Raw genomic sequence first — 461,373 nt, 5'->3', positions numbered from 1 at the left:
ACCCCTGGTGTTCGAGCTGGAATTGCTCGACACCAAGGAGTAACGGGTCAACCTGTCACAGCGCAGGCGCAGCCTGTTCCTGATGGGCGTTGTGGAGGACTTCAATCAGGCAATCCTCCAGCTCGAAACGCTCGTGCAGCAATTGGCCCAAGCGATTTAACTCATCCAGTAACGAAGCCGAATCATTGCAGTCACCCGTGTCGCAGCGATCATTGAACGCCAGCGCCACTTCGGTAATCACCTCAATGCGCGGGTAAATCTGCTTGGCCAGCTCAAGCCCACGCTGATCACCAAATGCTTTAGCCTCGCTGGTCAACTGCTCATAGACCTCAAAGTGACCAGCCGACACATAGTCGACAAGGATTTCACAGAATTGCTGCAGGGCAGCGGCACTCGGTGCTTGTGCTGAAACGTTGAGTGCCGCAAATGCCTCCACCAGCTCCTTACGCTCTTGTAGCCAGCGGTCAATCAGCAGGTGGACCCCACCCCAGCGCTCCTGGGCGTTCTGACAACTCTCGAGCATGATGACCTCTACTTCCCTATTGCTATTAGTGTTGTTCGCCTGCACCGAGACAGTTTTTTGTCAGCTGGTACAAGGTCGGGGAAGACAGCCGTGAAACGGCAACTTTCCGGCGGTACTGCAAACCAGACTATTCCGGCAGGCCTGAGCCTTCAAGGCAGCTGCGGAGATAATTTCATACAAGCGTTTAATCGGCAATTACTCAGCCGCCTCAGTCAAAACAGGCTTATAAAAGCTCAAAGTGACCTGACCAAGATCAATGCCCCACTTGGACATGTGCGCCCGATTAAGCATGACCCGACCATCCATCAGGTACATCCAGTCATCAAAATCAACGACATAGGTTGAGTCGTCGACCTTCAGACGCAGCTGGTAGCGCCAGTTTAGGGCGTTACCAGCAACGTGACCGATCGCCTCGCCCACGACATCATCAGCAGTGCCACGCCAGCTCCCATCAACTTGTTTTTTCAGGGTCCAGACGCGGCGCTCGGTGCTGCCATCGCTGTAGGTGAAGCGCTCATCGAGCACACCAACGTCGCCTTGCCAGGTACCGGTCATGGCGACGTGGAAACGCTTAACCACCACCCCAGAACGGTTCTGAAACATGCCCCAGGCCTGCAGCTCACCGCTGAAGTAATCTTTCAGCTCCAAGCGGGGCTGCTCGCGGACGTAGTCGTCTACCTGAGGGCCAGCGCAACCGAGCAGCAGCCCCGCTAGACAACACATCAACAAGGCTCGCATAAGCACCTCGAAAAACGATTAGTTCAAGTCGTTGCCGGTAAAGCCGGCGTGCACAAACGTGAATCGAGCAGGATCAGACCTTCCTGATACAGGCTGTTACTGCGTTCCAGATCACCCAGTTGCGCTTGCAGACGTGCCAGCTCAGTACAGGTTTCCGGATGACGCTGGAAAGTTAGGCTGCTTTCCAGGTAGTCCTGGGCCTTGCCCCATAGCTGGCTATGCAGGCACAGCCGACCCAACGTCAGCAGCAGACCGGCATCCTCGGGATGCTGCTTCAACCAGCCTTCGGCCGCCTGCAACTGCCGGCTTAGATCACGCCCACGCAGCAAGCCGTAGAGACGCACCAAGGCTATGTCGTAATGCTGTTTGAGGAAAGGCCGCAGCAACTCTTCCGCCTCAGCCTCGGCACCCAGTTGGCGCAGTTGTTCGGCATACACCGCGACCAGTTCGGGCTGCTTATGTTGTGCGCCCGACATGGCTTGCCAGGCCTGTTGCAGCAGCACGAGAGCAGCCTGCGCATCGCCGCCTACCGGCTGCCCAGCCTGCAACAAGCGCCCACGCCAGGCTTGGCGCTCCAACTCACTCAGCTCGGCATTACCCAGGGATTTTTCCTTTTGTAGATCCGGTAACAGCCCGAGCAAGGCAGACCAATCTTCGGTCTGTAGATAGAGCTGCTGTAACTGTCGCAACACCAGATGATGGTGCGGATGGCGCGCGCGCATGACCTGTAACGTCTCCAGTGCAGCTTCGCTCTGGCCCCGCGCCTGCTGTAACTCGGCGTGTAACAACGCAATCGCCAGCTCCGCTTGCGGCTGACGATCAAGGGCTTGCTCGAGCAAACCATCGCAGTCCTCGTATTGACCTAATTGGTGCGCCGCACGGGCGGCCCCAAGGTAATAACTCAATGGCTGCGGCGAGCTATCTGCCGCCTGCTTCAGATGACGCAGAGCACGCGCCCAGCGACCTTCGGCCAGCTCAAGAAAGCCCTGCTCGGACGCCAGACGCACACGGCGACGGCTGTGTAAGCGTGACCAGGGGTTGAGCAGACCGCCAGACGCCACCAGCAGCCGCAGACTCAGCCGCAACAGGTAGACCAGCAACCAAAGCACCAGCAGGGCGGCGACAAAAGCCCACACACTGGATTCGTAACGGAAACCCTGGAAAGCGATGAGTACATAGCCCTTGTGCTCGGCCAGCGGCAGACCAAAGAACATCCAGCTGGCGACGCCGGCAACCAGCACCAGAATCAGCAGCAACCAGTAAATACGCTTCATTGCAGCGCCTCCGGCAATGCAGCCTCGACATCGTCAGGTGCCTCAGTGGCTGGCTCAGCGTCAACCTTTTGCTGGCTGCGCGCCGTTTGTTTAGCCTGGATGTAAGCCTGAACCGCATTCAGCGTCAGACTGAGATCTGGCGGCGTTACCGCAATCGGCTGCTCGACCAGCTCATCAATGCGCACACGCAGGGCACGGCTGTTGGGGTTGTCCGAGTTGAAGTGTGCATCTAGCACCTCGCGCGCCTGCTGTAACGCTTGTCGGTAGACGTCGCTCTGGCCATGCAGCGCACCCCACTGCGCCTGCTCCAGCGCCAGGCTGAGGGCAAGGCGTACTTGGCTCAGACTCTGACCGGCCAGCATAGGTCGGATATTGCGATCGGCATTGAAATCGATACGGAAATACTCCGACAAGGTCTGCAAGCCACGCTGCCACCATGTCGGCTCAACCGCGCCATCGCCAGCCGCCAGCTCGCTCAGCACGCCACCTTCAGCACTAAAAACCGGAGCCTGGGCGTTGAGTTGCGCCGCTTGTTCACGCAACGCGCCGAGCTGGAGGAATAACCCGGTACGATCGGGGTTATGGGTCGAGCGCAATGCCTGCAGGCTCTTGGCCAGCTGCTCACGTGCAGCAAATGCGGCCGGATCATCCTGCTCCCGGAGGATTTCATCGGCAGCCTGCACCAGTGCGGTGGCGCTGTTGATGTCCTGCAACGCAGACAGTCGCAAGCTGGCCAAACGCAGCAGGTGCTCAGCCTCGGCCAATCGCCAATCCTGGCGGCTGGCCCCTAATACGGTTTCCAAACGCTGATTGAGTAACTGCTGACCACTCTGCAGTTGCGTCAGCAGGCGATGACGAGACTCCAGTTCATCGACACTGGGCAGTTGATCCATACGCGATTCCAGTGTCCGACCAACCTGTGTCAGATTCTGCGCCGCACTCTGCGCTTCGTTTCGCGCCGCCTGCAACTGGCTCAGCTGCTGCTTTTCGCGGGCATCCATCCCGTGTAACTGCCACAGCCCCCAGCCCCCAGCTCCAGCACCTGCCACTGCAATCAGCAATGCCAACAGCGCCAAGCCGCTTCCCCGCGCGGGCGGCTCATTCGCGGTGGGTGCAGGCGTGACCGGTATGTCCGTGGCGGCATCCGCCAGAGCCTGTTCATGCTCTTGCGGGGCTTGATCTTTCGAAGTAGTTGCTTCGCTCACGTATCCATCCTTTGCGTCAGAGATCAGGGGTAGGTTGCGCTTGCAACGCTGCCAGCAACGCCGCAGCACTCGCGCCACGACAATCCACAACAAATTGCGCACCTGCTGCACGGGCCATTTCGGCGACTCGCGGGCTGGGTACAAATAAGGGTAGCAGGGCCAGCTGCGTCCAGGCCTCGGCGGCCAACTCACGCAAATACACGAAGCCCTGCCCACTGCTGACCACCAGCGCATTCAGGCGTTCAGCCTCAACCCGCTTGACCAGCGCTGCTGGCGGGTAAGCCGGCAGCACCCGTCGATACAGGGATAGATAATCCACCTGCACGCCTTGGTCGCGCAAGCGCTCGGCCATGAACTCGCGGCCACCCTCGCCACGTAAAATAAGTACTTGCGGCTTAGCGACCGCCGCCAGCGCTTGCTGAAACGGCGCCAGGGCGAGCAACCCCTCGCTATCATCAACCAGTTCGGGGTAATGCACCTGCAGGCCATGCTCACGAAGAATCTGCCCCGTGGCGGCACCCACGCTGAACCAAGGCTGCTCGGCAGGTACGGATAATTGGCAGCGCCCAAGCAGATCGAGGCCCAGGCGTGCCGCCGGCTTGCTCACCACAATCACCGCGCAGTAGCGACTCAGGCCGGCAAGCGTGGCACGCTGCTCGGCGCTCTCACTCAGGGCCTCGATGGCCAGCAGCGGCAAACTACTGCTGTAAATGCCCTGCTGGGCCAAGGTTGCGGCGAGCGCGGCGGACTCTTGGGTCGGCCGCGTCAGCAGCAAACGCCAGCCGTTCACTCGCTATCCGCCCCGCTGTATACGGCTTGTAGAATAGCGGCTGCGCCTTGAGCCAGCAGGGCCTCAGCCACCTGCACGCCCAGCTGCTCGGCAGCTGCGCTACTGCCACGCTGCTCAGCGCGCAGCAGTTGCGAGCCATCCGGCTGGCCGACCAGGCCACGCAGCCACAACTGCTCACCCTCCAGCACCGCGTAGCAAGCAATCGGCACTTGGCAGCCGCCATTCAGGTGTTTATTCAGTGCGCGCTCAGCTGTCACCCGCAAGGCCGTGTCACGGTGATGCAAAGGTGCTAGCAGGGCATGGATCTCGCTGTCGGCACTGCGGCACTCGATGCCCACAGCGCCCTGGCCACCGGCGGGCAGGCTGTCTTCGGCGCTGATCGAGTCGCGGATGCGGCTCTCAAAACCAAGGCGAATCAAGCCAGCGGCGGCGAGAATAATAGCGTCGTAATCACCGGCATCCAGTTTGGCCAAGCGGGTGTTGACGTTGCCGCGCAGGAACTGGATTTTCAGATCCGGGCGACGCGCCAGCAACTGCGCCTGCCGACGCAGGCTAGAGGTGCCGACTACGCTGCCGGGCGGCAACGCATCGAGACTGGCATAGGTGTTGGAGACAAAGGCATCACGCGGGTCTTCCCGCTCGCAGATGCAGAACAGCCCAAGGCCTTCGGGGAAGTCCATCGGTACATCTTTCATCGAATGCACGGCGATGTCGGCCTGGTCCTCCAGCAGCGCGGTTTCCAACTCTTTAACAAACAGGCCCTTGCCGCCGATCTTCGCCAGCGGCGCGTCGAGCAGCTTATCGCCACGGCTGACCATGGGCACCAGGCTGACCTTGAGGCCAGGGTGCGCCTGCTCCAGACGGGCTTTAACGTGTTCGGCCTGCCACAGGGCCAGGGCACTCTTACGGGTGGCGATGCGGATTTCACGAGACATGGGCAATTCCAGAAAACAAACTGCCGTTGATCATAACAGGCTAGCCCAGATCAGGCCTGCACCCGGCGCTATCCGGGCTACGGATGCCAATTAGAGGTTATGCATCAATTTGCGCACCCCTGCCACATGCCGGCGGCTGACGATCAGCGCCTCTTCGTTCATGCCCTTGAGAAACAGCTGAAAATGCCCGAGCGGCGTGCGCTGCAGCCGCTCAATACGCTCACGTGCCACCAGGGCATTGCGATGAATACGCACAAAGCGATCACCGAACTCGTCTTCCAGCGCCTTCAGCGGTTCGTCCAACAGCACTTCGCCGCCGGCGTGGCGCAGGGTCACGTACTTATGATCGGCAATAAAGTAGATCACCTGATCCAGCGGTATCAGCTCAATGCCTTTGCGCGTCCGTGCACTGATATGACTGCGCGGGTCGCCGCTGCTATCCACAGCCGGCCGGGTTAGAGCTGCCAGCTGAACGCGGTTGGGCCGCTCTGCTTTTTTCAGGGCTTCACTAAGGCTTTCCGCACGCACCGGCTTGACCAGATAGCCCACCGCACTGACCTGAAAAGCTTCTAGGGCAAATTCGTCATGGGCGGTGCAGAAAATCACTGCCGGCGGCGCTTCACGCTCACACAGCCTAGCCGCCACTTGCAGACCATCCAGACCTGGCATGCGGATGTCTAACAGCACCACATCCGGCCTCAGGCTGTCGATCAGGCTCAGGGCCTCCTCGCCGTTGCAGGCTGAGGGTTCAAGCACGCGATAGCCCTCCAGCTCGCCAACCATTCGGCTTAGGCGCTCACGGGCCAGAGGTTCGTCATCGACAATCAGGACATTCATAATGCACGGGCTTCCTGCTTGGGTCTCACACAAGGATAGCGTAGACACGTGAAGTGGCGACCATCACGACGCTCTACACTAAGACTGGCCCGCGGGCCGAAAAGTGCCACCAGCCGCGCATCGATGTTGCTTAGCCCTTGATGCGTACCGCGCGATGGCGGCTGCTCGCCTAGCTGCTCATATGGATTGCTCACGCACAACTGGAATACCCCCTCGTGATAACTCGCCTCGATCTGCACCAAGCCGCCTTCGATGCGCGGCGCAATGCCGTAGATCAAGGCGTTTTCCAGTAAGGGCTGCAGCGTCAGTTGTGGAATCGGCAGATCGTCCGGCACACCAGCAACCTCCCATTGCAACTGTAGACGCTCGCCGAGCCGATAGCGCTCAATCGATAAATATCGTTGCGCCAGCTCCAGCTCTTCACGCCAAGGCACCAGACTGCCGGGCTTGGCCAGGCTGGCACGGAACAGATCAGACAGGTCGAGCACCGCCTGTTCGGCCTTGTACGGATCGACAACCACCAAGCTGGCGATGCTGTTCAAGCTATTGAACAGAAAGTGCGGCCGGATACGCGCCTGCAGCGACTCAATGCGTGCGCGCAATTCCGCCTGTTCCTGCTTGCGCCATTGGCTTTGCAGGTAGAAGTAACGTAACAGCAGCGCCGACATGATCAAGCTGATCAAGGCATGGCGCAGGTACAGGTTGACCTCGCCAATACGCGGTAGCGGCCCGCCCAGCTCGTAATAATCGGCGACGGCAGTACAGCTCAAGGTCAGGGCGACCACAATGGCGCAGCACAAAGTACCCGCCGTTGCTGCTCGCATGCGCGCCATCAACGAGCGCAAACGGCACAGCACGGCGGCCGAGAGCAACACGATCCATTGCACAAACAGCGAGGTCAGCGCCAGGCGCACCCAGTCGAAGCCCGGCAGCATCGGCTCGGAGAGCACCAGAACCAGCACCAGCAACTCGGCCAGCAGCACCATGCTTAACAAGGCTTCTGGCTCGCACAGCTCAGGAACGAAGAAGTCATCGACCGTGGGTGATGGCTTTTCTGATAACAAACTTTTTATTTTCATCGGCGCAGTTTCCGCGCGGGCCGCCCCAGCGGCAAGGTAGTCAGCTCCGGCCGGGCAAAATAAAGCGCCGAAATGCCCCTAAGGCAATAAAACTGTGACCGGCGCATCAATGTCACGGTTAAGCCTAGCTGCCTCCCAGACAACGCGATGCGGCGAATTTGTCGGCCAGCCTGTTATTATCAGCGCACTTTCTGTCTTGCCGGCCGCGCCATGCGGTCAGGCTGTTATTGCGCACCAGCCGAGCGAAGCCCATGAGCACTGAAAAAACTAATCAATCCTGGGGCGGCCGTTTTAGCGAGCCCGTCGACGCCTTTGTTGCCCGCTTTACCGCCTCCGTCGAATTCGACAAGCGCCTGTATCGTCACGACATCATGGGCTCGATCGCCCACGCCACCATGCTGGCCAAAGTTGGCGTACTCAGCGATGCCGAGCGCGACAGCATCATCGATGGCCTGCAGGCCATTCAGGGCGAGATCGAGGCCGGCCAGTTCGACTGGCGTGTCGACCTGGAAGACGTGCACATGAACATCGAGGCGCGCCTGACTGACCGCATCGGCGTTACCGGCAAGAAGCTGCACACCGGCCGCAGCCGCAACGACCAGGTGGCGACCGATATCCGTCTGTGGCTGCGCGACGAAATCGACCTGATCCTGGCCGAGATCACCCGCCTGCAGCAGGGCCTGCTGGAGCAGGCCGAGCGTGAAGCCGAGACCATCATGCCCGGTTTCACCCACCTGCAGACCGCGCAGCCGGTAACCTTCGGCCATCATCTGTTAGCTTGGTTTGAAATGCTCAGCCGTGACTACGAGCGCCTGGTCGACTGCCGCAAGCGTACCAACCGCATGCCACTGGGCTCGGCGGCACTGGCGGGCACCACCTACCCGATTCAGCGAGAGATGACCGCGCAACTGCTCGGCTTCGACGCTGTGGGCGGCAACTCGCTGGATGGCGTATCGGATCGCGACTTCGCCATCGAATTCTGCGCCGCTGCCGCGATTGCCATGATGCACCTGTCGCGTTTCTCGGAAGAACTGGTGTTGTGGACCTCTGCCCAATTCCAGTTTATTGATCTGCCCGATCGCTTCTGCACTGGCAGTTCGATCATGCCGCAGAAGAAAAACCCCGACGTGCCCGAGCTGGTACGCGGCAAAACCGGCCGTGTATTCGGCGCCCTAATGGGCCTGCTGACCCTTATGAAAGGCCAGCCGCTGGCCTACAACAAGGACAACCAGGAAGACAAAGAACCGCTGTTCGACGCCGCCGACACCTTGCGTGACAGCCTGCGCGCCTTCGCTGACATGATCCCGGCGATCAAGCCCAAGCACGCGATCATGCGCGAAGCGGCGCTGCGCGGCTTCTCCACCGCCACCGACCTGGCCGACTACCTAGTACGCAAGGGCCTGCCGTTCCGTGACTGTCACGAGATCGTCGGCCATGCAGTGAAATACGGCGTCGACAGCGGCAAGGACCTGGCCGAGATGAGCCTGGAAGAACTGCGCCAGTTCAGCGAACAGATCGAACAAGACGTGTTCGCCGTATTGACGCTGGAAGGCTCAGTCAATGCCCGCGACCATATCGGCGGAACCGCGCCAAATCAGGTACGTGCCGCTGTAACGCGCGGACGTGAGCTGCTCACTGGGCGCTGATAAAAACGGGCGCGGCACCCGCGCCCGCTAAGTTCGGCGGTTACTCGACCACTGAGTCACTCGCAGGCAGAGCAATGCCAAAAAAACAGCGTCAAATTGCTAACAAGCTAGCAAAACACATAAAAACCCACCTTCACCCGCTGGCTTGGCCCGTCATGTGGGCCCAATACTTTCTTCTGAACGCGAGCTCCTGCCGCCCGGCACTTGTCTCAGCACTGGAGAAAGTCATGAAAATTATCCAACGCTTATTCGCAAGTATCGGCACACTCACCCTCGCAGCCTGTGTCAATGCCACGCCAATAGTCATTCCCGGCCAGGCAAGCTGGCATTGGCAACTCAGTGGCAACCTGAAAACACCAGATCGTCAGGTCTATGACATCGACCTGTTTGATACTTCGACGACGACCATCACCAACCTCAAAGGTCAGGGACGCATAGTGGTCTGCTATTTCAGCGCAGGTAGCTGGGAGGATTGGCGAACGGATGCCGCCTTGTACCCCAAAGAAGCTCTCGGCGCGCAACTTGACGGCTGGCCCGGTGAGCGCTGGGTGGATATACGCCACCCCGCAGTGCGCATGCTCATGGCGCAGCGCATACAGCTGGCGGCAGAGAAGGGGTGCGATGCCGTGGAGCCAGATAATGTCGACGGTTACAGCAACAGCAATGGCCTACAGTTGAGTAAGGCGGATCAGATCGATTACAACCGTTGGTTGAGTCAGCAGGCGCACAGCCATGATCTGGCTATTGCGTTGAAAAACGCCGTGGAACTGATTCCCGCCCTAGTCGACGACTTCGACTTCGCTCTTAACGAAAGCTGCTATGCCTACAAAGAATGCGACGATTACCGTCTGTTTAGGCAACAGGGCAAGGCTGTCTTCATCGCTGAATACCGCTCGTATAACAACAATATGTGTAGCAAGGCTGCAAATTCCGGCTACCAGTTGCAGTTTTTCAAGCGCGCACTAAAAGCGGTGGGCTTGCCTTGCACATAAGAAGCACTCCCGCCAACCCATCCCCACGCCAGTAGTGTCCCCTCTGCGGCGATCACACGATCGCCTCGGCTCACTCACGGTTTGTGCCGCACGCGCTGTTCGACGCCGCTGAAAACCTGCGTGGCAGCCTGCGCTGCCTTTGCCGATATTATTCCGGCGATCAAGCCAAAAGCCGCGATCATGCGCGAAGCGGCGCTGCGCGGCTTCTCCACCGCCACCGACCTGGCCGACTACCTGGTACGCAAGGCTCTGCCGTTCCGTGACTGTCACGAGATCGTCAGCCATGCGGTGAAGTACGCCGTCAACAGCGGCAAGGACCTAGCCGAGATGAGCCTGGAAGAACTGCGCCAGTTCAGCGAACAGATCGAGCAAGGCGTATTCGCCGTATTGACGCTGGAAGGCTCGGTGAATGCCCGCGACCATATCGGCGGCACCTCGCCGAATCAGGTGCGCGCAGCGGTCAAGCGTGGCCTGGCCTTGTTAGGCGAGCGCTAGCCCGCTCTGTACACGGCGGCGCGCAAGGCGCCGCCGGCATAACCCTTGCTGTCGCCCGCGTTGGCAAGTTTGCTCAGCGGGCCTGCGGAGCGAACCGCTTACGCCGGGTCTCGGCGAAGGCGCTGGTACATAACCATAGCCAAAGGCTCTGCGTATCCGCCGCTCGCCCGTCTACGCTTAATTCATGGGTGTGGATAACTTCTTTCGGCGTTCGATCCCACGCCCACACTTCGGTCAAGGCGCACACGGTGCCCTCGACCAGCAGAGTCAGCTCGCGCCCCGGATCGTCACGGCACAGGTCTGCAACACCCTCTTCGACCACCAGCCACCAACGCCCCTCACCTGAGCGCGCGTCGCGAAAGCTGAACTGGATGACCACCGGACAAGATGGAAACGCCTCGAGATGGACAAATCGGCGCACGCCCCACATCAGCAGTCCGGCATCAAGTTGATCGTCACGCAGGCGACTGCCGATCCACTGGGCACCCCAGTGGCCGAGGGCCATGACGATCGCTCGCAGGTCCTCACCGGCCGCGGTTAGGCTGTACTCCCAGTACATTACCGACGCCTGCGGGATCGGTGCGTGCGGTTTTCTTTGCCTGATTGCCCTACCTCTAGTTACGCTGGCATTTTTCTACGGCTGAGTTAGCCCTTTCTGCGAGCTCCACATGCCCCTGCACATCCGTCCCGCCACAGTCGCAGACGCGGCCCTGATCCTGAGCTTTATCACCGACCTGGCGATCTACGAAAAAGCCGAACACGAGGTGAAAACCGACGTGGCCGGCATAGAAGCAAGCCTGTTCAGCCCGGACAGCCGCACCCACGCGCTGATCTGCGAATACGCCGGCCAGCCCATTGGCTATGCCGTGTACTTCTTCAACTACTCGACCTGGCTCGGCAAGCACGGGCTGTTTCTTGAAGACCTTTACATAACACCGGAAAAGCGTGGTGTGGGCGCGGGCAAAGCCCTGCTGCGTCACCTGGCGCAACTTGCGGTAGGTAAAGGCTGCGGTCGTTTCGAGTGGGCCGTGCTGGACTGGAATCAACCGGCCATTGATTTTTACCAATCGTTCGGCGCCTGCCCGCAGGACGAGTGGACCACCTACCGCCTTACCGGCCAGGCCTTGCTGGACTTTGCCCGCAGCTGAGCCAACTATTTTCGGAGCAACACATGAGCGAGCAAGACGACGAAGCATTTGCCGAGGACACCCTGATCCAGGCCATTGAGAACCAGCTCGAAGCCGGCGAACCGGCATTCGTCCAGGCCGTACTGAACAAGCTGACGCTGGTCGGCTACGAGCGCGAAGCGATCATCGAGCTGATGGCGCTGGTGTTGGCCGATGAAATCGAGGTGATGCTGCGCGATGACCGTGCCTTCGACCTCGCCCGCTACGAGCAAGGCCTGCGCGCCTTGCCCGAGCTGCCGGAACAGGCATCGTAAAAAGTCCGCAGATTTTTACCCCACTCCCTGCCGAGTTCTGGCAGCATCAAGCCACAGCAGACTGCACGGCGCTTCACTACACTGCCTTGGCAGGCTGTCTTGTTTCAGCCGATTTACCGCAGCGGGTGCTGCCGCCGCCGGCCGCAGCTCACTAAAACATGAAGCTGGAGTACTTATGGCCTTTACCTCCGAACTGATTGCCGAACTGGAAATCCTCGTGCTGTTCAACCTGGGCACCACCCAGGAAGGAATCAAGGTTCACCACACGGCCACCCCCTCGGCGATTGCCGCCGCGATACGCCTGCATGACAAAGGCCTGATCAGCCAAGCCGATGGTGGCTACCTGACCAGCCTCGGTTTGGATGCGGCCCAACACGCACAAACTCTGCTGACTATTCTCAACGTGACCGAAACCGCCTAACCGTCCTAGCCTGCGTTGTAGCGGCACGCTCAAGCGGCCCGCGACGCAGGCAACATCCCCGTATACAGAGCCGTTCGCCAGCCACCTGGCCAGGCATGATCGCGCATAGCCCCGCAGAGCCCGAGCATGAGTCATACCGAGGAAATTCGCCCGGACATTGAAGACGGTATCGATCGCAAGGTACTGACCCAGCTACGTGCACGCTTCCTAAAGCTCAATAAGGGTCGCCTGCAGCGCGCCATGCAGGCACTGTCGACGCGCCAGCAACTGGTACTGAAACTGCTGCCGCTGCTGTTCCACGTCAATCATCCACTGCTCCCTGGCTACGTCTCTGGGCTCACTCCGGCAGGCCTCAGCGGCTTCACCCCGGATGATGAGTTGCTTGCCGAGGTCCAGCGCCTAACCCGCTCATTCACCTACAAGCCTTATCGTAGCTCAGAGCAGCTACCCATTCACGGGCTGTTTCTGATGGGTAGCCTGGGCACCGTCGCTCAGGCCGAGCAGAGCGATATGGACCTGTGGGTGTGCCACGCCAGCGACCTCAGCCCGCAACAGCTGCATGAGCTGAACAAGAAATGTACACTGCTGGAAAGCTGGGCGGCGACTTTCGGTGCCGAGGCGCATTTTTTTCTGATCGACCCTGCACGCTTCACCCAGGGCGAGCGCGACGCGCAACTGACTTCGGATGACTGCGGTACCACCCAGCACTACTTGCTGCTTGATGAGTTCTACCGCACCGCAATCTGGCTCGGCGGGCGCACCCCGCTGTGGTGGCTGGTCCCGGTATATGAAGAACATCGTTACCCGCATTACACCAGCACCCTACTGGCCAAGCGTTTCGTCCGCGGCGAAGACGTCATCGACCTAGGGCACCTGGCACGCATCCCGCCGGAGGAGTTTATCGGCGCGGGCATGTGGCAGCTGTTTAAGGGCATCGAGTCACCCTACAAATCGGTGCTTAAACTGCTGCTGACCGAGGTCTACGCCAGCGAACACCCCAAGGTTGAGTGCCTGTCGCTGCGTTTCAAGCAGGCGGTGTTCGCCAACCGCCTGGACGTCGATGAGCTCGACCCTTATATCGTGGTGTATCGCCGTTTAGAGGAATACCTGGTCGGCCGCGGCGAACACGAACGCTTGGAGCTGATCCGCCGCTGCCTGTACCTCAAGGTCGATAAAAAGCTCAGCCGCCCACCGCGTAACAATCGCAAGAGCTGGCAACGCCTGCTACTGGAACGCCTGACCCACGACTGGAATTGGGACAGCCGCCAGCTCGCCATGCTCGACAGCCGCAGCCAGTGGAAGGTGCGCCAGGTCAGCGTAGAGCGGCGCATGCTGGTCAATGAGCTGACTTACAGCTACCGCTTTCTATCGCAGTTCGCCCGTAACGCAGACGTTGGTAGCTCGCTCAATAGCCGCGATCTCGGCATTCTCGGCCGCCGCCTGTATGCCGCGTTCGAGCGCAAGGCCGGCAAGATCGAATTTATTAACCCCGGCATTGCCCCGGACCTCGCCGAAGACACCCTGACGCTGGCCCAGAGCCCCAGCCCGGACGAGCCCAATGAAACCCTCTGGGCGCTCTACAGCGGCAGCGTTAATGCACAAGACCTGGCCGACTTCTCGCCGCTCAAGCGCTCGCGCGCGCTGATCGAACTACTCGCGTGGTGCCAGCGTAATGGCGTGATTGATAACAGTACACGCCTGTCACTGCACCCCGGCAACAGCGACCTCAGCGAATTTGAACTGTCCAACCTGCTCAGCAGCCTGCAGCAAGCGATACCCCTGCCGCTACCCGCGATCGACGAAAGCGCTTTACTCAGCGCCAGCGTGCCCAGCGAGGTACTGTTGCTGGTCAATGTCGGCATTGATCCGCTTAAGCAGTTCAGCCAGATGAACATGCACATGACCAGCGAGCGCACCGATGCTCTGGGTTATTCCGGGGTGCGCGAAAACCTGATTTTGACCCTCGACCAGGTCACCCTGAACAGCTGGAACGAATTGCTGGTCACCCGCTATGACGGCCCAACAGCACTGCTCGACTGCCTGCGCGACTTTCTCAACAACCTGCCCGCCCATGGCCGCAAGCCTAACCTAAGGGTGCGTTGTTTTTGCCGTAACCGCGCCACGGCGATTGCTGAACGGGTCGAAGAGCTGTTCCGCGAAACTCTCGGCAGCTTCAGCAGCAAACAAGCCAACCGCTACCTGCTGCAAATCAAACAGCAGTATCACCTGCTCGAACTGAAGCCCGGCCACGTCAGCCATATCAGCCTGAAAGACCTACCCTCGCTGGTCGAACACCTGGGCGCCGAGCTACCCGGTTACAGCGACTTGCACCTGGATCGCAGCGCCTTAGAAGGTGAAGACCTGGCACTGATCCTGCCACTTGGCCGGCCGCAGTGCATCCAGGTGTTCTACCGGCTGAACGAGGCCAATGGCCAGGCCGAGCTGACTGTGCTCGACGAGCACAATGCGCTTTGGCGCCAACAGATGCCGTACCGGGATGAGCAGAGCCTGTTAACGCCGCTGCAGCGTTTTCTGCAGTCCGTGCTGTACCGACGTAACGCCCTGCTGCCTCTGGATAACCTGCCGGCGCATCAGCCTCTGGATATTCTCTATTACCAAGTGCTACCGGATGCGCCGGTACGCGCGCAGCGTCTGGAGCGGCGAGCGCCGCCGTTGTCTCCGATTAGCCATCCGTTCTATGACGTGCAGGCCATCATCGAACCGGGCGATGGCAGGCGCTCGCACGTCACGTTGTATTGTAATCACCGGGAATTTTCTGAGCTGGAATACGCCGGCGACCTGTTCGCCGCCGTCGCCCAGCACATTCTCGCGCGACGCCGCGATAGTGCACGCTACCCCTGCTATATCACTGACTTAGATCTGTCGGCGGTACTCGACGAAGGGCATATGCAGAGCGTGCATTACCTGCGCTACAAGAGCCGCCTGGAAGCGGCTTTGAATCAGGCACTGCAAAAGGCCTGAGTGCATGGCTCAACCGCGGCTGTATTCGCCCGCTGCTTCTGGCTGATATTCCACTGCCAGCAGCATCAGCTTGAGCACTTTGCCGCCGGGCGCGACCCAGTCGATATGCTGACCTACTGACAGGCCGAGCAGAGCGGTGCCGACCGGCGCCAGGATCGAAACACTGCCTTCGCTACCGGCATCCTGCGGATAGACCAGCGTCAGGTGGTAATCCTTACCACTGCTTTCTTCGCGGCAATGCACGCGAGAATTCATGGTCACCACCCCGGCCGGCACCTCGTCATGACCCACCACATCGGCACGATCGAGTTCAGCCTGCAACGCCACGGCATTGGGGCCTAAGTCATCGAGACTGTCGAGCAAATGCTCCAAACGCTGCAGGTCAAGACGGGTGATGGTGAGCGAAGATGTGCTGGTCATGGTGCGGGTATGTCCCCTTTACGGATCGTGAAAAAAGCAAAACCCCATCACGAAGACGGGGGTTTTGCAAGATTTTGCTGACCGTAACACAGCTACTCAAATAAACAAGACCGCCCGGTCAAGGGTTGCTGCTACGTTGCTGCAGGCGCATCTCAGCCGCTGCGCAAATTGCGCGCTGGCGCAGCCGGTCGGCTTTACTCCAGTCGAGAATATCCTGCAGCGTACGACCGCAGCCTAGGCAAACATCCTGCTCATCCAAGCAGCACTGGCGGCGGCAGGGCGAGACAACCGGCTCGCCCACAACCTCAGAGCTCTTCGAACTCAAGGTCGGCACCGGACTGATCCAAGGTGATGCGCGCGAGCATTTCACCTAACTGCTCATCGCTGCTGTCACACATCCAGCGTTCGCTGGCCTGGTCGTAATCGAAATGAAAACCACCGGAACGTGCCGCCAACCAGAGTTGGCGCAGCGGCTCCTGCCGGCTGAAGATCAACTGAGTGCCGTTTTCGAAACGCACGGTCAACACTCCGGCGGAATTTTCCAGGTCAACATCCAGATCGCAATCATCAAAAATATCTTCCACCGCCTGTTGGGTGGCATCGACCAGATCGTGAAAGCGGGCTTCGGTCAAACTCATTACGACATACCTCTAAAAATTCAGCAGCCAGAAAAGAACGCGGACTGCAGTGATTAACTGTCGCTCAATTGGCGGCGATATTCGCCGGGACTCTGCCCGGTCCAGCGACGACACGCGCGAGCCAATGAACCGGCTTCACTGAAGCCAACCAGAAAGGCGATCTGCGCCAGCTCCAGCGCTGGATCACGCAGATAATGCAGCACCAGTTGCTGGCGTGTTTCATCCATCAACTGGTTGAAGGATAACTCGGCTTCGCGCAAACGCCGCTGCAGGGTACGCGGACTCAGCGCCAAACGCCCGGCGATTTGTTGCAGACCCGCACCCATTTCCGGTAGTTGCCGTTACAGCTCTAGGCGCGCGCTATCGAGCACACTGCGGCCCTGCCGAATTTCTCCAAGCAGACGGTCAGCATAAGCGTCAAGCATCAGACGTACTTGAGCATCGGCCTGGCCAAGCGGTGTGGCGAGCAAGCGCTTGGGGAAGACCAGCGCATTATCGACCTGCTCAAACAGCACCGGACAGCGGAATATCCGCTGATACTCCGCCCCATCAATGGGTGCGGCATGCTGAAAACGCACTTCATTCGGCGGGATGTCCACGCCGCTGATCCAGTAGCCGAAGGTCACACAGCCGGCCAAGGTTTCCTCGCTGAGCTGACGCTCCTGCTGAGGCAGCAAGGGCCACCACCTGAGCGCCACCAGCGGTTCCAAATCGGCACACGCGGGCTCATCCGCTAAATCTACCTGACCCAGGTTAGCGACCAACGCAGCGTAACGGGCCTGGCGATGCATCGGCGAGGGTCGCGCAACTCATGATCAAGTAACCCAGCACGCCGCAATAACCCGGGCGTATAGCTTCGCCCAGATGCAGCCCGAGCTGCTCATCACCGGTCAGGCGTGCGCCATGCCCGAGCAGCTGCAGATGCTAATGCGCTGATCACGTTGCGCGAGCACCTGCGGACTCAGCTGCACTGACTCGAGCAACGTCGCAGTGTCGAGCTCCTGACGCCCCAAGTAATCCAGCAAACCTTGCAAATAGGCGACTGAAACTGAACGGCTCACAGCTACAGGGTTGTCCATCCGGCCTCCTCATCAGCGGTAGCGGGCACTAGGGCGAACGATACAGACAAAGCCCCGCCAGACGGGAAACCCAGCGCATAGGCAAGGCGTCGGGGGCTCGGTATACTCCGGCGCAATCATGCTTTTTACAGGGATTTCATCATGAAGCGGTTGTTTACTGCCCTCTTCACCGTGGTTGCTATCAGCACACTGCTCGTTGGCTGTGGCCAGAAAGGCCCGTTGTTCCTGCCGGAAGAAAGTGCGTCCGTGCCGTCTCAGGCTGAACCCGCAGCTGAACCTGCACAAACCGAATAAGGACAGCGCATGAACGCCTTCAACTACCGCGACGGTGCGCTGTTCGCGGAAGGGGTGGCGTTGTCCGCCATCGCCCAACGTTTCGGCACGCCGACTTATGTCTATTCGCGTGCACACATCGAAGCGCAGTACCGCGCCTATGCTGATGCTCTGCAGGGCATGGCGCATCTGGTGTGCTTTGCGGTCAAAGCCAACTCCAATATTGGCGTATTGAACGTATTGGCGCGCCTTGGTGCCGGTTTTGACATCGTCTCCCGCGGCGAGTTGGAGCGTGTACTGGCCGCCGGTGGCGAGGCGAGCAAGATCGTCTTCTCCGGTGTCGGCAAAAGCCGTGACGACATGCGTCGCGCCCTGGAAGTGGGCGTGCACTGCTTCAACGTCGAATCCACCGACGAGCTAGAGCGCCTGCAAGTGGTGGCCGCTGAACTCGGCAAGACGGCGGCGATCTCGCTGCGGGTCAACCCGGATGTGGACGCGGGCACGCACCCGTACATTTCCACCGGGCTGAAAGAGAATAAATTCGGTATCGCCATCGCCGATGCCCCGGCCGTGTACGTCCGCGCCGCGGCGTTGCCGAACCTGCAGGTAGTCGGTGTGGATTGCCATATCGGTTCGCAGCTGACCACGCTGCCGCCGTTTCTCGATGCCCTAGAGCGCCTGCTTGCGCTGATCGACAACCTGGCCGAGCAAGGTATCCAGATTAAGCACCTGGACTTGGGCGGCGGCCTCGGCGTGCAATACCGTGACGAACTGCCACCGCTGGCTGGCGATTACATCAAAGCGGTGCGTGAGCGCATTGCCGGACGTGATCTGAAGCTGGTATTCGAGCCGGGCCGTTCGATCGTCGCCAACGCCGGCGTGCTACTAACTCGGGTCGAATACCTCAAGCACACCGAGCACAAAGACTTTGCCATCGTCGATGCGGCGATGAACGACCTGATCCGCCCGGCGCTGTACCAAGCCTGGATGGATGTGATCGCAGTTGAGCCGCGCGACAGCGCTACCCGTAATTACGACATCGTCGGGCCGATTTGCGAAACTGGGGACTTCCTCGCGAAAGACCGCGAACTGGCACTCGCGGAAGGCGACCTGCTGGCAGTGTGCTCGGCCGGTGCTTATGGCTTTGTCATGAGTTCCAACTACAACACCCGCGGCCGCGCCGCCGAGGTGATGGTGGATGGCGAACAAGCCTTCGAAGTGCGTCGTCGCGAGACGCTCAGCGAGCTTTTTGCAGGCGAAAGCAGCCTGCCGCCCGCGAGCTAAAAGGACACGCTCATGTTATTGCGCTTTACCAAGATGCACGGCCTCGGCAACGACTTTATGGTCCTCGACCTGGTCAGCCAGCACGCGCACATTCAACCAAAAAACGCCAAGCAATGGGGCGACCGCCACACCGGCGTGGGCTTCGATCAGCTGCTGCTGGTCGAGCCGCCGAGCAACCCGGACGTGGATTTCCGCTACCGCATCTTCAATGCTGACGGCTCGGAAGTGGAGCAGTGCGGCAACGGCGCGCGCTGCTTCGCCCGCTTCGTGCTGGATAAGCGCCTGACGGTAAAGAAGCAGATCCGTGTGGAAACCAAGGGCGGCATCATCGAGCTGGACGTGCGCGCCGATGGCCAGATCAGCGTCAACATGGGCGCGCCGCGCCTTGTACCGGCCGATATCCCCTTTCAGGCTGACCAGCAAGCACTGAGCTATCGCGTGGCCGTGGATGGGCAGCAGGTTGAACTGGCCGCCATCTCCATGGGCAATCCACATGCGGTACTGCGTGTCGATAGCGTCGACAGCGCCCCCGTACACAGCCTGGGCCCGAAAATCGAACACCACCCGCGTTTCCCGCAGCGGGTCAATGTCAGCTTCCTGCAAGTGGTTGACCGCCAACGTGCCAAGTTGCGCGTGTGGGAGCGTGGCGCCGGGGAAACCCAGGCCTGCGGCACCGGTGCGTGCGCGGCGGTAGTGGCGGCGATCAGCCAGGGCTGGATGGACTCACCGGTGCAGATTGAACTGCCCGGCGGCAAACTGAGCATTGAATGGGCAGGCCAGGGCCAGCCCGTTATGATGACCGGACCCGCAGTACGTGTGTACGAAGGACAAGTTCGTTTATGACCGACAAGCAGGATTCACCCAAGCCATTGGATTCGGAAACAGTTGCCGCTTACCTGCGCCTGCATCCTGAGTTCTTTATCGACCACGACGAGTTGATCCCCGAGCTGCGTATTCCGCATCAGCGCGGCGATACCGTGTCGCTGGTTGAGCGCCAGGTGAAACTGCTGCGCGAGCGCAATATCGACATGCGTCATCGCCTATCGCAACTGATGGATGTAGCACGCGACAACGACCGCCTGTTCGACAAGACCCGCCGCTTGGTACTCGACCTGCTCGACGCCAACAGCCTGGAAGAAGTGGTCAGCTGTGTGGAGGACAGCCTGCGCAGTGAGTTTCAGGTGCCTTTCGTCAGCCTGATCCTGTTCAGTGACGCGCCGTTACCGGTTGGCCGCTCGGTTAGCAGCGCCGAAGCGCACCAGGCCATCGGCGGCTTGCTGGCCGGCGGTAAGACCATCTGCGGAGTGCTGCGCGAGCATGAGTTGAATTTCCTGTTCGGCAGCAAAGACGGCAAGCAGGTCGGTTCGGCAGCGGTGGTCAGCGTCGCTTATCAGGGTCTGCATGGTGTGCTGGCGATTGGCAGCAGCGATCCGCAGCATTACAAAAGCTCGCTGGGCACCCTATTTCTCGGCTATATCGCCGAAGTCCTGGCCCGCGTCGTGCCCGGTTTTGCCACACCCTTGCGCTCGGTGCGTTAACCGACGCAGCGACCGCACCGTAGGGAGCTTCCATGCAAGACCTCCTGGACGCCTACCTCGAACACCTGCGCAGTGAGCGCCAGCTGTCCTCGCACACCCTGATCGGCTACCGCCACGACCTCAGTAAGCTGCTGGCGCTGTGCACGCCCGAGCAGATTGACAGTTGGTCCGCACTCGACAGCGCACGTCTACGGCGCATGGTCGGTCACTTGCACCTGCAGGGGCAATCCAGCCGCAGCCTCGCGCGCCTGCTGTCGGCGACGCGCGGCTTGTACCGTTATCTGATTCGCGAAAGCCACTGCCAAAGTGACCCGGCCAGCGGCCTGATGCCGCCAAAAGGCGAACGTCGCCTGCCGAAAACCTTGGATGCCGACCGCACCGCACAACTACTCGACGGCGCCCTGGAAGACGATTTTATTGCCCGCCGTGATCAGGCCATGCTCGAACTGTTTTATTCATCCGGCTTGCGCTTATCAGAGCTGGTCGGCCTCAACCTCGATGGCCTCGACTTACCTGCCGGCCTGGTGCGCGTCATCGGCAAGGGCAACAAGACTCGCGAGCTGCCCATCGGCCGTATGGCACGTCAGGCCATGGAGCAATGGCTGCCGTTACGGGCCCTGGCCAAGCCTGCCGATGGCGCCGTGTTTATCAGCCAGCAGGGCCGCCGGATCGGCCCGCGTGCGGTGCAGCTGCGGGTACGTCAGGCAGGCGTGCGCGAGCTGGGCCAGCACCTACACCCGCATATGCTGCGCCATAGTTTCGCCAGCCACATGCTGGAGTCATCCCAGGATTTGCGCGCAGTGCAAGAACTGCTCGGCCACGCCGACATCGCCACCACCCAGGTTTACACCCACCTGGATTTCCAGCACCTGGCCACGGTCTATGACCAGGCTCACCCACGGGCCAAACGCAAAGGCAGTATAGAATGAGTATTCAGTTGATCACCTTCGACCTCGACGACACGCTGTGGGATGTCACTCCGGTGATGCAGGACGCTGAGGCGGCGCTGCGCAACTGGCTGGCCCTGCACGCGCCGCGCCTCGGCGCTGTGCCGGTGGAGCACCTGTGGTCGATTCGCACCGGCCTGCTGCTGGCCGAACCGATGCTCAAGCACCGCCTCAGCGAGCTGCGTCGGCGCATCCTCCTGCATGCCCTGGCAGACGCGGGCTACCCGCACAGTGAGGCACAGGTGTTGGCCGAAGCCGGCTTTCAGGTATTCCTCGCCGCGCGCCATCAGGTTGAACTGTTTGCCGAGGTGCACCCCACACTTGAAGCACTGGCCAATCGCTTTCAGCTCGGGGTGATCACCAACGGCAATGCCGATGTGCGCCGCCTCGGCCTCGCCGATTACTTCCAGTTCGCCCTGTGCGCCGAAGAGTTGGGTGTTGGTAAACCTGACCCTAAACCCTTCACCGAGGCGTTAAAACGTGCCGGGATTGCCGCCGAACACGCGGTGCATATTGGCGACCACCCGAGCGATGATATTGCCGGAGCGCAGGCGGCTGGCCTGCGCGCCATCTGGTTCAACCCCCAAGGAAAAGCCTGGGAAACCGACAACCACCCGGATGGGCAGATCCGCAGCTTGGCAGAATTGCCATCCTTGCTGCACAGCTGGAGCTGAGCGGCGAGCATATGGGCGTCAGGTGTAGGTTGGGTTAGCAGCCATCCCCAGCCCGCCCACGTCACCGATTCAGGTGCCGCGTAACCCAACAGAGTGTCGGCAGACACTTAGCAGTGATGGGTGACGCCGCCCAAGAAATGCGCCATTGCCAACGTTCGCCACAGCGGCTAACCCGAGCCACCACAAAAAAGCCCACAGGCTTATGGCCTGTGGGCTTTTTGGTTTACCGCAGGCGCTTAGATAGGGCGACTGCCGTATTTTCCTTCAGGCTTCTTGGGCGGGTCAGAAACCACATTCGGCTCGACCTCTTGCACCTTGCCGCCACGAGAAAGGAACTCCTCCATCGCGTGGGCCAGCGCATCACGGTCTTTCTGCTTGGCTTCTACGCTCGGCAGGTCTTCTACCGCGACAGCCGCTTTGGCTTTTTTAGGTTTGCTGGCGGGCACAACTTCGTCGTCACCGTCGCCATCATCATCGTTGCTGTCACCGTCATCCGCTGCAGCCAGTTCCTCGCCTTCGTCTTCGTCAGCGCTTTCTAGTTCGTCGTTTTCCAGATCATCGTCGCTCATGTTCCAACCTCATGACTTGCGAAAAGCAGAGTAGTTATAGCCCAACTGCGTCAGCTTTCTAACGCGGCCGGTAAAGATTCCAGTGTCTTGCCTTGGCCGAGCACTGCGCATCAGCGTTCTGCACTCAACGGCGCGCATTTTAGGGTCTGTTGCCGTTTCATCACAACCACACGCACGCTGAAAAACAACAGAGCCTATCGGCACGCAGAAAAAACAAAGGGCGCCATTAGGCGCCCTTGTTCAAAGCAGAGGGAATTAACGCTTGGTGAATTCCGGATAGGCTTCCATACCGCATTCGGCAATGTCCACGCCTTCGTATTCTTCTTCCTCACTGACTCGCAGACCCATTACCAGCTTGATGATGGACCAAACGATCAGGCTGCAGATGAAGACCCAGGCGAAGATCGAACCAATACCCAGCAGCTGTGCGCCGAGGCTGGCGTCGCTATTGGTCAGGCAGACAGCCAGCAGGCCCCAGATACCGACCACGCCATGCACCGAAATGGCACCGACTGGATCGTCGAGTTTGAGCTTGTCCAGACCGAGAATCGCGAAGACTACCAATACGCCACCTACACCACCGATCAGGGTGGCTTGCAGGGCAGTCGGCGTCAGCGGCTCGGCAGTGATCGCCACCAGGCCAGCCAGGGCACCGTTGAGGGCCATGGTCAGGTCAGCCTTGCCGAACAAGATACGCGCAACCATCAGCGCCGCGATCAAACCACCGGCAGCGGCCATGTTGGTATTAACGAACACGTTAGCCACGGCGTTGGCGTCTTCGATGGTGCTCATCTTCAGCTGCGAGCCACCGTTGAAACCGAACCAGCCCATCCACAGGATGAAAGTGCCCAGCGCAGCCATTGGCAGGTTGGCGCCCGGAATGGCGTTAACCTGGCCATTCGGACCGTACTTGCCTTTACGTGCACCCAGCAGCAGAACGCCCGCCAGCGCAGCCGTAGCACCGGCCATGTGCACCACGCCGGAACCCGCGAAGTCGAGGAAGCCGGCTTCGTTGAGGAAACCCGAACCCCATTTCCAGAAGCCCTGTACCGGGTAGATGAAACCGGTCATGACCACGGCGAATGCGAGGAAAGCAAACAGCTTCATACGCTCAGCCACAGCACCGGAAACAATCGACATGCAGGTCGCGGCGAACACTACCTGGAAGAAGAAGTCCGAACGCGCCGAGTAGTAAGGCGCATCGTCACCGCCAGCCAGGACCGACTCGACGCTGTTTTCAGCCCCCAGCAGGAAACCAAAGCTTGGCAGGATGCCGCCTTCCGGGCTGGAGTACATGATGTGGTAGCCGATCACCAGGTACATGATGCTTGCGACCGCGTACAGGGCGATGTTCTTGGTCAGAATCTCTGTGGTGTTCTTGGCTCGCACCAGACCTGATTCGAGCATGGCAAAACCCGCTGCCATCCACATCACCAGGGCGCCGCAAACCAAAAAGTAGAAGGTATCAAAACCGTACTGCAATGCAGTCAATGCTGTGTTGTCCATGGTTCACCTCTTGCCGTTACGCTTTTTAGCGCTATTCGGTTAAGGCGTCCGGGTTGGCGCCGGACGCACTCCGTGTGCTTACAGGTTGTAGCCGCGCTCGTTATGCAGGGCGAGATCGAGACCGATGGTCTCTTCCTCTTCGCTGACACGCAGGCCCATTACTAGGTCGATCACTTTCAAAATCACCAAGGTCACCACCGCGGTGTAGACCACAGTGAAGGCCACCCCTTTAAACTGGATCCACAACTGCGCCGGAATATCGACCACCGTACCGAAGCCACCCAAGGCCGGAGCGGCGAACGCACCAGTGAGGATGGCACCGACAATGCCGCCGACCGCGTGCACACCAAATACGTCAAGGGAGTCGTCATAACCCAGCTTGCGTTTCAGGCTGGTGGCGCAGAAGAAGCAGATCGCCCCACTGGCCAAACCAATCGCTAGAGCCCCCATCGGACCTGCTGTGCCGGACGCTGGTGTAATCGCCACCAGGCCCGCCACAGCACCCGAGGCAATGCCCAAGACGCTGGGTTTACGGTGGGTAATCCACTCGGCGAACATCCAGCTCAGTGCCGCCGTGGCCGTGGCAATTTGGGTCACCAGCATGGCCATACCGGCACTGCCGTTAGCCGCGAGCGCAGACCCTGCGTTAAAGCCAAACCAGCCCACCCAGAGCATGCTTGCGCCGATCAGGGTGTAACCCAAGTTGTGCGGCGGCATAGCGGTAGTCGGGAAACCCTTGCGCTTGCCCAGCACCAGGCAGGCCACCAGTCCGGCAATACCGGCGTTGATGTGCACCACAGTGCCACCCGCGAAGTCGAGCACACCCCAATCCCACATCAGTGCTCCGTCACCGCCCCAAACCATGTGCGCGATGGGCACATAGACCAGGGTGAACCACACCGCCATGAAGATCAGCATGGCCGAGAACTTCATGCGCTCAGCAAAGGCACCGACGATCAGCGCCGGGGTGATGATGGCGAAGGTCATCTGGAAGGTGACGAACACACTCTCCGGAATCCCAGCCACGAGACTGTCCAGGGTCAAACCAGAAAGGAAGGCTTTGGAGAAGCCGCCGACAAAGGAGTTGAGGTTGAGTACCCCTTGCTCCATACCAGTCGTATCAAAGGCCATGCTGTAGCCGTAAACGACCCACAGAATGCTGATCAACCCGGTGACGGCAAAACACTGCATCAACACCGACAGCACGTTCTTTGAGCGCACCATGCCGGCGTAGAACAGCGCCAGACCGGGGATGGTCATAAATAGCACCAGTACAGTGGCGACTAACATCCAAGCGGTGTCGCCGCTGTTTAGGCTGGCCTCTTCGGCCATGGCAAAGCCAGGAACGAGAGACAAAAGGGCTCCTAGCCCTGCGATTTTTCGCAGAGTCATGGTTTAACTCCTGGGGCGTGGGGTTCGTGCGGAGGCTTAAACTGCGTCGGTGCCGGTTTCGCCGGTACGGATGCGAATCGCCTGTTCCAGGTTTACAACGAAAATCTTGCCGTCACCGATCTTGCCGGTGTTGGCAGCTTTGGTGATGGCCTCGATCACACGATCGAGTTGATCGTCAGCGATGGCCACGTCGATTTTCACTTTTGGCAAGAAATCGACCACGTATTCAGCGCCGCGGTACAGCTCGGTATGGCCCTTCTGGCGACCAAAGCCTTTGACTTCAGTGACCGTGATGCCCTGCACGCCGATCTCCGACAGTGACTCACGAACGTCGTCCAGCTTGAACGGCTTGATGATGGCAGTGACTAGCTTCATGTAACTCTCTCCCGTGTATGGTGGACTTGCCCCAGGAATTACGAACCCAGTCCAAGTCTAAGCGCAGTGCCTGACTTTTGTAATGCATCGCAGCCCTGATCCAGCGGCACCTATGCTCAGCAACCACTCCCAACGAAACACTTCCCCGCTTCGCCTGACGCACCGGAACTGCATCGGTGCATGCGTCACAGGAGATAAAGCAGAAAGCTTGCCAGGTAAGTAAAATCCTATTTATTTCATGTAGTTATCCGAATAACCATGGGTTTTATCACATACCTGCAGACAGCCACCGCACAACAACGGTGCAACGACGGACTGAGCCACGCGCGAAAACCGTGCATACACCTCAACACTGCGCCAGCCGCACCCGGCAAGGCGAATAAAACAGCGTGCTACACTGCCTCATCTGTAAATGGAACCTGAATATGCTGCCACCTAAAGCCCTGCTAGACGCTCTCAGCACCCACGCCTCTCGCCTGTTTAGCGGTGATACACCCCTGCCGCGCGGCGAATTCGAAGCCCAGTTCAAGATGCTGCTCCAAAGTACCTTCAGCAAACTCGACCTGGTCAGCCGCGATGAATTCGACAGCCAGATGGTTGTATTAGCCCGTACCCGCGCGCGCCTGGAAGCCCTCGAAGCGAAGATCGCTGAGATGGAAGCCCGCAGCACAGATGTCACCGCTACCAACGAATAACGCCTGAGGCGGATGCATCAGCCGATCAAGGAGTGATCGATGTCCCTGGCCATAGTCCACAGCCGCGCCCAAGTCGGCGTTGAAGCCCCTGCCGTTACCGTCGAGGCTCACTTGGCCAACGGCCTGCCATCACTGGCGCTGGTCGGCCTGCCGGAAACGGCGGTGAAGGAAAGCAAGGACCGGGTGCGCAGCGCCATTCTCAATTGCGCCTTCGACTTTCCGCCCCGACGTATCACCCTGAATCTGGCGCCGGCCGACCTGCCTAAAGATGGCGGGCGTTTCGACCTGGCGATTGCCCTCGGTATTCTCGCGGCCAGCGGTCAGGTGCCAGCGGCGGCACTGGAACACCTCGAATGCCTGGGCGAGCTGGCCCTCTCCGGCGCCATTCGCCCGGTGCAGGGCGTATTACCCGCGGCACTGGCTGCACGCGCCGCCGGACGCACCTTAGTGGTGCCCAAGGCCAATGCCGAGGAAGCCAGCCTAGCGTCCGGGCTGACCGTGATTGCCGTCGAGCACCTGCTGGAAATAGCCGCGCACCTCAATGGGCAAACACCGATCGCGCCCTATCAAGCCCAGGGGCTGCTGTGCCAAGTGCTGCCCTACCCGGATTTAGCCGAAGTACAGGGGCAAATTGCCGCCAAACGTGCGTTGCTGGTGGCGGCGGCGGGTTCGCATAATCTGCTGTTTACCGGCCCGCCCGGCACCGGCAAAACTTTACTGGCCAGCCGCCTACCGGGTTTGTTACCTCCACTGAACGAACAAGAAGCCCTGGAAGTCGCTGCCATCCACTCCGTGGCCAGCCACACGCCGCTGAACGCCTGGCCACAGAGACCGTTTCGCACACCGCATCACAGCGCATCGGGGCCGGCGTTGGTCGGCGGCGGCAGTCGCCCGCAACCGGGTGAAATCACCTTGGCCCACCAGGGCGTGTTGTTTTTGGATGAACTTCCCGAGTTTGATCGCAAGGTGTTGGAGGTTTTAAGAGAACCACTGGAAAGCGGCCACATCGTGATCGCTCGCGCACGCGACAAGGTGCGTTTTCCCGCGCGTTTTCAGCTGGTAGCGGCGATGAATCCTTGCCCCTGCGGGCACCTGGGCGACCCTTCCGGGCGCTGCCGCTGTAGCAGTGAGCAGGTTCAGCGCTACCGCAGCAAACTCTCCGGCCCATTGCTTGACCGTATCGATTTGCACCTTACAGTGCCGCGCGAAACCACCCGCCTCAACGCCAGCGCAGAACCCGGCCCAAGCAGCGCCGAGCTGGCCGCCCAAGTGGTCAGGGCGCGCCAGCAGCAACTGGACCGGCAAGGCTGCGCCAACGCACACCTCGACCTTAACGGCGTGCAACAGCATTGCAACCTGCTCGACGAAGACCGCCTGTGGCTGGAAAACGCCTGTGAGCGCCTGGGGCTAAGCCTGCGCGCGGCACACCGCGTGCTAAAAGTCGCGCGCACCCTGGCCGACTTGGACAGCGCCATGCATATCAGCCGCAGTCACCTGGGTGAGGCCTTGCAATACCGCCCCAGCGGCCGCGAAACCTAAACAGCACGAACAAAAAATCCCCATTAAGGGGATTTTTATAAAACGTTTACGGCAGGGCGCTGACTCTTACTGATCGCGCTGCGTCGCACGCTGTCGGCAAGCATCACCGAACGCCTTAAAGATTTTCACCGAGTGCGGGTTCTGCGCCGCCTGCCACTCCGGGTGCCACTGCACTGCCAGGGTGAACTGCTGCATGCCCGGCAAATGAAACGCCTCGATTAAGCCATCTTCGGCATGAGCCAGCGCCTCGATACCCTCACCCAACTGATCGACTGCCTGGCCATGCAGCGAATTAATCGGGAACGCCTCCTCACCCATCAAGTCGGCAAACCAGCTGCCGGGCAACGCGCGTACGGTATGGCTGTCGCCGTACTGCACAGCCACCGGGTCAGTCGAGTCTTCGCGATGGTCATTCATGCCCGCGACTTCATAGGCTTTCTGGTGAATGGTGCCACCCAGCGCTACGTTGATTTCCTGCATGCCACGACAAACTGCGAACAACGGTAAGCCGCGCTTGAGCGCAGCACGAATCAGCGGGATATCGAACAAATCCCGCGCTTTATCTTGGCCTTTACTTGGGGTTTTATTTTTCTGACCGTACAGCGCAGGGTCAATATTGCTGCCTGCCCCGGTCAGGTACACGCCGTCGACCATCGACAGGTATTGGTCGATGTCATCGATGCCACAGCAACTCGGTGCCAGCAGCGGCACACAGCCGGATAGCTCAGCCAATGGTGTGATGTATTTGTGGGTCATGACCTGATAAGCGTGACCTTTACGCTCCTGGGTGCCCATGGACATCAGGACCACCGGTTTACGCGCTGCTGTACGCTTGTTGATATCGTTGCTGGACATACTTCACCTTGGGACCGGTCAGCCGGCCATTACTATGCAGGGCGCTGAGCACTGTTGCACACACCCTATTGTGCGGTTGGTACAGGGGCCCAAAAGGTCCTGCACCCTGCGCGCAAGTCTGCCAAAGCCGTAAAATATGTCAAACAAATAAGTGCAAATTGTTTGACAAAAGCACGGGCATAACATGGAGCCCTAGTCTGAATTGATCATAACTACATGATAATGCTCGATAAAAATATAAGGCTCATCAGCACTTAGTCCAATATTTTTTACGCCTAACCGAATAGCATCTCACTCACCCAGAACCCTTGCCCAGCGGCCGAGCAAGCAACGCTGCGCCGCCCACGCCTAGCGGATACCTCCTTTAAGGCTGCGCCGGCTTGCTGAAGCGGTAAAACAGGTTGGGCTCGCTGACTAAGTAGAGCGTGCCCTGATTATCCATGGCGATGCCTTCGCCTTGGGGCACGCTGCGCTTAAGGCCATTACGCCCACGCAGCAGTGACAGGCTGCTAATCGGCTTGCCCTCGACATTCAGCTCCAGCACCAGCCGCGACTCGTCGGACAACGCTAGCAAGTGCCCACTGCGCTCATCGAACTGCAGGCTGGATAGATCACGTACAAAAAGCCCAGCATCGCGCTGCTGATTGTCCACCACATGCACAGCAAACGGCTGCTCAGGGTCGCGCTGGGGAAAACCATGAATCTCATAGATACGTATGGGGTCGCGCTCCTTGGCAACAAACAAGCGCTGCCCCGCCGAATCGTAGGCCAGCCCTTCAAAGCCCTTGTTGCCATTGAGGCCGATGCCCAAGGAGAACTGCTGAGACTGGTCAGCATGCAGCTCGGTTGTCGTCTCCACCACGCGCACCTTAATCAGGCGCTGACGCCGCTCGTCAGTGATCACATACAAACCTTTGCTGATGTACTCGACCGCTTCGGCATCGCCAAAGCCATGCAGGTCGATACGCCGCAATAGCTCACCATCCAGCGACAGCTCGATCAGCTGCGCCTTCTGGTTAGTCACGGTAAATAAGCTGTTGCGATCAGGGTCGTAGGTCAGCGCCGAGACATCGTCCTGGAGCCCTTCGATCACCTTGGCCTCGATATTCACCTGATAATCCGCCAACAGCATGGATGCTGACTGCCCCGTGCCGGGCTGTTGCCACTGCTGCGCATTGAACCAGGCCCGTTCAAACAATCGATACTCCTGAGCGAACAGCCCCAGGGACAGCAACATCAGTACGGCAAGACCCAATGACAGGCATTTCAGGGTGAAAGGGACTCGCATGATGACTCACTCGTAGACGGTATCAGACGACACAACGGCGTCAGCCCGAAGCAAGGCTTCGGGCTGACCGAGACGAAAAAGAAGCGACTTATTTGATCAGTTCAAGGTGCTCAACATCGATTTCGCGACTGGTTAAATCGCGGTCAACTTCGCCAGTGATCTTCACCTTAGCGGTTTCGGAAACAGCCTGGGCGGGCCAATGCTCGTCGTCGATTTCAACATTGATGGTGCCGCTGGCGTCTTTGAATTCATACAGCTCGTCTTGCAGGCGCTTAACGATTTGTCCTTGCAGCACCACCGGGGTGTCATCAGCGGCATCCAGTGCTGCGGCCACCGTGCTGACCTGAGTGACCGCGCCGGGGCCGGTATAACCAGTGGCCAGCGCAGCGGTGGAGATCAGCGGGAGCAGCAGTGCCAAGGTGAAACGCTTCATGGAGTAAGCCTCTAGTCAGTTAGGTGATGGCGCCAGACTAGAGGACGTAGCTGAAGCCAGGCTTAATCCGCTTGAGCAGGCGGCGCGCTAGCCGGCTCTTTGCGCAACACATAGAACAGGTTGGGCTCGCTGACGATATAAATATTGCCGGCCGCATCCATGGTCACCCCTTCGGCCTGAGCGATGCCGCGCTGTAGCCCATTCATGCCGCCGGCCAGGCTGATAAAGCTAACCGGCTCACCCTGCTCGTCAACCTCTAGCAGCAGCCGCGATTCATCTGACAGCACCAGCGCATGGCCGGTGCGGGCGTCATAGCTCAGCGAAGAAATATCCCGCAAAAACAGATGCCCGGACGCAATCGGCTGCAAGGTACCGGCCGCACCCTCCTCACCGGGGAATGGCAGACTGAACAGGCCCAACGGACCACGCTCCTTACCCAGCAGCACGCGCTCATTGCGACCGTCCCAGGCAATGCCCTCGAAGCCCTTATTACCGGCATCGGCAAAACCCAGGTCATAAGAGGCTAAATCAGTAAATTCCAGGCTATGGGTCAGCGCGCTGAGCTTGAACGTGGTGAGGGTGCGCTTGCGCTCATCGATAATTGCCAAGCGACCACCAGAGAGCATTTCCACCCCTTCCGGATTGGCAAAGCCATGCAGATCGATGCGCCGCATCACCTCACCCTTGAGGGTCAGCTCAATCAGCTGTGGACGCTTACCGGAGACGGTGAACAGCGTGTTGGTCTCGGCGCTGTAGGTCAGCCCGGACAACTCGTCGTCTTCGAGCCCCTGCACGGGCTTGCCTTGCAGCACCGCCCGATAACCCGGCAACCAGATACTCTGCGCCTGCTCGGCCGCACCCACCCGCTGCTCTTTGGCCCAATAAAATAGCCGATCATCCCAGTGCAGATAACTGACTGAAAACAAACCCGCCGCCAGTAGAACAACCAGCAGTAGCAGCCGGTAAAGCCGCCCGCGTGGGGCAATCCAGATCGACATCGCACACAACTCATAAGAACGATGGCAGTCAGACTAGAGCGCGACGCTTAAGTTTCTGTTAACCGCAAAGCCAGCAGGCACCTCCAGGTGCCTGCGCCAGCAAGGCTGCGAGTCAGGTGTTGGTTATATGGTTATAGCGCGCGGCTGGCGAAACGGCTATGGCCAACCAGCTCCAGCAGCAGCTCATTACCTTTATGCAGCGCCCCCACACCCGCAGGTGTGCCGGTAAGGATCACATCGCCCGGCTGCAAGCTGAAATGCCCACAGATATGCTGGATCATCGGCAGAATCGGGTTGAGCATGTCACGGCTGTTGCCGTCCTGACGCACCTCACCATTGATCGCCAGGCGGATGCCAATATCGGTCAGATCCTCGATCGCATCACCCGGGACAAAGGGCGCCAACACACAGGCACCGTCAAACGACTTGGCTATTTCCCAGGGGTAACCCTTGGCCTTGAGCGTGGCCTGCAGGTCGCGCAGGGTCAGGTCTAAGGCCGGGGCAAAGCCGGAAATCGCATCGCGTACTTCCTCAGCATTCGGCGTGCGCGACAGCGGCTTGCCGATCAGCACAGCAATTTCCGCCTCGTAATGGACGTCGCCGCGACCTTCAACCAAGGTGAAGCTGTCATCCAGCGCCACCACACAGCTGCCCGGCTTGATAAACAACAAGGGCTCGGTCGGCACCGGATTGTTCAGCTCTTTGGCATGCTCGGCGTAGTTGCGGCCAATGCACACCACCTTGCCCATGGGAAAGTGGATATGGGTGCCATCGACATACTGATGCTGGTAGCTCATGAACAACTCCTTAGGGGTGCGCTGCACGGCTCTTGGTACGGCGGCCGGTAGCTGTCAGTCCACGATCATGCCTGCTGCAAAGCGGCATGTCGTTGCGACCAAAGGGCAACAATACGCGACCTTGTAACCTGGATAAGGCCACACAACCCGGGAACTCGCGGGAACCCGGATTACGCCAAAGCTTATCCAGGCGACCCAGGCTCAGTGCCGATCAGAGCGGAAATATTTTGCCTGGATTCATAATGCCATTCGGGTCAAACACCGCCTTGATCGCTTTCATATAGCCGATTTCGGCGTCCGAACGGCTATAGGTCAAGTAATTGCGCTTGGTCATGCCCACACCATGCTCGGCGCTGATCGAGCCGTTGTACTTCTGTACGGTCTCGAACACCCACTTGTTGACCGTGGCGCACTTGGCGAAGAACTCATCCTTGGACAGGTTTTCCGGCTTGAGAATATTCAGGTGCAGGTTGCCGTCACCGATATGGCCGAACCAGACGATCTCGAAGTCTGGATAGTGCTCGCCAACGATGGCGTCGATGTCATGCAGGAACGCCGGTACCTTGGAGACGGTGACCGAGATGTCATTCTTGTACGGCGTCCAGTGGCTGATGGTTTCCGAGATGTACTCACGCAGCTTCCACAGATTCTGTAGTTGCTGCTCGCTCTGGCTCATGACGCCATCCAGCACCCAGCCTTGCTCAACGCAATGCTCAAAAGTGGCCAAGGCTGCGTCGGCGACTTCCTCGGTGGTGGCTTCAAATTCCAGCAGGGCGTAGAACGGGCAGTCGGTTTCAAAGGCTGCCGGCACGTCACCACGGGCCATGATCTTGGCCAAGGCCTTGTCGGAGAAGAACTCGAAGGCGGTCAGGTCCAGCTTGTTCTGGAAGGCATGCAGCACCGGCATGATCGAGTCGAAGTCTGGGGTGCCGAGTACCATGGCTGTGAGGTTCTTCGGCGCACGGTCGAGGCGCATGGTGGCCTCGACGACAAAACCCAAGGTGCCTTCGGCGCCGATAAACAGCTGGCGCATGTCATAGCCGGTGGCGTTCTTGATCAAGTCCTTGTTCAGTTCCAGCAGCTCACCGGTGCCGGTGACCACTTTCAGACCCGCCACCCAGTTACGGGTCATGCCGTAGCGAATCACCTTGATGCCGCCGGCATTGGTGCCGATGTTGCCGCCAATCTGGCTGGAGCCGGCCGAGGCGAAATCCACCGGGTAATACAGGCCTTTGTCCTCAGCGAACATCTGCAGCTGTTTGGTCACCACGCCGGGCTGACAGACGACGGTGCGGTCGAACTCGTTGAAGTCGAGAATTTGATTCATATAGTCGAAGGCCACCACCACTTCACCATTGGCTGCCACTGCGCCAGCAGACAGGCCCGTGCGGCCGCCGGAGGGCACCAGCGCAACTGCGCGCTGATTAGCCCAACGGACGATGGCCTGCACCTGCTCGATGCTTTTGGGGAACGCAATCGCCAGCGGTGCTGGGGCGAAATGCTTGGTCCAGTCTTTGCCGTAGGTGTTGAGGGAATCGGCGTCGGTGAGCACCTTGCCGGGCTCAACCAGGGTCTTCAGCTCTTCGATCAGCGCAGGGTTGGTCATCTACGGAACTCTCAAACGATTCATGGTCACCCTGAGCACGCTTCATCTGCCAGGGTAGGTGTTTCGCGGGCCTCGTATGCTAGCATACGCCCCCCGTGAATCGTGCCTGCGAGCTGATCTGCGGGCTGCGGCCGGCGGCGTTCGGCCTCTTCCCTGACACTCTATTGTGGGACAACAGGTACTCCGATGAGCAAGACCTCTCTCGACAAGAGCAAGATCAAGTTCCTTCTTCTTGAAGGCGTCCATCAAAATGCAGTGGACACCCTGCAGGCCGCTGGTTACACCAACATCGAGTACCTCAAGGGCGCACTCTCCGACGACGAGCTGAAAGAAAAGATCGCCGACGCGCATTTTATCGGTATCCGTTCGCGCACTCAGTTAACTGAAGAAGTCTTCGACTGCGCCAAGCGCCTGGTCGCCGTAGGTTGCTTCTGCATCGGCACCAACCAAGTCAACCTGGATGCCGCCCGTGAGCGCGGTATCGCGGTGTTCAACGCGCCCTACTCCAATACCCGTTCGGTCGCCGAACTGGTGCTGGCCCAGGCCATCCTGCTGCTGCGCGGTATCCCCGAGAAGAACGCTTCCTGCCACCGTGGCGGCTGGATCAAATCGGCGGCCAACTCCTTCGAAATCCGCGGTAAAAAGCTGGGTATCGTCGGTTATGGCTCCATCGGCACGCAACTGTCAGTACTCGCCGAGTCCCTGGGCATGCAGGTGTTTTTCTACGACCCGCTGACCAAACTGCCACTGGGTAACGCCACGCAGATCGGCAGCCTCACCGAGCTGCTGGGCATGAGCGATATCGTCTCCTTGCACGTGCCAGAGATCGACAGCACCAAGTGGATGATTGGCGAGAAAGAAATCCGCGCCATCAAAAAGGGCGGCATCCTGATCAACGCCGCACGCGGCACCGTGGTGGTGCTGGAAGCCTTGGCCGAGGCGATCAAAGACGAACACCTAATCGGCGCTGCCATCGACGTGTTCCCAGTCGAGCCCAAGTCTAACGACGAAGAGTTCGAGAGCCCGCTGCGCGGCCTGGATCGCGTGATCCTGACCCCGCATATCGGCGGTTCGACCGCCGAAGCACAGGCCAACATCGGCCTGGAAGTGGCCGAGAAACTGGTCAAGTACAGCGATAACGGTACCTCGGTGTCCTCGGTCAACTTCCCTGAAGTGGCCCTGCCGGCGCATCCGGGCAAGCACCGCCTGCTGCACATCCACGCCAACATCCCGGGCGTGATGAGCGAGATCAACAGCGTGTTCGCCGAGAACGGCATCAACATCTCCGGTCAGTTCCTGCAGACCAATGCCAAAGTGGGCTACGTGGTGATCGACGTCGACGCCGAGTACTCCGACCTGGCGCTGGAGAAGCTGCAACACGTTAAAGGCACCATTCGTAGCCGCGTGCTGTTCTAAGCCCCGCGACAACGAAAAAAGGGAAGCCTCGGCTTCCCTTTTTTGTGCCAGCCGTATCAGCCTGCTAACCTCGTGGTCGGCCACTTACCCCCGACTGCCTCTGGTTTATGGATAGCTCACCACTCCTGCTGATCAACACAGCCACTACGCTGGCGCTGGCCATTGTGGCCCTGTGGCTGGGTTACCAGATCAACCGACGCATCGATTTTCTCAACCGCTATAGCATTCCTCCGGCCGTCACCGGCGGCCTGCCGATCAGCGCGATAGTGGCACTGAGCGAGGTGTTCAGTGGCTGGCAGATTCGTTTCGACCTAGAACTGCGTGACCTGCTACTGATTGCCTTTTTCAGCACCATTGGCCTGTCGGCCAAGCTGCGGCAAATGCTCGATGGCGGCAAAGCCCTGGCCATCATGCTCGGCCTGGCCGTGCTGTTTCTGATCTTCCAGAACCTCACCGGTGTCGCCCTGGCACTGCTCGCCGGCGAAAGCCCGCTGTATGGTCTGATCGGCGGCAGCATCTCCCTGGCCGGGGGCCATGGCACCGCCATTACCTGGGGCCAGATGTTTGAGGAACACTTCGGCCTGGCTAATGCCAGCACCCTGGGCATGACCTTCGCCACCGCCGGACTCATTAGCGGCGGCTTGGTCGGCGGGCCGGTGGCTGCCTACCTGATCCGCCGCCACCAACTGGAGCCCAATCGCACCGACCCCGAGCTGCCGCGCGTCACGATCAACCAGCAGACCACCTACCTGATCGAACTCAACAGCCTGCTCACCGCCGTGCTGCTGATCGCGCTGTGCTTTGCATTGGGCGCCAGTGTTTACGACTGGCTGTCTGGGCGGGGCATGCGCCTGCCGGCGTTCCTCACGGCGATGTTTCTGGGCATCGTGCTGAGCAATGGCCTGGAGCTGTGTCGGGTCAAACTGGATGCACGACCGATTCAACTGGTGGGCGACTTGAGCCTGCAGCTGTTTCTTGGCATGAGCCTGATCAGCCTGCCCCTGCTGTCGCTGCAAGGCGCATTGGGCCTGATCAGCCTGGTGATGCTGATGCAGGCGCTGGTCATCGCGCTGTTCAGCATCTGGCTGGTGTTTCCCCTGCTGGGGCGCAACTACGACGCCGCCTGCATCAGCGCCGGCTTTATCGGCATGGGCCTGGGCGCCACGCCAGTGGGCATCGCCAATATGAACGCCCTAACCAACCGTTTCGGTCCCAGCCCCAAGGCCTACCTGGTCATTCCGCTGCTGGGCGCCTTCTTTATCGACATCGCCAATGCAGGCCTGGTGCAGTTGCTGCTGGGGCTGAACTGGTTGACCGGGGCAGGCTAATCCAGCGCTGCCAGAACAGTGTCCAGCTCATCCAGCTGATCCTCATTGAATACCTGCACGCCCACGCGACGCAGAGCGGCAGCCGTCACCCCCTCACCGGCGACTCGGGTGCCGCTGAAACTGCCGTCGTAGTTCTCTTTATTACCGCACGACGGGCTGCGCGCCTTGAGCAGGGCGAAACGGATGCCGTGCTGCGCGACCAAAGCCAGCGCCTGTTCGGCCCCAGCAACAAACGCGGTCGTCACGTCTTCACCCTCCACCGTCAGCACCGGCAACAGGCCATCAAGCACGTGGGCACCCTGGCCGCCGCGGATTTCCGCCGGTGCGCGCGGGGTCGGCAAACCTCCAGCCACTTCCGGACACAGCGCCACCACCCGCCCTTCATGCTGCCAGCGCTCAAGCAGGACAAAAGGGCCATGGGCGCCGCCGTCATAACGCACGCGCTGGCCCAACAGGCAGCGGCTTACGAGAACTTTCTGCATTGCTCACTCACATTCAGCCGGCTAAAAAGGTGCCGCACCGCGCCGGCGCAACCAACCGGTCAGCGATAGACGTTCACGGGTCGCAGGCAATACCTCATGGGGCATGTCTGCCGAAAGGAACACCAGCAGACTGCCTGCGTGCGGCAATACATCACGGCAGCTGCCATCGGCTAGGTGCAGGCGCAACGCACCGCCCTCCTCAGCCCGCCAATCCTCATTGAGATAAAACACCACCGACACAGCGCGGCGGTCATCATCACGAAAACGATCCAGATGTTTTTTGTAATAGGCGCCGGGCGGGTACAAGGCAAAGTGGCTTTCGAAATCCTCCAGGCCCAGATACAGCGCCTGATTGAGCGCCTGACGCACCGCATCCATAACCGCTAGGTATTGATCGCACGCGGCGTTTTGCCCAGCATCCAACCACTGAATATGGTCGCCGCGCAGCCCTTCGCTGATCACCGCCAGGGCGCTACGACCGACGCCGGCCTGCACCAATAAACCGGCGGCTGCACGCTTACGGCACTCTTCGGCCAGTTCAAGGGTCAGAGTGGGGGCAATGAAGTGTGTTTGCAGCGACCAGCCCTGTTCGGCCAAGTCATCAATAATGCACGCCACGCGGGCGTTGAGGTCGTTAAATGAGCAGGTGTTCAATGATCGCCCCGAAGGAATGAGTACCTGCCTAGATACAGGTTTGCGATTCTAGCAGGCCGCTGACTGACCTCGACAAGTGCTTACTGCACACTGAAAATAGCCGCCCCACGAATGGAGTCACTATGCGCGCCCTTGCCGTTGTTCTAACCCTGCTGCTAAGCCTACCCGCCCTGGCCGATGATTACCTGCAGCTCTATCAGGCGGCCGGCTGGCCGCAGCAGCGCATGCACTTCAGCGATGCCTTGCAAGCCGCTCAGGAGCGCTATCGCAACAGCCTGCCGCCGGCGGTACATCAAGCGCTGGTGAATAACAGCAACCAACGCTTTGCCGCCGCTGCCGTGGATCAACGCGCGCAACAAGGCCTGCGTAATAGCCTTGAGCAACCAGCCGCCGCGTTGCAGTTTTTCCAGTCACCCGTGGGCCGTAAGATTGTCGATGCCGAATTGCTCGCCACCCGCAGCGACCAACTGGCGCGCTTCGCCAACGGCCTGCCGCGCAGTGACGCCAGCGCCACCCGGCGCCTACAGATTCGTCATTTAGCCCAAGCCCTGCCAGCTAAGGAAGCCGGTGCCGAAGTCAGCCTGGCACTCGCCGGCGTAGCCGCCGATAGCCTGAGCCAGATGCTTCCCGGCCTGCTCGGTGGCGACAGCACGCAAGCCCTGCTCAGTGGTCAGCGCCAGCGTTTGATGGAGCAGATAGGCGCAGACCTGGATAACACCTTGCTGCACGTTTACCGTGAGCTGAGTGATGCCGAGTTGGAGGAATTTGTCAGCTTTGCCCAGTCAGATGCCGGCAAGACCTACTACCAGGCAGCCCTGGCGGCCATCCGCAGCGGCTTAGCCGTTGGCCAGAGCAGCGCCAACCTGGCCCCAGCCCCCAGCGGGATCTAACCAAGCCGCTGGCTAAGCCAGTCGAAATAGCGCTGGCGCAAGGCCGGCGCTTCATTGGCTAGGTGATGCCCAGCCTCGGGCAAATGCAAAATCTGCGGCGCGGCGAACTTGTCCTGCAACACCTTGAGATTGTGCTGCCAGGCCACGGTCATGTCCGCTTCCCCCTGAATGATCAACGGGCTACGCGCACTGCGCGGCGCCGTCTCGATGTGCGGCACCCAGCGGCTCAGCGCACCGATCCAGGCAGTCGGCAGACTACGCGGCTGCAGCGGGTCGTGGTGATGAACGAACTCGATAAAAGCCGCATCGCTGGAATTGACGCTGAAACGCCGGGGAATCTCGCTGACGAAATGGCGCATCACTCGGTAGCTGAGCTGCGACCAACCCCAGGCGCGAGGCCGCACCAACGGGGCTAAGAGAATGGTTTCGCCAACCTGGGCGACAGGCTCACCGGTCAACAGATAATCGATAAGGATCGCCCCGCCGGTGCTTTGCCCACACAGGTGCCAGGGCGTTGGTAAGTCCAACACAGCGGCTTCGGCCAGCAGCGCGCGCAACATCGTCTGGTACTCAGAAAAATCACCGATGCTGGCACGCGCGCCACTGGATAAACCATGCCCCGGCAGGTCGCAGGCCAGCACGGCAAAGCCCTGAGCCAGCGCCCACTCGATCACATGCCGATACAAGCCAACATGGTCGTAATAACCGTGCTGCAATACCAAAGTGGCGCGCGGCTGCTCTGGCCACCAAACCTGCACGGCAATCTGATACCCCCCTGCCTGCAGCCAGCCCATACGGCTGCGTGCGGCCAGCGCATCGCTAAACCCATAGAACTGCCGATACGCCTGCTCCGCTGGCGACAGCGAAAGCGCTGCGGCCAAGGGTCGCAGACTGGCAATCAGGCTTTGCGGTTGAAACGGCTCTGGCATAAGGCTTCCATTAATAATACGGGACGTTCACAGGGCGTCCGGGCCGGCTTTAACCGATTGCGGATATTCTGCTGTCGCGCCAGCCGTGGCAAGCTGCGTACCGGTTTAACGAAGACTGCTCATGACCCTACCCACGCGCAACACCCTACTCGCCAGCCTGCTGATTGTGCTTTGGGCCGGCGCCATGCTCGCCGCTTACTGGTGGTACGAAGCGCGCTACCTGCGCAGCTTCAGCGAGCAGACCGCATTGTTCTACGGTGAACAGTTGCGCTTGCCTGACGACCTGGCCGGCCCGGGGCCGATTCGCCTGGTGCATTTCTGGGATCCCGCCTGCCCATGCAACATCGGCAACCAGCAGCACCTGGCCGACTTGACCGCGCGTTTTGGCTCGCAAGGCGTAAGCTTTTATGCCGTACAGAAGCCCGGCAGCACGGGCCAACTGCCGAGCACCCTGAGCGCCCTGCAACCGCTCAGTGCGTTGCCCGGCAGTAGTCAGATTCCGGCCAGCCCGGCGGTGGCCGTCTGGGACCGTAGCGGCCAGCTGGCCTACTTTGGCCCCTACAGCGAAGGCGCCACCTGCACCTCCAGCAACAGTTTTATCGAACCCATTCTCGATGCCTTGATCGCAGGGCGCCCAGTAAACGCCAGCAACACCTTGGCGGTGGGCTGTTTCTGCGACTGGCAGGCCGACTGACAGCTGCAGGTTTTAGCGCGCCGAGTTAGTCCGCGCAGATCGGTGTTCATGCCTAGACTCAGCGTGCCGATACAGTAATTGTGACGGGCGCCGACGCGCTCAGCTCGGAGCTAGCAATTTCTCAACATAAGTTGTACAAAGATACTATTATGTACAACTTAGCGGCTAATTTGAGCAGCTCACCAAGGATGGTTGCCACACTCACCATGACTGCAACGCAACTTTTCGGGTCCCTCGCCATGCCTACTAGCCTTTCCCCCCTGCAACAGCACTACCGCAAAGCGGATCGCATCATGCTGGGTGTGATCTGGCTGATGGTCCTCTTCTCGCTCGGTCTTGCGGCCTGGCATGGCACCTGGGGCCAAGCGCTGTTGGTGGGTGGCGGCACGGCAGTGGTGGTGAGCGTGCTTAACCAGCTCATCAGCGGCCAACGTCTGTTGCGATGCGTGATGGGTGCGGCCTTTATGGTGATGTCGGCACTGCACATCAACCAGGCCGGCGGCATGCTGGAAATGCACTTCGGTATCTTCGCGCTACTGGCAGTCCTGGTGTATTACCGCGACTGGTTGCCGATTGTGGTCGCCGCGTTGGTGATTGCGGTGCACCACCTGAGTTTCTTCGCCCTACAAGCACAAGGTGTTGACGTTTTTGTGCTGCCAAGCGGCAGCTGGCCGATCATCTTCCTGCATGCACTGTACGTCGTGGTAGAAAGCGCAATCCTGATCTACCTGGCGCTGCAGAGCCACGCAGAAGCTGTCGAAGGTGCGGCTCTGATGCAAGCTGCCGAAAAACTCACTGAGAACGACGACCAGATCGACCTCAGTTACAGAAGCAGCGCCCAGGGTAAAGTTAGCCAAGGCTTTAACCACTTTCTCGGCACCCTCGACGAGCTGGTCGGTGAAGTGATCAAAGACACCCAAAGCCTGCAACAAATGGGTGACAGCCTGCTGCAAGCCACCGGTCAACTGCGCACCGGTGCAGACCAGCAGCAAGGTGAAATTATCTATATGAGCTCAGCCATGCTGCAGATGAGCAGCGCCATTGATGAAGTGGCCGGGCATGCCGATGGCGCCGCAACCGCTGCACAAACTGCCAACCAGCAAGCGGCCGAGGGCAGCCGCTCGGTTAACCATGTGCGCAGTGAAATCGGCAAGCTGGCCACACAAATCGACGTGACTGAATCCGAGGTTCAGGCGCTGGCCGCTCAGTCCGAGCAAATCGGCAAGGTGCTGGAAGTGATCCGCTCGATTGCGGATCAAACCAACCTGCTCGCCCTCAATGCCGCCATTGAAGCCGCACGCGCGGGCGAGCATGGCCGGGGGTTTGCCGTCGTGGCGGACGAGGTGCGCAACCTGGCGCAGAAAACCGCACTGTCCACCGCTGAAATCCAACAAATCATCAGCGGCCTGCAGCAAGGCAGCCGTCAAGCAGCGGCCGCCATGCAAGAAAGCCGCGACAGCGTGCGCAGTTGCGTACAAGACAGCCAGGCCACTGCCGAACTGCTCGGCGCCGTGGCGCAGGACATCAACGCCATCACCCAAATGAACGAGCTGATCGCCGCCGCCACCCACGAACAAGCAGCGACCAGCGCGGAAGTCAGCCAGCACCTGCACAGCGTGCAGCAGGTGGCTGAGCAAACCTTCAGCGATGCGCAAAAGCTAAATAACGATGGCCAGCAACTGAGTAAATTAGCCGAGCGCTTGAACAATCTGAGCCGGCGTTTCCGCGTTAGCCGCTAGTGCGATAACCCTGCGGCGTGCCGCCCTGCCAGCGGCGAAAGGCGCGGTAGAACGGCGACAACTCAGCAAAGCCGCAGGCACGGGCCACTTCGCGGATGGCCAGCCCTTGCTCCAGCAGGCTTTGCGCGCGCAGGCGGCGCACTTCATCGTGCAGTTGCCGAAAGCTCTGCTGTTGCTCAGCCAGCGCCCGCTGCAGGCCGCCCACGCTGTAACCGAGGGCGGTAGCGCAGCGCGGCAAGTCACACAATTGCACGCCCAAGCTGGCATCCAACCAGTAACGCACGCGATTGAGCAGCTGGTTTTCTTCCAGCTCGGCCAGCTCCACTTCAGCCTGTGCCCACAACACCGCAAACAGCCGTGGGTTGGCGCTGCGTGACGGCCGGCCCAGCCAGGCACGTGGGAATATCAGCGCATCATGGGCCTGAGCAAAGCGCGGCAGCAGGCCCAGCAAACGCCGATGCTCACTCTGCCGGCGTGGCGCGGGGTGACGAAAATCCACCCCAGACGGCTGAAAACTACCGTCATTGTTGATGCTGGCGAGCATCTTCTGCAACAACAGCGCCAGGCACTCCATCTGCTGGCGCAGCGAACCGACGCCCCGGTAATTCAGGTCAAAAATCAGCCTCGCCTGCTCCCCCTCCAGCTCCAGGCGCGCGGCAAAGCCGCCGGAGAGGATGTGCTGAAAGCGCAGAAAGCTTTCCAAGGCCTGGCCCAGATCACGGCTGGCTAACAACAGATAGCCGACCACATCCATTGGCCGCGGCTGCATGGTTTCCCCCAGGTGCAGACCGATATCGACATCACCGCTGATGCCTTCCAGCGCCTGCCAGAAGCGCGGCGCATTGTCATGGTCTTCGCGGGCATTGAGCAGCGGCGGCGCGAGTACCACGCCCTGATAGGCCTGCCGGTAAGTGTCGGTGGGGTCCAGACCCAGCGCCGCCAGCGCCTCATAGAGCAAACGGCGCAGAGTCGAGGAATGGGTCAGCATGCTGGCAATGCTGTTATGCGGATCGGCGGCCATATAACTCCCGTTAATTGACCAAAGACTTTCACTCTTGCTGTATTTGGTCAATGCCTGCGCCGCCACCAGCCCGCACAATGCATGCACACTTATAACAAGGAAGACCCCATGAAACGCACCCTGACTGCCCTGGCCATCATAGTTGCCGCCACTGCTGGCGGCGCTTACTGGTACCTCGACAGCAAGCAGCCGCAACGTACCGGCGAGTTGCAGCTGAGCGCCCTGCAGGCCGCAGTCACGGTGGATTACGACGAACGCGGCGTACCGCATATCCAAGCGCAAAACGAGGCCGATATGTACCGCGCCCTGGGTTATGTGCACGCGCAGGATCGTCTGTTTCAAATGGAAATCCTGCGCCGCCTGGCGCGAGGCGAGCTGGCGGAAATTCTCGGCAGCAAGCTAGTCGACACCGACCGCTTGTTCCGCACCCTGGGCATTCGTCAACATGCCGACCGCTACGCGGCGAAAATGGACATGAACGCCCCAGCCAGCAAAGCGCTGTTAGCCTATCTAGACGGCATCAACCAGTACCAAGCCAACCATCCGGCACCGATTGAGTTCGATGTGCTGGGCATCGACAAGCGCCCCTTCACCACCGCCGATACCCTCAGCGTCGCCGGTTATATGGCTTACAGCTTCGCTGCCGCCTTCCGCACCGAGCCGGTGCTGACACATGTGCGTGACCGGCTAGGCGCGGATTACCTCAAGGTCTTCGACCTCGACTGGCACCCGCAAGGCGTCGTTGGACAGAACCTCGCTGCCAGCGACTGGCAGGATCTCAACGCCATCGCCGAGCTGAGCCTCGCGGCCTTGGAAGAGGCCGGCCTGCCGCAATTCGAAGGCAGCAACGCCTGGGCCGTTGCCGGCAGCCGCACCGCCAGCGGCAAACCGCTGCTGGCCGGCGACCCGCATATCCGCTTCGCCGTACCGTCGGTATGGTACGAAGCCAACCTCAGCTACCCCGGTTTCAGCCTGTACGGCCACCACCAGGCGCTCAACCCGGTTGCCTCGCTGGGGCATAACCGTGAGTTCGCCTGGAGCATCACCATGTTCCAGAACGACGACCTCGACCTGATCGCCGAAAAAACCAACCCGGCCAACCCCAATCAGGTGTGGTATCGCGGCCAGTGGGTCGAACTGCAAAGTCGTGAAGAGCAGATCACCGTCAAGGATGCCGAACCCGTCAGCCTGACCATTCGCCGCTCGCCGCACGGCCCGATCATCAACAGCGCCTTGGGCGAAACCGCCGGCAGCACACCGATTGCCATGTGGTGGGCGTTTCTCGAAACCGAAAACCCGATCCTCGACGGCTTCTACCAACTCAACCGCGCCAGCAGCCTGGATGCCGCGCGCAGCGCCGTGGAGCACATCGAAGCGCCGGGTCTGAATATCGTCTGGGCCAATGCCAGCGGTGATATCGGCTGGTGGGCGGCGGCGAAACTGCCGCGCCGCCCGGCCGGAGTTAACCCGAGCTTTATCCTCGATGGTGCCAGCGGCGAAGCCGAGAAGGACGGTTACTACCCCTTCAGCGCTAACCCGCAGGAAGAAAACCCAGCGCGCGGCTATATCGTCTCGGCCAACTACCAGCCCGTGTCGCCCACCGGCATGGCGATTCCCGGCTACTACAACCTACCCGACCGCGGCCAACGCCTGAATCAGCGGCTCAGCGATAACAGCGTGAAATGGGACCTGAATAACAGCCAGGCGCTGCAACTAGAACCCGGCACCGGCTACCCACAACGCCTGTTCACGCCGCTGGCCGACGACCTGCGCGCCGCCGCCAGCGATGCCGAAGAGCAAGCGCTGGTCGAGCAACTGCTGAGCTGGGATGGCCAGCACACCCTCGACACCACGGCCGCTACGCTGTTCAACCAACTGGTTTACCAGTTAACCCGCGAAGCCATGGCTGACGAGTTAAGCGAGGCCTTCTTCAACAACCTGCTGCAAACCCGCGTACTCGACAGCGCCCTGCCGCGCCTAGTCGCCGAAGCCACCTCGCCGTGGTGGGATAACCGCGGCAGCGACGCCGTGGAAAGCCGCGCCGATACCGTCAAGGCCGCCTGGCAAGCCAGCCTCGCCCACCTGCGCAGCACCTTGGGTAATGACTCGACAAAGTGGGACTGGGGTAACGTGCACACCCTCACCCACAGCCACCCGCTGGGCCAGCAACAGCCGCTGGATAAGCTGTTCAACGTCGGCCCCTTCGCCGCTCCGGGCGGCCATGAAACGCCGAACAACCTCTCGCAACCCATCGGCCCGGCCCCCTGGTCCGTGGTCTATGGCCCCTCAACCCGCCGCCTGATCGATATGGCCGACGCCAGCAAGGCCTTGGGCATCAACCCGGTCGGGCAAAGTGGCGTGCTGTTCGACGCCCACTACAAGGACCAAGCCGAGCGCTATATGCGCGGCGAGTACGTGCCCATGCACCTCGATGCCGAGGCGATCAAAGCCAATAGCCGCAGCCAGTTAGTACTGCAACCACGCGCGGACTAAACCCAATGCAGTAGTGCTTCTCGCGGCGAGAAACAGTTAGGTTTCTCGCCGCTGCACACACCTCACCGTCAGCCGCCCCATCGCTGCCAAATGCAGATAACGGTGATAACAGCTAAAGCGCTTTGCCTACTCGGCGTAGACAGCCTCAATGTGGATGGCATAGCTTCGTACACGAATTGGCTGGCGCACTTGATCCAGCCACTTAAGCTTGCCGTACTCCATGTCGCGTTTCTCCCTGAGTGTTGTCGCGTTTATTGCGACCGAACTAAAGCGGGACAAGGGCTTAGCTGACAGCAAGGAAGCTTATGCGACACGCTTCGCGACAAACCGCGACACACGTGCCGCCTAATTAACAGTTAGAATTTTTAAAAAAAAGTATAGGGATATCATATGAGAAGAGGTCGATATTATCTTGGTCGAGTCGTTAAAATAAATCTTGATCAAGAAAATTTGATGAATGCGATCACAAACGCCCCCATCATAACGATCGGTAAGTTTGACTGGACCATTACTGACATCGAAGACAATAGGCGCGAAAGTTTTCCTTATGTTTTTGGAAAATTGTCTAAGTATGCAAAGGACGGGCACGCAAAAGTTATTGACGAAATTAGCAAGTCACAAATTAACACTGACGTGCCTAATCTTCTTGAGGCAAGCTCACCCTTCGTGTACTTACCTGAGTGCTCGGGTATCGCTTTTTTGCATGTATGGGATGGCATTCAAGAAGATGTGTTTCCTCGACGATTTAAATCAGTAATTGAGGCTGCCTTTGACGGCTTTATGGTTTCTTGCGATGTTGAGCCTATCTCTGACTACCGAGCATTTACTAGCCGGCTGAAAAAACTTAGTAAGTTTACTGAATTTTCGGCAACTGTTTACCCGCCAAACCCTTTGTTTGGCAGGTTGTGGGGCAGTCTAAATGAATACATTGCTAGTCGAAATGCATCAGAAATAGCAGTCAAAGAGCAAACATCTAAGCCAGGAGGTCTAAAATCAAAAATAATTGAGCTTATGGATAGGATCATGGACTCACCGAACTATGAACCTGATGAAATACCTGCAATCGGTGATGCAGCAATTCTTATGGCTGCAGATGGCTATGGACGAGGAAAGGTAGTCGGTATTGAAAGTGGCGATGAGGTCGTAATAAAAACAAGTGACACCCAGAAAAGCTTCCTCCACGATAAGGAACCAGAGCCCAACGAGCTTGCTGTAAAGGCTAAATATCAGCTTGATAAAGTTTCAAATGAAAGGGATATGAAGCATTAATGAAAGCACTCTATTACTTGCGGATTATCTTCATTAGTTATGAATTTCTATTTCTGATTTTTTGTGGCGCTATCTACATGGCGTTCGGGGACTATCTTGGAAGATATTTTCTTAAATCTCCCATAAACGAAGATGCATTAAAATGGGCCATGCTATTTCCAATTAGCATTTGTGGATGGACTCTAAAAGATGGAGTCGGCGTAATCATTTCCTAATGACCGCACAAGTAAAATTTTACATGAATGGCCTGACTACTGGAGGCTTAAAGCTCATTTCGATGTAGGCATTCTAAATAGCATAATCTACCTTCTGCCATGCGTAAGCGTCTGGTTTTTTGGTGGGCTCGAAAAATTTGAAGGGGCTTGGCTATTTTTCATGTTTGCTATTGCAGCTACGCTAAATGCTTATTCGTTCTACACAGCAAAAATTTCAATTCGTAGCGCCCTAATTAAAATTTATGAATAAAAATTCTAACAAATGTATATGGACTCTCCCCACAAGTAGTGAGCAACACTTTGTTTTTGCACTTGTCATCAGCGCGATTGCATTCGTATATCCGGCCTGTTTTGGGCTTTACCGCCCTGGCCATTTTGTAGTTCGCACAGCGGGGGCCAAGCGTTCATCGATCACGAAAATCATGATTGCTATCCGCCGCCCAGCCTTAGACTTTCGTCTACACTCTTCATGCACATCAGCAATCTAAATAAGGAGAGACATATGGCTGGTTGGTATGAATTGTCGAATAGCAGTGACGGGCAGTTCCGCTTTGTGCTTAAGGCGGGCAATGCGGAGACCATCCTCACAAGCGAATTGTATAAGTCGAGAGCAAGCGCCGAGAACGGCATTGCCTCGGTACAAAAGAACTGTCAGGCCGATGAGCGCTACGATAGAAAAGAGTCGGCAAACAATAAGTCGTACTTTAATTTAAAGGCAGCTAACCACCAGATCATTGGTTCCAGCCAAATGTATGCGACTGCGGCGTCTCGTGATAAGGGCATTGAGTCCGTAAAAAATAACGGTACGTCTGAAACAATCAAAGACCTGACATAAGCCATCGGCGCTCTAGCCCCCCGGACACTGCGGCGCATGCTCTGCAGTGTCCGGCTTTACCGCCGCCGCCGAGACGGGCTAAAGCCCGGCGTTTGACCTAAACTCCAGGCATTGCTTGCACGTCCGCACTGGAGGCTCCTTCGATGTCACTCGCTCAACTCACTGCATTTTTCGGTTGGTGCACGGTTATTAATTTCGCCGTGCTGTGCATCACCTCACTGATACTGGTGCTTGGCCGCGGGCCTATTTCGGCTATGCATAGCCGCCTTATGGGTGTTGCCGAAACCCGGCTGCCGCACTTGTACTTTCAGTTCATCGCATTTTATAAACTGACTTTTCTTGTGTTTAACCTGGTGCCTTATATCGCACTAAGAATCACCGCGTAATACCGGCGCAGCACCAATGCCTAATAAGCGGCACAACTCGTTGTTGCACCAATTAAGGCAAACTAGAGCCACGTGTATTTCTCCGATAATACAGCAGTGAATTTTATGGAATTAATATGTACGAAAGTAAAAGCAGCCCATTAATCGACAAAAGTGCCTTCCGCCGACGCATGAGCCTGCATGTGCTTGCCGCGTTTGCACTGGTCGTTATCACGCTGGTGTTGGGGGTTGCCGGGCATGTTTACTTTGACAATATGGCGCTGGACGCGGCGTTGGTGGCTTCCGTTACCTTGACCAGTGGGCTGGGTTTATCGGTTATCCCAGAGTCTACGTCTGGAAAACTCTTCACCGGTCTCTTCGGAATTTTTTCGGGTTATGTATACATTGCGACCAGCACTATCGTAATTGCTCCCATTCTGCACAGGCTGCTGCATAAATTTCATCTAGATGACTAGGCCGTATTGGCTCAAAAACAGCATTCTTTAGCGCGTAAACGTCGGCTATTTACACAAGCACAAGGCAACATGATGACTGAGCCCAACGAGGCTAAGCCCTACTACAAGCACAGGTTGTACCGACTGGCTTCGGCTGTATTTGGCCTGTTCTTGATGGGTGTGGGTCTTTACGTGCTGTGCTTCGGCGTGGTTGATCCCGCTTGGCGCATTGGTCTGGGTTTACTGATTGCTCTGCTGGGCATCAACGCGCTGTGGGCTGCTATTCAGGCTAAGGCAGCGTGGCTGCGCAAACTGGGACCGCTGCCTTAAGCGGCTCGCTTGCCCAACAAGCCGGTTCCCCGCCTCGAATACAAAGCCTTTCACAGCCTATGGCCAGCCTCTTATGATGGGCGCCGTATCAGCGCCAGATTAATCAGCATGCGATGAGGTCAGGATGGTGTTTTCAGAGAGTGAGTTATCGCGGGTTATCGAGATGGCCTGGGAAGATCGAACGCCGTTTGAGGCTATTCACTTACAGTTCGGCCTGAATGAGAGCGAGGTGATTGCGCTGATGCGACGCAGCCTCAAGCCGGGCAGCTTCAAGCTGTGGCGCGAGCGGGTCAGTGGTCGGCAGACCAAGCATTTACAGTTGCGCGACCCGCTGGTTAGCCGAGGGTATTGCCCCACGCAGTACAAACAGCGCTAGGCGCACGGCCGATACTGCATCGCGCCAAGGTCACGGCTTTGAGTGGGCGGTATCGGCCAGCGCTACGACACGCCTCACTCGGTAGAGTGCCATAAGAAAAAGGGCCACGAATGTGGCCCTTTTTGTTTTAACGCGCCGTGCGATCAGGCATGCACTTGCGAGGGGTCGCGACGGTTGTCGGGGCCGTCTTGCTGGTGAACGCCGGTGGTTTCATCCATTGCTTCCTGCAGGGCCTTCTTGCGCTTTTCTTCGGCGCGGTGGGCGAAGAACCACACTAAGAAGGTGGCGAAGGACACCGACAACAGAATCAAGCTGGCCACGGCGTTGATTTCCGGCTTCACACCCAGTCGCACAGCGGAGAAGACTTCCATCGGCAAGGTGGTCGAGCCTGGACCAGAGACGAAGCTGGCAAGAACCAGATCGTCCAGCGACAGGGCGAAGGACATCATCGCGCCTGCTGCCAATGACGGGGCAATCATCGGGATAGTGATCAGGAAGAACACCTTCCACGGCTTGGCACCGAGATCCATGGCCGCTTCTTCGATGGACAGGTCCAACTCACGTAAGCGCGACGACACTACCACAGCCACATAGGCCGAACAGAAGGTGGTGTGGGCGATCCAGATGGTCATGATGCCGCGCTCAGCCGGCCAGCCGATCAGCTGGGCCATTGCTACAAACAGCAGCAACAGCGACAGACCGGTGATCACCTCGGGCATCACCAGCGGTGCGGTAACCAAGCCACCGAACAACGTGCGGCCCTTGAAGCGGGTCACGCGGGTCAGCACAAAGGCGGCCATGGTGCCGAGCGCGACGGCGGCAATCGCGGTGTAGCAGGCGATTTCCAACGAGCGCATTACCGAACTCATCAGCTGGGTGTTGTCGAGCAAGCCGACGTACCACTTGATCGACCAACCGCCCCAGACCGTCACCAGTCGCGAACCGTTGAACGAGTAGATCACCAGAATCAACATCGGCAGGTAGATAAAGGCAAAGCCCGCCCACAACATAAAGTTGGAGAAACTGAAACGCTTCATGGCCGGCCCTCCATTTCTTTAGCTTGGTGACGGTTAAACAGGATGATGGGAATGATCAAGATCGCCAACATCACCACGGCCAAGGCAGACGCTACCGGCCAATCGCGGTTGTTGAAGAACTCTTGCCACAGCACCTTGCCGATCATCAGGGTTTCCGGGCCACCGAGCAGTTCAGGAATCACGAACTCACCGACCACCGGGATAAACACCAGCATGCAGCCGGTGATGATGCCGCCCTTAGCCAGCGGCACAGTGATTCGCCAGAAGCTGTTGTAAGTGCTCGAGCCCAAGTCTGCGGCGGCTTCCAGCAAGCTTTGGTCATGCTTGACCAGGTTGGCGAACAGCGGCAGCACCATAAACGGCAGGTACGAGTAAACGATGCCGATGTACACCGCCAGGTTGGTGTTGAGGATCTGCAACGGGTCGCTGATCACCCCCAGCCACATAAGGAAGCTGTTGAGCAGACCGTTGTTGCTGAGAATGCCCATCCAGGCATACACGCGGATCAGGATGGCCGTCCAGGTCGGCATCATGATCAGCAGCAACAGCACCATCTGCTTGGCTTTGTCGGCCCGCGCGATGGCATAGGCCATGGGAAAACCAATCAATAGGCAGAGCAGCGTGCTGATGGCGGCTATTTTCAATGAGCCTAGGTAGGCTGCCAGGTACAGCGCATCTTCACTGAGGAAGATGTAGTTACTCAGGTTAACAATCAGGGTGAAGGTGTTATCCACCCAGCTGAACACCTCGGTGTAGGGCGGGATGGCGACGTCGGCTTCGGCAAAGCTGATTTTCATCACAATGATGAAAGGCAGCAGGAAGAACAGGAACAGCCAGAGGAAGGGCACCCCAATTACCAGGTGCCGGCCCTTGGGCATACGGCGGCTGATGCTTCGGCTGATATTCATGAGCGTAATGTCACCCCGCTGTCGTCCTCCCACCAGACGTAGACTTCATCGTCCCAGGTAGGTCGTGCACCACGCCGTTCGGCGTTGGCGACAAATGACTGGACGATTTTGCCGCTCGGCAACTGCACATAAAACACCGAGTGGCCGCCGAGGTAGGCGATGTCATGCACGGTGCCGCGTGACCAGTTGTATTCACAGGTCGGCTGCTCGGTGCTGAAGCGCATTTTTTCCGGGCGAATGGCGTAAGTGATGCTCTTGTCTTGCACCGAGGTATTGACCCCGTGGCCGACGTAGATGTTGCGCTCAAGGTCGGGGCTGTCGATCAGTGCATGGGCTTCTACGTCTTCGACGACTTGCCCTTCGAACAGGTTGACGTTACCGATGAACTCACAAACCAGGCGGCTGGTCGGGGTTTCGTAGATGTCGACTGGGCTGCCGATCTGGGCGATCCAGCCGAGGTGCATGATGGCGATACGCTGGGCCATGGTCATGGCCTCTTCCTGGTCGTGGGTGACCATGACGCAGGTTACGCCGACGCGCTCGATGATCTCGACCAGTTCAAGCTGCATCTGTGAACGTAGCTTCTTATCCAGAGCGCCCATGGGCTCGTCGAGCAGCAGCAGCTTGGGCCGCTTAGCCAGCGAGCGCGCCAGGGCCACACGCTGGCGCTGACCGCCGGAAAGCTGATGCGGCTTGCGCTTGGCGTACTGGCTCATGTGCACCAGTTTGAGCATTTCCTCAACGCGGGCGTTGATCTCGGCCTTGGGCATTTTGTCTTGCTTGAGGCCAAAAGCGATGTTCTCAGCCACGCTCATGTGCGGGAAGAGCGCGTAAGACTGGAACATCATGTTGATCGGCCGCTCGTAGGGCGGCAGATCAGTGATGTCTTCACCGTCGAGAAAGATGCGTCCTTCGGTGGGTCGCTCGAAGCCGGCGAGCATCCGCAGCAAGGTTGACTTGCCGGAACCCGAGCCACCGAGTAGGGCAAAAATCTCGCCCTTGTTGATGGTCAGCGTGACGTCGTCAACGGCCAGGGTTTCATCAAACTTCTTCGACACACGCTCAATCTTGACCAACACCTCTTTCGGTTGCTGATCGCCTTCAAGGACTTTCTTATAGGCACTGGAAGCAACTGCCATTCCCAACACTCCCGCAAAAGTAGCGTCCGGCCAATGTGGCCGGGCGTTTTAAAGTTATTGGCCGGACTTAATCTTGGTCCAGCTGCGCGTCATCAAGCGTTGTACTTTCACCGGCAGTTCCGCCGAGATGTACAGCTTGTCGAGAACATCTTGCGGTGGGTACACCGACTCATCGTTGCGCACGTCTTGGTCCATCAGCTCGCCCGCCTTGGTATTGGGGTTGGCGTAACCAACGTAATCACTGACGCCGGCAATGGTGGCCGGGTCCAGCAGGAAGTTAATAAAGGCGTGGGCCTCTTTCGGGTTACCGGCATCGGCCGGAATGGCCAGCATGTCGAACCACAGGTTGGCGCCTTCTTTCGGGATGCTGTAGGCAATTTCGATGCCCTTGCCGGCTTCTTCAGCACGGTCAGCAGCTTGCAGAATGTCACCGGAGAAGCCGACCGCTACGCAGATGTTGCCGTTGGCGAGATCACCGATGTACTTGGAGCTGTGGAAGTAACGCACGTAAGGACGAATGGCCAGCAGCTTGGCTTCAGCCTTGGCGTAGTCGTCGGCGCTGCGGGTGTTGGGGTCAAGGCCCATGTAGTTGAGCACGCTGGGAATCATCTCGTCGGCCGAGTCGAGGAAGCTAACGCCGCAAGCGGCAAGTTTCTTCATGTTCTCCGGCTCGTAGACCATGGCCCAGGAGTCAATCTTGTCGACGCCCAACACTTCTTTGATCTTGGCTACGTTGTAGCCGATACCGTTGGTGCCCCACAGGTAAGGCACTGAATACTGGTTACCGGGATCGTTCTTCTGTAGCTGCTTGAGCAGCAGCGGATCGAGGTTGTCCCAGTTCGGCAGCTGACTGCGGTCGAGCTTCTGGAACGCGCCCGCCTTGATCTGCTTACCGAGGAAATGGTTGGACGGCACCACGATGTCGTAGCCAGAACGGCCCGCCAGCAGTTTGCCTTCCAGGGTTTCGTTACTGTCGAAGACGTCGTACAGGGCTTTGATGCCAGTAGCCTTCTGGAAATCGTCCAAAGTGGTTTCGCCGATATAGTCCGACCAGTTGTAGATCTTGACCACAGACTCGGCGGCTTGCGCGGCGGAGATGCTGACGGCGGCGGCCAGTAGACCGGCCAGAAGAGGAGTACGACGCATAGTGGCTTCCTTATTGTTGTAGGTGAATGCGGCGGGGTAAGCCGCCGCACACCGATAGGGCTATGGCATTAACGACCTGACTTGATCGTGGTCCAGCTGCGAGTCATGGTGCGCTGCACCTTGGCCGGCAGATCCGGGAAGGTGTAAATCTTGGCCATGGTTTCGGCGTCCGGATAGACACCCGGGTCGTTGCGCAGCACGTCATCCACTAGCGGCGTTGCCGCGGCGTTGCCATTCGGGAACTGCACGAAGTTGGTGATGTTGGCCATCACCTCAGGCTTCATCAGGTAGTTGAGGAACACGTGGGCTTCTTCAGTGTTCTTCGCATCAGCCGGGATGGCCAACATGTCGAAAAAGCTACCAGCGCCTTCTTTAGGGATTTTGTAGGCAATATTTACGCCGTTTTTGGCGTCTTCAGCACGGGCCTTGGACTGATACAGGTCACCCGAATAGCCGATGGCAACGCAGATGTTGCCGTTAGCCAGGTCACCAATGTACTTGGAGCTGTGGAAGTAGGAGATCGACGGACGGACCTTGAGGAACAGTGCTTCGGCTTTCTTCAACTCGGCTTTTTCGGTGCTGTCTGGCTTGAAGCCTAGGTAGTTGAGTGCAGCAGGGAGGATTTCGGTCGGCGAATCTAGGAAGGTCACGCCACAGCCTTTGAGCTTGGCGACGTTTTCCGGATTAAACACTAGGTCCCAAGAGTTGACCGGGGCGTTCTCACCCAGAGCTTCTTTGACCTTGTCGACGTTGTAACCGATGCCGATGGTGCCCCACATGTAGGGAATCGAATACTGGTTACCTGGATCGCTCGGGTCCAAGGCCTTGAGCAGGCTTTTATCGAGGTTTTTCCAGTTCGGCAGTTTCGACATATCCAGCTTCTGGTATACGCCGGCCTTGATCTGCTTGGCCAAGAACGGGTTGGACGGCACCACGATGTCGTAACCGGAGCTACCGGCCAACAGTTTGGCTTCCAAGGTTTCGTTGCTGTCAAAGACGTCGTAGACGACCTTGATGCCGGTTTCCTTCTGGAAGTTATCGATGGTGTCTTCTGCGATGTAGTCGGACCAGTTGTAAATGTGCAGGACTTTGTCTTCCGCGTAGGCGGCACTCACCACAGCCCCAGTAAGGGACAACGCGAGAAGGGTTTTGCCGAATATTTTCATGCGTACAGCTCCTGTTGTTGTAGTCGTTTCCGCAAGGTGCGCAGCCATCTGCAGCACCTCCCGGTGAGCCTGACACACGCATTGGCGCAGTCTGGCAAGGTCACTCCTCTGTTTCAATATTCAGCCCTAAACTATTGAAAAACAAAGCATATAACCCTTAAGCCAGCACCTCTGCTGCAGTCAGGTCGAGGCACTTACGCGCCTTTTCCAGTAATTCATCGATCTCCGCATGGCTGATCACCAGCGGCGGCGAAATGATCAGGGTGTCGCCAACGGCGCGCATGATCAGACCATTATTAAAGCAGTGACCGCGGCAGATCATGCCCACACCGACATCTCCCGCAAAACGTTTACGGCTGGCCTTGTCTTGCACCAGTTCAATGGCACCCAACATGCCAACGCCGCGCACTTCACCCACCAACGGGTGATCTGCCAACTCACGTAAACGCTTTTGCAAATACGGTGCCGTTTCTGCTTTAACGCGCTCAACAATCATTTCTTCGCGCAGAATCCGCAGGTTTTCCAGGGCCACAGCAGCGGCCACCGGGTGCCCGGAATAAGTGAAGCCGTGGTTGAAGTCGCCACCCTGGTTAAGCACCTCGACGATTTCGTCGCGCACAACCAGCCCGCCCATGGGGATGTAGCCGCTGGTCAGGCCCTTGGCGATGGTCATCATGTCCGGGGTGTTGCCGTAATAATCGCTGCCGAACCACTCGCCGGTACGGCCGAAACCACAGATCACTTCATCGGCGACAAACAGAATGTCGTACTTGGCGAGAATTTCGCGGATGCGCGGCCAATAGCTGTCTGGCGGAATGATCACCCCGCCCGCGCCCTGGATTGGCTCGGCAATAAAGGCGGCAACATTGTCTTCGCCGACTTCGAGGATTTTCTGCTCCAGTTGATCAGCTGCCCAAATACCAAATTCATCCGGGCTCATATCACCGCCCTCACCGAACCAGTACGGCTGGGGGATGTGCACGATGCCTGGGATCGGCAGGTCGCCCTGCTCGTGCATAAACTTCATACCGCCCAGGCTCGCACCGGCGACGGTAGAACCGTGATAACCGTTGATGCGACTGATGATGACTTTCTTGTTCGGCTGACCTTTGACCGCCCAGTAATGGCGCACCATCCGCAGCATGGTGTCGTTACCTTCCGAGCCCGAGCCGGTAAAGAACACGTGGTTCATGCCAGGCGGGGTCAACTCGGAAATCGCTTTGGCCAACTCCAGCGCCGGTGGCGTGGCGGTTTGGAAGAACATGTTGTAGTAGGGCAGTTCTTGCATCTGTTTGGCGGCGGCGTCTGCCAGCTCTTTGCGACCATAACCAATCGCCACACACCAAAGCCCGGCCATAGCATCGAGGATCTTGTTGCCCTCGCTGTCCCACAGGTATACGCCGTCAGCCTTGGTGATAATGCGCGGCCCGTTCTCTGCCAGCTGTTTGAAATCGCTGAACGGCGCGAGGTGGTGTGCGCGGCTCATGGCCTGCCACTCGCGAGTTTTCGGGTTGGTCACTTGACTGTTCATAACAACACCTTGGATTACATAAGCTGCACATTGCAGCCCAGGAAAATACTTGGCAGTGGCTGACGCCGGGATCACCCGCGCCAGCCACCTGATGGTTACACCGACAGCAGCAGGAACTCACGTTCCCAGGAGCTGATGACGCGCTTGTAGTTCTCGTGCTCGGCGCGCTTGACCGCGACATAGCCACGCATGAACTTCTCGCCGAGGTACTTCTCGGCGGCCTTGCAGGCCTCCATCCGCTCAAGCGCATGCTCAATGGTGATCGGCAGTCGCAGATTACGGCGCTCGTAGGCGCGACCTTTGACTGGCGCACTTGGCTTGAGGTCTTCAACCATGCCCATGTAGCCGCACAGCAGCGACGCGGCGAGCACCAAGTAGGGGTTGGCATCGGCACCGGCCAGGCGGTTTTCTACGCGGCGGTTCTGCGGTGTGGCTTCCGGTACGCGTAGGCCGACAGTGCGGTTCTCTTCGCCCCACTCGACGTTCACCGGTGCCGAGGTGTCCGGCAGGAAGCGGCGGAACGAATTGACGTTCGGCGCGAACAGCGGCAACAACTCAGGGATGTACTTCTGCAGGCCGCCGATATGGTTCATAAACAGCTGGCTCATGCTGCCATCGGCATTCGAAAACAGGTTCTTGCCCGTCTTGATGTCCACCACACTCTGGTGAATGTGCATCGCGCTGCCCGGCTGATCGGTGATCGGCTTGGCCATAAAGGTCGCGGCCACATCGTGCTTGAGCGACGCTTCACGCATGGTGCGCTTGAATACGGTGATCTGGTCAGCCAGATGCAGCGCCTCGCCATGACGGAAGTTGATTTCCATCTGTGCAGGGCCGTCTTCGTGAATCAGCGTGTCGAGGTCGAGCCCCTGGATTTCACACCAGTCGTAGACGTCTTCAAATAACGGATCAAATTCGTTAGCCGCATCGATAGAGAACGACTGACGGCCCACTTCAGGACGCCCGGAACGGCCCATCGGGGCTTCCAACGGGAAGTCTGGATCGCTGCAGCGCTTGGTCAGATAGAACTCCATCTCCGGCGCGACGATCGGCTTCCAACCCTTGTCGGCATACAGCTTGAGAATATTCTTGAGGATGTTGCGCGGTGACAGCTCGATCGGATTGCCCTGCTTATCGAAGGTGTCGTGGATCACCATAGCCGTCGGCTCGAGGGCCCAGGGTATAAGGAAGGCCGCGTTCTCATCGGGGCGGCAGAACATGTCGATGTCCGCCTCGTCGAGCAGGTCGTAATAGATGTCGTCCTCGACGTAGTCGCCGGTAACGGTCTGCAGCAGCACGCTCTCGGGGAGGCGCATGCCCTTCTCGTCGAGGAACTTATTGGTCGGCGAGATTTTACCGCGGGCAATGCCGGTAAGATCGCTGATCATGCATTCAACTTCGGTGATTTTGCGTTCTTTCAACCAGCTTGAAAGCTGGTCTAATTTGGTGCTCATAGAGACCTCAGGGTTAGTGAGAGCCAACTTATATAGCGTCGGCTCAGCGTTGCCTCATCATCTTCCTGCAAGCCTCACCAAAGGCCTGGAAGATGGCGAGATAATTCGGGTTGGATCGTACCTGCCACTCAGGGTGCCATTGCACCCCCAAGGCAAAGCTTTTGGCACCTTCGACGGAGAAGGCTTCGATCAACCCGTCAGGCGCCAGTGCTTCTACGTGAAGGCCCGGCGCCAGACGCTGAACGCCCTGGCCATGAATGGAATTGACTTGAATCTCGTCCGGCAAGCCGATGCTGGCGAGCAGCCCGCCAGGCTGCACATGCAGCGCGTGACGCAGGCCATATTGATGTTCTGCGGGCAGATCAGCGGGTTCACGATGATCCATCAACCCGTCGACCTCGTGCACGCGCTGATGCAATGTCCCGCCGAAGGCCACATTCATCTCTTGAAAGCCACGGCAAATGCCTAGCACCGGGATACCGGCGGCAATTGCTGCTTTAATCAGCGGAAGTGTCGTATTGTCGCGCGCCGGATCATGGGCAGTGCCAGCTTCGCTGACGTCGCCTGCATAATGGTGGGGCTCAACGTTGGAAGGCGAGCCGGTGAATACCAACCCATCCAGTTGCTGCAGCAGGTAAGCCTGATCAAGCTGTTCACCCAGCGCAGGGATAATGACCGGCATACCACCGGCAACCTGAACAATAGCTTGTAGGTATTTATCACCGGCTGTGTGATAGAGGTTGTGCCCGATCTGCTTGGTACAGGCACTAACGCCGATTATCGGCTGGCGCGACATGAGACACCCATTTTATTGCTGTTATAGGTTTTAACCGAGCTTAGCGTTGTTCATTTTTTTTCACAACAGTCATGTAAAAAATTGAACACACCCGACTGAGCACCCCGAAATACAAGGGCCTCACCAGGACTTAACTGCCCTGTAACGCCCTGAAAATGGTCATAACGCCCCAATTAGGGGCAAAACATGCCTCTCTTGACAGCATCAGGTGTTTAAGATTGACTCACACCTGTGCAATTGCATGATTGATATTTTTAACATAAAAGGTGTTGCATCATGTCTGTACCCCCGCGTGTCGTTCAGCTTAACGAAGCGAACGCGTTCCTTAAGAAACACCCTGAGGTCTTGTTCGTCGACCTTCTAATTGCAGATATGAATGGTGTGGTGCGCGGCAAGCGTATCGAGCGCGCGAGCCTGCACAAGGTTTACGAGCGCGGCATCAATCTCCCGGCATCTCTATTCGCACTGGATATCAACGGTTCGACGGTGGAAAGCACCGGCTTGGGCCTGGATATCGGCGACGCCGATCGTATCTGTTATCCCATCCCCAACACCCTGTGCTATGAGCCTTGGCAGAAGCGCCCGACCGCGCAACTGTTAATGACCATGCACGAACTGGAAGGCCAGCCGTTTTTTGCCGACCCGCGGGAAGTGTTGCGTCAGGTGGTTGAGAAGTTCGACGAACTAGGCCTTACCATCTGTGCTGCCTTCGAGCTGGAGTTCTACCTGATTGACCAGGCTAACGTGAACGGCCGTCCACAGCCGCCACTTTCGCCGCTATCAGGTAAGCGCCCACATTCGACGCAGGTGTACCTGATCGACGACCTCGACGAGTACGCCGAGTGCCTGCAGGACATTCTTGAAGGTGCCAAAGAGCAGGGCATTCCTGCTGATGCCATCGTCAAGGAAAGTGCACCGGCGCAGTTCGAAGTGAACCTTCACCACGTCGCCGACCCGATCAAGGCCTGTGACTACGCGCTACTGCTTAAGCGTTTGGTTAAAAACATCGCGTACGACCATGAAATGGACACTACCTTCATGGCCAAGCCGTACCCGAACCAAGCGGGCAACGGTCTGCATGTGCACATCTCGATTCTCGACAAAGATGGCAACAACATCTTCTCGTGCGAAGACCCTGAGCAAAACGATGCCTTGCGCCATGCCATTGGCGGCGTACTGGAAACCATGCCGGCATCGATGGCCTTCCTCTGCCCTAACGTCAATTCCTACCGTCGTTTCGGTGCACAGTACTACGTGCCAAACTCGCCGAGCTGGGGTATCGACAACCGCACCGTCGCCTTGCGTGTACCCAATGACTCGGCCGATGCCGTGCGCATCGAGCACCGTGTAGCGGGCGCAGACGCCAACCCTTACCTGTTGCTATCCGCCGTTTTGGCCGGTGTGCACCACGGCCTGACTAACAAGATCGAGCCGGGCGCGCCTATAGAAGGCAACTCCTACGAGCAAAACGAGCAGAGCCTGCCGAACAACCTGCGTGATGCCCTGCGTGAGTTGGATGACAGTGAAATCCTGGCGCGCTATATCGACCCGAAATACATCGATATCTTCGTCGCCTGTAAGGAAAGCGAGTTGGCTGAGTTCGAGAACTCAATCTCTGATCTCGAGTACAACTGGTACTTACACACCGTTTGATGCAACACCCAACGCCGGCCTTCGAGCCGGCGTTTTTTATTCCGTACATAGCGTCACCTGCCCCTATTCGCTCCCAGGCGCGATGACGGGCAAGTTGCGCCGCGAATTCCTACTGACGCGACTCCAACCTTTCGGGAGATCACCATGCCTCGCCTACTTGTCCTACTGCTGCTTACCCTGACGCCGCTGCTGGCCAGTGCCGAAGAGGTGATTCGCGTCTACAACTGGAATGACTACATTGCCCCGCAGGTGCTCAAGGACTTCGAAGCCGAGACGGGCATTCGCGTGGAATACCACACCTTCAGCACCGACTCAGAACTGGCCGATAAATTGGCCAGCGGTGAGGCCATTGATGTCGCCGTACCCACGCACAGCGCCTTACCGGCGATGATCAAGAGCGGCCTCCTGCAACCACTGGACTTCAAGCTGCTGCCTAACCGCAAGCACCTCGACAAGCAGCTGCTCAGCACCTTGGTTGCCCTCGATGCGGGCAACCGCCATGCGCTGCCTTATCTCTGGGGTGCGGTAGGCCTGGCAATTAACACGCCGCAAGCCGAAGCCGCGTTTGGCGGCCCGCTTCCAGACAGCTGGAGCCTGTTGTTCAATGCCGAGCAGAGTTCACGCCTGGCCAGTTGTGGCATCAGCGTACTGGATGCCGCCGACGAGACCCTGACACTGCTACTCAACTACCAAGGTCGCAGCCTCACGCGCAGCGCACCGAGTCGAGTCGAGCGTTCCAGCAAAGTGCTCGACGGCTTGCGCCCCAACTTGCGCTATATCGACAGCGAGCGTTATATCGACGACCTTAATCAGGGCAGGCTGTGTGTGGCCATGGCATGGGTCGGCGATGCGCTGGCAGCCGCCGACGCGGGGCAGCCGGTACGTTTTGTGGTGCCGGAAGAAGGCTCGATTCTGTTTATCGATAGCCTGGTCATTCCAAGCAGCGCCAAACGCCCCGATTTGGCCCACCGCTTTATCAACTACCTGATGCAGCCCAAGGTCGCCGCGCTAATCACCGCAGAAACCCTCTACCCCAGCGGCAATGCCGACTCCCGGGAGTTTCTCGACGAGGCACTGCGAAACCAACCCGGTTTATACCCGGACCGCGACACCAAACGCCGCCTGCACGCCTTGGAAGCGCCGCCAGAAAAGCACAGGGCGACCATCGACGCGGTGTGGGCGCGCTTCCGTGAGGACAGTTGAGGATACGACGGGTTATCGACGGAGAGAGGTGCTGGGCGGCATCCATCGTTAGCCGCAAAACAGCTTAGAACACACCGCCAAAGCACCCGCTGTACGACTGATGCGCCCGCTGGCACATCAGTCGCCAAGTACTTACTTAACCAGCTGGCGCCAGGCCTTTAGCGAACCGATGGTCAATAGCTGCGCCTTGCGCGCCGCCAGTACCTCCGGATCAATGGCCTGATTGGCCAACTCGACCAGTTTGTTCAGCTCACCGTACAGCCGGTCAACTTCTGGCACCTCCAATACCTCACGCGCCAGGTGCAACCAGACCAGCAAGCGCTCGATGCGTGGCAACTGCTCGGCCAAGTCTTCCGGCTGCTGCTGGTAACGACGCAGCTGCAGGGCAGCGCCCTCGTCAGTAATCAAGGTCGGTAACCAGTTACCCAGCGGCGCGGCACCCTGACGGTTGCCACGGTTATTGCGCTCTAAGGTCCAGCTGCGCGCCAGCAACCAGCGCGAGGTGGTCAGGGAGAACAGGCCCCAGCGGGTGGCCTCGAGCTCAGCAGCGAACTGCATCGGGGCATTTTTACGCACCTGCTCATCCAGCTGACCGGCCAACAGTCGCGGCCGCCACTCCAGCAGCAACGCATCGAGCAATTCACGCAGGGCATGACTGCTCGCACGTGGTGCGGCCTGGCCGAGACTGCCGAGCAGAGCACGCAAACCGACCAGTTGCTCCAACCACTCGACCAACAAACGCCAATGGCCATTGAAACGGTACTGCTCAGCCAAGCGCTGGCTACTGCCCAGCAAGTGCCAGGCCAGCGCGACAACGCTGTCATCCAGGCTGGTTTCAGCGCTCACCGCAGGCGCAGGCAGATTCAGGCTGTAACTGTTGGCGTCGAACAAACGATAACCGCGCTCGGCCTTACTGATGTCACACGGCATCAGTGCTAGATCCGCTGCCAACTCGGCGGCCAACTCTAACAACGCATCAGGGTCGCCCTGGCGCAGCTCCAGCTCCAGCTCGCAGATTTCTTCCTCGCCTTCCCCGGCAATCACTTTGCCCAGATCTAGGGCGGCCTCGATCACCACCTTGGCCTTACCACGACCCCAGGCGATTTCCGCCTTCTCGCGGATAAAGTCGGTGGTGAAGATCGGCGCCAGCTGCTTCTTGTCCAATTCAGCCAGGGCCGCGGGCCAGCAGCTGTCATCGAGTTTTTTCAGATCCAGCTTGGCTTTGGCCAGGTTCCAGTCCCACTCGTTGCGCTCAGACAAGCCGGCGACGCTTTGCCCGCGGGTTTTCAGGGTCTGGATAAATTGCTCACCGTCACGGCGCACGCGCAGCGCCACCTTGGCCGCCGCCAGATCGCGCGCCGGCGTATCGAAGTACTGATTGAACAGTTCGCGCTGCTCCCAACCACTCTTGTTGCGCTTCTTTAGCAACGGGTGATCACGCAGGGCGGCCAGGGTTGCACGGCTAACCCGCAGTTTAATTTCGGTTTCTTTGTTCATGATGATGGGAGTCAACGCCTACTATGAAATTGTTTCAGTCCGATTACCTGCGCTGGCGAGCCTGCGGACTGATCCGTATACTTGCCGCCTTCTTAACGCCAGGGTTCACCCTATGCCAGTCAATCCATTTGCGAGCCTGTTTGGCCGCTCACCCATTGGGCCGATGCAAAAGCACTTTGCCAAAGCTCATGAGTGCGCAGCGAACCTAGTGCCTTTTTTCGAAGCCGTAATGGTCGAAGACTGGGCTAAGGTCGAACAGGTACAACAGGAAATGGCCAGCCTCGAAGGTGAGGCCGACAAGCTCAAGAAAAGCGTGCGCTTGCACCTGCCCAAGAGCCTGTTCCTGCCCGTGCCGCGCTCGGACCTGCTTGAACTGTTGAGTGTACAGGACAAAGTTGCCAACCGCGCCAAGGACATCGCCGGCCTTATGCTCGGTCGGCAAATGACCATTCCGCAGCCGCTGCAACAGCTGATGCGCGCGTTTGTACAACGCACCGTGGATGCCAGCGCCCAGGCGCTGAAGGCCATGAACGAGCTCGACGAGTTGCTGGAAACCGGCTTTGGTGGCCGCGAAGCGGTGCTGGTCGAATCCATGGTCATGGAACTGGAACAAATCGAACGCGACACCGACAAGATGCAAATCGAAGTGCGGCGTACGCTGTTCAAACTGGAAAAGGATCTTCCTGCGGTCGATGTGATGTTCCTCTACAAGATCATCGAATGGATCGGCGACGTAGCCGACCGTGCCGAACGTGTCGGCAACCGACTGGAACAACTGCTGGCGCGCTAATGCGCCAGTGTCCTTTCTGGAATCTACGGATTAATTATTTATGTCTCTGATTGCGGACTACGGCCTCGTATTGCTGCTGCTTGCCTGCCTCTTCGGCTTTTTCATGGCCTGGGGTGTGGGTGCCAATGACGTGGCCAACGCCATGGGCACCTCGGTGGGCTCGCGCGCACTGACCATCAAACAGGCGATCCTGATCGCCATGGTCTTTGAATTTGCCGGCGCCTATCTGGCCGGCGGCGAGGTCACCGACACCATCAAAAACGGCATTGTTGATGCAACGATGATCACCCCGGACCTCATGGTATTGGGCATGATGTCGGCACTCTTGGCAGCCGGCACCTGGCTGCTGGTAGCGTCGACGCGCGGCTGGCCGGTCTCGACGACGCACTCCATCGTCGGCGCGGTGATCGGCTTTGCGGCCGTTGGCGTGTCCATGGACGCGGTCAACTGGGCCGGTGTAGGCCCGATCGTGGCCAGCTGGGTGGTGTCGCCGCTGCTCTCCGGATTTGTCGCTTTCTGGCTGTTCGTCAGCGTGCAAAAGCTGATCATCGACACCGACAACCCCTTCCTTAATGCCAAGCGCTTCGTGCCGCTGTACATGTTCATAACCGGCTTTATGGTCAGCATCATGACCCTGACCAAAGGCCTCAAGCACATAGGTTTGAACCTCTCCACCAGTGAAGGCTTTCTCCTCTCCATGGGCGTAGGCGGCGTGGTTATGCTGCTGGGCATCGCCCTGCTGAGTCGGATCAAAATCGACGTCGAAGCCGACAAAGACTTTCACTACGCCAGCGTGGAGAAGGTCTTTGCCGTCCTGATGATTTTCACCGCCTGCGCCATGGCCTTCGCCCACGGCTCCAATGACGTGGCCAACGCAGTCGGCCCATTGGCAGCGATTGTCGGGGTGATCCAGTCCGGCGGTGAAGCCGTCATTGGGACCAAATCCGCCGTACCAGGCTGGGTGTTGCTCCTCGGCGCGGTGGGCATCGTCATCGGCTTGGCCACCTACGGCTACAAGGTGATCGCCACCATCGGTAAGGAAATCACCGAGCTGACCCCTAGCCGCGGCTTTGCGGCCGAGCTGGCCACCGCCACCACCGTGGTCGGCGCGTCGGCCATGGGCTTGCCGGTCTCTACCACTCACACGCTGGTGGGCGCGGTACTGGGTGTGGGCCTGGCGCGCGGCATTGGCGCATTGAACCTGGGCGTGATCGGCAAAATCTTTATCTCCTGGCTGATCACCCTGCCGGTGGGCGCTGCGCTGTCGATTTTCTTCTTCTTTATCCTGCGCGGCATCTTCCTCTAAGCACCTCACGGTTTTATCTCTGCAAGCGTTGGCCCTATGATGGGCTTCGCTTGCGGAGATAGCCCATGCCCCTGCCTTCCCTCAAAGACCAATTCGCTGCCCTGATTGCCGCCCCGTCGGTGAGCTGCACTCAGGCGCATTGGGATCAGTCCAACCGCCCCGTCATCGACCTGCTCTCGAGCTGGCTCGGCGACCTCGGATTCACCTGCGACGTGCAGCACGTTGCCCCCGGCAAATTCAACCTGCTCGCCAGCTATGGCAGCGGCCCAGGCGGCCTGGTGCTAGCCGGACACAGCGATACCGTGCCTTTTGATGAGGCGCTGTGGCAGACCGACCCGCTCAAGCTCACTGAAGTCGATGGCCGCTGGGTGGGCCTCGGCAGTTGTGACATGAAGGGGTTCTTTGCGCTGATCATCGAAGCCGTGCAACCGCTACTCGCCCAGCCCTTTAAGCAGCCGCTGCTGATTCTCGCCACCTGCGATGAAGAAAGTTCGATGTCTGGCGCTCGCGCCCTGGCCGCAGCCGGACGGCCGCTGGGGCGCGCAGCGGTGATTGGTGAGCCGACCGGGCTGAAACCAATTCGCTTGCACAAAGGCATCATGATGGAGCGCATCGATATTCTCGGGCAAAGCGGCCACTCCTCTGATCCGAGCCTGGGCCACAGCGCCCTGGAGGCCATGCAGGACGTCATGTTGGAGCTGCGTAACTTGCGTAGCCAGTGGCAGCGCGAGTTCAACAACCCACAATTCAGCATGCCGCAGCCAACCCTGAATTTCGGCTGCATCCATGGCGGCGATAACCCCAACCGCATCTGTGGCCAATGCGCACTGGAGTTCGACCTGCGCCCCCTGCCCGGCATGCAGCCGGAAGCTTTACGCGCGGCGATCCGCCTGAAACTGCAACCGCTGGCCGAGCAACACCAGGTGAAAATCGACTACGCACCCCTCTTCCCCAGCGTGCCTCCGTTTGAGCAAAACGCCGATGCCGAACTGGTGCGTGTCGCCGAACGCCTGACCGGGCACATCGCCGCCTCAGTGGCATTTGCCACCGAAGCGCCTTATCTTCAGCAACTTGGCTGCGAGACCCTGGTACTCGGCCCAGGCGATATCGACTGTGCTCACCAGCCGGGCGAATACCTGGACACATCACGCTTGCAGCCGACCGTCGAAATACTGCGCGGACTGATCAATCATTACTGCCTGCAACCCAACCAACCGACTGTGCCACCTGCAGGAGAGAACGCGTGAAGCTGCCCCAACTGCGACGATAAAAGCGCTCTCGGCTGCCTCGTCTGGCGCACGCGCGCCAATCCATGCGTTTCATACTCGACACAGGCTTTTCACGTAATGCACGACCACGTCAACTGGCTCCGCCATGCTTCGCCCTATATCAATGCCCACCGCGACTGCACCTTTGTGGTGATGTTGCCGGGCGAAGGGGTTGCCCACCCGAATTTCGGCAATATCGTTCACGACCTGGTGCTGCTGCACAGCCTCGGCGTGCGTCTGGTACTGGTGCACGGCTCACGCCCGCAGATCGAGATGCGCCTGGGCGAGCGCGGCCTAACCCCGCGCTATCAGCACAACCTGCGGATCACCGACGGGCCGACCCTGGAGTGCGTGATTGATGCCGTCGGCCAACTGCGCATCGCCATCGAGGCGCGCCTGTCGATGGACATGGCGCGCTCGCCCATGCAAGGCTCACGTATGCGCGTGACCAGCGGCAACTTCGTCACCGCGCGGCCGATTGGCGTGGTCGATGGCGTCGACTACCACCACACCGGCGAAGTGCGGCGCATCGACCGCAAGGGCATCAACCGCCAGCTGGATGAGCGCAGCATCGTACTGCTCTCGCCGCTGGGTTATTCGCCCACCGGCGAGATCTTCAACCTGGCCTGCGAAGACGTTGCCACGCGCGCCGCCATCGACCTGGATGCCGACAAGCTGCTGCTGTTCGGCGCCGAGTCCGGCCTGCTCGACGACGCCGGAAAGTTAGTACGCGAACTGCGTCCACAACAGGTACCCGCGCATTTGCAGCGCCTAGGCAACAGCTACCAGGCGGAGTTGCTCGACGCCGCTGCTGAGGCCTGCAAGGCCGGGGTACGGCGCAGCCACATCGTCAGTTATACCGAGGACGGCGCCCTGCTCAGCGAGCTGTTCACCCGTACCGGCAACGGTACCCTGGTGGCCCAAGAGCAGTTCGAGTCACTGCGTGAAGCGAGCATCGAGGATGTCGGCGGGCTGATGGAACTGATTACCCCACTGGAAGACCAGGGCGTGCTGGTGCGCCGCTCACGCGAGGTGCTGGAGCGCGAGATAGAGCAATTCAGCATCGTCGAGCGTGAAGGGCTAATCATCGCCTGCGCCGCGCTGTACCAGATTGCCGACTCGGATTTTGGCGAGCTGGCCTGCCTCGCGGTCAACCCGGCTTACCGCCATGGTGGTCGCGGCGACGAATTGCTTGAACGTATCGAGGAACGCGCCCGTGCTCAGGGCCTGAAAACCCTGTTCGTGCTCACTACCCGCACCGCCCACTGGTTCCGCGAGCGCGGTTTCGAGCTCAGCAGCGTCGACCGCCTGCCCGCCGCACGCGCCTCGCTGTACAACTACCAGCGCAACTCACAGGTGTTTGAAAAAGCACTCTGAAACCAATAGATGTAGGAGCAGGCTTGCCCGCGATCAGCGGTTTAAGCCATCTCGGGCAAGCCGGAATGCCGGCCAGCCACTCCTACAAGTTACGCTTCGGCAAATGGGTCGGCAGGTACAAACCGAGATAGGCATCGAATACCCGCATGCCTTCCTCGGCCATACGTGGGGTGATTGCCCCATGCAATTGCACTGAGCGGGCATAAACGCGGTCGCCCAGTTCCATGGCCAGGGCGAACACGTCCACATCCTCCGGCAGCTGCGGCAAGGGGAAGTGGCGGTCGAACAACACCCGCATGGCCTGGCCCAGCTCGATGTCGTGCTGGCGATCGGCCTGGGTCACTTCAGCCAGGCCGTGCTGCGCCAGAATCAGCTGGCGCGCAGCGGCATCGGCCGCGTAGATCGCCAACATGCGCTGCTCGACCAACCGCGAAAGATCACGCCAGTCGCGCAGGCTGGCATGCTCTACCGGTTCCTGCAGGCAGGCACGAAACGCCGCGTGAATATCTGCCGTCAGCGCTTCAAGCAACGCCGGCACGCTGGCGAAAAAGTGATACACCGAAGATGGCGGAATCTGCGCGCGCTCGGCCACGCTGTAGATCGACAGACTGGCAACGCCATGCTCGGCCAGTAACTCACGCGCAGCAGCCAGGATGCCGGCGATTCGGCTCTGGCTACTGGCGCGGGGTTTGCGGGCAACAGGCAGACGTGACATGACGAGACTCTAAAGCAAGGGTGCGCTATTGGACGCTAAGCAGCGGCCCGCTCGCAAGTTTCTCACCGGTTTCGGATCTCGCGAGCTAGGGCGACACAAGGCAAAAATGACCAAGGAAGCGGAGTTTACGAGTTGTACATGAGCATTACTCGCTTCACTCGCCCTCCGGGTCGCGCTAAAGCGCGCTAGCCGCAAGCGGCTTGCCGAAGCCATTTTTAACGCAGTATCGCCGACGCGCAGCAGATCCGAGGAGTCAAACGCGAGCGCCGCGCACACCTTCAGCAAGCGCCGCACACAGACTCAGCACACCCTCCACTGCCTGCTCGCTGCTAGTGGCATTAGCGATCTGATCGATCAGCGCCGAGCCGACGACTACGCCTTCGGCCAGACGGGCGATGGTGGCCGCATGCTCCGGCGTACGAATGCCGAAACCAATGCACAGGGGCAGGTCGGTGTGCCGGCGCAGACGGGTCACGGCTTGCTCGACGTGCTCCAGCGTGGCCGAGCCGGCACCGGTTACACCGGCCACCGAGACGTAATAGACGAAGCCAGAACTGCCGTTGAGCACGGTCGGTAGGCGCTTGTCATCAGTAGTCGGGGTAGTCAGGCGGATAAAGTCGATACCCGCCGCTTGAGCCGGATCGCACAGGTCAACGTTATGCTCAGGCGGCAGGTCGACCACGATAAAACCGTCAACACCAGCCTCTTTGGCTTCAGCGATAAACTTGTCGACGCCATATTTGTGAATCGGATTGAAGTAGCCCATCAACACCAGCGGCGTCACCTGCTCGCCTTCACGGAACTCGCGAACCATTTGCAGGGTTTTTGCCAAATCCTGCTTGCCTTCGAGGGCACGGATGTTCGCTAGCTGGATCGCAGGACCATCGGCCATTGGATCTGTGAAAGGCATACCCAGCTCAATCACATCGGCACCGGCCGCAGGCAGGCCCTTAAGGATGGCCAGGGAAGCGTCATAGTTCGGGTCGCCGGCGGTAACAAAGGTCACCAAGGCGGCGCGATTTTGCTCTTTCAGTTCGGCAAAGCGGCTCTGCAGGCGGCTCATGCATGCTTCTCCTGTTGTTCCATGTGGTGCACGATGGTTTGCATATCCTTGTCGCCGCGACCTGACAGGTTGACCACCATCAGGTGATCCTTGGGCAGGTTTGGCGCACGCTTGAACACTTCGGCCAGGGCGTGGGCGGTTTCGAGCGCCGGAATGATGCCTTCCTGGCGGCAGCAGATGTGGAACGCCGCCATGGCTTCTTCGTCGGTGACCGAGGTGTACTCAACGCGACCGACTTCATGCAACCAGGCGTGCTCTGGGCCGATGCCGGGATAATCCAGGCCGGCGGAAATCGAATGGGCGTCGATGATCTGACCGTCATGGTCTTGCAGCAGGAAAGTACGGTTACCGTGCAGTACGCCCGGTACGCCACCGTTCAAGCTGGCGGCATGCTTGCCAGTTTCAATACCGTAGCCAGCCGCTTCCACACCGATGATCTGCACATCTTTGTCATCGAGGAACGGGTGGTACAGGCCGATGGCATTCGAGCCACCGCCGATGCAGGCAATCAAACTGTCGGGCAGGCGGCCTTCTTGAGCGAGCATCTGATCTCGGGTTTCTTTACCGATAACGGACTGGAAATCGCGCACCATGGCGGGATATGGGTGCGGGCCGGCTACGGTGCCGATCATGTAGAAGGTGTTGTCGACGTTAGTTACCCAGTCGCGCAGGGCCTCGTTCATCGCATCCTTGAGCGTGCCGGTGCCCGCAGTAACCGGTATCACGGTGGCGCCCATCAGCTTCATGCGCAGCACGTTGGCATGCTGGCGATGAATGTCCGTGCTGCCCATGAAGATCACGCACTCCATGCCGAAGCGCGCCGCCACGGTGGCGGTGGCCACGCCGTGCATGCCCGCGCCGGTCTCGGCGATGATGCGTTTCTTGCCCATGCGCTTAGCCAGCAGCACCTGGCCGATGCAGTTGTTAATCTTGTGCGCGCCAGTGTGGTTGAGCTCTTCACGCTTGAAGTAAATCTTCGCGCCGCCGCACATCTCGGTCAGGCGTTCTGCGAAGTACAGTGGGCTTGGACGGCCGACAAAATCACGCTGAAAGTAAGCCAGCTCCTTCTCGAATTCAGGGTCGAGCTTGGCCTTCTCGTATTCAGCCGCTAGGTCGTGGATCAGCGGCATCAGGGTTTCGGCGACATATTGGCCGCCGAACGAGCCAAACAGGCCGTTGGCATCAGGACCAGCGCGGAAGGAAGTCATGGCGTTCTCCTTTAGAAAGTGGCGCGGTAGGGCGTCAGCATGGCAACTCGATGACCCTGCTTCTACTGCAATGCACACAGGATAAAGCTGTGGCGCGTGTGACAAAAGCGATAAGATTGCCGCAACATGTCAGGAAAACTCACAGATGAACCAACAGCTTCCACCGCTCAACGCCCTGCGCGCCTTCGAGGCCGCCGCCCGGCTGAACAGCATCAGCCTGGCCGCCGATGAACTGCATGTCACGCATGGCGCGGTCAGCCGCCAGGTTCGCGTCCTGGAAGAGCACCTCGGTGTAGCCCTGTTCAGCAAGGATGGTCGTGGCCTTAAACTCACAGATTCAGGGATTCGCCTGCGCGATGTCAGCGGTGATGTGTTCAACCGCCTGCGCAGCACCTGCGCCGAGCTGCAGCAGGGCCAGGCCGATGCGCCCTTTGTCCTGGCTTGTCCGGGCAGCCTGCTGGCACGCTGGTTTATTCCGCGCCTGGACCGTCTCAACCGCGAGTTACCGGAACTGCGCCTGCAGTTGTCCGCCAGCGAAGGTGAACTGGACCCGCGGCGCAGCGGTGTGGACGCCACGCTGTGGTTCGCCGAGCCGCCCTGGCCAGCGGATATGCAGGTCTTCGAGCTGGCTGCCGAACGCATCGGCCCGGTGCTTAGCCCACGTTATGCGCACTTCGCCGCACTGCATCAGGCTCCCGCCGCAGCCCTGCTGAGCGAACCCCTGCTGCACACCAGCTCACGCCCGCAAGCCTGGCCCAGCTGGGCAGGCAGCAATGCGTTGGACGCCTCGACACTGAAACTCGGCCAGGGCTTCGAACACCTTTACTACCTGTTGGAAGCGGCCGCCGCTGGCTTGGGTGTGGCGATTGCGCCGCAGCAACTGGTCGCCGATGACCTTACCGCTGGTCGACTGGTAGCGCCTTGGGGCTTTGTTGAAACCGCAGCGCGTTTGGCGTTGTGGGTACCGGCACGTCGCCTGGACAAGCGCGCTCAACGTTTGGCCGAGTGGTTGCGCTGCGAACTCGACCGCTGACCCATCATTAATAGGCAGACCGCCGGTACCTCAGCTAGCGTTCAAGCAACCACTAGAAGGAGAGCACCCATGTCCGATCATCACACCTACAAGAAAATCGAAATCGTCGGCTCCTCGAAAACCAGCATCGAAGATGCCATTGAGAATGCCCTGGCCGAGTGCGCCAAATCAGTGCGCAATATGGATTGGTTTGAGGTCGTAGAGACCCGCGGGCATATCGTCGACGGCAAGGTAGGCCACTATCAGGTCACCCTGAAAATCGGCTTTCGCATGAGCAACAGCTAGTCAGCTTAGAGCCGCTTGGTCACTGCAAGCCAGTGGCCAGGCACAACACCACATAGGTATCTCACGCTCGACAAATGCCCCCAGCCCTTGGAATCCGCAGAACAAACCCCACTATCTAACTAAGGTATTGGCGCACTGCTGCGCCGTGCAAACGGATAACCCACAGGCAACCCGATGAGCGCACTCGCACAGAGCAAATTCTCCACCCTTGATCTTGTCCCGATTCGTGACGACGGCAACGCCGCCCAGGCCCTGCACAACTCCCTGGCACTGGCGCAGCATGTCGAACGTCTGGGGTTTGAGCGCTTCTGGGTGGCCGAACACCACAACATGGATGGTATTGCCAGCTCGGCCACCTCGGTACTGCTGGGCTATCTGGCCGCTGGCACCACAAGCATTCGCCTGGGTTCAGGCGGTGTAATGCTGCCCAACCATGCCCCGCTGGTGATTGCCGAGCAGTTCGGCACTCTGGCTACCCTCTATCCGGGCCGCATTGAGCTGGGCCTGGGCCGCGCCCCGGGGGCGGATCACTTTACCGCGCAAGCCCTGCGCCGCGACCGCATTGGCAGTGCTGATGACTTCCCCGCCGATGTTGAAGAACTGCAACGCTACTTGGGGCCGCGCACAGCGAATCAACAAGTGATCGCCATGCCTGGCACGGGCACTAATGTGCCAATCTGGCTACTCGGCTCCAGCCTGTTCAGCGCCCAATTGGCGGGTGAAAAAGGCCTGCCCTATGCCTTCGCCTCGCACTTCGCACCGCGCTATATGCATGAAGCAATTCGCGTCTACCGCAACCATTTCAAACCCTCTGCGGTACTCGACAAACCTTACGTGATGCTCGGCGTGCCGCTGATTGCGGCCGACACGGATGAACAGGCCGAATACCTGGCCACCTCGGCTTATCAGCGCATTCTGGCGCTGATTCGCGGCCAGAGCCTCGTGCAGAAACCGCCGGTTAGCAGCATGCAAGGATTGTGGCTACCGCATGAGGAAGAGGCAGTGAGCAGTTTCCTGGGCCTGGCGATGATCGGCGGCCCGGAGAAAGTTCGCGCGCGCTTGGAGGTGTTGCTGGAACAGACCGGCGCCGATGAGCTGATTTTTACCTGTGACCTGTATGACTTCGCCGACCGCCTGCATGCCTTCGAGTTGGTCGCGCAATTACGCTAAGACTTATTTATCGAACTTATACCGCCCAAGCTTGCTCTCAACCCTGTAACCCCACGCACAGGAGAAGCCCGATGAAGAAGACAGCATCAGCCCACTGGCAAGGTGGCATCAAGGATGGCAAAGGTACGATTTCGACCCAAAGCGGCGCGCTGAACAAGGTGCCTTATGGCTTTAATACGCGCTTCGAAGACCAGCCCGGTTGCAACCCCGAAGAGCTGCTCGGTGCGGCCCACGCGGGCTGCTTTTCCATGGCCCTGTCCAAGGAGCTGGGCGACGCCGGAATGACTGCCGAGAGCATCGACACCCGCGCCGAGGTCACCCTCGACAAACAGGATGGCGGCTTTGCTATCACCGCCGTGCACCTGTCTTTGCACGCGAAAATCCCCGGAGCCGACCGCGCGGCCTTCGAGAAAGCTGTTGAAACCGCAAAGAATGGCTGCCCCGTATCCAAAGTACTGAACGCCACGATCACCCTGGAAGCGGTACTCGATAGCTGATCGCTAATCTAGAACCTGCTAACGATATAGCGAGCTAGAGCCCTGCAAGGCAAAAACAGGCAAGGAAGCGGAGTGTACTGGTGTACATGAGCATTCCGAGCCTGTTTTTAACACCGCAGAGCCGACGCGCAGTAGATCGTTCCTCAGAACGTACCGCAGCGCAGCACTTTGCCGCGCGCCAGCACATTGCGCTGCGCATCATAGAGCCAGGCCTGGGCCTTCATCTGCATGGGCCTGGCCTCTAGCCGGTAGCGCTGCCCGGCGACGAAGTTGTCATGCCGCACACGGATTTCGCAGGTCACCTGCCGCGGCTCAGAGAGACCATCCAGGCCACCACCGCTGCTCACCTCAAACTGAAAACGCGCCTGCAACTCATGGGCACCGTCCGGCACCTGAAAGTAGCGACCATCGTTCAGCCGCTGACCATCGAGACGATCGGCCATTAGTAGGGTGCCAGCATGACTGCGCAGCTCAACCCAGGCTTGGTTAGGGTCAGGTGATGGTACGGGCGAGGCGCAGGCACTAAGCACCAGCACACCACTCAATAGGCCTAGATAACGCATGGCAGACCTCCACAGTTGCACTGTTCGCTAGCCTACGCCGATCCTGCGCTGGTAGCGTGGCAGCCGGTCATTTAATGGGTAATTCGTAATGTTCGACGCTCTACGCTGGCGCTGGGTTCCGCTAGTAGCCGCGGCGCTGCTGAGCGGTTGCAGCAGCCTGGATTACTACAGCCACCTGGCCCGCGGACAACTGCAACTGTTAAAGGCCCGCGAGCCCATTGCTGAGCTGCTGAATAGGCCGACGGTCGACCCTGGACTCAAGCAGCGCCTGGCACTGGCGCAACGAGCCCGCGACTTTGCCAGCGCGCACCTGGGTCTGCCAGACAACCAGAGCTATCGCCTGTATGCCGATATCCAGCGGCCCTACGTGGTATGGAATGTGTTTGCCACCGAGGAATTTTCTCTCGCGCCTAAGCTGCACTGTTTCCCTATCGCCGGCTGCGTGGCCTATCGCGGCTACTACAGCCAGAGCCGCGCGCGCGGGGCGGCGGCACTGCTGAAGCAGGAGGGGCTGGATACCTACCTGGGCGGCGTTGAGGCCTACTCCACCCTGGGCTGGTTCGATGACCCTATTCTCAACAGCATGTTGCGCTGGAGTGATGAACGCCTGGTGGCGGTGATCTTCCACGAACTGGCGCACCAACAGTTGTATGTGGCCGACGACACCGCATTCAATGAATCCTTCGCCAGCTTTGTCGAGCGCGAAGGCCTGCGCCAATGGCTCACCGCGCACGGCCTGTCGCCCAACGACGCGCTAGGCAATGCGCAACGCGAGCAATTCGTCGCCCTGGTATTGGCTAGCCGGGCGCGCTTGCAGCTGCTCTACGACAGTAACTTAGCGCCGGCGCAGATGCGCATCGGCAAACAGGCGGAGTTCGCCCGCCTGCGCGCCGAATACCGCACGCTGCAGGAGCGGAAGTGGAACGGTGCAGGCTTCTACGACAACTGGATCAATGCACCACTGAACAACGCCAAGCTGTTGCCTTTCGGTCTTTATGATCGGTGGGTGCCGGCCTTCGCGGCACTCTTTGCACAAGCCGGCCACGACTGGCCACACTTCTATCAGCGCGTTGCGGTGCTGGGTAAGCTGCCGCCAGCCCAGCGGCATAAGGCCCTAGCCGAACTATCTGCAGATGCGCAGAACTTGCCTAGCCAATAGTCAGTCCAAGAGCTGTAAACCGTGTTCGCGCAAAAGGAGCAATGCAATGAACAAAGTCACCCTGGCCATACTGCTTGGCCTGCTCAGCAGCAGCCTGCTGGCTGCACCTAAAGACTGCGAAGAGTTACGCGCGGAGATTGAAGTAAAAATCCAGGCCGCCGGCGTGGCCAGCTACACCTTGGAAATCGTGCCCAACGAAGACGCCCAAGACCCCAGCATGGTGGTCGGCAGCTGCGACGGCGGCACCCAAAAAATCATCTATCAGAAAAATGGCTAACCCTCGGCCGTAGGATGGGTTAGCCGCGCAGCGACGTAACCCATCGTCAGCACCGCATGGGTATCGCTACGCTCCACCTGCGCGGCCCGACCCACCCTACGTATCAGCCCACAAATGCTTGGTGCAGCTCGGCCAGGCTGTTGAAGTGATAAGTCGGCGCCTCGGCCTGCAACTCTGCAGCACTGCCAAAACCATAGCCCACCGCCGCCGCATGCAAGCCATTACGCTGCGCGCCGATCAGGTCGTGCTTGCGATCACCGATCATCAGCGTGGCGTCGCGCGGTAACTGTTCCTGCTCCAGCAGATGGGCGATCAGCTCAACTTTATCCGTGCGCGTGCCGTCCAGCTCGCTGCCGTAGATCACCTTGAAGTGCTTCGCGAAACCAAAGTGCTTAGCAATCTGCTCGGCAAATACCGTCGGCTTGCTGGTGGCAATAAACAACGTGCGCTGCTGGTTCTGCAGCAGCTGCAACAACTCGCCAACGCCGTCGAACAGCTGATTCTCATACAAGCCCACTTCACGAAAACGCTCGCGGTAATGATTCACCGCCTGCCAGGCCGTAGCCTCGTCGAAGTTGTAGCTGTGCATAAAACACTGCAACAGCGGCGGCCCGATAAAGTGCTCAAGCGCTTGCAGATCAGGCTCATCGACACCCAGCTTGGCCAGCGCATGCTGCACCGAACGGGTAATGCCCTCACGCGGATCGGTGAGGGTGCCGTCAAGGTCAAACAGAATATTGGTGTAGTGCATCATCAGCTGCCGTAGCCTTCCATCAGGTGCTGGTCCTTCAACCGCACGTAGTTATCGGCGCTGTAGCGGAAGTAGCTGCGCTCTTTCTCACTCAGCTCGCGGGCTTTTTTCGCCGGGCTGCCGAGGTACAGATAACCGCTTTCCAAGTGGCTGCCGGGCGGCACCAGGCTGCCGGCGCCGAGCATCACTTCCTCATCAATCACCGCGCCGTCCATGACGATGCTGCCCATGCCAATTAATACGCGATTGCCAATGTTGCAACCATGCAAGGTGACGTTATGGGCGATGGTGACATCGTCGCCGATAGTCAGCGGGTAGCCGCGCGGGTTGAACGGGCCGGCGTGGGTAATGTGCAGCACGCTACCGTCCTGGATACTGGTGCGCTCACCGATGCGGATGCTGTGCATGTCGCCCCGGATCACCACCAGCGGCCAGATCGAGCTGTCCGCACCAATTTCCACATCGCCGAGCACCACGGCCGATGCATCGACAAACGCCCGCGAGCCAAGCAGGGGAGTGAACTGCTGGTAAGTTCGAATTGCCACGATAGAACCTCTTAAGCTGCGTCTGACCTTGATTGTAATTAAGATGGCACCCATGTTCAGGGTATACGCGCTGTTATATCAACGGCCGGTATCCACTCAAGCCCACCCTGGGAGCCTTTTGCGCCCGCCGGGGTCACAGCTGCAACCCCACTCCGTTACAGGTGACCTGTCGTGACTGCCAATAATCCGCTGCTGCAAGCCTTTGATCTACCGCCCTACTCCGCCATTCGCCCTGAGCATGTTGAGCCAGCGGTGGACAGTATTTTGGCCGACAGCCGTGCAGCCATGACCCGACTGCTTGAACAACAGTCTGGCACACCCAGCTGGGACGGACTGGTGCTGACCGTGGATGAGCTAGGCGCGCGCCTGGGCCAAGCCTGGAGCCCGGTCAGCCACCTGAACGCCGTGTGCAACAGCGCTGAGTTACGCACCGCTTACGAGGCCTGCCTGCCCAAATTGTCTGAGTACTGGACTGAGATCGGCCAGAACCAACCGCTCTTCCAAGCCTACGAAAAGCTTGCCAGCAGCCCCGCTGCCGCCGGTTTTGATGTGGCGCAGACAACCATTCTCGAGCACGCTCTGCGCGACTTCCGCCTGTCCGGTATTGACCTGCCGGCCGAGCAGCAGAAGCGCTACGGCGAGATCCAGATGAAGCTCTCCGAGCTGGGCAGCACCTTCTCCAACCAATTGCTCGATGCAACTCAGGCCTGGACCAAGCACGTCACGGACGAGGCGGTGCTGGCTGGCCTCACCGACTCGGCCAAGACGCAGATGCAGCAAGCCGCTGCCGCCAAAGAGCTGGACGGTTGGCTGATCAGCCTGGAATTTCCCAGCTATTTCGCAGTGATGACTTACGCCGATGACCGTGCCTTGCGTGAAGAGCTGTATGCCGCTTACTGCACCCGCGCCTCCGACCAAGGGCCGAACGCCGGACAGCATGACAACGGCCCGGTGATGCTGGAAATCCTCGCCCTGCGTCAGGAACTGGCCAAGCTGCTAGGTTTTGCCAGCTACAGCGAGCTAAGCCTGGCCAGCAAAATGGCCGAAAGCACCGATCAGGTATTGACCTTCCTGCGTGACCTCGGGCTACGCGGCAAACCCTTTGCCGAGCAGGATTTGCGCGAGTTGCAAGCCTTCGCCAGTGAGCAGGGCTGTAATGACCTGCAAAGCTGGGACGTCGGCTACTACAGCGAGAAGCTGCGTGAGCAGCGCTACAGCATTTCCCAGGAAATCCTGCGCGCCTACTTCCCCATCGACAAAGTGCTCAGCGGTCTGTTTGCCATCGTCGAAAAGCTCTACGGCATCCAGATCAAAGAGCTGTCCGGTTTCGACGCCTGGCACGCGGATGTGCGCCTGTTTGAAATCACCGAGAACGGCCAGCACGTCGGGCGTTTCTTCTTCGATCTCTACGCCCGCGCCAACAAGCGCGGCGGCGCCTGGATGGACGGTGCCCGCGATAAACGTCGCACGGCCGATGGCACGCTGATCAGCCCGGTGGCCAACCTGGTGTGCAACTTCACCCCTGCAGTCGGCGGCAAGCCAGCGCTGCTAACCCACGATGAGGTCACCACCCTGTTCCACGAATTCGGCCACGGCCTGCACCACCTGCTGACCCGCGTTGAGCATGCCGGCGCGTCGGGCATCAACGGCGTGGCCTGGGATGCGGTCGAACTACCGAGCCAGTTTATGGAGAACTGGTGCTGGGAGCCGGAAGGCCTGGCGCTGATCTCCGGCCATTATGAAAGCGGCGAACCACTGCCGCAGGACTTGCTGGACAGAATGCTGGCGGCGAAAAACTTCCAGTCCGGTTTGATGATGGTGCGGCAGATCGAGTTCAGCCTGTTCGACTTCGAGCTGCACGCCACCCACGGCGACGGCCGCAGCGTGCTGGACGTACTAGAGGGCATCCGCAGCGAGGTTTCGGTGCTGCGTCCGCCGGCCTACAACCGCTTCCCCAACAGCTTCGCGCACATCTTCGCCGGCGGTTACGCGGCCGGCTATTACAGCTACAAGTGGGCCGAAGTATTGTCCGCCGATGCCTTCTCCAAATTCGAGGAGGACGGCGTCTTCAACAGTGCTACTGGGCAAGCGTTTCGCGAGGCGATTCTGGCGCGCGGCGGGTCGCAGGCGCCGATGGTGCTGTTTGTCGACTTCCGTGGGCGCGAGCCGAGCATTGATGCCCTGCTGCGCCACCTCGGCCTGAGCCAGGAGGCCGCATGAGCGACGCACCGGTGAACATCAGTGCAAAACGCTTTATCGCCGGTGCGGTCTGCCCGGCGTGCAGCGAAATGGACAAAATCCAAATGTGGAATGTCGACGGTGTACCCAACCGCGAATGCGTGGCCTGCGGCTACGCCGACACCCTCGATGAGCGCGGCAACTCAGTGCCCAAAGAGCTGCCCACGCGGGTCAATATCAGCGCGTTGAAACCTAAGGTTGCTAACCCCAAGGTGCAGACGGTGCAGTTTTTCCCCAATCCCAAGCTGAAAAAATAACTGGCGGCTATTTTTAGCGTCACGCAGCGACGACCTGCAGAGTGGCTGCCAGGGATGGCTGGCCGTAAAAACCAACGGGATAAAATACGTCAAGGAAGGCGAACCAGCCTCTGCAAGCTGAAACTCGCGATTAGGTCCCACGCGCCCACTCAACAGGCAATGTAACAACCTCATGTGCGCGACTACGGAGTGCTCTGTGTCAGCGCCCGTGACTGTATATACCCCTCAATGACCTGCTGATAAGCGCCGCTGACCTTGAGGCGATCCAGCCCGGCATTAAATTCAGCGATGATTACTGAGCCACGCGGGTGACTGTTCGGCACGATCAGGTGCAACGAGCTGGCGCTGATCATTGCAGTCGAGCGGCGCAGCTGACCGTCACTCGCGTCAATTAGTTGCAGGGCTGTATCACCAAGACGGCGATCGGCAACAAAGAAATCATCACGCCCAATCAAGACCAGGCGCGCGCACTCTTTGATGCCAATTGGCGAATGGCGGCTCAATATGCCCTGCTCCAATAACCCCTGAATCTGAGCTGGCGGCTGCCAACCCAGCGGCACACATACCGTGCGCCCTCGAAGCAGCTCTGGGTCAACTGTGTCTATGGGATCAACCGCGCGACTGTATATATGCTGCTCAACCATCAGCAAGGGTGCCGAATAGAGATACGCCTGCTCTCGCAGAGGCGTAAGCACATAGGGAAAAGTAGCGTCGTACTCGCCACGCAAGGTCTTCAAGTAGCCGCGGTTCCAAGGCTCCCATTCCAGCGTGCTGTCAGTATTACTTTGGGCCAACGCCGCATGCACAACTTGGGTGAGCATGCCGCCGGCGGGTAACGCCTTACCGGTAAAAGGGGCGTAATTGTCACCGGTTACCAGGCGTAAAGGCTCCGCTAAAGCGCTGGTGCATAGCAGCAGGCTCAGTAACAACCACGTCCGTGTTTGAGTGCGCATTATGTTTAAACCTCCGCGCCGTGTAGACGCTTAAATGAATCACACGACTGGCGACAGCAACGTCAGCGCCGGTAATGCCTGATCACTCCCAACAAAAACACTAGAGTGGCCAAGCACACTACCAGCATTACGATTATCGGCCCCCAGTGCTCGACCAACGTCTGCAGCCCTTCCAGTAGTAAGCTACTCAGGTATGTCCGGCGTCCTGATGAACTTGGCACATAAACACCACGTTGCCAGGTTTCATATGCCCCGTGCAGCGGCAGCATGCAAAGGGGTAACAGCAGCAGGCATACCCATAAGCCTGCGTTGCCCGACTCAAACAGGCCCTTGGGTCGGTAGCCCTCTTGAATCAATCTAAAGCTGCAAAATCCGACATAAGCGAATCCTGCTAGAAACAGGTAAGCCTGATAACTGCCAGGATTTTTCCACATCGCCACACTGGTAAACCAACCCAGCGGTACGAATACCAGTGCCCAGACTGTCAGAAAAACGTACTTCACCCAGGCCTCAGAACAACGCGAATTGACTGGAGCCATCGATCGCGGATGGTGCTGGCATTGTCACGATAGGGCTTACAGCTAAGCGCAGAGCCAGACCCGCAGCCCGCTCTGCTCTGGTACCCACCGCCTCGCCCAGTCGGGCCGGCAGACCCCATATTTCCACTTTTTGCTTGGCCCGGGTAATGCCGGTGTAGAACAGGCTGCGGCTGAGCAAGGGGCTGGGTTGCTCGGGCAGCACCAGCAGCACTTCGGCGAACTCCGAGCCCTGGCTTTTGTGCACGGTCATGGCGAAGGCGCTGTCGTGGCTGGGCAGGCGAGCCGGGGCGAAGGGCCGAAAGCCGTCCTCGCCCTCGAAGAACACGCGCAGGCCGTATTCGGTGTGCAGGCAGATGCCGATATCGCCGTTGAACAGGCCAAGGGCGTAGTCGTTCTGCCGCACCATCACCGGCCGGCCGACGTACCAGCGCTCGCGGCTGGCCACCTGGCTGCGGCGTTTGATCCGCGCTTCCAGTGCCTCGTTGATGCCCGCCACGCCCCACGGGCCTTCGCGCTGAGCCGTCAGGGTGCGAAAGCTGTTGAAGGCAGCGAACGCAGCAGCGGCATCCGCGCTTTTCGCCGCTGCCATATAAGGGGTGTAACCCTGGTCAAGGCGATCGAGCAAATCCGCCGGCGTTGGCTCGGCGTTCCAGGCCAGGTCGCTGCGACCCTCCTTGAGCAAATTGAGAGTGCCGCTGACATCGCCGCCGTTAATCCGTCGCGCCAACTCACCGATGCCGCTATCACCGGCAAAGCGGTGGCTATGGGTGAGCAGCACCACGGCGTCGCCCAGCTGCGAGGCCGGCGCGGACACTGGTACCGGCTGACCGGTGATGCGTTGCAAGTCGGCGGCAGCCTGGGCATCAAAGCCGCGCCCCTCGCACAACTCGGCGAACACCGCGCCGGCTTCCACAGCGCACAGTTGGTCTTTGTCACCCAGCAGAATCAGCCGCGCCGTCGGCGGCAAGGCGTCGAGCAGTTTGGCCATCAGCGCCAGATCGACCATCGAGGCTTCGTCCACCACCAGCACATCCAGCGCCAGCGGGTTGGCCGCGTGATGCCGCACCTGCGGGCTGTCGCCACGGCTGCCAAGCAAGCGGTGCAAAGTGCGCGCTTCATCCGGCAGGGCCGTCTTGATCGCCTCACTGACCGGCAGTGCGGCCTTGGCATTGCGAATGGCTTCGGCCATGCGTGCGGCGGCCTTGCCGGTGGGTGCGGCCAAGCCGATGGCCAAGTTCGCGCAACCAGACGGATGGCCGCCCCGCTGCTCCAACAGTGCCGCGAGCAGGCGCACCACGGTAGTGGTTTTGCCAGTGCCGGGGCCGCCGGAGATCACCGCCAGCTTGCGCCGCACCGCTTGCGCGGCGGCCAGGCGTTGCCAGTCGGGCTGTTGCTGGTTAAAGGCAAACAGTCGAGTCAGGCTTTCACTCAACTGGGCCTCGTCGACCTCAGGCAGATCAGCGGCGCGTTGCAGCAGTTGTGTTGCCAAGTGGCGTTCATAGGCCTGATAGCGCGCCAGATACAGCCGGCCATGCTCAAGAATCAGCGGGGTGAAATCGCCATCCGCGCCAACCAGCGGCGACGCGTGCAACTGCGCCTGCCAGTCCGCCAGCTTCGGTAGATTGAAGGCATGCTCAGGCCAAGGCCGCTGCCCAGCCAGTCGTGCCAGGGGCAGGCACACATCGCCTTTGTCCAACGCTATACAGAGCAGCGCCGCCGAAGCCAACACCACCGGCGACGCAGCCGGATCGAGGCGCTGCAGGCTATCGACCAGCGCGCGTTCCAACGGGCCAAGGGGCAGATCAGCAAGCGTCATAGTGCCCTCCCGTAGGGTGGATGACGCTTCACCCATCCACCGTTAACCGTGGTGGATGAAAACAGCGTCATCCACCCTACCCAACCCATCCCTGTCGATCCCGTAGCCCGGATGTAATCCGGGGAATGGGCCAGACACCGCGCAGTGCGTTCCCGGATTACATCCGGGCTACCAGGCAAGATCATTTACCCTCCGCGAACAGGCTATCCAACGCATCCAGCAAGCCATCAGCCGGGCGCGAGAAGTACACCCCCGCGCTCGGCATGCCGCGCAGAAACAGGTAGTAGGCACCACCCAGTTGGTCGTTGTGGAAGTCATCCAGGCGCTGACGGAGGAAGCGCCGTAGCGCCACCAAGTAGATCAGGTATTGCAGGTAGTAATGCTCAGCCGCCAGGGCTTGCAGCAGGCGGTCGCCGCCGTAGTAGCTGGCGTCCGGGCCGAGCCAGTTGGACTTGTAGTCGGCGATGTACCAGCGCCCGTCGTGCTCAAAGGTCAGGTCGATAAAGCCTTTGAGAAAGCCCTTGAGGCTGTCGAATTCCAACCGTGCCGCCGCATCACGCATCGGCTCAGGCAGGCCGTGGGCGGGGTCACTGAGGATCGCCCGCAGGCGCTGCATATCCAGCCCGGCGACCGGAAAGGTGAAGCCCAACTCGGGCAGGCGGCGCACTGGGTTTAGCCCGCTCAGGGTCAGGCCTTGGCCATCGAGATCGCAGTCGACCACTTGTTGCAGTTGTTCCAGCGCCACCGCATTCCACTCATTGCTGATGCCATGGCCGCTCAGGCCCGGCTCAATCAGCTCCGCCAGCGGGGCTTTACCACGCGCCCAGTCTTCCAGAATGGCGTGCAGGCAAGTGCCGGCCCGCGCACCACGGGGGAAGGCGAAAAAGCCCGTACCCGGCTCGCTAGCATCGGGCATCACCAAACCGTCGCGATCCGGTGCTTCCATGTGCATGCCGGCGGCCAAACCGGAGAAGCTGCCAACGCGCCAGGCGCTGTGCAGGCTGCGTTGCAAGGTGGATAACTGCTGCGGGGCCGGCGCGCGCTGTTCACCGGCGGCGCTGGCTTCGGCGCGACGCAGCGGCTGCAGGCTCATGTGGCCGTGGCTGCTGCTAACCAACTCTTCAACTTCCGCACGCAGCCCTGTCGGGGTAAGGCTTTGCATGTGCCCGGCCAGCTCGGCCAGGGCAGCTTCACCCGGCAATTGCCGGCCGTGCAGCAACCAGGCCAGGGCGCTGCTGTGCAGGCCGCTGTCGCCGAGGGTGCCGTCCTTTCGCGGTTTGCAGTCCACCGGCCCCCAATGCAGCCACAGGCGATCACGGGCGCGGGTCAGGGCCACGTAGGTCAGGCGTAATTTCTCGGCGAAGCGCTCGTGGCGAGCAAGCTCGCGGTGCACGTCGAGCTGTTCACTACCGAGGTCGAGCAACGGTGTGCCGTCGTCGGCGTGGCAACTGATGTCTTCATGCTGACGCAGCAGCGCGCCGTCCCACAGGTAAGGGCAGAACACCAACGGGTATTCCAGGCCCTTGGAGGTGTGGATGGTGACGATTTGCACCCGTTCGGCATCGCTCTCCAGGCGCAATAAAGCGTCTTCGCCATGGGCTTCGGCGCTGCGCTGGGCATTGAACCAAGTCAGTAATTGCTCCAGACCCGGGCGTTGCAGGCTCTCGGTTTGCAGCAATTCGGCCAGGTGCAGCAGGTTGGTCAACCGTCGCTCACCATCGACCAGCGCCAGCAGCCGCTGGGCGACTTTCTGCTCGTCCAGCCAGGCGCGGAAGGCGCGCATAAAGCCTTGCTGCTGCCAGAGTTGGTGATAGCGCTCGGCCGCTTCGCGCTCGGCGTCCCAGGCTTGCGCATCCTCGGTACAGGCGGCCAGATCGGCGGCGCTGCGGCCCAGCAAGCGGCTGGCCAGGGCATAGCGCAACGCGCCTTCACGGCCCGGTTCGGCGTAGGCGGCCAGCACGGCAGACAGCTCAGCCGCCTCTTCACTGTGCCAGACGTTCTCTTTGCCGCGCCGCACACTGGGCACGCCACGGGCGGCCAGCTCTGCGGCCACTTCGCCCGCCTGACGGTGGCTGGCGACCAGCACGGCAATATCGCCGCCCTTAAGTGGCGTACGGGTTGCCGACTGTTCGAAATAAGCCTCGCCACGACTACTGGCTGCCAGCACAGAGGCAATTCGCCGTGCTGTGTCGCGGGCGACTAACGCGCCAGCTTCGCCTTTGCCAAGGTAGTCGTTATCCAGCCAGACCAGCGCCAGCGGCGCGTCCTGCTCGCCCTCAACCGGCGGCAACACCAGCTGCGCGCGGGCCTTGTCGCTGGCCCCGACCTGCTGATAATCCAGGCCGGGCTCGGCGAACGGCATGGGCCGGTCGAACAGTTGATTGAGTGAGGCAATCAATTCCGGCGTGGAGCGGTGGTTAGTCGTAAGGCTGTATTGGCGCGCCGCCTCGCTGCGCGCGTGCAGATAGGTCGCTAGATCAGCGCCACGGAAGGCGTAAATCGCCTGTTTCGGATCGCCAACAAAACACAGGTCGCCGGCGTCCTGATAGATGCGATGAAACACCCGGTACTGCACCGGGTCGGTGTCCTGAAACTCATCGATCAGCGCCACCGGGTATTGCGTGCGCAAGGTGGTCGCCAAGTGCTCGCCGCCCTCGCCCTGTAACGCCTGCTGCAGCTTGTTGAGCAGGTCATCGAAGGCCAACAGACGCTGCGCCGCCTTGCGCGCGGGCAGTTGCTCGTTGAGCTGGCCGATCAGGCGGACTTGCAGGTCGATCAGGCGTTGTTCGGCTTCTGGCTGCGCCGCATCCAGGGCATCACACAGCTCTTGCAGCGCAGCAGCCAGAGGATTGGCCGGCGCGTCGCAGCCCTTCTTGCTGGCCTTGGTCAGCCCTTCACGAGCCAGGCGGCGGTGTGCTTCGGTTTTGCTGAACAGCGCGGCAGCATCGCTGAAATAACCGTCCAACTCGGCCTGCCAAACGCCCAGCTTGGCCGGGTTGCACATATTGCTTTTGAAGCCGTCGAAGGCTTTCAGCTGGGCCAGCCAAGCCGCACTTTCGCCCTGCCAGAGACGCTGCGCCTGTTGCCAGGCAGCGCGCAGCGCCGCCATGTCGCTGTGCGTGCCCGGCTGCGGCTCGATGCGCAAGTAAGGTTTGCCGAGGTGATTGCGCAGGCGCTGACGCAAGCTTTGCGGGGTGATTTTCTGCTGCACCAGAAACGCCGCCCACTCCGGCTCGGCCGCTGCCAGCTCATGCCGCCAGAGGTCGGCGAGCAGCGCGTCGATAATCTCGCGGTCGTCGTGGGTCAGTTCGTTGTCGAAATCGCCACCGGCCTCGAACGCGGCATCCTGCAAGGCGCGCTGGCAGAAACCGTGAATAGTGAAAATTGCCGCCTCGTCAAAGCCGTGCACGGCCAGCAGCAGCCGACGATGGCTGGCCTCGTCCGAGTGCTGCGCGTGCAACTGGTTGAGCAGCTTGTCGTTTCCCGGGCCGTTGTCGTACACCGCCAGCAGTTCGGCCAAACGCTTACGGATGCGCTCGCGCAGCTCGGCGGTGGCGGCGGTGGTAAAGGTCACCACCAGAATCTGGCTAACGCTGAGCTGCTTTTCCAGCAACAGGCGGGCGTACAGCGCGGTCAGCGTCCAGGTTTTGCCGGTGCCGGCGCTGGCCTCGATCAGCGAGCGGCCGCTAAAGCTGTCTTGCAATAGGTTTAACACAGCGCCACTCATGCCTCGTCCTCTTCACTGCCTTGCAGGGCGTCCAGCGGCGGGCCGTAGAGCTGTTCGGCGAGCGCCTCAAAGCGTTCATCCAGCGGTTCGCGGTCGCGGAAGGCCAGGGCATTCCAAGGGTCTTGGCCTTCGCCGGTCATGTAGTCATTGCCTTGCCACATCAATCGCGCCTCGCTGCGGGCGGCGTCAATTGGCTCTTTGCGCCCGGGTTTGCGCCATTTGCTGGCGAAGCCATAGCTGCACTTGGCCAACAGCGGCAGCGGTTCGCACAGCGCGCTTTTATAGGCTTCGAGCCAGGGTTCGAGCAGTTGCCGGGGAGCCGCCAATGGCCCCAGCCGCCATTCGCGTTTTGGCGACAGCAGTCGGCTCTCGCGGCTGATGCCGGGCGTGGCGGCGCAATTGAGCAGCAGGTGACGCAGCCAGAACGGGGCCAGCTCCCACGCGCCGAGGTCGCGCAGGCGATAGTCAAACAGGCCCTCGCTCGTCACCCCATCCAACCAGCCGTGAATGCGCACGCCGGCCAGCTCGATATCCACCAGCAGCGGTTGCGCCGCGTCCTGCGGGCGCTCGTCGAACAGGGTTGGCGCAAAGGCGCGGATCGGCCCACGAATCTGCCCCCAGTGCGCCTGGCCCAGCTCGCCCACCGGCAGCCAGCCGGATGCCGCCGCCACCGCGCGCTCCTGACGCTCGCTCCAACCGCGCTCGACGGCCTGCAACGCCAGCTGGCGCAAGCCATGCTGGCTGGTCCATTCGATGCTGAACGGCTCATCACCGGCGAGGGCTTCTTCTGTCTGCGCCAGACGCAGGCCGAGGCGCTGCTCCAGCAGGTAGCGCGCCGGGTGTTTGAAGCAATGGATCAGCTGACTCGGCTCGATGCTCAGCGCAGCGTCACCCAGCCCGTCTTTATCGGGTGCCGCCAACACACTGGCAAACGGCGCGGCGCTTTCCACCGCTTGGCTCAGGCGCTGCGCTGCGTGAAACCAAGGGGCGGCAAAACCGGCATGGCGGTCGCCGGCAAAGTTGCCGGGGGCGAAAGGCTGCAGCGGGTGCTGATGAGTGATGCGGGCGCTGGCTTTTTGCTCTTGTAGGAGCGAGCTTGCTCGCGATGTTTCGGCGTCGCCCGGATCGCGAGCAAGCTCGCTCCTACAGGTCGATACTGCGGTGAGATCGACCACATCGAGCAACTCGCTAACCAGCACCGAGGGCGGTAGTTCCTTATTACTACGCGGGTCTCGCCCGACATAGCTGAGGTACAAGCCGCCACGCGCCGAAAGCAGGATCTCCAGCAACAGATAACGGTCATCCAGGCGGCGGGCGCGGTCACCACGGCGGGGCTTCTGCCCAATCAGGTCGAAACCGGCAGCTGGGGTGCGGCGTGGCAACGCGCCGTCATCCAGTCCGAGTAGGCAGACCAAACGAAACGGCAGGCTGCGCATCGGTACCATGGTGCAGAAGGTCACCGCCCCGGTGAGAAAGCCCGACGCCGCACTGCCTTGCTCCAACGCCGCGGTCAGTTGCTGACGAATCAACGCCAGCTCAATCGGCCGCTCAACGCCCGAGGCATCGCCCTGTTCTTTGAGGGCCGCGCAGGCCTTGGACAGCAGCAATAAGGTGTCGCCGGCTTCACGCTCATCGAATAGCTGATCGATCAGCACTTGCAGCGACTCGGCCCACTCGCCCAAGGCCCGAGGCCGTTGCAGGCTGTGCGCCAACGCGGCCAAGCGCTCGACAAAGCCGGCCAAGCGACCGAGCAATTGCGCGCGAGCACCTTCCAGCGCATCCAGCGGCCAGCTGCTGCCGAGCAAGGGCGCCGCCAGCCCTGCCAGCTGCGGCGGCGCGGCAAAGCCCAGCAGCAGACGATCCAACCCTTGTCGCCAGGTAAACGCAGCATCGGCCGGCAAGCCCAGTTGCTCGCGGTGTGCATCATCGCGGCCCCAGCGAATACCGGCCTCGCGCAACCAGTCGCGCAGCAGGCTCAGGTCTTCGGCTTCAATCCCGGCACGACGGGCGACGGCGGGCTGCTCCAGTAGGGCGAGCACCTCTTCGGCGGTAAAGCGACTGTCTGGCAGCGCCAGCAGGCTGAGAAACGCCTCGATCAGCGGAATCTCCGCACGCAGGCTGCGGTCGGCCAGGCTAAATGGCACGCGCGGCACGCCTTCACGCGGGGCGAACACCGCTTCGATATAGGGCGCATAACGCTCGATATCCGGGGTCAGCACCACCACTTGATCGGGGGTCAGTTCAGGCTCGGCAGCAAAGCGGGCGAGCAGTTGGTCATGCAGGATTTCCACTTCACGCAGCGGCGAGTGGGCGATGTGCAGCTCCAGCGAACGGTCGTCGTCGCGCAGCTGCAGGCGCTCATCCGGCTGCCGGGTATGCAGACGCAAAATGTCGTTCTGCAACGCTTGCAGCAGGCTGGTGTCGTGCAGGTCGGCGTCCTCGGAATACAGGCCGACTTCCTGACTGCCTTCGCTGGAGGCCAGGCTGAATAGGCTGTCGAAGAAGTCGCGGCCCTGCTTACCGAGGCTGGCCAATAACGGGTGGCCGACATCCAGATACCAGTCATCCGGGCTCAGCTCTTGATTAGCCGCTGCGCTTTGCGGCTGCCGCGCCAACTCGCGGATATCGCGAATTTCTCCCCAGGCCTCTCGACAGGGGTTGAGGGCGAAAATTACCACTTCGGTGTGCCGCGCCAGGCCTTCCAGCACACGCATATGATGCGGCGGCAGGGAGCTGATGCCGAAGATCAGCACGCGCTCGGGCAGAGCGTTGATCGGCGCGGCGTCGTAAAGCCGCGCCAGCAAGTCTTCAAGCAAGCGGGCGCGGTGTGGATGGCCGTCTTTAGTCAGCTCGCGCCAGAGCAGTGCCTGCCAGGCTTCATCCGTGCCGAGGTCGAGCAGCTTGTTGCGCTCCCAGGCAGCCAGCCAGTCGTCGCGATACAGCAGGTATTGGTCGAACACATCGGCGATCTTTACGGCCAACGACAGCCGGCGACGTTCATCGCCACCGTCCAGGTAGTGCGCCAAGCGCGGCGCCTGCGCCAGTTGTTCGGGCTCGCACAGCCAGTCATACAAGCGCCAGCTCAGGCTGCTGGGGCTGAAGGCGGACTGCTCCGGCAGTTGGCCCAGACACAGGCGCGACAAGTCCCAGACAAACTTGGCCGGCAGCTGCACCTCCAGCTGCATGGCAATGCCCTGCTTGCGCGCCAGCTCCAACGTCAGCCAGCGACCCATGCCCTGGCTCGGCACGACGACCAAGGCCGGGGCAAACGGCTCACGCATCGGCGTGGCCAATAAACGGGTGGCCAGCTCGCCAAGGGTTTCAAGGTCGGGGGCGTGGTAAAGGCTGAGCATCGGGTAACCGGCAGTCTGTCGAGGACGCTAGGTTAGCAGCTCACCCAGCACCTCGGCAGGTATCCCTGTGCTACCGAGGCACTTGATATGGATCAATGGTTTCAGCCAGGCGTGACGTTAAAGTGCCATCACTTATGCATACCACTGACCCCACTCCGCTGATCATCTGCACAGAGCGCTCTCTGGGCCCTTTACTGCGTCAGTGGCTGGACAGCCAGCAGACCGCTGCAGAAGTCATCTGCAGCCCAAATGACTGCAGCCAAGCGCCTTTGTGCCGGTGGCTCGACCCAGCACCACTGGGGCCAGAAGGCCGGGTACAAACGGCATTACTCGATGCTGTGGAAACGCTGATACGCACCCGCCATGCCTTTAAATCTCGTGAGCTGGCTGAGCTACGCAAGCGCTTGGAGCAACTGCTCGAGGAATTGTCAGCCCATGGGGAATAGGGTAGAAGTGTTGGGCCAGTAGGTTCCGCCACAGCGGGAACCGGCTTTGCCGGGCAGGACACAGGGCCTGCAAGACGAAGCGCCGAACCAGCATGTTCTTCATGAACGTGGTGGTCGGCGCTTTTTTTATGCCTAAAAATAGCAACAGGAAAAGAACATGGGCTCAGCTACTGCACTCGACGAGCTGATACAACGTATCGGACTCAACCGCCAGGAGATTCACCAGCGGCGTAACCTGCTGGATTGGCAGAGCAGTGACGCCGACTGCCTGAATGCCGCCGCCGACAGCGTGAGCAGCATCCAGCAGGCTTTTACCGAGCGCCTTTACCAACACCTAGAGCGCTTTCCTGGGCCCGCCAGCCTGATCAGCAATGCGAGCACTCTGCAGCGTCTCAAACACAGCCAGCAGGCCTACTACCAACGGCTGTGGCGCGGTCCTTACGACGCCGATTATGTCGCCAGCCGCCTGCGTATTGGCCTGGTCCATCAACTGGCTGGGATCGAACTCAAATGGTACCTGGCCGGCTACCGGCTGTACCTCGACGAGATACTCACCGCGCTGTTTGACGGGCACCCTAACCAGGCGATGTACGCCAGCCTGCTCAAGGCAGTGTTCTTCGACATGACCTTGGCCATCGATACCTACAGCGCCGCGCAACGCAAAGCGCTGGAAGACAGCGAAGCGCGTTTTGCCCGGGCCTTGCGCGGCGCCAACGATGGCGTCTGGGATTGGCACCTGGGGCACGACCGCCTGTATGTCTCAACCCGCTGGGCAGCCATGCTCGGCCTTGATCGCGACAGCCTGGGCGAAAGCAGTGCCAGCTGGCTTAACCGCGTGCATCCGGACGACCTGCCCGCTCTGCGCCAGGCCATTGAAGCGCATCGCAGCGGCAATAGCCCGCTGCTGCATCACGAGTACCGCATCCGCTGCAGTAACGGTGACTACCTGTGGGTACTGGCCCGTGGCGTGGTCGAGACCGACGCCAGCGGCCAGCAACGCATAGCCGGCTCACAAAGCGACATCAGCGCACGCAAGGCCATCGAACAGCAGCTGCTGCATGCCGCCCGCCACGACCCATTAACCGGACTGGGTAATCGCCTGCGCCTCGATGAACTGCTGCCACAAGCCCTGCAACAGTTGAACCACAGTGGCGCACGAGAGGCGGCCTTGCTGTTTATCGACCTCGACCGCTTCAAACTGATCAACGACAGCCTTGGCCACAACTGCGGCGATCAAGTACTGATTGAAGTCAGTCGACGTCTCACCCATTGCCTGCGCCCTGGCGATCACCTCTGCCGTTTTGGCGGTGATGAATTCGTCGTTCTGCTCACCGATCTGGCCTGCACCGAAGATGCCGAGCAGGTCGCGCAACGTATGCTCGACAGCCTGCACCTGCCATTACACCTGGCCGGGCAAACCTTGGTGATCAGCGCCAGCATCGGCATCACGGCCTTGCAGCCCAGTGATGCCTCACAGGATGCCTTACAGGCCGCCGATCTCGCCCTGTATCAGGCCAAACAGGCAGGCAAGGCGCAATTCGCCCGCTTTAGTGAGGAACTGCAGGTTAATGCGCACTACCAACTGGAGCTGCAAAGCGCGCTCAGCCAGGCACTGGCGCGTGACGAATTTGTGCTGCATTTCCAGCCCATCCTGTGCATCGAGCAACACAGCACACGCATCGTCGGGGTCGAGGCTCTACTGCGCTGGCAGCGCGGCACAACCTTGGTCCCGCCGCTGGACTTTATTGCCTCACTGGAAGATTCAGGCGACATCGTCTCCGTCGGTGACTGGGTCCTGAGTCAGGCCTGTCGTCAGGTCCGCACCTGGCAATTGGCAGGGCAACCCCACCTGCATTGCGCGGTGAACCTCTCCAGCCGGCAGTTGCTGCAAGAGAACTTTGTCGGACGCCTCAGCGAGATCCTCCACGACAGTGGCCTGGCCGCGACCGACCTGATCTTGGAAATCACCGAAAGTCAGTTACTTGAGGACAGCACCGCCACCCTGATCACTCTGCGCGCCCTGGCCAGCCTCGGTGTGCGGCTTGCGCTGGATGATTTCGGCACCGGTTATTCCTCCCTCGGTTATCTCAAGCGCTTCCCCCTGCACATCCTTAAAGTCGACAGAAGCTTCATCAGTGGCGCACCAGAGAATGCCGAACTGACGGCGATCAGCCGGGCGATTATCGGTCTTGGTCAGAGCCTGGGGTTAGAGGTTGTCGCCGAGGGAGTTGAGCGCGCTGATCACCTGGATTTTCTGCGTGCTCAAGGCTGCCACATGGCCCAGGGATACTGGTTTAGCCGGCCTCTATCAGCGACTGAATTACACCACCAGTTCATCGCTGCCCCTGATGAGCGGTGCACCACGAGCACCTCCCACGCATCACTTGAAGAGCCGACAGAACAATGAAAATAAATCTGCCCGTCAGCCAGCGTGAAGTCGATGTCCCCGTCCACGCCAACATCCTCTCCACCACCGATCTGAAAGGTGCCATCAGCTACACCAACCCCGACTTCATCGCCATCAGTGGCTTTCAAAACGAAGAGCTACAGGCTAAAAACCACAATATCGTGCGCCATCCCGACATGCCGCCAGCAGCCTTTAGCGAGATGTGGCAAACCCTGAAAGCTGGCCAGGCCTGGATGGGACTGGTGAAAAACCGCTGTAAGAATGGCGACCACTACTGGGTCAGCGCTTACGCTACACCGGTGGTGCGTAACGGCCAGACCGTGGAATACCAATCGGTGCGCACGCGAACCACACCGGAGCGTATTGCCCGCGCCGAAACGCTGTATGCCCAGCTCAGTGCCGGTCATAACCCTGCGCAATTGCGGCTGCCTCGCCTCGCGCTGGACAGCCGACTGAGCCTGCTGCTGGCGCTGCCGGTGCTGAGCAGCGCCAGCCTACTCGGCATCACGAATAGCCTGCCGTGGCTGACCGCTATAAGCGCCGGAGTCGGCCTGGCAGGTTTGCTGGCGCTGGGCGTGAAGCTCGCCCTGCGGCCATTACGCCAGCTGCATCAGCAAGCTCAGGCAATTGCCAACAACCCCCTCAGCCAATGGGTATATAGCGGCCGACGTGATGAGTTCGGACAGATCGCATTTGCCTTGCACAGCCTTAAGGCCGAGGCAGGCGCGGTGGTCGGGCGCATCGCCGATTCGGCGCGGCAGCTCAGCCAGGAGGCGGTAGAGATGGCCGCCGCCGTAGATTGCAGCAGTCAGGCCAGCCTGCAGCAACAGTCAGAAACCGAACAGGTGGCCAGCGCCATTGGCCAGATGGCCGCCAGCGTGCAGGAAGTGGCGCGCCATGCACAGCTCAGCGCCAGCGCTGCCAGTGAAGCCGACCTGGAAACCAGCAGTGGGTTACAGCTGGTCGAACAGACACGCCAACAAATCAGTTCATTGGCCGTGGAAGTGTCGCAGGGCCATCAGGTGATCCAGCAGCTGGAGCTGCACAGCCAGGACATCAACCAGGTGCTCGACGTGATCCAGGGCATTGCCGAGCAAACTAACCTGCTGGCACTCAACGCAGCGATTGAGGCGGCGCGTGCCGGCGAAACCGGCCGGGGCTTTGCCGTGGTCGCCGATGAGGTACGCGGCCTGGCGCAGCGCACCCAGCAATCCACGGCGAAAATCCATAGCATCATCCAGGCCCTGCAACTGGGCACGCGTGATGCCGTAGTGATGATGGAGCGCAGCCAGTCGCAGGCGCAGAGCAGTGTCGAGCAGGCATTACAGGCAAGCCAGGCCTTGAGTGGAATCAACCAACGGGTTACGCAGATTAGCGACATGAGCATGCAGATTGCCGCGGCCGTTGAGCAGCAAAGTGTCGTGGGCGACGATATTCAACGCAATCTCTGCACTATTCGCGAAGCCAACGAGATCAGCGTTACAGCCAGCCACCAGAGCCGCAACAGCGCCCAACAATTCGCTGAACTGGCCGAACGCCTGCAATTTCTAGCCGCCCAATTCTGGGGGAATCAGCGCACTCATTGAGCATTGCACTGTGTTCACGGGGGAAACTAATAAAGGTTTGTCGCTTGCCGCGGTGCTATCCCAGCTGATACTACAAGCTAGCGCAACCCTTCAATCCCAGCTAAAGCTAAAGGTAGAGACGTTTCGCGCGCCCTCTAACAATTAAAGCCACGCACCCCGCTGCAATAGCGCGGACGGGCTAGGGAGTAGCACGATGCTTACCCTGCTCAATCTTCTTTCTGCCATTGCCCTGCTGATCTGGGGCACCCAGATCGTCCGTACCGGCATCCTGCGGGTGTACGGCTCACACCTGCGCAAGGTGCTTAGCCATAACGTCAGCAAACGGCCCATGGCCTTTGCCGCCGGCATCGGCGTCACGGCGTTGGTACAGAGCAGCAACGCCACCGCCCTGCTGGTAACCTCTTTCGTCGCCCAAGGGCTGATGACGTTGACCCCGGCGCTGGCGATCATGCTCGGCGCCGATGTCGGCACCGCCTTGATGGCCCGCGTATTGACCTTCGACCTGAGTTGGCTGAGCCCGCTGCTGATCTTTCTCGGGGTGATCTTCTTTCTCTCGCGCAAACAAACTCGCGCCGGCCAGTTGGGCCGCGTGGCCATCGGCCTGGGTCTGATGCTGCTGGCGCTGGAGCTGATCGTCGCCGCCGCCACACCGATTACCCAGGAGCAGGGCATCCGCGTGCTGTTCGCCTCCTTGACCGGCGACTTGCTGCTGGATGCCTTGGTCGGTGCACTGTTTGCGCTGATCTCTTACTCCAGCCTCGCCGCCGTATTGCTCACGGCGATGCTCACCGGGGCTGGGCTGATCAGCTTACCGGTGGCCATCGGCTTGGTGATCGGCGCCAATATCGGCAGTGGCGTGCTGGCTTTTCTCACCAGCAGCCTGCAAACCCCTGCCGGGCGGCGTGTAGCGCTGGGTAGCCTGCTGTACAAGTTGATCGGCCTGCTGTTGGTGATGCCCTTTCTCGATCCCTTGGCCAACTGGCTGGACAGCCTGGACTGGCGGCCCGAGGAGGTGGTGATCGGTTTTCATGTGCTCTACAACAGCCTGCGTTGTGTGTTGATGCTGCCCAGCGTCGGGTTGATGGCACGTTTTTGCAACTGGCTGCTACCCGATCGCCCAGACGACAGCGGCATCGCGCGCCCGCGTCACCTCGACCCCACCGCACTGGCCACCCCGAGCCTGGCGCTGGCCAATGCCGTGCGTGAAACCCTGCGTATTGGCGACCTGATCGAGACCATGCTTAACCATCTGCTGCAGGTGCTACAGGGTGGGCAAACGGCGTTGAGCAAGGAACTGCGCCGCCTCGATGATGATGTCGATGCGCTCTACAGCGCGGTGAAACTCTACCTGGCGCAGGTGCCGCGTGAGGCGCTGAGTGAGCATGACAATCGGCGCTGGGCGGAGATCATCGAGCTGGCGGTCAACTTGGAACAGGCTGGCGATATCATCGAGCGCATGCTCGGCAAGGTGCAGGATCAAAAAACCGCGCAGCGCCACTCCTTCTCCGACAGCGGCCTGGAAGAACTTGCCAGCCTGCATGGGCAGCTGTTGGCCAACCTGCGACTAGGGCTCTCGGTGTTTCTCTCTGGCGATAAGGAAAGCGCAAAGCAGCTGCTGCGTGAGAAGCGCCGCTTTCGCGCCCAAGAGCGCCGCCTAGCCCATGCGCATGTCGGTCGCCTGCACCAGCAGGTGGTGCAAAGCATTGAAACCAGCGGCCTGCACATGGAGCTGATTGCCGACATGAAGCGCCTCAACTCGCTCTTTTGCAGCAGCGCTTATGTGGTGCTGGAGAGTGGTGAAACGGGGGCGTTGCACCACGAAGACAACGGGGTCGAGTAAGGCGGCGATACGCTGATCCCTGCTGAGCGCATTCTAGGGTTTAGGCATACGCCTGCAGCACCTCCAGGCTGATGATTTCGGTGGCCTTTTCGTGACAGGCGTCGAGCAGTACCGGTGGCGCCACACCCGCGTCATGCGCCTCCGTCCAGCGGCTGGCGCATAGGCACCATTTGTCGCCTGCTTTGAGACCGGCAAAGTCCCATTCCGGCCTTGGCGTAATCAAATCGTTGCCCTGCGCCAGGCTGAACTGCAGGAAGGCGTCGGTGACTAACGCACACACCACATGCCGGCCCTGATCTGAGTCGCCGGTGTGACAAAAGCCATCGCGATAGAAACCGACACGGCTCTGACCGCAGCATGGCTCCAGCGCCGTGCCCAATACATTTTTGGCGGTTGTCTGCATCTCACGCTCCTTTTCTGGGTCGTTGCTTCAATAGCCGGTCATTTCAAGGTAGCCGACACCCGTATGGCTGCCGGCGATATTCACCGGGCCTTCCCAATAGGGAATACCGGTGCCCATCCAGGCGTTTGGGTTTAGCGCCTGCGCGGTCACGTCGAAGTTCTTGTGCGCAATCTGCAACCTCCACTGCGTCGGCAGGGTTCGACCTGCCACCTTGCTCTGCGCTAACGGCGTCATCCTGATCGCCGACGCGTCCAGCGGCTCGGCAACGCCAGCGGGAGTGATCCAGGTGCCCGAATAGAAGTGGCTGTTGTCATTACTGCGCAGGCGGAACAGCATCAGCTTGCTGCCGTCCTGCAGGTGCAGCGAAAACCAGTCCCAGCCTTGTTGATCCGCCGCCAGCGGCTGGCTGCTCCATTCTCGATCCAACCACGCCTTGCCGCTGACCCGGCGCGTTTCGCCTTGCCATTGCACCTGGCCATCGACCTGGAAAAATGGCTGGCTGTAATACCACGAGGCCTGACCACGGGTGGACTTTTGACTGAAGCCGCGATCGCCGTGCAGCACCAGCGGAGCATCCGAGCGCAGCCTCAAGTCATAGCGAAAACCCTTACCTGTGGCGCTGACCTGCAATGGGCTGAGTTGCAATGGACGGCGTTGTTGCGCGGCGTCGCTGCCAAGCGACCAATCATCGATCCACGCCCGAAATGGCTGCGTGTGCACGCCGGCCTGACCAATACCACCACGAGCCAAGCGGTCAGCATGCTGATGACCCTCTGCACGCGTCAGCGCAGCGTGACCTAACCACACCTGGGCGCTCTGCCAGCCAGCCTCGGCCTCGCTGCTGTTTTGTGGTGCCATCGCCTGGCGGAATAGGGTCCATTGCGCGCCCCATTGCTCTCCGCTCTCGTCGGTTAAGTTAGCAGTCACGTACCACCACTCAATACGGTAATCGGGGTGTGCGCCAAAATCGTCAGGGAAGACCAGAGGCTGACCCCGAGTCACTGTGCTGAAACCCTGCGCCTCGCTGCCCAGGCCAGCAAAACCAGCCGGCACAGGCGCCTCTGTGCTGTCGCAACCCAGCAACAAGGTAAAGCTGAGCGTAACAAGCCGCCTAAGCATCATGGGCAAAACTCCTGAGCAAACGGGTTGGCCCGGTACGCAGGATGCGCCAAGCAGGGCCGATGCTCGCCAATAACACCGCCAGCAACGCCAGCAGCACCAGGGTCAGCCACTGCCGCGGAAACCAGTGCCAAGGCAGGCGCCAGCCAAAGGCTTGGACGTTAACCACCTCGACCAGACACCAGGCCAGCACCAGGCCCAAAGGGATCGCCAGTAAGCAGGTGAACGCCGCCAGCATCAGCATTTGCGCCAGACTCAACGCGGCCAACTGAGCGGGCCTCAGCCCCATGGCCCAGAGCGGCGCAAGCTGGCTCAGCCGGCTGTCTGCCAGCCCCAGCAGGCTGGTAAACAGCGCCACAGCCGCCACAGCCAGCGTGAGGGTGTTGAGCGCTGCGGTGGCGGCAAAGGTCTGCTCGAATATAGTTTGCGAATAGGCCTTGAGGGCTGCCTGATCGATGACGCGACTGTCGCCCAGACCGAATACGTTACGCAGCGCCGACGCCAGTTGCGGAGCATTTTGTTGACTGGCCAAAATGCCGATACCGCTCACCGGCTGATCGGGCCAGCGTTGCTGCAGGCCTGCAGCAGAAACCAGTAGTTGCCCCTTGGGGTTACCGTAGTCGGCATAACGCCCGAGTATTTTCAGCGGCCAAGGCCCAGCAGGTGTATCCAACGTCAACATATCCCCCAGTGACAGCTTCAGGCGAAAGGCGAGTTGCTCGCTGACCAGCGCGCCCTCACCTGCCGACAGCGGCGGCCAAGGATCGCTGATTGCTTCAAGCAACGGCCAGGTCTGCGCATACAGGGGGTGGTCGATGACGCCACTCAGCTGCGTAGGCCCACCCTCAACGCGGATCTCCAACTCCCATGTGGGCAGCTGCGCGCTGACTTCCGGGCGCTGAGCCAACCAGTGATTAATCGCTTCAGCCTGGGCAGCGTCTTGCGGGCGCACGTAAATATCGGCCGACAGACGCTGATCCAGCCAGCCGATAAAGGTCTGGCGGAAGCCCTCAGTCATGCTGCCGACGCCGATATTGGCCGACAGCGCCAGCAGCAGCGCCATCAGCGCAATGCCAAGGCCCGAAACTTGCTGCTGACTGTCAGCCCAGAACCATTGCCGTATTGGGCCTGCGGGGCGCCTCTGGGCAAGGCGCAAGACTGTTTGCAGACACAACGGCAGCAGCAAGGCCGCCCCCAGCAGCAGGCTGGCGAGCAGTGCAAAGCCGCTGAGCAGCGAGTCACCCCACACCACCAGCGCACCGGCCAATGCCAGTAGTGTCACGCCGAGCAGCGACTGCAGCCTGATGGCACGGCTCTGCGCTTCACGCCACGCCTGTGGCCGAGCCCAAGCCAATACCGGCAGGCGCATGGCCGCCAGCACACTGCTACCGCCCGCAATCAGGGTGCCGAGCAAACTCATGCCCAGCCCGGTTAACCACCAGCTGGCGTCCAGCGCCAACTGACCCGCCACCTGCGCGCCATAGAGCCCACGCAGGCTGGCGGCGATATCACCCATCAGCAACGCGGCCAGAGCAAAGCCGCTGAGCACACCGAGGCTGCCGCCGAGCAATGCCAGCACCAGCAGCTCCAGCAGCAGAACCGCGAGCAAGGTTTTTAGGCTGACGCCGCAGGCACGCAATGTCTGCAACAACCCACGCCGTTGCTCCATAGCCAACCCGGCAGCAGCGTGAACGATAAACAGGCCGACCACGAAGGCCAGCAAGCCGAGCGCCGTCAGGTTGAGATGAAAGCTGTCCGTCAGGCGCGCCAAATCGGCTTCACCACCCTCTTGCCACACCAGCGGCACGTTATCCGGCAGCGGCGGCAGGTCGGCGGCAAAAGCCGGCTCAACCAGGAGTTGGCTGAGCATCCCTGGTTGGTCGAGGAGGCGCTGGGCCTGGCTGATATCCACCAGCAACATGCCCGGCGGCAAGCCTGGCACCACATGCAGCGGCGGCAGTTGCTTGCCGTCGACCAGGGTCGGGGTTGCGCCCACTTCAAGGCCAAATTCGGCCAGGGTGTCGGCCGCAATCCAGGTCAGGCCAGGTGACAACATAAAGGCCTGCAGACTGGTCTGATCTTGTACCTCGGCCTCAACTGCGCCTCCGGCAGGCAGAGTCAGGGGCTCAATACCGGTGAGCTGCAAACGCCGCGTATCAGCGGCACCCGCCAGCTCTACCGTGCCACGCAACATGGGCGATACTGGCCAGCCCGCACGTCGCAGGGTGACGAAGTGGTCTTGTGCAAACGCCTGTCCACCGGGCGCCAGCAACACCGTCTGCGCGCCACCGGCAAACAGCTCGGCGGCGCGGTCATAGCTGTTCCGCGCCTGACTGTTGAGCGCCTGCACGCCCGTCCAGAGCGCGGTAGCCAACCACAGGCCAACCAGCAGGCAGGCTGCCTGCAAGGGATGCCGACGCCAATGACTGAGCAGCGTGTGCAACACCCAGGCGCAATGGCGGATCACCATTCACTCCCGTGCACGCGCCCCGCTTTGAGCACCATTTGCCGGTCCAGGCGAGCAGCCAGGCGGGCGCTGTGGGTGACCATCAGCAAACTCGCGCCGGCCTGCTGCACCAGATCGAGCAACAGGGTCATCACCTCATCAGCCGAGTTTTCATCAAGGTTACCGGTCGGCTCGTCGGCCAGGATCAGCGGCGGGCGCACGGCCAGTGCCCGCCCGACGGCGACGCGCTGCTGCTGGCCCCCCGAAAGTTGCTCCGGGTAGCGCTGCAACAGCTCACTCAGACCCAATTGCTGGGCCAGCTGGCTTAGCCAGGCTTCATCTAACCGCCCGGCGAGGCGTGCCTGAAACGCCAGGTTGTCGACCACGCGCAAGGAAGGAATCAGATTGAATTGCTGAAAAATCACTGCGACTTGGCTGCGCCGGAATGTTGCACGGGCCGCTTCATCCAGCCCGGCTAGCGATTGGCCACCCACCTGGATATCGCCACTGTCAGCCTGGTCCAGCCCGGCCACCAAGTGCAGCAGCGTACTTTTACCGCTACCAGATTCGCCCATCAACGCAAGGCTATGACCGGCCTCCAGCCACAAGCTGACACCATCAAGCACCGCAAGCTGGCCCTGTGGTCCGCCATAGGTTTTTTTCAGATTCTCTACATCTAGCACCTTGAGTGCCTCCTGAGCCTGCGTGAACCCGCGCATTAATCCATGGAGCCAAAGGTTATACCTTATGCCACCCGCGCTAGTGATTTGGCGACATACCTATCCTGCGCTTGAAGACCGGAGGGAAGCGCTCGGTTTTTACGTTGAAGTGCAGGATTGCAACAGCTTTGCCATAAACACCCGCTAGAACTGCTCAACTCCAACAACAAAAGAGCGCTCTGCCTATGAAAACCCTCACCACCCTGGCCCTTGGTTTAGGCCTAGCCTTTAACGCCGGCCAAGCCAGCGCCTGGTCGCAGTCCACCCATAAAAATATCGTAAAAGACGCCCTAGCCTTCCTCAACTCGGCCTACGCCACCCCGGAGATGAAGCGCGCCTATCAGTTCTACGTCGGTGCCGCCGGCAGCGAAGCCAACGCGGGCGAAATTCTCGGCCAAGCAGCCTATGACGTGGACGATTTTCAGGACACTCGCCTGGGTGGTTGGTGGGTCGGTTACGAGCATGCACCGGTGTATGGCGCTGCCGCTTCGCTGGTCAATTACACCTCCTACTGGCACTTCATCAACATGGCCCGCCAGGGCGACGCCCATGGCAATGATCACGGCGGTTACGACTACCGCTATCGCAAGGTCGATGGCAGTTGGAGCGGCGATGTCGACTGGTACGCGATGGTCTACCTGTACAACCGCGAACTGAAGAAGAGCGACTTCGACACCACGGAGGCGCACTACCGTCAGGGCACCACCTCCAACTGGCAGACTCACTACGGCGACTTCCAGACGGCGGCCTTCCAGCCCATCGATAACCTGGCCAAGTACTGGTTCGATCAGTTCAAGAACGCCCCTTCGTTGCAGACCATCGGTTACTCGCTGCACACCACCGGTGATGTCGCGCAGCCGCACCACGCCTGGGTCACCTCGGGCAATGGTCACTCCGGCTGGGAAGGCTGGGTGGACGACCACTACGCCAGCGAAGGCCTGAACAATATGGCCGCCGTGGCCAACCGCGTCGGCAGTTATGACCCACAGAAACCGATCCGAGATCTGCTCACCCAAACCGCGCAAGTCGCCTATCAACGCCCCGAGCCGTTGTACGACACCAGCTACGCCACTCGCCTGCGGGTTGCTAAGGAACTGATTCCCGAGTCCATCGCCCTGACCGTCAGCGTGCTGACCAAAGGTGCCAATACCTTCTACGGCCAGGGTGGGCTGTAAGGTGCGCGCGATAATCCAGCGCAGTTTGCTGGTACTGGGGCTGACCGGCATTTGCCTGTCAGCCCTGGGCAGCCAGGACTTGCGCATCGATGGTGAACGCCTGCCCGGCAAGAGCATCGGCCTGCTGGAGCAGGCCATGAGCCGGGTCAAATTCAATACCGACCCACGCCAACTGCGCACCGGTCTGGTGGAAAACCACCTGCTGGCACGCGAGGTTGAGGGTGAGCTGAACAGCACATACCGCAGTGATCTCGATGTGCTGGTCGAGCGCGAATCCGCCAACCTGATCGAACAGGTCTACGGCAAGCAATTCGACCACGACGTGCGGCCGTTTCTGCGTCAACCGCAGCCACTCAGCAGTGAGCGCTTGCACCAGGTACTCAGCGCGCCGCAACAGGGCGTGGTACTCGATAGTTTGCAGCTGAGCGCCCAGCAACAAACCGATGCCGCTCAGGTGCAGCTCATCAGCTGGCAGTTCCCCGGGCAGCCCGAGCAACGCCTCAACCTGCTGCAGCTTTACCAAGGCGATAACGTGCAAGGCCGGGTTGAGTTGCAACAGGGCAATTTGGCCTACCTGGCCGAACAGGTCCGCCAGCAAGCGCTGCGCGACTACCTCTGGTACCAACTGGGCCAGAAAGGCTTTAGCGCCGATGAACTGGCCGGTGTGCGCCAACTGGTGCGCGACAAGCTGATCCGCCACAAGTATCTGCACCAGCAAGGTCTGCACAACGACTTCCACCATGAAACCGAAAGCCTGCGCCAACGCGCGCGCCAGGTCAGCGACGCAGATGCCGACGCCTATTACCAACGCAACTTGCAGCAATACCTAAACGTCGCCCAGGTGCAGGCCGCGCATATACGCCTGGCTGATCAGGCCAGCGCTGATCGCGTCTATGCCGAGCTAGAAAAGGGCCTTGGCTTCGATGAAGCGGTGAAAAGCTACTCAATCGCTGAGGATAAAAACCGTACACCGGCCGGCGACCTGGGGCTGATTCGCCCGCAAGATGCACAGCTGGATTTCCTGCGCAAAACCGCCCTGCTGCAGAAAGCCGGCAGCATTTCCCAACCGATGCTGATCGACGGTGCGTTCGAGATCGTTCAAGTGCGCCAGCGTGAAGACAAGCAGTTGCCACTCAGCGATCCCAGCGTGCGTTACGAGGTCAACCAGGCTGTGGCCAAGGAACAACTGGCCCGCGAGTTCCAAGTTCGCCTGCAAACCTTGCTGAGCAATGCCGAGGTACAAGGGCTATGAAAGGCTGGCTGGGTATAGTCCTCCTCAGCGTGGTGACGGCGGTGACTGTCGTGGTCATACGCATGCCTCAGGCCGACACTGCGCCAGCGCTTGCACAACAGGCTATAGCGCCGCTTAAGCCGTCAATCCAATTGCCAGACATACCTGCGGCCCTCCCGGTAAAGCAGCCCGTAGCCACACCAGCGCCAGCAGCAGAACCGGTAGAAGCCGCAACCAACGAGCCGCAATTAAATGCTCAAGAAGCGCAAATGCTGATCCAACTGATGGCTGACCAAGGCGACCCACGCAGCCCAGCCCTGGGCCAACTCAAACCCCGCGAACGTGCCTCCGCCGCACGGCTTTCAGACCCTGCCCAATACAGCGCCTTCGAAGACCAACAAACCCGCGACCAACTTATGGCCTACGCTAGCGGCGTACAGCAGATCCCCGCCATCCGCGAGCGCATCGAACAAGCCGCCCAGTCCGGCGAACGCAACGCCACCGAACTCATTGAGGCCCGCGCGGCGCTGGAGCAACTGGAAATGTTGCAGAGCAAACTGCGGAGGGAGAGGCCGGAGTTGTTGAGGAACGAGGAGCTATCTATAGAAAAAGCGGGCGCCCTGCCTACTCAATGATAAGAGCATCGAGCTCTTCTTGGGGCGCAACAAGGTGCTTGTCGATATGCCCGAAACCAGGCAAGGCCGCTAGCTGCTGTAGATCTTTCAGAACCAAATGCATCGGCCGAAAGGTGTTGATCAATAGATGCGGTGTTTCGCCAGAGCAGGACGTTCGGATCCGATACTGCCGCCAGCGGTGAGTACCTAGGCGTCCTTCGTGCACCACTTTTGATTCCAGAGTGAGCGAATTGATCTCGGTAAATGACACCCGGATATCCGTGCTGAGCTCAGGAAACCGGCCGCACTCAAATGTAAGCAGCAGCCCACCCTGCTCCGCGTACACCTCGACCTTGTCTTCCGGAATGCCGCGACCAAGCCAATACAGCACTACGAATGGAATAATTGGCGTTGCAATTCCCATGATCCCTGCCAACCAGTCGCGCTCAGTAGCTACGCCAAATATGAACAAGCCAAATAGGGTTACAGCGCATAAGAGGGCGGATTTCCCCTGATGTGTACTCGGCTGACGCACCAGCGGCTCATACCGGTTGAACCCATCATCGGTGAACTGAACATTGTTAGCGAAGAGGCGAATCCGCTTCTGCTGCATAGGCATTCCTTTAGCATATTTGTGCAACCGATCTAATTTATCCCTAAAAGAGGACAGATTTATTTGCCCTTCCAATAAAAACAATCCATCCCCTTTTCGCCTACTTGAGTAGCAAAAAGTCCGGATTAATCAATAGTCCTGTAATGTATACGACCTTCTTTTATTACGATACTGGGGGCTATCTTGCTTTTGAATAACCGGAGCAGCTCCTCTGCCATCTTGGGGTGAAAATATATACGACATCCGTAAAAATTTTCATTATCTTCTTTAAATCTGACTATATACGGCCTTGAGTCCTCTGTAGTAAAACCAATCGCATGGCCTTTGCGGTCGTATATAACTTCGTATATTTCATCCCAATTAAATTTCCAATGCCTGAGATCCAGTTGATCTTTCTTATAGTCTTCCGAAGTGAATACGAGCGCATACAACAACCCTACTCCTCCACCACCCACCAAGGCCCCAAGCCCTATCTCAGAAGAAAAGGTAAACCCCCACAGTACCAATATCAGATAAATTCCCGCGAACCAGGGCATGCTTGCAAAAATAAAGTCTGGGATTGCTCGCCACTTGTATACTTCTCCGCCCTCGTCAGTCAGGCGATGTACGCACATCCGTTTTTGCACAGAGGCGTTGTAGGTAATATATCCGACGAAAGCTGATGGTATTAACCCCAACCATATATCGCCTTCAATTAACCACATAACAAAGAACACACCGAGAGTAGGTAATAAAAAACCTAAACTGGCCAATAAAAGGTTTCCATCAAAGGCCTTTATGCTCCATTCCTTTAGAGCAGGTCTCTCTGGATGATCCCACTCCATATTAAGGTGATGATCGGGAACCCATAAAGTCGAAATTCTGAAAATATTCATTTCAAATAACACTCAAATTAAAATACACGCGTTGGTTCTCCGGCACCTTCTCCACCAGCATTAAGCTGTCCTGATCGACAGGCTCGCAAATATGGCTTTTTTCGAAGGGGTTTTCCTGGAGTTTACCTTCGGCAATGTCGTCAAGTTCGATACTGAAGCGGTAGCCACGCCCATCCTGGCGGGAAACCACGTCTTCGGGGTAGAGAATTTCCAGCTCCAGGCGGTCCATGCCCTTGGAGTGGGGCAGTGACACCTGCCAGACACGGGCTTCGCCTTCGTTATAGGGCACAAAGGCCGAGGCCTTGCGCTCAAAGTTACCGAGCGCGCTCGTAGGCACCCATTCGCCTTCGGCGATATAGCTGCCATACATCCCGGCCCGGTAGCCGGTCTGTTTGTCCGGCATCCAGAGCAAGCCCTCCTCGACCATAATCGGGTGCAGACGCACACGCTTGCCCTCCAGATCCGCCGGCAGGGCGATCTGCAGGCAGACACTGCTGGCCCCATAGTTGCCCGTGACCGTTTTGGCGCAAAGGGTGGGGCGCATCAGCACTTCGTGCAGGGCTTTTAACTCATCCTGACGCCCCTGAGACGTGTTGGCCCAATAGGGTGCCTTGTCCTGGGTCCAGCAGCAGCGCCACAACCAGAGCTTTAAGCCCTCGCGCTTTAGGTTATTGGCAATAAAAGTTGCAGCCAGGTAAATGACCCCGGCAATAAAAAAGCCCCACAGGATCCAAGATGCGAATACAAGACCGATGGCTTTGAAGCCAAATGCACCCGCTAACCCATACCCGAGTTGTGCGAACGAAAGACCGGCCATCGCAATAGCAGCAATTCCCTTTGTTCTTAACGCCAGCGCCTCATCGCTGCCACTGGCGTTGCCAGCGGCCGAATGCAATTGCCATGCGTCGACGCCATTGGCAATCACGCCCAACGTCGCCATGCCCACAGCACGTAGCGCAAAGGAGCGCACCATTGTGGCCAGTTCGGCATTGGCTACAGCCCAACTCTGTATGGACGCCTGGGTGAACTTCGTCGTGACCGGATTCCCTTCCAGATAAGCTACGACACTCAACTTGCTCATCGCCGCCCAGCGAGGCATCAGCGTCAGGGCCATGACAACATTACCGAGCTGAGCCCCTGCGCTGCTGAGGGACTTCAGATCATCCTGGCTCCAATGACCATCGGCCCTGGCCTGATCCATGCTGTTCTTGAAGTTCCAGATATTCAGGGCGGCTACCAAGGCCGCCAAGCCGTTGCCCAGTCCGCTGGCCATCCATTTTTTCAAGCGGCCAAGATAGGCGCTGTAATTGCGCCTTTTGAGTTCCAGTTGCTCGACCAATTCGGATTTGCCCAGCGTATGCAGAAACTCCACCTGTTGCTGTATCAGCGTGGTGCGCTGCTGCACGCGGACTTCGCCTTTGGCCAAAATCCTATTGGGCTCATTGGCCATCAAGAGCTGACGCCCTTCATAGAGTTGAACAAGCTGGCGGTTTGCTGCGGCCTTTTCATGCTTGGCGCCAAAAGTGGCGGTACGGGTTTGCCCTTTAATTTTCTTTGCAAGCTGGGCAAATTTTGCATCCCACTGCTGTTTCTTGGCCGGGTAGCCATGGTCGTAGACCACGTATGGTTTCACCACCTCGGTGTCTATATGCGTCACCACCATTACCAGGGAGTAGGCGATGGGCTTCCAGGTGGGCGCAAATTTGGTGCTGAGCGCAGGCAGTAGTTTGTAGACGAGCAGCTGCCAGGTATCGTGCGCAACGACTCGGGCCACTTTCTGCAAAGTGTCGTAAGCCTGGCGAGCCGGCAGGCTCATGGCTTGGAAGAGCTTGCTGTTGCGCACACTATCGTCTGTGAGCAGGCTGTAGGTTTCATTGGCGCGGGTGACCGCGCTGGTCGCCAGACCAGGGTCGAGGCTACCGCTTGCGGCAAAATTCGTCGCAATGGCTTCGAGGGTATGGGCTAACTCGGCATCGAAGTTGTACAAAGCCAGACCGAGCAATGTCTTGGGTTGCGCATACTCCTGGCATAGCCAGTTCTTACCTGCTTCGGTCTGGCCGAACACGTCGAACAGCCCCTGAGCGGTGCGAATGAGCAACGCCGACTGCTGCTCGGCACAGGGGTCGAGAAACACCTTACCCGGGTCGGTCTTGATGTATTCCAACCAGGGGATCAGGTCATTCCGTGCGCTGTCGATATGCCGCATCAGCACGACTAGTTCGCGGTGGCGATCGCGGCGGTAGTCGAGGGCTTCCTGGTATTTGACTTGATCACGCAAGGGGGCTCGGGAAATCCATAGCTGGGCTTTCTTCTCCAGCTTGGTAGCAGTCCCTGCACCATACTTTTTGTCTAAATCTCGCCCCTCCATACCCAGAGCGGTGGAGCGTGCGGCGCTAACAGCAGGGTCAAACACTGGGAAACTGGGTTTGACCAGAGCCATATAACTATCTAGGTATTTCTGCGCGTCGCGGATAAACACCTGCCGCTTAGCCTCATCCTTGAGGGCGCCGCGAGGCCAGTCGCTTTCGTTAAACGGATCTAGAGGAAGGCCGGCAAACATCTCAATATTCCCCGCCACTTCCAGGCGATGGTGATGCTCTTTTTCAAACAGGTGCTGCTCAATGTGGCGCCCGGTCAGCTGCATGGCCAGGTCGTCGACCGCAGCCAATGGGTCTTGCAGCGCCAGCATCAGAGCAGTGTCCTTATCTGGCACGCTGCCGATGATTTGATCGCTGCCGATAATCGGTTTGCATTCCTGACCCTCGGCCTGCGCCAGAGTCGGCAATATTGAGGACGTAAAGCTCGCTCTGGCACTGGCTGCACCGGGGTCGATATCAGCAACCAGCTCGGCAAGGCGGGACAAGGGAGCGGTGTGAGGCGCTTTAAGGCTCTGACAATATCTGGGCAGATCGAGCTCGCGCATCCACTGGCTTTGCAGCTTGGGGGTGGAGCGCATTCGCTCGCAGGTGCGCCAAGTCCATTGCGCCACCGAGTAGGCAATCAGCAGCGAGCTGGTCTTGGGATAAAGCAGATAAGGTTTAGTCTCGCCCGAGCCGGTGCGTGTATCCTGGTTGAGTTGCTTATCTGCCCATTTGATCCGCGTGAACTGACAACCGATGAGTCGATACTCGTGAAAGGTCTTGGCCGTGCGGTCGAACACATACACCCAGCCGTCTCTTAGTTGACGAAGCGTATAGGTGCGGGTGTGCAGGCGAGGCATTTCGCTGAGCCCCTGCCAGCCAGCCGGTAGAGAGTTTGGCCCTGGCTGTCCTGCCTTTTTGGGCGATTCATCAATTGCGTAACGCACGGGGAAAATAGCCACTTCACCCTGTTGCATCGGACATTGGCCAGTGCTTACGGCGGAACTGTTAGGGAAGGTGGCACGCAGGCTGTCTTTGGCCGCTTGCCTGTTCGAATCGGTCATGGCGAATCCTTCGCGTCTGTCAGGCGTGTTCGTTGAAGAAGGTCTGGAGGTTCACTTCTGCAGGCAGGCCAAGAGCCTGTGGCTCCCTCGCCTTCCACTGGCTGTAGGGGGTGTCAGGGTTACTAGCAAAGTCATCCCCTTGCTCAAGGCTTAACATTGCCCATATGGCTATGCTGCGCTCACTTATGAGTCCTGCCTGCTCTGCACTTTGCAGGCGACCATCTAACCAACCCCCCTGATCCAGTAGCCTCCGCTGCTGCAGGGACTCCGTTGCATATGTTTGAAGCCAGTTATGCAGACGCTCTTTCAGTCGCCAGTGATAAGCCTGCTGCAACGCAGCCTCTTGCCTCTCATCGATATAAGTGCGGTCGAAGAGACGGGGTGGGTGATCTTTTGCTGTAAAGCTATTCCACTGCGGCTCGGTATGGGGCAGCCACTTCGCTGCAACTAGGGCCACCTCCCACTCTGTGATAGGGCCAAGTAGGTGCGCGTATTGCGACGGGGCGTAGCTAGCCAACCAATGCCAAGTGACTAGTGGATCGGCAAAGCGCAGCAAGCTTTGGCTGCCAGCTCCATCGCGCGCACAAATGAACTCACGCAGGTGGTCGGCGACCTCCTGCAAAGGTCTATCGCTCAATAGAAAGCTGGCACAACTCAACCAGGTCACATTACTCCGAGCCTCTGACAGGAGGCTGGACTGGGGCGAGACTGCGACGAGGATAGGTCCCAAATCGTGGGCATCTTGCCAGCGGGTCCCGAGGTAGAGAGGCTCGACTTCTATCTCCTCGTCGCGCCCGTAGAGTTCAGCGATCACGCCCTTACGAAGAACACCGTCGATAAGTAGGTAATTGGAGCGCTGCATCAGGTCTCAGCCCCCCGCTGTTGCATCTGTTCGCATATTTCGCAGCGAGGTGTGGCGCGCATCAATGCCTGCCGTTGCGCCTGAATCAACAACTCACCCGCCTTATCCACATCCGCCGGTTTAACCTTGCCCGGCCGAATCGGTGCTGCCCCCGAACCACTGCCTGGGCCGCCACCTGAGTTGATTTTGATAATCGGGCCGACCATCGTGATTCCGCTGGCGTCGAGTTTGATAAAGCTGCCGGCGGCTTTGAGGGTGAGTTCGCTGCCGGCTTCGAGTACGACTTTCTGGCCGCTGGAAAGGTGGATTTCCTGCCCGGCATTGATGAACTGGCCAGTGCCGATCTTGATGTGTTGGTTGTTGCCGACGGTAAGGTGATCGTTGGCTTTGACTTCGCTTTTGCGGTCGGCGTGGGTGGTGCGGTGTTCTTCGGCTTTGAATTCGCTGTAGCTGTTGGCTTCAACGGTATCGTGGCGTTCGTTGCCGATGCGGATTTTCTGGTCGTGCTCGATGTTCTCGTCCCAGTCGCGCTCGGCGTGCAGGTAGATTTGCTCGGCACCTTTTTTGTCTTCAATGCGCAGTTCGTTGTAGCCACCGCCGCCAGGGCTGCTGAGGGTTTTGAACAGGCTGCGGGTTTTGTTCGCCGGCAGGTCGTAGGGCACTACGTGTTCGGCGTGGTACAGGCAGCCGGTGACCAGCGGTTGGTCGGGGTCGCCTTCGAGGAAGGTGATCACGACTTCCATGCCGACCCGTGGGATGGCGATGCCGCCGTAGCGGTCGCCGGCCCAGCTGGAGCTGACGCGCAGCCAGCAGCTGGTTTTATCGTCGGCTTGGCCTTCACGGTCCCAGAAGAACTGCACTTTGATCCGGCCGTATTCGTCGCAATGGATTTCTTCACCCGGCGGGCCAGTGACCACGGCGCTTTGGCTGCCGAGGATGCGCGGTTTCGGGTGGTTGAGCGCTGGGCGGTAGAGCACCGTCCAGGGGGTGGCGCGGAAGTGGTTGCGGTAGCCCTGCTGGAAGCCGTCACTGACCTCGGTGTGGCTGGTGACTGACTCTTCCAGCACTTGCGGCTGCTTGCCTTCATGGCTGACTTCAGTGAGCAACCACAGGTCGTTCCAGCTGGTGCGTGGGTGCTCGGTCAGGGCGAGGAAGTGGCCACTGACCAGCAGCGGTTGGTCGCTATCGCCTTGAGCCTGTTCGAAGTCGTGACGATGGCGTTCCAGCGCGCGCTGGCTGAGGTGCTTGCCACGTTCACGGTCGACAAAGCGGCCAGGGTAATCGTAATCCTCTAGGTCGGGTTTGAACGCGCTTTTGGCGTCCGCTTCCATCAGCAGTTTGGGTTTTTCAAAGTCGTAGTCGCGGCGGGTCACCCGGCTGGTACGGGTTTCCACGCGCACGCCAAAGCGCTTGATCACTGGGTCATCGGCGACCAGGCCGCTGTCTTGCTGGTAGGCGGTTGGCGCCAGCTTGGGGAACGGCGTTTGATCGTCGCCGAACGTCAATACATGGCCTTGCTCACTGTGCTGGAAGTGGTAGTGAATACCTTCTTCCTCGCACAGACGCTGCACAAAGTGCAGGTCGGTTTCGTCGTACTGCACACAGTACTCGCGCTCGGGGTAAATCGAGCCGAGTTGAAATTGGTAGGCGTTGGCCTGAATGCCGTGCTCTTCGAGCACTTGGCTGATGATCTTTTCCACCGTCAGGTGTTGGAAGATGCGTTGGTTGGTGCGGTGCGCCAGATAGGCCAGTTGCGGGCGCAAGGTGACGTGGTAGCGGGTTAGGCGTTTACCGGACTCGCCTTGGGCAACGCGGTAGATCTGCCCATGAATACCGTTGTCGGCTTGGTTGAACGCCAGAAAAGCAGCTTGGTGCAGCAGGCTTTCCAGGTCGAGATCAGGGCGTTCGCTGACCAGTTCCAGCTCAAACTCGAAGGGCTGGCTGATCGCCTCACGGCCGCTGAATTCGAGCACCTGCAGATCGTGGCTGACGCCTTCGATGCTCAGGCTGAAATGAGTCTGGTTGGCGGCGGCGAACATTCGTTGTTCCTCTTGTTTCGTCCATGAATCAAACCACTGCGCAGTTTTAACCCAGGCCTGGCCTAGGTAGCCGTGCGTACTCGTGCTTTTTCGCGATGCCTGTCAGCGTTTGGCGAAACAGGTCTCACTAAAAACGCAGCGGCCAGGACGATGCCTGGCCGATGCGGAGCGTACGAACTCAGCCTGTATTTAGGCGGAGATCGGGGTACGCCAGTCGTCAGAACCGGAAGTGCCAGAGACTTCATGGGTCCAAACGATTTTGCGGTAGGTGAAGTACACGTCTTCCAGGTGAGTGAAGTGAGACATGTTCGGATCCTGGCAGTTCGGCATACGCGACTGCACGTCAACGATCACGGCATCTTCCAGCTCGATGGTGAAGTAGTGCTCTTGAGTACCGGTGGAGGAAGTGCGGTACCACTCCAGACGGCACTTGTTCAAACGCTCGCCAGAGGTCAGGGAGTTGAAGATCAGCGGCGAGGATTTGTCGAAGACTTTGGTGATCATCAGCGGCTTGTGGACGCGCTGGCCAGTCGGCTGACCGGACTGTGGGTCACGCGGGATGATGACCTGGTGGTTGAAGGCTTGAACCAGAATCTGGTCTTCATGACCTTCCTGGAAGATGTTACCGACGGAATCTTCGGTGAAGGTGCCGGCGGTGATCAGGCCTTGCTTGGTGCCTTCGAGGGACAGATACGCGGGAGTTGGCATGAGTGCTTTCCTTGCCTTGGGTCATGGATCTGCAGTGATCCGGGAACCCTCCCTAGAGCGATAAGCGTGCCATTAAAATAAAACCCTTATAAAACAACAATTTATAAGGGTTAGCCATCAAGCTAAAAAGCGACTGTGCGGCAGATCACTTAAATCTGCGCAACTTATTGCGCAGCCTTGCGCAATAAGTTGCCTGAGCGCTTACACGCCCGCAGACAAAGGTGATTAACAGCTTATCCACACACTTACCCACAGAGCGCTGCGCAATATACTGCGCAGCGCTCTGTGTTGGTTCAAGCCTCGCGGGCGCGACGGCGGCGCTGCAACCAGACCACCAGACCAAACAGCAGGAAGCCGGGAATCCACATCAGCTCTTTGGTCATACGCTGGGTAGGCGCGCGAACTTTAAGAATCTGCTGATCGAACTCCAGCCCCGCTTCGGCGGCTGGACTGGCGAAGGTCACGCTGTCGACCAGCACCTTGTCGCCCTCTTCATAGGTCAGCAGGCCCAGCTTCTGCAGGCGCTCCTCGCCGCTATCGCCCTCAGGCACAGGTAACAGCAGGCTGAATTCACGCGCATCGCCTACGGCGTCTTCACCTTTGATGCGCAAGCGCAGCTGACTGCCCGCCTCAACGTCACCCAAGGCTTGGGCCAGTTGTGCCGGCGGGATGTCACGGTAAGGGTCGTGTGCCATGTCCATCCAGAAGCCCGGGCGGAACAGGGTGAAGGCAACCAGCAGCAGCATGACGTTCTCGTACCAGCGGCTGCGCACCAGGAAGAAGCCCTGACTGCCGGCCGCGAAGATCAGCATGGCCGTCGTGGCGATGATGAAGATCAGCACGCCATGCCAGAAGTCCACGTCGATCAACAACAGGTCGGTGTTGAAGATAAACAGGAACGGCAAAATCGCCGTACGCAGGCTGTAGTAGAACGCGGCGATGCCGGTCTTGATCGGGTCGCCCTTGGACACCGCTGCAGCGGCGAACGAGGCCAATCCTACGGGCGGCGTCACGTCGGCCATGATGCCGAAGTAGAAGACGAACAAGTGCACGGCAATCAGCGGCACGATCAGGCCGTTCTGCTGACCGAGGGTGACGATCACCGGCACTAGCAAGCTGGACACCACGATGTAGTTGGCGGTGGTCGGCAAGCCCATGCCCAGCACCAGGCTGAAAATCGCGGTGAGCACCAGCATCAGCAGCAGGTTGCCCATCGACAGCAGCTCAACCAGATCGGCCAAAACTAGGCCAACCCCGGTTTGCGACACCGCGCCGACGATCATCCCGGCGGCTGCCGTGGCAATGCCGATGCCGATCATGTTGCGCGCACCGGCAATCAGGCCTTCACGTAAGTCGATCACGCCATCCATAAACGAGCCGTGAGCGTGCGTGCCATCGGTGCGCAGCCAGGTCAGCAACGGGCGCTGGGTGAGCAGGATGATCACCAACATCACGCTGCCCCAAAAGGCAGACAAGCCTGGGGACAAGCGCTCGATCATCAGGCACCAGACCAGCACCACCACCGGCAACAGAAAGTGCAGGCCGGAAAGCAATACAGCGCGGGTTTGTGGCAGTTTGTCGAGCGGTGCGTCGGGGTCTTCAGCGGGCAACACCGGCACGCTGGCGGCAATTTTCAGCAAGCCGAGGTAAACCAGTGCCAGCAGTGCGCCGATGCCCGGCAAAGCGAAATCGCCCAATGCCGGCTTGAGCCAGCCGAGGCCGTAGTACACCGCCAGCGACAGGCCGCTGATCATCGCGGCACCGAAGGCAAAGCCGGTCAGGCGGCGCAGCCAGGGCTTAGGTTGGTGGCCGCCAATCGGCTGCAGGCCGAGCTTGAGCGATTCCAGATGAACGATATACAGCAGGGCGATATAGGAGATCGCCGCCGGTAGGAACGCGTGCTTGATGATGTCGACATACGGCATGCCGATGTACTCAACCATCAAAAAGGCCGCCGCGCCCATCACTGGCGGCATGATCTGGCCATTCACCGAGGAGGCCACTTCCACCGCGCCAGCCTTCTCGGCCGAGAAGCCGGTGCGTTTCATCATCGGGATGGTGAAGGTACCGGTGGTGACCACGTTGGCAATCGACGAGCCGGAGATCAGCCCGGTCAAGCCCGACGCCACCACCGCCGCCTTGGCCGGGCCGCCACGGAAATGCCCGAGCATGCTGAAGGCCAGTTGAATAAAGTAATGCCCGGCGCCGGCGCGATCCAACAGGGCGCCAAACAGGACAAAGAGGAACACGAAGCTGGTGGACACCCCAAGGGCAATACCAAACACCCCTTCGGTGGTGATCCACTGGTGGTTAGCCAGCGCGTTTATGCTGACCCCACGGTGCGCCAACAGCCCCGGCATATAGGGGCCGGCCAGGCTGTAGATCAGGAACAGCAGGGCAATGATCGCCAACGGCGGGCCGAGTACCCGACGCGTGGCTTCCAGCAGCAGCGGTATGCCAATACAGGCGGTGAGCATGTCCGCCGTGGTCAGGCTGCCGGGGCGCAAGGCCAGCTGCTGGTAGAAAATAAACAGGTAGGCGGCGCTGGCTGCAGCGACCAGACCCAAGGCGATATCCAACAGCGGTACACGGTCGCGCGGCGACTTCTTGAACGCCGGGTAGGCGAGGAAGGCCAGCAGCAGGGCAAATGCCAAGTGGATAGAGCGGGTTTCTGTGTTGTTAAACACACCAAGGCCGAAGATGAACGGCAGCGGCGAGGCGATCCACAATTGAAACAGCGACCAGAGCAGGGCCAGGCCGGTAATCACCTGGGCCATGGCGCCCAGCGGGGTACGCGCACCGACATCCTGGGCGATCAGTTCTTCGGTGGACAGTTGCTTGTCATGCATGGGTCGAACCTGCATTCGAGGGGACGGAAACGGCAAAACCCGCAGCCTTACGACTGCGGGTTTGCTTAACTAGAGACGCTAGCCTGCTTGCAGGCAAGGCCAGCGTCAAACCTGTTTACGATCTCGCGAGTGAGCGCCAGTTGCTAACGCAGCAGGGCCGACGCGCAGCCGATCGTAATCAGGTTTACAACCAGCCACGCTCTTTGTAATAACGCACGGCACCTTCATGCAGCGGCGCACTGAGGCCGACTTTGATCATGTCTTCTTCTTTCAGGTCGGCAAATGCAGGGTGCAGACGCTTGAAGCGATCAATGTTGTCGAACACTGACTTAACCAGCTGGTACACCACTTCCGGGCTGGCCTTGGCCGAGGTAGACAGCACGGCCTTACCGCCAATGGACGGGGTCGGCTTGTCGTTACCCTTGTACATGCCACCTGGAATTTCAGCGGTGGTGTAGTAGCTCTTCTCAGCCAGCAGCTTGTCGATTTCCGCACCGGTCACCGGTACCAAAACTGCGTCGGTGGTGGTGGTAGCTTCTTGGATCGCACCATTCGGGTGACCAACAAAGTAAGTCATCGCATCGATGTTGTTGTCGCCCAACGCCGAGGCTTGCTCAGCCGGCTTCAACTCAGCAGCCAGGGAGAACACTGAACGCTCCCAGCCTTTGACCTGCATGATTTCGTCGAGGGTGTCGCGCTGGCCGGAACCTGGGTTGCCGATGTTGACGCGCTTACCTTTGAGGTCATCGAAACTGCTGATGTTGGCGTCACGACGCGCGAGGATGGTGAACACTTCGCTCTGCAGCGAGAACACGGCACGGATGTCATCCATCGCACCTTCTTTCTCGAACGGTGTTACGCCCTTCATGGCCTTGTACTGGTGATCCGACTGCATGATGCCGAAGTTGAATTCGCCACTGCGGATACCGTTGACGTTGGCTACACCGCCGCCACTGGCGGGGGCGTTGCACTTGATACCGTGGTCAGCTGCACCACGGTTGAGGAAACGGCAGATAGACTGACCGGCCACGTAATAAACGCCAGTTTGGCCACCCGTGCCGATGGTGACGAATTGCTCTTCGGCCTGTACTGCGCTGCTCAGGGTAATACCTGCGAGTGCAGCCGACAGAGCCCATGCCAGGGATTTACCTTTCATGGGAGTTCTCCTTTTCTGTTTATTTTGGACCCGCACGCCCCTTTTGAGTGCGTCCGGAAGGGCAAGAGTCTAACCGCTCAGGCGCAGGTTGCACGACGTAATAGCGAACAACGCTGGTAACCACGTATTTAATACCCCGCGCACCGGGCCCCTTAGCGCTACCGCCAAGCCACTGCTTTGGGCAGAACCAGGCGATGCCCAAGCACACTTTCGATTCGCAACACACCTCAGTCAGCGCCAGCATCACGCTCGTAGCGCTGCATGCGGCCAGCCGTTTGGGCGTTGATCGCACTTAATTGATGAGTGCATGCGCTCAGCGACCGCCCACTCAGTGATCCCAATGCACGCGTGCCCTCGCCATCCAGGAACAGTTGTGGCAACACCTCAGTCGCATCGAACATACCGAACCCGGCCTGGCCCTGGGTTACAACCTCGCCCCTGGCCCCTTCAGTGTGCTCGGTTACCTGCTGCAGAGTAGCCCGACCCTAGGCAATGCGCTGGGTGCCATCTGCACCTGAGCAGCAGCGACTTGCCTGCCGCGGACATCGCCCTGCTGCTGGGTTATTCGGAACCCAGCGTATTTTTCGGGCGCCTCGTCAATGAATCAGCCTCACGCCGGGCGAATATCGCGCTCGACACAGCGCGCTAACGGCGGTTAGAGATCCTCTACCCGAAACGCCTGAGCGATGACATGGATTAAAGCTGAAGTCCTGCTTGAGCTGTTGATTACTCAGTACCGTGCGTTTTTAAATAATTCGCTGAGCTGATTGTTTACCCGTCAGACCAGAATGGTGCCGTGGCGCATCGCCAATTGCTTGAACTGCGGATGCTGCACACGCGCCTCCGCCAGTAGCAACTCCACTTCACGCTTGTGTTTGGCGAAAGCAAAGCGAGCATGGCCACGCAGCGGCTGATATCGAGCTGCATCGGTTCGATATCAGCTTCATATCGGCACGCTTGAGCGGGCGCATATCAGCGCCCAATGTGGCTGCTGAATAGCCAGTTGCTGACCCATATCGCCGGCAGCACCGGTGTTCAAGATACGCATGAAGCTCGCCATATGCAGTGCGGTACATTGGCACGCAAGGCTGCACTTTCGCCCACTGTGATTACCCACCCTAGGCTATTCGGCTTACTGCAGAGCAGCAGCGGCAGCGCGGGCCGTACGGAGTGACCAAAGGCGGCGCGCACTCACCTCATTAGCTGCATGGCACGTTATGCTCTGCCCCTTATCATGGGGCCGCGGCAGGCTGTCCGCTGTTGAGCCCGCCCGGGTTAGCTCCAGCCCGCGAAACCTAAACAGGTCAACTACGAGCCTCCTATGCTGGCATTAAAACAACAGGTCTTCAGGCTCATCGCTCTGGCTCAACGTCACCCAGGCATGGTGGCGGTTTTTGGTTTTGCCTCTGGGCTGGCGAGTTTTCTGCTGGTGGAGCGCCAAGCTGAACTGGCCCAAGTGCTGGGACTGGTGATGCTCGTCAGCTGGTTATGGCTGATTCTGGAAAACATCCTGCGTGAAAGCATCGCGCGCCGCTTTGGCTTTGAGTTGCCGCCGCCGCTGTTGCGCTATGCGACGCAGATGATCCACCAAGAAAGCCTGTTCTTCGTCCTGCCGTTTTTCTTTATCACCACTACGTGGAACAGCGGACAACTATTGTTCAGTGGGCTGCTTGCGGCCGCAGCATTGGTTTCGATCATCGACCCGCTCTACTACAAATGGCTAGCACCCAAACGCTGGCTGTTTCTTGCGTATCACACCTTAGCGTTATTTGCCGTGCTGCTCACGGCGCTGCCAATCATCTTCAAACTCACCACCCCGCAGAGTTACCAACTGGCGCTCGCCGCCGCGGTGCTGCTGTCGTTCCCATCACTGTTCGCGATCATCACCGTACAGCGTTGGTGGCGCGGATTATTGCTGATCGGCCTGACGCTGGCCCTCGGCGCTGGGGGCTGGCTCGCGCGCGTCTGGGTGCCACCCGCCACGTTGTGGCTGACCGAGGTGGCCGTGACCACTCAATTCGATAACCAAAACCGCGCACCGGGCGCGAGCCTCAAGCAGTTGAGCGTGGCGCAGCTGCGCAGTCAGGGCTTGTACGCTTACACCGCGATCAATGCGCCACGTGGACTGAATGAACGGATTTACCACGTCTGGCGGCGCGATGGCGGCGAGGTCGAGCGCATCGCGCTGAATATCCAAGGCGGACGTAAAGAAGGCTATCGCGCCTGGACCCACAAGCAAAACTTCCCCGCCGACGCCGTAGGCCGCTGGCAGGTGCAAGTCCTCACCGAAGCTGGACAGATGATCGGCGTACTGCGGTTTAAGGTGGTGGAATAACCACGGATAAATCTATTTGAGCTCTCGCGAGCTAGAGCCCTGCAAGGCGCTACGTTAGTAACAGCCTGCGGCTGGTCAAAACGGCGAGTAAGCGGACTGGGCCCGCACGCGAGTGTACTTTTGTACATGAGCATGACTCGCTTCACTCGCCCCTTCGGGGTCGCGCTGTAGCGCGTTAGCCACAAGTGGCTTGCCGCGCCTGTTTTAACGCCGCAGAGCCGACGCGCAGCAGATCGCGGTCGAACACCTAGCCGAAGAACCAATAGCAGACGAATATGGCGGCTACGACACCGGCAAACTCGGCCAGCAGTGCACAGCCCACGGCATGCCGCACGCGCTGAATGCCGACCGCACCGAAATACACCGCCAGCACATAGAAGGTGGTTTCCGTACTGCCCTGCACCGTGGCGGCGATCAGCGCGGGGAAGCTGTCGACGCCCTGGGTCTGCATGGTTTCAATCAGCATGGCGCGCGCCGCACTGCCGGAGAAGGGTTTGACCATGGCGGTGGGCAGCGCTTCAACAAAGCGCGTGTCCCAGCCAACCGCCTCGACCAGCCAGCGAATCCCGTCGAGACCAAACTCCAATGCCCCAGATGCACGCAGTACACCAATCGCGCAGAGCATCGCTACCAGATAGGGCAGCAGGCTCTTGGCCACGTCGAAGCCTTCTTTCGCGCCTTCAATAAACTCCTCGTAGACCGCCACTTTCCTCAATGCGCCCATCAGCAGAAACAGCAGGATGATGCCGAACAGGGTGAGGTTACCGGCCAGCGACGAGAGGGCCGCCAGCGCCGTGGCTGACATGCCGGCCAGCAGCGCCATAAAGGCCCCCAGCGCCAGCGTCCCTGGTACCAAGTAGGCCAGCACCACCGGGTCCCACAAGCGCAGGCGCTGCATCACTGCCACCGACAGCAAGCCGACCAGGGTCGAGGCGCTGGTGGCCAACAGAATGGGTAGGAAGACCAGGGTTGGATCAGGTGCACCCTGCTGGGCGCGGTACATAAAGATGGTCACCGGCAGCAAGGTCAGCGACGAGGCATTGAGCACCAGAAAGAGGATTTGCGCGTTGCTCGCCGTGGTACTGCTGGGGTTAAGCGTTTGCAGGGCACGCATGGCTTTCAGGCCGATCGGCGTGGCTGCGTTGTCCAGGCCCAGGCCATTGGCGGCGAAATTCATAGTGATCAAACCAAGGGCTGGATGACCACGCGGCACCTCGGGCATCAACCGTGCAAACAGCGGCCCAAGCACCCGCGCTAGGGCGTCGACCAGGCCGGCTTTATCGGCGATACGCAGCAAGCCGAGCCATAGCGTAAGGGTGCCAAACAACAGCACCATGACCTCGACCGACAGCTTGGCCATGGCAAACAGGCTTTCGACCATGGCGGCGAACACCGCCGGATCATCGCCCAATAACCAGCGCGACAGGCCGGCAACCGCCGCCACCAAAAAAAACCCCAGCCACAAGCCGTTGAGCATACCGATCCCCTGTTAATGGGCGTGATGATAGCGCGGCTGGCGAAACTGGGGTGCAAAGGAGCGGTTCAAGACCGCTCAGGGAGCGTTGCAGCAGTAATCAGTACCAGTTGGGGTCTTTCTGCAGTTGCTCAAGCAACAGCGTCTGGACCGCCTCATTCGGCTCGCCTAACCAGCGCAAGATGGCATGCTGGCTGGGTACGTGGCCCACGGGTAAGCCGTCTGGCAGCTGAACATAGAGGGCATAAGCAGTGTCTTTGTCCCACGTGAAGGCGGTATACAGGCGCTGATTGAAGCAGTTTTGCACCGCGCACAGTTGGCCGACCAAGTACTTGTCACCATCGTCCTCCAAGCCTTGCATGGGCCTGGCATCGCCACTGAGGTTCATCACCCACTCAGGCAAACGACTTTCGTCTTCAACCAGATCCCGCCAGGTTTCTTGGTAGGTAACGTCACTGGAGAGCAATTCATTGAGGTGAAATTGCGTATCGGTGTCGGCGGCCAAAGCCGCCGCACTGCCCCCTAAAATCAGGGCAGCAAATAGCGTCTTGAAAAAACTCATGCCCACTCCTTAGACCTTAGGGCGACGGCCCATGATGAACGACACAATGAACAGCACCAGAAAGACCAGGAATAGAATTTTCGCGATCCCGGTTGCAGTGCCGGCGATACCACCGAAGCCCAGCACGGCAGCGATGATGGCAATGATCAGAAAGGTAATGGCCCAACTCAACATGGTGATTCTCCTTTGTAGAACAAACCCCAGCGGGTGCGCTGCGGCAAAACGAAAGGGGTCTCAGACACCTTCGCAGGTTTTTGCATGATTGCCGGGGCAACCGTAATAGAACTATTGCAGGGCTCATGCCAGCCTTATGAATCAATTTAATCCTTATATTTCAATTACTTGAGAAAATACTATTCAACCTTAAACATGCAAGCTGCATGATTGCTCAGCATTCTCCGTGCAACTTGCATGATGGGCGGCTCGCCGCTGACCTCAGCGGCGAGGAGCAAAGAGCGCTATCCGTAAACCGCAATGAAGACGAGACAAGCCGCTCTGCGTGCACAGCACAGCAGTCGAGGACATAAATAAAGAAGATGGCGGGCGTGAGCGCAGTCGCCAGTGCGGGAAGTGACACCCATACGCCGGGTGGCGCCAGGCAGGTACGGGGTGGTGTTAGGGGAAGTCGTTACAACGCGCGAGCGTGAGACCCGCTGGGCAGTTAGAAACTCAAACGCGGTGGCGTGAGCATCGGTTGCTTATCCCGCCACTGCAGACTGCCACGCTGTATTTGCGGCGAGTCGTAAGCCAGGTCAGTCGCGTGTTGATAGATGCCTGCGTTGGGCGACGCGGGCATAGCCTGTACTGCGAGATCAGCACAGTGTTGTTGCGCACAAGACCCGTTGATCGAGGGCTTAATAGCGCTTTCATGCAGAGCCAGCACAGAGCCTTGGAGGTTACGCATCCACTGTGGCCAAGCATGCTCAACTTCTCGGATGGCGGGCCAGCTTTGCGAGTAGCGCGGCGCAGGCTCAGCCGTTGCTACGGCACTTGATGAGAATGAGGTGGCGGCGACCAAAGCCGCCGCACTGCCGCCCAACATCAGGGCGGCAAGCAGCGTCTTAAAGGGTTGCATGCGGTGCGCTCCTAACCCCGTGGGCGGCGGCCCATGATGAACGACACAATGAACAGCACCAGAAAGACCAAGAACAGAATCTTCGCGATCCCGGTTGCGGTGCCGGCGATACCACCGAAGCCCAGTACGGCAGCGATGATGGCAATGATCAGAAAGGTAATGGCCCAACTCAACATGGTGATTCTCCTTGTTTACCGGCTGCACCCGATGCGCAGCGATTGAGGGACGCGGTACACACCACGCCCCACTGCCTTACTGCATGGACTGCTTGAGGTTGCGCATGCGGTCATGGTTGGCACGCACGGTCGGCATTTGCGTCGCAAGCAACGCATGTATGTCCGGGTCAGCGTCCTTCAGTACCGCTTCGAAGGCGTGCAGGATGCGGTCTTCCGCTTCCTCCAGCTGCGCCACATAGGCACCCTCTTCATCGCTGACCAGCGTGGCCTTAGTGTCCGCATACACCTGACGCAGTTTGCCCACAACAGTGCCGCCATCGGCTGGCTTCTGTTGGTTGGCGGCCACTTTTACCGACAGCGCGCGAATCAGTTCAGTCTTGGTTTGCGCCATGTCACGGAACAGCGCCTGCAAGCGCACATCTTTCACTTCTTCGTGGGCGTGCTGATAAAAACGCTGACCGTCACGGGTAATTTCAATCAGCTCGTTCAGTTGCTGGATTTTGTCAGTCATGGTGACTCTCCTCTGGCTGTAACGGCGGCGATAACCGCCTCAAGATTTGGCTGCCAGTGATACCTGACAGCCAGCTGCTTAGCTGTCGACGTGCAGGGCGTCAGCGTCTACGCCGCGGACACCGCGAATGTTGCGTGCCGTTTCCACGGCCAATTGCTTCTCGGCATTGCTCAACACTCGGCCGCTCAGGTTAACCATGCCTTTCTGGGTATCCACCGTGATGCTCAGGCCATCCAAGTTACGGCTGTAAATCAGGCTGGATTTGACCTTGCTGGTGATCCACGCATCGCTAATGGACGCCGCGGCATCATCGGCGGCGTTTTGCGCCTGGGCGGCGGTGCTGTCGGCTTTACTCACGCTCAATAGGTTGCTTACCTCACGCACGCCATCGGTGTTGGCGGCCAGGCGCCCTGCCAGCTCCTTGGCTTCGGGGTTTTGCGCGCTACCGTTGAGGGTAACCTTGCCGTTCACCGCATCGACATCAATGTCTAAGCCCTCAGTGTTGCTGTTCCACAGCAGCTTGGACTTGACGGTGGCCGCCAGCGTGGCGTCTTCAAAACGCTGCGACATATTCGGCTCGCTGCTGGCTTTGGCCTCGAACTTAGGGTCCAGCTTGAGTTGGTTGTCCACCTTGTTTACGCCGTCAACGCCCAGAGCAATCTGCTCAGCCAAATCACGCTCGACCGAGGTCTCTACGGTACCGGTGATTTTCGCGGTGCCGTTCTCGACATCCACCTCAATGGCGAACGGGTTGAGATGGCGATTGAGGGCAAATGCAGTCCACACCGAGCCTTCCTGGCGGGCCTCACTGAGTTCACGGCTCATATCACCCTCAGCAGCGAATGCGCTGAAAGGTGCCAGGCCGATCATGCCGGCGGTTGCGGTGGCCAGGGCCAGAGTCTTCAACTTATGCATGGCAGTTCCTCCAATGGATTGCAGTGCTTGCGTCGCTTTGTGCGACTTACACCTCACTGTCGCAAGGCCCGTGCCAGGCCATGATCAAAAAATAAAATCATTAAAATCAATTACTTATGCTCATAAAAAGAAACCCATTGGTGTGCAAGCTGCATGATTGCCTATTCTGCGCCGTGCAACTTGCACGACAGATCGCGGACTAACCCTCAGCACCCAGCCAAGGAGAGCAATATGGACACCCCTTCACAGCCGCTCGGCCGCATTCTGTTGGTCGATGATGAACCCGCCATCCTGCGCACCTTCCGTTATTGCCTGGAAGACGAGGGTTACCAGGTCAGTACGGCCAACAGCGCAGCCCAAGCCGACGCGTTATTGCTGCGCCAAGTGTTCGATTTATGCTTCCTCGACTTGCGGCTGGGCAACGACGACGGCATGGAGGTGCTCACGCACATGCGCGTGCAGGCACCGTGGATGCGGGTGGTGATGATTACCGCGCACTCAGCGATCGATACCGCCGTGGACGCGATCCAGGCGGGTGCTGCCGATTACTTAGTGAAGCCCTGCAGCCCCGAACAGCTGCGTCTGGCTGCCAGCAAACAACTGGAAGCGCGGCAGATGGCCGAGCGCTTGGCGCATCTCGAAGGGCATGCGCGTAAACCCGGCGAGGGTTTGGACTCGCATAACCCGGCCATGATGGCGGTGCTGCAAACGGCGAAGCAGGTGGCTGACACCGATGCCAATATTCTGATCCTCGGCGAGTCCGGCACCGGCAAGGGTGAGCTGGCCCAGGCCATCCACGGCTGGAGCAAGCGCGCGAAAAAGTCTTGCGTGACCATCAACTGCCCCTCCTTAAGTGCCGAGTTGATGGAGAGCGAGTTGTTTGGGCATAACCGCGGCTCGTTTACCGGCGCCACCGAAAGTACCCAGGGACGTGTCAGCCAAGCCGATGGCGGCACCCTCTTTCTTGATGAGATCGGCGACTTCCCGCTGGCTCTGCAACCGAAGCTGCTGCGCTTTATTCAAGACAAGGTGTACGAACGAATTGGTGACCCGCAGACCCGTCAGGCTGATGTGCGCATCGTCGCGGCGACCAACCTCAATCTCGACGAAATGGCCAAGCAGGGCCAGTTCCGTGAAGACCTGCTCTACCGCCTGAATGTAATCACCCTAACCCTGCCCGCGCTGCGTGAACGCCGCGAAGACATCATGGTGCTGGCCGAGCGTTTTCTCGCGCGCTTTGTCAGCGACTATGCGCGCCCCGCACGGGCCTTCAGTAATGAGGCGCGCGAGGCGCTACTCAGCTACGCCTGGCCAGGCAATATTCGTGAGCTGCGCAATGTAGTCGAGCGCGCCAGCATTCTCTGCGCAGAAGAGCAGGTGCAGGTCAGCCATTTGGGACTCACCCTCAATGCCGAGCTGTGCAGCCCCCAGGCCGGCGCGCAAATGAGCTTGGAGGCATTGGAGAAAGCCCATATCAGCGCGGTATTGGCCAATAGCGGCACGCTGGACCAAGCGGCTAAAACACTGGGTATCGACGCCTCAACGCTGTACCGCAAACGTAAGCAGCTCGACCTATGAGGTTACGTAACCAGCTGTTCATCAGCGGTGGGGCCTTGGTCACGGCCGCCTTGGTCGGGTTACTCCTGGGCATGTTCAGCATCTGGCAGCTGAGCAAAACCCAGAATGAAGCCATGACCCGCAACATGAACATCATCGATGCCTCACTCGGCCTGCGCCAAGAGATGGGCACCCAAGTCATTCTGATCATTGCCGACAAGCTCGACCGGCCAGCATTGAAAGCGTCGGATGCACGCTTCAATGAATGGCTGCGCAAAGCCGCCGACGATTCTATGAATGCCAGCGATCATCAGGCGGTAATCGAGATTCAGCGGACCTATGGCCTCTATCAAAAATTTCTAGACTCGCCCGCGACGGTGCGCCGTCACCTGCTCAAGGACGACAATTTCACCCTGGCCTTGAGCGCGCTGCGCGACAGCATCAACACCATGCAAATGCATTACGTCAGCCAGGTCCATCTTGAACAACAGAACGTGCGCGAACGCACCTGGCTGATTACCACGCTGCTCGGCCTGATCGGCTTGGCGGTGTTATTGATCAGTTTTGTTACGGCGCACAGCGTCGCCCGCCGGCTGGGCCGACCGATTGAGGAGCTGGCCATCGCCGCAGACCAGATCGGCCGTGGCGACTTTCACGTCAGCCTGCCCACCCCGCCGGTGACAGAAATCGCATCATTGAGCCGGCGCTTCGGGTTAATGGCCGAAGCGCTGCGGGCCTTCAAAAACAGTGATATCCAGGCCCTAAAAGCTGAGCAACAACGCCTTAACGCGGTACTCGACAGCATCGACGATGGCCTGCTGATCTTCGATCGCCAAGGTGACGTCGAGCATTTCAACCCGGTAGCGCAACGCCAGTTGGCCTGGGACGAAAGCCAGCTCGGCCAACAAGCGCCATTAACCCTGCAGCATTCAGACCTGCAAACCCAGCTGTATCGCGTGCTGCAAGGCAAACCGCTGGAAGAGGCGCTGGAAGACCTGCAAGTCGATATCGATGGCGAACAACGCCTACTCGCCTATAGCCTGGCAGCGGTCAGCCACGACGGTGAACAACCCTCTGGGGCGGTAATGGTGCTGCGCGATGTCACCGAACAGCGTGCATTCGAACGGGTGCGCAGCGAGTTTGTGCTACGCGCCTCGCATGAGCTGCGCACACCGGTCACCGGCATGCTGATGGCGTTCTCTCTGCTGCAGGAACGCATGAAATTCCCCGAAGAAACCCGCGAGGCCGACCTGCTCAGCACCGTGGACGAAGAAATGCAGCGGCTGTTACGCCTGATCAATGACCTGCTGAATTTCTCGCGTTACCAGAACGGCCTGCAAAGTCTTGAGCGCGTTGAGTGCAGCATCGAGCCACTGCTGCGCATGGCTCAGCAGCGCTTCGATGTGCAAGCGGCGGAGTTACAGGTCGCGCTGCAATACGAAGCTGAAGAGGACTTACCGCTGCTGCAGGTCGATCCACTGCAAATCGAACGGGTACTCGACAACCTGATCGGCAACGCCTTACGTCACAGTCACCCTGGCGGCACCGTGCAGTTGCGCGCGCGCAGGCGGGATGATCGGGTCGAGCTGAGCGTAACTGACAATGGCGAGGGGATTCCCTTTCGCCAACAAGCGCGGATTTTCGAGCCATTCGTGCAAGTCAGCCGCAAGAAGGGCGGTGCAGGCTTGGGCCTGGCGCTGTGTAAAGAGATTGTGCAATTACACGGCGGCTCTATCGGGGTCAAATCTCGGGTGGGTCAAGGCACGCAGTTCTACGTACTGCTCCCCACCTGAGACGCTACTGCCACGTATCAGTTTCTAGAGCTTGGCACACGCCACACATGAGAACGCCGCCTTAAAGGCGGCGCTCCTCAACTTACTGGCGACTTATCGCGGCTCACCACTGACTCAGGTTTAGCCGCGGAACCGGCCTAATGGCTCGCCGCATCCTTGATCAGCGGCACTTCTTTACCTTCAGCATCGAACAACTTGCCACCTTTGAAGTAGTCACCATCGTTCAGGGCAGCCACATCCTGGAAGCCTAGGGTGCGTTCGCTAGCGGCCACGAAGACTGACTGATTCTCTGAGTTGCCGGTCTTGAGGTGGTTGAACAGCAGGTTGAGCGCAATGGCCATGATCGCCGCCGAGCTGATGCCCGAATGGAAAATGGTTTCGAACCAGGACGGGAACTGGTGATAGAAGGTCGGCGCCGCGATTGGGATCATGCCAAAGCCAATCGAGGTCGCGACGATGATCAGGTTCATATTGTTGCGGTAGTCGACCTTAGACAAAGTACGAATGCCGCTCGCTGCTACGGTACCGAACAGCACCACGCCTGCACCACCCAGCACCGACGTTGGCACCGCGGCTACTAAACGACCCATGATCGGCAAAAGGCCCAGGGTCACTAGAATCAACCCCGCCGACGCCACCACGTAACGGCTCTTAACCCCGGTCACCGCCACCAAACCGACGTTTTGGGCAAAGGCGCTCTGGGTGAAGGAGCCGAAGATCGGGGCAAACACGCTGGAGATCATGTCCGCCCGCAGACCATTGCCGAGGCGCTTGGAGTCAACCTTGGTTTCGATGATGTCACCAACCGCCAGAATGTCCGCCGAGGTTTCCACCAGGGTGACGATGATCACGATACACATCGAGACGATGGCCGCGACGTGAAAGGTCGGCATGCCGAAATGGAATGGCGAAGGCAAGGCAAATATCGGCCCTTGAGTCACCTTGGAGAAGTCCGCCATACCCAGCGCTACCGCGACCAGCGTACCAATGATCATGGCCAGCAGGATCGACAAGCGCGAAATGCTCGCACTGCCTAATTTACTCAGCAGCAACACCGTGCAAAGGGTCAGCGCGGCCAGGCCGATGTTGGCCATGCTGCCGAAATCAGCGGCCTGACTGTTACCGCCCATCGCCCAACGTGCAGCTACCGGCATCAGGGTCAGACCGATAATGGTGATAACAATACCGTTGACCAGCGGCGGGAAGAATTTAGTAATTCGTGAGAATACCGGTGTGATCAACAGCCCGATCAGCGAGGCGGCAATCACCGCACCGAATACGGCTGGCAGGCCACCCTCACCGCCACTACCGAGAATCGCGACCATGGTCGCTACGCCCGCAAAAGACACGCCCTGCACCAGCGGCAACTGCGAACCGAAGAACGGCAGGCCGAGGGTTTGCAGCAAGGTTGCCAGGCCACCGGCAAACAGCGAAGCCGCGATCAGCAGACCGATATCGGCAGGCGACAGACCCGCCGCCTGCCCAATGATCAGCGGCACAGCCACGATGCCGCCATACATCGTCAGCACATGCTGCAGGCCATAGGCGAAGTTGGCGCCGATACCGAGGTTTTCGTCTTCCGGACGCTGCGTGGAAGACGGCGTAACAGATGAATTCGTCATGCTGTGGGTCTCGCTGTTGTTCTTGTGTGAGCTCAATGTAGACAAAGTTAAAGTCTCCTGACTACAACTTTGTATACATTTCTGTAAAAAATAGCTCCATAAGAACGATCAACAGCCCAGCGGTCTAAAAAGTGACAACCTCATACAAAAAAACGCCAAGGTAATCACTACCTCGGCGTTTGTTGGCTACCGCAACGCGAATTCTTATATCAGTGCTGCGCAGCCATCTTGGCCAACACCATTAACAACGCCGCTGTCTGCGCGTCCGGCTCGCCGTCATAGCGCGCCGGGCGGTACTTCATCTGTAGGGCGGCAATTACGTTGCGCGTGGCCTCATCCAACTCACCATGCCTAGGCACCAGATAACCTTGGCGCGCCAATTGCTCCTGGAACCACTGCACGCTCGGCAGGCTCGCACTGAATAGCATCTGTTGCCGCGCCACCTCGGTGGGATCCGGCCAGGACAGCAGACCCGCATCGGCGAGGCGCTTCCAGGGAAACAATGGCCCGGGATCAACCTTGCGCTGCGGAGCAATATCGCTGTGCGCGATGATGCTGCCGGGAGCCAACTGATGGCGCTGCATAATGTCCTTAAGCAATACGATCAGGGCGTCGATCTGCGCGGGTGCAAAAGGCTGCCAGTGACGCCCGCTGGGGGTGTCATAGAAGCCCTGGTTGACCAACTCGATGCCAATCGTCGTGCTATTTAGCCAGGTACGCCCTTGCCACTGACTGTCACCGGCATGCCAGGCACGGCGATTCTCATCGACCAAACGGTAGATGGTCGCCGGGGCCTCACCAATCAGGTAATGGCTACTCACCTCTTCTTCAGTTAGCAGTTGCAGCGAGCGCGCCAGGTCGGTGGAGGTGTAATGCAGCACGATGTACTGCACCCGGCTGTTTTGGCCCGTGGCGGTGTAGCTATCATCGAACCGTAGGCCGCTGCTGCAACCAGCCAGCAATAGGGCGAAAACGCTTAGAACAATATATTTCATGGGCTGATATGCAACACGCTTTGCAGGTTATCCAGCAGCATGTCGACGCTGAGCATGATCAACAGCATGCCCATCAGTCGCTCCACTGCGGTCAACCCGCGAGGGCCGAGAAAGCGCTGCAGGAACGAGGCCTGCAACAGAATAAAAGCGGTCGCAGCCCAGGCCAGTAACACCGCGGCGTAGAGTTCCCAGAGCGGTCCTTCATGGGTATTGCGCAGGGTCATCAATACGGCTAGAGCGGAAGGCCCGGCTACCGCCGGAGTCGCCAGCGGCACCAACATCGGCTCGCCATCAGGCACATCACCCAATACCCCCTGAGGGCCGGGAAAGATCAGGCGCATGGCGATTACGAACAGGATGATACCGCCAGCAATTGCCGTTGCCTCGCGCGACAGGCCCAGGGCGCTGAGCACTTTGTCACCAAAGGTAAGAAACAACAGCAGTAGCGCCAGGGCGAATAACAGCTCACGGGCAGCAATCCACAAGCGGCGCTTGGCTGGGACGTTCTTTAGCGCGGCGATAAAGATAGCGATATTGCCGAAGGGGTCGGTGACCAGAAAGATCAACGCGGCGATGCCGAAAATATCCATGACTACTCCTCTGCAGATCGCCAGAGTTTAATGCCTCTCGCCTCAGAAAACGCCTTTGATCCGGCAGCATCACGGTACCGCGCCGTTGTTTGGGCAGTTAGTGCCTGACACTGCTAGACTGCTAGTTATACAAGAACTATCATTCTGTATAACTTTTGTATTGATTTGGAGGCCGCATAATGCGCGCTCTACTGTGGCTTAAACAGGATCTTCGGCTTGACGATCACCCCGCGCTGCAAGCTGGTTTGGCGGCCGAGTGCCTGCTGCCGGTCTATGTACTGGACCCTGCGTTACTCCAACTGAACGCGTTCGGCATGCGCCGCATGGGCGTGCACCGCGCGCGCTTCCTGCTGGAGAGCCTGACGGCGCTGGAAGGCGAACTCCGTCAACGCGGCTCGCACCTGCAGGTGGTTATCGGCACGCCGGAGCAAACCATCCCGCAACTGGTCGCGCAGCTCAATCTGGACCACGTGCTGGCCTTAGAGGAAATCGCGCCCGACGAACAGGCGCAGGTGGCCCGCGTCGCCCACTGCCTCGGTCATACGCCCCTACAGTTAGCGCCCACCAATAACCTGCTGCGTAATGAAGAGCTGCCTTGCAGCCTCGATCAGCTTCCTCATGTGTTCAGTCATTTCCGTAGCCTGGTTGAAGAACGCGTTCAGGTGTTTCAACCACGGCATGCCCCGGATCGTATACCTGGCCTACCCGAGGGTGCGCTGGCACTGATGCAACCGCTGCCGACGCTGTCCCAACTGGGCTTGGGTGAACCGCTCAGCGTGCCGGCCAGTGCCTTCCCGTTCTCCGGGGGTGAGCCCGCCGCCCTGGCTCGACTGCGTGACTACCTGTGGAAAACCCAAGGTGTGCGGCAGTACAAGGACACCCGTAATGGCATGGTCGGCAGCGAGTATTCGTCGAAATTCTCGCCTTGGCTGGCTAATGGCAGCCTGTCCGCACGGCGGGTGATCGCCGAACTGCGCCGCTACGAGGCGCAGTACAAACGCAATGATTCAACCCACTGGTTATGGGTAGAGATGCTCTGGCGAGATTTCTTCCGCTGGACCTTACTGCGCCACGGCAGCGCGTTGTTCAAAGCCGGCGGCCTCAAGGCGAGCGAGCAAGCCCCGCCGCAACTGGATCAACGCTTTCAGGATTGGTCGCGCGGGCGCACCGGCATGCCGCTGGTGGACGCCAATATGCGCGAACTGGCCGCCACCGGTTTTATGTCTAACCGCGGTCGGCAGGTGGTCGCCAGTTACTTAATCAATGACCTGCAACAAGATTGGCGCCACGGCGCGGCGTGGTTCGAGGAACACCTTATCGATTACGACCCGGCCAGCAACTGGGGCAACTGGGCCTACCTGGCTGGCGTGGGCAATGACCCACGGCACAAGCGCGTGTTCAATGCCCTGCGCCAAGCCCGTGAATACGACCCCGACGCCCAGTACGTCAGCCTCTGGCTACCGGAGCTGCGCGATGTACCGCAGGCACTGCGACACACGCCCTTCCTGCTCGCGGGCGGACATTTACGTAGCATCGGTTACCCGCAGCTCGATAGCATTCCGGAAAGTTGGAAGCCTTATCTACACGCCGTGGCCTGAATTAGCTCAACACGACCTGGTTACGCCCACCACCTTTGGCGCGGTACAGCGCCTGATCGGCGCGCTCGAACACGGTGTCACTGTTCTCATCATTGGTAAAAGCGGTCAACCCAGCCGATAGGGTGATGGTCACCCGCTCGCCGCGAAAATGAAATGGACACTGTTCAACGCCATCCAAGAGCGTTTGCAGCAGTTGCTGGCCGCCTTCCAAAGGCGTCGAGGGGATCAGCAGAACAAACTCCTCGCCGCCAAAGCGCGCAATAAAATCCGTTTTGCGTAGGCGCTTGGCCAATTCACCGGCAATGATCTTCAATACTTTGTCGCCGGCCAGGTGGCCGTAGCCATCATTGATCCGTTTGAAGTGATCGATATCCAGCACTGCCAGTAGCAACTCACCACCATAGCGCTTCCAGCGCGCCATCTCTAACTCCAGACGCTCACTCCAGCCCGCACGATTGGACAGGCCGGTCAGCGGGTCGATTAGCGCTTTCTGGCGCTGCTCTTCGAGGTGATCACGGAAAACCTGTGCTTCCTGCTCCATATCCGCGACCTTCTGGGTCAGGCTTTTCAGGCGCTGCGCCACGTGTTCTTCATGGCCGTCACCGTGCTTCTGGTGTTCACTAACCGTGCTAAGCAAGCCGTCCAAGCGCGCCTCTAAAGACTGCTTAAGCGTCGGCAGATCGACCGCCTCCAGCACACTAGCTTGCAAGCCGCTGACCTGCTCACGCAGTTCCTGATTAAAGCTGCGGGTAGTTTCCACAGACTCGCTATAGCCCTCATGCGCTTCGCTGAGGGTGCTAAGAAACGATGCTAAGCGTTCATTTAATTGCGTCAGGTAGCCGGCAAACTCGCGCTGACCGCTGTCGGTGACGGCCAGCACCAGCACCGCCAGATCATCCAGCACCGAGACCAGTTCGTACCAGTTCAAACCGCCCTGCACACGCTGGCGCAAGGCTTCGCCCTGCGGCTGATGGCGCTCCGGCAACTCCAACTCTTCAAGCAGGCCCATCAGGCTGCTGCCGATATGCGGTGCGACGGCGCTGTAACCCGGCTCTGGAATGGCCGGCAGCGCGTAGGCCGGATCACCCTCCTCTTGCAGCGACATAACCGCTTCAGGTGCTGATATTACCGGGGGCATAACCGCTGCAGTTATCTGCACCGCTGACGTTAGCTCTGGCTCAGCGCTTAGCGTGGCAGATTCTGCGGGAGCACTTTCCAATGCAAGTGCAAGTGCAGGTGCAGGTGCAGGTGCAGGTGCAGGTGCAGGTGCAGGTGCAGGTGCAGGTGCAGGTGCAGCATTGCTCGGGCTGGGTAGCGGTTCAACCGCATACGCTGAATCGTCAAGTTGAGTGCCGGGCGCAGGGCCTGGCGTTGCTGGTTGCGCCCTATCAGCCTGCGCAGGCTCGCTACCAGCATGGCTGTTGGACGCAGCGTCTTTGCTACCGAATAAACGCTGTAATAACCCCGGACGTGCAGCGCCGAGTTCACCCTCAATAGTCGCCAGGGCCTGTTGTTGTAGACGGCTTAGTTCACTGAGCAGCGCGGGCAGCTCACGCGGTTGGCTGGCGCGTTCCTCGATGCGCTTGGCAAACTGCTTCAGCGCTTTGCGCACCTCACGCGGCGGATCCAAGGCGAGCAGCTGATCGGTCAGACTGGTAACCCCAGACACGTTCAGTTCAAGTCGATCCTGACGGCTCTTCTCAGAGTCCAGAACCGCCTTTTCCAGCCGTGGAATCAAAGCAGATAGGCCAGCATCGATATCGTCGCGACGCAGAATATCGCGAAGCTCCTGCATGCACTGGTCGACCGACTTGTCACTGCCCTCGGCTGCCAGCGAGCTGCGCACCAACCCGCGCCTTAGCAGGTCGAGTCGGGCATCCCAACGGCGCTCGAGTGTTTCTTGCTGCTCCAAGCTTTCTAGGTATTTACTTTTCCAGCGCAGGGCATCATCGGTCATGGTCGCATCCACGTTCAAGGCTCAATCAGCATAGGCGTTGCAGGCCTAAAGAGTGAAGTGGGCAGGCGAATTTGCACCGCCACTGGCAGGTGATCGGAAATCGGCTGCGACAGTACTTCGCAGCGCTCCAGCGGCAAGCTTGGACTGAGCAGGATATGGTCGAGACAGCGCTGCGGCCGCCAGCTGGGGAAAGTCGCCTCGATTTGCGGCGCAAACAGCTCAAGATCACGCAGTGGCGAGAACTGCAGCAGGTCATTGGCATGAGTGTTCATATCACCCATCAGCACGACATGCCGATAATCACTGAGCAACTCTCGGATATAGGCTAACTGGCGGGTGCGAGTGCGCGCGCCAAGGGACAGGTGCATCATCACCACAGCCACCGCATCAGGCCCCTCGCCCAGGCGCAGCAACATCGCGCCGCGACCGGGCGGACCAGGCAGCGGGTGGTCTTCTAGCAGGCTGGGGCGCAAACGACTCAGCACACCATTGCTGTGCTGGGCCAGGCGGCCGAGGTTACGGTTGAGTTGCTGATACCAATAAGGGAAGGCACCAAGACGCGCTAGGTGCTCGACCTGATTGACGTAACCCGAACGCAGGCTGCCGCCATCAACCTCCTGCAACGCCACCAGATCAAAATCGCTGAGCAGAGCGCCAATCCGTTGCAGATTGCCGCTGCGCCCGGCATGCGGCAGCAGGTGTTGCCAGCTGCGCGTCAGGTAATGGTGGTAACGCTGAGTGCTGATACCCACCTGAATATTGAAGCTGAGCAGGCGTAGACTGCCATTTTGCGGCCAATCATCTGCGGGCACGCAGCATGGATTGACCTGTGCATCGCACAGGCCAATCGTGCGCTTGGCAGGCCAGCGCCTGAGCATTAACGCGTTAGCCGCGTCGGCCAATTACTGCGCGGCGCGCTCTTTAGCGATCAGATGATCAGCCACCTGCAAGGCTTGCTGCGGGCCACCCGAGCTGCCGATATCGAAGCGGTATTTGCCGCCCACGATCATCACCGGTACACCCGTGATCTGGTAGGCCATACCGAGTTTCTTGGCCTTTTCCAGCTGGCTCTTCACGCCGAAGGAGTTGTAGGTCTTAAGAAAGGCATCTTTGTCGATCCCTTCAACGGCCAAGAAGTCGGCCATCTCTTCCGGGGTGGCGAGCTTCTTACCCTGTTTATGGATAGCATCGAATACGGCAGCATGTACCTTGTGCTCGGCCTTCATCGCTTCAAGGGTGATGAACAGTTGGCCGTGTACGTTCCACATACCGCCGAACATGGCCGGGATACGCACAAAATTGACGTCTTCCGGCAGTTTTTCGATCCACGGATTGATGGTCGACTCGAACTGATAGCAATGCCCACAGCCGTACCAGAACAACTCAACCACTTCAATCTTGCCGGGTTTGGAAACCGCGACTGGGTTGCTCAGCTCGACATATTGCTTGCCTGCTTCAATCGGCTCGGCATGAGCGCTCAAGCCAAACAGGCTGGCGGTGACGAGAGTGGCACTGAGAATCAGGTTACGCATGCGTTACTCCTTGGCTATAAACGGTGCGTGATGACGAACCAAGGTTCGACTCGCAAGAGAAACTGAGGTTCCATCCATTGTAGCGATGCCCACAATGAAAAAGGGCGGCCTGAGCCACCCTATTTCATTACAGCATATCGCGTTGTTAGCCGATCAATGCAGACCTTGGATGAAGCTGGACACTGCTTCCATGTCCTTGTTGCTCAGCTTGGCGGCGATCGAGCGCATGATCATGCTGTCGCCGTCGTTGGTCCGGTTGCCTTCACGGAAATCGGTCAACTGCTTGGCGATGTAAGTTGCGTGCTGGCCACCCAGTTGCGGGAAACCAGCAGCATCCAAACCAGCGCCGCTAGGCCCATGGCAGCCGATGCAAGCAGGCATGCCTTCGGCCAGTTTACCGCCACGGAACAGCTCACCGCCACGCTCAACCAGTTTCGGGTCAGCAGCGCCAACACTCATTTTCTGGCTAGCGTAGTAGGCGGAAATATCTTCCAGATCTTGGTCGCTCATGTTGTCCAACAAACCGGTCATTTCCACAATAGGACGTGCGCCGGACTTGATGTCATTCAGCTGCTTGAGCAAGTAACGTTCGCCCTGCCCAGCTAGTTTCGGGAAGTTTGGCGCTGCGCTGTTGCCGTCGGCACCATGGCAAGCACCGCATACAACAACCTTACCCTGAGCATTTTCGGCATTGCCTGCAGCCTGTGCCAGGCCAGTGATGCCCAGGGTCAACAGCAGACTCACGAGTACTTTGTTCATCAGCTAATCCAATTTGCGACTAAGAAAAAGAGTTTATGGCCAGGCTTACTCGGACATCAGCTTGATGACCGCTTGGTAATCCTCGGCCGAGCAGTCCGTACACAGGCCGCCAGGCGGCATGGCATTCAAGCCATTTGTGACGCTCAGTACCAGCGCATCCATGCCCTTGGCCAGACGCGGCTCCCAGGCAGCTTTATCACCACGTTTCGGCGCGGTTGGGATCGCCCCGCTGTGGCACACCCCGCATGCACGAGCGTATACAGCTTCTGGGTCCTGCGCAGCATGCGCACTCAACGACAGCGTCAGTGCAGCGGCTACAGTCAGTAATTTTTTCATCAGATCAACCTCATCAGGGAGGGGAACGTACTGCTTTCTATGGGCAGATGATCTAAATCGTTCCCGTGGCCACTTATCCAACAATAGGGAGAAAGCGCACACAAAATTTGCGCCATTATATACTGGCGCCATTGAAACGGAAACGACGCAGCTTGCCGCACTCAGCCACAGCAGGCAGGCTGCGCGCAAATGTCGCAAGGGCATCGCGCCTGTAACGCCACCCTACGCTCGCCTTCACGGATACCCAGATGCAAGCTAAGAACCCAATTATCGGCCTGTGCCAGCAAGCCACTTTTCTGATCAGCGCGGCCAAAGTCGACCAATGCCCAGAAGATTTCGGCCATGAAGTCGCCTTTGCCGGGCGCTCCAATGCCGGCAAATCCAGCGCCCTCAATACCCTCACCCACGCCAGCTTGGCGCGCACCTCAAAGACGCCAGGCCGCACGCAGCTGCTCAACTTCTTCAAGCTGGATGAAGAGCGCCGCCTGGTCGACTTGCCTGGCTACGGCTACGCCAAGGTGCCTATCCCACTGAAACTGCATTGGCAGAAGCACCTGGAAGCCTATTTGGGCAGCCGTGAATGCTTGCGTGGGTTGATCCTGATGATGGACATACGCCATCCGCTGACCGAGTTCGACGTACTGATGCTGGACTGGACCGCCTCCAGTGAAATGCCCATGCATATTTTGCTGACCAAGGCCGACAAGTTGGCCTTTGGCGCCGCGAAGACCGCCTTACTCAAGGTACGCCAGGATATCCAGGCACGCTGGGGTGATCGCGTCAGCATCCAATTGTTCTCCGCGCCCAAGCGCATTGGCATTGAGGATGCTCAGGCCGTGTTGGCCGAATGGATGCAACTGGGTGAGTTTGCCCTGCCGGATGATGAAGAAACCGACGCCTGACTCGGCTCGAGCTCAGGTAGGCGCAGGCAAGAATTGCCGGGCGCAACTGTTAACGTCGCCTAGTGAGGCGCCAGCAGGATGATCGCCAAGGATGGCGGGCATAAAAAAACCCCGAACCTCTATGGGGGAGGGAGGCTCGGGGTTCAACATCTGAACCGCTAGGGCGGGGTTCAGAATTTGCCAACACTTAACACAACAAAGGAGTATTGAATGGTTGTCTAGGCCATCCATAAACTCTGAGTGGCCGAGTCAGAACAAAGTTCAGGCCTGCAAGATAATTAATTAGTTATAAGAACTGCCGAACTGATACTCATAAACCCTAGCCCCGCCATACCCGCGCTTCAGCTTAGCGATTAGCCTCGCATCAATGGGCTTCATCCCAGTTATTGCCAACGCCCACTTCCACCAACAACGGCACATCCAGCACCGCGGCATTGCCCATCAGCGGCTTGATCTGCTCGCGTACCGCGTCGACTAAGTCCTCGCGCACCTCAAGCACCAATTCATCGTGCACCTGCAGGATGACCTTGGCATCCAGACCGGATTCGCTCAGCCAGTTATCCACCGTGACCATCGCGCGCTTGATGATATCCGCCGCAGTGCCCTGCATCGGCGCGTTGATTGCCGTGCGCTCAGCACCTTTGCGCAGCGCCTGGTTCTTCGCATGAATCTCCGGCAGGTACAGGCGACGGCCGAACAGGGTTTCGACATAGCCCTGCTCCGAGGCCTGTTCGCGGGTGCGCTCCATATAGGCCAGCACGCCCGGATAGCGGGCGAAGTAGACGTCGATATAGGCCTGGGCCTGCTTGCGATCACAGCCAATCTGCTTGGCCAGACCAAAGGCGCTCATACCGTAGATCAAACCAAAGTTGATCGCCTTGGCGCTGCGCCGCTGATCGGTGGTGACCTCATCCAGCGCTACGCCGAACACCTCGGCGGCGGTGGCTTTGTGCACATCGCGGCCGTGGCGGAAGGCATCCAGCAGGCTCTCATCCTTGGCCAGGTGGGCCATGATGCGCAGCTCGATTTGCGAATAGTCCGCCGCCAGCAGTTTGTAGCCCTTGGGCGCAACAAACGCCTGGCGAATACGCCGCCCTTCGGCCGTGCGAATCGGGATGTTCTGCAGGTTCGGATCGGTGGACGACAAGCGCCCAGTCGCGGCAACCGCCTGGTGATAGCTGGTGTGAATGCGCCCGGTGCGCGGGTTGATCTGTTCGGGCAAGCGGTCGGTATAGGTGCTCTTGAGCTTGCTTAAGGAGCGGTACTGCATCAGCACTTTGGGCAGTTCGTAATCCTGCTCGGCCAGCTCTGCCAGCACTGCTTCGGCGGTCGAGGCCTGGCCCTTGGCGGTTTTGCTGATGATCGGTAAGCCGAGCTTCTCATAGAGGATCACCCCGAGCTGCTTGGGCGACGCCAGGTTGAATTCCTCACCGGCAATCTCAAAAGCCTGACGTTCTAGCGCCACCAGCTTTTCGCCCAGCTCATTGCTTTGCAGGCCCAGCAGGTTGGCATCCACTAGCGCGCCTTGGCGTTCAATACGCGCCAATACCGGCACCAGAGGCATCTCAATTTCGCGCAGCACCTTGGCTAGGCTCGCCTCGGCGTCCAGCTTGGCCCACAAATGCTGGTGCAGACGCAGGGTGATATCGGCATCCTCGGCGGCATAGGGCGCCGCCTGAGCCAGATCAATCTGGTCGAAGGTCAGCTGTTTGGCGCCCTTGCCAGCGATATCCTCAAAACGCACGGTGCTGTGATCCAGGTACTTCAGCGCCAGGCTGTCCATGTCATGCCGGGTGGCGGTGGAGTCCAGCACATAGGATTCGAGCATGGTGTCGAACTTCACGCCCTGCACCTGGATCGGCGTACTGGCATTGGCGAGGATATTGATGTCGTACTTGGCGTGCTGACCGACTTTGGCCTTCTTGGGATCTTCGAGAATCGGCTGCAGCGCCTTGAGCACCGCGTCTCGATCCAGCTGAGTCGGTACACCCATATAAGAATGCGCAAGCGGGATATAGGCCGCTTCGCCAGCCTTGACCGCAAACGACAGGCCGACCAGCTGGGCCTTTTGTGCATCCAGACCGGTGGTTTCGGTGTCGAAGGCAATCAGCTCGGCGTTGTTCAGCTTCTCCAGCCAGACATCGAACTGCGCCTGCTCAAGGATGCAGGTGTAATCGCCTAACGCTACAGCAGCCGGGATCTCGGCCAGGGCTTCATCAGCCACGGGAGTAACCGCTGCAACTGCAACCGCCTCGGGCACGGCGGGGGCACTTGGCGCCAGGGCAAACAGATCATCGCCAGCTGGTTTCGCCTGAGCTTTAACTGCTGGAGCAGGGTTACTGCGCAGCAGCTCATCGCGCCAGGTTTTGAACTCCAGTTCGGCGTACAGCTCCACCAAGGCGGGCACATCCATCTCACCGGGGTGGAGTGACTCGATTTCGATATTCAGCGGCACGTCCAGTTTAATGGTCGCCAGGGCATAGGACAGGTAGGCCATGTCGCGGTGCTCAAGCAACTTGGCTGGCAGGGTCTTGGCCCCGCGAATGGGCAGCGCTGGCACCTTGTCGAGGTTGGCGTAGACCACATCTAAGCCACCGCCCACACCGACCAACAAACCCAATGCGGTCTTCTCACCGACACCCGGCACGCCGGGAATGTTGTCGACCTTGTCACCCATCAGCGCTAGGTAATCGATGATCAGTTCAGGACCGACACCAAACTTGGTTTTCACGCCCTCGATGTCGTAAACGCTGCCGGTCATGGTGTTGACCAGCGTTACGTGCGGGCACACCAGTTGAGCCATGTCCTTGTCGCCGGTGGAGATCACCACATCACGCCCTTCGGCGGCGCACTGGCGGGCCAGGGTGCCGATTACGTCATCCGCCTCAACGCCTTCAACGCACAATAACGGATAACCCATAGCCCTAACGCTGGCGTGCAACGGCTCAACTTGCACTCGCAAGTCGTCCGGCATCGAGGGACGATTGGCCTTGTAGTCGGCGAACATTTCATCGCGAAAGGTCCCGCCCTTGGCATCGAACACCACGGCAAACGGGCTTTTCGGGTATTGCTTGCGCAGGCTCTTGAGCATGTTCAACACACCCTTAACCGCGCCGGTAGGCAAGCCTTTGGACGTGGTCAGCGGCGGCAGGGCATGGAAGGCACGGTACAGGTAGGAAGAACCGTCGACCAAGACTAAAGGGGTTTGACTCATGAGCAGGATCAACCTTTTCGGCGGGGGCGGCGTTAGAATGGCCACACCATTGAAAGCAAAGGACAAGGTTACCATGCGCACACTCAATCGCCTGTTGCTGGCCAGCCTGCTGGCATTTACCACGCTTGCCGCTCAAGCCGAAGATCCGGTGTCGGCAGAGCCAGACGTAACCATTCGCCAGGAAGGCGATCGCACTGTCCAGGAATACCGGGTCAACGGTTTTCTTTATGCAGTGAAAGTCATCCCAAAAGGCGGTAAGCCGTACTTTCTGGTACGCGCAGACGGCAGTGATGGCAACTTTGTTCGCTCGGACAGCCCGGATATGTTGATTCCGGCCTGGGAAATTTTCAGCTGGTAATAAGGCAGTTCAGTCATGTCGGTGTTTACCCCGCTTGAGCGCCACGAGCTCGAGACGTTTCTCGCCCCGTATAACCTGGGTCGCTTACGCGACTTTCAGGGCATTGCTGCCGGCAGCGAGAACAGCAATTTTTTTGTCAGCCTGGAACAGGGCGAGTTTGTTCTGACCCTGATCGAGCGGGGCCCAAGTGCCGACCTGCCGTTCTTTATCGAGCTGCTCGACGTGCTGCATGACGCCGGCCTGCCCGTTCCCTATGCCCTGCGCACGGTGAGCGGCGAGGCCTTACGCAGCCTGGCGGAAAAGCCGGCGCTGCTGCAGCCGCGCCTTGCGGGTAAACACGTACAGAGCGCCAATCCGCACCATTGCCAGGAAGTCGGCGCACTGCTGGCACGTATCCACTTGGCCACCCGCGCGCAGCCCTTGCCGCGCAAGAGCGATCGCGGGCTAGACTGGATGCTCGCCGAAGGACCAAGCCTGGCACTGCAGTTACCGGATGAACAGCTGCACTTGCTGCGTGATGCATTAGTAGAAATTCAGGCGCTCAAGCCACGCATTCTCGCCTTGCCGCAGGCCAACCTGCATGCCGACCTATTCCGCGACAACGTATTGTTCGACGGTAATCACCTGGCCGGAGTGATCGACTTCTACAACGCCTGCTCGGGGCCGATGCTTTACGACCTAGCGATCGCCCTGAATGACTGGTGCTCGCAGGAGGATGGCAGCCTCGACAGCAAACGCGCGCAGGCAATGCTCGGCGCTTATGCCGCGCTACGCCCCTTCACCGCCGCTGAAGCCGAGTTGTGGCCGGCCATGCTGCGCATTGCCTGCGTGCGCTTCTGGTTGTCCCGGCTGATTGCCGTCGAGTCCTTTGCCGGGCAAGAGGTACTGATCCACGATCCGGATGAATTCCAGCGCCGCCTAGCCCAGCGCCAACACATCGAGTTGGCGCTGCCATTCGCTTTCTAGAAACGACTCACTTCATAGCTTTTCTGCACAGCTCTTAAGAGAGCTGAACCAGGCCGTGATCAGGGCACGACAGGATCGTGCCCGCACCCTTGATGCTCGGTCGTCCATTGATCGCCGCAACTGCCAGACCCTGCTTTATCTGCTTGCAGGGAAGGTTTTTATGCACGCTGGCGAGCGTGCTTAGTCACGCGGGCATCTGCCTGCAGCGAACACCCAGGCAAGGCATATAGTGCCTGGACGCCTCGCTGAAATTTACTCCATGCAACGGATTCGTATGGCCTCGACAACAGTAGCTTGCTCAGCTATCAACCCTCGACATGTGGCTGCTGAAAGTCAGGATGGCGCAATAAAAATCACCGCCGCGAGTACGCTATGCCATTCTCGCCGAGGACGTTTCCCGAGCATATAACTAACAACAGATTGCTCGGCAAGGTGATAACCCGTGTGGTCAATGCAGTGATCAAACACGGCCTGATGAATCCTTACAGGGGCAATACGATGACGCTCAGTCTGCACGAATACCTTCAGGCTGATGCCTGCTCACTGGCACAGCTCGTCAAGCAGGGCGACGTCAGCGCCGCTGAGCTACTGGACCTGGCGACATCACAACTGCAACGCCTGAACCCGCAAATCAACGCCGTCAACCTGAGCATGCTGCCGCAGGCACAACAGCGGGTGCAGGAAACCCTCAGCGGACCTCTCGCCGGTGTGCCGTTGCTGATCAAGGACGCGGTTCAGGACTATGCGGGGCTTCCAACCGCTAACGGCAGTCGGGGTTTTCGCCACGTAGTCCCTGCGCAGCACTCGACGGTGGTGCAACGCTTGCTGGATGCCGGCGCAGTCATCATCGGCAAGACCAACACGCCGGAGCTGGCGCTTAAAGGTTTCACTGACCCACACGCATTTGGCATAACCCGCAACCCTTGGGATCTTACGCGAACCCCAGGCGGTTCCAGCGGTGGCTCAGCCGCCGCCGTTGCAGCCGGCATCGTGCCCATAGCCGGGGCTAACGATGGCGGCGGCTCCATCCGTATTCCGGCGGCCTGCTGCGGCCTGTTCGGTCTGCGACCATCGCGGGGCCGAGTACCGGCGGGGCCAGCGGCTGGTGAAATATGGGAGGGCGCGTCAAGTGACCTGGTGGTGTCGCGCAGTGTGCGCGATTCAGCACTGGCCCTTGATGTGCTGGCCGGAACCGCGTGCGGCGAACCTTTCACTATTGCGCCGCCTGCAGACAGCTTCAGCAACCTAATGCGACGCGAGCCTGGACGCTTACGGATTGCCTTTAGCAGCCAATCTCCGTTAGGTACCGAGGTACACCCGGACGCCGTCGCCGCCGTGCAACACACCGCACAGTTGCTGGCTGCAATGGGCCACGAGGTGGTCGAAGACCGTCCGCTGTACGACGGCCAGGAGCTGGCCCGTTGTTATCTGGAGATGTATTTCGGCCAAGTCGCGGCCACCCTCGCCGAAGCCCGTGCTGCCGGCGCCAACAGTGCCGATTTTGAGCTATCGACACGTCTGCTGGAAGCCTTCGGCAAAGCCTCCAGCGCCGGGGACTATGTGCGCAGCCATCGACGCTGGAACCATTTCACCCGTGTGCTGGGCGCCTTCCATCTGCGCTATGACTTGTTTCTCACGCCAACGCTGGCTTGCCCGCCAGCCCTACATGAGGCCGCGCTGATGCCCTCGGGGCAACAGCGCTTGCTGTCGGTATTGCTAAACAGCGGCTTGCTGGGTGTGATGGCCAAACTGGGGATGATGGAAAAGCCGCTGGCAGAGCTGTCCCGGCAGAACCTGAGTCTCGTGCCCTTCACCCAGCTGGCTAATCTCACCGGAACACCAGCAATGAGCGTACCGCTGTATTGGACGGCGGCGGGCTTACCGCTGGGCGTGCAGTTCATGGCAGCTTTCGGCGGCGAGGCGCTGTTACTGCAAGTGGCGGCGCAGCTCGAACAGGCCCAGCCGTGGATACAGCGCTTACCAGCTTTGGCGTACCCGTCGTAAGTTCGCGTGCGGCTGCCGGTGTCAGCGTCGGGTGCCAGCTTACAGCGGCCCCTTGGCGATTCATGCAGCAGAAGAGTGCCAGCCTATCTAGCCCAGCTTCTCGCTGGCAACGTGCAGACAGACCGTAGCCACACGCATCCATACTCCAAGGCCGATGACAGCATTGACTAAAGCGGTTCCAGGCAGCCCGCCAGCTCGGCCGCAAGGTTCTCCAGCAACGTCTCATAACCCTGTGCATCGACCGCCAAGGCAGCGCCCATGGCATCCATCTCGGCCAGGGTCACCGGCAAACCGGCGCTGAGGGTTTGTGCCAAGCGCGGACGAAACGGCGGCTCGCTGAACACGCAGGTCGGGCCGGCTTGCTGCAGCCGTTTGCGCATGGCGGCAACATGCTGAGCGCCTGGCTGCACTTCACCGAGCACGCTCAATACGCCGGCATGGCTCAGCCCGTAGGCGGCTTCGAAGTAGTCATAGGCCTGGTGAAAAACGAAGTAAGGCTTACCCTTCACGGCGTCTAAACGAGCGCTCAGGCGTTGATCCAGCGCTTCCAATCGGCCGGCAAAGGCTGCGGCATTGGCCTGGTAACGCGCCGCGTTAACGGGATCAGCCAACGCCAGATCAGCCGCCATTTTGTCGGCGATAACACGGGCATTGGCCGGTAGTAGCCACAAGTGCGCATCCAGGCTACCAGGGCGGTGCGCATGATCATGCTCATCGGCGTGATCATCCTTATGCTGCGCCTGACTTTCGCCAAAATGGCGCAGGCTCATCCTTGGCAGATTCTGCACCGCCACGCTGACGCTAACCCGGCCGACCAGCACACGCGGCAGGAAGCTCTCTAGATCAGGGCCAACCCAGTACAGCAGGTCTGCATCGCGCACGCTGCGCACATCAGAGGGGCGTAGCGCGTAATGATGCGGCGACGCACCCGGCGGCAGCAACACCTCTGGCTGGCCCACGCCGTCTTGCACGGCGGCCGCAATCAACTGCAGCGGTTTGATGCTGGTCAGCACGCGCACCTCGGCCTGAGCGACAGCGCTAAGGGAAAAAGTGACGAATAGCAGGCAAGCAGTAGAAAAAAGACGCAACACGGGCAGCACTCATACGGGCGGGAACAGGTAATATAATAACGTCTCTTAACCTATTCGTCGTTGCCCATGACTCAAGCACCCCTGGCCTCACGTCCACACGACCACTCCCATTGCGTCAGCCAAGCGCTGGCCGAGGCAGAAAGCATTTGCACACGCCAGGGCCTGCGCCTGACCGCCTTGCGCAAGCGCGTACTGGAACTGGTCTGGCACAGCCATAAGCCGCTAGGTGCCTATGACATCCTCGGCGTGCTGAGTGAGGAAGACGGTCGCCGCGCGGCGCCGCCAACGGTCTATCGCGCCCTGGATTTTCTTCTGGAAAACGGTTTGGTGCATCGCATCGCGTCGCTTAACGCCTTTATCGGCTGCAGCCATCCGGAGCATCCGCACCAAGGACAGTTCCTGATCTGCCGTGGCTGCAGCGCGGCCATCGAGCTGGAACAAGCGGCGATCAGCGACGCGATTGTCAGCTCCGCGGCGGCAGTCGGCTTCGTTGTAGAAAGCCAAACGGTGGAAGTGGTTGGGCTGTGCGCCGGCTGCCGGGAGCAGGCATGAGCGACGCATTGATTCGCCTCGAAGGCGTAGGCGTGACTTTCGCCGGGCAACACGTGCTGCAGGATGTGCAACTCAGCGTAAAGCCCGGTGAAATCGTCACCCTGATCGGCCCCAACGGTGCCGGCAAAACCACCCTGGTGCGCGCCGTGCTCGGCCTGCTAAAACCCAACAGCGGAAGTGTCTGGCGCAAAGCCAAGCTGCGCATCGGCTATATGCCGCAGAAGCTGCACGTAGATGCCACCTTGCCGCTCTCGGTGCTGCGTTTTCTGCGCTTGGTGCCGGGGGTTGATCGCCCCCGTGCGCAAGCTGCGCTGGCCGAAGTTGGCGCCGAGCAGGTGATTGATAGCCCGCTGCAAAGCATCTCCGGCGGTGAGCTGCAGCGCGTGCTGCTGGCCCGTGCGCTGCTGCGCGAGCCGGAATTGCTGGTATTGGATGAGCCGGTTCAGGGCGTCGATGTCGCCGGCCAGGCCGAGCTGTACCGACTGATCACCCAACTGCGTGATCGCTATGGCTGCGGCGTCTTGATGGTGTCGCATGATCTGCATCTGGTGATGAGCACCACCGACCAAGTGGTGTGCCTGAACCGCCACGTCTGCTGTTCCGGGCACCCAGAACAGGTCAGCTTTGACCCGGCCTTCGTTGAGCTGTTCGGCCAGGACGCCAAGAGCCTGGCGATCTACACCCACCGCCACGACCATGAACACGACCTGCATGGCGCAGTGGTCAGCGACAACACCTCGGGCCTAAGCATCAAAGGTCCGGTTAAACCGCATATCCACGGAGACGACTGCAAGCATGGCTGATTTTCTACTCAATGCCCTGCTCGCCGGCCTTGCTCTGGCGCTGGTTGCCGGACCGCTCGGCTCTTTCGTGGTGTGGCGACGCATGGCCTATTTCGGCGACACCCTTTCTCACGCCGCGCTGCTCGGCGTGGCGCTGGGTCTGATGCTGGATGTCAGCCCAACCTTAGCGGTGACAGTCGGCTGTGTGCTGCTCGCTACCTTACTAGTCACCCTGCAAAGCCGCCAACCGCTGGCCTCCGACACCCTGCTCGGCATCCTCGCCCACAGCACCTTGTCCCTCGGCCTGGTGGTGCTGAGCTTTATGCAGGATGTGCGCATCGATCTGATGGGCTACCTGTTCGGCGACTTACTCGCCGTCGGCCCCACTGACCTGGCCTGGATCATCGGCGGCAGTGCGCTGGTGCTGGTGCTGCTGGCCGTGCTGTGGCGGCCCTTGCTGGCGATTACCGTGCATGAGGAGCTGGCCAAGGTAGAAGGCCTGCCGGTAGCGGCGATCCGCCTAAGCCTGATGTTGCTGATTGCCGTAGTGATTGCCGTGGCGATGAAGATTGTTGGCGTGCTGCTGATCACCTCCTTACTGATCATCCCCGCCGCCGCGGCTCAGCGCCATGCGCGCACCCCCGAACAGATGGCGTTTGGCGCCAGCCTCCTCGGCATAGTCGCAGTCTGTGGCGGCCTGAGCCTGTCGTGGTTCCAGGACACTCCGGCCGGCCCATCGATTGTGGTCACGGCCGCCAGTCTGTTTCTACTGAGCTTTGCCCTGCCTAGACGCACCGGCTGAACTGTTGGTGATGCTACCGAGCGCAGTGTAGACTTGCGCGTTTTTTGCACAATCCGAGACGCGCAGTAATGAAATCGTTCGCTTTCCGTGGCTTTACCCTGATGCTGGTTCTGCTGCTGGCCGGCTGCCAACACGCGCCACAACCGGCCAATCTGCCAGTGGATGATCTGGTCAGCGCTTTTCGCCAACTCGACCAGAGCCTTAACCGTGGTGACTTGAGCAATGCGGAAAGCCAGTTAGTAGACCTGCAGCAACGCGCAGCGGGCGACACGCGCCTGGAGCAGTTCCAACGCCAGCTCGCCGAAGCGCACCTGCAACAAGGGCAAAAAGCCCTGCAAGCCGGTGACCTGGATAATGCCACCAAAGCGCTGAGCCGCGCCCGCAGCCTGATGCCCCAGGCACCGGCACTGACTACCGGTTTGGATGGCGCTATTGCTCAAGCCCGCGCAGCCGAATTGGCCGCCGCCGAGCAACAGCAGCGAGCCAACGCACTCAGTGCAGCACGCGCTGAAGCCGCACGTCTGGAACAAGCCCGTCAGCTGCGCCTGGCCGCCGAGCGTCAAACAGCGGCGAGTCAGGCCAAACAGCTGCCAAGCCCTGCGCCAGCACCAGCCAAGCCCCAAGCCAAGCTGATCGACCCCGCCGCCGCCAGCAGCGTGATCAGCATGCCGATGCTGGACAATCAGGATAATGAACGCCTGCGCAGCCTGCTCGATGCTGTCGCGGCGGATGTTGTGACGTTCCGTTGCGCGGTGCGCATCGAAGTCCGTCAGAGCAAGGACTTTCCCTGGGTCGCCTCCTTGCTCAATGCCCGCATCAAACGGCTGGACCCAAGCTTCAGCCCGCGCATAAGCCAGGTAATCAACCCTGCTCAAGTGCCACAGTTGGTGCTCAGCCCAAAGCGCTAAACCACCGCGCAGCAACAACCGGGCTTGTCCGGTCGCTTGCATGGGCACTGGCTAAACTCTCCCGAGAGCGCGCCTACTAATGCAATTCAGCTATAACCATAGGTCTATAAAGATTTTTGCGACCTAAGCAGTGCCGGGTAGACTAGCCGGCCGTTTATGCCTATCCGGCCACCCTGAAACCCAAAAGGTTTAACGCGTGATCAATTTTTATCAGGTCCACAAGGCGTACCGCGTCAGTGGCCAGGACATCCCTGCTTTGCAGCCGAGCGACCTGCACATCGCCCGTGGCGAAGTGTTTGGCATCATCGGCCACTCCGGCGCCGGCAAAAGCACCCTGCTGCGCCTGATCAACCGCTTGGAAGAACCCTCGGGCGGACGCATCGAAGTCGACGGCGAAGACGTGACCGCCCTTGACGCCAATGGCCTGCGGCGCTTTCGCCAACGCGTCGGAATGATTTTTCAGCACTTCAACCTGCTGTCCTCGAAAACCGTCGCCGACAACGTTGCCATGCCGCTGAAGCTGGCAGGCGAGCTGTCGCGCAGCGCTATCGCTGCCCGCGTCGCCGAGCTGTTGGCTCGGGTGGGCCTGCAGGATCACGCTGACAAATACCCGGCGCAACTCTCCGGCGGGCAGAAACAGCGCGTCGGTATCGCCCGCGCCCTGGCCACCGAGCCGAAAATTCTACTGTGCGATGAAGCCACCAGCGCCCTCGACCCACAAACCACGGCCTCGGTGCTGCAGCTGCTGGCCGAGATCAACCGCGAGTTGAACCTGACCATCGTATTGATTACCCATGAAATGGATGTGATCCGCCGCGTGTGTGACCGCGTAGCAGTGATGGACGCCGGCTCAATAGTCGAATCCGGCACGGTGGCCGAGGTGTTTTTGCACCCGCAACACAGCACTAGCAAACGCTTCGTGCAGGAAGACGAGCAGATTGAAGAAGGCGAACAGCGTGACGATTTCGCCCACGTGCAAGGCCGCATCCTGCGCCTGACCTTCCAAGGCGAAGCCACCTATGCGCCGCTGCTGGGTACCGTCGCCCGCGAAACCGGTGTGGATTACAGCATCCTCGCTGGACGTATCGACCGTATCAAGGACACCCCCTATGGCCAGTTGACCCTGGCTCTGACCGGCGGCGATCTGGACGCCGCGCTGGCGCGCTTTGAAGCCGCCGACGTGCATCTGGAGGTGCTGCGCTAATGGACGCCCTACTCACTCGCCTGCTGCCCAATGTCGATTGGATAGAAATCGGCTACGCCAGCCTGGACACCCTGAGCATGCTCGGTGGCTCCATGCTGTTCACCATAGCGCTGGGCCTGCCGCTGGGCGTGCTGCTGTTTCTCACCAGCCCACGGCAGATGTTCGAACAAAAAGCGCTGTATGGCGTGCTGTCGCTGCTGGTGAATATTCTGCGTTCAGTGCCGTTCGTGATCCTGCTGATCGTGATGATCCCCTTCACGGTGATCGTCACCGGTACCTCGCTGGGCGTTGCCGGCGCCATTCCACCGCTGGTGGTCGGGGCCACGCCGTTCTTCGCGCGCCTGGTGGAAACGGCGCTGCGTGAAGTGGATCGCGGCATTATCGAAGCGACCCAAGCCATGGGCGCGACCACCCGGCAAATCGTCGTCAACGCACTGCTGCCCGAGGCGCTGCCCGGCATTATTGCAGCCGTCACCGTGACCGCGATTACCTTGGTGTCCTACACCGCCATGAGCGGCCTGATTGGCGGCGGCGGCCTGGGTGACCTGGCAGTACGCTATGGCTATCAGCGCTATCAACCGGATGTAATGCTGGTCACCGTGGTGCTACTGCTGGTGCTGGTACAGATTCTACAAACCGTCGGCGACAAGCTGGTGGTGCATTTTTCCAGAAAATAAGCCGCCTTTCGGGCGCACAAGACAGCGGGATAACGGTTACCTGCCGAACTCCGCATCCAACTAACAAGGAGATTTATGATGAAAAAACTGATCGTTGCAATCGCTGCCCTAGCCGCCTTCTCCGCCCAGGCCGAAAGCCTGAGCGTCGCGGCCACCGCCGTACCGCATGCGGAAATCCTCGAATTCGTGAAGCCAGCCCTGGCCAAAGAAGGCGTAGAGCTGAACATCAAGGTCTTCACTGACTACGTACAACCCAACGTGCAGGTCGCCGAAAAGCGCCTGGATGCCAACTTCTTCCAGCACCAGCCGTACCTGGATGAATTCAACAAGAGCCGTGGCACCGAGCTTATCAGTGTTGTCGGTGTGCACGTTGAGCCCTTCGGTGCTTACTCCAGCCAGCACAAAAGCCTGGCCGAGCTGCCGCAAGGTGCCAACGTAGTCATCCCCAATGACGCCACCAACGGCGGCCGTGCCCTGCTGTTGCTGCAGAAGGCTGGGGTCATCACCCTCAAGCCGGAAGCCGGCATCCTCGCCACGCCGAAAGATATCGTCGAGAACCCGAAAGCCATCAAGGTACGTGAGCTGGAAGCGGCTACCCTGCCGCGCGTACTGACTCAGGTTGACCTGGCGCTGATCAACACCAACTACGCCCTGGAAGCCAAGCTCAACCCAACCAAAGATGCCCTGGTCATCGAAGGCAGCGACTCGCCTTACGTTAACCAGCTGGTTGCCCGCGCTGACAACAAAGATAGCGACGCCATGCAGAAGCTGGCCAAGGCGCTGAACAGCGCTGAAGTTAAAGCCTTCATCCTGGAGAAGTACCAGGGCGCCGTAGTACCGGCGTTCTAAGAACCGGCGTTATCTGCTTCATCTGACAAACCCCGCCTCGTGCGGGGTTTGTCGTTTATGAACGGGGCTCACGCAAACTTCGTAGGGTGGGTTAGCGGCGCTGGACCCTGAGCGATCAGGTGCCGCCAACGTGGCGCGCCGCGTAACCCACAAGAAATCTCTCAAGTTGCGGCGGCGCTGGGTTACGGTACAACGGTTCTTGCTGAATGCTGGCTATCGACGGAGTGCGCCTAACCCAGCCTACGAGAAGGTCATTTATGCCTCGGCGGCGGCTTCGCGCAGACAATCCAACAGGCAATCGAGTGCCGGCTGGCGCTGGGCACGGCGCAACACCGCGACCAGCTCACGGTGAAAGGTCAGCTCACCCAGCTCGATCACCCGTAGTTGAGTCGGTCGCTGCAACCACAGCCCTGCGCGCGGAATCAGCGATACGCCAAGGCCGCATTCGACCATGCGTACAATGGCTTCCAACTCATCCAGTTCCAACGCTTCCTGCACCTGCAGATGCTGCTCACGGAGGAACTGGCTAACACGCCGCCCGCCGAATGAACGCCGGTCGTAACGCACAAAGGGCTGTGCAGCGAGTATCTGCAGCGGGCTATCACCGGTCACGCTGAGCGGAGTGATCAAGACAAACGGCTCACAGGTCAGGCTGACTTGCAGCAGTTCCTTAGGCAGATCAAAAGGCGGCTTGATCAGCAGCGCCAGGTCCAGCTCGCCGACATCGACTTGACTCAATAAATTGAGCGATACGCCCGGCACCAGTTTCAGCTCAACCCTTGGCGCCGCCGCGCGGAACGCCGGTAAGGCTTCGGGCAGCAACCCCGTTTGTAACGTGGCAATCGCGCCAATCCTCAGCACGCCCTGCCACTCAGCCACCGCAGTCGGTAGCGCCATCTGCGCATACAGCCCCAACATCTGCTCCGCCAAGGGCAGTGCATGCCGGCCGGCGGCATTCAATACAGCGGAGCGGCCACTGCGATCAAACACGCGCACACCCAAACTTTGCTCCAGCACGCGCATCTGCGCACTCACCGCCGACTGAGTCAGGCCGACCTGCTGCCCCGCTGCGGCGAAGGTGCCATAGCGTGCAACCGCCACAAAGGTTTTCAACTCACGCAGCATCGACGCCTCGACTGATCAATTTTATTCATGTTTGCGCGTAAGAATATGCGCTTTTAATCAGTATCGCTGCTGCTGAGAATTATCAGACTGCTCATCCAAGGAGACTCAACATGGCACTCGCGCCTTTCCACCTGGCTATTCCCGTGTCCGACTTAGCCGCCGCCCGGCATTTCTATGGCGAGGTGTTCGGCTGCGCCGAGGGCCGTAATAGTGAGCATTGGGTCGATTTTGATTTTTTCGGCCACCAACTGGTAATCCATCAGGCGCCGAAGATGGCCTATCAGGAGGCTGCCTATAGCAACCCGGTGGACGGCCATGACGTGCCCGTCCCGCATTTCGGCGTGGTACTCGGCTGGGAGGATTGGCAAATGCTGGCGGCGCGCTTAAAGGCCAAGGGCACGTCGTTCGTGATCGAACCCTATATCCGCTTTGTTGGTCAGCCCGGCGAGCAGGCCACGCTGTTTCTTCTCGACCCCTGTGGCAACGCCCTGGAGTTCAAGGCGTTCAAGGATATCGGCCAGTTGTTTGCCAAATAGCGATTAAGGACGCTCAAACAACGCAGGCAGCTGCGCGGCCAACTTGGTGTTGTTAATAGGTGCACGGATAAAGCCGCGCTGCTTGCCGTCCGGGCCAATCAGCACCAAGTTACCGCTGTGGTCGACGGTGTAGTTTTCCTTGCTGGTGTCTGCCGGAATAAAAGGAATACTCACCGCATTAGCCAGCTTCTGGATAGTGGCCTGCTCGCCAGTCCAGCCAATAAAGCCAGCATCGAAATACTCTAGGTACTTCTTCAACTGCTGCGGGGTGTCGCGATTAGGGTCAACGGTGACTAACACAATACGCAGCTTGCTCAGGGTTTGCGGCGGTAGCTGGCCTTGCAGCTGACGCAGCTGAGCGAGAGTGGCCGGACAAATATCCGGACAGAAGGTGTAACCGAAGAACAGCAGGCTCCATTGGTCCTTGAGTTGATCAATCGCGACTGCCTCGCCGTCCTGATCAGTCAGGCTCAGCGCAGGCAAACTACGGCTTTGCGGCAGCAGTACAATACCGGCATCCAGCAGCGCAGCAGGATCGCCCTGGCCTTGGCTGGTCAGCACCTTATTGACGGTCAAGCCCAATACCAGGGCGATTATGGCTACGAGAACAAAAACGGTGATCTGGGTTCGGGTCATGGCACCAACGATTACAGGTTTAACAACAGAATCTGGTCGTTTAGAAGCGTCGCGAGCAACGGTTACTCGAGATGAAATCAGCCAAGCAAGCGTAGTGTACGAGTTGTAAACGAGCTTTCCAGGGTCGAGTTCAACGCAGCAAAACCGAGCGAAGTAGCTTCTACATGATCAGATAGTGATCGACCAGCAGGGCGATAAACAACGCGAAAAGATACCAGATGCTGTACTTGAAGGTGTTGATCGCCGCGTGCGGTTTGCTGTCACGGTAGAGCACCACGGCCCAGTGCAAAAAACGCCCGCCCAAGATAACTGCACACACCAAATAAAGTAGCCCGCTCATATGAATGGCATAGGGCAGCAAGGTCACGGCAAACATCACTAGGGTGTAAAGCAGAATGTGTACCTTGGTGTAATGCTCGCCATGGGTCACCGGCAGCATGGGGATATCGGCCTTGGCATATTCCTCTTTGCGGTGGATTGCCAGGGCCCAGAAGTGCGGCGGCGTCCAGGCGAAGATGATCAGCACCAGCAGCAGCGGCTCGGCACTGACATGGCCGGTAACCGCGACCCAACCGAGCAGCGGTGGTGCCGCACCGGCCAGGCCACCGATGACGATGTTCTGCGGTGTGGCGCGTTTGAGAAAGCCGGTATATATCACCGCATAGCCGAGCAAGGATGCCAGGGTCAGCCAGGCTGCCAGCTCGTTGGTAAAGGTCAGCAGCAGTGCCATCCCAATCACGGCCAGCAGCAGAGCAAAACCTAAGGCGGCGCTGGGCGAGATACGTCCCGAGGTGACCGGGCGTTTGAGGGTTCGCGCCATAATCGAATCGATGCGTCTATCCACCACGTGGTTGACCGCCGCCGCCGCACCGGCGCACAGGCCGATGCCCAGATTGCCGAAAATCAGCACCTGCCACGCCACACCTGCGCGTGTGGCGAGGAACATGCCGACCAAGGAGGTGATAAGCATCAACACCACCACCCGCGGCTTGGTCAGTTCCAGGTAGTCGCGCCAGCTGGCGTGGGCATGTTGTTCGCGCGCTAGAGTAGCCATACGGTCTCTCCTCGATTGTTGTTATTTGCTCGGCAGCATCGCAAGGTTAGCCTGCGCTTGTGCTGCCGGGGATGCCAGCCATGCCGCGCTGCGCAGCCGATAATTAATCAACACTAGGGTCAGCAGCAGGGCTGCACCGCCAAGGTTATGCGCCACTGCCACCAGCAGCGGTAGATGCAGTAATACGTTGCTGATGCCCAGACTGATCTGAATCGTCAGTGACAGCAGCAGCAGGCCAGTCAGTCGCGACAAGCCATGGCGCTGTAACTGCCAGGCCAGCACCACTAGCACTAGGGTCACCAGCAGTGCGCCGAGGCGGTGGGTCATATGAATGGCGGTGCGCGCATCACTGTCGAGCTGGCCGCCCAAGTAGTTGGGACCGATGTGTTGGGTTAGGTGAAAGCCGTTGGCGAAGTCCATCTGCGGCCACCACTCGCCATGGCAAGTGGGTAAATCAACACAGGCCACTGCTGCGTAATTACTGCTGACCCAGCCGCCTAGGGCGATCTGCCCAATCACCAACAACAGCGCCAGCGCCGCCATGATGCGTAATCGCCTCGGCAGATTGGACAAAGCTACCGCCTTGCCTGATAGCCGCAGCGTCAGAAGGAATAGCAAACTAAGCGTAGCGAAGCCACCTAACAGATGCGCTGTCACCACTTGCGGCCAGAGTTTCAGGGTCACCGTCCACATGCCAAAGGCCGCTTGCACGATCACCAAGCCAAGCAACAGCAGCGGTAGTTTTAGTGGCTGCCCTTGTTCATTGCGACGACGCAGTGCCTGCACCGCCAAACCGAGAATCACCAACCCCAGGCTGCCGGCAAAGTAGCGGTGAATCATCTCGTACCAGCCCTTGGCGACCTCAACGGGTGCTTCGGGAAAGCGCACTTCAGCCAGCGTTTGTTTGTGCTCGCTCATCGGCACGCCGATAAAACCGTAGCAGCCGGGCCAGTCCGGGCAACCCAGCCCCGCGTGAGTCAAACGGGTATAGGCTCCGAGCAGCACCACCACGACCGCCAGTAAAGTGGCGAACAGGGCAAAACGGTAACCAGGCTTGCTCATCATCAGTCCTTAGCCGCAGGTGGCATTAACCAATTTGCGAGATTTTCAGTAGGTGGCGCAGGTCATTGAGAATCGCCTTGCCCTTGCTGGTGGCGTCATAGCGCAGCACCAGGTTGCCACGTGGATCGACGATCCACAGTTGCGCGCCTTCGGCCTTGCCAGCTGTTTTGCCGTAAGCATCAAGCTGAAGCGCATAGCGCGCCAGTTGCGGATACTCACGACGCAGCTGGGCGTCATAGTCTTCCGTCAACGGCTGGGCACTGGCCAACCCATGAGCTGCACGAGCAACATCACGGTTCAAACCAATGTGCACCTGACGGGCGAGAAAAATCAGCTCCTTGCAAGCCGCATCGCAGACCTCAGGCACAGTCACCAGCAGCTGCCAGCGCTCCTCATTGACACCCACTACACCGAGATCAGCGCGAGTTTGCCCGGTGCCGATCAACTCTCCGTGATAGCTGCGAGTTTCCGGTACCCAGAAGCGCCACTGATACATGGCCGTGGCAAGAATCATCGGGCCTATCACGATGGCCAGAATCAGGATCAGCTGCAGACGTCCGCGACGCCTTTGGCTGGGTGATATTTCAGGCAGGGCGATGGCTGGGTTCATGGCGAGTCTCCCGCGCGTTAGATAGGCCTAAATAGATAAACAGACCGAGCAAGGCCGCCGCCAAAGCGAACCATTGCACGGCATAGCCGATGTGTTTGTCCGGGCTCATTGCAACCACCGGCCAGTCGCTCTGGAATGATGCTGGGCCGGGCTCAAGACGAATTTCATAGCTAAGCCCGCCACGTCCCAGCTGCTGCCAAAGATCATCCGGCTTGACCTCGCTAATCAACCGCGGCCAGTCCGGAGAAGGTTGAGCACCTTGCAACTGAAACGCTTCACCCAGCGGCACATACACCCTGGCCTGCAACCTCAGCGGCGTATCTGGGGTGGCAAAGGTGGGGGCAATGCGCCGGTCTGGCCAAGGTAACCAGCCGCGATTGAGCAGCAACCAGAGGCCGCTGGCTTGATCATAAAACGGTTGCAGCACTTCGACGCCAACCTTGCCGCTGCGGGTGCGGTTGTCCAGCAGTAAGGTATGACCCGCGTCGAAGACACCCTGCAAGTGCACGCGCTTGTAAGCGGGGCTGGGATGCTGCTCGAGTTCGTCGATACTAATAGGGGCTGCCAGTTGCTGAGCCTGATGAGCAGCCAGCAATTCGCGCTTCTCCTCAGCGCGCGCCAGTTGCCAGAAACCCAAAGCGATCAGGCAGGGAAGCAACAGCAGCACCATTGCGCTAGGCAGCAAGCCAGGCCGGAAGGCGTTCATACAGGCCTCCCGGAAGCCTTGAGCAAGCTGGCTATACTGCAGCTGAAGCACATTCCCCTTCCCCCGACGTTACCTATGGAAGTACGCATGCTCAAAGCCGCGATCATCCTGTTACTACTGGCCACTCTGGTCAGCCTATTCAGTGGCCTGTTCTTTCTGGTCAGGGACGAAGGTAAGACCTCCCGGGTGGTCAATGCGCTGACTGTGCGCGTGACCCTCACCGCACTGACCGTAGCCCTGATTGCCTGGGGTTTTTACAGCGGCCAACTGGTTTCACATGTCACCTGGTAACCGCCCTACAGCACATAGACGAAGACAAACAGCCCAATCCACACCACATCGACAAAGTGCCAATACCAAGCGGCCGCTTCGAAGCCGAAGTGCTGTTCGGGGCTGAAATGACCGCGCATAACCCTAATCAGCATGATGCTCAGCATCAACGCACCCAATGTCACGTGGGCACCGTGAAACCCAGTGAGCATGAAGAACGTAGCGCCGTAGATACCTGAGCCTAGAGTCAGCCCCAACTCGGTATAGGCATGGATATATTCCTCGACCTGTAACACTAAAAAGGCAATGCCGAGAATCACCGTCAACGCCAGCCATAGGGTGAGCGGCTTGCGGTGATTCTTGCGTAGCGCGTGGTGGGCGAACGTCAGGGTAAAGCTCGAAGTGACCAACAGAATGGTGTTGATCAGTGGCAGGCCCCACGCACTGATGGTGCCACTCGGCGCCGGGAAGAGCTTCGGGTCCGGAGTATTAAGCAACGGCCAGGTGTATTCGAAGCCCGGCCAGAGCATGTTGCTCACCCCTTTGTCACCCTCACCTCCCAGCCATGGCCCGGCCCAGGTGCGCACATAGAACAGCACGCCGAAGAACGCGGCAAAGAACATCACCTCGGAAAAAATAAACCAGCTCATGCCCCAGCGGAACGAGCGATCCATCTGCGGGCTGTACATGCCCGAGCGGCTTTCCTTGATCACACTGCCGAACCAGCCAAACAACATGTAGGCGAGAAAAAGGCCCCCAACAAAGAAGATCAGCAGCCCATTGGAGTCGGCACGATCAGCCTTCATGTCGTTGAACCAGGTGCCTACGCCATAGACCGAAAACAGCATGCCAAGGGTGGCGATAATCGGCCACTTACTTTGGGCCGGGACGTAATAGCTTTCGTACGCTTCTTGACTCGACATTTATTGCTCTCCTTATGGAGCCGCCCGGGTGAGGGTCGCTTGCGCCACCGGCGGCTTGCGCGCAGTGACATCAAATAAGGTGTAGGCCAGGGTTAGGTGGCGAACATCTGCCGGTAAGTCTCTATCGATGATAAAGCGCACCGGCATTTCGATGCGCTCGCCGGGTTGCAGTACCTGCTGGGTAAAGCAAAAGCACTCAGTCTTGTGAAAGTAAGCGGCCGCCTTGGACGGTGCCACGCTGGGGATCGCCTGAGCGGTCATGGGTTTGTCCGTGGGGTTGTAGGCAACAAACAGCATTTGCGTACTGTCACCCGGGTGCACCACCACCTCGTCAGCTTGGGGACCAAACTCCCACACCATATCGGCGGCATTGGTGGCGAGAAACTGCACACGCACCTGGCGCTGCTCGTCCACCGCCTGCTGGCCCTCATAAACACCGGCGGTTTTACCATTGATGCCGAATGCCTGGCACATCACGTCATAGATCGGTACCAGAGCAAAACCGAAGCCGAACATAGCCACCACCACCAGACACAGGCGAACAACCAGACGGCGGGTCAGACGCTCCTCAGTCATGAGCCAGACCTTTGCGATGCTCGTGTTCGCCACTCATATCCGGCGGAGTCTGGAAGGTGTGGTAGGGCGCCGGTGAGGGTATTGTCCATTCCAGCCCTTCAGCCCCATCCCAGGGTTTGGCCGGTGCAGCTTTGCCACCACGAATGCACTTGATGACAATAAACAGGAACAACAGCTGGGTCGCACCGAACATAAAGGCGCCAATGCTCGAGACCATGTTGAAGTTGGCAAACATCATGTTGTAGTCGGGAATCCGTCGCGGCATGCCGGCAAGGCCGACGAAGTGCATCGGGAAGAACGCCATGTTCATGCCGATAAAACTCATCCAGAAATGCAGCTTGCCGAGGGTCTCGTCATACATATGCCCGGTCCACTTCGGCAGCCAGTAGTAGGCCGAAGCAAAGATGCCAAAGATCGCCCCAGGCACCAGCACGTAGTGGAAGTGCGCCACCACAAAGTAGGTGTCGTGGTACTGGAAGTCCGCCGGTGCAATGGCCAGCATCAGCCCGGAGAAACCACCGATGGTGAATAGGATGACGAACGCCACAGCGAATAGCATGGGCGTCTCGAAGGTCATCGAACCCCGCCACATGGTACTCGCCCAGTTGAACACCTTGACCCCGGTGGGCACGGCGATCAGCAAGGTGGCGTACATAAAGAACAGCTCGCCAGTGAGGGGAATCCCCACCGTGAACATGTGATGCGCCCAGACGATAAACGACAGGAAGGCAATCGAAGCCGTGGCGTAGACCATCGAGGTATAACCAAACAGCGGCTTGCGGGCGAACGCTGGAATGATTGCACTGACCGCGCCGAATGCCGGCAGGATCATGATGTACACCTCGGGGTGACCGAAGAACCAGAACACATGCTGGAACAACACCGGATCACCGCCACCGGCGGCGCTGAAGAAGCTGGTGCCAAAGTGGATATCCATCAACATCATGGTCACCACCCCAGCCAGTACCGGCATCACAGCAATCAGTAAAAATGCAGTAATCAGCCAGGTCCAGACGAACAAGGGCATCTTCATCAACGTCATGCCGGGGGCGCGCAGGTTAAGAATGGTGGCGATCACGTTGATCGCACCCATGATCGAACTGAAGCCCATTAGGTGAATGGCGAAGATAAAGAAGGTCACCGACTCCGGTGCATAAGTGGTCGACAGCGGCGCATAGAAGGTCCAACCGAAGTTTGGCCCACCGCCCTCCATAAACAGCGTGCTGACCAGCATGCTGAACGCCGCTGGTAGCAGCCAGAAGCTGAAGTTGTTCATCCGCGGCAGGGCCATGTCCGGCGCGCCGATCATCAGCGGAATCATCCAATTGGCAAGGCCAACAAAGGCCGGCATCACCGCACCAAAAACCATAATCAAGCCGTGCATGGTGGTCATTTGATTGAAGAACTCCGGCTGCACAATCTGCAGGCCCGGCTGGAACAACTCGGCACGTATCACCATGGCCATGCTGCCGCCCAGCAGGAACATAGCGAAGCTGAACCACAGGTACATGGTGCCGATGTCTTTATGGTTGGTGGTTAACACCCAGCGCATCAGGCCTTTGGCCGGGCCGTGGTGATGGTCATGTCCGGCATGACCGTGGCCAGCGTGGCCCGGATCGATCACTGCACTCATGTCCTTACTCCTGAGCCTGTTTGAACGCGAGGATGTCTTTCGGCGTAACCATGTCACCTACCGCATTGCCCCAGGCATTGCGCTCGTAAGTGATGATGGCGGCGATATCCACCTCCGAGAGTTGCTTACCAAAGGCAGCCATTGAGGTGCCTGGCTTGCCGTTGACCACGATGCCGATATGACCCGCAGCCGGACCGGTGGCAATAGCCGAGCCTTTCAGTGATGGGAACATCGGCGGCAGGCCTTCGCCATTCGCCTGGTGACAGGCCACGCAGGCCGTGTTGTAAGCCTTCTCACCGCGCACCATAAGCTCATCCAGGGTCCATTCCTTACTGGTCAGCTCCTTCTCGGCCATCGCCAATTGTTTGCGCTCGGCCAACCAGGCGGCATAGTCCTGTTTCGACTTAGCTTCGACCACGACGGGCATAAAGCCATGATCCTTGCCGCACAGTTCAGTGCATTGGCCGCGGTAAATACCGGGCTCATCGATACGGGTCCAAGACTCGTTAACAAAGCCGGGGATGGCATCCTTTTTTACGGCTAGCGCCGGCACCCACCACGAGTGGATGACATCAGCAGAGGTAATCAGGAAGCGCACTTTAGTACCGACCGGCACCACCAATGGCTCATCAACCTCAAGCAGGTAATGCTCGCCCTTAGGCGATTTGTTGTTGATTTGATCTCGGGGGGTGGTCAAGTTGCTGAAGAACTCGACGTCTTCACCCAGGTATTTGTAGTGCCATTTCCACTGGTAACCGGTGACCTGGATATCCAGCTCTGACTCACTGGAGTCGTAGATTTCAATCAGCGTCTTAGTCGCGGGAATGGCCATAAGCACCAGAATCACTAGCGGTACGACTGTCCAGAGAATCTCGACTGTGGTGCTTTCGTGGAAGTGCGCTGGTTCATGACCGGTAGAGCGGCGGTGGACGAGCATCGACCAGAACATGGCACCGAACACGATCACGCCAATGACGACGCAGATCCAGAAAATGGTCATGTGTAAGTCAAATACTGAGCGGCTGACCTCGGTGGCTCCGGGCGTCATATTGATGCCCCAGCTGGCGTGTGCCGAGCTGAATACCAACCACAACAGGAGGCCCATCCAGACTCGTGGATGTCGCATCATTGCGGGTTCCCCTTAATTGTTCTTGTTATCCCGCCGAATCGATCAGCGACTGAGCCTTCACACATGCGAACATGCTTATGAGGGCTTTCCGTGCCGCCGCTGATTCGGAGTTATCAGGTACTGCCTTTCGAGTTCGAGTATAGACAGGGACTTGCACCTGGCAACGCGAAAGCCGAAATGAGTAGCGCACTGCAAGGCACGCGCTAAAGGCTGCAACTGGCGCGGGACAGGCCGTGATGGAGACAGCCACATATAACCGACTCGCATAACTGTTTAAAAATTATGACAATTAGGTCTTAGCAGATGCGCTACGCCAGCTAAGGTTTTCGCCCATGTCCTCATCTCAGGAACAGTCATGAACATCGCAGCCTTGCACGCACTGATTCAGCGCGCGCACCAACATGAAGTCAGTACGGGTCATCTGGCCAGTCAAATGCAGGCTCACCTGGGGCAATTGCATGCCTCCATCCGTCTGCCCAGTGAAGATACTCAGGGTGTGCTGCAGCGTTTTGTCAGCGCTTATATAGAGCAGGTACCCGAACTGTTGCAGGCGGCCAATCAGGTCGCCCAGGAAGCAGGAATCGAGGCGCAGATCAAACCGGTGCTCAAGGTTGCCGAGCAGTTCTTTCTGCAACCGCCAGCGCTGATGGCCGGCCATGAAGGACTTGAGGGGTTGCTCGATGAGGCCTACTTGGCCCACCGTTTGGTCGAAGAAGTGAATGATCGCTATATCACTCACCTTGGCGCTCCGTTGATTCCGCTGGATACCACGGTGGCCAATTTGATCGTTCACCAACTGATCGGCGAACCCTTTGCCAATCAGTTGGATGAAGCGGTGCAGCATGCCGTCGACGGCATGCTCGATGATGCCAGCTTTGCTCAGGAGTCAGTACAGGCTTACCGAGAGCGCCTACAAAGCCCGCAGACCGACGCCGCCTGGCAACGCTGGCCGTGCTTATCGCGTCAGCTCGGGGTTGAGCTGCAACTGGATGAAACCCGCGCCGCTGGTTAGTGACGCGTAATCTGTTCGTGCTCGCGCGATTGTCGACTAGCTCGGTAAATAGCGCGGGCGCGGTGTGGCCATTGGCAACGGGCCGTCGCCGATCAAGCGAAACTCGCCCTTCTCCGCGTCGTAGGCTTTGATCTCGCTGGTTTCGATGTCGTACACCCAGCCGTGGATAAACACCTGGCCACAGGCCATGCGAGAGGCCACCGAGGGGTGGGTGCGCAGGTGATCGAGCTGGGCGACCACGTTCTCCTCGGTGAGGATGCCCAATGTATTGTGATCGGCGCAGCCGCAGTTGTCCGCGACCACCGTTTTGGCTACTTCAGCATGGCGCAACCAGGCTTTTACCGTGGGCATGCGTTCCAAGTCAGCAGGGTTAAGCACCGCCTTCATCGCACCACAATCGGAATGCCCGCAGATGATGATGTGCTGCACGCCAAGCGCCATCACCGCGTACTCGATTGCCGTAGAAACTCCGCCCATCATCTGCCCATAGGGTGGCACCACATTACCGACGTTACGGATGACGAACAGATCGCCCGGCGAACTTTGGGTGATCAACTCGGGCACCACCCGCGAGTCGGCGCAGGTGATAAACATCGCGCGCGGGTTTTGCGCAGTGGCCAGCTTCTTGAACAGCTCCTCCTGCTGCGGGAAGACCTCGCAGCGAAAGCGTTTGAAGCCATCCACGATGCTTTGCAGTGCCTCCTCAGCACTTTCGTTGCCTGTGCGGCCCTGCAACGGGATCAACTGATGCTTGTATGGCATGTTTACGACCTTTGTGAACCTGAAAAAACGCTGCTAAAACGACAGTTACGAGCGCTCGCGAGTCACATGCTAAGTTTATTGCTGGTTACTGACACGCAAGCGCTCACGACTGTCCTCGCGCCACCTGTGCTAACCGGCCACCAGCATTAATAACAGCGGTAGGCTGGCCGCCGCTAATAGGGTTTGTAGGGTGATGATACCTGCCATTAACTGACTGTCACCGCCTAGCTGGCGGGTCAGCACATAGGCCGTCGGGGCGGTCGGTAAGGCAAAGAACAGCACCAGCACAGTGCTTTCCATGGCCGGCAGCTCTAGGCCATAAGCTACGGCCCAGGCCAGCGACGGCATGGCTAACAAACGCAGCAAACTGTTGCCAACCAGGGCGGGAACTTCGCCGCCGAGCTGCTCGGGCTTCAACGCCGCGCCAACGCATAGCAGGCCTAGTGGCAAGCTGGCAGCCGCCAACAAACTGAGCAGGCGATCACTGCCGCCCGGTAAACCTAGACCACTGAGGTTAACCAGCGCACCACCCAAGCAGGCGAGAATCAGCGGGTTTTTCAGTATCGGCAGCAACAAGCTGCGCACACTGACGCCGCGCTCAGCAGTAAGCGACCAGACAGATAGCACATTGACCGTTGGCACCATCAGGGCAAGCATCAAGGCAGCCAGAGTCAAACCCGGCTGACCAAACAGGCTGCCGACGGCGGCCAATCCGAGGTAGGTGTTGAAGCGCAGAATACCCTGGGCAAAGGCCCCAAAGCGCCCTGCCGGCCAGCCGCGCAGGCGACGCACCAGCAACAGCGCCAGCCAGGCACTAGCCAGTGCCAACATCACCGCCAACGCCAGCCGCGGCAACGCCGGGTTATCCAGCGGTGCGGTGGCCAGGCTGCTGAACAGCAACGCCGGGAACAGCATGTAGTAATTCAGCCGCTCGGCGCCGGGCCAGAACGCCTCATTAGGGAACGCCAAGCGACGCAGGTAGTAACCAGCAACGATCAGCGCAAACAGCGGCCACAAGGCCAATAACAACTCCAGCACGGCAACCTCCAGCCACAGCCAAGCGGTCATCTTGGGCAGCCGCATCGGGTGATGCAAGATTGATCTCGAACTAGAGCTGCTCTAATTAGGGCAGTTGCAGGCCGCCACCGGCTTTATGCAGGGCGCGCAGGTGCTGACCCAGCTGCGCCAAGTTGGCTTCAGCCGCCTGCAGCTCGGCTAGGCGAGCGGGTTCCAGTAGAGTACGAACTTCCTGGTCGAGGTCGTCACTGAACTGGCGCAGTTGCTGCTGACGCGCTTGGCTCTCAGTTTCTAAGCGATGCCATTCGGCGCGTTGCGGCAGCCCATAGCCGCCCTCGAGCAACTCAGCCGGGCGACTGAGGAAGCCTGAGTTGGCGAGGATTTTCTGCAGCGCCCCACCCGCCTTATTCAGGGTCGGATCAGTATTGTCTAGGCCACTCAGGTAGCGGCGTTTGAGCTCATCTTGAGCCAACAACAATTGTCGGCGTAATGCCGCCTGTTCAAGCAGCAGCAACGCCGCGCTGGTGCGCAGATCGGCCTGAGCGAACCACGGTTGGCGTTTCACGGCCGGCAAGGTCAGCCAGTCCTCAACTTGCCTCTGCTCAATCGGTAACTGCGCTTGCAGCACGCTGAACATGGCCTGGTAACGGTCGCGGAACGAGTCAAAGCGATGCCCCAGACGCAGCGCCTCGGCATCATTGTCCAGCACACTGCGGTCGGCTAAATCACGAGCCACCAACGTATCGAGCAAACCGTTGGGCATGATGCTGTCGAGCGCATGCACGCGCGGGTGCTGGCTGCCACTGCGCAGCAGCTTGAGGGTTTCCACGGCGCAGTTGTTGGAAAGAAACCAGTAATCGCCGTCATAGCTCCAATGCTGCTCGGCAGCGCGTATCACCAACTGCTCTAGCTGCAGGCGATCAAGCTTGAGCGGTACCGAGGCCAGGCTGCGCAGTTCAACCTTGGTGTATTCCTCGATCACCTGCGCCAGCGGCAGCACGAACAGCCGCGACGGATAAGCACCGGTCAGACCATCCCAACTGGATAACTGTACATCGCCGACAAAAGCGCGATAGGACAGCACCAGATGCTCCTGCAGGTCCAACCGACAATCCGGTCCACGCGGCCGACCAGGCGCACAGATCACTAGGCGCAGCATGCTGTGACCCCAGCGACTGGCCAAGGCATCGTTGGCTTCAGCCAGCAAATAGTCGACCTGATAAACGCGCTGTGGGTCGATGCTACCGAGCGGCTGGCGGGCAAAATTGCGCCCAGCATTCAGGTAAGCCAAGCCGTCCGCGCAGGCCTCTTGACCAGCTGGCGACCAGGCGAAATGCGCACTCAGGTAACGCGCTAACGAGGGCCGACGGCAGGCGTAGCTGGGGTCGAGGAGGAAATACTCCATATTCACCGCAAGAAACTCGCGCGGGTTTCTCAGCTCGTAACTGTCCGGGCTGCGCGCCGCCTGATGATTCTCCAACTCGCGCGCCCCCCGCCGGCCGACCTGTTGCTGCCAGCCGGCCAGATCGAGCAGCAGCGGGTCATCACTCAGGGTAAAACGTCGTGCCGTCTGGCCACGGCAGTAATCCGGCAAGCCAACAGCCCCCAGGCTCTGCTCACGCTGGCGACACTGGCGTTGCAGCTGCCTGTCAGCCTGTGGCCAACGCTGCGCGCGGTCATACAGATGGGTGAGCTCGTGCAGCACAGTCGCCAGCAATTCGCGGCGCACGCTACCGTGTGGGCGAGAGGTCAGGGTGGTGGCGCTGCTGCCATCACTCAGCGCCGGCAGCAGCGCGGCATTCAGTTCGATACCACTGAAGCGCCCAGCGCGGCCATAGACCTGCGCGGGCAGATCGCGCCAACGCACGCTGACAGGCCGATCGAGTTGTTGCTTGAAGCGCGGTGGCAACGCCTCCAGCGCCTCCTGCAACAGCTGTTGGCTGGCCTGGCGTTCGCTAGCGCTGAGTGCAGTATCGTGCAGCTGCAGGCTCAGCTCGGCCTGACTACTGGTGCTAACGATTAACGCCAGTAGCAGCAGCCAGGCACGCGGCCAACTCACAGTGCCAGAATGGCTTCGGCCAATACCTGATCACTCGCACCCTGCGCTTCAGGTACCTGACTGCGAATAGTGTGGATGGCGGCCTCCAGCTGCACGCCCCGGATCTGACCTTGGCTGGCGACGAAGCTGGCAGCATCGTCGCGCGCTGCTAGGACGATTTTCGAATCGCGCACCGAGGTGGTGGTATCCGAAGAGAAGTCGAGTGTGCGGTCCAGTGCACGCACGATGATATTGCTGGTCGCTACCAAGGTTTGCGCCTGTGCTGTGGCACTAAACAGAACAATCGCAACTACGGCACTGAGCAAGGCAGGGCGCATACGCATCTCCAAATATTCAACCATCAACCCGAATGGGTTGGTTTCGACGGCCATTCTGCCACACAGTTCCCCCGGGGCTTCTGGCTAAGCACTGGGGGAACATAAACTCACAGGCTGAGGATGGCGGTCGCCAGTTGCATGTCGTCGCCTTGCAACGTCGGTACTTGCTGACGAATATGCTGCAACGCGGCCTCAAAGCTGACTCCGCGGATGCTGCCCTGACTGGCAACAAAAGCGGCGGCGTCATCACGTGCGGCGAGCACGATTTTGTCGTCATTAAAAGATGAGCTCGCATCGGAGCTGGCATCCGCGGTCGCAGCAACCGCCCCGACCACGGCATCGGTAGTAACCACAAAACTGGTGGCGCTGGCGGTACCGGCCAGCGCCAAGAGTGCCGCAAGGCTAAACGTCTTTATTACATTCATATCCACGCTCCTGAAAAGGCCCAACAGCCGGGCCGCGCTCATTGTAGACCGGGAATATGTCGGTTGGTTGCCAGGCGAGTCAGCGCCAGAACGGCTTTCCCAGCTCGACCTGTCGCTGCGCCTCACTGATCCCAGCATCAGCCAACTGACGCCTATCCAGGCTCGCCAAATGTCTGCGGGTTTGCAGGTTACGTTGCCAACCACACAGCGTGGCATAGAGCTTCAGCCATCGCGGCTGACTTACCTGAGCAACTTGTAAAGGTGAGCTTTGGGACGTGCGCTCCATGATGCAATTCCTCGGCATATAGCGGGGATGTCAACCTAGGATGCGCGGTAGACCGCAGAGAAGGCAGAGACAGCACCTGGAAATTGTTATGGCGCAGTTAAGCTTTTGTCCAAACTGTACCGCCGCATAGCACAGCAGACTGTTGCGGATAAACACTTACTCACTGACTTTGGTCGCAGATAAAAAGAAAGCCCCAGCGCAGGGCGCTGGAGCTTCCAAAAATCCCATAAAGGGAGGAGCAGAAATCGGTGTCTGGCTGCGGTTAACGCCAGAAAGGTTTACTCAACTCGGCCTGACGCTGTGCTTCGCTGATTCCAGCATCTGCGAGCAGACGGGCGTCCAAACGAGCAAGCTGGCGGCGGCTAACAGCGCGGCGCTGCCATAGCAGAACAGAAGAAAGCATACGCAGCGGCAAAGCGCTGGAGCCGGTGGTTTGGCTGTGATCAAAAAACAGGTCGGAACTGAGGGTACGTTCCATGGTGCTCATCCTTCCGCTTGTGGCGGGTCAGTGGTCTGTTGCGATGTAGGTATTATCGCCACCACCCCCAGGACGCAGTAGTCACAGCTGAATTGAATTACAGCACAAATAGATAGCTTGCTTTACAACTGTTAAGCTTTTTTTATCATCAACTGTACTGACTATAAGTTCTTTAGCCTGAAAAATAATTTTAGGCAGCTAAAACACCTGCATATAGCTTATATATGCAGTGATTTAGTACAGGTACAGTTACAGACTGCACTTCTATTACAGCTGACCTGTTTTTCAGATTATCACCGGCTATAAACACTTTCCTGATCGTGTGGACAGAAAAAAGCCCGGCAATTGAGCCGGGCTTTTGGCAACGCTGCAGCAACCGTTAGTCGACCGCTTTAACCATATCTTCGATGACTTTCTTGGCGTCGCCGAAGACCATCATGGTTTTGTCGAGGTAGAACAGTTCGTTGTCCAGGCCGGCGTAGCCGCTGGCCATTGAGCGCTTGTTGACGATCACGGTCTTGGCTTTGTAAGCCTCGAGGATCGGCATGCCGGCGATCGGCGACGTCGGGTCGTTCTTCGCGGCGGGGTTGACCACGTCGTTGGCGCCGAGCACCAGCACCACGTCGGCCTGGCCGAACTCGGAGTTGATGTCGTCCATCTCGAACACCTGCTCGTAAGGCACCTCGGCCTCGGCCAGCAATACGTTCATGTGACCCGGCATACGCCCGGCAACCGGGTGGATCGCGTACTTCACGGTGACGCCACGGTGCGTCAGCTTCTCCGCCAGCTCCATCAGCGCGTGCTGGGCACGGGCCACTGCCAGGCCATAGCCCGGCACGATGATCACGGTGTCGGCGTTGGTCAGCAGGAAGGCTGCATCGTCACTCGAACCGGATTTAACCGGACGCGCTTCTTTGGCACCCGCTGGGCCGGCTTCTGCCGGAGCACCACCGAAACCACCGAGGATCACGTTGAAGAACGAACGGTTCATCGCCTTGCACATGATGTACGAGAGGATCGCGCCTGATGAGCCCACCAGCGAACCGGCGATGATCAGCATCGAGTTGTTCAGCGAGAAGCCGATACCGGCCGCCGCCCAGCCCGAGTAGCTGTTGAGCATCGACACCACGACCGGCATGTCTGCGCCGCCAATCGGGATGATGATCAGCACGCCGATGACGAAGGCCAGGGCCAGCAGGATGGCGAAGGCAGTCAGGTCACCGGTGAAGGTGTACATCAGACCGAGGCCGAGAATCGCCAGGCCAATGGCCAGGTTGATCCAATGCTGACCCTTGAACTGTACCGGTGCGCCTTGGAACAGGCGGAACTTGTACTTGCCCGACAGCTTGCCGAAGGCAATTACCGAACCGGAGAAGGTGATGGCACCGATGGCCGCACCGAGGAACAGCTCCAGACGGTTACCGGCCGGAATCGCATCGCCCAGCGCGGCAACGATACCCAACGACTGCGGCTCAACCACCGCGGCAATGGCAATAAACACCGCGGCCAGGCCGATCATGCTGTGCATGAAGGCGACCAGTTCCGGCATCTTGGTCATTTCTACGCGTTTGGCCATGACGGTACCGACCGTACCGCCGACCAGCAGGCCGACAATCACGTAGCCGATGCCCGCGGTGGCAATTTCAGCGCCGAGCTTGTAGATCAGGGCAACGGTAGTCAGCACCGCCAAACCCATGCCGAGCATGCCAAACAGGTTGCCGCGACGCGAGGTCGTCGGGTGCGACAAGCCTTTAAGCGCCTGAATAAAGCAGATCGAGGCAACGAGGTAGAGCACGGTGATCAGATTCATACTCATCAATGCTTCTCCCCTGCAGCGGCTTTCGGCGCTTTCTTCTTAAACATTTCCAGCATGCGCCGGGTGACCAAAAAGCCACCGAACACGTTTACCGCAGCTAGGGCCACAGCCAAGGTGCCCATGGTTTTACCCAGCGGGGTCACGGTCAAGGCAGCAGCCAGCATGGCGCCGACGATCACGATCGCGGAGATCGCGTTGGTCACCGCCATAAGCGGGGTGTGCAGGGCCGGGGTCACGTTCCACACCACGTGGTAACCCACGTAGATGGCCAGTGCAAAGATGATCAGGTTGTAGATGCCGTCGGAAATCATATCCATGAGCGTTGCTCCCCTTAGCCGTTCGTACGGACGACTTGGTTATCGCGGCACATCAGGCACGCGTTAACGATGTCGTCTTCAAGGTTGAGGTGGAACTTGCCTTCGCCGTCGATAACCAGCTTGAGGAAGTCCAGCAGGTTGCGTGCGTACAGTGCCGAAGCATCCGCCGGCACCATGGCCGCCAAATTGCTGTGGCCGACGATGGTTACGCCATGCTCGACCACCACTTGCTCGGCAACGGTCAGCGGGCAGTTGCCACCTTGCGCTGCAGCGAGGTCAATGATCACCGAGCCCGGCTTCATTTCCGCGACAGTGGCAGCGTGCAGCAGGGTCGGCGCCTTACGGCCCGGGATCAGCGCCGTGGTGATAACGATGTCAGCCAGCTTGGCCTTCTCGTGCACCGCCTTGGCCTGACGCTCCATCCACGACGCCGGCATCGGCCGCGCGTAGCCGCCCACGCCCTGGGCGCATTCGCGCTCTTCATCGGTCTCGAACGGCACATCGACGAACTTGGCGCCGAGCGACTCGATTTGCTCTTTTACCGCCGGACGCACGTCGGACGCTTCAATCACCGCACCCAGGCGCTTGGCCGTGGCGATAGCCTGCAAGCCGGCAACACCCGCACCGAGGATGAGAATACGCGCGGCCTTAACGGTACCGGCAGCAGTCATCAGCATCGGCATAAAGCGCGGGTAGTGGTGCGCCGCCAGCAGCACGGCTTTGTAGCCGGCGATGTTGGCTTGCGACGACAGCACGTCCAGACTTTGCGCACGGGAGGTACGCGGGGCGGCCTCTAGGGCGAAAGCGGTGACGCCACGGGCATTCATCCGCGCGATGGTGTCGTTGCAGAACGGGTTGAGCATGCCAACCAGTACTGCACCGGACTTCATATGCGCCAGCTCGGCTTCGGTTGGGGCAACCACTTTCAGCACCAGATCTGCGCCGAAGGCAGCAACATCCGTGGCAATAGTGGCGCCGACGGCTTCATAGGCGCTGTCTGGGATGCTTGCAGTTACACCAGCACCGGCCTGAACGGTCACCTGATGGCCTTGGCCGATCAGCTTCTTGATGGTTTCGGGAGTTGCGGCAACGCGCGTCTCACCAGCATGGGTTTCGAGAGGAACACCGATGTGCACTTCAATTCTCCTGCGTGATCTTTTTGGTGAACCGGCGCACTGCGGGTGGCACGCGGGCATTAGGGAGGATCAGCACAATCCCGCGTAAACGTGGCGGGGCCCGCATTCTGCCGGCGAACGGCAGTCCCTTCAAGAAGTTATGGAGTAAGAAAATTGCATTACTACAAGTTATAGGTCTATGACTACTTTTCATACCAGGCGCAGGCCGCGCCGTTTCTGGCCTAGGCCTTCAATGACGGTGCTTACAGAGGGAAAAGCCATGCGTATGGTGGATGACACCTGATCGAATCTTCTGATATGTAGAAAGTAGCGAACACAGCGTAAAAAATAGCCTCCGCGCTAGCTGGCATGGGCCTTAGCGGCTTTTAGTGCTTTAATTTTATGTAGTTTGTAAAAACAGCCACTACCTAACATCTAAGGCGACATCAGGTCGCGCCCGCACTTATCTTTATGCGTGGGTCTACCACTAATTCGCTGGCAAATGCTCAAGCAGGCTGGCGTTTGCGCAGTCACTTCTACTGCGTGGACGACGCGGATGATGTTGAAACATGCACACGACTAGCCATCGTCTTGGACGCTGAAGCGCCTAGGTCCTGCGGTACCGCGCCGCCTCGCCGACCAACCAATCACGAAACGCCGCGAGCGCCGCCGACTCCACTTTACGCTCCGGCACAATCAAGTAATAAGCGCGGCCGTTGTCCCCGAGCGGTCTATCAAACGCAATCACCAGCCGTCCTTCGTCCAACTCACGGCGGATCAGAAAGGGCGGGATCAACGCCACGCCCATCTCATGCATGGCCGCCTGGGCCAGCATCGAGAACAGCTCGTAACGCGGCCCCGTCATATCCCGCGACGTGTTGACTCCCTGGGCACTGAACCACTGCCGCCAGGCGTAGGGCCGAGTGGTCTGCTGCAGCAGGGGCAACGTGGCAATCTGCTCGATGCTGAGCTGCGCCTGCTCACCCAGCAGCACAGGGCTGCACACCGGCATAGGGTTCTCGCCCATCAACAGGTGAGCCTGGGTACCGGACCAGTCACCATCGCCGAAATACACCGCCGCATCGAACTCGGTATCGGCAAACAGAAACGGCCGTGTGCGGTTAGTCAGGTTGACGGTAATTTCCGGGTGCAGACGCTGAAAATCTTTCAGCCGTGGCAGCAGCCACTGCGTACCGAAGGTCGGTACCACCGCCAGCTCGATGCTCATGGCACCTTGCTGACCCATCACGGCCAGAGTGTCGCGCTCCACCGCATCAAGCTGCCCGGCGACGCGCCGCGCATAAGATTGCCCAGCTTCAGTGAGCACCACGCCCCGGCGCGAGCGGCGAAACAGCTCGATATTAAGAAAGGTTTCCAGCCCAGCAATCTGCCGGCACACCGCGCCCTGGGTCAGGCTCAGCTCTTCAGCTGCCTTGGTAAAGCTCTGATGCCGCGCGGCGGACTCGAAGGCAATCAAGGCGGCAGTGCTGGGGATCTTTCGGCGCATGTGTGCGTCACTCTCACTGAAATCGATTAAATAGCAGGCTTAACCCTATCTCGAAGTGATTAAATCGCACAACAGCGTGCGCAATACTCGTTTGCCTGCTCGTTACAAGCCGCCTAGGATCAACCCCACTGACTTGCGGGCGCCGCTCAACAGCAAAGACGCCCACCTATTACTTTCTGTAACTCGAGGGTTTCGCGATGGCCAAGGCAAGCTTCAACTGGATCGATCCACTGCTGCTGGATCAGCAACTGACCGAAGAAGAACGCATGGTGCAGGGCAGCGCCCAGCAGTTTGCCGCCGACAAGCTCAAGCCACGGGTGATCGAAGCCTTCCGCCACGAGCAGACTGATCCGAAAATTTTCCGCGAAATGGGCGACACCGGCCTGCTTGGCGCGACTATTCCTGAAGAGTACGGCGGTAGCGGCCTGAACTATGTGTGTTACGGCCTGATTGCCCGCGAAGTCGAGCGTGTCGACTCCGGCTATCGCTCAATGATGAGCGTGCAGTCCTCGTTGGTGATGGTGCCGATCTTTGAGTTCGGTAACGAGGCGACTAAGCAGAAGTACCTGCCCAAGCTGGCCAGCGGCGAATACATCGGCTGCTTCGGCCTGACCGAGCCCGACCACGGCTCCGACCCGGGCAGCATGATCACCCGCGCTAAGAAGGTCGACGGCGGTTATCGCCTGACCGGGGCAAAAATGTGGATCACCAACAGCCCAATCGCCGATGTGTTTGTGGTCTGGGCCAAGGACGATGCTGGCGAGATTCGCGGTTTCGTCCTAGAAAAAGGCTGGCAAGGCCTGAGCACGCCAGCGATCCACGGTAAGGTCGGCCTGCGCGCTTCGATCACCGGCGAGATCGTGATGGACAACGTGTTCTGCCCGGAAGAAAACGCCTTCCCCGATGTACGTGGCCTGAAAGGCCCGTTCACCTGCCTCAACTCTGCGCGCTACGGCATCAGCTGGGGCGCACTCGGTGCCGCCGAAGACTGCTGGCACACCGCGCGTCAGTACACCCTAGACCGCAAGCAATTCGGTCGCCCGCTGGCAGCTAACCAGCTGATCCAGAAGAAGCTGGCCGATATGCAGACCGAAATCACCCTGGCCCTGCAAGGTTGCCTGCGCCTGGGTCGGATGAAGGATGAAGGCACGGCGGCGGTGGAAATCACCTCGATCATGAAGCGCAACAGCTGCGGTAAAGCGCTGGACGTGGCACGCCTGGCCCGCGACATGCTCGGCGGCAACGGCATCAGCGACGAGTTCGGCGTGGCCCGGCACCTGGTCAACCTGGAAGTGGTAAACACCTATGAAGGCACCCACGACGTCCACGCGCTGATCCTGGGCCGTGCGCAGACCGGCATCCAGGCGTTCTTTTAAACCTGTCCACAAACGCCCTCGGACCGTAGGGTGGATGACGCTTTTTTCATCCACCTTCTCTACCGCATGGTGGCTGGATACAACGTCAGCTACGCGCCCCGATCCACCCTGCTCAGGAATCTTTGCCATGTCCGGTGCCCTGTCGCACATCCGTGTTCTCGATCTTTCCCGCGTGCTCGCCGGGCCTTGGGCCGGGCAGATCTTCGGTGACCTGGGCGCCGAGGTGATCAAGGTTGAGCGCCCTGGCAGCGGCGATGACACCCGCCACTGGGGCCCGCCCTATGTGAAAGACGCCGAGGGCAACGATTCGCGCGAAGCGGCGTACTTCCAAAGTGCCAACCGCAACAAGCAATCGGTCACTTTGGATTTCACCCAGCCCGAGGGCCAACGCCTGGTGCGCGAGCTGGTGCAGAACTGCGACGTATTGCTGGAGAACTTCAAGGTCGGCGGCCTGGCCGCTTATGGTCTCGACTACGCAACGCTGAACGCCATCAACCCAAGGCTGATCTACTGCTCGATCACCGGCTTTGGGCAAAACGGGCCTTACGCCAAGCGCGCCGGCTATGACTTTATGATTCAAGGCCTTGGTGGGCTGATGAGTCTGACCGGTAAGCCCGACGGCGAAGAAGGTGCCGGGCCGATGAAGGTTGGCGTCGCCCTTACTGACATTCTCACCGGCCTCTACGCCACCGTCGGCGTGCTAGCGGCGCTCAATCAGCGCGAGCAATCGGGTCTGGGCCAGCATATCGACGTGGCCCTGCTCGATGTGCAGGTGGCCTGCCTGGCTAACCAAGCGATGAATTACCTCAACACCGGCGTCTCGCCCAAACGCCTGGGCAATGCTCACCCGAATATCGTGCCCTATCAGGATTTCCCCTCGGCCGACGGCGACTTCATCATCGCCGTGGGTAATGACGGGCAGTTCCGCAAACTTTGCGAGGTTGCCGGCCTTCCGGCTTTGGCCGACGACCCGCGTTTTTCTTCAAACAAGGCCCGAGTTGCTCATCGTGCCGAGTTGATCCCACTGCTGCGCCAGGCCACGGTGTTCAAAACCACGGCGCAATGGGTCAGTTTGCTCGAACAGGCAGGCGTACCCTGTGGGCCGATCAATGACCTGGCCCAGGTATTTGCCGACCCACAGGTTCTGGCACGCGGCCTGCGCATCGACATGCCCAACAGCCTGGGCAGCAGCACCCCGCAAGTGGCCAGCCCACTGCGGTTGTCAGAAACCCCGGTGCAATACCGCAACGCGCCACCGCTGCTCGGCGAACACACCGAGCAAGTACTCAGCCGTCACTTGGGCCTAAGTGCCGAGCAGATCACCGCCCTGCGTGCAGCCGGGGTGCTCTGAACGGGTACTCACCCGTGGTCAATTCATCGGCTAATTACTAATTTTTTGCGCAGTAATCTAACCATCAGCCCTAGGCATTCGCCCTAGCAAGCGCCCCACCTCGCCCACACAGGTCAATGCTCCAGCACGCTCGGCGCGAGAATCCATGACTTGGTCTTTCTGGGCTCCACTTACTGCGCAACTCACCGCTGCAGTTCATCCGATCAATAGACAAAAATAGTTTGCTGTTTCTTGAGCAGATAGCGGCTAATGGCCACCAATCAAAACCGCCCTGGAGCGCCTACATGGCCGATGACTCCAAAACAGACCGCATCCAAGTCGAAGCAGCGCAGCTGACAATCGGCATGTTTGTAGTTGAGCTTGATCGACCATGGACGGAAACACGCTTTCTTTTTCAAGGATTTAGAATTCAAAAGCAGCAGGAAATCCGCCTGTTTCAAGAGCTATGCAGTTACGTATGGGTGGATGCGCAGCGCTCTTTAAGCGTAAGCGAGCAAATAGCGGAAAACGTAGAAACCTCTGCATTACTGAAGCCTGTGATAGCCAAGGTCGATTTCAATCTGGAGATACAGCAGGCGGCACCTATATGGCATGCCGCTCGCGAAGAGTCTCTGCGTATTCTTCAGGCCGTCAAATTGGGCCAGGAGTTAGACGTAGATGCGGTGAAGGCCGTGGTCAAGGATTGCGTTGAAAGCATCCTGCGCAATCCAACGGCCATGCTATGGCTGGCCCGTATCAAGAACAGTGACGAATACACCGCCGAACATTCTCTGCGCGTATCCATTTTGTCGATTGCCTTGAGTAAAGAGCTGGGTTTGCCGACGTATCAACTTGAGCAAATCGGTATATGCGGCATGCTTCACGATGTCGGCAAGATCAAGGTGCCCAACGAGATCCTCAACAAGCCCGGCGCCCTGACCGCCGAAGAGTTGCGCATCATGCAGAGTCATGCGGCAGAAGGGCGCAAGCTATTGATGAGTAACCAGCAGGTCACTCCAGCCACGGTCGACGTCGCCTACTCCCACCATGAGCGCTTAGATGGCAAGGGATACCCGCGCGGCCTGGATGCCAGCAAGATCCCTTATTTCGCCAAGATCATTGCTGTTGCAGACAGCTATGACGCCATTAATAGCGACCGCGTTTACAGCAAAGGTAAATCCAGCCTGGCGTCGCTGTGTATTTTGCTGGAATCAGTCGACAGCCATTTCGATGAAGATATTGTTGGCTGCTTTACTCGCATGATCGGTATCTATCCACCAGGAGAAATCGTTGAGATGACCAATGGCGAAGTCGGCATCATCATTGGTTGTCATCCCGGCAACAAGCTCAAGCCCAAGGTGCTGTGTGTGCTGGATGCGGATAAAAGGGCGTGCAAAGAACGCATTATAGAACTGGCGAAAATGGCCAAGGACAGTGACGACAAACCCTACCGCGTGCACGAAATACACAGCAGCGGAGCCTTTGGTATTGATATCGATGCCTACCGCCGCAAAGGCCTGATTATCCCTATTTAGCTTGCGTGAGCCGCCCACTAATAAGTGTCCACCTATTTGGCATCTGGCGATTGCGTCGACCCTGTGCAGCATCGGTTCCATCAGCATGGAACCGACCCTGAGGCGTGCCTGCAGCAGATTGTCCAAGGCGCAGGCCTGGTTGTGTTGATCCAACAGAATCCAGGGGCGTGGCGCTAGCGGAGATCAGAAACAACAAAAAGCAAAGCAGCGCTGATAGATGAAGCGCATGCCTTACAGGTCCTTATCAGTCACCACACGCACAGCATCCGCCTGCATGGCATACGCCGCATCGGCCAGCTCGTTGTTGACCTGTTCAATCTTCAGCGTGCCGCTGACCCAGAGCGGCGTGTAGATGTCTTCCAGCTCGATGCCTTTGGGGTAACGAACGAGTACAAGCTGGTTCGGTGGCGGTGGCGGCACATGAATGCAGGCGCCAGGATACGGCACTAGGAAGAACAGAGTGCTGCGGCCTTGGCGGTCGGTTTCCAGCGGGACGGGGTAACCGCCAAGGCGCAGGGCTTGGCCATTCAGCGCAGCAACGGTACTCGTTGAGTACATGACCGCTGGCAAGTTTTTATCTTGCTGCTTAAGACCGCCCGGATTGTAGAACTCGCTGTCTTGCTCGGCGCCCTGATGGTCGATTTCCGGCATGGCGTCCAATGCCGCCCGGTCTTGCGGCGGCATCAGCTCCAGCCAGTCGGTTTCCGGCAACTCGGCACAGGCCAGGGTGCTTATAAATAACAGGGGCAGAAGCAGATAGCGCACGGGCGGACTCACACAGCGACTGAGCAAAGGTTTATGAGTCCTTTTTTACGGCGGCATAAATGATCAACAACACTACAGCACCCACCACCGCACCAATAAAGCCGGCAGATTCGCCCACTTTATAAATGCCCAACGCCTGGCCACCGTAGGTGGCAGCGATTGAGCCACAAACACCAAGCAGGATGGTCATGATCCAGCCCATGCTGTCGTTGCCAGGTTTGATAAAGCGCGCGATCAGGCCGACGATCAGGCCGATAAAAATAATGCCGATAATGCTCATGGCGAATTACTCCGAGTCAGTTGCAGGTCAGCCATAGTGGCGCTAGGCAATCAGATGGTAATCGCTGCGCAAGGTTCAATCTGACGCCGCCGCACGGGCGGCGTCAGCCTGTTTTCAGCCCTTGGCGATCAGCGCTTCGACAGCAGCAATCTGCTTGTCCAAAGTAGCGCGGTCGACGCAGCGCAGGGTGGCATGGCCAACCTTGCGCCCGGCCTTGAAGGCCTTGCCGTAGTGATGCAGGCGGCAGTCATCAATGGCGATAACCTGTGCTACCGGCGGTACGCTGCCAAGGAAGTTGAGCATGGCGCTCTCACCAATTTTCGCGGTCGAGCCCAGTGGCAGGCCGGCGACGGCACGCAGGTGGTTCTCGAACTGGCTGCACTCGGCACCTTCAATGGTCCAGTGCCCGGAGTTGTGCACGCGCGGGGCGATTTCGTTGGCTTTCAAACCGCCATCGACCTCGAAAAACTCAAACGCCAGCACACCAACGTAATCGAGCTTGGTTAGCACCCGACCCACGTAATCTTCTGCCAGAGCCTGCAACGGGTGATCGGTACTGGCGATAGACAGCGCCAACACGCCGCTGTCGTGGCGGTTATGTACCAGCGGGTAGAAGCGTGTTTCGCCATCACGGGCACGTACCGCGACCAGCGACACTTCACCCGTGAAGGGTACAAAACCTTCTAGCAGGCACGGTACGCTACCCAGCTCGGCGAAGGCGCCCAGCACATCCTCCGGCTTGCGCATGACCTTCTGGCCCTTGCCGTCGTAACCCAGGGTGCGAGTCTTCATCACCGCCGGTAAACCGATGGCGGCCACGGCGGCATCCAGGTCGGCTTGCGACTGGATATCAGCGAAATCCGGGGTAGGAATGCCCAGGTCCTTGAACATGGACTTTTCAAACCAGCGATCACGGGCGATGCGCAGTGCTTCGGCGCTCGGATACACCGGGACGAATTGCGAGAGAAAAGCCACCGTTTCGGCCGGCACGCTCTCGAACTCGAAGGTCACCAGGTCGACTTCGTCAGCCAGCTGGCGCAGGTGATCCTGATCGCCATAATCAGCGCGGATATGCTCACCCAACGCTTGCGCGCAGGCGTCCGGCGCAGGGTCGAGGAAAGCAAAGTTCATCCCCAACGGGGTACCTGCCAGAGCCAACATGCGGCCCAACTGGCCGCCACCGATTACGCCGATTTTCATGATTTAGGCCTCACGCGGATCCGGGTTGTCCAACACGGTTTCGGTCTGTTCCTGGCGGAACTGCTTGAGCGCCGCATGGAACTGCGGATGCTGGTGACCGATGATGCTCGCGGCGAGCAGCGCAGCGTTTATCGCGCCGGCCTTGCCGATGGCCAGGGTGGCGACCGGAATACCGGCTGGCATCTGCACGATCGACAGCAGCGAATCGACGCCCGAGAGCACGGCCGATTGCACCGGCACGCCGAGCACCGGTAAATGGGTCTTGGCCGCACACATGCCTGGCAAGTGAGCAGCACCACCGGCACCGGCGATGATCACCTGAATGCCGCGCTCGTCAGCTTGCTCGGCATACTGAAACAGCAGGTCCGGGGTGCGGTGGGCGGACACCACCTTCACTTCGTACGGAATGCCCAGCTTATCCAGCATCTCGGCGGTGTGGCTAAGGGTGGACCAATCGGACTTGGAGCCCATGATCACGCCAACCAGTGCGCTCATCGTCGTGCCTCTTCTCAAGTGCGCCCGCAGGCGCTGCAGAAACTAACAAGCCACGCAGTTGGCGTGGCTTGGCATGTACAGATCAAACCAGCGCGGAGGGCTGGTGAAGGTTGCGAAGTATACCGAAAAGCCATGTCCCGCGCGCCCCCGGGATAACCGCCGGTCAGGCACCCGCCAGCAGACCGCTAACGCGCCTGGCTCTGGCTGGAAATGTAGCTTCAGCCACTGCAACGTTTAATCCATAGCCAACCTTGCATTCAAATCTTCTGGTCGCGCGTCTCGCACCAAAATACCGCACGACGCACCAGCGGAGCGCGTACCCGCGGCCGCCGACAGAATCAGTCAGTCGGTAAACGCCGTCAGGCTGGCGTTTGTTGAGCTGGCACGCAATTCGCTAGTACTGACCATGCAGGAGTAACCCTTCGGGGTAGCGGCACAACAATCTGTAATAGCCGACTAGGGTTCCGATCCGCGATCAGATGATCAGCGGGTGACTGGTCCGAGAGTTGGCGACCTCCTTCGAGGTTACACGGCGGGATAAAAGCCCGGGAGAACGCGCCCCACTTGAGGGGAAACCGCCGCGCACTCCTGCCCGCTCATTTCGAACTGGAGGTTCCACCATGCGTAAGACCCGTCTGTGTTCAATGCTTGCCGCCGGCCTTGCTGCGACCATCAGCGTCAACAGCCACGCCGCACCTAAAACCGACTTCAGCGTTTGCTGGACCATCTACGCCGGCTGGATGCCTTGGGAATACGGTGACGCTGAAGGCATCGTCGACAAGTGGGCCAAGAAGTACGACATCAACATTGATGTGGTGCAGATCAACGATTATGTCGAATCGATCAACCAATACAGCGCCGGCCAGTTTGACGGCTGCACCATGACCAATATGGATGCTCTGACTATCCCGGCAGCCGGCGGCATTGACAGCACCGCGCTGATCATCGGCGACTTCTCCAACGGCAACGACGGCGTCGTGCTCAAGGGTGAGAAGAAGACCCTGGGCGATCTTAAAGGCCAAAACGTTAACTTGGTCGAGTTGTCCGTTTCCCATTACCTGCTGGCTCGCGGCCTGGAAAAAGCCGGCCTGAGCGAGCGAGACCTGAAGGTAGTTAACACCTCAGACGCTGACTTAGTCGCGGCCTTCAGCACCAACGACGTCACCGCCGTCACCACTTGGAACCCGCTGTTGGCCGAAATTGAAGCCACCCCTGGGGTGACCAAAGTCTTCGATTCCAGCCGGATTCCCGGTGAAATCATCGACCTGATGGTGGTTAACAGCGACACCCTCCAGGACAACCCGGCGTTCGGCAAAGCACTGACTGGTGCGTGGTACGAAATCATGGCCACCATGGGCGCCGACACCCCGGCAGGCACTGCAGCACGTGAGCATATGGCCAAGGCTTCCGGCACCGACCTGGCAGGGTATGAGTCGCAACTGGCTGCGACCAAGATGTTCTATTCGGCCAAAGACGCCGTGGCTTTCGCCACCAGCCCGAAACTGCCGGCGACCATGACCAAGGTGGCTGAGTTCTCCTTCAGCCATGGCTTGCTGGGTGAAGGTGCACAGAGTGCCAATGCCATCGGTATGAGCTTCGCCAAAGGGGTAAATACCGGCGACAAGAGCAACCTCAAGCTGCGCTTCGACCCGAGCTATATGCAGATGGCGGCTGACGGCAGCCTCTGACGCCTGATAGTGCCGGTAGAGGCTGAATTGTCAGCACCTACCGGCAGCCCTAACGCGAATCCGCGAGAAACTGTCATGCGCCTGATCAATCGACACCCGGACCGCAGCGGTCGCCTGTTGCTGATTCTGCTGCCCTTCGCCTTGCTGCTGTTTGTCTATTTCGCCGGCTCCGCGGCGCGCCTGGCGGACAACCCCAACGACAAGCTGCTACCCAGCGCCACGCAGATGGCAGCAGCCGTTGATCGACTGGCCTTTACCGAGGACAAACGCAGCGGCAAGTACCTGTTCTGGCAGGACAGCGCAGCCAGCCTCAAGCGGTTGGGCATGGGCATCGGTATCGCCGCTGTGGTTGGGCTTTGTTTGGGCATTGCGGCCGGTATTCTGCCGCTGTTTAGCGCACCGCTGTCACCGCTGCTCACCGTACTGTCCATGGTGCCGCCGCTGGCAATTCTGCCGATTCTGTTTATCACCTTCGGCCTGGGCGAATTATCCAAAGTGATGCTAATCGTCATCGGTATCACCCCAGTCTTGGCCCGTGATCTGGAACAACGTGCGCGAGAAATCCCCCAGGAAATTCTGATCAAAGCGCAAACCCTAGGTGCCAGCACCTGGACCCTGATTCTGCGCGTGGTGTTGCCGCAGTTGCTGCCGCGCCTGCTGATTGCCCTGCGCTTAGTGCTCGGCTCGGCCTGGCTGTTTCTGATTGCCGCTGAAGCCATCGCCAGTACCGATGGCCTGGGCTACCGGATCTTCCTGGTGCGCCGCTATATGGCCATGGATGTGATTTTGCCCTACGTGGTGTGGATCACCCTACTCGCCTGGCTGATGGACCTGGGCCTGCGCCAGACCACCCGCCTGCTCTTCCCCTGGTATGAAGGAGCCAAGGCATGAGCGCCTTTATCGAAGTGAAGAACGTCTGGCAGGAGTACGCCGATCAGGTGGTGCTTGAGCGCTTGAACCTGCGCATCAATGAAGGTGAGTTTTGCACCCTGGTCGGCGCATCCGGCTGCGGCAAGTCGACCTTCCTGCGCCTGCTGCTGGGCCAGGAACGACCGAGTAAAGGCGAAATTTTACTGGCCGGAAAGCCACTGGCCGCCGAGCCCGATAGCAGCCGTGGCGTGGTGTTTCAGCGCTACTCAGTGTTCCCACACCTCAGCGTGCTGGATAACGTTGCCATCGGCCTGGAGTTGCCGAGATCAAAACTGCTCGGCCGCCTGTTCGGTGCGGCCAAACGTGAGGCCCGCGCCAGTGCCGAAGTCATTCTGCACAAGGTCGGCCTCGGCCATGCCTTGGACAAATACCCCAGCCAGCTCTCTGGCGGCATGCAGCAGCGCCTGGCGATTGCCCAAGCACTGATCATGCAGCCACGCGTGCTGCTACTCGATGAACCCTTCGGCGCCCTCGACCCGGGTATCCGTAAGGACATGCATGTCCTGCTGCTGGAACTGTGGAAAGAAACGCGCCTGACCGTGTTCATGGTCACCCACGATTTGAGTGAAGGTTTCAGCCTCGGCACCCGCTTGCTGGTGTTCGACAAAACCCGTATCGACCCGCATGCACCGAACGCGTTCGGCGCACGCATCACCTACGACATCCCCCTCAACAGCGACCGCCGCGCTGCCCGCGCCGCCGTCGAAAGCTTGCCCGCGCATATCAGCGGCAACCTGCAACCGGCTCAGTGAGGAACACACCATGACTGCCGCCTCAACCCTGCGCCCCACCCTCTATGAAGAACTGCTACCGGCGGGTGGCCACACCTCCTTTGTGCTCAAGCGTGGCCAACTGCTGCGCATCACTGACCTGGAAGGCGGCGCCAATGCCAGCCTGCTGCTGCTCAACGCAGCCGAGAAAAGCGAACGGCTGAACCTGCCGGACAGCCTCAAGTGCCAGCACACGGCCAAACTCACCGCTGGTCACTGCCTGTATTCGGACATGGGTCGTGTGCTCGCGGCCATCACCGCTGACACCTGCGGCTGGCATGACAGCTTTGGCGGCGTGCTGAACGCCGCCGAGGTGGCGGAAAAATATGGCCAGGGCCGCTACCAGGAGCTGCGTAACGGCTTCTTCCGCAATAGTGTCGACAACCTGCTGGTGGAAATGGGCAAGTGGAACCTCGGCCTACAGGACCTACTGATGTGCCTCAACCTGTTCAGCAAAGTGACAGTAGATGCTGACGGCAGCTTCCAGTTTGAGGCCGGTAACTCCAAGGTCGGCGACTACCTCGAACTCTATGCGCCCATGGACACCTTGGTGGTGCTCACCGCCCTGCAGCACCCCATGGACCCCAACCCCGCCTATGCCCCCAAGCCGCTGCAACTCAGTTGGCACAAGGTTGAGAGCGACGGCATCAGCGTGCTGTGCCGTACCTCACGCGCGGAAAACGCGCGTGGCTTCCACAACACCGAACGTCAGTACCTCTGAGGGTCGCCGCATGTCTCTAACAGCAAGCACTCTGCACGCTGAAACCGCCGCTTACCGCGCCGTAATTCCGGCTGGCGAACCCTTTCTCTGCGAAGTCAAAGCCGGGCAAACCCTGCGGCTGCTTGATTTGGAAGGCAACCAGGCGGTCGATACCCTGTTCTTCAGCGCGCAGAACCCGCGCGAGCGTTTCGACCCGCAGCGCACCCTGCGTCGGCAGAACAACGTGTACCTGACCACCGGCAGCGTTCTCTACTCCAACCTAGGCAACCCGCTGCTGAGCATCGTCGCTGATACCTGTGGTCGTCACGACACCCTCGGCGGTGCCTGCGCCCAGGAGAGCAATACCGTCAGATACGCGCTGGATAAACGCTACATGCACAGCTGCCGCGATAACTTCCTGCGCGCCAGCCTGCACGACGGCCGCCTGAACAAAGCCGACATCGGCGCCAACATCAATTTCTTTATGAACGTGCCGGTGACGCCTGAGGGCGGCCTGACCTTTGAAGACGGCATCTCCGCACCCGGCAAGTACGTCGAGCTGATCGCACACATGGACGTCATCGTACTGATTTCCAACTGCCCGCAGCTGAACAACCCCTGCAATGGCTGGAACCCGACCCCAGCCGAGGTGCTGATATGGAATTGAAGCTAAGCACGTTACGCCGCTGGCTCTTACAGCTATGCCAAAGCCGCTCCGGCCAGTGCCTGCAACAACCACCGAAAGACTCGTAGCTGTGGGCTGACCCCCTTCTACAAAGCCGAAGTCCGCAGACATCCGCAACACAGACTTTCAATCACGGACGACCGTGGTGCAGACCGAATACTGCGGGACGGCCCGCCTTGCCTTTCGAGGGCAAATCCATGTTCAACAAATTGCTGATCGCCAACCGTGGCGCCATTGCCTGCCGCATCCTGCGTACCTTGCGCGACCTCAACGTGCATGGCGTGGCCGTCTACTCCGAAGCCGACGCCGCCAGCCTGCATATCCAGCAGGCCGATGAAGCCTTTAGCCTCGGCGAAGGCCCAGCGGCTGGCACGTATCTGAAGGTTGAGAAGATTCTCGCCGTGGCTAAACAGACCGGTGCTCAAGCCATCCACCCCGGTTACGGCTTTCTCTCGGAAAACGCTGCCTTCGCTGAAGCCTGCGAAGCGGCCGACATTGCGTTTGTCGGCCCCACGCCCGAGCAGCTACGCGTGTTCGGCCTCAAGCACACCGCCCGCGCCCTGGCCAAGCAGCACGGCGTGCCGATGCTGGAAGGCACCGAACTGCTGGAAAACCTAGAAGCGGCACTGCTTGCCGGCGACGAAGTCGGCTACCCGGTGATGCTGAAAAGCACCGCTGGCGGTGGCGGCATCGGTATGCGCGTGTGCAACAGCGCCGCCGAACTGAGTGATGCCTTCGACGCGGTCAAACGCCTGGGGCAAAACAACTTCAGCGACAGCGGCGTGTTTATCGAGAAATACATCCAGCGCGCCCGCCACCTGGAAGTGCAGGTGTTCGGCGACGGCCAAGGTGAAGTTCTGGCCCTTGGCGTGCGCGACTGTTCGGTGCAGCGGCGCAATCAAAAAGTGCTGGAAGAAACGCCTGCGCCCAACCTGCCGACTGGTATGGCCGAGGAGCTCTGCGCCGCCGCGATCAAGCTGGCCAAGGCGGTCAACTACCGCAGCGCCGGCACCGTCGAGTTTGTCTACGACAGCGAGGCTTCGCGCTTCTACTTCCTTGAGGTCAACACCCGCCTGCAAGTCGAACACGGTGTCACCGAACAAGTGTGGGGCGTCGACCTGGTGCGCTGGATGATCGAGCTGGCGGCCGGCGACCTGGCGCCATTGAGCGAGCTGGGTAAAGACCTAAAAGCCAGCGGCCATGCTGTTCAGGCGCGGCTGTATGCCGAAGACCCGAGCCGCGATTTCCAGCCAAGCCCGGGCTTGCTAACCGCCGTGGACTTCCCCGCTGCCGATGGCAAAGCGCTGCGCATCGACACCTGGGTTGAAGCCGGCTGCGAGATTCCGCCCTACTTCGACCCGATGATCGCCAAGGTCATCACTTGGGCACGCACTCGCGATCAGGCCAGTGCCGCACTCAGCCAGGCCCTTGCTGATACGGTGCTATACGGTGTGGAATCCAACCGCGACTACATTCGTCAGATCCTTGTCGACGCACCGTTCGCCAGCGGCCACCCCTGGACCCGCTGCCTGGAAGGGTTGGCTTATCAGGCCACGACCTTCGAGGTACTGTCCGCCGGCACCCAAACCACCGTGCAGGACTACCCCGGTCGCCTCGGCTACTGGGCCGTTGGCGTGCCACCGTCTGGCCCGATGGATGACCGCGCGCTGCGCCTAGGCAACCGCCTGCTGGGTAACGCAGAAGGCGCCGCTGCGCTGGAAATCACCATGAGCGGACCGCTGCTGCGCTTCAATACCGATGCGGTCATCGCCATCACCGGCGCGCCCATTCCGTTGAGCATCGACGGTGCCGAGCAGACCATGAACAGCGCGCTGCTGATCAAAGCTGGCAGCACCCTCAGCCTCGGCACCATCGCAGGCGCAGGCGCACGCAGCTATCTGTGCCTGCGCGGCGGCCTGCAAGTGCCGGACTATTTGGGCAGTAAAAGTACCTTCACCCTCGGCCAGTTCGGCGGCCATGGCGGCCGCGCGCTGCGGGCGGGCGATGTGTTGCATATCCCAGCTTTGGTTGACCCGAATGCTGGCGCGCAACTCCCGGCCGAGCTGTGCCGCACTCTGCCAGCGGTACGCGAAATCCGTGTGATCTACGGCCCCCATGGCGCACCGGAATACTTCACCGAAGGCTACATCGCCACCTTTCTCGCCACTGCCTGGGAAGTGCACTTCAACTCCAGCCGCACCGGCGTGCGCCTGATCGGCCCGAAACCTGAGTGGGTACGCGACAGCGGCGGCGAAGCCGGCCTGCACCCCTCCAATATCCACGACAACCCTTATGCCATCGGCGCGGTGGACTTCACCGGCGACATGCCGGTCATCCTCGGCCCAGACGGCCCAAGCCTGGGCGGTTTCGTCTGCCCGGTAACCATCATCGAGGCCGACTTGTGGCAGCTCGGGCAGCTCAAGGCGGGCGATAAGCTCAAGTTTGTGCCGGTGAATGTTGCCACCGCGCGGCAATTGGCCCATGGGCGCAAAAACGAAAGCATTAGCCTACGGGCAGTAGTAACAGCCATCGAACCAACCCACGAACTAATCAGCCCGATCATTCTGGATATTGGTGACGCGGATAAACGCCTGGTCGCGCGCCTGTCGGGCGATACCCATTTGCTGCTGGAAATCGGCGCGCCAGAGCTGGACTTGGTGCTGCGCTTTCGCGGCCATGCGCTGATGCAGGCGCTGGAAGCCAAGAATCTGCAGGGCGTGATTGACCTGACACCGGGCATTCGCTCGCTGCAAGTGCACTATCAGCCCGAGACGTTGCCGCTGAGTGATCTAATCGACATCGTTGCCGGTGAATGGGATGCCGTGTGCAGCGCTCAGGACCTCAAAGTACCGTCACGCATCGTCCATCTGCCGCTGTCGTGGGACGATCCGGCCTGCCAGCTGGCCATCGACAAGTACATGACCACGGTGCGCAAGGACGCACCTTGGTGCCCGAGCAATTTGGAATTTATCCGTCGCATAAACGACCTGCCCAATCTGGATGAAGTCTACAAAACCGTCTTCGACGCCAGCTATCTGGTGATGGGCCTAGGTGATGTTTACCTCGGCGCACCGGTGGCCACGCCACTGGACCCACGGCATCGTTTGGTTACCACCAAATACAACCCAGCCCGCACCTGGACCGCCGAGAACTCGGTGGGCATCGGCGGCGCATATATGTGCGTGTACGGCATGGAAGGTCCAGGCGGCTACCAGTTCGTCGGCCGCACCCTACAAATGTGGAACCGCTACCGCGAAGTCGCCGCCTTCGACGGCAAGCCTTGGCTACTGCGCTTCTTCGACCAGATCCGTTTCTACCCGGTCAGCGCCGACGAACTCACCCGCATCCGCCGCGACTTCCCGCTGGGCCGTTATGACCTGTGTATCGAAGACAGCGAACTGAAGCTGGCCGACTACCAAGCGTTTCTCGATAAAGAAGCCGAGGGCATCGACGCCTTCCGCACCCAACAACGCGGTGCTTTTGCTGCCGAACGCCAGCGCTGGATTGACTCTGGCCAAGCGCATTTCGACAGTGAAGAAGTGGCCGTCGAAATCGCTGAAGACCGCCCGCTGGGCGCTGGCCAACACAGCATCGAAAGCCATATCGCCGGCAACCTCTGGCAGGTGCAGGTCGAGGAAGGCTCGCGGGTAAAAGCCGGCGATGTGCTGGTGATACTCGAGTCGATGAAGATGGAAATCCCCCTGCTCGCGCCGCGCGACGGCATCGTCCGCGAAGTGCGCGTACAACCCGGCTCAGCAGTGCGTGCCGGCCAGCGGGTGTTGGTGCTTGAGGAGAGCTAAACCGTAGGGTGGGTCACGCTCCACCGACCCACCAACCGGCCGCAAGGCCGGCCAAAAGCCCGGCCAAAGGGCCAACCCATTTGCGATGCCACGGCATCGATGGTGGATGGAAAAAAAACACCATCCACCCGACGAGGATACGAATATGAAACACGAATTTGATCTGCGCCTTGGCGCGCTGAAAACCGCCTACAGCGATGGCAGCCTAAATCCACGCCAACTGATTCTCGCCCTGCGTGAACAGTCGGCCGCGCTGAACTCTGAGTTCAATCTGTTTATTCATCTGCTTAGCGCCGCCGAATTAGAACCCTATCTGGCCGCGCTGGACGGCAAGTCGCCAAGCGAACTGCCGCTATTCGGCGTGCCGTTTGCGATCAAGGACAATATCGACCTAGCCGGTATTCCCACCACCGCTGCCTGCCCGGCCTTTGCCTATACCCCCGAGTGCAGCGCCAGCTTGGTCGAGCAGCTCATCGCCCTCGGCGCCGTGCCGCTGGGTAAAACCAACCTCGACCAGTTCGCCACCGGTCTAAATGGCACCCGCTCACCCTATGGCGCTTGCCGCAACAGCGTGCACCCGGATTATCCGGCTGGCGGTTCCAGCGCCGGTTCGTCACTCGCCGTAGCGCTGGGCATGGCCAGCTTTGCCTTGGGCACCGACACTGCAGGCAGCGGCCGAGTACCGGCGGCGCTGAATAACTTGGTCGGTCTGAAAGCCAGCAAGGGCCTGCTCTCCACCGCCGGTGTGGTGCCGGCCTGCCGCAGCTTGGATTGCGTGACCTATTTCACCGCCAGCTCCATGGAGTCCAGCCAATTATTGGCCCTGACCGCCAAGCACGACTCCCGCGATCAATACAGCCGTAGCAACCCACTGTGGAACGATGCCAGTGCCTTCGGCGCGCCGCGTAAAGGTTTTCGTTTTGGCGTGCCCAAGCAGCTGGAGTTTCTCGGCTGCACACAAAGCCCAGCGCTGTTCGCGCAGAGCATCGAGCAACTGCAAGCCCTTGGCGGTGAACCGGTGGAAGTCGACTTCGCGCCGTTCTTGGCCGCCGCTCGCCTGCTCTATGCCGGCCCTTGGGTTGCCGAGCGCTACAGCGTGGCCGGGACGCTGATCGAACAGCAACCGGAGGCCGTGTTGCCGGTGATCAAGGATGTACTGGGCAAAGCCGCCGGCTTTAGCGCTGTGCAAACCTTCGAAGCGCAGTACCAACTGCAAGCCCTCAAAGCCCAATGCGATCAACTGATGGCCGGGTTGGATTGTTTACTCACACCCGCCTATCCGCGCCCAGTGACCCTGGCCGAACTAGAAGCCGAGCCGGTGCAGCGCAACTCGGATCTCGGTTATTACACCAACTTTATGAACATGCTCGATTACGCCGCGGTAGCGGTGCCGGCTGGTTTCATGGCCAACGGCCTGCCGTGGGGCGTAACCCTGTTTGGACGGGTGTTTACTGATCAATACCTGCTGAGCCTGGCCGATGCGCTGCAACGTCAGCAGGCTTTGCCGCTGGTCGGCGAACGCCGCCTGAGTGGCCCAGCACCGGCCAACACTGCCCGTAACGACATGGCCCGCGTGGTGGTCTGCGGCGCGCACCTGAATGGCCTGCCGCTCAATTGGCAACTCAAGCAGCGCGGCGGCCGCTTGGTTGAGGCCACGCTCAGCTCCCCCGACTATCAGCTGTACGCCCTGGCCGGTGGACCGCCATTTCGGCCGGGCATGGTCCGCGTCGCCGAAGGCGGCGTGAGTATCCCCGTAGAAGTGTGGGAACTACCTAGCAGCGAGCTGGGCTCCTTCCTCACCGGTATTCCCGCGCCGTTGGGCTTGGGCAAAGTACAACTGGCCAGCGGCGCCTGGGAAAGCGGCTTTATCTGCGAGGCTTACGGCCTAGATGGCGCTAGCAACATCAGCGCCTTCGGCGGCTGGCGCGCCTATATGCAGAGCAAAGATTGAGCTCAATCGCGCGACAGATCCACGCGGTAGCCGCTGCCGATCACGTGTTTTGCTAGATCAGCAGCGGCCACAACTGGCTAAACAAACCACTCTGACGCTCGCGCGACAGACGATGCTGGCCGAAGATGACGCATACCTAAGCAAAGTCGCGGTACGCTTCTTGCTGCAATTCAGGCACACGAATTAGCGGATGCTGTCGATGTTGCATGCCCACCTCACCACCTTGCACGTGGTCTCACTGATTCTCTCGGCATTTGCCGAACAGCCTGAGCTCACCCCTCAGCTTCTAGCCGGCAGCGGCATTGACCCCGCGGACCTGAACTGCGCAGACACGCGCATCACTCGCACCCAAGAATTACAGGTGTGCACCAATGCTTTGCAGTTACGCCGCGACCTGGGCCTCGAATTGGGCCGCAAAATGCACATCTCAGCCTATGGCATGCTCGGTTACGCCGCCCTGTCGAGTGCCACTTTGGGTGACGCTTTGCAGCTGTTGCTGCAATTTCCAGCGTTGCTCGGCACCTACTTCAAACTCAAACTGCAGGTAGAGGGCGAGCTGGCTTGGGTCTGCGCCAGTGATTACCAACACCGTCCGGAGCTGGAGGTGTTCAACCTGGAAATGTGCCTGGCGTCACTCAAGCTGATGTGTGACGACCTACTCGGCCAACCACTGCCGTTGAGCGCAGCGCAATTCCGCTATAACGAACCGCAATACAGCGGCCGCTACCCACTGAGCTTCAATTGCCCCCTGCAGTTCAACGCCACCCATAATGCCTTCGTCTTTCCCGCGCACTGGTTACAACAGCCCTTGCCCCTGGCCGACGCGGTGACCCACCGTGAAATGCTTAGCCGTTGCCGCAAGCAAAATACCGAGTTCACCACCCGCCAAGCCTGGCTTGGGCGCATTCGCCAACTACTCAGCGAACAACTCACTGCACCGCCGGGTCTAGAACAACTGGCGCAACAGATGCATTGCTCGCCGCGCACCCTACGCCGGCACCTGCAAGAACTCGGCACGCATTATCAGGAGCTGCTCGACGAGCTGCGTTTCGAGCACGCCAAAGCCCTGCTCAGCCAGGAAGACTGGCCCATCTGCCGCATCGCCGAACACCTCGGCTACAGCGAGACTGCCAGTTTTCGTCATGCCTTCCAGCGCTGGAGCGGTGTGGCGCCGAGTCGCTTTCGCGCATAAACCTAACGCCGTTACGAAAGGAGCCGCACGGTAAGGAGGCGCTTCAGCGGCGAGTTATTCAGTTCACGGCTAAAGCACCTCCCACAGAGAAGTGACGGCCATAAATATGGCCACTTCTATCCCCTTTTGGCCGTTGTCAGCGTTCTTTCGCAGCGCATTAGCGGCGAACAATGGTGGCTAGAACAATAAGCCTGGGAGCTACCTGCATGCTGACCTTTTACAGCGACGACCATCACCTGCACCACGGCAGCTGCGAGCTGATCGATGGTCAGCTAATGCCCTGTTTCGAGAAGCCCCAACGCGCCGATCACATCCTGCAGCGGGTCAAAGATCGCCAGCTGGGCGACATCCACGCACCGAAAGATTTCGGCCGCGCGCCCATCGAACGTATCCATAGCGCCGCTTATTTAGATTTCTTCAAAGGTGCTTGGGAACGTTGGCAAGCGCAAAACGGCAATGGCGACCTGCTGCCCTTCACCTGGCCGGCACGCACCCTGCGCCCAGTGATCCCCACCGATTTACACGGCCAACTGGGCTATTACAGCTTTGACGGCGGCGCGCCGATCACCGCCGGCACCTGGCAAGCCGCCTACAGCGCTGCGCAAGTGGCGCTGAGCGCCCAGCAAGAAATCGCCAACGGTGCACACAGCGCCTTCGCCCTATGCCGACCGCCAGGCCACCACGCCGCGGGTGAGCTGATGGGCGGCTACTGCTACCTGAACAATGCCGCCATCGCCGCCCAGGCCTTTATCGACCAAGGTAAACAGCGCGTGGCCATCCTCGATGTCGATTACCACCACGGCAACGGTACGCAGGATATTTTCTATACCCGGGATGATGTGCTGTTCACCTCCATCCACGGCGACCCGGCTGAAGAATTCCCATTCTTTCTTGGCTACAGCGATGAGCGCGGCGAAGGTGCCGGTGAAGGCTGCAACTTCAACTACCCGTTGCCCATGGGCAGCCCATGGGAGGTGTGGAGTGCGGCGCTGGATCAAGCCTGCGAGCGCATCGCCGAGTACGACGCAGAGGTGATCGTCGTCTCGCTGGGTGTGGACACTTTCAAGGATGACCCGATTTCCCAATTCAAACTCGACAGCCCGGATTACCTGGCCATCGGTAAACGCATCGCTGCCTTGGGTAAGCCGACGCTGTTTGTCATGGAAGGTGGTTATGCGGTCGAGGCCATCGGTGTGAATGCCGTGAATGTTCTGGAAGGCTTCGAGGGCGCTTAAGCCCTCCTCCACACACAAAGGTGAACACTATGAAAACAATTAAACACCTGCTCGCCAGCGCCATCTGCGGCGCCACGTTATTCGCCAGTGCAGCGCAGGCCGCAACAGCAGAGCCGCAACGCGAACTGCGCGTGTACAACTGGGCCGACTACATGCTGCCCTCGGTGCCCAAAGACTTTGCCGCCAACAGCGACATCAAGCTGACCTGGGATATCTTCGACACCAACGAAGGCTTGGAAGCCAAGCTGCTTACCGGCAACTCGGGGTACGACCTGGTGGTGCCGACCAACACCTTTCTCGAAAACGAAATCAAAGCCGGCGTATTTCAGAAGCTGGATAAATCCCAGCTGCCCAACTGGCAGAATCTCGATCCCGGCCTGCTGCAACTGATGACCGCCAACGACCCCGGCAACCAGTACGCCGTGCCTTATATGTACGGCACCGTGTTGATCGGCTTCAACCCGGACAAGGTCAAAGACGTGCTCGGTGCCGATGCCCCGGTGGACAGCTGGGACCTGATCTTCAAAGAAGAGAACATCAGCAAGCTCAAGCAATGCGGCGTGGCCATGCTCGACTCACCCGGCGACATCCTGCCGATTGCCCTGCACTACCTGGGCCTAGACCCCAACAGCACAAAACCGGATGACTACAAAAAAGCCACCGAGCTGATGCTAAAAATTCGTCCCTACGTCACCTACTTCCACTCAGCCAAATACATGACCGATATCGCTAACGGCAATATCTGCGTGGCCATCGGTTATTCGGGCAGCTTCTACCAATTCGCCAACCGCGCCAAAGAAGCCGGCAACGGTGTAGTGGTCGATTGGCGCTTACCGAAGGAAGGCGCACCGCTGTGGTTCGATTCCTTCGCCATCCCGAAAAGTGCGAAAAACGTCAGCGAAGCCCACGAGTTCCTCAACAACCTGCTTGACCCCAAAGTCGTCGCTCCGATCAGTGACTTCCTCGGTTACCCCAACCCGAACAAGGCCGCGATGCCACTGGTGGGCACAGAGATCCGCGACAACCCCGGCCTGACGCCAACCGCCGAAGCGCAAAAGACCCTCTACGTGCTGCAACCGCTGCCGCAGAAGATCGAACGCATACGCACCCGTGCCTGGAACACCATCAAGTCGGGTACCTGATGTCATCACGGCGCAGCGGGAAATCTGCTGCGCCGGCGATATTCAGCACAGGGTTTTAGCCACCGACCTCGCCGGTTTCCAGCTTGCGCCAGAGCAGGCGCACCGACGCCTTGCGTACCAAGGCGCAGCGGTACAGGCGAATTTCCAGTGGCACCTGCCACTGTGCATTGCCGCACACCACCAGCTCACCGCGCGCCAGTTCGCCGGTCACCGATAAGCGCGGCACCCAGGCCACGCCCATGCCCTGCAAGGCCATGCTTTTCAGGCTGTCAGCCATGGCCGTTTCATACACAGTGGTGGAACGCAGCGCGCGTTGGCGCAGCAGCAGATTGACCGAACGGCCGAGAAAGGCGCCGGCGGTGTAAGCCAGCAGCGGTACGCTTTGCCCGCTGTCCAAATCGAATAATGGCTGAGCGTCTTGATCGACTGCGCACACGGGCAACATCTCAGTACGACCCAGGTGCAGTGAGGGGAAAATCTCCGGGTCCATTTGCAGCGCCGCGTCCGGATCATAAAAGGCCAGAATCAGATCGCAGGCGCCGTCACGCAAGGCGTGCACCGCCTCACCAACGTTGGTGGCCACCAAACGGGTGTGCAACGGCAGGCCTTCGCGGCGCAGGCGAGCGATCCATTCGGGAAAAAAACCCAAGCTCAGCGAATGTGCGGCGGCAATTTGCATCACCTCGCCCTGCTGGCCTTCGACGTTGTGCAGGTGGCGCACCACCTCACCCAGCTGCTCGACAATGCTGCGCGCCGTGACCAGAAACAGCTGGCCAGACTCCGTCAATTCAACCGGTGTGCAGCTGCGGTCCACCAGGGTCAAGCCGAGCATGTTTTCCAGGCTGCGGATGCGCCGGCTGAATGCCGGCTGGGTGACGAAACGCTTTTGCGCCGCCTGAGAAAAGCTGCGGGTGGCGGCCAGGGTGACAAAATCTTCCAGCCATTTACTTTCAAGGTTCATCGTCGCTCCTGTTTTGTAGGGTGGATGACGCTCTCTTCATCCACCGCTCAGCCGGCATTCAGTTGTGGTGGATGGGTAAAGTGTCATCCACCCTAAGCTCTGCATCCATGCAGTCGTAGCGGCGACGATCGCGGCTGGAGCCCCTCCCACAGGTAGAGTGCACGTTCGAGCGCAAGCGGACGTCACATCGACATTATGCCGATTATGCATGACCTAGCGTTTAACAGCATTGGCCAGCACCAAGCTGCAGCCCTTAATCTACGGCACATCGCGGCACAAGCCGTCCTCTCAGAGACCGTAACCATCATGTCCCCTGTTGCATCATCGCGCATCGAAAAAGACCTGCTCGGCACCCTCGACGTTCCTGCTGACGCCTATTACGGCATTCAGACGTTACGCGCCGTGCAGAACTTCCGCCTGTCCGGCGTGACGCTGTCGCATTACCCGAAACTGGTGGTCGCGCTGGCCATGGTCAAGCAGGCTGCAGCTGACGCCAACCGCGAGCTGGGCCACCTGTCTGCGGCCAAGCACACGGCGATCAGCACTGCCTGCGCACGCATCATTCAGGGTGAGTTTCACGACCAGTTCGTGGTCGACATGATTCAGGGCGGCGCCGGCACCTCGACCAACATGAACGCCAACGAGGTGATCGCCAACGTCGCCTTAGAAGCCATGGGTTTTGAGAAGGGTGACTACAAGCAGCTGCATCCGAACAACGACGTGAACATGGCGCAGTCGACCAACGACGCCTACCCCACCGCCATTCGCCTCGGCCTGTTGCTGGGCCACGAAAGCCTGCTCACCGCACTGGATAAGCTGATCCAGTCGCTGTCGAAAAAGCACCTGGAGTTCAACCACGTATTGAAGATGGGTCGCACCCAGCTGCAAGACGCCGTGCCGATGACCCTCGGTCAGGAATTCCGCGCCTTCGCCACCACCCTCAGCGAAGACCTGCAGCACCTCAAGCTGCTGGCGCCAACCCTGCTCACTGAAGTCAACCTGGGTGGTACGGCGATTGGCACCGGGATCAACGCCGACCCGCAGTACCAGCTGATGGCCGTTAAGCGCCTGGCGATCATCAGCGGCCAGCCGCTGACCCCGGCCGCTGACCTGATTGAAGCCACCTCGGACATGGGCGCGTTCGTGCTGTTCTCCGGCATGCTCAAGCGCACCGCGGTAAAAATGTCGAAGATGTGCAACGATCTGCGCCTGCTCTCCAGCGGCCCACGCACCGGGATCAACGAGATCAATCTGCCGGCCCGCCAGCCAGGCAGCTCGATCATGCCGGGCAAGGTCAATCCAGTGATCCCGGAAGCGGTCAACCAAGTGGCTTTCGAAGTGATCGGCAACGACCTGGCGCTGACCATGGCAGCCGAGGGTGGCCAACTGCAGCTCAACGTCATGGAGCCGCTGATCGCCTACAAGATCTTCGACTCGATCCGCCTGCTGACCCGCGCCATGGATATGCTGCGCGAGCTGTGCATCGACGGCATCACTGCCAACGAAGCGCGCTGCCGCGAACTGATGGAAAACTCCATCGGCCTGATCACTGCCCTCAACCCCTACATCGGCTACGAAAACGCTACGCGCATCGCCAAGGTGGCGCTGGAAAGTGGCCGCAGCGTGCTGGAGCTGGTGCGTGAGGAGAAGCTGCTGGGCGACGCCGAACTGGCCGACATCCTGCGCCCGGAAAACATGATTGCTCCACGCCTCGTCCCACTGCAGCCTTGAGCCAGGTGAGTAGCCATGTGCAACCAACCCGCGCCTACCGGTTTTCTCGCTATTCATCCGCCGCGCCGTCTATGGCCTAGTGTGCCGATGTTTTACAGCCAGAGCCTGCTCGGCGCGACGCCACAGCCGGCGCAAGCCGTGAGCGTCCCGCGCCAGGTAACCCTAGCCACCTGACGCACAGAGCAATACAGCGCGCCGTTTCCGCAAGGACCGGCGCGTTTTTTTGTTTAAAAATCGGCATTTATGCCGGGCAAAAAGCGTGACCAGCCGAGCTTGCCGAGCGGCATTTTTCAAGGCTGTTGTAACGGCCTCATAAAAACGACAATCCGAGTAATAACTCTGCGCCGCATGCCGCTGTAGCAGCAAATCCTTATCGGCCTCGGCCTCGGCGTACTCACCGGTATGCTGTTGAAGACCGACGCCTTGGTGCTCGCGCCGATTGGCACGCTGTTCCTCAACGCGATCAAGATGCTCATCGTGCCGCTGGTATTCGTCTCCCTGGTGGCCGGTATCACCGCCATGAGCGACAGCGCCAAGCTCGGCCGTATCAGCGTCAAAACCATCGCCATCTATTTGGTTACCCCCGCGTTTGCAGTGAGCATCGGCCTGCTCTTCGGTGCCCTGTTTACGCCCGGCGAAGGCATGAACATGGTCGCCAGCGGCGCCCAAGACGTTAAGCAAGCACCGTCGCTGATGCAGATCCTGGTCGACCTGGTGCCGACTAATCCGGTCAACGCCTTTGCCCAAGGCAATATCCTGCAGATCATCGTGTTCGCTATCGCCTTGGGCGTGAGCATGAACATGCTGGCACTGCTGGCACGGCTCAGCCCGCTGCGCTTTTTCAGGGGCGTGGCACCGGCGTTGGCTGTGGCCTTTAGCACCTCAAGCAGCGCTGGCACCCTGCCGGTGTCGATTGAGTGCGCGCGTAAAAACCTCGGTGTATCGCAAGGTGTGGCGGGCTTCGTTCTGCCGGTAGGCGCCACCATCAACATGGATGGCACGGCCATCTACCAAGGTGTGCTGGCGCTGTTTATTGCCCAGGCCTTCGGTGTCGAACTCAACGGCGCGCAGTACTTGATGATTATCCTCACCGCCACCCTGGCGTCGGTGGGCACCGCAGGTGTCCCGGGCGCCGGGCTGATCATGCTCGGTTTGGTGCTGACCTCGGTCGGTCTGCCGCTGGAAGGTGTGGCGCTGATCGCCGGGATTGATCGCATTCTCGACATGGCCCGTACCACGGTCAACGTGGCCGGCGACCTGATGACCACACCCTGGCCGGGCACAGCGAGCACGAGCTGGATCAGACCATTTATAACAGCGACAACGCGCAGTAAAGCCGCCAACCCTGCCCTCCACAACGCCCCATCAACCTCGTGTTCACGGGGCGTTGTGCTATTGGCTTGCGGCCGCACTAGCCTCCGCGCACTCGGCCAGTCAGCGTTTTGCGCATCCGTGTAGGCTAGTGTTTTTACTGTCGCCTTATTTCGGAGCCGCCTGCGATGACGTTCTCAACCAAGCCCTCGCGCAATACGCTGCTGGCATTGGCACTGCTGACTGTTTTATTACCGGCCCACGCGGCCTGGGCGCAAAGCGAAGACGCGAGCCTTTCCGAGCCCGTCGCCGAGGCGGCTATCGAAGCAGAAGCAACGCAGAGCGATGAGACGATTCAGGCGCGCATCGAGAATATTTTTGCCGAACTGGAGCCACTGCGCGGCGTCACGGTGTATGTCGGTGGCGGCGTGGTCATTCTGCGTGGCGAGGTGGCCAATGAAATGGCGGCGCAGCAAGCCCAGCGCTTAGCAAGCCGGCTCGCCGGGGTGGTCACGGTAACCGACGAGATGAGCAGAACCCTGGCCGTGGCCGACAACGTGCGCCCAGTGATTGAGCGCCTGCGCACGCAAAGCGTGAATTTTATAAAAGCCCTGCCGTTGCTTGGCCTGGCGCTGCTGGTTTTAACCGCCTTTGTCCTGCTGGGCAATTTCATTGCCGACCGGCAATTTTTATGGCGAAAAATAGCGCCCAACCCTTTCCTCGCCGACCTTATGGCCCAGGCCATGCGCGTGGTCATCCTGCTGCTGGGGATTATTCTGGCGCTCAATCTGCTCGGCGCGGCTGCCGTCATCACCACCATCCTCGGCGGCGCCGGGGTCATTGGCCTGGCTATCGGTTTTGCCGTGCGCGATACGGTGGAGAATTACATCTCCAGCGTGATGCTCAGCCTACGCCAGCCGTTCCGCGCCAAGGATCACGTGATCATCAATGACATCGAGGGCATCGTCGTGCGCCTGACCTCGCGCGCCACGATTTTAATGACCCTCGACGGCAACCATATGCGCATCCCCAATGCGGCGGTGTTCAAGGGCATCATCCTCAATTACTCGACCAACCCGGAACGGCGCTTTGAGTTCGAACTCGGCGTGGATGCCGACGATGACCCGGTGGCCGCAATGCAGGCGGGCCTGGACGCCGTCAGCAGCCTCGACTTTATCCTGCAAGAGCCCGAGCCCGACGCGCTGATCAATACGGTGGGCGACTCCAACATCGTTCTGACCTTCTACGCCTGGATCGATCAACGCCAAACCAATTTTGCCAAAGCCCGCAGCCTGGCCATTCGCGCCGCCATGCGTGCACTGCAAGCGCAGGGCTTCACCTTGCCGGAGCCGATTTATCGGTTGCGCTTCGACTCCGCAGTCAACACCGCGCTGTTTAGCGCGGTGGATGCCAAAAGTACCGACGCCACACCGCTCGCTGGCCGCGCGGGCAAAAATGAGCCGCCGGCAACCCGAGTGGAGCGCGGCGATGCGGTGCTCGATGTCACCCCGGATAAACACCTGGAGCAGAAAGTGGACGCGGAAATCCAATCCGACCCAGGCAATGACCTGCTCGACAAGGACGTGCCGCATGAATAAAAGCGCCCTTGGCTAAAGGCCGGCGGCTGACCCAAAGCGCGACGCCAACTGTGCCGGTAAAAGTCGCCGCAACTGGCGCTTATCCGGCCCGGCACCGCGCGCTAGGATATGGCCTCACCGCCGGAGTCCCCCATGTACACGCCACCCGCGTTCCGTCAAAACGACCTCGCGTTGCTGCATCAGCAGATCAACGACTGCCCACTGGCAACGCTGATAAACCAGGGCGCAAACGGTCTACAGGCCAGCCACCTGCCGCTCCTGCTGGCCGCCGACGAGGGCGAATTCGGCACCCTCTACGGCCACTTTGCCCGCGCCAACCCACATTGGCGTGAGCTGCTGCAGGGCGAAACCCTGGCCATCTTCCAGGGGCCACAGGCCTACATCAGCCCCGCGTGGTATCCGAGCAAGGCCGAACACGGCAAAGCCGTGCCCACCTGGAACTACATCGCCGTGCACGCACGCGGTCAGGCGCAGCTGATTGAAGACCGCGAGGGGCTGCTGCAGTTGGTCAGCCGTCTCAGTGCCCAGCATGAGGCCGGACGCGAGCGGCCCTGGGCGGTCAGTGATGCGCCCAGGGACTATATCGACACGATGCTGCGCGCCATCGTCGGCTTCGCCCTGCCGATCCAGCGCCTTGAGGGCCAATGGAAACTCAGCCAGAACCGCACGGCCGCTGATCGCGACGGGGTGCATAAAGGCCTCAGTGCCAGCCCTGCCGCCGCAGACCAGGCACTCGTGGCACGCTTGAGCTGAGGCTACGCCTTACTCGATCTCAAACAGGCCATTACGGATTTGCGCACCACTCAGGCGCTGGCGAATGTCGGCGTCGATGCGCGGATCATCCGGGCTGTAGAGCATCACCTGACGGTAGGCGTTGACCCGATTGATGTCATTGCCGAGAAACTCCCAGACCACCCGCGTACAGGCCGGGGTACGTAAGTCGCCGCTGGACACTCCGGTTTTCAGGCCGTTGAGGCGGCTGATGCGGCTCTTGAAACTGGGGATCAGGATGGTCTGGCTCATCTCGTTACCGGTCAGCGACTCGTAGTCGATCAGAAACAGCCGATCTTGCAGGTAGAAGGCCGCGCCCAGGTAGCGGCAACGCACCCAATCCTCGGCCTTGCCACTGTCGGCGCGCGACGGTTCCTGACGCTCCTGACGCTCAAACAGGTAGCTGCCGCGCTCCTCGCGCAGGTGCACCAGCGACAGCAAAATCTGCCCCGGTACCGACATGCAGTTGGCGTACTCGAAGTAGTAGCCGCAGTAACGCGACAGGCTGCTGGAATGCTCGCCAAGGGGCTGGAATAACTCCAGCAAGGGATCGGTGACAACCCGCGCTTCTTGACTGCCGCTGCGCGCGCCGATCAGGTCGGCAAACTGCTCACTCGGCAGGCTCAGTTCGTAGCCCTCGACCCCGAAAAAATCACAAATGCGCTTGAGGTTGTAGGCCGTCGGGCGACTCTGACCGCTGAGGTATTTGTTGAACTGAGCACGGTTGATCGCCAGCTTGCGGCACACCTCCGCGATCGACCGGTAATGGCTGCACAACAGCTTGAGATTGAGCCCTAAGTAGTCGGACATGATGGATTTTCCGGTGATGCGATCGGCGCAATTTTAGCATCAACTCGCATCATTTCGCCGCCACCTGCGAAATTGCATGACGAACGCGCCTGCTGAACTATTCCGCCCCTAGCAAATTCCCCCCACAGAACAACAAGAGAGACTGCCCTGCCATGCTCGATATTCTCAACAACCTGATCTGGAGCAAGCTCCTGATCGTGATGCTGATCGGCCTTGGTCTGTACTTCACCATCGCCTCGCGTTTCGTCCAATTTCGCTACTTCGGCAGCATGTTCCGTATCTTTTCCGAAGCCTTCCAGCGCCAGCCGGGGCAACTCAGCTCGTTTCAGGCGCTGATGCTCTCGGTCGCCGGCCGCGTGGGTGCCGGCAACATTGCCGGTGTTTCAGTGGCGATCATGCTCGGTGGCCCGGGCGCGATTTTCTGGATGTGGGTCGTGGCATTGGTCGGCATGGCCACCAGCTACTTCGAGTGCTCCCTGGCGCAGCTGTACAAGCGTCGTGAAGACGACGGCACCTACCGCGGTGGCCCGGCCTTCTACATTGAGCACGGTCTCGGCCAACGCTGGTTGGGCATTGTTGTGTCGATTCTGCTGCTGGTGACCTTTGGCTTCGGCTTCAATGCCGTGCAGTCCTATACCGTGGCCAGCTCGCTGCATGACACCTTTGGCCTGCCGACCTACATCAGCGGTCTGATTCTGACCGCAGTGATCGGCATGATTATTTTCGGCGGCATCAAGCGCATCGCCAAATTTGCCGACGTGCTGGTGCCGGTAATGGCGTTTGCCTACATCTCTATGGCCATCTTCGTGATTGGCAGCAACGTTGAGGCGATTCCGGCCACCCTGCAGCTGATCTTCAACAGCGCCTTCGGTCTGGAACCTGCGTTTGCCGGTGGTATTGGCGCGGCGATCATCATGGGCGTGAAGCGCGGCCTGTTCTCCAACGAAGCGGGCCTGGGCAGTGCGCCGAACGTCGCCGCCGTGGCCGAAGTTAAGCATCCGGTGGCACAGGGCATCGTGCAGTCGCTGAGCGTGTTTATCGACACCATCATCCTGTGCAGCTGCACCGCGCTGATCATCCTGCTGTCGGGCGTCTATCAGCCAGGCATGGATATGGCCGGTGTGGTGCTGACCCAAACGGCCGTGGCCAGTGTCGTCGGTGAATGGGGCCGGGTTTTCGTCACCATCGCCTTGCTGCTATTCGTCTTCACCACCTTGATCTACAACTACTACCTCGGCGAGAACGCTCTGGGCTTCTTCAGCAAGAAGCGCGCACCAGTTATGGTCTACCGCGTGTTGGTGGTGGCTCTGGTACTGTGGGGCTCGGTACAGGATCTGGGCACCGTGTTCGCCTTTGCGGATGTGACCATGGGCCTGCTGGCCATTTGCAACTTGGTTGCCCTGGCGTTGCTGTTCAAGGTCGGCCTGCGCCTGATGCGTGATTACGACAGCCAGATCAGGGCCGGCGTGACGTCACCGGTACTGGACGCGAAAAATTTCGCCGACCTGGACCTCGACCCAGCCGTTTGGGCGGCTAACGCGCACACCGCGACGTCGCCGGCCAAACAAGCCGAAATCGGCAACAGCGTGCATCAGCGCTAAACGCTACGCAGGCTTTGAAAAACAGGGGGCTTAGCCCCCTGTTTGCATATAAGAACAATGAGAAACGGAGAATCCGCATGGGCTGCAAAAAACTCCTGATGCTGTATACCGGCGGCACCATAGGTATGCAGATGAGCGCCACTGGCCTGGCTCCGGCGTCCGGCTTCGAGGCGCGCCTGCGCAGTCAGCAAACGCAGGAAGCTCAGCCGCTACCGCAATGGTCGTTTGCCGAGCTGTTGCCGCCCATCGACAGCGCCAATATGAACCAGCACAACTGGCTGGCGATGGTCGCAGCGATTCGCACCGGTATCGAGCGTGACGGTTGCGACGCTGTATTGCTGCTGCACGGCACCGACACCCTGGCCTATAGCGCCGCCGCCCTGAGCTTTCTCCTGCTCGGCCTGCCGCTGCCGGTCATTCTCAGCGGCTCGATGCTGCCGGCCGGAGCCGACGGCAGCGATGCCTGGGCTAACCTGTTCGGCGCCATGCGCGCGCTGCAGGCGGGTGTTACACCGGGCGTGCACCTGTACTTCAATGACGCGCTGCTGCATGGCGCACGGGTCAGCAAACTGCGCAGCGACGCCTTCGACGCCTTCCATGTGCTGCCGCGCCAACGCCAGAGCGCACGCGCCGAAAGCATCCCGGCCAGCATCGACTATCGCCAGCCGCGTCAGCCGGTCAACCTGGCCGTGCTGCCGTTTTATCCCGGCATCCAGGCCAGCCATGTACGTGCCCTGCTCGACAGCGGTGTACAAGGTCTGCTGCTGGAATGCTACGGCAGCGGCACGGGACCTGCAGATGACGCCGAACTGCTCGGCGTGCTCAAGGCTGCGCATGATCGCGGCGTGGTATTGGCGGCCATCAGCCAGTGCGCGCACGGGCATGTTGAATTCAGCGTGTATGCGGCCGGTAGCCAACTGGCCAATACGGGGCTGATCTCTGCGGGCGGTATGACCCGCGAAGCCGCACTGGGTAAACTGTTCGCCCTGCTCGGCGCGGGCCTGAGTCAAGCCGAAGTGGAACACTGGTTTGCCTTGGATGTCTGTGGTGAACGCACCGATTGAAGCCTGCGCCCTTCCAGCTAGGCTGTAAGGGCTTTACTCAACCAACGAGGTTGCAGCATGCCTATCCGCATTCCCGTCGAGATCCGCCCCGTCACCAGCGCCGACCATGCCGCCTGGCTACCCCTGTGGCAGGGCTATCAGCGCTTCTACATGACCGAGATTAACGCCGCGACCAGCGACATCACCTGGCAGCGCTTTCTCGACCCCGCCGAGCCGATGCATGCCGCGCTGGCCTGGCACGAGGGCAAAGCCATTGGTCTGGTGCACTGGATCTACCACCGTTCGACCTGGACCACGGGTGACTATTGCTACCTGCAGGATCTGTTTATCGCCAAGGATGTGCGCAGCAGCGGTGCCGGTCGCAAGCTGATCGAACACGTCTACCAGCAGGCCAAAGCCGAAGGCTGCTCACGCACCTACTGGCTGACCCATGAGAGCAATAGCCGCGCCATGCTGCTGTATGAACGCATCGCTGAGCGCTCGGGGTTTGTCCAGTACCGTAAAGTCTTTTGAGAACCTGCTTACGATCTGCTGCGTTAAAAACCGGCTGGTGCGCCAGCCCGGTCGGAATCCGCTTGCGGCTAACGCGCTTTAGCGCGGCTCGTAGGGCGAGTGAAACGAGTAATGCTCATGTACCCGCGTCCTTGCCGCTTTGACCAGCCGAAGGCTGTTACTAACGTAGCGCCTCGCATGGCTATAGCTCGCAAGATCGTAACAGGTTCCTCGCTCGCTGACCTTCTGGTCAGAAAATCCGCTCTGCGGTCTTGCCGCCGGTAAATGATGGCGCTATCGTCTGCGCCACGCCGGCCACTGAGCCGTACGCGCACCTGGATCAGCAGACAGGGTAAACACTGAGCTGGCTAACCTGAACCCACCTTCAGAGGAGCCAACTCAATGGCTGCTACTCGTATCTGGATCAAAAACCCCCTCGCGATTTTCACCGCCAACACCCTCGACGCCGCCGGCGGCCTGGTGATTGAAGACGGCGTAATCAGTGAACTGCTTAAAGCCGGCCAACAACCGAGTAAGCCCTGCGACCAAACCTTCGATGCCCGCGAGCACGTGGTCCTGCCGGGGCTGATCAACACCCACCACCACTTCTATCAGACCCTCACTCGTGCGTGGGGGCCGGTGGTCAACCAGCCGTTGTTCCCCTGGCTAAAGACCCTGTATCCGGTATGGGCGCGCCTGACCCCAGAGAAGCTCGCCCTTGCCAGCAAGGTGGCCTTGGCCGAACTACTGCTGTCCGGCTGCAGCACCGCCGCTGACCACCACTACCTATTCCCCGGCGGCCTGGAAAACGCCATTGACGTTCAGGTCGAGGCGGTACGTGAGCTGGGCATGCGCGCCATGCTTACCCGCGGCTCGATGAGCCTGGGCGAGGCCGACGGCGGCCTGCCGCCGCAGCAGACGGTGCAACAGGGTGAGGTGATTCTGGCTGACAGCCAGCGCTTGATTCAGCAGTACCACCAGCGCGGCGACGGCGCGCAGATCCAGATTGCCCTGGCGCCCTGCTCACCGTTCTCGGTGACCCAGGACATCATGCGCCAGAGCGCTGAACTAGCCGAAGCACTCGACGTGCGCCTGCATACTCACCTGGCGGAAACCTTGGACGAAGAGGACTTCTGCCTGCAGCGCTTCGGCCTGCGCACCGTGGATTATCTGGACAGCGTCGGCTGGCTCAGCTCACGCACCTGGCTGGCCCACGGCATCCATTTCAACCCGGATGAAATCGAGCGCCTCGGCGCGGCCGGCACCGGCATCTGCCACTGCCCCAGCTCGAACATGCGCCTGGCCTCCGGCATCTGCCCGACCCTCGACCTGCAAGCCGCCGGCGCGCCCATCGGCCTCGGCGTCGATGGCTCGGCCTCCAACGATGCCTCCAATATGATCCTTGAAGCGCGCCAGGCGCTGTATATCCAGCGCCTGCGCTACGGTGCCGAGAAGATCACCCCGGAGCTGGTCTTGGGTTGGGCCAGCAAGGGCTCCGCCAAGCTGCTGGGCCGCACGGACATCGGCGAGCTGGCGGTAGGCAAGCAGGCTGATCTGGCCTTCTTCAAGCTCGACGAGCTGCGCTTCTCCGGCAGCCACGACCCGATTTCCGCGCTGCTGCTGTGCGGCGCCGACAAAGCCGACCGGATGATGATCGGCGGCCAGTGGCGCGTCATCGATGGGCAGATCGAAGGCCTGGATGTGGCGCAGCTGATTGCCGACCACCGTCAGGCTGCCAAGGAGCTGATTGCTGGCTGAACGGCGTAATCTGCTAATCCACGACACGTAGGGTGGGTTAGGTGCCGAGTGCATCAGCATCGGCTAACTCGCCCTTGGCTGCACCGTAACCCACCAGAGAGGCTGATACCGCCTGGTGGGTTACACGCCGCACTGCCACCGAGCCGTCTGGTAGATAGTCGCTAGCGCCGTTAACCCACCCTACGATTTGCGCACTCGCAGCAGATCCGAGTCAGCCCCCTAGAACACTGACCAACCAATCCGCTCGCTGAGCAACTCCAACGCTTTAATTCCGGCCAGAGAGTTACCGGCAGCGTTCAACTCAGGCGACCACACGCACACGCTAAAACGCCCTGGCACCACCGCAACGATGCCGCCACCAACGCCACTTTTGCCCGGCAAGCCGACGCGGTAGGCAAAGTTGCCCGCCTCGTCATATAGGCCACTGGTGGCCATGATCGCGTTGACCTGTTTGCTCTGCCGCGCCGTAAGAATCTGCGCGCCGCTGTGCTTGCAGAAGCCGTCGTTAGCCAGAAAGCAGAAGGCACGCGCCAAATCAGCACAACTCATGCGCAGCGCGCAGTAACTGAAATAGCTGCGCAGCACTGCCTCAACGTCGTTATGAAAGTTGCCGAAGGATTGCATCAGGTACGCCGCCGCGGCGTTGCGCGCGCGGTGCTGGTATTCCGAGTCGGCGACCCGGCTGTCCACCAGCACCTCAGGGTTACCGGCCAGGCGCCGAACAAAATCGCGCATCGACAACACGGGCGCGGCAAAGCGCGACTGGTTGATATCGCAGATCACCAGCGCACCAGCATTGATAAATGGATTACGTGGACGACCGCGCTCAAGCTCCAGCTGTACCAACGAGTTAAACGGCTGACCGGAGGGCTCATGCCCCAGGCGCTGCCAGATATCCTCGCCGGAATGCTGAATGGCCTGCACCAGGCTGAAGACTTTGGAGATGCTCTGCACGGAAAACGCCGTATCCGCATCGCCTGCGCAGTAGAGCTCGCCGTCGTTGCTGTACACCGCAATAGCCAGCTGATTGGCCGGCACGTCGGCCAGTGCCGGAATGTAGTCGGCTACTTTGCCCTGACCGATTAGCGGACGTACCTCTTCGAGAATTTCATTCAACAACGCTTGCATGCACAGGCTCATCGCAAGGCCCGAGCGTATCTCGGGCGATGGCAGATAGACGCTTGTGTGGCGCTGCTGATCACAGCGCTAGAACTTCTCAGGGCGCAGCACTTCGACCTGGGCCAGGTAACAGACCATGGCGAAGTTGGCGTAGTAATGTGCCTGTAAATGCTCGGCGATGCGTTCCGCCACATCCCGCGCGCAGATGATCTCCAGGCGGATATTGCCCTCGGTCTCCCAGCCCGCGCTGCGCACACCCCGACCGCCACGGCCACGGGCGTCAGAGATGGTCCAGCCGGGTGCGCCGAGCGTCTGCAAGTCAGTCACCAGTTTCTTTTCCAGCGCGGCTTCGCAGATCACGGTGAGCAGGGTGCGCATGTGTGCGTTCATATCAGAGCCCCCAGGCAATGAGCTGTTCGGCCAGCATCAGGTACAGCGGTATGCCAAACAGAATGTTGAAGGGAAAGGTTATACCCAGCGAAGCGGTCAGCGACAGCGATGGGTTGGCTTGCGGCAAGGCCAGACGCAGCGCTGCCGGTACAGCGATATACGAGGCCGACGCGGCCAGCGTCGCCAACACCGCTGTACCGCCCAACGACAGCCCCATAAAGCGCGCGAGCAATGCACCAATCAGCGCGCCCAGCAGCGGCATCAGCAAGGCGAAGCCGAGCAGGCGCAGGCCGAACTGTTTCAGCGCGCCGAGTTGGCCAGAGGCAATCAGGCCCATTTCCAGCAAGAAGAACGCCAGCACCGGCTTGAACATGCTGGTGTAGAGCGGCTCCAGCGGTTTTATCGCCTCTTTGCCGGCGATGGCGCCAATGATCAGGCCACCGAGCAACAGCATGATGCTCTTGCCCAAGAAGATCTCCCGGCCCAGCTCGCCCCAGTCGGTATCACGCGCCAGCCCCTTGGCCAGGAGAATGCCGACCAGAATCGCCGGAATCTCCAAAATCGCCACAAACAGCGGCATGTAGCTTTCGAACTCGATGCCCTTGGCCAGCATATAGGCCACCACCACGGCAAAGGTACCGGCGCTGACCGAGCCATAGTGCGCCGCCACGGCCGCCGCGTTGATCCGATCAAAGCCCAGACCACGCAGCACGGCAAAGGCCAGCAGGGGTAACGCCACACCCAGCAACAGCACCAGCCCTGCCTGACCGAGTAACTGCCAGCTGGCTTGCTCGGCCAGCTCCACACCACCGTGCAGACCAATGGCCAGCAGCAGCATGATCGACAGGGTTTCATACAAGGCGGGCGGCAGTTTCAGCTCACTTTTCAACAGCCCCGCAGTCAGCCCGAAGACAAAAAACAGCACAACCGGATCCAGACTCACAGTGCATACCTCTGCCGATTTACCTGAAGGTAGACGCAGGTGGCGTCATACCCCGTACATAAAAGGTCATGCCCCTCCGCAAGTTGTGCTGATACTCGCGACCCGCACCCGGCCAGGTTACAGCGTCTGGAAGAGCGCAATGGGGCATAACCGAAAAAAAGGGAGCACTAAGGCTCCCTCGGGACTCAGGCACTAAGTACCTGCACAACATCTGCTGCGCGTCGGCCCTGCTGCGTTAAAACCCGGTTCGGGTGCTCATGTACAGCTCGTACACTGCGCTTGCTCACCTGTTTTTGCCTTGCATGGCTCTAGCTCGCAATATGTTGCACTGGTACGTGGCCCAAAACCCTTGCCCGCACGTTTTAGCAGCGCGCTGGCAATGTAAAAAGAAGCCCCAAAAAAACCATTCAAATGCCTGTTCAAACAGCCGGGGCTTCTGAGGTTAACCGTCGATTTCCACCAACACATCACCCGGGTTGACCCGGTCGCCCTTGGCCACGTGTACCGCTGTCACGCTACCGGCAATCGGTGCCTGTATTTCAGTCTCCATCTTCATGGCTTCGCTAATCAGCACCGCTTGGCCAGCCTTGACCGTATCACCGACCTTGACCAGCACCTCGACGATATTGCCCGGCATGCTGGTGCTGACATCGCCCGGCGCACTGGCCTGCTTACGCTTGTTGCCGCTGCCGGCAACAAAATCGTTGAGCGGCTCGAACACCACTTCTTCCGGCATGCCATCGATGGACAGGTAGAAGTGGCGCTTGCCGTCGCTCTTCACCCCGACGCCGGTGATATCGACGCGGTAGCTTTCGCCATGCACATCCACCACGAATTCGGTCGGCACGCCTTCGCCACCCGCTGGGGCCACACCGCCCGCGTCGGGAATCGGCAGCAACACTTCGGGCGTCAGGCTGCCGGCGGCACGCTCTTCGAGGAATTTGCGTCCGATATCCGGGAACATTGCATAGGTGAGCACGTCCTCTTCGGATTTCGCCAGGCTGCCAACCTCCTCGCGCAGCTTGGCCATTTCCGGTTTGAGCAGGTCCGCCGGGCGCACGTCGATCACTTCTTCGCTGCCGATCGCTTGCTTGCGCAGCTGCTCGTTGATCTTGCCCGGCGCCAAACCATAACGGCCCTGCAGGTAGAGCTTGACCTCGTTAGTGATGGTTTTGTAGCGCTCGCCGGCCAACACGTTGAACACCGCCTGGGTGCCGACAATTTGCGAGGTCGGCGTGACCAACGGCGGGAAGCCGAGGTCTTCACGCACCCGCGGGATTTCCGCGAACACTTCGTTGATGCGGTTCAGCGCGCCCTGCTCTTTGAGCTGGTTGGCCAAGTTGGACATCATCCCGCCCGGCACCTGATTGACCTGCACACGGGTATCAACCGTGGTGAATTCGCTTTCAAACTGGTGGTACTTCTTGCGCACCGCATGGAAGTACAGGCCGATTTCCTGAATCAACGCCAGGTCCAAGCCGGTGTCATACGGGCTGCCCTTAAGCGCCGCGACCATCGACTCGGTACCCGGATGACTGGTACCCCAGGCCATGCTGGAGATAGCGGTGTCAATGTGATCAGCACCGGCTTCAATCGCCTTCATCTGGCACATCGAGCCCATGCCGGCGGTGTCGTGACTGTGGATAAACACCGGCAGATCGACCTCGGCCTTCAGCGCTTTGACCAGATCAAAGGCCGCGTAGGGGGTAAGCAGACCGGCCATGTCCTTGATCGCCACCGAGTCGATGCCCATGGCTTGCATGGCCTTGGCCTGCTTCACGTAAGCCTCGACCGTGTGCACCGGGCTGACGGTGTAACTCAGGGTGCCCTGGGCATGTTTACCGGCGGCTTTCACCGCCTCGATCGATACGCGCAGGTTACGCACGTCGTTCATCGCGTCGAAGATACGGAACACGTCGATACCGTTCACCGCCGCCTTGGCCACGAAGGCTTTGACCACATCGTCGCTGTAGTGGCGATAACCGAGCAGGTTCTGCCCACGCAGAAGCATCTGCAGACGGGTATTGGGCAGCGCCGCCTTGAGCTTGCGCAGACGCTCCCACGGGTCTTCTTTGAGGAAGCGGATGCACGCATCGAAGGTCGCGCCACCCCAGACTTCCAGCGACCAGTAACCGACCTGGTCGAGCTTGTCGCAGATCGGCAGCATGTCTTCGGTGCGCATGCGCGTGGCCAACAACGATTGGTGGGCATCGCGCAGGACGGTATCGGTGACGGTGATTTTTTTAGGCGAAACAGGCGTGCTCATATTCTGATTCTTCCCTTACAGGCCAGCGTGGGCAGCAATGGCGGTGGCGATGGCGATGGCCAGGTGCGACGGATTACGCTTGATCGAGTACTCGGTCAGTTCCGGATGCGCCTCGACGAAACTGGTGTTGAACTGACCGCTGCGAAACTCCGGGTTGCGCAAAATCTCCTGGTAATAGGCCGCGGTGGTCTTCACCCCCTGCACGCGCATGTCATCCAGCGCGCGCAAGCCACGAGCCAAGGCTTCTTCCCAGGTCAGCGCCCAGACGACCAGCTTCAAACACATGGAGTCGTAGTACGGCGGAATGGTATAGCCAGTGTAGATCGCCGTGTCGGTGCGCACGCCGGGGCCGCCGGGGGCATAGTAGCGGGTGATTTTGCCGAACGAGGGCAGGAAGTTGTTCTTCGGGTCTTCGGCGTTGATACGAAACTGCAGGGCGAAACCGCGGTGAATAATGTCTTCCTGCTTGATCGACAGCTCCAGGCCCGAGGCGATGCGGATCTGCTCGCGGACGATGTCGATACCGGTGATTTCCTCGGTGATGGTGTGCTCCACCTGCACCCGGGTGTTCATCTCCATGAAATACACCTCGCCTTCGGCGAGCAGGAACTCCACGGTGCCGGCGTTCTCGTAACCCACCGCCTTGGCCGCACGCACGGCGAGGTCGCCGATATAGGCGCGCTGCTCCGGGGTCAGCTGCGGGCTGGGGGCAATTTCGATGAGCTTCTGGTTGCGCCGCTGGATCGAGCAGTCGCGCTCGAACAGATGCACCACATTGCCGAAGCTGTCACCGAGAATCTGCGCCTCAATGTGCTTGGGATTGATGATGCACTTTTCTAAAAACACTTCGGCACTGCCAAAGGCCTTGGTCGCCTCGGAAATCACTCGCGGGTAGGCTTGTTCGAGTTCTTCACGGCTGTTGCAGCGGCGAATACCGCGGCCGCCACCACCAGAAGTGGCCTTGAGCATCACCGGATAGCCGATGCGGTCACCCTCGCGCAGGGCTTCGGCAATATCCGCCACGTTGCCTTCAGTGCCGGGTGTGACCGGTACGCCGGCCTTGATCATGCTGCGCCGGGCTTCGGTCTTGTCGCCCATGCGGCGAATCACTTCAGCGCTGGGACCGATGAACTTGATCCCGCGTTCGGCGCAAATATCCGCCAATTCGGCGTTTTCCGAGAGAAAACCGTAGCCCGGATGCAGGGCATCGCAGCCGGTTTCTACGGCCAGGTTGACCAGTTTGCGCGGGTTCAGATAACCGGCCAGCGGGTCTTCACCAATGCCATGCGCCTCGTCGGCCCGTTTGACATGCAAAGCATGGCGATCGGCATCGGAATACACCGCCACCGAGCGAATACCCATTTCGGCACAGGCTCGCACAATGCGTACGGCAATCTCGCCGCGGTTGGCTATCAGGATTTTCTTGATCACGAGCCAGCATCCTCGATCACGTGAGCAGGCAACCGACAACAGCGGTCGACGTGTAAGCGCGGCAGCAACCGCAGTCAGGCGTTCAAACTACGCCGGCGGGGTGAATAACCAAAATCAGTATTTATTGGGTTTAGTATTAGTTAAGACTTATAGTTGTCTGATAAATCATCAGCACAGCAGGTTATAATCGTGCGTAAGTCATTGCTGCGTATGACATTTCGTCAGCTTCGGGTCTTCCGCTCAGTGTGCAACCACCTGTCATATAGTCGTGCGGCTGAGGAGATGGCCCTGACCCAGCCCGCGGTCAGCCTGCAGATTCGCCAACTGGAGGAGCTGATCGGCCAACCACTGTTTGATTACGTCGGCAAGAAGCTCTACCTGACCGAGGCCGCCGAAGCCCTACAACGCGCCAGCGCGGATATTTTCGGGCGCCTGGAAAGCTTCGACATGCAACTCTCCGACCTGCAAGGCTCACTGCAAGGGCAATTGAGCCTTGCCGTAGAATCCAGCGCCAAGTACTTCATTCCGCACCTGTTCGCCGCTTTTCGCCGGCAATACCCGGAAGTCAACTTACAGCTGGTGGTGACCAATCACAGCCAGGCGATCAAGCGCCTGAACGCCAATCGCGATGATTTGCTGATCATGTCGCGGGTGCCCACGGATATGAACCTGGAGTTTCTGCCCTTCCTGAATAACCCGATAATCGCCGTAGCGCCCCCCGATCATCCGCTGTGCAACCAGAGCACCCTGAGCCTGCCGGATCTCACACCCTTCCCGCTACTGATCCGCGAAGCAGGCTCGGGCACCCGCCAGGCCTGCGAAGAGTATTGCCACCAGAAGCGCGCGCACTTCGCCCAGACCCTGGAAGTCGGATCTATAGAAGGACAGTGTGAAGGGGTGATCGCCGGCCTCGGCCTGGCGCTGCTACCCCGCCATGCGGTGCGCCGCGAGCTGGAGTGCGGCGCCCTGCGTGAGTTGCCGGTGGCAGAGCTGCCGCTGCTGCGCAGCTGGTGCCTGGTGCACCCGCGCGGTAAATACCTGTCACCGGTGGCCCAGGCGTTTTTCGCCTTCGTGCGCGATCAACGTAGCCTGATCAACGCCCTGGCGGAGCGTTTCGCTGAGCCGTCGTCTGCTTCCCAGCCAGGTAGTTAGCGGCAATCAGCTCAGGGTAATCCACCCACTGCTGCTGTAACCGGCGCTGCTCGGCATGCGCCTCGATGGCGCGACGGTATTCCATGCGGCGTTGATCCAGCAGCTTGCGCCGTGCTTTGGCGTCGCTATTTTCATGAGACTGCGGTTTATCCAGATAACCAGACATAGGGGCAACTCCCAAGCTGAATAAGGGAGTACCAGCATCGACTCTGGATATGACGCTTTGATGGCCACGCGATAACGGGGCGATGACATTCGTAACGCAGAGCCCAGCTTCAGTCGCTCACGAGCCAGAGCAAGGCTCACTTAACCCCGCGTGTCGCCGACGCACAGTTGATCCAGAACGGACTTAGTCTTCGCTGCTCTTATGCGACTTCGGCGACAGACGCAGGCTGCGCAGACTGCGCTTAACGCTCTTGAGGTGGTTGACCAGTCCCGGTCCGCGGGCCATGGCCACACCCATGGCGAGTACGTCGATCACCACCAGGTGGGCGATACGCGAAGTCAGCGGGGTGTAGATCTCGGTGTCTTCCTGTACGTCGATGGCCAGGTTGACCGTGGCTAAGTCGGCAAGCGGCGTCTGGCTCGGGCACAGGGTAATCAGCGTCGCACCGGTTTCACGCACTAGGTTGGCGGTAATCAGCAAATCCTTAGAACGCCCGGACTGGGAGATGCAGATGGCCACGTCAGTCGGCTTCAAGGTCACTGCGCTCATCGCCTGCATATGCGGGTCGGAATAAGCCGCGGCTGTCAGCAGCAGACGGAAGAACTTGTGCTGGGCATCCGCGGCCACCGCACCGGACGCACCAAAACCGTAAAACTCGACGCGCTGGGCGTTGGCGATGGCGGCAATGGCTTGCTGCAGAGCCTGGGTGTCGAGCTTCTCGCGCACCTCAATCAGGGTGTGCAGGGTGGTGTCGAAGATCTTCAGGCTGAAGTCGGCGACCGAGTCGTCTTCATGAATGGCAAACTGACCGAAACTGGCACCGGCCGCCAGGCTCTGCGCCAGCTTGAGCTTGAGATCCTGAAACCCGGTGCAGCCAATCGCCCGGCAGAAGCGCACGATAGTCGGCTCGCTGATCCCCACGTTATGCGCCAACTCAGCCATGGAGCTGTGCATGACCGAGGCCGGATCGAGCAGAACATGATCCGCGACTTTAAGTTCTGATTTGCGGAGGAGATGACGCGATTGGGCAATGTGCTGCAACAGGTTCACAGGTTTAGGCTCGACATTTGGCTAACGAATCCATCAAGCACGCCGCATCTGAGTATTGACTCGGTTATGATCGGCATACGACGGTTGTAGTGGTCTTGTAGTTATACTACATGACCGCCGCTGCCGCACTGCTAAACCGAGTCGGAGTTCCCACCTTGAGCATTCCCTGCGACATGCTGGTGTTTGGCGGCACCGGCGATCTGGCCCTGCATAAACTACTGCCAGCGCTCTATCACCTGCATCGCGCCGGTCGTCTACACGTCGATACGCGTATTCTTGCCCTGGCCCGCAGCGCCCACAGCCGCAGCGCTTATCAAGCCCTGGCTGAGCGCCATTGCCGCGCTCAAGTGGCGCGTAACGACTTCGATAATGAAACCTGGGCTAGCTTTGCTGCGCGCCTCGACTACTTCGCCATGGACGCCAGCCAGAGTGCAGACTTTGGCCGCCTGGGCAAACGCTTGGGCGAAGACCATGAGCGCGTACGCATTTATTACCTGGCCACCGCGCCCGACCTGTTCGAAGACATTGCCTCGCACCTGAAGATCGCCCGCCTGGCCGGGCCCAAGGCGCGCATCGTGCTGGAAAAACCTATCGGCCACTCACTGCAGTCAGCGCAGGCAATCAACGCTGCCATCGGCGCGGTGTTTGATGAGTCGCGGGTGTTCCGCATTGATCACTACCTGGGCAAGGAAACCGTACAAAACCTGATGGCGCTGCGCTTCGCTAACGCGCTGTTCGAGCCGATCTGGCGCGCTGGGCATATCGACCATGTGCAGATCAGCGTGTGCGAAACCCTCGGCGTGGAAAACCGCGGCGCCTATTACGAAAAAGCCGGCGCCATGCGCGACATGATCCAGAACCACCTGTTGCAGTTGCTCTGCCTGGTGGCCATGGAGGCACCCGTGCGCTTCGATGCCGAGTCCGTGCGCAACGAGAAGGTGAAAATTCTCGAGGCGCTGAAACCCATCACCGGCCTCGACGTGCAAGATAAAACCGTGCGCGGCCAGTACACCGCCGGCAAGATCGGCGGCCAGGAAGTGCCGGCCTACTACTTCGAAAAGAACGTCGATAACGACAGCGACACCGAGACCTTTGTCGCCGTGCAGGCCGAGATCGATAACTGGCGCTGGGCCGGCGTGCCGTTCTACCTGCGCACCGGCAAACGCCTGGGGCACAAGACGTCGGAAATTCTCATCCAGTTCAAGCCGGTGCCGCACCAGCTGTTTGGTGGCGGCGAGGCCAACCGCCTGCTGATCCGCCTGCAGCCGGAAGAGCGCATCAGCCTGCAACTGATGGGCAAGAGCCCCGGCAAGGGCATGCACCTGCAACCGGTGGAGCTCGACCTCAACCTGGCCGATGCCTTTCACAAGCAGCGCCGCTGGGATGCTTACGAGCGCCTGCTGCTGGATGTGATTGAGGGTGACTCGACGCTGTTTATGCGCCGTGATGAGGTCGAAGCGGCTTGGAACTGGGTCGACCCGATCATCAAAGGCTGGCACCAGCACTACCAAAGCCCGCGCCCTTACCCGGCCGGCAGCGACGGTCCGGAGCAAGCCAGCAACCTGCTGGAACGCCATGAACGGCAGTGGATGGAATAGCCCAACAACTGCAGTGCTGACTATTGAGCGTGGACCAAGGCCGCAAGCTGCGACCGGCGGAAGTACAGCAGTACCAGCGGCAACGCCAGCAGGCCTAGGACGCCGGCCCCCACAAACAACGCCTCGTAACCTAACCACTTAGCCAGCAAGCCACTGCTGGCGCCCACCAGGCCGGCCAGCAACAGCTGCACACTGGCCTGCAGGGTAAAGTCCGCCCCCTCATGCTCGGGCCGGCATTGGCGCATCATGACGGCAAACAAAGCGACCGTGGACATGCCATCGGCGGCCTGCTCAAACAACGCCACTGAGTACACCAGCGCACTGTTGCCACCGGCATGCACCAGCTGGGCCATGGCTGCAATCCCGACAGCCTGCAACAGACCGAACCCGAGCAGTGCACGCAGCGCACCGATCCGTGCATACAGCAGCCCCCCGATAAACGCTCCAGCGATCCCGACCAGACTACTGATCAAGGTTAACTGCCCCAACTCGGTATTACTCCAACCCTGATCCACCAGCATCGGCTTGATCATCGGCGAGCCCAGCGCATCACCCAGCTTGAAGCTCAACAGCACCGCCAGCCAAAAGAGCATGCCGGGCTGCATCAGCAAGCCACGGTAGTGCCGCAGCAGCAGTCCGGGGCCGGCCGGCTCGGCCTGCTCCGGCAGGAACGGCAGTTCGCGCCGCTCGGCAAAGCGCCAAATCGGCACCGTCATGAGCACCAGCAGCGCTGCCACCAGAGCAAGACTGAGGTACCAACCCAAGGTATCCATCGCCAACAACAGACCACTGCCACTGACTAGCATGCCGACCTTGTAACCGCAGACCTGCAGGCTGTTACCCAGCCCACGCCAGCGCTCCGGCAATAGGCGCACGGCCAGACCATCGGTGGCAATATCCTGGGTCGAGGCGGCCAAATTGACCAGCAGTAACAGGCCGATCAGCAGCAGGAAGTGACTGTCGAACAGGCGCTCGGGATTGATCAGCGCCAAGCCCGTGACGATGGCGATAACAGTCATCTGCAACGGCAGAATCCAACCCCGGTGATGGCCCAGCCGCGGCGATGCCAAGCGATCCACCCAAGGCGCCCAGAGCACCTTGAGCAGCCACGGCAACGCCAGCAACTTGAGCAGGCCGATCAACGCCAGATCAACACCGTGCTGACGCAGCAGCACTGGTAACGAATGGGCCAACAAGCCGGAGGGTAGGCCCTGGGCACAGTAGAGCGAGGCCAATAGGATTAGGGTGGCATTGGCTGGGCGACTATTAGCCTGCAGCATCGGCAATCCTCAACTCACAGAACGCGCGACAATAGCGAAGGCCACTGCATTACACAAATATCAGCCCTCATACCCAAGCAATTTCAGCTGCATACCGATTCAGCCAAACACGACCCCTGAATAACGTCATAAGCCTGCGGTCGTTAATAAAAGCGCCAGAGCGGCTTAGGAATGCATCCAACAGCTTATTGGCGCCATTGAATCGCCATCATTACTGTGATGAAATTAACGAAGTTCGCAAGGTTGCGAACGAAAGACCAAGGCTTCACGGATGAACATTTTGCCCCTGCGCTCAATGTGCCTGCCCTGAAGTGCCCACAAGCTTCAGGAGCGTCTCTATTGTTCATCGCCTTGCATACCCGGTGTTCGCCCGCATTACGCATCACGGCTCTAGCCATCGCCATCAGCTTAGGCACCAGCAGTTGCGCAACAATCGATAACTTCGCCAAAAACAACAGCGCCAACATCAACTGCATGGCCGGCGGCTTGTTCGGTGCAGTCGCTGGGGCTGCAGTCGGGGCCGCAACCAAAGGTGACAGTGGCGCCATCATAGGTGGCGCCGTTATCGGCGCTGCCGCTGGTTGCGGCTTGGCAATGATGTACAAAAACCGCCTGAATAAGCTGGAGCAATTGGCGCGCGAAGAAAACCTCAAGATACAGCTCGAAACTCTTCAAACCTCAAGCAGCACAACCAGCGCGGCACCTGAGGATGCTGGCATAGTCGCGCAAATTGAAGATCAGGGCATGTTTCCTGTAGGCAGCGCCACGCTCAGCAGCGATGGGCAACGCCAAGTACGCAAGCTGGCGAGTGCCTTTGCCCCCCTACCCGGTCAGCCAAAAAACTCGGCGATTCTGGTAGTTGGCCACACCGACGCCACCGGCAGCGCGCAAGGCAACCAGCAACTGTCTGAACGCCGCGCTAAGGCTGTAGCAAGTATCCTGGCCGAACAGGGCATTGATCGTGAACGTATGTTCTTTCAGGGGGCAGGTGCTTCCAGGCCAATCGCCGACAACAGTGACAGCCTGCAACGCGGTAAGAATCGTCGCGTCGAGATAGTCGAAGTCAACGACCGAACAACCCTGGTAAAGCGGGTCAATGCTGAACAGAACAACCCCAAATATCTCGTTCACGGCACCTCGACTGAAGCAACTGCGCCGTTATCGATCAAGGCCTCAACGAGAGACGCCGCCACCAAACCGGCTACGAGCAAGGATACGGCAATTGCTCAAAGCACCCGCAATACAAGCCCCTCGGGCAGCGTTGCAACACGCGCGCACAAAGGTAAGGTGATCGACTTTGGCGGCCAGCCTGCGATTGTCAACAACTGGACGCTAGGCCAGGCCATCACGCCGAAAAGTGGCGGTTTCGCCCTGATTTCTACGGCAAATGCGGCTGACATCCCCATGAGCAGCTGCGAAAGCGATAAGCCGCGCCAAAGTGGCGAGGTGTTCAACCTGGCCAGCGGCAAAGCCCTGGAAACCCATGCCACCACCGATTACCTACCAGGCTACAACAACCGCGTATGGGCGCAGACAGTCAATGGCCACCTAGTGACGATTTCCCCCGTATCCATACTGCGCGACGCCGCCACAGTAGATCGCCAGCCCTTCGTACAAGTAGTGCCGAACTACGATACCGGCAATCGCAAAGCCCAGGTCAAGGCCAGCGCCATCGCTAACACATACGAAGGCGAAGACCGTGTGCTCTATCGCGTATTCGTAAGCAACCCGCAAGAACCAGTTTCCTGCCTGGATGTGGTGTTCAGTAAAGGCAACTCACAAGCAACAGACGGCATGCTCTTCTATCCGAAAAACAATGGCGAAGCCTACAGCGCCCGGTTCATTCCGGTTCGTACCTAATACAAGTACAAGGAACTCAAGATGGAAGATTTCAGCTTCAATGCGCTGATGGCTTTGGCCCTGGCCAACAAACTGGTGACAGGTGCGGTGATCACCACCCTGCTCTCGGCACTTCTGATCAAGGTCTACTGGGACAAAGTCGGCTATTTTCTGATGCGTGTATGGCACGGCACCCCAGTGATCGGCACCGTCGCGCGTCTGGCCAGTAGCAGTACCAGCACCGACCACAAGAAGTGGCTGCTTAGCGAAGCCTCGCTGTGCAACAACTACTACGACTACTACCAGGACGTTGGGGATAAAAGCTCCGACTACTACAACAAGTGCGAGTCCTACCTAGACACTATCGGTGAAGGAGACCGCCGTGAGCGCCCGATCTGGGTGCTGGTGCTGATCTTTCTGCTGATTCTCTTTGAAGCCGTAGGTTTCGCCTATGTACTGGTGCCTTTTATTAACCAGAACCTGTCATCCAATGACCAAGCCTATCTGGGCTGGATGGCCGCATTTCTCCTGTCGATTATCTCCGCAGGCTTTGCTGAAGCTGCAGGCCGGGCAATCCATCACAACTCACTGGTTAACAAGGCTCGCCACTGGTGGGAAGGCGATCAGGATGAGAATAAAGTCACTCCACTGAAACAAGTGCAACCTGGTGTACGTATCAAAGAAACCGAGAAGGACGAAGGCGGAAAGGACTACAACCGTATTCTGGCGCGCATCGTTACCAATCAAACCGTAACCCCACGGCATGGCTGGATCGTCGGCTGCGCCCTAGTGGTCATGATCATGGCCTGTGCAGCATTCGGTATACGCGCCTATCAGCTCAAGAGCATCGAAACCGAAATGGTTGGCAACCCGAGCGTGTTTGCCGAGCAAAGCTACGAAAGCAGCGCCAGCCCCTTTGAACTGCCGGAGGACTCCGCAGCAGTAAACCAGGAAGCCAGCGACAGCACCCTGACTGACAAAATGGATGCGATTCGCAGCGCCTCGCTGATCACCTTTGTGGTGCTCTCGGTCATCTACGTCGCCATCCAGGCAGTCAGCGTCTGGCTAGCGTCGATCTTCGGCTTCGCCGGGGTCGAATCGAAGAAGGCCTGGGAATACACCCACAAATTCAACAACGCCGTTGAGCTTGAGCGCTGGATGGAAAACCAACGCGGCAAAATCGCGGCCCATGCCGACCACAAGCTACGCATGCTGCAAATGAAGCTATCCAAGCGCACAACCACAGACAGCAATGTACAAGCAGCCCTCAAAGGCGCTCACGGCCGCGACTTCAATGCCTATGTACTGCGCATGCAGGAAGAGGCTGGTACCCATCGATCACAAGCACAACCGAACCTGCCAAGCGCTGCCCAAGTCCAGCCAATAAGCCCTCCGGCACAGCCAACTGCAACCCCGGCAGCAATAGCCCAACCCACACCAGCAGTGCCTGAAATACAGGCGGAGAGCCCCGCACCAGCAGTCGAAGCAACCCAGGCGGCTGACCACAATGCGCTGCGCAGTAAAGATCTGACCGCCTACAACAACGAGCAGCTGGGCACCATCTGCCGGGCCAAAGGCTATGACCTGGATGCCGTACTGGCGCTAAGGGCCGAACAACAACTGTTGAAAGACTTTGAAGAGGTCTAAATGAAACTCAAGGCTCTTTCCGCCTTGCTCCTTTGCCTACCTGCACTCGTGCAGGCAGGCGGCGAGCGCAACGACATTCCCGATTGCTATGGCTATGCCAAAGTTAAAGAGTTTCGCCAACGAGGCTCAGGCCGCGAACTGACGGTAATAGTCGATCAAACCATTCCAATGCCGGACAGTATCCAGAAAGCCGCATGGGGACAGATCAATCGCTTTGTTGTACCTGGCGATAGAGTTCGCCTGTACAGCTTTTCGGCCTTTCTACCTAACCAATTTATGCAACTGCGTTTCGCCGGAGAGCTGAACCAGCCGCTCGAAGGCAAGGTGCGCGACAGCATCGGCATGCAATCACTGCGTAGTTTCGATAAGTGCGTAGCAGAGCAGCAAGCCTTCTTTCGCAAGAAGTTTGGCCAGGCCTTCGTCAGCAGCCTGCGCGAAGCATCGGAAGATATTCCGCGCAGTGAGATCTTCCACTCCTTGCGCGACATAGGCGAAGACCTGGCGCGCCAACCGGCCGAAGAACGGGTAATCCTGCTGCTCTCTGACATGTTGGAAAACAGTGATTTCGGCAGTTTCTACGCCAACAACCGTATCCGCGATTTGCAACCGCAGGGCGAGCTGAGACGGGTTAGCGACAAGCAACTGTTTGCTGACCTACAGGGTGCGAGGGTCTATGTCGCCGGAGCAGGCTTAGTAACCAAAGATGTTAAGCAAGCCTATCGCTCTGGTAAAACCATGGAGTTGCTACATAGCTTTTGGAAAGGCTACTTCGAAGGCTCTAACGCCAACCTAGTAGCTTTTGGTTCACCCAGTTTGAATATCGACCTGAAATAAGCTGTGCGTCACATCCACTCCCAAAACAAGGAATGCACCATGAAAGGCAAGATTCTGGATTTCAATAGCAATAATCGTACTGGCGTCATCAGTGCCGACGATGGTAATCGCTATAACTTCGATATGAGTCAGTGGAAAGGTAGCGTACTGCCAAAGAGCGGCGCCAAGGTAGACTTCTCGGTAAACGAAGGTGCAGCCGCAGATATCTATCAAGACCAGGCTGCTTCAGGTTCTTCGAAAAAAATTCCTGCTGCTATTTTGGCGTTTTTTCTTGGCGCTTTTGGTGCACATAAATTCTTCCTTGGTTATAATAAGCAAGGCGTGATCATGCTGTTGACTTTCATCTTCGGCTTTATCCTACTGGGCATTCCATCGATGGTGATTGGTGTAATTGCATTCGTTGAATTCATCATATATTTAATAAAATCGGATGATGAGTTTGAAAATACTTATGTAAATGCCTCCAAACCCTGGTTCTAAAAATAGCGCTATAAAAACCATAGAAATATTTACTTCCTCGATAAAACTGGTGTCGTTTAATATCGACAACTACCAAGCTGAGCGGCATGCTGCTCTCAACATGAGAGCAGCAACTTCACCTAAAAAACAACACAACCCAGCACTCGATAACGCCTAGAAATAAATCTATTTGCCTGACCAAGTAGTGTCTATGACTGTTCGGAAGACTCGGCAAGTGGAATTCGGGATTTTTCCAAAATCACGAGGTCTTTTCTTCGCTCTCCTAAACCCGGTTAGGACGTCTTTTTAGAGCGTCTCAAAATCTGTCGTCCTGCTCACGCAGCAACTGCGCAAACTGCTCGGCCGGTACTGGCTTGCTAATCAAGTAACCCTGAATTTCGTCGCAGTGCTGGCTTTTGAGAAAGTCCATTTGCGCCTGGGTTTCCACACCTTCGGCGACCACCTTGAGTTCCAGGCTGTGGACCATGGCGATGATTGCGCGGGTGATCGCAGCGTCTTCACTGCCGGGGGTAAGGTCGCGGATAAAGGTCTGATCGATCTTCACGTAATCCACGGGGAAGCGTTTGAGGTAGCTCAGCGAGGAGTAACCGGTACCGAAATCGTCAATCGCCAGCTTAACGCCCAGCTCGCGCAATTGCTGGAAGGTGCTAATCACACTTTCGACATTATCCAGCAGCTGGCTTTCGGTCAGCTCCAGCTCCAGAAACTGCGGGGCTAGTCCTGTTTCCTTTAGCACCTGACGCACCAGGCTGAGCAGGTTGCCCTGACGCAGCTGATGCACCGAAAGGTTCACCGAGACGCGAATCTGCGCCAACCCTTCATCGCGCCACGCACAGGCTTGTTTACACGCCTGACGCAAGACGAACTCACCAATCGCACCGATCAGCCCAGTTTCTTCGGCCAAGCCGATAAAGTCGCTCGGCGGTACCAGCCCCAGCTCCGGATGACGCCAGCGTACTAGGGCTTCGGCGGCATTGAGGCTGTCATCGGCCAGGCACAGTTTGGGTTGGTAGAACACTTCCAACTGACCGTCTTGGATGCCTTTGCGCAACTGGTTTTCTAACTGAATGCGCTCTAGGGTGCAGGCCTGCAGGTTGTCGGTAAAGAATTGGAAGCTATTGCCGCCCAGGTGCTTGGCATGCTGTGTGGCCATATTGGCTTGGCTAATCAGCGCGGAGATTTCTCGCGCGTTGTCAGGCAACAAACTAATCCCCAACGAAGCACTGACCACCAACTCATGGCCGCCCACTGTCATCGGTACACGCAGCTTACTGAGCAGTCGGCTGGCCAAGCGCGCAAGGCTAGAGAGGCTGCCATAGGCGTCGATAAGGATGGCAAATTCATCGCCAGACAGACGCGCCAGCGTGTCAGCCTCCGGCACGGCTTGGGTTAGGCGACGGCTGACTTGCCGGAGCAGCTGGTCAGCCACTTCATGGCCGAGGCTGTCGTTGAGTTGCTTGAAACGGTCCAGGTCGATATGCAGCAGGGCGATGCTACGCCCAGTCTGCCGCGCACGCTGGCTGGCCTCGTGCAGCCGCTGCTTAAACAGGCTGCGGTTGGCCAGGCCGGTGAGCTCGTCATAGTGCGACAGGTAGCGCAAACGCTCTTCCGCTTCGCGCCGCGAGGACAGGTCGGCAAAGAAGCCGACAATATGGCTGACACTGCCGCGCGCATCGCGCACCACATTGAGTTGCAGCCACTGCGGATACAGCTCGCCGTTCTTGCGCGTTTCGACTAGCTCGCCGCGCCAGCTGCCACTGCTCTCTAGCTCCAGACGAATCATCTGGTACTGCCGACGGCTATCGCCACTGTTAGTCAGGCTGATGGCGCTTTTGCCGACCACCTCATCCTGGCGGTAGCCGGTGACGTCACTGAAAGCCTGGTTGACCGACAGCAGGCGGTAGTCCGGGTCAAGAATCACGATGCCTTCACTGGCGGCCTCGAATACCGTGGCGGCCAGTTGCTGTTGCTGTTCATGCACCTTGCGCTCGCTGATATCGCGGCGCGTGCCGAGCATGCGTAATACCCGACCTTCGTCATCACGCGCCACTGCACGACCACGATCTTCAATCCACACCCAGTGGCCCTCGGCATGCTTGATGCGGTATTCCACCTGAAAGCCTTCGCTGAGCCCTTTCATATGCTCGACCAGCGCACGATGAAGTATCGGCTGATCATCGGGGTGCAGACGCGGCTTAAGGTCGCGCAGCATCAACTTCACCTCATCGGACTCCAGCCCAAAAATTTCTTTGGGTCGCGTGTGGTGCACTTCATCACTCTGCAGGTCCCAGTCCCATAGCGCCAACTCACTGGCTTCTATAGCCAGGGTCAGGCGTGCACGGCTCTTATTTAGAGCATGGGTGGTTTCATCGAGCGCCAGTGTGCGTTCAGCTACGCGCACTTCCAGATCACCATGCGCCGAGCGCAACTCGCGCTCAGCACGGCGGCGCTGTTCCACTTCATGGGCTAATTCGCTATTGAGCCCTTCAGCCTGCAACTTGGCGTGCTGCAGGTTGCTGATCAATGCCTGATTGTGAAAGCGTTGCAGCAAGCTGCGTTGCACCAGACGATTAACCTGCCAGGCGACCACCAGCAAAGCCAGCATCAAAATACTGGCGAGCAGACCCCAGCCCTGTTGCAGCGAATTGTCGCTTAGCAGCAAATAACCCACAGAAGGCAGTAGGCAAGGCAATACAAAGGCCAGAAAGGCCGAGAAGCTGATGGCATAGGCCACGCTGGCAGAGAGGATGACCGCTGAAATCAGGCCATAGACCAGCGCTTGCAGATAAAACACATCGGCGGGCACCAAGGCGACCACGGCAAACGCCAGTGTCAGCCCGGAAGCCCCGGCGCCGAGCAAAAACAGACGCCGCCAATGGTGCTCAGCCTGACGACTGGGCAGCACGTTATTAAAGGCACGCACTTGCACCTGGCGCAGCACCGCGAGGATCACCAACCAGCTCAACCAGCCGCCCAGCAGCAGCGGCGCCAGTGCATCCCACAAGAGCACGGCGCAGGCCACCCCGCAGAGCAGCATGCACAAGGTCGGCACCTGCGAGCCCTGGTAGAGCATGCGGGTGCGCTCGGCAGCAATATCGGTAGCAAACAGCTGAGCAACTTCCGGCCCGGAAGTCGTTCTCAAGCCATTTACGTCAGTAAATGAGATCGCAGCAGTCATAGGCGATTTTCTTATAATGGTTGCCTAAATATCGGCGCAGCATACCCGAGCTAGACGCATCGCCCAAGCCAGATATGCACTGACTCACAGTGTAAATAGCTGACTTTTACCGAGTCCGGCCACAGCCCAGCGGCGCCCGCTCAGCTGACTCACCAGTCGTCCAAAATAATCCGCACGCCAGCCTGGTTTGCCCTGCCTTGCGCAGCCCCCTAGAATGCCGCGATGCAAAATGACCCCGAACTCCTGATTGCTTCGCTTAATGATGCCCAGCGCCAGGCTGTAGCCGCGCGCGTGGGCCGCCAACTGGTGCTAGCCGGTGCTGGCTCCGGTAAAACCCGCGTGCTGGTGCACCGTATTGCCTGGTTGATCCAAATCGAGCAGGCCTCGCCGCACAGCATCCTGTCGGTGACCTTCACCAACAAGGCCGCCGCCGAAATGCGCCACCGCATCGAGCAGATGCTCGGGCAGAGCCCGGCCGGCATGTGGGTCGGCACTTTCCACGGTCTTGCGCACCGCTTGCTGCGCGCGCACTGGCAGGAAGCCGGCTTGGCCGAAAACTTCCAGATCCTCGACTCCGATGACCAACAACGCATCGTTAAGCGGGTGATCCGCGAGCTTGGTTTGGACGAGCAGCGCTGGCCGCCTAAGCAGGCGCAATGGTTTATCAACGGGCAGAAGGATGAAGGCCTGCGGCCGGCGAATATCCAGCCCGGCGGTGATCTGTTCCTCGCCACCATGCTGAAAATCTACGAAGGCTACGAAGCTGCTTGCACGCGCGCCGGAGTGATCGACTTCTCCGAACTGCTGCTGCGCGCCCTCGACTTATGGCGCGACAAGCCGGGCCTGCTGGAGCATTACCAGCGGCGTTTTCGCCACGTTTTGGTCGACGAGTTCCAGGACACCAACGCGGTGCAGTACGCCTGGCTGCGCCTGCTCGCCAAGGGTGGCGACAGCTTGATGGTGGTGGGCGACGACGATCAGTCGATTTATGGCTGGCGCGGGGCGAAGATCGAAAATATTCAACAGTTCTCCGCTGACTTTGCCGACGCCGAAGTGATCCGTTTGGAGCAGAACTACCGCTCCACTGCCGGCATCCTCAAAGCGGCCAACGCCCTGATCGCCAACAATCAGGGCCGTTTGGGTAAGGAATTGTGGACCGAAGACGGTGACGGTGAACCGATCAACCTGTATTCAGCGTTCAACGAGTACGACGAAGCGCGCTATGTGGTCGAGTCGATCGAAGAGGCTTTGCGCAAAGACGGCCTCAAGCGCAGTGAGATCGCCATCCTCTACCGCTCCAACGCCCAATCACGGGTGCTTGAAGAAGCCCTGCTGCGAGAGAAAGTTCCCTACCGCATCTACGGCGGGCAGCGCTTCTTCGAGCGTGCCGAAATCAAGAACGCCATGGCCTACCTGCGCCTGCTCGATGGCCGCGGCAACGACGCCGCGCTGGAACGGGTAATCAACGTGCCGGCACGCGGTATTGGCGAGAAGAGCGTCGAAACCATTCGCGAATATGCGCGCGCACATGATGTATCGATGTGGGGCGCCATCAACCTGATGGTCGCTGCCAAAACCCTGCCGGCCCGTGCCTCGGGTGCCCTGGCTGGGTTTATCGAGTTGATCAACAACCTGTCTGCCAAAGCGCTGGACATGTCTCTGCACCTGATGACCCAGACGGTCATCGAGCAGAGCGGCTTAATCGCTTACCACAAGGCCGAGAAAGGCGAGAAAGCCCAGGCGCGCATCGAAAACCTTGAGGAATTGGTCAGCGCCGCGCGGACCTTCGAGAACAACGAAGACGATGAGCTGAGCCCACTGCAAGCCTTCCTCAGCCACGCCTCGCTGGAAGCCGGCGACACCCAGGCCGCCGAAAACGAAGACAGCGTGCAACTGATGACTCTGCACAGCGCCAAAGGCCTGGAATTCCCCCAGGTGTTCCTGGTGGGCATGGAAGAAGGCCTGTTCCCGCACAAGATGAGCCTGGAAGAACCCGGCCGTCTTGAGGAAGAACGCCGCTTGGCCTACGTCGGCATTACCCGTGCCATGAGCAAGCTGGTGATCACCTACGCCGAAACCCGCCGCCTTTACGGCAGCGAGACCTACAACAAGGTGTCTCGTTTCGTCCGCGAGATTCCGCCGCAACTGATTCAGGAAGTGCGCCTGTCCAACAGCGTCAGCCGACCGTTCGGCGCGGTGAGCCGCAACATGGGTGGTGGTAATGACAGCATGTTCGCCGGCAGCGCCGTACCCGATACTGGCTTTAACCTCGGCCAGCGCGTGCAGCATTCGCTGTTTGGCGAAGGCACCATCCTCAATTTCGAAGGTTCCGGCGCGCAGGCGCGGGTGCAGGTCAACTTCGAGAGCGAGGGCACTAAGTGGTTGATGCTCAGCTACGCCAAACTGGAACCTCTGTGACAATAAACCGTAGCCCGGATAAGCGCAGCGCAATCGGGAGTCACCTCGAGGGTTGTCGCAAATTGCAGCCGGGCTACGGGATCAACATCCAAATAACAAGGAAGCCCACATGATCCGCCGCCCTCTGCTACTCGCCAGTATTCTACTCGCCGCACTCGGCCTGGCCGGGTGCAAGGAAGAACCTGCCGAACCGCAAGCCACTCACACAGCAGAAAGCTTCCAGTGGAAGATGGTTACTGCCTGGCCGAAGAACTATCCCGGCCTAGGCACGGCGGCCGAGCGCTTGGCCGAACGGGTCAAGACAATGAGCAACGGTCGCCTGACCATCAAGGTGTATGCCGGTGGTGAGCTGGTGCCGCCACTGGAAGTGTTCGATGCTGTTTCACGCGGCACCGCCGAACTGGGCCATGGCGCAGCGTATTACTGGAAGGGCAAAGTACCGGCTGCGCAGTTCTTCACAGCGGTGCCATTTGGCTTATCCACCAGCGAGATGAACGCCTGGTTGAGCAAGGGCGGTGGCCAAGCGTTGTGGGAAGAAGCCTACGCCCCCTTCGGCGTAAAGCCATTGGCGGTGGGCAATACCGGCATGCAAATGGGCGGCTGGTACAACAAGGAAATCAACTCGCTAGATGACCTCAAGGGCCTGAAAATCCGCATGCCCGGTCTCGGCGGTGAAGTCCTGAGTAAGCTCGGCGCCACCACCGTCAACCTGCCCGGCGGCGAAGTGTTTACCGCCCTGCAAACCAACGCGATTGATGCCACCGACTGGGTCAGCCCCTACAACGACCTGGCTTTCGGTCTACATAAAGCCGCCAAGTTCTACTACTACCCCGGCTGGCAAGAACCGCAGGCCGTGCTCGAACTGCTGATTAACCAAAAGGCCCTCGACAGCCTGCCGGCCGACCTGCAGGCGATCCTGACTGAAGCCACCCGCGCGGCCAACCAAGACATGCTCGACGATTACGTCTACCACAACGCCTTGGCGCTGGATCAGTTGAAACAACAAGGCACCCTGCTCAAGCGCTTCCCCGATGAGGTGCTGGCCGCCATGCAACACGAAAGCACCGTGGTGCTCGGTGAACTGGCCGGGCAAAACGAACTGAACGGACGCATCTGGGCGTCGATGCAAGCCTTCCACGCTCAGGTCAGCCTGATGCATCAGCTGTCGGAGAAAGAGTTGTACAACTGGCGCTAACGCCCAGTATCTCAAGCCTGAAAACGCAGCCCCTGGGTTGCGCTTGCGGTTTTCGCCACAGCTCACCCGTCACTTCAGCGCAGCAAGGCAAAAGCCGGAAACATTCTATGGCTAGCCAGCGCTAACCACGCCGGGCAAGATGCCGCGCGTAGATCCAATAACCAAGAGACAGCCAATCATGCAGCGTTTCCTTAGCATTGCCCTGGCCATGTGCCTCAGCGTCGGCCTGACCATGAGCTTCGACGCCGAAGCCAAGCGCTTTGGCGGTAGCAAATCCTTCGGCTCCGCGCCAAGCCATCAAGCGCGTCAAGCACCGACCCAGCAATCAGCTGCACCAGCGGCTGCGGGTCGCCAGCCGGCGGCTGCAAGCGGCGCATCGCGCTGGTTAGGCCCATTGGCCGGCCTCGCGGCGGGTGGTTTGCTAGCGTCGATGTTTATGGGTGATGGCTTTGAAGGCCTGCAGATCATGGACATGATGATCTTCGGCCTGATCGCCTTCCTGCTGTTCCGCTTCCTTGCCGCCCGTCGTCGTCAGGCAGGTCCAGCGACGGCCAACGGCGCGCCGATGCAGCGTGAAATGCCCGCAGCCCCCGCCTCGATCTTTGGTGGCAGCAGCGCCGCTGCTGCGATCAAGCCGGCGATCAATGCACCGGCCTGGTTTAACGAGCAGAGCTTTGTCAGCGCCGGCCGTGAGCACTTCCTCAGCCTGCAGCAGCACTGGGATGCTAACGAGATGGACAAGATCGCCGAATTCGTCACTCCGCAGCTACTGGAATTCCTCAGCCGCGAACGTGCTGACTTGGGTGAAGGCTTCCAGTCTACCTATGTCGACGATCTCGACGTGCAACTAGATGGCGTCGATGACCTCAGCGACAAGACCGTCGCCACCCTGACCTTCACCGGCGTGGCCAAGACCTCACGCTTTGACCAAGGCGAAGCGTTCAGCGAAAGCTGGCGCATGGAGCGTGCGGCCGGTGACAACCAGCCGTGGCTGGTTGCCGGTATCCGCCAGAACGGCTAATACCTGCTATAACCAGAAAACCCGGGCCTGCCCGGGTTTTCTTTGCCCATTATTCAGCAAACATATGCGCTGGCGCCCGATGCACTCTAAGAGCAAGCTAGGCAGTGCCTACTGCATTACCACCACGAGGATTGAGCAATGATCGGATACACAATGATCGGCACTGCCGACATGGAAAAAGCCAAAGCCTTTTACACCCCGTTACTGGCCGAAATGGGCGCCAAAATTGTTATGGATATTGGCCGCGCCGCTTTCTACGGCGTTGCCAAAGGCCAGCCGATGTTTGCCTTGTGCCTGCCCTATGACAAACAAGCACCCGCCGCTGGTAACGGCAACATGGTCGCCTTGCCCGGCGGTTCGCGCGAAGGTGTCGACACGCTATATGCCAAGGCCATCGAACTCGGCGCAGTAAGTGAAGGCGAACCCGGCGAGCGCATGCCCGGCTTCTATGGCGCTTATTTCCGCGACCACGATGGCAACAAGCTAGCCTTCTTCCACATGGGCTAACGCGTTAACCCGGATCGACAGCTGTGCCCGGCGACTTGGCCGCCGGGACCGGTTGCACGGCCTTATCGCTCCAGGCCTGAATCTCTTCACTGCGCTTACGACTGTTGAGCTGCGCACGATCAATAACTTCCTGATAATCCGCCAGCCAGCTACGTGAGCCCGGCAGCATATTAGCCAGGTCGCGCATGCCCACCTTGAGGCCCTGCATCACCTGCTGATAGTCGCGCTCTTGGTCCTGCAACACCTTGCTAACTTCGGCAATGCTGTCCGGGTTTTCCGCGCGCTCGAACAAACCGGTCAATTGCGAAGCCTGTTGGCTGGCCAGCAACGCTTCCTGATTACTCAGGGCGGTCTGCTGCACCAGCAGTCGTTGTTCAAGCTTTATTACCTGCTTTTCCAGCACCTCAATGCGCGGCGCATCGTCGGCGCTGAACAGGCTGTAAATATTCAGCCCGGACGAAATAAGCATGAGGGTACCGAGCAGCACGGCCACGCCGATAATAAACAGGCGGTTACGTTTGCCTGCCGTAGTCAGCAACTGTAGCCGCTGCTCCTCACTGAGTACGTCGTTTTCCGACTCTTGCGCTGAGCTATTCATGACAAGACCATTTAATGACGTTAAAAAATTGACGGACTGACTAAACACAACGATAGCACTTTGCCAGCTTTTTGCTTAGACCCGTCTAGGGTATAAGACGCTCCCGTATTACCTGCAAAAGAGACAACGCCTGTGGAAGAAGTCATCGAACAACTGCGCGAACTCAACGAACCCGTGCCGGTGCCGCTGGAACTTCCGGAAGAAGAAGTGCTGGTAGAAATCCAAGAACAGATCCTCATCCACCTGCCCTTCGCCCTGCGCGAGTACCTGCTGCAGGTCAGCGATGTGGTCTATGGACGTCTGGAGCCGGTCACCGCCAGCGACCCGCAATCACACACCTACCTGCCAGAAGTCGCCGCCACCGCCTGGTCCCTCGGCGTGCCGCGCGAGTTCGTGCCGCTGTGTGAAGACCACGGTAACTACTACGTGGTCGAAGAAGACGGCACCGTACTGCTGTGGGAAGCCGACACCACTGAAATCAACGAAGACGAAAGCTGGGAGTCGGTCTGGCACTGGGTGCGCGACGTTTGGTTGGAGAGTTAAATCGTCACGCTTACCGTTAAGCTCGCTCAGGCCGCTTGGCGGTCTGCTCCAAATCCAGCAGGTTCAGCAAAAACCGCGCAAAGTAACTGAGGTCCTGCTCCATGGCCTGACGCGCGGCCTTAGCGTCACCGGCTGCGATAGCGGCAAATGCGTCTTCATGGAAGTCGTTGAGGCGCAGCGACAGGTCGGCTTCGGTGAACAGTCGATTGAAAAACGGCCCGACCTGTAACCACAGCGACTCGATGCTGCGCAGCAACACCGGGTTACCGCAGGCGCTGTAGAGGTGCAGGTGGAACTGGCTGTTGGCATCCAGATAGGCCTGAATCTGCCGCTGCTCGATGGCCTGATCCATGCGCGTCACACAACCGCGCAGCTCGGCCAGGTCAGCTGGGGTCAGCCGCGGCGTGGCCAGTTCAACGGCCAGCCCTTCGAGGGCTATGCGCACCTGGAAGATATTCTGGTAACGTTCGCGGGTCATCGGCGGTACGCGCACAGAGCGCTGCGGCTCGCCTTCCAGCGCGCCCTCGGCGACCAGACGCTGCAAAGCGGCGCGTACCGGCATCGGGCTGGTGCCCCATTCAGCGGCCAAGTCGCGGATTTTTAAACGCTCACCAGGCTGGAAACGCCCAGCAAGCAGGCCTTCACGAATACGTTGGTAGAGTTGATCCTGCAAGTTGTCGGCCATGGTTCAGCAGCGTCCTTTTGCCGGCGGTGCAGGGAGTTGGGCGAGGGTCAACGAGCAGTTATGCATGGGGTTCTCCGAAATAGGTAAAAACATCTGAGCGAGCGAGCTAGAAGCTGACAAGGCGCTACGCAGTAACAGCCTCCGGCTGGTCAAAGCGGCGAGGACGCAGAGTTACGAGTTGTAAATGAGCAGTACTCGTTTCACTCGCCCTTCGGGTCGCGCTAAAGCGCGTTAGCCGCAAGCGACTTCCGACCGGGCTGGCGCACCAGCCGCTTTTAACACAGCCAGATCGACGCGCAGCCGTTCAGCAGGGGGCTTTGTTTTCGATCAGGCAGTTACCGCCATCGACCACGATAACTTCGCCGGTGATATAGCTGGCCTCGCGCGATGCCAAAAAAGCCACCGCAGCGGCCACTTCCTCAGGCCGTCCAGCACGGCGCATAGGTGTGTATTCCGCCGCATGTCGCTCTTCCTCGGTGCTGGAACCAGTAGCAATCCACCCCGGAGCCACGCTGTTGACCGTGATGCCCTGCTTGGCCACTTCCAGCGCCAGGCCCATGGAGAGGCCGAGCATACCGGCCTTGGCCGCACTGTAAGCCGCCTCACCAGGGTTGCTGCCGCGGGTGCCGGTGGTAGAACTGATATTGACGATGCGCCCGTAGCCGCGCGCACGCATGCCCGCCAGCACCGCGCGGGTGAGTAGAAAAGCGGTGCCGAGGTTGCGCGCGATGGACAGGTTCCAGGTCGCCAGGTCCATGTCCGCCAGCTCGGCGAACGGCTCGGGGCTGCCTTGCATGGCCATGCCGGCGTTGTTCACCAGAATGTCGATCTGCCCCCACTGCGCCTGCGCCCAGTCGAGCAATTCGGCAACCTGCTGCTCGTCAGTCAGGTCAGCAGGCTTGGCTCGTGCGTCTATGCCTTCGGCACATAGTTCGGCGGCGCGTTGTTCGACCCGCGCGCTGCTGGCGGTCAGCAACACACGCGCACCGGCATGGCCCAGGCGGCGAGCTATCGCCAAGCCGATGCCCGATTCACTGCCCGCACCACTGATCAGCGCGACTTGCTGCTCAAAGACCATCTTCAACATCCTGTGATCACAAATATGACAACAATCTAGCAATAAAGCCTGATCAAACCAATGCTTGAGTTTTCTGTGATCACAAAATAGCATGTGCAGATATTCGAACGAGGTGTTCAACATGACTGCCAGTGGTATCAGCCCATCCGCCGTAGAAGCTTTCGCTCAGCGCGAGCGTGAGCGTTTTATCGCGCGCAATCCGAAATCCGTGGCCCTGGCTGAACGCGCACGTAACTCCTTGTACGGCGGCGTGCCGATGCACTGGATGGCTGACTGGTCGACGCCGGTACCGCTGTTTGTAGAACGCGCCAAGGGCGCACGTTTTTATGACGTCGACGGTCACGAATACATCGACTTCTGCCTGGGCGACACCGGCAGCATGTTCGGCCACTCGCCGGACCCGATCGCCAAGGCCATTGCCGAGCAGGGCAACAACGGCTTAACCACCATGCTGCCGGGTGAAGACGCCGTAATATGCGGCGAGCTGCTGGCCGCGCGTTTCGGCCTGCCGTTTTGGCAGGTCACCGCTACCGCCACCGACTCCAACCGCTATGTGCTGCGCTGGGCCCGCGCGATCACCCAGCGCAAGACCCTGCTGGTGTTCGACGGTTGCTACCACGGCACCGTGGATGACGTGATGGTGCGCTACCGCGATGGCGAGACCGTGCCGCGCTCCGGTTTGCTCGGCCAAGCCTATGACCTGACCCAGCACAGCCGCTCGATTCCGTTCAATGATGTGACGGCGCTGGAAGCCGCATTGGCTCAGGGCGATGTCTGCGCCCTGCTCTGCGAGCCGGCGATGACCAATATCGGCATGGTCCTGCCCGAGCCAGGCTTTATGCAGCAATGCCGCGAGCTGACCCGTAAATACGGCGCACTGCTGATCATCGACGAAACCCACACCATCTCCACCGACAGGGGTGGCTGCACCCAGCTGTGGAACCTCGACCCGGACTTTTTCGTGGTCGGTAAACCCATTGCCGGCGGCGTACCGTGCGGCATCTTTGGTTGCAGTGAGGCGATGGCAGAGGCCATGACCGCAGCACGCAAAAAAGCCAGTGAAGGCAGCCACGGTCACGGCCACAGCGGCATGGGCACCACGCTTTCCGCCAACGCCCTGGCCATGCACTGCATGCGCGCCAACCTAGAACAGGTGATGACCGAGACCGCCTACGCGCACATGCTGCCACTGGCCAAACGCCTGGCCGACGGCTTCCGCAGCCTGATCGGTAAGCATGACCTCAAATGGTCGGTGACCGAGCTGGGCGCACGCAGTGAATTTCAGTTCTGTCCGGTATCGCCGAAGACTGGCGCCGAGGCTGAAGCGGCATTCCACGATGAACTGCAGATGGCCCTGCACCTGTATCTGATCAACCGCGGCATTTTGATCACCCCGTTCCACAACATGACCCTGTGCTGCCCGAGCACCACGGCGGACGATGTGGACCAGTTGGTCAGCATGCTCGACCAGGCCCTGACCGAGCTGCTGGCCATTCCCGGCGCCCGCGAATAACAGCACACCAGAACGTAGGGTGGATGACGCTGTTTTCATCCACCAATAACCACCCCTGGTGGATGGATAAAACGCCAGCTACGCGCCCCGATCCACCCTACCCCCCGGTGCACAGCGTGCACCCCAGGTGAGAAACGACTATGCAATTTGCTAATCCCCAGGAAGCCCACGACTTCCTCGCCCAGCACCCCGAGGTGCGCCTGATTGAGCTGATGCTGATCGACGCCAACGGCATCCCACGCGGCAAGTTGCTGCACCGCGACGAACTGCTGGCCGTCTATGAGACCGGCCGACCGCTGCCCAGCTCAATCCTGGCGCTGACCATCCAGGGCGAGGACGTGGAGGAAAGCGGCCTGGTCTGGGAGGTCGCCGACGCCGACTGCTGGACCTACCCAATCCCCGGCAGCCTGACCCTGCAACCCTGGCGCAGCACACCGACCGGCCAGCTGCAGGTAAGCATGCACCCGACCCAAGGAATGCCTGCTGCGCCGGCCGATCCAAGGCATGTGCTGATCCGCGCCATCGACCGGCTAAAGGCCGACGGCTATTACCCGGTAATGGCGGTCGAGATGGAGTTCTACCTGCTGGATAAAACCCGCGACGCTAATGGCCGTCCGCAACCGGCGCTGCAGGCCAACGGCGTGCGCCCGCAGGCACCGCAGGTGTATGGCGTGTACGAGCTGGAACAACTGCAGCCCTTCCTTGACGACCTCTACGCCGCCTGCGAAGTACAGGGCCTGCCGGTGCGTACGGCGATTTCCGAATACGCACCAGGCCAAGTCGAGCTGACCCTGGAACACCGCTTCGATGCCCTGCAGGCAATCGATGAAGGCGTGCGCTACAAGCGCCTGGTCAAAGGCGTGGCCAATAAGCACGGACTGCAGGCTTGCTTTATGGCCAAACCGTTCGGCGACCAGGCCGGCAGCGGCATGCATATGCACGTGAGTTTGGCGGACGCCGAAGGCAACAACCTGATGGCCAGCGAAGACCCCCACGGTACACCGCTGCTCAAACATGCAATCGGCGGCATGATGGCCACGCTGAATGACGCCCTGGCGATCTTCTGTCCCAACGCCAACTCCTACCGCCGCTTCCAGGCCAACAGCTACGCGCCGCTGGCCAAGAGCTGGGGGGTGAATAACCGTACTGTGTCGTTCCGTGTACCGGGCGGCCCGGCCAAGAGCCGGCATGTCGAACACCGCATCTGTGGCGCCGACGCCAACCCCTACTTGGCAGCGGCGGCGATCCTTTCCAGTATCCATCACGGCATCAAAAACCAGATCGATCCAGGTGCAGCCATAGTCGGTAACGGCTATGAGCAGGCCTGCGAAACTCTACCGACCGACTGGCTCACCGCCCTGCGTGCCCTGGAACACTCAGCATGGGCCAAAGACGCACTGGGCGAGGACTTCCTCAAGGTGTTCCTGGCGATCAAGTGGGCCGAGTTCCGCCAGTTTATGGGCGAGGTCGGCGAACAAGACTGGCGCTGGTACCTAACTCATGCGTGAGCTAGCTTAATAGCTGAGGCATGCAGGGCAATTTCCAGCATTGGTGCTGAGCTAGGAAGGATCCATCAGCAAATAATGGCCACTATCCGTAAGTTGCAGACGTTACTCGGGCGCGACAGCCTTGGGCTCTGGATGTTGCTGCGCCTGAGTGCCTTATTGTTTGCTGTCGGTGGGATTTTCTTGTGGGGCTCGTACTACATCTTGGATCAACGCTTTGATGAGTTCGACCAGGAGCGTTATAGGCAAGAGTTGCTTCGCGTTGACGCGGTGTTTACCCAGAGCCAGACGAGCATGAAGGCAACACTCAAGGACTACGCCTACTGGGATGACAGCCGCGCCTTCATTGAGGATCAAGATCCCGACTATGTCAGCAATAATTTCACCCTGGACTCACTGAGTAACCTGCGGCTAGGCGGCGTTGTTATTACTGACGCCAGCGCCTCGCCGCTGATGAGCCTAATCGTGGATGCTGAGAGCCAGGTCGTGCCAATGCCCAACGATTTACTGGCACAGCTAAAGCCCTTTCTGACGCCCTTAGGCCCAGAAAACACCTCAGATACGCCAACTTCTAGCTTACAGGTCATCAACAATCAGCCTTTTCTGATTGCCCGATCTGCAATAAAGAATACCCAAGCCAACCTTCCGGCCAACGGCTTGATGTATTTTCTGCGACCCCTGGATGATCAGTATCTGCATTACCTGCAAGCGCTCACCACGGTGCAGTTTGACCTGATCATCACCCCGCCACCGGCAGACTTAGCCTTCGCAGTGACTCGCAATGAGACACCAACAGGTACGTACTGGGTGGTGACGAAGCAATTGAGCGATCTCTCAGCCATGCTCCGAGTCGGCGGCCCATCGGCTCTGTTGGTGCAACGCCAACTGACCCATCAAACCCTAGCGGCGAATGCCATTGGCCTGATGATCTGCTCATTATTGGGCGTTTATCTGATCGTGCATGTGCGCTTGCTGCGCCGGTTACAACATTTTTCCAGGCTCGCCAACCGTCATCGGCGTAAGCCTGAGGCAGCGACTCGCTGGCCCGTGCAGGGCGCAGACGAACTCGACAACTTAGGCACCTCGCTCAATGAACTGATCAACGAAGTCGAATCCAGGCACCGCGATTTGAGCCATATCGCTGACCATGATCCACTGACCGGCATCGGCAATCGACGCTTGCTGATGTCGCGCCTGCTGGCGCTGCAACAGGCTCAACCGTCGGCACTCAAACCGGCCAGCAGCTTGCTGTTGCTCGACCTGGACAGTTTTAAATTGCTCAATGACGGCCTGGGTCATGAGGCCGGTGATGATGTCCTCAAAATAACGGCGCTACGCGCCCAAGAGTTAGTAAGAAGTGACGATACCGTCACCCGCTTGGGTGGCGACGAATTTGCGATTTTGTTTGAGGGCGTCAGCCCGCTTAAAGCCCTGCCGTTTGCCGAACGCCTGTTGAAGGCGCTTGAGCAGCCCATCAGCTATCAAGGCCACAAGATCACTGTTCGCGCCTCGGCAGGCCTCACCGAGGTGGGTGTCACGCTCAGTAAGGAAGACATACTGCGTAACGCGGACCTGGCGTTGTACGAAGCTAAACGCCGCGGCAAAGGCCAAGTCGCGGTGTTCAATGACGGCTTCTTGCTTCAAGCATCACGGCGTATTTACCTGGAACAGGCCTTGCAAACAGCGCTGCAGGCAGAGCAATTGGAGGTTTGGTTTCAGCCGATTATCGACACCTACAGCAATAAACTGGTGGGGCTGGAGGCCTTGTCTCGCTGGTCGCTGGCTGGCGAACTCATTCCACCTGATGAGTTTATCCAGATTGCCGAAGAAACCGGGTTAATCACCCAGCTGGGCCGCTTGGTTTTCGATCGCGTCGGGGCGGCGCTCAGCACCCTGCGTGTCGACCACCCTGGCCTATCATGCAGCGTGAACTTGTCAGTCCGGCAGTTCCGCGATACCGACCTGGTGGCGGAGCTGAGCGACTGCTTACAGCGTTATGATTTACCGCCGACTGCGCTGCAGTTGGAATTAACCGAGAGCATGGTTGCAGAATCCAGCTCAGAAATTCTGCCGACCATGCGCCTGCTGGTAGAACAGGGATTTAAGTTTCATTTGGACGATTTTGGCACCGGCTACTCATCCCTGGATCGCTTGCGGGTGCTGCCTTTTGACACCCTCAAGCTCGACAGACGTTTTGTCGCGCCCTTGAGCCACGGTGACGAGCTGATCGCGCGCGTCATCATCCATATCGGTCGCGACCTGGGCATGCGGGTAATCGCTGAGGGTGCGGAAACCGAGATTGAGGTCATGCACCTAAAGGCCTTGGGCTGTCACGAAATCCAAGGTTTTTTCTTTACCGAAGCCTTGACTCTGGATGACCTGAAACGCTGGATTACAGAATACCGGCAGCTTGCGCCTAGCACTCCAGAAGAGCCGCTGGCGGCTAATACAAAGCAGAGCCCGCAAGCCATCTAAGGCCGCAACAGCCAACGCATAGACTCGGAGCCTACTGCTTAACCCATAAATATAAGGCTGTAGGCTCCCATCTGCCTGCCGACCTAACTACCCACGCCACTCAGGCTCTAGCCTTCAGCCTATCAATCGGCTCATCACCAGCCCAGCCCCGCTAATGAGTAAAAGTGCGGCGTCGTTAGCAGCGAATCCAACCTACCGACAGCGCCGCTTACCTGCATGTACCTAAGCGCTGATAACGTATTACGCCCTAACCTACACGGCTGAGGAGTAACCGTGGCGCGGCAAGTCGCTTGCTTATGGTTTGCCGCAACCAGTACCGTGACGAGCTTATAGCGCGCAACAGTATCCTTCGCGCTCGATTAACCCGTCACAGAGTCCCCTATGCAAGCCGGAACCGCCCAGCTGTCGATGACCGTACTGATGACCCCCGACATGGCCAATTTCGCCGGCAATGTCCACGGCGGTACACTGCTCAAATACCTCGATGAAGTGGCTTACGCCTGCGCCAGCCGCTATGCCGGCTGCTACGTGGTGACCCTGTCGGTGGATCAGGTGATTTTCCGCGAGCCGATTCATGTCGGCGAGCTGGTGACCTTCCTCGCCTCAGTCAATTACACCGGGCGCACCTCGATGGAAGTTGGCATCAAAGTCATCACGGAAAATATCCGCGAGCGCTCAGTCCGCCATACCAACAGCTGTTTTTTCACCATGGTCGCGGTCGATGAAAGTCGAAAGCCCGTGGTCATTCCAGTCCACAGCCCTACCACGCCGGACGGCCTGCGCCGCCAACGCCAGGGCCTGCAGCGCCGGCAGATTCGTCACGAACTGCAACAGCGCTACCAGGCGCTTAACCAAGCAGAAGGCTGAGTTACAACGCCCTGCTGCCGGAGCCGCGATGATCGACCTCTTCGATGTATTTCTGCTGATGCTGTTCGCCACCGCCTGCGCCTGGCTGTGGCATGCCCACGGCCTGCGTGAGCTGGCGTTGAAGCTGGTGCAACAGCACTGTGCCAAGGCTGACATCGAATTACTCGACGGCAATGTCGCCCTGCGCAGACTCGCTTTGCTGCCTGATGCACGCGGGCGCAAGCGCCTGGCGCGGGTCTATGGCTTCGAGTTCACGGTGACGGGCGAGCAACGGCATATCGGCAGCATCACCTTGTTTGGCAAACAGCTAGGGCGCATTGAGCTGGCCCCCCACCCCTTTCGCGAACCGCCAGCGCCTAGCGCTCAGGTGATCGAAATGCAGCAATGGCGCAGCCAGCATCCGCGCGCGGATGACGACATTTCATCGCACTGAGCCGCTACAGCAGGCCGAGTGCCTTGAGGCTGGCCTTGCCCAATTCGACTCGTTTGCCAGCATCCTGCACATCGTTCATCGGCATATTCAGGGCAAAGCTGTAGACCCTACCCCCTTGCTCCAGCCAGCCCACCCACCAGCCAGTACCCGGCTTGAGTGCTGTTCCCCAGCCGGTCTTGCCGTACAGACGCCAGCCGTCTTCCTCTTCAAGCAAACAGATCTCACGCACCGACACCTGAATATCCTCAGCAATGGGTAGCTGACCTTGGACCAAGCGCGCGAGGAACTGGGTTTGCTCAACCGCGCTGATTGCTAACGGCCCCTTGAGCCAGAACTGATCGACTTGCTCGCCGATCTCAGCATTACCGTAATCCAGCGCCGTGACCTGACTGCGCATCTTGCTTAAACCAACGCGCCGCGCCAGCTCCTGATAGACCGCTACGTTGGACACCTTGAGCGCCTCACGCAGGCCCATGTCGTGCTCCCACGTGTTGAGAAACTTAGGCTGACCGTCGTAGGGGAACACCTCATCAACACTGCTGACCGCCCCAGTGGAAAGGCCAATCAGAGTATTCGGGATCTTGAAGGTAGACGCTGGCAGGTAGCGGGTTTCGGCTCGTTGGCGGTTGTAACCCAGCAACTGCTCGCTACCCACCTCGTGGAGGACAAAGGTGCCATGCACCCCTGCGTCCTCAAATACCTTGGCCACTGCTGGCTTATCCAGCCATTCGAGAGCAGAAGCTTGACCGCCCATCCACAACAAGGCGGCACACAACCAACGCATCATGAAAACTCCTCAAAAAGATAGGCCTGCTTAGACCCGCTCAGTGGCAGCCAGCACCGACAAAGCGCAGAGCCTCTGCGCTCATCGAGGGTTAATCACGCTGCAACAGAAAGTGCACCACACGGGCGGCGCTGTCTGCCGGTTGCTCTTGCATAAAACAATGCCCACCTGGCATCACATGGGCGCTGACATGGCCATTGCCGGCGCACCAGCGTGCCACTGACTTGGCCACAAAAGGGTAACTGTGCTGGCCGTACAGCACCTGAGTCGGCGTGCTTACTTTGCCCAGGGACAGCCACAAACGCTTGGGGTATGAGCTAAAAATGTCCGCTTCACGGCTCGTGCGGCACTTCAGTTCAACGCCCTGCTCGCTGTCTTTCAGCGCATGTTGGATGTAAGCGGTAAAGGCCTCTTCGGTCCAACCGCGAAACATGCCACGACCGTGCAGCGCAGTATGTGCAGCCGCGCGGTCCGGCCAACTGCTGCGGCGCTTGAGCGCCTTGCTCGCCAGGGTAGTGCGCCGGCTCAGGCCGACCACATCTGACAATGCCATCACCCCAATCATCGCCGGGCTGAACAACACCGGGTCAAGCAGCACCGCGCGCTGGAACAATTGCGGCTGCTGGGCCAGCATCAAGCTGGTCAGTACGCCGCCAAAGCTATGGCCCAAGGCAAAGCACGGTGAGCTGCCGAATATCCCACGGCCGGCTTCGAAGGCCTCGACCGCCAGCTCGGCGCTGCGATTCCAGCCATGGAAACGCCCGCCATGATCACTCTCGCCATGGCCCTGCACATCACACAGCCACAGATCGAAATCCTCGGCCAAGCGCTGCAATAACGGCGTGTAAACCCGCCCGCAATAGCCGTTGCCATGCAGAAAATGCAGCACGGGCTTACCCGAAGGCGGTGTATGCCAACCACGCAGGGTGAAGCGGGCAGAGCAGTCATGGGACCAGGGAAGCAGCTGCATGGTGGTTATCCAGAAAAAAGTGCGCGCAGTTTATCAACACCCGCCGCCCTTTCACCTCAAGGCAGACGGCATTCGGCAAACTCCGCCTGCAGTGCGGCGATGTCCTGCGCTTCGTTAAAGATCAGCTCCAGCCGCGAGTCCGTGCGCCATTCGCTGTTTTGCCAATGCAACGCCTGACCGTTCAGGGCGTTGGCGGATAGCCAGCCAGCGTTGGAGTGCAGCACCAGCTTGGCGCGGCGCCAAGATAGGCTGCTCAGCCACTGCTGCACGCGCATCAGCTCAAACTGCTGACTGGGATGCCAGCGCCAACCGATGCTCCAGCCTTCGGCCTGTTGCTGAACCTGGCAGATTGGCTCGCTCGGGCTGCGCCACAGCAGCGGCAATGCCTTAGCGGCGGGCGGCAAATCATCCAAGGTGCTGCCCGCCTGGGCCTGAGCATTAACGCCGGGTAATTGCGCCAGCGGCAGTGCGCCTTGGCTCGTCCAATACAGCGGCCGCGCCGGCAGCTGCCCTTGGATTCGCGCTTTTGTGGCCTGATCGAGCCCTTCAACCTTGTTCAGCACTAATAAGCCGGCGCGACCAAGCGTGGCCTGCTGGCTATCGGGCAGGGCAACACCGGCGGCCAGGGCCTGGGCGTCCAGCACCAGCAGCGGTTCCTGCACCGTCAGCACCCCAGCCCAGGGCGCTTCGCGCAGTTGCTCCAGCAATTGCAGGGGGTGACCCAGGCCAGATGGCTCGATCAAGAGTCGATCCGGCTTGGCCTGGCGTAATAGACGACTTAGCCCGACCTGAAACGGCACGCCGTTGACGCAGCACAGGCAACCACCGGCCACTTCGCCGAGAGCCACGCCATCGTCATCAGTGGTCAGCAACGCGGCATCCAGACCAATCAAGCCAAATTCGTTGATCAACACCGCCCAGCGTTCGGTCAGCGGGCGCTGCGCGAGCAAATTACGGATCAAGCTGGTCTTGCCCGCACCAAGCGGCCCGGCAATCACATGGGTGGGTATATTTTTCAGCATGATCGGCGTTTGCACTGTCTATCAGAGAGAAGAATTTGGCTGCCGCCATTCTAGCGGCGCCTGCGTGCGATCCCAACGTAGCCCGCAGACTGATTAAACCCTGCATGCTAGAGTCGCCGGCATATTTTTCGAGGGTCAATTGATGCGCGCTTTTCTGCTGCTGAGCCTATTTGCACTGTCCGGCCTGGCCTGGGGCGAAGCCTGTGTGGTGCATAGCCAGGCCGAGCGCTTGGATGTGAAGGTCTGCCAGCAAAACCGCAGCATCCCGCCCAACCTGTTCCGCACAGGCTTTTGCCAGCCGCAGCTGCAAGGCCAGAAGGTCGCTGTGGAGTTTGTCGAGCAATGCCCCATGGGCTCCTTCGGCGTCTGCCGCAACGCCACGGTCGGCGGCACACTGTACAAACAAGACGTGCACTATTACGGCGTTGCCAGTGATGCCACCTACCTCAAACCCTTCTGCGAGAAACAGAGCAGAGGGGTGTGGATGGCGCGCTAAAGAGCTTTCATCAAAGCGTCATCACTCCTATGTTTAGTGGCCCTATACCTCACCCCAGCATGCCGGCTCACGCCCCGACATGCTTTTCTGGTGCTTAGGGCTGACATAATCCGCAGCCTGTTTTTTGCCTGCAATTCAGGCCAACCAATCCAACGTCAGCAACAAGCGCCGTTCACCAGCGGGTGGTTGCGGCGAGCGGTGGATCAAGCCGCCGCCCTCGTTGCCGATCCATTTTTCGCCCTTGGCCAGCAGCACATGGCCGCTCGTAGCGCGCTGGATCAGCGTGGCGTCACTGGGCTCGGCGACCGGATCACCGAGGTGACGGCGTGCCATCACGCCTTCTTCCAGCCACTCACTGCCTAACCCGGCGTAGCAGGTGATCAGCCGCACCGGTACATGGTCGACATGAAAGCGCGGGCACATGGCCTTGTCGAGAATGCGCAGGCGCAGGCCGATGCGTTTGGCGTCGAACAGGCAAGCAAAGGCGCTGACCAACCAGCTGACGTCCTGCACAAAAGCCGCCTGGCCCGGAAGATCGCTGTAGCCATCGGCCAAGCCACTGAGGTTCGGCGTGCTCTCCGGGTTGGCCAGCTCCAGCACGATGGAGTGCCCCAGCGGCGCGCCTTCGGCCAATAAGGCGCTGGCGAAATCACTGATTTGCGTCGGCAACTGGCGCTGCCAAACCGCCAGATTGATCTCTTCACGCAGCACCTCACCGAGCACCTCAATCTGCTCGCTGCGTACCTGCTGCAACGGCTGACGCAACACAGGCGCCAGCATCAGGCCGCCTCCTCATGCCAAGGGCCGAACGGGTCAGGCAGCGCCCGCCAGGCGTCCGCGCCCAAATCCATTTCCGCATCGGTCAGCAGGCAGGCATCCAGCTCTGCGGTCAACTGAGCGAAGTCGATGTTCTGGCCGATAAACACCAGCTCCTGGCGGCAGTCGCCGGTCTGCGCTTGCCAGTTTTTCATAATCGCCTGCAGCCCTTCATCGTCCTGCGGCCACTGGTCTTTCGGGACAAAACGCCACCAGCGCCCGGCAAAACCATGACGCATCAGGCCACCGGCCTGCGACCAGCTGCCAGCCTCCTGGTACTTGCTGGCTAACCAGAAAAAGCCCTTGCTGCGCAGCAAGCGGCCATTGCTCCACTCGCGGTTGATAAAGTTGAAGAACCGCTCGGGATGCAGCGGCTTGCGCGCACGGTAGGCGCTGGACGCGATGCCGTACTCCTCGGTTTCCGGCACATGCTCACCGCGCAGCTCTTTAAGCCAGCCGGGCGCCTGAGCGGCACGTTCGAAGTCGAAACGGCCGGTATTGAGGATTTTTTCTAGCGGCACCGCGCCCATGGCCATCGGCACAATGTCGGCGTGGGTATTCAAGCCCTTGAGGATAGCCATCAGCTCTTCGCGCTCGACACTGCTGATCAGGTCGATCTTGCTGATTAGCAGTACATCGGCGAATTCCACCTGCTCGATCAGCAGGTCGGTGATTGAGCGCTCATCTTCGTCGCCCAGGGTTTCGCCACGGCTGGCCAGGCTCTCGGCCTCATGGAAATCACGCAGGAAGTTCACCCCGTCGACCACCGTCACCATGCAGTCCAGGCGCGCCACATCGGCCAAGCTCTGACCATCCTCACCACGGAAGGTAAAGGTCTCGGCCACCGGCAGCGGCTCGGAAATGCCGGTGGACTCAATCAGCAAATAATCGAAACGGCCATCGCGAGCCAGGCGACCGACTTCTTCCAGCAAATCCTCACGCAAGGTGCAGCAGATGCAGCCGTTGCTCATCTCCACCAGTTTTTCTTCGGCGCGGTTCAGGCTGACATCACGCTGAACTTCGCTGCCATCGATGTTGATCTCGCTCATATCGTTGACGATCACCGCCACTTTCAAGCCTTGGCGGTTTTTCAGAATGGCATTGAGCAAGGTGCTTTTACCGGCCCCGAGAAAGCCGGACAACACGGTGACGGGAAGACGATTGGTCATGGTTTCAGGCTCCATCATTGGTCGGTATGACGCAGGTGTTTTTCCCGCTGTTCCTGGTGTTCTTTGGCTTCGATACAGGCTCGCGGTGGGCCGCAGCAGTAAGCGCTTGAGGCCAATCGGTTCACCGGTTTCGCGGCACCAGCCGTATTCGCCACGGGCCAGGCGGTCGAGGGCTTCGTCGATCTTGTCGAGTAGCTTTTTTTCTCGCTCCAATAGGCGTAGCTGCCATTGGCGGCGCTCTTCGGCGCTACCAATGTCGGCGAGATCGCTGCTGGTTTCGCGCTCGCGCAGGCCTTCGAACTCGTCAGCAATGCGCGTTTGCAGTTCGCCGCGCTGGTTGAGAAGCAGCGCGCGGAAGAACTGCTGCTGCGCGGTGTTCATATAGTCATCCGCCGGCTGGGCGAGCAGCTCGGCGTGGGTGAGTGGCATTTCGATCATTGTCAGGATTCGCTGGTTTTGTAATTTACTTGTTATAACATAACATTTAAACCCATAACCGAGCGGCAGATTTCTGATGAACGCACTGACCTTGCCGGACATAGCCACGCAAATACCTGCCCATGAACAGGCTCTGGACTGGGTCGGCATGCAGGGCATAGCGCTGCCGATCAACCTGGCCGGGCAACGCATCAATACCCGCGCCGATGTCGGGGTCAGCTTGGATGATGGCAATGCCCGCGGCATTCATATGTCGCGCCTCTACCTGGCATTGCATGCGCTGGAGCACAACGCGCTGAACCCGGCGACGCTGCAGCAACTGCTGGGCGAGTTTCTCGACAGCCACCAGGGCCTGTCGCAGCAAGCCTCCATTACCTTGCGCGGCGAGACCCTGCTCAGTCGTCCAGCACTGGTCAGCCCCCTCGCCGGCTGGAAGGCCTACCCCTTCGAAGTGCGTGCACGTCAGGGTTCATGGGGGTTTCACGTGGAACTACAGGTAGAAGTGGCCTATTCATCAACCTGCCCCTGCTCCGCCGCATTGGCGCGCCAGCTGATTCAGCAACGCTTTATCGAGGACTTCGCCAACCAGCCGCTGGATCACGCACACCTGCTGGCTTGGCTCGGCTCGCCCCAAGGCATCGTCGCCACCCCACACAGCCAGCGCAGCTACGCCACCCTGCAAGTACGCCTGCACGAGGACTGCGCTGAGCTGCCGCTGGTTGAGTTGATCGACGCCGCCGAACAGGCCCTCGGCACCGCGGTGCAAACCGCTGTAAAGCGTGCCGATGAACAGGCTTTCGCCCTGGCCAACGGGCAAAACCTAATGTTCTGTGAAGACGCCGCCCGCCGGCTGCACAGCGCATTGCGCGAACAAACTGCATTCAACGCCTTTCACCTGCGCGTGGTACATGCCGAAAGCCTGCACGCCCACGATGCCGTCGCTGTCAGCCGCTGGAACTGGAGCAATACATGATCCACTGCCACAACCTGCAGTGGGGCCCAGGCGGGCGTGCCCTGACGCCGCCTTTAAACCTGCACCTAGCACCCGCCAGCCTAACGGGCGTGATCGGCGCTAACGGCTGCGGCAAAAGCAGCCTGCTCAAGGTCATTGCCGGCATCCAGCAACCGCTGCGCGGCGCTATCGAACTCACGGTGCCGCGTCTGGGCGGGGTTGCTTACTTGGTACAACAGCAGGCGTTGGACCGGCAATTCCCGATCAAACTGCACGATCTGGTCAGCGCCGGTTTATGGCGCAGCCCGCTTAATCGCCAGCAGCGTCAGACGCGCCTGGAGCAAGCCTTGGCCGACTGGGGCTTGCTCGATTTGCAACAACACAGCCTGCAGGCGTTGTCCGGTGGCGAATTACAACGCGCCCTGCTCGCCCGCCTGAGCCTGACCGACGCCCAGGTGCTGCTGCTAGACGAACCCGAAGCCGCGCTGGATGAGCACGGCCTGGTCCTGCTCTGGCAGCACATTCAGCGTTGGCATACACAAGGCCGCACGCAAATCGTCGTCAGCCACTCCATCAGCAACATGAGTCAGCACCTGGATAACGCCTTGCTGGTGTCGCGCAGCGGCTGCATTTTTGCGCCTATTCGCGAGCTGGTGGGTCAGCGCTCATCGCTGGAGCAAGTGGCGTGAGCCTGGAGCTGCTCTGGAGCCCCTTTGTCGAATTCGCCTTTATGCGCCGTGCGCTGGTTGGCGGTGTGGCGCTGGCCGTGAGTGCCGGGCCGCTGGGCGTATTTCTGGTATTGCGCCGTTTAAGCCTGATGGGCGACGCCATCGCCCACGGCATTCTGCCCGGAGCCGCCGTAGGCTTCTGGCTGTTTGGCCTGAGCCTACCGGCATTGACGCTCGGCGGCTTAGTCGCAGGCCTTGGCATGGCGGGTATCGCGGCGTGGGTCACGCGGCGCACCGGCCTGCGTGAAGACGCCAGCTTGGCCGCCATTTACCCGATTTCCCTGGCCAGCGGCGTGCTACTGCTAGGCCTGGCCGGCAACAAACTCGACCTGCTGCACCTGCTGTTCGGCTCGGTGCTGGCCGTGGACCCACCCACCCTGAACGGCATGCTGCTGGTGTCCACCGGCAGCCTGCTGCTACTCGCCCTGATCTATCGCTGGTTGTTGATGGACAGCCTCGATCCGTTGTTTCTCGCGGGCGTCAGCCGCTTCGGACCGTTGGCCTATGGGCTGTTTCTGACGTTGGTGGTGCTCAACCTGGTGGTCGGCTTTCAGGCCATCGGCGCGTTGATGGTGGTCGGCCTGATGATGCTACCGGCCGCTGCCGCACGCTTCTGGAGCCGCCACCTGCCGCGCATGTTGCTGCTCGCCGCACTCACCGGCGCGGTCTGCGTGTGGCTCGGCCTGCTGCTGTCGTATTACGCCAACCTGCCCAGCGGGCCGTGCATCGTGTTGCTCGCCGGCCTGGCCTATGTCTGCTCCGTATTGCTCGGGCCACTGAATGGCCTGCTGCGCCGCCAACCCCATTTATCTCCCGCCCATTGAGGAACAACCATGCGCATTCTGATTGCCCTGCTAACCCTAAGCCTTAGCCTTTTCGCTAACGCAGATGAAAAGCTTAAGGTAGTTACCAGCTTCAGCATTTTGGCCGACATTACCCAACAAATTGCCGGAGATAAGCTCGAACTTCACAACCTTGTCGGCGCCGATGCCGATGCTCACGTCTACCAGCCCAGCACCGACGATGCTAAAGCAGTGTTCGCGGCCGACCTGATTATCGCCAACGGATTGGGCTTTGAGCCCTGGCTGGCGCGCTTGATCGACAGCAGCGAAGCTCCTGGCAAGCGCATTGATGCCAGCGCCGGCGTGCTGCCGCTAATGCTTGATGAAGAGGGACAGCGGGTGGCCGACCCGCATGCCTGGCAGAACCTGGCCAACGCCGAAATTTACGTGCGCAACATCGCCAACACACTGAGCCAGATCGATACGGCCAATGCCGAGTATTACGCTTACCGCAGTGAGGCCTACATCAGCCAGATCCGCGTCCTGCTGAGTGAGGCCCGCCGCAGCCTGGGCCAATTACCGCCGGCCCAACGCACCATCATCACCAGTCACGACGCCTTCGGTTATTTGGGCCAGGCCTATGGCCTGAATTTCATTGCACCCCAGGGGCTGTCCACCGAAGACGAACCCTCGGCCGCCGAAGTGGCAGCATTGATCCGCCAGATTCGCACCGATGGCGTGCGCGCGGTGTTCGTTGAAAACATCCGCGACCCGCGCCTGATCCAGCAGATCGCCGCTGAAGGCGGCGCCAAGGTCGGCGGCACTCTGTATTCCGATGCCCTGGCCAGCGCAGGCCCTGCCAGCAGCTACCTGGGCATGTTCAAGCACAACCTCGACACCCTACTGGCCGCACTTAAGCCTTGAACCCCAACCTAGAGCAGGAACAGCGCTTGACTGGGCTATAACCCGGTACAGCCCATTCATCACTGATCCCAACCGCGTGGCGGCGGTGAAGAGGCTTATGATTGTCAGCACCGCCACTAAATTGATCGAACGTCTGATCGTCGAGGCACGCATGCCCGGTCAGACGGAAGGCTGATCCGCAAGCTGTTCGGCACGTTGCTGGTCAGTGCGTCGCTCAGCACGGATCAACACGCCGCCTTGGGCGTTATCCTGCGCGGTAGGCTCTCATCAACAAGGAACCCCCATGAACCTGAGTAAGCGCGAGCAAAGCCAGATTGAACGGACGTTGGCCGCGACCCTGACCGACGCCTGCGAAGCCGCCAAGGCCGAAATTGTCGGTTTCCAGTGGCTGACCCATGATGTCGATTACCAACACTTCCCCGCCAGTCTACGCGTGATCTGGGTCTTCGCCAGCCAGGCAGAGCAGGACGCCGCCATCGCCAGGGGGCAGGATCGTCTAATGCAGGAACTGACCGCTACTGCCTTGCAGGCAGCAGCGATTCAACTCGACACGCCGGCGGCCCATGTCCACCTCGACAATGAACAACAGTGCCTGCGGGTCGACGGCGGCAACTGGCAACAACGCCTGGCCCGCCAGCGTTCGGCCAAGCGATAGTTCATGGCCAAGGAAATTGACAACCCTTGTATTGCCGTTTGCCAGTTGAGCGGTGATCTATGCCTAAGCTGCGGCCGCAGCAAAGCCGAGATCAAACAATGGAAACGCATGAAGCGCCCGGAAAAAATGGCCGCCGTGCAGCGCGCCAGCCAGCGCCTGAAAAGCCTGCGCAAGAAGCAACCCTGATCTGGCGCAGCCCATCCAGAACGACTCAATCATCTTGAGCAATGCACCGCCGCACACCGACAATGCCTAAGCACTTACAACCACAGAAGCGCCGAATGCCCAGCACCGCCATGATCCATCTGCGGCCCTACCAAGCGGACGATCTCACCGCCGTAACGGCGCTGTTCAGTGCCTCGATACAGCATCTAGCCGCCACTCACTATGATGCGGCGCAGCGCCAAGCCTGGGCACCATCGGCAGCCGATCTGCCGGCCTGGCAAGAGCGCCTGGCCGGTTTGCAGGTGCTACTGGCGCACCGCGACGGGCAGCTCGCCGGTTTTATCGGCTTTAACCTCGACGGCCAGATCGACCTGTTGTTCACCGCTCCCGATTACGCGCGTCAAGGTGTCGCCAGCGCGCTGTACGCGGCAGCCGAAACGCGCATGCAGGCTGCCGGGGTTAGCAGTGTATTCACCGAGGCCAGCCTGGTGGCCCAGGCGTTTTTCGACCGCCAAGAATTTTCTGTGCAGCAGGCACAGACGGTAGCGCGCGGCGCTGTTAACTTGCCGCGTATGTTGATGCACAAACCTCTGGAGCCGCGATGAACACCCTGACCATGATCGTGTTGGCCGCCGTTGTGCTGGCTGCTTGCGCCTTGGCGCTGTGGAGCTGGCACAACCAGCGCAGGCTGGAAAAACTGGATGAGCGCATCAACCGACAGAGCGAGCTGATCGAACAGCTCGACAGCGTGCTGGAAAACCCACAACTCAGCGAAGCGCAGCAGCGCGCCCAAAGCGAAGCCTTGTTAGCCAAGCTGCAGGCCACCCGCAAAGCCGAGTAACAGCACGGCACAGCCAGTAACGCCAGCAAAGCGGACATCGCGGCAGGATACTCGTATCCTGTAGTGCCACAACTGGCGAGGCACCCATGCAGATCGAACTCCTGGAGATCCGCGATCACCTCAATCGCTTCCCGCCTTTCGAGGCCCTGCCCGAAGACAGCCTCGACAGCATCGCCGGCCAGGTTGAAGTGGCCTACTTCAAGGCTGGCACCGACATCCTTTTGTACGGCGCGGCCATCCACGAACTGCATTACGTGCGCAGCGGCGCGGTGGAAATCTACCGGCGCAATGGCGAGCTGTATAACCGCCTAAGCGAAGGCGACATCTTTGGCCAAGCCGGCCTACTGCGCAGCAACAAGGTGCGCTTCCCCGCGCGAGCCATCGAAGACAGCTTGATCTACTTTATCCCGGCAGCCCTGTTCGCCCAGCTGTGTGAACAACACGACAGCTTTGCCGACTTCGTCGAGGCCGAAGGCCAGTCGCGCCTCAAGTCGGCCGTGGAGAGCCAGGGCAAAGCCAGTGACCTGATGCAAATCAAAGTGCGCAAGCTGATCTCCCGCCAGCCGGTCTGCGCCAGCCAAGACACACCGGTGCAACAAGCCGCGCAGCTAATGACTGAGCAAAGCGTGTCGTCATTGGTGATCCTAGACGGCAATGAGCCCGGCTCAGCCATGGTCGGTATTCTCACCGACCGTGACCTGCGCACGCGGGTGCTAGCGGTAGGGCTGGATGCGGCCACGACAATCGGCCAGGTGATGTCGCCTAATCCCATCACGATTCAAGCTGATGACAGCGTTTTCGAAGCCATGTTGAGCATGTTGCGCCACAACATCCACTACCTACCAGTGGTAAACCGGCGCCGCCCGGTCGGGATGATCAACCTCTCCGACATCATCCGCTACGAGTCGCAAAGCAGCCTGTACCTGGTTAACTCGATCTTCAATCAGCCGGATGTCGCCGGCCTTCAAAGCCTGCTCCCCGACCTGCGCGGCACCTTCGTGCGCATGGCCAACGAGCAAGCCACCGCGCACATGATCGGCAGCGCCATGGCTGGCATCGGCCGAGCCTTCAGCCAGCGCCTGCTCGAACTGGCCGAACAAAAGCTCGGACCGCCGCCTGTGCCCTACTGCTTTCTTGCCGCCGGCTCCATGGCCCGCGACGAACAGTTGGTGGTGACCGATCAGGACAACGCGCTGATTCTCGATGATCGCTTCGACCCCGAGCTGCATGACAGCTACTTTGCCGAGCTGGCCACGTTCGTCAGCGACGGCCTGGCCGCATGCGGTTACACCTACTGTAAAGGCGGAATCATGGCTACTAACCGCCAATGGCGGCAGCCACTCAAAGTCTGGCGCGACTATTTCAGCCAATGGATCGACCGGCCCAACCCGCAAACACTGCTCAACAGCTGCATCTTCTTTGACCTCGACGGCGTACACGGCGAAATCGAACTGGCGGAAAACCTCAAAGAACTGCTCGCGGAAAAAGCCAGCAACGCACCGGCCTTCCTCGCCGCTCTAGCACGTAATGCGCTCAACCGCACGCCGCCGCTGGGCTTTTTCCGCACCTTTGTGATGGAAACTGACGGCCAACAGAAGCACATCATCAACCTCAAAGGCCGGGGCACCGCACCGCTCACCGACCTGATCCGCGTGCACGCGCTGGCTTGCGGCAGCAAGGCGCAAAACTCGCTGGAGCGTCTGGATGCCATCGCCCAGACCAAACTACTGCAGCCGGAAGCTATCAGCCAACTGCGCTACGCCCTGGAGTTCCTCAGCATGGTACGCATCCGCCATCAGGCTGTTGCGGTGGCCGAAGGCCGCGAACCGAATAACTACATAGAACCGGAAAAAGTCTCTGCCACTGATCGGCACAACCTTAAGGAAGCCTTTCAGGTACTCAGCAACGCGCAGAAATTCATGCGCTTTCGCTACCCCGCTCAGCCGGGCAAAAGCCTATGAGCGCGCTCACCACGGCACTGCACAACGCTCCACTGGACTGGGCCGCGCAATTTGCCGCCCTCGCCGCCAGCGCCCAAGACCCAAGCCTACGAGCCTTCTACCAAGCCGGTAGCGTGGCCGCCGACACTCCCCTGGAACAGGTACCGTTGCTGGCCCTGGATGTGGAGACCACCGGTCTCGATGCCAACCAACATGCCATCGTCAGCCTCGGCCTGCTGCCCTTCAACCTCAAGCGTATCCGCTGTGGTGAAGCGCACTACTGGGTGGTCAAACCGGCCAGCGAGTTGAGCAGCCAGTCGGTGACATTCCACCACATCACCCACTCGGATATCCGCCACGCCCCGCGCTTGGGGCAGATACTCGACGAGCTGTTAACGGCTATGGCCGGCAAAGTGATGGTGGTGCATTACCGTAATATCGAACGCAGCTTCCTCGACCAAGCCGTGCGCGAGCAACTGGGCGAAGGGTTACAGTTCCCGGTGATCGACACCATGCAGCTGGAAGCACGCCTCTATCCCAAGCGCCAACCTGGCTGGTTCGATCGCCTGCTAGGTCGCCAACCAGTATCCATCCGCCTGGCCGACAGCCGCCAGCGCTACAACCTACCCTCCTATCAAGCACACCATGCGCTGACCGACGCCCTGGCCACCGCTGAACTGCTGCAAGCGCAAGTGGCCACGCACTTCGCAAGCGAAACGCCGGTGGGTGAGTTATGGAGTTGAAGCAATTGCAGCCGGCTGATTAGCCCGCTCCAACAGGTGATCGGCGTCAGCCCACACAACCGTCCACACATAAAAAACGCGCCCGAAGGCGCGCTCTTGTAGTACTCAAAAACTGTGATCAGCGCGGTTCGCTCATCAAGCCTTTGACGATCGAGATACAGCCCACCAACAACACAATGGTGAACGGTAAACCAGTCGATACCGCCATGGCCTGCAAGGCCACAAGCCCGCCGCCCAGCAGCAGGGCGATGGCGATCACGCCCTCGATAATCACCCAGAACACCCGCTGCGGCACGGGCGCGTTGACCTTGCCGCCGGCAGTGATGGTGTCGATGACCAGCGAGCCAGAGTCCGACGAGGTAACGAAGAACACGATCACCAGCAGGATACCGATAAACGAGCTGATCGCTGACCACGGCAGTTCAGCCAACATGGCGAACAGCTTCAACTCCAACGCAGCATCCTGTACGCCAGTAAAGCCGTCCCCGACCAGCTGACTGATACCGGTACCACCGAAAGCAGTCATCCACAGCACCGACACCAAGGACGGCACCAACAGCACGGCAATCAGGAACTCACGCACGGTGCGGCCACGACTAACGCGCGCGATGAACATGCCGACGAACGGCGACCAGCTGATCCACCAGGCCCAGTAAAAGGCCGTCCAGCCTTGGCTGAAGTTGGCATCCTCACGGCCGATGGGGTTAGACAACGCCGGCAGGTGTTGCAGATACGCGCCGAGGTTGTCGAAAAAGCCGGTCAGGATGGCCAGCGTCGGCCCGGCGATGATCACAAACAGCAGCAGCAATATAGCCAGGCCCATGTTCAGCTCGGACAAGCGCTTAACGCCCTTGTCCAGGCCAGCCAAAACCGACAACAAGGCGACTGCGGTGATGCCGATAATCAGCAAGACCTTGCTGAGATCGGTAGCGGCAATGCCGAACAGTTGATCCAGCCCCGCCGCCGCTTGCTCGGCACCCAAGCCGAGCGATGTCGCCAAGCCAAACAGGGTGGCGAATACCGCGAGGATATCGATGATATGCCCAGGCCAACCCCACACCCGCTCACCGAGGATCGGGTAAAAGATCGAGCGCATCGACAGCGGCAGACCTTTGTTAAACGAGAACAACGCCAGCGCCAGCGCAACAATCGCGTAGATGGCCCAAGGGTGTAGACCCCAGTGGAAGATGGTCGCCGCCATGCCTAAGCGTGCGGCAGCTTCAGCATCACCCGCGGCACCAGCCAGAGGCGCCCAGTCGGTGCGTACACCGTCAGCGCCAACGTTGACGCCGCCCATGGCCGCCGAGAAGTGCGACATCGGCTCAGCTACGCCGTAGAACATCAGGCCGATGCCCATGCCCGCAGCAAACAGCATGGAGAACCAGCCGGTGTAGCTGTAGTCCGCGGTGGCGTCCTTACCGCCGAGGCGCACCTTACCCAGTGGCGAGACGATCAGGCCGAGGCAGAGCACAACGAAGATATTCGCCGAGCCCAGGAAGAACCAAGCCAGGTTACCGGTGATCCAGCCACGGATGGCGCTGAATAGAGGCTCGATCTGATTTTGCAGGGCCAGGGTAAGCACCACAAACAACACCACGGTGAGTGCTGAGATGGTGAACACCTTGCCATGGATATCCAGGGCAAATGAGAACTGCCCTTTGATGTTGTCCTGACCGATTACGTAATCGGTATCGATCAGGTTGGCTTCGCCGGAAGGTGCCGGAATACCAACATGAGCTGCCGGAGTGGGTTGCGGGGGTATTTCCGGCGGAGAGTTTTGACCCATGGGGGACTCCTTTATCGGGTGAAACGCGTTGCGCGCAAAAGGACAAGATTGCCCTACTCGTTCAGCCGCCAAACCGGCGACTGCGGCGTTCAGGGTAGCAGCCATGGCTTCTGCGTGCAGGCGCAAAGCCAGTATTGGCGGATATTAACGTCATCTATTCAACACTTATTGGCAACTTAGATCAGGTTTACTGCGTGGCAAAGCTCCCCTCGGCCAGGCAATTAGCTATCGTTGAGTTAAGCTCATACAGTCAGTCGAGGTGCCGTCCATGAGACTTTTGCTGCCTTTGCTGGCATGCCTATTACTGCAGCTGTTGCCGCCGGCGCAGGCGGAGACCTTCACGGTTGGTGTTGAGCTGCAATCCTATATGCCCTACTCAGACGTTCAGGATGGCCAATACTTGGGTTATGGCCGTGACCTGCTCGATGCTTTTGCCGCGCATCAAGGCCATGTATTTATCTACCAGCCACTCCCGGTGCGACGCCTGCTCAGCGACTTTCTCAGCGGCCGGGTGGATTTCAAATACCCGGATAACCCGCGCTGGAACGCTAATCTCAAGCAGAACCACACGCTGTATTTCAGCCAAGTCGCTGCACCTTCTGTCGATGGGGTACTGGTCAAGCCGCAGTTTCTCGGTCAAGGCAAAACTCGTCTACGTCGCCTGGCCACCCAGCGCGGCTTTACCCCATGGCCCTATTTGGATGACATCAAGGCGGGGCGGATCATCCTGATCCAGGCTAACCAGATCGATTCTTTGCTGGCCATGGCACTGAGTGATCGGGTTGATGGCGTGTACCTCAACCCGCAAGTGGTTCGCCACCAGCTCTACAACAGTAAGCAAAATGAATCCTTGGTGTTCGACCCTCAACTGCCTTTCCAGAATGATCACTACTTCCTGTCGAGCATCAAATACCCTGAGGTGATTGAGCAGTTCAATGCTTTTCTCAGCAGCCAAGCCGAGTGGGTGCAGCAGCTCAAAGAACGCCACAGTATCAGCGACGCCCTCAGCGGCCCCTGAGAAATCCAAGTCGCCGACGCCTGCGTAACGCCCACTCAGCAGCCGTCACCCTCGTCTCGGGTTGCTGAATGCAATGCATCGTCTGAAAACAGCCCATGCAAACGAACAAAACCCCCACTGGCAAGCCAAATGGGGGTTCTCCTCTTTCACGCCAGGGCTTGTGGCCTTGGGAGCGGACGCCGCCTTAGCCCTCGTCCTGACCGACAGCAACTGCCGGGGAGCTCAGCTCACAGCTCCAAATTTCCAACGCCGGCTGGGTCGCTTGTGGCGGGCCGAGCCATTCACTCATCAAGTGACAACGCTGGTTAAAACACAGCTGGTAATCCCCTGCCTCGGGGGTTCGCCCCAAGCGCAGTGGTTGCAAAGGCGGTAGCTGGCGCTGGTAATGCCAACTGCCTTCACGCAGTTCGGCGCCGTCAGGAATTTCCATACCGGCCCCGGAACCTTTAACCCGCGCCTCGCCGAGCAACAACCCCTCTGGCGTGACGCGGTAATCCTCTTCCCAACGAACTTTCTCAATGGTGTGCGTCCAGGCCAAGGTGAAGGCTGGCGTGGGCACCTCGGCCCATACCGCACCCGCCAAGCCCAAGCACAGACCAATCATGCAGTCGCCACCTGTGCATTACGGGCACGCCACAGGTGCTGAGCGATAAACACGGCGGCCAGAGCAAAGCCGATCTCATCACTCATCGGTGTGGCCAGTATCAGGCTGGCACCGGCGGCAAAGCCCAGTGCGCGCTCCCACCACGGCATCTTGATTTGCAGAAAGCCAGTAAATATCGCGCCCCAAATACCAATGGCCAGCGCCGCCTTGAGCACCACGTAGAACGTCGCCAGCAGGCTATCGCCCTGCAGCATCAGCGCCGGCTCGTACACCGCCATAAACGGCACGATAAACCCGGCTACGGCGATGCGAATGGCCCACAGGCTGATCTTCAGGCCGCTCTCCTTAGCGATTGGCGCAGCAGCAAAGCAGGCCAGCGCCACCGGCGGGGTGAGGTCGGCCATGATGCCGAAGTAGAAGACGAACATGTGCGAAACGATCAGCGGCACGCCCAGCTCCAGCAGCGCCGGTGCGGCAATCGAGCTGGTGATGATGTAGTTGGGAATGGTCGGAATGCCCATGCCCAATACCAAGCAGGTGAGCATGGTCAGGATCAGCGAGAGGAACAGATTATCCTGACCAATCGCGAGGATATAACCAGCAAAGGTCGAGGCCACGCCAGTCAGCGAGACCACACCAATGATCACGCCGACCAAGGCGCAAGCAACGCCCACTGGCACCGCATGTCGCGCCCCTTCCACCAGCGCGTGCAGGCAGATGACCAGCGTGTCGCGGCCACCCTTGATAAACCAGCAGATGGCCACCAGCAGCGCCACCACGCCAAACACCACACCTATACCCAGCTGGAAGAAGCCGGCGCAGAGCACCCCGAGGGCGATCCAGAAGGCGAAGCGCATGACCTTGGACGATACGCGCAGGATGATCGCCGAGCCGAGAATCACGATGGCGGTCAGGGCCAGGCCGACCATGCCGGAGAACAGCGGCGTGCGTCCAGAGAACAGCAGGTAGATCAAGATGAACAGCGGAATCAGCAAATACCAGCGCTGTTTAACTGCCGCCCAGGGATTCGGGCACTGGTCCTTCGGCAGGCCACGCAGGTTGGCGCGCTTGGCTTCCAAGTGAACCATCCAAAACACTGAACCGAAGTACAGCAGCGCCGGAATCAGCGCGGCTTTGGCCACCTCGAAAAACGGCACGTTGATGGTCTCGGCCATGATGAAGGCGACCGCACCCATGATCGGCGGCATGATCTGGCTACCCATGGACGACGTCGCCTCGACGCCGCCAGCAAACGCTGACTTGTAACCAAAGCGCTTCATCAGCGGGATGGTGAACTGGCCGGTGGTGACTACGTTGGCCACGCCGGAACCGGTGATGGTGCCCATCAGCGCCGACGACACCACCGAGACCTTGGCCGGGCCGCCGAGCTTGTGGCCGAACAGGCCCATGGCGAAATCGGTGAACAACTTGATCATCCCGGCCTGTTCGAGAAACGCGCCAAACAGGATAAACAGGAAGATGTAAGTGGCCGAGACATAGGTCGGCGTGCCGTACAGCCCTTCGGTGCCGAAGGACAGCTGATTGACGATCTGGTCGAGGTCATAACCACGGTGCATCAAGTCACCCGGCAGGTACTGACCGAGCAGACCGTAGGCCAGAAACAATCCGCAGATCAGCGGCAGGGCAATGCCCATCACGCGGCGTGCGGCCTCGAATACCAGCACGACCAAGAGCAGGCCGATGACCATGTCACTGTTGGTCAAATCGCCGGAGCGCTGGATCAGGTCAGCTTCGAAATACCACTGGTAGAACGCCGTGGCCATGCCGGCCAGGCCGAGTAGCCAAGCCATCGGCTGCCAAGGCTTACCTTTGCCAAGGCCCGGAAAACTGAGGAACACCACCAACAGCAGAAAACCTACGTGCACGGCACGCAGAATCTGGCTGGATACTGGATGAAAGGCCGCCGTGGCGATCTGGAAAATCGAAAACAGCAGCGCGACATAGAACAGCGCTTTTGGCCAATCGCCGGGGTTGGCTGCAAGGCCTTGGTTTTGCTCACTCATGGGAGGTCACGCTCTCATTACAACGTCGATGGCACAAAAGTCGCCAACAAAACCTGCCGTGGCGCGCACGGCGGTTTTATTCGCAACTCTACTGACAAAATGGTGCATAGGTCGCCGGGTAGGATGGGCCGGGCCGCGTAGGTTGAGCGAAGCGATACCCATGCTGTATGGGCGCACGCCTGCGACATCGCTTGATGGGTTACACCGCTGCGCGGCTAACCCATCCTGAGACCTCCTGTTCTCAGCTCAGCCTACACCTGCAACCCTTCAACAGCCTTACAGTGCGCCGGCTTCTTTGTAGAAGCGCTCAGCACCTGGGTGCAGCGGGATCGGCAGGTTCTTCGCGGCAGTTTCCAGCTTGATGTCCTTGGCAGCGGAATGGGCGTTACCCAGGCGCTCCAGGTTGTCGAACATCAGCTTGGTCATCTGATAAGCCACTTCTTCGGACACACCGTCGTGGCTCACCAGGATATTGGTGATGGCCACAGTCGGTACATCAGCCTCCTGACCGTCGTAGGTACCGGCCGGAATCGATGCCGGCTGGTAAGCATCGTTACCAATTTTGGCGGTGACTTCAGCCGGCACTGAGACGAAGGTGATGGGCAGGGTCGCCGCCAAGTCACGAATAGCCGCCATGCCCAGGCCCGAGGACTGCAGGGTGGCATCCAGCTGACGGTTCTTGATCAACTCAACCGACTCGGCGTACGGCAGGAATTCGACCTTGGCCATGTCGTCGTAGCTCAGGCCGGCCGCTTTGAAGATGGCACGAGCGTTGAGCTCGGTGCCGGACTTGGGCGCGCCCACGGAGATGGTCTTGCCCTTGAGGTCAGCCAGAGTCTTGATCCCGGATTCCTGGCTGGCGACGATCTGGATGTAGTTCGGGTAAGTGCCAGCGATGGCTCGCAGCTTTTTCAGCGGCGCCTTGAAGCCGGCCTCTTCCACGCCATTCCAGGCATCGGCTACCGAGTCACCCAGAGCCAGGGCCAACTCGCCACGGCCAGATTCCAGCAGGTTGAGGTTTTCCACCGAGGCTTTGGTGGCTTGCACCGAGGTTTTTGAACCTTCAATACCATTGCTATACAGCTGCGACAGGCCCACACCAATCGGGTAGTACACACCGCTGGTACCGCCGGTGAGGATGTTGATAAAGGTCGGCGCGGCGAGTACGGCAGTGCTCGCGGTAAAAGCTGCAGCGGCAGCTAGCAGGCTGAAACGTTTAGTCATTCGCATGGAAGAAACTCCGTCGTTGTTATGGCTTTATGCAAAGATTTCACTGTAGACGTTGCCGGCCACTAGAGCCGTGCAGTGCCGGATTTAGCGAAATAACGGAAAGAGGCAGGGCCTACACACGACCGGGGTCGAGCGCACAAGAGATGGATAGTTGATGCCGGACGCGACGAGCGCGCGAATGATGCAGGGCAGTACATGGGGTTCACCTCTTGTCTTTCTTATTAGTGGCCAGAGCAATCGAGTGCCTGACTGACAAGAGCTATAGCAGATGCCGTGCCAGCACGAAAAAAGCCCGCGCTAGAGCCTTCATGCTGGTTTAACAGGTCTATCGGCGGGGACTTATCAGCGGAAATCCGCCGCTTTAAAACCTTGCACAAGCGAAATTCCGCCGGTTTCGCCCACGTTAGCTTAGATCGAGTCTGCTGCAGCCGAATCTATTCCTCGTCGCTGCTCCCGGCCGGGCGATAGCTGCTACGCAGCAGGCCATGGCGCTGCATTTTCTCGTTGAGGGTGCGACGCGGCAGCTGCAACAGCGCCATCACCTCAGTGATATTGCCCTGGCAGTACTGCAGGGCACGGTGCAGGCATTGCGCCTCGAAGGTTTCCATCTGCTCGGCCAGCGACTGCACCGGCATCGCGTCCGCAGGTTCTACCCCGCCACTGATGCCCAGGGCGTGCCGCTCGGCCGCGTTGATCAGCTCACGCACGTTGCCCGGCCAGTCATGTGCGAGCAAGCGCGTCAGTTCGGCGGGTGCCAGGCTCGGAGTTTCGCGACCATGGCGTTGCGCGGCCTGGTGAGCGAAGTGTTCGAACAACAGCGGAATGTCTTCACGGCGCTCGCGCAACGGCGGAATGCGCAAAATCGCAACGTTCAGCCGGTAGTAAAGGTCTTCACGGAAGCGCCCGGCCTTGACCTCATCGAGCAGGTCCGGCTTGACCGCGCTAATCACCCGTAAATCGACCTGAATGCTGCGGTTAGAGCCAAGGCGCTCCAGGGTCTTTTCCTGCAACACGCGTAACAGCTTGACCTGCTGCGCCAACGGCAGACTTTCCACTTCATCGAGAAACAAGGTGCCGCCGTCAGCATGTTCGATGCGGCCGATACGCTTGCCCTGAGCGCCGGTAAACGCGCCGCTCTCATGACCGAACAACTCGCTCTCGAACAGGTGCTCGGGGATTGCCGCGCAGTTCAGCGCAACAAACGGCTTGCCGGCGCGGTTGCTGAAATCATGCAGGCAGCGCGCAACCCGCTCCTTGCCACTACCGGTGTCACCACGCAGGAGGATATTCACCGAGGTGCCGGCCAGTTCGAGGATCTGCCGGCGCAGGATTTCCATCGGCCTTGAAACCCCGAGCAACTGCGCCTCGATATGGTCCTTGAGGGCAAACTGCTGGCGCAGCTGACGGTTCTCGCAGACTAAGCGGCGCTTGTCCAAGGCGCGGCGCACGCTGTCGAGCAGACGCTCGGGGGTGAACGGCTTCTCGATAAAGTCATAGGCGCCCTGGCGCAGCGCCTGCACCGCCATCGGCACGTCGCCATGCCCGGTGATCAGAATCACCGGCAGCTCGCGGTCGCGCTCCAGCACGCTGTCGAGCAGCTGTAGGCCATCGGTGCCGGGCATGCGCACGTCGCTGATGATGATGCCGGGGTAATCACGGTCGACCAGCGCCAGCGCAGCCTGCGCCGTGGCGCAGCTGTGCACGCTAAAACCGGACAGCTCCAGCCACTGCTGCACCGCCTCGCGGATCGCCGCTTCATCGTCAACGACTATTACCTGCCCCGTCATACAACCTCCTGATTAATCGGCGGCAGTGTAGGGTGGGTGAGCGCCACAAAACCACCCATTTGAATACAGGCGCGGCGCGTAACCCGCGGGGTCGCAATACAAACCGTAGGGTGGGTTAGCCGCCTGTCACGATTGCCCGACTCTGCACCTGGCCTAGGGCGGCGTAACCCACCAGCGGTGTCACACACGCCATCGTCTGGTGGGTTACGCGGCGCACGACCATTGCGCGCGGCTAAACGACCACCTACCCGCGCCGCTAACCCACCCTACGGGTTTACCAGCGCCTACGCATTCGGCGCTGCCGGCAGGCGCAGGGTAAACACCGCGCCCTGCTCGCCATTGGCCGCCTCCAAGCTGCCGCCCAGCTCGCGCACGATGCCGTAAGACACCGCCAAGCCCAGGCCCAACCCACTGCCCACCGGCTTGGTGGTGAAGAACGGCTCGAATACATGCGCGAGCACATCCGCGGCAATCCCGCCGCCGCTGTCGGTGATGCTCAGCAGGCACTGCCCGTCCTGCTGCTCGATACGGATATACAGCTGCCGCGACTCGCTAGCGGCCATGGCATCCAAGGCGTTATTGAGCAGGTTGAGCAGCACCTGCTCCAGGCGAATGGCATCCCCCAGCACCCGTGCACGGCTGTCGATCTTGCTATGCAGCTGCACCTGCTCGCTGCGCAGGCGCGGCGCCAGCAGTTGCAGGGCCTGCTCCAGCACGTCACTCAGGCACAACCGCTCGCTAAGGCCGGCCGGGCTTTTACGGGCGAAGGTTTTCAAGTGGCCGGTAAGCCCGGCGATGCGCTGCAGCAAACCATCAATGCGCTGTAAACCCTCGCGCACATCGTCCTGGCGGCCGCTGTCGAGCAGCAAGCGCAGGCTGCCCAACTGCATCTGCATGGCGGTCAGCGGCTGGTTGATTTCATGGGCCATGGCCGCGGACATCTGCCCCAGCGCGGCCATCTTCGCCGCATGCACCAGGCCATCCTGGGCCTCGCGCAATTCGGCGGTGCGCAGCGCCACCTCGCGCTCCAAGCGCTCACGGATGCCCGCCTGCAAGCGCTGGTTCTTGCGCCACTGGGCCAGGTAGAGCAGCAGAAAGGCCAAAGTCATCCACACCCCGGCGGCGGCCAGGCGATAGCTGCGTACGCTATCAACCAGGGTTTTTGGTTCATGCAGCAAGTGCAGGGTCCAGCCTTCGTCATCCAGCGCCTGACGCTGCCAGAGGTAATCACGCGGACCATCCGGGCCGTCGACACGGCGCCACTGGCTGTTGCCGTCGATCTGTCGGCGCAATTTACTGCTTAACGGCTGCAAGGCCTGTTCGGCGTATTTGCGCACTTCCACTAGCTCGGCGCGGACCTGTTCGCTCAGCCCATCAAGGGCAAGAAAACGCCAGGCAGGGCGATTACTAAGAATCACCACCGAGTAGCTGTCGGCCACCAGCAGCACGCCGGGTTGGCTGACCCATTCGCGCTGCAGTTCTTCCAGCTCCAGCTTGACCACCAGTACGCCGAGCACCACGCCCTGCTCATCGCGCACAGCATGGGAAAGGAAATAACCGGGGATGCCGGTGGTCACGCCCACCGCGAAATAACGCCCGGAAGACTGGCGCACCGCATCCTGAAAGTACGGGCGAAACGCGTAGTTGTTGCCGACAAAACTGCTCCAGTCGCGCCAGTTGCTGGCCACCAGCGTTTCGCCCTGGGTATTAAGCAGATAGAGCACATTGGAGCCGGCGGCGGCGTTGAGCTGCTCCAGGCGCTCGTTGAGTTTGCGGCGCAGCAGGCTGTCATCCGGGGCACGCAGCAGCGACTTGATATCACTGTCCAGCGCCAGCACCTCAGGCACCGAGCGAAAGCGCTCGACCAGGGTGTGGATCGACTGCGCATACAGCTGTAACTGCCCGCGCGCCTCCAGGCTGCGCTCCTGCCAAGCACGCTGCTCGGCATAACGTCCGGCCAGCCAGATGCTCGCCAGCAGGCCGAGCAGGATCAGCAAGACAATCAGGACAACGCGGTAACGCAGCAAAAAGGCAGGCATGCACGGCTCGCAACGAGGCAGAGCCTGCATGGTAAGGCAAAACACCTGTCGCGATCAGGCCGGATAAAACCGCTGCAGCACACCGTCGTTCAACCACTGGCGTAACCAGCTCACGGCCTGTATCGGCGCCTGCTCGCCCAGATGAGCCAACTCGCCGCACAGCTCGGCAAAGCTCCAACCCTGCTCGATCATGCCCTGCAACGCCGTGGCTTCATCGGCCGCCAGGCTGCGATAGCGGGTTATCAATTGATCGCGCCAGACCAGGCAGACCTCGCCCTCGCTTAATGCCTGGCTACCGGGGAACTCTCTCTGCTCCTTACACGCTCGCCAAATCGCCAGGCTGTTATGCCGACACACCAACCACTGCACGCTGGGCAGCAGGCGTACCTGCAGGGTCGGCCAGTCTTCGGCGGGCAGCTCGGCCATCTGCGCCAGGCTCAAGGGCGCAGCGTCGACGGCGTCAAAGGCCAAGGTAAACGCCCACTCCAGCCGCGCCAGCTCACTCAGCGGCGCCGCCTGGGCCGGCACTAGATAGCCGTCGATAAAGTCCGCCAGCTGCGCACCGAGCCAACGCAAGCTGAAGTGCTGCGACGGATGGGCGCTGAGATAGGCCAACACCAGGGCGTCGAATTCCTCGTCACCGAGCCAGCCATGCACGGCCGGGTAATCGCCGCGCAACGCCTCCAGCAGCCGCGCACGGTAAGCATTGTGGTAAATCGCCAAGCCCTGCTCGGCACTCAACGCCGCGCTGCCCAACAGGCTCGCCTGAAGCGCTGGGTTCGGCTGGGCATCAGGATTCAGCAGGTATTCCTGCACCTGGTGCTGCCAGTCACTCAGGCGCATCGTGCAGTGCCTTGAAGGGCTTCCGCAGCCACCTGACGGGCCTTGTTCAGCTCGCCGAGCAACTCACCTAACACCGGGAAATGATCATCGCGCTCAAGCAACGTGGACACCGGGCCGAGGTGCTGCAAGGTGCGCTGGTAAAGCTGCCAGACCGGATCACTGACCGGCTGATCGTGGGTGTCGATCAGGTAGCTTCCGTAATCGCTGTGGCCCGCCAAATGCAGCTGACGGATACGCTGCTTGGGCAGGCTACTGATAAATTCCCAGGCATCAAAGCCATGGTTACGCGCACTGACGTAGACATTGTTGACGTCCAGCAACAGCTCGCAGCCGCTCAGTTCGCTGAGGGCCGAGAGAAACTGCCATTCGCTGAATTGATCATCGGCGCAGCGCAGGTAACTGGAGACGTTTTCCAGCACCAGCGGCCGCTCGATCACGTCCTGCACCTGCCGCACCCGCGCAGCCACATGCTGCAGGCTTTCTTCGGTATAGGGCAGCGGCAGTAGGTCATGCAGCTGGTGGGCATTGCCGCGGCTCCAGCACAGGTGATCGGAGATCCAGGCGGGCTGCACGCGCTGCGCGAGGTGTTTGAGCCGACGCAGGTAATCGCGATCCAACTCGTGCGGGCCGCCAATCGACAGCGACACGCCATGCATCACCAGCGGGTACTGCTCGCCGATAGCATCGAGGAAGTAGAGGGCTTTGCCGCCCTCCACCAGGTAATTTTCCGAGACGATCTCAAACCAGTCGATCGCCGGGCGTTGTTCGAGAATGGCTTGGTAATAGGTACTGCGCAGGCCCAGGCCAAAGCCCAGATTGCCGCGTTGAGCATTCATCACTGACTCCTTGCGCGGTGATGCGGGGCAACCGCAAAGGTCGCCCCGGCTCATTTACTCGCCGACGGTACCGCCCGCCGCATCGCAGTCGGCCTGGGTCATGGCTTTGAAGCCGTGGCCCTTGCAGACAGCCTGGCCTTTGCAGCTGTTCTCGGCAGTCTTGCAGTCGTTCTGGCCTTTGCAGGACGTCACGCCGTAGCAATGCACCGCCGCTTCTTCAGCCGCCACTACGGTCCCGCTCATACCGGCAAACATGGCAGCCGCTGCGAAGGCAATGGCAGCACCAGCAGCAGCGGTCGTTTTCATAGTCATGTGCGTATCCTCAGGTAATTTTGGTTGGCCGCACGCAAGGTTTTGCGTGCCGGCACTCAACTAGAGCGCTGAGGGGTGCTGGCGTTACAGCGGCCATGAAAAAAAGCCGCGCGCACTCAATCCTGATCGATGCGCAACTCAGGCACCGCGCGGCCGGCTACCAGGCGCTCGTCGACCAGGCGGATCACCGCCGCCTCGTCACGGATGCCGAACCACTCGCCCTGTGGATAAAGGCTCGCGGTCGGTCCCCTGTCGCAGGGGAACTGGCATTGGCTGCGGGTGATATGCACACCGCCTTCGCACTCCAGCTTGCCGGCGGCCTTGAGGCGCTGACGCAGGGTTTTCCATAAGCCCAGCGCGCCCTTGCGCGTGCAGCGCGGGCCGTTACACAGCAGCAGACGCTGGGCGTGTGGCGGAATGTGCGACCAGGCGTGCTGCGCCGGCACGGCGGGTACATCGCTGCAGGCCATGTGCAGTTGTGTGCGCTCAAGCAGCGCGGGCAAGCCGTCGAGCCAGGCGTCTTCGAGGGCGCTACATACCACAAAGACCTGCGCGCCATCGCTGCGCGCGGCAACTTGCTCACGCAGCCAGTCACGGTGGGCAACATCGGCACGCGGCTCGAGATCCACCACCAGCAATGGTCGCGGCGACTCATCCAGCGCCTGCCAGAACGGCTGCAGATCCTGTTCGCTGTCATGCAAATACGCCTCGCCCAACAGCGCCGTAACCCGCTGGTGCAAACGCTCAGCCGACGCGCCACGGCTGAGGCCGGGACCAATAAACAGCACGTGGGCGTATGGAGTGGGGTTCATCGCGACCTCCTCAAAAGGGCCGGCAGTCTAACAGGGGATTTTTTGCTCGGGTGGCGGCGCGTCAGATGAGACATCGTAGGGTGGATCGGGGCGCGTAGCTGACGCTGTTTTCATCCACCATTGCAGCTGGTGGATGGATGAAGCGCCATCCACCCTACCTGGCTACGGCTCAGCCAATCGCCGCTGAAGCGCCTCCCATAGGACGTCGGGCTGGAGAAACTCGCGCTCTACCCTCGGCAACTCGGGCCTGCGCAGCAGCACAACCGGCAAACCCAACTCCCGCGCCACCTGTAGCTTGGATTCGGTGGACTGGCTGCCGCTGTTCTTGCTGATCAGCACATCGATGCCCAGGCGGGCGAACAGCGCACGCTCCTCGTCCAGCGCGAACGGCCCGCGTGCGCCGATAATCTCGGCACGCGACACCGCTTGCTGCGCCGTCAGGCAGCGCACGGTCCAGTGCTGGTGCAGGGGAATCTCGGACAGGTGCTCCAGCGGCTCACGGCCAAGGGTAAACAGCGGCCGCTGGAAGTGTTCTAACGCGACGACCAGCTCGGCCCAGTCATTCACTTCACGCCAGTCATCGCCAGCCCCGGCCTGCCAACCGGGGCGACGCAGCGCCCAGCAGGCCACCCCGCTCAACTCGGCAGCGCGGGCGGCATTGGCGCTGATCTGCGCAGCATAGGGGTGAGTCAGATCCAGCAGCAACTCAATGCCCTGCTCGCGGATAAACGCCGCCAACCCTTCAGCCCCGCCAAAACCGCCCACACGCACCTGACACGGCAGGTCATCCGGCACGCGGCCCAAGCCCGCCAGGCTGTAAATGGCATCGGAGCTTAAACGGCGGGCCAAGCGCAGGGCTTCGGTGGTGCCGCCCAACAGCAAAATGCGCGGGTTCACGGTTTGCGCACCTCCAGTAGGGTGATCGGCAGGGCACTGCGCCAGGTGTCGAAACCGCCCAGCGGCTGCGCCTGAGCCACGCTGATGCGGGTCAGCTCGCCGCCCACCTGCTCACGCCAGGCCACCAGCGCCGCTTCGCTTTGCAGGGTGACGGCATTGGCCACCAGCCGACCGCCCGGCTTGAGGCTGGCCCAGCACTGCTCCAGCACGCCAGGGAGGGTCACCCCTCCGCCGATAAAAATCGCATCCGGCGCGGCCAGCCCGACCAGTGCCTCGGGCGCGCGACCAGCGACTAATTGCAACGCCGGCACGCCAAGCGCATCGCGGTTGTGTTGGATATGCAGCTGACGGCCAGCGTCGGCCTCGATGGCAATCGCCCGGCAACGCGGATGGGCGCGCATCCATTCGATGCCGATGGAGCCGCAGCCGGCGCCGACATCCCAGAGCAGCTGACCCGGTTGCGGCGCCAGGCGCGCCAGGGTGATCGCACGCACATCGCGCTTGGTCAGCTGGCCGTCGTGTTGATAGAGCGCATCAGACAAACCCGGCGTGACGGGCAGCAGGCGCGCATCGGCGTCCGCCACGCACTCGACCGCCAGCAGATTGAGATCGGCCACCCGTGGTAGCGCCCAGTCACTGGCCAGGCCGTCGATACGCCGTTCCTGAGCGCCGCCCAGGTGCTCCAACACGGTCAGGTAGCTGGGGCCGAAGCCGCGTGCACGCAGCAATTCGGCCACCGCCGCCGGACTGTCGCCGTCATTGCTCAGCAGCAACAAGCGCGCCCCGGGGAAAAGCTGCGCCTGCAGCGCCGCCAACGGCCGCGCCACCAGCGATAACACCGTCACCTCCTGCAGCGGCCAGCCCAACCGCGCCGCCGCCAGGGAGACCGACGAAGGCGACGAAAACACCCGCAATTCCTCGGCCGACAGCTGCCGCGCCAGGCTTGCGCCCACCCCGTAGAACAGCGGGTCACCACTGGCCAGCACACACACCGGCGTGCCGCGCCGCGCCAGCACCGGCTCTAGGTTAAAGGGGCTGGGCCACAGCTCTTGCTGGGCCGGCAGATCATCCGGCAACAGCGCCAACTGCCGCGCGCCACCGACAATGCACTGCGCCTCAGCCAGGGCTAGCCGCGCCGCCTCTCCCAAGCCGGCATAGCCGTCTTCACCGATCCCCACCAGGGTTAACCAGGCCGTCATGCATGCTCCTCAAACCGTCATCGTCGCGTCGGCCGACCAGTTGGCTGTCGTGCCGGCGCGCAAAGCGGGCATAATAGCGCCTTCGTCGGTGCCCGAGAGCCTGTCTAGGATCTGCTGCGCGTCGGCCATGCTGCGTTGGAAACGACTTCGAACTGCTCATTTACTACTTGTAAACTCCGCGTTCTCAGCCCTTTCCGCCTTGCCTGGCTCTAGCTCGCTAGCCCTAAACAGACTCTAAAAAGGGCCTAAGAGGGAATCAGGAGCGATCTGCCGATCGTGACCGAGCTGCCCCCGCAACTGTAAACAGCGAGTCTGCCGCAACTGTGCCACTGGGTAACCGGGAAGGCCGCGGCAGATGAAGACCTGTCAGCCAGGAGACCTGCCGACGACGCTAGTCGCGAGTGCCAACATCGGGCGGGGTGTACCGATGCCATTGAGTTCCCCCTGTGCTAGGGCGGGCTCTGCTGGTTCGGTCGCCGCGTCTTTGTTGTTGGTGAACCCGTTGCGCGACCATTCCACCACCGTTGATCCGTCACTACCACGCCCCAGCGCGTGCCCCGGCCTGCTGCGTATCGTTCAGGCGCTGGACGGTGGCATCTGCCGGGTCAAGCTGGCTGGCGGTGTATTGAGCAGCAACCAAGCCCGCGCCATCGCCGAGGCCGCCGAACACTGCGCCAGCGGCGTGCTGGAACTGACCAACCGCAGCAATCTGCAGATTCGTGGCGTATTAGCTGACCAGCAGAGCGAATTGATTGAGCGTCTACTCGCCGCCGATCTCGGCCCCAGCAACCCGGCGGCGGATGATGTGCGCAACCTGCTGCTCAGCCCCGCCACCGGTCTCGACCCGCAGGCGCTGCTCGACACCCGGCCGTTAGCTACCGCGTTGCTTGAACTGCTGCAAAACACCCCGGCACTGCACGGGCTATCGGCCAAGTTCGCCATTCAGTTGGACGGCGGCGAAGCCTTGGCGATGCTCGAACACCCGCACGATATCTGGCTCAGCGCCTTGCCTGGTGCGTCGACACAGCTGGCCTTCGGCCTGGCCGGATGCCCGACTGATACGCCGCTCGGGGTAATCGGCGTCGAGCAGGCAGCTGAGCTGATCGAACAACTGCTGTTGCTGTTTCTTGATCTGGCCGGCAGCGAGCACAGCCGCATGCGCCAGCTATTGGGCGTGATTACGCCCAGCCAGTTGCTGCACCAGCTGCAAGCACGCGTGCCTTTTGCCATCCAATCAGCTCCAACGGATTGGCAACGCACAGCCATCAGTCAGCACGCCGCGATGGGTATTTATCCACAGCAGCAAAACGGCCTGTGCATGGTTGCCGCTGGCGCGCGCCTAGGCCGAATCGACGCTACACAATTGCACGCCCTGGCCGATCTGGCTGAACAACATGGCGATGCCAGTCTGCGCCTGACGCCCTGGCAGGGTGTGTTGCTGCCAAATATCCCCGAACACTCGGCAAACAAACTGCTGCACGCGCTGGGCGAGCTCGGCTTGCTCACCGATGCGCAAGAACCGTTAAGCCAGCTGATCGCCTGCACCGGCTCCGCCGCCTGCGCTAAAGGCTTGAGCGACAGCAAGGCCGATGCCCTGCACTTAGCCAAGCGTCTGCACGCCGGCAGCGCGCGTCCACAGGTACACCTGAGCGCCTGCCCGCGCTCCTGCGCCGCTGCGCACACCGCGCCCTTTACCTTGCTGGCCAGCAGCGCCGGCCACTACCAACTCTATCAACGCACGCCGCAGGCAGCCGGTTTCGGCCAGCTACAGGCCAGCGCCATGACTATCGACGAGGCCGGCGACTGGTTCGCCGCCCACTGCGCAACAGGAAATAGCGATGCTTGATTACATCCGCGACGGCCAGGAAATCTACCGCCAATCCTTCGCCACCATCCGCGCCGAGGCTGACCTCAGCAACATTCCAGCTGATCTGGAAAAGCTCGCCGTGCGGCTCATCCACGCCTGCGGCATGGTCGATGTGGTGCAGGACCTGCGCTTCTCCGCCGGTGCCGGTGCTGCCGGCCGCGCCGCACTGGCCAAGGGCGCGCCGATTCTCTGCGATGCGCGGATGGTCGCCGAAGGCATCACCCGCCCGCGCCTGGCTGCGAATAACCCGGTGATCTGCACCCTGCATAACGACGGCGTAATTGAGCAGGCCCGCGCACTGGGTAATACCCGCTCGGCAGTTGCATTGGAGCATTGGCGCGAGCACCTGGAAGGCAGCGTGGTGGTAATCGGCAACGCGCCCACCGCACTGTTTTACCTGCTGGAAATGCTCGACGCCGGCGCGCCAAAACCGGCGCTGATTATCGGCATGCCGGTGGGCTTTATCGGCGCGGCGGAATCCAAGGACGCCTTGGCGGCCGACAGCCGTGGCGTGCCCTATGTGATCGTCCGCGGTCGGCGTGGCGGCAGCGCCATGGCGGTGGCGGCGGTCAATGCCCTGGCCACGGAGGTGGAATGATGACTGTGCAAAAAGGCCGCCTGCTCGGCATCGGCGTTGGCCCCGGCGACCCTGAGCTGATTACCCTGAAAGCCCTGCGTTTGCTGCAATCAGCTGCCGTGGTCGGTTACTTCGTGGCCAAGGCCAAAGCCAACAAGGGCCAGGGCGGCAACGCCTTCGGCATCATCGAAGCGCACCTGACCGACGCCCAGCAACGCCTGCCGCTGGTCTACCCGGTGACCACGGAAAAACTCGCTGCGCCACTCAGCTATGAAGATGTGATCAGCGACTTCTACGACACCTGCGCGGTACAGATCGCTTCACGCCTGGATGCTGGCCAAGACGTAGCAGTGATCTGCGAAGGCGACCCGTTCTTCTATGGCTCCTACATGTACCTGCACGACCGCCTGGCCGGCCAGTACGAGGTGGAAGTAGTACCGGGCGTGTGCTCCATGCTCGGCTGCGCCTCGGTGCTTGGCACGCCGCTGGTGTACCGCAACCAGAGCTTGAGCGTGCTCTCCGGCGTGCTGCCCGAAGACGAACTCAAACAACGCCTGCACAGCGCCGAAGCGGCGGTGATCATGAAGCTGGGGCGCAACTTCGAGAAAGTCCGCCGCGTGCTGCAAGAGCTGGGCATCGACGACCGCGCCCACTACGTTGAGCGCGCCACCATGGGAAACCAACGCATCGTGCCGTTGGATGAGGTGGAGCCGATGTCCTCACCGTATTTCTCGATGATCGTCATCCCCGGCGAGAAATGGCGCGGGTAGTCCCTAACGTGAAGACCCGTAGGGTGGATGACGCTTTTTCCATCCACCATCGCAATTGGTGGATGGGTGAAGCGTCATCCACCCTACCCACACACCCAGGAATCGCGGTTCCCCGGATTACATCCGGGCTACAGGACTGATCGCGGCCAAGGCCGCTCCTACGCCAACCACGGAACACCTTATGACCAGCGCTCCCGCCATTATCATTCTCGGTTCCTCTGCACTGCCCTGCGCGCGGCGCATCCAGGCGCTGTATCCCCAGGCCGAGATCCACGGCCTGAGTGGCCGGGTCGAGGGCGTTGAGCGCACCTATGAAGACTTCGGCGACACCCTGCGCGCGTTGTACCGCGCCGGTACACCGATCATCGCCCTGTGCGCCGCCGGCATCGTCATCCGTAGCCTGGCCGCCGTGCTGGGCGAGAAAGACCGCGAACCGCCGGTGCTGGCGGTGGCCGAAGACGGCAGCGCCGTGGTGCCGCTGCTCGGTGGTCTGGGTGGAGTAAACCGTATGGCGCGCGAAGTTGCCGCGCACCTTGACGTCAGCGCGGCGATCACCACCAGCGGCGAACTGCGTTTCGGCACCTGCCTGCTGGAGCCGCCGGCCGGTTATGTATTGGCCGATCTTGAGCAGGGCAAAGGCTTTGTCAGCGATCTGCTTGGCGGCCAGGCCGTGCGTATCGAAGGTGATGCACCCTGGCTGGCCCAGGCCAAATTGCCTGTGGATAACCATGCCTCGCTAGTTATCCACATCAGCCCGCACCGCCGCGCCGCTAACGCCGATGAGCTGCTGATTCACCCGCAACAAGTCGCCGTGTGGGTCGAAAGTGTCAGCGCCGACTTACTCAGCGAATTACAGCACGCGCTACGCAGCAGTGGCCTGGCCGCGCAAAGCTTGGCCTGCCTATTGGCTGCACCAGAGTTGATGGCCAACACCGAACTGCACGCCGCCGCCGCGCAACTCAAGCTGCCGCTGCGCTTTATTGACGATGTAAGCCAACTGCCGCCGCTGCACAGCCAGCACGCCAACCTGCGCCTGCTGCTGGCCGCTGCGGCCATCGATGCCAGCCAGCTCGGCCGCCCGCGTGGTCGCTTGACGGTAATCGGCCTTGGCCCCGGTGCCGCCGAATTTATGGTGCCTGCCGCGCGCCAGGCACTGGACGAAGCGCAAGACCTGCTCGGCTACGAAACCTATATCAACATGGCCGGCCCGCTGCGCCCGGAGCAGGTGCGCCACTGCACCGATAACCGCGAAGAAATGCAGCGTGCACGCCATGCCTTCGAGTTGGCCGCCAGCGGTCGGCGGGTGGTGGTGGTGTCGTCCGGCGACCCCGGCGTATTCGCCATGGCCGCCGCCGTGCTGGAAGCCTTGCACGAGTCGACCGATGCCGAGTGGCAGCGCGTCGATTTGCAGGTCTTCCCCGGCGTTTCCGCTGCGCTGGCCACCGCCGCCAAGGCCGGCGCACCGCTGGGCCATGACTTCTGCCTGATCTCCCTGTCCGACAACCTCAAACCCTGGACGATTATCGAAAAGCGCCTAGCGCACGCCGCTGCCGCCGACTTGGTGATGGCCTTCTACAACCCCATTTCCAAAGCCCGCCCCTGGCAGCTTGGCAGCGCCCTAGACATCGTCCGTCAGCAACGCACGCCAGAAACCCTGGTGGTGCTCGGCCGCGATATCGGCCGCCCCGGCGAAACCCTGCGCATCCTCACCCTCGGCGAACTCACGCCAGAAATGGTCGATATGCGCACCCTGGTAATCATCGGCTCCAGCCAAACCTGCCGCTTCCCGCGCGCCGAAGGAGGCGAATGGGTGTACACGCCGAGAAGTTACCCACAGCTGTAAACGTGGGATGGGTTGAGCCTGCGATACCCATCAGGCGATAGCCTTACACCGTATGAGTATCACTACGTTTAACCCATCCCACGGGCTCAGTTGCACGGCAAAAAAACGATCAATCGACAGCCTGAGCAGGCTTAGCTTGTCTTGTTCGGCGGGGCATCACTAAGGTACCCACCTCTTACTCACCGCTACACCTGAACGCATCGGCTTGGGTTGTAGTGATCAAGGATGATTAGCATGTTGCGCACCCCCACTCCTAGCTCCATGCTGCTCGCCAGCGCCCTGCTTTTTTGCGCGTTCAGCAGCCAGGCTGCGAGCAAGCATTGCCCCGTACTGATTGATCAATCGGACAAGGCCAACATCCTCGACTATGCGCAGCGCGCCAATGACGGAGATGCTTGCGCCCAATACAACATGGGTTACCAGTATTACACCCAGCAGGACTACCGCGAGAGTGAGCGCTGGTACAGCAAAGCCGCCGAGCAAGGCGTTAGCCGCGCTGCGTTTGATGTAGCCATGCTCTACCGCGACAACCTCCTGCCGGGAGACGACTCCGAACGCAAACGCTGGCTGAATCAGGCCGCCGAACTGGGCTTGGTACTGGCTCAAGTTGAACTGGGCATCGATTACTTGGACAACCCTGGTGATCAGGAAGAGCGTTACCAAGCCATGCACTGGTTTGAACAAGCCGCAGAACAAGGCAACGTTCAAAGCCAATACCTGCTGGGCAGCTTGTACTGGACAGCGGACAGTGGCGTGCAGTTTTCTTCCAGCGACGATGAGCGCGCCATGCACTTCGGCAGCGACGACAGTAAAGCGCTGTACTGGACCTGCAAGGCCGCGCAGAACAACCATGCCCCCGCGCAATTCAGCCTGAGCGAGGCCTACGGCAACGGCACTGGCACGCCGTTCAATCGCACCCAAGCGCAACTGTGGCTGGAACTGGCTGCCAGCAACGGCAGTGAAGAAGCCAAAGAGCAACTGGATGACAGCGATATGCCTTGGTACAGCCGCCTGGAAAACTGGGGCAAGCGGCAAATGATCGATGAAACCGCTGAATGCCCAGACGTTGAGCTGGAAGCCACAGAACAGCAGGCAAGCTACTAACGTAAGGAATCAATATGCGCCCTTCTCTTATTGCTCCCCTGCTCGCACTGAGTCTGACTGCGTTTTACGCCAGCGCACGCGATACCAATGAAGTAGTGACAGCCGATCGCCAAGATCCGGCCGTTTCCGCAGCCGTGCGTCAGGCTCAGGCAGGCCTGGCGGACTTTCTCACCCTGGCCGCCAAGCCACCGGCCAATACCCGCGATTTCAAGGTGCAAGTTATGGCCGAAGACAGCAACGGTATTGAAACCTTTTGGGTCACACCCTTCCGCGCGCTTGAGCAGGGTTTTATCGGCACCGTGGCCAACGAGCCGCGCATCGTCAAAAGCGTGACCTGGGGCCAGCAACTACGCTTTACCCGCGAGCAGATTACCGACTGGGGCTACCTGAAAAACGACCGCCAGGTCGGCAGCTTCACCATCTGCGCGCTGTTCAAAGAGATGCCCCCCGAACAGGCGGAGTACTACCGCAGCCAGCATGGCTTTGACTGCTGAGCGCCACAAAGCCGAAGCCTGCACCGCCTCGGCTCTCTCGCTTAGCCAGACTTAGAGCTGCCACGTTAGGCAGCAGCATGGGTATTGCCATGCTCAACCCACCCTACGAACTATGGTCAATCCGCAGGTTTATGCGGATTACCAGCTATCCGCCTGGACCAATGACGCACGGGTAGGTCTAGCTTAAGATTATTGAGCGATCATTCAGAACTGTATCTAATGCCACTCAATGATCCTTTAGGAGACTGCGCCATGGGCCACGTCATCAACCGCAGCTTGCTCCACCTACGGCGTTTGACTGTCAACCTGGTCACCTATCCCGAAGGTCATCGCGTGATGCGCCACAATGACCCGATGGGTAACGGTAGCTACTACAAGCTCAATGTTGTGTTGATCAAACCTGGAGAAGGTGGCGTTTTCGAAACAGATCGTGTGATTTTCTCCATTTTTAACCGAGTTTTCCTGTTTCGTCCTGATCTATACGATCACAGCGTATCGACCATCATGCGCGGCAAACGTGTATTACTGAGTATCGCGCTGCATGCACCTTGGGGTTCCACTGCCCAAGGCTAACGACCCACACATCGCATCGGGCCTGAAGGCTTACTCAGCAAGTAGGGTGGACAATGCTTTGTTTGTCCACCTTAGGGTCATGCCGATGGTGGATGGATAAAGCGTCATCCACCTTACGAAGCGTTCTTGCGCAGCAGATAGCTATCCATAATCCACCCATGCTGCTCGCGCAGTTCGGCGCGGCGGGTGCGGATGGTGTCGGCGACTTCACTTAGCGGACCGGCAATCAGCACTTCGTCCGGGGTGCCGATATACGCGCCCCAGTAGATGTGCATGGACTGGTCGGCAAAGCATTGGTAGGTGTCCTGGGCGTCGAGCATCACCAACACGCTGTCCACGCCCTCGGGAAAACCGCCTTCGGCTAGGCGCCGCGCCGGGGTGATCTGGAAGGCCTGGCCGATGCTGTTGAAGCAGACCTTATGCTTGGCCGCCAGAGCTTGCAGGCTGGTGATGCCGGGGATCACTTCGTATTCAATCGGATCCAAGCTGTTGGCCACGATCTGTTCGACGATGCGCAAGGTACTGTCGTACAGCGCCGGGTCGCCCCAGACCAGAAAAGCCCCGGTTTCGCCGTCGCTCATCTGCTCGCGGATCATGCCTTCGAACACCTGCTGCTTGTCCTGATTCAGATCGACCACGCTGCCGTGATAGTCCGGCACATCGCGCACCCGCTCCGGGCACTCGGCGCTGACAAAGCGGTAGTCGCGACCCTTAATAAAGCGCTCGCAGATGGTCTTGCGCAGGCCGATCAGGCTGTCCTTGGCGCTGCCTTTGTCCATCAGGAAGAACACGTCCGTGCGGTTCAGCGCGTTGATCGCCTGCACGGTCAAGTAGTCCGGGTCGCCGGCGCCGATGCCGATTATCAGAAGGGTTTTCATGGGGTTGTCTCCAGGCTGCCGGCCAGTACCGGCAGCGAATCAATATGTCGGTAGTCTGCGCCCAGCTCAGCCGCCAGTTGCCGGGCGCGGCCGAGGCGGATCGGTGCGCTTTCGATATCCACCAGCAGCGCCGAGCAGGCGCTTGGCGCTAACGCCAGCCAGTCGCGCAGACGGCCGTCGGTGATGATCAACAACCGCTGCGTTTCACCCGGATGTAAGCGCTGACGCCGCGCCTGCCAGTCGGCCGCTTGTTGCAGCGCATCAAACAACGGTGTGCCGCCGCCTGCGCCCAATTCGGCGAGCCATTGTTGCAAGGCCTGGGAGGCTTTCTGGCCCTGCCACAGCCACTGCGCCTGACGGCCGGTGGCGTGCAATAAAGCCAGGCGCGCGCGCTGGCGGCGGGCCTGCTCGAACACTTCACTGAGCAAGCCCTTGGCTTTGCTCAGCGCACCATGGCGGCGGGTCGAGGCCGAGGCATCGACGATTACCAGCCAGAGTTCAGCTGGTTTACTGCTGCGCGGTCGTAATAGTAAATCCTGGCGGCAGCGCGGACGGCCCTTAAGCAGGCTCGCCGGCCAATCGATACGGCCCGTCGCGCCACTGCGACTGGCACCGTTGCGACCATTGCCGAGTGTGCCGGGAGCGGCCCGGGCATCCGCGCCTGGGGCTGTGCGCGGGCGGATGCCTAGGGCTTTTTTGTCCAGCGGGGCGGTTCACGCCGAACGTCTACATGCTGTGCGTGTGCAGGTAATTCGCCCCACTGGCCCTCGCCTTGCGGCGCTTGTGGCTGTTCGCTGGGGGCGCTCTTGTCGGGTTGCGACTGAGGCTGCGGTGGCTGCGCAGCTGGCGGCGGACTATTACGCCGACGGTGAAGCAAAACGAACTCTGCTACGGCGTCGATATCCTCGGCCTCAATTCGTTCAACACCACGCCAGGCGGCATGCGCCCGGGCGGCGCGCAGCCAGACCAGATCAGCACGCAAACCATCGACCGCAGCAGCAAAGCAGCGCTGGCTGATTTGTTCCAGGGCGGCGTCATCTAGCGGAATCGCCGCGAAGCGCTCGCGGGCACGTTGGCAACGGCTATACAGCTCATCTTGCTGCGCCTGCCAGCGCTTAAGAAAGGCCTGCGGGTCAGCATCAAAGGCCAGTCGGCGGCGGACGATCTCGGCACGCTGCTCCGGTTGCGGCTGGGCGTCCAGTGCCAGATTAAGGCCGAAGCGGTCGAGCAATTGTGGCCGCAGCTCGCCCTCTTCAGCGTTCATGGTGCCGATCAGCACAAAACGCGCCGCATGCCGATGGGAAATGCCGTCGCGCTCGATATGGTTAACCCCGCTGGCGGCGGCATCCAGCAGCAGGTCGACCAGATGATCCGGCAGCAGATTAACCTCATCCACGTAGAGCACGCCGCCATTGGCTTTGGCCAGCAGACCCGGGGAAAACTGCGCGCGACCCTCGCCCAGCGCGGCGTCGAGATCGAGGGTGCCGACGATGCGCTCCTCGCTCGCGCCCAATGGCAGGGTGACAAAGGTGCCGCTGGCTAGCAGATCGGCCAAGCCACGGGCCAGGGTCGACTTGGCCATACCGCGCGGCCCTTCGATCAGCACGCCGCCAATCGCCGGATCAATCGCCGCCAGGCACAGCGCCAGCTTTAGGTCTTCAGCACCGACCACGGCGGCGAGGGGGAAATGGCTATCGGTCATGGTTGCAGTCCATCAGGTTGGCGTAGGGTGGACGACGCTTTTCTCGTCCACCATGGCGGTGTGTTGGTGGATGGATAAAGCGCCATCCACCCTACGACTCTTCGCTATCAATCAGCAGGTTTTCCAGCGTCTCGCGGTACTCGCCCGGAGCCTGCCAGAGGCCGCGCTGCTGGGCTTCGAGCAGGCGTTCGATGATGTCCTGCAGGGCACCGGGGTTGTGCTGCTGGATAAAGTCGCGGGTGTTTTTGTCGAGCACGTAGGCGTCGGTGAGCAACGCGTACTGGTGGTCGTCGACCAGCTCGCTGGTGGCGTCGAAGGCGAACAGGTAGTCGACGGTCGCGGCCAACTCGAACGCGCCTTTGTAGCCGTGGCGCTTCATGCCCTCGATCCACTTGGGGTTGGCCGCGCGAGCGCGCACCACGCGGTTGAGTTCTTCCTTCAGGGTGCGGATGCGCGGGGTATCCGGCTGGCTGTTGTCGCCGTGGTAGCTGGCCACTTTGCCACCGCGCAGGGTTTCCACCGCCGCGAGCATGCCGCCCTGGAACTGGTAGTAGTCGTTGGAGTCGAGGATGTCATGCTCGCGGTTATCCTGGTTGTGCAGCACCGCTTGCATCTGCTCCAGGCGCTCGGCGAACTGTGCACGCGCCGGGGTGCCTTCGCTGTGTTTGCCGTAGGCGTAGCCGCCCCAGTTCAGGTAGACCTCGGCGAGGTCTTCGCGGGTTTGCCACAAGCGTTCTTCGATGGCGTTCTGCACGCCGGCGCCATAAGCCCCCGGCTTGGAGCCGAACACGCGCCAGCCAGCCTGTTTGCGTGCCTCGGCTTCGTCCAGACCGCTGTCCTGCAGGGTCAGGGATTCACGCCAGACCCGCGCCGACAGCGGGTTCATGTCTTCGGGCTCATCGAGATCCACCACCGCCTGCACGGCATCATCGAACAGGCGAATCAGGTTGCTGAAGGCATCGCGGAAGAACCCGGAAACGCGCAAGGTCACGTCCACCCGTGGGCGGCCGAGTTGCGCCAGCGGCAGCACCTCGAAGCGTTCAACGCGTTGGCTGCCGGCCTGCCACACCGGGCGCACACCCATCAGCGCCAGCGATTGGGCCATGTCATCGCCGCCGGTGCGCATGGTCGCCGTGCCCCACATCGACAGGCCGAGCTGGCGCAGGTGATCACCGTGATCCTGCAAATGCCGTTCAAGCAGACGATCCGCCGCCTGCACGCCGATGCGCCAGGCTGTCGGCGTCGGCAGGTTGCGCACATCGACGCTGTAGAAGTTGCGCCCGGTAGGCAGTACATCCAGGCGACCACGACTCGGCGCACCACTTGGCCCGGCGGGCACAAAACGTCCAGCCAGGCCAGATAACAAACCGTGCATCTCGGCATCGCCGCAGGCGTCCAAAAGGGGCGCGATCTGCTCACGCAAGCGCTGCAGTACCTGAGCACTGGCTGCGCCAACAGCTGCCGTGTCCGTAGTCTCGATCAGCTGCAACGCCAACAGCTCCAAACGCTCGCGGGTATCGCCGGCGCTGCGCCAGCTGTCATCGCTCAGATCCTGCAGCAAGGCCGGCCTTGGCCCAGGCCAGGGCGCGGCCATGTCGCAGTCGAGCGGGTCGAAAGCCAATTGCAGATCGCTGGCCAAGGCGCGTAACAGACTGGCATTGCCGCCCTGGCCATCGCCACGGGGAATACGCAGCAGCGCCAGCAGGGTGTCGCGGCGCAGCGTGCCGGCCGGTGATTCGCCGAATACGTGCAGGCCGTCGCGGATCTGTGATTCCTTCAAATCACACAGATAAGCGTCGAGCTGCGGCAGCCAGCTGTTGGGGTCTTCGTTGAGTTGCAGGCCCAGTTCGCGATCCAAGCTGGCCTCGCGCACCTTGAGCAAAATCTCGCCACGCAGCTCGGCGGCGCGGCGCAGGTCAAGCTGGCTGGCCTCGTAATACTCGTCGGCCAGGCGCTCCAGATCGCGCAGCGGGCCGTAGCTTTCGGCGCGGGTCAGCGGCGGCATCAGGTGGTCGATGATCACCGCCTGGGTACGCCGCTTGGACTGCGCACCCTCGCCCGGATCGTTGACGATAAACGGGTAGATATTCGGCAGCGGGCCAAGAATCGCGCTCGGCCAGCATTGTTCGGATAAGCCGACACTCTTGCCCGGCAACCATTCCAGATTGCCGTGCTTGCCGACGTGGATCACCGCATCGGCGGCAAAGGTTTTGCGCAACCAGCAGTAGAACGCCAGGTAGCCGTGCGGCGGCACCAGATCGGGGTCGTGATAGACCGCGGCTGCATCCAGCTGATAACCGCGCGCCGGCTGGATGCCGACAAAGGTCAGGCCGAAACGCAGGCCGGCGATCATCAGCCGCCCACTGCGGTACATGGGGTCGCATTGCGGCTCGCCCCAACGTTCGCGCACCGCCTGCTGATTGGCTTCGGGCAGACTGTGGAAGAACGCCAGGTAGTCGTCCAGCGCCAGGCTTTGCGCGCAGGGCCGGTGGTCGAGGTTGTCCAGATCGTTGGTCACGCCGCCAAGCAATTGGTGGATCAGCGCAGTGCCCGTGGCCGGCAGCGCGTCAACCGGGTAGCCCTGCTGCTGCATGGCCTGGAGGATATTCAGCGCTGCCGCCGGGGTGTCCAGGCCGACGCCATTGCCGATGCGCCCATCGCGGGTAGGGTAGTTGGCCAGCACCAGGGCGATGCGCTTGTCGGTATTAGGCTTATGCGCCAGGGCAATCCAGTTGCGCGCCAGCGCGGCGACGAAATCCATCCCTGGCAGATTTGGCTGATAACAGACCACATCGCTCTGGCTGCGCTCGCTACGCCAGGCCATGCCTTTGAAGCTGATCGGTTGGGTAATCAGCCGGCCATCCAGCTCGGGCAGCACAACGTGCATGGCCAGGTCACGCGAGCCTAAGCCCTGGGCGCTGGCGTGCCACTGCTCATGGTTATCCAAGGCGCAAATGGCTTGCAGCACCGGGATGTCGCGGCGGAAGGGTCGCTCGCTCGGTGCTTCCGGGTTGGACAGGGCGAACGCGGTGGTGTTGATGATCAACGCCGTGTCGGTGTCGTCCAGCCAGGTTTCGACCTGGGCCAGGCAGGCAGCTTCCTTGAGGCTGGCCACGGCAATCGGCAGCGGATTGAGGCCTTGGGCCTGCAAGCGCTGGCAGAACACATCAATAAATCCGGTATTCGCCGCCTGCACCTGGGTGCGGTAGAACAGCAACGCCACCACTGGCGCGCCGGCCTGCCAATTAAGCTGCCAGTCGGCCAAACAGCCAGTGACCTGCTGTGGATGGTAGATGCCTACACGCGGCAACGGTTGCGGCTCACCCCAGGCGTAGTCACGTTGCAGCCAATGGCTGGCGATGCAGTTGAACAGCTGCTGCGCATTAACCGCCCCGCCCTGACGGAGGAACTGCCAAAGCCGCTCGGCATCCACCTGCGGCACATTGCTCAGGCCCATCAGCTCAGGGTCGGGGTTGTCACAGCCAGGCACCATGATCACCCGCGCGCCGCGCTCGGCCAGTTCAACCAGACGCTCGATGCCGTAGCGCCAGTAGCTGACACCGCCGTGCACGGCAATCAGGATGACCTTGGCGTGCTGCAGCACCTGCTCGACGTAGAGGTCCACCGAGGCGTGGTTGCTCAGCTGCGCTGGGCTGGCCAGGCGCAGGCTCGGGTAATCCGCCGGCAACTGCCGCGCCACCTCAGCCAGCAACGACAGCTGCGAATCGCCGGTACAGAGAATCACCAGCTCAGCCGGGGTCTGGCCGAGGTCGGCAATGCTGTCGAGCGGCACTTGGCTGCCGGCTTGGGTGCGTATCAGATGCATGCGGTTTAGTTCGCCAGTGCGGCCTGCAATTCAGCGGTAATGGCCGCTTGATCCAGCTGCTGACCAATCACGATCAAACGCGTCACCCGCGCTTCATCGGCCTGCCAGGCGCGGTCGAAGTGCTTATCAAATCGCTGACCCACGCCTTGCAGCAGCAAACGCATCGGCTTAGCGGGAATCGCCGCAAAGCCTTTGATACGCAGGATGCCGTGCTTGGCCACCCCATCCTTCAATGCGCCCAGCAAGCGTGCTTCCTCGGCCTCCGGTAGTTCCACCTGGAACGAGTCGAATTCGTCATGATCGTGGTCTTCATGCCCTTCCAGGTCATGGTGGGTTTTGCGTGCATCGATGTGCAGCTCAGTCTCGCAGTTCAGGCCCAGCAGCACGTCCAGCGGCAGTTCTCCGCCATGGGCTTCGATGATTTTCACCGCTGGCGGCAGCTCTTCCGCCACTTCGGCGCGCACCGCCGCCAACGCAGCGGCGTCGAGCAGGTCGGCTTTATTGAGGATGACCAAGTCGGCGCTGGCCAGTTGGTCGGCGAACAGCTCGTGCAGCGGCGATTCATGGTCAAGATTCGGGTCGAGTTTGCGCTGCGCATCAACCTGATCGGGGAAAGCAGCAAAAGTGCCAGCAGCCACAGCCGGGCTGTCGACCACGGTGATCACCGCGTCCACCGTGCAGGCGTTGCGGATTTCCGGCCAGTTGAAGGCTTGTACCAACGGCTTGGGCAGGGCCAGGCCGGAGGTTTCAATAAGGATATGGTCCAGCTCACCGCGCCGAGCCACCAACTCGCGCATCACCGGGAAGAATTCTTCCTGCACGGTGCAGCACAGGCAGCCGTTGGCCAGTTCGAAGATCCGCCCGTTGGCCTCTTCTTCACTGCAACCGATGGAGCACTGCTTGAGGATTTCGCCGTCGATGCCCAGCTCGCCGAACTCGTTGACGATCACCGCGATACGACGGCCGTCGGCGTGGCCAAGCATATGCCGGAGCAAGGTGGTTTTACCGGCGCCGAGGAAGCCAGTGACGATGGTGACGGGAAGTTTGCCGAGGGTTTTCATGGCGAGTCCTGCATAGCGTCGAAAGAAAGACGAGCAGGAGGCGGCACAGACATGACAGCCACGCAGGCGTCAGCCAACACCACCGGATCACCCCGCCCGATTGTCGAAAACGTAACGAGGCAGGTCTCCTGGCTCACGGTCTGCGCGTTGCGCGACCCTTCTACCTTCCCGCCTGCGGCAGTGGTGTATTGAAGGGCTTTGGACCGTTTACAGTTGCGGGGGCAGCCAAGGCATTCACCTTGTTCCCTCTTAGCTCCATGGGCGCGCCCACGAAGAACCTCGAACGCGGCAAGGCTACGCAGACCACGGCGGCCGGTCAATCACGGTTGACCGCTGCAGGTCGCCATGGTGAGCTACGTCGCCTTACACACCGAGCAACCTTAATGATTTCCAGCGCTGCCAATACCGCCGTGATTCAGGTGGTCGCCGGGTTAGGCTGCCGCCGCGGCTGTAGCCTGGAAGACTTATCCACACTACTGATCGACAGCCTGCAGGCGCAGGGTCTGACTGTGGATAACCTCGCGGGGCTGGCGAGCATCGCGCACAAACGCGATGAGCCTGGGCTGCTGGCATTGGCTGAGCGCCTCGGCCTGACGCTGACCTGCTTCAGTCCTGAAGAGCTGTCGCCCTATCAACATCTCGTTCAAGCTTGCGCACTAACCCTGGCCGCCACCGGCAGCCCGGCCGTCGCCGAACCCTGCGCCTTGGCATTGGCCGAGCACTTGGGCGGCCACGTTGCTCAGCTACTCGGCAGTAAAACCCGTAACGCCAGCGCCACTTGCGCCCTGGCGTCGATTTCAGCCAAGGACATTGCATGACTGTTTACTTTATCGGCGCCGGCCCCGGCGACCCCGAGCTGATCACCGTCAAGGGTCAGCGCCTGTTGCGCAGCTGCCCGGTGATTCTCTACGCCGGCTCGCTGGTGCCCGAGGCGGTACTGGAAGGCCACAGCGCCGAGCAAGTGGTCAACACCGCCGAACTGCATCTGGATGAAATCATCACGCTGATTGCCCAGGCGCATGAACAAGGCCAGGACGTCGCCCGCGTGCATTCTGGCGATCCGTCACTGTATGGCGCGATTGGTGAGCAGATCCGCCATCTGCGCCGACTGGCAATTCCCTTCCAGATTATTCCTGGGGTCACCGCCACAGCCGCCTGCGCCGCCCTGTTGGAAAGTGAGCTGACTCTGCCGGAAGTGTCGCAAACCCTGATCCTCACCCGCTATGCGAGCAAGTCAGAGATGCCTGCTGGCGAACAATTGGCTGACCTGGCCCGCCACGGCGCGACCATGGCCATCCACCTCGGCGTGGTGCACCTAAGCAAAATTGTCGCTGAACTGTTGCCGCATTACGGCTCAGACTGCCCGATTGCCGTGGTCCACCGCGCCAGCTGGCCGGATCAGGATTGGGTCAGCGGCACACTGGCCACCATCGAGGAACAGGTGCGCAGCAAGGGCTTTCGCCGCACTGCACTGATTTTAGTGGGCCGGGTGCTGCATGCCGAACAGTTTGCTGACTCGGCGCTGTACAACGCCGAGCATCGCCACCTGTTCAGATCGTCTGACGCCTGAGAGCTTGTCGGCTACTTCACCGGCGCAACAGACGTCGTGTGAGTAACAGCAGATCATCCAGCGCCGGTACGCTGGCCAGCAGCACCAGAAACAGTGCCAAGGGCACAGTGGCGATGTAGCCCAGGTAGTTAAAGCCCAGCGCACCAACAACCCCACCAAGGAAAAAATTCAGGGCCAACAGGCTGAGCACCCATAAACGCTGACGGTCCGCCACAACCCGGCCGATATCTGGCCCGTGGCTGCGATTCCAGTACAGCAGTTTGCCCAACTCAATACCGATGTCAGTGATGATCCCGGTGATATGGGTGGTGCGAATTTCAGCCTTGGAGAGCTTGGTGATCAGTGCGTTCTGCAGGCCCATGATGAAACACAGCAACATCACGGTCAGAGGCACGAACAGGCCGGTAATTTGCGCCAGGGTTGCCCCGAGAAAGCCGAAGCACAGCAGCAAAACGGCCTCAAGCAGCAACGGCAAGGCGTACTCGCTGTGCAGGCGCTGGCGCCGCGAGTAGTTGATCATCAGCGTCGAACAGGCGGCGCCAAGGAGAAACGACAGCACCGCGCCGAGGCCTCCCCAGAGCAGATCATGTGCGCCCACGGCGATGTTGTCGGCCATGGCCGAGACGATGCCGGTCATATGCGAGGTGTATTGCTGCACGGCGAGAAAGCCGCCGGCATTTATCGCACCGGCAACAAACGCCAACGCGAACCCTAAATGTCGATTAGCCGCTGCACTGCGTTCGCGGCCGGTCAGACGTCTCGCATAACCAATGGGCATACATGATCCTCAAAGATGGATCTCTGCACCCTTAATACCCAGTAGCCGCAACTCTTCGATCAGGCCATTAAGGTCGGCGAAGGACTCCACCTGTTCCTGCTGATCAACCAGAAAAAAACTGGTGCCCGCACCTTTCTTCAACAGCACGATCCATTCCCGGGGGTTAGCCGGGTTGGCGATGATATGGGTATCAAAGGACGCGCCTTGCGCCTGCTTGGTCTTTATCTCTTCACGCTGCATTAGCTGGTCCCTGTTTACTCAACCGTAACGCTCTTGGCCAGGTTACGTGGCTGGTCAACGTCGGTGCCTTTAAGCACGGCCACGTAGTAGGACAGCAACTGCAACGGAATAGTGTAGAGAATCGGCGCCAAAGCATCGTGGATGTGCGGCATGTTCACCACATGGGTGCCCTCGCCATTGCGCATACCGGCTTGCTCATCGGCAAATACCAACAGCTCGCCACCGCGGGCGCGCACTTCCTGTAGGTTGGATTTAAGTTTTTCCAGCAGCTCATTGTTCGGCGCCACGGTGACCACCGGCATATCGCTATCAACCAACGCCAACGGGCCGTGCTTGAGTTCGCCAGCCGGGTAGGCTTCGGCGTGGATATAGGAGATTTCCTTGAGCTTGAGCGCGCCTTCCATCGCTACTGGGTACTGCGCGCCACGGCCGAGGAACAGGCTGTGGTGCTTCTCAGCGAACAGCTCGGAAACCTTCTCCACCACGCTGTCCATGGCCAGCGCTTCGCCAAGACGGGTTGGCAGGCGACGCAACTCTTCCACCAGCTCGGCTTCTAGGGTTTTATCCAGCGTGCCGCGCACCTGACCGAGGGACAGGGTCAGCAACATCAGCGCGACCAGCTGGGTGGTGAAGGCCTTGGTCGAGGCAACGCCAATTTCCGGGCCGGCCTGGGTCAGCAAGGTCAGGTCAGATTCACGCACCAGCGAGCTGATACCGACGTTGCAGATCGCCAGGCTGGCCAGATAACCGCCCTTGTCCGGTGCATGTTCTTTAGCGTTACGCAGCGCGGCCAGAGTGTCGGCGGTTTCGCCAGACTGGGAAATGCTGACAAATAGGGTGTCTGGCTGCACCACCACCTTGCGGTAGCGAAACTCGCTGGCCACTTCGACCTGGCAGGGAATCCCGGCCAGACCTTCCAGCCAGTAACGCGCCACCATACCGGCGTGGTAACTGGTGCCACAGGCGACGATTTGTACGTTGCGCACCTTGCCGAAGAGTTCTGCGGCTTGCGGCCCGAACGCTTGTACCAGCACGTGATCGGAGCCCAGACGGCCTTCCAAGGTGCGCTGCACCACCTTGGGCTGTTCGTGGATTTCCTTGAGCATAAAGTGGCGGTACTCGCCCTTGTCGGCAGCCTCCGCACCTTCGTGGTACTGCACGCTTTCGCGCACCACAGGCTGGCCGGCGGCGTCCCAGATCTGCACGCTGTCGCGCTGAATCTCAGCAATGTCGCCTTCTTCCAGGTACATAAAACGGTCGGTGACCTGACGCAATGCCAGCTGGTCGGAGGCGAGGAAATTCTCACCCAGGCCCAGGCCAATCACCAACGGGCTACCACTGCGGGCAGCGAGCAAACGATCCGGCTGTTTGGCGCTGATCACCGCCAGGCCATAGGCACCATGCAACTGCTTGACGGCTTCTTTCAGGGCAGCGGTGAGGTCTGGCTGGATTTTCAGGGTGTGATTGAGCAGGTGCACGATCACTTCGGTGTCGGTATCCGAGCTGAATACATAGCCCAGACTTTTGAGCTGTTCGCGCAGCTCTTCGTGGTTCTCGATGATGCCGTTGTGCACCACGGCCAAATCGTGACCGGAGAAATGCGGGTGGGCATTACGCTCGCTCGGCGCGCCATGGGTGGCCCAACGGGTATGAGCGATACCCAGGCGCCCGGCTAGCGGCTCCTGACTGAGTGCAGCTTCCAACTCACTGACCTTGCCAACACGGCGGCTGCGATGCAGTTCGCCCTGATCGTTGAGCAACGCCACACCGGCGCTGTCGTAGCCGCGGTATTCCAGGCGCTTGAGGCCTTCAACCAACACGGCGGTGATATTACGTTCGGCGACTGCGCCTACAATGCCACACATAAACTTCTCCTTAAGCCTCGACGCTAGCGCAGATCAATTTGATGCCGCGTTCGGTCAATTGTTCACGGGCCTGGTTATCCAGGCGCTCGTCAGTTATCAGGGTATGGATGCCGCTCCAGGGCAGCTCCAGGTTGGGAATCTTGCGGCCGATCTTGTCGCTTTCGACCATTACCACCACTTCACGGGCGACATCGGCCATCACCCGGGACAACCCGAGCAATTCGTTAAAGGTGGTGGTGCCACGACTCAGGTCGATACCATCTGCACCGATAAACAACTGGTCAAAATCATAGGAACGCAGCACTTGTTCGGCCACCTGGCCCTGGAACGACTCCGAATGCGGATCCCAGGTGCCACCGGTCATTAGCAGTATGGGCTCATGCTCCAGTTCGCTGATGGCGCGGGCGACATTCAGCGAATTGGTCATCACCACCAGACCGGGCTTATGGCCGAGCTGCGGAATCATTGCGGCGGTGGTGGTGCCACTGTCGATGATGATCCGTGCGTGCTCACGAATGCGCGCCACACCGGCACGGGCGATGGCTTGCTTGTATTGCGAGATGGGTTGAACGTCGCTGATCAACTCTTGCGGCATAGTCACGGCGCCGCCGTAACGACGCAGCAGCAGGCCACTCTTTTCCAGGGCGGCGAGATCCTTGCGAATAGTCACTTCAGAGGTGGCGAAGGCTTTCGACAACTCATCCACACTCACCTCGCCTTGCTCAGCGAGCAGGGCAAGAATGGTGTGGCGACGTTGCGGAGTGTTGCGTTTCGACATGCTAAGTTTCGATTCGAAAGATATTGACGCGAATCAAAACCTAATCAAAGCATTCCGTCAAGCGTGAAACGACGTAGGGTGGATGGCGCTTTACTCATCCACCAAGCCAATCGATGGGTTAGCCCTAGGCGTAACCCATCGATTGGCAACATGGGTATCGCTACGCTCAACCCATCCTACGGCATCACTTCTTGATCTTTACCGGGCGCTTCCAGCCTTCGATATTGCGCTGCTTGGCACGGCCAACCGCGAGAGTGTTAGCCGGCACATCACCGGTAATTACCGAACCGGCGCCGGTGGTAGCGCGGTCGCCCAGGGTCACCGGTGCTACCAGCGCACTGTTGGAACCAATAAACACGTCTTCACCGAGTACAGTCTTGAACTTGTTAGCACCGTCGTAGTTACAGGTGATGGTGCCGGCGCCGATATTGGTGCGTGCACCGATTTCCGCATCGCCTAAGTAGCTCAGATGGCCTGCTTTAGCGCCCTCACCTAACGTGGCGTTCTTCAGCTCGACGAAGTTACCTACATGGGCCTTCGCGCCCAACACTGAACCGGGACGCAGTCGCGCGAACGGGCCACAATCAGCTCCCTCACCGACCTCGGCACCTTCCAAGTGACTGTTGGCTTTGATGATTGCACCTGTGCGCAAGGTGCTGTTCTTGATCACGCAATTCGGACCGATCTGTACACCATCTTCGATGATCACACAGCCTTCGAGGATGACGTTGATGTCGATCGTCACATCACGGCCTACCGTAACCTCGCCACGTAGGTCGAAACGCGCCGGGTCGCTCAGGGTTACGCCCTGCACCATCAAGCAGCGTGCCGCGCGGTACTGGTAGTGACGCTCCAGCTGCGCCAGCTGGATGCGATCGTTGGCACCCAAGACTTCCATTTCATCAGCGGCTTGTTCGGTTGCCACCACCAAACCATCAGCCACCGCCATGGCGATGACATCGGTCAGGTAGTACTCGCCCTGGGCATTGCTGTTGGACAGACGCCCCAGCCAATCACTCAAGCGTTTGCCGGGTACGGCGAGAATGCCAGTATTGCCTTCGCTGATCAGGCGCTGCTCGGCAGTCGCATCCTTGTGCTCAACGATGGCGTTGACCACGCCACTGCCATCACGAACGATGCGGCCGTAACCAGTTGGGTCATTCAAGTTGACCGTCAACAGCCCCAGCTGCTGTTCTGATACGCGCTGCAGCAAGCGCTCAAGGGTGCCGATTTCGATCAGCGGTACATCGCCGTAGAGAATCAGCACACGCTCGGCCGTCAGCGCGGGTAAGGCTTGGGCGACAGCGTGGCCGGTGCCCAGCTGCTCAGTTTGCAGCACGAAGTTCAAATCATCCGCGGCCAACTGCTCGCGTACCCGCTCTGCACCGTGGCCAATCACCACATGAATGCCTTGTGGCTTGAGCTGGCGTGCCGTGTTGATCACATGCCCGAGCATGGATTTACCGGCAATCGGATGCAGAACCTTGGGCAAGGCGGAGCGCATGCGGGTGCCTTGGCCGGCGGCGAGGATGACGATATCGAGCGACATAAGGGCAGATCCCAAGCAATAGCGGGTTGTTCCTTGTGGGCTAGGCCACTGCACAACCCGCAGAAAAGATGAAATGACAGACAAGAAAAAGGGTAGCCAAGGCTACCCTTTTACTCGTTTGCGATGAAGCGGCGAAATTAACCGCCGAACTTCTTACGCAACTGCTGAACGGTACGCAGCTGAGCTGCAACCTCGGCCAGATGAGCAGCCGCAGAGCCGTAATCGAACTCGGCACCTTGCTCATGCAGCGCTTTCTCAGCAGCCTGGAGGGCTAGCTGAGCAGCAGCTTCATCGATATCGGCAGCACGCTGCACGGTATCAGCCAGCACTTTGATCATGCTCGGCTGGACTTCCAGGAAACCACCGGAGATGTAAAACACCTCGGCTTCGCCACCCAGCTTGACCAGACGAATCGGGCCCGGCTTGAGGTCGGTGATCAGCGGCGCGTGACCTGGAGCGATACCGATATCACCCAGGTTACCGTGCGCAATCACCATCTCGACCAGACCGGAGAAGATCTCGCCTTCTGCGCTGACGATGTCGCAATGGACTGTCATAGCCATGTCTAACCTCACGTATCGATCTGCTTACACACTAACAGCTTGCAAACAGACCGTAAGCGCCCGTTGCCGGGCGCACGGGTGATTACAGTTTCTTCGCTTTCTCAACAGCTTCTTCGATGCTGCCAACCATGTAGAACGCCTGCTCTGGCAAGTGATCGTAATCACCTTTCAGAATGCCGCTGAAGCCGGCAATGGTGTCCTTCAGGGAAACGTACTTACCTGGCGAACCAGTGAAGACTTCGGCCACGAAGAACGGCTGGGACAGGAAGCGCTGAATCTTACGAGCACGGGATACCAGCTGCTTATCTGTTTCGGACAGTTCGTCCATACCCAGAATCGCGATGATGTCCTTCAGCTCTTTGTAACGCTGCAGTACGTACTGTACGCCGCGAGCTGTGTCGTAGTGCTCCTGGCCGATAACCATCGGGTCCAGCTGGCGCGACGTCGAGTCGAGTGGATCGACCGCTGGGTAGATACCCAGGGAGGCGATGTCACGGGACAGTACGACAGTGGCGTCCAAGTGGGCGAAAGTGGTCGCCGGGCTCGGGTCAGTCAAGTCATCCGCAGGTACGTATACCGCTTGGATCGAGGTGATCGAACCGGTCTTGGTCGAAGTAATACGTTCTTGCAGAACGCCCATTTCTTCGGCCAGGGTCGGCTGATAACCCACAGCCGAAGGCATACGGCCCAGCAGTGCGGATACTTCAGTACCGGCCAAGGTGTAACGGTAGATGTTGTCCACGAAGAACAGAACATCACGGCCTTCGTCACGGAACTTCTCGGCCATGGTCAGGCCGGTCAGTGCTACGCGCAGACGGTTGCCCGGTGGCTCGTTCATCTGACCGTAAACCAGGGCTACCTTGTCGAGAACGTTGGAGTCCTTCATCTCGTGGTAGAAGTCGTTACCCTCACGAGTACGCTCACCCACACCGGCGAACACGGAATAACCACTGTGCTCGATGGCGATGTTACGGATCAGTTCCATCATGTTTACGGTCTTGCCGACACCGGCACCACCGAACAGACCGACTTTACCGCCTTTGGCGAACGGGCAGACCAGGTCGATAACCTTGATGCCAGTTTCCAGCAGTTCGTTGGAGCCAGCTTGCTCAGCATAGGAAGGCGCGGCACGGTGAATGCCCCAACGCTCTTCTTCGCCAATCGGGCCAGCTTCGTCGATTGGGTTGCCCAGCACGTCCATGATCCGGCCCAGGGTTTTAACCCCAACCGGTACCTGGATACCTGCGCCAGTGCTAGCGACGTTCAGGCCACGCTTGAGGCCTTCGGTCGAACCCATCGCAATGGTACGTACCACGCCGTCGCCCAGCTGCTGCTGAACTTCGAGGGTGGTTTCGGCGCCGACTACTTTCAGCGCTTCATAAACACTCGGCACTTGATCACGCGGGAATTCCACGTCGATGACGGCGCCGATGATTTGAACGATACGTCCGCTACTCATCTTTGGTTCCTCTGACTTTTTTCAACCGTCTAACAGTTGAACCGTGCTTAAACCGCGGCAGCGCCGCCGACGATTTCCGAAATTTCCTGGGTGATCGCTGCCTGACGTGCCTTGTTGTAAACCAACTGCAGGTCTTTGATGATATCGCCAGCGTTGTCGGTGGCGTTTTTCATCGCGATCATCCGTGCCGCTTGTTCAGCCGCGTTGTTCTCAACCACTGCCTGGTACACCTGCGACTCCACGTAACGCACCATCAAGCCATCCAGCAGCTCTTTGGCGTCGGGTTCGTACAGGTAATCCCAGTGGTGCTTGAGTTCTTTATCCGGATCGGCCACCAGCGGAATCAACTGCTCCACTGTCGGCTTTTGCGTCATGGTGTTGATGAACTTGTTCGAGACCACGGACAAACGATCGATACGACCATCGAGGTACGCATCGAGCATTACCTTGACGCTACCGATCAGATCATTGATCGACGGTTCTTCGCCCAGGTGGCTGATCGCAGCAACGATGTTGCCACCAAAGTTGCGGAAGAATGCCGCACCCTTGCTGCCAACGACGCAGAGATCAATCTCAACGCCTTGCTCGCGATTGCTCGCCATGTCTTTAACCAGAGCCTTGAACAGGTTGGTATTCAGACCACCACACAGACCACGGTCCGAACTCACCACGACATAACCAACACGCTTAACGGCACGGTCGACCATGAACGGATGACGGTATTCCGGGTTAGCGTTGGCCAGATGACCAATCACCTGACGGATACGCTCCGCGTAGGGACGGCTAGCAGCCATGCGCATTTGTGCCCTGCGCATTTTGCTGACCGCCACTTTTTCCATGGCGCTGGTGATCTTCTGCGTGCTTTTGATGCTCGCAATCTTGCTGCGAATCTCTTTTGCGCCTGCCATTTGACACCTATCGGGTTAGCAAGCGGGGACCTTGCGGTCCCCACTGCGGCTTACCAGGTTTGGGTGGCCTTGAACTTCTCGATACCGGCTTTCAGCTGGCCATCGATGTCGTCATTGAAGTCACCCTTCTCGTTGATCTTCGCCAGCAGAGCGGCGTGATCCCGGTTGAAGTAAGCAATCAGGGCCTGTTCGAATGCGCCAACTTTGGCGACTTCGATGTCGACCAGGAAACCACGCTCGGCGGCATACAGCGATACGGACATGTCGGCAATCGACATTGGCGCATATTGCTTCTGCTTCATCAGCTCGGTAACGCGCTGACCATGCTCAAGCTGCTTACGGGTGGCTTCGTCCAGGTCAGAAGCAAACTGGGCGAATGCTGCCAGTTCACGGTACTGAGCCAGAGCGGTACGGATACCACCGGAGAGCTTCTTGATGATCTTGGTCTGTGCAGCACCACCCACGCGGGATACCGAAATACCGGCGTTGACCGCAGGACGGATACCCGAGTTGAACATGGCCGATTCGAGGAAGATCTGACCGTCGGTGATCGAGATCACGTTGGTCGGAACGAACGCGGAAACGTCGCCAGCCTGGGTTTCGATGATCGGCAGAGCGGTCAAGGAACCGGTCTTGCCAGTCACGGCGCCATTGGTGAACTTCTCAACGTACTCTTCGGAAACGCGGGAAGCGCGCTCCAGCAGACGGCTGTGGAGATAGAACACGTCACCTGGGTAAGCTTCACGGCCTGGCGGACGGCGCAGCAGCAGGGAAATCTGGCGGTAAGCCACTGCTTGCTTGGACAGATCGTCATACACGATCAGCGCGTCTTCACCGCGGTCGCGGAAGTATTCGCCCATGGTGCAACCGGCGTACGGTGCAATGAACTGCAGCGCAGCGGATTCGGAAGCGGAAGCAGCGACAACGATGGTGTTAGCCAGCGCGCCGTTTTCTTCCAGCTTGCGAACCACGTTGGCGATGGTCGATTGCTTCTGACCAATGGCAACGTATACGCACTTAATGCCGCTGTTTTTCTGGTTGATGATGGCGTCGATGGCCAGAGCGGTTTTACCGATCTGACGGTCACCGATGATCAGCTCACGCTGGCCACGGCCAACCGGGATCATGGCATCGACCGACTTGTAACCGGTTTGCACCGGTTGGTCGACCGACTTACGCCAGATCACGCCCGGCGCAACCTTCTCAACCGCGTCGGTAGCGACGTTGTTCAGCGGGCCTTTGCCGTCAATTGGGTTGCCCAGTGCGTCGACAACGCGACCCAGCAATTCCGGACCAACCGGAACTTCCAGGATGCGGCCAGTGCACTTGGCGCTCATGCCTTCGGCCAGGGAGGTATAAGCCCCCAGGACAACTGCACCCACGGAGTCTTGCTCCAGGTTCAGTGCCATACCGTAGACACCGCCCGGGAACTCGATCATTTCGCCGTACATAACGTCGGCGAGACCGTGAATACGCACAATACCGTCAGATACGCTGACGACAGTGCCTTCGTTACGGGCTTGAGAGGCGACATCGAGATTATCGATACGTCCCTTGATGATTTCACTTATTTCGGAAGGATTGAGTTGCTGCATAGCTCTGCTGCCCCTTCAAACTCAAGATTTCAATGCTTCGGCCAGCTTCGCGATTTTGCCGCGAACTGAGCCATCGATAACCAGGTCGCCAGCGCGGATTACAACACCCCCGATAAGGGTGGCATCCTCCGCAGCGTGCAGACGCACTTCTCGGCCGAGCCGTGCACTGAGAACCTTGGTGAGTTTGTCTTGCTGTTCATCGCTCAATGCGAAGGCACTGGTAACGTCCACGTCGATCGACTTTTCCTGCTCGGCTTTATAAAGCTCGAACAGCTCAACGATCTCTGGCAACAGGGCCAAGCGGTCGTTTTCAGCAACGATGTGAATGAAATTACTTGCCTTGGCATCGAACTTGTCACCACACACGTCAACAAACGTGGTGGCCTTGTCTGTACTCGTCAAACGCGGTGCTTTGAGCACACGCTGCATGGTGTCGTTTTGCGACACCGCTGCAGCCAGGCCGAGCATGGCTGACCAAGAGGCCAGTTGCTGGTGGGCCTGAGCATACTCAAAGGCAGCCTTGGCGTAAGGTCGGGCCAACGTGGTCAGTTCTGCCATGATCGCGCCCTCGCTTAAATTTCGGCTGCCAGTTTGGAAACCAGCTCCGCATGCGCGTTTTGGTCGATAGATGCGCCCAGGATCTTCTCAGCACCACTAACGGCTAGGCTACCCAGTTGGGCACGCAGCGCGTCTTTGACACCGTTGATTTCCTGTTCGATCTCGGCCTGAGCCTGAGCCTTCACGCGATCAGCTTCGACACGGGCCTGTTCACGGGCTTCGTCGACGATCTGAGTACCGCGTTTCTTGGCTTGCTCAATGATCTCGGCTGCTTGACCTTTGGCTTCGCGCAGTTGCTGACCCACTTTCTCTTGGGCCAGCTCCAGGTCACGAGCCGCACGGCTAGCGGCGTCCAGGCCGTCTGCGATCTTCTTCTGACGTTCTTGCAAAGCCGTAATGACCGGAGGCCACACGTACTTCATGCAGAACAGCACGAAGATGAAGAAGGCAACGGACTGACCAATCAGGGTTGCATTAATGTTCACGCCAACACCTCGCTCGTTCGTTGTCCATCACAACTAATTACTCGCAATCGAGTAATTAGCCTGCGAGTTGACCAACGAAGGGGTTCGCGAAGGTGAAGAACAGTGCGATACCAACACCGATCATGGTCACGGCGTCGAGCAGACCGGCGACGATGAACATTTTCACTTGCAGCATTGGAACCATTTCTGGCTGACGCGCTGCGCCTTCCAGGAACTTGCCGCCCAGCAGGCCGAAACCAATGGCGGTACCCAGGGCACCCAGGCCAATGAGCAGTGCTACAGCGATAGCGGTCAGACCAACTACAGTTTCCATCTTTCCTCCCGACTTTTTATGTCGTATTGGTTAAGGTTTTCTAAGGGTAAAGCGGTAAAACAAAACCGGTACTTCCGTGCCCTTGCGGGCGTCCACCATGAGCGCCTAAGCGCCCTTAGTGGTTGTCTTCGTGCGCCATCGACAGGTAGACGATGGTCAGCATCATGAAGATGAACGCTTGCAGGGTAATGATCAGGATGTGGAACACTGCCCACGCCCACTGCAAGACAATGCCCAAGGCACTTAGCCAGAGCAGACCGCTGCCGAACATCACAGCGATCAGAATAAACACCAACTCACCGGCATACATGTTGCCGAACAGACGCAGAGCCAAGGAAATCGGCTTGGCGATCAGGGTGACGAACTCCAGCAGAAAGTTCACCGGGATCAGCAGCGCTTGAACGAACAAGTTCTTGCTGCCGAACGGATGCAGAGTCAGCTCCCCGATGAAGCCGCCAATACCCTTGACCTTGATGCTGTAGAAAATGATCAGCGCGAATACCGACAGGGCCATGCCCAGGGTCGCGTTTGGATCGGTCGTCGATACCGCACGGAACGGAATGTGCGAGTCACCCGAGATCAACACGGCCAGCATCGGAATCCAGTCGACCGGAATCAGGTCGATGGCATTCATCAAGAACACCCAGACAAAGATGGTCAGCGCAAGCGGTGCAATCACCGGGCTGCGGCCGTGGAAGCTGTCTTTGACGCTGGTATCAACGAAGTCGACCAGCACTTCAACGAAGTTCTGCAGGCCGCCAGGTTGTCCGGAAGTCGCCTTCTTCGCTGCCATGCGGAACAGCAGAACGAAGAGTAGGCCGAGACCTACGGACCAACCGAGCGTATCGACGTGGAACGCCCAAAACCCCATCTCTTTGGCTTCTTGTGCGGTGTGGGCAAAGCCCCAATCACCATTAGGCAGCTGCCCGTAAGTCAGGTTCTGCAGGTGGTGCTGGATATAGCCCGAAGCTGTTTGTTCTGCCATGTGTGCCTCAAACGCCTTAAGGTCTCGAAAGTCTTTTTTTCATCAGCAAAGGTGCAAACCAATTGACCAACTGGGTCAGGAAGAACACGCCAAAAACGGCCAGCGGTTCCAGAGGCTTCACACCCGCAAAGGTCAGTGCAAACAGCACTGCCGTTAAAACTAGTTTGCCCGCCTCACCGGCATAAAAAGACCGGACGATGGCTTGGGCCGCCCGCGCTCCACTGAAACGGAACGCCTTGTGGGCGAAATACACATTCGGTAGCCAGGCAATCAGCCCACCACACAACCCGGAGTAACCTGCTACTGCTCCTTGCCACTGCCATAACACCAGGGCCAGAAACAACAGAACCAACAATTGCGTAAACAGTACCGGGAAAACAGCTAAGCGATGGAAGGGCAGGCGAATTGGCGTGCGAACGTCCATCTAATTTTCCTGAAAGCTGAACTCGGGCGCCGGCACCTTAAATCAATAACTTGGCATACTTTGTGCCGACGAAATGCGCGCAGAGTATAGGGGCGCTGCCCCACCCATTCAACAGCTGGGTAGTGATTTCCGACTACTCGCTACACGTGCAATTGTTTCAGCGAATGTGAGCGAGTACGCCCTGCAGTTCATCCAGCGAGCTGTAGCTGATCACCAACTGACCTTTACCTTTCTGTCCATGCTTGATCTGCACCGGTGAGCCTAGGCGCTCGGCCAGACGCTGTTCTAGGCGGATAATGTCCGGGTCGGCTTTGACCTCGGTCACGGGCTTATCTTTGCTGTTCAGCCACTGACGTACCAACGCTTCGGTTTGGCGCACAGTAAGGCCGCGTGCGACAACATGTCGCGCACCTTCGGTCTGCTGTTCCGCCGGTAAACCGAGCAAGGCGCGGGCATGGCCCATCTCCAGATCACCATGTGACAGGAGGATTTTAATCTCTTCCGGCAGGGCAATCAGGCGCAGCAGGTTGCTGATGGTTACCCGGGATTTGCCCACCGCATCGGCGACCTGCTGCTGAGTCAGCTGGAACTCCTGCTGTAAGCGCTGTAAGGCCATGGCCTCTTCGATGGGGTTGAGGTCTTCGCGCTGGATGTTCTCGATCAGCGCCATGGCAATGGCGGCTTCGTCCGGGAGTTCACGGACCATGGCTGGAATTTTGTCCAAACCCGCTTGCTGACTCGCCCGCCAACGTCGTTCACCGGCAACGATCTCGAAGCGCCCATCAGCAATTGGTCGCACCACGATCGGCTGCATTACGCCATGCGACTTGATCGACTGCGCCAGTTCTTCCAAGGCAGTCGAATCCATGTCACGACGCGGCTGGTATTTGCCTCGCTGGATCAGGTCCAGCGGCACGTATTGCAGTTCACGGCTGTCGACCTGCGCCGCCTCTTCTTTCAAAGCGCTGACGCTAGACCCGCCCAGCAGGGCGTCCAGACCGCGTCCTAGTCCTCGTTTTTTCACAGCCATGGGTATTTCCTTATGCGGTTGCGCTGCGAGCGTTAGCACGCTGGCGGCGGACCAATTCGCCGGCCAGCGCCAAATAGGCAATGGCCCCGCGGGAACTTTTGTCATACACCAGCGCCGGCATACCAAAGCTAGGTGCCTCGGCCAGGCGCACATTGCGCGGGATAACGGTTTGGTACAGCGTATCGGGGAAGTGCTGCTTGAGCTGCGCAGATACATCATTGGTCAGGCTGATGCGTGGGTCATACATGGTACGCAACAGGCCTTCAATTTTCAGGCTTGGATTTAACAACTCAGCGATGCGTTGGATGCTATTGACCAAGTCACTCAAGCCCTCCAGCGCGTAATACTCACATTGCATGGGGATAATCACGCCGTCGGCGGCGACCAACGCGTTGATGGTCAGCATCGACAGCGCCGGCGGGCAGTCAATCAGGATGTAATCGTAATTCTCACGGATCGGTGCCAGCGCATTACGCAGCCGGCTTTCCTTCATTTTCATTTCCAGAAGAGAAACTTCGGCTGCTGTCAGGTCGCGGTTGGCCGGCAGCAGTTGATAACCACCGTGCTCAGAGAACTGCATGGCATCGACCAAGTTGCACTCGCCAATCAACAGGTCGTAAATCGAGTGCTCTAGGGCATGCTTATCGACACCGCTGCCCATCGTGGCGTTGCCTTGTGGATCGAGGTCAATCAGCAATACGCGACGCTTGGTTGCGACCAGCGAAGCAGCCAGGTTGATGCAGGTGGTGGTTTTACCCACACCGCCCTTCTGGTTAGCGATTGCGAATACCTTAGCCATGCTGCCGTCCCCCCTAAACCGAGCGTCGCAGTATCAGCAGATGGCGCTGACCTTGGCAACCGGGAACCTTGAGTACATGGGTGGCGGCCAGACGGAAGTCTGCAGGCAGGGCTTGCAACTCATCATCCGGATGGACGCCTTTCATCGCCAGCCACTGGCTATGGTTATCGCCCAGATGACGGGTCCAGTTGCTGAAGTCTTCTAGCGAACTGAACGCCCGTGAACAGATACCGCTGAACGGCACGTCGGGGCGATAGTCTTCGACTCGGCTGTGGATAACTTGCAGGTTGGCCAGTTTCAACTCGAGTTTTACCTGGGTCAGAAAACGAGTCTTCTTGCCGTTTGAGTCGAGCAAAGTGAACTGTCGCTCGGGGAACAAAATAGCCAGAGGAATACCTGGCATGCCGCCGCCGCTGCCGACGTCCAGCCAGTTATCCCCGGCCTCGCGCACATGGTCGATCACGGACAGGCTGTCGAGCAGATGGCGCGAGACCATTTCATCCGGATTGCGTACGGCGGTCAGGTTATAGGCCTTGTTCCACTTGATCAGCAAGGCCAGGTAGGCAAGCAACTGCTCGTGCTGTTCGACGCTGAGTTCGACACCCAGTTCGCGGGCGCCTTCGCACAGTTCTTCGGCGTGACGTGCGGTGACCAACGACATCAGGCGCTGTGCTCCAACTGCTGACCGGCAGTGCGTTTTTTCAGGTAAATCAGCAGCAAAGAAATTGCTGCAGGCGTGACCCCGGGAATGCGCGAAGCTTGCCCAAGGGTTTCTGGACGGGTGTTGCCGAGCTTGTGCTGGATTTCTTTGGACAAGCCGGAAATGCCGGCGTAGTCGATGTCTTTTGGCAGCTTGGTGTCTTCACTGGCGCGCAAGCGGGCAATCTCGTCCTGTTGGCGGTCGATATAACCGGCGTATTTGGTCTTGATCTCGACCTGCTCAGCTACTTGCGGGTCCTGCGCACCTCCACCGGTGATGGCGACCAGCCCGGCGTAATCAATTTCCGGCCGTGCTAACAGGTTGAGCAGGTTGTATTCGTGAGTAAGCGGTGTACCGAAGTGTGCGGCAATCGCATCGCCCTGGGTTGTGCCTGGACGCACCCAGGCGTTTTTCAGGCGCTGCTCTTCTTGCACGATGGCATCACGCTTGGCTTCGAATGCGGCCCAACGCACATCATCGACCAGACCCAGCTCGCGACCTTTCTCAGTCAGGCGTAGATCAGCATTGTCTTCGCGCAGGATCAACCGGTACTCGGCGCGCGAAGTGAACATGCGGTAAGGCTCTTGGGTACCTAAGGTAATCAGGTCATCGACCAGCACCCCGATGTACGCCTCATCGCGGCGCGGGCACCAGCTGTCTTTGCCTTGTGCGCGCAGTGCGGCGTTGGCACCGGCGAGCAAACCTTGTGCGCCTGCTTCTTCGTAACCTGTGGTGCCGTTGATCTGTCCGGCGAAAAACAGCCCGGCGATCACCTTGGTTTCCAGGCTGTACTTGAGATCACGTGGATCGAAGTAATCGTACTCGATGGCGTAGCCGGGACGGACGATATGCGCGTTTTCCATACCGCGGATGCTGCGTACGATCTGCAATTGCACATCGAAGGGCAGTGAGGTGGAAATGCCGTTTGGGTACAGTTCGTGGGTATTCAAGCCTTCGGGCTCGATAAATACCTGATGGCTGTCCTTGTCGGCAAAGCGGTGGATCTTGTCTTCGATCGACGGGCAATAGCGTGGGCCGACGCCTTCGATAACACCGGAATACATCGGTGAACGATCAAGATTGGCCGCAATAATTTCATGGGTGCGGGCGTTGGTATGAGTGATCCAGCAACTGACTTGACGCGGTTGTTGTTCGGCGCGACCGAGAAAGGACATTAGCGGCCTTGGGGTATCACCCGGCTGCTCGGTCATCAGCGAAAAATCCACCGAACGGCCATCGATGCGCGGCGGTGTTCCGGTCTTCAAGCGACCGACGCGCAGCGGCAGCTCACGTAAGCGCTGTGCCAGGGCAATCGAAGGTGGATCACCGGCGCGACCGCCTGAGTAGTTCTGCAGACCAATGTGGATAAGTCCGCCAAGGAAGGTACCTGTGGTCAAAACCACTGAGTCTGCAAGAAACCGCAGGCCCATTTGGGTAACGACGCCTTTGACTTCGTCGTTTTCGACAATCAGGTCATCCGCTGCCTGCTGAAATATCCACAGGTTGGCTTGGTTCTCTAGGGTTTCGCGAACAGCTGCTTTGTACAACACGCGATCTGCTTGGGCACGGGTGGCCCGCACTGCAGGTCCTTTGCGGCTGTTCAGCACGCGGAACTGGATACCGCCACGGTCTGTGGCTTCAGCCATGACGCCACCCAGTGCGTCGATTTCCTTAACCAGATGACTTTTGCCGATCCCGCCAATGGCTGGATTGCAACTCATCTGGCCGAGCGTCTCCACGTTATGAGTCAGCAGCAGGGTTTTTACCCCCATGCGTGCAGCTGCCAGTGCAGCTTCGGTACCGGCATGACCGCCACCGATGACGATTACTTGAAAACGGGAAGGGAAATCCACCACGCACCTCGTGCCTGTTGAGAAATGGGGGGCTTTTTGGATTGAAAAGCGGGAAAGGCGGCAAGTATAGGGAGTTAGCCGGTGTGAAAGAAGCCTTTTGCACAAAAAATAGCCAGCTATCCGGAGAGCTGTTTTAACGAAACGGTTAATAAAGATAAAAAGAATGAATTTATATAAAGCTTTGTTTTTATGTTTATTAATGAGTAACAGATTTTCTGTGGATAGATTGCTGTAGGCCAATAGGATCAATGTGTACAGAGTTTCAAAAACCTGTGTTGATCCTGCCATCAGCCTGTTCAATTACCGTATGTAAGCTGTGGATGAAAGTAATGGTTATCCACAGGGGCTTTTATCCTCCGTTTTATCACAGGGTTATGAGCAGGGCTTAGCCTGGGTTTTCCACAGGGCTTAGCCACTAAAATAAATTGATTGGGACATATATTTCTCCCACACGAATGCCTACCTGAATGGCATAAACGACGATTTGAAGGGGGCGATACGCAGGATGGATGAGTAGCAGACAGCGAATATTGAAGACGGCACACCGTTAGCTAACGGTGTAAACCATCCGCAATAGTGTGTCGATGATGAGTAAGGCGACGCGTGTGATGCGTTGTTTGTAGGCGAGCGGGCCTAGGTAGCTAACCGACGTGGCCTATAGCTACTTGCCAATACAGAAGCTGGAAAAGATCCGCCCCAACAAGTCATCGGAGCTGAAGGCTCCGGTAATTTCGCCTAAGGCTTGTTGTGCCATACGCAGGTCTTCAGCGAGTAACTCACCAGCGCCGGCGAGGGTCAGCTGAGCATGGCCATGTTCAAGGTGAGTATCGGCTTGATGGAGTGCCTCAAGGTGACGCCTACGGGCGCTGAAGCTGCTCTCAGAGGTCTGTGCATAACCCATGCAGGCTTTCAGGTGTTCACGCAGCAGGTCCAGGCCCTCGGTCGATTTAGCCGACAGGCTGATGGTGACGTGGCCGTCATTACAGACTTCAAGCATCACCGACTCGCCAGACAGGTCTGCTTTGTTGCGGATCAGCGTGACCTTGTTTGGCTCCGGGCGCAGGTCGAGAAACTCAGGCCATAAGGCAAAGGGATCATCTGCTTCGGGGGCCGTGGCATCCACCACCAGGAGGATACGATCGGCTTCACCAATCGCCTTGAGCGCACGTTCCACACCAATTCGCTCTACCTGGTCGTCAGTATCGCGCAGACCGGCGGTGTCCACTACGTGCAAGGGCATACCGTCGATGTGGATATGTTCGCGCAGCACATCGCGGGTGGTGCCAGCGATCTCGGTGACGATGGCCGCTTCACGACCGGCTAGGGCATTGAGCAGGCTGGATTTACCGGCGTTGGGCCGACCGGCGATGACCACGGTCATGCCATCGCGCAGTAGCGCGCCTTGTCCGGCCTCACGCAGCACTCCCGCGAGGTCGTTGCGTACGCCGTCTAGTAGGCTGAGTACGTGGCCGTCGGCGAGAAAGTCGATTTCTTCTTCCGGGAAGTCAATGGCTGCTTCTACGTAGATACGCAGGCTGATCAGACGTTCAGTTAGACCCTGCACGCGACGCGAGAACTCGCCTTGCAATGAACGCAGGGCATTGCGCGCCGCCTGTTCGGAGCTGGCTTCGATCAGGTCGGCAATCGCTTCGGCTTGAGCCAGGTCGAGTTTGTCATTGAGGAATGCACGTTCACTGAACTCACCCGGCCGGGCTAAGCGCGCGCCGAGTTGTACACAGCGGCGTAGCAGTAAATCGAGAACCACCGGCCCACCATGCCCCTGTAACTCGAGCACGTCTTCACCGGTAAAGGAGTTGGGACCAGGAAAATACAACGCCAGACCTTCATCGATCACCTGTTCGGCATCAGCAAAGAACGGCCCGTAATGGGCGTAACGCGGGCTCAGCTGACGTTGGCAGATCGCTGTCGCCAGTTGCCCAGCCAAGGGGCCTGAAACACGCACGATTCCCACGCCACCTCGGCCTTGGGCGGTAGCGACGGCGGCAATGGTTTCAGTCACGGTTGGCATGCGGTTCTCCTGAAGTCGACATAGCAAAACGCCCCTGTAAAGGGGCGTTTGTTACAGCTTAGAAGCGCTCACGGCCTAGGCATCTGCGGCCTTGGCTGCGGCTTCAATCTTGCGCGTAATGTACCACTGCTGAGCGATGGACAAGACGTTGTTGACCACCCAGTACAGCACCAGACCAGCTGGGAACCAGAGGAAGAAGAAGGTGAAAATGATCGGCATCATCTTCATTACCTTGGCTTGCATCGGGTCAGGCGGAGTCGGGTTGAGCTGCTGCTGAATAAACATGGTGGCGCCCATGATAATCGGCAGGATAAAGAACGGATCTTTGATCGCGAGGTCAGTTATCCACAGCAACCAAGGCGCTTGGCGCATTTCTACGCTTTCCAACAAGGTCCAGTAAAGCGCGAGGAATACCGGCATCTGTACCAAAATCGGCAGGCAACCACCCAGCGGGTTGATCTTCTCTTTTTTGTACAGCTCCATCATACCCTGGGACATTTTTTGCCGATCGTCACCGAACTGCTCTTTCAGCGCCGCCAGCTTAGGGGCTACAGCACGCATGCGGGCCATGGACTTGTAGCTGGCAGCGGAGAGTGGGAAGAAGATCAGCTTGATGATCATAGTTAGAACGATGATCGACCAGCCCCAGTTACCCAATAGGCTGTGGATATGTTCCAGTAGCCAGAAAATGGGTTGCGCGAGGAACCACAAAATGCCGTAGTCGACAGTCAGCTCAAGACCCGGAGACAGGGTCTTCAGGTGGCCTTGTAGCTTCGGGCCGGCATACAGAACTGCACTGGTTTCACCCTGAGCGCCGGCAGCAACCTGAATGGCCGGGCCGGTAAAGCCGACAATGTAGTTGCCTTGGCTGTCTTTGCGGGTCTGTACCTGGTTAGTGCTGTCTTTACTTGGAATCCAGGCAGTGACGAAGTAATGCTGTAGCCAGGCAACCCAGCCTCCTTGGACGGTTTCTTTGAAGGCTTGCTTGTCGATATCTTTCATCGACACTTTTTTGTACGGCTCTTCTGCTGTCCACAGTGCACCACCGAGGTAGGTCGCTGTGCCAGTTGCCGTGGTGGAGGACGGATCGTCACTGCCATCGCGCTTAAGCTGGGCAAACATGTTGCCGCCCCAAGCTTGAGCGCTCTGGTTATCGATCAGGTAGCTGACGTCTATCTGGTAGGAGGATGGATCTACACAACCCGGTTTCTTCAGCAGCTGCTCTTTGGCCGAACATTCAGCATTGAGGCCGCGCTTGAACGTGAAGCGCTTGATGTAATTAACGCCGTTTTCGCTGAGCGTGAGATCAACCTGCAGTTGATCCTGGCCAACGGCCAGCTCATAGTTTTTTTGCGCGCTGCTCCACAGGGCACGACCGCTGGATTTGTCCGGCGCATTGCTGCCGATCAACCCGCTTTGTGCCAGGTAAGTCCGCTCGCCACCGTTATCGAACAACTGGAACGGTACATCCGGGCGATCTTGACGGCGTGGGTACTGCGGCAGACGCAGTTGCACCACATCACCACCGCGCGGATCAATAGCCAGATCCAGTACATCGGTTTTCACCCGAATCAGCTCATCATTGGCTGCGCTGGAGACAGCACTGATTGTGCTGGGCTCAACGGCAGTCGTTGCGCTCGGAATATCGTCGCCACCAGCTGATTTTGAGCTCGCAGCGCTGGTATCTGGCAAGCCAGGTACTGTGCTGCTGGTCGTGGCAATTTCAGTCGGCAGGGCAGTTTGACCGTAATCCTGGTTCCACTGAAGAACCATCATATAGGACACGATTGCCAGGGCGACGATCAGGATCGAGCGTTGAATATCCATGATTATTCGACCATCGAAGAGGAACGGGAGGTTTTCGCGGGGGGAACCGGGTCGTAGCCACCGGGAGTCCACGGGTGACAGCGGCCCAGCCGACGCAGGGTCAGCCAGCCACCACGCAAGACGCCATGGTGTTCAATGGCTTCAAGCGCGTAGCAAGAACAGCTTGGGTAGAAACGACAGTGGCTGGCCATCAAGGGGCTGATGGCATAGCGGTAAAACTGGATAGGAAGCAAAACCAGTTTACGCATGGGGACTGTCGTTCCCCCCGGGTGTTGCAACGGCAACCGGGCTTGGCTTACTGCGTTCGAGGCGTTTCCAAAGTTTGCCAAACTGACGTGCCAGTTCTGCATTGTCCAGATCGCCAAGGCCCTTGCGCGCCACCACAACGATGTCCCACCCGACCAAATTATCTTGGCTCAGACGAAACGATTCGCGGATTTGACGTTTCAGGCGATTGCGTTCAACCGAGAGCTTGACGCTCTTCTTGCCGATCACCAACCCCAAGCGGGGATGATCAAGCTCATTGTTGCGCGCTAGCAGCAGGACATTTTTGCCCGGAGCTTTGCCGTTAGGGGAGTCGAAGACTGCCTTGAATTGTCGGGGGGTTAGCAGACGCTTTTCCCGACTGAAGTCTCGACTCACCACAATACCGAAATTTAAACGGCGAGACGCTTACGGCCTTTAGCGCGGCGACGCTGCAGAACAGCACGGCCGCTCTTGGTGGCCATGCGAGCGCGGAAACCATGGGTGCGAGCGCGTTTGATAGTGCTGGGTTGGAAAGTACGTTTCATGATGCGGTACCTGGGTCGTCGACTACGGGCCGGAATGGCCCCCGTTTTAAGAGACCGGCGATTCTAGAGAAACCCGAGGGTTAGGTCAATTTCAAACCACGCTTTCCTGCATAAAGAAATATAAAGAAGAGAGTATTTAAAGATCTTTTGTAATGTTAGTAACTATTAGCAAGGCGCTTATCTGTGCATAAGTATCTGAAGGACAAAGGATTCGGGCTGTTCAGCCAAGGGTAAGTCTGTCGAAAAGGCGTGTTGCAACTGTGTGGAAGCGGCGTACAAGCTGGGGATCGAATGCCATTTTACCCACAGCGTTGTTTTCCACCGGGTTTCACCCTAGGTTATCCCACGAGCTTGTATAGGGTTATCCACTGCCTTCATGTGGGTCTGCTTACTAGCCTCCAACGCTGTTAATAGGTTGATTTTCCTTGTGCATCAGCAAGGTTACGTGTGGATAACTCAAGCTACGGCAGATACAATGGCGGCTGTATTTTTGCCTCGCGCCTTTCGATTTAGGGGATGTCCGTGTCTGTGGAACTTTGGCAGCAATGCGTCGAGCTTCTGCGCGATGAGCTGCCTGCTCAGCAATTCAACACTTGGATCCGTCCACTGCAGGTCGAAGCTGAAGGCGATGAGCTTCGCGTCTATGCGCCTAATCGTTTTGTTCTCGATTGGGTCAACGAGAAGTACCTCAGCCGCTTGCTTGAGTTACTCGCTGAACGGACCAACGGTCTGGCGCCGGCGCTCTCCTTATTAATAGGCAGCAAACGTAGTTCGGCACCTCGTGCAGCCGTGATTAGCACGCCGCCCGTTGCGCCGAGCACGCCTGCCCCTGCACCCAAGTCGACGGTCACCTCGACAATGCTTGCTGTGGCAACAGAGCCTTCGCGCGCCAGCTTTGACCCAATGGCAGGTGCTGCCAGTCAGCAGGCTCCGGCGCGTACAGAGCGTACGGTGCAGGTTGAAGGCGGACTTAAGCACACCAGTTACCTGAATCGCACCTTTACCTTCGACAACTTCGTTGAAGGTAAATCTAACCAGCTGGCCCGCGCAGCGGCTTGGCAGGTTGCCGACAACCCTAAGCACGGTTACAACCCGCTGTTCCTTTATGGCGGTGTAGGCCTGGGTAAAACTCACTTGATGCATGCGGTGGGTAACCACCTGCTGGCGAAGAACCCGAATGCCAAGGTGGTGTACCTGCATTCCGAGCGTTTCGTGGCAGATATGGTTAAAGCGTTGCAGTTGAACGCGATCAACGAGTTCAAGCGCTTCTACCGATCGGTAGACGCCTTATTGATTGACGACATTCAATTTTTCGCCAAGAAAGAGCGCTCCCAGGAAGAGTTCTTTCACACCTTCAACGCATTGCTTGAAGGGGGTCAGCAGGTGATTCTCACCAGCGATCGCTACCCGAAAGAAATCGAAGGGTTGGAAGAGCGTCTCAAGTCGCGCTTCGGTTGGGGTCTTACAGTGGCCGTCGAGCCGCCAGAGTTGGAAACTCGCGTCGCCATTCTGATGAAGAAAGCTGATCAGGCCAAAGTTGACCTGCCGCATGACGCTGCCTTCTTTATCGCGCAACGTATCCGCTCCAACGTGCGCGAACTGGAAGGTGCGCTGAAACGAGTAATTGCCCACTCGCACTTCATGGGGCGTGACATTACCATCGAGCTGATCCGTGAATCGCTCAAGGACTTGCTCGCGCTGCAGGACAAGTTGGTCAGCATTGACAATATTCAGCGCACGGTCGCCGAGTACTACAAAATCAAGATTTCTGATCTGTTGTCTAAGCGCCGTTCGCGCTCGGTTGCTCGTCCACGTCAGGTGGCGATGGCGTTGTCGAAAGAGCTGACCAACCATAGCCTGCCGGAAATTGGTGATGCCTTCGGCGGCCGCGATCACACAACGGTATTGCATGCATGCCGTAAGATTGCTGAACTTAAGGAATCCGACGCGGATATCCGCGAGGACTACAAGAATTTGCTGCGTACGCTGACTACCTAACTACGCAACTCCACTAGGCAAGGGACTAGACCATGCATTTCACCATTCAACGCGAAGCCCTGTTGAAACCTCTGCAACTGGTCGCCGGCGTCGTGGAACGCCGTCAGACCTTGCCAGTTCTCTCTAATGTGCTGCTGGTGGTTGAAGGCCAGCAGCTGTCATTGACCGGTACTGACCTTGAGGTTGAACTGGTCGGGCGTGTCACTCTAGAAGAGCCTGCTGAGTCCGGTGAGATCACCGTTCCGGCGCGCAAACTGATGGATATTTGTAAGAGCCTGCCGAGCGACGCGCTGATCGACATTCGAATCGACGAGCAGAAGCTACTGATCAAGGCGGGTCGCAGCCGCTTCAGCCTGTCGACACTGCCCGCCAATGATTTCCCCACTGTTGAAGAAGGCCCTGGTTCGCTAACCTTCAGCCTGGTGCAAAGTAAATTGCGTCGTTTGATCGAGCGCACCAGCTTTGCCATGGCCCAGCAGGACGTGCGTTATTACCTCAACGGTATGCTGCTAGAAGTGCAAACCGGGATCCTCCGTGCAGTGGCCACTGATGGTCACCGCCTGGCAATGTGTTCCATGGACGCCGCCATCGAGCAGGTTGAGCGCCACCAGGTCATTGTGCCGCGTAAAGGTATTCTCGAGATGGCTCGTCTGCTCACCGAGCAGGATGGCAGCGTGAGCATCGTTCTGGGTCAGCACCATATCCGCGCGACCACGGGTGAATTCACCTTCACTTCGAAACTGGTCGACGGAAAGTTCCCTGATTACGAACGTGTATTGCCACGTGGTGGTGACAAACTGGTGGTGGCTGATCGTCAGGGCCTGCGTGAGGCATTTAGCCGTACCGCGATTCTGTCCAACGAGAAGTACCGTGGTATTCGTCTGCAGCTAGAATCCGGCCTGCTGAAAATTCAGGCTAATAACCCTGAGCAGGAAGAAGCTGAAGAAGAGATCGCCGTCGACTACAACGGAAGTGCGTTGGAAATCGGCTTTAACGTCAGCTACTTACTCGACGTGTTGAGCGTCATGACCACCGATCAGGTTCGTTTGATTCTTTCCGACGCCAATAGCAGTGCTCTGGTGCAGGAAGCGGATAACGACGATTCGTCTTATGTTGTCATGCCAATGCGTCTGTAACCCACAGTCCATTAAATAACGATTACGCTCAGCCAAGCTGCGTTGAGATCCGTTCCGCAAGCCTTTACGTTAACTCGTTCACGCTTCCTGTTCAGTGAGTAATGCGAGTAATACTTATGTACTGCTCGTTTACTCTACTTCTTCAACCGGCTCCGCTTTGCCTGACCCTCGCTCGCTACGTTCTGCAACGGTCTGTTATCTAAATGTCCCTAACTCGCTTTACTGTCACCGCGGTGCGTAATTTGCATCCGGTGACTCTCTCTCCCTCCCCGCGTATCAATATCCTGTCCGGCGACAATGGCAGCGGCAAAACCAGCGTGCTTGAAGCGATTCACTTGCTGGGTTTGGCCCGCTCATTTCGCAGCACTCGTTTGCTCCCGGTTATTCAATACGATCAGCTGGCCTGCACCATCTTTGGCCAGGTACAGATGTCTGACGGTCGGCTAAGTAATCTGGGCATTTCGCGGGATCGTCAGGGCGAGTTTCAGATTCGTATTGATGGGCAAAATGCACGCAGCGCAGCACAGTTGGCCGAGACGTTGCCCTTGCAACTGATCAACCCGGACAGTTTTCGTTTACTCGAAGGTGCGCCGAAGATCAGAAGACAGTTTCTCGACTGGGGTGTGTTCCACGTGGAACCTCGTTTTCTGCCAGCATGGCAGCGCCTGCAGAAGGCCCTGCGTCAGCGGAACTCATGGCTGCGGCATGGTACACTTGACGCCGTTTCACAGGCGGCCTGGGATCGAGAGTTATGCCTTGCCAGCGACGAAATTGACGGCTATCGGCGTGCCTATATTAAGGCCCTGAAACCAGTTTTCGAGCGCACCCTTAATGAATTGGTTGAGCTGGAAGGTTTGACCCTCAGTTACTACCGCGGATGGGATAAAGAGCGTGAACTCAACACGGTGTTGGCCTCTACTCTGTTCCGCGATCAGCAATTGGGGCATACCCAGGCTGGCCCCCAACGCGCCGATTTAAGGCTACGGCTGGGTGCGCACAATGCCGCCGAGATACTCTCGCGCGGTCAGCAAAAATTAGTTGTATGTTCCCTGCGCATTGCTCAGGGCCACTTAGTCAATCAGGCCAAGCACGGCCAATGCATCTATCTAGTGGATGACTTGCCGTCAGAACTGGATGAACAGCACCGTCGTGCATTGTGTCGATTGTTAGAAGACTTGCACTGCCAGGTGTTTATCACCTGTGTAGACCATGAACTGTTGAGGGAAGGCTGGCGCACGGATACGCCAGTTGCCATGTTCCACGTGGAACATGGTGGCATTACCCAGACCCACGACCACCGGGAGTGAAGGCATGAGCGAAAACCAAACGTACGACTCCAATAACATTAAGGTCCTCAAGGGCCTGGATGCCGTACGCAAGCGGCCTGGTATGTACATCGGCGATACCGACGATGGCAGCGGTCTGCATCACATGGTGTTCGAGGTGGTCGATAACTCGATCGACGAGGCGTTAGCTGGGCATTGCAGTGAAATCACCATCACCATCCACCCGGATGAGTCGATTACTGTGCGCGACAACGGTCGTGGCATTCCGGTAGATGTTCACAAGGAAGAAGGCGTTTCTGCTGCCGAAGTGATCATGACTGTCCTGCATGCGGGTGGTAAGTTCGACGACAACAGCTATAAGGTTTCCGGTGGCCTTCACGGCGTAGGTGTTTCAGTAGTGAATGCGCTGTCCAGAGAGCTGGTCATGACCATTCGCCGCGCCGGCAAAATTTGGGAACAAACCTACGTTCACGGCGTACCCCAGGCTCCAATTGCCCCCGTAGGCGATAGCGAAACCACCGGCACGCAGATTCACTTCAAACCATCCGAAGACACCTTCGCCAATATCCATTTCAACTGGGATATCTTGGCAAAACGCTTGCGTGAACTGTCGTTTCTCAACTCCGGTGTCGGCATCTTCCTCAAGGATGAACGCAGTGGTAAGGAAGAGTTGTTCAAATATGAAGGTGGCCTGCGTGCCTTCGTTGAATACCTCAACCTCAACAAAACAGCGGTCAACCAAGTATTCCACTTCAACATGCAGCGTGAAGATGGGATTGGCGTAGAAGTCGCCCTGCAGTGGAACGACAGCTTCAACGAGAACTTACTGTGCTTCACCAACAACATCCCTCAGCGCGATGGTGGTACCCACCTGGCGGGTTTCCGCTCGGCACTCACGCGTAACCTGAATGCTTATATCGAGCAGGAAGGTTTGGCCAAGAAACACAAGATTGCCACCACCGGTGATGACGCCCGTGAAGGTCTGACGGCAATTATTTCGGTCAAAGTCCCAGACCCTAAGTTCAGCTCGCAGACCAAAGATAAACTGGTCTCCAGCGAAGTGAAAACTGCGGTCGAGCAGGAAATGGGTAAGTACTTCTCCGATTTCCTGTTGGAAAACCCCAACGAAGCCAAGCTGGTGGTCGGCAAGATGATCGACGCTGCGCGTGCCCGTGAAGCGGCGCGTAAAGCCCGTGAAATGACCCGCCGTAAAGGCGCACTGGATATCGCTGGGCTGCCAGGCAAACTGGCTGATTGCCAGGAGAAAGACCCTGCGCTTTCCGAACTCTATATCGTGGAAGGGGACTCCGCGGGCGGTTCTGCCAAGCAGGGCCGTAACCGCAAGACCCAGGCGATCCTGCCGCTTAAGGGTAAGATTCTCAACGTTGAGAAAGCCCGCTTCGACAAGATGATTTCCTCCCAGGAAGTAGGCACCCTGATTACTGCCTTGGGTTGCGGTATCGGCCGCGATGAATACAACATCGACAAGCTGCGCTACCACAACATCATCATCATGACTGACGCCGACGTCGACGGTTCGCACATCCGTACCCTGCTGCTGACCTTCTTCTTCCGTCAGCTTCCAGAGTTGGTCGAGCGTGGTTACATCTACATTGCTCAGCCACCGTTGTACAAGGTGAAGAAGGGCAAGCAAGAGCAGTACATCAAAGACGACGAGGCCATGGAAGAATACATGACTCAGTCGGCCCTTGAAGACGCTAGCCTGCACGTGAACGAAAGCGCCCCCGGCCTGTCTGGCGCTGCTCTGGAAACCTTGGTCAACGATTACCGTCTGGTCATGAAGACCCTCAATCGTTTGTCACGCCTTTACCCGTTGGAGCTCACCGAGCACTTCGTTTATATCCCGCGCGTAGAAGCGGAACAGCTGGCTGACAAAGAGGCTATGCAGCAATGGTTAGGCCTGCTTGATACGCGCCTGAAAGTCATGGAGAAGTCGGGTTTGGTCTACAAAACCAGCCTGCACGAAGACCAAGAGCGCCATGTTTGGTTGCCACAAGTTGAATTGGTGTCGCACGGTGTTTCCAGCTACATCATCTTTAACCGCGACTTCTTTGCCAGCAACGATTACAAGACCGTGACCACCTTAGGTGATCAGCTCAACAGCCTGCTTGAAGATGGGGCCTATGTGCAGCGTGGCGAGCGCAAGAAGGCTGTGACGACCTTCAAGGATGCACTGGCATGGCTCATGGCTGAAAGCACCAAGCGCCATAGTATTCAGCGCTATAAAGGTCTGGGTGAAATGAACCCGAACCAACTTTGGGAAACCACCATGGACCCTGACGTACGCCGCATGCTTCAGGTGCGTATCGAAGATGCAATCGCTGCCGACCAAATTTTCAACACCCTGATGGGCGATGCGGTAGAGCCACGTAGAGACTTTATTGAAACCAACGCCCTGGCTGTATCCAACCTAGACTTTTGATTTTTGTAGGTGGGAAAAATTAATAGTCCTTTAGGCCAGAGTTAAGAGGAACGACCAAAGTAATTGGTCTGTAGCATGAAAATAAAAGCCCCTGCTGATGCTAGTCAGTAGGGGCTTTTGTTGAGTACAGGAAAAGCTAATTACTGTTATTCAGTCAGGCAAGAAGGCTTAAGTCAGCCGATACTTGGTCTTGAACTCATGAACAATTCCAGCAGTTTTCATCCTGCTGAATACTGCATTCATTGAGGCTTTGTTGGTTTTGTTAGCCGGTATACGCTTGGTCCTCAAGGCATCGATAACCCATTGGCTGCGAATGCTCGGGCGTTGATCGTTCAATATGTCTACAACCAAGAGCATCATGTAGCACTTGCTGATGCCTCATTTTTGGCAAATGTCTCAGGTAGATCTTTGGTTATCGGTAGAGTTTGAGAAGCTAAACTTACTGAACCTGGAAAGTGTCTAAGAAATCCGAGGCGATTCATACAGGGCCTGGCGTTGTTGGCCGCTTCCAGCATTGCCGCGCGGGCACTAATCTGAGCCCATCCACTGAGCAACGGATGGGCTCGGCATCAAGGATGATTAGCCATCGCTAGGACCCATCGACAGGATGTTGAATGGTCAGGAAAGAACCTGCTTCGGCGGGTTTTTTGTTGGCTAAACGGGCGGGAGTGCGGCATCAGAAAGCACTGAGGGGAGCCGTAGCTCCCCTCAAATAATAGCTTTATTTTTTATTGTTGAGCGGTCTGTTGTTATTGTTGATGACCGTGGGTGTCGCGAGCTTTTTCTGACCGGGGTAGGCCAAAGAAAACATATTTTTTTGGACGCCAACGTTGCCCTCATCACGCGGTGATCCAACCAGCTCAGCTACCTCAAGGTAGTTTTATTGTTCTATCTGGTTGCTAGGACGAGTCCTGGAAAAGCCCGCATTCTCCAAAAAAATCTGTTTGCTACCGACCTGTGTGTTGTTTTTGTTATATCAGTGTCGAGTCGCGGTGCTGCTGATTTTATTGTTGTTGTACCTAAGACACAGCAAAGCCTGTGCCAGTTATGAAATAGCTATATAAATCAGTCTTTTAGAAATAATAGCCATGCGCAGTAGCCAAGACTTGTGCGTTTTTGTTTCTGTGCTACTCGTCCACGTTACCTCAGGTGTGGCGTGGCAGACGCCGACTGTTACCTTAGGACGATCTGCATGCTGCGAACATGGTCGGGTAGGAGACATGCCGATGAGGGTGTGGCGGGTACTTCGTATAAATGCGGTTATGTACAAGCTCGGTATTAAACGAGCCGCGTTGGTTCTGATGGCGGTAAAACGCTGCAGCTAGAGTGAGTGGACTCTTCGACTAACCACGCCCAAAACGTTTCGCCATGTGGCGACAACTGCATGTTGCTTGGGCAACTTAAATGGAATGCTTCCGAGGCGGGAATACGTTGCGTAAACGGCGCGATCAAGCGTCCATCAGCTACCATTTCTGCCACCAATGAGGAGCGCCCCAACGCCATACCATGGCCACGAACTGCCATTTCAAGTGCGGTTATCAAGGTATCGAACTGCATCCCCTGTGAGGCATCAACGAGCGGGAAGCCGGTTTTATTCAGCCAGTAGCCCCAACCCTCCTCGTAGCCGATGACATGCAGCATGCTGTCTGCACAGAGTTCCGCTGGGCTAGCGGGTGGCAACTGGCCGCAGAGTAGGCGCGGGCTGCAGACTGGGAATAACTCATCGTAGGTCAGTTGAACCGATCGCAGCCCGGCCCAATTACCCTTGCCGTAGCGGATTTCCATATTGGCTTCTTTGCCGCGCTCATCCAGCCAGATATTACTGGTGAAGTGCAGGCCGACCTCTGGGTGCGCAGCGCGAAAGCGTCCAAGTCTCGGCGCCAACCAGGTGGTGAAAAACACTAAGTTGACGCGCACGGTAATCGGCCGCTTACGGCCTTGGCCGAACAACTCGTCGGTGGCGGCGGCTAAGCGTTCGATCGAATCATGGATGACTGGCATGTAGGCTTGGCCAGCCTCGGTTAACTCCAGTCCGCGCGGCAGACGTTTGAACAGGTTAGTTCCGAGCTGCGACTCCAGTCCTTTTACCTGTTGGCTGATCGCCGCTTGGGTCAAGCTCAGCTCGGCCGCGGCCTGGGTGAAGTTCAGGTGCCGGGCCGAAGCTTCAAACGCACGCAGCCAATTTAACGGCGGGAGTCTTTTCTTCATGGCAGTGGCGATACCTTGCTTGTTTCAGCGTCCGTATGATCAATCAGCTGGCCCAGCTCATTGGCCGCCTCGCGCAACAGCGGGGCATAGCTCAATAGCTCGTCCAGGCTCTTGCGGATCAGCGGCGCATGAGCAAAAAGGCAGGCGAAGAGCCGGCCGTGGCGATCCTTCACCGGTACGGCACAGGCTACTAGACCGTCGACGAATTCTTCATTGTCGGTGCCAATATCATCCTCTTTTATTTTCAGCAGCGCGGCCTCCAGTTTAGCTGCGTCGGTCAGGGTGTTACGCGCATATTGATTCAGTGGCAGGTTGTTGATGATGCGCAGGCGTCGTTCTCGCGGCAGCGAGCTGAGGTAGAGCTTACCGCTGGAGGTACACCAGGTCGGCGTATGACTACCCACTGGTAGGTAGACCTGCAATGGCCGTTCGGTTTGCACGCGGTCGTAGTAGATCATCTCGGTGCCGTTGGGAATGGCGATACCACAGGTTTCCCCGATGGTCGAAGTCAGACGTTTCAGAATGGCCTGGCGCGGAGCTTTGAAACGACCACTGTAAAGTACGCCCAAGGCGACCTCATGCAGGCGATCGCCGGGCACCAGCAGCCCACGCATATTACTTTGTAGGTAACCATCGCCTTCGAGCTGGGCCAGCAGGCGGTGCATGCTTGGTTTGGGAATGCTCAGCTGGTCGGCCAGGTCGGCTGGCGACATGGGCCGCTGTGCTCGTGCCACCGCCTCGATGATCTCGAGTACCCGGGTAATTGAGGAGCCTTTTTCGCTCATCGGACTTCTCCCATATGGCGTTTCATGGCTGAACGCACTGAAACGCAAAAAGGCCACGTCCCGATTGGGCGCGTGGCCTGTGTGCTTACCGGCGGTTTATCCGTCAGCACGGCATGCTCAATTACTTCATGGTTGGCATGGAGAAGGAGACACCCTCACGCATGCTGGCAGACGGCCAGCGCTGGGTGATGGTTTTGCGACGGGTGTAGAAGCGCACGGCGTCTGGGCCGTAGGCATGCAAATCGCCGAACAGCGAACGCTTCCAACCGCCGAAGCTGTGGTACGCCACCGGCACTGGCAGCGGTACGTTGATGCCGACCATGCCGACCTTGATGTTGTCGGAGAAGTAGCGCGCCGCTTCGCCATCACGGGTGAAGATGCAGGTGCCGTTGCCATACTCATGGGCATCAATCAGGTTCATGGCTTCCTGCATGCTGTTAACCCGAACCACTTGCAGCACTGGACCAAAAATCTCTTCCTTGTAGCTGAGCATTTCTGGCTGCACGTTATCGATCAGCGTGCCGCCGACAAAGAAGCCATTTTCGTACCCGGCCACCTGCGGGTTACGACCGTCAACGACTATCTTCGCGCCCTGCTCTTCAGCGCTGTTGATGTAACCCACCACCTTCTGTTGATGCGCTTTGGTGATCACTGGGCCGAAGTCGTTGCTCTTCTCGGAATAGGCACCGACCTTCAGCGCCTGCATTGCCGTCTGCATCTTCTCAATCAGCGCATCAGCGGCGGCATCGCCCACTGCGACGGCGACCGAGAGTGCCATGCAGCGCTCCCCGGAGGAACCGAATGCAGCGCCAAGCAGTTGATTGACCGCGTTGTCCATGTCGGCATCGGGCATGACGATGGCGTGGTTCTTCGCGCCGCCCAGGGCCTGGCAGCGCTTACCATTAGCGGTGGCAGTCTTGTAGATGTATTCGGCGATTGGCGTCGAACCGACGAAGCTTACGGCTTGGATGCGTTCGTCACTGAGCAGCGTATCTACCGCCTCTTTATCGCCGTTGACCACGTTCATCACGCCATCTGGTAAGCCTGCTTCCTGCAGCAATTGGGCGATAAACAGGGTGGAGCTAGGGTCACGCTCGGAGGGCTTGAGGATAAAGCAATTGCCGCAGACGATGGCCATGGGGAACATCCATAGCGGCACCATCGCCGGGAAGTTGAACGGCGTGATACCAGCAACTACGCCCAGCGGTTGGAATTCGCTCCAGGAGTCGATATTCGGACCGACGTTCTTGCTGTGCTCACCCTTTAGCAGTTCTGGCGCGCCGCAGGCGTATTCGACGTTCTCGATGCCGCGCTGCAGCTCGCCGAGGGCGTCGTGGGAAATCTTGCCGTGTTCCTCACCGATCATCTGCGCAATGCGGTCAGCGTTCTGCTCGAGCAACTCCTTGAAGCGGAACATCACCCGCGCGCGCTTCATTGGCGGGGTGTTGCGCCATTCAGGAAAGGCCGCTTCAGCCGCCGTGATGGCTTGCTCGACTGTGGCTTTGGACGCCAGCGCAACCTGCTTGCTGACCTCGCCCGAGGAGGGGTTGTATACGTCCTGCAAGCGCGCGGCGTCGTTGACGATTTGGCCGTTGATCAAATGTCCTACTGTGTTCATCGCGGGTGTTCCTCAATAAGGGGCTGGCGGTTGAGCGCCGGGAATGGCTAATAAAAACGGCTTACCAGAGCTGTTTGTAGATCTCGATGATCTCGTCAGCGCTAGGTACGCGTGGGTTGTTGTTCGGCGAACCTGAGGCCAGCGCCTGCTCTGCCATGACTTCAAGCTGGGTAAAGAACTGCTCGCGGTCGATACCGAACTGCGCAGGGCTGGGGACCTGTAACTCATCGTTGAGTGCGCGCAGCTCGGCGAGCAGCTTGGTATTAGCCACTTCATTGCTGTCGGCGGCAGTGGCCACGCCCATGGCGCGGGCGCAGTCGGCGTAGCGCTCGACGGCAGCCGGAATAGAAAACGCCGTCACGCTGGGCAGCAACATGGCGTTGGACAGGCCATGGGGCACATGGAAATGCGCACCAATCGGCCGACTCATGCCGTGGACCAGCGCCACCGAGGCGTTGGAAAACGCCACCCCAGCCAGGGTTGAACCGAGCATCATCGCTTCGCGGGCCGTCTTGTCTGCGCCATCATGGTAAGCACGGCGCAGGTTTGGCGCGATCAGGCGCATGGCCTGCAGTGCCTGGCAATCGCTGTAGAGGCTGGCCTTTTTGCTGACGTAGGCCTCCATGGCGTGGGTCAGGGCATCGATGCCGGTGTCGGCGGTGATCCGCGGCGGCAGGCTGAGGGTTAGGCTAAAGTCGATCAGCGCCGCCACTGGCATAAAGCCGATGCCCACGCAGAGCATTTTCTCGTCGGTTTTCTCGTCGGCGATGATGGTCACCCGAGTGACTTCCGAACCGGTACCGGCTGTGGTCGGCACGGCAATGATCGGTAAGCCGGACTCAACGACGATGCGTGGGAACTTGTAGTCGCGCATCTCGCCGCCGTGCTTGGCGAGGATGGCGATGGCCTTGGCGCTGTCGATTGGGCTGCCGCCACCGAGAGCGATAATGCAGTCGTAATCGCCACCCCGCGCTTTCGCGACACCGGCTTGGATCGACGCCACAGTTGGCTCCGGCACCGTCTCATCGAACACTTCCGCCTGGATGTCGTGAGCCGCCAGACGTGCCTGGATGGCCGCGGCGTAACCCAGTTTTACCATCATCTTATCGGTGATGATCAGTGGCCGTTTGCAGCCCAGGTTGGTCATGACGACCGGGATGTCCTGGCTGGCGTTCTCGCCAATCTGCATGATGCGAGGAAGGATTACTTGAGTAGACATGGCAACTCCGCTAATTCCGGGTAACAGGCAATGGCGCGCGCAGTGCATGCGCGTCCCCTGCCGTATTCATCGTTTGAAAACCTGCAGACCCAAGCCCGCAGGGTGTGTTCACTCAGAGCATGGCCGTAGCTGTGACGGTCGGCTTGTGGGTCGCCGGAGCCTGTTGGCTATCGCTAAGCTCACGACGGGCTGCCGCATCACACTGTGCAACATCTTGGCGCAGCGATTTGAAGAAGCCGTAGGTGGCCAGGATGGCGACGAAGGAGAACGGTAGCGCCGCCACAATTGAAGCCGTTTGCAAGGCCTTCAGGCCACCGGCGAGTAGCAGCACCGCCGCCACCGCACCAATCGCCAGGCCCCAGAAAATCCGGTAGCGCGCAGGTGGGTGCTCGTCGCCCATGCAGATCAGGGTGCAGATCACCAGCGTTGCCGAGTCGGCCGAAGTGACGAAGTAGGTCACCAGCATCAGGGTACAGATCGACGACATGATGATGGTCAGCCATTGACCCAGATTCATCAGCTCAATGGTCTTGAACAGTGCCATGGTGACGTCGTCATTAACCGCCGCTACCACGCCGCCCCCGCCGAACAGCTCAATAAAGATCGCACTGTTGCCGAAGATGGTGATCCAGAAGGTGGCCAGAACAGTCGGAGCGATCAGCACACCGAGGACGAATTCACGCAGGGTACGGCCTTTGGAAATACGCGCGATAAACATGCCGACAAAGGGTGCCCATGCGATCCACCAGCCCCAGTAGAAAATCGTCCACCAGCCCTGCCATTGACCCTTCGGATCCGGATCGATCCACAGGCCCAGCTGGACCGCATGCGCCAGATAATCACCGGTGTTGGTGACAAAGGCACCGAGCAGGTAGGCCGTTGGGCCGAAGATCACGAACAGCGCCAGGATCAGGATGGTCAGGTGCATGTTCAGTTCGCTGAGCATGCGAATGCCCTTGTTCACGCCGCTGAGTACCGACGCGGTGGCGATCACCGAAATAACCGCGATCAGCAGGATCTGGTGACCGATTGAAACCTCGAAGCCCAGCAGGTAATTCAGCCCGGCGTTCATCTGCTGTGCGCCTAGGCCCAGCGAGGTGGCGATACCGAATACCGTGCCAAATACGGCGAGCAGGTCAGCGGCATGGCCTAATGGCCCGTAGATGCGCTCGCCCAGTATTGGATAGAGGCTGGAACGAATCGACAGCGGCAAGCCTTTGCGATATGCAAAGTAGGCCAGGATCAGCCCGAATACCGCGAATAAGCCCCAACCATGCAGGCCCCAGTGAAAGATCGAGATGCGCATGGCCACTTGTGCGGCCTCTGCAGTCATCTTCTGCGCTTCACTGATCAGCGGCGTACCTTGGAAGTGGTAGATAGGTTCGGCAATGCTCCAAAACAGAATACCAATGCCGATACCGGCACCGAACAGCATTGAGAACCAAGAAAAATTACTGAACTCTGGCCGGTCACTGTCCTTGCCTAGGCGAATATTTCCATAACGGCTACAACTCAGCCAAACAGCCAGAAACAGATACAAACTCATCAAACCGATGTAATACCAAGCCAAGTTGGTTGAAATAAAGCTTTTCGCTGCACCGTATACGCCATCGGCATATTCCGGATCAATTACGGTAAATAGAACGAAGGCAATCACCAATAAAGCTGCACCAATCGACATGACCGGGTGTGCCCCGGTAAAGAGCCCGGACGCGGGCAATTTATTTGCGTGGCTTGTCATTGTCCGGCCCTCTGCATGTGCGTCTTTCTTATATTTATTTTCATTGTCTACCTCTTAGCTGTTGGTTAACTCTCGAACCCGCGTCAATCACGCGGACCATGTGAGAACCTGCACGCTGTTGCCTGTCACGCTTCGGCGTACACCTGCACTACCCGCCAGGCCCTGTATCGCCTGGTTGAGCGGTACCACTCGTACCATACAAGCCGTGAAAGGCTTGGATATCGAGACGAAACCTATTGTTATGAAGATAAAAAACGATGAGAAGCAAAAAAATAGCGACCTTTGCCCCGTAATTTTTTATGGCTCGCCGGTTTTACTGAGCATCACCCCTCCTTCCCTACGCTCACCGAGACCTCTTCTGGGCGTCGCGTATCAGCGCTAATGCACGCCGCCGCTCAGCCATAAGTAAAACCCGGTCTAAGGGTTATTTTTTATTGCTGGCCGCTACATTTATTCATTCCTAGTATCGGCACTACCGAAACAAGGCCACAACTAACACGCGCCACGCCGAATACAAACTTGAACCTGGATCAGGTTAATAACCCATTTAAAAGTTTGCTTTATGCGTGTCTGTCAGTCGGCGGTTTGCTCTTCGGCACTTATTAATCGGCACCGTGCTCACGGCGCGCTGAACACTCAACACTCTGTCCAGCCGGACTATTGATTACCTCTGGCTGGCGCGCTCTAAGAGGGATCAGTGAAATGAACAACAACAATCAATTGCCTTTGACCGGTGTCCGCGTTGTCGACTTCGGCCAGCAGATCGCCGCTCCAGCCGTAGCCATGACCCTCGCCGACCTGGGCGCCAGCGTGGTGCATATCGACCCGCCGCAAGGCCCGCAGTGGGACCACCCGGCCAATGCCGTGCTTAACCGTAACAAGAGCTGCTTGCGTCTGGACCTGAAGTCAGCTGAAGGCCTGGCTCAGGCGCTGGCGCTGATCGAGCAGGCCGACATCGTCATTGAAAGCTTCCGTCCTGGTGTGATGCAAAAGCTCGGCATCGACTTCAACGCGCTGCGTGAAGCCCGCCCGGAACTGATCACCCTGTCGGTGCCCGGCTTTGCCAGCAACGATGAACTGCGCCGTGACTGGAAAGCCACCGAAGCGGTGGTCGCTGCCACCGCCGGTGCCTTCACCGACATGGGCTTCAACCGTGTGCTGTTGGGCCTCAACCCAAGCTTCTCGCCACTGCCGCTGGGTTCGGCGTATGCCACCACCCTGGCGGCCGCCTCCGTCGCCCTGGCCCTGCAGGCCCGCGAGCGCACCGGCCGTGGCGATGCCATTGAAGTGCCGGTGATTTCCGCATTGATGGAAGGCCTGTCGTACAACTCCTACGTGATCGAAGGCCTGCCCGAGCGCTACAAGACCATGCGCGAGCTGGAAATCGAGCACCGCAAGGCCAACAACATTGTCATGGACCTGACCTACGAGGACCTGCAGGAATACCTCGATCCCTTCTACCGCACTTACAAGTGTGCCGACGGGCGCATGTTCTATTGCGTCTGCCCATCGCACCGCAACCACGCCAAGCGTGCGCTGCAGGTATTGGGCGTGTACGACGAACTGGTTGCTGACGGCCTGCCGGAAGTCAACGACCTGCACGCACCGCTCAGCGAGTGGGATGGAGAGACCTCGATCGGCGTCTACCCGCTGCCGAAGAAGTGGGCTGACCATATTTCGGCGAAAATGAAGCAAGCCTTCCTCACCAAGACGTCTGAAGAGTGGGGCACCATCTTCGGCGAAGGGCAGATTCCTGGCGCACCGCACCGCACCACCCAGGAGTGGGTAAACCACGTACACACCAATACGGCCGGTTTGATCGTCGAAGTTAACGACCCCGAGTACGGTCTAATGAAACAGCCCGGGCCGTTCGCCTGGCTGGAGGAATTCGCCGGGCAGATGGTCAGCCCACGCCCACGCAAGACCGTCAGCTTTGCTGAGGCGCTGGCCGAACTGCGTGACGTCGCGGCTGCGCATCCGCCGACTTATCCGGTCGGTGAGGCGGTGCAGCCGGTTACTGATGCCGGTTGGCTCGACGGCTTCCGTATCCTCGATTTGACCAACGTCATCGCCGGCCCGCACTCCACGGCGTTCCTCGCCCGTTTCGGTGCCGAGGTGATCAAGCTCGACACCGTTAAACCGATGTACGACCCGCTGATCGGCACCCTGTTCACCTTCCAAACCGGTATGGGCAAGCGCAGCGCGCTGGTCGATATCATGAGTGAGGAAGGACGCGAGGTATTCAATCGCCTGGTGCGCTCGGTCGACATGGTGGTGATCAACGCCCCAGAGCGTCAGCTGAAATCCCTGGGGCTGGACAACGACAGCCTGCAAGCGGTCAATCCCGGCGTACTGTTCTGCCGTCTCGACTGCCTCGGCGGCCCGCTGCCAGGCCCTAAGAGCAACTACATCGGCTACGACGACATCATCCAAGCGCACAGCGGCATCATGAGCCGTTTCGGTGGCCCAGAGACGCCGGAAGAGCACGCTCACCTCGGCACCTTGGACGTCAACTGCGGCTTCGCGGCTGGCCTGGGCATGGCGGTATCCATCTACCACAAGATGAAGACTGGCCAGCCGACCCGCTCGCGCACCTCGCTGTCTTCGGTCACCAACCTGGCGCAGCTATCGTTCGCCTTCGATTACGCTGGCCGTTCGCCGTTCAACGAGCCTTCCGGCCGCGAGGTGCTGGGCCACAATGCCCTCTCGCACTTTTACAAAACCTCTGAAGGTTGGCTCTACCTCGACTCCAACGCGGACGAGTTACCACAACTTGAGCGCATTGAAGGCCTGGCCGGAATTAGTTCGGCAACCAATATTGCTGAGTTCCTCAAAACCGCGCTGCAAGCTGCACCGGCTGCCTACTGGGCTGAACACCTGCAGGCCGCCGATATCGCCGCCGCGGAACCGCTGTCGATCGAAACCTTGCGTGAGCTATACAGCCGCGAAGGTGACGGTACGGTCGGCATCGACCTTGGCAGCTTTGCTTTCTCGGTGCACTCTGAGCACCCGAGCGGCCATTGCCTCACCCAGATCGACCACTTGGCGATCCGTCCGAGCGAGGCCAGCATCAAAGCGGTCAGCCTACCCGAGCGTTGGGGTCATTCCACCCGCGAAGTGCTCGCTGACATGGGCTACAGCGTGGCTGAAGTTGAGTCTATGATCGAACGCAATATTGCCAGTTTGGGCTGGGCCAAGGAGTTTTTGCCGAGCTGAGCACGCCGCCGCAGTGGACGGGCTAATGCCCGTCCGCTACACCTGATCGACCCTAACGGCTGCAGCGGTTTTCCCGCGCAGCCGTTCGTTCATTTCTAATCCTGCGCCTGACGGCACTGCTCAGGCGCTTAATCCTTCAGGGGGTGTACATGCTCCGGCAGACTGTCCGCACGGTGTGGCCATTGTTCTTCGGCCTCGGCGTCATCGGCTTGTGTATCGGTGCGCAAGGCACGTTGTTGGGGGTGCGGGCTGAGCTGGAGGGCTTCGATACCCGTGCTACCGGCCTGCTGATGTCTGCCTATTACCTGGGTTTTTTGCTCGGTTCTTTGCGTGCGCCCTCGATCATTCAACGGGTCGGCCATGTGCGTGCCTTCGCCGCACTAACGGCGCTGGCCTCGATGACCATCTTGGTGCACTCGGTGCTGGTCGACCCGTGGGTCTGGGGTTTTATGCGCCTGCTTACCGGGTTTTCCGTGTCGGCCATTTACGTGGTCGCCGAGAGCTGGTTGAACCAGGCGGCGGATAACCGTAACCGCGGTCAGTTGTTGTCGCTGTACATGATCACCATGCTCGCCGGCCTTGCCGCCGGACAGTTTCTGCTCAACCTGTCCGACCCGGCGGGCTTCGAGCTGTTTACCTTGATCTCGATTCTGATCAGCTTGGCGGCCATCCCGATTTTGCTTAGTGCGTCACCGATGCCGGCGTTTGCGAGCGCTCGTCCGGTGAGCATCGCCAGTCTTTACCGCCTGGCGCCAACCGGGCTGGTTGGCTCGTTTCTGATCAACACCTGTTACGCCATGGTGCTCGGCATGGGCGCAGTGTATGCCAGCCGGCTGGGCATGCAGGTCAGTGAGGTGTCGCTGTTTATGGCGATGCTGGTGCTCGGCGGGATGCTGCTGCAATGGCCACTGGGTAAGCTCTCGGACAGCATCGACCGGCGTACGGTCATTGCCGCTTCCGCTGGCGCGGCGTTGGTGTTCGCCCTGGCCAGTGCGTTGTTGGGCTTTACCAGCAATAACAGCCATCTGCTGTTGGCCCTGCTGTTCGGCGCGTGCTGCTTTCCGCTGCTGGCGCTTTATTTGGCGCTAAGCAACGATCAACTGGAGGCCGACCAAGCCACCGGTGCCAGTAGCACCTTGCTGCTGGTGGGCGGTATGGGCGCCAGCATCGGTCCGTTTTTGGTGTCACTGACCATGGAGCGCTGGGGCCCGGCGAGCTTCTTTTACAGTTTGATGGTGATGGTCGGACTGATGGCTGTGCATGCGCTGTACAAACGCCTCACCGACCCCTACCCGGCGACAGGTGAGAGCCCTAGCTTCCAGATGCAAGCACCGCTTACGGTTGGCTCGGTGTTGATGGAGTCGATGCCGCACGATGTCACGCCAGAGCCCTAGGTAGAGATTGCTCAGACTGACGCTGGCGTTTCCAGGGCCGGGCTCTGTGCATCCAGTGAGCCGATATCGCGTTGCGCCTGGCTAACCCAGGCAAAGGCGCGCTCGTTTAGCTCGGCGATTGCGCGCGGGCCGGTGCCGTTGGCGTGCATCAGCGGCCCGATCACCACTTGGATGGTGCCCGCCGTCTTGCCCCAACCTTGCTTCGGCCAGAACTCGCCAGCGTTGTGGGCAATCGGCAGCACCGGCAGGTTGGCGTTTACTGCGAGGGATGCACCGCCACGGCTGAACTTGCCAATCTGGCCGGGTGGAATACGCGTGCCTTCCGGGAAGACTAAGACCCAGGCGCCCTGCCCTAAGCGCTCATGGCCAATTTTGGCTAGTTGTTTGAGCGCAGCCTTGGGGTTGCTACGGTCGATGGCGATGGGCTTGAGCATGGCCATCGCCCAGCCGAAGAACGGCACGTACAACAGTTCGCGTTTAACCACCTGGCTGAGGGGCTCAAAGAAGCCGCAGAGGAAGAAGGTTTCCCACGTGCTCTGGTGTTTGGCGAGGATTACGCAGGGCTGCTCCGGGATATTTTCCAGGCCCTTGATCTCGTAGCGGATGCCGATCACCACTTTGGCCAACCAGGTGGCGCAGCGGCACCAGTTCTGCACGACGAAACGGTAGCGGGCACGAAAGGGTAAAAAGGGCGCGACAAACACGCTGAGGGTGCACCAGAGGAAGGCGCTGGAAGACAACAACAGATAGAAGAGGAAGATTCTGAGGGTCTGCACTGTCGACATAAGAGCTTTTACCGTCGCAGGCAGGGCCTGCTTTATAGGTGGAGAAGCTGATCGGCAACCGCCGCCAGGTTATCGAATACCAGAGTGCCCGCTGGCAATCCTTTCGCCAGGGTGCGTTCACCCTTGCCGGTTTTTACTAACACAGGCTGACAGTCGACGGTTTGCGCCGCCGTCAGGTCACCACTGCTGTCGCCGACAAACCAGATGCCCTTGAGTGCGACGCCATAATGCGCGGCAATTTGTTCGAGCATACCCGGCTTAGGCTTGCGGCAGTCACAGCCTTCAGCTGGGCCGTGAATGCAGTTTACGATCAGGCCTAGCTCGCCGCCCTGCTCTGCCACCAGCTCGCGCAAACGCGCATGCATGGCCTCCAGCATGGGCAAGTCGTAGTAGCCGCGAGCCACCCCGGATTGATTGGTGGCCACGGCAACTGTCCAGCCAGCCTGCGACAGGCGCGCGATGGCCTCAATGGCGCCGGGTAAAGGAATCCATTCGTCGAGGTTTTTGATATAGGCGTCGGAGTCGTAATTGATGACGCCGTCGCGGTCGAGAATCAGCAGTTTCATGCGGTAATCCGAACCGGCTGGCGGTGATGGCCGCCACCCGGTAAAGGTGAAGGTGGGCTGCTCAGCCCACCGGATGTTCAGCAGGCGTTAGCCGAGTACCGAGATGTCGGCGACACCGAGGAACAGGCCACGTAGCTTGGCCAGCAGCGCATAGCGGTTAGCCCGCACGGCCGGGTCTTCGGCGTTGACCAGCACGGCCTCGAAGAACGCATCCACCGGCTCGCGCAAGTTCGCTAGCTGGCTCAGTGCCAGGTTGTACTGGCGCGCCGCAGCCAGCGGCTGGACTGCGTGTTCGGCCTGCTGGATGGCGGCGTTGAGGGCGAACTCGCTGGGGTTGTCGAAGTGATGGGCTTGCACGCTCGCGGCAACTTGCCCTTCGGCTTTGCTCAGCAGGTTGGACACGCGCTTGTTCGCAGCAGCCAATGCGGCAGCTTGCGGCAGTGCACGGAAGGCCTGCACCGCTTGTACGCGCTGATCGAAGTCCAGTGGCGAGGTCGGGCTGACCGCACGCACGGCTTGATAAACAGCAACCTCGACGCCTTCATCTTCATAACGCGCACGCAGACGGTCGAAAATAAAGTCCAGTACCTGAGGTGCCAGGCCTGCTGCTTTGATTTTATCGCCAAACTGGTTAATGGCGAACGCGACAGTTTCGACCAGATCGAGGTCTAGCTGCTTCTCGATCAGGATGCGCAGTACGCCGAGCGCCGCGCGGCGCAGGGCGTAGGGGTCTTTGCTGCCGGTGGGCAGCATGCCGATGCCGAAAATCCCGACCAGGGTATCCAGTTTGTCAGCTAGGGCCACGGCGGCACCGGTGAGGGTGCTCGGTAGTTCGGCGCCGGCACCGCGCGGCATGTATTGCTCGTTCAGCGCCAGCGCGACGTCTTCGGCTTCGCCGTCATGCTTGGCGTAGTAGTAACCGGCGATGCCCTGCATTTCCGGGAACTCACCGACCATCTCGCTGGCCAGGTCGCACTTGCACAGCAGGCCGGCGCGGGCCGCACGGTTGGCATCGCCGCCGATGCGCTGAGCAATAAAACCAGCCAGGGCGGAAACCCGCTGCGCCTTGTCGAACACCGAGCCGAGCTGGGCTTGGAACACCACATTGGCCAGGCGCTGGTTGAAGGTTTCGAGCTTCTGCTTCTTGTCCTGCTTGAAGAAGAACTCGGCATCGGTCAGGCGTGGGCGTACGACCTTTTCGTTGCCGGAAATGATCTGTATCGGGTCTTTGCTTTCGATGTTGGCCACGGTGATAAAACGCGGCAGCAGCTTGCCGCCCGCATCCAGCAGGCAGAAGTACTTCTGGTTGTCCTGCATGGTGATGATCAGCGCCTCTTGCGGCACCTCAAGGAAGCGCTCCTCGAACGAGCACACCAGCGGCACCGGCCATTCGACCAGGGCGCTGACTTCATCGAGCAAGGCGGGCGGCACAATCGCGGTGCCTTGTTGCTCGGCGGCCAGTTGCTCGATACGCGCGGCGATCTGTGCGCGGCGCTCGGCGAAATCGGCGATCACATAAGCACCGCGTAGGTCTTCGGCGTAGTTAGCCGGCGCGCTGATGCGTACATCGTGGTTGGCGTGGAAGCGATGGCCACGGGAAACGCGACCAGACTGCTGGGCGAGGATTTCGCAGTCGATCACCTCATCACCAAACAACATCACCAGCCACTGGCTTGGGCGGACGAATTCGGTCTTGCGCGCGCCCCAGCGCATGCGCTTAGGGATCGGCAGTTCGTTCAGCGAGGTTTCGACTATGCCTGGTAGCAAGCCGGCAGCAGCCTGGCCCGGGATGCTCTGGCTGAATTTCAGCTTAGGCCCGCTCTGGTCGATCTGGCTCAGCTCAACCCCGCACTTTTTGGCAAAGCCAAGCGCCGCTTGAGTTGGGTTACCGTCCTTGTCGAATGCTGCCTGCAGGGGCGGGCCGTCGAGGTTCTGGATGCGATCGGCTTGTTGCTCTTCAAGCTGCTCGATCAGCACGGCCAGGCGACGCGGTGCGGCGTAATAGCGGCTGGCGCGGTAGGGCAGGCCTGAGGTTTTCAGGCCTTTTTCGATACCGGCCAAAAAGGCCTCACCGAGGGTTTTCAGGGCTTTCGGCGGCAGCTCTTCGGTGCCCAGTTCTACCAGGAAATCACGGGTACTCATTCTGCTGCCTCCAGCTTGGCTAACACTTCATCACGCAGGTCAGGGGCGGCGAGCGGGAAGCCCAGCTTGCGCCGTGCTTGCAGGTAGCTCTGTGCCACCGAGCGGGCTAGCGCACGCACACGCAGGATGTACTGCTGGCGCGCGGTCACCGAGATGGCCCGGCGTGCATCCAACAAGTTGAAGGTGTGCGAAGCCTTAAGCACCATTTCGTAGGTGGGTAGCGGCAGTTCCAGCTCGATCAGGCGGTTGGCTTCCGACTCGTAGAAATCGAACAGCTCGAAGAGTTTTTCGACGTTGGCGTGTTCGAAGTTGTAGGTCGACTGTTCCACTTCGTTCTGGTGGAACACGTCGCCGTAGGTGACCTTGCCGAATTGGCCGTCGGTCCACACCAGGTCATACACCGAATCGACACCCTGGATGTACATGGCCAGGCGTTCCAGGCCGTAGGTGATCTCGCCGGTGACCGGGTAGCACTCGATGCCGCCGACTTGTTGGAAGTAGGTGAACTGGGTGACTTCCATGCCATTCAGCCAGATTTCCCACCCCAGCCCCCAGGCGCCGAGGGTTGGTGATTCCCAGTTGTCTTCAACGAAGCGAATGTCGTGCACCAGCGGGTCGATGCCGATGGCTTTCAGCGAACCGAGGTACAGCTCCTGGAAGTTCTCCGGATTCGGCTTCAACACCACCTGGAACTGGTAGTAGTGCTGCAGGCGGTTGGGGTTCTCGCCGTAGCGACCGTCAGCCGGACGACGGGAAGGCTGCACGTAGGCGGCGTTCCAGGTCTCGGGGCCGATGGCGCGCAAGAACGTGGCGGTGTGGAAGGTGCCTGCGCCCATTTCCATGTCGTAGGGCTGCATCACTACGCAGCCCTGCTCGGCCCAGTACTGTTGCAGGGCGAGGATCAAATCTTGGAAGGTGCGCACGGCAGGCGTAGTCTGGCTCACAAATATCACCCGTACTTTGGCGGCTTCAGAAAGTCCGTGAGTATACCGAAGCTTAGGGTCTGTTGCCGTCTCGACGCGAGCCGCGTTGCCGCGAAAATCTCGCCACGGCCGGGCGGCGCTCCGCTAGGCGGAGGACGCCGGTAATGGTTGTTCCCTTGCCAAGTCCTTCAACACCGCATGGCGAGATTTTCCGCGCAACCCGAAGGGCCGGGCCTGTTTTAGCGCGATGCTGCGTTTCTCGATGACTCATTTAGCCAGCTAAACTTCGCATCTCGTGCCTTGCCTCGCGCTAAAACAGGCTCCGACGCGGCCGCGAACGAAACGGCAACAGACCCAAGGAAAACCCGCATGCCGCGCTGTTTCTGGTGCACTGATGATCCGCTGTATATCGCCTACCACGACCACGAATGGGGCGTGCCGCAGCGCGATCCGCAGGTGCTGTTCGAGTTATTGTTGCTGGAGGGCTTTCAGGCCGGCCTGTCGTGGATCACCGTGCTGAAGAAGCGTGAGCGTTATCGCGAGGTGTTGTTCGGCTTTGATGTGCAGCGTTTGGCGGCGCTCAGCGATGACTACATCGAAGGCACGCTGATGCAGGATGCCGGGATTATCCGTAATCGCCTCAAGCTTAAAGCCGCGCGGCAGAATGCCCAGGCCTGGTTAAAACTGGATGACCCGGTGGCGCTGCTTTGGTCGTTTGTCGGTGGTGCGCCGACGATCAATCACTTCAGCGAGCGCAGCCAGGTGCCGGCTATCACCGCCGAAGCCGAGGCCATGAGCAAGACCTTGAAGAAGGCCGGTTTCACCTTTGTCGGGCCGACCATCTGTTATGCCTACATGCAGGCCACCGGGATGGTCATGGATCACACCACCGACTGTGATCGCTATGCAGCGTTGCGCCGCGACTGAACACCGAGCCGCGTGGCCGGTTACACTAAGCGCCTTTTGATCGGCTGGAGTTGCCTGTGGAAAAGCTCAAAGGTGCCCTGGTGGTGGGCTTTCTGCGGTTGTTCGCGTTACTGCCGTGGCGTGCGGTGCAGGCCGTGGGGGCGGGAATTGGTTGGCTGATGTGGAAGCTGCCCAACAGCTCGCGTGAAGTGGCCAGCATCAACCTGCGCAAGTGCTTTCCCGAGTTGGACGAAGCCGCACACCAGCGTCTGCTGGGTCAATCACTGATGGATATCGGTAGGACCCTGACCGAAAGCGCCTGTGCCTGGATCTGGCCGGCGCAGAAATCTATTGGCCTGGTGCGAGAAGTCGAAGGTCTGGAGGTGCTGCAGCAGGCCTTGGCCAGTGGTAAAGGCGTGGTCGGCATCACCAGCCATTTGGGCAACTGGGAAGTGCTTAACCACTTCTATTGCGCGCAGTGCAAACCGATCATCTTTTTCCGGCCACCGAAGTTGAAGGCGGTTGATGAGCTGCTGCGTAAACAGCGTGTGCAGCTGGGTAACCGGGTCGCGCCGTCGACCAAGGAAGGCATCCTTAGCGTCATCAAGGAAGTACGTAGAGGCGGTGCGGTAGGGATTCCTGCCGATCCCGAGCCAAGCCTGTCTTCTGGCGTATTTGTCCCCTTCCTCGGCACCGAGGCGCTGACCAGCAAGTTTGTCGCTGGCATGTTGAGTGGCGGCAAAGCCTGCGGTGTATTTCTGCATGCGCTGCGTTTACCCGATGGTTCGGGCTTCAAGGTGATTTTGGAGGCTGCGCCGCAAGAGATGTACAGCAGCGACACGGCCACCGCCGTTGCGGCCATGAGTGGGGTGATTGAGCGTTACGTACGAGCCTACCCGAGCCAGTATATGTGGAGCATGAAGCGCTTTAAAAAGCGTCCGGCCGGTGAGGCTAAGTGGTATTGAGTTGAGGTGCCTACGTGGCACCTTTTCAGTATTAATGCTTGGCGGTTTCAGGGTTTTTCGCTATTAATCGCACCACCCCTATTGAGGACGGTCACGTTTATGTCCAGCCAGCGTCAGCATCCACGCACCTCGATGAAGTGTCGTATCAAGATTTGCCATGCGAGTTTCGGTGAAGTCGTGGCGCAGACCCGCGATCTCTCCGACGGCGGCGTCTACGTCAAACACCCTGACCTTGTGATCCTGCCTCAAGGCACGATTGTTACCGGCCAGGTGCAGGATTTGCCAATCGAGGCGCCGGTGCTGCAAATGGAAGTGATGCGGGTGGATGCCGAAGGAGTCGGCCTGCGCTTTATCGAACGCTAACCAACGGTCTGGTTGCGAGAGGAAAACCGTCCCGCCGGTCAAGAAAACGCTAGAATGCCGCGCGGCGAATACTCCACAGCTGCGGCAATGGGTTCCCTAACCCCATCTCATTCAAAAAGGACATGACATGCCAACGGTCTCTCCAATGATCTGGCGCCCGGCTCTGGCCGGCCTGATCGCCTTTCACATGCTGATCATCATTGCCAGTAACTACCTGGTACAACTGCCCATGACTCTGTTCGGTTGGCAGACCACCTGGGGTGCATTCAGCTTTCCGTTTATCTTCCTGGCTACTGACCTCACCGTACGCCTGCTCGGCAAAGGCCCGGCGCGCAAAGTGATCGCGCGGGTCATGCTGCCTGCTTTGCTCGCTTCTTATGGGGTGTCGGTGCTCTTCCAGAGTGGCAGTTTTGCTGGGTTTGCCGCGCTGCAGGAGTTCAACGTATTCGTCGCCCGCATTGCCCTGGCCAGCTTCCTTGCCTATGCCCTCGGGCAACTGCTGGATATCCAAGTATTCGACCGCCTACGTAATTTACGCCAGTGGTGGGTGGCCCCGGCTGCTTCAACGGTACTGGGTAATTTGCTGGATACTGCGGTGTTTTTTGCCATCGCCTTCTGGCAAAGCAGTGACCCGTTTATGGCCGAGCACTGGGTCGAAATTGCCAGTGTGGATTATGTGATCAAGCTGGCGGTCAGCTTGCTGCTCTTCGTGCCGCTCTACGGCATGTTGCTAAACGCTATCATGCGGCTGATGGCCGGGCGTACAGCAACCACGAATTAACCTGCCACTGCCGTGCACGTTACGACGGCAGCTACGCTGATCTTGTTGGATTGCGCATGCAGCCTAAACAGCCGGGCGTCAGCTTCCGTCCGAGGGTAGCTGTTTCGCCAGCTTGCGCAGAAACACCGTCATTTCCTTTTCTGCTTGCTTGTCGCCGTGTGCTTGCGCGGCCGTCATGCCCTGCTCCCAGGCGTGTTGGGCGGCGAGTGGTTGCGCGGCGGCGAGTAGCGCCTTGCCGAGCAGCTTCCACGCGGCTGAGTATTTGGGGTCGAACTGCACGCAGCGCTGCAAGTGCTGCGCCGCCAAGGGGAAATCGCCGGCATCCAGATAACCCTTACCCAAGCCGAAGCGCAGCAGGGCGTTATCCATGCCCTTGGCCAGCATTTTTTCCAGGGCTTCAGTGCTCATGAGCGACTCCTAGAAGAATGTCAGGCCGACTTGGAATAGCCGCTCGGCATCACGGATGTATTTTTTGTCGACCAGAAACAAGATCACGTGATCGCCGGACTCGATCACCGTCGCGTCATGGGCAATCAGCACCTCTTCGTTGCGAATAATCGCGCCGATAGTGCCGCCGGGCGGCAGGTCAATGTCCCTGATCGCGCGCCCGACCACTTTGCTCGACTTTGAGTCGCCGTGGGCAATCGCCTCGATGGCTTCGGCGGCCCCGCGCCGCAAGCTGTGCACGCTTTCGATATCGCCACGCCGTACGTGGGTCAGCAGGGTGCCAATGGTGGCCATTTGCGGGCTGATGGCGATGTCGATTTCGCCGCCCTGGACCAAATCCACATAGGCGGGATTGTTGATGATGGTCATCACCTTGCGCGCGCCGAGGCGCTTGGCCAGCAAGGACGACATAATGTTGGCCTCGTCGTCGTTGGTCAGCGCCAGGAACAGGTCGGCGTCGCTGATGTTTTCTTCCACCAGCAGGTCGCGGTCCGAGGCGCTGCCCTGCAGCACGATGGTGCTATCGAGGGTTTCCGAGAGGTAGCGGCAGCGCGCCGGGTTCATCTCGATAATCTTCACCTGGTAGCGGCTCTCGATGGCTTCGGCCAGGCGCTCGCCGATGTGCCCGCCGCCGGCGATGACGATTTTCTTGTAGCTGTCTTCCATGCGGCGCATTTCGCTCATCACCGCGCGGATATGCGCCTTGGCGGCGATAAAGAACACTTCGTCATCGGCTTCGATCACGGTGTCGCCCTTCGGCATGATCGCCCGGTTGCGGCGGAAGATCGCCGCCACGCGCGTGTCGACATTGGGCATGTGTTCGCGCAACTGACGCAGTTGCTGACCGACCAGTGGGCCGCCGTAGTAGGCCTTGACCGCGACCAGCTGGGCTTTGCCGTCGGCAAAGTCGATGACCTGCAGCGCACCGGGGTATTCGATCAGGCGCTTGATGTAATTGGTCACCACCTGCTCAGGGCTGATCAGCACGTCGACCGGGATCGATTCGTTGCAGAACAGGCCACTGCGTGTCAGGTAGGCCGCTTCGCGCACCCGGGCAATCTTGGTCGGGGTGTGGAACAGGCTGTAGGCCACCTGGCAGGCGATCATGTTGATCTCGTCGCTGTTGGTCACCGCCACCAGCATGTCGGCATCGTCTGCACCGGCCTGGCGTAACACCGTCGGGAACGAGCCACGGCCCTGCACAGTGCGGATATCTAGGCGATCGCCGAGGTCACGCAGACGCTCGCCGTCGGTGTCGACCACGGTGATGTCGTTGGCTTCGCTGGCCAAGTGTTCCGCCAGCGTGCCGCCAACCTGGCCTGCACCGAGAATGATGATCTTCATGCAGTCTGTTCCTCAGCCGCGGGGGGCGGCGGCGATTTTCATCAGCTTGGCATAGTAGAAGCCGTCGTGGCCGTCTACTTGCGGGAATAGCTGGCGACCGTGAGCGGTTTTATGACCGAACGCCCCGGCAATATCCAGCTCACGGGCACCTGGGGTGCGGGCGAGGAAGGCGGCGATGTTCTCGCTGTTCTCCGCTGGCATCACCGAGCAGGTGGCGTAGAGCAGGATGCCGCCGACTTCCAGGGTTTGCCACAGGGCATCGAGCAGTTCGCCCTGCAACTGCGCCAAGGCAGCAATGTCGCCGGGCTGGCGGGTCAGTTTGATATCAGGGTGACGACGGATCACGCCGGTGGCCGAGCACGGTGCATCGAGCAGGATGCGCTGGAACGGCTTGCCGTCCCACCAGGCGTCCAAGTCGCGGCCGTCGGCGGCGATCAGCTCGGCGTCTAGGCCCAGGCGCTTGAGGTTCTCGCGCACCCGCACCAGGCGCTTTTCTTCCAGATCCACCGCGACCACGCCGGCCAGTGCCGGTTCGGCTTCGAGCAGATGGCAGGTCTTGCCGCCTGGCGCGGCGCAGGCGTCCAGCACGCGTTGGCCGGAGGCGAGGTCGAGCAACTCGGCCGCCAGTTGCGCTGCTTCGTCCTGCACACTGACGCGGCCTTCGGCAAAGCCCGGCAGCGTGGTGACATCACAGGCCTGAAGCAAACGGATGCCGTCGCGGCTGAACGTACAAGGCTCGGCTTCGAAACCAACGCGGCGCAGTTCGGCCAGGTACTCATCGCGGCTGCCAAGGCGGCGGTTGACCCGCAGAATCAGCGGCGGATGGGCGTTGTTGGCCGCGCAAATCGCCTCCCACTGCTCTGGCCACTGGGCTTTCAGAGCTTTTTGCAGCCAGCGCGGATGCGCAGTGTGCAACACCGGGTCGCGGTCCAAGCTGGCGATAATGATTTCGCTGTCACGCTGGGCATTACGCAGCACGGCGTTGAGCAGGCCTTTGAGCGAAGGCTTCTTCAGCTTGTCGATACAGGCCACGGTTTCACCGATGGCAGCATGGGCCGGAATACGGGTGTAGAACAACTGATACAGACCGATCAGCAGTAGCGCCTCGACATCCCGGTCTACAGCCTTGAAAGGCTTTTGCAGCAGCGTCTCGGCGATAAGGGCCAAGCGTGGCTGCCAGCGGGCGGTGCCAAAGGCTAGATCCTGGGTTAAACCACGGTCGCGCAGTTCAACTTTATCCAGTAACGGCGGCAGGCTGCTACCCAGTGAGGCTTTGCCATTGAGCACCACGGCCAGGGCGCGGGCGGCAGCGAGGCGAGGGTTCATTGACCGAGCACCAAGCCGGCGGCGAACTGCTCGCGCCGGCTGTTGAACAGATCACTGAAATTCAGCGCTTTGCCGCCTGGCAGTTGCAGGCGCGTCAGGCGCAGCGCGCCCGTATCGCAGGCCACGGTCAGCCCGGACTTGTCGGCGGCGAGAATGGTTCCGGGCGCACCACTGCCCTCGCCCATCTGCGCGGCATGCACTTTCAGAGCTTCGCCGTTTAGTGTGCTGTGGCAGATCGGCCACGGGTGGAAAGCCCGCACCAGGCGCTCCAGCTCAACGGCTGGGCGGCTCCAGTCTATCCGCGCCTCATCCTTGTTTAGCTTGTGCGCATAAGTGGCCAGGCTGTCGTCTTGCACCTGACCTTTCAACGTGCCAGCGGCCAAACCACGAATGGCCTCGATAACGGCCGGTGGGCCGAGCGCTGCCAAGCGGTCATGCAAGCTACCGCCGCTGTCTGCGGCAATGATGGCAGTGCTGACTTTCAGCAGCATCGGCCCGGTGTCCAGGCCTGCTTCCATCTGCATCACGGTGACACCTGACTCGGCATCACCGGCTTCGATCGCGCGCTGAATCGGCGCGGCACCGCGCCAGCGCGGCAACAAGGACGCATGACTATTAATACAACCCAGGCGCGGGGTATCGAGCACCACTTGCGGCAGGATCAGGCCATAGGCGACCACCACCATCAGGTCGGGCTTGAGCGCAGCCAGTTCGGCTTGCGTCGCTGGGTCGCGCAGGGTTTGTGGTTGATACACCGGGATGGTGTGTTGCAGGGCGAGTTGTTTGACCGGGCTGGGCGTGAGTTTCTGCCCGCGACCGGCCGGGCGGTCTGGCTGGCTGTACACGGCAATGATCTGGTGTGGCGTGTCGAGCAGGGCTTTGAGGTGCTCGGCGGCGAATTCCGGAGTGCCGGCAAAAACAATACGCAAAGACTCAGACATGGATTCTCACTGCTAAAAAGAAAAAGGCTTGCCGCAGCAAGCCTTTGTAAAGATGTGGCTCAAGCCTGCTGGCGATGTTGCTTTTCCAGCTTCTTCTTGATGCGGTCGCGTTTGAGATTAGACAGGTAATCGACAAACAGCTTGCCATTGAGGTGATCACATTCGTGCTGGATACAGACGGCCAGCAGACCTTCGGCGATCAGCTCGTAGGGCTTGCCATCGCGGTCCAACGCCTTGATTTTGACCTTTTGCGGGCGGTCGACGTTCTCGTAGAACCCCGGCACCGACAGGCAGCCTTCCTGGTACTGATCCATTTCTTCGGTCAGCGGTTCGAATTCAGGGTTGATAAACACCCGGGGCTCGGACTTGTCTTCGGACAGGTCCATCACCACCAGACGCTTGTGCACGTTAACCTGGCTGGCCGCGAGGCCGATGCCCGGTGCGTCATACATGGTTTCAAACATGTCGTCGATCAGCTGACGCAAGGCGTCATCAACCACTTCCACCGGCTTGGCGATGGTGCGCAGGCGCGGATCGGGAAACTCGAGGATATTTAGAATCGCCATATGCGTTTGTGATGCACTTGTGGAATAAAGTCAAAATCCGCTGCTAAGATGATGAGCAGCATTGAAAAACGGCTTCACGCCGCAGCACGACTGGGTTTTGTCGCGGCGCTAGGGCGCTCTACGTGAAGGCACATAATAAAGGGATTCACCGCATGAGGAAATCACTACTCGCCCTGCTGCTGGTTGCGGCAAGTGGCTTGGCCCAGGCCGCCGTGCAACTCAAGGACGGTCACCCAGACCGTTATACCGTGGTCAAGGGCGATACCCTCTGGGATATTTCTGGAAAATTCCTTAGCCAGCCGTGGAAATGGCCAGAAATCTGGCATGCCAACCCACAGGTGGAAAATCCTCATCTGATTTACCCGGGCGACCTGCTGAGCTTGGTGTATGTCGATGGTCAGCCACGCCTGATGCTTAACCGCGGTGCGTCGCGAGGCACCATTAAACTGTCGCCGCAGATCCGCAGCACGCCGATGGCTGAGGCCATTCCGGCCATTCCGCTGGAGGCAATCAACAGCTTCCTGCTGAGTAACCGCATCATTGATAAGCCCGAGCAGTTTCTAGGCGCGCCGTATATCGTCGCCGGCAACGCCGAGCGCGTTGTCAGCGGTGCCGGTGATCGTGTGTATGCCCGCGGTGTGTTTGACGAGTCAGCGCCGGCTTACGGCATCTTCCGTCAGGGCAAAACCTATACAGACCCTGAGACCAAGGAATTCCTCGGCATCAACGCCGACGATATCGGCTCCGGTCAAATTGTCGCCGAGGAAGGTGACGTCGGTACCATGATGCTGACCCGTTCGACCCAGGAAGTGCGCCTTGGAGACCGACTGTTCGCCACCGAAGAGCGTGCGATCAATTCGACCTTTATGCCGAGTGAGCCGGCCGCTGAGATCAACGGGGTGATCCTCGATGTACCGCGCGGCGTGACCCAGATTGGTCAGTTTGACGTGGTCACCATCAACAAAGGTGCCCGTGATGGCCTGAGTGAAGGTAACGTACTGGCGATCTACAAAACCGGCGAAACCGTACGTGACCGCATAACCGGTGACTCGGTGAAGATCCCTGATGAGCGTTCGGGCTTGCTGATGGTGTTTCGCACCTACGACAAGCTCAGCTATGGCCTGGTGCTGGGTGCTTCACGCTCGCTTGAACTGATGGACAAAGTGCGTAACCCGTAACACTGAGAGCCCCGCGAATGTGGGGCTTTTTATGGCATGCCAGCCCTGGCTGCCTGACCTAACTCTGCCGCTCCCGCGGCGCGACCGATCAAGGATGATCCCAATGTCGCAACCTGCCTTTATTTCCCCCGCCGAGCTTGAAGCCCGTCTGCGCCTGCATTGCCTGCCAGAGCTGGGCCCCCGCCGTTTTCGCAAATTACTCAGTGCCTTTGGCAGCGCGTCTGCCGCGCTCAGCGCACCGGCCAGCGCCTGGCGTTCTTTGGGTTTGCCGCAGGCCTGCAGTGAAGCGCGGCGCAGTGAAGCCGTGCGCGAGCGAGCCGCGCAAAGTCTGGCCTGGCTGGAGAGCGAGACGCAGCACTTGCTGATGTGGGACGACCCTATTTATCCCGGGTTACTGGCCGAACTGGCGGATGCTCCGCCGCTGTTGTTTGTGCAGGGCGACCCGACGTTGCTGGAACAGCCGCAACTGGCCATGGTTGGTAGCCGGCGTGCATCGCGGCCTGGCCTGGATACTGCGCACAGCTTTGCCCGCAGCCTGGCCGGTGGTGGCTTTGTGATTACCAGTGGTTTGGCGCTTGGCATCGATGGCGCGGCCCACCAGGGCGCACTGGATGCCTGCGGTAAGACAGTCGCGGTGCTTGGGACCGGCTTGCAGTGCCTGTATCCGGCGCGGCATAAGCCGCTAGCGGCGGCGATTATTGCCCAAGGCGGAGCGTTGGTCTCCGAGTTACCGTTGGGTTGCCCGCCCCATGCCAGCAACTTTCCGCGACGTAACAGAATTATCAGTGGCCTCTCGGTGGGCGTGTTGGTGGTAGAAGCCAGCCCGTCCAGTGGCTCGCTGATCACTGCGCGCCTGGCCGCCGAGCAGGGCCGCGAGGTGTATGCGATCCCTGGCTCAATCCACCATCCCGGTGCACGTGGCTGCCATCAGTTGATCCGCGAAGGGGCGACGCTGGTGGAAGGTATCGAAGATATTTTGCAGGCCTTGCGTGGTTGGCAAGCGCAGCCGCCTATCAGTGCAGCGAGCAAGCCGGAGTCTTACAGCCATCCCTTGCTGGACCTATTACATGCCGCGCCGCATAGCAGTGAGGCACTGGTGGCGGCCAGTGGTTTGCCGCTGGCCGAGGTTTTGGCCGCGCTAACGGAGTTGGAGCTGGGCGGTCGTGTGGCCTGTGAAGGCGGTCGCTGGGTGGGCCGCGCGCCTTAGCTTGGATACACTGCCCGCCAGTCGTTAGTGGAGAGCAGTCAATGGTCAGTAACTGGCAAATACAACAGGCCGCACGGGTCGTGCGCAATGGCGGGGTGATTGCCTATCCGACCGAGGCAGTATGGGGGCTGGGCTGTGACCCTTGGCATGGCGAAGCGGTGGAGCGCTTGCTTGCGCTGAAAGAGCGGCCCGTGGACAAGGGGCTGATTCTGGTGGCAGCCGATATCGAGCAGTTCGACTTTCTCCTCGAGGACCTCCCGGAAATCTGGTTGGCGCGGCTGACCGGTAGCTGGCCAGGGCCCAACACCTGGCTGGTGCCGCATCAGAACCGCTTGCCCGAGTGGATCAGCGGCCAGCACAACAGCGTGGCCCTGCGCGTTAGCGATCATCCACAGGTGCGTGCCCTCTGTCGTTTGACTGGTCCGCTGGTCTCGACGTCGGCTAATCCGGCCGGGCGTCCCTCTGCCCGGAGTCGTTTGCGCGTCGAGCAGTACTTTCCCGGCCAGCTGGATCGGGTACTCGGTGGGGCTTTGGGCGGGCGTAAGAACCCCAGCCTGATCCGTGATCTGATCACTGGGGATGTGATAAGGCCATCCTGAAGGCTGTCCGCGCCTATGCACGGTGGGTTACGCGACGCCCGGGCACCTCACGGGATGCACGTTTTGTGGCGGCGCCACCCACCCTACGGATTTTTATGGCAGCAAAATGGTCGAGCCGGTGGTTTGCCGGGCGCTCAGGGCTGTTTGCGCCAGCGCCGCATCCTTGAGGGCATAGCGATTGCTGATGTCCACCTGCAACTGCCCACTGCTGATCATCGCAAACAGTTCGTCGGCCATGCTTTGCAGTCGCGACGGTGTATCGGCGTAGCCCGCCAGCGTCGGGCGGGTGACGAACAGTGAGCCTTTCTGCGCCAGGATACCCAGGTTGACCCCGCTGACGGCGCCGGAGGCATTGCCGAAGCTGACCAGCAAACCGCGCGGCGCTACGCAATCCAATGAGGTTTCCCAGGTGTCCTTGCCGACGCCGTCGTAGACCACCGGGCACTTCTTGCCATCAGTCAGCTCGAGTACGCGCTGGGCAACATTCTCATGGCTGTAGTCGATAGTTGCCCAGGCGCCCTGCTCCTTGGCGCGTGCAGCTTTTTCGGCGGAGCTGACAGTACCGATCAGCTTGACCCCCAGTGCCTTGGCCCATTGGCAGGCCAGCGAGCCGACGCCACCGGCGGCAGCGTGGAACAGAATGGTCTCGCCGCCTTGCAGGGCAAAGGTTTGGCGCAGCAGGTATTGCACGGTCAGCCCCTTGAGCATCAGGGCTGCAGCCTGCTCGAAGCTGATCGCATCCGGCAGCTTCACCAGCTTTTCAGCGGGCAACACATGCAACTCGCTATACGCGCCCAATGGCCCGGTGGCATAAGCGACACGGTCGCCCACTTGGAAACCGTTAACGGCTGAGCCCACCGCTTCGACAATGCCTGCACCCTCAGTACCGAGACCGGAGGGCAGGCTTGGCGGTGCATACAGGCCACTGCGGAAATAGGTGTCGATAAAATTCAGGCCAATCGCCTGGTTCTGCACCCTTACTTCATGGGGGCCGGGCGCGCTTGGCTGATAGTCGAGGTAGTCGAGTACTTCGGGGCCACCGTGGCGGCTAAATTGAATACGCATGGGCATTGTCGGACTCCTCAACGATTGAATGGCTGGATCATGCATGCAGAAGCGCAAGAGTGCCGCTATCCAATCGTCTCCATTGACCGGCGTCAACTGCGAGGTGGTGAGTGCAAATGTTATGCTTGCTGCCGATTTCGCCGCTCAGTCCTTATGTGGCTGAGCCGCTTTACCTGCTTTCAAGGTGCCGCCGTGAGTGACCGTACTGAGGCCGTCAAAGCCTATTTGCTGGACCTGCAAGACCGTATCTGTACTGCCCTGCAAGCCGAAGACGGCGGTGCCGAATTCTTTGAAGATGCCTGGCAGCGACCGGGTGGCGGTGGTGGACGCACGCGGGTGATGGAGAACGGCGCACTGATTGAAAAGGGCGGGGTCAACTTCTCCCACGTATTCGGTGACAGCCTGCCGCCGTCGGCCAGCGCCCATCGACCAGAACTGGCCGGTCGCGGCTTTGAAGCCCTCGGCGTGTCGCTGGTGATGCACCCGGAAAACCCGTACGTGCCAACGTCCCACGCCAACGTGCGCTTCTTCAGTGCCGAGAAGGAAGGCGAAGAGCCGGTCTGGTGGTTCGGCGGCGGTTTCGACCTGACGCCCTACTATGGCAATGAAGAGGACTGCGCACACTGGCACCAGGTCGCCTTTGAGGCCTGCGCGCCCTTCGGTGCCGAGGTCTACCCGAAGTTCAAAGCCTGGTGCGACCGCTACTTTTACCTCAAGCACCGTGACGAGCCGCGGGGCATTGGTGGGCTGTTCTTCGACGATGTCAATCAATGGGACTTCGACACCAGCTTCGCCTTTATGCGCGCCATTGGTGATGCCTATTTGGCCGCTTACCTGCCCATCGTGCAGCGCCGCAAGCTGACCCCTTATGGTGAGCGCGAGCGTGAATTCCAGGCCTTCCGCCGTGGCCGTTATGTGGAGTTCAACCTGGTGTTCGACCGCGGCACCCTGTTCGGTTTGCAGTCCGGCGGGCGTACCGAATCGATCCTGATGTCGTTGCCGCCGCACGTCCGCTGGGGCTATGACTGGAAACCCGAGCCGGGCAGCGAGGAAGCACGCTTGACCGAGTTTTACCTGACAGATCGTGACTGGTTGAATGAGGCGGGCCGCTGATGGACCGTTACGGCGTATTCGGCAACCCTATCGGCCACAGCAAGTCGCCGCTGATTCATCGTCTGTTCGCCGAGCAAACCGCAGAGCAGCTGAGCTATGAGACCCTGCTGGCGCCGCTGGAGGACTTCCCCGGCTATGCCCGCGCGTTTTTTGCCAGCGGCCTGGGCGCCAATGTCACCGTGCCGTTCAAGGAGCAGGCGTTTGCCCTGGCTGACAGTTTGAGCGCGCGCGCCCAGCGTGCCGGTGCGGTGAACACCTTGAAGAAGCTAGCAGACGGCAGCCTGCTCGGTGACAACACCGACGGCGCTGGCCTGGTGCGTGATCTGACGGTAAATGCCGGCGTGTCGCTCAAGGGCAAGCGCTTCTTGCTATTGGGCGCAGGTGGCGCGGTGCGGGGTGTACTGGAGCCATTGTTGGCCGAGCAACCCGCTGCGCTGGTGATCGCCAACCGTACCGTGGCAAAAGCCGAACAACTGGCCCGTGAATTCGCCGATCTGGGCCCGGTAGTCGCCAGCGGCTATGACTGGATCGACGCACCGGTGGACTTGATCATCAATGGCACCTCGGCCAGCTTAGCCGGTGATGTTCCGCCGATTGCGCCGAGTCTGATCGAGCCAGGGCATACCCTGTGTTACGACATGATGTATGGCAAAAACCTCACCGCCTTCAACCGCTGGGCCGCCGAGCATGGCGCGCGGCAAACCCTGGATGGCCTGGGAATGCTGGTTGAACAGGCGGCAGAAGCCTTTGCCCTGTGGCGCGGTGTGCGCCCAGCCAGCGCGCCGGTATTGGCCGAGTTGCGTCGCTTACTGGCTGAGGCTTAAGCGCCGTGCGATTAAGCCCAGATGAGCTGGCGCAGATCAGTGCGCTGACGGTGCGCCATTACCAGGACTGCGCGGAAGATTTTCGCGACGGCACCCGCGATCACGATGTCAGCCAGAACATCGCCGCCCTGCTGACGCACATCCAGGCGACGGCGCCCTACCAGATTCTTGATTTCGGCTGTGGCCCTGGACGTGACCTGCACACCTTCACCGCCATGGGCCATGCGGCGGTAGGCCTGGACGGTTGCGCGCGCTTTGTCGACATGGCGCGCACCGACAGCGGCTGCGAAGCCTGGCAGCAGGACTTCCTCGCCCTTGATCTGCCGTCTGAGCGGTTTGACGGCGTGTTTGCCAACGCCGTGTTGTTTCATATTCCCAGCCAGGAACTGCCACGGGTGCTGACGCAGTTGCATGCCACGCTCAAGCCGGGCGGTGTGTTGTTCAGCTCTAACCCTCGTGGTGACAATCAGGAGGGCTGGAATGGCGACCGCTATGGCGCCTATTACGACCTGAGCACCTGGCGCACACTGTTGACTGACGCAGGCTTCAGCGAGTTAGAGCATTACTACCGCCCAGCCGGCCTGCCCCGCGATCAGCAGCCTTGGTTGGCCACTGTCTGGCGCAAAACTGACTAAGCCATAGGCAATGCTCGGCTAGTCGCCGCACTGCGTTGAAGCCTGACGTGGTTGCCTGGTTTTCAACAATGCGGCTGCGTCGACATCCCACCCATCCGTTACTTCCCTTAGCCTGCTTATGTGAAGGCATGCAGCTAGGACGAATATATTTCGCCTATCGTTATGTTCTCTTGTATATAACGCTAATTGATGTGGCGCTGCTGTTATCACTTCACCCTTAGGAGTCCTGCATGAGGCCTGGCATTTTTCACACGCTATGTACGCTAGTCGCGGCGCTGGCATTCACCAGTAACGTCCTGGCCGAGCAGGTGCAGGTGGCGGTGGCAGCTAATTTCACTGCGCCTTTGCAGGCGATTGCCGCCGAGTTTGAGCAGGACACTGGGCACAGAGTGCTCGCCTCTTTCGGTGCCACTGGCCAGCTCTACGCGCAGATCCAGCATGGTGCTCCTTTTGAAGTGTTTTTGAGTGCCGATGCCAGCACCCCGGCCAAGCTCGATAGCGACGGCCTGGGCATCAGCGGTTCGCGCTTTACCTATGCGATCGGCAGCCTGGTGCTGTGGTCGGCTAATCCGAGTTATCTCGACGGCAGCTCGGCTGCTCTCATGGCCAATCAGTACCGGCATTTGGCGATGGCTAACCCGAAAGCTGCGCCCTATGGCCTGGCCGCCCGCGAGGTGCTGGAGACGCTCGGCCTAAGCGCGGCGGTTAAGGGCAAACTGGTCGAGGGACAGAGCATCAGCCAGACGCATCAATTTATTGCCACCGGTAACGCCGAGCTGGGTTTTGTCGCGCTGTCGCAGGTGTTCAAGGATGGCCAGCTCACTGGCGGCTCGGCCTGGATGGTGCCGGCCGAGCTGCACACGCCGATCAAGCAGGATGGGTTGCTTCTCAAAAAGGGTGAACACAACCCGGCGGCGGCGGCCTTTATCGAGTACCTGAAAGGCGCGAAAGCGGCCGCGATTATCAAGTCTTACGGCTACCAGCTTTAACGAGATGTTGTGATGCCACTGACTCATGCTGATGTTGCTGCGGTATGGCTAACCCTAGAGTTGGCCTCGCTGACCACCGTGGTGCTGCTGTTGCTCGGTACGCCGATTGCCTGGTGGCTGGCGCGCACTGACTCGCGCTGGAAGCAGCCGATTGGCGCGATTGTGGCTCTGCCGCTGGTGCTGCCGCCGACGGTTATTGGTTTTTACCTGCTGGTGAGCATGGGCCCGCATGGGGTGATCGGCCAGCTGACCCAGAGCCTTGGCCTGGGCACCCTGACCTTTACCTTCACCGGCCTGGTGATAGGCTCGGTGTTCTATTCCCTACCCTTTGTTGTGCAGCCGCTGCAGAACGCTTTCGAGGCTATCGGTCGTGGGCCACTGGAGGCCGCAGCCACCCTGCGTGCCGGGCCTTGGGATGCATTTTTCACTGTGGTACTGCCGTTGGCCAAACCGGGTTTTGTCACCGCTTCGGTGCTTGGTTTTGCCCATACCGTCGGTGAGTTCGGCGTGGTGCTGATGATTGGCGGCAATATTCCCGGTAAAACCCAGGTGGCGTCCGTGCAGATATACAACCATGTCGAAACCATGGAGTACGCCCAAGCGCACTGGCTGGCCGGTGGTATGCTGCTGTTCTCCTTTATCGTGTTGTTAGCCCTGTATTCCGGGCGCAGCAACAAGCGGATCTGGCAATGATCTGGCCATTTCAGCGTCGCCCGGCGGCGATTCGTACGGTCGCCGGGCTGGGCGAAATCCAGGCGCGGTTCAAGGTTGAACACGCCGGCTTCAGCCTGGATGTCGACTTGCACCTGCCTGGCCGTGGCGTCAGCGCCTTGTTCGGCCATTCCGGCTCGGGCAAGACCAGCTGCCTGCGCTGTTTCGCCGGCTTGGATCGGCCCACTGAGGGTTACCTGCAGGTCAATGGTCAGCTGTGGCAGGACAGTGCCGCGGGCATCTTCGTGCCGGCGCACCAGCGGGCCGTGGGGTACGTGTTTCAGAATGCCAACCTGTTTAGCCATCTGTCAGTGCAGCGCAACCTGGACTATGGGCTAAAACGTATCCCAGTTGCGCAGCGGCGGATTGCCCTGGAGCAGGCGGTGGAGCTGCTCGGCATTGGCCATCTGCTGCAGCGTTTACCGGGCAAGCTGTCCGGCGGTGAGCAGCAGCGCGTTGGTATCGCCCGTGCCCTGCTGACCAGTCCGCGTCTGCTGCTGCTGGACGAACCGCTGGCCTCTCTCGATCTCAAGCGCAAACAGGAAGTGCTGCCCTATCTGGAGCGCCTGCATGCAGAGTTGCAGATACCGATTGTCTACGTCAGCCACTCGCCCGATGAGGTTGCGCGTCTGGCCGATCACTTGGTGCTGCTCGAAGACGGCCAGGTCAGGGCCAGCGGCCCGCTGAAGGAAACCCTGTTGCGCGCTGACCTGCCGTTCGTCTTCGAGGACGATGCCGAGGCGGTGGTGGACGGGTTGGTCAGCGCCCATGATCAGTCCTACGGGCTGCTCTCGCTGCAATTGCCTGGCAGTCGCATTCGCCTGCAGTTGCCGCATGGGCCGCTGCCGCTGGGTGCATCCGTGCGGATCAAGATCAAGGCGCGCGATGTCAGCCTGAGCCTGCAGCAAGCGGACGACAGCAGCGTGCTCAACCTGTTGCCGGCGCGGGTGCTCGACTGGATCAACGTCGCCGAACAAGCCCACGTATTGGTGCGCGTGCAGGTGGCTGATGAGCAACTGATGGCACGTATCACCCGTTATTCCTTCGACCGCCTAAGTATTCAGCGCGGCCAATCACTTTGGGCGCAGATCAAGTCGGTGTCACTGCTCAGCGCCAGTTGAGGGTCTGCCCGCTGGCCTTCGCGGCATTAGTCGTCTGAACGGCGCATTTTTCCGACGAAATCACTCTTTAGGCTGCTTTTATCGCGTATTCAGTGCAGTACTCTGTGCCGCGCGTTTGTATCAGCTGACTCGACTCAGCACTGCTCACAACAATAATAAGGAGCACCCTCGTATGCGTTCTACCACGCTGTCGCGCTGGCTATTGCTGGCGCTCATCGGGTTATTTGCGGGCCTCTCGCCGTTGACCTTTGCCCAATCCGTACCCTCCCTAGAACAGGTGCAGGTGCAGGCCAGCCGGGTGACCAGCAGCCTGATGCTGTTACGTGGTGAGGGCTTCCAAAAGAAACACCAAGACGCCCTGGAGTCTGACCTGCAAGCCCTGGCTGCTGCGGTGCAAAGCCTGCCGCAAAGCAGCGATGCCTTGCGCAGTGCGCATCAGGAGTTGGTGATTCAGATTCGTCGTGGCGTGGCCTTCGGCCCTAATGAAGATGACATGCCCTGGCGCTACCCCGAGGAGCTCAGCAAAGGCCTACTCGGTGTGCTGGAGCAAGCCCGCCAGCTGTCTGATCCGGCTGCCAGCGAAGTGGCCGCCAAGCTGGAATATCTTTCGGTGCAGTACCTCAGCCGGGCCTACTTCGGCAATTTTGAAACCGCCCGTGAGCAGCCCAACACCTACCTCGGGCAGGATGAACGCAAAATTGTGCCCTCGGTTGATCAACAACTGGCTGCACTCAACAGCAAGGCCAACCCGCAGATCGGCAAGTTGAAAACCCGTTGGGAATACCTCAAGGCGGCGCTGGTTGATCTCAATAGCCAGAGCAGCGCGTTGCAGAGCGCCTCCGGTCGGCCGTTCGCGCCCATCACCGTCTATCGCCACACCCGCTCATTAACCGACCAGTGGATGGCGCTGAACTAGGTCGAGCCGCCTGCAGCGGCTCGACGGGCTTCAGGTGTTGGCTTTATTTAGTTGCTGGCTGTTTTTTCGCGTATGCCGGTCGGCCCGACGCGTTTGACTATGGCCTGCTCAACTTCTTTGCGCAGGCCCAGCAGAAAGGCCGCTTCGGCGGCGACGAACAGCGGACCGACCACCAAGCCCATCACGTCATCAACAAATGCCGGCTTACGACCCTCGTAATAATGGCCGACAAACTGGATGATCCAGCCGATCACGAACAGGCCGATACCACTGCTTAGCCAGACTGCCGTCGACTGCAGCGCCAGGCTCGCTGCGGCCCATAGGCATAGCCCTAGCAGCAGCACCATCAGCAGGCCGAAGCGCAGGTCTAGACGCAGGTAGAATGCACTCGCCGCCAGAGCTGTCAGCATGGCGGGGGACAACCACAAGCCCAGCAACTCAAAACCGGGCCGCGAAAGCAAAATCGTGACGGCCACCACGATCAGTGGAATGCCGATAAAGTGGCTGAGAATATTGCGTTGATCGCGGTGATATGCCGCGTATTGCGTCAGATGATCGGTCAGGGTTTTCATTATTATTTTCCTCTTGCAGACAGGTGCCCAGAGCATGATCCTTCGCCTTGCCGCCGCTCTGTCAGCTAGCCGACAAATCGCCAGCCGTCGCTGCGCCAGCCGCTACTGCTGCGTTGGCCATTGCTCTGTGAACCGCCGATGAACGCTTCTCACGCCTATCAGACTCGCTTACTTCAGGGCCACTGGTTCAGCGCCCTGCCTGCCGCGTTGCAAGACGCTTTGCTGGCAGCCGCCCAGGTGCAGCAACTGGCGGCGGGCCAAGTACTGTTTCGCCGGGGCGACAAACCCTGCGGTCTGTACGCGGTGGTCGAGGGTGGCATGCGCATTGGAGCGGTCAGTGCCACCGGTAAAGAAGCGCTGCTGACCTTGGTCGAGCCGCCTTATTGGTTTGGTGAGATTTCCCTGTTCGACGGTCAGCCACGTACCCACGATGCCTTTGCCGAAGGCGCCACCACTTTGCTGCTGGTGCCGCAGGCGCCCCTGCTAACGCTGCTTCAACAGCAGCCACAGTACTGGCGCGATTTCGCCTTGTTGATGAGCCAGAAACTGCGCCTGGCGTTTATCGCCCTGGAAGAAATGAGCCTGTTGCCTGCGGCCCCACGTCTGGCTCGGCGACTGCTGTTGATTGCCGAAAACTACGGCGAAGGCGAGCCACGCCGGCTCATTCACCTGCCCCAGGAGCAGCTGGCATTGATGCTGTCGATCTCCCGACAGACCACCAATCAGATCCTCAAGGAATTGGAAAGCCAGGGCATTCTGCGCCTGACCTATGGCGAGATCGAAATCCTCGACTTGCCGCGCCTGCGTCAAGCAGCGCAATGAGCCAAAGCGGTCTCGTAGGCTGCAAAGACTGAACCTGTAGCGCAAAATACCGCTCTATGTACGACCCGTATGTCACCAGAGCCGACTGTACTGATGCGAATACCCGCTGCTGTTGCCCATGATGATCTGCCCCTGGTGCTGGCTGGCCCACTGCTACGGCGCATGGAACCGCAGCGCCTGGCGCTCTGGTTGGTCGGCAGCCAGTCGCTGACACTTAGCCTGCAGCTGAGTCATGGTGGCGCTAGCGACCCGCAGCGCTACCCGCTGCACGATGAACACTGCCAGGTGATCCAAGTCGGTGAGCAGGCGTTTATTCACCTGATTGACCTGGCGCTGGAGACGCCACTGCCCTGCGATGTACAGATCGACTATGACCTGCTGATCGAGCAGCCTGAACATGCCGTATTGGGCATTGCTGACTGGGCGGCCCACCTGCTGTACGACGGTGCCGCGCAGCCTAACTTCGTGCTGCGTAGCAAGCTGAACCACCTGCTCCACGGTTCGTGCCGCAAGCCGCATCACCCAGCGGCCGATGGCCTACTCTGCGCCGACCGCCTGCTGGCCGATGCGCATGCCCCCGAGCAGCGTCCAGCCCTGCTGCTGATGAGCGGCGACCAGATCTACGCCGATGATGTCAGTGGGCCGATGCTGCGGGCGATCCATCAGGTGATCGCCCGCCTCGGCCTGTTCGGTGAACACCTGGAAGGCGCGGTGGTTGATGACAGCACAGCGCTGTATCAGCACCCGGCCAGCTACTACCAGCGCGCCGAGTTGCTGCCGGAACTGAAAAGCAATGAAACCCTGCGCGAGCGTTTCTTTGGTGGGGTGGAGAAGCCGATATTCACCACCAGTAGCGCTGACAACCACCTGGTGACCTGCGCCGAAGTGTTGGCCATGTACCTGCTGGTCTGGTCGCCTGTGCCCTGGGCCCTGCTTGATAGCGAGATGCCGGCACTGAGTGCTGAGCAAGTGTCGCGATACCAGAGCGAACGCGAGCACCTCGAGGGCTTTCGTGGTGGCCTGGCCAAGGTTGCGCGTGCCCTCGCCCACCTACCAACGCTGATGATATTCGATGATCACGACGTCACCGATGACTGGAATCTTTCTGCACAGTGGGAGCAGACGGCCTACGGCCACCCGTTTTCCAGGCGCATTTTGGGCAATGCACTGATTGCCTATCTGCTGTGTCAGGGCTGGGGTAATAACCCGCAGGTGTTCGCCAAGCCGTTACAGGCCGTCCAGGCCATGACGGCAGGTCGCGATGCGAACAACCACATGAGCCTGCAGCAGCAGGATGCGCTCATTGATACCTTATTGGCGTTTCACCAGTGGCATTTCGTTCTGCCGACCAGTCCGACGTTGGTGGTGCTGGATACCCGCACCCGGCGCTGGCGCAGCGAGCGTAACCTCAAGCGGCCATCTGGCCTGATGGACTGGGAAGCGTTGTGCGAATTTCAGCATGCGCTGCTGGATCAGCCGTCGGCGATCATTGTCTCGCCTGCACCGATGTTCGGCGTCAAGCTGATCGAAACAGTGCAGAAGCTTTTCAGCTGGGCTGGCCATCCGCTGATGGTCGATGCTGAGAACTGGATGGCGCATCGCGGTGCGGCGCGGGTCATGATGAATATTTTTCGCCACTCGCGCACGCCGGGTAACTACGTGATTCTCTCCGGCGACGTGCATTACTCCTTCGTCTACAAGGTGCTGATCCGTCAGCGCAAACGCGGCCCGCAACTTTGGCAGATCACCAGCAGCGGCCTGAAAAATGAATTCCCACGGCGCCTGCTCGACTGGTTTGACCGTCTCAACCGCTGGCTGTATGCGCCTTGGTCGCCGCTCAACTGGCTGACCAAGCGTCGGCGTATGCAGGTCACACCGCGCATTCCCTCACGCAGCAAGGCCGGCGAACGCCTTTGGAATGGAGCGGGGCTCGGCCAGGTGTTTTTCAACGAACAAGGCCAACCGAGCGCGATCTACCAGCACAACGCCGACGGCTCGCCGACGGTGGAGTTTGTTGATGAGCGTGCTGATGTTCAGGCGCCTTGCGCTGATCTAGAGCTCGCGGCCAAGGCCGCGCCTACAGACTCACATCTATCGTAGGCGCGACCTTGGTCGCGATTTGTTGCAAACGCCTGGTTTAGCGCAGCTTTTCCAGCATTTGGTAGTACCACATGCCAGCCGCCAGCATCGGGTTACCGAACACATCACCGAGCGGCACCTTGATGTGTTTGCAGGCGGCGAAGGTGTCGTAATGGCCCATCGTGCCAGTCAAGGCGTTGGCCATAATCTCGCCCATGATATGGGTGGTGGCGATGCCGTGCCCGGAGTAGCCCTGGCAGTACCAGACGTTGTCCGAGAGCTTGCCCAGCTGTGGTATACGGTTCATCACGATGCCCATGGCGCAGCTCCACTGGAAGTCGATATCGACGCCCTTGAGCTGCGGGAAGGTTTGTTCAATACCGGGGCGCAGTTCGGCGGCGATATCGCGTGAATCGCGCCCCGAGTAGTTGCAGCCGCCGCCGAACAGCAGGCGACCGTCAGCCGTCATGCGGTAGTAATCGAGGACAAAGCGGCAGTCGTACACGGCCAGGTCTTGCGGGTTGATTTGCTTCGCCAATTCACCCAGTGGCGCGGTGGTGACGATGCCGCCCATGGCCGGGAAGATCATGCCCTTGAGCTTTTTCGGCTCCAGCTTGTGGTACACGTCGCCGGCCAGCAGCACTTGCTTGGCGTTGATCCGCCCTTGGGCGGTGATCACTGCCGGTTTTTCGCCATGAACAATCTCCAGCACTTCGGAGTGCTCGAAGATCAGCGCACCCAGACTGGCGGCGGCTTTGGCTTCACCGATACACAGATTCAGCGGGTGCAGGTGCATGTTGCGGGTGTTCTTCAGCGCGCCGTTGTACAGGTCGCTGGCGAGGTGGCTGCGCACACCCTCACGGTCAAGTAGGGTTACATCGTCGGCCATGCCACGGCGCACAGCTTCGGCGTAGGTGGCCTCGAGTTCGTGCATGTGCACGGGCTTCATTGCCGCATGCAGGTGGCCGTGCTTGAGGTCGCAGTTGATCCCGTACTTTTCCACGCGCTTTTTGATGATGTCGTGGCCGCGCCAGCGCAGGTGCCAGATAAAGTCTTCGACCTCCTCGCCTAGGGTGTTGCGCATCTGCTTGGTCATCGCCGCATCGCCGGACAGGCTGCCGGTAACCTGGCCGCCGTTGCGCCCGGTGGCGCCCCAGCCAATCTTGTTGGACTCGACAATCGCCACTTTTAGGCCGCGTTCGGCCAATTCAACGGCAGACGCTACGCCGGTAAAACCGCCGCCGATGATCACCACATCGACACTGACTTCGCCTTGCAGGGTCGGGTAGTCGGTTTCTTCATTGAGGCTGGCGCTGTAATAGGACGGGCAGCGCTCGGCGGCGGGCGTTACGGGGGATTGAGTAGGGGTTAGCGCGGCATTCATAAGACGATTCCTGGGTACAACATGCGTGTGCTTGAGCAGACAGGGCTCAGCGTTGGCAACCAACGGCGCTGGCTACAAGGCAATCAGAGGACGAGGTGTGAAGCGTCCGGCGGGCGCGCATGGCGGCAATGCCACAGCGCCCAGAAGGCCAGGGTTTTTGGCAGCGTGGCATTGCTGTGCTGGGCAGCGCAATGGCGCCGTTTAGACAGCTGCGTTGCGCATGCAGAGGGGGCGGAAAACGCGGTGGAAGAACACATGGCCAGCAGGGTCACACAGGGCAAAGCATCGGTTAAATCTGATTATTCACATGCTTAGTTGCTGGATGGCTAAACATTGGTCGGGCCTGTTTGGCTGATTCAGGCGCCGCGCAGATTGGCCAACACCCGCTCGGCATTCTCGGTGCAAGGCATGCCTTCGGGTTTATTTTCGATGGTGGCGATGATCGTCAGCAGTTGCGCTTTGTTCTCTCTCAAACGCTGCTGCATGGTCTCGATCTCGACGACCTTGCGCCGTAGGCTGGCGAGCAATTCAGCGTGACCCAAGCCCGCTGAATCGGTTTGCGGCAGTAAGCGGCGAATCTCGTCCAGGCTAAACCCGGCTTGTTGCGCGCCGCTGATGATGGCCAGGGTTTGCAAGGCGTGCTCGGGGTAGCGCCGGTAACCGTTGGCCTGGCGCTGGGCATTGATTAGCCCGCTGGCCTCATAGAAACGAATACGCGAAGACGCCAGGCCGCTACGGCTAGCCAGTTCGCCAATCTTCATTCTCTTCACTCCGTGCTATTGACCTTAAAGCTGACTTTAACCTTAGGCTTGTTCGATCTGCCACCCCGGAGTCCTTCATGCGCGCATTCGAAGCCTTGTCCCTGCCTAACGGCAGCGTTATCCCTAATCGTATTGCCAAGGCGGCAATGGAAGAGAACCTCGCCGACTTAACGCAGGGGCCGTCTGCCGAGCTGTTGCGCTTGTATCAGGCCTGGGCCGAAGGCGGCACGGGCTTGCTGCTGACGGGTAACGTCATGGTCGACCGCCGCGCCATGACCGGCCCTGGTGGCGTAGTGCTGGAAGATGAACGGCAGCTGGATAAATTCCATGAGTGGGCGCGCATTGGTCGCTCCCACGGCGCGCAGATCTGGATGCAGCTCAACCATCCGGGGCGGCAGATGCAAGCCAACCTTGGCCAGCAGACGGTGGCGCCCTCTGCGGTAGCGCTGGAGCTGGGCGGCTTATCGAAGATGTTCCCCGTGCCCAAAGCACTGGATGAGGCTGAGATTGCGGCATTAATTGAGCGTTTTGCCCGTTCTGCCCAGCTCGCCGAAAAGGCTGGCTTCAACGGCGTGCAGATTCACGCGGCGCACGGTTACCTGATCAGCCAGTTTCTCTCGCCACTGAGCAATAAGCGCACAGATGGCTGGGGCGGTTCGTTAGAAAACCGCGCCCGTTTGCTGCTGGACGTAATCAAGGCCGTGCGCGCGCGGGTCACGCCGAGTTTCAGCGTGGCAGTCAAACTCAACTCGGCGGACTTCCAGCGCGGCGGCTTTGCTGAGGCTGATGCCAAGCAGGTGGTGCTGTTGCTCAATGAGTTGGCGGTGGACATGGTCGAGTTGTCCGGCGGCAGCTATGAGGCACCGGCCATGCAAGGCGATTCCCGTGATGGCCGCACCTTGGCACGCGAAGCATACTTTCTCGAGTTTGCTGGCGAGATTGCCGCGGTGGCGAAGATGCCGATCATGGTCACCGGTGGTATTCGCCGTTTGCCGGTGGTTGAGCAGGTATTGGCCAGCGGTGTGGCCATGGCCGGTATCGGTACGGCACTGGCCATCGAGCCGGCATTGCCCAAGCAGTGGCAGGCGGGTGACGGTGAAGCCCGCGCCGAGCTGCCGCCGATTCGCTGGAAGAACAAGGCGCTGGCCTCGCTGGCGTATATGGCCACGGTGAAGTTTCAGTTGCGTCAGCTCAGCCGCGGTAAGCGCACCTACGCACAGGTGTCACCGCTGCGCGCCCTGCTACTGGAGCAACTCAAAGCCGCGCGGCGTACTCGCGTTTACAAGCGCTTGATGGCGGGCGGCAGTTAACTGCCCAGATGCCCGGTTTTTACCCAGATCAGGCAACCCTGTTCGCTAAACGGGGTGTGCTGCGACAGGTGTGGGCTGCGTAGCCAGCTGCCGGCGGGGTAGTCGCCGAACTCATCCTGAAAGGTGCCTTCGAGGACAAAAATTTCCTCGCCACCCCAATGCCGGTGCGCATTGAAATAGGTGCCTGGCGCCCAACGCACCAGGGCAACATTTTCGGTACCGTGTTGATGCAACGGCAACACCTGCAGGCCTGGGACCAAGCCCTGGCGCCATTCGGCGTGATTGCTGTCGATCACCACGTGCTGGTCATCCGCCGGATCAAATTGCATGAGCTTGACCAAGATCGTACAGCCATCACGGCTGAACGGCGCGTGCTGGCTGCCGATGGGGTTGCGCACATAGGTGCCGGCTGGGTAATCGCCGCGCTCGTCGGAGAAAACACCCTCGAGCACCAGAAACTCTTCGCCACCCGGATGCTGATGGGCGCTGAAGTGAGAGCCTGCCGCATAGCGCACGACCGAGGTCGCCCGCGCCAGTTCCTCGCCAATCCGGTCGAGCATGCGCCGCTCTACGCCTGGCATGGGTGAGGCTACCCAAGGGCTGTCGTCTGGGCGCACAAGCGCCCGCTGGCTGAAATCGGCGTTGAGTTGCATGGTTGAAATTACCTCTGGCTGGCGTCAGCTGCGTAGCAGCTTATGCGCCAGCCTGCTTAGCGGTTAGTGGCTGTTTAGGAGGGTCATCAGCGCTTCGGCGGTAGCATCCGACGAAGCCGGGTTTTGCCCGGTGATCAGCAGCCCGTCGACCTTCACATGGCTCTGCCAGTCGTTGACGCTGGAGTAGTGACCGCCGTTGGCGATGAGCATGTCCTGCACCAAAAACGGTACCACTTGGGTCAGCTTGACGGCTTCTTCTTCGCTGTTGCTGAAACCGGTGACTTTTTTGCCGCTGACCAGTGGCTGACCATTGGCTGCTTTGGTGTGGCGGAATATGCCCGGCGCGTGGCAGACCGCGGCTACAGGCTTGTTTAGCGCGTAGAAATGCTCGATCAGGGCGATGGACGTGCGATCTTCGGCCAAGTCCCACAACGGACCGTGGCCGCCGGGGTAGAACACAGCATCGAAATCGTCCGCTTGCACTTGGCTCAACGGCACGGTGTTGGCTAGCGCTTGTTGCGCGGCGGGGTCTGCTTTGAAGCGTTCAGTGGAAGCGGTTTGTGCGTCTTCAGCGTCGCTAGTTGGGTCGAGCGGGGGTTGACCGCCCTTGGGTGAGGCCAAGGTTAGCTGCGCGCCAGCATCCTTGAATACGTAATAAGGCGAGGCAAATTCTTCCAGCCAGAAACCGGTCTTGTGCCCGGTGTCGCCGAGTTGGTCGTGGGAAGTCAGAACCAGCAGAATCTTCATAACGTGCTCCTCGTGGGCAGTGCCCATCGCTAGCGTGAAAGGCTTACAGCATAGGAGCCCTGTTGCGATTCGATAATTCAAAAATTTTAATGTCGAGTATCGAGAGGATGAATATCCCTGCACCGCTTCAGCCTGTTATTGCTGAATTATGCCGGTATCAGTAATGCCCGGAGTCACCCGCTGAGCTTGGGGCGTTATTAACGGGGGCCGCCGTTCCCGTTTAATCCTGGGGCGTGTAGCCCAGGCGCAAACCGCCCCAGTGGCGACCTTGCACGATGATGGGCACGGACAGGTCATGCATCAGCTCGCCGGTGTCGCGCATATAGGTCTGTAGCAATAAATGTTTCTCATGGCTGCCACAGCGGATGCCCGTGCGGTCATTGAACAGGCGTTTGCTGCGGCTTTTCAGGGTGTCCACCGCGCGGTCACCGCTGGGCGGGTGGTTGAAGGCGCTATTGTGGGTTGGCACATAGCCTTGTGGGGTGCAGGCGATGGCGAATACCAGGCCTTCGTGCTGACTCAGCAAGGGTTCTTGAATAGCCGGTAGCACCTGGTCGGCGTAGCGGTCAAAACGGGTGCTGTATTTGGCTGGGAAGCTGCCAGCAATCGGCTGGTAATGGCGGTCGAACAGGTCACTCGAGCTAATGCGAGCCGCCTGCATATCCGCTTCGAACTGCGCGGCAATCTGCGTCGCTGCGTGGCAAGCGAGATCAAAAATGCGCTGGTGATAGTCATCCAAGCCGACGCTGGCGAGTTGCTCGCTGATACTTTCCGTCTGGCCGACCAATCGCTCGGCGGCGCTGCTGAGCTGGCGTGTCTGCGCTTCGCTGTCGTCGACATCGCTGCGCAATTGACCGGCCGCCACTGACAGCTCGGCCAGGCGTTCGTGGTTATGCCGGGTGCCGCTGTCGATCTGCCCGACCTGGCTCTCAACCTCTTCAGCCAGGCTGGCGATGCCCTGCAATTGCTCGCCGGTATGTTCGACCTGCGTTGCCGCTAGGGTCAGCTGCTCGGCTTGTTGCTGCATATGGCTGACCACCGCAGCGCTTTGCTGGCGGATGTCGCTGACCATTTGCGTGACTTCTTCGGTGGCGCTGGTGGTACGCCCGGCCAAGTTACGCACTTCATCGGCTACCACGGCAAAGCCACGGCCCATTTCGCCGGCGCGGGCTGCCTCGATGGCGGCATTCAGCGCCAGCAGGTTGGTCTGGCTGGCGATTGATTGGATCACCTGGGTAACTTTTTCGATCTGCTCGGTGCGGCTGCTGAGGCCATCGATCAGTTCACGGCTGGTGCTGGTCTGCGCGCTTAGCTGCTGCATGGTCGTGATGGTTTCACGCAGTTGCTGTTGGCCGCTGTTGCTGTTTTGCCGCACGCGTTGGGCCGCCAGCAGAGTCTGTTCGGCGCGCTGGGCGTTACCTTGTTCAGTGTGGGTGATGGCTTCGGCTGCTTGGTTGATCTGCTCGGTGGCGCTCAGCTGCGACTGCAGCTTGCCGGCCAGTTGCTGCGCGGCATGGGCGACCTCGGCTGCGGCCAGGGCGTTATGACAGGTCTGCCGCGACAAGTCTTGACTGAGACGGCTGAACGACTCGTCGTGGCTGTTGGGTAGCGCGGGTTGCTCTTCATGCTGGCGCTGCCAGGGGCCCAGCCAGGGCCAGAGCGCCAACAGCAGAAAGGACGGAATGCTGATAAACCAAGGCAGCTGCATCTGCTGGTAGGCCAGCATCAACCCAGCCAAACCGATAGCGTGCAGCAGGCAGGCCTTGGGATAGGTAATAAAAGCAGAGCGCATGACAAACCTCATTATTCTTATTCTGGGCCAAGCAGCAGACACTCGCTGTGGCGCGCCATTATGCGCTGCGCGGGCCATGCTGGCTGGAGCCTGAGTGCGTGCAGCCGAATAGACCTGGTTAGGCAATCGGCCGTTGTCGGCGAATCTGTAGACCATGCGGGTGGTACTCCCTGCGATCAACCTTTACTGGGCGGTTGATTCGAGCAGCCATAAGCGCATTCAGCTATGGCACTTTGGTCGCAGGCGCGTTCATCCCTTAGCCTTTTTTGCCCCCATAAGGTTGTGCGTAAAGCCGCTAAAAACGGTGACGCTGGATAAAGCCCTTATCCAGAAAGTCCTTCCAGCGGCCATAGCACTGGCCGCCGGCGCTGTAACCGTGCCAGTCCAGCAATGCCCCGCCATCGCCAGTGGCGAGTAAGGCCAAGCTCTGCCGTTGTGGGCGGTAGCGTTTCAACGGCAGGCCGCGTAGCGCGGCACTCAGGTTGGTCGCTAGCACCGGGCCCTGACGCACTGCGTACACCCCGCTTTTGCGCGCACCAGGCAGGCTGGCGCAGTCACCCACGGCGAAAATGGTCGGGTGGGTGTAGCTCTGCAGCGTCGGTGCGATTAGCACAAAGCCACGCTCGTCGCAGCCCAGGCCGCTGTGCACCGGCCAGGCAAAGGCTTTGGCACCGCTGGCCAGCAGCAGGCGTTGGCCGCGCCACACTGGTGCATTGCCGCTGAGCAGAGAGTCGTTGTCGATACGGCTGATCGGGCAGTCTTCGCGTACTTCTACTGCGTGTTGGCGCAGATGGCCCAGCGCGCGCAACCGTACCCCAGGAGACAAACCATCGAGTAGGTGACCGGCGCTGAACAACGCCAGTTGCGGCACCTTGCCGGCCAAGGCCAGCGCCAACTCGACCCCTGCCGCGCCGCCACCGAGAATCGCCATCGGCTCGGGTTTAGCCTGCCATTGCTGCCAGCCGCTGATGAACTGATCAAAGGGTTTTACTGCCAGCAGTTGCATGGCTTCACCCTGCTGCGGTGGTGCGCTGATTTGCGCGCCGACATTCAGTGACAGCCAGCTGGCGCCCAAGGTGCGGCCATCGCCCAGCTGCACTTGCTGCTGGGCAGCAGACAGGCCTTCAACTGGGCTGATGATCAGCTCGACCTTGGCCGCACGACATAGCGCCTGCAGCTCCACCTGGCAGTCGGCGGCGCTATGCCGCCCTGCCAGCAGGCCCGGCAACATGCCGGAATACCAAGCCACTGGGCCGGGGCTAATCAGGGCAATACGCCCCGGCGGGCGTTCGACCAATGCCCAGCGGCGCAAGACGCCGAGGTGCGCATGGCCCGCGCCAATCAATAGCAGGTCATAGTGATGAGTCACGCCAAACATCCCTGGGTTGGGTTGAATCAGTGCGTGCATGGTAAAGACTTCTAGCCGCGCCTGTCGCCCTCTGTGGCGTGATGTTGTTGGGCTTTAGTTCTCCTCACTGGGCACGGTGATGTGCTTGACCTGCTGAAAGGCCGACAGCCCCCACGGGCCCAGTTCACGGCCAATACCACTGGCCTTACCGCCACCCCAAGAGGTATGCGGGTAGATGACTTGCGCCGAGTTGATCCACACATGCCCAGCCTCGAGCGCCGCGGCTACGCGCATGGCGCGTTTACGGTCGGCGCTGATTACGGTGGCAGCCAAGGCGAAATCACATTCATTGGCCTGGCGGATGGCGTCGGCCTCGTCGGTGAAGCGCCGGCTGCACAGCACCGGGCCAAAGATTTCCTCGCACCATAGACGGCTGTCTGCGGGTACATCGGCGTACAGCGTTGGCGCGACGAACCAGCCAGGCCCCGGTAACGGCAGCGCCCCACTGAGGCAGCGCAAGCCTTCCTGCTTGGCGATGGCGAAATACGCCAGCACCTTGTGCAGCTGCGCCTGGCTGGTCATGGGTCCCATCGCACAGCCATCGACCTGTGGGGCGCTGACCTTGAGCTTGCTTAGGGCGTAGGCCAGTCTTGCGTGCAAAGCATCGGCGATGCTGTCCTCAACCAATAAGCGTGAGGTGGCCGAGCACATCTGCCCGGCGTTCCAGCAGATACCCGCGATGACCCACTCAACGGCCTGATCTAGATCGCTGTCGGCGAACACTAAAATGGGTGATTTACCGCCCAGCTCCAAGGCCACTGGCAAGGTACGGCCTGCGGCGGCCTGCATGACCTTGCGCCCGACAGCATTACTGCCGGTAAACGACAGCTTGGCGATCTGCGGGTGGCTGACCAGCGCGGCGCCGGTTTCAGCCGCGCCGGGCACTAGGTTGAGCACGCCAGCCGGTAGGCCGATGGCCGTGGCAATTTCGCCCAGTTGCAGTTCGATCAGCGGCGTCAGCTCTGAGGGTTTGAGGACTGCGCAGCAACCGGCTGCCAGCGCCGGGGCCAGCTTCCAGGCACTGGTGACCAAGGGGAAGTTCCACGGCACGATCAGCCCGACTACGCCCAGTGACTCAACACGGGTAAAGGACTGGTAGCTGTTATCCGGCAAGGCCACGGCGACGTTCTGCCGGTCGTCCAGGCCCTCGGCCAACTCGGCGTAATAGGCGAAGGTGGCGATGGCATCACTGATATCCAGCTCGGCCTCGTGGCGTGGTTTGCCGCTGTTGCGCATTTGCAGCTCGATCAGAGCATGACTGCGCGCTTCAATTTCTGCGGCGAAGGCGCGCAGGTAGCCGGCTCGTTCGCTGGCCGGGCGTTGACTCCAAGCCGGTAACGCACGACGTGCGGCCTGCACCGCGAGGTCCACGTCGGCCGCCGAGGCACTGGCGACGCGGGCAATTTGCTCGCCCGTGCTGGGGTTGAACACCGCCAGGGTGATGCCGCTTGTTGCGGGGTGCCAGGCGCCATCGATAAACAGTTGTGCAGTCATGTGTCACCTTGGACAAGTTGAATCGTGCCGGGTAGAAGGCCTATAGGCTGGTGTGGTGTGTATGGCGCAGCGTGTTCGGCATATTTAGGCGTGAAGGTGCGCGTGGGCGGCGAACCATTGCTGGATTAATACCCGCATACGTTCACCAGAGAAGCTTGGGAAGTGACCGCCATGCACCGTGCGCACCGGTAACTCGCGCAGGCGCGCCAAGCTGCGCGCGTAATCATCCAGATCAGAGTGGTAAGCGTCCTCGATCAGCGGGCCATCGTAGAGGATGTCGCCGGAAAACAGCGTCTGCGTCTTGGTTTCCCACAGGCAGATACCGCCGGGTGAGTGGCCGGGGGTATGCAGCACCTGTAGCACACGGTTGCCCATGTCCAGCACGTCACCGTCTTCAATCAGGCGTGTGGCAGGCGCCGGCTTGACGCGGTACTCGGCGTAGCACAGCGGGCAGTCTGGGTGTGCCTCGAACATGTCGTCGCCGACGAAAGCCGTGGCCAGGGTATTGGCACCATTCGGCGCGGCGAGGATATCGGCCTCAGCTGGGTGCACCAGGCGCTCAGGAAATTCGTGGTGCCCCGCGATGTGGTCAAAGTGACAATGGCTGGCCACCGCCAGCAAGGGTTTTTCGGTGAGCCGGGGCAACTCCTCACGCAAGCTGACCAGGCCAGAGCCGGAGTCGATTAGCACATCACGCTCGCGACCCTGTATGTGCCACATATTACAGCGGTAGAAAGGACGGATATAAGGCTCATGGATCAGGCTAACGCCGTCTTGCAAATTGCGTACTTCGAACCATTGCTGGCGAGTGACGATTTTCATGCTGTGGTCTCTGCGTGATTGCCGGAGCCCCCGCCCTACCTGTATCACCTGTTGAGCGGGTCGCGTCCTCCGTTTCTATGCAAGCTAAGCCAGCTGCGCCCTAGGCACCAGCACCCAGCGTCGCAGTACCGCGTAACTTGCGGCCGTGATCAGGAACACCGGCAGCGACGCGCCGAAAGGCAGCGGCTCGACCCAGCCCCAGTAGTAGGCCAGTACGGCACCTAGGCCATAGGCGGCGAAAGCAGCCGGGTTGAAACCGCCCAGGTAACGGTAACGACCCCCATCCTCGCTCAGCAGGTCAGCGACGTCATACTGACCACGGTGGATCAAGTAGTAGTCCGCAATGAGCACGGCGAAAGCCGGGATAAAGACGCTACCAATGATCAGCAGAAAGCTCTGGAAGTTGTCGAGGATGCCGGGGATCTGCGAGCCGAGAATCGACAACACGCCGATGCACAGGGCTGGTTTCCAGAATGCCGTTTTGGGGCTGATATTCAGGTACGACATTGAGGCGCTGTACACGCACATCACGTTGGTGGTCATCACCGAGAGGAACACTACGATGGCGGCCGGCAAGCCGAAACCGAAGCCGGCCAGCAGCACGGCCGGGTCATACGTTTGTTCCATACCGCCGAGTACTGAGAAGCCCGATACCGTCGCCCCCAGGCCCATTGCCAGAAGCGTGGCGGCTACATAGCCGACCCAGGTACCGACTGCGGCCACGCCTTGTGTGCGGCAGTTACGGTTGTAGTCGGCCGCTAACGGAATCCAGGAAAACGCCGTGGCAATCACGATATCGAAAGCGATGCCAGGGCTGATTTCGTTACGCGGTTCCACCGGCATGCTCAGCAGGCTGCTGAATTCGAATTTCTGGCCCATCACATAAAACACTGCGCCGGCCAGTATCAGCATGCCGATGGCAGCCCAGCGCTCCACCCGCTCGATACCCAGGTGACCACGCAGAGCGATCATCAGCACCAGGGTCTCACAGAGGATGGTAAACAGCGGCAGGTTGGAGTAACCGGTGATGTGTTCGACCGCGTAGTTGAGGCTCATGCCGGCCAGCAGCGCCTGAATCCAACTCCAGGCCAGTAGGGTCAGTAAATTGACCAGCGACGGCAGTTTTGCTCCTCTGGGGCCATAGCTACCCCGTGCCAGCACCATGGTGGTCAGCCCCGAGCGCTGGCCCATTAGGCCAACTAATACCAAGGGCAGGATGCCGACGGCGGAACCGACCAGCACAATCAGCATGGCTTGGAGAAACGGCAAGTCGGGCACTAGCAGCATGCCGGTGAGAATGGTGGTCACCACCACGTTAGCACCCAGCCAGAGGGCGGTCGTACCGCTGAGGCCGAGACTGCGATGTTCGCTGGCAGTGGGCGCAAGGCCATCCTGACCAAAGTATTGGGCTAGGTTCTTAAACACGCTGGTGACTCCCCTGATTATTGTGCTTATTGGTTCAGCTGGTGTGGTGCGTGGCAGTTATAAAAAATTAACTGGCTGCGTCAGACTATGATTTCAGTCCGTGGGCAACAGCGACAAATGCTCGTGGCAAGCCAGCCATTGTTGGCTGTCTGGCTGGCGGCGGAAGACGATGGTTTCGCGTTCTTGGCTGTCTGATTCGATACCCGCGACACGCAGCCGGGTGCTGACTTCATGGATGAAGATTGCGCTGTCGCCGTGCAGGCTCAGCACCGGGTTACTCGAGGTGCACGCCAACACGGCAAAGCCCTCAGCTTGCCAACTGGCCCAGAGCGTCCGGTAGGCATTGAGGCTATTGAGCACTGTCGGACAGCTGTGGAAGACAAAGCTGGCGTCTTCGCTGAATGCGGCGAAATAAGCTGCGCTGTCGTTGTTGGCAAACGCCGCGACCAGTGCGGCGGCGGCCGCCAGCACCTGCTGCTGATCGTCGCTCTGCGCGGCATTGCGAGTGGCTGGGGTAGTTGCGTTGCTGAGCATGGCGGTCTCGTGTTGGTTAATCGCAACGGTCTAATTAGCGATGCTGCACACCCGGCAATACGCAGAGCATTTCGTAGAGCAGGTTGGCACCCAGCAAGGAGGTATTACCGGTGGTGTCATAGGGTGGCGACACTTCGACCAGATCGCCGCCAATCAACTGCAGGCCCTGGCAGCCACGGATTATCTCGATGGCCTGGATAGTGGTCAGGCCACCGATTTCTGGGGTGCCGGTGCCGGGCGCCCACGCGGGGTCGATGCCGTCGATATCAAAAGACAGGTAGACCGGGCCGCCGTCGACTTTGGCGCGTACTTCTTCCATCAAGGGGGTTAAGGACTTGTGCCAACACTCTTCGGCCTGCACCACACGGAAACCCTGCTTGCGGCTCCAGTTGAAGTCTTCAGCGGTATAACCCTGGGCGCGCAGGCCAATCTGCACCACGCGGTCGCAGTCGAGCAGGCCTTCTTCCACGGCGCGGCGGAAGGTAGTGCCGTGGGCGATTTTCTCGCCGAACATATGGTCATTGACGTCAGCATGCGCGTCGATGTGCACCAGACCGATCTTGCCGTGCTTTTTCTTCAAGGCACGCAAGATAGGCAGCGTTACCGTGTGGTCGCCGCCCAAGGTCAGGGGAATGATGTCTAGCTCAGCGATCTCGTCATAGGCTTCTTCGATGATGCGCACCGCTTCAGCCATATTGAAGGTATTGATCGGCACGTCACCGATGTCGGCGATATTCAGCGAGTCGAAGGGCGCGGCGCCGGTGGCCATATTGTAAGGGCGGATCATCACCGACTGAGCGCGGATCTCGCGTGGACCGAAGCGGGTGCCAGAGCGCAGCGAAGTACCGATATCCAGGGGGATGCCGACAAAGCCGACATCCAGCTGACGTTTCTCTTCAGTCTTCTGGATATGCGGCAGGCGCATCATGGTGGCAATGCCACCGAAGCGTGGCATTTCATTGCCACCTAGGGGCTGATGCAGAACTTTATCCACGGAAGGCCTCACGGTTGTTGTGGTTGTAATAATCGTTGGGCCGGATTGTTGGACAGGTGGCTGAGGGGAAAAATCGCTGAGGGCAAAAACTTAGTTCAGAAATTTCTAAACTATCGGCGGCGGCTGTAGCATGGCTGTTGAGGTGCGAGCCCGTCTGCTTGGCTAAGCCGCCGCGCACCGTCTGCCACTCGTAGAAATAGCCATGGAACCCTTATGAGCCAAGCCCTGCCCGACCTTAAGCTGTTACGCATTTTCACGGCGGTGGTGCGTTATCAGGGCTTTGCTGCCGCTCAGCAAGAGCTGAACTTGTCGACTTCGGCCATCAGCACATACATGAGTCAGCTTGAAACTCAGCTAGGGATAACCCTGTGTCACCGCGGTCGTGGTGGTTTCAGCTTGACCAGCAAGGGCGAGCTGTTTCATCAGGAAACCTTGCGCTTGTTGGGCGAGCTTGAGGGTTTTGAACGTTATTCGGCGGCGCTCAAGGGTGAGCTACGCGGCACCCTTAACCTCGGTGTGCTGGACTCCACGGTGAGTGACCCGGCCCTGCCGCTGGCCGAGGTGATTGGCGCTTACAGCCAGGAGCATCCGGGCGTGCATTTGCACCTGTCGGTGGCCAGCCCTTACGAGCTGCAACTGGCGGTGCTGGATAACCGGCTGGACATGGCCATTGGTGCGTTCTCCACGCGGATGAGCGGCCTGGTCTACCAGCCGCTGTACCGTGAGCAGCATTGGTTGTATTGCAGTGAGCGGCATCCGCTATTCGCAGCCCGGCGTATCCCGGCAGAGGTGATTGCCCAGCAGCGCATGGTCGGCCGCGGCTACTGGAGCCAGGCTGAACTGGCCCGTCACGGCTTCAAGCACAGCGCGGCGACGGTCGAATCGATGGAGGCCCAGCTGATTCTGGTTCTATCTGGCGCGTATATCGGTTATTTGCCGGAGCATTACGCCCAGCCTTGGGTCGATCAGGGGCGTCTGCGGGTATTGCTGCCGGCCACCTTCGGTTACCAGGCACCCTTCTCGCTAACGCTGCGCCGCGGCCGGTCAAAGGAACCGCTGATTCAGACCTTTCGTGAATTGCTAAAAGCCCAACTCAACCCGGCCTGAGCCATGTGGCTTGGCTAGGTGAGCGGCTTTGTAGTCAGCCCCAAGGCCGTCCTTAGGGTTTGCTGAGCTGTAACTGCGGCGTGGCAAAGTAGCTGGTCAGCGACTCGCCGGTGTTGTCGCTGTCGGCGGCAAACACCACACCGAGAATCTTGCGTGGCGCGCTGCCGAAGGCGGCGGTGGCGTCGGCACGCAGATCGCGCGACTCCGCCAGCCACTCGCCCAGCGGTGCTTCCGGGCCGCGCAGTACCCGCATTTCCACCGTTTCGGTATACGCGCTGCGGGCATGGGTGCCGGGTGCTGCGCGGTTATCCCAGACGTAGCTCAAGGTTGCGGCGGGCAAGTCGGGGTCGAAGAAGGTGCGCGCCAGGCGCAGCTTCTGCCGGTCGACAAAGCTCAGCGTGTCCAGCGGGTAATCGAGCAGCACATAGACCCGCGCGGCATAGTCGTCGCCCTCGCGTGTGGCGAAGCGGGCCTTATCCAGTTTTTGCTCAGTGCGCCACTGCCAGCTCAGTTGCCAGGCTTGATCGCCGGGCAAGCTCAAGGGGTGCACCAGCCCACCGGCAGCGGCATCAGCGTTGACCTGCAATACCGGCTTGCCATCCAGCTCGACCAGCGTACGTACCGATGGTTTGAGCTTGGGAATGTCCGCCAGCTTCCATGGCGCTGACCACTCAGCGGCCGGTGGCCCTGCTGTCCAGGGCGTCAGCAGGTTCTCTGCCTGCGTCAGTGGGGCGGCAAGCAGCAGGCTCAGCACTAACGCGCGCATCAGCTGCGGCGCCAGGTGTGGAAGCGCTCAATCCAGCGCAGCAGCCTTTGCGGGGCATGCGCACGCTTCCATTCGCCGGCGGCGTACTTGTTCGCCTCGCTCATGGTTGGGTAGCTGTGGATGGTGCCGAGAATCTTGTTCAGGCCCATGTTGTACTTCATCGCCAGCACGTATTCGGTGAGCAGCTCACCGGCGTGCTCGCCGACGATGGTCACCCCGAGAATGCGGTCTTTGCCAGGCTCGGTGAGGACCTGTACATAGCCATGGGCGGCCTCGTCAGCGATGGCGCGGTCGAGGTCGTCGATGCCGTAACGGGTGACTTCATAGGCGGTGTTCTGCGCCTGGGCTTCGCCCTCACTGAGGCCGACCCGCGCCACTTCTGGGTCGGTGAAGGTGCAATGTGGAATCACCCGGTAGTCGGCCTTAAAGCGTTTGAAACCGGAAAACAGCGCGTTGACGGCGGCATACCAAGCTTGGTGCGCGGCCACGTGGGTGAACTGATACGGCCCGGTGACATCGCCCACCGCGTAGATGTTGGGGAAGCGCGTGGCCAGGTATTCGTCGGTTTCCAAGGTGCCATTGTCGCGCACCGTCAGGCCCAGCTCTTCGGCGCCGTAGCCGCTGACATTGGCTTTACGGCCGAGGGCCAGCAGCAGGCAGTCAAAGGCGATGGTGACCGGCTCGCCGGTGTCCAGGTTGCGCGCAATCATCCGCGGTTCACCGTCGATCACCTCAAAACGTTCGGCCTGATGACCCAAGCGCAGGTCAACGCCGTCGGCACGCAGGCTGGCCATTACCGCTTCGCTGGCATTGGCATCTTCACGGGGCAGCAGACGGCCGCCGCGTTCCACTTGAATCACCTGGCTGCCGAGGCGCTGGAAGGCTTGCGCGAGTTCACAGCCAATCGGACCGCCGCCCAGCACCAGCAGCCAGCGCGGTTGCTGGCGCAGGGTCCAGATGCTGTCGGAGGTATAGGCACGCACCTGATCGAGGCCAGGAATATCCGGCACAAACGGCCGGGCGCCGGCAGCGATGATCAGGTTGCGGCTACTCAAGGTTTGGCCGTTGACCTCGACCGTCCAAGGCGTGAGGATTTTCGCCTCACCTTGGATAACATCGACGCCCAGATCGGTGTAGCGCTCAACCGAGTCATGCGGCTCGATGTCGGCGATCACCCGTTGGATGCGCTGCATAACCGCCGGGAAATCTACAGTGCCCTGCACGCCGGTGAAACCGAGGGCCTCGCCTTTTTTCAGTTCGTTGGCCAGTTTGGCTGAGCGCAACAGTGCTTTAGAAGGCACGCAGCCGGTGTTCAGGCAGTCGCCGCCCATTTGGTGTTTTTCGATCAGGCTGACTTTGGCTTTTACCGCCGCGGCGATATATGAGCTCACCAGCCCGCCAGCACCGGCACCAATCACCACCAGGTTACGATCGAAGCTTTTCGGTTTGTTCCAGCCGGCATAGACCCGGCGTGCCTGAATTAGGCCGAGCAGCTTGCGCGCGATCAGCGGGAATACACCGAGCAAGACAAAGGCGCCGAGCAAGCCAGGCGAGAGGATACCGCTCAGCGACTCCAGCTGGCCCAGCTCACGGCCGGCATTCACGAACACCAGGGTGCCCGGCAACATACCCAGCTGGCTGACCCACCAGTAGGTACGCAGCGGCAGCCGGGTCAGGCCCATGGCCAGGTTGATCAGGAAGAATGGGAAAGCTGGCACCAGGCGCAGGGCGAACAGGTAGAAAGGACCTTCGCGCTCAATGCCGGCGTCGATCTTGGCCAGCCGCTGCCCAAAACGCGCCTGTACCCAGTCACGCAGCAAAAAGCGGCTGCTGAGCATGGCCAGGCTCGCGCCCAGGGTGGAGGCAAAGGAAATCAGTACGAAGCCTTCAACTAATCCGAACAGCGCCCCGCCAAGCAGGGTCATCAGCGCTGCGCCGGGTAATGAAAGCGCCGTTACCGCGACATAGGCGAGAAAGAACACCCCCGCTGCCAGCCAGGGCTGGGCGCTGACCTGAGCGTTAAGCGTGGCCTGCTGGGTCTTCAGGGCGTCGAGGTTGAGGTATTGGCCTACATCAAAAATAAAGAAGCTACCCAGTAGGGCCAGGATCAGGCCCATCAGGGCCAGTTTGCGACTGTTCATCAGTTTAGTGTCTCCAGGGCGCAAAGGCTTTGGCACAAGGTAAAGCCGGCCAGTAATGCCGCCTCGGGGCGGTCTGTCAGGTGGCCGAGAATGCGAGAGCGATAAGACTTGGCCGCCGGGCTGTGTGTGGGCCACTGGCGGTCGAAGTCGGCGAGAAAAGCAGGGTGGTCGTAATTCAGTGGCAGGGCCTCGATAAACAGCCCATTACGTTGGCAGCGATAGAGTGCCGCCGGGTGTGGCGTAGTGGCGATCCGACTGATTAGACCATAGCGGCCGCCGGCAAAATTGGGCATGCCGGCCGCGCCATTATTGATCAACGCGCCATGGCTTAGGTTCAACGCCACGGCGGCGCAGCTGTGGCTGGTGGCCAATACGCGGATGTTTTGCGTCTGCAGCCAGGCATTCAGTTGCTGCTGTCTTGTTGGTTCAGTCATGGCTTCGCGTGAGCAATCCCAGCCGGCTAGCGACTGTTCGTCACCATGGCTGATGGCGATGCGCTGACCGCCAACGCTGACTAACTCGGTGCTGGGCCGTGCCGCTAGGCGCTCGGCCATAGCGGGCAAACCCTGCACGGTTCGATTCAGCTCCAACTGGATGGCATTGGAGCGCTCGACCACGTCGTCGTCCACGCTCATCGGGTAGGCGCAGCCGCAGCCAGCACCACTGTTCTCCACGCGGCCCAGTTCGGTTTCGACATTGCCGCGCAGCGCCAGGTGTGGACTCACACCCTGTTCGATCTGCTGGAAAAGCGCGGGGTCGCGGTCAAACCAATGGGCATCACCGTTGAACACCACGCGTGCAGTCGGCTCGGCCGCTACACGTTTCTCCAGCGCGGCCAATGCCTGGCGGTTGCCGTACAGGCCGCCGACCACATACAGGGTTTCGCAGTCGAATAGCGCTGAGCCACTAAAGGCATCCCGCGCCAGGCGATAGTCCAGCGGGCAGTCACGACCTGCGCGCATCAGGCCAGTCTCCGTGGGCTACGGCGCAACCAGCCAGGAATCAGGTAGCCGAGTACGCACAGGCCTAGGCCATAGAGGTTGGTGCCGAGCAGCAGGGCATATTTGCCATCACCGATGGCCCAGCTCTGCGGGATCCAGCCTAGGGTCAGGGCGACGCCCAGGCCCAGGCCGGTCCAGAAACTCAGGTGAAAGCCCAGGCGCGTAGGCGTGGTCAGGCCATGCAGGATAAACACCGGGGCCAGGCCAATGACCATGGTGCCGCTGATGGTGGTGGCCTTGAGAATGTCGGTGCCGGCAATCATTGGCAGGTTGCCGAGCAGGGCGAACACCACCATCACCGCCATGCCGACGCCGATGGCCTTCTGGCCCAGATCACGGCCGGCCAGTAATGGCAGTTCGCGGCCGGCCAGTTTGGCCAGGCTGGAAAAGGTTGAGTCCAGCGTTGAGCCCGCGGCGGAGACCATCACCACGGTCATCACCATCAGCGCGCCGATGCCCATGGTCTTGGCCAATGCGGCGGGTACGTTATCCGAAGCGGCCAGGCCGGTGAGCTGGGCGTGTACGCCGATCAGGCTGAAGGCGAGGATGGCGAAGAAGCCCAGCACGCCAGCAATGACGAAGGAGCGACGCATGGTTTTTTCTTCGCTGATAAAACCGCGATCGGTCAGTACCGGGTCATGGAAGCCGTAACTGAAGGCTTGTAGGCCCGCCACCAGCAGCAGGTCAACGCCGGCATTCAGTGCCCAGTGGCTGGTGCTGACCAGTTCGCTGGGCGAGTGCTGTGGCAAGACCAGGCCGAGCACCCAGATCAGCGCGACAACAAAGATCGCCGCCTGCGCGGCATCGGTGAGGATCGAGCTGCGCAGCCCGCCGCGCAGGCTGTAGGCCAGGGTCACGGCGGTAAACAGCAGGGCCGCGCCAATGAATTCGAGACTGCCGGAGTCGCCGTAGTAACCGCCGACCACCGCCGTGTTACTCCACACTTCATTGAACAGGCGGATCAGAATGGCGGCGGAAAACGCCAGCGCCGCACCACGGCCGTAATGGCTGCTGAGAAAACTGACCAAGCCGGTGGCGGCAAAGCGCCGGCGCAGGCGGTAAATAACGAAGCCAGTGAGCGGAATTGACAGCCAGTACATGGCATAGGCCAAACCGCCGATCAGGCCGTAGTTGGCTCCCAGATTGGCGGCGTTAGTCACCGACTTGGCGAAGATCCAGCTGATAAAGATGCTGGAGGTCAGCAGCCAGGGCGCCGCGCTACGACCTTGGCTGTCTTCACCATTGAAGAAGCCTCCGAGGGTCACGGCGCGGGGCGATAGCGCTACCATCAGCACGCCATAGACCAGCAGAAACCCCCAGAAAAACAGCCCAACCGTGCTGCTCATGTGCATGACGTTTCCTTATTGATTAGTCGTTGAGCGCGCCGCCACAGCTGGAACCTTGTCCGGCTGTGCAGGCGTAGCAGTGGTCCCGGGTGACGATCGGGTTGCCGTCGAGGGTGGCACTGAGCAGGTCACGCAAATGCGCGCGCTCGCGGCCAATCAACTGACCTTGCAGGGGGAGCGGCAGGTCGAGCATCTGGTTGAAATCACAGTCGTACAGGTAGCCCTGCCAGTCGACGCTGACCAGCGAGCGGCACATCAAGTCGTCGAGGTTTTCCGGTCGGTAGCTGTCGCGCAGCAGCTGCATGTAGTCGTTGAACTGGCCTTTGCTGACCAGGGTGCTGCCAAAGCGCGCAATCGGCTGGTTGGTAATGGTCAGTAGGTGGTTGAAGACGATGCCGAAATCTTCCGCCAGGTGCTGCTTGTAGTCAGCTTCCAGTGCGACTTGCGGCGGCGGCAGGTTGGCACCTTGCGGGTTGTAGACCAGATTCAGAATCAGGCCGCTGCCGGGTTGGCCGTAGCCAAGGGCGTTGAGCTGTTGCAGGCCTTTGATACTGGCCTCGAATACGCCATCGCCGCGCTGTTTGTCGACGTTATCGCGTGAATAACAGGGCAAGGAGGCACTGACTTCCACGCCCTGCTCGGCGAGAAACTCGGCCAAGTCTTCATAACCGGGCTCGCTGAGAATGGTCAGGTTGCAGCGATCGATCACTCGCAGCCCTTCACGGCGTGCGTGGAGAACGATTTCACGAAAGCGTGGATGCATCTCTGGCGCGCCACCGGTGAGGTCCAGCGTCTGCACCGGGTGCGCATCGATCACTTGATGCAGCAGCGCCAGGCTTTCGTCGGTCATTTCCTCGGTGCGGGTGGGCCCGGCATTTACATGGCAATGCAGACAGCGCTGGTTACAGCGGTAGGTCAGGTTGATCTGCAGCGCTTCCAGCGGGCCGCGGCGGATTGCCGGAAAGGCCAGTTGGTCGAGCAATGGCAGCATGGCGTGCACAGGAGGCTCCTTTAAATACAGTCGCGCCGCGTGGCGCAGTGGCTGAGTGGGCTCAGCCTTGATGTCGCCACTATAGAGAGTGCTCGAGGGATTTTGTTACGGCGGGAGGCAGAAGATTATTACGTAATAAGTTGTACAAATCTTATACAGTTAAGGCAGTATCGGCCAACACTAGTTAGCGAGCGAGTTGCTGATGTTGCGTTTGAGTCTATTCTTTGTCGCGGGCTTCCTGGCCGTGCCGTTTTTCCATCAGCCCGTTTTGGGCTTGTTGCATGCGTTAGCCGTGGTGCCATTTGCGCCGTTTAACCTGAGCCCGACTTCGCCGTTGGGCGTGCCCGCATTATTGTCGGCATCTTTTTGGGGTGGGCTCTGGGCGGTGGTGATGCTGCTGGTTCTGCGCTGGCAGGCGCACACCCCACAACCCTGGATCAAAGCCCTGCTGTTCGGCGGCATTGCCTTGACCACCGTTGCTTTGCTAGTGGTATTTCCGCTCAAGGGGATGGGCTTTGACCCGGCACAGCTACCGGGGCGCTTTTTGATCGGCTTTCTGGTTAACGCTGCCTGGGGTGTCGGCACGCTGATTTTTGTTCGTGTCCTGTTGCCACGTTAAAGGAGATTTTTATGCTTGTCCGCCTTACCTATGCCAGCCGTGCCAGCCACGAGGTCTCTGCCGAGCTGATTCGTGAAATTCTCGACAGCTCGCAACGTAACAACCCGCGTAAAGGTCTGACGGGGATTCTCTGCTGCAATGCCGATATCTTTCTGCAGGCGCTGGAAGGTCCGCGTGCTGAGGTGAATGCCCTGTACAACCGTCTGGCCGATGACAGCCGGCACAAGGAGCTGACCATCCTTGACTATGCAGAAATCAGCATGCGCCGTTACAGCAATTGGAGCATGGGTTGGGCGGGTGCCAAGCAGGCCAACCGTGAGTTGTTCCTCAAGTATTCGGCTAGCGATCGTTTCGACCCTTTCAATATGAGTGCCGAGCAAATTACCGGCTTGCTGCTGGAGCTGAGTGAGACCGTTAGCGCAATCAAATCACCGGTTCTCAGCTAATATTCCTCAGCGTCAACTCGTCTTAGCCGGCGAGCGGTGTTCCTCCCTGAGCCTGGCGCACTTCGTAGTTTATTGAGGCGTCAGGATGTTTCGTCTGTCCAATCTTCCCCTGCTAGCTCTGCTGCTTGGTTTTTTGCTGGGCAGCGTGCCGGTATACGCAGATGTACCATTGCTGGTGCTCACTAACGAGCAGCTCAAACAACCGGTGGACGTACCCGCCAGCTTGGTACTGGAAGACCCTAGCGGGAACCTGACCGCCGCTGAGGTACATGAGCGTATTGCCGTCGAGGGCAAGCGAATCGATGGCGCGCCGCGCCTGGGCTATTCGGCCAGCGCCTGGTGGCTAGCATTCCGTCTTGATGCACCAGTGGCTGAGCGCCTCGATCTGATTATCGATCGGCCCTTTCTCGACGATATTGAAGTTTGGTTGTATGACCGTGAACGGCTGATTGCCCCTTTCTATAGTGGCGACCATCGAGCCTTTTTAGAGCGTGGCGCGCCATCACCACACTTTCTGCTTAACCTGCCGCGCCTTGGTCAGGGCCCCCACACCTTGTTGTTGCGAGTACAAAGCGGCTCGGCATTGAGCGTGCCGATGCAGTTGGTGGCGGCTGAGCAAAGCCCGCTATTATTGGCTGAGCACTGGATGCGCAGTGGCCTGCTGCTGGGTGCGTTGCTAAGCCTGGCCCTGTTTTTTCTGGTGCGCTTCAGCACCCTGCATGAAACGCAGTTGGTGTGGTTTTGCCTGACGGTGGCCAGTGTGGCGTTGTATAACGCCAGCTTGCATGGCGTCACCAGTCTGGTAGGGCCGCAGTGGATCTGGCTGTCGACTCAGCTGGCTAATCTGGCCAACCCGGGCATGCTGATTTTTAGCAGCCTGTTTCTCGTCAGTGCACTAAAGCTCGAGCTGGGCCGGCTGCGTTGGCTGCGTAATGCGCTGTTTGTGCTGACCCTGCTGGTCTGCGGTTGGACCATCAGCAGTTATGGTGAGTACCGCTCCTACCAAGCGCTAAATGTGCTGATTCTGCTGACTGCGGGATTCCAGCTGTTACTGCTGATTCTCGCTGTGCGTAAGCAGCGGCCCTACGCCATCGGCTACCTGTTGTGCTGGAGTTCGGCGCTGGTGCTGATGCTGTTGGTGCCGTTGGGGCGCAGCGGGTTAATACCGTTACCCTCAAGTATCAACTACATGCACGCCTACTTGCCGGTGCTGAGCATGCTGATATTTGCCGGCATCCTCGATAAACAACTGGAGCAGATCCGCCGCGCCTTGTTGCACAGCAAGGCGCAAGCGCTGGGTAATCTGGAGCAATACCAGGCGTTATTCAGCAGCAGTGGCGAGGGGATTTTTCGCTGCACCCAGAGTGGCACGCTGATCGAAGCCAATCCCAGCTTCAGTGCGCTGCTGGCTCTGCCAGACACGCTGGCCGACTTGACCATGCAGCATCTACTTGGCCAGCAGCATTGGGAGCAATTGCTCACTGCGCTGGATAACGAACACGCCAGTAGCCTGGAATGCCGGATACAGGGCTGTGATGAGCAGATGCACTGGGTGTATTTATCCCTGCACAAGCGCCCTGCCCAGGATTGTATCGAAGGCATCGTCGTCGACCTCAGCGAGCGCCGTGCACTGGAAGAGCGCCTGCAGTACCTGGCCGCCCATGACTCGCTGACGGGCCTGCTCAACCGCCGCGAACTGGAGCGCTTATTGCGCGACAGCCTCAAGGGTCAGGGCGCATTGCGCTTCAGCCATTTGTTGAGCCTCGATCTTGACCAGTTCAAGCAGGTCAATGACCTCTGCGGGCATTCGGCTGGCGATCAATTACTGCGTCAGCTGGCCAGTCACCTGCACCACCACCTGTCGCCGCAGGCGGAGCTGGCGCGTATCGGCGGAGATGAGTTCGCCGTGTTGCTGTGTGAAGTTGATACTGACGCGGCGTTGGCGCATGCGGAAACTCTGCGCCACTGTGTCGAGCAATTTGTCTTCAGTTGGCAGGGGCGGCCATTCAGGGTGCAGGCCAGCATCGGGCTGCTGGAGCTGAACAGCACCGTCAGCGACTGGGAAACCGCACTGAACTGGGCCGATAGCGCCAGCCAGTTAGCCAAGCACCAGGGCCGCAACCGTGTACAGCTGTTCAATCTTGACGACGGTGTACTGCTTGAACAGCAACGTCAGCTGCAATGGATTACCCGTTTGCGCGAGGGTATCGAGCACGATCATTTCGAGCTGTTCTATCAGCCAGTGATGGCTTTGCAAGAGGATAGCAGCGGCCTGCGCTACGAAGTGTTGCTGCGTTACCGTGACCCCGATAGCGGCGAGTGGATAAGCCCTGGGCAGTTTCTTGATGCGGCGCAGCGCTACGGCTTTCTCGAGGCCATTGACCGCTGGGTGGTGATGCACTTTCTGCAATGGCTGGCGGATAACCCGCGGCACCTTGAGCAACTGGTGCAGGTGAATGTCAACCTGACTGCTAACTCGCTGCTCAGTGCACCCTTCCATGAAATGCTTCACCGCGAGCTGCGTCGGCATAACTTGCCGGCGCACAAACTGTGCATCGAGGTTACCGAGATGGTGGCACTGGGTGAGTTGGGCGTATCCGCGCAATGGATCGACCAGCTGCGCCGCCAGGGCCTGAAGGTTGCACTGGATGATTTCGGCAGCGGCTTTGCCTCCTACGCTTACCTACGCCATCTGCCGCTGGATATTGTGAAGATCGACGGCAGCTTTATCCGTGGCCTGGAGAGCGACCCAATCAACCAAGCCATGGTTGGTTCGATGCGGAAAATTGCCAGTCAGTTGGGCTTGAGTACCGTGGCTGAGTTTGTCGAAAGCCAGGCGACCCTGGACTGTGTGCGCGAGCTGGGCCTCGACTATGCCCAGGGCTACTGCATCGGTTATCCACAACCGCTGTCTCTGCTGGCAGATACTGCCGTAGGTGAGGAGCAGCGTTCGACCACAGCGCTGCTACAGCGTGGCGCTGCGTTGGAATAGCGACAGCAGTGCAAACGCAAAAGACCCGCCGAAGCGGGTCTTTTTTATGGCCGGGTTAAGCCCCGCGCTTATGCCAGCTCGTCGAAGCACTCGTCGATGATGGCCAAACCTTTGTCCAGCAGGACGTCTTCGGCGGTCAGTGGCACCAGTACGCGCAACACGTTGCCGTAAGTACCGCACGACAGCAGGATCAGGCCCTTGTCGCGAGCCTTGGCCACCACGGCGGCGGTCAGCGCCGCGTTCGGCTTGTGCAGGTCGCCATCTTCGAACAGCTCGATGGCGATCATCGCACCCAGAGCACGTACATCACCTATGACCTTGTGCTTGGTCTGGATGGCTTTGAGGCCTGTGACCAGATGTTCGCCAACCGCATGGCAACGCTCCAGCAGCTTCTCTTCCTCAAATACATCAATTACCGCCAGTGCTGCGGCGCAAGCAATCGGGCTGCCGGCGTAGGTGCCGCCCAAACCGCCTGGGGCGATGGCGTCCATGTACTCGGCCTTGCCACAGACACCGGCCACCGGGAAGCCGCCGGCAATGGATTTGGCGAAGGTGGTCAGGTCGGCGCTGACGCCCATTTGCTCCATGGCAAAGAAGGTGCCCGTGCGGCCGGCACCGGTTTGCACTTCGTCAGCAATCAGCAGAATGCCGTGCTGGTCACACAGGGCACGCAGGCGCTGCATAAAGTCTTTCGGCGCTACATAGAAACCGCCCTCACCCTGCACCGGCTCGATGATGATCGCGGCGATGTCTTTTGGCTCGGCGTCGTTCTTGAAGACGCGTTCGATGCTGGCGATGGCGTCATCCGTGCTGACGCCGTGCAGCGCGCACGGGTACTGTGCGCGGAAGATACCGCCGGGCATCAAGCCCATGCCGGCTGAGTAGGGCACCACCTTACCGGTCAGGCCCAGGGTCATCATCGTGCGACCATGATAAGCACCGGTGAACGCGATTACGCCGGTACGGCCGGTGGCGGCGCGGGCAATTTTTACTGCGTTTTCCACCGCTTCAGAGCCGGTAGTGACCAGCAGGGTTTTCTTGGTGAAGTCGCCGGGCACCTTGGCGTTGATTTTCTCGCACAGCTCAACGTAGGGCTCGTAGGCCAATACCTGGAAGCAGGTGTGGGTCAACTTGGTCAGCTGTTCCTGCACGGCAGCGATGATTTTAGGGTGCAGGTGGCCGGTATTGAGCACCGCGATACCGCCGGCGAAGTCGATAAATTCACGACCTTCAACGTCGGTGACGGTGGCGTTTTTCGCCGACTCGGCGAAGATCGGGTGGATCTGGCCAACACCGCGCGGAACGGCAGCGGTACGGCGTTGCATCAAAGATTCGTTGGTCTTGCTCATAAATTCCTCATTCGCCGGTTAATCTCGGCGTGGTTCAAGGATGTGTACCGAAAGCGACCTGGCAGTATTCGATGATCGACTGCCACAGCGCGCTTGGGCACAGGTCTGTTCGTTATATACAGAAGATGCAGCGCTCTCGTGCACCTTCTGCGAGGTCTATACCGCCAGGCGTTTAGATGCCTAGGCAGAGGTATTTGATTTCCAGGTAGTCCTCAATGCCGTACTTCGAGCCTTCACGGCCGAGGCCCGAGGCTTTCACGCCGCCGAACGGCGCCACTTCATTGGAGATCAACCCGGTGTTGACGCCGACCATGCCGTACTCCAACGCTTCTGCTACGCGGAACACACGACCGAGGTCACGGGCATAGAAGTACGAGGCCAAGCCGAATTCGGTGTCGTTGGCCATGGCGATCACATCAGCTTCATCCTTGAAGCGGAACAGCGGTGCCAGTGGGCCGAAGGTTTCTTCCTTGGCCACGGCGGCGTTGTTCGGCACGTCGACCAGAATGGTCGGCTCGAAGAAGCTGCCGCCCAAGGCATGCGGCTTGCCGCCCGTGAGTAGGCGAGCGCCTTTGCTCAGGGCGTCGGCGATGTGTTCCTGGACCTTGGCTACGGCTTTGTCATCAATCAGCGGGCCAGTGGTGGTGCCTTCATCCAGGCCATTGCCGATCTGTAACTTAGCCACGGCGGCGGCCAACTTCTCGGCGAAGGCGTCGTACACGCCGTCTTGAATGTACAGGCGGTTGGCGCAGACGCAGGTCTGGCCGTTGTTGCGGTACTTGGAAATGATCGCGCCTTCGACGGCCTTATCCAAATCCGCGTCGTCGAACACAATGAACGGCGCGTTACCACCCAGTTCAAGGGAGACCTTCTTAATGTCCTTGGCACATTCAGCCATCAGCTGACGACCGATATCAGTTGAGCCGGTGAAGGACAACTTACGCACGATCGGGTTGCTGGTCAGTTCGCTGCCAATATCACCTGCGCTGCCGGATACCACGCTGAACACACCGGCAGGGATGCCTGCGCGCTGGGCCAGTTCAGCCAAAGCGAATGCAGAGAACGGCGTTTGCGACGCCGGCTTGAGCACCATGGTGCAACCGGCTGCCAAGGCTGGTCCGGCTTTACGGGTGATCATGGCTGCCGGGAAGTTCCACGGCGTAATCGCAGCGGTGACACCAATCGGCTGCTTGATCACGATCAGGCGCTTGTCTGGCTGGTGGCCAGGAATCACGTCGCCATAAACACGCTTGGCTTCTTCAGCAAACCATTCGATAAAGGAGGCTGCGTAGACGATCTCGCCTTTGGCTTCGGTCAACGGCTTGCCTTGCTCGAGAGTCATCAGCCGAGCCAAGTCATCTTGATTCTCGATGATCAGCTCGAACCAGCGACGCAGCTTGTTCGAGCGCTCCTTGGCGGTCAGTGCACGCCAAGCGGGGAGTGCTTTCTCAGCGGCTTCAATGGCTCGACGGGTTTCGGCGGCGCCCATCTTGGGCACGCTACCAATTATCTCGCCGGTGGCCGGGTTATTGACCTTGATGGTCTGGCCGCTGTCGGCGTCCATCCAGGTGCCGTCGATATAAGCCTGCTGGCGGAACAGCTGGGTGTCTTTCAGTTGCATGGCAGTCTCCTCAATTCCGACACCCTGGCATCGGTACGTATCATCGAATGCGTCGCCCTACAGCGGCGCTGGATTTGATCGTTGAGCTCATGCCGCGTAATAGGCGGGCTAAAAAGTCTGGCGTAGCCAATTTCAGCAAGAGCGTTTGAAATCTCAAACGAATGCTAGGGTCAGGAGGGGTAAAGGGCAATAGTCTGTTCGAAAAAATTAACGATGCAGGCGCTTATTTGCTGCCCAAGAGGATTGGTGGCTAGACGGTGCTCTGCGTGCAGAATCACGAACAAAGTAGCGGCATGGACGCCCGCCAGCGAGATGCGTATGATTGCGCCGCGTTGCACCAGTAGCTCAGCTGGATAGAGTACTGCCCTCCGAAGGCAGTGGTCATGGGTTCGAATCCCGTCTGGTGCACCACTTTCAAAGCAAAAGCCCTGGATGAAAATCCGGGGCTTTTTCGTTAGACCCTAACGCTACTGCGGATTAATTAAGGCCCAGACGTTTGGCCAAGCGGATCAGGTTAGCGCGGTCGAGGCCCAGTTCGCGTGCGGCGGCTGCCCATTTGTGCTGATGGCGGTTGAGGGTCTGGCTGATCAGCTGTTTCTGGTAGGCGTCGACGGCCTCGCGCAGCGGCAGGTTGTTAGGTGTTACTGCTTGGCTGCTGGATGAGGCGAGAGGCATGTCAGGGTGTTGCTCTGGCAGGTCGAGGTGGACGCTGTCGATGCTGAGAATGCGTGGGCGTTCGCTGCACCCGGCGAGTGCCTTGAGCGCAGCGCGGCCGATCAGGTGCTCCAGTTCGCGCACATTACCTGGCCAGGCGTAGCTCAGCAGGCTGGCTTGTGCGGCTTGGGTCAGGCGCACGCTGCGCAGTCCCAAGCGGGCTCGGTTTTCCTCAAGAAAGTAGCCAGCCAATAGCAACACATCACGCCCGCGTTCGCGCAGGGCAGGCACCTTGAGCGGGTAAACACTTAGGCGATGGTAGAGGTCGGCGCGAAAGCGTCCGGCGCGCACTTCTTCGGCCAGGTCACGGTTGCTGGCGGCCAGTACCCGTACGTTGACCCGCTGCTCCTGGTCGGCACCCACGCGTTGCAGCTGGCCACTTTGCAGTACGCGCAACAGCTTAGCCTGAGCGGGCAGCGGCAGTTCGCCGATTTCATCGAGAAACAGGCTGCCGTCATCGGCCAGTTCGAACTTGCCGCGGCGTTCGTTGTGCGCCCCGGTGAAGGCGCCGCGTACATGGCCAAACAGTTCGCTTTCCACCAGGTTATCCGGCAGCGCCGCGCAGTTCAGGCTGATCATGGGCCGATTGGCGCGCGGCGAGGCGGCGTGCAGGGCTTCGGCCACCAGCTCTTTGCCGACCCCGGTTTCGCCACTGATCAGCACGTTCAGCTCGCTGTTGCCGACCAGGGCGATTTCCTGCTGCAGCTGTTTGTGCACCGCGCTCTGGCCGATCAGTTCACGCGGGCGCTGTTGAATCGCTGCCTGCTTATAGGCCTCAGCCAATTGGTGCTGGTCTTCGGCGCGTTGTAGCAGGGCGTTGATTCGCTCGCTGGCCATCACCGTGGCGGCCGCGAGGCTGGCGAAGGCCTGCAGGTTGTCCAGGTCCACCCGGCCAAAACTGGCGGGGTCGAGCGAGTCGAGGGTCAGCAAGCCCCAGGGCTGATCTTGTACATAGAGCGGGCAGCCGAGGCAGTCATGCACGGGCAGGTGGCCGCGATGACCGTCGACCAGGCCGTCATACGGGTCTGGCATGCCGCAGTCGGTGGCAAAACGCAGTGGCCCGCGTTGCGCGAGCAGCGCTTGCAGGCGTGGCTGTTCGCTGAGCTTGAAACGCCTGCCGAGGGTATCTGCACTCAGGCCCTCGACCGCCAGCGGGATCAATACCTCACCGTCGAGCTTGAGCAGGGCCACGGCGTCGCAGGGCAGCAATTGCCTGAGCGCTTGCAGCAGGCGGCGATAGCGCTCGGCCTCGGGCAGTTCGCGGGACAGGTCAGCGACCAGGGGGATCAGGGCGGTGAGCAGTGGGTTTGCTGTCATAAGGACACGCTAGAGGTCATTAAGACTCAAAATAATTGCTGTCATAAAGACACATATATTTATAAGTAATTGAATTTAAACAATAAAAATATTGGCATGCTTCCTGTAATAGTCAGGGTGATATGAACCGAACCGCTGCGCAAGTGCAGTGTGTCGCCCCGATGAGGAAGCCTGCATGTTGACCCCTGAGCAAACCGCCCTGATTAAAGCCACCGTCCCGCTGCTGGAAACTGGCGGTGAAGCGCTGACGCGGCATTTCTATGAACTGATGCTCGGCGAGTACCCCGAGGTGCGTGCGCTGTTTAACCAGGCGCACCAGGCCAGTGGCGGGCAGCAGCGGGCGCTGGCCAATGCGGTGCTGATGTATGCGCGGCACATCGACAAGCTGGAGGCACTCGGCCCGCTGGTTGGGCAAATCGTTAACAAGCACGTATCGCTGCAAATCCTGCCCGAGCATTACCCGATTGTCGGCAGCTGCCTGTTACGCGCGATTCGTGAAGTGCTGGGTGCTGAGATCGCCACCGATGCGGTAATCGATGCCTGGGCCGCAGCCTATGGCCAGCTTGCCGACATCCTCATTGGCGCCGAAGAAGCTGCCTATGCCGCGAATGCCAGTGCCGAGGGTGGCTGGCGCGGGGCGCGCGAATTCCGTTTGAGCCGTAAGGTGGTGGAGAGCGAGGAGATCGTCTCGCTATACCTGGCCCCGGCCGACGGCGGCACCGTGGCGGACTTCCAGCCGGGCCAGTACATCGGCCTGCGCCTGCTGCTGGAGGGCGCCGAGCAGCGCCGCAACTATTCGCTGTCGGCCCTGAGTAATGGCCGCGAGTACCGCATCAGCGTCAAGCGCGAGGCTGGCGGCAAGGTGTCCAACTACCTGCATGACCAGCTGCAAGTCGGCGATAGCCTGCAGCTGTTCGCCCCGGCCGGCGATTTCGTTCTGCGCGAATCGACCAAGCCGCTGGTGCTGATCAGTGCGGGTGTTGGTATTACACCGGCGTTGAGCATGCTTGAAGCGGCGCGTGACAGCGGCCGTGATATCCACTTTATCCACTGCGCGCGCCATGCCGGTGTGCATGCCTTCCGTGACTGGGTCGAGGCGCAGCGCAGCGAGCGTCCGCAGGTGCGTCATTACGTCTGTTACAGCGAGCCGCGCGACGGTGATGTGGGCGATGCCGAAGGCTTTCTCACCCAGCAACAATTGAGCGAGTGGTTGCCGCAGCAGCGCGACCTGGATGCCTACTTCCTTGGCCCCAAGCCGTTTATGGCGCAGGTCAAACTGCATTTGCAGCGTCTGGGTGTACCGGTCGCGCAGAGCCATTACGAGTTCTTTGGCCCGGCCAGTGCGCTAGACAGTTGAACTCAGGGGGTTGGCCAGGGATGCCAAACTGGTCGACGCCGCCCTGCTAGACAAGCCCAAGGAATATCTAGAGCAGCGCCACCTTGTCTTGTTCGCAAATATCAGCCGGATGCCCACTATGGTTGCTCCATGCGTCCTTGGTTTAGGGTGATTCAGTGGTGGCTTGTAGGGCGCCCCCAAGGCGTTGCACTGAAGTGGTTGCGGTAGCCCTGGGTGAAGCCGTCGCTGACATCCGTGTGGCTGGTGACCGACTCTTCCAACACCTGTGGCTGTTTGCCCTGGTGGATGACTTCGTGCAGCAGCCAGAGGTCGTTGTAGTCGCCACGCGGGTGGTCGGAGAGTTCGAGAAAATGGCCGCTGACGAGTTTTGGCTGATCGCCCCGGCCTTCTGCCAAGCGGTAGTCGGCGCGGTGACGTTCGAGGTTGCGCTGGCTGAGGTGCTTGCCGCGCGTACGGTCGACGAACCGGCCGGGGTAGTCGTAGTCTTCGAGGTCCGGCAGTGGCTTTGCCTCGAGGTCGCGCTCTTGCTTGAATGCCGCCTCCATCAGCAAACGCGGCTGCTCGAAGTCGTAATCGCGGCGGGTGGTGCGGCTGGTAAGGGTTTCCAGGCGCACGGCGAAGCGTTTGATCACCGGCTCATCGGCGGTCATGCCATTGTCTTGCAGGTCAGCGGTGGGCTGGCCGAGTTCGCCGAAGGCGCTTTGGTCGTCACCGAAGACCAGCACATGGCCCTGGGTGCTGTGCTGGAAGTGATAGTGAATACCTTCCTCCTCGCATAGGCGCTGGACGAAGTGCAGGTCGCTCTCGTCGTACTGCACGCAGTAATCGCGCTCCGGGTAGACAGTTGGGCCGAGCCGGAATTGATAGGCGTTGGCCTGAACACCGCGCTCCTGCAGCACCTGCGCGACGATCTGCGGCACCGTCAGATGCTGGAAAATCCGTTGGTTGGTGCGCAGCGCCAGATAACTCAGCTGCGGCACGATGCTCAGCGTGTAGCGGGTCAGGCGCTTGCCGGCTTCGCCCTGGGCGACTTGATAGATCAGGCCATGAATGCCCAACCCGTTCGGGCTAAAGGCGAGAAAGACCGGCTGATGCAGCAGGCTTTGCAGGTCGAGATCAGGTTGCTCGCTGATCAGCTCAACCTCGAAGCGGTAGGGCTGGCTGATGGCTTAGCACTTGGCGTCATATGACGCCAAGTGCGTTGTGGGTTAGTTGTTAAAGAGCTGGAATATGTAGTGCCGAGAGCAAAAAGGGCGGGAGTTTTCCAAGTATCAATGACACTGACCGCATTGTTTAGTGATCTTTAAACGGTCATTTCCCGGCGTCTTCCGACACATCTTGCGCTTCAGCTGATACTCGTTTCAGTTGGCCTCGATGGCGCGTAGCAGCTCTGTCGATGTCAGGCGTTTCAGCGTATGCGAGGTGGGGTCCGTCTCCACATCCAGCGCCAGCGGAGTGATGCCATTAGCGTCATACACGAAGTAAGAGTTACTGCTGCTCACCTCATGGGTTCTCTCCCCCACCGACGCGATGGTCTTCGGGGCTGCCGACATCAGCTCGTCGCCCGTGCTATATCGCAACGCCACATCAACCTCGCCCAGGCGGCCAAGGGGCGCGTCGGCTGGCTGGGAAGGCTCAGCCATCACTGACTGCAAAGACACCGCGTGAGAGGTGTCGAGCCACTTGTCCGAGTAGGTGAAAATCAGGTCCTGGTACTCGCTCGACAGTGGCGTATTCAGATTGCACACAGCCTTGCGGATGGATACGCCGTTCTGCGCATTGCGGATATTGCCGTACACACAATCTATGACCGGGACTTTGTCTTTGAGCGAGAGGGTATAAAACACCTCGAAAGACGTGCTCGATGCGGTGTTTTCGTAGGTCAGTGCGGGAGCACCGTTAAACGAGACAAGGGTTCTGGAACTCTGGCCTGAGTAACCAACGATGTTTGCGAATACCTTGGTTTCTTTTCCCCAGATGATCGTCAACTGGCCGGTGCTCATATCCGCTCGGTAGGTCTCAGTGATTTCAGCCCTATTGGCTGCGGCGATGTACGTTTGCGCATGTATGGAACTAGCTAGCGCAAGTGATATCAGTAGTGTGGCGGATAGCCTGTGTTTCATGGCGCGATAGTTTCTTTTAGTGTGATGTTTCTCTGAGTGTGGCCCATAACTTCTGTGCGTTTCCGCAATCAAGATTTGATGATTAGAGCATCAGTAAATAGACAGGCCACCTTTCCTGTAGAAATATTGGCTAAGTAGGCTCAAGAGGTTACTTATCACTCATACAACCAGTCGTTCAGGCTGGCGTTAAGTTAATACGTGTCATTTTCTCGATTGAACGCGCTCCGGAATTCTCCTCTGCTTACCGGCCTCGATCATATTTTCGTGGTACCGGTTGTACGCTTTTTGAGCGAGTTCTTTCTTTCCCAGTCCCCAATAAGCATCCGCCAGATTCAAGTAAGCGACCACTCTGTCCGGGTGCTTCAGCGTAATGTGCTTCAGAAGCTCTACAGCTTCCTGGTAATACCCCGCCTGCTCGAACAGAAAGCCAAGGTCGTTGGACCAGCTGACTTTTTTAGGGAAGTAGTATTTTTCAACGATGTACTTCCCAGATTCGCATGCGTAATCACCCTCTCCGGCAATGAAATAACTGACAAGAGTTTTCAACTCTTTACGGTCGCCTGCTTTGTAAGCTTGCAGCGCAGCGTTGAAATTGTCGGACTCTGTCTGCAGCATCAATTTTTCTGACGCAGCCCCTGATGTTTGATGTTCAAAGCGCAGATCTTTCAGCTTGCCGAATGCACGGCTACCGTCGAAGTCGGCTATCGACGTGAAGACAAGATGTTGCTTGTCGATGACGTACGTGCTGAGCAGCGAGTGCTCGCACTCGGTGTTGTTTTCATTCAACAAAATCTGTGTCAGGTCTAAGGACTTTGCAGCACTGTCGTACCTGAATTTCAGGTTAAAATTGTAGGCGCCATTCCCGTCCTCCCTGGTGGTGAGAACCAGATAATCCCCCGCTTGGGCCGCGGGTGAGAGCAGGGTGTAGCGTTCACCTTGAAGATCGGTAACCGATACTTTTCCCTGACGTTCAGCGATCAGATCTGCCATGTAACCGTCGTAGCTATCGGGCGAATAATCATTTTTGATGCGGGGCAGGGCTTTATCCGAATTAACAACTGTGGTGCCGTTGCGGTCAGTGATAAGCAGGCGCTGGGAGCGTGCGTCATTGCTGTCTATAAGGCGTAGTTCTTGTAGTGAGGACAGGCCTTCAGGTCGTATCGTTTCGGCGTTCGCAATAACGCTGGCCAGCATTAGGGTCGAGGCGAGTGGAAAATGCAGCATGCTGAATTTATTGTGCATTTTTCAGTATCCCGTATATGAATTCAAAGTTCTCTTTACGCTTGTCATAGCTCTTGGTGTGAAGGTTCACGATCTTGGTGATTTGATCTGTATTAGTAGTGCTGGGGCCAGATTTTGCGTTCAATTTTTGCCATTCCCAAAACCCCAAGGCAGTCAGCAGGCCATATTTGGTTTCCAGCACTTGATCAGGATTGGAGACGATATTGATATTTTCGTTTGGTATCTCGGCTTTCAGCAGAGTTTCAACCGCTTTGTAGTTTTCTTTCCACGTGAGCTGAATGAAGCCTTTTCCTTTGTAAGACAGCCCTTCCGCACACCCACCCGGGGTTAGGTGGAAGTTCTGCCCAGGTACGCTGCAGCAGTAAATGCGCTTGGCGATTTCATCTTCTTGCGGCAGTTGGGAATAGGCATATTCGGTTTTAACCGTATAAGCGCTTTTTGCGCTGGCAGGAAGACTGTTGTACTGCTGCTTTGATATTCGTTTATACCCTAACTCTTCAGCTTCCTGAGGGTAATGGCTGAAATACCTGGCGAACGTGCTGCGAAGCGCTGTTGTCGAATACCACAGACTTTCTTCTTTACCTACAAGCGCATCGCCTACTTCTGCTTTCACTTGTGCAAAGAACTGAGAAATTCGTTCCGGCGTATTGATTTCAAATGAACCCGCATACTTATTGAACAGTGTTCTGACTTCTTCTCGTGCGGCTTCTTGTGATGACGGGAATATCTTCTGCATGTTTTCCGCACTGATCAGCTCGGAAGCCGGTGCAGCCGAATGATTCTGCATGATTACCAAATTTATCGGCTGGAAGTGCCAAGCCTTGCCCGTCGCATCAAGCTTCAGATTACCTGCCACATCACTCCACCAGCTCAACGCCTTGATACGGTTCTTTTCTTCGATCCAATCCTGATTGGGGTCATCGGCGCTATGCCCCATCAGGTCATCAAGTTCGTCCCAGCGCGCTGCATCCCAGAACCACTCGCTCTCATGTTTGGTGACGAGCTGCGAGATTGATTGAGCGTGCCAAGGCTTTTCCAGCGCAGCCTGGATCTCTTTTGAAGTCATCTTTCCGTCGCGGTTGCTGTCGATGATGTCGTAGAGACGGGTACGTACAGGACCTTTGTCGGACTGGTCGATCGCACCTTGGTAACTGGCCTTTTCATCGTCAGACAAACGGCGGGTGGTGTTGAGGTAATAGGCCAGCCCCGAGCGGGGTGTGTCGGTATCTTCGAGATAATCGAAGCCTTCCCATTCCCATGGACTGTGGCGGGTTGTAATGAGGTCCTGTTCTGCCAGCCAGCCGTTGATGGGCTGAGCATCCTTGTCGGCCAGAAGATTATCGAGTCGCCACCAATTGGTTTCAGGGGTGCAGCCGGTTGCCGTGTTACTGGCCGCTACCTTGATCTTTGCCTCCGCCGGTAATGCATCCAGCAGGTTCTGAGGGAGGATCAGATCGACACCGATTTCGGCGCCTGCATCGCTCAGATTCGGCGGATTGCTGCTCTTGATGTCTTCGCGATGAGGGATCAGTTTGCTGGCTCCTGCATGGACCTTTAGCAAGGTCTTTTCTTCATTCGGCAGGTTTTGTGCCCATGTACGGCTTTGGCAGATGAACGCAGGGACGTCATCACAACTGAAGACTTCAAGGTGCAACAGATCCTGAGGCGAACCGTCGCTCTGATTCTGGTATTTGCCTACATGCCCAATCAGATCGCCAGCCTTGATTGGCACTGGCGGGTCCAACAACACGACGGAGCCCATGGCTTTGGGTTGTGCCTTGGGCGTCAAAAAGGATGAAGAGACATAGCCTGGCAGTGTTCCGGCTTCATTTGGCGTCAATACCGGCTCGGTGTTGCCGCTGATGATCTCTTCGAGCTTGAGGAATGCACCTTCACCCGAGGCACGAATCTGGGCGCCTTTGGTGAGTTTACCCACGATTGCTGCGTTGCTTCTGGCCTCACCCCGAACGTTGAGTTCGTTGCTGCGGGTATTGACGGTGTACAGACCGGCGCCCCAGAACGCCGGGCGTTCCAGCTTTTCGTCCTGGAGATAGTCTTTCCAGCATTTGAGGTGCATGTACAGGCTGTAGACCGTCAACGCGGGTGGCTTGGGTTTTGATGCGTCCTCGGTGGTAGGTGCCTTGGCTTGGAGTGTGTGCTTAACCAGAACGAAACCTGTGGAAAACGGTGCGCGCATCTGAAACGGCGGTGTGCCGTTATAAGTGCTGACAGGGTATTCCTCGTCTACACGGTAAGCGACCACCTCGCCGTGGGTTATGCAGTTGATACGACTCTGGTCGAATGCGTCTGATGTGCCCTTGTCCAAGTGAATGCCGCCATGCCACAAGCCATTTCCACCAATCGGATAAAAGCCGCCCTTGGCTTTGCTCAATGCGGTCAGGTGTTGCAGCGAGTTGCCCGCCATCGGCGAGTAGGGGTAACACCAATCCCCCGTAACAGCGCCTTTACTGCCATCAGCAACGGTTGGCTTTGCCTCGTCCGGGTTCAGGGTGCCGCTCACCATATCCGAGATATAGCGTTTGAAGTCTCCTTCTTCGAGCTCGGCGTGAACGTGGATGGCGTAGCCTTGCGCACCAGCTCTGTCCGTTCCAGCCTGAAGGCCAATGTGCTGGCCGTAGGTGATGGCGTCGCCGTCGTTGACCTTGAAGGTGGGGTGAAGGTGCAGAATCTGCCCGATCAGTTGGCCATTAGTTGGGGCATCATAGATCTTCAGCGTGCCGTAGGAACGGCTGGTCTTGGCATAGCCGGCCAGCGGGCTTGGAACCGGGATGGATCGGTTGCTGCCCCCGACAAGCAGCACGAAGTCCTTCTTGATTAGCGTGCGACCACCGATATGACGGACTTCTTCGAGTTGACCATTGATGGTCTCGTAGTCCCGGTTCGGCTCACGTCCCGAGGAGGGGTGGTGCTTGGCGAGGTCCTCGTAACGGTTCACGTCCTCAAGACGGCTACCCACACTTTCAACGATTTTGAAGCGACGCCCTGTCATGACTTGTCCTATGAAGAAGTTGTAATCGTCTTTAACGGTCAGAGGCCGCAGGCCGCCCCGAAGGTTTTGTAGGTGGCCGTCTGGCCGGCAGATTCGAAGGTAAGGTCAACGTGCCGATCATCCGACTCGTTGTATTCGGACTGATTGAACTGGCTGACCGTAGTGAGGGTGGCGCTCATGTCTTCGAAGGCATAGGCGGTGAGCGTCTCATCGATCTTGTGTTGCTGCAGTTCATGGACAAATCCATCGATCTTGACGAACAAAACCTCATCGATTTCAACGGCGATTGGTTGGGAATCGTCTAGGGCCTGGTATTGCTCATCGGCCGGAACCAGTGCGCAGCGGTAATTTTCGATACCGCCCCCCTCCTGATATTGGGTGACGGCTTCCTGATAGGTAATGGGTTCAAGCTCAAAGGCCGTACAACCAGCTAAGTAGCCAGAGAAAAGGAGAAATACGATTACCTGGCCGGCGATATATCGACTCCCAGGCGTACTAGTTTTGGTCATGACGTTCACTGTTTACCTCAGCCTGAAAAATTCATGGTTCTTTTTACTTTCTTTTTGGGGTTGAGCAGGCCGCCTACCAGCGCCTCATCCAACAAATTCCCCGCCTTATCACTATCCGCCGCACCGGGCAGCACCGGTGGTTTGATCTTGATGCCTGAGCCTTTGCCCGGTGCGCCGCCGGCGTTGACTTTGACCATGGGGCCAACCAGGGTGATGCCGCCGGGATCTAGTTTGATAAAGCTGCCGCCGGCTTTGATCGTTAACTCGACGCCGGCTTCGATGACCATCTTTTGCCCGGCTTTGAGGTGGATTTCGCGGCCGGCTTTGGTCAGTTGCGCAGTACCGAGTTTGATGTGCTGGTTTTGCCCGATGGTGAGGTGGTCGTCGGGTTTGACCTCGACTTTGCGCTCGGTTTTCACCGTGAGGTTTTCTTCGGCTTTGAGCTCGGTGTAGCTGTTGGCTTCGACCGTATCGTGGCGTTCGTTGCCGACGCGGATCTTCTGGTCGTGCTCGATGTTTTCATCCCAGTCGCGTTGGGCGTGCAGGTAGATCTGTTCGGCACCTTTTTTATCTTCAATACGCAGCTCGTTGTAACCACTACCGCCCGGTGTGCTGAGGGTTTTGAACACGGTGCGGGTTTTGTTCGCGGGCAGGTCGTAGGGCACCACGTGTTCGGCGTGATACAGGCAGCCGGTAACCAGCGGCTGATCGGGGTCGCCTTCAAGGAAGGTCACCAGCACTTCCATGCCAATACGCGGAATGGCGATACCGCCGTACGCATCGCCGGCCCAACTGGAGGCCACACGCAGCCAGCAGCTGGTGGTGTCATCGGCCTGGCCTTCACGGTCCCAGAAGAACTGCACCTTGATCCGGCCGTATTCGTCGCAATGGATTTCCTCACCGGCGGGGCCGGTGACTACGGCGGTCTGGCTGCCCAATACGCGCGGCTTTGGGTGCGCCAGAGGCGGGCGGAAAGGCACGTCCCAGGGTGTGGCAGTGAAGTGGTTGCGGTAGCCCTGGGTGAAGCCGTCGCTGACATCCGTGTGGCTGGTGACCGATTCTTCCAGCACCTGTGGCTGTTTGCCCTGGTGAGTAATCTCGTGCAGCAGCCAGAGGTCGTTGTAGTCGCCACGCGGGTGGTCGGAGAGTTCGAGAAAGTGTCCGCTGACCAGTTTGGGCTGATCGCCCCGGCCTTCGGCCAGGCGGTAGTCGGCGCGGTGACGCTCCAGGTTGCGTTGGCTGAGATGCTTGCCGCGCGTACGGTCGACGAACCTGCCGGGGTAGTCGTAGTCCTCCAGGTCCGGCAACGGTTTGGCCTCGGGGTCGCGCTCTTGCTTGAATGCCGCCTCCATCAGCAAACGCGGCTGCTCGAAGTCGTAATCGCGGCGGGTGGTGCGGCTGGTGCGGGTTTCCAGGCGTACGGCGAAGCGTTTGATCACCGGCTCATCGGCGGTCATGCCGTTGTCTTGCAGGTAGGCGGTGGGCTGGCCGAGTTTGCCGAAGGCGCTTTGGTCGTCACCGAAGACCAGTACATGGCCCTGTGTGCTGTGCTGGAAGTGGTAGTGAATACCTTCCTCCTCGCATAGGCGCTGGACGAAGTGCAGGTCGCTCTCGTCGTACTGTACGCAGTAATCGCGTTCCGGGTAGACAGTCGGGCCGAGCTGGAATTGGTAAGCGTTGGCCTGAATGCCGTGCTCTTGCAGCACCTGCGCGACAATCTGCGGCACCGTCAGATGCTGGAAGATGCGTTGGTTGGTGCGCAGCGCCAGATAACTCAGCTGCGGCACGATGCTCAGCGTGTAGCGGGTCAGGCGTTTGCCGGCCTCGCCTTGGGCGACCTGATAGATCAGGCCGTGAATACCCAGCCCATCTGGGCTAAAGGCGAGAAAGGCCGGCTGATGCAGCAGACTTTGCAGATCAAGCTCAGGCTGCTCGCTGATCAGCTCAACCTCGAAGCGATAGGGCTGGCTGATGGCTTCGCGGCCGTTGAACTCAAGCACTTGCAGGTCGTGCTCAAGGCCCTCGATGGTGAGGCTGAAGTGAGTTTCATTGGCCGGGTTGAACATCGTCGCTTCCTTGTAAAAAGATCATCCATTGGTGTCACACAACGCCTGTACGGCATGACTATCCGCTGCGTTTCAACCAGCGTGGCCAGCGGCTGGGTAGCGGCTGGCGAAAGACTTCAAGCAACTGTGCGCTGGTGATGCTGCGCTGTGCTTCATCGAAGGCCAGTGCGGTATGCAGCGCCGGCCAACAATGCGCCGGTAACTGCTCGGGACGTTGCAGTTGCTTATCCAACTCCATGACCTTGGCCTGTTTGGCGCTCTGGCGACGGAACGGATGGCGCCCGCTGGCCAGCTCATACAGCACACACGCCAGGGCATAGACATCGGCGGCGGCGGTGAGCGGTGCACCATCGAGCAATTCCAGCGCGGCGTAGCGTGGCGTCCAGGCGGTAAAGCGGTTACGACACAAGCGTGGCAGGCCGGGCAGCAGACCTTCCACGGGCTGACCGAGACCATAATCGAACAGGCGCAGGCCGTCTTCGGCAAGCATCACATTGCTGGGTTTCAAGTCGCCATGCAGCACGCCGAGGCTGTGTGAATAGCTGAGGGCATCGAGCAGGGCGATGGCGATTTCCTGCAGCTCACTCCAGGGCAGGCCGTCGGGCCGCTCACTCAGCAGTTGATCAAGTGTCAGACCCTTGAGCAGCTCCAGAGTGAGGAAGGCGCGCTGGCTCGGCACATCCACCTCAAAACCAAACAGGCGCACCACATGCGGATGATTGAGCCGTGCGGTAAGGGCGAACTCGCTGTACAGCAACGAGTTGGCGTCCGGGTATTCGGCGAAGTCATCGCTGAGGGTTTTCACCGCTACGTAAGGATCAGGGTCGCCGAACTGCTCACGCAGCAGGTCGCGGGCGCGATACACCGCGCCCATGCCGCCGACGCCGAGCAGGCGCTCGATTTTGTAACGGCCGCCGAGTACTTCCGGCAACTCGCTGAGTACTTCGCGTGGTGCTTGCGCAGCCGGTTTGGCGGCAGTCGCGGCCAAGGCGAAATAGGTCAGGTCGCTGGCTGGGGTGCTGGCCAGCGAGGCTTCATCGAGTAGACGCTCACTCATCCTTGAGTTCTCCTCATCGGCGGATCACCACCGCGCTCAGGTTGTCTCGCGCTGGGCCGTCGAGCACTTGCTGGAACAAGCGATTCAGCGTCAGCTGGGGTGACGGCAGATTGAGTGCCGCACCCAGCGCATCGGCAGACATGCCTTGGTAGAGACCGTCACTGCACAGTAGAAACGCATCGCCGGGCAGCACGTCGAGTTCGAGAATTTCTAACTTCAGTTCGTCGCTGGCGCCAATCGCGCGAGTCAGGGCGTGCGCCGCTGGATGACGAGCGGCCTCGCTTGGGCTCAGTTGCTGTTCATCGATCAGCTGCTGCAGCAACGAGTGGTCACGGCTGAGCTGATACAAGCGACTGCCGCGCCACAAGTAGCAGCGGCTGTCGCCGGCCCACACGCAGGCGGCGCGGTCGCCCTCGATCAACAGTGCCACCACCGTGCTGCCGATCACCGGGTCCGGGTGGGCGGCAGTGACCGTCAGTTCTTGGCCGAGGCGGCGGTTGAGCGTGTGCAGGCGTTTGCGCAGCTCATCCAGACGCTGCGGTAAATCCCCCACACTGGGCTCGGCCAACTGCTCGACAATCAAGCGGCTGGCCAGGGCACCGTTTTGGTGCCCACCCATGCCGTCGGCAACCACCCACAGGCCCTGCTCCGGTAGGGCGAGAAAGGCATCTTCGTTGCGCGCCCGCACCTTGCCGGTGTCGGTACGCGCCGCGCTACGCCAGAGGTTGGCAACTGCTTGCATCAGAGCGTGGCCGGCAGTTTGAAGCTGCGCAGCTGGTCTAGGTCAAACGGATTGGGCGAGCGCTGACTGTGCAGCAAGTAGTTGGCGCGCAGGCCACCGAGGTCGGCCTTGAGCATCAGCACGTCACGACCGCTGTGGTAATCCACGCTCATCAGGTCAAGCAGGCGGAACAGCGACCACGGGCCGGTGTTCTTCTCGATACCGACTTTACGCCCGCCGAGCTCTTCGACCACCAAGCTGGTGCGCCCTTCATTGGCTTCGGCCGGCCAGCTGAACGCGGTTTGCACGATGGGACCGTGGCGGTATTCCATCTGCTGGTCGCCAAAGCGGAAGTCGGCGCGGCCCAGGCTTGAATCCAGCGAGTAAGGCTCCAGCTTGAACAGCACTTTCGGCTCGTTGGGGTTCTCGGCGAAGAAGCTGCGGCGAATGGTTTGCGCATGGCTCATCTGTAGCAGAAACTCACGCGACAACGGCAGGCCACGGCCATCCACGCGGCGCAGTTGGTACTGGCCGGCGGTGCCGCTGACGAAGGATTTCAGGTAGTTGTCGAAGAAGCGCTCGGCAATCCCCTGAGCCTTAAAGAACTCGCGGAAATCGGCAATCGCCACGTCACTTTCGCTGTGCGCGCTGAACGGATAACGCTGCTTCAACGAGCCTTTATAAGCAGCGTACAGCTCGCTCTTATAGCGCTGGTTGAGGTAGTGGTAGGCGTCGTTGAGCACCAGCATCCAGCTGTCTTCGGCGAGCAGGCCGAGCCAGTTGCCGATTGGCTGGGGCAGGCGTGCGGCACTGCTGCGCACCTGGTTGATGGCATCCCGTTGGCCGCCCATGCGTGCCTTGGCCAATTCGAATGCAGCCTGCTCCGGTGCGCTGGCGTGCGCCAGGCTAGCCAGTTGCAGTTGCAGCGCATCCAAAGCTTGCAGGGTGGTGGCCAGTTCTGGCCCGGCACCGCCGTTTTCGTCGAGCAAACGGTGCAGCGGTTCGAAGCGGCGTTCCAAGGTTTTGCGCGCGGTGTCTGGCAGGTTTTTCACCAGGGCCGCTTGGGCTTGTTCGGCGGCCGAGCTGGCCAGTTTGGCAACCTTGCCCAGCTTACCTTTGGCGCCTTTCAAGGCATCCGCGGCGGCACCGGCATCATCCGCTGCTTCGGCCATGCCTTTGAAGCGCGTGTTGTCGCGCACTTCTACCAGCAGTTGCAGCAACGGCGAGTTGGCGGCGGTTAGGCCAGACAGTTGCAGAGCGCCCTGGCCGGCGCTACCAATCGGGTCCAGCGACAGCTGGGCGAGGGCTTCGCCCCAGTAATTGGCGTAGTCGCGGAAGTACAGCTGCTCCATCTCCACCAGCAGGCGACTGAGGTCGTTGCTGCTTAAGGTGTCGCCTTCGCCCAGAACCCAGTTATCACGCAGCAGCTCGCGCACCAGATCAGCACCCTTGGCGGTGAAGGTTTTCTGGTAACCGACCTGGGTGTAGAAGCCCGGAATGGCATAGTCGCTGCCGGCGAACAGCCCTGCTTGTGGGCCGAGTTTCTGGCTCAGGCGATATTCCGGCAGGCTGCGAGCCTGGTCGCGGAGCATGCGATAAACCACGTTGGCCAGCGATTCGCTGCGCAGGATCTTGCGCGCTTCGGCCACCAGCGGCGCATTGAGCGAGTAGGGCGTAAAGGACTCCGACAGCAGACGGTCGAAATGCTCGTTGAGGCCACGCTGACCGACGCTGTTGCCGGCATAACGCAATGACCAATCAGCTGCCAGCCACTCTTGCAAGAAGGCTTTGTCGCGGCGCTCTTCGAGGTTGAGCATGAGGTAGGCACGCAGGCTGTTGAGCAGGCGCTCACGGTCACCCAGGTTGGCGCGGACTTGGGCTTCCAGCTGGCGGCCTACACGGCTTAGCAGCAGGTTTTCCAGCTCGCCGCGATAGGCGTTCTGCAGCGTTGGGTCGACTTTCTCACCTTGGTAAAGACCGCCGCGTTGCAGGTAGGACACCTCATCCACTGGCGGGAATACCTGGGTGGCTGCATAGCTGTGATCCAGCGCTTTGAGGGTGCGCAGGGCATCATCCTGAGCGCTGAGGCTGCCGTGCTGTTGGGTCAATTGTTGAGCGAGGTCACGCAGTTGTTCCAGGCGGCCGTGGTTACCGGAGAAGCCACCTGCCCAGACCACGCCGAATACACCGAGCACCACCAGTGCGGTGGCGTACATGGCGCGTTGGCCCCAATCGATACGGCGCACTTCTTTTTGATCCAGCCCGGCAAGGTCTGACTCGGGGAAGATCACGCGGTTGAGCAGGTGATTGATAAAGCGCGCACGGCCTGTGCGGAAGGTCGGCAGCGCGCTGCTGGCCAAGCCTAGGTTACGGCCAATGCTGCTGGTGCTTGGGTCGAGCTGGTCATTCAGTTCCGGCGCGCTGGTCAGGTAGAAACCGCGCAACTGGCTGGCGCGCTGATAGCGGTTGCCGCTGAAGGCCAATTCGCTGAACAGGCACAGACGTTCGCCGAGCAGACCGAGTTGGTGCGGGAAATCGAGAATACGACCACGGCGCTGGGTGTCGCGCTCCTGGTGCATGCGCAGGATGACTTGGCTGTTAAGGCGACGCAGCAGCTCTTCGAATTCCTGGCGAATCACCTGCACATCAGTGGCGTTTTGCTCCTTACGGAAACTGGCGCCGAGCACTTGATCGCTCTCTTCGCGGGACAGCTGATCGAAGAACTCATCGAAGCCCAGCACCTTGTCGGCTTTGCTCAGCACCAGGTATACCGGTACGTCGGCGCCAAGGCGCTGATGAATATCCTGCAAACGCTGACGGGTCTGACGCGCGAGGTTTTCCAGTTCGACTTCGCTACCGCCTTGCAGATACTCGACGGGGATATTTACCAGCACACCATTGAGCGGGCGGGCGCGGCGTTTGCGCAGCAGGCCGAGCAGGGTTTCCCAGGCGCGCCCGTCGATGGCCGCGTCAGGCTGGGTCAGGTAACGCCCGGCGGTGTCGATCAACACGGCGTGGTCGGCAAAGTACCAGTCGGCGTAGCGCGTGCCGGATACGTCCTTGGTCAGGCGTTGCTGGTCACCACGGTTGAGCGGGAAGTCCAGGCCGGAGAAGTCCAGCAGGCTGGTTTTACCGCTGCCTTGTGGGCCGAGCAGCATGTACCAGGGCAATTCACTGCGCCATTTTTCGCTGCGGCCACGGTACAGGCTGGAGCGTTTTAGCGTGTGCAGCGCTTGTTTGAAGCGGTGGCGCAGTTCGACCTGTTCTTCATTGATCAAGCCTTCACGGCGCAGGCGCTCTTGGGCGTCTGCATCATCTTCCTCAGCCTTTTTGCGAGCGGTGGCCTTCCAGCTGGCGAACACCATGGCCAGGCCCCAGATCAGGAACAGCAGGCTGATGCTCAGTAAGCGACTGGTGGCCGATTCCCAGAACTTGTAATCACTGACGGCCAACAGCGGGCCGACGAACCACACCAGCAGGGCCAGCACTAATACTAGGCACAGGCTCCAGACCCAGGTCTTGCGGAAAAAATTGGCTAATTTGCTTAAGAAACTCTTCATTTCGTCTCATCCATGAATGCACCCGCGGACGGGTCAAGTTGCTCGTACGGCTGCAAAATCGTTTCGCGTTGCTCGCCCAATACCCAGGCGAAACCGCCATACATCACCACCAGGCAAACCACTGTGAACAATGCCACCAGCCACCACGGCACGATGCGCACCAGGCGCCGGCGGGTGTCTTTCAGGCCTTGCCAGTGCGGCGAGACTTCGCGCGGCACGTCACCGCGCATCTGCCGAATCTGCCGATAGAGGCTGTCGCGTACTGCTTCCAGTTCAAGCATGCCGCGTGGCAGCACGCGGTACTTACCTTCGAAGCCGAGCGATAGGCACAGGTACATCAGCTCGAGCATCGGTAGGTGCTTAACCGGATTGCGCGACAAGCGCTCAAGCAGCTGGAAGAACTTCTCGCCACCGAAGGTTTCGTTGTGGAAGCTCGACAGCAGGCTCATCTGCGACCATTCGCTCTCGTTACCCCACGGCGTGGTCACCACGGCCTCATCGACCACTGTGCAGAGCACGTAACGTGCGGCCATCACCTGGCTGCTTTCCGCGCCTTCGTGCAGGGCGCGGTGCTCGAACAACTTGATGGCGCTAGCCAGACGCTGGTTGAGCGCGTGCATGTCTTCACTGTCGAAGCTGTGCTTGAGGCGCACCACTTCTGAAAGCAAGGTAGCGGCGGCTGCGACCAGCGGATTGAGGCTGATGTTGAAGCTCTCGGCCGGGCGCAGCCGCGCGGCGTAAATCATCCGCTCTTCCAGCTGCTCGAACTTCGGTGGTGCGGCAAAATCGGTCAGCGGGCTGTGCGCGGGGGCATCACCTTTGCGGTTGAGGATGACGGTTTTGTCGTCCTGACCGTATTCCATTTCCTTGGTGGTCATATCAGTTCCTGATCGCCCAGAATTTCATCTCAAGCCCGGAAAATTCGCCGGACACGTGGAAAGCGAAGCCGCCGGAGCGTTCCAACTGCGCCAGGTCTTCGGAGCCCAGTTCCAGGGCGAAATAGGTTTTGCCCGAATGGAACGGGATCTGCCGTGGCGCCACGGGCATCGGTTTGACCTTGATCCCCGGCAGGTGCAGGTTGACCAGCTGGCGAATCTGCTCCACTGGACCGACCTTGAGGTGCGCCGGCAGGCGGTTGCGCAGCTCTTCCGAATCGCACTGGGCACTGGCCGCGAGGACGAAGGTGGAGGTGGCGAGCAACTTGTGGTCGTGCAACGGCGACACCTGAATGCCGTACTGACGCTGTTGCAGGAGCATTTCGATGGCGTGCTGCTCCAGCACCATCGACAGCACCTGGCGAATCGCGTCCATCAGCTTACGGAAGCTGGTGCCTTGGTCGCTGTGCAGGTAACGGCCTTCCAAGCGCGGGCGCTTGATCTCGCTGGAGAAGGTCGCCAGCTCACCGAGCAGGCCGAGCAGTTCGCGGTAGATCTGCTCCGGGTGTACCTGTTCGATGCCCAGGTAATGACGCAGCACCGGCTCGAAGCGGTTGATCAGCTGCAGCATCATAAAGTCGCCGACTTCGGCACCGCCGACCTTGCCGGTGGCGCGAATCCGCTCGGCGAGGATGTCGCCCCGGTGCGCCAGCATGCTGATCACTTCTTTCAGGCAGCTGAGCAGGTAGCCGGAAGCCTGGAAGTTGACGTAGGTGGGAATGAACTCTGGGTCAATGCTGATCACCCCGTCCGGGGTGGTGTCGAGCACGTCGCACAGTTGCAGTTTGACGTAGGCCTGGTCGCTCTGGTGTTCACCCAGCAGCAGGCGGAAGTCCGGGCGGCCGCAGCTGACCTGGCTCGATGCGCTGTCGCCGGCGTTGGAATCGGCCACTTCTTCATCGAATGCGGTAAAGCGTGCCAGTACGTCCTGCTGTTCCGGGCGACGGCTTTCGATATGGTTGCCGGTGACCAATGGCAGGGCCAGGTACACCGGGGTGTTGCCGGTATTCGGCGGCACGTCGAGGGCCAGCGGCTCGCGCTCGGCACCGATATCGAACAGGGTGCCGTCGGGCAGGATGCCGCTGGCCTTGCTCACCACCAGTTTGCCCATGTTGAGGAACTGGCGGTCGATCTCCAGCTCGAAAAAGCCCCAGGCGTAGCTGTCGAGCTTCTGCGTGCGGGTTTTCAGTTGGTAATCGTAGTAACGGTCATTCTGCTGGAAGTGCTGCGGGCGCAGCAGCATGCCTTCCTGCCAGACCACTTTATGCATGGCCATGGCTTAGTCCTCGTCCTTGTCGGCTTTATCCGGGGCTTGAATACCTTTGGCATCCAAGGTGATGACGCTGTAGTTGTGCTCCTGCTCGTTGAGCGAAATCACTGTGCGCCAGTTGCTTTCCGGCAGGTCGCGGTAGGCGGCCAATACACCGACATAGCGGCTGCCCGGCTGTACCGAGAGCTTCAGCTTGCGCTGCTCGCCAGGGCGCAGCTCCAACTCTTCGAGCACCACCATGTCCGGGGACAGGGCCTCTTTTGGGCGTTGATACAGTGAAAAGAAATCCGCGGTTTCAAAGGATACCGGGTGCTTCAGTTCGACCAGGCGCAGCACGATCGGCGAAGGGCGACCATTGAGGTCGGGGTTCAGCTCATCGCTGCCGTTGAGGGTCAGGTCGAGCTTGGTCATGTCCGAATAGGGCGACAGTGCCGCACAACCGGTCAGGCTGAGTAGGGCGGCCAACAGGGCCAGGGGAAGCAAGCGGTGCATGGTGATCATCCTTGAACATCGGTGTTGAGGGTGGCGATCAGGCGGACCTGTTCTTCATAGGTGTGGGCGAAGTCACGGGCGAACAGGCGGTCACTCCAATCGTCGTTCTGTTCCAGCGCACTGTGCAGGCGACGGTAGGCGCGCCAGCGACTGCCAGCGGTGGCGATCAGCGGCTTACGGCCTTCGCGCTCGAAGCGCAGGCTCAGCTGCTCCGGCGACAGTTGCTCAAACATGCCCTTGACCGCCGCGCGGCTAGCGGCCAGCAGTGCCACTTGATGCGCCTGCAAATCACGGAAACTGCGACTGATGGTCTGCTCGGCACTGAGTTGCCCAGCCTTGCCGCCGCGCAACAAGGTGGTTAATGCCTCGCTGCTGTCGGTGCTGTGTTTCAGTGGGTTATTGCCGGCGCTTTGCACCGTGGTCAGGGCCAGGCGCAGTTCGTTTTTCAGCTCGCTGCGGGTGCGCAGACTCTGCTGCAGGCTGCCGACGCTCTGCTTGAGCAGCTTGGCGGCATTCAGGGCCAGCGCTTCGCGGGCGTCATCGTCGAGGTCGTCCAGCTTCACGCCGAGCGCTTCGCTGAATTTCTCCCAGAAGGTAGGCGGCAGGCGCACCGGTGCTGGCGCGGGCTTGGGTTGGGTGATTACCGGCGGTGCAATCAGCTCCGGTACCAGCAAGTTCTCTTCATCGATCTGCGCGTAGTCGCGTTGCTGGGCATGCACGTTGTGCGGCTGCAACACGGCCGTCAGGTCATCGACCTGAGCGTACACACGCTCCTGCTGATCGAGCGCGGTCATCGGGTCAAGATCAAGAAAGGCGTCATCCGGGATGATGCTGCCAGCAGGCTGCGAGCGGCCGATATCGCCGGCGAACAGCGCGGGGTCCTGAATCAGCCGCGCGCGCAGCTCAAAGTCACCGAAGCAATACACGCTGCCGTGCTCGATACGCTGGGCCTCGCCCTTGCGCAGGCTGGCGCCGCTGTCTTTCAGCTGAATACCGTTGCTGCTGGTATCGGTCAGGAAGAAGGAGCCATTGCGATAGCTCACCTCGGCATGCCGGCTGGACAAGACACGCTTGCGATCCGGAATCACCCAGTCGCATTCCTCCGCCCGACCAATAATGCCGCCGGCCTGTTTGAAGGTTTTGGTGGTCAATAGACCTGGCACGAACTGCTGTGCACTGACCACATCGAAGACCAGTTCCATGGTGTTTTACTCCTTGCGGTCAGTTGCCGCGGGTTTGAGCTTGCGGGTCGCCCAGGGGGCGGTATTCGTCGTCGCTGAATTTGTAATTGCCGGTGCAGGCGGAGAGGCATAGGGCCAGGGCGAGCAGGGCTGTGGGGAGGTAATGCTGAAACATTAAAGAGGCTCCTTGCGGTTCGAAGATGAGCTGGTCGGATGGTAGGCGCAGCATCAGCTGGCCCTCTCCGGCGGGTTGGGGAAGATGCGCCGCATGCCGGACTTTTCCGGGGTGTGCGGCAGCTGCTCGACACCCAGCGGGTAGCGGAAGGCCGAGGTGTGGATATAGGGGGGATCGAGCGCCTCGATCGCCGCCAAGGCACGGGCATGCCCCGTCGGGTCGAAGGACTGCTCGGCATAGGGCTTGAGGTCGTCGGGGATGCGGTGCAGTTCGTCGTCCGGCAGTTCGAGGAACGGAACTTGACGCGACAGCGCCTCCCGGTGCATGCGGTGCAGGCCCAGGTGCGCCAGCTGCGGGCGTGTATGGCGCTCTTCTACCAGGTAGACGGTGTTGCCGCGCACCTCGCACGTCCAGCCATTGGCGTTAGCCTTGGCGCGGGCGTGGGCGATGGCCGCATGCTTTTGCGCCCGCTCCTTGGACTCGAAGCCCCTGAGGCTGTAGCGCTCGCGAACCACGCGCTCGATATTCGCTGGATCCCGGGCGGGGTCAGCATAGCCGCCGCCGATATCCGAATGCACGCCCACGCCCGTTAGCTCGACGAAATGCGCGGGTGCCGAAGGGCCATTCTTCACCGAGGTCAGCGGGAATTTCTCGCGTACCTCCTGACCGGCGACCAGGTGGTAGACGTACTGGGCAGACCCGGCCTTCAGGTTGAGATTGAAGTTGCCCTCATCGTCGTTGCCCGGCCAGTAGAAAGACCCAACGCTGTCGTACAGGCCGACAAAGCGCACCCGGGTTTTTACCCTGCTGGATGGGTATATATCCACCATGCGCCGCGTCGGTCCTTTGCCGCTACCTTGGTGTTGGCTATATGGCTTGCGGGCCATCAATAGATTTGGGTTGAGCTTGACGTCCCATAGCGAAACGGTTTCTTTCTTGCCGTTAAAATCAGGCAGGCCATGACTGATCATATTGACGAAATGCCGAGCCAGAGCGGCGCCTCGACTAAAGCCGAAAACATCAAATACGATCTCACCAACGTTTGAAGGAAGTTTTTTTAGTATTCGGTTGTTCAGCTCCGCACGAGCTTCATGCAGGCGTGCCTCACCACCCGTTGCACCTATCCCAAAGCCTAGCCCTAGCAAACTGTCGCTGTCCTGCTCGGAGGTTCCAATTCCTTGAACGTAAATCATGAATTTGGTTTCGTTATTCTGCCTATATCGCTCAGACAGTTTTGCAATGTTAGTTGGTGTTCGGGTCGAGCTTTTTTTGTCGTTCTCTTTGTTGTTGCCGGTCCCGTCGAAGAAAACACCAATCACTATCTGGGGCACTTCGCAGCAAAGTGTTCCATCATCTTGGCCTGCATTTACTTTCTTGCTTTTTTCTAGGGCACTGTTTAATGAGATTGAGATCATGGATTGATTCCTTCAATAGGTTCAATGTCTCCTTCTCGTATTAGCTGTTTCGTGATTGGTAGGTAAATACTAGGGTTGCCGTCAGTTTTGACCCCATGCCCGGAAGCGATTTGCATTATTTTGGTGTTGTTTCCGCACTCGTATGTGTAGGTGCAAGAGCTGTCTATCGATACTTTTATTTTTCCATCTGGAGTGAAGCCAAATATTATTGCCGGCTCAGAGGTGTTTTCGCCAAAAGCGGTTGCGAATTCAGAAATCACCTTGTGCAGGTTGTGCGGAAACTCAATGGTGGCTTGATAAAACTTCTGCTCTTTATATGAAAACCAGCGAGCATAAGCATTCCGTGGAACTATTTGCTTTCCTGTTAAGACATGAATTTTCCCACCTGATGGTAGGCTGTTGGGGTCGTTCGGATTTTTCCAGCCCCCGCCCAGTACTCCTCCGCCTGAGCTATGTAGTTGGCGATCGCCGCTAGTTAGTATTACTTCCTCAACGTCCACATATGCGCTTGACCCAAAAACTAAATTGTACTCGGCCATTTTTTGGTTGTTGCTGGGCGAATTACCGGCGCAACTAGTAATTGAAGATATTAAAAATAGTGCGGCCAATATTCTAATTAAATGCATACTTTCTATCCTTCGGTTGTCAGCAGTTCGCTTAACGCGATATCTGGATTTGATTGCTTACGCTCTAATGACGTTTGTACCAGTGGGTCCTGCCAAAATTGCTCACCCTGCTCAAGCGCCAGCACCGCCAAAAACAATCGGTCCTGGCGGTCGCTGATGCCGTGTTGCTGCAGGCGCTGATTCAGTTGCTTTGCCCACTGGTATTGGTCCTGCGCTGTGCACTGCGCCAAGGGCTCGGGGTAGTGCTTATGCAGCTGACCGAGTAGGCGAGGGATGGCGCTGGCGCGGGCCAGTGCCTGTTGCATGTCGGCGTCTATGGCGATTTCGGCGGGCGCCAAGGGCAGCGTCGCGGCGTCGCGGGCGGGGCCTTGCAGGTGGCAGTCGCGCGCCTCCAGCGGCAGCCAGGCGGCCCAGGCTTCGCCGGCGCGGATGGCCTGGGCGCGCCAGTAGGCGCAGGCCGGGTCTTGCAGGCCGCTTAACACCTGGGGGTCGTAGTAGCGCATCAGCGCCAGCTCGCCATCGGCCAGGCGCGCGTCGAGCAGGTGGCGCAAGTGCTGGGCAAGTTCTGCCAAAGGCGCCGGGCTGGCGATCAGGATACCCAGCGGGCGCTGCTCCAGCTGGGCCAGTAACTCGTGCCATAGCCGCGGCTCATCATCCAGTTGCAGCAACCAGGGGCCTTGTTCGCGGAGCTCGGCGCGTGGGGTGTGCAGGAACAGGCTCTCCGCTTTGGGGTCGGGGTGCGCGGTCCAGATATGTTGCAGCAGCTTGGCATTCTGGGCGCCGTCGAGCAGGGCGTAGACCGCCTGCTGTTGGTCCGCCGCGCGTTGCTGCCAGTCGTTCAGCCAGTCCTGAAACAGCTTCATGGCGCACTACCTGCCATGGTCTGGGCGCGTTTTTCCGCACATTCCTTGCAGAAGGGCACGGCCTGCTCTGCGGCGGTGATCAGGCGCAACGGCGTCAGGCTGCTGAGCTTCGGCGCGGGCGGAATGCTGTTGAGCAAGGCTTGCTGGGTCAGCTCGCCAGCTTTGTCTTGATCCGCCGCATTGGGGATAACCGGCGGCTTGATCTTGATGCCCGTTCCCTTGCCCGGCGCGCCGCCGGAGTTCAGCTTGATGGTTGCGCCGCTGAGGATGACGCCGCTGGGGTCGAGTTTGAGGAAGCTGCCGCCGCCGCTGGCGGTGAGTTCCATGCCAGCGTCGATCACCACTTTGCTGCCGGCGTAGTAGTGGATTTCGTTGCCGGCTTCGACGAACTGGCCGGTGCCGACTTTTACATGCTGTTTTTGCCCGACGGTTAGATGGTCGTTACTGCGGGTTTCCACTTTGCGGTCGGCGTGGGTGGTGCGGTGTTCTTCGGCCTGGAATTCGCTGTAGCTGTTGGCTTCGACCGTATCGTGGCGTTGGTTGCCGATGCGGATTTTCTGGTCGTGCTCGATGTTCTCATCCCAGTCGCGCTGAGCGTGGAGATAGATCTGCTCGGCCCCTTTTTTGTCTTCGATGCGCAGCTCGTTATAACCGCCACCGCCGGGGCTGCTCAGAGTTTTGAACAGGCTGCGGGTTTTGTTCGCGGGCAGGTCGTAGGGCACCACGTGTTCGGCGTGGTACAGGCAGCCGGTGACCAGCGGCTGGTCGGGGTCGCCTTCGAGGAAGGTCACCAGTACTTCCATACCAATGCGCGGAATGGCGATCGCGCCATAGCGGTCGCCGGCCCAGCTGGAGCTGACGCGCAGCCAGCAACTGGTGGTGTCGTTGGCTTGGCCTTCGCGGTCCCAGTGGAATTGCACTTTGACGCGGCCGTACTGATCGCAGTGAATCTCTTCACCTTGCGGACCGGTAACCACGGCGGTTTGGCTGCCCAGCACTTTGGGCTTCGGATGCTCCAATGCAGGACGATGCAGCACGTCCCAGGGTGTGGCGCTGAAGTGGTTGCGGTAACCCTGCTGGAAGCCGTCTTTGTTGTGGGTATCGCTGGTAACGGACTCTTCCAGCACCTGCGGCTGTTTGCCTTCATGGCTGATTTCCGTCAGCAGCCACAGCTGGTTCCAGTCGCTACGCGGGTGCTCGCTGAGGTTGAGGAAGTGGCCGCTGAGCAGCAGCGGTTGGTCGCTTTCACCCTGGGCCAGTTCGTAATCGCTGCGATGACGTTCGAGGTTGCGTTTGGCCAGGTGCTTGCCGCGCTCACGCTTAACAAAACGGCCGGGGTAATCGTAGTCTTCCAGGTCGGGGCTGAATTCGCTGGTGAAGGCGGCTTCCATCAACAGCTTGGGTTTTTCGAAATCGTAGTCGCGACGGGTTACCCGGCTGGTGCGGGTTTCCAGGCGTAAGGCGAAGCGTTTGACCACCGGCTCATCGGCGACTAGGCCACTGTCCTGCTGATAAGCAGTGGTAGGCAGTTTGGGGAACACGGTTTGGTCGTCACCGAAGACCAGCACATGGCCATGCTCGCTGTGCTGAAAGTGGTAGTGAATGCCTTCTTCCTCGCACAGTCGCTGGATAAAGTGCAGGTCGGATTCGTCGTACTGCACGCAGTATTCACGCTCGGGGTAGACGGTTTGGCCGAATTCGAACTGATAGGCGTTGCTCTGGATGCCGTGCTCGTCGAGCACCTGACTGATGATTTTTTCGACCGTAAGGTGCTGAAAGATGCGTTGGTTGGTGCGATGCGCCAAGTACGCCAGTTGCGGGCGCAGGGTGACGTGATAGCGGGTCAGGCGCTGCCCAGAGTCGCCTTGCGCCACACGGTAGATCAGGCCATGGATACCGCTGCCGCCAGGGGCAAAGGCGAGAAACGCAGGCTGGTGCAGCAGGCTTTCCAGGTCGAGGTCGGGGCGTTCGCTGATCAGCTCTAGCTCGAATACAAACGGCTGGCTGATGGCCTCGCGGCCCTTGAATTCAAGCACCTGCAGATCGTGCGCGAGGCCCTCGATGCTCAGGCTGAAATGGGTCTGGTTGGCGGCGTTGAACATGCTCTTCTCCTTAAGCCTTACACATCAGCTGGGCTGATACTCAGCCGCTGCATGCGGTACAGCAGGGTGCGGCGTGGCAGGCCCAGTTCGCAGGCGGCGCTGGTTTGGTTGCCACGGTTTTTGCGCAGGCAGTCGAGCAGCAGGCTGCGTTCGACGCGCTCCATGCGTTCGCGCAGGTTCATGCCACTGTCGTCCGGGCTGCTGTCCTGACGCAGGTTGAAGTACTCGGGCAGTAATTCGCCGCCTTCGCAGAGCAGCACTGCACGTTCGACCATGCCTTTGAGCTCACGCACGTTGCCGGGGAAGGCGTAGCTGGCCAGTTGGTCCAGCGTGCGGTCAGCCCAGCGGCACGGGTTGCGTTGCAGAAAGGCGCTGGCCTTGTCGGCAAAGTGCCGGGCGAGGGTTAGGATGTCCTGCTCGCGTTCGCGCAAGGCCGGCAGTTCGATAGGGAACTGCGCTAAGCGGTAGAACAGGTCTTCGCGAAAGCGACCTTCTTCGACCAGGCTGCGCAGGTTGTGGTGAGTGGCCGAGACGATGCGCACATCAACCTTGTGCATGCTGGTCGAGCCCAGCGGGCGCACTTCGCCTTCCTGCAATACGCGCAGCAGTTTGGCTTGCAAGCTGAGCGGCATGTCGCCGATTTCATCGAGGAACAACGTGCCGCCATCGGCTGCATCAAACAGACCCTGATGGTCGCGATCGGCGCCGCTGAAGGCGCCTTTGCGGTAGCCGAACAGTTCACTTTCCAGCAGGTTTTCCGGCAGTGAGGCGCAGTTCTGCACCACGAACGGTTGGCTGCGGCGAAAGCCACAATCGTGAATGGCGCGGGCGACCAATTCTTTGCCGGTGCCGGTTTCGCCCGCCAGCAATACGCTGACCGGGTTGTGCAGTACTTTGCTGATCAGTTGGTAGACGCTGCGCATCGCCGGGCTGTCGCCGATCAACCCGTAACCGCTGGCGCAAGGCGTGCTGACCGGTGTTGGGATGTACGGCGCATCCGCTGTGTGCAGGCGTTGTAGCAGGTGCAATTGGGCAATGGCAAAGCTGCCCAGATGCCCCAGCGAGCCGGCGAAGCCTTGCAGCTCACGGACACGTTGGCTGGCGATCAGCAGCAGGCCGTTGACCTGTTTCTGTTCGTCGAGCAACGGCTGGCACAGCAAGCTGCGCCACGCGTGTGGGGCCTCGGGCAGGAAGCCGGTCTGGTGCAGGCTGCTGTCCAGCTCATTAAGGCTGAGCGTCTGGTTCTGGCACAGGCAGTATTGCAGCAGCTGCTCGCCGTCATAGTCGCTGGGCAGGCTGGACTCGGCGCGCGGTTGCAGCACGCCGTCCTGCCATTCGGCGGACAGGGTCAGGCGGGTGTGGGTGGCGTCGAGCAGGTACAGCTGGCTCAGTTCGCAACCCGACAACTGCGCGGCGCTTTCTACCAGGCCGCCGAGCAATGCATCGCCCGTGGCCGCACGGGCCAGCAGGGCGAAATGCTGCAGCAGCGTTTCGGCGTAATGCAGCGGCTGCGGCACTTGGCTGAACATCAGCGGCACGTTAAGCGAACTCACAGACCACCGATCCTTCACCGTCCAGGGTGGCGTGCACACGTTGCAGCTTTTCACCGTTGGCCATGGCATCCAGCAAACGATCGACCACCAGCGGTTGCAGGTGTTGGTCGATCAGGTGGTCGATCAGGCGTGCGCCGCTGTCGCTGTGGCTGCAGCGCTCGGCCAGATTCTCCAGCAGGGCAGGGGCGTAGCTGAACTGCAATTGGCGACGTTGCAGGCGCTCACCGAAGCGCACCAGCTTGAGGCCGACCAGTTCGTTGAGCACTTCGCCATTAATCGGGTAGTACGGCACCACGCGCATACGGCCGAGCAGCGCCGGCTTGAAGTGCTGACTCAGGGTCGGGCGGATCGCGTTTTCCAAATCTTCAGCAGCGGGCCGCTGGCCGTCCTGACAGAGGCTGGCGATGCGCTCGCTGGCGAGGTTGCTGGTCATCAGAATCAGCGTGTTGCGGAAGTTGATCTCGCGCCCTTCACCGTCGTTCGCCACGCCCTTGTCGAAGATCTGATAGAACACGTTCATCACATCCGGATCGGCTTTTTCCACCTCGTCGAGCAGCACCACGGAGTAGGGCTTCTGTCGTACCGCTTCGGTGAGCATGCCGCCTTCGCCATAGCCGACGTAACCGGGTGGCGCGCCGATCAGCCGGGAGACGGTGTGCTTCTCCTGGAACTCGGACATGTTGATGGTGGTGAGGAAGCGCTCGCCGCCGTAGAGCAGGTCAGCCAGGGCCAGTGCGGTTTCGGTTTTACCGACGCCGCTGGGACCGACTAGCAGAAATACGCCCACCGGCGCATCGGCGCGATTAAGGCCGGCCGCAGTGGCGCGCATCGAGCGGTCCAGCGCGACGATGGCTTGTTCCTGGCCACGAACGCGCTGGCGCAGGTCGCTGGCAAAGCTCAGCACCTTGCTGCTGTGCTCGCGCGCCAGTTGGCTCAGCGGTACGCCAGTCCAGTGGCTGATCACTTCGGCGACCAAGCGCGGGCACACTTCGAAGCTGACCAGGCGCTCTTGGGCCTGGGCAGTCGCCAGTTCGGCTTGAATTTCGCGCAGCTCCGCTTCCAGTTGAGCCAAGTCGTATTCTGGTTCAGCGTCGGCTTGTTCTTCGCTGGTGGCCTGACGTGCCATCGCGCACTGTTTGCGTAACTCCAGCAAACGTTCGGCCAGTTCGCGCTGCACCGACCAGCGGGTTTCGATTTGCTCCAGCTCGGCGCGGGCCTCACTGAGGCGCTGTTGCAGCTGGGCGAGGGCTTCGCTGTCGATCTGTAGACCGACTTCCATATCGCGGCCCATAGCTTCACCTTGGCGTTCGCCTTCGGCGATTTCACCGCGCAAACGCTCCAGCGCTTCTGGTGCGGCGGCCAGGCTGATGCGTACGCGAGCACAGGCGGTGTCGAGCACATCCACGGCTTTATCCGGCAGCTGACGGCCTGCCAAGTAGCGGGCGGACAGCTCAGCCGCCGCGACCACTGCGTCGTCGCGCAGGTAAATACCGTGGCTCTTCTCGTACACCGGCGCCAGGCCACGCAGGATGGTCACGGCTTCTTCGACTGTGGGTTCGTGCAACTGCACCGGCTGAAAGCGCCGGGCCAGGGCTGGATCTTTCTCGAAGTACTTTTTGTACTCGCTCCAGGTGGTGGCGGCGATGGTGCGCAGTTCGCCACGGGCCAAGGCGGGCTTGAGCAGGTTGGCCGCATCGCCGCTGCCGGCTTGGCCACCGGCACCGATCAGGGTGTGGGCTTCGTCAATAAACAGGATGATCGGTTTAGGCGAGGCTTTGACTTCATCGATCACGCCTTGCAGACGGCGTTCGAACTCGCCTTTGACGCTAGCACCGGCTTGCAGCAGGCCGAGGTCTAGACACAGCAGCTCGACACCTTTGAGTGCGTCCGGCACTTCGCCGGCAGCAATGCGCAAGGCCAGGCCTTCGACGATGGCGGTTTTACCGACACCGGCCTCGCCGACCACGATCGGGTTGCTTTTACGCCGACGGGCGAGGATGTCGATCATCTGGCGAATCGCCGCATCGCGGCACAGCACTGGGTCGAGCTTGCCGTCGCGCGCTTGCTGGGTGAAGTTGTGGGTGAAGCGCTTGAGGTTCGATTCCCCGCTGTTGGGCGCTTTGCCTGCGGTTTGCTCGGGCTGCTGGGCCATGGCGAATTCGCGCAGGCGTTCGGCATTCAGCTTGGCTAACAGCGGTTGGTAGTGGCTGCCGGCGTAGCGCATCGGGTTGCGCAGCAGGGCGAGGATCAGTGCGGCTTGATCGACTTGGCTCTGACCCAGCTCAAGGCTGGCCACCAGCAGAGCATCCTGCAGCCATTGCACCAGTTCGGTAGCGAATACCGGGTTGCGCGATTCGCTGTGTTCGCCGCGCGGTTGCAGCGCGCGGGCCAATTCACCGGCATCTACTTCGGCATCCTGCAGGGCGCGGCTGAGCAGGCTTTCCGGGCGCTCCAGCAGGCCCAGCAGCAGGTCTTCGACCAGAATTTTGCTGCCGCCACGGACGACACAGCGTTCGGCGGCGCATTCGAGGTCATATTTAGTGGCGGCGTCGAGGGCCTGAACCAGTTGCTGCAAGTCGACGTTAATCATTATCTCTCTGTCCTTAGTGAGCTTTACTGCCGAGGGTGACCACGCCGTCGGCGTTGTCACGCCCCAGCCAGGTGGTCCAGCCCAGCAGGCAGGGGTTGTCCGCGCCGAGGCGCAATTCGCGTACTTCGTCCTGGCGCAGTTCCAGGCGGATGTCGTAATCCAGCGGGTCGCGCAGGGTGAAACGCACCAGTGCGCAGAGCGGTTGGTAGCCGCTGCCGATGGGCAGAAATTCGTGGAAACGGTCCCAGTTGAGCTGGCGTACATGGATGCGGAACTTGCCGCCGCGGTCGCGCACAAACTCGCCGAGCACCAGGCTTTCGCCTAGTTGGCTGTTGGCCAAACCGAGGCGATTACGTTGCTCGCCGAGAATCTCCACCTGGCGCTCCAGGCACTGCTCGATATGCAGGTCGGCGTGCTTGAAGTAGTAGCGCAGCACCGACTCGATCAATGCCGCCGAGTGGGCGCGCAGGCTAAGCAGACCGAGGTAGGGCAGCAGGCGTTTCCAGTTCAGCTCGGAGGCGCTGCGAATGGTTTCGCCGCCGAGGCCGATCAGAGCAAACAGGTGCGCCGAAAAGGGGTCGGCTGCACCACTCTGAAAACGTGTGTGGTAGCGGTATTTCTGCCAGGTGGGCAGCAGCAGGCGTTGCAGGCGGTTGTTGAACAGGTCGAGGAAATCCCGCGTGGGGTTGCCGTCTTCACTGTCGCCCAATGCTTGTTCACCGTAGAAGGCTGGCAGGGGCGAGCCGGCACCAAATAGGCTGACCAAGTTGATGCGCATGCGTGCGCGCAGTTCGCCGTGTTCTTCAAAAAACTGCACGCGGTCGATATCACTGCCGGGGAAGCCCATGCTTGGGTTGGCTTGCAGTTCCAGGCGCTGATACAGCGCTTCTTCATCCAGCTCCGGATGGGCGGCTTGCAAGCGCTCCAGCACCAGCTGCACGCCCTGGAACAGGCTGTACTCGCGGATGCCTCGGCTCAACCGGGTGATGACCGGTCCAAAGTCGGCTGTGCGTCGCTCAGGCGGCGTGACAGTGGGGCTCAGAATGCTCATTTACACCTCGTAAAGTCGGGTGCGACTCCAATGGCTTCGAAGCCCAGCAGTGCTTTGCTTGGTGCGAGCGGGCATGTCTGTGTCCAAGGCTTCATAGCAGGGGTTGTAACCCCATGCGCGGCGTCCATTGGTACACCTCTCCCTTTGTGCTCTGTACGCGTAGCTCGTGGTACGAATTCAAGCTGGCATACAGGGCGAAAAACTCATTGAGCACCGAGGCAAAGAGAAACAGGTCACCTTCGCCGACATAGCCCTCGGGGTTGATCGTCAGTTGTGTGCGTACACCACGTACTGGCAGGCCACGGTGCAGGCGGTCGACGTGCTGGTGGCTGATGCTTTTCATCCCGTCGAGTAGGCGCTTGCTTACCTTCTCCGCGTGCTGGTCGTAATAGCGCGGCAGGTCGTAGGTTTCGAGAATCACCTTGAGCGCCTCGACGTTGGCCAGCGACAGGTAGTTCAGCGACATATTGCTGATCAGCTTCCAGAGAAAGTCGCGGTGCAGCGGCGGTGCGTAGCTCGGGGTGACCGCGCTGATATTGCGGAAGGTTAGAAATTCCGGGGTGTCTTCGCTGGGCATGCAGATATCGCCGAGGCCCAGCTGACGCGGCAGATTTTGATTGGTGCAGGTCAGCTCAATCGACAAGGTTTCATGCTGATCGAGGTTACGCAGACCGAAGCTCAGGTAGGTTTCCAGGCCGTCACCGAGCAACGAGGGTTGCTGACGCACGCTGTAATGCGGGCGCGCCAGGGGCACATCAAAGCTGGCGTCGTGTTCGAAGGATTCGAACGGCACGTACTCCTCGTAACCCTTGCCGCCGGGCTTCCAGCCGGTTACCCGGTCCACCGAGAACACGCCACAGTGCTGCGAGTCGAGCTCGGAAGGTAAGAGCAGGTATTGATCCTGCTTGCCGTCCAAGCGAATCGGAATGGCGTCATGGGCGAACAAGTTGACCACTGGCGTGCAGTACAGGCGCACGTTATCCAGCGTTGGGCGAATGCGCTGTACGCCGGCTTTATGGATATCGAAACGCAGCTCTAGGCCGCGTGCCTGCTTGAGCACGTCTTCGGGCAGGCGCTTGAGTGCATCTAGGCCGATGATGTCGGTGAACAGGAATTTTTCCTGGAAGGCGAAATATTCCTGCAGGTAGCGATAACCGCGGAAGGTGTTGAGCGGGTAAGGGATCAGCGCTTCATCTTCGGCAAAACCGACAGGCTGCACATTGCTGGCGGGCAGGTACAGGCCATCCAAGGGGCGGCCGAGGTTGTCTTGCAGCGGCTTGCCTGCAGCATCGAGCAACACCAACTGTATGCCGCCCAAATGGCGCAACAGGCTGAGGTACAGCAGCTGGCTGATATAGCGCTCGCCCGACAAGTGCAGGCGCAATTGCTTGAGGTTGAGCTCGCCGAGATGGCCGTCAGCGGTCATGCCCAAGCGCAGGCTGAGCAGTGCGCCATCACCTTTTACCGAGTAGTCCAGGCCATTGAGCGCCAGTGGCAACACTTCGGTGGTGAAGGCGGTGCTGAAGCGACAGGTCACACCCTGGATCGGCTTGGACTCCACCGGCGTATTGCGTGGTACTGACAGGGCCGGGCCGGGGCGTTTGAGTGGGTCGAACTGCAACATGCTGAAGGCCGGCAGCGGGCGCATATAGTTGGGCCACAGCAGGTGCATCAGCGAGTGGGTCAGCTCCGGTAGCTCGTCATCGAGCTTCTGCCGCAAACGCCCAGTGAGAAAGGCAAAACCTTCCAGCAAGCGCTCGACATCCGGGTCGCGCCCGCTCTGCCCAAGAAACGGCGCCAACGCAGGGCTGCGCTCGGCAAAGCGCTTACCGAGTTGGCGCAGGGCGGTGAGTTCGCTCTGGTAGTAGTGGTTAAAAGACATTCAGCTACTCGTCCTTGTGCTGTAAGGGTTCAACCGCCAATCAGCACGGTGCCGGAACCGGCAATAACCGGATTACCGTGATTGCCCACGGTGCCGACTACGGTGGCCGGCTTGCCGTTGATCAACACATTGGGGATGACCGCGCTGGCCAGTGCGCTACCGCAGCCGGTGGGGTCGCCCATGCGCGCAGCGGGCAGGCTATCGAACAGTACGTCGGGGGAGCCGGCGACAATCGGATTGGTGCCGTGGCCGGGAATTGGGCAGGCAGTGGGGTCGCTGACGCGGGCTGCGGGTTTACCGGACATGGGCTCTCCTTAATTGACCTTGACCTGTCCGCTGCCGTCCAGGCGCGCGGAGAAACTGACTTGGCGTTTAAAGCCGTCTACTTCCAGCTGGCCTTCGATGGCAAACGCCAGGCTCAGTGGGTTGTTGTCGCGGGGCAGGGAAATAACCCGCACTTCGCTTAAACGCGGTTCGTACGCTTCGATAAAGCGTTCGATAGCGATACGCGCTTGCTGCAGCGAATCGTGCAGCGACAGGCGCATATCGTTGAGATCGGGCAACCCGTAGTCCGGCAGCGTTTGCACACTACCGGCTCGGGTGCTGAGCATTTTCGCCAGATGAGTCGCCACGGAGGCCATTGCGGCGACCTCGCGGCTCCAGCCAGCGCGCTGGCTGGCTTCACCGCCGAGGCGCTCGAATAGGCTTCCGTAGCTCACTGGGTGTTACTCCTTGTCCAGCTTGCCAACCAAGGACAGGGTGAAATCGGCACCCATGTACTTGAAGTGCGGACGCACGTTGAGGCTGACGCGGTACCAGCCTGGCTCACCATCAACATCACTGACGATCACTTGCGCGGCGCGCAGCGGACGACGGCTACGGACTTCGGAGCTTGGGTTTTCCTGGTCAGCAACAAACTGACGGATCCACTTGTTGAGTTCCAGTTCGAGGTCAGTGCGCTCTTTCCACGCGCCGATCTGCTCGCGCTGCAGCACTTTCAGGTAGTGGGCCAGGCGGTTGATGATGAACATGTACGGCAGTTGGGTGCCGAGTTTGTAGTTCAGCTCAGCGGTTTTGCCTTCTTCACTGATGCCGAAGAACTTCGGCTTCTGCGTCGAGTTGGCGGAGAAGAACGCGGCGTTGTCGCTGCCTTTGCGCATGGTCAGGGCGATAAAGCCTTCTTCGGCCAGTTCGTATTCACGACGGTCGGAGACCAGTACTTCGGTCGGGATCTTGGTTTCGATCTCGCCCATGCTTTCGAAGTGGTGCAGCGGCAGGTCTTCTACTGCGCCGCCGCTCTGTGGGCCGATGATGTTCGGGCACCAGCGGAACTTGGCGAAGCTGTCGGTCAGTTTGGAGGCGAAGGTGTAGGCGGTGTTGCCCCACAGGTAATGCTCGTGGCTGTTGGCGACGTTCTCTTTGTAGACGAAGGTCTTCACCGGGTTGTCTTCCGGGTCGTACGGGTTGCGCAGCAGGAAGCGCGGTACGGTCAGGCCAACATAGCGGGCATCTTCTTGCTCGCGGAAGCTCTGCCATTTGGCGAACTGCGGGCCTTCGAAGTGATCCTTCAGGTCTTTCAGGTCCGGCAGGCCGGTGTAGCTTTCCAGGCCGAAGAACTTCGGACCGGCAGCGGCGATAAACGGCGCGTGGGACATGCTGGCGACACTGGCAACGTATTGCAGGGTCTTGACGTCCGGCGCGCTCGGGTCGAAGAAGTAGTTGGCGATCAGAGCAGCGACCGGCTGGCCACCGAACTGGCCGTACTCAGCGGTGTAGATGTGCTTGTACAGGCCGGACTGCATGATTTCCGGGCTGTCTTCGAAGTCATCGAGCAGATCTTGCTTGGAGGCGTTGATGATCTCCAGCTTGATGTTTTCGCGGAAATTGGTGCGATCCACCAACAACTTCAGACCGCGCCAGGAGGACTCCAGGGCCTGAAACTCGGCGTTGTGGAGGATTTCGTCCATCTGCCGGCTGAGCTTGGCGTCGATCTCCGCGATCATGCGGTCGACCATGGCCTTTTTCACCGGCTCATTTTCGTTCTGCGGCTTCAGCAACTCTTCGATAAAGGCCGACACGCCACGCTTGGCGATGTCATAGGCTTCGTCGTCCGGAGTCAGTTTGGTCTCGGCAATGATGCGGTCGAGGATGCCGAGGTCGGCGGCGCTGCGACCGCTTTCTACTGCTGCACTAGTGCTCATGAATTAGCTTCCTTGTTAATTGAATCAGGAGTCCAGCTTGCCTTGGGCAGCCAGGCCGAGTTCGCCGAGTACGCGCTCACGCGAGTCGTCGTCAGCCAGCACGCTTTCGATCGCCTTGCGGAAGGCTGGAGCGTTGCCCAGTGGGCCTTTCAGGGCTACCAGGGCGTCGCGCAGTTCCATCAGCTTTTTCAGCTCTGGGACTTGGTCGACTAGGTTGGCCGGGTTGAAGTCCTTCATCGAGTTGATGCGCAGTTGCACAGCCAGGTCGTCGCCTTCGGCGTCATCCTGCAGACGATTCGGCACGCCGAATGTCAGGTTGAGCTCCTGCTTGGCCAGCACTTCATCGAAGCTGTTTTTATCGATGCTGATCGGCTTGCGGTCTTCGATCTTGCGATCGTCGGCGCGCTGGGAGAAGTCACCCAGAACCATCAGTTTCAGCGGCAGTTCGATCTCTTCCTGAGCACCGCCGGTGGCAGGCTTGAAAGTGACATTGATGCGTTCCTTGGGGGCTACCGAGCCTTCTTTGGCCATGGTCTTTCTCCGTTACGGTTATGGCCCGAGGGCCTAGTCCAGTACCACTTCAAGATCGAGGTGGCACAACCTGCGGTAGATCTCTTCCTTGCTTTCACGCACCGCGTGGTTTTGCGGCAGCAGCTCACAGCAGCTGTGCAGCATGCGCAGTACGTCCAGGGCGAGATCGGGTTCCCAGTCGCCCAGGCCGGTGGCCTGTAGCGTCTGGTCGAGTGATTCGAGTTGGGTTTTGGCGAGATCGTATTTCTTGGCGCTGAAACACAGGCGCGCCAAGGTCAGTTGCCAGAAAAAACGCTCGCGGCCACCCCGTGCTGCGGCCAGGCCGAGTTTGAGTTGCTGTACGGCGGATTTGAGGCCGTCCTTGCGCAACTTGGGTAGGGTTTCCTGTAGGGCAAGGTCCCAAGCCGGCTGGCTGCCACTGTCGTTGGCGGCGGGAGTGCTTTCGCTGACCGGCGCATGCACATGGGGCAGTACGTGGGAGCTGATCCAAGCGCGAGTCTGCCCGTCGGCAAAGGCGCTGCCGTCGTGGAAACGCAGTTCTTCCAGGCCACTCATGCGCTGCATAAACAGCGCAAGTTGGATTTCTACTTCACGCATCGCCTGTTCGGCATCCAGCTCATGCAGGCATTGCCAGACCAGATGCTGACCGTCGAGCCAGAAGGGCGCGCGAGCGATGCTGGCTTCCAGGTCGACCAGCAGGTCAGCGTACTGACCGTTCTGGTAGCGCTCTTGGTAGCTGGCCAGTTTGTCCGCGGGCAAGCCGCGCAGCGCAGTGATCTGCTCGGCATTACGCTCGGGCAGGCTGTCGATGGGCAACCACAGTAGGGTGCGCGCCAGGCGCAGGGCGCGTAGATCGCTGGCTTTCTGTTTCAGCCAGTAGGCACAGAGTGGTCGTGCCTGGTCTTGCAAGCTGCGCAGGCTTTTGTGCGCCTCCTTTTCACTTTCCACCGGGGCGCCAGGGGTCAGCATCTGGCTGGCGGCCTGCTTGACCTGGGCAATCGCGGCGCCCACAGAGCCGGGTTCGGGCTGACCCTGGCTGGCACGTTTTACCAGCTCATCCAGGCGCCGGCACAGCGGCAACAGCAGCGGTGCATCTTCACCCAGGTGCTCGGCTAAACAGGTTTCCAAGGCACGTAACTGCTCGGCGAGGCTGCGGAACAGCGCCAGTTGTTCACCAATCGGTACGTGTTCAGCCAGCGCCTGTTCCAGGCGAGGGATCAGCCAACTGATGGCGGCGGCACGGGTGCGCGCTTTGCGTGGGTGCAACTCGGCCCAGTGATTGAGGCACAGGTAGTGCAGCAGGCTGAAACCGGCCTGCAGGCCGGGGAAGGATTCGCGCTGATAAAGCCCCCAGATCAGCCAGGCGGCGACGCGCAAATCCTTGGAATGGGCGCTGAGCAGTATCTCGCTGTTTTCGCGGACTTTTTGCCAATCAATGGCGGCCGTTTCATGCAGCGCCGTGGCTTTGCCCAGTTCATTCTCAAGGACTTCATATTCCGTTGAGTAACGGACATCAGTGCCGGCAAAGTTACCCTCGTTAATAGGGTTTTTGGCCAGCTCTAAATAATGAGCAGTGAGCTTGTTTGAATAGGTCATCCATGACTCGATTATTGATGCGCGTAACTTTTAAGAAGTCATTACGACGTCTTTAATATCGCCTGCTTACGCTGGCGGTGCGCAACTTGTTGCGCACTTATATGTGCAACAAGTTGCGCATGTCCTTGTGAGGTGGGCATCCTAGACCTATGGCGACTGTCGGACAACCGTAAAAAGTGTGAAATATGTATCAGTGGGCGATATTCAGTGATTAGTTAGTGGAACCATAGTTCCTAAAAAATATGCGGGGCGCATCACAATAAGGTGAGTTAGAAAAGTTATGTAGGGATATAGCTATCTATATGTAAGTAATGGCTTGCTGGCAAAGTAGTGGCGCGTCACAGAAGTTATGCCTTTGCGATAACTTAGTGTGATGCAGCGCAGGGTTTTCTGGGTTGGAATGTGACGCGGGGCGTGCAGCCGAGCGTGAGGCGGCTCGGCGAGGTAGGGCGACAAACCGTCTGTCGGTTAATCGTTCAAAGGTTCAGACCAGAGGCTCAATGCGAGCTGATGGTGCTCGCCCGCCGCCAGTGTGCGGATGTCGTCGAGCACGTTGGCGTGTTCGATACACAGCATGCCGGGCCAGGCACCCGGTGCGAACTGTGAGAGGCGCTGGGCTTTGTCGGTCCAGGGGTTCCACAACACGGCCGAGTTCGAGCCACTGCTGTGTAGCTGGATGCGCCGCTGCCAGGCAGGGTCGAGGATGCTTAGCTGCGCCGGGGTGTCGAGGTAGATGCGGTCGGTTTCGCCGCTGAACTGCAGCAGACCGTCTTGTTGGCGTTGCTGCCAGTCTTCCAAGGTTTCGATATAGCGGCAGCCGTGCAGGCCTTCGACGCTAACCTGGTGAATATCGCTGACGGCAAAATAGCTGTGCAGCGCCTGGCTGATCGGCAGTGGCGAACTGCCTAGGTTATGGCTGTGCAGGGCGATGTGCAGGCGCCCGTCCAGGCGAATGGACAGGCGCAGTTCGGCGGCGTGCGGCCAGTGAGGCAGTGGCTGGGTCGCGGTGTTGTAAGCGAACTCTAGGTGCACACCCGCATCGCCGCTTTCAATGCCCAGCAGTTGCCAGTCGAGATTGCGCACCAAACCGTGGGCAGGCGCCGCAGCCGGGTCATCGTGCAGGGCCTGTACGGCTTGTGGGTTGCGCTGCAGGCTACCGAACCAAGGCCAGCATACGGGCACACCGCCACGTACACCCTGGCCGCGTGCGTAAGCCGCTTGTTCGCTGAGCCAGATCAATGGCGGCTGATCATCCTCTCGGTAGCTAAGAATCTGCGCGCCTTGCTGGCTGATCAAAAGCTCGCCGGTGCCATAGCGCACTCGCCAGCAGGTCAGTTCATCGCGCTCAATACGTTCTACATGGGACTTGGCCATTGGCATGTTCACCGTAGCGTTAAAAAGCTATTGGAGCGCACCTTAGCCGGAGAATGCAAAACGCCCGTCAGTGACGGGCGTTGTGTGCTTTGCGCAAGGTCTACTTGCCGTAGACCTGTTCCGGCAACCAGGTGATCAGCCCAGGGAATTGGTAGGCAATTACCAGCAGAAAGATCTGGATCAGGATAAACGGCAGCACACCCTTATAGATGGTGCTGGTGGGTACCGAGGCCGGGGTGACGCCGCGCAGGTAAAACAGCGCGAAGCCGAATGGCGGGGTGAGGAAGGACGTCTGCAGGTTCAGCGCAATCATCACGCCTAGCCATACCGGGTCCAGGCCCATGGCCAGCAATACCGGACCGACAATCGGCACCACGACGAAGGTGATCTCGATAAAGTCGAGGATAAAGCCGAGCAGGAAGATCACCACCATCACCAGGAAGAACGCGCCGAGCACGCCGCCGGGTAATTGGGCGAATACATCTTCGATCATCGCCTCGCCGCCGAAGCCGCGGAACACCAGGGAAAACAGCGACGCACCAATCAGGATCATAAAGACCATGGCGCTGATTTCCGTGGTGCCAGATGCCACTTCACGCAGTTGGCCGAAGTTCAGCTTGCCCTTGCAGAACGCCAGCACCATTGCGCCCAATGCGCCAAGCGCGGCGGCTTCGGTCGGGGTGGCATAACCGGCGAGGATCGAGCCGAGTACCGCGCCGATCAGCAGCAGTGGCGGTACCAGTGCGTTAATCAGCTTGCCCCACTCAATCGGCCCGAGTTCCTCCTGTGGCAAGGCGGGTAACTTCTTCGGCTGGAAGATCGCGACACCGATGATGTACGCGATATACAGCCCCACCAGCAGCAAGCCGGGCAGCAGTGCGCCGACAAACAGGTCGCCCACCGAGACGGTCTTCGGCGAGAAAATACCCATCTTCAGCTGGGCTTGTGAGTAGGCGCTGGACATTACGTCACCCAGCAATACCAGCACGATAGACGGCGGAATGATCTGCCCCAATGTGCCGGTAGCGGCCAGGGTGCCGGTGGCAATCGCCGGGTCATAACCGCGCCGAAGCATGGTTGGCAGCGCCAGCAGGCCCATGGTTACCACGGTGGCGCCGACAATGCCGGTGCTGGCGGCGAGCAGAGCGCCCACCACGCAGACGGAAATGGCCAGGCCGCCGCGCAAGGTGCCGAACAGCCGTGACATGGACTCCAGCAGGTCCTCGGCGACCCTAGACTTCTCCAGCATCACGCCCATAAACACGAATAGTGGCACTGCCAGCATGGTCTGGTTGTTCATGATGCCGAACAACCGGTTGGGTAGGGCGCTTAGATAACTGCCGTCAAAGGTGCCGGTGAGGATGCCAATGCCGGCAAACAACAGCGATACACCGCCTAGGGTGAAAGCTACTGGGTAGCCCGCCATCAGGGCTGTACAGATGCTGATAAACAGCAGGATCGCCATCAATTCAGCCATGCTTCACCTCCACCGCTGCCAGTCGGCCGCTGAGGATGTTGGCGAATTTGATCAAGTCGGAGATTCCTTGTAAGACCAGGCTGATCACCAGCACCAGGATGATGCTCTTCTGTAGGTAAACGAATTTTAGGCCGCCGGATTCGCTCGAGCCTTCCAGGGTCGACCAGGAGTTGCCAACATAATCCCAGCTGGCCCAGCCGAGAAACAGGCAGACCGGCAGGAGAAATAACAGCGTACCTAGGCTGTCGACTAGGGCTTTACGGCGCGGGCTGAATTTCTGGTAGAAAATGTCGACCCGCACATGGCCGTTGCGTTGCAACACCCAGGCGGCAGCGCCCATAAAGACCAGCGCGTGTGCGTACAGCACGGCTTCTTGCAGAGCGGTGGCGCCGATGCCAAAACCGTAACGCAACACCACCACGATGGCGGTGCCGAGCACCAGAAACAGGGTCAGCCAGGCGCAGACTTTACCTAAATTGGCATTGAATGAATCGATCAGATGAGCGAGGCCGAGCAGCAGGGGCGGTTTTTCGGACATCATAAGTCCTTATGGTTATGAGCTGTGTGAGCAAGCAGGCCGGCGATTTTAGGCAGGCCTGGGCATGTGCGGCAATGGCACTACAACTTTAGTCGTATCCGCTAGGCTTGAGAGGCGCTTAGCCCTATTTTAGTCAAGCATGGTGGGTCCGCAGCGATCCTGTGGTCAGACCACTACAACAATAAAGGAGCATTGCATGAAACGTCGTCAAATTCTCGCAGCAGCTGGCGTAGGCCTTGCAGCCACAGCCTTGGCTGGCTGCAAGCAAGAAGCTGAAACCGCTGGTAAGCCCCAGGCCGGTGCTGAAACTGAAACGTTTAACTGGAAAATGGTCACGTCTTGGCCGAAGAACTTCCCCGGTGTGGGTGTCGGTGCCGAGCGTTTTGCTACGCTGGTCAATGAAATGAGTAATGGCCGCTTGAAGGTCAAAGTGTATGCCGCGGGCGAGCTGGTGCCGGCGCTGGAAGTGTTCGATGCGGTGAGTCGTGGTACGGCCGAGATGGGGCATGGAGCGCCTTATTATTGGAAGGGCAAAGTGCCGGCTGCGCAGTTCTTCTGTGCCCTGCCATTTGGCCCTAATGCCCAGGAAATGAACGCCTGGCTGCACAAAGGTGGTGGCATGGAGTTGTGGGAGGAAACCTACAAACCCTTCGGTGTACTGCCGATGGCCTGTGGCGCGACTGGCGTGCAGACTGCAGGTTGGTTCAACAAGGAAATCAACAGTGTTGATGACTTCAATGGCCTGAAAATGCGCACCCCCGGCCTGGGCGGCGAAGTGCTGACCAAGATGGGCGGTACCGTGGTTAATATGCCGGCGGGAGAAATTTTCACTGCGCTGCAAACGGGTGCCATCGATGCCACCGAGTGGATCGGCCCATATAACGACCAGGCTCTGGGTCTGCATAAAGCCGCCAAGTATTACTACACCCCGGGCTGGCAAGAGCCGAACGTGACCTTCGAGTTAGATATCAACATCAAGGCCTGGGAAACCCTGCCGGCTGACCTGCAAGCGATCGTTCGCGCTGCCGCTCGTGATGTGAACGCCGACATGCTCGACGATTATAATGCCAAGAACATGGAAGCGCTGGAGCAGCTCAAAGCCGAAGGCGTAGATGTCCGTCGCCTGCCGGATGAAGTGCTGGCCAAGCTCAAGGGTGTGGCAGCCGAAGTGGTTGATGCCAGTGCAGCAGCTGACCCAGTGGCGAGCAAAGTGTGGGCCCAACAGAAGGCTTATCTGCAGCGCCTGTATGACTACGCCGAGTTGAACGAGAAGGATATTTACAACATTCGCGGCTAACGCCTGATACACAGTAAAACGCCGGCCTTGGGGCCGGCGTTTTGGTTTCGGTAGCGGGCGGTTAGCGCCGAGCCGCAACGGAGCGAGTGCGGCCACTGCCATCGATGGCGACGAAAACGAATACGGCCTCGGTGACCTTGCGCCATTCGCTGGACAGTGGGTCATCGCTCCACACTTCGACCAGCATTTGGATCGAGCTGCGACCCACTTCTACTGTCTGCGTATAGAAGGACAGTTGCGCGCCCACCGCCACCGGCACGAGGAAGGCCATACGGTCGATGGCGACTGTGGCCACACGTCCGCCTGCCACTTTGTTGGCCATGGCGGTACCGGCCAGATCCATTTGCGAGACCAGCCAGCCGCCGTAAATATCGCCAAAACCGTTGGTTTCACGCGGCAGCGCGGTGATCTGCAAAGCCAGGTCGCCTTGCGGGATGGGGTCTTCCTGTTCGAAATCGTGCATCGGATAGGCTCGCGGCGCGGTTGTTGTTATTGGCGCAGTGCAGGGCTAGCGGTGGCAGCGAGGCAGGCTCTGCGGCTATCGCGGGTTCGCCCGACAGGCCCACGGGACTGCGGGCGCAGCGAGTATAACGACTCAGCAGTCGCAGGGCGACCACAGCGCTTTGTCAGCGGTTATTCGGTCTTTCCATCGGCGTGGCTGAAATATCGACGACGGTCATCTAACTGTCATATTGCTTACATACAGTCGTCATGCGGCCTACAGATACTTGGCCCCGTTCAATCCAACACTAGTTTTCCAGGAGTAAGGCATGAAACTTAAGCGTTTGATGGCGGCCATGACTTTTGTCGCCGCTGGCGTGGCTACTGCCACTGCGGTTGCTGCTGTCGACCCGGCTCTGCCGAGCTACACCAAGACTTCCGGCGTATCGGGCAACCTGTCCAGCGTCGGTTCCGACTCCCTGGCCAACCTGATGACTTTGTGGGCTGAAGAGTTCAAAAAAGAATACCCGAACGTCAATATCCAGATTCAGGCTGCCGGCTCCTCTACCGCGCCGCCCGCGCTGACTGAAGGCACTGCTGGGATGGGTCCGATGAGCCGTCCGATGAAGGATGCTGAGATTCAGGCGTTCGAAGAAAAGTACGGTTACAAGCCGACTGCTGTGCCGGTGGCCATCGACGCCCTGGCGGTATTCGTACACAAAGATAACCCGATCAAGAGCCTGGATATCGCTCAGGTTGACGCCATTTTCTCCAACACCCGCTTGTGCGGCGGTGCTACTGATATCAAAACCTGGGGTGATCTGGGTCTGACCGGTGAGTGGGCCGCCAAGCCGATCCAGCTGTTCGGTCGTAACTCGGTTTCCGGTACCTACGGTTACTTCAAAGAAGAAGCCCTGTGTAAGGGTGACTACAAAGCCAACGTCAACGAGCAACCAGGTTCGGCTTCGGTAGTGCAGTCGATCTCCAGCACAGTGAATGCCATTGGTTACTCGGGCATTGGCTACAAGACCTCCAGCGTTCGCGCTGTGGCACTGTCGAAGAAAGGCGGTGAGGCGTTCGAAGCGAACGAAACCAATGCCCTGGCCGGCAAGTTCCCGTTGGCTCGCTTTTTCTACGTCTACGTCAACAAGGCGCCGAACAAGTCGCTGAGCCCGTTGGATGCCGAGTTCATCAAGTTGGTACTGTCCAAGCAAGGCCAAGAAGTAGTCGTGAAAGACGGCTACATTCCGCTGCCGAAGAAAGTGATCGATAAAACCCTGAAGGAACTAGGTCTGTAAGGTTCACCAGACTGGCAAGGACGCCAAGTAAGTCGCACGCCCGCCTGTCGAAACGAAGGCGGGCGTAGCTTTGTCAAAGCCCTGTAACTTTTCTGTCATAAAGTGCGGCTAGAGTAACGCGCTGATAGCGACAGAACTCATTATGGCGCGCTCATGGCTGCGCAGAGACGCTCTTACTTATGAATGACTTGGCTAGTGAAACCATGACCGCCACATCCAAACCCCTCGGGCTGGACTTCAATACCCCTGCCCTGCAGCGTAAGCGGCGTATCCGCGCCCTTAAAGACCGTTGTGCCCGCTGGGCGGTTTCCTTGGGTGGTATGGCGGTGCTGGGTGCGATCACCCTGATCTTTTTCTACTTGGGCTACGTGGTGCTGCCGATGTTTCAAGGCGCCAGCATAGAGCCACGTAAACCGGTGCAGGTTGCCTGGCTAAATGAAGCCGGTGCGCCGCTGCTGCTGGCGCTGGAAGAGCAGAATCAGGTGGCGATGCGCCTAGATCAGAAGGGGCAGGTGCAGTTTTTCGATGCCAAGCAGATGCAGGCGTTGAGCAAGGTACAGTTGCCGCTGCCGGCGGATGCGCAGATTACCTCGGTTGCCCAGGATCAGCCGGGCAGTAACCGTATCGCTCTGGGTCTTTCTAACGGCCAGGTGCTGGTGTTTCAGCATGCCTACAAGATTACCTATCCGAATGACATAAAGACCATCACGCCTAGTGTCGAGTACCCCTTCGGTGATGCGCCGATCGTACTGGATAGCCAAGGCCGCGAGCTGGATCACCTCGCCCTTAGCCTGAACAGTGGCACCCTGATGCTCGCCGGCTCTACCGGCATCGAGCTGCATGTGCTGAGCTTGGGCCGTGAAGAAAACCTGATGACCGGTGAAGTGACGCTCAGCGAGGAGCGTATTGCGCTGCCGCAGATTGCTGAGCCGATCAAGGCGTTGATCATCGACCCGCGGCAAATGTGGATGTATGTGGTGAACGGTCGCGCTACTGCGGATGTGTTCGACCTGCGCAGCAAGACCCTCAATGGTCGCTACAAGCTGCTGGCCGATGCCAAGTTAGAAGTCAGCAACGCTACTCCGCTGCTCGGCGGCATATCACTGTTGATCGGTGACAGCCGTGGTGGCATCGGCCAGTGGTTTATGGTGCGTCAGGACGACGGCAAAGCGTCGTTGACCGCAATCCGTAGTTTCCAGATGGCCGACAGCCCGATCGTTCAGATTATTCCCGAAGAGCGCCGCAAGGGCTTCTTTGCCCTGGATGCGAAAGGCAATCTGGGTATTTTCCACAGCACCGCGCACCGTACCCTATTGGTCGAGCCGGTTGCTGAGGGGCAGGCCCTGGCCACCTTGTCACCGCGTGCCAACCGTATGCTGGTGGAGAGCGACGGCCAGCTACAACGCCTGATTATCGACAACCCGCACCCGGAAATCTCTTGGAGCTCGCTGTGGGGTAAGGTCTGGTACGAGAACTACGACGCCCCAAGCCATGTCTGGCAGTCGACGTCCGCCAGCACCGATACTGAGCCCAAGCTGAGCCTGGCGCCACTGGCGTTCGGCACCCTGAAAGCGGCGTTCTACGCCATGCTCCTGGCCGCGCCACTGGCCATCGCCGCGGCGTTATACACCGCCTATTTCATGGCACCGGTGCTGCGCCGCAAGATCAAGCCGGTGATCGAACTGATGGAGGCTTTGCCGACGGTGATTCTCGGCTTCTTCGCCGGCCTGTTCCTCGCACCTTATGTCGAAGGCCACCTGCCGGGTATCTTCAGCCTACTGATCTTTACGCCCATCGGCATTCTGCTGGCCGGCTATCTGTGGAGTCGTTTGCCGGAGTCAATCCGCTTAAGCGTGCCAGATGGTTGGGAGTCCGTGCTGTTGATTCCAATGATTCTGCTGGTCGGCTATGTGTCGCTGGCCATGAGCGGGCATCTGGAAAACTGGCTGTTCGATGGCAACATGCGCTTGTGGCTGAGCAATGACCTAGGCATCGCCTTCGATCAGCGCAACGCCCTGGTGGTCGGCCTGGCCATGGGTTTTGCGGTGATTCCGACCATCTTCTCGATTGCCGAAGATGCGGTGTTCAGCGTGCCCAAGAGCCTGACCTTTGGTTCCCTGGCTCTCGGTGCTACGCCCTGGCAGACCCTGACTCGTGTGGTGATTCTCACCGCCAGTCCAGGCATCTTCTCTGCGGTAATGATTGGTATGGGCCGCGCCGTTGGCGAAACCATGATCGTGCTGATGGCCACGGGTAATACCGCGATCATGGACATGAACATCTTCGAAGGGCTGCGCACCCTGGCGGCCAACGTGGCGGTGGAAATGCCCGAGTCAGAAGTGGGCGGTACCCACTACCGTGTGTTGTTCCTCTCGGCGTTGGTACTGCTTGGCTTCACTTTTGTCATGAACACCCTGGCAGAAGTGGTGCGCCAGCGTCTGCGCGTCAAGTACGCCTCGCTCTAAGGTCTTGGAAGGTATATGTCCGTGAAACAGAACAACCTGAATACCTGGTTCAAGAGCGGTACGCCGTGGATCTGGATGAATGCCGGTGCGGTGTCGATCGCAGTTATCATGACCTTGGGTCTGATGGCAGTGATTGCCGTGCGAGGGCTTAGCCACTTCTGGCCGGCCGATATCATCGAAGTTAACTACCAAGTCCCAGGGCAGGAAGTCCGGGTGATGGCCGGTGAAGTCACCCAGATTGAAGAAGTCCCGCGTGCTCGTTTGGCGGCTTCCGGGTTGCCGGTTGACGTCAAGGGCGGCGAGTTTATGACCCGTGAGCTGCTCAAGGTGGGTAACCGCGACATCTATGGTGCGGACTTTACCTGGGTGGTCGGCGAGTGGTTGAGTAACCAGCGCACCCCGGAAAAACTCACAGCCATTGAGCGCCGTGAATGGGGCAATTTCTACGGCTATCTGGTTAACGTCAAAGAGTCGGGAGAGCTGGTAGCCGAAGGGGATGCCAGTTGGCCGGCGTTGCAGGCGCGCATCGAGCGGGTCGAGCAGTTGCATGGTCAACTGGTGCGCCTGGAGAAGAAGGACATTGGTCGCATCAACGCCGGGCTTGAGCGCATCCGTTTGCAAACACGCAAGCTGGAGCTACAGGGCAAGCTGGACGAGTTCGCGCAAGCTGAACTGGATGCCGAGCGCGTGCAGTGGGATGCCGAGTACAAGGTGCTGGAAACCGAGCTGATTGCCCTGAATCAGGCATTCAACCGTGACAGTGTGACGCTGAAAACCGTCGACGGCCATGAACTCACTATCAGCCTGGGCAAAGTGGTGCGGGCCTTTCAGCCCAACGCCATGGGCACCTTCGATAAACTCGGCTTCTATTTTATTAAACTGTGGGAATTCGTCAGCGACGATCCACGTGAGGCCAACACCGAGGGCGGCATCTTCCCGGCGATTTTCGGCACCGTGATGATGACCATGATCATGGCCGTGATCGTCACCCCGTTCGGTGTGGTCGCCGCGATTTACCTGCGCGAATACGCTAAACAGGGGCCGCTGACCCGGGTAATTCGTATCGCGGTGAATAACCTCGCCGGTGTGCCGGCGATTGTGTACGGCGTGTTTGGCTTAGGCTTTTTCGTCTATGTGCTGGGCGGATCGCTCGATCGCATGTTCTTCCCGGAATCGGCACCGACGCCGACCTTTGGTACGCCGGGGCTGATGTGGGCGTCGCTGACGCTGGCGATCCTGACCTTGCCAGTAGTGATTGTGGCCACTGAAGAAGGTCTGGCGCGCATCCCCCGGGCGGTGCGTGAAGGTTCCCTGGCGCTTGGCGCAACCAAGGTAGAAACCCTTTGGCGCGTGGTGCTGCCGATGGCCAGCCCGGCGATGATGACCGGTCTAATTCTCGCCGTCGCGCGTGCTGCCGGCGAAGTCGCGCCGCTGATGCTGGTAGGCGTGGTCAAGCTGGCACCAAGCCTGCCGGTTGATGCTAATTACCCGTATCTGCACTTGGACCAGAAGATCATGCACCTGGGCTTCCATATTTACGATGTTGGCTTCCAGAGCCCTAACGTCGAAGCCGCTAGGCCGCTGGTATATGCCACCGCATTGCTGCTGGTGCTGGTTATCGTGGTGCTGAACTTCGCTGCGGTTTATATCCGCAACCACCTGCGCGAGAAGTACAAAGCGCTGGATCATTAATCACTTGTGCCCGCCCGGTAACTGCCGGGCGGGCAGGTACGAATTGTTAGCGTAGGGAGCATCCCATGCAGCACGAAGCACACACACACGGTATCGATATGACGGCATTGGGCCGTGAGCGCCAGGGCCTGAATATGGCCAATGAGCAGGTGGCCATTGATGTGCCAGGCTTAAACCTGTTTTACGGTGATAAGCAGGCGTTGTTCGATGTGCAGATGACCATTCCGAAGAAGCGCGTCACTGCGTTTATCGGTCCGTCTGGTTGCGGCAAGTCGACATTGTTGCGCACCTTCAACCGGATGAATGATCTGGTCGATGGTTGCCGTATTGAAGGCGAGATCAATCTCGACGGGCACAACATCTACCGCAAGGGCGAGGATGTGGCTGAGCTGCGTCGCCGCGTTGGTATGGTGTTCCAAAAGCCTAATCCGTTCCCCAAGAGCATCTACGAAAACGTGGTGTATGGCTTGCGTATTCAGGGCATCAACCAGAAGCGTGTGCTCGATGAAGCGGTGGAATGGTCACTGAAAAACGCCGCACTCTGGGATGAGGTCAAGGACCGCTTGCACGACTCGGCATTGGGCCTGTCCGGCGGTCAGCAGCAGCGCTTGATTATTGCCCGCACCGTGGCGGTGCAGCCGGAAGTATTGCTGCTCGACGAGCCATGCTCGGCACTCGATCCGATTTCGACGCTGAAAGTCGAAGAGCTGATCTACGAGTTGAAATCCAAGTACACCATCGTCATCGTCACTCACAACATGCAGCAAGCGGCGCGGGTTTCGGATTACACGGCGTTTATGTACATGGGCAAGCTGATTGAGTTTGGTGATACCGACACACTGTTCACCAACCCGGCGAAGAAACAAACTGAAGACTACATCACTGGTCGCTATGGCTGACCGGCTATGGCAAATCGCGCTGCGTGTTATTGGCGGCGCTTGCCATACGCGTTTGTATTGTCTGCGCGCCGCCTCCTAGCTCTGCATGATTCACCACAGGCCGGCTAATACCTCGATAGGACTATCATCCAGTTTCGCAAGGGTTCGATCATGATCAACAAAGAAAACCTTACCCAGCACATTTCTCAGCAGTTCAATGCCGAGCTGGAGGAAGTGCGTAGCCATTTGTTGGCTATGGGCGGCCTGGTCGAGAAGCAGGTGAATGATGCTGTCACGGCACTGATTGATGCCGATTCTGGTCTGGCCCAGCAGGTGCGCGAGATCGATGATCAGATCAACCAGATGGAGCGCAACATCGACGAAGAGTGCGTGCGTATTCTCGCCCGCCGTCAGCCTGCAGCCTCCGACCTGCGGTTGATCATCAGTATTTCCAAATCGGTGATCGACCTCGAGCGTATCGGCGATGAAGCCACCAAGATCGCTAAGCGCGCCATCCTCTTGTGCGAAGAAGGTGAAGCGCCGCGCGGTTACGTAGAAGTGCGCCATATCGGTGATCAGGTGCGCCGGATGGTGCGCGAGGCGCTGGACGCTTTCGCCCGTTTCGATGCCGACCTGGCACTGTCGGTGGCGCAATACGACAAGACCGTCGACCGCGAATACAAAACGGCTTTGCGTGAGCTGGTGACTTTTATGATGGAAGACCCGCGTTCGATCTCGCGCGTGCTCAACATCATCTGGGCCCTGCGCTCGCTGGAGCGGATCGGCGACCACGCCCGTAATATCGCTGAGCTGGTGATCTACTTGGTGCGTGGCACCGACGTGAAGCACATCGGCCTGACCCGCATGCAAGAAGAAGTGCAGGGCACTAACAAAGACAACTGAGTGCAGTGCGGCTGCGTGGGATAGCGTTGGTGCGCCGCCCTTAGGCGAAATATCTGTGATCGCGACATAGGCTGTATTTCGGTTGGCCTTTGGCCAGTCGCCATGACTATGCTTAAGGCCATCAGAATGGGAGTGGCCGATGAGCAAAGTCAGTGTGCTGGTAGTGGACGACGCAACCTTTATCCGCGATCTAGTGAAAAAGGGCCTGCGCGATCACTTTCCCGGCATCCAGATCGAGGAAGCCGTCAACGGGCGTAAAGCCCTGCAAATGTTAACGCGCAAGCCGGTGGACCTGATTCTCTGCGACTGGGAAATGCCGGAAATGTCCGGCCTAGAGCTGCTCAGCTGGTGCCGCGAACAAGAAAGCCTGAAAACCGTCCCCTTCATCATGGTCACCAGCCGTGGCGATAAGGACAACGTCGTGCAGGCGATTCAAGCCGGCGTTTCAGACTTTATTGGCAAGCCGTTTACCAACGAGCAGTTGGTCACCAAGGTGAAAAAAGCCCTTAGCCGCGCCGGCAAGCTGCAGGCGCTAGCCGCCAGTGCGCCGCCGAAGATGCTCAGTACTGGGGCTTACGCAAACGATTCATTGTCAGCGCTGACCGGTGGCAAAGCCGATGTGCTCAAGCCTCCGGCGGCGCCAGCACCTCAGGTTGTGACTAAGCCGGCAGCCAGTAAGGCCGCGGTACCGAGCGCCAGCACTGGCCGTGGTCAGGGCCAGTTGCGTTTGCCGAGCGGCAGCATGAGTTGCGTGATTAAAGCGCTCAGCCTTAAAGAAGCCCTGCTAGTGGTTAAACGCACTGAGGCGCTACCGCAGGTCTTGGAAAGCGCGGTGTTGGACCTGGAGCAGGGCGAAGGGGCGGAAACCGCACGGCTTAATGGTTACCTGCATGCGGTTGCAGCGTTTGAGCCGAAACCGGACAGCGAATGGCTGCAGCTGACGTTTAAATTCGTCGACAAAGACCCACAGAAGCTCGATTACCTCTCGCGTCTGATTGCCCGAGGTACGGCGCAGAAGCACTTCAGCCCTGGCGCTTAAATAATGCTGACGGTGCTTAACACGTGCGAGATGGCTCACACGTTTAGCGCGCCGGTTCGCTTCGCGTGGGGGCGGCTGCTAGTCTCATACCCCCGGACATACAAATCATAAGATCCGAGTCGTTATGCTAGGGCGTCTGATACTTCTTTGCAGTGCGTTAAGCCTTGCCGGCCAGGCTGCGGCTTTAACTATTTATAAGTACACCGATGCCAACGGCGTGGTCACTTATACCGACCAGGCCGCGCCCGGTGCGCAAGTGTTTGTGTTTAGCGACCGCATGGTTGAGAGTCTGGATAATCAGGTAAAGCTGGAAACCAAGAAACACGAAGCCGGTGAGACGCTACTGGTGCGCAACGATCTGTACGCACCGGTGCAGATTGAGTTGCGCCTGCAGGCTACGGACAACATCGCGGGTGTGCCGGACGAGCCGATCAGTTGGGTGCTGCCGCCACGCAGCAAGATTCGCTTGGTTACCCTGGCTCCGCGTGATGCCCACAAACCCATGCGCTATACCCCCAAGCTGCGCTACGCCATGGGCGACCCGCGCCTGCTGCCGACTCAACAGAATTACCCGCTGCCGTGGCGCGGTGGGCCGTTCCGCCTGACCCAGGGCGCCAACGGTAAGTACAGCCATTTCACCCCGAAAGGCCGCTACGCCATGGACATCGCCATGCCCGAAGGCACGCCGATTGTCGCGGCGCGCGGCGGCATGGTGGTGAAAACCGAGAATCGCCAGAGTGGCCGTGGCAATAATCCGTCTGGCAACTATGTGCGCATCCTGCATGACGACGGCACCATGGGTGTCTACCTGCACCTGATGCAAGGCTCGGTGGTTGTGCGTGAGGGCAGCCGGATCAGCGTCGGCAGCATGCTCGCGCGTTCCGGCAATACGGGTAACAGCACCGGCCCGCACCTGCACTTCGTGGTGCAACGCAATGTCGGTTTAGCGCTGGAGTCGATCCCTTTTGATTTTTCCCAGCCGGTTAACAGCCTGCCCAATTTTGCCGTAGGCGGCGAATAAAAACCCTGCTGCCGACTCGATAGCATTCGAGCGGGCAGCAGGGTTTTTGATTGCTGGTGGGGCTCTGTACTAGCGGAAGGCCAAGTCGCGCAGGAATAGGGTGATCGGTGGGAACATGATCAGCAGCACCGACATCAGCAGCAGTATTAAGAAGAACGGCAGGCTGCCACGTATTACATCCAGATAGGGTCGGCGGAATACCGCGATGGCGGTAAAAATGTCGCAGCCAAAGGGCGGTGTGGCCGAGCCTATCGCTGCCTGTAGGGTGACGATGGTGCCGACCAGTACGGGGTCGAGGCCAGACAGGCGTACCGCCGGAGCAAAGATCGGCACCAAAATCAGCATCACCACGATCGGGTCGACGAACATGCAGCCGATGAAGAACGCGATCGAGATAATGATCAGCAGTTCGGTGGGTGAGGCGCTCATGATGCCGATGCCGCTGAGGATCTGCTGCGGAATCTGAGCAAAGGAAATCACCCAAGAAAACGCCGAACCAGCCGCTACCAGGATGAACACCACGGCGGTGATTAGCCCGGTGGAGAGGGCGATGGATGATAGGTCGCTGAGTTTGACGCGGCGGAAGATCAGCACTTCAAGAATCAGCGCGTAGAGCACCGATATCGCCGCCGCCTCGGTGGGGCTGAACATCCCGGAATATATCCCGCCAATGGTCATCACCGGTAATAGCAGTGGCAGGATGGCGCGACGGCAAGTGACTAGGCGTTGCATCCAGCTGTATTTCTCGCCGCTGGGGATGCCGTTGATGCGCGCATAGATATAGCAGTAACCGGCCAGCAAGCTCATCAGCAACAGGCCGGGGCCAATGCCGGCGATGAACAGCTCTGCCACCGACGTGCCGGACACCACGCCGTAGATGATCATGCCAATGCTGGGTGGAATCAGCAGGGCGATGTCCGAGGCGTTGATGATCAGCGAGATGGCAAAGCTGTCCTTGTAGCCCTGCTGCAACATCTTCGGGCGCATGATGCTGCCGACCCCGACTACCGTGGCTTGGGTCGAGCCGGACAGCGCGCCGAATAGCGCGCAACTCAGTGCGGTGGTCACCGCCATGCCGCCGCGTACATGGCCGACGAAGGCCATGGCTACGTCCAGCAGGCGATTAGCCGTCGCGCCGCGGGTGATGATGTCGGCGGCAAGGATGAACATCGGCACCGCCACCAAAGCAGCTGGGCGGATGCCGGCGATCATCTGCTGCACGATGAACTCCGGGCCCATGTTGAAGAAGAAGACGAAGCCAGCAGCGGCAGCGGCTAGCAGCGTGGCCATCATGGGAAAGCCAGTCAACAGCAGGACCAGCATGATGAGCAGCAGGGCGGTAGTCATATCCATGGCGGCAGGACTCAGGGTTGCGGCGGTAGAGGGGTGTCGATATGGCGTGCCGGCGCTTCGCATCGGCCGAGCAGAACCAGCAGCTGGATGAAGGCATGGCGCAGGAACTGCAGGCCGGTCATGCCCAGCCCTAGAGGAATCACCAGATAGATGTAGTGCATGGGCAGTTGCAGGGCCGAGGACGCACGACCGATTCGGGCGGCCGATTCCACGTAGCCGATTGCCGCCCACGTCAGCCAAAGCATTAGCACGGCAGTGCTCAGGTTGATCAGTAGCAGGCTTGCTGCGGCAGGCTTGCCGCTCAGCTGCTCGATGAATGCGCTCATGCTGATGTGCCGGCTATGCCGTGCTGCATAGCTACAGCCAGTGAAGGTGATGAAGATGATGAGGAACTGGTTGAGCTCTTCGGAGAAGTAAAAGCTCTGGTTGAACAGGTAGCGGCCGAACACATTGCCGACCGAATTCAGCGCCATCAATAGGATGGCGCCGGCGAGTATGAAGGCTTCGAGCTTTTCTAGTAGCCAATCCAACTTGCGCAACCAAGACATAGCCACCTCTGGTCCGTTGTTGTATCAGCGGACATCTTTTTTATTGTCGAAGCTCGACCTTATCCCTGGCAAAAAACCATGTCAATTAATATTTGAATCAGTACACGCGCGCTTTTTTCGTGCGAGTGTAATGATTCTGCGCTATTTTAGAACACGAAATGCATTGGTGGCGGCATTTCACTAAACAGTCCATTGAGCTTGGTCAGCCCTGCGTGCAGGCGCGAGCGGCTCTGCTCGGCGCCTAAGCTGATGCGGACATGCTGGTTGCCTCGATCAGGCGTGGCCAGAAAGGGTTCCGCGGGGAATATCATCACGCCCTCTTGGCGGGCGCGGCGGGCAAACTTCTCCGGCTGCCAATGGGCCGGCAGCTCAGCCCAGATGTGCATGCCATTGGGGTGAGCCCTGAAGCGGCAGCCGTCGAGTAGTTCGCGGGCGATCTGCTGGCGCGCCGCGAATTCCTGCTGTTGGAAGGCGACCATGCGCTCCAAGGTGCCGTCCTGCATCCACCAACTGGCAATTTCAAAGGGCATCAGGGTGGCCATCCAGGTGGTGCTGCGTAGGCGGCCAATGGCCTGCTGTACTAGGTGCGGCGGGGTAACCAGATAGCCGGCGCGCATGCCCGGTAGGGTGATCTTGGTCAGGCTGGTGGCGTAAAAGCTGCGCTCCGGGATCAGTGCCGACAGCGGCGGGTGGCGGTCCGGCTGGAGAGCGCCATAGACGTCGTCCTCCACCACGGTCAGGTCATAACGCCGAGCCAGGTCGGCGATCGCCTGGCGGCGCTCAAGGCTCATGGTGTCACTGGTCGGGTTGTTCATGGTCGGGGTGCAAAACAGTACCCGTGCGCCGCCTTGCTTGCAGGCTGCCTCCAAGGCGTCCGGGAGCAGGCCCTGTTCGTCGGTGTCCAGGCCCTTGAGTTTGAAGTGCAGGGTCTGTGCCAGCGCCAGCAGCAACATGCAGGTCTCCCGTTCGCAGAACACCGTATCGCCGGGATTGACCACCGTAGCCATAGCGATGGTCAGGGCATGCGCAGCGCCATTGCAGAACAGCATGTGGTCCGGGTTGGCCGGCATCTTCTGCTGCGCCAGCCAGGCGCAGACCACCTCGCGATGGTGGGTCAGGCCCTGAGTCGGGTGGAACGAGGTGATGAAATCATCACGGCCTTCGCGGGCTAAGCGCATCAGGCTTTCGCGGTAGAGCTTGACGTGACGCGGGGTACACACCGGGTGGGCAGTTGACAGATCAATGCCGCGGCTGGGGTCTTCATGCTCGTCGGTGGACAGGTAGTCGGACTCGTGACTGACGTGACGGCTGCGCACGAAGGTGCCACTGCCCACTTGGGCGTAAATAGCACCCTGCTTCTCGGCGTGGGCATAAGCATTACTCACCGTCTGCACGCTAACGCCTAGGGTTTCTGCCAGCTCGCGGTGAGTCGGCAGCTTGCTGCCGGGCAGCAGCACGCCACTGTTGATTGCCTCGCTCAGGGCGTTGCCGATGGCCAGGTACTTGGGCTGGCCGGAGCGGATAAAGGGTTTCAGGTCAATTGTCATAGAACAATAAAACTCTTGACGATGATTGTAATGGTCATAGTATGGGCCTCGAAGGCAATTGACCTGTATTTGTGACGGTCACTTTAGCAGATATCAGTACAATTTCTCCACATGTGGTCAGCTGACCGCATACCAGATTCGTTCTCGACTCTGGTGGGCACAAAGACGGATTGCCGTCGAAGCGCCTTAGTAATGTCGTCCGCCTGGATGCGATTTGGCGGACTGGTATAGGCCTGAACGCCTTAGCGTTCGTTATCGAGATGGTGTCATGAGTGAAATTGCGTTGAATTTCAGCCGTGAAGAGTACGCCCAGCGACTGGCCAAGGTGCGTGCTGCCATGGCCGAGCGGGAGATTGAGACGCTGATCGTTCACGATCCGTCCAACATGGCCTGGCTCACCGGTTATGACGGCTGGTCCTTTTATACGCCGCAGTGCGCAGTGGTCGGCCAGCGTGGCAACCCGCTGTGGTATGGCCGCGGCATCGACGCCAACGGCGCACGACGCACCGTTTATTTACCGGAGGAGGATATCGCCTCCTACAGCGACCGCTATGTGATGAACCCGCCGCACCATGCTCTCGACTATTTGTGCGAGCAAGTGCTGCCGGCACGGGGTTGGACCACTGGCGTGATCGGCGTCGAGATGGACAACTATTACTACAGCGCCACCTCGCACCAGGCGCTGCTGCGCGGCTTGCCCCAGGCTCAGTTGGTGGACGCCACCGGTCTGGTCAACTGGTGCCGGGCGATCAAGTCCTCTCAGGAAGTCGAATACATGCGCGTTGCCGCGCGCATCGTTGAGAACATGCACCGCGCCATCGTTGAGATGATCGAGCCAGGCCTGCCGAAGAACGTGCTGGTCGGCGAGATTTACCGGGTCGCCTGTGTCGGCCATGACGGCAAGTTCGGCGATTACCCAGCCATCGTACCCATGCTGCCGTCGGGCAAGGACGCTTCGGCGCCGCACCTGACCTGGGATGATCGGCCGTTCAAAAAAGGCGAAGGCACCTTTTTCGAAATCGCCGGTTGCCATAAGCGCTACCACTGTCCGCTGTCACGCACCGTCTACCTGGGCGAGCCTTCTGCGGCGTTTCGCAAGGCCGAGGAGGCGATCAACGCCGGTCTCGAAGCAGGTCTGGCGGTGGCTAAACCCGGCAACACCTGCGGTGATATCGCCCGCGAACTGAACAGCACCCTGCGCCGTTACGGTTACGACCGCGGCGACAACCGTTGCGGTTACCCGATTGGTCTGAGTTATCCGCCGGATTGGGGCGAGCGCACCATGAGCTTGCGCGAGAGCGACACCACGGTGTTGCAGCCGGGTATGACGTTTCACTTCATGCCGGGCCTATGGCTAGACGATTGGGGGCTGGAGACCACCGAAAGCATCCTGATCACCGACAGCGGCGCAGAAACCCTCTGCGACTACCCGCGCCAATTGTTCGTGAAAGCCTGATATGAGCGCCGCGCTAATGAATATTTCCCCCGACTCCGAGCTGCAGGCGACCAGTCTTTCGACCATCGCCGAGGTCGGTGAAAGCACCATCAGCGTCACCCTCGACTTCGAGCGCGACGGTGTGCAGCACGGCTTCCTCAAGCTGCCGTACTCCCACGACCAATCGGCCTGGGGCTGCATCATGATCCCCATCAGCGTGGTGAAGAACGGCAACGGCCCGACCGCGTTACTCACTGGCGGCAACCATGGTGACGAGTACGAAGGCATCACCGCGTTGCTCAAGCTGGCTGGCGAGTTGCGTGCCGAGGACGTCCAAGGGCGGGTGATCATCATCCCCGCGATGAACTACCCGGCGGTACAGAACGGCAGCCGCACCTCGCCGATCGACAAGGGCAATATGAACCGCTCGTTCCCTGGTAATCCGCATGGCGCGATGACCGAGCGCATCGCGGATTATTTCCAGCGCTACCTGATCCCGCTGTGTGACTACGCTTTGGATATCCACTCCGGTGGTAAAACCCTGGACATCCTGCCCTTCGCTGCGGCCCACCGGCTACCCGACCCGCAGCAGGAAGCCAAGTGCATCGAGGGTGCCAAAGTGTTTGGCACGGCCGCCAGCATGATTCTTTTCGAGCTGGATGCCGCCTCGCTGTATGACACCGCGGTGGAAGCCCAGGGCAAGGTGTTTGTCACCACCGAGTTGGGTGGCGGCGGCACCAGTACGCCGCAGACCATGGCCTTGGCTGATCGTGGCGTGCGCAATTTTCTTAAGTTCGCCGGCATCATCGAGGGCGAGTTGGAGTCGGCAGACGAACCGGCACTGCAGCTGGATATGCCTGACGCCAGTTGTTATGTGCAGAGCGTGCACCGCGGCATTCTCGAACTCACCCTCAGTCTGGGTGATCGGGTGCAGCGTGGTGATTTGGTGGCGCGGGTGCATGCCTTCGAGCGTACCGGCACCCCGGCGGTGGAATACCGCGCCGAGCGCGCCGGAATGTTGGTAGCACGACGCTTCCCGGCGCTGGTGGACATAGGTGACACCCTAGCGGTGATTGCCGACGTAGTTTAAGGCTGAAGACAAGCAGGCTCAGTCGCATATCTCTAAATAAAAAAGCGGAGACCTCACCATGAGCAAGTTCAGCACAATGAAGAAAGCGGCCCTGGCCGCGGCAATGGGCCTGGCCTTAGCTGGCCAGGCGAGTCTGGCAGCGGCGGACGAGTGGAAGTTCGCCCTGGAAGAGATCAGCGGTAGCGTGCAGGACGCCTACGCGCAGAAGTTCAAGCAGCTGGTGGAAGAAAAGAGCGGTGGCGACATCAGCGTCACCGTCTACCCCTATGGCGCCCTAGGCGAGTCGGAAGACCTTACCGAGCTGGTGGCCAATGGCGTGCTGCAGTTCACTCACGGCTCCACCGGTATCCTCGGCTCCACTGCGCCGTCGATGCAGGTGTTCTCCATGCCCTACCTGTTGTCGCAGAACAACAAGGTTAACCAGGAGTTGCTGACTGCGAGCCCGACCATCTACGGGCCCATGGCCGACAAGCTGAAGACCCGCAATTTACGTCTGCTGAGCATGTACCCCGAAGGCGAAATGGTCTGGACCACCAACAAAGAGGTACGCAAGCCCGCCGACTTCGATAACGTGAAGATGCGCGTGATGGCGTCGCCGATGCTGGTGGAAACTTACAAGTCGTTCGGCGCAGTGCCCACCCCGCTGCCGTATTCCGAGGTGTATGGCGCCTTGCAGCTGAAAATGATCGACGGCCAAGAGAACCCGATCTTCGCCATCGAAGAGATGAAGTTCTACGAAGTCACCGACGTGCTGACCTGGTCCGGTCATCAGCAGTTCACCGTCGCCGTGTTGTCTAGCGAGTCCTGGTACCAGGGTTTGCCGGCCGCTCAACGCACCATCATCGACGAGACCATTAGCGAGCTGGCGCCATACATCTTCGAAACCCAGGCTACCTACAACCAAGAGCGTCTTGAGAAGATCAAGAAGGCCAAACCAGGTATCCAGGTTGTGCACTTGAACGAGGCAGAACAGGCCACTTTCCGCGAGGCCAGTGCGCCGCTGCGTGACAAGCTGGTTGAGCTGGCTGGGCCAGAAGCCGGCAGCGCCCTGCAGTCGCTGGAAGCTGAGATCGTCAAGCTGGAAGAGAAATACTAAGCGACGAATCGTCATCCGTGAGCCGGCGGGGTTACTCGCCGGCTTTGTCATATCTGTTGCGCAGGCCAGTCCTGTGCCGGAGCGTTTTATGCGTCTGGACAGTTACGACCTGAAGATTTTGCGCATCCTGCAGAGCAACGGGCGCATTACCAAATCCAGCCTGGCCGAAGCCATCAGCCTGTCGATCAGCCCCTGCTGGGAGCGGGTCAAACGCCTCGAAGAAGCCGGTATTATTCGCGGTTATGGCGCGCAGTTGGATACCGAGATCCTGTTCAAGCGTGCCGCCGTAATGGTCGAAATCAGCCTCAAACAACACAGCCGCGAAGCCTTTCAGCGCTTCGAGAGGGCCATGCTGGACTGCCCCGAAGTCACCGAGTGCTACGCCACCGGCGGCGGTATCGATTACATCGTCAAGGTCATGGCGCGTGACATTGACCAGTATCAGCGCCTGATCGATCGCTGGCTGATGGCCGATCTCGGTATCGAGCGCTACTTCACCTACATCGTCACCAAAACCATCAAACGCAGCGAGCCGCCGTTGCTGCTCGACGGTGAAGAAGAGTAAGCGAGCGCCTCTAAACTCCCCGCGACAGCCCGTCCATTTCTCGCCGCGCCCCAGCACAGAAAAAACCTTCGGCAATCCACCGGCAAAGAAAAAAAACCCAGCTCAACCATGCCCTGAAGAGAAAAAGCCGCAGCCCGACAAGCCCTAAAGTGGAAGCCATACACACGCACCACGCTCTGGCCGCGAACACGTCGCGACCAGAGCAGCAAAGGGGAGGCTGTCCATGCACATGCTTAAAGATCCGCGCCTGGTTCGCCAGTTGGCCTACGTCAACGGTAAATGGGTCGCCGGTAATGACGGCCAAGATGAAGCCGTTATCGATCCGGCGAGTGAAGACACCATCGGCCGTTGCGCGCAGCTCGACGTCCAGCAGATTGAGCAGGCCATCGATGCAGCGCACGCCGCGTTCCCGGCTTGGCGCGCGCTGTCGCTGGATGCCCGCAGCGTGATCCTCAACACGTGGCACGATCTGTTGCTGGAGAACAAGGAAGACCTGGCCCGGTTGATGACCCTGGAGCAGGGCAAGCCTCTGGATGAGTCGCGTGGCGAGATCGACTACGCCGCCTCCTTTATCCGCTGGTTCGCCGAGGAGGCGCGGCGCGCCTACGGCGATACGATTCCCAGTCATATCGCCAATGCCCAGCTGGGTAGCGTGCGCGAGCCGATCGGCGTCGCTGCGCTGATTACGCCGTGGAATTTCCCCTGCGCGATGATCACCCGCAAGGCGGCTGCCGCGTTAGCGGCCGGTTGCACCGTATTAGTCAAACCTGCAGGCGAGACGCCGTTTTCCGCCCTGGCCTTGGCCGAGTTGGCTGAGCGTGCTGGCTTCCCCGCCGGGGTGTTCAACGTCATCACGGGTGAGCCGCAGATGGTCTCCCAAGTGCTCTGCGCCAGTGACAAGGTCAAGGCACTGTCCTTCACCGGCTCAACCCGGGTCGGCCGCTTGCTGCTGCAACAGGCCGCGACCACGGTGAAGAAGTGTTCGATGGAACTGGGCGGTAACGCACCCTTTATCGTGCTGCCGGACATGGATGTGGAGCAGGCTGCCCAGGCGGCGATTGATGCCAAGTTCCAGACCACCGGCCAGGACTGCCTGGCAGCTAACCGGATTTTTGTGCATCGCTCGTTGTATGAGCCCTTCTTGGCGGCTTTCGCCCGGCGCATGGGCGAGCTGACGGTCGGCAACGGCCTGGTTCGCGGGGTCAATCAGGGGCCACTGATCAATGCCAAAGCAGTGGCCAAAGCCCAGGAATTGGTTGATGACGCCGTGGCTCAGGGTGCGCGGTTGCTCGTCGGCGACCAGCAGCAGGCACCGGGGCGCAATTTCTTTATGCCGACTCTGTTGGCTGACGTGACGGCGGACATGCGCGTCTACCGCGAGGAGAACTTTGCCCCGGTGGCCGGCGTGCTGGCCTGGGACGACTTGGAACAGTTGATCACCCAAGCCAACGATACCGAGTACGGCTTGGCCGCCTACGTCTATGGCTACGACATGCGCCAGGTATGGCGCCTGCTGCGCGGTCTGGAGTTCGGCATGGTCAGCGTCAACTCGGTGAAGATGACCGGCCCGCCCGTGCCGTTTGGTGGGGTCAAGCAGTCCGGCCTCGGCCGCGAGGGCTCGCGCCACGGCCTCGATGAATACAGCCAGATCAAATACTACTGTCTGGGCAACCTGCCCAGTGCCAGCGGTAGCTGAACACTCATGAACGCGCGGTCTTCGCCTGAAGTCCGCAGCAACACCATTCGCGAATAACCTGAGGGCATTGCCATGACTATCGACACCCAGAAGATCATCGAGATCGATCGCCAGAACGTTTTTCACGCCTCTACTCACCTCAAGCAACACGCCCACGGCGAGAGCCCGGCGCGGATCATTACCGGTGCCAAGGGTATTCGTATCCAGGATTCGCTGGGCAACGAATTTATCGACGGCTTCGCTGGCTTGTACTGCGTGAACATCGGCTATGGCCGCACCGAGATGGCCGAAGCAATCTATGAGCAGGCCAAGAAACTGGCCTTCTATCACACCTATGTAGGCCACACGACTGAAGGCTTGGCCACGCTGTCCGAGCGCATCGTCAAACTCGCCGGCCAGGGCATGAGCAAGGTCTACTACGGCATGTCCGGCTCGGACGCCAACGAGACCCAGCTCAAGCTGGTCTGGTATTACAACAACATCCTGGGCCGCAAGGAGAAGAAAAAAGTCATCTCGCGTGACCGTGGTTACCACGGCTCGAGCATCGCCTCGGGCTCCATGACTGGCCTGCCGGTGTTCCACGCCCACTTCGACCTGCCGCTAGAACGCATCAAGCACACCGTGGCGCCGGTCTACTATCGCCGCCCTGACGACGCCATGAGCGAATTGGACTTTTCCCGCTACTGCGCGCAGAAGCTGGAGGAAATGATTCTCGCCGAAGGCCCAGACACCGTTGCCGCGATGATCGGCGAGCCGGTGCTCGGCACTGGCGGTATCGTGCCGCCACCGCAGGGTTACTGGGCTGAGATCCGCAAGGTGCTGGATAAGTACGACATTCTCTTGATCGCTGACGAAGTGGTCTGCGGTTTCGGGCGTTTGGGCGTGGATTTCGGCTCGCAGTACTACGAAATGCAGCCGGACCTGATCACCGTGGCCAAAGGTCTGACCTCGGCCTACCAGCCACTTTCCGGGGTCATCGTTGGCGAGCGTGTATGGCAGGTGCTGGAGCAAGGCACCGACACCTATGGTGCTATCGGCCATGGCTACACCTACTCCGGCCACCCGATTGGCATCGCCGCGGCGATCGCCAACCTGGACATCATCGAGCGCGAAAACCTTACCGGCAACGCTCGCGATACCGGCGCTTACCTGCAGCAGCGCATGCAGGAAACCTTCGCTGAGCATCCGCTGGTCGGCGAAGCTCGCGGTATCGGCCTGCTGGCAGCTCTGGAGTTTTCCAGTGACCGTAGCAAGCGCCAGCACTTTGATCCCAGCCTCAAGGTTGGCCCGATGATCTCGGCTGCCTGTATGGAGGAAGGTCTGATCGCCCGCGCCATGCCGCACGGTGACATCCTCGGGTTTGCTCCGCCGCTGGTGGTCACCCGAGGAGAGGTGGATGACATCGTCGCGCGTGCCGAGCGTGCGGTGAATAAGGTCACCGACAAGCTGGTCAGCAGCGGTGCCTGGCAGGCTAAGTAAGACGCTCAAGGCAATGTGGCCGGGGACTCGCAGGAGTCTCCGGCCGTTTTAGGTTTCATCGGTTTCCTGGGGATTAGCATGCAACGTGAACTGACCCTGCAAGACATTTACCGGGCGCGCCAACGCATTGCTGGCCTGGCTCTGCGCACGCCACTGGTGCGCTCCGAATCACTGTCGCGGCGCTGGGGCTGCGAGGCTTGGCTGAAGCTGGATTGTCTGCAGCCGACCGGTGCTTTCAAGCTGCGCGGCGCAGTCAACGCGCTGCTCGGCCTTGATGCCGAGCAGCGCCAGCGTGGCGTGGTGACCATGTCCACCGGCAACTTCGGCCGCGCTCTGGCCTATGCCGGTCAGCACCTGGGTATCCCAGTCAAGGTATGTATTTCGCGCTTGGTGCCGGATAACAAGGTCGAAGCCCTGCGCCAGAGCGGCGCCGACTTGGTCATCCACGGTGACGCCCAGGACGAGGCCGACGTTGAGGCCCGGCGTCTGCGTGATGAACACGGTTTGGCTTACGTCTCGCCTTTCGACGATCCGCTGGTAATCGCCGGCCAAGGCACCTGTGGCCTGGAAATCATGGAAGAGCAGCCGGACACCGACCTGATTTTTGCCGGTTTATCTGGCGGTGGTCTGATCGCCGGTATTGGCTTGGCGGTTAAGACCATCAACCCTCACGCCGAGGTAATCGGTGTGAGCATGAATGAAGGCGCGGCGATGCTCGACAGCCTGGCCGCCGGCCATCCGGTGCAGGTGCCCGAGGTGGCGTCGCTGGCCGATAGCTTGGGCGGCGGTGTTGGCCTGGATAACGCCTGGAGCTTCGCCATGACTCAGCGCTACATGGACCGTGGCTACAAGGTCGATGAGGCGCAAATCGCCCGCGCTATGCTGCATTTCCTGCGCGAAGAAAAGCTCTTGGTCGAAGGCGCAGCTGCTGTCGGTGTCGCCGCCGTCGAGCAGCATCAACTGGACCTGAGCGGGCGCCGCGTGGTGTTCGTGGTCAGCGGCCAAAATCTGTCCACCGCCACCTTTGCCGAAGCCTGCCGTCTGGCCGGAGAGCGTCCTTATGCACATCTATAAGCGTGAGCAGATCGCCGCCAAGGTCAAGCTCGACTCAGCCGCCTTGGAGGCGGTGGAAGCCGGCTTTGCCGCCCTCGGTCGTGATGAAGTGGCGATGCCGCCGATCCTCAGCATGAACATCGCCGAGAGTAACGGCGAGGTCGATGTGAAAACCGCGCATATTCGCGGCTGGCCGCGGTTTGCAGTGAAGATCAGCCCTGGTTTCTTCGACAATCCCGCGCTCGGTCTGCCCAGCCTCAACGGCTTGATGCTGCTGTTCTCGGCCAAGACTGGGGTGGTGGATGCGGTGTTGTTCGACGAGGGTTACCTGACCGATATCCGCACCGCGCTGGCTGGCGCCATTGCCGCCAAACACCTGGCCCGTGAGGACGCCCAGCGCGTCGCGGTGATCGGTGCGGGTGTGCAGGCCGAGTTGCAAGTAGCAGCCCTGCGCCTGGTGCGCGAGATCCGCGAGGTGCATGTACACAGCCGCGATGCCAGCAAGGCTGAGGCTTTTGCCGTGCATATGCGTAACCAGTACGGTTTGATGGTGACGGTACACAACAGCGCGGCGGCGGCCTGTGCCGAGGCCGATATCGTGGTCACCACCACCCCGTCGCGTGAGCCGGTGCTGCGTTGGAGCGATCTGCCCAAGGGCGTGCACGTCACCGCCATGGGCTCGGACAACCCGCACAAGAACGAGTTGGAGCCAACCATCTTGGCCAATGCCGATGTGCTGGTGGTCGATCGACTCAGCCAGTCTCGCGCCCTTGGTGAACTGCACCATGCCCCGGCGCTGCAGCGCGAGGTGTTCGAGCTGGGCAGTCTGATTGCCGAGAGCCGCAAAGCCCGCAGCAGCGCTGAGCAAATTACGGTGTGCGACCTCACCGGAACTGGTGTGCAGGACACTGCCATCGCTAACTATGCCGCGCGTCTACTTGAGGAGGTTTGACATGATCGAGTCCTTTACCGAGTTCCAAGCCCTGCAGCAGACCTTCGAGCATGTACGCACCCACGAGGATGGCCGTGTGCGCATCGGCCTGGTGCAGTTGGCCAGCGATTTCACCCTGGAGAACGAGTGGCGTCAGCTGCTTGGTGAGCGAGTCGAGCTGTACAGCACCCGCACGCCCTGCAGCCCGACGGTCACCCCGGACGGGCTGCGCGGTATGGCCCAAGGCTTGAGCCAGTCCAGCGCGCTGCTGGTGCCGGGCATGGCGCTGGATGTGTTGGCCTTTGGCTGCACCTCCGGGAGCATGCTGATCGGTGAGCAAGAGGTAACGCGACTGATTAACCAGGCGCACCCTGGCGTACCCGTGACCAACCCCTGGAGTGCGGTCAAGACAGCCCTGCGCGGCTTGGATGCGCGCCGTATCGCAGTGCTTACGCCTTACATCGGCGAGGTGAATTACCCGATTTATCAAGGCCTGCAGCAGGCCGGTCACGAGGTAGTGGCTTTCGGTACCTTTGGTGTGTTGGAGGATGCCGAAATCCCGCGAATTCCCGAGGCGGCCATCGAGCAGGCGGCGCGCGAGCTGCTGATTGGCCAGCGGGTCGATGCGCTGTTTCTCTCCTGCACCAACCTACGCACCTTAGGCATGCTCGGCGAGCTGGAGCGTAGCCTCGGCTTGCCAGTGATCTCCAGTAACCAGGCGATGTTCTGGCATGCCCTGCAACTGGCCGGTTGTGTGCATCGGCCGCGGGGTTTCGGTACCTTGCTGACTGACAGCTACGCATTGGCGTGAAGGACGCACAAAGGCATCCGGCCTGCGTGCTGCTATGGAGAGGCTGAGGTGCAGGAACGACAGAAAGGGTTGTTGTTGACCGCGATTGGGGTGTTGGTCTTGTCCCCAGACGCTCTAGTACTGCGCTGGCTGAACGCCGACGCCATGCAGGTTTTGGCCTGGCGCGGTCTGCTGATGGCAATCGGTTTGGGCCTGCTGCTGGTCTGGCGCTACCGCAGTGAGCTGCCCGCTGCTGCAAGGCGTTGCGGCTGGACCGGTATCGGCTGCGCGTTGTGCTATGGCATCAGCACCCTTGGCTTCGTCCAGGCTATCAGCCTGGCCGGGGCGGCTAATACCCTGCTGATTCTCAGCATTGCACCGTTAATTGCCGCCGCTCTGGCCTGGTGTTTCCTTGGCGAGCGCTTGGCTCTGCGCACGCTGCTGGCCATCCTGATCTGCCTCGGTGGGGTGCTGCTGATCGTCGCCGACCGCTCGCCGGGCAATAGCCTGGCTGGCAACGCCTGGGCCTTGGCGTCCGCTACGTTGCTGGCAGGTAACTTCACCCTGGCGCGCAGTCGCCCGCGGGTAGACATGAGCCCATCGCTGGTGCCCGGTGCTCTGCTGGTGTCGCTGCTTGGGTTCGCCTTCGGCGGCACGCCTGCGCTGAGCGCGCCGCAGTGGGCCGGCCTAGCCTTTATGGCCGGGGTGCTGCTGCCACTGGCGTTTATGCTGATTCAGCTCGGGCCGCGCAGGATCAGCGGCACCGAGGTGGGCTTGTTGCTGCTGCTTGAAGTCGTACTCGGGCCATTATGGGTCTGGTGGTTGCTCGACGAAGTTCCCGGCGATCAGGTACTGCTGGGCGGCGCCATCATTTTCCTTGCGCTGCTTGGCCACAGCCTACTGAGCTGGCGGCGTGGCCCATCAAGCGCCAGCGTTTGAGCCGCCTCAGTCCAGCTTGAGCACCTTGGCCAGGAGAATCTTCGGGCCCTTCATCTTTTTCACGATGATGCGCAGGCCGTCCACCTCCAGCACTTCCTCTTCTTCGGGCATGCGCTTGAGGGTTTCATAGATCAGTCCGGCCAGGGTTTCCGCTTCGACATGGTCGAGGTCGACCCCGAGCAGGCGCTCGACTTTGGCCAGCGGCGTGTCACCGCGTACCAGCAGCTTGCCTGGCTGATAGGCGAGGATGCCGCGTTCGGCCTTGCGGTGTTCGTCCTGAATATCGCCGACCAGGGCTTCCAGTACATCTTCCATGGTCAGGTAGCCGATCACCTTGCTGTCTGCCTCTTCGACCAGGGCAAAGTGCGAGCCGCCCTGGCGGAATTGCTCCAGCAGATTCGAGAGCGGCATATGCCGTCCGACGCGTTCGATGGGGTGCATGAGGTCGGCCAGTTTCAACGCCGAGGGCAGCATTTCCAGTAAAGACAGGTGCAGCAGTAGGTCCTTGATGTGCAGCACGCCGACAAACTCGCCGCTGCTCTCGTCGCAGATTGGGTAGCGGCTGTACTTGTGCCGGCGGAACACGCTGAACACCTCGTCCAGGGCCGCATTGAGCGGCAGGGACACCAGATCCTCGCGGGAGTTGGCCCAGTCCACCACTTCCAGTTCGCCCAGCTCGACGGCCGAGGCCAGCACGCGCATGTCCTGGTCATTGGGGTCGCTGGCGCGTCTGGAGTGGAGGATCAGCTTTAGCTCGTCGCGGCTGTAGTGGTGATCATGGTGCGGCCCTGGTTCGCCTTGGCCGGCCACGCGCAAGATGGCGTTGGCGCTGGCGTTAAGCAGAAAGATGGCCGGGTACATGGCCCAATAGAACAGGTATAAGGGCGCAGCGGTCCACAGCGACAGCAGCTCGGGTTTGCGGATAGCCCAGGATTTCGGGGCGAGCTCACCGATCACGATGTGCAGGTAGGAAATGATAAAGAACGCGCTGAAGAAGGCGATGCCATGCACCAGCTTCGGTGACTCGATGCCGATCGCCGTTAGCAGCGGTTCGAGCAGGTGAGCAAAGGCTGGCTCGCCGACCCAGCCGAGGCCGAGTGAGGCCAGGGTAATACCCAGCTGGCAGGCGGAGAGGTAAGCGTCGAGCTGGTTGTGCACCGTGCGCAGGATATGCCCGCGCCAGCCGTTCTTGGCGGCCAGGGCTTCGACCTTGGTCGAGCGTAGCTTGACGATGGCGAACTCGGCGGCGACGAAAAAACCGTTGAGTAAGACCAGAAACAGAGCAAATAAAACCAGGCCGAAATCGGCGAAGTAGGTGACGGCGGTGTAACTCGGGGAGGGGTCCATACAGGGTTCGGGTAGTGGATGAGCGCTAAAGGGTGGGGGCTGGCCGCCGGCTTTGCAAGTAGGGCGCGGTTACTGTCCGCGGCGCACCATCTGCAGGGGCGGGAAGTGGCAGGTAAAGGTGCTGCCCTTGCCCAGATGGCTGATGATATCCAGGTGCGCGCGGTGGCGCAGCAGCACATGCTTGACGATGGCCAGGCCCAGGCCTGTGCCGCCGGTGTTACTGGCGCGGCTGGAGTCAACGCGATAAAAGCGCTCGGTCAGGCGTGGTAGGTGTTTAGCTTCTATGCCCAGGCCGGTGTCCTGCACGCTGAGGTGCGCGCCCTGTTCATCACTCCACCAGCGCACATGGATCTCACCTTCATCCGGGGTGTATTTCACCGCGTTGAACACCAGGTTAGAAAAGGCGCTGCGCAGCTCGGTTTCGCTGCCTTTGAGTTTGAGGTGCGGGTCAACCTCCAGGCTGATGCGGTGGTGGCGCTCGCCGGACAGCGCCAGGGCATCGTTTTTGATGCTCAGCAGCAGCAGGTCAACCGCTACCGGCTGGTTGTCCGAGGGGTAATCGGTGGCTTCCAGCTTGGCCAGCAACAGCAGATCGTTGAGCAGGTTCTGCATGCGCCCGCCTTGCTGCTGCATTTGTTGCAGTGCACGCAGCCAGCGCGGATTAACGTTTTCGACGTTATCCAGCAGGGTTTCCAGGTAGCCGCTGATTACTGTGAGCGGGGTGCGCAGTTCGTGGGAGACGTTAGCCACGAAATCTTTGCGCATCTGCTCCAGCTGATGCAGCCGGGTGATATCACGCACCAGCATCAAGTGCTCGCGGTTACCGTAGCGGGTGATGTGAAACTGCAGCCGTAGGTGGTTATTGACCGGTGAAGGCAGCTCCAGCGGCTCGTTGTAATTGTGGTTGTCGAAATAGTCGATAAAGCGCGGGTCGCGCAGCAGATTGGTGATTTGCTGGCCGCTGTCTTGCGGGGTTTTCAGGCCCAGGAGTTTCTCCGCAGCGATATTCCACCATTCCAGGTTGCCGTCGCGGTCGAGCATGATCACTGCATCTTTTAGCGCGGCCGTCGATTCCTGCACGCGGTCGATCACCGCCTGTAAGCGTCCGCGGACTTTCTGGTCGCGGCGCTGCAGATGATAGATGCTGTCGAGGACTTCGCCCCACAGGCCGTAGCCCTCCGGCGGTGCTTCATCGCCCTCGCGGGTGCGCAGCCATTTGTGCAGGCGCAGCAGTTGTTGCAGGTGCCAGCCGAGGTAGCCGGCCAGGCCGAGCACCAGAACCCAGGCGTATTCGCCGGTGATCAAGCCGAGCAGCAGGCAAGCACCGCTCAATAACAACAAGTGACGTATCAGGGAGCCGCGCCAGTCTTGATTCAATTCAAACTCATCCGCCAATCAATCCATGGTTGCCAGGTGCGAATAGCAGCGCTGCCTAGCTCTTGGTAGAAAAACGGTAACCCGTGCCGCGCACAGTTTGCACCAGATTCTCGTAAACCTCGCCTAGGGCTTTACGCAGGCGCCGAATGTGCACGTCGACCGTGCGCTCTTCAACATAGACATTGCCGCCCCAGACTTGATCGAGCAGCTGGCCGCGAGTGTAGGCGCGCTCTTGGTGAGTCATAAAGAATTGCAGCAAGCGGTATTCGGTGGGGCCCATTTCGGCAGGTTTACCGTCGATGGTCACACGGTGGCTGACCGGGTCCAGCAGCAGGCCGCCGACTTCGATTGGCCCTTCGCTGTCGACAGGACCGGCGCGGCGCAGCACGGCTTTCAGGCGTGCGACCAGCTCGCGTGGGGAAAACGGCTTGGTGATGTAATCATCGGCGCCGACTTCCAGGCCCTGGATTTTGTTGTCCTCTTCGCCTTTGGCAGTGAGCATGATGATCGGAATATCGCTGGTCAGCTCATCGCGCTTGAGCCGTCGCGCCAGCTCGATGCCGCTGGTGCCGGGCAACATCCAGTCGAGCAGAATCAGGTCGGGTTTGCGATCAACGATTATTGCATGTGCCTGCTGGGTGTTCTCCGCTTCCAGGCACTCGTAGCCGGCCATCTCCAAGGCCACGGCGATCATTTCACGGATCGGTGCTTCGTCATCGACGATCAGGATGTTCTTGCCAACCATGGATCAAACCTCAAGTCATCTCGCTGTAATGCACTGCATTAGATAACGGAATTATTGCAGCCATATGACAGTCGCGCGGCACCGCCTTGTAACGCGCGCCCTGCAGCGCGGTGTGCGCCATCCTAGCCGCGCAAGGCGTAGTCGAGCACCAGGCCAAGAAAGATCGCCAGTCCGGCCCAGTGGTTGTGTAAAAAAGCATTGAAGCAGGCCATCGGCTTGCGGTTGCGGGTGGTGTGGAATTGCCAGGCAAAGCAGCTGGCTGCTACGACTAGACCGAGATGGAAGTACAGCCCCAGCTCAAAGCGCGCCGCCGCCAGCAGTAGGCAGAGCAGCGCCAGGCCCTGCAGGGTGACGATGATCAAACGGTCGGCATCGCCAAACAAAATGGCGGTGGACTTCACCCCGATCTTCAGGTCGTCTTCGCGGTCGGCCATGGCGTAGTAGGTGTCATAGGCCACCGTCCACAGCAGGTTGGCGATGTACAACAGCCAGGCCTCGGGCGGCGGCATCTCTCCAGTCACCGCGCTGAAGGCCATCGGCATGCCCCAGGAAAACGCCGCCCCCAACACCACCTGCGGGTAGAAGGTGTAGCGCTTCATAAAGGGGTAGCAGGCGGCCAGCGCCAGGCCGCCAAACGACAGCCAGATGGTCGTGGCATTGGTAAACAGCACCAGCACGAAGCTGGCGGCTACCAGGACGGCGAAGAGGATCAGCGCCTCGCGCGGCGTGACCTTGCCACTGGCCAGGGGCCGCGCTTGGGTACGGCTGACATGACCGTCAAAGTGGCGGTCGGCGTAGTCGTTGATCACGCAGCCGGCAGCGCGCATGAGGAATACGCCGACGATGAAAATAAACAGGTTCTTCGCGCTCGGCGCGCCTTCAGCCGCTACCCAGAGCGCCCACAGCGTTGGCCATAACAGCAGGTAAATGCCGATAGGTTTGTCCAGGCGCATCAGTTGAATAAAGTCCCAGGCGCGCGGGTGCAGGCGGTTGAGTGAGTGCAGCAGGCGGGTATACATCGAGCGCGTCTCCATGCGAGTTGTGGCGGATTATACGGAGTCGGCGCGCGGGGTGGGGCCAGGGTTGAACTGTAGGATGGGTCCAGCCTAGGCGGTCCCACCCATCCTACAGTTCGATGGCCGCCGCAGCCCAGAAGGCCGGCAGGAATACTTCGGCCACCAATACGTTCAGCGCGCCGCGGCTGAAGCACGAGCGGCGCGCCCACAAATCGTCGCCACGAATGGCTTCCGGCATCCAGGTGGCCGGGTAGCGGCAGGCATGCAAAGGCCCGCGGGCGAAGGCGCGATCACTGAACAGCAATTCGCCGAGGGAGCGGCTGCCAAGTTGATCGAGGCCCATGCCGGAATCTTCCAGCGCACTGCGCGCCGCTACGCTGCGGGCAAATACCCACGGCCGTTGATCCCCGCGCAGTAACACCTCACGCACCCAGCCCTGGCTGCCTTCGGCAACATTCAGGGCGACGCATTCATCACTGCGCAGGCTCTGCCAGCCTTCGCTCAGGGGCACAACGCTAAAGCGATTAGCCGACAGCTCGATCAGGCGCTGGGTGAGCGAGTCTTGATTGACGAACAACCAACCGTAAACGTCCGCCGCCGGGGTCGGTTGCAATTGGCTGGCGGTTAACCAGCGCGGCGGGTAAGCAAGAGGGGCATCGGACACGGTCGGGAAGTCACCACAAATGAAAGCACGCGAGTGTAACAAATGCCGATGAGCATCCAGCTGTTTGTCGGGCTTAACCCTAATCGTGGCGCGCGCCTTAGCACCGGATGACCGAGCTGTGCCGCGTCGCTGTCTACGCCCAGCCCTCAAGGCGCATGGTCGCGCGCACCAGGCGTTGCTCTTCCTCTTCGATTTCCTTGAGGTTGTCGCGGATGCCGTGGATGTGCTCGCGCGCGGCGCGCTGGGCTTGTTCCGGTAGGCGCTCGATCACTGCGTGATACAGCCGCGCGTGCTGGCGGTCGATCTGGCGTTTCTGCATGGGCCGGTGGTAAAGGTTGTTGACCGAGGCGAACACCGTGCTGAGCATCAAATCGGTCAGCGACTGCAGGGTGTGCAGCAATACCGGGTTATGCGACGCCTCGCAAACCGCCAAGTGAAACGCATGGTCGAGGCGGGCATGCTCACGCGGATCGACAGGTATTGCCTGGCTGTGGGCGGCGAGCATTTCTTCATAGCGGCGCGTAAGCAGGACGAAATCCGCGTCGGTGCCGCGCAAGGCGGCCAGGCGCGCCGACTCAGCTTCGAGCAGGGCGCGCACCTCAAGTAGGTCGAAGAGGGTGCGTGGCTGCGAGTTGAACAGGTGCATCAACGGGCTGGCGTCGCGCGGCCCGTTCAGCTTGGCCACCCGCGAGTCGCGGCCTTGTGCGGTCTCGATGATGCCGCGACCGCGCAGTACTTTCAGGCCCTCGCGCAGGGCGGAGCGGGATATCCCCAGCTTCTCGCACAGCCGCCGTTCCGAAGGCAGCGCCTGGCCGACCTTAAGCACGCCGTCGACGATCAAGCGCTCGATGCGCTCAGCGACTACGTCACTGACCTGGCGGCGTGTTTCAGGGGTTTCGGTGGGCATATTCATACTCCGAACAACTGGTAGGACCAGTTTTAACTGGCTGATCGCGAGGTTATCAATATAAGGCGTTAATCCAGTAACTGTAAGGTCTGGTGCGACATTACGCCGCTGACCGGAGTGAAAGAACTGGTCATACCAGTATCCAAGACGATAGACGTTGGGCGCACAAGTCTCTACACATAGGCTACAACAAGCAGGCCGCTGCGCTATTGGCACTGCACAAAAGAACACGTCACGCGAGAGAGCCTGCCATGAGTATTCTTTACGACGAGCGCGTTGATGGGGTACTGCCCAAGGTCGATAAGTCAGCCCTGCTGGCTGAACTGCGCGAGCAGCTGCCGGATATGGATGTGCTGCACACCCAGGAAGACCTAAAACCTTACGAGTGCGATGGGCTTTCGGCCTATACCACCACACCGATGCTGGTGGTCTTGCCTGAGCGCATTGAGCAAGTCGAGCGCCTGCTCAAACTCTGCTATCAGCGTAATGTACCTGTGGTCGCACGCGGCGCTGGTACGGGCCTGTCGGGCGGCGCGTTACCGCTTGAGCAAGGCATTTTGTTGGTGATGGCGCGCTTCAAACACATTATCGAAGTCAATCCCGAAGGTCGCTATGCGCGGGTGCAGCCCGGTGTGCGCAACCTGGCCATCTCCCAAGCCGCCGCCCCCTATGATCTGTATTACGCGCCGGATCCGTCTTCGCAAATCGCCTGCTCGATCGGTGGCAACGTCGCCGAGAACGCCGGGGGTGTGCACTGCCTCAAATACGGTCTGACCGTGCACAACCTGCTCAAGGTGGAGATTCTCACCGTTGAAGGCGAACGCATGACCCTCGGCAGCGATGCCCTGGATTCACCGGGTTTCGACCTGTTGGCATTGTTCACCGGCTCCGAAGGCATGCTCGGCATCATCACCGAAGTCACGGTCAAGCTGCTGCCCAAGCCGCAGGTGGCGAAAGTGCTGCTGGCCAGCTTTGACTCGGTGGAGAAGGCCGGTCGCGCGGTGGGTGAAATCATCGCAGCTGGGATCATCCCCGGCGGCCTGGAGATGATGGACAACCTGGCGATTCGCGCTGCTGAAGATTTTATCCACGCCGGCTACCCGGTGGATGCTGAAGCTATCCTGCTCTGTGAGTTGGACGGTGTGGAAGCCGATGTGCATGACGAGTGTGACCGAGTTAAGGTCGTACTGATCCAGGCCGGCGCCACTGAGGTGCGTTTAGCGCGTGATGAAGCTGAGCGGGTCAAGTTCTGGGCTGGGCGCAAGAACGCCTTCCCGGCGGTGGGACGTCTTTCGCCAGACTATTACTGCATGGACGGCACCATCCCGCGCCGCGAGCTGCCTGGCGTGCTCAAGGGCATCAGCGACCTCTCTGAGGAGTTTGGTCTGCGCGTGGCCAATGTGTTCCATGCCGGTGACGGCAACATGCACCCGTTGATTTTGTTTGATGCCAACCAGCCCGGCGAGCTTGACCGCGCCGAGACCCTGGGCGGCAAGATTCTCGAACTCTGCGTCAAGGTCGGTGGCAGCATCACCGGCGAGCACGGCGTGGGCCGCGAGAAGATTAACCAGATGTGTTCCCAGTTCAACAGCGACGAGCTGATCCTGTTCCACGCGGTCAAAGCAGCCTTCGATCCGAGCGGCCTGCTTAACCCCGGTAAGAACATTCCGACCCTGCACCGTTGTGCCGAATTCGGCTCCATGCATGTGCACCACGGCAAGCTGCCTTTCCCTGAACTGGAGCGTTTCTAATGGTTGTTCGCCATGACGCAGATGCCAGTGCGGCCCTGCTGGAACAAGTTAATCACGCCCTCAACAGCTCGGCTGCATTGCGTATTCAAGGCGGCAACAGCAAAGCGTTCCTCGGCCGTAAGGTTGAGGGCGATGTGCTCGATACCCGTGCCCACCGTGGCATCGTCAGTTACGACCCAACCGAGTTGGTGATCACCGCCCGCGCCGGCACCCCGCTGGCTGAGTTGGCAGCAGTACTCGATGAGGCTGGGCAGATGCTCACCTGCGAGCCTGCGCAATTCGACGGCGCGGCGACCCTGGGCGGCATGGTGGCTAGCGGTCTCTCAGGCCCGCGCCGACCCTGGTCTGGTGCCGTACGTGACTTGGTGCTGGGTACACGCTTGATCACCGGCATGGGTAAACACCTGCGCTTTGGTGGCGAGGTAATGAAGAACGTCGCTGGCTACGACCTCTCGCGCCTGCTGGCCGGAAGCTTTGGTTGCCTTGGGGTGATTACCGAGGTATCGCTCAAGGTACTGCCCAAGCCGCGCCAGTGCCTTAGCCTGCGCCTTGAAATGGACGCCGCCTTGGCTCTGCAAAAGCTCGCCGAGTGGGGCCAACAGCCGATTCCGCTGAGCGCCGCCAGTCATGATGGTAAAGCCTTGCACCTGCGCCTGGAGGGCGGTGAAGGTTCGGTAGCGGCGGCCCGCGAACGCCTCGGTGGCGAGCTGCTCGAAAGTGCTTATTGGGCTGGCCTGCGTGAGCAGCGCTTGAGCTTCTTTGCCGATCCACGGCCATTGTGGCGTTTGTCAGTGCCGAGCCATACCGGTGTGCTGGCCTTGCCCGGTGAGCAGCTGATCGATTGGGGCGGCGCGCAACGCTGGTTGAAGTCTGATGCCGATGCCGTGTTGATTCGTCAGGCCGTCGCCGCAGTCGATGGTCACGCCACCTGCTTCACGGCCGGTCATTGCGACAACCCATTCCATCCGCTGGCTGCACCGCTGCTGCGCTATCACCGCCAGCTGAAAACCCAGCTCGACCCCCAGGGTATTTTCAACCCTGGCCGCATGTATGCCGAGGTATAGCTGTGCAGACTAATTTGAGTGAACAGGCCAAGCGTCTGCCGCGTGCCGAAGAAGCCGAGCGCATCCTGCGCAGCTGTGTGCATTGCGGTTTCTGTAACGCCACCTGCCCGACTTATCAGCTGCTCGGCGACGAGCTGGACGGTCCCCGCGGGCGCATCTACCTGATCAAGCAGGTGCTGGAAGGCAACGAAGTCACCGCCAAGACTCAGCTGCACTTAGACCGCTGCCTCACCTGTCGTAATTGTGAAACCACCTGCCCGTCGGGTGTGGAGTACCACAACCTGCTGGATATCGGCCGCGCCGTGGTCGATGCCGCCGTGCCCCGTCCGCTGGCGCAACGGGTATTGCGTGAAAGCCTGCGTGCGGTAGTGCCACATGCGGGGCTGTTCAAAAGCCTGACTCAGGTCGGCCAAATATTCCGCCCGCTGCTACCGGCCAGCCTCAAGGCCAAGCTTCCGCGCGCGGTAACTGCTGCCAAAGCACGTCCTGAACCACGCCATGCCCGCCGGGTGCTGATGCTGGAAGGCTGCGTACAGCCTGGCCTGGCACCCAACACCAATGCCGCCACGGCGCGGGTACTTGACCGCTTAAACATCAGCGTCACGCCGATCTATGAAGCCGGCTGCTGCGGCGCGGTGGACTACCACCTCAACGCCCAAGAGCGAGGCTTGCAGCGCGCCCGGCAGAACATCGATGCCTGGTGGCCCGCCATTGAGCAGGGCGCCGAGGCCATCGTACAGACCGCTAGCGGTTGCGGTGCCTTCGTCAAGGATTACGGCCACTTGCTGGCGCAGGATTCAGCCTATGCCGAGAAGGCTAAGCGGGTCAGTACGTTGGCCAAAGACTTGGTTGAAGTGCTGAGCGCCGAACCGCTGGAGCAGTTGGGTGTGCACGCCGACAAGCGTTTGGCCTTCCATTGCCCTTGCACCTTGCAGCATGCGCAAAAACTCGGCGGCGCGGTCGAGGGCGTGCTCAGCCGCCTTGGCTTCGGCTTGACCGCCGTGCCCGACAGCCACCTGTGCTGCGGCTCGGCGGGGACCTATTCGCTGACCCAGCCGGAGCTGTCCAAGCAGCTGCGCGACAACAAAATGAATGCCCTGGAAAGCGGCAAGCCGGAGGTGATTGTCACCGCCAACATCGGCTGCCAAACCCACCTCGACGGCGCCGGTCGCACCCCTGTGCGGCACTGGATCGAACTCGTCGAAGAAGCCCTGAATTAACCGGAGAACACCATGCTTAGCAAAGCCGTATTGAGCCAGATCGAAGTCAGCCGGATGCTTGCTGCTGCGCGCAGTGAAGCCGAAAAAAATCAGTGGGCGGTGACCATCAGTGTGGTCGACGACGGCGGTCATCTGTTGGCCCTGGAACGCCTCGACGGTTGCGCGCCGATCGGCGCCTATATTGCTAGCGAGAAAGCTCGCAGCGCTGCCATCGGCCGCCGCGAAACCAAGGGCTTTGAGGACATGGTCAATGGTGGACGTACGGCATTCCTGTCTGCGCCACTGGTGACCTCGCTGGAAGGCGGTGTACCGGTGATCGTTGACGGTCAGGTGATCGGTGCACTGGGTGTTTCCGGGGTCAAAGCTGACCAAGACGCACAGGTGGCTAAAGCCGGCGTCGCTGCCCTGAACTGATTCGCATAGTGAGGCGGTTCCACAGTGATCCGCCTGGCGCTTAGCGCCGCACCTGTACTGATTTTGGAGAGTGGAAAATGACCGATCGCGTGAACTGCCAGCGCCTGCAAGTGGCCGCCAACCTGCAACGTTTTATCGACGAGGAAGTGCTGCCGGGCAGCGGTATTGAGCGCGACGCCTTCTGGGCCGGCTTCGATGCCCTGGTGCACGACCTAGCGCCGCTAAACCGTGCGCTGCTGGCCGAACGTGATGCCCTGCAAGTCCAGCTGGATACTTGGCACCGCGAGCATCCCGGCCCGATTAGCGACATGCCGGCGTATCGCGCTTTCCTCGAATCCATCGGCTACCTGTTGCCGCAACCTGACAGCGTGCAGGCCAGTACCGCCAACGTCGACAGCGAGATCGCCACTCAGGCTGGCCCGCAGCTAGTGGTGCCGGTGATGAATGCGCGCTACGCGCTGAACGCGGCCAACGCCCGCTGGGGTTCGCTCTACGATGCCCTGTATGGCACCGACGCTATCTCTGAAGACGACGGCGCGCAGAAGGGCCCAGGCTATAACCAGGTGCGTGGCGACAAGGTAATTGCCTTTGCCCGTGCCTTCCTCGATCAGTCCGCGCCGCTGGCCAGTGGCTCCCACGTCGATTCGACGGGCTATCAGGTGATTGATGGCCAGCTGCAAGTCAGCCTGAAAGATGGCAGCCACAGTGGCCTGGCTCAGGCCGACAAATTTGTCGGTTTTCAGGGTGAGGCCAGCGCGCCGACGGCGGTGCTGCTGAAGAACAACGGCCTGCACGTGGAAATCCAGATTGATGCCAGCAGCCAGATTGGCGCTACCGACGCGGCGGGCGTCAAGGACCTGCTGCTCGAGTCGGCGCTGTCGACCATTCTCGACTGTGAAGACTCCGTGGCAGCAGTCGACGCCGACGACAAGGTGGTGATCTACCGCAACTGGCTCGGCCTGATGAAAGGTGATCTCAGCGAAGAACTGGAGAAGGGTGGCAAGCGCATTGTCCGTCGCCTCAATCTCGACCGCGAGTACACCGCGGCTGCTGGTGGTGAGCTGAAGCTGCATGGTCGTTCGCTGCTGTTTGTGCGCAACGTCGGCCACCTGATGAGCAACCCGGCGATCCTCGACGGTGAAGGTCGTGAGATCCCTGAGGGTATTCTCGATGGTGTGATGACCAGCTTGTGTGCGCTGCACGACTTGCAGCGTCGTGGTAACTCGCGCACCGGTAGCGTGTATATCGTTAAACCGAAGATGCACGGCCCGGCCGAAGTGGCTTTTGCCGATCAGCTGTTCGGTCGGATTGAAGACCTGCTGCAGCTGCCACGTCACACCCTGAAAATGGGCATCATGGACGAGGAGCGTCGCACCAGTATCAACCTCAAGGCCTGCATCGCGGCCGCCGGCGCACGTGTAGCCTTTATTAACACCGGCTTCCTCGACCGCACCGGTGACGAGATGCACACCGCCATGCAAGCCGGCGCCATGCTGCGCAAAGGTGACATGAAGAGCAGCGCTTGGATCCAGGCGTATGAGCGCAACAACGTGCTGGTGGGCCTGAGCTGCGGCTTGCGTGGCCGCGCACAAATCGGCAAGGGCATGTGGGCCATGCCGGATCTGATGGCCGCCATGCTTGAGCAGAAAATTGGCCACCCTAAAGCCGGTGCCAACACCGCCTGGGTACCGTCGCCAACCGCCGCCACCTTGCACGCCATGCACTACCACCAGGTGGATGTGCAGGCGGTTCAGCGTGAGCTGGAAGCCATCGACTTCAATAGCCAGCGCGATGAGCTGCTCAACGGGCTGCTCAGCGTGCCGGTGGCGGCCGAGCGCAACTGGAGCGCCAGCCAGATTCAGGAAGAGTTGGACAACAACTGCCAGGGCATCCTCGGTTACGTGGTGCGCTGGGTTGAGCAGGGCGTCGGTTGCTCCAAAGTCCCGGATATCCACAACGTCGGCCTGATGGAAGACCGTGCAACCTTGCGTATTTCCAGTCAGCACATCGCTAATTGGCTGCACCACGCTGTGATCAATGAGGCCCAGGTGCGCGAAAGCTTGGAGCGCATGGCCAAAGTGGTGGATCAGCAGAACGCCGGTGATAGCGCCTACCGGCCGATGGCGGCGGACTATGCTCAGTCAGCAGCCTTCCAGGCGGCCAGTGATTTAGTGTTTAAAGGCCTTGAGCAACCCAGTGGCTATACCGAGCCACTGCTGCATGCTTGGCGTCTACGATTCAAACAGCAAGAGGGCTAAGTAGACTCGGCTGATAACGCGCCCCGTCAGACTCGTGCTGCCGGGGCGATTGAGCATTGATGTCGGCGGGATAACCCCCGTTCCGGCATCCAAGGATCTGCTGAGGGCTGGCTAAGGGGTTAATGGCAGCCTGGCAGGTTCGTATGCGTGGCACCGGGTATCCCCGGAACACTGTGGTTCACAATAACAAATAGGAACCAACTCATGAGTCAAACACTGCTGTCGATACTGGCCTTTGTGCCGCTGGTACTGGCGGGTGTGCTGCTGATCGGCTTTCGCTGGCCAGCCAAGTACGCCATGCCGGTGGTCTTTCTGCTCACCGCGATCATTGGCCTAACGGCCTGGGATATGTCCTTCAATCGGGTCCTGGCGTCCAGCCTGCAAGGCCTGGTTCTCACCGCCGCGATCCTCTGGATCATCTTCGGTGCGATCCTGTTGCTCAACACCCTCAAGCATTCGGGTGGCATCGCTGCCATTCGCCGTGGCTTCGCCACGATCACCCCGGACCGTCGGGTTCAGGCGCTGATCGTTGCCTGGCTGTTTGGTTGCTTTATCGAGGGCGCATCGGGCTTCGGTACGCCGGCTGCTGTGGCGGCACCGCTGTTGGTGGCGCTGGGTTTCCCGGCGCTGGCGGCAGTGGTATTGGGTATGATGGTGCAATCCACGCCGGTATCGTTCGGCGCTGTGGGTACACCGATTTTGGTGGGTGTGGCCGGTGGTCTTGACCAGGCGGGCATGTCCGCGCAGCTGGCCACGCTTGGCAGTAGCTGGGAGGTGTTCTTCCACCTGATCTTCTCGCGTGTGGCGATCACCCACGGCCTGATAGGCATCTTTATGCCACTGATCATGCTGTCGATCATGACACGCTTCTTCGGCAAGAATCAGTCGTGGAAAGAAGGCCTGGAAATGGCCCCGTTCGCCATCTTCACTGGCTTGGCTTTCGTCATCCCTTATATCGCCGCCGGTGTCTTCCTCGGTCCGGAGTTCCCATCGATGATCGGTGCGATGGTCGGCCTGGCGATTGTGATCCCAGCGGCCAAGGCGGGCTTCCTGCTGCCTAAGACCACTTGGGACTTTGCGCCGGCCAGCGAGTGGCCAGCCGAGTGGATGGGCAAGATCGAGATGAAGCTCGAAGACATCGCCGGTAAAACGCCGATCTCCGTGCGCATGGCCTGGGCACCTTACGTGCTGCTAGCGATCTTCTTGGTGGCATCACGCGTCTTCCCTGAGCTGAAGGCGGCCTTGCTGTCGGTCAGCATCGGCTGGATCGACATCCTCGGTGAAACCGGTATCTCCGGCAAACTTGAGCCGCTGTACCTGCCGGGCGGCATCCTGTGCATGGTGGTGCTGGTCACCGCACTGCTGCACCGCATGCGTTTGTCCGAGCTGGGTGCTGCGATCAATGAGTCGAGCCGTACCTTGCTGGGCGCGGGCTTCGTGCTGATCTTCACCATTCCGATGGTGCGGATTCTGATCAACTCCGGCGTTAATGGTGCTGATCTGGTGTCGATGCCGGTGGCCATGGCGCAACTGGTGGCCGATAGCGTGGGCGGGGTTTATCCGTTCTTCGCGCCGGCTGTGGGTGCCTTGGGTGCCTTTATCGCCGGTTCCAACACTGTGTCCAACCTGATGCTGTCGCAGTTCCAGTTCAACGCGGCAGGTCTGCTCGGGGTTTCGGGGGCGATGATGGTGGCGGCGCAGTCGGTAGGTGCGGCGGCGGGTAACATGATTGCCATTCACAACGTGGTAGCGGCTTCGGCCACTGTCGGTCTGCTTGGTCGCGAAGGGATCACCCTGCGCAAAACCATTCTGCCGACCCTCTACTACCTCGTAGCTGCCGGCAGCATCACTATGATTGCGATGTACGGCATGGGTATTTCTGATCCGTTGATGCAAGCGGCAGGTTAATCGCCCATGTTCTGCCCGTCATGTGGCGGGCAGACGCTTATTTTGATCGGCCGCCCGCGAGGCGGCCTTTCTCGTTCTGCGACTTGGCGCACCTGCGTATATACGGTAGTTTCCGCAGCGCGATAGCCGTGTGACCCCCTGAGGTAGTTATGAAGAAGTGGCAATGTGTGGTCTGTGGACTGATTTACGACGAGAGCCAGGGCTGGCCTGATGAAGGCATCGCCGCCGGTACGCTGTGGCAGGATGTCCCTGAAGACTGGCTGTGCCCTGACTGCGGTGTGGGTAAGCTGGATTTTGAAATGATCGAAATCGGCTAAGCCGTTGTTGCTGACCAGCGACGCTCGCAATGGCAGCCCGCGAGCTCGCGAGACTGGCCGCAGATTAGGCGCTCAGGCTGTGAAAAACGGCGACCTGCGGGTCGCCGTTTTGCTTCGTTCAGATACATACTGAGCGCCCCGGGCGGGTCAACAGGTGGCGAGGTGGTTATGCGTAAGTGGCAGTGTGTGGTGTGCGGTTTTATCTATGACGAAGCCCTGGGTCTGGTCGAGGAAGGCATCGACCCCGGAACTGCCTGGGAAGACATTCCCACCGACTGGCTGTGTCCCGATTGCGGCGTCGGCAAGCTTGACTTCGAGATGATCGAAATCGCCTGAGAGCCTGTGCATGATCTGCTGCGCGTCAGTCCTGTGGCGTTAAAAACAGACTTGGAAAGCCGCTTGCGGCTAACGCGCTTTAGCGCGGCTTGAAGGGCGAGTGAAACGAGTAATGCTCATGTACAAAAGTACACTCCGCTTCCTCGCCTGCTTTCGCGGGGCCGCCATCGGTATCGCAGGACTCTAGCTC

410 protein-coding genes, 1 tRNA gene, 7 pseudogenes and 3 riboswitches (1 of these 421 only partly in view) are annotated in these 461,373 nt (G+C 59.6%); of the genes and pseudogenes, 183 read left to right on the top strand and 235 right to left on the bottom strand.

Going from position 1 to position 461,373, the window contains the following annotated elements; translation table 11 throughout:
* On the top strand, positions 1-43 hold the end of the coding sequence (locus BMZ32_RS08830) for an FKBP-type peptidyl-prolyl cis-trans isomerase (RefSeq protein ID WP_090241407.1). 602 nt of this gene lie to the left of the window's left edge; only the last 43 of its 645 coding nucleotides appear in the window; its start codon lies beyond the left edge, outside the window; it ends in the stop codon at positions 41-43.
* Between the two features lie 12 nt (positions 44-55).
* On the opposite strand, the gene rsd is transcribed toward BMZ32_RS08830, so the two are convergent.
* The 8 genes from rsd to BMZ32_RS08790 form a co-directional block, all read right to left on the bottom strand.
* Positions 56-523 (bottom strand): sigma D regulator, encoded by a 468-nt coding sequence (gene rsd, locus BMZ32_RS08825; RefSeq protein WP_090241405.1) that lies wholly within the window; start codon positions 521-523, stop codon positions 56-58.
* Positions 524-718: 195 nt separating this feature from the next.
* On the bottom strand, positions 719-1,261 hold the full coding sequence (locus BMZ32_RS08820) for a DUF3833 domain-containing protein (protein ID WP_208598689.1): 543 nt from the start codon (positions 1,259-1,261) through the stop codon (positions 719-721).
* 23 nt (positions 1,262-1,284) lie between these two features.
* Complete coding sequence (locus tag BMZ32_RS08815) at positions 1,285-2,535, bottom strand: heme biosynthesis HemY N-terminal domain-containing protein (protein ID WP_090241403.1); 1,251 nt, start codon at positions 2,533-2,535, stop codon at positions 1,285-1,287.
* On the bottom strand, positions 2,532-3,740 hold the full coding sequence (locus tag BMZ32_RS08810) for a uroporphyrinogen-III C-methyltransferase (protein ID WP_425272857.1): 1,209 nt from the start codon (positions 3,738-3,740) through the stop codon (positions 2,532-2,534). The genes BMZ32_RS08815 and BMZ32_RS08810 overlap by 4 nt, the downstream gene beginning before the upstream one ends.
* A gap of 16 nt (positions 3,741-3,756) precedes the next feature.
* Positions 3,757-4,530: a uroporphyrinogen-III synthase gene (locus BMZ32_RS08805; RefSeq protein ID WP_090241402.1), complete on the bottom strand. Its 774-nt coding sequence runs from the start codon at positions 4,528-4,530 to the stop codon at positions 3,757-3,759.
* Complete coding sequence (gene hemC, locus BMZ32_RS08800) at positions 4,527-5,465, bottom strand: hydroxymethylbilane synthase (RefSeq protein ID WP_090241401.1); 939 nt, start codon at positions 5,463-5,465, stop codon at positions 4,527-4,529. Before hemC ends, BMZ32_RS08805 begins: the two co-directional genes overlap by 4 nt.
* 90 nt (positions 5,466-5,555) lie before the next feature.
* Positions 5,556-6,302, bottom strand: a complete 747-nt coding sequence (locus tag BMZ32_RS08795) for a LytR/AlgR family response regulator transcription factor (RefSeq protein WP_090241400.1) — start codon at positions 6,300-6,302, stop codon at positions 5,556-5,558.
* Positions 6,299-7,381, bottom strand: a complete 1,083-nt coding sequence (locus BMZ32_RS08790) for a sensor histidine kinase (protein WP_090241399.1) — start codon at positions 7,379-7,381, stop codon at positions 6,299-6,301. The genes BMZ32_RS08795 and BMZ32_RS08790 overlap by 4 nt, the downstream gene beginning before the upstream one ends.
* Positions 7,382-7,632: 251 nt before the next feature.
* Here BMZ32_RS08790 and argH point away from each other — a divergent pair, with 251 nt between their 5' ends.
* The 3 genes and pseudogenes from argH to BMZ32_RS08775 form a co-directional block, all read left to right on the top strand.
* Positions 7,633-9,027, top strand: coding sequence for an argininosuccinate lyase (argH, locus tag BMZ32_RS08785; RefSeq protein WP_090241397.1), 1,395 nt, complete (start codon positions 7,633-7,635; stop codon positions 9,025-9,027).
* A gap of 74 nt (positions 9,028-9,101) precedes the next feature.
* Positions 9,102-10,019: an endo alpha-1,4 polygalactosaminidase gene (locus BMZ32_RS08780; RefSeq protein WP_090241396.1), complete on the top strand. Its 918-nt coding sequence runs from the start codon at positions 9,102-9,104 to the stop codon at positions 10,017-10,019.
* 95 nt (positions 10,020-10,114) lie between these two features.
* Positions 10,115-10,514: pseudogene (locus BMZ32_RS08775) on the top strand (argininosuccinate lyase); the annotation flags it as partial.
* 73 nt (positions 10,515-10,587) lie between these two features.
* Here the strand turns inward: BMZ32_RS08775 and BMZ32_RS08770 are convergent.
* Positions 10,588-11,067: pseudogene (locus tag BMZ32_RS08770) on the bottom strand (winged helix-turn-helix transcriptional regulator); the annotation flags it as partial.
* A gap of 115 nt (positions 11,068-11,182) precedes the next feature.
* On the opposite strand from BMZ32_RS08770, the gene BMZ32_RS08765 reads away from it, so the two are divergent.
* The 4 genes from BMZ32_RS08765 to BMZ32_RS08750 all read left to right on the top strand — a co-directional run bounded on the left by BMZ32_RS08765 (position 11,183) and on the right by BMZ32_RS08750 (position 15,358).
* Positions 11,183-11,662 (top strand): GNAT family N-acetyltransferase, encoded by a 480-nt coding sequence (locus BMZ32_RS08765; protein ID WP_090241394.1) that lies wholly within the window; start codon positions 11,183-11,185, stop codon positions 11,660-11,662.
* Between the two features lie 23 nt (positions 11,663-11,685).
* Positions 11,686-11,955 carry a hypothetical protein gene (locus BMZ32_RS08760; protein WP_090241392.1) on the top strand — a complete coding sequence of 90 codons (270 nt, stop codon included), beginning with the start codon at positions 11,686-11,688 and terminating at the stop codon, positions 11,953-11,955.
* A gap of 175 nt (positions 11,956-12,130) precedes the next feature.
* Positions 12,131-12,376, top strand: coding sequence for a TIGR02647 family protein (locus BMZ32_RS08755; protein ID WP_090241391.1), 246 nt, complete (start codon positions 12,131-12,133; stop codon positions 12,374-12,376).
* A 126-nt stretch (positions 12,377-12,502) separates the two neighbouring features.
* Entirely contained in the window at positions 12,503-15,358 is a 2,856-nt protein-coding gene (locus BMZ32_RS08750) for a class I adenylate cyclase (RefSeq protein WP_090241389.1), read from the top strand.
* A gap of 9 nt (positions 15,359-15,367) precedes the next feature.
* Here the strand turns inward: BMZ32_RS08750 and rnk are convergent, their stop codons facing one another.
* The 4 genes and pseudogenes from rnk to BMZ32_RS08730 form a co-directional block, all read right to left on the bottom strand.
* Positions 15,368-15,778 (bottom strand): nucleoside diphosphate kinase regulator, encoded by a 411-nt coding sequence (gene rnk / locus BMZ32_RS08745; protein WP_090241388.1) that lies wholly within the window; start codon positions 15,776-15,778, stop codon positions 15,368-15,370.
* A 118-nt stretch (positions 15,779-15,896) separates the two neighbouring features.
* Positions 15,897-16,079 (bottom strand): DUF1289 domain-containing protein, encoded by a 183-nt coding sequence (locus BMZ32_RS08740; RefSeq protein WP_090241386.1) that lies wholly within the window; start codon positions 16,077-16,079, stop codon positions 15,897-15,899.
* 4 nt (positions 16,080-16,083) lie between these two features.
* The gene (gene cyaY / locus BMZ32_RS08735; protein WP_090241385.1) at positions 16,084-16,416 is read right to left on the bottom strand and encodes an iron donor protein CyaY; all 333 of its coding nucleotides are present in this window, start codon (positions 16,414-16,416) and stop codon (positions 16,084-16,086) included.
* A 53-nt stretch (positions 16,417-16,469) separates the two neighbouring features.
* Positions 16,470-17,495 (bottom strand): annotated as a pseudogene (locus BMZ32_RS08730) (AraC family transcriptional regulator).
* A 141-nt stretch (positions 17,496-17,636) separates the two neighbouring features.
* On the opposite strand from BMZ32_RS08730, the gene lptM reads away from it, so the two are divergent.
* From lptM to BMZ32_RS08700, 6 genes are read left to right on the top strand one after another with little or no spacing between them, the layout of a single operon-like run.
* On the top strand, positions 17,637-17,789 hold the full coding sequence (gene lptM / locus BMZ32_RS08725; protein WP_090241383.1) for an LPS translocon maturation chaperone LptM: 153 nt from the start codon (positions 17,637-17,639) through the stop codon (positions 17,787-17,789).
* A gap of 9 nt (positions 17,790-17,798) precedes the next feature.
* Positions 17,799-19,052 (top strand): diaminopimelate decarboxylase, encoded by a 1,254-nt coding sequence (gene lysA / locus BMZ32_RS08720; protein WP_090241382.1) that lies wholly within the window; start codon positions 17,799-17,801, stop codon positions 19,050-19,052.
* Between the two features lie 12 nt (positions 19,053-19,064).
* On the top strand, positions 19,065-19,895 hold the full coding sequence (gene dapF / locus BMZ32_RS08715; RefSeq protein WP_090241380.1) for a diaminopimelate epimerase: 831 nt from the start codon (positions 19,065-19,067) through the stop codon (positions 19,893-19,895).
* The gene (locus tag BMZ32_RS08710) at positions 19,892-20,590 is read left to right on the top strand and encodes a DUF484 family protein (RefSeq protein ID WP_090241379.1); all 699 of its coding nucleotides are present in this window, start codon (positions 19,892-19,894) and stop codon (positions 20,588-20,590) included. Before dapF ends, BMZ32_RS08710 begins: the two co-directional genes overlap by 4 nt.
* Positions 20,591-20,622: 32 nt before the next feature.
* Positions 20,623-21,519 carry a tyrosine recombinase XerC gene (xerC, locus tag BMZ32_RS08705; protein ID WP_090241377.1) on the top strand — a complete coding sequence of 299 codons (897 nt, stop codon included), beginning with the start codon at positions 20,623-20,625 and terminating at the stop codon, positions 21,517-21,519.
* Positions 21,516-22,211, top strand: a complete 696-nt coding sequence (locus tag BMZ32_RS08700; protein WP_090241375.1) for an HAD family hydrolase — start codon at positions 21,516-21,518, stop codon at positions 22,209-22,211. Before xerC ends, BMZ32_RS08700 begins: the two co-directional genes overlap by 4 nt.
* Before the next feature lie 236 nt (positions 22,212-22,447).
* On the opposite strand, the gene sutA is transcribed toward BMZ32_RS08700, so the two are convergent.
* The 4 genes from sutA to glnK all read right to left on the bottom strand — a co-directional run bounded on the left by sutA (position 22,448) and on the right by glnK (position 26,053).
* Positions 22,448-22,780 carry a transcriptional regulator SutA gene (gene sutA, locus BMZ32_RS08695; RefSeq protein WP_090241374.1) on the bottom strand — a complete coding sequence of 111 codons (333 nt, stop codon included), beginning with the start codon at positions 22,778-22,780 and terminating at the stop codon, positions 22,448-22,450.
* Between the two features lie 255 nt (positions 22,781-23,035).
* Positions 23,036-24,286 (bottom strand): ammonium transporter, encoded by a 1,251-nt coding sequence (locus BMZ32_RS08690; RefSeq protein ID WP_090241372.1) that lies wholly within the window; start codon positions 24,284-24,286, stop codon positions 23,036-23,038.
* Positions 24,287-24,364: 78 nt separating this feature from the next.
* Positions 24,365-25,678: an ammonium transporter gene (locus tag BMZ32_RS08685; protein ID WP_090241370.1), complete on the bottom strand. Its 1,314-nt coding sequence runs from the start codon at positions 25,676-25,678 to the stop codon at positions 24,365-24,367.
* A 36-nt stretch (positions 25,679-25,714) separates the two neighbouring features.
* Positions 25,715-26,053 carry a P-II family nitrogen regulator gene (gene glnK, locus BMZ32_RS08680; protein ID WP_021700071.1) on the bottom strand — a complete coding sequence of 113 codons (339 nt, stop codon included), beginning with the start codon at positions 26,051-26,053 and terminating at the stop codon, positions 25,715-25,717.
* 425 nt (positions 26,054-26,478) lie between these two features.
* Between glnK and BMZ32_RS08675 the strand changes: the two genes are divergently transcribed.
* Both BMZ32_RS08675 and BMZ32_RS08670 read left to right on the top strand, forming a co-directional pair.
* Positions 26,479-26,748, top strand: coding sequence for an accessory factor UbiK family protein (locus BMZ32_RS08675; protein ID WP_090241368.1), 270 nt, complete (start codon positions 26,479-26,481; stop codon positions 26,746-26,748).
* A 39-nt stretch (positions 26,749-26,787) separates the two neighbouring features.
* Positions 26,788-28,287 carry a YifB family Mg chelatase-like AAA ATPase gene (locus BMZ32_RS08670; RefSeq protein WP_090241367.1) on the top strand — a complete coding sequence of 500 codons (1,500 nt, stop codon included), beginning with the start codon at positions 26,788-26,790 and terminating at the stop codon, positions 28,285-28,287.
* A 66-nt stretch (positions 28,288-28,353) separates the two neighbouring features.
* Here the strand turns inward: BMZ32_RS08670 and BMZ32_RS08665 are convergent, their stop codons facing one another.
* The 6 genes from BMZ32_RS08665 to BMZ32_RS08640 form a co-directional block, all read right to left on the bottom strand.
* Entirely contained in the window at positions 28,354-29,142 is a 789-nt protein-coding gene (locus BMZ32_RS08665) for a gamma-glutamyl-gamma-aminobutyrate hydrolase family protein (RefSeq protein WP_090241365.1), read from the bottom strand.
* A gap of 364 nt (positions 29,143-29,506) precedes the next feature.
* A complete protein-coding gene (locus BMZ32_RS08660) occupies positions 29,507-30,430 on the bottom strand; it encodes an SdiA-regulated domain-containing protein (RefSeq protein WP_090241364.1) in 924 nt (307 codons plus the stop codon).
* 88 nt (positions 30,431-30,518) lie between these two features.
* A complete protein-coding gene (locus tag BMZ32_RS08655) occupies positions 30,519-30,863 on the bottom strand; it encodes a NirD/YgiW/YdeI family stress tolerance protein (protein WP_090241362.1) in 345 nt (114 codons plus the stop codon).
* Positions 30,864-30,925: 62 nt separating this feature from the next.
* Positions 30,926-31,861, bottom strand: a complete 936-nt coding sequence (locus BMZ32_RS08650) for an SdiA-regulated domain-containing protein (protein WP_090241360.1) — start codon at positions 31,859-31,861, stop codon at positions 30,926-30,928.
* Positions 31,862-31,992: 131 nt separating this feature from the next.
* Entirely contained in the window at positions 31,993-32,658 is a 666-nt protein-coding gene (locus BMZ32_RS08645) for a fumarylacetoacetate hydrolase family protein (RefSeq protein WP_090241359.1), read from the bottom strand.
* 211 nt (positions 32,659-32,869) lie between these two features.
* On the bottom strand, positions 32,870-34,264 hold the full coding sequence (locus BMZ32_RS08640) for an FAD-binding oxidoreductase (RefSeq protein WP_090241357.1): 1,395 nt from the start codon (positions 34,262-34,264) through the stop codon (positions 32,870-32,872).
* Between the two features lie 186 nt (positions 34,265-34,450).
* Between BMZ32_RS08640 and serA the strand changes: the two genes are divergently transcribed.
* Both serA and gltS read left to right on the top strand, forming a co-directional pair.
* Positions 34,451-35,680 carry a phosphoglycerate dehydrogenase gene (gene serA / locus BMZ32_RS08635; protein WP_090241356.1) on the top strand — a complete coding sequence of 410 codons (1,230 nt, stop codon included), beginning with the start codon at positions 34,451-34,453 and terminating at the stop codon, positions 35,678-35,680.
* A gap of 107 nt (positions 35,681-35,787) precedes the next feature.
* Entirely contained in the window at positions 35,788-37,008 is a 1,221-nt protein-coding gene (gene gltS / locus BMZ32_RS08630) for a sodium/glutamate symporter (protein WP_090241354.1), read from the top strand.
* On the opposite strand, the gene BMZ32_RS08625 is transcribed toward gltS, so the two are convergent.
* Both BMZ32_RS08625 and BMZ32_RS08620 read right to left on the bottom strand, forming a co-directional pair.
* A complete protein-coding gene (locus BMZ32_RS08625) occupies positions 37,005-37,490 on the bottom strand; it encodes a 2-thiouracil desulfurase family protein (RefSeq protein ID WP_090241352.1) in 486 nt (161 codons plus the stop codon). The two genes, gltS and BMZ32_RS08625, sit on opposite strands and share 4 nt — an antisense overlap.
* 21 nt (positions 37,491-37,511) lie before the next feature.
* Positions 37,512-38,144, bottom strand: coding sequence for a 2OG-Fe(II) oxygenase (locus BMZ32_RS08620; RefSeq protein ID WP_090241351.1), 633 nt, complete (start codon positions 38,142-38,144; stop codon positions 37,512-37,514).
* Positions 38,145-38,266: 122 nt separating this feature from the next.
* Here BMZ32_RS08620 and BMZ32_RS08615 point away from each other — a divergent pair, with 122 nt between their 5' ends.
* Positions 38,267-39,034 (top strand): DUF2059 domain-containing protein, encoded by a 768-nt coding sequence (locus tag BMZ32_RS08615; RefSeq protein ID WP_090241349.1) that lies wholly within the window; start codon positions 38,267-38,269, stop codon positions 39,032-39,034.
* On the opposite strand, the gene bipL is transcribed toward BMZ32_RS08615, so the two are convergent.
* Positions 39,031-39,963: a phospholipase BipL gene (bipL, locus tag BMZ32_RS08610; protein WP_090241348.1), complete on the bottom strand. Its 933-nt coding sequence runs from the start codon at positions 39,961-39,963 to the stop codon at positions 39,031-39,033. The two genes, BMZ32_RS08615 and bipL, sit on opposite strands and share 4 nt — an antisense overlap.
* Before the next feature lie 121 nt (positions 39,964-40,084).
* Between bipL and BMZ32_RS08605 the strand changes: the two genes are divergently transcribed.
* Positions 40,085-40,657, top strand: a complete 573-nt coding sequence (locus tag BMZ32_RS08605) for a DUF6436 domain-containing protein (RefSeq protein WP_090241346.1) — start codon at positions 40,085-40,087, stop codon at positions 40,655-40,657.
* Between the two features lie 239 nt (positions 40,658-40,896).
* Positions 40,897-42,396, top strand: coding sequence for a methyl-accepting chemotaxis protein (locus BMZ32_RS08600; protein WP_090241624.1), 1,500 nt, complete (start codon positions 40,897-40,899; stop codon positions 42,394-42,396).
* Here BMZ32_RS08600 and BMZ32_RS08595 read toward each other — a convergent pair.
* Positions 42,386-43,417, bottom strand: a complete 1,032-nt coding sequence (locus tag BMZ32_RS08595) for an AraC family transcriptional regulator (RefSeq protein WP_090241345.1) — start codon at positions 43,415-43,417, stop codon at positions 42,386-42,388. The two genes, BMZ32_RS08600 and BMZ32_RS08595, sit on opposite strands and share 11 nt — an antisense overlap.
* Before the next feature lie 108 nt (positions 43,418-43,525).
* On the opposite strand from BMZ32_RS08595, the gene BMZ32_RS08590 reads away from it, so the two are divergent.
* From BMZ32_RS08590 to BMZ32_RS08555, 7 genes are all read left to right on the top strand, one after another.
* Entirely contained in the window at positions 43,526-45,910 is a 2,385-nt protein-coding gene (locus BMZ32_RS08590; RefSeq protein WP_090241343.1) for a penicillin acylase family protein, read from the top strand.
* A 453-nt stretch (positions 45,911-46,363) separates the two neighbouring features.
* Positions 46,364-47,179, top strand: a complete 816-nt coding sequence (locus BMZ32_RS08585) for a hypothetical protein (protein ID WP_090241341.1) — start codon at positions 46,364-46,366, stop codon at positions 47,177-47,179.
* A gap of 717 nt (positions 47,180-47,896) precedes the next feature.
* Entirely contained in the window at positions 47,897-48,229 is a 333-nt protein-coding gene (locus tag BMZ32_RS08575) for a YegP family protein (RefSeq protein ID WP_090241338.1), read from the top strand.
* Positions 48,230-48,372: 143 nt separating this feature from the next.
* Positions 48,373-48,615, top strand: coding sequence for a DUF6868 family protein (locus tag BMZ32_RS08570; RefSeq protein WP_090241337.1), 243 nt, complete (start codon positions 48,373-48,375; stop codon positions 48,613-48,615).
* A gap of 116 nt (positions 48,616-48,731) precedes the next feature.
* Positions 48,732-49,070, top strand: coding sequence for a hypothetical protein (locus tag BMZ32_RS08565; protein WP_090241335.1), 339 nt, complete (start codon positions 48,732-48,734; stop codon positions 49,068-49,070).
* A 72-nt stretch (positions 49,071-49,142) separates the two neighbouring features.
* A complete protein-coding gene (locus BMZ32_RS08560; RefSeq protein ID WP_090241334.1) occupies positions 49,143-49,379 on the top strand; it encodes a hypothetical protein in 237 nt (78 codons plus the stop codon).
* Positions 49,380-49,503: 124 nt separating this feature from the next.
* Positions 49,504-49,755, top strand: a complete 252-nt coding sequence (locus tag BMZ32_RS08555) for a TIGR03643 family protein (RefSeq protein ID WP_090241332.1) — start codon at positions 49,504-49,506, stop codon at positions 49,753-49,755.
* Between the two features lie 143 nt (positions 49,756-49,898).
* Here BMZ32_RS08555 and BMZ32_RS08550 read toward each other — a convergent pair whose 3' ends face one another.
* From BMZ32_RS08550 to BMZ32_RS08515, 8 genes are all read right to left on the bottom strand, one after another.
* Positions 49,899-50,792, bottom strand: coding sequence for an ABC transporter permease subunit (locus tag BMZ32_RS08550; RefSeq protein WP_090241331.1), 894 nt, complete (start codon positions 50,790-50,792; stop codon positions 49,899-49,901).
* Positions 50,789-51,670 (bottom strand): ABC transporter permease subunit, encoded by an 882-nt coding sequence (locus tag BMZ32_RS08545; RefSeq protein WP_167376744.1) that lies wholly within the window; start codon positions 51,668-51,670, stop codon positions 50,789-50,791. Before BMZ32_RS08545 ends, BMZ32_RS08550 begins: the two co-directional genes overlap by 4 nt.
* 26 nt (positions 51,671-51,696) lie before the next feature.
* The gene (gene potA, locus BMZ32_RS08540) at positions 51,697-52,839 is read right to left on the bottom strand and encodes a polyamine ABC transporter ATP-binding protein (protein ID WP_090241327.1); all 1,143 of its coding nucleotides are present in this window, start codon (positions 52,837-52,839) and stop codon (positions 51,697-51,699) included.
* Positions 52,840-52,893: 54 nt separating this feature from the next.
* Positions 52,894-53,985 carry a polyamine ABC transporter substrate-binding protein gene (locus BMZ32_RS08535; protein ID WP_090241326.1) on the bottom strand — a complete coding sequence of 364 codons (1,092 nt, stop codon included), beginning with the start codon at positions 53,983-53,985 and terminating at the stop codon, positions 52,894-52,896.
* 68 nt (positions 53,986-54,053) lie between these two features.
* Positions 54,054-55,151, bottom strand: a complete 1,098-nt coding sequence (locus BMZ32_RS08530; protein ID WP_090241324.1) for a polyamine ABC transporter substrate-binding protein — start codon at positions 55,149-55,151, stop codon at positions 54,054-54,056.
* A gap of 157 nt (positions 55,152-55,308) precedes the next feature.
* On the bottom strand, positions 55,309-56,682 hold the full coding sequence (locus BMZ32_RS08525) for an aspartate aminotransferase family protein (RefSeq protein WP_090241322.1): 1,374 nt from the start codon (positions 56,680-56,682) through the stop codon (positions 55,309-55,311).
* A 95-nt stretch (positions 56,683-56,777) separates the two neighbouring features.
* Entirely contained in the window at positions 56,778-58,136 is a 1,359-nt protein-coding gene (locus BMZ32_RS08520) for a glutamine synthetase family protein (RefSeq protein ID WP_090241321.1), read from the bottom strand.
* A gap of 43 nt (positions 58,137-58,179) precedes the next feature.
* Complete coding sequence (locus BMZ32_RS08515; RefSeq protein WP_090241319.1) at positions 58,180-58,932, bottom strand: gamma-glutamyl-gamma-aminobutyrate hydrolase family protein; 753 nt, start codon at positions 58,930-58,932, stop codon at positions 58,180-58,182.
* A 276-nt stretch (positions 58,933-59,208) separates the two neighbouring features.
* On the opposite strand from BMZ32_RS08515, the gene BMZ32_RS08510 reads away from it, so the two are divergent.
* Together BMZ32_RS08510 and BMZ32_RS08505 are read left to right on the top strand one after the other, a co-directional pair.
* On the top strand, positions 59,209-60,585 hold the full coding sequence (locus BMZ32_RS08510; RefSeq protein ID WP_090241318.1) for a glutamine synthetase family protein: 1,377 nt from the start codon (positions 59,209-59,211) through the stop codon (positions 60,583-60,585).
* A 144-nt stretch (positions 60,586-60,729) separates the two neighbouring features.
* Complete coding sequence (locus BMZ32_RS08505) at positions 60,730-61,788, top strand: extracellular solute-binding protein (RefSeq protein ID WP_090241316.1); 1,059 nt, start codon at positions 60,730-60,732, stop codon at positions 61,786-61,788.
* Between the two features lie 132 nt (positions 61,789-61,920).
* Here BMZ32_RS08505 and BMZ32_RS08500 read toward each other — a convergent pair whose 3' ends face one another.
* Positions 61,921-63,285 (bottom strand): CYTH domain-containing protein, encoded by a 1,365-nt coding sequence (locus BMZ32_RS08500; protein WP_090241314.1) that lies wholly within the window; start codon positions 63,283-63,285, stop codon positions 61,921-61,923.
* A gap of 112 nt (positions 63,286-63,397) precedes the next feature.
* On the opposite strand from BMZ32_RS08500, the gene BMZ32_RS08495 reads away from it, so the two are divergent.
* The 4 genes from BMZ32_RS08495 to argA all read left to right on the top strand — a co-directional run bounded on the left by BMZ32_RS08495 (position 63,398) and on the right by argA (position 68,026).
* Positions 63,398-64,075 (top strand): TIGR00153 family protein, encoded by a 678-nt coding sequence (locus tag BMZ32_RS08495; RefSeq protein ID WP_090241313.1) that lies wholly within the window; start codon positions 63,398-63,400, stop codon positions 64,073-64,075.
* 40 nt (positions 64,076-64,115) lie between these two features.
* Positions 64,116-65,381, top strand: coding sequence for an inorganic phosphate transporter (locus BMZ32_RS08490; RefSeq protein WP_090241311.1), 1,266 nt, complete (start codon positions 64,116-64,118; stop codon positions 65,379-65,381).
* 65 nt (positions 65,382-65,446) lie between these two features.
* Positions 65,447-66,628, top strand: a complete 1,182-nt coding sequence (argE, locus tag BMZ32_RS08485; protein ID WP_090241309.1) for an acetylornithine deacetylase — start codon at positions 65,447-65,449, stop codon at positions 66,626-66,628.
* A gap of 99 nt (positions 66,629-66,727) precedes the next feature.
* Positions 66,728-68,026: an amino-acid N-acetyltransferase gene (argA, locus tag BMZ32_RS08480; RefSeq protein WP_090241308.1), complete on the top strand. Its 1,299-nt coding sequence runs from the start codon at positions 66,728-66,730 to the stop codon at positions 68,024-68,026.
* Between the two features lie 82 nt (positions 68,027-68,108).
* Here the strand turns inward: argA and BMZ32_RS08475 are convergent, their stop codons facing one another.
* The 3 genes from BMZ32_RS08475 to trpB form a co-directional block, all read right to left on the bottom strand.
* Entirely contained in the window at positions 68,109-68,741 is a 633-nt protein-coding gene (locus BMZ32_RS08475; protein WP_090241306.1) for a TetR/AcrR family transcriptional regulator, read from the bottom strand.
* Positions 68,742-68,994: 253 nt separating this feature from the next.
* Positions 68,995-69,804: a tryptophan synthase subunit alpha gene (gene trpA, locus BMZ32_RS08470; RefSeq protein ID WP_090241304.1), complete on the bottom strand. Its 810-nt coding sequence runs from the start codon at positions 69,802-69,804 to the stop codon at positions 68,995-68,997.
* Positions 69,801-71,012, bottom strand: coding sequence for a tryptophan synthase subunit beta (trpB, locus tag BMZ32_RS08465; protein WP_090241303.1), 1,212 nt, complete (start codon positions 71,010-71,012; stop codon positions 69,801-69,803). The genes trpA and trpB overlap by 4 nt, the downstream gene beginning before the upstream one ends.
* A 145-nt stretch (positions 71,013-71,157) precedes the next feature.
* On the opposite strand from trpB, the gene BMZ32_RS08460 reads away from it, so the two are divergent.
* The 4 genes from BMZ32_RS08460 to BMZ32_RS08445 all read left to right on the top strand — a co-directional run bounded on the left by BMZ32_RS08460 (position 71,158) and on the right by BMZ32_RS08445 (position 73,997).
* Complete coding sequence (locus BMZ32_RS08460) at positions 71,158-72,045, top strand: LysR family transcriptional regulator (protein WP_090241301.1); 888 nt, start codon at positions 71,158-71,160, stop codon at positions 72,043-72,045.
* Between the two features lie 69 nt (positions 72,046-72,114).
* Positions 72,115-72,330, top strand: a complete 216-nt coding sequence (locus BMZ32_RS08455; protein WP_090241299.1) for a dodecin — start codon at positions 72,115-72,117, stop codon at positions 72,328-72,330.
* A 174-nt stretch (positions 72,331-72,504) separates the two neighbouring features.
* On the top strand, positions 72,505-73,500 hold the full coding sequence (locus BMZ32_RS08450) for an LLM class flavin-dependent oxidoreductase (protein ID WP_090241298.1): 996 nt from the start codon (positions 72,505-72,507) through the stop codon (positions 73,498-73,500).
* Positions 73,501-73,571: 71 nt separating this feature from the next.
* Positions 73,572-73,997, top strand: coding sequence for an OsmC family protein (locus tag BMZ32_RS08445; RefSeq protein ID WP_090241296.1), 426 nt, complete (start codon positions 73,572-73,574; stop codon positions 73,995-73,997).
* A gap of 143 nt (positions 73,998-74,140) precedes the next feature.
* Here the strand turns inward: BMZ32_RS08445 and BMZ32_RS08440 are convergent, their stop codons facing one another.
* The gene (locus BMZ32_RS08440) at positions 74,141-74,560 is read right to left on the bottom strand and encodes a PA0061/PA0062 family lipoprotein (protein WP_090241295.1); all 420 of its coding nucleotides are present in this window, start codon (positions 74,558-74,560) and stop codon (positions 74,141-74,143) included.
* An 88-nt stretch (positions 74,561-74,648) separates the two neighbouring features.
* On the opposite strand from BMZ32_RS08440, the gene BMZ32_RS08435 reads away from it, so the two are divergent.
* The gene (locus BMZ32_RS08435) at positions 74,649-75,719 is read left to right on the top strand and encodes an aminopeptidase (protein WP_090241294.1); all 1,071 of its coding nucleotides are present in this window, start codon (positions 74,649-74,651) and stop codon (positions 75,717-75,719) included.
* Positions 75,720-75,765: 46 nt separating this feature from the next.
* Positions 75,766-75,996, top strand: a complete 231-nt coding sequence (locus BMZ32_RS08430) for a DUF1161 domain-containing protein (RefSeq protein ID WP_090241292.1) — start codon at positions 75,766-75,768, stop codon at positions 75,994-75,996.
* 103 nt (positions 75,997-76,099) lie between these two features.
* On the opposite strand, the gene BMZ32_RS08425 is transcribed toward BMZ32_RS08430, so the two are convergent.
* Positions 76,100-76,747 carry an HAD family hydrolase gene (locus BMZ32_RS08425; RefSeq protein ID WP_090241621.1) on the bottom strand — a complete coding sequence of 216 codons (648 nt, stop codon included), beginning with the start codon at positions 76,745-76,747 and terminating at the stop codon, positions 76,100-76,102.
* Between the two features lie 2 nt (positions 76,748-76,749).
* Positions 76,750-77,292 carry a gamma carbonic anhydrase family protein gene (locus BMZ32_RS08420; RefSeq protein ID WP_090241290.1) on the bottom strand — a complete coding sequence of 181 codons (543 nt, stop codon included), beginning with the start codon at positions 77,290-77,292 and terminating at the stop codon, positions 76,750-76,752.
* Positions 77,293-77,463: 171 nt separating this feature from the next.
* On the opposite strand from BMZ32_RS08420, the gene prlC reads away from it, so the two are divergent.
* Positions 77,464-79,512: an oligopeptidase A gene (gene prlC, locus BMZ32_RS08415; RefSeq protein ID WP_090241288.1), complete on the top strand. Its 2,049-nt coding sequence runs from the start codon at positions 77,464-77,466 to the stop codon at positions 79,510-79,512.
* Positions 79,509-79,787: a YheV family putative zinc ribbon protein gene (locus BMZ32_RS08410; RefSeq protein WP_090241286.1), complete on the top strand. Its 279-nt coding sequence runs from the start codon at positions 79,509-79,511 to the stop codon at positions 79,785-79,787. The genes prlC and BMZ32_RS08410 overlap by 4 nt, the downstream gene beginning before the upstream one ends.
* Positions 79,788-79,969: 182 nt before the next feature.
* Here the strand turns inward: BMZ32_RS08410 and BMZ32_RS08405 are convergent, their stop codons facing one another.
* The 4 genes from BMZ32_RS08405 to recC form a co-directional block, all read right to left on the bottom strand.
* Positions 79,970-80,740: a substrate-binding periplasmic protein gene (locus BMZ32_RS08405; RefSeq protein WP_090241285.1), complete on the bottom strand. Its 771-nt coding sequence runs from the start codon at positions 80,738-80,740 to the stop codon at positions 79,970-79,972.
* Between the two features lie 510 nt (positions 80,741-81,250).
* A complete protein-coding gene (gene recD, locus BMZ32_RS08395) occupies positions 81,251-83,095 on the bottom strand; it encodes an exodeoxyribonuclease V subunit alpha (protein WP_090241282.1) in 1,845 nt (614 codons plus the stop codon).
* 181 nt (positions 83,096-83,276) lie between these two features.
* The gene (gene recB / locus BMZ32_RS08390; RefSeq protein WP_090241280.1) at positions 83,277-86,822 is read right to left on the bottom strand and encodes an exodeoxyribonuclease V subunit beta; all 3,546 of its coding nucleotides are present in this window, start codon (positions 86,820-86,822) and stop codon (positions 83,277-83,279) included.
* Positions 86,819-90,175 (bottom strand): exodeoxyribonuclease V subunit gamma, encoded by a 3,357-nt coding sequence (recC, locus tag BMZ32_RS08385; protein ID WP_090241279.1) that lies wholly within the window; start codon positions 90,173-90,175, stop codon positions 86,819-86,821. Before recC ends, recB begins: the two co-directional genes overlap by 4 nt.
* A gap of 134 nt (positions 90,176-90,309) precedes the next feature.
* On the opposite strand from recC, the gene BMZ32_RS08380 reads away from it, so the two are divergent.
* The 5 genes and pseudogenes from BMZ32_RS08380 (at position 90,310) to BMZ32_RS08365 (ending at position 96,454) form a co-directional block, all read left to right on the top strand.
* Entirely contained in the window at positions 90,310-90,621 is a 312-nt protein-coding gene (locus BMZ32_RS08380; protein ID WP_090241277.1) for a hypothetical protein, read from the top strand.
* 157 nt (positions 90,622-90,778) lie between these two features.
* The gene (locus BMZ32_RS08375) at positions 90,779-93,028 is read left to right on the top strand and encodes a putative bifunctional diguanylate cyclase/phosphodiesterase (RefSeq protein WP_090241276.1); all 2,250 of its coding nucleotides are present in this window, start codon (positions 90,779-90,781) and stop codon (positions 93,026-93,028) included.
* Positions 93,025-93,723: pseudogene (locus tag BMZ32_RS19775) on the top strand (PAS domain-containing protein); the annotation flags it as partial. The gene BMZ32_RS08375 and the pseudogene BMZ32_RS19775, both read left to right, overlap by 4 nt.
* A gap of 87 nt (positions 93,724-93,810) precedes the next feature.
* Positions 93,811-94,614 carry a methyl-accepting chemotaxis protein gene (locus BMZ32_RS19770; RefSeq protein WP_425272869.1) on the top strand — a complete coding sequence of 268 codons (804 nt, stop codon included), beginning with the start codon at positions 93,811-93,813 and terminating at the stop codon, positions 94,612-94,614.
* A 193-nt stretch (positions 94,615-94,807) separates the two neighbouring features.
* A complete protein-coding gene (locus tag BMZ32_RS08365; RefSeq protein ID WP_090241273.1) occupies positions 94,808-96,454 on the top strand; it encodes a Na/Pi cotransporter family protein in 1,647 nt (548 codons plus the stop codon).
* Positions 96,455-96,494: 40 nt separating this feature from the next.
* On the opposite strand, the gene BMZ32_RS08360 is transcribed toward BMZ32_RS08365, so the two are convergent.
* The 4 genes from BMZ32_RS08360 to BMZ32_RS08345 are packed head-to-tail and all read right to left on the bottom strand — an operon-like array spanning position 96,495 to position 101,141.
* Positions 96,495-96,857, bottom strand: coding sequence for a DUF2237 family protein (locus tag BMZ32_RS08360; RefSeq protein ID WP_090241271.1), 363 nt, complete (start codon positions 96,855-96,857; stop codon positions 96,495-96,497).
* 27 nt (positions 96,858-96,884) lie between these two features.
* Entirely contained in the window at positions 96,885-97,979 is a 1,095-nt protein-coding gene (locus BMZ32_RS08355; protein WP_090241270.1) for a lipocalin-like domain-containing protein, read from the bottom strand.
* Positions 97,969-100,440 carry an ABC transporter permease gene (locus BMZ32_RS08350; RefSeq protein WP_425272868.1) on the bottom strand — a complete coding sequence of 824 codons (2,472 nt, stop codon included), beginning with the start codon at positions 100,438-100,440 and terminating at the stop codon, positions 97,969-97,971. The genes BMZ32_RS08355 and BMZ32_RS08350 overlap by 11 nt, the downstream gene beginning before the upstream one ends.
* Positions 100,440-101,141: an ABC transporter ATP-binding protein gene (locus BMZ32_RS08345; protein WP_425272856.1), complete on the bottom strand. Its 702-nt coding sequence runs from the start codon at positions 101,139-101,141 to the stop codon at positions 100,440-100,442. The genes BMZ32_RS08350 and BMZ32_RS08345 overlap by 1 nt, the downstream gene beginning before the upstream one ends.
* A 185-nt stretch (positions 101,142-101,326) precedes the next feature.
* On the opposite strand from BMZ32_RS08345, the gene BMZ32_RS08340 reads away from it, so the two are divergent.
* Genes BMZ32_RS08340 through BMZ32_RS08330 form a run of 3 tightly spaced genes read left to right on the top strand, consistent with a single transcriptional unit; the run spans position 101,327 to position 104,182 of the window.
* The gene (locus BMZ32_RS08340) at positions 101,327-102,316 is read left to right on the top strand and encodes a phospholipase C/P1 nuclease family protein (protein WP_090241267.1); all 990 of its coding nucleotides are present in this window, start codon (positions 101,327-101,329) and stop codon (positions 102,314-102,316) included.
* Position 102,317: 1 nt separating this feature from the next.
* Positions 102,318-103,568 carry a peptidylprolyl isomerase gene (locus tag BMZ32_RS08335; protein WP_208598688.1) on the top strand — a complete coding sequence of 417 codons (1,251 nt, stop codon included), beginning with the start codon at positions 102,318-102,320 and terminating at the stop codon, positions 103,566-103,568.
* Positions 103,565-104,182: a hypothetical protein gene (locus tag BMZ32_RS08330; protein ID WP_090241265.1), complete on the top strand. Its 618-nt coding sequence runs from the start codon at positions 103,565-103,567 to the stop codon at positions 104,180-104,182. The genes BMZ32_RS08335 and BMZ32_RS08330 overlap by 4 nt, the downstream gene beginning before the upstream one ends.
* Here BMZ32_RS08330 and BMZ32_RS08325 read toward each other — a convergent pair.
* From BMZ32_RS08325 to BMZ32_RS08290, 8 genes are all read right to left on the bottom strand, one after another.
* The gene (locus BMZ32_RS08325; protein ID WP_090241263.1) at positions 104,172-104,774 is read right to left on the bottom strand and encodes a hypothetical protein; all 603 of its coding nucleotides are present in this window, start codon (positions 104,772-104,774) and stop codon (positions 104,172-104,174) included. The genes BMZ32_RS08330 and BMZ32_RS08325 overlap by 11 nt on opposite strands.
* Positions 104,775-104,899: 125 nt before the next feature.
* Positions 104,900-105,649 carry a hypothetical protein gene (locus BMZ32_RS08320; protein ID WP_090241262.1) on the bottom strand — a complete coding sequence of 250 codons (750 nt, stop codon included), beginning with the start codon at positions 105,647-105,649 and terminating at the stop codon, positions 104,900-104,902.
* 1 nt (position 105,650) lies between these two features.
* Positions 105,651-109,073 carry a T6SS effector BTH_I2691 family protein gene (locus BMZ32_RS08315; protein WP_090241261.1) on the bottom strand — a complete coding sequence of 1,141 codons (3,423 nt, stop codon included), beginning with the start codon at positions 109,071-109,073 and terminating at the stop codon, positions 105,651-105,653.
* 19 nt (positions 109,074-109,092) lie between these two features.
* Positions 109,093-109,935, bottom strand: a complete 843-nt coding sequence (locus BMZ32_RS08310; RefSeq protein WP_090241259.1) for a DUF4123 domain-containing protein — start codon at positions 109,933-109,935, stop codon at positions 109,093-109,095.
* Positions 109,935-111,974 (bottom strand): type VI secretion system Vgr family protein, encoded by a 2,040-nt coding sequence (locus BMZ32_RS08305; RefSeq protein ID WP_090241258.1) that lies wholly within the window; start codon positions 111,972-111,974, stop codon positions 109,935-109,937. The genes BMZ32_RS08310 and BMZ32_RS08305 overlap by 1 nt, the downstream gene beginning before the upstream one ends.
* A 189-nt stretch (positions 111,975-112,163) precedes the next feature.
* Positions 112,164-112,682, bottom strand: a complete 519-nt coding sequence (locus tag BMZ32_RS08300; protein WP_090241257.1) for an Hcp family type VI secretion system effector — start codon at positions 112,680-112,682, stop codon at positions 112,164-112,166.
* Positions 112,683-112,975: 293 nt separating this feature from the next.
* The gene (locus BMZ32_RS08295) at positions 112,976-115,531 is read right to left on the bottom strand and encodes a TRAP transporter permease (protein WP_090241256.1); all 2,556 of its coding nucleotides are present in this window, start codon (positions 115,529-115,531) and stop codon (positions 112,976-112,978) included.
* A 184-nt stretch (positions 115,532-115,715) separates the two neighbouring features.
* On the bottom strand, positions 115,716-116,687 hold the full coding sequence (locus tag BMZ32_RS08290) for a TAXI family TRAP transporter solute-binding subunit (protein WP_090241255.1): 972 nt from the start codon (positions 116,685-116,687) through the stop codon (positions 115,716-115,718).
* A gap of 371 nt (positions 116,688-117,058) precedes the next feature.
* On the opposite strand from BMZ32_RS08290, the gene BMZ32_RS19570 reads away from it, so the two are divergent.
* Positions 117,059-117,205 carry an AraC family transcriptional regulator ligand-binding domain-containing protein gene (locus tag BMZ32_RS19570; RefSeq protein WP_244153930.1) on the top strand — a complete coding sequence of 49 codons (147 nt, stop codon included), beginning with the start codon at positions 117,059-117,061 and terminating at the stop codon, positions 117,203-117,205.
* 803 nt (positions 117,206-118,008) lie between these two features.
* Complete coding sequence (locus BMZ32_RS08280) at positions 118,009-119,022, top strand: DUF5924 family protein (protein WP_090241251.1); 1,014 nt, start codon at positions 118,009-118,011, stop codon at positions 119,020-119,022.
* 247 nt (positions 119,023-119,269) lie between these two features.
* On the opposite strand, the gene BMZ32_RS08275 is transcribed toward BMZ32_RS08280, so the two are convergent.
* From BMZ32_RS08275 to BMZ32_RS08245, 7 genes are all read right to left on the bottom strand, one after another.
* Positions 119,270-120,499 (bottom strand): nucleoside recognition domain-containing protein, encoded by a 1,230-nt coding sequence (locus BMZ32_RS08275; protein WP_090241249.1) that lies wholly within the window; start codon positions 120,497-120,499, stop codon positions 119,270-119,272.
* 97 nt (positions 120,500-120,596) lie between these two features.
* Positions 120,597-121,058, bottom strand: coding sequence for an inhibitor of vertebrate lysozyme family protein (locus BMZ32_RS08270; protein WP_090241247.1), 462 nt, complete (start codon positions 121,056-121,058; stop codon positions 120,597-120,599).
* A 9-nt stretch (positions 121,059-121,067) separates the two neighbouring features.
* The gene (locus BMZ32_RS08265) at positions 121,068-121,232 is read right to left on the bottom strand and encodes a DUF1328 domain-containing protein (RefSeq protein ID WP_090241246.1); all 165 of its coding nucleotides are present in this window, start codon (positions 121,230-121,232) and stop codon (positions 121,068-121,070) included.
* Positions 121,233-121,719: 487 nt separating this feature from the next.
* Positions 121,720-122,133, bottom strand: a complete 414-nt coding sequence (locus BMZ32_RS08260) for a hypothetical protein (RefSeq protein WP_090241244.1) — start codon at positions 122,131-122,133, stop codon at positions 121,720-121,722.
* A gap of 11 nt (positions 122,134-122,144) precedes the next feature.
* The gene (locus tag BMZ32_RS08255; RefSeq protein ID WP_090241243.1) at positions 122,145-122,309 is read right to left on the bottom strand and encodes a DUF1328 domain-containing protein; all 165 of its coding nucleotides are present in this window, start codon (positions 122,307-122,309) and stop codon (positions 122,145-122,147) included.
* 76 nt (positions 122,310-122,385) lie between these two features.
* Positions 122,386-122,820: a PA2169 family four-helix-bundle protein gene (locus BMZ32_RS08250; protein ID WP_090241241.1), complete on the bottom strand. Its 435-nt coding sequence runs from the start codon at positions 122,818-122,820 to the stop codon at positions 122,386-122,388.
* A 78-nt stretch (positions 122,821-122,898) separates the two neighbouring features.
* Entirely contained in the window at positions 122,899-123,735 is an 837-nt protein-coding gene (locus BMZ32_RS08245) for a BON domain-containing protein (protein WP_090241239.1), read from the bottom strand.
* A gap of 231 nt (positions 123,736-123,966) precedes the next feature.
* Between BMZ32_RS08245 and algB the strand changes: the two genes are divergently transcribed.
* Together algB and BMZ32_RS08235 are read left to right on the top strand one after the other, a co-directional pair.
* Complete coding sequence (gene algB / locus BMZ32_RS08240) at positions 123,967-125,313, top strand: sigma-54-dependent response regulator transcription factor AlgB (protein WP_090241236.1); 1,347 nt, start codon at positions 123,967-123,969, stop codon at positions 125,311-125,313.
* Complete coding sequence (locus tag BMZ32_RS08235) at positions 125,310-127,085, top strand: ATP-binding protein (RefSeq protein ID WP_090241234.1); 1,776 nt, start codon at positions 125,310-125,312, stop codon at positions 127,083-127,085. Before algB ends, BMZ32_RS08235 begins: the two co-directional genes overlap by 4 nt.
* A 137-nt stretch (positions 127,086-127,222) precedes the next feature.
* Here BMZ32_RS08235 and BMZ32_RS08230 read toward each other — a convergent pair whose 3' ends face one another.
* From BMZ32_RS08230 to BMZ32_RS08220, 3 genes are all read right to left on the bottom strand, one after another.
* The gene (locus BMZ32_RS08230; protein ID WP_090241232.1) at positions 127,223-128,707 is read right to left on the bottom strand and encodes a nucleobase:cation symporter-2 family protein; all 1,485 of its coding nucleotides are present in this window, start codon (positions 128,705-128,707) and stop codon (positions 127,223-127,225) included.
* Positions 128,708-128,916: 209 nt separating this feature from the next.
* Entirely contained in the window at positions 128,917-129,702 is a 786-nt protein-coding gene (locus BMZ32_RS08225) for an N-acetylmuramoyl-L-alanine amidase (RefSeq protein WP_090241230.1), read from the bottom strand.
* On the bottom strand, positions 129,699-130,292 hold the full coding sequence (locus tag BMZ32_RS08220) for a MarC family protein (RefSeq protein WP_090241228.1): 594 nt from the start codon (positions 130,290-130,292) through the stop codon (positions 129,699-129,701). Before BMZ32_RS08220 ends, BMZ32_RS08225 begins: the two co-directional genes overlap by 4 nt.
* A gap of 179 nt (positions 130,293-130,471) precedes the next feature.
* On the opposite strand from BMZ32_RS08220, the gene BMZ32_RS08215 reads away from it, so the two are divergent.
* On the top strand, positions 130,472-131,890 hold the full coding sequence (locus BMZ32_RS08215; RefSeq protein WP_090241226.1) for a DASH family cryptochrome: 1,419 nt from the start codon (positions 130,472-130,474) through the stop codon (positions 131,888-131,890).
* A 1-nt stretch (position 131,891) separates the two neighbouring features.
* Here BMZ32_RS08215 and BMZ32_RS08210 read toward each other — a convergent pair whose 3' ends face one another.
* The 5 genes from BMZ32_RS08210 to BMZ32_RS08190 all read right to left on the bottom strand — a co-directional run bounded on the left by BMZ32_RS08210 (position 131,892) and on the right by BMZ32_RS08190 (position 136,474).
* A complete protein-coding gene (locus BMZ32_RS08210; protein ID WP_090241617.1) occupies positions 131,892-133,847 on the bottom strand; it encodes a sensor domain-containing diguanylate cyclase in 1,956 nt (651 codons plus the stop codon).
* A 14-nt stretch (positions 133,848-133,861) separates the two neighbouring features.
* On the bottom strand, positions 133,862-134,725 hold the full coding sequence (locus BMZ32_RS08205) for an endonuclease/exonuclease/phosphatase family protein (RefSeq protein ID WP_090241615.1): 864 nt from the start codon (positions 134,723-134,725) through the stop codon (positions 133,862-133,864).
* A 24-nt stretch (positions 134,726-134,749) separates the two neighbouring features.
* Positions 134,750-135,379 (bottom strand): thiol:disulfide interchange protein DsbA/DsbL, encoded by a 630-nt coding sequence (locus BMZ32_RS08200; RefSeq protein WP_090241224.1) that lies wholly within the window; start codon positions 135,377-135,379, stop codon positions 134,750-134,752.
* Between the two features lie 153 nt (positions 135,380-135,532).
* Positions 135,533-136,138, bottom strand: a complete 606-nt coding sequence (locus tag BMZ32_RS08195) for a c-type cytochrome (RefSeq protein WP_090241222.1) — start codon at positions 136,136-136,138, stop codon at positions 135,533-135,535.
* Positions 136,139-136,183: 45 nt separating this feature from the next.
* The gene (locus BMZ32_RS08190; RefSeq protein ID WP_090241220.1) at positions 136,184-136,474 is read right to left on the bottom strand and encodes a c-type cytochrome; all 291 of its coding nucleotides are present in this window, start codon (positions 136,472-136,474) and stop codon (positions 136,184-136,186) included.
* Positions 136,475-136,722: 248 nt separating this feature from the next.
* Here BMZ32_RS08190 and yihA point away from each other — a divergent pair, with 248 nt between their 5' ends.
* The gene (gene yihA / locus BMZ32_RS08185; protein ID WP_090241218.1) at positions 136,723-137,376 is read left to right on the top strand and encodes a ribosome biogenesis GTP-binding protein YihA/YsxC; all 654 of its coding nucleotides are present in this window, start codon (positions 136,723-136,725) and stop codon (positions 137,374-137,376) included.
* A gap of 364 nt (positions 137,377-137,740) precedes the next feature.
* Here yihA and polA read toward each other — a convergent pair whose 3' ends face one another.
* Complete coding sequence (gene polA / locus BMZ32_RS08180; RefSeq protein ID WP_090241613.1) at positions 137,741-140,590, bottom strand: DNA polymerase I; 2,850 nt, start codon at positions 140,588-140,590, stop codon at positions 137,741-137,743.
* Between the two features lie 73 nt (positions 140,591-140,663).
* On the opposite strand from polA, the gene BMZ32_RS08175 reads away from it, so the two are divergent.
* The 3 genes from BMZ32_RS08175 (at position 140,664) to BMZ32_RS08165 (ending at position 143,918) form a co-directional block, all read left to right on the top strand.
* Complete coding sequence (locus BMZ32_RS08175) at positions 140,664-140,948, top strand: DUF2782 domain-containing protein (protein WP_090241216.1); 285 nt, start codon at positions 140,664-140,666, stop codon at positions 140,946-140,948.
* A 15-nt stretch (positions 140,949-140,963) separates the two neighbouring features.
* The gene (locus BMZ32_RS08170) at positions 140,964-141,914 is read left to right on the top strand and encodes a homoserine kinase (protein ID WP_090241212.1); all 951 of its coding nucleotides are present in this window, start codon (positions 140,964-140,966) and stop codon (positions 141,912-141,914) included.
* A gap of 498 nt (positions 141,915-142,412) precedes the next feature.
* The gene (locus BMZ32_RS08165) at positions 142,413-143,918 is read left to right on the top strand and encodes an amidase (RefSeq protein WP_090241611.1); all 1,506 of its coding nucleotides are present in this window, start codon (positions 142,413-142,415) and stop codon (positions 143,916-143,918) included.
* A gap of 167 nt (positions 143,919-144,085) precedes the next feature.
* On the opposite strand, the gene BMZ32_RS08160 is transcribed toward BMZ32_RS08165, so the two are convergent.
* The gene (locus tag BMZ32_RS08160; protein WP_090241210.1) at positions 144,086-145,009 is read right to left on the bottom strand and encodes a zinc ABC transporter substrate-binding protein; all 924 of its coding nucleotides are present in this window, start codon (positions 145,007-145,009) and stop codon (positions 144,086-144,088) included.
* A 66-nt stretch (positions 145,010-145,075) separates the two neighbouring features.
* On the opposite strand from BMZ32_RS08160, the gene BMZ32_RS08155 reads away from it, so the two are divergent.
* The 7 genes from BMZ32_RS08155 to BMZ32_RS08125 all read left to right on the top strand — a co-directional run bounded on the left by BMZ32_RS08155 (position 145,076) and on the right by BMZ32_RS08125 (position 150,783).
* The gene (locus BMZ32_RS08155; protein WP_090241208.1) at positions 145,076-145,561 is read left to right on the top strand and encodes a Fur family transcriptional regulator; all 486 of its coding nucleotides are present in this window, start codon (positions 145,076-145,078) and stop codon (positions 145,559-145,561) included.
* Entirely contained in the window at positions 145,558-146,364 is an 807-nt protein-coding gene (znuC, locus tag BMZ32_RS08150; RefSeq protein WP_090241206.1) for a zinc ABC transporter ATP-binding protein ZnuC, read from the top strand. Before BMZ32_RS08155 ends, znuC begins: the two co-directional genes overlap by 4 nt.
* Entirely contained in the window at positions 146,357-147,145 is a 789-nt protein-coding gene (znuB, locus tag BMZ32_RS08145) for a zinc ABC transporter permease subunit ZnuB (protein WP_090241205.1), read from the top strand. Before znuC ends, znuB begins: the two co-directional genes overlap by 8 nt.
* A gap of 68 nt (positions 147,146-147,213) precedes the next feature.
* On the top strand, positions 147,214-148,053 hold the full coding sequence (locus tag BMZ32_RS08140) for a PA5502 family lipoprotein (RefSeq protein ID WP_090241204.1): 840 nt from the start codon (positions 147,214-147,216) through the stop codon (positions 148,051-148,053).
* A gap of 196 nt (positions 148,054-148,249) precedes the next feature.
* Positions 148,250-149,257 (top strand): methionine ABC transporter ATP-binding protein, encoded by a 1,008-nt coding sequence (locus BMZ32_RS08135; protein WP_090241203.1) that lies wholly within the window; start codon positions 148,250-148,252, stop codon positions 149,255-149,257.
* The gene (locus BMZ32_RS08130) at positions 149,257-149,934 is read left to right on the top strand and encodes a methionine ABC transporter permease (RefSeq protein ID WP_090241202.1); all 678 of its coding nucleotides are present in this window, start codon (positions 149,257-149,259) and stop codon (positions 149,932-149,934) included. Before BMZ32_RS08135 ends, BMZ32_RS08130 begins: the two co-directional genes overlap by 1 nt.
* Before the next feature lie 78 nt (positions 149,935-150,012).
* The gene (locus tag BMZ32_RS08125) at positions 150,013-150,783 is read left to right on the top strand and encodes a MetQ/NlpA family ABC transporter substrate-binding protein (RefSeq protein ID WP_090241200.1); all 771 of its coding nucleotides are present in this window, start codon (positions 150,013-150,015) and stop codon (positions 150,781-150,783) included.
* Between the two features lie 255 nt (positions 150,784-151,038).
* Here the strand turns inward: BMZ32_RS08125 and BMZ32_RS08120 are convergent, their stop codons facing one another.
* The gene (locus BMZ32_RS08120; RefSeq protein ID WP_090241198.1) at positions 151,039-151,908 is read right to left on the bottom strand and encodes a LysR family transcriptional regulator; all 870 of its coding nucleotides are present in this window, start codon (positions 151,906-151,908) and stop codon (positions 151,039-151,041) included.
* Positions 151,909-152,018: 110 nt separating this feature from the next.
* On the opposite strand from BMZ32_RS08120, the gene BMZ32_RS08115 reads away from it, so the two are divergent.
* The gene (locus BMZ32_RS08115) at positions 152,019-152,444 is read left to right on the top strand and encodes a VOC family protein (RefSeq protein WP_090241197.1); all 426 of its coding nucleotides are present in this window, start codon (positions 152,019-152,021) and stop codon (positions 152,442-152,444) included.
* Positions 152,445-152,447: 3 nt separating this feature from the next.
* Here BMZ32_RS08115 and BMZ32_RS08110 read toward each other — a convergent pair whose 3' ends face one another.
* From BMZ32_RS08110 to BMZ32_RS08090, 5 genes are all read right to left on the bottom strand, one after another.
* Positions 152,448-153,080 carry an SCO family protein gene (locus BMZ32_RS08110; protein ID WP_090241195.1) on the bottom strand — a complete coding sequence of 211 codons (633 nt, stop codon included), beginning with the start codon at positions 153,078-153,080 and terminating at the stop codon, positions 152,448-152,450.
* A 160-nt stretch (positions 153,081-153,240) separates the two neighbouring features.
* Complete coding sequence (gene cyoE, locus BMZ32_RS08105) at positions 153,241-154,134, bottom strand: heme o synthase (RefSeq protein ID WP_090241193.1); 894 nt, start codon at positions 154,132-154,134, stop codon at positions 153,241-153,243.
* Between the two features lie 21 nt (positions 154,135-154,155).
* A complete protein-coding gene (locus BMZ32_RS08100) occupies positions 154,156-155,196 on the bottom strand; it encodes a COX15/CtaA family protein (RefSeq protein WP_090241191.1) in 1,041 nt (346 codons plus the stop codon).
* A gap of 25 nt (positions 155,197-155,221) precedes the next feature.
* Positions 155,222-155,806 (bottom strand): hypothetical protein, encoded by a 585-nt coding sequence (locus tag BMZ32_RS08095; RefSeq protein WP_090241189.1) that lies wholly within the window; start codon positions 155,804-155,806, stop codon positions 155,222-155,224.
* Positions 155,781-156,512 carry an SURF1 family protein gene (locus tag BMZ32_RS08090; RefSeq protein WP_090241187.1) on the bottom strand — a complete coding sequence of 244 codons (732 nt, stop codon included), beginning with the start codon at positions 156,510-156,512 and terminating at the stop codon, positions 155,781-155,783. The genes BMZ32_RS08095 and BMZ32_RS08090 overlap by 26 nt, the downstream gene beginning before the upstream one ends.
* 87 nt (positions 156,513-156,599) lie before the next feature.
* Here BMZ32_RS08090 and BMZ32_RS08085 point away from each other — a divergent pair, with 87 nt between their 5' ends.
* Positions 156,600-156,803 carry a twin transmembrane helix small protein gene (locus tag BMZ32_RS08085; RefSeq protein ID WP_090241185.1) on the top strand — a complete coding sequence of 68 codons (204 nt, stop codon included), beginning with the start codon at positions 156,600-156,602 and terminating at the stop codon, positions 156,801-156,803.
* A gap of 5 nt (positions 156,804-156,808) precedes the next feature.
* Here BMZ32_RS08085 and BMZ32_RS08080 read toward each other — a convergent pair whose 3' ends face one another.
* Genes BMZ32_RS08080 through coxB form a run of 4 tightly spaced genes read right to left on the bottom strand, consistent with a single transcriptional unit; the run spans position 156,809 to position 161,043 of the window.
* Complete coding sequence (locus BMZ32_RS08080) at positions 156,809-157,705, bottom strand: cytochrome c oxidase subunit 3 (protein ID WP_090241183.1); 897 nt, start codon at positions 157,703-157,705, stop codon at positions 156,809-156,811.
* Between the two features lie 12 nt (positions 157,706-157,717).
* Entirely contained in the window at positions 157,718-158,281 is a 564-nt protein-coding gene (locus BMZ32_RS08075; RefSeq protein ID WP_090241181.1) for a cytochrome c oxidase assembly protein, read from the bottom strand.
* On the bottom strand, positions 158,274-159,914 hold the full coding sequence (gene ctaD / locus BMZ32_RS08070; protein WP_090241179.1) for a cytochrome c oxidase subunit I: 1,641 nt from the start codon (positions 159,912-159,914) through the stop codon (positions 158,274-158,276). Before ctaD ends, BMZ32_RS08075 begins: the two co-directional genes overlap by 8 nt.
* Before the next feature lie 4 nt (positions 159,915-159,918).
* A complete protein-coding gene (coxB, locus tag BMZ32_RS08065) occupies positions 159,919-161,043 on the bottom strand; it encodes a cytochrome c oxidase subunit II (protein WP_090241177.1) in 1,125 nt (374 codons plus the stop codon).
* Positions 161,044-161,398: 355 nt separating this feature from the next.
* On the opposite strand from coxB, the gene BMZ32_RS08060 reads away from it, so the two are divergent.
* Positions 161,399-162,055 (top strand): hypothetical protein, encoded by a 657-nt coding sequence (locus tag BMZ32_RS08060; protein ID WP_090241175.1) that lies wholly within the window; start codon positions 161,399-161,401, stop codon positions 162,053-162,055.
* Positions 162,056-162,091: 36 nt separating this feature from the next.
* Here BMZ32_RS08060 and BMZ32_RS08055 read toward each other — a convergent pair whose 3' ends face one another.
* The 11 genes from BMZ32_RS08055 to BMZ32_RS08005 form a co-directional block, all read right to left on the bottom strand.
* Positions 162,092-162,817 carry a carbonic anhydrase gene (locus BMZ32_RS08055; protein WP_090241173.1) on the bottom strand — a complete coding sequence of 242 codons (726 nt, stop codon included), beginning with the start codon at positions 162,815-162,817 and terminating at the stop codon, positions 162,092-162,094.
* A 129-nt stretch (positions 162,818-162,946) separates the two neighbouring features.
* A complete protein-coding gene (locus tag BMZ32_RS08050) occupies positions 162,947-163,885 on the bottom strand; it encodes an AEC family transporter (protein WP_167376728.1) in 939 nt (312 codons plus the stop codon).
* A 55-nt stretch (positions 163,886-163,940) separates the two neighbouring features.
* The gene (locus tag BMZ32_RS08045) at positions 163,941-165,893 is read right to left on the bottom strand and encodes a DUF7844 domain-containing protein (RefSeq protein ID WP_090241171.1); all 1,953 of its coding nucleotides are present in this window, start codon (positions 165,891-165,893) and stop codon (positions 163,941-163,943) included.
* Entirely contained in the window at positions 165,890-166,210 is a 321-nt protein-coding gene (locus tag BMZ32_RS08040) for a DUF2388 domain-containing protein (RefSeq protein ID WP_090241608.1), read from the bottom strand. The genes BMZ32_RS08045 and BMZ32_RS08040 overlap by 4 nt, the downstream gene beginning before the upstream one ends.
* A gap of 107 nt (positions 166,211-166,317) precedes the next feature.
* Positions 166,318-166,635: a DUF2388 domain-containing protein gene (locus BMZ32_RS08035; protein WP_090241169.1), complete on the bottom strand. Its 318-nt coding sequence runs from the start codon at positions 166,633-166,635 to the stop codon at positions 166,318-166,320.
* Positions 166,636-166,714: 79 nt separating this feature from the next.
* Positions 166,715-166,939, bottom strand: a complete 225-nt coding sequence (locus BMZ32_RS08030; RefSeq protein WP_423815417.1) for a DUF1127 domain-containing protein — start codon at positions 166,937-166,939, stop codon at positions 166,715-166,717.
* A 244-nt stretch (positions 166,940-167,183) separates the two neighbouring features.
* Positions 167,184-167,399 (bottom strand): DUF1127 domain-containing protein, encoded by a 216-nt coding sequence (locus BMZ32_RS08025; RefSeq protein ID WP_090241165.1) that lies wholly within the window; start codon positions 167,397-167,399, stop codon positions 167,184-167,186.
* Positions 167,400-167,778: 379 nt separating this feature from the next.
* The gene (locus BMZ32_RS08020) at positions 167,779-169,215 is read right to left on the bottom strand and encodes an NAD(P)(+) transhydrogenase (Re/Si-specific) subunit beta (protein ID WP_090241163.1); all 1,437 of its coding nucleotides are present in this window, start codon (positions 169,213-169,215) and stop codon (positions 167,779-167,781) included.
* A complete protein-coding gene (locus tag BMZ32_RS08015) occupies positions 169,215-169,532 on the bottom strand; it encodes an NAD(P) transhydrogenase subunit alpha part 2 (RefSeq protein WP_090241161.1) in 318 nt (105 codons plus the stop codon). The genes BMZ32_RS08020 and BMZ32_RS08015 overlap by 1 nt, the downstream gene beginning before the upstream one ends.
* 14 nt (positions 169,533-169,546) lie before the next feature.
* Positions 169,547-170,668: a Re/Si-specific NAD(P)(+) transhydrogenase subunit alpha gene (locus BMZ32_RS08010; RefSeq protein ID WP_090241159.1), complete on the bottom strand. Its 1,122-nt coding sequence runs from the start codon at positions 170,666-170,668 to the stop codon at positions 169,547-169,549.
* 586 nt (positions 170,669-171,254) lie between these two features.
* Positions 171,255-172,154, bottom strand: coding sequence for a LysR family transcriptional regulator (locus BMZ32_RS08005; protein WP_090241156.1), 900 nt, complete (start codon positions 172,152-172,154; stop codon positions 171,255-171,257).
* A 197-nt stretch (positions 172,155-172,351) separates the two neighbouring features.
* Between BMZ32_RS08005 and BMZ32_RS08000 the strand changes: the two genes are divergently transcribed.
* From BMZ32_RS08000 to BMZ32_RS07990, 3 genes are all read left to right on the top strand, one after another.
* Positions 172,352-173,530, top strand: a complete 1,179-nt coding sequence (locus BMZ32_RS08000; RefSeq protein WP_090241154.1) for an acyl-CoA dehydrogenase — start codon at positions 172,352-172,354, stop codon at positions 173,528-173,530.
* A 127-nt stretch (positions 173,531-173,657) separates the two neighbouring features.
* Complete coding sequence (locus BMZ32_RS07995; protein WP_090241152.1) at positions 173,658-174,881, top strand: CaiB/BaiF CoA transferase family protein; 1,224 nt, start codon at positions 173,658-173,660, stop codon at positions 174,879-174,881.
* Positions 174,882-175,165: 284 nt separating this feature from the next.
* Complete coding sequence (locus tag BMZ32_RS07990; protein ID WP_090241150.1) at positions 175,166-176,395, top strand: HD-GYP domain-containing protein; 1,230 nt, start codon at positions 175,166-175,168, stop codon at positions 176,393-176,395.
* 231 nt (positions 176,396-176,626) lie between these two features.
* Here the strand turns inward: BMZ32_RS07990 and BMZ32_RS07985 are convergent, their stop codons facing one another.
* The 4 genes from BMZ32_RS07985 to purE form a co-directional block, all read right to left on the bottom strand.
* Positions 176,627-177,160, bottom strand: a complete 534-nt coding sequence (locus tag BMZ32_RS07985; protein WP_244153929.1) for a DUF3299 domain-containing protein — start codon at positions 177,158-177,160, stop codon at positions 176,627-176,629.
* Positions 177,161-177,191: 31 nt separating this feature from the next.
* Positions 177,192-177,440, bottom strand: coding sequence for a GlsB/YeaQ/YmgE family stress response membrane protein (locus BMZ32_RS07980; protein WP_090241148.1), 249 nt, complete (start codon positions 177,438-177,440; stop codon positions 177,192-177,194).
* 114 nt (positions 177,441-177,554) lie between these two features.
* Positions 177,555-178,640, bottom strand: coding sequence for a 5-(carboxyamino)imidazole ribonucleotide synthase (locus BMZ32_RS07975; protein WP_090241146.1), 1,086 nt, complete (start codon positions 178,638-178,640; stop codon positions 177,555-177,557).
* Positions 178,641-178,643: 3 nt separating this feature from the next.
* Entirely contained in the window at positions 178,644-179,135 is a 492-nt protein-coding gene (gene purE / locus BMZ32_RS07970) for a 5-(carboxyamino)imidazole ribonucleotide mutase (protein ID WP_090241144.1), read from the bottom strand.
* Between the two features lie 445 nt (positions 179,136-179,580).
* A riboswitch (guanidine-I (ykkC/yxkD leader) is annotated at positions 179,581-179,689 on the top strand.
* A gap of 66 nt (positions 179,690-179,755) precedes the next feature.
* Between purE and BMZ32_RS07965 the strand changes: the two genes are divergently transcribed.
* The 10 genes from BMZ32_RS07965 (at position 179,756) to BMZ32_RS07920 (ending at position 193,228) form a co-directional block, all read left to right on the top strand.
* A complete protein-coding gene (locus BMZ32_RS07965) occupies positions 179,756-180,823 on the top strand; it encodes a putative urea ABC transporter substrate-binding protein (RefSeq protein ID WP_090241142.1) in 1,068 nt (355 codons plus the stop codon).
* 75 nt (positions 180,824-180,898) lie between these two features.
* Positions 180,899-181,714 (top strand): ABC transporter permease, encoded by an 816-nt coding sequence (locus tag BMZ32_RS07960; RefSeq protein WP_090241140.1) that lies wholly within the window; start codon positions 180,899-180,901, stop codon positions 181,712-181,714.
* Positions 181,711-182,505 (top strand): ABC transporter ATP-binding protein, encoded by a 795-nt coding sequence (locus BMZ32_RS07955; protein WP_090241138.1) that lies wholly within the window; start codon positions 181,711-181,713, stop codon positions 182,503-182,505. The genes BMZ32_RS07960 and BMZ32_RS07955 overlap by 4 nt, the downstream gene beginning before the upstream one ends.
* A 10-nt stretch (positions 182,506-182,515) precedes the next feature.
* Positions 182,516-183,244 (top strand): urea amidolyase associated protein UAAP1, encoded by a 729-nt coding sequence (locus BMZ32_RS07950; protein WP_090241137.1) that lies wholly within the window; start codon positions 182,516-182,518, stop codon positions 183,242-183,244.
* Between the two features lie 10 nt (positions 183,245-183,254).
* Complete coding sequence (locus BMZ32_RS07945) at positions 183,255-183,890, top strand: urea amidolyase associated protein UAAP2 (RefSeq protein WP_090241135.1); 636 nt, start codon at positions 183,255-183,257, stop codon at positions 183,888-183,890.
* A gap of 215 nt (positions 183,891-184,105) precedes the next feature.
* Entirely contained in the window at positions 184,106-187,708 is a 3,603-nt protein-coding gene (gene uca / locus BMZ32_RS07940) for an urea carboxylase (RefSeq protein ID WP_090241133.1), read from the top strand.
* Positions 187,709-187,853: 145 nt separating this feature from the next.
* A complete protein-coding gene (atzF, locus tag BMZ32_RS07935; protein WP_090241131.1) occupies positions 187,854-189,659 on the top strand; it encodes an allophanate hydrolase in 1,806 nt (601 codons plus the stop codon).
* A gap of 199 nt (positions 189,660-189,858) precedes the next feature.
* Positions 189,859-190,851, top strand: coding sequence for an AraC family transcriptional regulator (locus BMZ32_RS07930; protein ID WP_090241605.1), 993 nt, complete (start codon positions 189,859-189,861; stop codon positions 190,849-190,851).
* 206 nt (positions 190,852-191,057) lie between these two features.
* Entirely contained in the window at positions 191,058-192,086 is a 1,029-nt protein-coding gene (locus BMZ32_RS07925) for a histone deacetylase family protein (RefSeq protein WP_090241129.1), read from the top strand.
* A gap of 29 nt (positions 192,087-192,115) precedes the next feature.
* Complete coding sequence (locus tag BMZ32_RS07920) at positions 192,116-193,228, top strand: polyamine ABC transporter substrate-binding protein (RefSeq protein ID WP_090241127.1); 1,113 nt, start codon at positions 192,116-192,118, stop codon at positions 193,226-193,228.
* 55 nt (positions 193,229-193,283) lie between these two features.
* Here the strand turns inward: BMZ32_RS07920 and BMZ32_RS07915 are convergent, their stop codons facing one another.
* On the bottom strand, positions 193,284-194,189 hold the full coding sequence (locus tag BMZ32_RS07915; protein WP_090241125.1) for a LysR substrate-binding domain-containing protein: 906 nt from the start codon (positions 194,187-194,189) through the stop codon (positions 193,284-193,286).
* A 306-nt stretch (positions 194,190-194,495) separates the two neighbouring features.
* On the opposite strand from BMZ32_RS07915, the gene aspA reads away from it, so the two are divergent.
* The 5 genes and pseudogenes from aspA to BMZ32_RS07895 all read left to right on the top strand — a co-directional run bounded on the left by aspA (position 194,496) and on the right by BMZ32_RS07895 (position 199,582).
* Positions 194,496-195,920: an aspartate ammonia-lyase gene (gene aspA / locus BMZ32_RS07910; protein WP_090241604.1), complete on the top strand. Its 1,425-nt coding sequence runs from the start codon at positions 194,496-194,498 to the stop codon at positions 195,918-195,920.
* Between the two features lie 15 nt (positions 195,921-195,935).
* The gene (locus BMZ32_RS19430; protein WP_167376727.1) at positions 195,936-196,094 is read left to right on the top strand and encodes a hypothetical protein; all 159 of its coding nucleotides are present in this window, start codon (positions 195,936-195,938) and stop codon (positions 196,092-196,094) included.
* A gap of 192 nt (positions 196,095-196,286) precedes the next feature.
* Positions 196,287-197,254: pseudogene (locus tag BMZ32_RS07905) on the top strand (dicarboxylate/amino acid:cation symporter).
* A gap of 165 nt (positions 197,255-197,419) precedes the next feature.
* Positions 197,420-198,829 carry a mechanosensitive ion channel family protein gene (locus tag BMZ32_RS07900; protein WP_090241123.1) on the top strand — a complete coding sequence of 470 codons (1,410 nt, stop codon included), beginning with the start codon at positions 197,420-197,422 and terminating at the stop codon, positions 198,827-198,829.
* A 132-nt stretch (positions 198,830-198,961) separates the two neighbouring features.
* Entirely contained in the window at positions 198,962-199,582 is a 621-nt protein-coding gene (locus BMZ32_RS07895) for an FMN-binding negative transcriptional regulator (protein ID WP_090241121.1), read from the top strand.
* Positions 199,583-199,591: 9 nt separating this feature from the next.
* Here the strand turns inward: BMZ32_RS07895 and BMZ32_RS07890 are convergent, their stop codons facing one another.
* Complete coding sequence (locus tag BMZ32_RS07890; RefSeq protein WP_090241119.1) at positions 199,592-200,410, bottom strand: helix-turn-helix domain-containing protein; 819 nt, start codon at positions 200,408-200,410, stop codon at positions 199,592-199,594.
* A 152-nt stretch (positions 200,411-200,562) separates the two neighbouring features.
* Here BMZ32_RS07890 and BMZ32_RS07885 point away from each other — a divergent pair, with 152 nt between their 5' ends.
* The 4 genes from BMZ32_RS07885 to BMZ32_RS07870 all read left to right on the top strand — a co-directional run bounded on the left by BMZ32_RS07885 (position 200,563) and on the right by BMZ32_RS07870 (position 205,325).
* Positions 200,563-202,011: an alanine/glycine:cation symporter family protein gene (locus BMZ32_RS07885; RefSeq protein WP_090241117.1), complete on the top strand. Its 1,449-nt coding sequence runs from the start codon at positions 200,563-200,565 to the stop codon at positions 202,009-202,011.
* Positions 202,012-202,088: 77 nt separating this feature from the next.
* Positions 202,089-203,075 carry an asparaginase gene (locus BMZ32_RS07880; protein ID WP_244153928.1) on the top strand — a complete coding sequence of 329 codons (987 nt, stop codon included), beginning with the start codon at positions 202,089-202,091 and terminating at the stop codon, positions 203,073-203,075.
* 57 nt (positions 203,076-203,132) lie between these two features.
* Positions 203,133-203,588, top strand: a complete 456-nt coding sequence (locus BMZ32_RS07875; protein ID WP_208598687.1) for a GNAT family N-acetyltransferase — start codon at positions 203,133-203,135, stop codon at positions 203,586-203,588.
* A 381-nt stretch (positions 203,589-203,969) separates the two neighbouring features.
* On the top strand, positions 203,970-205,325 hold the full coding sequence (locus BMZ32_RS07870) for an 8-oxoguanine deaminase (RefSeq protein ID WP_090241115.1): 1,356 nt from the start codon (positions 203,970-203,972) through the stop codon (positions 205,323-205,325).
* A 219-nt stretch (positions 205,326-205,544) separates the two neighbouring features.
* Here the strand turns inward: BMZ32_RS07870 and glsB are convergent, their stop codons facing one another.
* From glsB to BMZ32_RS07845, 5 genes are all read right to left on the bottom strand, one after another.
* Entirely contained in the window at positions 205,545-206,453 is a 909-nt protein-coding gene (gene glsB, locus BMZ32_RS07865) for a glutaminase B (RefSeq protein WP_090241113.1), read from the bottom strand.
* A gap of 78 nt (positions 206,454-206,531) precedes the next feature.
* Positions 206,532-206,834 (bottom strand): P-II family nitrogen regulator, encoded by a 303-nt coding sequence (locus BMZ32_RS07860; protein WP_090241111.1) that lies wholly within the window; start codon positions 206,832-206,834, stop codon positions 206,532-206,534.
* Position 206,835: 1 nt separating this feature from the next.
* Positions 206,836-207,777: a sodium-dependent bicarbonate transport family permease gene (locus BMZ32_RS07855; protein WP_090241110.1), complete on the bottom strand. Its 942-nt coding sequence runs from the start codon at positions 207,775-207,777 to the stop codon at positions 206,836-206,838.
* Between the two features lie 442 nt (positions 207,778-208,219).
* Entirely contained in the window at positions 208,220-210,043 is a 1,824-nt protein-coding gene (gene oadA, locus BMZ32_RS07850; protein ID WP_090241108.1) for a sodium-extruding oxaloacetate decarboxylase subunit alpha, read from the bottom strand.
* A 15-nt stretch (positions 210,044-210,058) separates the two neighbouring features.
* The gene (locus tag BMZ32_RS07845; RefSeq protein ID WP_090241106.1) at positions 210,059-211,474 is read right to left on the bottom strand and encodes an acetyl-CoA carboxylase biotin carboxylase subunit; all 1,416 of its coding nucleotides are present in this window, start codon (positions 211,472-211,474) and stop codon (positions 210,059-210,061) included.
* A gap of 189 nt (positions 211,475-211,663) precedes the next feature.
* On the opposite strand from BMZ32_RS07845, the gene BMZ32_RS07840 reads away from it, so the two are divergent.
* Positions 211,664-212,626: a LysR family transcriptional regulator gene (locus BMZ32_RS07840; RefSeq protein ID WP_090241104.1), complete on the top strand. Its 963-nt coding sequence runs from the start codon at positions 211,664-211,666 to the stop codon at positions 212,624-212,626.
* Here BMZ32_RS07840 and BMZ32_RS07835 read toward each other — a convergent pair.
* Both BMZ32_RS07835 and hexR read right to left on the bottom strand, forming a co-directional pair.
* Positions 212,568-212,792: a PA3496 family putative envelope integrity protein gene (locus tag BMZ32_RS07835; protein WP_090241102.1), complete on the bottom strand. Its 225-nt coding sequence runs from the start codon at positions 212,790-212,792 to the stop codon at positions 212,568-212,570. The genes BMZ32_RS07840 and BMZ32_RS07835 overlap by 59 nt on opposite strands.
* 183 nt (positions 212,793-212,975) lie before the next feature.
* A complete protein-coding gene (hexR, locus tag BMZ32_RS07830; RefSeq protein WP_090241101.1) occupies positions 212,976-213,842 on the bottom strand; it encodes a transcriptional regulator HexR in 867 nt (288 codons plus the stop codon).
* 110 nt (positions 213,843-213,952) lie between these two features.
* Between hexR and zwf the strand changes: the two genes are divergently transcribed.
* Positions 213,953-215,440: a glucose-6-phosphate dehydrogenase gene (zwf, locus tag BMZ32_RS07825; RefSeq protein WP_167376726.1), complete on the top strand. Its 1,488-nt coding sequence runs from the start codon at positions 213,953-213,955 to the stop codon at positions 215,438-215,440.
* A 20-nt stretch (positions 215,441-215,460) separates the two neighbouring features.
* Here zwf and BMZ32_RS07820 read toward each other — a convergent pair whose 3' ends face one another.
* A complete protein-coding gene (locus BMZ32_RS07820) occupies positions 215,461-216,720 on the bottom strand; it encodes an MFS transporter (RefSeq protein WP_090241098.1) in 1,260 nt (419 codons plus the stop codon).
* A 339-nt stretch (positions 216,721-217,059) separates the two neighbouring features.
* Between BMZ32_RS07820 and BMZ32_RS07815 the strand changes: the two genes are divergently transcribed.
* The 4 genes from BMZ32_RS07815 to BMZ32_RS07800 are packed head-to-tail and all read left to right on the top strand — an operon-like array spanning position 217,060 to position 221,520.
* On the top strand, positions 217,060-218,580 hold the full coding sequence (locus tag BMZ32_RS07815; protein WP_139213941.1) for an OmpA family protein: 1,521 nt from the start codon (positions 217,060-217,062) through the stop codon (positions 218,578-218,580).
* 21 nt (positions 218,581-218,601) lie between these two features.
* Positions 218,602-220,206 (top strand): RAD23 family protein, encoded by a 1,605-nt coding sequence (locus BMZ32_RS07810; RefSeq protein WP_090241095.1) that lies wholly within the window; start codon positions 218,602-218,604, stop codon positions 220,204-220,206.
* Positions 220,207-221,040: a hypothetical protein gene (locus BMZ32_RS07805; RefSeq protein WP_090241093.1), complete on the top strand. Its 834-nt coding sequence runs from the start codon at positions 220,207-220,209 to the stop codon at positions 221,038-221,040.
* Positions 221,041-221,079: 39 nt separating this feature from the next.
* A complete protein-coding gene (locus BMZ32_RS07800) occupies positions 221,080-221,520 on the top strand; it encodes a TM2 domain-containing protein (RefSeq protein ID WP_090241092.1) in 441 nt (146 codons plus the stop codon).
* Positions 221,521-221,815: 295 nt separating this feature from the next.
* Here BMZ32_RS07800 and BMZ32_RS07795 read toward each other — a convergent pair whose 3' ends face one another.
* Positions 221,816-224,698, bottom strand: a complete 2,883-nt coding sequence (locus BMZ32_RS07795) for an EAL domain-containing protein (protein ID WP_090241090.1) — start codon at positions 224,696-224,698, stop codon at positions 221,816-221,818.
* A gap of 222 nt (positions 224,699-224,920) precedes the next feature.
* Between BMZ32_RS07795 and uvrD the strand changes: the two genes are divergently transcribed.
* The 4 genes from uvrD to BMZ32_RS07775 all read left to right on the top strand — a co-directional run bounded on the left by uvrD (position 224,921) and on the right by BMZ32_RS07775 (position 229,839).
* Entirely contained in the window at positions 224,921-227,116 is a 2,196-nt protein-coding gene (uvrD, locus tag BMZ32_RS07790) for a DNA helicase II (RefSeq protein WP_090241088.1), read from the top strand.
* 109 nt (positions 227,117-227,225) lie between these two features.
* Positions 227,226-228,311: a TRAP transporter substrate-binding protein gene (locus BMZ32_RS07785; protein ID WP_090241086.1), complete on the top strand. Its 1,086-nt coding sequence runs from the start codon at positions 227,226-227,228 to the stop codon at positions 228,309-228,311.
* Between the two features lie 178 nt (positions 228,312-228,489).
* On the top strand, positions 228,490-229,332 hold the full coding sequence (locus tag BMZ32_RS07780; RefSeq protein ID WP_090241084.1) for a Tim44 domain-containing protein: 843 nt from the start codon (positions 228,490-228,492) through the stop codon (positions 229,330-229,332).
* Positions 229,333-229,470: 138 nt separating this feature from the next.
* A complete protein-coding gene (locus tag BMZ32_RS07775; RefSeq protein ID WP_090241082.1) occupies positions 229,471-229,839 on the top strand; it encodes a VOC family protein in 369 nt (122 codons plus the stop codon).
* A gap of 4 nt (positions 229,840-229,843) precedes the next feature.
* Here BMZ32_RS07775 and BMZ32_RS07770 read toward each other — a convergent pair whose 3' ends face one another.
* Entirely contained in the window at positions 229,844-230,437 is a 594-nt protein-coding gene (locus BMZ32_RS07770; RefSeq protein ID WP_090241080.1) for a hypothetical protein, read from the bottom strand.
* A gap of 132 nt (positions 230,438-230,569) precedes the next feature.
* Here BMZ32_RS07770 and BMZ32_RS07765 point away from each other — a divergent pair, with 132 nt between their 5' ends.
* Positions 230,570-230,980: an SMI1/KNR4 family protein gene (locus tag BMZ32_RS07765; protein WP_090241078.1), complete on the top strand. Its 411-nt coding sequence runs from the start codon at positions 230,570-230,572 to the stop codon at positions 230,978-230,980.
* A 16-nt stretch (positions 230,981-230,996) separates the two neighbouring features.
* Here the strand turns inward: BMZ32_RS07765 and BMZ32_RS07760 are convergent, their stop codons facing one another.
* Together BMZ32_RS07760 and BMZ32_RS07755 are read right to left on the bottom strand one after the other, a co-directional pair.
* The gene (locus tag BMZ32_RS07760; protein WP_090241076.1) at positions 230,997-231,665 is read right to left on the bottom strand and encodes a GntR family transcriptional regulator; all 669 of its coding nucleotides are present in this window, start codon (positions 231,663-231,665) and stop codon (positions 230,997-230,999) included.
* A gap of 304 nt (positions 231,666-231,969) precedes the next feature.
* Positions 231,970-232,743: an SDR family NAD(P)-dependent oxidoreductase gene (locus BMZ32_RS07755; protein ID WP_425272855.1), complete on the bottom strand. Its 774-nt coding sequence runs from the start codon at positions 232,741-232,743 to the stop codon at positions 231,970-231,972.
* A gap of 121 nt (positions 232,744-232,864) precedes the next feature.
* On the opposite strand from BMZ32_RS07755, the gene BMZ32_RS07750 reads away from it, so the two are divergent.
* The 5 genes from BMZ32_RS07750 (at position 232,865) to BMZ32_RS07730 (ending at position 239,536) form a co-directional block, all read left to right on the top strand.
* Positions 232,865-234,256, top strand: coding sequence for an aspartate aminotransferase family protein (locus BMZ32_RS07750; RefSeq protein WP_090241074.1), 1,392 nt, complete (start codon positions 232,865-232,867; stop codon positions 234,254-234,256).
* A 140-nt stretch (positions 234,257-234,396) separates the two neighbouring features.
* Positions 234,397-235,764: a glutamine synthetase family protein gene (locus BMZ32_RS07745; RefSeq protein ID WP_090241072.1), complete on the top strand. Its 1,368-nt coding sequence runs from the start codon at positions 234,397-234,399 to the stop codon at positions 235,762-235,764.
* 75 nt (positions 235,765-235,839) lie between these two features.
* Positions 235,840-238,236 (top strand): bifunctional diguanylate cyclase/phosphodiesterase, encoded by a 2,397-nt coding sequence (locus BMZ32_RS07740; RefSeq protein WP_090241071.1) that lies wholly within the window; start codon positions 235,840-235,842, stop codon positions 238,234-238,236.
* Between the two features lie 381 nt (positions 238,237-238,617).
* Positions 238,618-239,103, top strand: a complete 486-nt coding sequence (locus BMZ32_RS07735) for an acyl-CoA thioesterase (RefSeq protein WP_090241068.1) — start codon at positions 238,618-238,620, stop codon at positions 239,101-239,103.
* 28 nt (positions 239,104-239,131) lie between these two features.
* Complete coding sequence (locus tag BMZ32_RS07730) at positions 239,132-239,536, top strand: DUF3301 domain-containing protein (protein ID WP_090241067.1); 405 nt, start codon at positions 239,132-239,134, stop codon at positions 239,534-239,536.
* Between the two features lie 4 nt (positions 239,537-239,540).
* Here the strand turns inward: BMZ32_RS07730 and blaOXA are convergent, their stop codons facing one another.
* The 3 genes from blaOXA to BMZ32_RS07715 form a co-directional block, all read right to left on the bottom strand.
* Positions 239,541-240,323: a class D beta-lactamase gene (gene blaOXA, locus BMZ32_RS07725; RefSeq protein WP_090241065.1), complete on the bottom strand. Its 783-nt coding sequence runs from the start codon at positions 240,321-240,323 to the stop codon at positions 239,541-239,543.
* An 88-nt stretch (positions 240,324-240,411) separates the two neighbouring features.
* On the bottom strand, positions 240,412-241,290 hold the full coding sequence (locus BMZ32_RS07720) for an alpha/beta fold hydrolase (RefSeq protein WP_090241063.1): 879 nt from the start codon (positions 241,288-241,290) through the stop codon (positions 240,412-240,414).
* Positions 241,291-241,346: 56 nt separating this feature from the next.
* A complete protein-coding gene (locus BMZ32_RS07715; protein WP_090241598.1) occupies positions 241,347-242,312 on the bottom strand; it encodes a CobW family GTP-binding protein in 966 nt (321 codons plus the stop codon).
* A gap of 142 nt (positions 242,313-242,454) precedes the next feature.
* On the opposite strand from BMZ32_RS07715, the gene BMZ32_RS07710 reads away from it, so the two are divergent.
* Positions 242,455-242,808, top strand: a complete 354-nt coding sequence (locus tag BMZ32_RS07710; protein WP_090241061.1) for an NADH:ubiquinone oxidoreductase — start codon at positions 242,455-242,457, stop codon at positions 242,806-242,808.
* Positions 242,809-242,943: 135 nt separating this feature from the next.
* On the opposite strand, the gene BMZ32_RS07705 is transcribed toward BMZ32_RS07710, so the two are convergent.
* The 3 genes and pseudogenes from BMZ32_RS07705 to BMZ32_RS19900 form a co-directional block, all read right to left on the bottom strand.
* On the bottom strand, positions 242,944-243,588 hold the full coding sequence (locus BMZ32_RS07705; protein WP_090241059.1) for a DUF1826 domain-containing protein: 645 nt from the start codon (positions 243,586-243,588) through the stop codon (positions 242,944-242,946).
* Positions 243,588-244,793: a zinc metallochaperone GTPase ZigA gene (zigA, locus tag BMZ32_RS07700; protein ID WP_090241597.1), complete on the bottom strand. Its 1,206-nt coding sequence runs from the start codon at positions 244,791-244,793 to the stop codon at positions 243,588-243,590. Before zigA ends, BMZ32_RS07705 begins: the two co-directional genes overlap by 1 nt.
* 111 nt (positions 244,794-244,904) lie before the next feature.
* Positions 244,905-245,174, bottom strand: a pseudogene (locus BMZ32_RS19900) (TraR/DksA C4-type zinc finger protein); the annotation flags it as partial.
* A gap of 133 nt (positions 245,175-245,307) precedes the next feature.
* Between BMZ32_RS19900 and folE2 the strand changes: the two are divergent.
* The 10 genes from folE2 (at position 245,308) to BMZ32_RS07650 (ending at position 252,961) form a co-directional block, all read left to right on the top strand.
* The gene (folE2, locus tag BMZ32_RS07695; protein ID WP_090241058.1) at positions 245,308-246,204 is read left to right on the top strand and encodes a GTP cyclohydrolase FolE2; all 897 of its coding nucleotides are present in this window, start codon (positions 245,308-245,310) and stop codon (positions 246,202-246,204) included.
* The gene (locus BMZ32_RS07690) at positions 246,201-246,872 is read left to right on the top strand and encodes a metal ABC transporter ATP-binding protein (RefSeq protein ID WP_090241056.1); all 672 of its coding nucleotides are present in this window, start codon (positions 246,201-246,203) and stop codon (positions 246,870-246,872) included. Before folE2 ends, BMZ32_RS07690 begins: the two co-directional genes overlap by 4 nt.
* A gap of 41 nt (positions 246,873-246,913) precedes the next feature.
* On the top strand, positions 246,914-247,735 hold the full coding sequence (locus tag BMZ32_RS07685) for a metal ABC transporter permease (RefSeq protein ID WP_090241595.1): 822 nt from the start codon (positions 246,914-246,916) through the stop codon (positions 247,733-247,735).
* Positions 247,736-247,744: 9 nt separating this feature from the next.
* Complete coding sequence (locus tag BMZ32_RS07680) at positions 247,745-248,617, top strand: metal ABC transporter substrate-binding protein (RefSeq protein WP_090241055.1); 873 nt, start codon at positions 247,745-247,747, stop codon at positions 248,615-248,617.
* 283 nt (positions 248,618-248,900) lie between these two features.
* On the top strand, positions 248,901-249,272 hold the full coding sequence (locus BMZ32_RS07675; RefSeq protein WP_090241054.1) for a hypothetical protein: 372 nt from the start codon (positions 248,901-248,903) through the stop codon (positions 249,270-249,272).
* A 3-nt stretch (positions 249,273-249,275) separates the two neighbouring features.
* Positions 249,276-249,458 carry a DUF1289 domain-containing protein gene (locus tag BMZ32_RS07670; protein ID WP_090241053.1) on the top strand — a complete coding sequence of 61 codons (183 nt, stop codon included), beginning with the start codon at positions 249,276-249,278 and terminating at the stop codon, positions 249,456-249,458.
* 95 nt (positions 249,459-249,553) lie between these two features.
* The gene (locus tag BMZ32_RS07665) at positions 249,554-250,042 is read left to right on the top strand and encodes a GNAT family N-acetyltransferase (RefSeq protein ID WP_208598685.1); all 489 of its coding nucleotides are present in this window, start codon (positions 249,554-249,556) and stop codon (positions 250,040-250,042) included.
* Complete coding sequence (locus tag BMZ32_RS07660) at positions 250,039-250,278, top strand: hypothetical protein (RefSeq protein WP_090241051.1); 240 nt, start codon at positions 250,039-250,041, stop codon at positions 250,276-250,278. Before BMZ32_RS07665 ends, BMZ32_RS07660 begins: the two co-directional genes overlap by 4 nt.
* Before the next feature lie 86 nt (positions 250,279-250,364).
* Positions 250,365-252,239 (top strand): DUF294 nucleotidyltransferase-like domain-containing protein, encoded by a 1,875-nt coding sequence (locus BMZ32_RS07655; RefSeq protein WP_090241049.1) that lies wholly within the window; start codon positions 250,365-250,367, stop codon positions 252,237-252,239.
* Entirely contained in the window at positions 252,236-252,961 is a 726-nt protein-coding gene (locus BMZ32_RS07650) for a 3'-5' exonuclease (protein WP_090241047.1), read from the top strand. Before BMZ32_RS07655 ends, BMZ32_RS07650 begins: the two co-directional genes overlap by 4 nt.
* A 118-nt stretch (positions 252,962-253,079) precedes the next feature.
* Here BMZ32_RS07650 and BMZ32_RS07645 read toward each other — a convergent pair whose 3' ends face one another.
* The gene (locus tag BMZ32_RS07645) at positions 253,080-254,747 is read right to left on the bottom strand and encodes a BCCT family transporter (RefSeq protein ID WP_090241044.1); all 1,668 of its coding nucleotides are present in this window, start codon (positions 254,745-254,747) and stop codon (positions 253,080-253,082) included.
* A gap of 268 nt (positions 254,748-255,015) precedes the next feature.
* On the opposite strand from BMZ32_RS07645, the gene BMZ32_RS07640 reads away from it, so the two are divergent.
* On the top strand, positions 255,016-255,765 hold the full coding sequence (locus tag BMZ32_RS07640) for a substrate-binding periplasmic protein (protein WP_090241042.1): 750 nt from the start codon (positions 255,016-255,018) through the stop codon (positions 255,763-255,765).
* 184 nt (positions 255,766-255,949) lie between these two features.
* Here the strand turns inward: BMZ32_RS07640 and BMZ32_RS07635 are convergent, their stop codons facing one another.
* The 11 genes from BMZ32_RS07635 to cbiE form a co-directional block, all read right to left on the bottom strand.
* Positions 255,950-256,369, bottom strand: a complete 420-nt coding sequence (locus tag BMZ32_RS07635; RefSeq protein WP_090241040.1) for a DUF1850 domain-containing protein — start codon at positions 256,367-256,369, stop codon at positions 255,950-255,952.
* Positions 256,366-258,393 (bottom strand): TRAP transporter permease, encoded by a 2,028-nt coding sequence (locus BMZ32_RS07630; protein ID WP_090241038.1) that lies wholly within the window; start codon positions 258,391-258,393, stop codon positions 256,366-256,368. Before BMZ32_RS07630 ends, BMZ32_RS07635 begins: the two co-directional genes overlap by 4 nt.
* Before the next feature lie 276 nt (positions 258,394-258,669).
* Positions 258,670-259,623 (bottom strand): TAXI family TRAP transporter solute-binding subunit, encoded by a 954-nt coding sequence (locus tag BMZ32_RS07625; protein ID WP_090241036.1) that lies wholly within the window; start codon positions 259,621-259,623, stop codon positions 258,670-258,672.
* Between the two features lie 434 nt (positions 259,624-260,057).
* Positions 260,058-261,410 (bottom strand): sigma-54-dependent transcriptional regulator, encoded by a 1,353-nt coding sequence (locus tag BMZ32_RS07620; protein ID WP_090241034.1) that lies wholly within the window; start codon positions 261,408-261,410, stop codon positions 260,058-260,060.
* Between the two features lie 284 nt (positions 261,411-261,694).
* Positions 261,695-263,449: a sensor histidine kinase gene (locus BMZ32_RS07615; RefSeq protein WP_090241032.1), complete on the bottom strand. Its 1,755-nt coding sequence runs from the start codon at positions 263,447-263,449 to the stop codon at positions 261,695-261,697.
* Between the two features lie 54 nt (positions 263,450-263,503).
* On the bottom strand, positions 263,504-264,292 hold the full coding sequence (locus tag BMZ32_RS07610; protein ID WP_090241030.1) for an HvfC/BufC N-terminal domain-containing protein: 789 nt from the start codon (positions 264,290-264,292) through the stop codon (positions 263,504-263,506).
* Positions 264,283-265,128 carry an MNIO family bufferin maturase gene (gene bufB / locus BMZ32_RS07605; protein ID WP_090241028.1) on the bottom strand — a complete coding sequence of 282 codons (846 nt, stop codon included), beginning with the start codon at positions 265,126-265,128 and terminating at the stop codon, positions 264,283-264,285. The genes BMZ32_RS07610 and bufB overlap by 10 nt, the downstream gene beginning before the upstream one ends.
* A 54-nt stretch (positions 265,129-265,182) precedes the next feature.
* Positions 265,183-265,440: a BufA2 family periplasmic bufferin-type metallophore gene (gene bufA2 / locus BMZ32_RS07600; RefSeq protein ID WP_090241026.1), complete on the bottom strand. Its 258-nt coding sequence runs from the start codon at positions 265,438-265,440 to the stop codon at positions 265,183-265,185.
* A gap of 116 nt (positions 265,441-265,556) precedes the next feature.
* A complete protein-coding gene (locus BMZ32_RS07595) occupies positions 265,557-266,252 on the bottom strand; it encodes a (2Fe-2S) ferredoxin domain-containing protein (protein ID WP_090241024.1) in 696 nt (231 codons plus the stop codon).
* A 162-nt stretch (positions 266,253-266,414) separates the two neighbouring features.
* On the bottom strand, positions 266,415-267,149 hold the full coding sequence (locus BMZ32_RS07590; protein WP_090241022.1) for a cobalt-precorrin-6A reductase: 735 nt from the start codon (positions 267,147-267,149) through the stop codon (positions 266,415-266,417).
* Entirely contained in the window at positions 267,146-268,348 is a 1,203-nt protein-coding gene (cbiE, locus tag BMZ32_RS07585) for a precorrin-6y C5,15-methyltransferase (decarboxylating) subunit CbiE (RefSeq protein WP_090241020.1), read from the bottom strand. Before cbiE ends, BMZ32_RS07590 begins: the two co-directional genes overlap by 4 nt.
* 202 nt (positions 268,349-268,550) lie before the next feature.
* A riboswitch (cobalamin riboswitch) is annotated at positions 268,551-268,749 on the top strand.
* Positions 268,750-268,850: 101 nt separating this feature from the next.
* Between cbiE and cobG the strand changes: the two genes are divergently transcribed.
* The 7 genes from cobG (at position 268,851) to BMZ32_RS07550 (ending at position 275,576) form a co-directional block, all read left to right on the top strand.
* On the top strand, positions 268,851-270,194 hold the full coding sequence (cobG, locus tag BMZ32_RS07580) for a precorrin-3B synthase (protein WP_244153927.1): 1,344 nt from the start codon (positions 268,851-268,853) through the stop codon (positions 270,192-270,194).
* Positions 270,187-270,813, top strand: a complete 627-nt coding sequence (locus BMZ32_RS07575) for a precorrin-8X methylmutase (RefSeq protein WP_090241016.1) — start codon at positions 270,187-270,189, stop codon at positions 270,811-270,813. The genes cobG and BMZ32_RS07575 overlap by 8 nt, the downstream gene beginning before the upstream one ends.
* A complete protein-coding gene (locus tag BMZ32_RS07570; RefSeq protein WP_090241014.1) occupies positions 270,810-271,562 on the top strand; it encodes a precorrin-2 C(20)-methyltransferase in 753 nt (250 codons plus the stop codon). The genes BMZ32_RS07575 and BMZ32_RS07570 overlap by 4 nt, the downstream gene beginning before the upstream one ends.
* 181 nt (positions 271,563-271,743) lie before the next feature.
* Entirely contained in the window at positions 271,744-273,405 is a 1,662-nt protein-coding gene (gene cobJ, locus BMZ32_RS07565; protein WP_090241012.1) for a precorrin-3B C(17)-methyltransferase, read from the top strand.
* A 234-nt stretch (positions 273,406-273,639) separates the two neighbouring features.
* Positions 273,640-274,509, top strand: coding sequence for a tetratricopeptide repeat protein (locus BMZ32_RS07560; protein ID WP_167376725.1), 870 nt, complete (start codon positions 273,640-273,642; stop codon positions 274,507-274,509).
* 14 nt (positions 274,510-274,523) lie between these two features.
* The gene (locus BMZ32_RS07555; RefSeq protein WP_090241007.1) at positions 274,524-275,003 is read left to right on the top strand and encodes a YegJ family protein; all 480 of its coding nucleotides are present in this window, start codon (positions 274,524-274,526) and stop codon (positions 275,001-275,003) included.
* Between the two features lie 252 nt (positions 275,004-275,255).
* Positions 275,256-275,576 (top strand): 2OG-Fe(II) oxygenase, encoded by a 321-nt coding sequence (locus tag BMZ32_RS07550; protein WP_090241006.1) that lies wholly within the window; start codon positions 275,256-275,258, stop codon positions 275,574-275,576.
* A 113-nt stretch (positions 275,577-275,689) separates the two neighbouring features.
* Here BMZ32_RS07550 and cobF read toward each other — a convergent pair whose 3' ends face one another.
* The 5 genes from cobF to cobW form a co-directional block, all read right to left on the bottom strand.
* Positions 275,690-276,454 (bottom strand): precorrin-6A synthase (deacetylating), encoded by a 765-nt coding sequence (cobF, locus tag BMZ32_RS07545; protein ID WP_090241004.1) that lies wholly within the window; start codon positions 276,452-276,454, stop codon positions 275,690-275,692.
* Positions 276,451-277,137 carry a vWA domain-containing protein gene (locus BMZ32_RS07540; RefSeq protein WP_090241002.1) on the bottom strand — a complete coding sequence of 229 codons (687 nt, stop codon included), beginning with the start codon at positions 277,135-277,137 and terminating at the stop codon, positions 276,451-276,453. Before BMZ32_RS07540 ends, cobF begins: the two co-directional genes overlap by 4 nt.
* Before the next feature lie 2 nt (positions 277,138-277,139).
* Positions 277,140-278,156, bottom strand: coding sequence for a magnesium chelatase ATPase subunit I (locus tag BMZ32_RS07535; RefSeq protein ID WP_090241000.1), 1,017 nt, complete (start codon positions 278,154-278,156; stop codon positions 277,140-277,142).
* Positions 278,157-278,247: 91 nt separating this feature from the next.
* Positions 278,248-281,982, bottom strand: coding sequence for a cobaltochelatase subunit CobN (cobN, locus tag BMZ32_RS07530; RefSeq protein WP_090240998.1), 3,735 nt, complete (start codon positions 281,980-281,982; stop codon positions 278,248-278,250).
* 5 nt (positions 281,983-281,987) lie between these two features.
* Positions 281,988-283,043: a cobalamin biosynthesis protein CobW gene (gene cobW, locus BMZ32_RS07525; RefSeq protein WP_090240996.1), complete on the bottom strand. Its 1,056-nt coding sequence runs from the start codon at positions 283,041-283,043 to the stop codon at positions 281,988-281,990.
* 101 nt (positions 283,044-283,144) lie between these two features.
* Positions 283,145-283,340, bottom strand: a riboswitch (cobalamin riboswitch).
* An 86-nt stretch (positions 283,341-283,426) separates the two neighbouring features.
* On the opposite strand from cobW, the gene BMZ32_RS07520 reads away from it, so the two are divergent.
* Entirely contained in the window at positions 283,427-283,861 is a 435-nt protein-coding gene (locus BMZ32_RS07520) for a cobalamin biosynthesis protein (RefSeq protein WP_090240994.1), read from the top strand.
* The gene (gene cobM / locus BMZ32_RS07515) at positions 283,858-284,613 is read left to right on the top strand and encodes a precorrin-4 C(11)-methyltransferase (protein WP_090240992.1); all 756 of its coding nucleotides are present in this window, start codon (positions 283,858-283,860) and stop codon (positions 284,611-284,613) included. The genes BMZ32_RS07520 and cobM overlap by 4 nt, the downstream gene beginning before the upstream one ends.
* A 16-nt stretch (positions 284,614-284,629) precedes the next feature.
* Here the strand turns inward: cobM and BMZ32_RS07510 are convergent, their stop codons facing one another.
* The 23 genes from BMZ32_RS07510 to rpmH form a co-directional block, all read right to left on the bottom strand.
* A complete protein-coding gene (locus tag BMZ32_RS07510) occupies positions 284,630-285,391 on the bottom strand; it encodes a YoaK family protein (protein ID WP_090240990.1) in 762 nt (253 codons plus the stop codon).
* 9 nt (positions 285,392-285,400) lie between these two features.
* On the bottom strand, positions 285,401-285,631 hold the full coding sequence (locus tag BMZ32_RS07505) for a hypothetical protein (protein ID WP_090240988.1): 231 nt from the start codon (positions 285,629-285,631) through the stop codon (positions 285,401-285,403).
* A gap of 14 nt (positions 285,632-285,645) precedes the next feature.
* On the bottom strand, positions 285,646-287,496 hold the full coding sequence (gene glmS / locus BMZ32_RS07500; RefSeq protein ID WP_090240986.1) for a glutamine--fructose-6-phosphate transaminase (isomerizing): 1,851 nt from the start codon (positions 287,494-287,496) through the stop codon (positions 285,646-285,648).
* A gap of 10 nt (positions 287,497-287,506) precedes the next feature.
* Complete coding sequence (locus tag BMZ32_RS07495) at positions 287,507-288,274, bottom strand: DeoR/GlpR family DNA-binding transcription regulator (RefSeq protein ID WP_090240984.1); 768 nt, start codon at positions 288,272-288,274, stop codon at positions 287,507-287,509.
* A 184-nt stretch (positions 288,275-288,458) separates the two neighbouring features.
* Complete coding sequence (gene glmU / locus BMZ32_RS07490) at positions 288,459-289,823, bottom strand: bifunctional UDP-N-acetylglucosamine diphosphorylase/glucosamine-1-phosphate N-acetyltransferase GlmU (RefSeq protein WP_090240982.1); 1,365 nt, start codon at positions 289,821-289,823, stop codon at positions 288,459-288,461.
* Between the two features lie 137 nt (positions 289,824-289,960).
* The gene (locus BMZ32_RS07485) at positions 289,961-290,386 is read right to left on the bottom strand and encodes a F0F1 ATP synthase subunit epsilon (protein WP_090240980.1); all 426 of its coding nucleotides are present in this window, start codon (positions 290,384-290,386) and stop codon (positions 289,961-289,963) included.
* A gap of 82 nt (positions 290,387-290,468) precedes the next feature.
* A complete protein-coding gene (atpD, locus tag BMZ32_RS07480) occupies positions 290,469-291,845 on the bottom strand; it encodes a F0F1 ATP synthase subunit beta (protein ID WP_090240978.1) in 1,377 nt (458 codons plus the stop codon).
* Between the two features lie 47 nt (positions 291,846-291,892).
* Positions 291,893-292,753 (bottom strand): F0F1 ATP synthase subunit gamma, encoded by an 861-nt coding sequence (atpG, locus tag BMZ32_RS07475; RefSeq protein WP_090240976.1) that lies wholly within the window; start codon positions 292,751-292,753, stop codon positions 291,893-291,895.
* Between the two features lie 50 nt (positions 292,754-292,803).
* Positions 292,804-294,348: a F0F1 ATP synthase subunit alpha gene (gene atpA / locus BMZ32_RS07470; protein ID WP_090240974.1), complete on the bottom strand. Its 1,545-nt coding sequence runs from the start codon at positions 294,346-294,348 to the stop codon at positions 292,804-292,806.
* 21 nt (positions 294,349-294,369) lie between these two features.
* Positions 294,370-294,906, bottom strand: coding sequence for a F0F1 ATP synthase subunit delta (locus tag BMZ32_RS07465; protein ID WP_090240972.1), 537 nt, complete (start codon positions 294,904-294,906; stop codon positions 294,370-294,372).
* A gap of 14 nt (positions 294,907-294,920) precedes the next feature.
* Entirely contained in the window at positions 294,921-295,391 is a 471-nt protein-coding gene (locus BMZ32_RS07460) for a F0F1 ATP synthase subunit B (protein WP_090240971.1), read from the bottom strand.
* Positions 295,392-295,446: 55 nt separating this feature from the next.
* Positions 295,447-295,704: a F0F1 ATP synthase subunit C gene (gene atpE / locus BMZ32_RS07455; RefSeq protein WP_002555987.1), complete on the bottom strand. Its 258-nt coding sequence runs from the start codon at positions 295,702-295,704 to the stop codon at positions 295,447-295,449.
* Positions 295,705-295,819: 115 nt separating this feature from the next.
* Positions 295,820-296,689, bottom strand: a complete 870-nt coding sequence (gene atpB, locus BMZ32_RS07450; protein ID WP_090240969.1) for a F0F1 ATP synthase subunit A — start codon at positions 296,687-296,689, stop codon at positions 295,820-295,822.
* A 16-nt stretch (positions 296,690-296,705) separates the two neighbouring features.
* Complete coding sequence (locus BMZ32_RS07445; RefSeq protein ID WP_090240967.1) at positions 296,706-297,113, bottom strand: F0F1 ATP synthase subunit I; 408 nt, start codon at positions 297,111-297,113, stop codon at positions 296,706-296,708.
* A gap of 157 nt (positions 297,114-297,270) precedes the next feature.
* Positions 297,271-298,143: a ParB/RepB/Spo0J family partition protein gene (locus BMZ32_RS07440; protein ID WP_090240965.1), complete on the bottom strand. Its 873-nt coding sequence runs from the start codon at positions 298,141-298,143 to the stop codon at positions 297,271-297,273.
* 10 nt (positions 298,144-298,153) lie between these two features.
* Positions 298,154-298,942 (bottom strand): ParA family protein, encoded by a 789-nt coding sequence (locus tag BMZ32_RS07435; protein WP_090240963.1) that lies wholly within the window; start codon positions 298,940-298,942, stop codon positions 298,154-298,156.
* Positions 298,943-298,955: 13 nt separating this feature from the next.
* A complete protein-coding gene (gene rsmG / locus BMZ32_RS07430) occupies positions 298,956-299,603 on the bottom strand; it encodes a 16S rRNA (guanine(527)-N(7))-methyltransferase RsmG (protein WP_090240961.1) in 648 nt (215 codons plus the stop codon).
* Positions 299,603-301,495: a tRNA uridine-5-carboxymethylaminomethyl(34) synthesis enzyme MnmG gene (mnmG, locus tag BMZ32_RS07425; RefSeq protein WP_090240959.1), complete on the bottom strand. Its 1,893-nt coding sequence runs from the start codon at positions 301,493-301,495 to the stop codon at positions 299,603-299,605. The genes rsmG and mnmG overlap by 1 nt, the downstream gene beginning before the upstream one ends.
* A 661-nt stretch (positions 301,496-302,156) precedes the next feature.
* Positions 302,157-303,524 carry a tRNA uridine-5-carboxymethylaminomethyl(34) synthesis GTPase MnmE gene (mnmE, locus tag BMZ32_RS07420; RefSeq protein ID WP_090240957.1) on the bottom strand — a complete coding sequence of 456 codons (1,368 nt, stop codon included), beginning with the start codon at positions 303,522-303,524 and terminating at the stop codon, positions 302,157-302,159.
* Between the two features lie 75 nt (positions 303,525-303,599).
* A complete protein-coding gene (yidC, locus tag BMZ32_RS07415) occupies positions 303,600-305,351 on the bottom strand; it encodes a membrane protein insertase YidC (protein ID WP_090240955.1) in 1,752 nt (583 codons plus the stop codon).
* Between the two features lie 2 nt (positions 305,352-305,353).
* The gene (gene yidD, locus BMZ32_RS07410; protein WP_090240953.1) at positions 305,354-305,599 is read right to left on the bottom strand and encodes a membrane protein insertion efficiency factor YidD; all 246 of its coding nucleotides are present in this window, start codon (positions 305,597-305,599) and stop codon (positions 305,354-305,356) included.
* Positions 305,592-305,993, bottom strand: a complete 402-nt coding sequence (rnpA, locus tag BMZ32_RS07405; RefSeq protein ID WP_090240951.1) for a ribonuclease P protein component — start codon at positions 305,991-305,993, stop codon at positions 305,592-305,594. Before rnpA ends, yidD begins: the two co-directional genes overlap by 8 nt.
* A 14-nt stretch (positions 305,994-306,007) precedes the next feature.
* Positions 306,008-306,142: a 50S ribosomal protein L34 gene (gene rpmH / locus BMZ32_RS07400; RefSeq protein WP_090240950.1), complete on the bottom strand. Its 135-nt coding sequence runs from the start codon at positions 306,140-306,142 to the stop codon at positions 306,008-306,010.
* Between the two features lie 522 nt (positions 306,143-306,664).
* Here rpmH and dnaA point away from each other — a divergent pair.
* The 4 genes from dnaA (at position 306,665) to gyrB (ending at position 313,005) form a co-directional block, all read left to right on the top strand.
* Positions 306,665-308,140, top strand: a complete 1,476-nt coding sequence (gene dnaA, locus BMZ32_RS07395; RefSeq protein WP_090241592.1) for a chromosomal replication initiator protein DnaA — start codon at positions 306,665-306,667, stop codon at positions 308,138-308,140.
* Between the two features lie 32 nt (positions 308,141-308,172).
* Positions 308,173-309,276, top strand: a complete 1,104-nt coding sequence (dnaN, locus tag BMZ32_RS07390) for a DNA polymerase III subunit beta (protein WP_090240948.1) — start codon at positions 308,173-308,175, stop codon at positions 309,274-309,276.
* A gap of 203 nt (positions 309,277-309,479) precedes the next feature.
* Complete coding sequence (gene recF / locus BMZ32_RS07385; protein WP_090240946.1) at positions 309,480-310,583, top strand: DNA replication/repair protein RecF; 1,104 nt, start codon at positions 309,480-309,482, stop codon at positions 310,581-310,583.
* A gap of 4 nt (positions 310,584-310,587) precedes the next feature.
* The gene (gene gyrB / locus BMZ32_RS07380; RefSeq protein ID WP_090240945.1) at positions 310,588-313,005 is read left to right on the top strand and encodes a DNA topoisomerase (ATP-hydrolyzing) subunit B; all 2,418 of its coding nucleotides are present in this window, start codon (positions 310,588-310,590) and stop codon (positions 313,003-313,005) included.
* Between the two features lie 1,278 nt (positions 313,006-314,283).
* On the opposite strand, the gene BMZ32_RS07370 is transcribed toward gyrB, so the two are convergent.
* The 5 genes from BMZ32_RS07370 to BMZ32_RS07350 all read right to left on the bottom strand — a co-directional run bounded on the left by BMZ32_RS07370 (position 314,284) and on the right by BMZ32_RS07350 (position 320,516).
* Positions 314,284-315,213, bottom strand: coding sequence for a LysR substrate-binding domain-containing protein (locus BMZ32_RS07370; RefSeq protein WP_090240942.1), 930 nt, complete (start codon positions 315,211-315,213; stop codon positions 314,284-314,286).
* Entirely contained in the window at positions 315,210-315,998 is a 789-nt protein-coding gene (locus BMZ32_RS07365; protein WP_090240940.1) for an IclR family transcriptional regulator, read from the bottom strand. Before BMZ32_RS07365 ends, BMZ32_RS07370 begins: the two co-directional genes overlap by 4 nt.
* A gap of 121 nt (positions 315,999-316,119) precedes the next feature.
* Positions 316,120-317,616, bottom strand: coding sequence for a CoA-acylating methylmalonate-semialdehyde dehydrogenase (locus BMZ32_RS07360; RefSeq protein ID WP_090240937.1), 1,497 nt, complete (start codon positions 317,614-317,616; stop codon positions 316,120-316,122).
* 61 nt (positions 317,617-317,677) lie between these two features.
* Positions 317,678-318,835: an iron-containing alcohol dehydrogenase gene (locus BMZ32_RS07355; protein ID WP_090240935.1), complete on the bottom strand. Its 1,158-nt coding sequence runs from the start codon at positions 318,833-318,835 to the stop codon at positions 317,678-317,680.
* Positions 318,836-318,947: 112 nt separating this feature from the next.
* Positions 318,948-320,516 carry a BCCT family transporter gene (locus tag BMZ32_RS07350; protein ID WP_090240933.1) on the bottom strand — a complete coding sequence of 523 codons (1,569 nt, stop codon included), beginning with the start codon at positions 320,514-320,516 and terminating at the stop codon, positions 318,948-318,950.
* 762 nt (positions 320,517-321,278) lie between these two features.
* On the opposite strand from BMZ32_RS07350, the gene BMZ32_RS07345 reads away from it, so the two are divergent.
* Positions 321,279-323,792 carry a CoA transferase gene (locus BMZ32_RS07345; RefSeq protein ID WP_090240931.1) on the top strand — a complete coding sequence of 838 codons (2,514 nt, stop codon included), beginning with the start codon at positions 321,279-321,281 and terminating at the stop codon, positions 323,790-323,792.
* Positions 323,793-323,941: 149 nt separating this feature from the next.
* Positions 323,942-325,186, top strand: coding sequence for an MFS transporter (locus tag BMZ32_RS07340; protein ID WP_090240929.1), 1,245 nt, complete (start codon positions 323,942-323,944; stop codon positions 325,184-325,186).
* Positions 325,187-325,197: 11 nt separating this feature from the next.
* On the opposite strand, the gene BMZ32_RS07335 is transcribed toward BMZ32_RS07340, so the two are convergent.
* The 4 genes from BMZ32_RS07335 to glyQ all read right to left on the bottom strand — a co-directional run bounded on the left by BMZ32_RS07335 (position 325,198) and on the right by glyQ (position 329,623).
* Positions 325,198-325,971 (bottom strand): lysophospholipid acyltransferase family protein, encoded by a 774-nt coding sequence (locus BMZ32_RS07335; protein ID WP_090240927.1) that lies wholly within the window; start codon positions 325,969-325,971, stop codon positions 325,198-325,200.
* 32 nt (positions 325,972-326,003) lie between these two features.
* Positions 326,004-326,537, bottom strand: a complete 534-nt coding sequence (gene gmhB, locus BMZ32_RS07330; protein WP_090240925.1) for a D-glycero-beta-D-manno-heptose 1,7-bisphosphate 7-phosphatase — start codon at positions 326,535-326,537, stop codon at positions 326,004-326,006.
* A gap of 87 nt (positions 326,538-326,624) precedes the next feature.
* Complete coding sequence (gene glyS, locus BMZ32_RS07325; protein ID WP_090240923.1) at positions 326,625-328,679, bottom strand: glycine--tRNA ligase subunit beta; 2,055 nt, start codon at positions 328,677-328,679, stop codon at positions 326,625-326,627.
* A complete protein-coding gene (gene glyQ, locus BMZ32_RS07320) occupies positions 328,676-329,623 on the bottom strand; it encodes a glycine--tRNA ligase subunit alpha (RefSeq protein ID WP_090240920.1) in 948 nt (315 codons plus the stop codon). Before glyQ ends, glyS begins: the two co-directional genes overlap by 4 nt.
* Before the next feature lie 348 nt (positions 329,624-329,971).
* Between glyQ and BMZ32_RS07315 the strand changes: the two genes are divergently transcribed.
* From BMZ32_RS07315 to BMZ32_RS07300, 4 genes are all read left to right on the top strand, one after another.
* Entirely contained in the window at positions 329,972-330,529 is a 558-nt protein-coding gene (locus BMZ32_RS07315) for a DNA-3-methyladenine glycosylase I (RefSeq protein WP_090240919.1), read from the top strand.
* Positions 330,530-330,585: 56 nt separating this feature from the next.
* Entirely contained in the window at positions 330,586-331,473 is an 888-nt protein-coding gene (locus tag BMZ32_RS07310) for a lysophospholipid acyltransferase (protein ID WP_090240916.1), read from the top strand.
* 99 nt (positions 331,474-331,572) lie between these two features.
* Positions 331,573-331,836 carry a PilZ domain-containing protein gene (locus BMZ32_RS07305; RefSeq protein WP_090240914.1) on the top strand — a complete coding sequence of 88 codons (264 nt, stop codon included), beginning with the start codon at positions 331,573-331,575 and terminating at the stop codon, positions 331,834-331,836.
* Positions 331,837-331,963: 127 nt separating this feature from the next.
* On the top strand, positions 331,964-332,617 hold the full coding sequence (locus tag BMZ32_RS07300; protein ID WP_090240912.1) for a 7-cyano-7-deazaguanine/7-aminomethyl-7-deazaguanine transporter: 654 nt from the start codon (positions 331,964-331,966) through the stop codon (positions 332,615-332,617).
* A 78-nt stretch (positions 332,618-332,695) separates the two neighbouring features.
* On the opposite strand, the gene BMZ32_RS07295 is transcribed toward BMZ32_RS07300, so the two are convergent.
* The 5 genes from BMZ32_RS07295 to def are packed head-to-tail and all read right to left on the bottom strand — an operon-like array spanning position 332,696 to position 337,241.
* Complete coding sequence (locus tag BMZ32_RS07295) at positions 332,696-333,025, bottom strand: hypothetical protein (RefSeq protein ID WP_090240910.1); 330 nt, start codon at positions 333,023-333,025, stop codon at positions 332,696-332,698.
* A gap of 9 nt (positions 333,026-333,034) precedes the next feature.
* On the bottom strand, positions 333,035-334,408 hold the full coding sequence (gene trkA, locus BMZ32_RS07290; protein WP_090240909.1) for a Trk system potassium transporter TrkA: 1,374 nt from the start codon (positions 334,406-334,408) through the stop codon (positions 333,035-333,037).
* A gap of 12 nt (positions 334,409-334,420) precedes the next feature.
* Entirely contained in the window at positions 334,421-335,734 is a 1,314-nt protein-coding gene (rsmB, locus tag BMZ32_RS07285; RefSeq protein WP_090240907.1) for a 16S rRNA (cytosine(967)-C(5))-methyltransferase RsmB, read from the bottom strand.
* Positions 335,731-336,675: a methionyl-tRNA formyltransferase gene (fmt, locus tag BMZ32_RS07280; RefSeq protein WP_090240906.1), complete on the bottom strand. Its 945-nt coding sequence runs from the start codon at positions 336,673-336,675 to the stop codon at positions 335,731-335,733. The genes rsmB and fmt overlap by 4 nt, the downstream gene beginning before the upstream one ends.
* A gap of 59 nt (positions 336,676-336,734) precedes the next feature.
* Positions 336,735-337,241, bottom strand: coding sequence for a peptide deformylase (gene def / locus BMZ32_RS07275; RefSeq protein ID WP_090240904.1), 507 nt, complete (start codon positions 337,239-337,241; stop codon positions 336,735-336,737).
* Between the two features lie 152 nt (positions 337,242-337,393).
* On the opposite strand from def, the gene BMZ32_RS07270 reads away from it, so the two are divergent.
* The 3 genes from BMZ32_RS07270 to tsaC all read left to right on the top strand — a co-directional run bounded on the left by BMZ32_RS07270 (position 337,394) and on the right by tsaC (position 340,225).
* A complete protein-coding gene (locus tag BMZ32_RS07270; RefSeq protein ID WP_090240902.1) occupies positions 337,394-338,419 on the top strand; it encodes a LysM peptidoglycan-binding domain-containing protein in 1,026 nt (341 codons plus the stop codon).
* Positions 338,420-338,522: 103 nt separating this feature from the next.
* Positions 338,523-339,626 (top strand): DNA-processing protein DprA, encoded by a 1,104-nt coding sequence (gene dprA / locus BMZ32_RS07265; RefSeq protein ID WP_423815459.1) that lies wholly within the window; start codon positions 338,523-338,525, stop codon positions 339,624-339,626.
* Between the two features lie 41 nt (positions 339,627-339,667).
* Positions 339,668-340,225 carry an L-threonylcarbamoyladenylate synthase type 1 TsaC gene (tsaC, locus tag BMZ32_RS07260; protein ID WP_090240898.1) on the top strand — a complete coding sequence of 186 codons (558 nt, stop codon included), beginning with the start codon at positions 339,668-339,670 and terminating at the stop codon, positions 340,223-340,225.
* 93 nt (positions 340,226-340,318) lie between these two features.
* Here tsaC and BMZ32_RS07255 read toward each other — a convergent pair whose 3' ends face one another.
* The gene (locus tag BMZ32_RS07255; protein WP_090240896.1) at positions 340,319-341,296 is read right to left on the bottom strand and encodes an NADPH:quinone reductase; all 978 of its coding nucleotides are present in this window, start codon (positions 341,294-341,296) and stop codon (positions 340,319-340,321) included.
* A 186-nt stretch (positions 341,297-341,482) separates the two neighbouring features.
* Between BMZ32_RS07255 and hemF the strand changes: the two genes are divergently transcribed.
* The 7 genes from hemF to BMZ32_RS07220 all read left to right on the top strand — a co-directional run bounded on the left by hemF (position 341,483) and on the right by BMZ32_RS07220 (position 347,599).
* Positions 341,483-342,403, top strand: coding sequence for an oxygen-dependent coproporphyrinogen oxidase (gene hemF, locus BMZ32_RS07250; protein ID WP_090241591.1), 921 nt, complete (start codon positions 341,483-341,485; stop codon positions 342,401-342,403).
* On the top strand, positions 342,403-343,227 hold the full coding sequence (aroE, locus tag BMZ32_RS07245) for a shikimate dehydrogenase (RefSeq protein ID WP_090240894.1): 825 nt from the start codon (positions 342,403-342,405) through the stop codon (positions 343,225-343,227). The genes hemF and aroE overlap by 1 nt, the downstream gene beginning before the upstream one ends.
* A gap of 5 nt (positions 343,228-343,232) precedes the next feature.
* A complete protein-coding gene (locus BMZ32_RS07240; protein WP_090240892.1) occupies positions 343,233-343,862 on the top strand; it encodes a class I SAM-dependent methyltransferase in 630 nt (209 codons plus the stop codon).
* 230 nt (positions 343,863-344,092) lie between these two features.
* Positions 344,093-344,851 (top strand): molybdate ABC transporter substrate-binding protein, encoded by a 759-nt coding sequence (gene modA, locus BMZ32_RS07235; RefSeq protein WP_090240890.1) that lies wholly within the window; start codon positions 344,093-344,095, stop codon positions 344,849-344,851.
* A 12-nt stretch (positions 344,852-344,863) separates the two neighbouring features.
* Positions 344,864-345,544, top strand: a complete 681-nt coding sequence (gene modB / locus BMZ32_RS07230) for a molybdate ABC transporter permease subunit (protein WP_090240888.1) — start codon at positions 344,864-344,866, stop codon at positions 345,542-345,544.
* Complete coding sequence (gene modC, locus BMZ32_RS07225; protein ID WP_090240886.1) at positions 345,541-346,683, top strand: molybdenum ABC transporter ATP-binding protein; 1,143 nt, start codon at positions 345,541-345,543, stop codon at positions 346,681-346,683. The genes modB and modC overlap by 4 nt, the downstream gene beginning before the upstream one ends.
* Positions 346,684-346,855: 172 nt before the next feature.
* Positions 346,856-347,599: a hypothetical protein gene (locus tag BMZ32_RS07220; RefSeq protein ID WP_090240884.1), complete on the top strand. Its 744-nt coding sequence runs from the start codon at positions 346,856-346,858 to the stop codon at positions 347,597-347,599.
* 47 nt (positions 347,600-347,646) lie between these two features.
* Here the strand turns inward: BMZ32_RS07220 and BMZ32_RS07215 are convergent, their stop codons facing one another.
* Positions 347,647-348,171 carry an Mpo1 family 2-hydroxy fatty acid dioxygenase gene (locus BMZ32_RS07215; RefSeq protein WP_090240882.1) on the bottom strand — a complete coding sequence of 175 codons (525 nt, stop codon included), beginning with the start codon at positions 348,169-348,171 and terminating at the stop codon, positions 347,647-347,649.
* Between the two features lie 138 nt (positions 348,172-348,309).
* On the opposite strand from BMZ32_RS07215, the gene BMZ32_RS07210 reads away from it, so the two are divergent.
* On the top strand, positions 348,310-348,993 hold the full coding sequence (locus BMZ32_RS07210; protein WP_090240880.1) for a Crp/Fnr family transcriptional regulator: 684 nt from the start codon (positions 348,310-348,312) through the stop codon (positions 348,991-348,993).
* Between the two features lie 93 nt (positions 348,994-349,086).
* The gene (locus BMZ32_RS07205; RefSeq protein ID WP_090240878.1) at positions 349,087-351,093 is read left to right on the top strand and encodes a metallophosphoesterase family protein; all 2,007 of its coding nucleotides are present in this window, start codon (positions 349,087-349,089) and stop codon (positions 351,091-351,093) included.
* A 37-nt stretch (positions 351,094-351,130) separates the two neighbouring features.
* Here the strand turns inward: BMZ32_RS07205 and BMZ32_RS07200 are convergent, their stop codons facing one another.
* Together BMZ32_RS07200 and BMZ32_RS07190 are read right to left on the bottom strand one after the other, a co-directional pair.
* On the bottom strand, positions 351,131-352,456 hold the full coding sequence (locus BMZ32_RS07200; RefSeq protein ID WP_090240876.1) for an NAD(P)/FAD-dependent oxidoreductase: 1,326 nt from the start codon (positions 352,454-352,456) through the stop codon (positions 351,131-351,133).
* A gap of 356 nt (positions 352,457-352,812) precedes the next feature.
* Positions 352,813-353,217 (bottom strand): MerR family transcriptional regulator, encoded by a 405-nt coding sequence (locus BMZ32_RS07190; RefSeq protein ID WP_090240872.1) that lies wholly within the window; start codon positions 353,215-353,217, stop codon positions 352,813-352,815.
* Between the two features lie 77 nt (positions 353,218-353,294).
* On the opposite strand from BMZ32_RS07190, the gene BMZ32_RS07185 reads away from it, so the two are divergent.
* A complete protein-coding gene (locus BMZ32_RS07185) occupies positions 353,295-354,527 on the top strand; it encodes an NADH:flavin oxidoreductase/NADH oxidase family protein (protein WP_090240870.1) in 1,233 nt (410 codons plus the stop codon).
* On the opposite strand, the gene BMZ32_RS07180 is transcribed toward BMZ32_RS07185, so the two are convergent.
* From BMZ32_RS07180 to speB, 9 genes are all read right to left on the bottom strand, one after another.
* Complete coding sequence (locus BMZ32_RS07180; protein WP_090240868.1) at positions 354,524-355,180, bottom strand: cupin domain-containing protein; 657 nt, start codon at positions 355,178-355,180, stop codon at positions 354,524-354,526. The two genes, BMZ32_RS07185 and BMZ32_RS07180, sit on opposite strands and share 4 nt — an antisense overlap.
* Positions 355,181-355,243: 63 nt before the next feature.
* Positions 355,244-355,927, bottom strand: coding sequence for a type 1 glutamine amidotransferase domain-containing protein (locus BMZ32_RS07175; RefSeq protein ID WP_090240865.1), 684 nt, complete (start codon positions 355,925-355,927; stop codon positions 355,244-355,246).
* A 220-nt stretch (positions 355,928-356,147) separates the two neighbouring features.
* A complete protein-coding gene (locus BMZ32_RS07170; RefSeq protein WP_425272867.1) occupies positions 356,148-357,635 on the bottom strand; it encodes a methyl-accepting chemotaxis protein in 1,488 nt (495 codons plus the stop codon).
* Between the two features lie 379 nt (positions 357,636-358,014).
* Entirely contained in the window at positions 358,015-359,127 is a 1,113-nt protein-coding gene (locus BMZ32_RS07165) for an FAD-dependent oxidoreductase (protein WP_244153926.1), read from the bottom strand.
* 54 nt (positions 359,128-359,181) lie between these two features.
* Entirely contained in the window at positions 359,182-360,621 is a 1,440-nt protein-coding gene (locus BMZ32_RS07160; RefSeq protein WP_090240864.1) for an aldehyde dehydrogenase family protein, read from the bottom strand.
* An 84-nt stretch (positions 360,622-360,705) separates the two neighbouring features.
* Positions 360,706-361,443 carry an MBL fold metallo-hydrolase gene (locus tag BMZ32_RS07155; protein WP_090240863.1) on the bottom strand — a complete coding sequence of 246 codons (738 nt, stop codon included), beginning with the start codon at positions 361,441-361,443 and terminating at the stop codon, positions 360,706-360,708.
* Positions 361,444-361,527: 84 nt separating this feature from the next.
* Positions 361,528-362,868 (bottom strand): purine-cytosine permease family protein, encoded by a 1,341-nt coding sequence (locus BMZ32_RS07150; protein ID WP_090240862.1) that lies wholly within the window; start codon positions 362,866-362,868, stop codon positions 361,528-361,530.
* A 93-nt stretch (positions 362,869-362,961) separates the two neighbouring features.
* Positions 362,962-363,402 carry a YybH family protein gene (locus BMZ32_RS07145; RefSeq protein ID WP_090240861.1) on the bottom strand — a complete coding sequence of 147 codons (441 nt, stop codon included), beginning with the start codon at positions 363,400-363,402 and terminating at the stop codon, positions 362,962-362,964.
* 34 nt (positions 363,403-363,436) lie between these two features.
* Complete coding sequence (gene speB / locus BMZ32_RS07140; RefSeq protein WP_090240859.1) at positions 363,437-364,396, bottom strand: agmatinase; 960 nt, start codon at positions 364,394-364,396, stop codon at positions 363,437-363,439.
* A 213-nt stretch (positions 364,397-364,609) separates the two neighbouring features.
* On the opposite strand from speB, the gene BMZ32_RS07135 reads away from it, so the two are divergent.
* Entirely contained in the window at positions 364,610-365,503 is an 894-nt protein-coding gene (locus tag BMZ32_RS07135) for a LysR family transcriptional regulator (RefSeq protein ID WP_090240856.1), read from the top strand.
* A gap of 52 nt (positions 365,504-365,555) precedes the next feature.
* Here the strand turns inward: BMZ32_RS07135 and BMZ32_RS07130 are convergent, their stop codons facing one another.
* From BMZ32_RS07130 to arsS, 5 genes are read right to left on the bottom strand one after another with little or no spacing between them, the layout of a single operon-like run.
* Positions 365,556-366,269 (bottom strand): DUF3047 domain-containing protein, encoded by a 714-nt coding sequence (locus BMZ32_RS07130; RefSeq protein WP_090240854.1) that lies wholly within the window; start codon positions 366,267-366,269, stop codon positions 365,556-365,558.
* Positions 366,269-368,410 carry an FAD-dependent oxidoreductase gene (locus BMZ32_RS07125; RefSeq protein WP_090240851.1) on the bottom strand — a complete coding sequence of 714 codons (2,142 nt, stop codon included), beginning with the start codon at positions 368,408-368,410 and terminating at the stop codon, positions 366,269-366,271. The genes BMZ32_RS07130 and BMZ32_RS07125 overlap by 1 nt, the downstream gene beginning before the upstream one ends.
* The gene (locus tag BMZ32_RS07120; protein ID WP_090240849.1) at positions 368,410-369,372 is read right to left on the bottom strand and encodes a hypothetical protein; all 963 of its coding nucleotides are present in this window, start codon (positions 369,370-369,372) and stop codon (positions 368,410-368,412) included. The genes BMZ32_RS07125 and BMZ32_RS07120 overlap by 1 nt, the downstream gene beginning before the upstream one ends.
* The gene (locus tag BMZ32_RS07115) at positions 369,372-370,757 is read right to left on the bottom strand and encodes an SLC5/6 family protein (protein WP_167376723.1); all 1,386 of its coding nucleotides are present in this window, start codon (positions 370,755-370,757) and stop codon (positions 369,372-369,374) included. Before BMZ32_RS07115 ends, BMZ32_RS07120 begins: the two co-directional genes overlap by 1 nt.
* 22 nt (positions 370,758-370,779) lie before the next feature.
* Positions 370,780-371,748: an arsenosugar biosynthesis radical SAM (seleno)protein ArsS gene (gene arsS / locus BMZ32_RS07110; RefSeq protein ID WP_208598699.1), complete on the bottom strand. Its 969-nt coding sequence runs from the start codon at positions 371,746-371,748 to the stop codon at positions 370,780-370,782.
* Between the two features lie 202 nt (positions 371,749-371,950).
* Here arsS and BMZ32_RS07105 point away from each other — a divergent pair, with 202 nt between their 5' ends.
* The 3 genes from BMZ32_RS07105 to BMZ32_RS07095 all read left to right on the top strand — a co-directional run bounded on the left by BMZ32_RS07105 (position 371,951) and on the right by BMZ32_RS07095 (position 375,805).
* Positions 371,951-372,367, top strand: coding sequence for a hypothetical protein (locus BMZ32_RS07105; RefSeq protein ID WP_090240845.1), 417 nt, complete (start codon positions 371,951-371,953; stop codon positions 372,365-372,367).
* A gap of 11 nt (positions 372,368-372,378) precedes the next feature.
* Positions 372,379-372,813, top strand: coding sequence for a BLUF domain-containing protein (locus tag BMZ32_RS07100; protein WP_090240843.1), 435 nt, complete (start codon positions 372,379-372,381; stop codon positions 372,811-372,813).
* Between the two features lie 85 nt (positions 372,814-372,898).
* Positions 372,899-375,805 (top strand): EAL domain-containing protein, encoded by a 2,907-nt coding sequence (locus tag BMZ32_RS07095; protein WP_090240841.1) that lies wholly within the window; start codon positions 372,899-372,901, stop codon positions 375,803-375,805.
* Positions 375,806-375,873: 68 nt separating this feature from the next.
* Here the strand turns inward: BMZ32_RS07095 and gabT are convergent, their stop codons facing one another.
* Both gabT and gabD read right to left on the bottom strand, forming a co-directional pair.
* Complete coding sequence (gene gabT / locus BMZ32_RS07090; RefSeq protein WP_090240839.1) at positions 375,874-377,154, bottom strand: 4-aminobutyrate--2-oxoglutarate transaminase; 1,281 nt, start codon at positions 377,152-377,154, stop codon at positions 375,874-375,876.
* A gap of 172 nt (positions 377,155-377,326) precedes the next feature.
* Positions 377,327-378,775: an NADP-dependent succinate-semialdehyde dehydrogenase gene (gene gabD / locus BMZ32_RS07085; RefSeq protein WP_090240837.1), complete on the bottom strand. Its 1,449-nt coding sequence runs from the start codon at positions 378,773-378,775 to the stop codon at positions 377,327-377,329.
* 334 nt (positions 378,776-379,109) lie between these two features.
* Between gabD and BMZ32_RS07080 the strand changes: the two genes are divergently transcribed.
* Positions 379,110-379,186, top strand: a tRNA-Arg gene (locus tag BMZ32_RS07080).
* 66 nt (positions 379,187-379,252) lie between these two features.
* On the opposite strand, the gene norR is transcribed toward BMZ32_RS07080, so the two are convergent.
* A complete protein-coding gene (gene norR, locus BMZ32_RS07075; protein ID WP_090240835.1) occupies positions 379,253-380,806 on the bottom strand; it encodes a nitric oxide reductase transcriptional regulator NorR in 1,554 nt (517 codons plus the stop codon).
* A 175-nt stretch (positions 380,807-380,981) separates the two neighbouring features.
* On the opposite strand from norR, the gene hmpA reads away from it, so the two are divergent.
* The gene (gene hmpA, locus BMZ32_RS07070) at positions 380,982-382,163 is read left to right on the top strand and encodes an NO-inducible flavohemoprotein (protein ID WP_090240833.1); all 1,182 of its coding nucleotides are present in this window, start codon (positions 380,982-380,984) and stop codon (positions 382,161-382,163) included.
* A 123-nt stretch (positions 382,164-382,286) separates the two neighbouring features.
* Here the strand turns inward: hmpA and tssI are convergent.
* From tssI to BMZ32_RS06920, 30 genes and pseudogenes are all read right to left on the bottom strand, one after another.
* Positions 382,287-383,332 (bottom strand): annotated as a pseudogene (gene tssI, locus BMZ32_RS07065) (type VI secretion system tip protein TssI/VgrG); the annotation flags it as partial.
* A gap of 192 nt (positions 383,333-383,524) precedes the next feature.
* Positions 383,525-384,166, bottom strand: a complete 642-nt coding sequence (locus BMZ32_RS07060) for a hypothetical protein (RefSeq protein ID WP_244153925.1) — start codon at positions 384,164-384,166, stop codon at positions 383,525-383,527.
* A gap of 321 nt (positions 384,167-384,487) precedes the next feature.
* A complete protein-coding gene (locus BMZ32_RS07055) occupies positions 384,488-385,528 on the bottom strand; it encodes a tetratricopeptide repeat protein (protein ID WP_090240829.1) in 1,041 nt (346 codons plus the stop codon).
* A complete protein-coding gene (locus BMZ32_RS07050) occupies positions 385,518-388,538 on the bottom strand; it encodes a hypothetical protein (protein WP_244153924.1) in 3,021 nt (1,006 codons plus the stop codon). Before BMZ32_RS07050 ends, BMZ32_RS07055 begins: the two co-directional genes overlap by 11 nt.
* Positions 388,539-388,576: 38 nt before the next feature.
* Positions 388,577-389,047 (bottom strand): hypothetical protein, encoded by a 471-nt coding sequence (locus tag BMZ32_RS07045; RefSeq protein ID WP_090240827.1) that lies wholly within the window; start codon positions 389,045-389,047, stop codon positions 388,577-388,579.
* 17 nt (positions 389,048-389,064) lie between these two features.
* Entirely contained in the window at positions 389,065-391,113 is a 2,049-nt protein-coding gene (locus BMZ32_RS07040; protein WP_090240825.1) for a type VI secretion system Vgr family protein, read from the bottom strand.
* A 58-nt stretch (positions 391,114-391,171) separates the two neighbouring features.
* The gene (locus BMZ32_RS07035) at positions 391,172-392,170 is read right to left on the bottom strand and encodes a serine/threonine-protein kinase (protein ID WP_208598682.1); all 999 of its coding nucleotides are present in this window, start codon (positions 392,168-392,170) and stop codon (positions 391,172-391,174) included.
* Between the two features lie 13 nt (positions 392,171-392,183).
* Positions 392,184-392,912, bottom strand: a complete 729-nt coding sequence (locus BMZ32_RS07030) for a PP2C family protein-serine/threonine phosphatase (RefSeq protein WP_090240823.1) — start codon at positions 392,910-392,912, stop codon at positions 392,184-392,186.
* Positions 392,912-396,451 carry a type VI secretion system membrane subunit TssM gene (tssM, locus tag BMZ32_RS07025; RefSeq protein ID WP_090240821.1) on the bottom strand — a complete coding sequence of 1,180 codons (3,540 nt, stop codon included), beginning with the start codon at positions 396,449-396,451 and terminating at the stop codon, positions 392,912-392,914. The genes BMZ32_RS07030 and tssM overlap by 1 nt, the downstream gene beginning before the upstream one ends.
* Complete coding sequence (icmH, locus tag BMZ32_RS07020; RefSeq protein ID WP_090240819.1) at positions 396,448-397,329, bottom strand: type IVB secretion system protein IcmH/DotU; 882 nt, start codon at positions 397,327-397,329, stop codon at positions 396,448-396,450. The genes tssM and icmH overlap by 4 nt, the downstream gene beginning before the upstream one ends.
* 1 nt (position 397,330) lies before the next feature.
* Entirely contained in the window at positions 397,331-398,662 is a 1,332-nt protein-coding gene (gene tssK, locus BMZ32_RS07015; protein WP_090240817.1) for a type VI secretion system baseplate subunit TssK, read from the bottom strand.
* A 3-nt stretch (positions 398,663-398,665) separates the two neighbouring features.
* Positions 398,666-399,148, bottom strand: a complete 483-nt coding sequence (gene tssJ, locus BMZ32_RS07010; protein WP_090240815.1) for a type VI secretion system lipoprotein TssJ — start codon at positions 399,146-399,148, stop codon at positions 398,666-398,668.
* A 5-nt stretch (positions 399,149-399,153) separates the two neighbouring features.
* Entirely contained in the window at positions 399,154-400,350 is a 1,197-nt protein-coding gene (tagH, locus tag BMZ32_RS07005; protein ID WP_090240813.1) for a type VI secretion system-associated FHA domain protein TagH, read from the bottom strand.
* 19 nt (positions 400,351-400,369) lie between these two features.
* Positions 400,370-400,504, bottom strand: coding sequence for a type VI secretion protein (locus tag BMZ32_RS07000; RefSeq protein ID WP_090241585.1), 135 nt, complete (start codon positions 400,502-400,504; stop codon positions 400,370-400,372).
* 53 nt (positions 400,505-400,557) lie between these two features.
* The gene (locus tag BMZ32_RS06995) at positions 400,558-401,919 is read right to left on the bottom strand and encodes a T6SS phospholipase effector Tle1-like catalytic domain-containing protein (RefSeq protein WP_090240811.1); all 1,362 of its coding nucleotides are present in this window, start codon (positions 401,917-401,919) and stop codon (positions 400,558-400,560) included.
* The gene (locus BMZ32_RS06990; RefSeq protein WP_090240809.1) at positions 401,916-402,545 is read right to left on the bottom strand and encodes a DUF2931 family protein; all 630 of its coding nucleotides are present in this window, start codon (positions 402,543-402,545) and stop codon (positions 401,916-401,918) included. The genes BMZ32_RS06995 and BMZ32_RS06990 overlap by 4 nt, the downstream gene beginning before the upstream one ends.
* 5 nt (positions 402,546-402,550) lie before the next feature.
* On the bottom strand, positions 402,551-403,408 hold the full coding sequence (locus BMZ32_RS06985) for a DUF4123 domain-containing protein (protein ID WP_090240807.1): 858 nt from the start codon (positions 403,406-403,408) through the stop codon (positions 402,551-402,553).
* Complete coding sequence (locus BMZ32_RS06980) at positions 403,405-405,510, bottom strand: type VI secretion system Vgr family protein (protein ID WP_090240805.1); 2,106 nt, start codon at positions 405,508-405,510, stop codon at positions 403,405-403,407. Before BMZ32_RS06980 ends, BMZ32_RS06985 begins: the two co-directional genes overlap by 4 nt.
* 17 nt (positions 405,511-405,527) lie before the next feature.
* Positions 405,528-407,039 (bottom strand): sigma-54 interaction domain-containing protein, encoded by a 1,512-nt coding sequence (locus BMZ32_RS06975; RefSeq protein ID WP_090241583.1) that lies wholly within the window; start codon positions 407,037-407,039, stop codon positions 405,528-405,530.
* Positions 407,040-407,049: 10 nt separating this feature from the next.
* Entirely contained in the window at positions 407,050-409,653 is a 2,604-nt protein-coding gene (tssH, locus tag BMZ32_RS06970) for a type VI secretion system ATPase TssH (protein WP_090240803.1), read from the bottom strand.
* A gap of 13 nt (positions 409,654-409,666) precedes the next feature.
* Positions 409,667-410,704, bottom strand: coding sequence for a type VI secretion system baseplate subunit TssG (gene tssG / locus BMZ32_RS06965; RefSeq protein WP_090240801.1), 1,038 nt, complete (start codon positions 410,702-410,704; stop codon positions 409,667-409,669).
* Between the two features lie 91 nt (positions 410,705-410,795).
* A complete protein-coding gene (tssF, locus tag BMZ32_RS06960; RefSeq protein WP_090240799.1) occupies positions 410,796-412,586 on the bottom strand; it encodes a type VI secretion system baseplate subunit TssF in 1,791 nt (596 codons plus the stop codon).
* Positions 412,587-412,615: 29 nt separating this feature from the next.
* Positions 412,616-412,891 (bottom strand): PAAR domain-containing protein, encoded by a 276-nt coding sequence (locus BMZ32_RS06955; RefSeq protein ID WP_090240797.1) that lies wholly within the window; start codon positions 412,889-412,891, stop codon positions 412,616-412,618.
* Between the two features lie 9 nt (positions 412,892-412,900).
* Positions 412,901-413,305 carry a type VI secretion system baseplate subunit TssE gene (gene tssE, locus BMZ32_RS06950; protein ID WP_090240795.1) on the bottom strand — a complete coding sequence of 135 codons (405 nt, stop codon included), beginning with the start codon at positions 413,303-413,305 and terminating at the stop codon, positions 412,901-412,903.
* A gap of 6 nt (positions 413,306-413,311) precedes the next feature.
* The gene (gene tssC, locus BMZ32_RS06945) at positions 413,312-414,787 is read right to left on the bottom strand and encodes a type VI secretion system contractile sheath large subunit (protein ID WP_090240793.1); all 1,476 of its coding nucleotides are present in this window, start codon (positions 414,785-414,787) and stop codon (positions 413,312-413,314) included.
* A 24-nt stretch (positions 414,788-414,811) separates the two neighbouring features.
* A complete protein-coding gene (gene tssB / locus BMZ32_RS06940; RefSeq protein WP_090240791.1) occupies positions 414,812-415,318 on the bottom strand; it encodes a type VI secretion system contractile sheath small subunit in 507 nt (168 codons plus the stop codon).
* Positions 415,319-415,351: 33 nt separating this feature from the next.
* A complete protein-coding gene (gene tssA, locus BMZ32_RS06935) occupies positions 415,352-416,914 on the bottom strand; it encodes a type VI secretion system protein TssA (protein ID WP_090240789.1) in 1,563 nt (520 codons plus the stop codon).
* Positions 416,915-417,382: 468 nt separating this feature from the next.
* Positions 417,383-418,288, bottom strand: a complete 906-nt coding sequence (locus BMZ32_RS06930; protein WP_090240786.1) for a D-hexose-6-phosphate mutarotase — start codon at positions 418,286-418,288, stop codon at positions 417,383-417,385.
* Between the two features lie 100 nt (positions 418,289-418,388).
* Positions 418,389-419,765 (bottom strand): TRAP transporter large permease, encoded by a 1,377-nt coding sequence (locus tag BMZ32_RS06925; RefSeq protein WP_090240785.1) that lies wholly within the window; start codon positions 419,763-419,765, stop codon positions 418,389-418,391.
* Complete coding sequence (locus BMZ32_RS06920; RefSeq protein ID WP_090240783.1) at positions 419,758-420,303, bottom strand: TRAP transporter small permease subunit; 546 nt, start codon at positions 420,301-420,303, stop codon at positions 419,758-419,760. The genes BMZ32_RS06925 and BMZ32_RS06920 overlap by 8 nt, the downstream gene beginning before the upstream one ends.
* A gap of 196 nt (positions 420,304-420,499) precedes the next feature.
* Here BMZ32_RS06920 and BMZ32_RS06915 point away from each other — a divergent pair, with 196 nt between their 5' ends.
* The gene (locus BMZ32_RS06915; protein WP_090240781.1) at positions 420,500-421,600 is read left to right on the top strand and encodes a TRAP transporter substrate-binding protein; all 1,101 of its coding nucleotides are present in this window, start codon (positions 420,500-420,502) and stop codon (positions 421,598-421,600) included.
* A gap of 61 nt (positions 421,601-421,661) precedes the next feature.
* Here BMZ32_RS06915 and BMZ32_RS06910 read toward each other — a convergent pair whose 3' ends face one another.
* On the bottom strand, positions 421,662-422,063 hold the full coding sequence (locus tag BMZ32_RS06910) for an acyl-CoA thioesterase (protein WP_090240779.1): 402 nt from the start codon (positions 422,061-422,063) through the stop codon (positions 421,662-421,664).
* A 307-nt stretch (positions 422,064-422,370) separates the two neighbouring features.
* Here BMZ32_RS06910 and BMZ32_RS06905 point away from each other — a divergent pair, with 307 nt between their 5' ends.
* The 7 genes from BMZ32_RS06905 (at position 422,371) to BMZ32_RS06875 (ending at position 431,337) form a co-directional block, all read left to right on the top strand.
* A complete protein-coding gene (locus BMZ32_RS06905) occupies positions 422,371-423,339 on the top strand; it encodes a PstS family phosphate ABC transporter substrate-binding protein (protein WP_090240778.1) in 969 nt (322 codons plus the stop codon).
* A gap of 179 nt (positions 423,340-423,518) precedes the next feature.
* Positions 423,519-425,804 carry an ABC transporter permease subunit gene (locus BMZ32_RS06900; protein WP_090240777.1) on the top strand — a complete coding sequence of 762 codons (2,286 nt, stop codon included), beginning with the start codon at positions 423,519-423,521 and terminating at the stop codon, positions 425,802-425,804.
* A 15-nt stretch (positions 425,805-425,819) separates the two neighbouring features.
* Positions 425,820-427,496 (top strand): phosphate ABC transporter permease PstA, encoded by a 1,677-nt coding sequence (pstA, locus tag BMZ32_RS06895; protein ID WP_425272854.1) that lies wholly within the window; start codon positions 425,820-425,822, stop codon positions 427,494-427,496.
* A gap of 65 nt (positions 427,497-427,561) precedes the next feature.
* Positions 427,562-428,395, top strand: coding sequence for a phosphate ABC transporter ATP-binding protein PstB (pstB, locus tag BMZ32_RS06890; protein WP_090240776.1), 834 nt, complete (start codon positions 427,562-427,564; stop codon positions 428,393-428,395).
* A gap of 150 nt (positions 428,396-428,545) precedes the next feature.
* Entirely contained in the window at positions 428,546-429,277 is a 732-nt protein-coding gene (phoU, locus tag BMZ32_RS06885) for a phosphate signaling complex protein PhoU (protein WP_090240775.1), read from the top strand.
* A gap of 139 nt (positions 429,278-429,416) precedes the next feature.
* Positions 429,417-430,316 (top strand): response regulator, encoded by a 900-nt coding sequence (locus BMZ32_RS06880; protein WP_090240773.1) that lies wholly within the window; start codon positions 429,417-429,419, stop codon positions 430,314-430,316.
* 124 nt (positions 430,317-430,440) lie between these two features.
* Positions 430,441-431,337, top strand: a complete 897-nt coding sequence (locus BMZ32_RS06875; RefSeq protein WP_090240772.1) for a peptidoglycan DD-metalloendopeptidase family protein — start codon at positions 430,441-430,443, stop codon at positions 431,335-431,337.
* 69 nt (positions 431,338-431,406) lie between these two features.
* On the opposite strand, the gene BMZ32_RS06870 is transcribed toward BMZ32_RS06875, so the two are convergent.
* The 3 genes from BMZ32_RS06870 to ehuR form a co-directional block, all read right to left on the bottom strand.
* A complete protein-coding gene (locus BMZ32_RS06870) occupies positions 431,407-432,684 on the bottom strand; it encodes a TRAP transporter large permease (RefSeq protein ID WP_090241581.1) in 1,278 nt (425 codons plus the stop codon).
* 17 nt (positions 432,685-432,701) lie between these two features.
* Positions 432,702-433,238, bottom strand: a complete 537-nt coding sequence (locus tag BMZ32_RS06865) for a TRAP transporter small permease (RefSeq protein WP_090240771.1) — start codon at positions 433,236-433,238, stop codon at positions 432,702-432,704.
* Positions 433,239-433,384: 146 nt separating this feature from the next.
* Positions 433,385-434,785, bottom strand: a complete 1,401-nt coding sequence (gene ehuR / locus BMZ32_RS06860; RefSeq protein ID WP_090240770.1) for a MocR-like ectoine utilization transcription factor EhuR — start codon at positions 434,783-434,785, stop codon at positions 433,385-433,387.
* 268 nt (positions 434,786-435,053) lie between these two features.
* Here ehuR and doeA point away from each other — a divergent pair, with 268 nt between their 5' ends.
* The 10 genes from doeA (at position 435,054) to BMZ32_RS06810 (ending at position 445,859) form a co-directional block, all read left to right on the top strand.
* Positions 435,054-436,241, top strand: coding sequence for an ectoine hydrolase DoeA (gene doeA, locus BMZ32_RS06855; protein ID WP_090240768.1), 1,188 nt, complete (start codon positions 435,054-435,056; stop codon positions 436,239-436,241).
* A 16-nt stretch (positions 436,242-436,257) separates the two neighbouring features.
* A complete protein-coding gene (gene doeB, locus BMZ32_RS06850; protein ID WP_090241579.1) occupies positions 436,258-437,310 on the top strand; it encodes a N(2)-acetyl-L-2,4-diaminobutanoate deacetylase DoeB in 1,053 nt (350 codons plus the stop codon).
* A 58-nt stretch (positions 437,311-437,368) separates the two neighbouring features.
* Positions 437,369-438,406: a TRAP transporter substrate-binding protein gene (locus BMZ32_RS06845; protein WP_090240767.1), complete on the top strand. Its 1,038-nt coding sequence runs from the start codon at positions 437,369-437,371 to the stop codon at positions 438,404-438,406.
* 88 nt (positions 438,407-438,494) lie between these two features.
* Positions 438,495-438,971, top strand: coding sequence for an Lrp/AsnC family transcriptional regulator (locus BMZ32_RS06840; protein WP_090240766.1), 477 nt, complete (start codon positions 438,495-438,497; stop codon positions 438,969-438,971).
* 223 nt (positions 438,972-439,194) lie between these two features.
* Positions 439,195-440,667, top strand: a complete 1,473-nt coding sequence (locus BMZ32_RS06835; RefSeq protein WP_090240765.1) for an NAD-dependent succinate-semialdehyde dehydrogenase — start codon at positions 439,195-439,197, stop codon at positions 440,665-440,667.
* A 72-nt stretch (positions 440,668-440,739) separates the two neighbouring features.
* Entirely contained in the window at positions 440,740-442,146 is a 1,407-nt protein-coding gene (locus tag BMZ32_RS06830) for an aspartate aminotransferase family protein (RefSeq protein ID WP_090240764.1), read from the top strand.
* A gap of 78 nt (positions 442,147-442,224) precedes the next feature.
* Positions 442,225-443,220, top strand: a complete 996-nt coding sequence (gene eutB / locus BMZ32_RS06825) for a hydroxyectoine utilization dehydratase EutB (RefSeq protein ID WP_090240762.1) — start codon at positions 442,225-442,227, stop codon at positions 443,218-443,220.
* Positions 443,207-444,151: a cyclodeaminase gene (locus BMZ32_RS06820; RefSeq protein WP_090240761.1), complete on the top strand. Its 945-nt coding sequence runs from the start codon at positions 443,207-443,209 to the stop codon at positions 444,149-444,151. Before eutB ends, BMZ32_RS06820 begins: the two co-directional genes overlap by 14 nt.
* Before the next feature lies 1 nt (position 444,152).
* Entirely contained in the window at positions 444,153-444,941 is a 789-nt protein-coding gene (locus tag BMZ32_RS06815; protein WP_090240760.1) for a maleate cis-trans isomerase family protein, read from the top strand.
* A gap of 48 nt (positions 444,942-444,989) precedes the next feature.
* Complete coding sequence (locus tag BMZ32_RS06810; protein WP_139213940.1) at positions 444,990-445,859, top strand: DMT family transporter; 870 nt, start codon at positions 444,990-444,992, stop codon at positions 445,857-445,859.
* Positions 445,860-445,865: 6 nt separating this feature from the next.
* Here the strand turns inward: BMZ32_RS06810 and BMZ32_RS06805 are convergent, their stop codons facing one another.
* The 6 genes from BMZ32_RS06805 to glcC form a co-directional block, all read right to left on the bottom strand.
* A complete protein-coding gene (locus BMZ32_RS06805; RefSeq protein ID WP_090240758.1) occupies positions 445,866-447,206 on the bottom strand; it encodes a hemolysin family protein in 1,341 nt (446 codons plus the stop codon).
* Between the two features lie 69 nt (positions 447,207-447,275).
* Positions 447,276-448,583 carry a phosphate regulon sensor histidine kinase PhoR gene (gene phoR / locus BMZ32_RS06800; RefSeq protein WP_090241578.1) on the bottom strand — a complete coding sequence of 436 codons (1,308 nt, stop codon included), beginning with the start codon at positions 448,581-448,583 and terminating at the stop codon, positions 447,276-447,278.
* Between the two features lie 55 nt (positions 448,584-448,638).
* Positions 448,639-449,328 carry a phosphate regulon transcriptional regulator PhoB gene (gene phoB / locus BMZ32_RS06795; protein ID WP_090240756.1) on the bottom strand — a complete coding sequence of 230 codons (690 nt, stop codon included), beginning with the start codon at positions 449,326-449,328 and terminating at the stop codon, positions 448,639-448,641.
* A gap of 122 nt (positions 449,329-449,450) precedes the next feature.
* Positions 449,451-450,347 (bottom strand): 4-hydroxybenzoate octaprenyltransferase, encoded by an 897-nt coding sequence (gene ubiA, locus BMZ32_RS06790; RefSeq protein ID WP_090240755.1) that lies wholly within the window; start codon positions 450,345-450,347, stop codon positions 449,451-449,453.
* A gap of 106 nt (positions 450,348-450,453) precedes the next feature.
* Positions 450,454-451,008: a chorismate--pyruvate lyase family protein gene (locus BMZ32_RS06785; protein WP_090241576.1), complete on the bottom strand. Its 555-nt coding sequence runs from the start codon at positions 451,006-451,008 to the stop codon at positions 450,454-450,456.
* A gap of 133 nt (positions 451,009-451,141) precedes the next feature.
* Complete coding sequence (gene glcC, locus BMZ32_RS06780; protein WP_090240754.1) at positions 451,142-451,915, bottom strand: transcriptional regulator GlcC; 774 nt, start codon at positions 451,913-451,915, stop codon at positions 451,142-451,144.
* 251 nt (positions 451,916-452,166) lie between these two features.
* Between glcC and glcD the strand changes: the two genes are divergently transcribed.
* The 8 genes from glcD to BMZ32_RS06740 all read left to right on the top strand — a co-directional run bounded on the left by glcD (position 452,167) and on the right by BMZ32_RS06740 (position 461,183).
* The gene (gene glcD, locus BMZ32_RS06775; RefSeq protein ID WP_090240753.1) at positions 452,167-453,666 is read left to right on the top strand and encodes a glycolate oxidase subunit GlcD; all 1,500 of its coding nucleotides are present in this window, start codon (positions 452,167-452,169) and stop codon (positions 453,664-453,666) included.
* Positions 453,666-454,730 (top strand): glycolate oxidase subunit GlcE, encoded by a 1,065-nt coding sequence (gene glcE / locus BMZ32_RS06770; RefSeq protein ID WP_090240751.1) that lies wholly within the window; start codon positions 453,666-453,668, stop codon positions 454,728-454,730. Before glcD ends, glcE begins: the two co-directional genes overlap by 1 nt.
* A 2-nt stretch (positions 454,731-454,732) precedes the next feature.
* The gene (gene glcF / locus BMZ32_RS06765; protein WP_090240750.1) at positions 454,733-455,950 is read left to right on the top strand and encodes a glycolate oxidase subunit GlcF; all 1,218 of its coding nucleotides are present in this window, start codon (positions 454,733-454,735) and stop codon (positions 455,948-455,950) included.
* 12 nt (positions 455,951-455,962) lie between these two features.
* Positions 455,963-456,364, top strand: coding sequence for a heme-binding protein (locus BMZ32_RS06760; protein WP_090240749.1), 402 nt, complete (start codon positions 455,963-455,965; stop codon positions 456,362-456,364).
* Between the two features lie 77 nt (positions 456,365-456,441).
* Positions 456,442-458,622 (top strand): malate synthase G, encoded by a 2,181-nt coding sequence (locus BMZ32_RS06755; protein WP_090240748.1) that lies wholly within the window; start codon positions 456,442-456,444, stop codon positions 458,620-458,622.
* Positions 458,623-458,826: 204 nt separating this feature from the next.
* Positions 458,827-460,530, top strand: a complete 1,704-nt coding sequence (locus BMZ32_RS06750; RefSeq protein WP_090240747.1) for an L-lactate permease — start codon at positions 458,827-458,829, stop codon at positions 460,528-460,530.
* A gap of 149 nt (positions 460,531-460,679) precedes the next feature.
* Complete coding sequence (locus BMZ32_RS06745; protein ID WP_090240746.1) at positions 460,680-460,847, top strand: rubredoxin; 168 nt, start codon at positions 460,680-460,682, stop codon at positions 460,845-460,847.
* A gap of 168 nt (positions 460,848-461,015) precedes the next feature.
* Positions 461,016-461,183, top strand: a complete 168-nt coding sequence (locus BMZ32_RS06740) for a rubredoxin (RefSeq protein WP_090240745.1) — start codon at positions 461,016-461,018, stop codon at positions 461,181-461,183.
* Positions 461,184-461,373: the final 190 nt, after the last annotated feature.

Source organism: Pseudomonas guineae (assembly GCF_900113745.1).
Classification (GTDB): domain Bacteria; phylum Pseudomonadota; class Gammaproteobacteria; order Pseudomonadales; family Pseudomonadaceae; genus Aquipseudomonas; species Aquipseudomonas guineae.
Note: the sequence above shows the minus strand (reverse complement) of the source record. Positions and strands in the feature narration are given on the sequence as shown.

Bases quoted from the DNA above. Each gene is read 5' to 3' on its own strand.
- rsd (WP_090241405.1), bottom strand. From the start codon at position 523: ATGCTCGAGAGTTGTCAGAACGCCCAGGAGCGCTGGGGTGGGGTCCAC.
- BMZ32_RS08820 (WP_208598689.1), bottom strand. From the start codon at position 1,261: ATGCGAGCCTTGTTGATGTGTTGTCTAGCGGGGCTGCTGCTCGGTTGC.
- BMZ32_RS08815 (WP_090241403.1), bottom strand. From the start codon at position 2,535: ATGAAGCGTATTTACTGGTTGCTGCTGATTCTGGTGCTGGTTGCCGGC.
- hemC (WP_090241401.1), bottom strand. From the start codon at position 5,465: ATGTCTCGTGAAATCCGCATCGCCACCCGTAAGAGTGCCCTGGCCCTG.
- BMZ32_RS08795 (WP_090241400.1), bottom strand. From the start codon at position 6,302: ATGAATGTCCTGATTGTCGATGACGAACCTCTGGCCCGTGAGCGCCTA.
- BMZ32_RS08790 (WP_090241399.1), bottom strand. From the start codon at position 7,381: ATGAAAATAAAAAGTTTGTTATCAGAAAAGCCATCACCCACGGTCGAT.
- argH (WP_090241397.1), top strand. From the start codon at position 7,633: ATGAGCACTGAAAAAACTAATCAATCCTGGGGCGGCCGTTTTAGCGAG.
- BMZ32_RS08780 (WP_090241396.1), top strand. From the start codon at position 9,102: ATGCCAAAAAAACAGCGTCAAATTGCTAACAAGCTAGCAAAACACATA.
- BMZ32_RS08765 (WP_090241394.1), top strand. From the start codon at position 11,183: ATGCCCCTGCACATCCGTCCCGCCACAGTCGCAGACGCGGCCCTGATC.
- BMZ32_RS08760 (WP_090241392.1), top strand. From the start codon at position 11,686: ATGAGCGAGCAAGACGACGAAGCATTTGCCGAGGACACCCTGATCCAG.
- BMZ32_RS08755 (WP_090241391.1), top strand. From the start codon at position 12,131: ATGGCCTTTACCTCCGAACTGATTGCCGAACTGGAAATCCTCGTGCTG.
- BMZ32_RS08750 (WP_090241389.1), top strand. From the start codon at position 12,503: ATGAGTCATACCGAGGAAATTCGCCCGGACATTGAAGACGGTATCGAT.
- rnk (WP_090241388.1), bottom strand. From the start codon at position 15,778: ATGACCAGCACATCTTCGCTCACCATCACCCGTCTTGACCTGCAGCGT.
- cyaY (WP_090241385.1), bottom strand. From the start codon at position 16,416: ATGAGTTTGACCGAAGCCCGCTTTCACGATCTGGTCGATGCCACCCAA.
- lptM (WP_090241383.1), top strand. From the start codon at position 17,637: ATGAAGCGGTTGTTTACTGCCCTCTTCACCGTGGTTGCTATCAGCACA.
- lysA (WP_090241382.1), top strand. From the start codon at position 17,799: ATGAACGCCTTCAACTACCGCGACGGTGCGCTGTTCGCGGAAGGGGTG.
- dapF (WP_090241380.1), top strand. From the start codon at position 19,065: ATGTTATTGCGCTTTACCAAGATGCACGGCCTCGGCAACGACTTTATG.
- BMZ32_RS08710 (WP_090241379.1), top strand. From the start codon at position 19,892: ATGACCGACAAGCAGGATTCACCCAAGCCATTGGATTCGGAAACAGTT.
- xerC (WP_090241377.1), top strand. From the start codon at position 20,623: ATGCAAGACCTCCTGGACGCCTACCTCGAACACCTGCGCAGTGAGCGC.
- BMZ32_RS08700 (WP_090241375.1), top strand. From the start codon at position 21,516: ATGAGTATTCAGTTGATCACCTTCGACCTCGACGACACGCTGTGGGAT.
- sutA (WP_090241374.1), bottom strand. From the start codon at position 22,780: ATGAGCGACGATGATCTGGAAAACGACGAACTAGAAAGCGCTGACGAA.
- BMZ32_RS08690 (WP_090241372.1), bottom strand. From the start codon at position 24,286: ATGGACAACACAGCATTGACTGCATTGCAGTACGGTTTTGATACCTTC.
- BMZ32_RS08685 (WP_090241370.1), bottom strand. From the start codon at position 25,678: ATGACTCTGCGAAAAATCGCAGGGCTAGGAGCCCTTTTGTCTCTCGTT.
- glnK (WP_021700071.1), bottom strand. From the start codon at position 26,053: ATGAAGCTAGTCACTGCCATCATCAAGCCGTTCAAGCTGGACGACGTT.
- BMZ32_RS08675 (WP_090241368.1), top strand. From the start codon at position 26,479: ATGCTGCCACCTAAAGCCCTGCTAGACGCTCTCAGCACCCACGCCTCT.
- BMZ32_RS08670 (WP_090241367.1), top strand. From the start codon at position 26,788: ATGTCCCTGGCCATAGTCCACAGCCGCGCCCAAGTCGGCGTTGAAGCC.
- BMZ32_RS08665 (WP_090241365.1), bottom strand. From the start codon at position 29,142: ATGTCCAGCAACGATATCAACAAGCGTACAGCAGCGCGTAAACCGGTG.
- BMZ32_RS08660 (WP_090241364.1), bottom strand. From the start codon at position 30,430: ATGCGAGTCCCTTTCACCCTGAAATGCCTGTCATTGGGTCTTGCCGTA.
- BMZ32_RS08655 (WP_090241362.1), bottom strand. From the start codon at position 30,863: ATGAAGCGTTTCACCTTGGCACTGCTGCTCCCGCTGATCTCCACCGCT.
- BMZ32_RS08650 (WP_090241360.1), bottom strand. From the start codon at position 31,861: ATGTCGATCTGGATTGCCCCACGCGGGCGGCTTTACCGGCTGCTACTG.
- BMZ32_RS08645 (WP_090241359.1), bottom strand. From the start codon at position 32,658: ATGAGCTACCAGCATCAGTATGTCGATGGCACCCATATCCACTTTCCC.
- BMZ32_RS08640 (WP_090241357.1), bottom strand. From the start codon at position 34,264: ATGACCAACCCTGCGCTGATCGAAGAGCTGAAGACCCTGGTTGAGCCC.
- serA (WP_090241356.1), top strand. From the start codon at position 34,451: ATGAGCAAGACCTCTCTCGACAAGAGCAAGATCAAGTTCCTTCTTCTT.
- gltS (WP_090241354.1), top strand. From the start codon at position 35,788: ATGGATAGCTCACCACTCCTGCTGATCAACACAGCCACTACGCTGGCG.
- BMZ32_RS08625 (WP_090241352.1), bottom strand. From the start codon at position 37,490: ATGCAGAAAGTTCTCGTAAGCCGCTGCCTGTTGGGCCAGCGCGTGCGT.
- BMZ32_RS08615 (WP_090241349.1), top strand. From the start codon at position 38,267: ATGCGCGCCCTTGCCGTTGTTCTAACCCTGCTGCTAAGCCTACCCGCC.
- bipL (WP_090241348.1), bottom strand. From the start codon at position 39,963: ATGCCAGAGCCGTTTCAACCGCAAAGCCTGATTGCCAGTCTGCGACCC.
- BMZ32_RS08605 (WP_090241346.1), top strand. From the start codon at position 40,085: ATGACCCTACCCACGCGCAACACCCTACTCGCCAGCCTGCTGATTGTG.
- BMZ32_RS08600 (WP_090241624.1), top strand. From the start codon at position 40,897: ATGCCTACTAGCCTTTCCCCCCTGCAACAGCACTACCGCAAAGCGGAT.
- BMZ32_RS08595 (WP_090241345.1), bottom strand. From the start codon at position 43,417: ATGGCCGCCGATCCGCATAACAGCATTGCCAGCATGCTGACCCATTCC.
- BMZ32_RS08590 (WP_090241343.1), top strand. From the start codon at position 43,526: ATGAAACGCACCCTGACTGCCCTGGCCATCATAGTTGCCGCCACTGCT.
- BMZ32_RS08585 (WP_090241341.1), top strand. From the start codon at position 46,364: ATGAATGCGATCACAAACGCCCCCATCATAACGATCGGTAAGTTTGAC.
- BMZ32_RS08575 (WP_090241338.1), top strand. From the start codon at position 47,897: ATGGCTGGTTGGTATGAATTGTCGAATAGCAGTGACGGGCAGTTCCGC.
- BMZ32_RS08570 (WP_090241337.1), top strand. From the start codon at position 48,373: ATGTCACTCGCTCAACTCACTGCATTTTTCGGTTGGTGCACGGTTATT.
- BMZ32_RS08565 (WP_090241335.1), top strand. From the start codon at position 48,732: ATGTACGAAAGTAAAAGCAGCCCATTAATCGACAAAAGTGCCTTCCGC.
- BMZ32_RS08560 (WP_090241334.1), top strand. From the start codon at position 49,143: ATGACTGAGCCCAACGAGGCTAAGCCCTACTACAAGCACAGGTTGTAC.
- BMZ32_RS08555 (WP_090241332.1), top strand. From the start codon at position 49,504: ATGGTGTTTTCAGAGAGTGAGTTATCGCGGGTTATCGAGATGGCCTGG.
- BMZ32_RS08550 (WP_090241331.1), bottom strand. From the start codon at position 50,792: ATGAAGCGTTTCAGTTTCTCCAACTTTATGTTGTGGGCGGGCTTTGCC.
- BMZ32_RS08545 (WP_167376744.1), bottom strand. From the start codon at position 51,670: ATGCCCAAGGGCCGGCACCTGGTAATTGGGGTGCCCTTCCTCTGGCTG.
- potA (WP_090241327.1), bottom strand. From the start codon at position 52,839: ATGGCAGTTGCTTCCAGTGCCTATAAGAAAGTCCTTGAAGGCGATCAG.
- BMZ32_RS08535 (WP_090241326.1), bottom strand. From the start codon at position 53,985: ATGCGTCGTACTCCTCTTCTGGCCGGTCTACTGGCCGCCGCCGTCAGC.
- BMZ32_RS08530 (WP_090241324.1), bottom strand. From the start codon at position 55,151: ATGAAAATATTCGGCAAAACCCTTCTCGCGTTGTCCCTTACTGGGGCT.
- BMZ32_RS08525 (WP_090241322.1), bottom strand. From the start codon at position 56,682: ATGAACAGTCAAGTGACCAACCCGAAAACTCGCGAGTGGCAGGCCATG.
- BMZ32_RS08520 (WP_090241321.1), bottom strand. From the start codon at position 58,136: ATGAGCACCAAATTAGACCAGCTTTCAAGCTGGTTGAAAGAACGCAAA.
- BMZ32_RS08515 (WP_090241319.1), bottom strand. From the start codon at position 58,932: ATGTCGCGCCAGCCGATAATCGGCGTTAGTGCCTGTACCAAGCAGATC.
- BMZ32_RS08510 (WP_090241318.1), top strand. From the start codon at position 59,209: ATGTCTGTACCCCCGCGTGTCGTTCAGCTTAACGAAGCGAACGCGTTC.
- BMZ32_RS08505 (WP_090241316.1), top strand. From the start codon at position 60,730: ATGCCTCGCCTACTTGTCCTACTGCTGCTTACCCTGACGCCGCTGCTG.
- BMZ32_RS08500 (WP_090241314.1), bottom strand. From the start codon at position 63,285: ATGAACAAAGAAACCGAAATTAAACTGCGGGTTAGCCGTGCAACCCTG.
- BMZ32_RS08495 (WP_090241313.1), top strand. From the start codon at position 63,398: ATGCCAGTCAATCCATTTGCGAGCCTGTTTGGCCGCTCACCCATTGGG.
- BMZ32_RS08490 (WP_090241311.1), top strand. From the start codon at position 64,116: ATGTCTCTGATTGCGGACTACGGCCTCGTATTGCTGCTGCTTGCCTGC.
- argE (WP_090241309.1), top strand. From the start codon at position 65,447: ATGCCCCTGCCTTCCCTCAAAGACCAATTCGCTGCCCTGATTGCCGCC.
- argA (WP_090241308.1), top strand. From the start codon at position 66,728: ATGCACGACCACGTCAACTGGCTCCGCCATGCTTCGCCCTATATCAAT.
- BMZ32_RS08475 (WP_090241306.1), bottom strand. From the start codon at position 68,741: ATGTCACGTCTGCCTGTTGCCCGCAAACCCCGCGCCAGTAGCCAGAGC.
- trpA (WP_090241304.1), bottom strand. From the start codon at position 69,804: ATGAGCCGCCTGCAGAGCCGCTTTGCCGAACTGAAAGAGCAAAATCGC.
- trpB (WP_090241303.1), bottom strand. From the start codon at position 71,012: ATGACTTCCTTCCGCGCTGGTCCTGATGCCAACGGCCTGTTTGGCTCG.
- BMZ32_RS08460 (WP_090241301.1), top strand. From the start codon at position 71,158: ATGAACCAACAGCTTCCACCGCTCAACGCCCTGCGCGCCTTCGAGGCC.
- BMZ32_RS08455 (WP_090241299.1), top strand. From the start codon at position 72,115: ATGTCCGATCATCACACCTACAAGAAAATCGAAATCGTCGGCTCCTCG.
- BMZ32_RS08450 (WP_090241298.1), top strand. From the start codon at position 72,505: ATGAGCGCACTCGCACAGAGCAAATTCTCCACCCTTGATCTTGTCCCG.
- BMZ32_RS08445 (WP_090241296.1), top strand. From the start codon at position 73,572: ATGAAGAAGACAGCATCAGCCCACTGGCAAGGTGGCATCAAGGATGGC.
- BMZ32_RS08440 (WP_090241295.1), bottom strand. From the start codon at position 74,560: ATGCGTTATCTAGGCCTATTGAGTGGTGTGCTGGTGCTTAGTGCCTGC.
- BMZ32_RS08435 (WP_090241294.1), top strand. From the start codon at position 74,649: ATGTTCGACGCTCTACGCTGGCGCTGGGTTCCGCTAGTAGCCGCGGCG.
- BMZ32_RS08430 (WP_090241292.1), top strand. From the start codon at position 75,766: ATGAACAAAGTCACCCTGGCCATACTGCTTGGCCTGCTCAGCAGCAGC.
- BMZ32_RS08425 (WP_090241621.1), bottom strand. From the start codon at position 76,747: ATGCACTACACCAATATTCTGTTTGACCTTGACGGCACCCTCACCGAT.
- BMZ32_RS08410 (WP_090241286.1), top strand. From the start codon at position 79,509: ATGAGCGACGCACCGGTGAACATCAGTGCAAAACGCTTTATCGCCGGT.
- BMZ32_RS08405 (WP_090241285.1), bottom strand. From the start codon at position 80,740: ATGCGCACTCAAACACGGACGTGGTTGTTACTGAGCCTGCTGCTATGC.
- recD (WP_090241282.1), bottom strand. From the start codon at position 83,095: ATGACGCTTGCTGATCTGCCCCTTGGCCCGTTGGAACGCGCGCTGGTC.
- recB (WP_090241280.1), bottom strand. From the start codon at position 86,822: ATGAGTGGCGCTGTGTTAAACCTATTGCAAGACAGCTTTAGCGGCCGC.
- recC (WP_090241279.1), bottom strand. From the start codon at position 90,175: ATGCTCAGCCTTTACCACGCCCCCGACCTTGAAACCCTTGGCGAGCTG.
- BMZ32_RS08380 (WP_090241277.1), top strand. From the start codon at position 90,310: ATGCATACCACTGACCCCACTCCGCTGATCATCTGCACAGAGCGCTCT.
- BMZ32_RS08375 (WP_090241276.1), top strand. From the start codon at position 90,779: ATGGGCTCAGCTACTGCACTCGACGAGCTGATACAACGTATCGGACTC.
- BMZ32_RS19770 (WP_425272869.1), top strand. From the start codon at position 93,811: ATGGCCGCCGCCGTAGATTGCAGCAGTCAGGCCAGCCTGCAGCAACAG.
- BMZ32_RS08365 (WP_090241273.1), top strand. From the start codon at position 94,808: ATGCTTACCCTGCTCAATCTTCTTTCTGCCATTGCCCTGCTGATCTGG.
- BMZ32_RS08360 (WP_090241271.1), bottom strand. From the start codon at position 96,857: ATGCAGACAACCGCCAAAAATGTATTGGGCACGGCGCTGGAGCCATGC.
- BMZ32_RS08355 (WP_090241270.1), bottom strand. From the start codon at position 97,979: ATGATGCTTAGGCGGCTTGTTACGCTCAGCTTTACCTTGTTGCTGGGT.
- BMZ32_RS08345 (WP_425272856.1), bottom strand. From the start codon at position 101,141: ATGCGCGGGTTCACGCAGGCTCAGGAGGCACTCAAGGTGCTAGATGTA.
- BMZ32_RS08340 (WP_090241267.1), top strand. From the start codon at position 101,327: ATGAAAACCCTCACCACCCTGGCCCTTGGTTTAGGCCTAGCCTTTAAC.
- BMZ32_RS08330 (WP_090241265.1), top strand. From the start codon at position 103,565: ATGAAAGGCTGGCTGGGTATAGTCCTCCTCAGCGTGGTGACGGCGGTG.
- BMZ32_RS08325 (WP_090241263.1), bottom strand. From the start codon at position 104,774: ATGCAGCAGAAGCGGATTCGCCTCTTCGCTAACAATGTTCAGTTCACC.
- BMZ32_RS08320 (WP_090241262.1), bottom strand. From the start codon at position 105,649: ATGAATATTTTCAGAATTTCGACTTTATGGGTTCCCGATCATCACCTT.
- BMZ32_RS08315 (WP_090241261.1), bottom strand. From the start codon at position 109,073: ATGACCGATTCGAACAGGCAAGCGGCCAAAGACAGCCTGCGTGCCACC.
- BMZ32_RS08310 (WP_090241259.1), bottom strand. From the start codon at position 109,935: ATGCAGCGCTCCAATTACCTACTTATCGACGGTGTTCTTCGTAAGGGC.
- BMZ32_RS08305 (WP_090241258.1), bottom strand. From the start codon at position 111,974: ATGTTCGCCGCCGCCAACCAGACTCATTTCAGCCTGAGCATCGAAGGC.
- BMZ32_RS08300 (WP_090241257.1), bottom strand. From the start codon at position 112,682: ATGCCAACTCCCGCGTATCTGTCCCTCGAAGGCACCAAGCAAGGCCTG.
- BMZ32_RS08295 (WP_090241256.1), bottom strand. From the start codon at position 115,531: ATGCATGACAAGCAACTGTCCACCGAAGAACTGATCGCCCAGGATGTC.
- BMZ32_RS08290 (WP_090241255.1), bottom strand. From the start codon at position 116,687: ATGAAAGGTAAATCCCTGGCATGGGCTCTGTCGGCTGCACTCGCAGGT.
- BMZ32_RS08280 (WP_090241251.1), top strand. From the start codon at position 118,009: ATGCTGGCATTAAAACAACAGGTCTTCAGGCTCATCGCTCTGGCTCAA.
- BMZ32_RS08275 (WP_090241249.1), bottom strand. From the start codon at position 120,499: ATGCTCAACGGCTTGTGGCTGGGGTTTTTTTTGGTGGCGGCGGTTGCC.
- BMZ32_RS08270 (WP_090241247.1), bottom strand. From the start codon at position 121,058: ATGAGTTTTTTCAAGACGCTATTTGCTGCCCTGATTTTAGGGGGCAGT.
- BMZ32_RS08265 (WP_090241246.1), bottom strand. From the start codon at position 121,232: ATGTTGAGTTGGGCCATTACCTTTCTGATCATTGCCATCATCGCTGCC.
- BMZ32_RS08260 (WP_090241244.1), bottom strand. From the start codon at position 122,133: ATGCAACCCTTTAAGACGCTGCTTGCCGCCCTGATGTTGGGCGGCAGT.
- BMZ32_RS08255 (WP_090241243.1), bottom strand. From the start codon at position 122,309: ATGTTGAGTTGGGCCATTACCTTTCTGATCATTGCCATCATCGCTGCC.
- BMZ32_RS08250 (WP_090241241.1), bottom strand. From the start codon at position 122,820: ATGACTGACAAAATCCAGCAACTGAACGAGCTGATTGAAATTACCCGT.
- BMZ32_RS08245 (WP_090241239.1), bottom strand. From the start codon at position 123,735: ATGCATAAGTTGAAGACTCTGGCCCTGGCCACCGCAACCGCCGGCATG.
- algB (WP_090241236.1), top strand. From the start codon at position 123,967: ATGGACACCCCTTCACAGCCGCTCGGCCGCATTCTGTTGGTCGATGAT.
- BMZ32_RS08235 (WP_090241234.1), top strand. From the start codon at position 125,310: ATGAGGTTACGTAACCAGCTGTTCATCAGCGGTGGGGCCTTGGTCACG.
- BMZ32_RS08230 (WP_090241232.1), bottom strand. From the start codon at position 128,707: ATGACGAATTCATCTGTTACGCCGTCTTCCACGCAGCGTCCGGAAGAC.
- BMZ32_RS08225 (WP_090241230.1), bottom strand. From the start codon at position 129,702: ATGAAATATATTGTTCTAAGCGTTTTCGCCCTATTGCTGGCTGGTTGC.
- BMZ32_RS08220 (WP_090241228.1), bottom strand. From the start codon at position 130,292: ATGGATATTTTCGGCATCGCCGCGTTGATCTTTCTGGTCACCGACCCC.
- BMZ32_RS08215 (WP_090241226.1), top strand. From the start codon at position 130,472: ATGCGCGCTCTACTGTGGCTTAAACAGGATCTTCGGCTTGACGATCAC.
- BMZ32_RS08210 (WP_090241617.1), bottom strand. From the start codon at position 133,847: ATGACCGATGATGCCCTGCGCTGGAAAAGTAAATACCTAGAAAGCTTG.
- BMZ32_RS08205 (WP_090241615.1), bottom strand. From the start codon at position 134,725: ATGCTCAGGCGCTGGCCTGCCAAGCGCACGATTGGCCTGTGCGATGCA.
- BMZ32_RS08200 (WP_090241224.1), bottom strand. From the start codon at position 135,379: ATGCGTAACCTGATTCTCAGTGCCACTCTCGTCACCGCCAGCCTGTTT.
- BMZ32_RS08195 (WP_090241222.1), bottom strand. From the start codon at position 136,138: ATGAACAAAGTACTCGTGAGTCTGCTGTTGACCCTGGGCATCACTGGC.
- BMZ32_RS08190 (WP_090241220.1), bottom strand. From the start codon at position 136,474: ATGAAAAAATTACTGACTGTAGCCGCTGCACTGACGCTGTCGTTGAGT.
- yihA (WP_090241218.1), top strand. From the start codon at position 136,723: ATGCAAGCTAAGAACCCAATTATCGGCCTGTGCCAGCAAGCCACTTTT.
- polA (WP_090241613.1), bottom strand. From the start codon at position 140,590: ATGAGTCAAACCCCTTTAGTCTTGGTCGACGGTTCTTCCTACCTGTAC.
- BMZ32_RS08175 (WP_090241216.1), top strand. From the start codon at position 140,664: ATGCGCACACTCAATCGCCTGTTGCTGGCCAGCCTGCTGGCATTTACC.
- BMZ32_RS08170 (WP_090241212.1), top strand. From the start codon at position 140,964: ATGTCGGTGTTTACCCCGCTTGAGCGCCACGAGCTCGAGACGTTTCTC.
- BMZ32_RS08165 (WP_090241611.1), top strand. From the start codon at position 142,413: ATGACGCTCAGTCTGCACGAATACCTTCAGGCTGATGCCTGCTCACTG.
- BMZ32_RS08155 (WP_090241208.1), top strand. From the start codon at position 145,076: ATGACTCAAGCACCCCTGGCCTCACGTCCACACGACCACTCCCATTGC.
- znuC (WP_090241206.1), top strand. From the start codon at position 145,558: ATGAGCGACGCATTGATTCGCCTCGAAGGCGTAGGCGTGACTTTCGCC.
- znuB (WP_090241205.1), top strand. From the start codon at position 146,357: ATGGCTGATTTTCTACTCAATGCCCTGCTCGCCGGCCTTGCTCTGGCG.
- BMZ32_RS08140 (WP_090241204.1), top strand. From the start codon at position 147,214: ATGAAATCGTTCGCTTTCCGTGGCTTTACCCTGATGCTGGTTCTGCTG.
- BMZ32_RS08130 (WP_090241202.1), top strand. From the start codon at position 149,257: ATGGACGCCCTACTCACTCGCCTGCTGCCCAATGTCGATTGGATAGAA.
- BMZ32_RS08125 (WP_090241200.1), top strand. From the start codon at position 150,013: ATGAAAAAACTGATCGTTGCAATCGCTGCCCTAGCCGCCTTCTCCGCC.
- BMZ32_RS08120 (WP_090241198.1), bottom strand. From the start codon at position 151,908: ATGCTGCGTGAGTTGAAAACCTTTGTGGCGGTTGCACGCTATGGCACC.
- BMZ32_RS08115 (WP_090241197.1), top strand. From the start codon at position 152,019: ATGGCACTCGCGCCTTTCCACCTGGCTATTCCCGTGTCCGACTTAGCC.
- BMZ32_RS08110 (WP_090241195.1), bottom strand. From the start codon at position 153,080: ATGACCCGAACCCAGATCACCGTTTTTGTTCTCGTAGCCATAATCGCC.
- cyoE (WP_090241193.1), bottom strand. From the start codon at position 154,134: ATGGCTACTCTAGCGCGCGAACAACATGCCCACGCCAGCTGGCGCGAC.
- BMZ32_RS08100 (WP_090241191.1), bottom strand. From the start codon at position 155,196: ATGAGCAAGCCTGGTTACCGTTTTGCCCTGTTCGCCACTTTACTGGCG.
- BMZ32_RS08095 (WP_090241189.1), bottom strand. From the start codon at position 155,806: ATGAACCCAGCCATCGCCCTGCCTGAAATATCACCCAGCCAAAGGCGT.
- BMZ32_RS08090 (WP_090241187.1), bottom strand. From the start codon at position 156,512: ATGAACGCCTTCCGGCCTGGCTTGCTGCCTAGCGCAATGGTGCTGCTG.
- BMZ32_RS08085 (WP_090241185.1), top strand. From the start codon at position 156,600: ATGCTCAAAGCCGCGATCATCCTGTTACTACTGGCCACTCTGGTCAGC.
- BMZ32_RS08080 (WP_090241183.1), bottom strand. From the start codon at position 157,705: ATGTCGAGTCAAGAAGCGTACGAAAGCTATTACGTCCCGGCCCAAAGT.
- BMZ32_RS08075 (WP_090241181.1), bottom strand. From the start codon at position 158,281: ATGACTGAGGAGCGTCTGACCCGCCGTCTGGTTGTTCGCCTGTGTCTG.
- ctaD (WP_090241179.1), bottom strand. From the start codon at position 159,914: ATGAGTGCAGTGATCGATCCGGGCCACGCTGGCCACGGTCATGCCGGA.
- coxB (WP_090241177.1), bottom strand. From the start codon at position 161,043: ATGATGCGACATCCACGAGTCTGGATGGGCCTCCTGTTGTGGTTGGTA.
- BMZ32_RS08060 (WP_090241175.1), top strand. From the start codon at position 161,399: ATGAACATCGCAGCCTTGCACGCACTGATTCAGCGCGCGCACCAACAT.
- BMZ32_RS08055 (WP_090241173.1), bottom strand. From the start codon at position 162,817: ATGCCATACAAGCATCAGTTGATCCCGTTGCAGGGCCGCACAGGCAAC.
- BMZ32_RS08050 (WP_167376728.1), bottom strand. From the start codon at position 163,885: ATGACCGCTTGGCTGTGGCTGGAGGTTGCCGTGCTGGAGTTGTTATTG.
- BMZ32_RS08040 (WP_090241608.1), bottom strand. From the start codon at position 166,210: ATGCGCCCTGCCTTGCTCAGTGCCGTAGTTGCGATTGTTCTGTTTAGT.
- BMZ32_RS08035 (WP_090241169.1), bottom strand. From the start codon at position 166,635: ATGAATGTAATAAAGACGTTTAGCCTTGCGGCACTCTTGGCGCTGGCC.
- BMZ32_RS08030 (WP_423815417.1), bottom strand. From the start codon at position 166,939: ATGCCGAGGAATTGCATCATGGAGCGCACGTCCCAAAGCTCACCTTTA.
- BMZ32_RS08025 (WP_090241165.1), bottom strand. From the start codon at position 167,399: ATGGAACGTACCCTCAGTTCCGACCTGTTTTTTGATCACAGCCAAACC.
- BMZ32_RS08020 (WP_090241163.1), bottom strand. From the start codon at position 169,215: ATGAGTATGAATCTGATCACCGTGCTCTACCTCGTTGCCTCGATCTGC.
- BMZ32_RS08015 (WP_090241161.1), bottom strand. From the start codon at position 169,532: ATGGATATGATTTCCGACGGCATCTACAACCTGATCATCTTTGCACTG.
- BMZ32_RS08005 (WP_090241156.1), bottom strand. From the start codon at position 172,154: ATGCGCCGAAAGATCCCCAGCACTGCCGCCTTGATTGCCTTCGAGTCC.
- BMZ32_RS08000 (WP_090241154.1), top strand. From the start codon at position 172,352: ATGGCCAAGGCAAGCTTCAACTGGATCGATCCACTGCTGCTGGATCAG.
- BMZ32_RS07995 (WP_090241152.1), top strand. From the start codon at position 173,658: ATGTCCGGTGCCCTGTCGCACATCCGTGTTCTCGATCTTTCCCGCGTG.
- BMZ32_RS07990 (WP_090241150.1), top strand. From the start codon at position 175,166: ATGGCCGATGACTCCAAAACAGACCGCATCCAAGTCGAAGCAGCGCAG.
- BMZ32_RS07980 (WP_090241148.1), bottom strand. From the start codon at position 177,440: ATGAGCATTATCGGCATTATTTTTATCGGCCTGATCGTCGGCCTGATC.
- BMZ32_RS07975 (WP_090241146.1), bottom strand. From the start codon at position 178,640: ATGAAAATCGGCGTAATCGGTGGCGGCCAGTTGGGCCGCATGTTGGCT.
- purE (WP_090241144.1), bottom strand. From the start codon at position 179,135: ATGAGCGCACTGGTTGGCGTGATCATGGGCTCCAAGTCCGATTGGTCC.
- BMZ32_RS07965 (WP_090241142.1), top strand. From the start codon at position 179,756: ATGCGTAAGACCCGTCTGTGTTCAATGCTTGCCGCCGGCCTTGCTGCG.
- BMZ32_RS07960 (WP_090241140.1), top strand. From the start codon at position 180,899: ATGCGCCTGATCAATCGACACCCGGACCGCAGCGGTCGCCTGTTGCTG.
- BMZ32_RS07955 (WP_090241138.1), top strand. From the start codon at position 181,711: ATGAGCGCCTTTATCGAAGTGAAGAACGTCTGGCAGGAGTACGCCGAT.
- BMZ32_RS07950 (WP_090241137.1), top strand. From the start codon at position 182,516: ATGACTGCCGCCTCAACCCTGCGCCCCACCCTCTATGAAGAACTGCTA.
- BMZ32_RS07945 (WP_090241135.1), top strand. From the start codon at position 183,255: ATGTCTCTAACAGCAAGCACTCTGCACGCTGAAACCGCCGCTTACCGC.
- uca (WP_090241133.1), top strand. From the start codon at position 184,106: ATGTTCAACAAATTGCTGATCGCCAACCGTGGCGCCATTGCCTGCCGC.
- atzF (WP_090241131.1), top strand. From the start codon at position 187,854: ATGAAACACGAATTTGATCTGCGCCTTGGCGCGCTGAAAACCGCCTAC.
- BMZ32_RS07930 (WP_090241605.1), top strand. From the start codon at position 189,859: ATGTTGCATGCCCACCTCACCACCTTGCACGTGGTCTCACTGATTCTC.
- BMZ32_RS07925 (WP_090241129.1), top strand. From the start codon at position 191,058: ATGCTGACCTTTTACAGCGACGACCATCACCTGCACCACGGCAGCTGC.
- BMZ32_RS07920 (WP_090241127.1), top strand. From the start codon at position 192,116: ATGAAAACAATTAAACACCTGCTCGCCAGCGCCATCTGCGGCGCCACG.
- BMZ32_RS07915 (WP_090241125.1), bottom strand. From the start codon at position 194,189: ATGAACCTTGAAAGTAAATGGCTGGAAGATTTTGTCACCCTGGCCGCC.
- aspA (WP_090241604.1), top strand. From the start codon at position 194,496: ATGTCCCCTGTTGCATCATCGCGCATCGAAAAAGACCTGCTCGGCACC.
- BMZ32_RS19430 (WP_167376727.1), top strand. From the start codon at position 195,936: ATGTGCAACCAACCCGCGCCTACCGGTTTTCTCGCTATTCATCCGCCG.
- BMZ32_RS07900 (WP_090241123.1), top strand. From the start codon at position 197,420: ATGACGTTCTCAACCAAGCCCTCGCGCAATACGCTGCTGGCATTGGCA.
- BMZ32_RS07895 (WP_090241121.1), top strand. From the start codon at position 198,962: ATGTACACGCCACCCGCGTTCCGTCAAAACGACCTCGCGTTGCTGCAT.
- BMZ32_RS07890 (WP_090241119.1), bottom strand. From the start codon at position 200,410: ATGTCCGACTACTTAGGGCTCAATCTCAAGCTGTTGTGCAGCCATTAC.
- BMZ32_RS07885 (WP_090241117.1), top strand. From the start codon at position 200,563: ATGCTCGATATTCTCAACAACCTGATCTGGAGCAAGCTCCTGATCGTG.
- BMZ32_RS07880 (WP_244153928.1), top strand. From the start codon at position 202,089: ATGGGCTGCAAAAAACTCCTGATGCTGTATACCGGCGGCACCATAGGT.
- BMZ32_RS07875 (WP_208598687.1), top strand. From the start codon at position 203,133: ATGCCTATCCGCATTCCCGTCGAGATCCGCCCCGTCACCAGCGCCGAC.
- BMZ32_RS07870 (WP_090241115.1), top strand. From the start codon at position 203,970: ATGGCTGCTACTCGTATCTGGATCAAAAACCCCCTCGCGATTTTCACC.
- glsB (WP_090241113.1), bottom strand. From the start codon at position 206,453: ATGCAAGCGTTGTTGAATGAAATTCTCGAAGAGGTACGTCCGCTAATC.
- BMZ32_RS07860 (WP_090241111.1), bottom strand. From the start codon at position 206,834: ATGAACGCACACATGCGCACCCTGCTCACCGTGATCTGCGAAGCCGCG.
- oadA (WP_090241108.1), bottom strand. From the start codon at position 210,043: ATGAGCACGCCTGTTTCGCCTAAAAAAATCACCGTCACCGATACCGTC.
- BMZ32_RS07835 (WP_090241102.1), bottom strand. From the start codon at position 212,792: ATGTCTGGTTATCTGGATAAACCGCAGTCTCATGAAAATAGCGACGCC.
- zwf (WP_167376726.1), top strand. From the start codon at position 213,953: ATGACCGCCGCTGCCGCACTGCTAAACCGAGTCGGAGTTCCCACCTTG.
- BMZ32_RS07820 (WP_090241098.1), bottom strand. From the start codon at position 216,720: ATGCTGCAGGCTAATAGTCGCCCAGCCAATGCCACCCTAATCCTATTG.
- BMZ32_RS07810 (WP_090241095.1), top strand. From the start codon at position 218,602: ATGGAAGATTTCAGCTTCAATGCGCTGATGGCTTTGGCCCTGGCCAAC.
- BMZ32_RS07805 (WP_090241093.1), top strand. From the start codon at position 220,207: ATGAAACTCAAGGCTCTTTCCGCCTTGCTCCTTTGCCTACCTGCACTC.
- BMZ32_RS07800 (WP_090241092.1), top strand. From the start codon at position 221,080: ATGAAAGGCAAGATTCTGGATTTCAATAGCAATAATCGTACTGGCGTC.
- BMZ32_RS07795 (WP_090241090.1), bottom strand. From the start codon at position 224,698: ATGACTGCTGCGATCTCATTTACTGACGTAAATGGCTTGAGAACGACT.
- uvrD (WP_090241088.1), top strand. From the start codon at position 224,921: ATGCAAAATGACCCCGAACTCCTGATTGCTTCGCTTAATGATGCCCAG.
- BMZ32_RS07785 (WP_090241086.1), top strand. From the start codon at position 227,226: ATGATCCGCCGCCCTCTGCTACTCGCCAGTATTCTACTCGCCGCACTC.
- BMZ32_RS07780 (WP_090241084.1), top strand. From the start codon at position 228,490: ATGCAGCGTTTCCTTAGCATTGCCCTGGCCATGTGCCTCAGCGTCGGC.
- BMZ32_RS07775 (WP_090241082.1), top strand. From the start codon at position 229,471: ATGATCGGATACACAATGATCGGCACTGCCGACATGGAAAAAGCCAAA.
- BMZ32_RS07770 (WP_090241080.1), bottom strand. From the start codon at position 230,437: ATGAATAGCTCAGCGCAAGAGTCGGAAAACGACGTACTCAGTGAGGAG.
- BMZ32_RS07760 (WP_090241076.1), bottom strand. From the start codon at position 231,665: ATGGCCGACAACTTGCAGGATCAACTCTACCAACGTATTCGTGAAGGC.
- BMZ32_RS07755 (WP_425272855.1), bottom strand. From the start codon at position 232,743: ATGGTCTTTGAGCAGCAAGTCGCGCTGATCAGTGGTGCGGGCAGTGAA.
- BMZ32_RS07750 (WP_090241074.1), top strand. From the start codon at position 232,865: ATGACTGCCAGTGGTATCAGCCCATCCGCCGTAGAAGCTTTCGCTCAG.
- BMZ32_RS07745 (WP_090241072.1), top strand. From the start codon at position 234,397: ATGCAATTTGCTAATCCCCAGGAAGCCCACGACTTCCTCGCCCAGCAC.
- BMZ32_RS07740 (WP_090241071.1), top strand. From the start codon at position 235,840: ATGGCCACTATCCGTAAGTTGCAGACGTTACTCGGGCGCGACAGCCTT.
- BMZ32_RS07735 (WP_090241068.1), top strand. From the start codon at position 238,618: ATGCAAGCCGGAACCGCCCAGCTGTCGATGACCGTACTGATGACCCCC.
- BMZ32_RS07730 (WP_090241067.1), top strand. From the start codon at position 239,132: ATGATCGACCTCTTCGATGTATTTCTGCTGATGCTGTTCGCCACCGCC.
- blaOXA (WP_090241065.1), bottom strand. From the start codon at position 240,323: ATGATGCGTTGGTTGTGTGCCGCCTTGTTGTGGATGGGCGGTCAAGCT.
- BMZ32_RS07720 (WP_090241063.1), bottom strand. From the start codon at position 241,290: ATGCAGCTGCTTCCCTGGTCCCATGACTGCTCTGCCCGCTTCACCCTG.
- BMZ32_RS07715 (WP_090241598.1), bottom strand. From the start codon at position 242,312: ATGCTGAAAAATATACCCACCCATGTGATTGCCGGGCCGCTTGGTGCG.
- BMZ32_RS07710 (WP_090241061.1), top strand. From the start codon at position 242,455: ATGCGCGCTTTTCTGCTGCTGAGCCTATTTGCACTGTCCGGCCTGGCC.
- BMZ32_RS07705 (WP_090241059.1), bottom strand. From the start codon at position 243,588: ATGCTGGCGCCTGTGTTGCGTCAGCCGTTGCAGCAGGTACGCAGCGAG.
- zigA (WP_090241597.1), bottom strand. From the start codon at position 244,793: ATGACCAATCGTCTTCCCGTCACCGTGTTGTCCGGCTTTCTCGGGGCC.
- folE2 (WP_090241058.1), top strand. From the start codon at position 245,308: ATGAACGCACTGACCTTGCCGGACATAGCCACGCAAATACCTGCCCAT.
- BMZ32_RS07690 (WP_090241056.1), top strand. From the start codon at position 246,201: ATGATCCACTGCCACAACCTGCAGTGGGGCCCAGGCGGGCGTGCCCTG.
- BMZ32_RS07685 (WP_090241595.1), top strand. From the start codon at position 246,914: ATGCGCCGTGCGCTGGTTGGCGGTGTGGCGCTGGCCGTGAGTGCCGGG.
- BMZ32_RS07680 (WP_090241055.1), top strand. From the start codon at position 247,745: ATGCGCATTCTGATTGCCCTGCTAACCCTAAGCCTTAGCCTTTTCGCT.
- BMZ32_RS07675 (WP_090241054.1), top strand. From the start codon at position 248,901: ATGAACCTGAGTAAGCGCGAGCAAAGCCAGATTGAACGGACGTTGGCC.
- BMZ32_RS07670 (WP_090241053.1), top strand. From the start codon at position 249,276: ATGGCCAAGGAAATTGACAACCCTTGTATTGCCGTTTGCCAGTTGAGC.
- BMZ32_RS07665 (WP_208598685.1), top strand. From the start codon at position 249,554: ATGCCCAGCACCGCCATGATCCATCTGCGGCCCTACCAAGCGGACGAT.
- BMZ32_RS07660 (WP_090241051.1), top strand. From the start codon at position 250,039: ATGAACACCCTGACCATGATCGTGTTGGCCGCCGTTGTGCTGGCTGCT.
- BMZ32_RS07655 (WP_090241049.1), top strand. From the start codon at position 250,365: ATGCAGATCGAACTCCTGGAGATCCGCGATCACCTCAATCGCTTCCCG.
- BMZ32_RS07650 (WP_090241047.1), top strand. From the start codon at position 252,236: ATGAGCGCGCTCACCACGGCACTGCACAACGCTCCACTGGACTGGGCC.
- BMZ32_RS07645 (WP_090241044.1), bottom strand. From the start codon at position 254,747: ATGGGTCAAAACTCTCCGCCGGAAATACCCCCGCAACCCACTCCGGCA.
- BMZ32_RS07640 (WP_090241042.1), top strand. From the start codon at position 255,016: ATGAGACTTTTGCTGCCTTTGCTGGCATGCCTATTACTGCAGCTGTTG.
- BMZ32_RS07635 (WP_090241040.1), bottom strand. From the start codon at position 256,369: ATGATTGGTCTGTGCTTGGGCTTGGCGGGTGCGGTATGGGCCGAGGTG.
- BMZ32_RS07630 (WP_090241038.1), bottom strand. From the start codon at position 258,393: ATGAGTGAGCAAAACCAAGGCCTTGCAGCCAACCCCGGCGATTGGCCA.
- BMZ32_RS07625 (WP_090241036.1), bottom strand. From the start codon at position 259,623: ATGCGAATGACTAAACGTTTCAGCCTGCTAGCTGCCGCTGCAGCTTTT.
- BMZ32_RS07620 (WP_090241034.1), bottom strand. From the start codon at position 261,410: ATGACGGGGCAGGTAATAGTCGTTGACGATGAAGCGGCGATCCGCGAG.
- BMZ32_RS07615 (WP_090241032.1), bottom strand. From the start codon at position 263,449: ATGCCTGCCTTTTTGCTGCGTTACCGCGTTGTCCTGATTGTCTTGCTG.
- BMZ32_RS07610 (WP_090241030.1), bottom strand. From the start codon at position 264,292: ATGCGCCTGAGTGACTGGCAGCACCAGGTGCAGGAATACCTGCTGAAT.
- bufB (WP_090241028.1), bottom strand. From the start codon at position 265,128: ATGAATGCTCAACGCGGCAATCTGGGCTTTGGCCTGGGCCTGCGCAGT.
- bufA2 (WP_090241026.1), bottom strand. From the start codon at position 265,440: ATGACTATGAAAACGACCGCTGCTGCTGGTGCTGCCATTGCCTTCGCA.
- BMZ32_RS07595 (WP_090241024.1), bottom strand. From the start codon at position 266,252: ATGAACCCCACTCCATACGCCCACGTGCTGTTTATTGGTCCCGGCCTC.
- cbiE (WP_090241020.1), bottom strand. From the start codon at position 268,348: ATGACGGCCTGGTTAACCCTGGTGGGGATCGGTGAAGACGGCTATGCC.
- BMZ32_RS07575 (WP_090241016.1), top strand. From the start codon at position 270,187: ATGCTTGATTACATCCGCGACGGCCAGGAAATCTACCGCCAATCCTTC.
- BMZ32_RS07570 (WP_090241014.1), top strand. From the start codon at position 270,810: ATGATGACTGTGCAAAAAGGCCGCCTGCTCGGCATCGGCGTTGGCCCC.
- cobJ (WP_090241012.1), top strand. From the start codon at position 271,744: ATGACCAGCGCTCCCGCCATTATCATTCTCGGTTCCTCTGCACTGCCC.
- BMZ32_RS07560 (WP_167376725.1), top strand. From the start codon at position 273,640: ATGTTGCGCACCCCCACTCCTAGCTCCATGCTGCTCGCCAGCGCCCTG.
- BMZ32_RS07555 (WP_090241007.1), top strand. From the start codon at position 274,524: ATGCGCCCTTCTCTTATTGCTCCCCTGCTCGCACTGAGTCTGACTGCG.
- BMZ32_RS07550 (WP_090241006.1), top strand. From the start codon at position 275,256: ATGGGCCACGTCATCAACCGCAGCTTGCTCCACCTACGGCGTTTGACT.
- cobF (WP_090241004.1), bottom strand. From the start codon at position 276,454: ATGAAAACCCTTCTGATAATCGGCATCGGCGCCGGCGACCCGGACTAC.
- BMZ32_RS07535 (WP_090241000.1), bottom strand. From the start codon at position 278,156: ATGACCGATAGCCATTTCCCCCTCGCCGCCGTGGTCGGTGCTGAAGAC.
- cobN (WP_090240998.1), bottom strand. From the start codon at position 281,982: ATGCATCTGATACGCACCCAAGCCGGCAGCCAAGTGCCGCTCGACAGC.
- cobW (WP_090240996.1), bottom strand. From the start codon at position 283,043: ATGAAAACCCTCGGCAAACTTCCCGTCACCATCGTCACTGGCTTCCTC.
- BMZ32_RS07520 (WP_090240994.1), top strand. From the start codon at position 283,427: ATGATTTCCAGCGCTGCCAATACCGCCGTGATTCAGGTGGTCGCCGGG.
- cobM (WP_090240992.1), top strand. From the start codon at position 283,858: ATGACTGTTTACTTTATCGGCGCCGGCCCCGGCGACCCCGAGCTGATC.
- BMZ32_RS07510 (WP_090240990.1), bottom strand. From the start codon at position 285,391: ATGCCCATTGGTTATGCGAGACGTCTGACCGGCCGCGAACGCAGTGCA.
- BMZ32_RS07505 (WP_090240988.1), bottom strand. From the start codon at position 285,631: ATGCAGCGTGAAGAGATAAAGACCAAGCAGGCGCAAGGCGCGTCCTTT.
- glmS (WP_090240986.1), bottom strand. From the start codon at position 287,496: ATGTGTGGCATTGTAGGCGCAGTCGCCGAACGTAATATCACCGCCGTG.
- BMZ32_RS07495 (WP_090240984.1), bottom strand. From the start codon at position 288,274: ATGTCGAAACGCAACACTCCGCAACGTCGCCACACCATTCTTGCCCTG.
- glmU (WP_090240982.1), bottom strand. From the start codon at position 289,823: ATGTCGCTCGATATCGTCATCCTCGCCGCCGGCCAAGGCACCCGCATG.
- BMZ32_RS07485 (WP_090240980.1), bottom strand. From the start codon at position 290,386: ATGGCTATGACAGTCCATTGCGACATCGTCAGCGCAGAAGGCGAGATC.
- atpD (WP_090240978.1), bottom strand. From the start codon at position 291,845: ATGAGTAGCGGACGTATCGTTCAAATCATCGGCGCCGTCATCGACGTG.
- atpG (WP_090240976.1), bottom strand. From the start codon at position 292,753: ATGGCAGGCGCAAAAGAGATTCGCAGCAAGATTGCGAGCATCAAAAGC.
- atpA (WP_090240974.1), bottom strand. From the start codon at position 294,348: ATGCAGCAACTCAATCCTTCCGAAATAAGTGAAATCATCAAGGGACGT.
- BMZ32_RS07465 (WP_090240972.1), bottom strand. From the start codon at position 294,906: ATGGCAGAACTGACCACGTTGGCCCGACCTTACGCCAAGGCTGCCTTT.
- atpE (WP_002555987.1), bottom strand. From the start codon at position 295,704: ATGGAAACTGTAGTTGGTCTGACCGCTATCGCTGTAGCACTGCTCATT.
- atpB (WP_090240969.1), bottom strand. From the start codon at position 296,689: ATGGCAGAACAAACAGCTTCGGGCTATATCCAGCACCACCTGCAGAAC.
- BMZ32_RS07445 (WP_090240967.1), bottom strand. From the start codon at position 297,113: ATGGACGTTCGCACGCCAATTCGCCTGCCCTTCCATCGCTTAGCTGTT.
- BMZ32_RS07440 (WP_090240965.1), bottom strand. From the start codon at position 298,143: ATGGCTGTGAAAAAACGAGGACTAGGACGCGGTCTGGACGCCCTGCTG.
- BMZ32_RS07435 (WP_090240963.1), bottom strand. From the start codon at position 298,942: ATGGCTAAGGTATTCGCAATCGCTAACCAGAAGGGCGGTGTGGGTAAA.
- rsmG (WP_090240961.1), bottom strand. From the start codon at position 299,603: ATGTCGTTGGTCACCGCACGTCACGCCGAAGAACTGTGCGAAGGCGCC.
- mnmE (WP_090240957.1), bottom strand. From the start codon at position 303,524: ATGCCAACCGTGACTGAAACCATTGCCGCCGTCGCTACCGCCCAAGGC.
- yidC (WP_090240955.1), bottom strand. From the start codon at position 305,351: ATGGATATTCAACGCTCGATCCTGATCGTCGCCCTGGCAATCGTGTCC.
- yidD (WP_090240953.1), bottom strand. From the start codon at position 305,599: ATGCGTAAACTGGTTTTGCTTCCTATCCAGTTTTACCGCTATGCCATC.
- rpmH (WP_090240950.1), bottom strand. From the start codon at position 306,142: ATGAAACGTACTTTCCAACCCAGCACTATCAAACGCGCTCGCACCCAT.
- dnaN (WP_090240948.1), top strand. From the start codon at position 308,173: ATGCATTTCACCATTCAACGCGAAGCCCTGTTGAAACCTCTGCAACTG.
- recF (WP_090240946.1), top strand. From the start codon at position 309,480: ATGTCCCTAACTCGCTTTACTGTCACCGCGGTGCGTAATTTGCATCCG.
- gyrB (WP_090240945.1), top strand. From the start codon at position 310,588: ATGAGCGAAAACCAAACGTACGACTCCAATAACATTAAGGTCCTCAAG.
- BMZ32_RS07370 (WP_090240942.1), bottom strand. From the start codon at position 315,213: ATGAAGAAAAGACTCCCGCCGTTAAATTGGCTGCGTGCGTTTGAAGCT.
- BMZ32_RS07365 (WP_090240940.1), bottom strand. From the start codon at position 315,998: ATGAGCGAAAAAGGCTCCTCAATTACCCGGGTACTCGAGATCATCGAG.
- BMZ32_RS07360 (WP_090240937.1), bottom strand. From the start codon at position 317,616: ATGAACACAGTAGGACATTTGATCAACGGCCAAATCGTCAACGACGCC.
- BMZ32_RS07355 (WP_090240935.1), bottom strand. From the start codon at position 318,835: ATGTCTACTCAAGTAATCCTTCCTCGCATCATGCAGATTGGCGAGAAC.
- BMZ32_RS07350 (WP_090240933.1), bottom strand. From the start codon at position 320,516: ATGTCGATTGGTGCAGCTTTATTGGTGATTGCCTTCGTTCTATTTACC.
- BMZ32_RS07345 (WP_090240931.1), top strand. From the start codon at position 321,279: ATGAACAACAACAATCAATTGCCTTTGACCGGTGTCCGCGTTGTCGAC.
- BMZ32_RS07340 (WP_090240929.1), top strand. From the start codon at position 323,942: ATGCTCCGGCAGACTGTCCGCACGGTGTGGCCATTGTTCTTCGGCCTC.
- BMZ32_RS07335 (WP_090240927.1), bottom strand. From the start codon at position 325,971: ATGTCGACAGTGCAGACCCTCAGAATCTTCCTCTTCTATCTGTTGTTG.
- gmhB (WP_090240925.1), bottom strand. From the start codon at position 326,537: ATGAAACTGCTGATTCTCGACCGCGACGGCGTCATCAATTACGACTCC.
- glyS (WP_090240923.1), bottom strand. From the start codon at position 328,679: ATGAGTACCCGTGATTTCCTGGTAGAACTGGGCACCGAAGAGCTGCCG.
- BMZ32_RS07315 (WP_090240919.1), top strand. From the start codon at position 329,972: ATGCCGCGCTGTTTCTGGTGCACTGATGATCCGCTGTATATCGCCTAC.
- BMZ32_RS07305 (WP_090240914.1), top strand. From the start codon at position 331,573: ATGTCCAGCCAGCGTCAGCATCCACGCACCTCGATGAAGTGTCGTATC.
- BMZ32_RS07300 (WP_090240912.1), top strand. From the start codon at position 331,964: ATGCCAACGGTCTCTCCAATGATCTGGCGCCCGGCTCTGGCCGGCCTG.
- BMZ32_RS07295 (WP_090240910.1), bottom strand. From the start codon at position 333,025: ATGAGCACTGAAGCCCTGGAAAAAATGCTGGCCAAGGGCATGGATAAC.
- trkA (WP_090240909.1), bottom strand. From the start codon at position 334,408: ATGAAGATCATCATTCTCGGTGCAGGCCAGGTTGGCGGCACGCTGGCG.
- rsmB (WP_090240907.1), bottom strand. From the start codon at position 335,734: ATGAACCCTCGCCTCGCTGCCGCCCGCGCCCTGGCCGTGGTGCTCAAT.
- fmt (WP_090240906.1), bottom strand. From the start codon at position 336,675: ATGTCTGAGTCTTTGCGTATTGTTTTTGCCGGCACTCCGGAATTCGCC.
- def (WP_090240904.1), bottom strand. From the start codon at position 337,241: ATGGCGATTCTAAATATCCTCGAGTTTCCCGATCCGCGCCTGCGCACC.
- BMZ32_RS07270 (WP_090240902.1), top strand. From the start codon at position 337,394: ATGAGGAAATCACTACTCGCCCTGCTGCTGGTTGCGGCAAGTGGCTTG.
- dprA (WP_423815459.1), top strand. From the start codon at position 338,523: ATGTCGCAACCTGCCTTTATTTCCCCCGCCGAGCTTGAAGCCCGTCTG.
- tsaC (WP_090240898.1), top strand. From the start codon at position 339,668: ATGGTCAGTAACTGGCAAATACAACAGGCCGCACGGGTCGTGCGCAAT.
- BMZ32_RS07255 (WP_090240896.1), bottom strand. From the start codon at position 341,296: ATGCCCATGCGTATTCAATTTAGCCGCCACGGTGGCCCCGAAGTACTC.
- aroE (WP_090240894.1), top strand. From the start codon at position 342,403: ATGGACCGTTACGGCGTATTCGGCAACCCTATCGGCCACAGCAAGTCG.
- modA (WP_090240890.1), top strand. From the start codon at position 344,093: ATGAGGCCTGGCATTTTTCACACGCTATGTACGCTAGTCGCGGCGCTG.
- modB (WP_090240888.1), top strand. From the start codon at position 344,864: ATGCCACTGACTCATGCTGATGTTGCTGCGGTATGGCTAACCCTAGAG.
- modC (WP_090240886.1), top strand. From the start codon at position 345,541: ATGATCTGGCCATTTCAGCGTCGCCCGGCGGCGATTCGTACGGTCGCC.
- BMZ32_RS07220 (WP_090240884.1), top strand. From the start codon at position 346,856: ATGCGTTCTACCACGCTGTCGCGCTGGCTATTGCTGGCGCTCATCGGG.
- BMZ32_RS07215 (WP_090240882.1), bottom strand. From the start codon at position 348,171: ATGAAAACCCTGACCGATCATCTGACGCAATACGCGGCATATCACCGC.
- BMZ32_RS07210 (WP_090240880.1), top strand. From the start codon at position 348,310: ATGAACGCTTCTCACGCCTATCAGACTCGCTTACTTCAGGGCCACTGG.
- BMZ32_RS07205 (WP_090240878.1), top strand. From the start codon at position 349,087: ATGCGAATACCCGCTGCTGTTGCCCATGATGATCTGCCCCTGGTGCTG.
- BMZ32_RS07200 (WP_090240876.1), bottom strand. From the start codon at position 352,456: ATGAATGCCGCGCTAACCCCTACTCAATCCCCCGTAACGCCCGCCGCC.
- BMZ32_RS07190 (WP_090240872.1), bottom strand. From the start codon at position 353,217: ATGAAGATTGGCGAACTGGCTAGCCGTAGCGGCCTGGCGTCTTCGCGT.
- BMZ32_RS07185 (WP_090240870.1), top strand. From the start codon at position 353,295: ATGCGCGCATTCGAAGCCTTGTCCCTGCCTAACGGCAGCGTTATCCCT.
- BMZ32_RS07180 (WP_090240868.1), bottom strand. From the start codon at position 355,180: ATGCAACTCAACGCCGATTTCAGCCAGCGGGCGCTTGTGCGCCCAGAC.
- BMZ32_RS07175 (WP_090240865.1), bottom strand. From the start codon at position 355,927: ATGAAGATTCTGCTGGTTCTGACTTCCCACGACCAACTCGGCGACACC.
- BMZ32_RS07170 (WP_425272867.1), bottom strand. From the start codon at position 357,635: ATGCAGCTGCCTTGGTTTATCAGCATTCCGTCCTTTCTGCTGTTGGCG.
- BMZ32_RS07165 (WP_244153926.1), bottom strand. From the start codon at position 359,127: ATGCACGCACTGATTCAACCCAACCCAGGGATGTTTGGCGTGACTCAT.
- BMZ32_RS07160 (WP_090240864.1), bottom strand. From the start codon at position 360,621: ATGACTGCACAACTGTTTATCGATGGCGCCTGGCACCCCGCAACAAGC.
- BMZ32_RS07155 (WP_090240863.1), bottom strand. From the start codon at position 361,443: ATGAAAATCGTCACTCGCCAGCAATGGTTCGAAGTACGCAATTTGCAA.
- BMZ32_RS07145 (WP_090240861.1), bottom strand. From the start codon at position 363,402: ATGCTCAGCAACGCAACTACCCCAGCCACTCGCAATGCCGCGCAGAGC.
- BMZ32_RS07135 (WP_090240856.1), top strand. From the start codon at position 364,610: ATGAGCCAAGCCCTGCCCGACCTTAAGCTGTTACGCATTTTCACGGCG.
- BMZ32_RS07130 (WP_090240854.1), bottom strand. From the start codon at position 366,269: ATGCGCGCGTTAGTGCTGAGCCTGCTGCTTGCCGCCCCACTGACGCAG.
- BMZ32_RS07125 (WP_090240851.1), bottom strand. From the start codon at position 368,410: ATGAACAGTCGCAAACTGGCCCTGATGGGCCTGATCCTGGCCCTACTG.
- BMZ32_RS07120 (WP_090240849.1), bottom strand. From the start codon at position 369,372: ATGCGCGCAGGTCGTGACTGCCCGCTGGACTATCGCCTGGCGCGGGAT.
- BMZ32_RS07115 (WP_167376723.1), bottom strand. From the start codon at position 370,757: ATGAGCAGCACGGTTGGGCTGTTTTTCTGGGGGTTTCTGCTGGTCTAT.
- arsS (WP_208598699.1), bottom strand. From the start codon at position 371,748: ATGCTGCCATTGCTCGACCAACTGGCCTTTCCGGCAATCCGCCGCGGC.
- BMZ32_RS07105 (WP_090240845.1), top strand. From the start codon at position 371,951: ATGTTGCGTTTGAGTCTATTCTTTGTCGCGGGCTTCCTGGCCGTGCCG.
- BMZ32_RS07100 (WP_090240843.1), top strand. From the start codon at position 372,379: ATGCTTGTCCGCCTTACCTATGCCAGCCGTGCCAGCCACGAGGTCTCT.
- BMZ32_RS07095 (WP_090240841.1), top strand. From the start codon at position 372,899: ATGTTTCGTCTGTCCAATCTTCCCCTGCTAGCTCTGCTGCTTGGTTTT.
- gabT (WP_090240839.1), bottom strand. From the start codon at position 377,154: ATGAGCAAGACCAACGAATCTTTGATGCAACGCCGTACCGCTGCCGTT.
- gabD (WP_090240837.1), bottom strand. From the start codon at position 378,775: ATGCAACTGAAAGACACCCAGCTGTTCCGCCAGCAGGCTTATATCGAC.
- norR (WP_090240835.1), bottom strand. From the start codon at position 380,806: ATGACAGCAAACCCACTGCTCACCGCCCTGATCCCCCTGGTCGCTGAC.
- hmpA (WP_090240833.1), top strand. From the start codon at position 380,982: ATGTTGACCCCTGAGCAAACCGCCCTGATTAAAGCCACCGTCCCGCTG.
- BMZ32_RS07060 (WP_244153925.1), bottom strand. From the start codon at position 384,166: ATGAGCACCGGCCAGTTGACGATCATCTGGGGAAAAGAAACCAAGGTA.
- BMZ32_RS07055 (WP_090240829.1), bottom strand. From the start codon at position 385,528: ATGCACAATAAATTCAGCATGCTGCATTTTCCACTCGCCTCGACCCTA.
- BMZ32_RS07050 (WP_244153924.1), bottom strand. From the start codon at position 388,538: ATGACAGGGCGTCGCTTCAAAATCGTTGAAAGTGTGGGTAGCCGTCTT.
- BMZ32_RS07045 (WP_090240827.1), bottom strand. From the start codon at position 389,047: ATGACCAAAACTAGTACGCCTGGGAGTCGATATATCGCCGGCCAGGTA.
- BMZ32_RS07040 (WP_090240825.1), bottom strand. From the start codon at position 391,113: ATGTTCAACCCGGCCAATGAAACTCACTTCAGCCTCACCATCGAGGGC.
- BMZ32_RS07035 (WP_208598682.1), bottom strand. From the start codon at position 392,170: ATGAGTGAGCGTCTACTCGATGAAGCCTCGCTGGCCAGCACCCCAGCC.
- BMZ32_RS07030 (WP_090240823.1), bottom strand. From the start codon at position 392,912: ATGCAAGCAGTTGCCAACCTCTGGCGTAGCGCGGCGCGTACCGACACC.
- tssM (WP_090240821.1), bottom strand. From the start codon at position 396,451: ATGAAGAGTTTCTTAAGCAAATTAGCCAATTTTTTCCGCAAGACCTGG.
- icmH (WP_090240819.1), bottom strand. From the start codon at position 397,329: ATGACCACCAAGGAAATGGAATACGGTCAGGACGACAAAACCGTCATC.
- tssK (WP_090240817.1), bottom strand. From the start codon at position 398,662: ATGGCCATGCATAAAGTGGTCTGGCAGGAAGGCATGCTGCTGCGCCCG.
- tssJ (WP_090240815.1), bottom strand. From the start codon at position 399,148: ATGCACCGCTTGCTTCCCCTGGCCCTGTTGGCCGCCCTACTCAGCCTG.
- tagH (WP_090240813.1), bottom strand. From the start codon at position 400,350: ATGGAACTGGTCTTCGATGTGGTCAGTGCACAGCAGTTCGTGCCAGGT.
- BMZ32_RS07000 (WP_090241585.1), bottom strand. From the start codon at position 400,504: ATGTTTCAGCATTACCTCCCCACAGCCCTGCTCGCCCTGGCCCTATGC.
- BMZ32_RS06995 (WP_090240811.1), bottom strand. From the start codon at position 401,919: ATGATCTCAATCTCATTAAACAGTGCCCTAGAAAAAAGCAAGAAAGTA.
- BMZ32_RS06990 (WP_090240809.1), bottom strand. From the start codon at position 402,545: ATGCATTTAATTAGAATATTGGCCGCACTATTTTTAATATCTTCAATT.
- BMZ32_RS06985 (WP_090240807.1), bottom strand. From the start codon at position 403,408: ATGAAGCTGTTTCAGGACTGGCTGAACGACTGGCAGCAACGCGCGGCG.
- BMZ32_RS06980 (WP_090240805.1), bottom strand. From the start codon at position 405,510: ATGTTCAACGCCGCCAACCAGACCCATTTCAGCCTGAGCATCGAGGGC.
- BMZ32_RS06975 (WP_090241583.1), bottom strand. From the start codon at position 407,039: ATGTTCAGCCAAGTGCCGCAGCCGCTGCATTACGCCGAAACGCTGCTG.
- tssH (WP_090240803.1), bottom strand. From the start codon at position 409,653: ATGATTAACGTCGACTTGCAGCAACTGGTTCAGGCCCTCGACGCCGCC.
- tssG (WP_090240801.1), bottom strand. From the start codon at position 410,704: ATGAGCATTCTGAGCCCCACTGTCACGCCGCCTGAGCGACGCACAGCC.
- tssF (WP_090240799.1), bottom strand. From the start codon at position 412,586: ATGTCTTTTAACCACTACTACCAGAGCGAACTCACCGCCCTGCGCCAA.
- BMZ32_RS06955 (WP_090240797.1), bottom strand. From the start codon at position 412,891: ATGTCCGGTAAACCCGCAGCCCGCGTCAGCGACCCCACTGCCTGCCCA.
- tssC (WP_090240793.1), bottom strand. From the start codon at position 414,787: ATGAGCACTAGTGCAGCAGTAGAAAGCGGTCGCAGCGCCGCCGACCTC.
- tssB (WP_090240791.1), bottom strand. From the start codon at position 415,318: ATGGCCAAAGAAGGCTCGGTAGCCCCCAAGGAACGCATCAATGTCACT.
- tssA (WP_090240789.1), bottom strand. From the start codon at position 416,914: ATGACCTATTCAAACAAGCTCACTGCTCATTATTTAGAGCTGGCCAAA.
- BMZ32_RS06930 (WP_090240786.1), bottom strand. From the start codon at position 418,288: ATGGCCAAGTCCCATGTAGAACGTATTGAGCGCGATGAACTGACCTGC.
- BMZ32_RS06925 (WP_090240785.1), bottom strand. From the start codon at position 419,765: ATGGCTGAATTGATGGCGATCCTGCTGTTTATCAGCATCTGTACAGCC.
- BMZ32_RS06920 (WP_090240783.1), bottom strand. From the start codon at position 420,303: ATGTCCGAAAAACCGCCCCTGCTGCTCGGCCTCGCTCATCTGATCGAT.
- BMZ32_RS06915 (WP_090240781.1), top strand. From the start codon at position 420,500: ATGAAACGTCGTCAAATTCTCGCAGCAGCTGGCGTAGGCCTTGCAGCC.
- BMZ32_RS06910 (WP_090240779.1), bottom strand. From the start codon at position 422,063: ATGCACGATTTCGAACAGGAAGACCCCATCCCGCAAGGCGACCTGGCT.
- BMZ32_RS06905 (WP_090240778.1), top strand. From the start codon at position 422,371: ATGAAACTTAAGCGTTTGATGGCGGCCATGACTTTTGTCGCCGCTGGC.
- BMZ32_RS06900 (WP_090240777.1), top strand. From the start codon at position 423,519: ATGAATGACTTGGCTAGTGAAACCATGACCGCCACATCCAAACCCCTC.
- pstA (WP_425272854.1), top strand. From the start codon at position 425,820: ATGTCCGTGAAACAGAACAACCTGAATACCTGGTTCAAGAGCGGTACG.
- pstB (WP_090240776.1), top strand. From the start codon at position 427,562: ATGCAGCACGAAGCACACACACACGGTATCGATATGACGGCATTGGGC.
- phoU (WP_090240775.1), top strand. From the start codon at position 428,546: ATGATCAACAAAGAAAACCTTACCCAGCACATTTCTCAGCAGTTCAAT.
- BMZ32_RS06880 (WP_090240773.1), top strand. From the start codon at position 429,417: ATGAGCAAAGTCAGTGTGCTGGTAGTGGACGACGCAACCTTTATCCGC.
- BMZ32_RS06875 (WP_090240772.1), top strand. From the start codon at position 430,441: ATGCTAGGGCGTCTGATACTTCTTTGCAGTGCGTTAAGCCTTGCCGGC.
- BMZ32_RS06870 (WP_090241581.1), bottom strand. From the start codon at position 432,684: ATGACTACCGCCCTGCTGCTCATCATGCTGGTCCTGCTGTTGACTGGC.
- BMZ32_RS06865 (WP_090240771.1), bottom strand. From the start codon at position 433,238: ATGTCTTGGTTGCGCAAGTTGGATTGGCTACTAGAAAAGCTCGAAGCC.
- ehuR (WP_090240770.1), bottom strand. From the start codon at position 434,785: ATGACAATTGACCTGAAACCCTTTATCCGCTCCGGCCAGCCCAAGTAC.
- doeA (WP_090240768.1), top strand. From the start codon at position 435,054: ATGAGTGAAATTGCGTTGAATTTCAGCCGTGAAGAGTACGCCCAGCGA.
- doeB (WP_090241579.1), top strand. From the start codon at position 436,258: ATGAATATTTCCCCCGACTCCGAGCTGCAGGCGACCAGTCTTTCGACC.
- BMZ32_RS06845 (WP_090240767.1), top strand. From the start codon at position 437,369: ATGAGCAAGTTCAGCACAATGAAGAAAGCGGCCCTGGCCGCGGCAATG.
- BMZ32_RS06840 (WP_090240766.1), top strand. From the start codon at position 438,495: ATGCGTCTGGACAGTTACGACCTGAAGATTTTGCGCATCCTGCAGAGC.
- BMZ32_RS06835 (WP_090240765.1), top strand. From the start codon at position 439,195: ATGCACATGCTTAAAGATCCGCGCCTGGTTCGCCAGTTGGCCTACGTC.
- BMZ32_RS06830 (WP_090240764.1), top strand. From the start codon at position 440,740: ATGACTATCGACACCCAGAAGATCATCGAGATCGATCGCCAGAACGTT.
- eutB (WP_090240762.1), top strand. From the start codon at position 442,225: ATGCAACGTGAACTGACCCTGCAAGACATTTACCGGGCGCGCCAACGC.
- BMZ32_RS06820 (WP_090240761.1), top strand. From the start codon at position 443,207: ATGCACATCTATAAGCGTGAGCAGATCGCCGCCAAGGTCAAGCTCGAC.
- BMZ32_RS06815 (WP_090240760.1), top strand. From the start codon at position 444,153: ATGATCGAGTCCTTTACCGAGTTCCAAGCCCTGCAGCAGACCTTCGAG.
- BMZ32_RS06805 (WP_090240758.1), bottom strand. From the start codon at position 447,206: ATGGACCCCTCCCCGAGTTACACCGCCGTCACCTACTTCGCCGATTTC.
- phoB (WP_090240756.1), bottom strand. From the start codon at position 449,328: ATGGTTGGCAAGAACATCCTGATCGTCGATGACGAAGCACCGATCCGT.
- ubiA (WP_090240755.1), bottom strand. From the start codon at position 450,347: ATGTATACCCGCCTGCTGCACTCACTCAACCGCCTGCACCCGCGCGCC.
- glcC (WP_090240754.1), bottom strand. From the start codon at position 451,915: ATGCCCACCGAAACCCCTGAAACACGCCGCCAGGTCAGTGACGTAGTC.
- glcD (WP_090240753.1), top strand. From the start codon at position 452,167: ATGAGTATTCTTTACGACGAGCGCGTTGATGGGGTACTGCCCAAGGTC.
- glcE (WP_090240751.1), top strand. From the start codon at position 453,666: ATGGTTGTTCGCCATGACGCAGATGCCAGTGCGGCCCTGCTGGAACAA.
- BMZ32_RS06760 (WP_090240749.1), top strand. From the start codon at position 455,963: ATGCTTAGCAAAGCCGTATTGAGCCAGATCGAAGTCAGCCGGATGCTT.
- BMZ32_RS06755 (WP_090240748.1), top strand. From the start codon at position 456,442: ATGACCGATCGCGTGAACTGCCAGCGCCTGCAAGTGGCCGCCAACCTG.
- BMZ32_RS06750 (WP_090240747.1), top strand. From the start codon at position 458,827: ATGAGTCAAACACTGCTGTCGATACTGGCCTTTGTGCCGCTGGTACTG.
- BMZ32_RS06745 (WP_090240746.1), top strand. From the start codon at position 460,680: ATGAAGAAGTGGCAATGTGTGGTCTGTGGACTGATTTACGACGAGAGC.
- BMZ32_RS06740 (WP_090240745.1), top strand. From the start codon at position 461,016: ATGCGTAAGTGGCAGTGTGTGGTGTGCGGTTTTATCTATGACGAAGCC.